The organism is candidate division KSB1 bacterium (assembly GCA_034521575.1).
Taxonomy (GTDB): domain Bacteria; phylum Zhuqueibacterota; class Zhuqueibacteria; order Residuimicrobiales; family Krinioviventaceae; genus JAXHMJ01.
In genome coordinates, this window is sequence record JAXHMJ010000005.1 from 346028 (window position 1) to 807400 (window position 461373).

Below are 461373 nucleotides of genomic sequence, written 5' to 3' on the forward strand. Positions count from 1 at the left end.
CAGCCGGTCAACACCGGTGTGCAGTCCGTCCAGGACCGCCGGGGTCAGCGGTTCGGTGGTGTTGCCGATACCCAGCTTCATCACGTTGGCATCCGGATGCTGCGCCTGAAACTCGCGCACGCGTCGTCCGATTTCTGGAAACAAATATCCTGCTGACAGTTTATTATAATTGCTGTTGATTTTGGCCATAATATATCCTTGTCTATTAATTCTCGTTTTGTTTTAAAATATTAACGGGCTCTGTGCCTCACGAGGCGCAGAGGCTGTTGAGGATGAATTCCAACCACTGCGGCGTAGTTAAAATGAATATTTTTAAACCTGTGATCAGAACAAACATGACTCTATTCTGCCCAGCGCAGATTCTTTCTGCGGTCTCTGCAGACTGTGTTGGCTTTACAGCGCACATTCGTCAAACTGACTTGGCGCAGAATATTGATGCGTCCTACACGGTCTGTTCAAACGCTTCGCTGTCAATCTCGCCGTCGCCGATATGCAGCACCGGACCGGTCATGTCAATGCTGTAATCGGGATGAATGGTGATTTTCAGCGTGCCGCCGGGCATGTGCACGGTAATGTCGGCGTCGCAGAGTCCCAGTTTATGCGCCACGGCCGCGGACGCGCTGCTGGAACTGCCGGAAGCCAGGGTATACCCGGCGCCGCGTTCCCAAATCTCGATCTGAATATTGTTGCGGTCCAGGACTTTGAGAAACTGCACATTGGTGCGGTTGGGAAAGCGTTCATCGACTTCGATATGCGGGCCGTAGGTATAGGCCAGTTCTTCCGAGATCTCTTCACATGGAATCACGCAATGCGGATTGCCGATGGTGGCGGCGCAAAAGGTGAACAGGTGGTCTTTGACCATGATCTCTTCATTGATTACCTCACGCGTTTTTCCCGACACCGGGATCACCTCGCTGTCAAAAGACACAGCGCCCATTTCCACATCGATCATGCGCCCGTCCGCATGCACGCGCGACTGCACCTGTCCCCCGGCGGTCTCGATCGTAAACGGCCGGGTATCCACAAAACCGTGATCGAACAGGTATTTGGAAAAAATTCGCAGACCGTTTCCGCTTTTTTCCGCCTCGCTGCCGTCCGGATTAAAGATCTGCAGCCGGGCGCGGCTCTCCTGCGACGGGGACGGTCCCCACAGGATGCCGTCCGATCCAATACCGTAATTGCGGTGACAGATCAGCCGAATTTCGTCCGGCGTCAATTCACGGCCGATTTCGGCTGGATTCATGACGATATAATCATTCCCGAGTCCGTGATACTTGTAAAACTTCACGCGGTCTCCTTTGGTTTAGATCAAATTCAATTCTTTGAGCGCGGCGGCCAGCGGTTTGGCGTGGTCGTCGCTCAGCTGCACCAGGGGAAGCCGGACGTAGGATTCGCACAATCCCATCATAGCGCAGGCGGCCTTGACCGGAATCGGATTACTTTCAATAAAGTTCAGGCGCATCAGCGGCAGCAGGTTGTAATGCAGCTCGCGCGCTTTTTTCCAGTCATTGTCGAATGCAGCTTGTACCATATCACTGAGCATACCGGGCGCTTCGTTGGCAACCACGGCTACCGCGCCGTCCGCACCCAGACTCAGCAGCGGCAGAGCGATGGAATCCTCGCCGGACAGAACAAGAAAATCATCCGGGCGTTCGCGCAGGATAGTCATCACTTCGGTGAAATTGGCGCTGGCCTCTTTGGTTCCGGCAATATTGGGAATCTCCGCCAGACGCAGCTGGGTTCGCGCGTCGATGTGCTTGCCGGTGCGTCCCGGCACATTGTACAAAAACACCGGCAGATCGGTGGATTCCGCCACTGCCTTGAAATGCTGATAAAAGCCTTCCGGCGTGGGTTTGTTGTAATACGGGCCCACGGACAAAATAGCGTCGGCACCGCTTTTCGTGGCGTGTTCGGTCAGTGAAATGGCTTCCGTCGTTGAATTGCTGCCGGCATTCGCCATTACCGGCACACGACCGTTTGACTGATCGCACAGTATTTCAATCACCCGGTGGTGTTCATCGTGACTCAAGGTCGCGCTCTCACCGGTGGTACCGCAGCCGAGTATCACACGGGTACCTTTATCAATATGCCAGTCCACCAGCTTGCGCAGCGCAGCCTCGTCCAGGCTGTTGTCCTTTTTAAACGGTGTGATCAATGCAACGGTTGTTCCTCTGAATTTTGATAAATCAATAGACATGGTCTTTTCCTTTATTATTCCTGATTCATTTTCATAAAATCATCCATACTGTAAACACCGGATTTATCCACAAGCCATTCGGCGGCTTTGACCGCACCCAGGGCGAGTCCTTCGCGGCTGCGTGCGGTGTGTTTGATCTCGATGCTGTCAGGAGCGGAATCAAACCCGATCTGATGCGTGCCGGGTACGTTGCCAACGCGCGTCGATGTGACATGCAGCGTTTCGGGATCAATCGCACCGTGACTGGTTTCGGTCTTGATGTTCTTTTTCTGCGGCAGCTGGTCGAGCAGAATTTCAGCCAGCCGTATAGCGGTGCCGCTGGGACTGTCGGCTTTGCCGATGTGATGCCACTCGTGCAGATAAGCATCATAATCCGGCAGACCGGACATTAATCCGGACAGGCACTCGGTCAGCCGAAAAAACACATATACGCCGATGGAGAAATTCGGACTGTACAACAGAGTGAGATTTTTAATCTGTTTGATTTCCTCGAGCTGATCGTACCAGCCGGTGGTGCCTTCCACAATCGGTACGCCGAGTGCTGCGGCGGTTTTGCAGTTTTCCATCACCGCATCTGCGAGCGTAAAGCTGATGACAGTTTCCGCCCCCTTGAGATCGGATTCCCGGGTAAACGGTTTATCTATATCAAACACAGCAGCGATCTCGTGACCGCGCTGTACAGCCTGGCGTTCCACTTCGTGGCCCATGCGACCGTACCCTAATATGGCTATTTTCATAAGGCTCCTTTTATTTTGAAAAAAACTGTTCATGCAGTCGATTGATGACCCGGGGCAGCTCCGCATCTTCAATGACAAAACTCAGATTAATATCAGATCCGCCGAGGGATATCGCATAAATCTTGGTGTGTTCCAAATGTCCCAGGATCTGCGCTGCCAGGCCAGGTGTGCCTTTTAATGATTCGCCGACACAGCAGACAACGGCTTTTTCGGTTTCGATTTCGACCGCGGCAAAGGCCTCGAGTTCGCGAACAATGTCTTTGAGGTGCCGGGTATCATCGATGGTGATGGACACAGACACCTCGGACGTGGCCACCAAATCCACGGCGGTGCGGTATTTCTGAAACACACCGAACAGCGACGCCATAAAACCGTGCGACATGAGCATGCGCGACGAGATCACCGTAATCACAGTCAGATTTTCTTTGTAGGCAATGGACTTGACGCGGCCGTCTTCTTCGCCCCGGTCTTCGCCTGTGTTGGAAATGATGGTGCCTTTAAATTCGGGATTCATGGAATTGAGAATAATCACGCGGATATTGTCCTCGACCGCCGGCAGCAGGGTTGACGGATGGATCACCTTGGCGCCGAAATAGGCCAGCTCGGCCGCTTCCTGAAAGGTCATATGCCGGATGCGCTGCGCCGAGGGCACCAGGGACGGATCCGCGGACAGCACGCCGTCCACATCCGACCAAATCTCGACTGTGTGCGCGCCGAGCATACTGGCAAACAGAGTCGCCGAGTAATCCGAGCCGCCGCGTCCGAGTGTGGTGGTGCGACCGGCCGTATCGCTGCCTACAAAGCCCTGCAGCACCGGCACATGTTTTTCGGCTGCGGGTTTCAAATTCTTCTGCACGCGTACCCGGGATTCCTGCATCAGCGGACGCGCCGAGCCGAATTCCGAATCCGTGATCATCAGTTGGCGGGAGTCGTGCATCTGACTGTCGATGCCGTTGCGCTGCAGGACGGCCGCAAGAATGTTGGACGAAAGAAACTCTCCGATGCTGACCAGTGAATCGTACAATTCATCCGAGTATTCACCGGCCTGTTCCAGCATCTGAACAGCGCTTTCCAGCATATTGGCGCCGCTTTCAAATGCAGAAAGCAGTACGGGTTCGGACAGACTCAGGTCCTGGATCAATTTTTGATGTGTATCGAGAAACAGATTCTTGAGTCGATCGATCTCTGTATGATTTCCGGAACAGGCGGCGCGTGTAAGCTCGACCAGTTTATCCGTTAAACCGCCAACAGCAGACACCACCACGACGGGTTTTTGATCCAGACGCGATTTAATGATATCCGCGACCCGCTTGATGGCGTCGGCGCTGCCGACGGAGGTGCCGCCAAACTTCATAACGATCATGTTTGTATCCTTTTTAATAGTTGCTTGACTATTTTCTCTAACAGAGTGACGCCTGTTTCCAGATCCTCGACGGTAATATGTTCATCTTGCCGGTGCGCCGTGGTGATCGAGCCCGGGCCGAACAGCAGAATTTTTCCCAGAGGTCTGAGATATCCGGCATCGGTTCCAAATCCCACCACCGTGGTATCGAATCCGGGCAGTGCGATCAGGGTCTGCGGCTCGGATGCGCTGAGAATCTCGATTTCTATGGAATCGGGGACGTGGTCAATCAGCTGGTTTTTAATATCCTGTATGGACGTGGTCACCCGAAAAATCGCCATAGCGGTCGCCTGCGGTGCCAGAATATTGGCGCCGGTACCGCCGTTGATCTTGCCGATATTCACGAATGTCTGTCCCAGCACTGGGTCCCGGCCCCATTGCCGTGTCAGCCAGGGGTGCAGAAAACGCACAAGATCATGAATCGCCGAGCGCCCCTGATCCGGCATGGACGAATGTCCGCCAGTGCCTGCAGCAGTGATCCGGCAGACCAGCACGCCTTTTTGTCCGGTGGCCAATTTATTGTCCGTGGGCTCACCGACAATAATATAATCGGGTGAAACAGGAAGCGTCGCAGCCGCTTTGGCGCCGGCGGATATATTTTCCTCATCCACTACAAACAACAAACCGATATTGTTGATTCCCGCCTGTTTCAGGCGTCTGGCAGCAGTCAGCATGACCGTGATCTGGCCTTTGGCGTCACAGCAGCCGCGTCCCCACAGGGTGGCGCCGTCGCGTTTGAACGGGATGACCGGAGACACCGTATCCATATGGGTACAGAATAAAATTGAAGGATCATGCTTTGTTGTTGCGAGGATGTTGAAACGGTCGCTATCGACAGGCTGACGGGTAACGGTGAAACCGAATTCCTGTAACCGATCCGCTAAAAATTCACCGACCTGTCTTTCCTGACCGGAGGGTGATGCCATGTTGACCAGCTGTTCCAGAAAATGTATCATTCGTACCCGAATGTAATCAGCCTGCAAAATCGCCGTAAATCATCTCGAACGATGGAGGCAAACCAATGGTCGATTGACGAAATAGCGCTCCACGGATCGTTTCCGCGACAGTCCGGCAGTTGTTCACTGTCGGCCCAGCAGTACCCCTCGCACCGCTTCGGCCCGGTTCCCTTTCCCGTACGGTACTTTTGAACCAGGCGCCTCTATTTCAGAATAGAATATAGGAATTTTCAGAATTTATTTCAAGGATAAAGTCAAAGTCAGAAAGCCTGAATATCAAAAGCACGGCGCAGCAGTTTATATTCCCCCTCGCCACCTGATGTCGCCCCTTCAGGGCTAAAAAAACATATCCCCGATTCCCGGGGCGTTGCCCCGGGCTGGCCTACATCGCCCCGTTGGGGCTGGGATTAAGCCGCCAGGGTTGTAAAAATGAAGGAGATCAATCCGACTGCCCAGGCGTTTTTCGCATGTCCCCATCCTTTGCTCGTTCCCGCACAATACCAGCCCTGAAAGGGCGGTATACAAAAGCCCCGGGCAGCGCCCGGGGATCAATCAAAAACACCAAACCCAAGCCCTGAAGGGGCGACATCAGGCGCAGTGAACGACAAAACCCGTACATCACCCCCCGATAGATGAACAACAAGCGCCTAGTGTTCACAAAACCCCACCCCATGACCTCACCGCACATCACCAGCCCTGAAAGGGCGGTATACAAAAGCCCCGGGTAGCGCCCGGGGATCAATCAAAAACACCAAACCCAAGCCCTGAAGGGGCGGCATCAGGCGCAGTGAACGACAAAACCCTTACATCACCCCCGATAGATGAACAACAAGCGCCTAATGTTCACAAAACCCCATCCCATGACCTCACCGCACATCACCAGCCCTGAAAGGGCGGCATACAAAAGCCCCGGGCAGCGCCCGGGGGATCAATCAAAAACGCCAAACCCAAGCCCTGAAGGGGCGGCATCAGGCGCAGTGAACGACAAAACCCTTACATCACCCCCGATAGATGAACAACAAGCGCCTAGTGTTCACAAAACCCCATCCCATGACCTCACCGCACATCACCAGCCCTGAAAGGGCGGTATACAAAAGCCCCGGGCAGCGCCCGGGGGATCAATCACAAACACCAAACCCAAGCCCTGAAGGGGCGGCATCAGGCGCAGTGAACGACAAACCCCACATACATCACCCCCCGATAGATGAACAACAAGCGCCTAGTGTTCACAAAACCCCATCCCATAACCTCACCGCACATCACCAGCCCTGAAGGGGCGGCATCAGGCGCAGTGAACACAAAATCAACCCGATGAGCAAAGACTTTTTCTCACAGAAATTACAGTGCAAAATTAAGCTGCTAATCCCACACATATCTCTCATCATAATCAATATTGTATTTTTTCAAAAGATTGATGTATTCAGCCTGGTAACTGGCTTTACGGTGATGAATTTTCTGATTTGAAATATAGTTTTTAACCAAATCAATATGAGATCGACCAATGGAAAAAGCACCATAACCGTTTTGCCAATAAAACCCCAGATAACCACGCCCCTTGCTTTTAATCCATTTTGATGAGGATCTTTTAACCATACCAACCACCTCACTCATCGAATGTTTTCGCGACAAATAAAACAAATTATGGATGTGATTCCAATGGCCATTGATTGCTAAAAGTGGAGAATCACATTCTCGAAATACTTTGGCCATATAGGGATAAAGCTCAAGTTCAATATCAGGATCAATCAGGGTTTTTTGATTTTTTGTACTAAATACAAGATGAATGTATACTTTGGATAGACTTTGTGGCATATTTCTCCCTCCTGTTATTTGAGAACCCCTTTTTATTGAATTATCAATATAACAAATTATCAACAATTCCCCAAATAATAATCGCAGATACGCGAATATCATCTTTCATTTCAAAAACACCTTTAAATTCCTATCACTGGTTAATCAGGGTTACAAGATTCCAAAGGCTGGTTGATGTCGCCCCTTCAGGGCTAAAAAAACATATCCCCGATTCCCGGGGCGTTGCCCCGGGCTGGCCTACATCGCCCCGTTGGGGGTTCGAATGGTGCCGCGGGGGTGATACATCGAGATTTATCTAATCTAGCAGCCCAGTATTTAACCCCACCCCATGCCTCATCCCACTGGCAACCGCATATCATCCTTTCAGTCCTGAAAAGGCGTATAAAAACACCAACGCCTTCGAATCCTAAACCTGCGCATGCCATACCCCTTTCGCCACCTGATGGCGCCCCTTCAGGGCTAAAAAAAACATATCCCCGATTCCCGGGGCGTTGCCCCGGGCTGGCCTACATCGCCCCGTTGGGGCTGGGATTAAGCCGCCAGGGTTGTAAAAATGAAGGGGGATCAATCCGACTGCCCAGGCGTTTTTCGCATGTCCCCATCCTTTGCTCGTTCCCGCACAATACCAGCCCTGAAAGGGCGGCATACAAAAGCCCCGGGTAGCGCCCGGGGGATCAATCAAAAACGCAAAACCCAAGCCCTGAAGGGGCGACATCAGGCGCAGTGAACGACAAACCCCACATACATCACCCCCCCGATAGATGAACAACAAGCGCCTAGTGTTCACAAACCCCCATCCCATGACCTCACCGCACATCACCAGCCCTGAAGGGGCGGCATACAAAAGCCCCGGGCAGCGCCCGGGGGATCAATCAAAAACGCCAAACCCAAGCCCTGAAGGGGCGACATCAGGCGCAGTGAACGACAAACCCCATACATCACCCCCGATAGATGAACAACAAGCGCCTAGTGTTCACAAAACCCCATCCCATGACCTCACCGCACATCACCAGCCCTGAAAGGGCGGTATACAAAAGCCCCGGGTAGCGCCCGGGGGATCAATCAAAAACACCAAACCCAAGCCCGGAAGGGGCGGCATCAGGCGCAGTGAACGACAAACCCCACATACATCACCCCCGATAGATGAACAACAAGCGCCTGAGGTGTTCACAAACCCCCACCCCATGACCTCACCGCACAACACCAGCCCTGAAAGGGCGGTATACAAAAGCCCCGGGCAGCGCCCGGGGGATCAATCAAAAACGCCAAACCCAAGCCCGGAAGGGGCGGCATCAGGCGCACTGAACGACCAAACCCCACATACATCACCCCCGATAGATGAACAACAAGCGCCTAGTGTTCACAAAACCCCATCCCATAACCTCACCGCACATCACCAGCCCTGAAAGGGCGGCATACAAAAGCCCCGGGCAGCGCCCGGGGATCAATCAAAAACACCAAACCCAAGCCCTGAAGGGGCGGCATCAGGCGCAGTGACCCCATTACACAAATCCGGTAAATAAAAACGCCGGGCGCGCTCATGCGATTTAAGAAAATATCACATAAAAACACTTGGATTTCTGCATAAAATTCCTAAATTCTTGCAGTTACACAACCTGACTCCTCATTCATTAAACAGGATACTTTTTCATGCAGGTTATCCATTCGCTGATCAAAAGAATGCAAAAACAGCATATTCTTGTTCTGGGCGATGTCATGCTGGACCAGTTTATATACGGTCATGTCAATCGCATCTCACCGGAAGCGCCGGTCCCGGTGGTGCATGTGCACCGTGAAGCCGCATACCCCGGCGGTGCTGCCAACGTAGCGCGCAACCTGTCGGAATTCGGGATTTCCGCCACGATCAGCGGCCTGATCGGCAATGACGCCAACGGGGGGACCCTGCAGAGCGTCTTGAGCGGCAGTGGAATCTCCATTAACGGTCTGCATCAAATCGAGAATTTTCAAACCATCGTAAAAACACGCATCATTGCCCGGCATCAGCAGGTGGTTCGCGTGGACCGGGAACAAAAGCACCAACTGAATCCTGACGTTATCAGAACCTTTGACAAATCACTTGAGCAGCTGATCGCCTCGATCGATGCGGTCATCATTGAAGATTACGGCAAGGGATTCATTGTCCAGAACCTGGTGGAACGGGTGCTGCATCACGCCAAAAAGCACAGTAAAATCGTTACCGTGGATCCAAATCCCAACAATCCATTGAAATGGAAAGGCGCCACGCTGATCAAACCCAACCGCAACGAGGCTTTGCACTGCGCCGGTGTGCCTGTCGATCAGCCGTTCATCGAATGGGAACAGGTCGGCAAAACACTGCGCAAAAAATGGCAGGTGGATGAAACCCTGATCACGCTGGGAGAAGAAGGCCTGATATATGCCAATGCCACAGACCCGGTTTATCATTCAGCCACCAAGGCCAAGGATGTCTATGACGTCTCCGGGGCCGGGGATACGGTCATTGCATTTTTCACAGCCGCATGCGCTGCCGGCATTGCGCGCACCCAGGCGGCCGAACTCGCCAATCATGCCGCAGGCGTGGTGGTCGGCAAAGTCGGAACCGCCACGGTGACCCCGGAAGAATTAATCGAGAGCTTTAACTCGCATGAATAAAGCTGTATTTTTCGACAGGGACGATACAATTATTGAAAACGTCCCGTATAACGGTGATCCGGCCCGGGTCAACCTGCTGCCGGGCGCACGCCGGGCGCTGCAGCGCTGCCGGGACGCCGGATTCCTGTTGTTTATTGTTTCCAATCAATCCGGGGTAGGCCGCGGATACATCAGCAAAGATCAGGTGCATGCGGTCAACCGGGAAATGATCCGGCAGCTGGGAGAACATTTTTTCAAAGACATTTACATGTGCTATGACGATCCTACCGTACAGCAAAACGGCTGCCGAAAACCCTCCCCCGCCCTGATCGAACAGGCGGCGGCCGATTATGACATTGATCTCACCCGGTCATTTATGGTGGGAGATGCGGACTCGGACATCCAGGCCGGACAACGCGCCGGCTGCCGGACCGTCAGACTGGTGCAGGCATTCAGCCTTTCTTCATCCGACTCGGCGCCCTCTTCCTTTACGGCTTCCAGCCTGATCCAGACGGTTGACTGGATACTGGAACAGTCCTGACATTTATTATCTTGACTTTGTGCTTATAAACTGTTATTATATGTTGTATCAATTATTTACCAATATGCGGGGTCAAGATGTTAAAAACACCATTATTTATGCTGCTCCTGTGTATGTCCGTTTTCGCACAGGACATACCGGCTGGTAAAGACGCCCTGGGCACCCGATCCTACAGTGATTTTGAAAAACCTGAAACCTGTTACAGCTGTCACACGGATATTTACATGCAGTGGCGGCAGGCCATGATGTCTCAGGCCTACACACACCACTGGGACGAAATCGAATATTTCGATCTGGCGGTGGCGCACGCTGAAAAAGTACCCGAGTTAAAAGAGGCTGTTGACGGCTGCAACGGCTGTCATACTCCCATGGCCTATCTGGCCGGAGATGTCACACCCCCGCGGCCTTCGGAAGGCTCGCGTGCCAACGAAAGTGTGAACTGCGATGTGTGCCACACCATTGTCGGATTTAAAGGCGATGTGCCCTTTAATTTCAGTTACCAGTCCGATCCCGGACGTGTCAAATACGGCAGCAAACCCGGACAGGAATCACCGCACCACGAGACCCAGGAAATGTCCCTGTACGGCACCACAGAATACTGCGGCAATTGCCACAATGAAAAAAGTCCGTTCGGCGTATGGGTAAAATCCACACAGCTTGAGTGGAAAGAAGGCCCGTATGGTCAGGACAACGTACCGTGCCAGCAATGCCACATGCCCAAAGCCAGAGGCCGCAGCGCCAAGATGGCCCAGGAAAGCATGGTGGCTCAGCATTTGTTTCACGGGGCGCATTCACCCGGCAAAGTATACGGTTCTATCGAATTGAGAATGCACCCGGAACGACGGGAACTGATGTACGATGAAGCAGTGGTGCTCAAGGTACAGCTGTTTAACGGCAAAGCCGGACATAAAATCCCCACGGGTTCTGTAGAAGACCGCATCATGTGGCTGCATGTGACCGCCACGGATTCAAAAGGCAAGACTTACCACCTGCCGGTTGATGAAAAAGGGTTTGAGGGTGAAGAATACACGATTGCCGCGGATGTACTCGCCTATCAGGATATGGGCGTGCCGCTCGGTAAACCGGATTTCAAAGGCGTACAGCGGGACGGGGTTCCCATCGGCGACCGCATTTTCCGTATGCCGTATTTTGATCCACAGGGACGCATGACCATCATGCAGTGGAACACCGATTCGCTCGGTGTCGATTACCGTATCGGTCCACGCGAGACCAAGATCGAAACCTACACCTGGCTGCTGCCGCGGGATATCCCGCTGGGCAAGATAACATTCAACGCCAGGCTGAATTATCAGAAACTGGTCAAACCGGTGGCGGATTTTCTGAATGTTCCCGCTGATGAGAGTGAAATGATGACCATCAATACCACGACCACGTGGGTAGAAATTTATGATTAGATAAACAAAGGGAGTAACCATGCGACATTTTACATCTATTACTCTGTGGATTGTAGTTGTCCTGATATTATTATCGGCCAGCATTGATGTCCAGGCCGTACCGGCCTTTGCACGCAAATACCGTTTATCCTGCAACACCTGTCATAATCCGTTTCCGCGCTTAAAACCCTACGGGGATGACTTTGCCGGAGCCGGATTTATCCTGCAAGAAGAAGAAAGTGAACGCGATTATGTGACGGCCGGCGACAGTCTGCTGTGGCTGAACCGTGATTTTCCCCTCGCGGCGCGCGTTGATGCCTACGGTGTCTATGACCAGGAACATGACGTGGAAACCGATCTGCAGACCCCGTTCGGCGTCAAACTGATGTCCGGCGGCACCCTGTACAAAAGCATCGGCTATTATTTCTATTTCTACATGTCGGAGCGCGGCGAGGTGGCCGGAATTGAAGACGCCTATATCCACTTTGACAATGTACTCAAAACCAATCTGGATGTGATGGTGGGACAGTTCCAGACCTCGGACCCGTTGATGAAACGCGAATTGCGTCTGACCTATGAAGATTATATGATCTATACCAACAAAGTCGGGCTTTCCCGCACCGATCTCACTTATGACCGCGGTGTCATGTTGGCATACAGCGTTGAACAGACCGGCACGGACCTGATCGGTATGATCGTCAACGGAAACGGCAAGGTGGAGGCCGGAGAGGATCACAAATTTGACATTGATTCCAATAAAAACATCGGACTCCGGATCAATCAGGGTATCGGCGAGATCGGATCGCTGGGATTTTTCTACTACCAGGGGGCTGAACGCGGCTCATCCATCGGACAATGGGTTGAAAACAAAGTCACTTTTATGGGACCCGATATGACCCTGAGCGTCGGACCGCTGGATTTTACCGGACAATATCTGCTGCGCAAGGACAGCGCACCCACTTATAATCTGTACAATATCAGCGATATCGAAACAAGCGGTATTGTCGCCGAGCTCATCTATGCGCCGCGTCTGGACCGGTCGCGCTGGTATTTCACCGCTTTGTATAACAAAGTAGACTCGAATCTGGATAATTTGGATCCAATGGTCCTCAACGATGCAGCCATACACACGCTGGGCTATGAAACCGCCTCACTGAGCGCAACCTGGCTGTTTGCACGCAATCTCCGGCTCATCGGGGAATACCGTTATGATTTGCATAACGAAAAACATCGATTTATCCTCGGATGTGTGAGCGGATTTTAGCCAACTCCACAATAAACGGTTTAAAAGCCGGGTCGATCACCCGGCTTTTTTTTATGTACAAACAATCGAATATGCTGATCATTTAATCGTACGAAATATTTGGATTTTTAATATTGGATTCGCATCTCGTCAGGTCTTTAGAATCCTGGCGGCAAGGTTCCCCTAATCATTTCGGGGTTTAATTTCCAGCCCCACATCGTCCATGTTGTATATCGTAAAAGTCTCTCAGGGATTCTCATCCACATCCGGCAGATCTTCTTCAGATACGGAATATTGAAAGCGCCGTATTCGGTCTTTGCCGCTTTCCAGCACATAAATAATATTTTCAGCAGCCATAATACCACGCGCATCGGTAAAACGGGCAGTGGCCAGACCTTTTTCGCCCAGATCCGCCAAGGCGCCGGACTTTTCAAATTTGAAAACCTGTTTCTGCTCTGCATCGACCACAAAGATATTATTATCATCGTCCAGGGCCAGATCGTATGGCGATTTAAATCGGCCCAAATCCATAATTTCATCCTGATAGAGCACAAATTCAGATGCAAAAGTTCCGGCGAGCAGTTTCTGAACGCGAAAGTTACCGCCCAGTTGTGTAAAATACAGATTGCCCAGATCATCCACTATGCATCCCTGCGGATCAAAAGCCGTACCCGCACCGGATCCGGCTGTCACCACTTTATTCACCAAGACTCCTGCATACTGCATGACAATATTACCGAATTGGTTGCGGAATGCCGCTTTGGGGATCAATCCGATTTGCAGAATTTTATCTTTAGTTGATTCGGTTGCATAGACCAACCCTGATCCAAAGCTTCCGGCCGCCACATCATTGATCTGCGCCTGACTCTGTTCATCGGCAAAAAAGGGATACATCCGGCGGGCATTTTCAATCGCCTGATCGTCTTTTTTAAAGACATATCTCCGAATTTGAGGCAGCTGAGCATCGCTGTGCACAGCCAGATCGATATAGGCGTCCAGAGTCATCTCATATGCACTGTCCTGTTGACTGTCATAAACAACCACATCACGGGCGATTGAATCCAGTTGAGCATAATTCAAATACTGGTTCCAGCACCATATTTGGTTGGTTCCGTTTGTGATCAGAACATTCAGTTTGCTGTCCACGCACACGCCCTGGGGGTGCGGCACTTCATCCAGCCCGTCCAGGCCGTCACGCTGCAGCAGTGCTCCGGCTTTGGTCATCACAACGATATTGTCATTTCCCTCATCAGCGACAAAAATCAATCCGTCCGGCCCCATGCTGATATCGACGGGATGATTGAAAGAATAGCCCAGCGCTGAAGCATCCCATACCGGAAAGAGCTCGACATAGCTGGTATCATTGGCGCCAAATGAAGCAGAATCGCCGGCAGGCGCGGGCAGGGGCATTTTATCATATTCACAGGCCACAAATACGGCACAGGCCATCAATAAATATTTGACTTTACGAAACAAATCTCGAATCCTTGCTTATAATTCAAATCTAAAGGTGAATTGCTGTGTGGAACTCAAATATGTATAATCCGCGTAGGAATAATCGATTTTGGCGGTTTTGCCGAAAACCGTAACACGAAATCCGGCCCCGAACGTCCAGTTATTGGAATCGGAATTGCTCAAATAGCCGGATCGAAGATTAAAATGCTCAAACGCCTGATATTCGACGCCGATCACATAATTTTCAGCGTCATCCATCGGATGGTCCATCTGGAACGAGCCGGTAAATGTATGCTCACCCACTGAATAGACATCCATCGCCACACCCAGACTGAAAATGGTCGGCGGTGAAAAGGCTTCATAACTCGACTCGCTGGTTCCGATTTTTTCACGGCGTTCATAAGAACCTGCCGGACGCAAATCGTTACCGAAATTCCGCATACAGGCGGCCAGTCGCAATGTTTTATAGCCTGTCCAGTAATAGGTGCCAAAGTCGAATAATATACCGTCCATAACCAGATCGTCCAGTTGTTCTCGCACATATTTTCCACTAATCCCGAAAGAAAAGCGGTCAGTCATGCGAATGGATACGCCAAGTCCGGTCATCATATCATAATAGCTGAAATATTCGCCATTGCCGTAAGGATGATACTCTGTGGTGACGGGCATATCAGCGAGGTGCAGATAACCGACAAACGCACCCAGTGCAATATTCGAGTTCACCTGATGCACATAACCCAAATATTCTGAATCCACATCCAAAAGCCAGTCTGTATGCGAAACCATAATCTCGTTGCTGTTCACCTGTACCAATCCGGCAGGATTCCAGTAAAGAGAAGACGCATCATTGGACATGGCGACAAACGCACCTCCCATGGATACGGCCCGGGCGCCCACACCGATTTTCAAATAGGTCATAGCAGACGTGCCGGCGCGCTGTTCGCCGAGTTCGGGGAGTAAACTCTGCCCGAAAACAGGACAGACGATGATAAATAAAAGTAATACAGATAATTTTCTTTGCATAATACCAATTCCGTTAAAAACGTATACCAATTCCGGTTAACACACGACGCGGCCAGTTGTAGCGGGCCGGATTATCGGGCGGCAGATCGAACGGGTCATCATACCATGTTTTGGGGATGATATCGCCGGGTTCATAAGGCCTTCCGGTAGCCGGATTGATGATTCGCGGGATTTTTGCATTGAATACGTTTTGTGCTTCGATAAAGAAAGACAATGCCGTACCGGCAAAATCAAAATTTTTGTAAAATTTAATATCTGTGCGCATCCAGGGATCCGAAATACTGCCGTATCTGTCTTTTTCGTAAATATGGTTTTCCACATCCACTAATTGCGTATAGCGTTTCCCGGATTCAACTTCCCAGCGCAGGGATATGCCCCAATTTGCCGGAACAGGAATTCCGAACAATCGCACATTTGAACCTTTGGGCATATCAAAGTAAAGGTCTGTTGAGAAACGATACGGGCGGTCCCAGCTCAAACGGCTTTCCCGCAGCGGTTTCTCCGAAACCTTGCCGGCGGCAACCAGCAGATTGGTGTTTGGCGTTGAACTTTTGCCCGTGGCCACAGCATAGGTGAAATCAATATTACCGCTCAGGTATTTCGAATAGCGGCGTCTAAACCGCAGTTCCACACCGCGTGAACGAGCGTAATCCATGTTCACGTACATGAGAAAACTGATATTGCCGTATCTGGGACTGAATTTACTGATACGGGTCGACGTCGGATAATCAAACATATCCTTGTAATAGGCTTTGATCTCTATGGTCTGATTGGCATTAAACCTGTGTTTGAGCCCGAGTTCATAAGCAACCGTGGTTGTAGGGTCCAGATTGGGATTGCCGAACAACTGGTAGGTTGCTTCAGACGTTGATTTCAGTTTTGCATAAACATATTGTCCCTTGGGCTTTTGGGAAAAATGTCCATAATACAGGTACAGCACATCGTTATCGGTAACCGGGTGTGATATACCCAGTCTGGGACTCAAATGACTCTTGCCGCGCATGCCAAAGAGTTCAAACGTCTCATTGTTGTACTTTTTCCGGGCTTGCTCTGTGATGATCACAGTTTCCGGGTCCCGGACCGCATTATCCACATATTCACCGGGGAACCAGTAATCATAGCGCAGTCCAATATTGACAATCATGCCCGAATAGGTAATGCGGTCCTGAATATAAAACGCACCGTCATTTGGATAAACACGGAAAAAATCATGGTTGCGTCCCAGTCCGGTTTCGCCATACCAGGGCGCGTTGATGTCAATGACCTGCATATCCGTATAGCGCGAGTGCAGTCCAAATTTGATTTGATGCCGGTCGTTGGGCTGGGTCGTGATATTGGCTTTCAGCTGATAATTATCACTAAAATAATCATACCAGTTTTCCGCATCGCCGGTATCCCAGAATCCGTCTCCGTATCGGGTCTGGATATTACCGCGGCTGTCCGGTGTATAGGTAATCGGCTGGAGATCGAGGTGCTGATCATAGTCGCTCCAGTGTTTATTCCGAACCGCAGAATGCAGGCTGGTATAAAAACGGGAAAACATGACCTTGTAATATGTCTTCGAAGACAATGTATGCGTCCACTGCAGAGTAGCCAGATTGGCTTCCTTGGTAAAGGTATTATAATGATCGAGGTTCTGCTGAAATTCATAAGGATAACCGCGGTTACCGCTGATATGCGGCATAAAATACCCCTGATTGATGTTCAGAGAACGATCATAGGACATCACAAATTTCATACCGGGTTTGATATACCAGCTCAACTTGCCGAGCAAATGCCAGTCATTTTCTTCCCGTGGTGCAAACTGCTTAAAATCCGGGTTAGACGGATACAGTTTATCAGCCTGAGGCAAGTAAGAATCTCTGATGCGGCCATAGCCGCTGACAAAGAAGGACAGATCACCGGGCAGGTCCAAACCGATGTTCTCCAGAGCTCCGGTGATGGGTTCCGGTCCGCCGAGATTGAACTGCAGTCCATCTGTGTTATAGCTCTCCCACAAACCGGAGACGACATTATCGGATTTATAAGACAACCCGCCGGTATAGGTATCGGTACCCTCTTTGGTCTCAATATCAATAATGCCGGACATGGCCTGTCCGTATTCTGCATTATAGCCGCCGGTGATCACTTTGAGTTCCTTGATCGAGGCAGCATTGACATACAGGGTGTTGGAATAGCCGGAAAGCGGGTCCTTGATAGACTGACCATCAATAATATACATACTCTCATCAGCCCGGCCACCGCGGATGTGTATTTTATTGTCCTGCATCACCACACCCAGCTGGTCTTTAACCAGATCCTCAACGTTTTCCACGACCTTTTGTTCGATTTCCTGAGACGAAAGTCGCTGCTGAGAAGCGGTCACATCCGTTTCCAGCAGAGGCTTTTCACCGACAACCTGTACATCCTGTCCCAGAGCCAGAACCGTGGGCTGGAGCGCAAAATTTACCTCTATTTTTTCCGACAGCCTGACCCGCACTCCGGTTTTGAGCTGTACGGTATACCCCATCATGGAGGCCTTGATATCATAATCGCCGGGAGTCAATCCCGTAATTTTATATCGGCCGTCGGCGCCGGTGGCTGCGCCCTTGTAGGTGCCGGGGACTAGAACATTGACGCCCGGCAGTGATTCTCCAGTTTCCTTGTCTGTAATATGTCCGGTAATGGTGGTGGTTTGCGACCATAACGTACCGGCCAGAAACAATGCAACTAAAAATTTAAAATTCATTGATCAGGGTCCAAATTCTTCAAAAAGTATATATCTCATCACGTCAACGACGTTATCTCTTCCATAGCAAAAATGAAAAGGCAGGGAAAAATAAATACAGGCTCCCTCTCCCACTCTATAGCGCAGTCCCACAGCAGGAGCGCCACTGTAGGGCACTTGCATGGTGGTTGTCGAATCATGTTGCATTCGATAAATAACATCAGACTGCGAACCGGGGATCAGGGCTGACACCCGATTGCCCAGCAATTGGCCCAGTTCCAGATCATAGAGTGAATCACTGGCTGTTTCAAAACTTGCATTTACGCGGACACCGGAAAACAGGCGGCCGCCCGGGTTGAGTCGATAAACCGAATCAATATCTGTAAACGTCCAGGTGGTGTCCGGACGCTCTTCATTGCCGTTGCTGATAAATATATGACCGCCGTTTTTCACAAAACGGGTAATACTCAGACCGGCATCAGTGAGATTGGGACGTCCGAGATGCGAAAACCAGATCACCTTGTCAAAATAGCCCAGATTGGCCTGTATATCAATCGAGGAATACGGCAGGGTATTCTGCGCATTGATAGACGGGGAGCCGACACTGCCGATTTCCCAGATCGAATATCCTTCCGGCGAAACCAGTTGATCCAGAATATCGGTGTACCAGGTTTCAATTTCACGTTTGGTTTGATCCTGTGCATAATCGTTGACCAGCAGAATATCGCCTTTGGGTTCCTTGACCTGCCAGCGATTGGGTACATTGGGATCAGTCGGGTCCGGAAAACTCACTGCATCGCTGGTGGCGCCGGATATATCCACAGCACGTACGAAAAAACGATGTTCTCCAGGAGAAATATCCCGCAGCGTTATCTGGTTGACGCTGCCGTCCAGCCGCTGCCATTCGCTGGTGTCATCGAGGGCATACTCGATATGCGTGATCGTTTCACGGCCGTCCGGATCCTGGGCATCCCAGATAAATGTGCGTGTGGGAAACGTATAACTGGTGACATTTGCATTGCCGCGCACCTGGGGATTGCTGTTGAGAGCAAACATGATCGTAGGCGGCGAATTGAATACCGGAAAGCGTAGTGTAACCGGTTCCGGGTCTTCAAGCCCCTGATCATCCACGGCCCAGACTGAAAAGGAAAACTCGTCATAATCTGTACGGATCGGCACGTAAAATGTATCAGATTCCTGGGTAGTATATGTGGGTTCAGGATCAAAATCCCATTGATAAAAATAACCCATTACCTGACCATCGGGATCGTCGCCCCACCAATGCAGAACCTGCTTGCTGGGGGTGGTATCCAGTCCGGTGGTATAAAAGTCGGACACAATATCTCCATTGTCCAGCGTATCATACACAGTCGACTGCTGCTGATCGACCATGAGGAACAAATGTGTATCCGGCGGATGATTTCCCACAGGCTCAGAAACACGCTTATCGCCAAAGGGATCATCCAGGCTGCAGGACATCAGGAACGCAACCATCAAAATAATCAAACTTGTTTTTTTCATAGAAAAAATCACCGGGATGTCCGGCACAGGACATCCCGGCTAACTGTTTTATTTAATCATCATCATTTTTTTATGTGAGACAAAATCACCGGCTTTGATCCGGTAAATATAGACACCGGAACCCACACGGTTGCCGGTTTTATCCGTACCGTCCCAATTCAACACATGACGTCCCGAAGAAAATTCGGTATTGGTCAGTGTCTTGACGTGACGGCCGAGCACATTGTAAACAGCAACCTGTACACGTTCGGATTGGGGAATTTCAAAATAGATTTTAGTTTCCGGATTGAACGGATTGGGAAAGTTCTGATCAAGCTTGTAGGACAACGGCGTGGCCTGCACGTCAGACTCAACTCCCACTTCAATTCCGCCCAGATCCTGGAAACCGCGGATTTCAATTTTGTACGTGCCAAAGCTGTAAATAAAGGGACCCTGTACGTACGTGAACTGGTCGCCTATACGTAGAGTATCCGTACCGCCGACCACCAGGTATTCATCATCTGTGTTGAAATAAAAGAAGGGATTTTCATCCTGATCTGCTCCGGCCCAGCCGTCCGCATCGATCAGGCATTCACCCGTACCGTCATCAACCGAAATATCATAACCGTTGAATGATGTAATAACCGGATTTTCGACCCTGACCAGACTTCCTTCATAGGCTTCTGCATTGGATTCTTCTTCATTGCCCAAAACGCCCGTGGTCACCACTTCAGGTGCAGGAACCGTTGCACCGTCTCCCAGCACATCAAAGCTGTCGACCAGAACAACTGTATTATTGCCCCATTTGAACAGCCAGTCCGGGTTATAATCGGAGACCTTGCCGTATACCTTGATTTCATATCCCGGGAACAAAGCGGTAAAATCGCCAAACAGGAAAATACCATTCCAGGGACCGGAGGCATCCTGCATGGCATAGGCTTCAAACTTGTTATAAAATGTAGTATCTACCGTAACAACACCGCTGAGTTCAACATTATAGCCGTGAAACGGGCTGTCACCCTGCGGCCACGGTGTGGTTTGAACATCACTAATGCTCAATGCACCGTCTTTAACCACATATGCATAATGGGTTTGTGTGGTGTCAACCGGATCAACCGTGGTCTGCCCCTCTTCATCTTCAGCCTTGACAAAATAACTGACCAAAACATCGTTGGTGGCAATACCGGGGATTGCACCGGTAAAGGTACCGTCATCGTTATCGGACATTTCCACGCTGCTGTATTCGCCGTCGTCGATTTTGTAGTTCAGGCTTACGGATGCCAGATTCAGGTTGGTTTCAACTTTGGTGGTCACATTAACCGGAGTATAGGTGCCCACATAGGCGGCATCCCGCCGCGTGTTGCTGACAGTCGGGGGGCCTGCACTCCAGACCATATCACTCAGGTACAGAGGTTCAAGTTTGTAGGTAGAAGAGTCGGCGTAACTGCCAAAGTGATGATAAACCCAGCCGCGGATCTTTTCGGCAATGGTTCCGATCGGCGGACGCGGTTTACCATTACCGTCATCGGGAAAATAAGCCGACTGCAGACTATCGGAATCGGCATCCACAATCACCTCACCGGTGCCGTCATCCACTTTAAAGAGTTCATTATAGCTGTTCTGGTGAGTGGTAATTTGCGCCTGGTTCACCTGAACCATCACATTTCCCCACTGTTCAGCCGAGGTGGGCCAGCGCAAATCACCGGTTTTGATCGAATCCGGTTCCGGCAGATCATTGCCGATCGACAGCACATTGATGGTGCTGATATTAAAGATTTCGGTCATCTGCGATTCACCGCTCTGATATTCTTCAATATAGCCGGTCATTTCGATTTCATCCCCTTCCAGCAGAATGGGGACTGCAGTTGAATCTTCTGCATAGGAAAGAATAGCTGACCAGGGACCGCCTTCTGGTTCGCTCACGATAAATTTGATGCCGTCACCTGCGTAACTGAGCCCTGCAGGCATGGTAACAATACCGTGTACCGAAACCGTGTCTGTACTTAAATAACTGGAATCCGATGCCTGGTCCTGAGGCGCTTTCAAAAGATCGCTGTAGCGAACCTGCTGAATGCGCTGAATTCGGGTATAAGAACCATCTTCCACAACATCGAGCGCCAGCCGCGGCTGGATTTTAGTATCGCCAAAGCTGTATTCCAGGACGCCGGTAATGGATTTTGCAGAGGTGTATTCAGCCGGATCAAAATAATAATCAGCTGCATCGTCCACAACACAGGGGCCGGAACCATCATCGACTTGATACTCGCCGTATCCCAAATCCGGATTGGTGATATCGACATCCCGAACCTGCACCAGACAGCCTTCACAGGCTTCGGCAAGTGATCCGCCGGTCCCGACTTCCTGAGTGGTCACCACAGCGGGCTGGATCTCGAGGGATTGCAAAGTATCGACATTAAACTCTGTGACATCGGATATTTGAGTACATCCATAATATTCTGATACTGTACCGGTCAGTGTCACCCAGTCGCCTTGAGCTGCTTCGTTGCGGTCATAAACTTTAATACCGTTCCAGGGGCCGGACGAGTCAGCCACAAAATAAAAGCTGCCGCCAAACGCATATCCTTCCGCGGTCACAACACCGGAAATAGTTACGGTTTCTCCGGACAGTGGGGAATCTCCGGATGCATCTTCGGTATATTGGATATCCTTAATTGGGGTAACCTGGGCCCAGGCAGTACCTATTAAGCATAACATCAATATCCCGGCTGTTAGTACTTTTATCAATTTTTTCAAAACAAGTCTCCTTTTTTAGTGAACAATTTCATTTATTTAATAATGGCAAACTTTCCGGTCTTTATCTCTCCGGTATCGAGATCTTTAACGCTGAAAAAATACAATCCTGTCGCCACAGCCTGGTCATATTTTGATATCAAATCCCAGGCATGCATCCCGCCGGCCAGGATTGTTTCATTGCTTCCGATTCGCTCCGACATTAACCGCACGTCATCGCCGTGATATGTCTCGCCGTTGTGCTGGATTTCATCCACCAGATCCCCGGCCAGTGTATAAATACGAATCGCAGAACGCGCCGGCAAGTTGATAAACCAGAGCATACGTTCCCGGTCTCCGGTTCCGTCCCAGGCCGCCTGAGCCCGGTACGGATTCGGGAACACAGAAACCGGCAGATCTTTTTCAGGTGTATTCGCGGGCGTGCCGGGAATTACATAAACTCTGTTCTCCAGGATTGAACTCTCCAGTCCCGGTAATCCGGTTTTGGGATTGCCTTTGTCATAAGCCGTAACCGCATACCAATATTCACCGGGCCATCCGGTGCGCAGATTGCGGTTGGTAAATTTATAGTCATAATGTTGGCCGTCTATTACAGTATCCACCTTGATTTTTTCAAATCCCGTATCATAGCCCTGATCATCAACCTTATCAAACTGTGCCAAAAGCGTGGCGTTCTCTGCACTTTCTGTTTTGGGGGCGCTGTAAATGCGGTATCCTTCAAAATCTTTCTGCCGTGTGATGGGATCTTCATATTCTTCGCTGGTGGTATCCCAGAACAGATTCACCTCTCCGTCCCCCGGGGCCGCGTACAGAATTGGCGAAGGGGGCGGACTGGGCAGAATATAACGGTCGATTGCCTGGTTATTCGCCTCTATGCCGCGCAGGGGATTGCGGAACACATCTTCCTCAACATCCAGATGTCCATCCTCGTCACCAAACACCTCTTCGCCCGGATCCCATTGGCCGTTGCCGTTGGTATCTAGATCAGCCCGGTAGTCATCTTCCCCTTCATCCAAAACGCCGTTATTGTTTTGATCTTCATTGGGATCCAGCTTGCCGTCTCCATCCACATCTTCACCATTATAGGCAAGCTGTGCCCAATCGGAGTTCAGCCGCAGTTTCATACGCCGTTCGGGGGTATCCGATTGATCATTGTTTTCCCAGAGTCCGCACACAATCGCATAGACAACCGTGACCGAATCACCGGGAGCCAGATCGTCCAGGGGTCCGGCATTAATGACCAGCATCCAGCTGTCCGCATCTCCCGGATCGGTAGGAACCCCGCCCGCAGATACTGTATTAAAATATTTGCCGATATGGCGGCCCTGCATAACCTGATAACGCTGTTCATCATTGGTGGGCATCACATAATCCGGGAATCTTGTGTTCGCATCCCCCAGCCATCTCCATTGATCATAAGTTACAGTTATATCTGCATCAAAATTTGATGTTCCCAGATAACGGATTCCCAGATAGGATTCAGAAAATCCTTCATCGCCGTCCACGTCATACTGATACGCCATATCATAATCAATATCAAAGCCGTTTAAATTGTCATACCAGCTCCATCCCCCTCCGGGTTCGTAGATACTGGTATAATTCATATTGCCGATCGAGGCATCCACCCACAGGCCGGCGTACACATCCTCAATTGGAAATCTGGATACATTTTTAATCGTATAATTCAAAATAACAAAGGCTTCCGTATAGGGATAATTCCAGGCATAGGATTCCAGATGAACCTCGAGACCGAGCGGTTCGTGATTGGGAATTTCAAAATCGGTTCCGGGAACAGAGGTGTTGACATCAGTGAATTCACATATATAATCCTGGTGTGAAATCGCAGAGGGATCATAATAGCGAGAGGTGACCAATGAAGAACGCACTTTGATCGTATCTCCTTCACTTGCCGTATTGGTAAATTCAAACCCCTCTTCCCCGGACTCAAACACGCCGTCGACAATGGCAGTGGAAACATGCACACCGCCATCACTGCTGCCGCGGCCGCCGACCCACAATCCACCGAAGGAAAGATGTTCGATCTGTTCACGGATATTGTCCGTATAAAGTTTGTACATACAGGAAGGCTGATCGGGATTGTTATATCCTTCTCCGATCACACCGTAATTGGTAATGGTTAAACCCAGATTCCCGGCATCGTGATAATGCCAGTAATCATCAATTTGAACTTTTCCAAGTCTACGGGGTTGTGAACCAGCAACAACAAAAGAAAACAAGAGGAGTAAAACAACGAACGGGCGAGACATGTTTTTACGAATCATTCACAAATCCTTAAAACCAAACGCAATTCAATAGAGGATATAGTAAAAAAAAAGATGATCTTTAGATATAGAGGATAAATAAAGTGAGGATAAAAAGCAAGAAAAAGATTAAAATAAAGGGCCAATATTGCATTTTTTTTATCGGGTTACGGAATTCTATTGACCCTTTTCAATTCTACGTATCAGATGTTTAACAAATCGTGCCATGGGCGCACCGTCAATTACATCATGATCAATCAGCAGGGTCATGTGCAGTATATCCCGGATCATCACGCCATCTTTCACGACTGCCGGTTTCCGGACAACCGATCCAATCCCGAAAGAGAGCGGATGCACAGAGGAATGAATGAACCAGCCCTTGATCCGCCCCATCATCCCCACTGATGTGACGGACACATTCCCCATATTGCGGTATGCCGTTTTGGGATGTTTGAGGAAATATTTCCAGATCCAGCGCCTGATAAAGCCGGGCAGGCGGTAATATAACTGTTCTTTGAATCCCGACGAGCGCTGTAGAACAATATCGCGTTCGGTGAGAGTCTGTTGTTGAGCGGCGCGTATCTCGGCAGTGATCTTTGATCTGGGTCGCACCCAGCAGCGGCGTCAAAACAATGCCGACCCCCCAACCACCGCGAGTACAGCGCTCATTCCGAGTTTTTGTTGCGTTTTCATAAAAGTTTCTCCTATCTTAAAAAAGCGGAACGCACACCAAAATCCACATTGTCTTTCAGCCATTCAAAAAATCGAGTTTGTTCTTCAATCGGTTGATTGGGAACAAAAATTGTTTCATCGTTCCAGGATGTCATTACTTTGGCATCCTGGGTCCACATCTTCACCCGCCGGCGCGAAACCAGAGTCTGCCATTTTTTAGCGGTCGCGGCGTCCGTGTACAGCAACCTCACCGTGATGCTGCGAGCCAGCTTTTCCAGCGGGCTTAAATCGATGCTTTCATAGTCAGCCGCCTGTGAAGATTCAACATCCGGCACGCCGTCGCTCAGCATAACGATAGAAATAGGGCGCAGCAGCAGATTGCGATTGCGTACGGTTGTCGCCACTTGTTCAAAAAAAGCGTTGTAATCCGTATACGGATTGATTCCTTCTTTGGGAAATATTTCTTTTAGCTGTGTACGGATTTCCTCGATGCTTTTGTTTTCGAATGTCTGAATCGGGAAAAACGTTTTAGGTTCTCCCTCCCGGGCACCGCCGATGGCCCCGACAAACAGCACATTGGGTTCTTTTAGGTCATCGAGTGCATGCAGATGGCAGTAAATATAATAAGACAAAAAATTCAGAGCATCATCAAAATAGTCTCCCTTTACAAAGGAGCCGCTGATGTCGACACCGACAAACATGGAGAGCCGCGGTTGCGGTTCTGCATCGGTCTCAAACCAGCCGCAGCTGATTGCAAAAACAGCAAACAGCAGCATCATCAACAAGGGTTTGCGTATCATACCAGTCTCCTTTTACTCTTCCTGTTCTGCGGGTTCAACAACGGTGACCTTGTCAATCAATGTACTAGAAGGCTGTATATCGGACAAGGTTTCAAACGGGATATCGAACAAATGTTTAGCCGTGAACAGAAAAATTAAAAAGTTGATAGCAGCTCCCACAATCTGCAGCGGCGGAATAGCAAAGGTACTGAGCAGGTATTCACCGCGCTGCTGCATCCAGTCGGTTTCATCGTGCAGACTTGAGAAAATGCCGGTGTGCTGTTGAATATACTTTTGGGTTCTTCCTTTTGTGTCTGCTGTTCCAGACCGCGGCCCTGAATGATCTGCAGGAGGGTTGGCGTTCCATAGGAGGCAAACAGGAACCAGGACAAACTGCGGACACTGAACCAGACAAAACAGGAAACAGCCAGTGTTCCCCAGATCCCCAGAGAAAAATCCGGCGAATACTGGGCAAACCAGGGAATCAACGATGCGACGAATTCACGGTAAAAGAATATCACTTCTACAAAAAGCACAACAATTTCAATCATTCCGATGCCGATGAGCGAAGAGACGTTTTTCTTTTTCGTCTGTTCCATAAACGTAGACAGAACGGCATAGCTTCCCAGCACGATAAAAAACAAAAAGATAAACAGCGGAATACGGATCGCATTTTCCGCCAGCATGCTACCGGTGATATTGGAAAAGGCGTCAATCACCAACGGCGTCATCACATAGGTAAAAATCGTGGCTTCGATGATACACCAGAACAGCGTCAGGGTAACCGCGATCCAGGGCACAGAGGACCCGACCACACCGCGTCCGATTGTGGACAACAGCCGAAATGGCAGCAGCACCAGATCTTTAATGATGGACCAGAGCCCAACCACAATCACCTTGAGCAGAGCAATCAGCGAGTAAACAAAACTGAACAAAAAGCGCAAAATACCGCCCCAAAATGTCACGATCGCCTTGCCCAGGTCCCACCAGGTTACCACCAATGCGACCACAAAGCGCTGCCGGTCATGGCGGAATATTACAGTGATAAATGCGGCAATCGTGATCCAGCAGGCGGCAATGAGCGCCAGCACCGGAAGCAGCAGAAACACACGTTTCAACAGCATGAGCACCATTGGGTCTGTCTGTCCCCAGCTGAATTGTACAAACTTTTGCTGAAAATAAACCGGGAAAAACAAAACAGACAAAAGGATGTGCAGTATGGAATTGGTTTGATTGATCATCTTTGTCTCCTTGTTGTTGCTGTATGGTTTTGCCTCGAATGATGGCAGGCGTGAAAGCAGTAAAGCTTCCATCATCATAGGGTATAAAACCAACCGGACAATTTTTATTCGTTTTCGGAGCTGATAAACTTGCTCTCCGGCGGTCCCAGATAACTGGCTTTCAATCCGCCGGTATCGATCACAATCTTTTGTAAAACCACGGCGGGATCAACCATCCAGAATTTCACAACATGGGCACCGGGACCGGAGACCGGGTGCCGGGATATATTGCGGATCACATTTCGGCGCACCGCCTCTTCCCATTCGCGAAATCCAAAATCATTATGGATATTAATGATTTGAGGTTCTTGATCATCAATGGACACGCCATATCGCAGACCCTTGTTATGAAACTGCAGGGTGGGTGACACATAGACATGGATATCGACGCTGTCTGCCTGTAAAAAACCGACATCATATTCGAGACGCGGACAGGCATTCCCGGGTGTTTGAGAATCCGCAGTGACCGGGACCGGAGTCACTGCCGAACCGGTGCGCCCGAGGTTCGGCACAGTCTGCCAGCGAACCGGTGCAATATCGATTTTACGTGAAAAATGTGCAGCCTCGATCAATACATGAACCATTGCGTTCAATAAAACCATACTAGTTCTTGCCGTTGCTCATTAGAAATGAAACGGACAGGTGCGTCTATTCGAACAGAATTTTTTCCGCAAATTACGAGTACTTGACCCGTTGTCACATCCTCCGGGACTTTTTCCCAGTCTATAATCACCCATACTCGTTCCTGGGTCTCGATCGGATTCTCAAATTCTGTCACACAAATCCAGGGTGGTGTTTCAATCACGCATTCCAGGGGTTGCCTGCCGCGATTAAAAAGTTCGATATAAAAAGACTGGCGGTTCACCGAATCGAATTCCGGCAGTGCAAGCTTGCGCGAGCCTGTGCTCCATGAATCGGTTCCGGCAACAGAGACACCCAGATCAGCGCGCTCCGGCAAATCAAGCGTTTCAACCTCGGGCGGCACATCCTTTTCCGGCTGCTGCCAGTAGGTATAGCTGATATGGGTCTGGTTCATCATGTTATTCCATTTGCCGTCAAGTAGTTCCTTGTTATAATAATACGACAGGGACGTATCTTTGGCAAAAAGAGTTTGAACTTTTTCTGCGAGCGTATTGGTCAGCGCTCTGCCCTGTTCAGCGTAGAGACGATTCAGGCCAACAGTATAATACATATCATTGAGATTAGCGCAGGCCTTGACCGGATGCAGAACCAGTTGGTAGAACGCGGGCTGCATGGATGCCGGCATTTTTTTATAGAGCATCCGGGCTTTTTCTGCGATTTGATTATAGTCACCGACAATACGTTCGAATTCGCAGTAATGATGAAGACTGTAGGTTTGTGCGGACAAGAGTTCGGGTTTGCGGCGGCTGTTAAATTGGGTATAGGCATCGATGATCTCCGCCACCGGTTGCGCATAATCCGGGCCGAATTGATTCTTCACCCATTCGCGTGTATACTCCGGCAGCCGTTCCGCCGGCCATTCGCCCGGATCCCAGGCATAATCCAGAAAAAATTCAATGGGAAATTCCATGGGCTTTAAATCGCCGACGTTAACCAGCCAGATGCGGTCAACCCCGTATTCATAGGCCAGGTGCATCTGTTCCCAGACCCGTTCGATCTGGGTGGTGTTCAGCCATTTATAGTTTCGCGGTCCGCCCACATAATCAAAATGATAATAGATCCCATAACCGCCGGAACGCGGTGCATCTGACAATTTAGGCAGTTTGCGGATATTCCCCCAATTGTCATCACAGAGCAACAGAGTGACATCATCCGGAACCCGCATGCCCTGATCGTAATAGGCCTGGACCTCCTTGTACAGAGCCCACAACTGCGGGGTTTCGGCAGCGTCTTTTCCGGTCACGTCCTCAATAATCTGCCGCTGGTCCTTTACAATGCGTTCCAGGAGGGCGATATTGGTTTCATCGGACATGGCCTTGTCCCCGTCGCCGCGCATGCCTACAGTGACAATGGTTTCATAATCATGCATGCGTTCAATGCCTTGACGCCAGAATTCACGCAGTCTCTGCCCATTCTTTTCATAATTCCAGGGGCCTTTTCCAGTCGCGCGCCATTCCGCGTGCGCACGATTCATGGGTTCATGATGAGTGGTTCCCATGACGATACCATACTCGTCCGCCAATTCAGGATTGACCGGATCATCCGTATTAAAACTGGCCCACCACATGGCCGGCCAGAGGTAATTGGCTTTCAGGCGCAGCATGAGCTGAAAAAGCTTTTCGTAAAAACCGGAATAAAAGCCGCCGAAATTTTCCACGGCCCAGCGGCCCAGGGCCGGCTCCTCATCATTGAGAAAAATACCACGATATTTTACAGCTGGTGTGCCTGCTGTGTGGCGCCCCGGCAGTACATACAATGCGGCCTGATGCGCAACCGGAACGTCAGCCCACCAGTTCCAGGGGGACACGCCGATCTGTGCGGAGAGATCGAACATGCCGTAAAACGTAGCGCGCTTGTTGCTGCCGGCAATAACCAATGCCTGGTCAATACCCGGAAACGGATGTTTGACTGTCTGCAGTAAAAATGTATCCCAGCGGCCGGCAATGCCGGCGACATTGATCTTGTTTTCACGCACAAGTTTATCGATGTGCTGACACCGTCCCAAAGTCCCGATCAGAACAACCGGACCAGTTTCGGGCAGATCATCCTGAATCAGGCCGGGTTTCACTCCGGTTACCCGTTCAATATCTGTTTGCAAATGCCCGGCCATGGTAAGAACACCTTTGTAATCATTCGAACTGATCACCAGTGGCGCGGAGTGGTTTTGAACGGTCAGAGGGAATGCATCTTTGACAGGTAAATTGGACACATACAAACGCTGATCCACCGCTCCCAGCATGACGGCGTTCATCAAGACAAGCAATATCATAATGAAGAAACATCTCATAACGCACTCCTTTAATCTTGAACAATCATTGAGAAAAAAACGCGGTAACCTCTGTCACTCGCTGCACAAATCAGGTTCCTGTACTCTAAAGATCTGACATAATCGGCCTGAATAGTAAGAGAGTATGCATGGCAGGGACATTTCGGTCTGCAACGGGTACCTGCAGACCGTTTTATTATCATTTACCGGTGTTCAGGGTGATATCCGAGATGGCCACAAAGCGCTTCGGCAAAGATACCACAAGCGGACGCATGGACGCAAAAGCCTGATCTGCAATTCTCGTTTCGACGACGTACAAAGATTTGCTGCGCTGAAAACAGGTTACGACCCACACAGCCGGCTCGGTATCCGGAAACTGTACAGCAAAATAGCTGCCCGCAAGCGTATGCGACACCGGCGTTGCACGCTGCAACACACGGGCTCGCTGAGCAGTTTCGTATCGGTTCAGGAGATCATTCAACAGTGTAATACTGTACTCGAGTACGGGTTTTTCCGGTACGTGAATCACACCGATACGAGTCCGAAGCGAGTCCCGTTTCGAGTCCGGATGCATTTCCGCCACCCAGGTTATTTCGTCATACAGTCCGGAATCCGCCCGTGTCTGCGCCAGCAGTGTGTCATGATCGACCGGTATGATCTGCCAGTCGGACCGCGGCGCGTGCACGAGAAACCGGAACGGCAGATTCACATAGGCGCTGTCGACGACCGCAATACGGCGCCCTGCAGGCAGACGTTTCAGAATCCCGGGCGGCTGCGGCAGAATACGCTGCATTTGGAACAGGACCGCCAGGATGACCACCAGTGCGAACAGCAGCACAATCACAGACTGTATTTCCAGTTTGGCTTTACTCATATGATTCCAGTTCCTCCAGTGCCCATGCCGGCACAGCGCCCCGCCGGGTCGCCACAAACGCGCCCAGCCGATTTGAAAATTCCGCAGTATCCGCCAGGGACCGCCTTTCCAGCATAGAAATCATCAATCCCGCAGCAAACGCATCGCCGGAGCCCGTGGTGTCCACAACGTTCACCCGGAATCCGGGATGTTCAATCTGATCATCGGCTGTCATCAGCAAACAGCCGTCTCCGCCGCGGGTGACAGCGGCCAGTTTCAAATTGAATTTATGGATGAAATCATCCAAAAAATCAATATCATTTTGCGCGGATGCACCCAGAGCGGTTTTTAGTGTCATGAGTTCATCATCGTTCATCTTTACGCAATCGCATAAATGCAGAGACTGCAGCACCGTTTCTTTGACTGTATTATCCCAGCCGCGGATATTGACATCGAACAGCTTTACTGCCGCGTCCATTTCTTCAAGACAGCGCTGAATGGTTCTTCGGGAAACCGGATTGCGTTGAGCCAGGGTGCCAAACAGCACACCATGCAATCGGGTTGCCAGCGTTTTTAATGAATCGTCCCAGCGCAAATGATCAAACGCCACATCCCGGGTACAGGTAAAAGACGGCACGCCGTCGGCATTTAGAGTGACGTTGACTGTACCGGTCGGATAGACATCATCCACCTGTACCGGTTCAGTTTCGACAGACATTTTTTCGACTTTTGAGATCAATTCTTCGCCCGCCTGGTCACGGCCCACCCGGCTGATCAAACAGCTGTTCATTCCGTATTGTGCGACATGCGCACAAAAATTAGCGGGAGCGCCGCCGGGATAGCGGCCCTCCGGGTACACATCCCAGAGTACTTCACCCAGTCCTGCAACATGAAACGAGCTCATACACCCTCTATAAATTCTTTTTAATGCGAACCGCAACCGGCATGCCGGATTGTTCCGGGGTTACCGGTTCACCGGTTGTCGCGTCGACTTTTTTAAACTGAATACCGGGCGGAATCGGGAAATCCGTATACGGTTCATTCTGCATAGCCTGTTTCATAAATCGCGTCCAGACGGGCAGGGCCGCCACCGCTCCGGTCACACCGCTGTTCCATTTTGTTTTCATGGGACGATTGTCATCATATCCCACCCACACTGCGCAAACGAGTCGGGGAGTAAATCCGATAAACCAGGCATCCCGATAATCATTGGTGGTGCCGGTTTTGCCGGCACAGGGCCGCCGGAATCCCGCAGAGCGCACACCGCGGCCGGTGCCCTGTTCGATCACGCCGCGCAGCATATCCACCATTACATAACTGGTTTGCGGGTCCACAACGCGGTGACTTTTTGTCTTTTGTTTGTAGGCCAGTTTTTGTTCGGGGGTGAACACGTCCCGCACCAGATAAGGCTGGTTTGTAGACACCCTGGTTCGCCAGTACTGAATAGGCAGCGGCCATATCCAACGGTCGCACACCGGTGGCTCCCAGAGCCAGCGAATAATGCGGCTGCAAATCCGATGTAATCCCCATTTTCTTGGCGTATTTGACCACCTGTTCAGGTGAAACTTTATCGATAATTTTGGCAGCCACCACATTCACCGATTTTGCCAGGGCCTGTTTTGCGATCAGGGGACCGTGAAAACTCTGTTCATAATTTTCAGGTTCCCACACCTGATCATAGATTTCAAAAGAGACCGGTTCGTCCACAATTACGGTGGTTGGATCGATCACGCCGCGGTCCAGCGCCGCGAGATAGGTAAACATTTTGAATGCAGAACCGGGAGATCGGTTGCCGGATACAGCACGGTTAAATGGCGCCCGGCGCCAGCTCGGCGTCCGCCCACCAGCGCCTTGACGGCTCCGGTCTGGGTATCAATCGCCACCAGAGCTGCCTGGGGATAATTCAGCTTGTCTTCCCAACTTGCTTTAGAATAAGGCGACAATCCCATACGCCGATCCAGTTCTGCCAGTCCCTGCTGTACAGCCTGACTGGCCGCGTATTGCCAGGAAACTGTTCATACTGGTCTGAATATTTAGTCCGCCGTACATGACCGCGTTCCGCCCCAGTTCATCACCGGCACGCCGGATCACCTGGTCCAGGAAATAATCCGCATGTCCGTGCATATCATTCATTCGCCGAAATGCCAATTGACTTTCCAGTGCATTATGGCGTTCTTCTTCGCTGATATAGCCTTCCTCGGCCATGCGTTTGAGCACAAAAGCCTGGCGTTCACGCGCCACGTCCGGATGCCGGTAGGGATTGTAGCGGGACGGCCAACGCGGCGGGATTCCGGCGAGCATGGAAGCTTCAGCCAGCGTCAGTTCGTCGGCGTGTTTGGAAAAATAAGTTTGCGAGGCCAGTTCAATACCATAAATACCAGATCCAAAATCGATCTGATTCACATAGGCCTCCAGTATGGCGTCTTTGCTGAACTGCTGTTCGATCTGCAGAGTGACAAACAGTTCCTGAAATTTTCTCAAAATAGAGCGTTCAAAGGTAAAAAATAAATTCTTGGACAACTGTTGAGTAATAGTAGAGCCGCCCTGTACCACCTGACCGGAACGCAGGTTTGAAAAACCGCACGCAAGAGTCCGCGTTTGCTGATTCCATGATGCGAGCAAAATTCTGATCTTCCAGCGCCAGCACTGCGTGCAGAAACTGTTCAGAAATATGTTCCAAAGATACGGGCTGCCGATTGGACAGGGTTTTGACCAGCCGACCCTGATCGTCGAACAGGCGTGTGGGCCGGTTCAGGGCAATTTTGTCCAGATCATCCGGTATGCGGGGCAGCCGCATCGCGGCGATAAATGCAGCAGCAGCGGCCACAATTGCGAGCCAGAGTACAATTTTTCCGGCTATATGTAAGGATTTATGGGTCATGGGGTTTCTCTTTTGGATTTTCCAGTTCCAGAGTATCGTCCAACTGGTTGATGTTTTGGATCAGATATCCGGCAGCAATCTCGGAAGCAAACATCTCGTACAATTTGCTCTGATTGTCTATCGTCACTTCAAAAACCACTTTGACCCCCTGCTCGGTAACAAAAGGCGAGATCGCGACATGTGTCAGGTTATCGCCCCATTGCACCAATTTATAGGGATCATTAACGATCTGCGACTGATAACTGCGCGGCAGATGTTCAAATGCGTTGTAAAACTGTTCAGCCGTCAGCACCCGGCCGTTGAATTCGGAGAGGCCTTTAAGTTTTGCACCGGATGCGCTCTGTCCGGGATACAATTGCTGCATTGTCACAATCGTTTCGTGCAGGAGGTTATCATATCCATCGACAAAATCCGAGACCAGCTGATCGTTCGATTTGCTGAAATGCACGGCATGCCAGTCAGAGTTGCGGGACAGTTTCAGAAACTGCAGATGATCCAGCAGCGTGCGGGACTGCTGTACCGGCAGAGTCCGGTAAAAACTTTTAAATTCTTCCGCACTCATGGTTACGGATTGACGTATTGATAGTGCAGCCAGCAAATCATCCAGTCGATAAAAAGACATATTTTCCTCCGGCTGCTGCTGCTCAATTCCTTCAACCTCTATCATACCGCTTTGATCTTTTTCCTCCTCTTCCCACAACCGCCCGGTTTTGGGACGGATCGAATTGGTCAGCAGCATCACTTTGCCGACCGCAATTTCGAAAATATCAAAGGTCAGTTCGGCTGCGATCAACACAATCAGAACAGCAATCAGGACACCGGTACGTGAGTTAGGCTTTGGCTTTGTTTTCTTTTTACGGACGGGCATATATTTATCCCAGTTTAAAGGGTTCCGGTATAAAGGAAAGTATGAATATAATAAAAACAAAACCCGCAATCAAGCGCCGTTTGAGATCAATCGGGGTTGAATCATCAGCGGGCGGCGGATGTTTGCGTCCCCAGATGAGCAGTATCAGGAACAACAGTCCCCAGCCCGGATAATTGATCACGGCAACACCGAGAGCGGCCAGAAAAATCATGCTGCCGGCTTTGCCGCGGCGTCCGAACAGACTGTAATAAACATGTCCCCCGTCCAGCTGCCCGATTGGCAAAAGATTCAACGCGGTCACAAACAATCCCACCCAGCCGGCGTAGGCCAGAGGGTGCAGCATCACATCATAGCCGTCGGAAATCGGTCCCAGAGTCAGATAACTGATGCCTTTGTACAGTAGCGATTCGCCCAAATAAAACGCAGCGTCGGTATTTTCTGTTGCCGGCACAATATCCGACATGGAAATGCCGAAATACAAAGCCGGAAGTGTAAACGCCAGACCCGCCAAAGGTCCGGCCACACCGATATCAAATAATGCTTTGCGACTGGGTATAATGCCGCGAATCCGGATCACTGCGCCCAGAGTACCAAAGGGATTCAGAAAAGGGAACGGGATAAAGAAAGGAAAAGTGGCCGGCACCCGATACCTGCGGCACATCAGATAGTGACCCATTTCGTGCGAAAAAAGAATCACAATCACCGGCAATGCATACCAAACCCCTCCCATTAAATAGGTGGATATAACGGTCAGCACAAACAGCAATGAATGAACTGACACGGATTTTATACGTTCCCGGCGCAATTCGCGTCGCCGGGTCTCTGAAATAAAACGCGGGAGACTATAGTCTATATGATGATAAGGATATTCTCCGATGACAAACCTCATTTTTTAAAATACACGTTCACCTGATCACCCATATGAACGTTCAACCGGCGGGCGGCGTTCCCGTTACATACAGCGATTTCCAAATTTTTGTGACTTCCGATCAAGACCAGGGATTCACCGCTGCTCACATGTCCGTAGGTTTGATCAAGCCGGTTCCATCTCAATGCCTGCATCTGCACGCAATCCAGCGGTTTATCTTTCAGCCATGTTCCCGGTAGATTGGAGACACAGTTGCCAAAATGGTCGATATAGATAATTTCACCGCGGATAGAATCATCGGTGCACTGCGGTTTCGGTGCATAGCCGCGATCGAAATCGGATACTCGTGTTCCCATGCTTAGAAAATCAACGCCGTTTGACAACCAGGCTGCCGCCGGAGCAAAAATATCACGTCCGTGAAAGGTGTTGCTGACTGTTTTTAAGCGGAATTCAGACCGGTCCAGATGAATCACCTCGGCGTTCGGATACAGACGGTATACATGCGCAAGCACGCCGTTATCCGGAGCCACCCAGAACTGAGAATCAGCGCGGACCGCGATGGGACGGCGGTCGGTTCCGACGCCCGGATCGACGACCATCAGGTGCACTGTCCCTTCCGGAAAAAAGGAATGCGCCTGATTGATAACAAACGACGCCGAGCGGATATCGCCCTGCTGAATGCGGTGCGTAATGTCGATCATGCGGACCCCCGGATTGATCGTGCTGATGACACCTTTAAGAATACCAACATAGGCATCCTGATCGCCAAAATCAGTAAGCAAGGTGACCGTTCGCGGTTCGTTTACAGGCCTAAAACCTGACATGTTTTTGTCCCAATCTCATTTTTGATGGTTTTGAGAATACTGTCCATGGAATCACGGTTTTCTTCAAAATCATAAGAGTCTGCATTAATCACCAGCACATTAAAATCGTTTTCGATCCGGGCGATCCATTTGTTATAAGCGTCATTCAGTTCATAAAGATATTCTGTAGAAATATTGCGTTCATAGTCCCGGCCGCGCTTGCGGATTCGGGTGGTCAGTGTCCAGACCGACGCTTTCAGGTAAATGATCAAATCCGGTTTGCGTAAAAAATCCGTCATGGATGAAAACAGCTCGAGATAATTCGAATAATCACGGTCCGTCATATTGCCATTCTTATGCAGAATAGCGGCAAAAATCTCTGCGTCTTCATAGATTGTCCTGTCCTGCACACAGGGACGCGGCGACAGGATCATTCTGCGGTGATCGTTAAAGCGCTGCGACAAAAAATAAACCTGCAGATGAAATGACCATCTCTGCATATCACTATAAAAATCTTGCAAATACGGGTTTTTAATCACTTTTTCATAATAGGGTTCAAAACCGAATTCCTGACTAATACGCCGCGTCAGCGTGGTTTTTCCAACACCAATATTCCCCGCCACCGCGGCGAAAAAGGAACTGGATTGATTGTCCAAAGAATTAGCTGTCATATTTAATTTTCGCTTCCATACTCTACATCCGGGTCATATAGTCCATTATTATCTGTTATTCTAAAGTAAAAGCCATACTCTTTAGCCAAAGCCTGAACCCGAACCAGCAACCAGTTATCTCCCTCGCGCAGCGTCACCGGCACAATATACTGATCCGGTGAGGCCTGATCACGAATATTTTTGGTCATTACAAAACGGTCATTCAGCCAGACCTTGAGTGTGCCGTTGGTTCCGAATCGCATAAACGTTTTTTTGAACGCTTTGGACTTTATGTTCAGCAAGGCATAGGCGCAGGAATTAACAGGGGCCTCTGTGCTTTCTTTCAGGTTCACAAAACCGTCCAGAATACTATCCTCATGCTTTTCCAATGTACCTTTGGCATCCGCTTTTGCTATCCATTCTTCGATGGGATTATTTTCAGGCCAGAACGTCTGATGCAGGCCCATGGTAATCCTGAACGGCCCGATCACCCGCCAGTCGGATTCCAGCGGCGCACCGACACGTTGCAGTTCTTTGCGATACTGCTGATGCTTTCCCAGCTGTTTTTCCCATACACCGAGCGCCACGCCTGTGATAAAATAAAACTCGGAAAAGTTCTGCTCAGCCGAATGTTTTTGCCAGTCTTTGAAAAAAGAACGTTTTACATAATCGCGTTCAAACGCAACGGGCAAAGCCTTGAAATAAAACTGCCAAAAATCATCCCACTGAACCGAATTGCTGTAATTAAAGGACATCTGGTCCGGCATCGACTCGGACATTTTTCCGCTATCCTGCGGTTTTTGCCTGTTTAATACCTTGAGAACCCAGTGATAATAAGACGCCGGCAGCAGCAGATAGTCGTCCTTTTGCTGCTCAACAAACTGCTGCATCAGAAGAGCCAGAGGTTCATAGTGGCTTTGCAGCAGCAGACCCAGATATACGGATTGAAATAATCTCTGAAAATCCTGAAAGTTTTTCAACCGCTTTTCAAGTTTTCGTATCTCGTTGTCAAGCTGTTCAAACAGTTTGGGATTATGGGGATCAAGATAGTAGAGTGCGATCAGCGGCTGCAGATTCTGATCATTCTGATCCACCAGAGTTTCCAGATATTTTACAGCGCCCTCCACATCCTGTTCACTCACTTTGATGAGGGCCCGGTTAAACATAAGCTTTTGCTGATAACCATCGTCATCAAATTTGTCAACATACTGGTTGAGAATTCGTTCCGCCTTGTTGGTTTTATTCAGATCAACATAGGCGCGTATCAGATGGTCGACAGCCGGGAAAAAGTCGGGATTTTTTTCCAGAGCAATTTTGAACTGCTCAACAGCCGGTTCAATTTCTCCCTGACGCCATAAAACCTCGCCATAGCTGTCATAAGGATTGGCATCTTTAGGGGCCAGGTCAATATAGGTTTCGAGAACATTGTAGGCCTTTTTCAGTTCACCGATGGCGGCATAAGAATAAGCCAGCTGGTTGTGCGCCAGTTTATGGTTGGGATTGATTTGGATCGCTCTTTCATAAGAACGGATGGCTTTATCGTAATCACGTCCCACCCCGAAATAATAAGAGCCCAGCTCATAATGAGCGCGTACATCCTTGGGATAAAGATGTGTCAATTCTTCGTAAATTGAAATGGCTTTGATAAAATTTCCACGGTTGAGATTATAATGGGCTCTGATGTAAAGGCTCTCCCGCTCTGTGGTCTTTTCAATATACTCAATGGCTTTGTCTATGGGTGATGAACGCATATCATTCGTTTCAAATCCCAGCTCCGCCAGCTGCAGATACGCGGAAGCAAACGTGGTATCCAGCTCAACCGCGCGTTTGAAATGCCGCCGCGCCGCGGCATGGTTCAGACGTTCGCGCTCTTTGATTCCGAGCGTGTATTGTTCATAAGCCTCAATGGATGATGTGGTCACATCCACCAGCCGGCGGTCTGAACCGGGCATATCCTGCGCATTGACCTCAAGACCGATGCGCAGCTGTTTTGATATCCGATCAACCATAAGCAGCACATGTTCAAGTTTAGCGCTGTTTTCCCGGATCGTCTGCAAAAGCCGACCGTTTTTAGCATTTAATAACTTGACCTGGCATAAAAGAGAATCTTTTACAAATTTAAAAGAGCCGAAAATGTACATTTCTGCATTCAACTGACGGGCGATCTTTAATCCGACAGCGGAATCAACCCCGGTTTCGCCATTCAGGGAACGCAATGCAGATTCCGCCTGCGATGATAGAGACACATCCAGCTGCCGGGACTGGGAGAGATCTGAAATCAGCATTTCCATAATTCCTTTTTCCAGCCAGTCCAGTTCTGCATCGCCGGTTTGGTTATTGAAGGAGAGAATGATAATGTTTTTCTTTACGTTCCCCTGAACTTCAATGGTTTCTATATCCTGTTCTTCGAAAAAGATCCCCGGCATCCGATGTCAGTTTAATTTTACGGTTCTCATCTTTTTGACAGCGGAATCCCGCAGTTGAGAAAATTAGGCTGATCAGCAGTAAAACTGTTGCGCTAAAATACAATCTTTTCATAATCATGCTCGTGTTAATTTTGCCATCACCATAGTGATATCATCATGCTGTGCGGCATCACCGGTAAATATTTTAATTTCTTTCATGAGTTCGGTTTGTAGCTCATAAATTGATTCTGAATTCCAGTTTTTTAAAAAATTATAAAGTTTTTCTTCACTGTATTCCTGATACTGTTCGTTCATTGCCTCGGACAAACCATCTGTATAAAAAAACAGAATATCATTTGGATTGATTCTAACGGTTTGTTCCTCGGTTTTTTCGTAAAAGATCGTGTCATTGGTCAGACCCAATCCGATACCCGGCGGAATATATACATCGGGGTTATTATCGGAATCATAGCGTTGGACCACCAAAGCATTGTGTCCGGCGCGCACAAATGTAAATTCTCCTGTACGTGTATTCAAGATACCGTAAATCATGGTCACGAAAATGCGTTTGTCTACTTTCTCAGACAAAAAAGTGTTCAACCGGCATAACACTTTTTTCGGCGAATCAATCTCCTGGGCCAGAAAGGTCATCATGCCCTTTAATTCCGCCATATAAAAAGCCGCCGAGGTGCCTTTTCCGGTCACATCGGCAATGGCGATCCCGATTCGATGCTTGTCCAGACTAAAGTAATCGTAATAATCACCGCCCACTTCGTACGCGGACTGGCAGATTGCGTTAAATTCAAGACCGGAAATATCCGGAAACGTATCAGGCAGCAGACGTTCCTGAACACTGCGGGCGATTTCAAGTTCGCGTTTGTAACGTTCCTGTTCTTTTAACTCGATAAGGAGCGCGCTGTTCCGGATTGCCATTGCAGCCTGCTGGGTGAGGGTCTGCAGAAAAGAAATCATATAATCATCGTAATCACTTCCGCTTTTTTGCGCTCCCAGCATCAGAAAACCGACCGATTCCCCCTGCGAAATAAGAGGCGCCACCAGACTGACCCGGAATTCCACACCCGCATCCTCGAGCCGTTTGCACACATCCAGATAAGCGGCAGTTGTTTCTATATCATCTGGTTTGAACGGGGTTTGCCGCACCAGACACTGAAGCCGGGATTCATTATTAATTTCCATAACAATGCGTCCATTCATCCGGCCCGGTGAAATCCAGGCGGAAACCAACAGGGTGCGTTTTTCTTGTTCCCGCAGTAAGAACAGCACACCCTGTGAAGCGGACATGTTGACCACAATTCGTTCGCGTGACCATCTGTGCCAGTTTTTCATACTCAACCGCAAAAACCAGATCGTGGGTAAAATCTTCGATCGCAGCTTTTTCTTTCATGCGGCGGATCATGTAATTAAAAGAACGCGCCAGATGACCGATCTCATCGCGGGACCGGATTTTAATCTTTAAATTGTACTGTCCTTCCGGAACTTTGAACATGGCCTCTGAAAGACTGTTCAGGGGCTTTACAATTCGTCTTGCCATGACAATTGACAGCCCCACTCCCATAATGATGGAACCGATGATCAGGTACAGGTTCAGCATCAACTGACTGTGCACCCGGTTGTTAAATTCAATCAGCGAAAATCCTACATCCACTTTACCCAGCGATTCACTGCCCCAGCGTATTTCCACCGGGATATGATCAAAATCATTCCAGCTTTCCCGCGCCACCTGACCCTGAACCAGCCGGTTGACAATATTTTTCTTTTCCTCACGAATAAGATAGGAACTATCGACATCCAGAGGCGCTGTATCCAGGGCAAACGCAACGAGTTCACGGGATTCATTATAAATTGCAATATAAACCAGATCTTCCCCGGCATCGGATTCCATAATACTATTGATCCAGTCCTGGTATACATACCATCCTTCGGTCTCTGCAAGCCGGATCGATGCAATTTGTTTGGCAATGCGTTCCATGTTCTGTTCGAGCTGCGCCCGGTCCCGTTTCACCTGCTGAACGGTGATAAAATGAAAAACCAGCAGCATAATAATCAGAATGATCAATGTAAACGCAGCTGAAATTTTCAGCCATAATTTATTGAACACAACAGCCTCACAAGATCGAATTCAATTCTTTCACCCATTCTACCAGCATACGACTGTTTTCATAGCCCGTTGTACGTTTCCAGACAGGAAACAGCGTATTATTGGTCAACAACAAATCGGAATCCGGGTTCCACAATCCCATTTTTACCGCTCGTCCGGTTTCCCGGGTGCCGGGAATGGGTGAAAATGAAGCGAGTTTGACAGTGGCGCCCTGATCATGAACAAATCGGACGCTGTCCCGAACTTCCTGCTCATCCTGACCGGGCAATCCCATCAGCACATAAACACCGATATCCTTGCGCCGATACCCGGCTTTTTCCAGATTTTCAATGGCCCGAACGCACTGGGCATTGGTCACCTTGGACATTTCCAGTTGACGCTGCGCGTTGGACGTCTCAAAGCTGAGCCGAACCGTGCACAGACCTGATGCGTAAAATAATTCAGCCAGGTCGGCATCCAAAAGTCCCGGCGTCATGCCATTGGGTGTATGCAGCATCAGCTCGGGCAGCTCGGCAATCTGACGCAGGACCGGTTTGATCAGTTGATCCGGCTGATACAGAAGGGCGTCATCAAAAAACGCCAGGTGTCTGATTTGCTTTCGTTCGAGCCAGTGCTGCAATTCGGCGATCACATTGTCCGGCGATCGTCTTCGGTATCCGTTGACGAGTCGGCGCGAGGCACAAAAACTGCAGTTAAACGGACAGCCGCGGGACATTTGCATGCTTGTTGAATCTGTTTGTGCATACAATTCAAAAGCGGGAAAACCGAGCTCATCGAGATGCCGGTACGTATAATTCCGGCCGGCGCCGCCTGTCAGTCGCGCCACCTGCCGCACCGCCTCTTGTTCTCCTTCTCCGGTGATCAGAATATCCGGTTTTACGATACGACGCGCGTGCTCGGGACACAGGGTGGCATAGATTCCACCCAGAATCACGGGCGCCTGCGGAAAAACCTCACGAACCAGGGTAACCATATCACGAACGGCCGGATACCAATAGGTCATGAATGAAGTCACCAGCACCACATCCGGCGCCGGCATATGATCGAGATGCTGTCGCACCAGAGCTTTCGGCAAACCGTAACGGCAATAGCGTCTGGGGATATCGCGCAGCACATCGGGTTTTTTGATCTCCTGCCGGATAAATTTGCCGGTTCCATCGTCCCGGCTGCGCGGTTTGTCCGATGCTGCAAGTTTTGGATAATGCCGGTCCAGACAATCCAGCAGCTGCACCTGATAGCCGAGATCACGCAAAATCCCGCCGATCTGAAGCAGCCCTAACGGTTTTGTCCAGAAATCATAAGCGGCAAAATCGTAAATCCACGGATTTATTAAAAGAACAGAACCACGTTTCATATCAACTACTTTATATTGAACAGCATCAGCATGATATCATCCTTGTTCTCACCTTTGTTGTAGGTTTTCACTTCCCGTACCACAAGGTGAGCCGCTTCTTTAGCGGATTTGTTTCGATGGTGTACAAGCGCTTTTTTCAGCTGATCCAAACCGTAAGGATTTTTTGCTTTATCCTCTGCCTCGATAATCCCATCCGTGTAAAGAGCCAGCGTATCACCGCTTTTAATCTCAACTGTCTGCTGTTTAAAATGATCAAGGGGCATAGCCTCAAACCCGATGATCACATTTTCAGATTCAAGTTCAGTAAATTTGTCCTGATCGGCCTGATAATGCAGGGTGGCGGGATGCGCGCTGCCCGAATATTCGAATGTTTTGCTGTTCAGGCTCAACCCGGACCGAAAACATGGTCAAAAACATGCCGGTCTGTCCGAGAATATCACAAAAAAAAGAATTGATTGCAAACAATATTTCACGCGGGGAGTGGTTTTCACGCACCAGGCTGCCGATTTCACTGCATATTCGGTTCACCACCAGCGCCGCAGTGATGCCGTGACCGGTCACATCCAGTATATTCAAATAAACCTGATTCGCAGATGTATCTTTATAAATCGTGCCAAAATCCCCCCCGATGCGAATCATGGGGATATGGCAGATGCCGAAATCAAAAGTTAAATCCGAAAAGCTATCCGGGATCAGACTGGCTTGTATCTTTTTCGCAAACGCCAGATCGCGGTCCAGCATATCGTGGTATTCGTCGATCTTGCGTTTCTGATATTCCAGTTGACGGTCCATTTCCTGGTCATACAACGCCTTGTTGACATGCAGTAAAAAAGCGTTTGAATTTACAGGTTTGGTCAGATAATCGATAGCGCCTCGCGAATGGCCTGTACGGCATTGGCGATATTTCCATGTCCCGTGATAATAAGAACCTGTGGTGTTTTTATCCTTTTCTTTTGCCGCGCGCAATACACTCAATCCATCCACTGTATCCAGATGCATATCCGTAATCACCAGATTATAGCGGGTGTCCCGGATCATATTGAGGGCTTTGGCTCCGGACTCGGCGGAATCAACGTTATAGTCTTCTTTAGCCAGCGCCGCACAAAAAAACTTGCGGTTGCCTGTATTATCTTCAACAATCAGGATTCGCTGCGGGCTTTTATTATTCTGTGTGTTTCATAATCTCCGGTCTGGCCTGTTAACTTTAAACCTAAGAATGTAATATCATCTGATTGAGGGTAACCCTGACTAAACTGCTGAATACGCGCGATCATTTGATCAGCCAGTTCACGAACACTGCACCCCTGTTTATACATATCATCGACAAAGGCTTCCAGGCGTTCCTCTTCAAAAAACTCATCGGACGCAGCTTTGGCCTCGGTAATGCCGTCAGTGAACATTATCAGCATATCATGCGGCTGCAGCGTCAGAGTTACAGATTCATAGAGTGCATTCTGCATCATCCCCAGAATCAATCCACCGGTTTCCAGTGTATCGAAGGATCCGTCTTTGTGATACAGATAGGGAAAATTATGTCCGGCGTTGACATAGGTCAGGATCTTTTCCTGACGGTCGATGAGCGCGTAAAAAAAAGTGATAAATTTATCAAAATTGGTATGCGCATAAATGAGATTATTCAGTCGCTCAATCAGTTCCGCCACATTATTCTGAGACGGGGCAAGCGCATGCAGGGCGGCATGTAAATTGGACATCAGCAAGGATGCGCCCACACCTTTACCGGATACGTCGCCGATGGCCAGGGCAAAAAAGCGCTCATTCAACTCAAGACAGTCAAAGTAATCGCCACCGACCATCAGAGACGGCAGGTTAAATCCATACACATCAAAATCGGGATAACATGGAAATTCGCGTGGCAGCAGCCGGTTCTGAATATCCCGGGCAATGGCCATCTCCTCTTCCAATCGCTGTTTTTCAACCGTTTCTTTGAACATTCTCGCATTTTCAAGGGAAATCAGGGCTCGACTGCCCAAAGAACTCAGAAAATTGATATCATCGTCAGAAAACCGGCTCTGGGTCACTCGTTTGCCCAGAGCCAAAACACCCCGGGTTTCATTCTGTGTCCTCATGGGTACGACAAGATCAATCTGATGTTTGCTCAAATCCTGCCATATTGGCGGTGAATCCGGCTCAAAAGTCATGACAGGGTCGGTTATTCCTGATAACGCATCCAGTACCGTTTTGCTATTAAAATGCGACCAGGCTTTGGAAGATTCGCTGTATCCTTTGGACAACTTGACGCTAAACACCCCATCCTGCAACAAATAAATCAGGACTTTATGTACGGCCATCTCGCCCATGATTGTATGCAAAAGAATATTGAGAATGCGATGGGTATCGAGGGTGGAATTGAGTTCATTGCCGATTTCAAACAATGTATTCAGCATCTGATTCTTTTTGTCCAGGCCGCGGTTGGCTTTGGCAAGTTCTTTATACATGAGGGCATTTTCAATAGACGTTGCGGCAATATTGGACAGGATATCCAGGAACTCGAGTTCGCTGGAGGAATAAGGCTGACGGGTCATTTTATCGCCGAAACAGATAGCGCCGACGAAATTATCGGAGCGGCGCATGGGTACCATCAGGTTGATCTGATGAGTTTTGAATAACTTTTGCAATTCGAGGTCCTGTTCGTCCAGTTCATCGGTGTAGACCGGGTGATCATATGATTTATGAATTCCAACCGTTTGCTGCAGCAAAGAATCCGGCAGCCCTTTCACAGCCGATACCCTGAATTCCGGATCGCGGACAATCATCATACCGCGACCGATCATCATGCGCCCCATGGGTGTATACAAACAACTGTTCAAGATTTGATCCGGATTGAGAGAAGAGTTCAGCACCTGAGCGAGTTCAAACAGGGAGCGCAGCTCCACGCCCTGATAGTCAATTTTTAGCGGTTGCTGTTCATTCATGAATGCATATTTCCCGAGTTTACGACTTGCGAATTTTTCTGATTCAGTAAATACTTTACCATTTTCACCTGATTTTTGACGCCGGGATTGATATTATAATCCACTTCGTCCATCAATGTTTTGATCAGATATATACCCAGTCCGCCAACCTTGAGTTCGGCCATATACTCTTTCATATCAGGCATTTTAAGCCCTTTGGGATCAAAACCTTTGCCGTGATCGGTGACGATTAACGTAAATTTATCCAAATCGACTTTGACCAGCACATCAAGTTGATTTTTCTCGCTTTCAGTATCATAAGCATGCTTGATCACATTTGTGCAGGCCTCGTCACACGCAAGTTCGATCTTTTCGATATCCTCTTTTCCAAAGCCCACCATTTGGGCGACTTTGGAGACAAACTCGCGAATGAGCTCAAGATTATCGGTTCGACTCGGGATTTTCAACTGGTATTCCGCTGTTTTGCTAGCCATGATAATTACCTTCCATCATTCATGGTTCAACTCTTTTGGGAGCTATTCTGTTTTACGGAAGATTCAGCCTCAGAGTTGCGATATAATTTCACAGCTTCCTCTTCTCCGTCCACAATGTCATAGAGGGATGGAAATCCCAGCAAATCAAATACGCGAAATATCTTTGAAGGCATACAGCACATCTTGATATCACCCTGATTGGAACGGATCGTCTCTACAAATCCCATAAACACACCCAGGCCTGCGGAACTGATATAATTCAGGTCCTTGAAATTTACAATCAACTTGTACCGGTCCCGGTCGACAAGTTTCTGGATTTCGCTTTCCAACAAAGGCGCTGTATGCGCATCCAAAAACCCTTCAAGGTAAAGAATCGATAGTTCATCAACATCTTTACAATTTACATTAAAATTTTCCATTATTTCCTCCGGAATAGTTATTCCATATCCTTTATCACAACAAATGTCATATCATCATATGCGCGTTCACCATCCAGAAAGGTAAATACAGCATGTATGACCTGTTTCTTGATTTCCAAAGCGGATTTCCGATGCACGCTTTGCAAAATCTCCGAGAGCCGGTTCTCACCGAATTCTTCTCCATCCGGATTTCGGGATTCGGTAACACCATCCGTGTACAGCATCATCGTATGACCTTTCTTCAGGGGTATTGTCACTTCGTCCAACACCGACTTGAAAATTTTACCGCTGTCCAGTCCGAGGCCGAGGCCCCGGGGTTCAAACCGTTTGCAAAACTCGTCTTCCGAGCTCATAAACAGCACCGGACAATGTCCCGCCCGGCAGAATGTAAACGTATTCGCTTCAGAATCGAGGACTGCGTACACCACACTGATGAAAATGTTTCTGCTGAAATTCTGGTACAACGTTTCATTGGCGGCGCACATCATGTCTTTGGGCGAGAGATCCGGCCGCGCCAGGGATTCCATGATGCCCTTGACCTCAGCCATATAAAACGCCGCAGACGCGCCTTTTCCGGAGACATCGCCGATAATTACGCCCAGTTTTGTGGGGGATAACTTGAAAAAGTCATAGTAATCCCCCCCCACTTCATTCGCAGTGATACACACGGCATCAATGGCGATGCCGGGAAGCGTCGGCATATCTATGGGAAGCAGCTTCATCTGGGCATCATGAGCAACCTTGAGTTCCTGCTCCAGACGCTCCTTGATCAGCGACTCTTTAACCAGGCGGGCGTTTTCCAGTGCGATCACCGCCTGATCTCCGAACGCCCGGAGCATTTCTCCGTCTTCCTGTTCAAATCCGAATTCGTATGTCTTTCCGGCATACAAAATACCAACCACGCGTTCACCCGTAGCCAAAGGCACGGCAATCAGAGAGCCCAAATCATGTTTCCAATTGCGCAAATGACTGGAATGAGAATTTTTCACCGCCTGATTGGAGGAAAAGGTAGAGCGGTCACGGATAATCTTCTGTACCAACGGATCACTGAAACAAACATCTTTATTATCGCGTTCGGTCTGATCCAGCCGACAGGAAGACACCAGCCGGAGCTGCTGATCATTTTCATGCTGCAATTCCAGCCATGCAAAATCTGCTTCTGTCACTTTGGTTGTCAATTGAACAATCGTCCGCACCAGTTTATCAACATCAAACTCTGAACTGACCGCGCGGCTTAAAAAGTGTAACGATGATATTTGCTGCAGTTTACGGTCAAACAACTTTGCGGTAGGCAAATGCGCCAAAAGCGCCAGAAATGCCACCACCAGATAAACAGATAAAAAAATATTTCCGATTTCAATAAAACGTTCCAGGACCGGACTAAAGGGATAAATCGGGTTGACACCCTGAAATCGGACGGTAAAATAGATTTGTATGGGGAGCAATAAAAAGCCGCCCCAAAAGCAGCCGAGTTTTTGCTTTTTATTCAAATAGTTGACCCAGGCCACGCGCAATGCATTGATGATTATAAAATTGATCACAATGAACAGAATGACCAGCGAAGCCGTTTTCCAGAATGCAGAACCGAATCGTACGCTCTCGTGCGCTACCGGCATGGCCAGTACGGAATAGAGAACCATCATGATCATCAGCCAGGTAAAATTTCTGGCAGTGCTTTGCTTGCGTTTGATATAAATGAGGTTGCGCAAGGTTCCCAACGCAATCAGAATAAATACAGTGGCGAAAAACGCCCAGGAAATCACCAGAATATGATCACTCATCTTTAGGGAGAGCCAGTCCTGATCCATAATGTGATCCTGGAGAACGTACAAACGATCACCGGACAGGAATAACAGCACAGATGTGAAAGAATCAGGAAAAACAATGACCGCAAACCGCGCAGCACATTGCGGTCCGATGACCATTTCTGCTTGTAGACCAGAGGAAGGGACAGGATGAGCATGAAAATGATAAAGTGATCGCGCAAATACAGAATACCATCCACATCCAGATTCCCGGGTTGAAATCCGAGATACTGGATGGCAGCAGCGAGGAAAAAGAGGAACGGCAACAGCAGTGAAAGACGGCTGAAATGACTCATAAAGGTATCCTGTTTCAGAACAACAACAAGCTTATCGTGCAAACTTTATACGCGTAACCCGCCTGCGGGTTACGCATTCAGAAAAGTTACAGAAACAAATTGGAAAAAACAAGCGCCTGAAATCAAAACATGTCTTTCTCACTGAAAACCTGTGCGCTGAACACAGACAAGGAAACATTTTCATCCTTCCAGGCCTCTTTATACAGTCCCGCTTTCATACAAGTGTATTGCAGAAAGGTTTCCCGATCCCAGTTGTGCTCCGCCGCAACCTGCGGCAAAAGCAGACCGCTGTACATTCCGGCACGGATCATCAACCCGTGAGTTCCCACCTCGATTTCATTCACATCCTCTATTTCCCGCAAGGGACTCAATACCGAGATTTCCAGATCGATTTCAGAAAGTTCAGAAGCGGCAACGGGTTTAAATCGAGAATCTCTCAGCGCAGCCGCTTGCGCCATTTCTTCGACGGCTTCTTTCAGGGGCCGTTTTCCCACCACATAGCCGATACAGCCGCGCAGTTCACTCTGGTTATGAATCGTAACAAACGCGCCGCGTTGTTCCTCCAGCACCGGCATATCATAGTCCGGTATCTCTTTTTGAGTGCCGATAACCGCACGCTCTATGGCGCATCTCGCTACGGTGAGCAGCGCCTTTTTTTCATCCTGATTCAAATGATATTCCTGCTTTTGCTGTTCAGACATAAAGTTCTCCTCATTCTATTCGATTACAGATTGATCAAACACCTGCGTTCTGTACACCCAAAACGGACGCCCGGCTTTTAGGCGCTCCCGGAGCAGACCGGGCTTTTAACATCAACTGCACATTACCGGCTCAACGTTCGCCCATCCGGCGTCTTTGAAGGTAATGGCGATGGTACGGCATCCTGGAATCTCTTTATTTCATAAACCGGCACGGCCCTGGTGAGCCGGGTTTCTTAAAACACCATTCTGCCACACAGGACTATAAAAAAACCGCGGCGCCGGCCACGGTTTAAATAAACAAGAATTTATGTCTTTATCAATGTTTTTTTTTAATGTGCTGAATTTCTATTGTGAATCGTATGCTGTGAAATGTTCAAAGACGGATGACGAGGCGACTGTCCGCCGCCTTTGGCCTGAACATACATGACCCGGTTGTCAATGGCAATGGCAATTTGACTGGCCAGAATCTCAAGCAATTGGATCGTTTCTACAGTGGGCATCCTGTGGTCCACCGGATCATCCGCCATAAAGAAACCAATGATCTTGCCTTCCTGGGATTTGATGGGAATAAGCAAAAGCGCCCAGTTTGGCCACTCGCCTTCATATCCTGAATTTGCATCAGCCCCGTAATAAATCTTTTTGAAATGATGCAAGATCGCTTCCCGTCGGTTGACGATAAATGACTTGCCGATTACATATTCCTCTTTGAGAATATCACCAAATTGATCCAGATCAAAACACATATCCTGAAGCTGTACCTGCTTGATGCGGTCATCGCAGGCCACGGCCCGGGTTTCCAGCATTTGTGTTTTTTTGCTGATTAATGCCAGGGAAACCAGATTGAAATCCAGAATCTGTTTGGACGACCAGACTGTTTCTTTCAGCAGATCATCCAGACTGCTCTGAAGTTTAAATACATTATTGCTGGCAAAAAGCTGGCGCAAACACCTGTTTTTGCGCTCAAGAGCATTAAACCGGTAATAGTTTTCAATACTCATACTGACCAGCTGAGAAAATAACTCCATATTGTGAAAAGTTTCTTCTGTCGGCACCAGTCCCTCTTTGGGCGTATCCAGCGATATGTAGCCATAGGTAATCTTGTTGCTGTCGGACAACCGCATCAGCACCATATCTTTATAATGCCAGGGAACATTCTTTTCACGGGCAGCGCCCGGTGCGGATAATGACTTTTGATGATGAATGGTTTTAATGCGTTTGTGACTCTCGAACAGACGGTCCACGGCATCGCGCGGCACCGTGGTTTGTTTTTGCAGGCTTGCTCCGCTTTTCGAATATCCCACCATGACCTGTTTGATATAGGACTGCTTGCGATGATCCAGCAGGGCAATTGTCGAACGCTGAAATTTAAAAACCTGACACACCACTTCAGAAATGCGTTGAAGAAAAATATTCAGAGGTTCGGAATAACTGGTCTGCACCAGATCCACCAGCTCATTGGTCATCACACGCTGGTCCACTTTGTGTTTACGGGTCAAAGCTCCGGCTGTCTTGTCCCTGGCCTTGAGAACCCCGCGAAATCCAATAAATCGCGATCCATCAGCGCCGTCATACAACAGCCGAAACCGTACATGCACATGATATCGTTTACCGGTCTTGTCCAGCATTGTCAGTCGCCGCGTTTTTTGCGAATTCGCCCGGGGTAATGCAATAATATCACGGATAAAAGAAGCTTCATCCTGGTCATCCAGCAGGTCGGTAATTCTGAACTCGAACAGTTCTTCGCGCGAGTATTTTAACAGTTGTTCAAGCTGCTTGTTTACCGCAAGAAAGCGTCCGTATTTATCGCAGACGAAAAAATCACCTTTCTTGCTTAATTTTTTAACGGATTGTGTATCCGATGTCGGGGATGACTTGCTCTGAGATTGAGGCTGTCGTTCGGTATTCTTGACAAATTCATTCAACGTGACCAGATAACCTTTTTTCTTTTCGATCAAATCCGAAATACCATAATCTTTGGCGGTCTGCTGCATATCGGTTTCATCCTTTTTCACAGAGAACGCAATACGGGACTCGTGTTTAATTGTGGACAAAACCTTGAAAAACGTATTCTTGTTGTCGCGGGCCAGCTCACTGTCCACCAGCACCAAATCATATTGATTATAAGAAACGTGTTCCACAAGCTCGCTCAAAGTAAGCGCCGCCCCAACTGAATAGTCACGATCATTGGACAGCAGCATTTGTTTCATTGCCTGGACATAAGCCGCATTGGGCATGTGCAATTAAGATATTCATTACCATGCTCGTTGCAATTTTATATTTTCTCTATAGTTCAATTTATCAACACCTTAAACCAACACCCGCACGGATGCGGCGCCATGTATTTCTCCCTGCAAAAACCAAACCAATTTTTAAGCTTTTTTTCAAAATTTACGTTTAATAAAATGAGATTAATTTGCATTTAATGCAGGAATTTATTATAATAATTGCTGGCTATTCACCGCTCCTTTAAAAACAGAAAGGAGGTTAAATTGTTTGACCCCCACTATACAGAGCGCATGTTCAACGCTCACCCGATCATACACGGACTATTGAAAAACGCCTCCTCTATTGAACAGGCTCGTGATCAGCTACTGGAGTATCTGGAAAACCAGACCAATTCCCTGAACCGCGATCACGCAAAGAGCCAGCCCTTAAAATGGCATTTACAACATTCCTGTCTGGAAAATTTTCTGAGAATTCTTTCGCCCCGAAGTGATAAACTGGCGGGATTCAGTGTCATCGAATTATTATGGAATTTGGCTAAAGGACAGACCTCGGAGCTGCCTGAATCTCTTGACAATGGATTTTTTGAAGAGATGATCCACATGTTCAGAGGCTTGTCCGGTGAAAGCGGTGTTTATATCAAGCATAAAGTACAGCCGTTCACTCATCTCAAAGGCCGGGAAGCGGCGCTTGAACGGTCGCAGGAACTCGACAAAATTTCAGTGCAGGCCGCTTCATCTTTTAAACGATTTCCAACGGGACTGGATAAAGAGGTAATCAGGAGACGCCATGAAAACCAAAAACGCATCCGGGATGCATTTGGAGCGTCGGAACAGGAATGGAATGATTACTTGTGGCAAATCCGGCACGTCATCCGGGATTCGAAAACCCTGGCCGGTTTGATTGAGATTAGCAGCGATGAAAAAAAGGCTATCGATAGTGCCAAAGCCAATCGACTGCCGTTTGGAATTACGCCGTATTATGTTTCATTGATGGACAAGGACCCGAGCCGCAAAAATGATCATGCTGTTCGTGCTCAGGTTATCCCCCCGCTTAATTATGTCGAGCTGATGACAGAAAACCGGGCCAACCGGTCCGACTGTTTTGATTTCATGCATGAACATGACACCTCCCCTATCGATCTGATCACACGCCGGTATCCGCGGATCTGCATCCTGAAACCCTACAATACTTGCAGCCAGATTTGCGTGTATTGTCAACGCAATTGGGAAATTGATGACGTTCTGGACCGGAATGCCATGGCGACTGAAGAGTCGATTGATGCCGCTGTGGAATGGATGGAAGAGCATGAAACCGTATCCGAGGTACTGGTGACCGGGGGTGATCCGTTGATCATGAACACCAAACGCCTGAACCGCGTATTGGAAAAAGTAGCGCGGATCAAGCATATCGAGCGCATTCGTCTGGGTTCACGCACACCGGTGGTATTGCCTCAAAGATTTACGGATGAACTGGTTGATGTCATCGCCTCGTATCATGAACCGGGCAGACGTGAAATGGTATTGGTGACTCATTTCATCCATCCCTATGAAATCACACCGGAATCCATGCAGGCTGTTCAGAAAATCAGAAAACAGGGTATGTCGGCTTACAACCAGTCGGTTTTTACGATGGAAAACAGCAGGCGCTTTGAACATGTGGCGCTACGCCGGGCCTTGCGCCTGATCGGCGTGGATCCGTATTATACCTTCAACACCAAGGGCAAAAAAGAAACCGAAAATTATCGGGTGCCGCTCGCCCGACTAATGCAGGAAATCGAGGAAGAAGCGCGGATCATGCCGGGAATGCTGCGGACCGACGAGCCGGTGTACAATGTCCCCCGCCTGGGGAAAAATTACATCCGGGCGCGCCAGCACCATACACTGCTGTCTGTATTGCCCGACGGCAGCCGGGTTTATGAATTTCATCCCTGGGAAAAATATTTATCCCTGGTAAACACCTACGTGGATACGGATGTTCCCATCTATAAATACCTGGAAAAATTAAAAGAACGCGGGGAAAATCCGGACGATTACCGGACCATCTGGTATTATTATTAGCCCCTTGAAACGAACACCGGGTTTAGCAAACCCGGTCTGTTCCGGATTTAATATCCCAACACACTTGAACGGCCAAAGTGCTGATCATATTTAATATCCTGCAGCACGGCGCCTTGATATTGATTTTAAAATAAACCCCTCTGGATCTACCGCTTGGCCGCCATTCCAGATGCGCTTCCCAGCAGTGCAGATCGCGGTAAATCGTAAACTGATGATGCGAAATGGACATCTCTTCCAGATCATAATGAGCGCTGTACTGAATCCGCCAGTTTGGTGTTAGACTGATTTCAGCGCCGCTGATATCCATGTAATAGCGTTTGATCGGATTATCAGGATTACGCTTGTTTAAATTAAAATTAAAACTCACATTCATCCGCCAGAGCACGGACCAGGACTGCATGTCAAAATCGGATTCAAAGCGGTCACCGCGCTTGAACGCTTCTTCCTCCAGAACATTCAGATCACGTCCTTCTTCTCTGAGCTGCATTTCTTCATAGGATTGCGGCAGATCCTGTTGCGGTCCCGGCTCGGAATCGCGGGATTTTTGCCGCCCCTGCAGCCGAAAGCGGACATTGAACTGAAGATTTGTTAAACGCAGAATCCGGCCCTGCTGCCAGCCGCCGTCTGAGAACAGAAACACGGGGTCCGCATGGTAATCACTGGAATATTCGTAAAAACTATGTGAAGAATTGGCGCTCAGGCTCAGATTGGACATGGGACTGGCCTGCAACGAAGCGCTCACGTCACTCATTTTCTGACGGTCGGCTCTGAAATTATAGCCGCCGGAAAGATTCAGATTAAACAGATCGTATTTTTTAGCATCCGCGCCCTCTCCGGTTTTCATCTGAAACAGGTTGCCCATACGCCAGGAAATACTGCTGCGGCCTGATGATGAGGTTCCGGAAAACCGATCGCGTTTTGCGAAACTGCCGTCAGACTGCCGGACTTTATCATAATAGCCCCAAAAGGATTTTGAAAAATCAGGCTGATAGCTGTAGGAAACGCTTGGCGTGATCACATGCCGAAAGGCGGAAACAAAGCCGAATCCGGGAAACATTCCGTAAATCTTGGTATTGGCCGAGGCGCTGTAGGAAAACGTATGCCGCGCGGCAAATCCGCTCTCCGTTTCATAATCAATCTCGTCGGTTTTCTCGTTATAAAAATAGTTTTTCTGTTCATCATACCAGTCTTCATTGATATTCAAAGACTGATTGAGCGACAGCCATCCAAAATATTTGGTGGGACTGGACATGGAGAGTCCCACGCTATGCCCAACCTGACGGGTGCGGTCTATTGCGACGGAATCCTCGCCGTCAACTGAAACGGCCATAAATTCCCGTTCGCTGTTTTGCAGATTCGAGTTGTAGGATACATAGATCGCCTCGTACCAGGCGGGTACACCTCTGTTGGATTCCGATTTGAACGGCTGCATACGGCCCAAACGCAGAGATATCTGGGGCAGGATTGAGCTGGTCAGACCGGTTTGCAGATCATGCGTTCGGGTCAGATTGGCGCTCATACTGACTCCCTGTTCACGCCAGCGTTTTGTATAGGTGGCATTGGAACGCAGTTCCCGGGTGAGGCGTGTCGCTTAGATTGGTGCTGTAATCTTTGTAAAAGCTGTTATCGCTGACAAAATATCCGTTGACACTGAAATTCGACGTCGGATCCAGGGTTTGATTATGCCGCACCCGAAGATCCCAGCGGTTCTGCCGACTGCCGTCGTAATTCTTGCGGGTCCACGACGCATCAATCGAGCCGTTCAGTTTGTAACGCACAGAATAACGCGTGCTGTTTTTCAGCAGAATTCCGGTGCGTTCAAAAAAGTCGAGACTGAGTTTGGTGTCGAAATAATCGTTGGGCGCCCAGTAATAACCTATATTGCGCAGAAACCGCCCCTCGGCATCACTCTGCCCGTAGCGGGGAATCAGAATTCCGGAGGTACGGCCTTTTTTATTGGGAAACACCACAAACGGCAGCGCAGCCACCGGAATGTGTCCCAGATACATGACCACCGGTTTGGCGATAACTTTATTATCCGGTATCATTTTCATTTTCTCAGCTTGAAAATGAAAATGCGGATTGCTGTCCAGGTCACAGGTGGTATAACTGGAACGGTGAATATGATAAGTTTTGGAATGTACACGTTTAATTTGCTCGCCCTTGTATTGACCGCCCTCCAGTTCGGTGCGTCCGCGCACCACACGGCCTTTTTCCGTGTCGTAATTGTAATACATACGGTCACCGGTCATGCGGTCCCCGGCATCAACCAGCACAGGATAGCCAATTTGCTTGATCCGCATGCTCGAATCCTGCGCCGTACTGTCGGTCTTCACCCAGGTGGTATCCGGTATCGGCTCTGCCGTGATCAGTTTTTTGTCCCAGTCCAGGGTAATTTTGCCGGCCTGCAGCTGCATGTTTTTATAGGACACCTCGGCTTTATGAGAAAAATACGACATGCGGTTTTCTACATCATTGTGTATAATCCGCGCTTTGTAATAGATGGTGGTATCCACTCCGATATCCGCAGACTTTAGTGAATCCGGAGTCACTGTGGTATCGGGCAGGGTTTGAGAATAGCCTGCACCGCCAAGCGCCAAAACAATGACAAGTAATAGTCTTTTCAACAATATGCCTTTACCGTTTTCTGCGTGGCCACAGGTTTTGCAGACGTTCTTTTATTTTGGCCTCAATGCCGTTCCGGGTCGGCCGATAATACACACGTTCCCGGTTCTCCGGAAAGTAGCTCTGCTCAATAAACCCTCCGTGATCGTGCGGATACTGATACGCCTCCCCGTAGCCGAATTGTTTCATAAGCCGGGTCGGGGCATTGCGCAAATGCAGCGGCACATCAGGCGCCGGTTTTTTCTGAACATCCTGTTGAGCCTGATTGATCGCCAGATAGGAGGCGTTGCTCTTTTGGGCAGAAGCGAGATACGTGGTGGCCTGGGCAAGAATCAGTCGCGCTTCCGGCATGCCGATGACGTTCACAGCCTGGAATGCCGACGTCGCCACCATGAGCGCATGCGGATCGGCATTTCCGATATCCTCGGATGCCAGAATCACCAGTCGACGCGCAATAAACAGCGGGTCTTCTCCCGCCTCGACCATATGCGCCAGCCAATACAATGCCGCATCCGGATCAGAGCCGCGCACACTCTTGATGAATGCAGAGATGACATCGTAATGATAATCGCCTTTTTTATCGTACAGCACACTGCGCTTTTGGACGGCTTGGTGAATAGTTTCGGCTGTAATTTGTTTTGCACCCGATGAGTCAGGTTGAATGAGCTGCGCCGCCAGTTCCAGTGCGGTCAATGCGGTGCGGGCATCACCGCCGGACAGGGATATGAGCAAGGTACGGGCATCCGAATTGAGTGTGATCTGTTCCTCCCGCATCTTTTTATCCGAGTTCAGAGCCCGGTCAATTACGTTACCGGTTTCGTCTTCGCTTAGACTGTACAGCTTGTAAACCTGACAGCGAGACAGCAGGGGCTGATTGACCTCAAATCCCGGATTCTCCGTCGTAGCGCCGATCAGAAGCAGGGTGCCGTCTTCCACACTGTGCAACAGCGCGTCCTGCTGGGCTTTGTTGAACCGATGAATCTCATCAATAAACAACACGGTGCGCTGCTGTAGAACCTTGTTTTTCTCCGCCACCTCAATGATTTTGCGGATATCCTTGACACCCGCCGTCACCGCACTCATGACGTGAAAATCAGACCGGGTCACCCGGGCAATGATACGCGCCAGCGTGGTCTTGCCCACGCCGGGTGGTCCCCACAATATCATGGAGGCAAGCTGATCCGACTCGATGGCATTGCGCAGGACCTTGCCGGGCTGCAAAATGTGCCGCTGTCCGACAAATTCACTTAGAGTGGTCGGACGCATGCGTTCCGCCAAAGGGCGATATTCTGTATTGAATCCTGACAAACAATCTCCTTTCAAGCCTTAAATTTACTATAAAATAACAGAAATTGCAAGCGGGTTGTAATCTTGATTGGGATTGGGAAACGAGGATTGTTCATAAATGCTATATTTATTTTCATAACCCCGAGCTTTAGCTCGGAAGAAACGAGATCACCACACCCCACTCTTTCGCGAGGGGCTTTAGCCCCAAGTGGATATGAAAGAGTACATATCTGATTTTACAGGTTTTGCGATATTACGGCAAGCTAAAACACTTGAAATAAGGCTTTCAATAATACGATTTCAGCACACAGCAGCAGACGTTGATCCGATAACGACAGTTTGTAGCTTTGCATTTTTTATCCCCTGTCCGGGTTGTTTAACTTGTGTTTGTCTTTGTCTTTGCAACCTCAGGCGCCGCAAGACATCGCATCAACTACCTTATTAGTTTATTTTATAACATGTTAAACGTTTTTATCCATTTACAAACGAATTTATTTGAAAAACGCAAACAACAACCCCATAATCGCCCCGATTTGACCGATCCAAAAGATAAACATCCATTTGATGAGGTCGGCGCGGGTGTCAGATATTTGATTTTTAACACCGGCAATCTCTTCCGTCATGCGTTCATTAACTTTGCCAATTTCTTCTGTCATGCGTTCATTAACTTTGCCAATCTCTTCTGTCATGCGCTCATTGACTTTGGAACTTTCTGTGGTGATACGTTCGTTGACCTTGGATATTTCTTCTGTCAACCGTCGCTCAAATTTTTCTTCCACAAACTCCAACATCTCGTGTTTCCGCTGTTCAACAGATTGATTCACAAGACGAAGCAAACTTTCCGATGCGTCTTCGCCCAATTTTTCACGCAATGGTTTTTCTACAGTTAAAGCAGGCATTTCACCCTCCATTTTGATTTTAAAACATACATCAATTTAAGGATATTTCACATAAATGCAAGAGAAAAAGTCTCAAGGTAAGCAGGTCGAAAAGTCTCAAAAAAACAACTCTGTTGGACAGCAGTCCGTGCGGCCAGCGGGGTCGTTGAGAGGTGGAACCTCTGTTGATATGCTGCGCCGGGATGCACCCCCGACAAGGAAATAATAAAAACAATCTGCAAATCTCCCCTCCTTTTTCAAGGGAAGGGACGTTCGTCAGATGCGGACACAGTCCGGCAGCTGACGAACCGGGGTGGTCCATGCACATTGACCCCTCAAGCATTCTACATCATGGTCTCTACTGCCCCGATGCTCGCGAGTGACGAACTCGTGAATATGACTCAGGCGGCCTTGCTTTCGGATTCTTCCGTTTCTTGTTTCTGCGGCACATCGGGCATGTCTTTGTTGAACTTTTTGTTCGTCACCCATTCGAATTTGCGGCGCAGGGTTTTGCTGTAAAATTTCTCCAGCACATCATAATCCACTTCCAGTCCCCAGTTGTAATAGACGCGCGGATCGATATAGGATTTCTGACTGGTGCCCAGGTTCAGGGTGCGCTTTTCAGACGCAATGCGTTTCTGCGCCTTGATCTTGCCCAATAGACGGGTGTAGGCTTTTTCCAGCCGGATCTCGGTGCGTTCCATACGATTTTCTTTTCTTTTCGATGCGCTTTTCGTAACGATCGCGGTACTTTGCTTTTTGATCGTTCTTTTTAGCGGCTTTGCGTTTTTCATCGCCTTCTTTTTTCAAATCGCGCAGCTGATCCTTGATCTCTTTTTTCAGATCCTTGATTTTCTGGATCTGTTCCCGGGTTTTGGCTTCGCGTTCTTTGTAGCGCTGCTGGCGCTCTTTCCAGTTTTTGGGCGGTTTTTTGTTGTGATTACACAGAATCGCGGCTTCGGCATTGGCTTTGTTGGCGGCTTCCCATTTCTTGTACTGAGGATCGGATGCTTTGACATCCGCTTCGACCAGCGTGTCCTTGACCACCCGCGTGGCGTGCAGGGTACGGAATACTTTGGCGGAGAGGCCGGTCATGATCTCGGACAAAAACTCGTTGACATTGCGGCTGGAAATGTCGTAAAACAGCTGCGGTTTTTTGTAATTGGGATGGCTTTTGCCCATGCGCATACTGGAATTGGACGGACGCGCATGGTCCACCAGTTCCTGCAGATTATCGCGCACCACTTGCGGCAGTTCCAGTTTTTTGTTCCAGAGGATCGAATCCTTTCCCAGAAATCTAAACTCCACCAGACCGTCATCGTGAAAGGTGATATGCTCCGGACGCAGGGTGGTGGCGCCCACGGTATCGGCTTCATCCGGATCTTTTTCATCGCCCACACGCAGGCACAGATAATCGATCAGATAACAGGCGGTGGCAATACGGCGGCGTTTTGCATGCTCGTCCACCAGTGCGGATTCAATGCGGCTGCGGATTTCCTGCAGGCGCGCGGACAGTTCAATGGCCTTGTCGAATTTACCGGCTTCGCGTTCCTGCTTGATGGGCGCGGAATCATGCAGCCAGATGTATTTAAACTTGCCGCTCAACTTGTCCTGCCAGCGCGCCACCCACAGCGATTCCGGCTGCCAGATAATCTCTTTCCATTCATCCGGATCGATACTCTCGGCGTCCGGACTCAGATTCAGAGTCACGTCTTTTTTCTTGGCGCCTTCTTTCCAGCGGCCGCGCATGGGATGCTTGCCGCGCCCCATAAAGATACCGCTGGGCTCGGTCATATAATTGGCCAGTTCGATACGTTCACCGTCGGCTTCGGCGTGGCCGTATTCTTCCTTTAGCGCTTCGCGAATCTCTTTGCGTTTGGCCGCGAGTTTTTTCTTTTCTTCTTTGGTCATTGCGTCTCTGGCTTCTTTTTCCCGGCGGACGCGTTCAATGACCTCGCTGAAATCGATCTGGTCAATACTCAGCGGCTTGTCATATCCGAGACAATCGCTGAAATCCTTTATGAAATTCTTGACAAACACCCGATCCTCGACATACGGGGTTCCCAGCTTTTTGGCCCAGGCATAGGCCATTTCTTCCTGCCTGGGATCGAGCTTGATCTTTTCACCGTCGACCCGAATCGACAGCCCCTGGTACTCCGGCGGTTCCGGTACCAGAATTCCTACATGATGTAATTGTTTGAGCAAGGGTCTAACCTCATTTAATGAATTTAATGTGAAAAGAAAAATAAAGGCTTTTTTATGAAATATGCAAGAGATAATTGAATCCCTTTAAAATTGACAGAGTATAATTAAAATCCAACCGGAATCTCTGATGACCTTTAAAATGAATTGACTGATTCTTAAAAATTGTTTACATTATAGTTTATATCCAAAGGTAATTATGACAAAAGACTCTAAAAAAATACTCTGGGTCGACGATGAAATCGACCTGTTGCGCCCACATGTCATGTTTCTGCAAAGCAAAGGCTATGACATGACCACCTTTTCCAATGCCGAAGATGCCATCGACCGCATTAAAAATACCTCATTCGATCTGGTGCTGCTGGACGAAATGCTCAACGGCATGGACGGCCTCACCGCCCTGGGCGAGATCAAAAGCATTGATCCGTCGCTTCCGGTGATCATGGTCACCAAAAACGAAGAAGAAACGCTTATGGAAGAGGCCATTGGTCAGAAAATCGATGATTACCTGACAAAACCGGTGAACCCCAGCCAGATTCTACTGGTCTGTAAAAAAATTCTCGACCGGCAGAAAATCGCCGGACAGCGAATTTCCAGAGATTATTCCCAGGAATTCCAGCAGATATCTGCGCAGCTGCAGTCGAGTATGGACTGGCAGGACTGGATCGATGTGCATATCAAGCTGTGCACCTGGGATATAGAACTGGATGGACACCCGGATCTCGGATTAAAGCAGACCCTGTACGATCAAAAGCGCGAAGCCAATGCCGAATTCGGTCGCTTTGTTGAAAACAACTATTATGACTGGATCCATAATGAATCCAGCCCGCCTATGTCCGTGGACGTCATTCGCAATTATGTGCTTCCGCAGGTCTCGGCCGGTAAAAATACGGTGTTCATGGTAATCGATGCCATGCGCCTGGACCAATGGATGACCCTGGAATCGCTGCTGCATCCGTATTTCCGTATCAATCGCGACTTTTATTATTCGATCCTGCCCACGGCCACACCGTATTCCAGAAACGCGATCTTTTCCGGTTTGTTCCCCGGCGAAATGCACAAAGAACTCGGCGAATTGTGGAAAAACGCCGAGGACAAGGACGATGTCAGTCTGAACCGGCACGAACTGGAACTGCTGCAGGCGCAACTGCAGCGCCTGGATATTTCTCTAAAACCCGACCCAAAGTACGCGAAAATACTCGACGTACAAGGAGCCCTGACTCTGTCGCGAAAAATACACGATTACGGCAGCATCCCCCTCTCCGCCATTGTATTAAACTTTGTGGATATTCTGGCGCATTCGCGCAGTTCATCGTCCATTATCAGGGAAATGATCCCCAACGAATCCGCGTTTCGGTCCACCACGTATTCCTGGTTCGAACACTCGCATATCTTCAAGGCCATGCGCACCCTGGCGGATATGGGAGTCACGGTGGTCATCACCTCCGACCACGGCAGCATACGCGGCAAACGCGGCGCCAGGGTGATCGGCGACCGCCGCACGTCGACCAGTCTTCGCTATAAATACGGCGAAAATCTCAAAGCCGATGACAAGCATGCCATGTTTATCAAAGATCCACGCGATTACAAACTGCCGGCGCGCGGGGTGACCACCAATTATATCATTGCCAAAGAGGATTATTATTTCGTGTATCCGACAAACTATCATCACTATCTGAATTATTATGCGGACAGCTTTCAGCACGGCGGTATTTCTCTGGAAGAGGTTGTTCTGCCGGTCATAACTTTGGAGCCGAAATAGAAAATGACCCGGGAAATCATAACATCCAGTCCGGAAGAGACCTTTGAATTCGGCGTCCGTTTCGCGGCTCAGCTGCAGCCCTCGAACGTGGTGACTTTTGTCGGTGACCTGGGAGCCGGTAAAACCACCTGCATCCGCGGTATCTGCCGCGGACTGGGCGTGACGGATCATATCACCAGTCCCACGTTCACCCTGATCAACGAATATGAGGGATGCATTCCGGTGTATCATTTTGATTTTTACAGACTGCAGGACAGCGGTGAACTCGGCGACCTGGGACTGGAAGAATATTTTGAAAAAAACGGCATTTTCCTGATCGAGTGGCCGGCTGTGGCAGTCGACCTGCTGCCGCCGCGGCGTTACGAGATGCGGCTGTCATGGGATTTCAGCGCCGATCATCCGAATTCAAGAAAACTGATATTAACCGAACATTGAGAGTTTTATGCTGCACCTTGGAATCGAAACCGCCACACCAACCTGCGCCGTCGCCCTGTTAACGGACGATACGCTGCTGGCTGAATCCAGACTTAACATCAGAAACGTGCATGCCTCGCGTCTTTTTCAGCTGATCGATTCGCTGTTCCGCCACGCTGACAGGCGCATGCAGGATCTGAATGCGGTCTCCGTATCCATCGGGCCGGGTTCGTTTACCGGTCTGCGCATCGGTCTGGCTTCCGCCAAAGGCATTGCCACCGGACTCGATATTCCAGTAATCCCGGTCCCGACATTAAGCGCTCTGGCCCGGCAGGCACCTGCGGAAAATGGACGCCTGTATCCGTTTATCCGCGCCAGAAAAAACGAGTATTACACCGCGCCCGTGCTGCGCACAGACTGGGACGACCACATCGGTGAGGTGATGATCGTACATCCTGAGAATGTTGAAGAAAAGCTGAAAACACCTTGTATGCTGATCGGCGACACCCGCGAGTTGAACATTTCGCATCCGGACATTCATATCGCCCCCGCCTTTGCACATCTGCATTCCGCTCTGCATGTGGCGCTGACAGGAAGAGACTTGTATCTGCAGGGAGACCTGTCCGAATTTGACACCCTGATCCCGCTGTACGGTCAGGATTTTGTGGCGGAAAAACCGAAAAAACGCGCCTGACATTTGCAACCTTGATTAAATGCAATTTATTTTTAAATTAATAGTGGCGCTGAACGCATTCAATTTTTAATCGAATCATGGGATATTATTATGGCCTGGTTTAAACGTGTAAAAACCAATCTACTTTCGCAAAAGAAGAAAGATATACCGGACGGTTTGTGGATCAAATGCAAAAAATGCGGCGAAGTGCTTTACAAGAACGAACTGGAACGCAATCTGGATGTCTGCAATTACTGCGGTTATCATTTCCGTATCACCAACGATAAATATATCAATCTGCTTACGGACAAGGATTCGTTTGAAGAATTTAACAGCAGCATGCGCTCTATGGACCCCCTGAAATTCCGGGACACGGAGCGTTATGCCGATCGTCTGAAAAAAGCCATGAACAAAACCGGCATGAACGATGCGGTGCGCACCGGTACGGCATTGATCCACAATTTGCCGGTGGTGCTGGCGGTAATGGATTTTCACTTTATCGGCGGCAGCATGGGATCGGTGGTGGGTGAAAAAATCGCCCGCGCCATAGATGTGGCGCTTGAACGGCGCCAGCCGTTTATCGCCATTTGCGCATCCGGCGGTGCGCGTATGCAGGAATCCGCCTACTCGCTGATGCAGATGGCCAAGACCTCCTCCCGCCTGGCCAAGCTCTCTCAGGCCGGTCTGCCGTATATTTCGATTCTCACACATCCGACCACCGGCGGTGTGACTGCCAGTTACGCGTCTCTGGGGGATGTCATCCTGGCGGAACCGGAAGCCCTGATCGCATTTGCCGGCCCCCGGGTGATCAAACAGACCATTGGACAAGATCTGCCGGAAGGTTTTCAGCGCTCCGAATTTATGCAGAAACACGGTTTTGTCGACGCGATTGTCCCGAGAAACGAACTGCGGGACGCGGTGACCCAATTATTAAACTTTTTTCTCGACCCTCAAACTTTTTGAACAGGAACGATTGTGAAAATACTGCTGACAAACGATGACGGCATCGACGCCCCCGGTCTTGCAGCGCTGCGCGAGGCCGTATCCGAAATAGCCGAGGTGCTGGTTGTGGCGCCCGAAACCGAAATGAGCGCGGTCGGACACGCCATCACCCTGAGCGATCCGCTGCAGATCAAAAAACGTTATAAAAATGAAGAGTTTTACGGATACGCGGTGAACGGCACGCCGGCGGACTGTGTGAAAATCGCCTACTGGGCGCTGCTGCGCGATGAACCCAAAACCGGATCTGCTCATTTCCGGGATCAACCAGGGTTCCAGATACCGGGATCAATGTGATCTATTCCGGCACGGTTTCCGCCGCCACCGAGGGCGCTATCCTCGGCATCCCCTCCATTGCCATGTCCCTCACCTCCTATACGTGGAAGAATTTTTCCACAGCAGCGCACTTTGCTCGCGATCTGGCGCAGACGGTCAAAGACCATCCGCTGCCGAAAGGCGTGTTTTTGAATGTCAATGTGCCGGCTGTGGAAGAAAAAAACATACAGGGGGTGCGCATCACCCGGCAGGGCCATTCCAACTGGATGGACGATTATCATATGTACAAAGCCCCGAACAAACGCGAATATTATTGGCTGGTGGGCGAACGCCGGGAGATACCGGACGATGACAATATTGATGACGGCGCTATTGAACAGAACAAAATCTCGATCACACCGATACATTATGATTTGACTTTTTATCCGCTGCTGGAAAAAATGAAAAAATGGGATATTGAACGCTAATGCAGACACCGTTGGAAACGATTATTGTACTGGATTTCGGCTCCCAGTACACCCAGCTCATCGCGCGCCGCATTCGCGAGCTCGGGGTGTATTCGGAGATCAAACCCTACTATACACCGGTTTCGAAACTCAAAGCTGAAAAGCCGGCGGGTGTTATCCTGTCCGGCGGTCCTGCCTCGGTTTACGCCGGGGACGCGCCCATGCCGGATACGGATATTTTATCACTAAACTGTCCGCTGCTGGGGATCTGCTACGGTCTGCAGGTTGCGGCACATCTAAGCGGCGGTTCAGTCACCAACGCCCCCCGGCGGGAATACGGGCGTGCGGAAATTTTTGTGGACGATCATTCCGATCTGTTTTACGATCTCCGGGATGAATTAACCGTCTGGATGAGTCACGGCGATCACCTGACCCAGATGCCGCCCGGTTTCGAACGCATTGCGCATACGGAAAATTCGCCCATTGCGGCCATGAGAAACAAAGACGCCAGCATATTCGGCATTCAGTTTCACCCGGAAGTGGTGCACACCCCGAACGGCAAAGAGATTCTGGCAAATTTCGCCTACCGGATCTGTAAATGCTCCGGAAGCTGGAACGCCGAGGCGTTTGTGGATACCACCATTGCTTCCATCCGAAAACAGGCCGGGACCAGCAAAGTGTTGTGCGCCCTGAGCGGCGGAGTGGATTCCACGGTGGCCGCTTATCTGGTGGGACAGGCAGTGGGTGAGCAGCTCACCTGTGTGTTTGTCGATACCGGACTGCTGCGCCAAGACGAAGCCGCCCAGGTCTGCGGCTATTTTGAAAATGCGGATTTTGAATTTATTCACGTGGACGCCGACGAACGGTTTCTCTCCAAACTGGCCGGCGTGGTGGACCCGGAAGAAAAACGCAAGATCATCGGGCACGAGTTCATTCGCGTATTTGAAGAACAGGCCAAATCTATCGGCAAAATCGATTACCTGGTGCAGGGCACCCTGTATCCGGATGTCATTGAAAGCGTATCCGTGCGCGGCCCGTCTGCAACCATCAAATCGCATCACAATGTGGGCGGACTGCCGGAAAAAATGGGACTCAAACTCATCGAACCGCTGCGTGAGTTGTTCAAGGATGAAGTCCGGCGCGTTGGACACCAGGTGGGCGTTCCGGATATGATTCTGCGCCGGCATCCCTTCCCGGGTCCCGGACTTGCTGTACGCATTATCGGAGATATTACGCCGCAGCGTCTGGACGTTCTGCGGGAGGCGGACGCGATTTTCATTGAAGAATTGATCAACACGGAATTATACGACAAAATCTGGCAGGCATTCGCGGTTCTGCTGCCCATCCAGACCGTCGGCGTGATGGGCGATGAACGGACGTATGAAAACGCTGTCGCGCTCAGAGCCGTGACCAGTCTGGACGGGATGACCGCCGACTGGGCGCATATCCCGGACCCGGTGCTGGCGCGTATTTCCAACCGCATCATCAACCAGGTCAGAGGAGTCAATCGGGTGGTTTATGATATCAGCTCCAAACCGCCCGGAACCATTGAATGGGAATAAAACAGGAGTTTTTATATGTGTGGCATTGTAGGCTATATTGGCAGTCAGGAAGCTGTACCCATTCTTATGAACGGGCTCAAACGCCTGGAATACCGGGGGTATGATTCAGCCGGTATTGCTGTTCATAAAAACAACGCCATTTCAATAGAGAAACAGGTCGGAAAAATCGTCAATCTGGAAAATGCCCTGAACGGTCACGATATGCGTTCAACATCGGGGATTGCACACGCGCTGGGCCACGCACGGCGAGCCCAGCCAGGTGAACGCGCACCCGCATACCGCTGACAACGGCAAGCTGGCCGTGGTGCATAACGGTATTATTGAAAATTACGAAAAACTGCGCGCCGAACTGCAGTCACGCGGACATCAATTCATCACGGAAACCGACTCTGAAACACTGGCACATTTATTCGCCGAATGTCTGCATGACGGCTGTGACTTTTTTGACGCTGTGCGCATCAGCCTGTCCAAAGTCGTAGGCACCTACGGCATAGTGGTGATGCATGCCGATTATCCTGATATGATCATCGGCGCGCGCAAAGGCAGTCCGCTGGTGGTCGGGCATGGACAACATGAGTATTTTATCGCATCGGACGCCGCGCCCCTGATCGGACACACCACGGACGTCACGTATCTGGACGACGGCGAAGTGGTTTCACTGACGCGCGATAAAATGACCGTGCGCACGATTGACGACAAACCGGTGGTCAAATGCGTGGATATCCTGGATTCGGACCTCACCGAGATCGAAAAGAGCGGCTATGATCATTTTATGCTCAAAGAAATTATGGAACAGCCGCAGACCATCCGGAACAGCATGCGCGGCCGACTGATGCCGGACGAAGGCACCACCAAGCTCGGCGGCATTCAGTACGATTTTGATTCTCTGCTCAACGCCCGCCGGGTGGTCATGACCGCCTGCGGCACATCCTGGCATGCCGCGCTGCTGGGCGAATATATGTTTGAAGATTTTCTCGGTATTCCGGTCGAGGTGGAATACGCCTCGGAATTCCGCTACCGCGATCCCATTCTCGGACCGGACTCGGTGGTTATTGCCATCAGCCAGTCCGGCGAAACCGCGGACACCCTGGCCGCCATCCGCGAGGCCAAACGCAAAGGCAGCAAAGTGTTCGGTATCTGTAATGTAGTGGGCTCTTCGATCGCCCGCGAAACCGATGCCGGGGTTTATCTGCACGCCGGCCCCGAGATCGGTGTGGCCTCGACCAAAGCGTTTACATCGCAGGTTGTGGTGCTCACCCTGATGGCGCTGCTACTGGCGCGCAAACGCTCCACCTCGCATTCCAAGGGCATGGAAATCGTCAAGGCGCTGCAGGAACTGCCCGGTCAGATCAACACCGTGCTTGAGCGGTCGGATGAGATCAGAAGCATTGCCGAAGAATTTCAGGATGCCCGCAACTTTTTATATCTGGGCCGCGGCTATAATTATCCGGTGGCCATGGAAGGCGCGCTCAAACTCAAGGAAATCTCCTATATACACGCTGAAGGCTATCCGGCAGCAGAAATGAAACACGGTCCTATCGCCCTGATTGACGAGGACATGCCGGTGGTGTTCATCGCAACCAAAGATTCCATCTATGACAAAGTGATGAGCAATATCGAAGAAGTCCGGGCGCGCAAGGGCCGGGTGATCGCCATTGCCACAGAAGGCGATACGGAAATCAAAAATCGCGCCGACCGGGTTGTATATGTGCCGCAGACGCTGGAAATGCTGAATCCGCTGGTCACTATCATTCCGCTACAGCTGCTGGCCTATCATATTGCGGTCTTGCGGAATTGCGACGTGGATCAACCCAGGAATCTGGCAAAAAGTGTAACTGTAGAATAATTTAACCGGAGGCAAAAGGTGTTCAGGCAACGAGTCATATATTCTATTTTATTAATGATCCTCTTTTCTCTACTGCTTTCAGTTGATGTGCAGGCACAACAGGATCCGGAACAACTGTTCAGCAACGGTGTAATCAACTACCGCAACGGTCAGTATCAGCAGGCCATGCAGCTGTTCACAGACCTGTGTGAACAGTTAGCGGACAATCCGCATATCACATCCGGACTGTTGATGGCGGCCAAGACAGCGGAACAGCTGCAGGATCACGAACTCACACGCACCTATGCGCGCCGGCTCATCCAGGAATATCCCGGCAGCCGTTACTTGAGCGACGCCTATTATATTATGGGCTGTTCGTACGCAGAGCAGAACAGCGACCGCGACGCTCTGACCTATCTGGCCTATGCTGTGGAAAACGCCCGCACACGCAAACTTTTGTATCTGAGTGAAGAAGCGGGATTGCAACTCTGCCGCGCGCGCGTGGACAAGGATATCGTCATTGCGGTGTACCGGCACCATGTTATCGAACCACGCCAAACGCATCCTGACCCTTGTGGTCAGCTGCGTATCTGTGCAGGCGGCATATGGAAAAAGCAGATCATGTGATCGGGTCTTTTCTGGACACGCGTCCCTCCTCCCGCTATGAAAAACTGGCTCAAACTCTGCGCGACTCTTTTGAATCAAATCCGCCGGTTGTTCATATCGGCGTGGTACAGCCCATCACCGGGATGTTCGGCCCGGAAGCCGATCAGTTCCTCAAGGGTCTGGCCATGGCCTTGCGGGACAATCGCAAGGTACGGGACAAAATAAAGTTTGTGCTCAAAGACTCGCAGGGCAGCCCTATTCACACGGTGGAATCCGCGAAACAGCTGACCCGGCTGGAACCGCTCTCACTGATGATCGGGGAACTGGAATTCGGCAACTCGGCGATCACAGCGGGATTTGCCAGCACAACAGATATTCCTCTCATCATCCCCATTGCCACAGGAACATCAGAACTGGCCGGCATGGGCGAACGCGTTTTTCAGGCCAATCAGGACCTGGAAACCCGTGGACGTGCGCTGGCCGAGTACGCCTATAACCATCTGAATTTTCACACCTTTGCGGCGCTGGCCCCGGCTGACGACTATGGACACAGCATTACCGACGCATTCCTGAAGCATGTCGATGAACTCGGCGGCCAGGTCATTTCACAGCAATGGTATTATCCGGGAACCGAAGATTTCAAGCGCCAGCTGCAGACGATCCGGCGGGCCGCATTCCGCAATGCATTCCGGGATTCCATCCGGGCCATGAACATTCCAGTCACACAGCAGCGCATTGATTCCCTGTTTGCCGCGCAGAGCGATCTGTCCAAAAAAGAATCAGAGGACGAAGAAGGCCTCATCGAAAATGACAACATTGCGGCAGGCGCGATTGACGGTTTTTTTCTGCCGATTTACAAAGAGGACATTCCGTTTGTCCTTTCCCAGATGGCGCTGTTCAACATCAAAGCGCGGCCGCTGGGCGGCACCTATTGGAACAATCTCGACGTCCTGCGCAGCCAGAAACGCTATGCCGAGGGTGCGGTGTTTACCACTGGTCTGACCATGCTGGACACCGATCCGGAATACCGAAAATTTATCAATGACTTTCGGCGCGCCACCTCCCAATCCCCCACACAGGCTGCACTGTACGGCTACAATATCATGACACTGATAATCCATGCCGTTGAACAGGGTTACACCACGCGCGATGCCATTTTGAGCTATCTGGAAAACACCCGCAATTTTGATGTGATCGGCGGTGAAATTACGTTTGATACAGATCATGTCAACCAGGCCGTCAATATTCTGGAATTTCGGCAAGGCAACATTGTGTCCGTTAAATAAATTCGTTCGGGACACCGCTTGTCTCGCTAAACCTGCTTGGAGTCGATATGGAAATTTGGAAAGCGATTGTCCTGGGAGTTGTTCAGGGTCTGACGGAATTTTTGCCGGTCAGCAGTTCCGGGCATCTCGTGCTGGGAAAACATCTTTTGGGACTAACGGAAACCGGGATTGAATTTGAAGTATTTGTGCATTTCGGCACACTGCTGGCCGTGTTTACAGCGTTTCGCAAAGATATCAAAGATTTGGCGCTGGTGTTCCTCAGGCTGTTTACCCCGGCATTTTATAAAGACGGAGTTCGGAGCCGGTACCGGAATGATGTGTCGCTGCGCATGCTGGTGTTCATTTTTATCGGATCCATACCGGCCGCGATAGCGGGACTGACGCTTGAAAGCGAGATCGAGTCTATTTTCAGTTCTCCGCGCTTTGCCAGCGGTATGCTCCTGGTCACGGCCTTTATCCTGGCGCTGACCTATTTTGTCAAGCGCACTGACAATCAATTGAAACTGAACAATACATTCATTATGGGACTTGCACAGGCGCTGGCCATTCTACCGGGCATCTCCAGATCAGGATCGACGATCGGGACCGGTTTATTGCTCAAAGTGGAAAAATCCGAGACCGCGCGGTTTTCCTTTTTGTTGGCCATACCGGCTATACTCGGCGCCACTCTGTTGAAAACATTTGACCTGGCGCAGGCAGGCATCAGCAGTCAACAAATGCTGGAACTGGGCATCGGCTTGATCGCCGCCTATATCTCGGGTTTTCTGGCGATTGAAACCCTTTTGGCTGTTGTACGTCGCGGTAAATTGTATCTGTTTGCTCCCTACTGTTTAATTATCGGATTGCTCGGATTGATTCTCTTGTAAACGAAAGGAGGCCGTTATTTCAGGCAAAACAGACAGAAACAGGTTATTCGCAGACCTGAAACAGAACAAATTAGCTCCCATTTATCTGTTTTACGGACAGGAAGATTTTTTGCTGCGGGAATATACCAACCGGGTTCTGGACGTAGCCCTGGAAGAAGGAGCGGAAGATTTTGACTATGATATCTACTATGGCAATGAAGCGGACGGACTGGCGATCAACAATGCAGCCATGTCCATGCCCATGTCTGCATCACGACGGGTGGTGCTGGTGCGCAGCGGTGAATTTTTGAACGCCAAATCAATAAAACTGCTGGCCCGCTATTCAGAGAATCCGTCTCCCTCCACTTGCCTGATTCTGCAGTTCAAATCATTCAAACGCACCGGTAAAGAACAGCGCACGCTCTACACAAACAGTTATGCCGTGGAAGCACGCCCCTTATTCGACAACCAGGTGCCGGGCTGGATCAAGCATTATATCAAACAGCAGAACCTGCAGATCACGGACGAAGCCGTGTATTTTCTGCACATCAATATCGGCAATTCACTGCGCAATCTGGCTTCGGAAGTGGAAAAAATCAAGCTCAACATCGGAGACCGCCGTGAAATTACGGCTGCGGATGTAGAGGCGGTGGTCGGGGTATCCAGAGAATATAATGTGTTTGAATTCTGCGACACGATCGTGGAACGAAAACTGAGCAAAGGTCTCGACATCCAGTCGCGTATGCTGCAGCTGGGTGAATCTCCTATCGGCATGCTGGTGATGTTGACACGCCATTACACCATTATGCTTAAACTCAAGTATTTACTGCAACAGAATAAAAAAAAGCCGGAAATTGTTAAAGAATTAAGACTCAGTCCGTATTTTGTTGATAATTATATACGGCAGTCCCAACAATACACAATTAGTCAGCTTGATCAGGTGTTTGAACATCTGCTGACAGCGGATGTTCAACTGAAAACCAGCTACCAGCCCCCCAGACTGGTAATGGAGATTCTGATTTTCAGGCTGATGCGCTTGTAAAAAGTTACAGGAACTTTACAAAATGGGTAAGATATAAACAATATGGCAAACGCCCGGGAAAGAAAACCGAACGACAACGGCAAACAAGTAAGCGATGAAGAGCTGATCAAGCGATTTCAGGATGGCGATGTGTCTGCATATAATATAATCGTTAACCGATACAAGGACCAGCTGTTGAATTTTGCTTACCGGTTTCTTGGAAATACGGAAGAAGCTCAGGATGTGGTACAGGAAACATTTCTTCGGTTGTTCAGAAACAAGCACGCGTATCGTCAGATTGCCAAGTTTTCCACATGGATTTACACCATTGCCGGGAATTTGGCAAAAACCGAGCTGCGTAAGCGCAAACGGCGTAAAATCGTTTCCATTACAGATATGGGATTTGAAGATAAAGAATATGACCTGGAAGATGAAGGTGCGGATACATCCAGACGCGCTGAATCCGTGATGACGGAACAGATTATTCAGCAGGCTATAGATGAACTGATGCCGCGTTTTCGTCAGGTGATCATTTTACGAGATATTCAGGAACTTTCTTATGAAGAAATAGGTAAGATATTAAACATCCCACTGGGAACGGTGAAATCACGAGTCAATCGGGCTCGTCTCAAGCTGCAGTCGAAACTGCAGCATATAAGGAGTAATCAAACGCAGCAGAACAATTGAGGTGCCTATGATAAAATGCGACAAATGCAGATCGAATTTGTCTGCCTTTATCGATGATGAAACAAGTGAACAGGAAGCGATTCGTATCAAAGAACATCTGGATGCATGTCCAGGTTGTCAGGAACAGGTCAACGCCCTGAAATCAGTGCGCACATCTCTGAAATCACTTTTTAAAATTCAGGCTTCACCGTCATTTGATATTATTTTGCGTGACCGGATCAGACGGGAAATGCGCAAACACAGCAGCCGTTTTTCTCCGGCCCTTTTTCCGCGGTTTCGGGTACCGGCATTTGCCGCAGCAGCGGTGGCCGTACTCCTGATCGGCATGCTGATCGGCGGCACTCTGCAGCAGACTCCCCCTTCCCAATTGGCTCGAACAGGATCGAGAAGACGCATTGCAAACCCTGCTAAGCAAGCGTACTGAAACCGATGTCAGTGCTGACAGCAATGCAGACGGAGAGCCGGTCCGGGTCATTTATTTTGTCAATGCCGACGGACAATTGCAGCAGATCAATGAGCGGCAGGTCGTTACCGTCAATTACCGATTATCAAATGAGCAGTCCATCTCCCGCCGGTCCCAGCCGGACAGCGACCTAAAATCTTCAGGGATCCGGGGTATGGTCAGACAGGCAAATATTCAAACGGTGAAATTCTAAGAGACGTACTATGAAGAAATCGTTTCCCCTTCTCTTGCGAATGGCAGCAGCAATTTGTTTACTGGCGCCTCAAGTGCTTCAGGCAGATGCAAACACACTGGCCAATATTCAAAAGGACATCAAACAGGTGATCCAAACGGTCGAGCCTTCCATTTTTTCCATATCGGCGCGACATGCGTATCAGATTAATAAATCCCAGAGCAGCGGCCAGAACCATTCCTCATCCAGCCAAACCTATGAAATTGTGACCATGGCGTCTGGAATTTCAATCGATTCCTGTCATATTATTACCCAGACACCTGCGGTGGCCGGCGCACGAACGGTCAGTGTCACCCTTCCGGACGGCAGCGAGAAACAGGGCGAGGTGATCGGCTCGGACGACAAGCACGGATTTTCGATCATCCGGGTCAAAAATGCAACATTTCCCTCTGTGTCCATTGCCAATTCAGATCATGTGGGAACCGGTTCGTTTGTTCTCATCATCGGCAATTCCCTGGGCGTCTCCCCGGTCGCCTCACTGGGCTTTGTCAACTGCCTGCGCTCCGACGGGATGATCCAGATCTCACTGAACCTGGCCGCCGGCAGCACCGGCGGCGCTGTGTTCAACACCAAGGGACAGTTTGTCGGTATCCTGTCGCCCGGCATGACCCGTGCCAATTCCGACTATTCCGTTATGCAGCCGCGTGAAACCATTCTTGCTTATCCGGCCAATCAAATCATCCAGTCCATGTCCTCTATTATTGAAAACGGACACAAACCCAACGGGTACCTGGGAATCCGCGGTGAAGACTGGCCCGGCAAACTGGGCGGCACTCATGTTGTCGGGGTCACACCGAACAGCCCGGCAGATCAAGCCGGTCTTCAGGTAGGCGATATTATACTTTCATTCAACAGCCACAATATTACAGCAACCTATGATCTTGCGCGCACCGTGCGCCACCATCAACCGAATGACAGTGTACAACTTCGAATCCTGCGCGGCCATCAAGTCAAGACCGTCAATCTTGAGCTTGGTCAGGCGCCGAAAAACGATCAAATGATCCCGTTTGAACAGTTTTTACCCAAGGAACAGAGTATGAGGCCGGCATCCAATGCAGGCACATCCGAACAGAATTTCCTGCTCATGCGCATCCACCAGCTTGAAAAAGAACTCAAGCTGTTAAAACAAATGGTGCAATGACCTGTCATAAAGGTCCTCGTAAATCCGGTCAAGCCCCGGATGGGGGTACTTTGAAAAGCCGCCGGCAACCCATGTTCAAGCTCAAAATCTTTTCTCCCTTGAATATATTTGCCAATAAATGTCCATATCTGCTTGTGAATACAAATTCTTCTTTGCGGATGCAGGTCGATTAATGTTTTTATTGACTTTTTTGACGCAATTTTTTAAATTATAAATCTGTCTATCAATGAATAAAATGGAGCATCATCATGGCAAAAAATCAAAGTTTTGCACAAAAAATCGCCAAATCCGCAGGACAAACCAAATCCCATTGTCCGGAATGTGGCGAAGCTTTCCGTTCTCTGCACGTCATCGATACGGTGCGCAATGAAAGAGATACCGGATACAAATTTCAGGAACGCTACATGCGTGTCTGCAAGTGCAACGAAAATGAATTAAAAAGCTGAACATGACCTCTGTCCCCGGACTTTTGGTCGCCAGCAAAAATCCAGATAAAATACGTGAAATATCAAATGCCCTGAGCGGTCTGCAGCTTTGCATCGTGTCCATGTACGACGTACCGGCTCTTCCGGATGTGGACGAAGACCGGGATACGCTGCAGGGCAATGCCATCAAGAAAGCCCGGGAACTGTCCCGGGCCGCCGGTCTGCCGGCGCTGGCCGACGATACGGGACTGGAAGTAGACGCCCTGAACGGCGCCCCCGGGGTATATTCAGCCCGTTACGCAGGCCCCAACGCCCGATACGAAGACAATGTAACCAAACTATTAACCGAAATGCAGGGCAAACGCGACCGCACCGCGCGCTTTCGCACCGTCGCCGCCCTGGTCTGGGGCGACCACGTTCGAACCGTAGAAGGCGTATGCGAAGGAGAGATTCTCACGGAACGCCGCGGCGACGGCGGATTCGGTTACGATCCGGTGTTCTATATTCCGGAATACAATCAGACCTTTGCGGAAATGTCCCTTTCCCTGAAAAACAAAATCAGCCACCGCGGCAAGGCCATCGGCAACATCAAACCCATGGTGATGGAGCTGCTGCAGGATTTGCCGAACGATTGAATCCAAAATGAAGAGTTCGAATCTTCTCCCCGACCAGAACCGATTTCAAAGAAACCTTGGCTCTTTTCAAGATAAGCATAATACACGGATGACACAGGTACACACGAATTTACGCAGATAAAACATATTACGACCTCACCTTTTGTATAAAATAATATCCAAATCCCCCCTCTCTGATGTGAATCAGCATCATTGCATAACAGTACGTACTGCAGTACATACTGTTATCCTATGATATATATTTTTGTTATTATTTATCTTAAATACGTTTTTTCTGACACATAACAGTGCATAACTGATCATAGAAGCATTTTTCCTCTTCTCTTGATAACATCAATTTTAATCTTGACTTGTCCTATAAATATTCTTACTTTTATAGAAAAGTACGACTTTTTTATTGGAGTAATACATGAATAGTTCAACCATTACAAAAAAGGGACAGATTACCATACCCAAAAAGCTGCGGGATGAATTTGGAATTGAACCTCACGACAAGGTGGTATTTGTCCGGCGCGGCGATGTTTTGGTACTAAAACCGGTCAAAGATATCTATTCAGTCCGGGGTGCTGTTAGAGTAAACAAAATTCAGGATTTCAACAAAATCAGAAGATACGGTACGCAAGTCAAATGCTGAGCGGATTGCAGATGAATAGAATTTTTATTGATACCAATCTGTTTCTCAGATATATAACCAATGATGTGCCCGAACAAGCGGAATATTTTGAACGTCTTCTGAATCATGCCCATAATGGCAGCATTTTATTAATGACCAACACGCTTGTGATTGCCGAGATTGTTTGGACACTCAAATCCTATTATGCTTTTTCAAAGCAGCAAATTGACAAGACCGTCAGTTCGATTGTGGCATCAAACGCGATAGAGATACCGGAGCGTCAAATTCTTCTTCAGGCACTGGAAAATTTTAATACACTGAATATTGACTTTACAGATGCCTACATTGGCTCCTGGATGCAAGACCGCGGTATTTCTGAGATATATACGCTGAATGTCAAAGATTTCAGACGTATTTCGGGAATTCGGATTGCAGATATACCGGAATGTCCCCGGGAGTTGAAGCACTTTCGTTTAAAAGATGAATCAGTCTTTCCAATTCTTCCTCTGTGGGTTTTTGCCCTCGAAGCGTGCGGAAAAAGACAGGCGGTTTTTCAACAATCATGTTAGAAAAAACTTGCGCACTCAAAATAGAATGGTTATGTTTAAGCGTGCGACAGACATTATTCATAGAATATCATGCTGGATAATGTAATATATAACCAATAACAACTTTGAGCTATGAAAAAACCTATTCAAATCGCAATCACCTGTCTTGTGCTGGTTAAACTCCTGACCGCACAAAACGGAACACGCGTTGCATGTTCGCCCCCCCTGTCCCGCAATCAGAAACACCTCCGGCTTTGCAGGCAAAGATCCGAGGTATGCTGACAGGTTCCGCAATAGGCGATGCTGCCGGCGGACCGGTAGAGTTTGTTGATCCGCCGTTGCGCAGTTATTGGAGCACCACTCAAGCAAAAATAACCCCAAAAGGTATCCGGGAATTGGCAGGTCGCTTTAAGCTGAGCCCGTATCCAAAGGATGCAGAACCGTTTGCTCAATGGGAACCCTATGGTCAGCCAGGCACAATAACAGACGATACCCGATTTAAAATGATCTTTATGAATGCCCTGAAAACCTGTAACGGTGAATTGACGGCAGAGCATTTTGCGGGTTCAGTGATGAATTTCAGAAATGATCTCCCGCCCAGGTATAAAGATAAATATGATGAATGGATTCCTGAAATCGCGTACGCCACAAACTGGCTATTGGGGAAGACACAAAATGCCTATCCGCCGGAGAGAATCTGGGGCGGTATCCCGACCATGATGGGACAAATGCCGTTTATACCTGTAGCAGCCCTGAATCCGGGTGACCCGGAGTGGTGCTATATCAAAACCTACGAGTTGGCATACTTTGACAATGGTATCGCCAGGGATATGAATTCCGCACTTGTTGCCGGACTGGCCCGGACACTTCAATCCGATGGAAGCTGGAATACATTTGAAAAGGCAATGCGAAGCGTTGATCCCTATGCATATAATGAGGTTTTATATGTCGATAGACCGTTAAATCACTGGCTTGATCTGTCACATGAATGGGTTAAGCAGGCTGATAAAAATATTGCAAATTTGTTTACTATACTTGAAAAAAATCTAAAGGCCCGATACTGGTGGGAAGCCTGGGTTCCCATCGTTGTGGTCATGTCTTGCGCTGAAATAGTTGAATATCATCCTCTGGCCTCAATGCAACTCGTGCTCGAATTTGGGCATGATACCGATTCATATGCTCAGGTCATGGAAGTGTTTTGGGAGCCATACATGGAGCAGAAATCTGGCCAAAGAGACATGCGGGATATCGTAAATAAAAGGATGAAAGAACAATTCAATCAAAATATTAACGATTGGATGCACCTGATCAATCAACATTCACAGTAAAACATTACCGGTCTGCTAAAACAGATGCATCAGTCCGAAAAAGACACCGGGTCATCAAACGGACAACATATTTTCCCAATACAGACAAGAGCTCCCTGCACAAACACAATGATATCTATTATTTGAGCGTGCGACAGGCAGAGACGCCGGAACAGAACAAAAAACACAAGTGACACGATTTATCCCAATCATGCTACTCCTGCAAGCCTCTTGTCATGCGTTTAGCGGGGCGCTTTCCGGAGATTGCTTTAAAGGTATCACATCTTTTCCGGGAATGAATGTCTGAAATGTGGTTGTTATTGTATCATTGTTTGGTTACTTTGTGGAGAGCCCGAATGCGAGACCAGGTTATCAGCACTTTAATATTCACAGCCCTGTTGTTGTTTCCCGGCTGTGCAAAGAACCTCATGATGGAAAAAGACGACATCAAATTCACCTATCTGGCCCTGGGAGACTCTTATACCATTGGAGAAAGCGTTGACGCCTCGCAGCGATATCCGGTGCTTTTGACGGACAGCTTGCGTAAAGCAGGTTATCCGATGGACGATCCTGTGATAGTTGCACGAACCGGCTGGACCACCGATGAGCTGGCCGCCGGGATCAGAACAGCCGATTTATCCACCCCCTATAGTCTGGTCTCATTGTTGGTAGGTGTAAACAATCAATACCGCGGCCGGGATGTTGAAAATTACCGCATTGAGTTCCGCTCCCTGCTTGAACAGGCAATCACATTTGCCGGGGGCCAGGCCGAACATGTGTTTGTGCTTTCCATCCCCGATTGGGGAGTAACGCCGTTTGCCGCATCACGCGACCGGGAGCAAATCGCCGGAGAAATTGATCAATACAACGCCGTGAACCGCGAGGAGACGCGAACGCGCGGCGTTCTGTATATCGATATCACGCCCATCTCCAGACAGACCGCAGAGGATCCTGCCTTGATCGCTGATGACGGTCTGCACCCTTCGGGAAGAATGTATGCGGCCTGTGTCGAGTTGGCGCTGCCTGAGATAAAAACCATATTAAACCGAATAAGACAGCCCAAATGAATGTCTCTCACAACACGGATCGGGAATATGCCCAAAAGCTGGATGAGCAGGACCCTCTCCGCTCTATCCGCGATCGGTTCTATATCAATCCCGATGAAATATATATGGACGGCAATTCTCTAGGACTGTTGTCCAAAGACGCGGAAGCCAGTCTGGCCCGCATAGTCGATGAATGGAAACAGCTCGGAATCAACGGCTGGATGCATGCCCAAACGCCCTGGTTTACCTATGCCGAAAAGCTGGCCGCGCAATTTGCGCCATTAGTCGGCGCAGAGCCAAAGGAAATTATTCTGCATGCCTCAACCACGGTCAATCTGCATGCACTGCTTGCGACCTTTTATTTACCGCAGGGAGAAAAAAGAAAAATACTGATCGAAAGCCATGCATTTCCTACAGACAGATACGCCGTTCAAAGTCAGTTGCAATCAAAGGGGTTTGATCCACAACAGGATTTAAAAAAAGTGGACACTCTGGATGAACGCGATGTGATCGATGCCATGACCGGTGATGTGGCGCTCATTCTTTTGCCGTCAGTATTGTACCGCAGCGGACAATTGCTGGACATCGAGCGGCTTGCAACAGCGGCGTACGAGCGTGAGATCGTCATTGGTTTTGACTGTTCCCATTCTGTCGGCGCCGTACCGCATTCGTTTTCGAATCTATACGTAGACTTTGGCTGCTGGTGTACGTATAAATATTGCAACAGCGGTCCCGGCGGGATTGCCGGCTTGTACGTCAATCAAAAACATTTCAATAAAAAACCGGCTCTGACCGGCTGGTTTGGCTCCGCTAAAGAAAAACAGTTTGACATGTCTTATCAGCTCGAGCCGGCCGGGAATGCCGGTGCCTGGCAATTGGGCACCCCGCATATCCTGAGTCTGGCTCCGCTGGAGGGGGCACTCCACATCATCAATGAAACAGGCATTAACACCATTCGTGAAAAATCTCTGCGGTTAACCGACTATCTGATGTTTCTGATTGACCGCGAATTGACTCCCTATGGCTTTGAGATCGTTACGCCTCCGGAACCAGAGCGGCGCGGCGGTCATGTGGCACTCACACATGCAAACGCCGTACAAATCAACAAAGCGCTGAAAGCAAAGGGGATTGTTTCGGATTTCAGGTTACCGGATATCATCAGACTGGCACCTGTTGCCCTGTATAACACGTTTTCAGAAGTCTGGCAGGTGGTTCGGACCCTAAAGACCATCATGCAGACAGGTGAATACCGGAACTATCAAAGCGAACGCGGAATTGTTGCCTGAAACCTTCATTCCGCAGGAACGGGGGTGCGTATTTCTTTCCACGTTTAATCCATTCTAAAAATAATTGGAAAAATAATAAAATATATTTGCAAATTAAAAACAATTAACAATGTTTTATTCAAACCGGTAAGACGATCTCTGCAACATCATTATGAATCTACAGTCTCACCTGCCGTCCGGATATTAATGATAGGAAAACAGTATATACTCTAGTATGTACTGTTCTTTACAATAACTTTTTAAACATAAGGTCTGTTTGTTCAATCCACAATCCGCTTGACAATCAATTAAATTTGCCGTATATTAACAGACTTTTGTGCAAAGTCCTTTCTCAGCACTCAATTACGGGGTGTAGCGCAGCCCGGTTAGCGCGCCTGCTTTGGGAGCAGGAAGTCGAGAGTTCGAATCTCTCCACCCCGACTTGTTGAAAATGCCAGTAGACAATTTACTGGCTTTTTTTTATTTTGGCGTCCGACAAGCGCGTTCCGATGCATCGGAAAAGTCGAGAGTGCGAATCTCTCCACCCCGACGCGTAACAACAAGCCAGTTTATTCACACTGGCTTTTTTTTATCATCTGTCCGACAAGCGCGTTCCGATGCATCGGAAAAGTCCAGAGTGCGAATCTCTCCACCCCGACGCGTAACAACAAGCCAGTTTATTCACACTGGCTTTTTTTTATCATCTGTCCGACAAGCGCGTTCCGATGCATCGGAAAAGTCCAAGTGCGAATCTCTCCACCCGACGCGTAACAACAAGCCAGTTTATTCACACTGGCTTTTTTTTATCATCTGTCCGACAAGCGCGTTCCGATGCATCGGAAAAGTCCAGAGTGCGAATCTCTCCACCCCGACGCGTAACAACAAGCCAGTTTATTCACACTGGCTTTTTTTTATCATCTGTCCGACAAGCGCGTTCCGATGCATCGGAAAAGTCCAGAGTGCGAATCTCTCCACCCGACGCGTAACAACAAGCCAGTTTATTCACACTGGCTTTTTTTTATCATCTGTCCGACAAGCGCATTCCGATGCATCGGAAAAGTCCAGAGTGCGAATCTCTCCACCCCGACGCGTAACAACAAGCCAGTTTATTCACACTGGCTTTTTTTTATCATCTGTCCGACAAGCGCGTTCCGATGCATCGGAAAAGTCCAGAGTGCGAATCTCTCCACCCCGACTTGTTGAAAATGCCAGTAGACAATTTACTGGCTTTTTTTTGCTCTTTTCGAACCGGGCATGGAACCCGGATGACACTGATACACGCAGAGAGCACCCGACCATTCGTGTCGTCCGCGTCATGCGTCGTCTTTTGAATCTTCCGGTTCAGCGCGTCCGTTCTGATCGGTTTTGGCGTTCTCTGATGCGTTCGGCCAGGCGTTCTCGGGCTTCCTGTTCCGCGGTTTCCCGGTCATCGTGCCATTCCGGAAAGTTCCAGGTTCGGGCCATTTCCAGGGCCTTGTCTTTATCCGGTTCGGTTTTGGTGAGCCGGCGGCCGGTATGCCGGAGTACCCAATGCTCATTCTCCGAATCCCAGGTCATGGTCACCTGAGCTTCATAAACGACGGCGGAAAGCAAACCCTGTGTCTCTACCGGACGGCGTCCGCGCAGATTTTTGGTGCGAATACAACTGCCTTTGTATATATCTTTGACAATTAGCATAATAGATTCCGTTGTTTAGTGTTTTAATAAAATATAGTAAAAGTTTTCAAAAATGCAAACACCATCCCCGGAATATCAAGCGGATTCATTCAATCCCTTCTGAAAAGTTCTACAGATGTAATCAATCGTCATGATATAAAATTAAACTTGACTCTGTGTTAAGATTTTTTATATTTACTGTTGTGCCTAATTGCAAGAAATATTCTACACGATAATTAACGATTAAAACTTTATGACATGAAAAACTTAAAATTCGAAAAATCTCGATTGATTTTAAATTTGACTGACAATAAGAATATGAAATTATTTCGTGCGATGAATATTGCCTTGATAATTGGAGGACTAAGCCTGATTCTGACATTTCTCTATCTGATTGTAAATTTGGACAAAGCGGATAGATTAGTTCTATATTGTATGCCAGGATTTGTATTTGGATTGGTTCTAATGATTCTTTATGCGATTGGACACCAAAGACTGAATAAGATTAAGAAACAACGAAGATTTGAGAAATCAATTTTTTTGGGTCAATAGTTATTATAGTTGTATAAAATTAAAATCTAATGTTATGTTGACTAAAAATGCTGTAAGGCAATCAATTGACAATCTTCCTGATTCATTTACAATTGATGAGCTTATTGAACAATTAATATTTGTAGAAAAGATTGAAGAAGGCATTAGACAATCGGATGAAGGTAAAACTATTTCAAACGATGATGTGAAAAATATGATTGAGAAATGGTCAAGTTAGTTTGGACTGAATTATCAATAGAAGATTTAAAAGAAATCTTTGACTACATAGCAAAAGATTCTGTGCGATATGCGTCAATCACAGTGAATAAAATCTACAATCGAGCACAAGATATTATTGACAATCCTTATGTTGGACGGGTAGTTCCAGAAATAAATATAAAAATCATCAGAGAAGTGATTTCTGGAAATTATCGGATTGTTTACAAAATAATTAATGAATTTCAAGTTGATATTTTACGAGTTTATCATTCAGCAAGATTATTAAAAGCTGATAGATTGAGATAAGCAACATAGGCACAACATGCAATATACGTAAGCCGCGGGATTATGGGTAAATTAAACTTTTGTACATTTACTCAAAGTTGTAACGGTTTGATAGGTTGGAGCTTCGAAATCCCGGCCTACGCATATTGTAAACCGTTGGCGCCGGTTCCCCTCGTCAGCTGCTGACCCCCCCTAGGCGGACTGACACCCGGCGCCATTTTTTTATCCCTACTTTATCACGACAACCTCAAACGCATCATACAGTCCGTAATTTAGCAGATCATAGGGATAAAAGGGCAACCCTGTCCTTTCCAGGACCCCGGATTTAAATTCGTGGCCGGCACCACAGTCCAGCCCTGCGAAGCCGGTTCAAGATGAAAATTTCCCAAAAGACACACAGGTTCCGAAGGTGTTCCGTCCATGCGCAACGGGTCGGAACAGGCAATCACTTTGCCGTTTTTCAGATAGCGGGATAAAAGCCTGTAAAAGGGCCACAGAGAGACGACCGAAATAATCATTCAGCACCTTATAATGATCCCACCAGGGCGTTTGATATGAAATGCCCTGAGGAAAGTCATGTTTGCGCTCACCGGCGAGATTTATATAAGCGAGGCGCTGGTTCATAAAATTCACACCCAGGGTGTGCTTCCAGTCGCCCAAACGCTTCATATCCTCAAAGGTCAATTCCCACCCGGCTGCGCCACAGGTTTCGGACAATGCACGCTCGCGGCCAAGCTGGTTGGCAATGCTGGCCTGTTCCTTTACAGCGCGCACATTGCCGAACTGATCCGGGCGCTCCTCATGATTATTGAACAGCATATCAATCGCCAGCTGTTGATGCCAGGCGTACAGGGCCATGTTATCACCGCCGTGTTGCGGGTTGGGCAGCCGTGTTCCCAATAATGTCCGGTCCAGTCCAGATCGTGTTTTTCAGTATATTCATACCAGGGAACGGACCAGTTCTCGATAAAAAGCTCCAGCAGCAGCTAATAATAATTATGCCGCACCTGGCGCCAACCGTCGCCTTCTTCAAACAGCGACGGCTTTTAACGCAAATCGGAGTTCAGCCGTTTGCGGAATTCATTCAAATCCGGCTCAACGCTCTCACGAATCTGCTCTTCCTTGTGAAAATCCAGAATTCCGATATTGGTCAAATCGGGGGCGATATAATAATCCACTTTGCTGTGTTCCAGCTGATGCTGGATCAGGGCATGTTCCAGAGTCTGAAACGTGCCCATGACGCTGTCGAACATACTCGGGATGCGTTTGTTTTTGACCGGCGCAATCTTTCCGCTGACATCAATCGCGATCAGATAATCGCATTGATCACGAATGATCTCGTGCGGCAGGGGATTTACCGCGCCGCCGTCGACCAGCACCCGGGTGCCGCGTTCCACCGGTTCAAAAATGCCGGGGATGGACATACTGGCGCGCACCGCCGAGATGAGATCACCTCGGTCCATGACCACCTGTTCCTGACGCCAGTAATCCGTGGCCACCACATACAGTGGAATCTTTAGCTGTTCAAACAGTTCTATTCCGATATGCTCCTGAAAAAACTCGCGAACAGCCTTGCCCTTGAGAAACGCCTTGCGGGTGAACAGGGAGATATCTATTAATTTTGAAAACTCAAATAATCCAATCTCGTCCAAAAGTTCCTGCATGCGCGTTCCGGAAAATCCCGCGGCGTAGAACGATCCCATAATCGCACCGATACTGGTTCCGGAAATGACCACCGGTTTGAGTTCAAATTCATCCAGTACTTTGAAAAAATCAATCATGCACAGTCCGCGCGCCCCGCCGCCGCCGAGCGCCAGACCGATGCGCGGTTGTTTTCTGCGTTTAAATAACATAAAATCCTCTCCCCTGTCAATCATCTGAATACAGACCCGGCTCAACGTGCCAGTCCAATTCATGATAACGCCAGTTCAGTTCATCTCCGTTTATATCAACCACAACAAATCCCTCTTCAAAGCCGGCGCGCGCACCGGTCCACCAGCGGGCGGAAACTGCACCGCCGGTGACAAACAGCGTGTTTTTCCACTGAATAGATTCCACCACGTGCAGATGGCCCTGCAAAACCAGCTTGACATTGTAATCATTCAGAACCTCGAGCACCGGTTTTGAATTGACAATCACCATTCCTGAATCATTGCCGGCGGTTGCACCCTGCTGAATCTGGGTGAACACGCTGAGAAACGGGATATGTGTGAACACCACCACCGGTGTGCCGGGTTCCAGAGCCGCCAGATCCGATTTCAGCCAATCCAGTTGCAGCGAATCGATATGACCGTAATATCGGCGTTCCGGCGTATATGCGACCGCATCCAGACAGATAAAATGCCATCCCTCATAATCGAAAGAATGATAGGTGCGGTCATATCCCATCACGTGCCGGAACATGGCTTTCCCGTACAGAGGATGCTGCGGAGAGACGCCGCTTTTTTCATACAGTCCAAACACTTCGTGATTCCCCAGTGTATGAAACACCGGCATCCCGAGTTGTTGGGTGAGATCATTATACATCGTGAACAGACTGTCGGCGCGACTCTGCCGAACCCCCAGGGCATCCATAATCAGATCATCGCCGGTGATCACAAAATCCGGGCTGATTTGATTGACGGTTTTGATAGTTTCAAGATATCCTTCACCGGCTTTGCGTTCCGGCTGGACATGGATATCTGTCATAAACACAAAAGAAAAAGAAGCGTGTTCTGCAGCGTTCAGACCGAGCGCCAGAACCAGCATAACACTCAATCGTTTCATATCACCTCCATCTGGATAAGGTAAGCCTTTCCATTCTAAAACAGTAACAAATTCCTGCGTATTTCCTGTCCGATTCAGGCAATGCCGGCAAGCGCATGGATACGCCGGACCACCTGCAGTGAATCATGCGTGCGCGCGACCCAGTCGGCGCCCTGTTCGCCTGTTTTCCGACGCCGATCAGGCTCCCGGATCAGCGGCAAAAGCCGGGCGTACAGGTTTTCCGCATTAACCGGGACAAAGGGATGATCCGGATAGCGCGCTGTAAATCCCTCCGCCAGACAGGACGCCACCGGAATGTGCATGGCCAGAGCTTCCAGAGCGTTGATGCCGTATCCGAGATCGCCGATCTGATCGACGAAAAGATCACAGCTTTGTTTGGCCTGCATGGCCTGATCATACGGCATATTTTCAATTAAAACGGTTTGCGTGTTTTCATCGCGTTCCAGTTGTTCGAGCACCGGAATGATCAGATCACTGCCTTTGGCGGCGCGGTTGGTGGGCGCATGACCGATACGCACCGGCTGTGTGTTGTCATGATGCTGATGGCGCTGCTCAAGGGAAACATCAAAGGGAAAAGGGATATGCCGGATATCCGGGTGCAGATGAACGTGATCAAACTCTACGCTCAGATTAAGATCACTTTCCGCATCGATTTCCGGAATAACACCGCGCGTGCGCAGATCGCTGCCGGTGTAACAGCAGATCAGCATGCAGCCTTTTGCATGCCGGCGCCGCACAAAATCGCCGCTGCGGTACAGCCCTGATCCCGCCGTCCAGCTGGATCACATCAAAGTGGTCCAGCGCATACTTACGAACCGCGCGTTCGATGCGCGGCTTCCACAGCCGGTCGCGCCACCGGACAAACACAGCCTCAGCGCGACTGTGGGGCGTCCAGGTGACGGGAATCTGTTCCGGTCTGCAAAGTTGGTTGCTGATCATCAGTTTATCCGGATGGGAAACGAGTTGTTTCACACGCCGTACCAGCGGCATGTCAATAAACGGGAGATTCAGGCAGATGTCGGAAAAATAATTGCGCTGGTCACTGAACAGCGTGACCAGCCGGCTGTCATAGCCAAGCCGGCGCTCCGCCTGTACAAAATGCCCCGGCACACCCGAGGTATTGGCCGGAGCGATATGAAGAATACGGGGCTTTAACATATCAGAACTCCATAGCGAAAATCCGCAGTTGAGATCAAGTCGCGCCCACACGCGCAGAAAACCTGCGCTGCATCCGGGCCCGATCGGCCATCATCCTGCCTTGCTTCGGGGCTGAAACAAAAAAAGCAACCCTGTTCAAGAGCTGCTATAGCATTGATGCGTCGAAACTGCAGTGGGCCCAGTAGGATTCGAACCTACAGCCAACGGATTATGAGTCCGCTGCTCTACCATTGAGCTATGGGCCCCGTTCGTATCAAGTCTTTTATAATAAGAATAAAAATAATAAAATTCAAGTTTTTTTAGCACAGGGTTAAAAGGGCAGGGCGAACGCATGACAATGTTTTACATTGGCAACATTATTCTTGACTTTGATGTGAGAAAGCGTTAAAATGTCTAAAATATTAGCGGGGCAGCGAAATAAAGGAACGCTTTTGAAATGTTGAAACCTAAAATGTTTATCAGAGATATTTTACCTTTAATGTCGGTATTTCACAGAAACAATGGCAGGACGAGCCATTGTAAACAACTAGAATTCGATGAGACTTGGGAGATCAGGGTTATGAAAATCAGCGTTAGAAAAAAAGTTATCGGTGTTGTATCGTTAGTGTTAATGACAGTTGTGCTTTTCAGTTGTGCGGGCAGTTCCCGAAGTGTATCACGAATGCGCGCGGATGAAGCAACAGACATCAGCGGGCGCTGGAATGACACAGATTCCAGAATAACCGCCGAAGCCATGGTTCGGGATGTATTATCCCGTCCCTGGCTGGGCAATTTTGTCACGGCAAACAATGAAAAACCTGTGGTGATTGTGGGCAGCATACGCAACAAGAGCAGTGAGCATATTCCTGTCGATGCATTTATCAAGGATATTGAACGTGAGCTGATCAACAGCGATCAGGTGAGCTTTGTGGCCTCTTCGGAACAGCGGGAGCAAATCCGGGAAGAACGTCTGGATCAGCAGAGTTTTGCCTCCATGGAAACCGCCAAACAGCTGGCCAATGAAACCGGCGCCGATTATATGATGCAAGGGACAATAAATTCCATTGTCGATTCGTTTGAAGGTAAAAAAACTGTCTTTTATCAGGTCGATCTGGAGCTCATTGATCTTGAAAAAAACACCAAAGTATGGATGGGTGATAAAAAAATCAAAAAACTGATCGAACAGGACAGATACGGCTGGTAGGTTCTGCATTCATGAATTGATCTGGAGGATCAATGCGAAAAAGACTCTTTTACTGTACGACGGCTGTGGTTTTCGGGCTGATACTGGCCTGTTCCAGTATGCGCACCAATGTTGCGTATTTCGAGCCTGTAAAAACACACTTGAAGCAGGCTGACTATGAACAGGCCATTGCATTAGTCGATCAGGGACGAGAACGCAACGAGTACACCAAAAAAGACCGTGCTCTTTTTTATTTGGACAAGGGAGCGCTATTGTACTATCAGGGCAAGTATCAAGAAAGCATTGAACACCTTAACCAGGCTGAGCAGGCCATGGAAGAACTGTTCACTCAAAGTGTTTCCAAAGCTGCGACCTCGCTCCTGTTAAACGATAACGCTCTTCCTTACTATGGCGAAATTTACGAAATGCTGTATGTCAATATATTTCAGGCGCTGAACTATCTCAACCTTGATAATATAGACGGTGTGTACGTGGAAGCGCGTCAGATCAGCAATAAATTGCAGGAATTGGAAGACAAATACGCAGAGATGATATCTGACATGAACAAGTCAGAAGATTCCAAGGTCAAAATTCAGGCAGACAATATAAAATTTCATAATGATGCGCTCGCCCATTACCTGAGCTTCCTGGCATTTCGAATGACAGGAGAGGTAGATAACAGCCGCATTTCGCTGGCCAATCTCAGACAAGCGTGGCAGACTCACAGAGATGTTTATGACCACCAGCCTCCTGCTTTTCTTCAGCAACAGTTTAAAACCATGTCATCAAATATGATGAAATGGGAACGCGAACTCGAGGATACACGTCTGGCATGCATGGTATTCACAGGGCAGGCTCCGACAAAAGAAGCGGTCGGCGGCAAAATCACAACCTATAAGAACATGATCGGTATCAGTGTTCTGGGATCACCGGTTCCCAATGCAACCTATCCGTTTCCGGGCATGGAAGAGGGCTACCATTTTAAATTTTCGCTACCGGTGCTGAAAAACAACGGCTCTGAGGTTAAGCGCATTCGTGTCATTGTGGACGGAAATCCGATGGGCAATCTGGACCTGCTGGAAAACATGGGCCATATCGCCAAACATACGTTTGAGATACGCCGAAACATTATCTATTTCAAAACCATTACCCGCACCGTGGTCAAAGGCCTGGCTGCCGCAGAAGCAAAGAAAAAGCTGCGAAAAGAAGCCGGTGTAGAGGAAGGATCCATTCTGGGTATGCTCATGGATGCCACCGTGGATGCAGGCGTGGATGCCACGGAAAACGCAGATCTGCGTTACTGGCGCACCATGCCGAATTTATGTTTCGCCGGAGAATTTAAAGTGAATCCCGGAAGCCATACTATCGTATTAGAATTCTATAACAAGAATAATATGATCCTCAAACGCATGCAATGGGATAACTATACCATTGACAAAGGGGTCAATATTTTAAACACGGCATTACTAATTTAAAGAGGACAGAATGAGCCGACTGATCAGTTTATTCATTTTTACTCTTGTCTTGTTTCAATGTACATATTCATCTTCATCTCAGAACAAAGGAACATCTTCCGGAGACCAGCTGCCGAACTGGGTGCATCATCCGCATGATTCCTATCCGCAGAGTATGTATCTGGTGGGAATCGGTACCGGAGATACACGAACCTCTGCGGAAAACAACGCGATTGGCGCCATTGCCAAAATTTTTCAGGCCAAAGTCGATGTGGATGAAACGCTGGTAGAGGAATACCTTGAAGACAAAGAGGGCATCAGCTTTACATCGCAGATGCTGAACAAGACCCGGGTGGGCAGCAATCAGAAATTGAAAAACATCACCATCGAAAAATCATTTTTTTATGATAAAGAGGGATTGTATTACGTACTGGCTTATCTCGACCGGCTGGAAACAGAAGAACTGTTCCGCACAGAAATCGAACGCAACAATCGGCGAACCATCGAGTATTATGACCAATATCAGGCGGCGGACAATAAACTGAGCCGCTATGCTTATTTGCAAAAAGCCATCAATTTGCAGGAGGTCAACCGGGTTCTGGACGCCCAATACCAGATCATCAATGTCAGCGGCGAACCGATTGAGCCGCCGATCCCCATGAGCCAGCTGCAGCAGACCCGAAGAGAGCTGTTAAACCGGATCAGCGTCGCCGTGAATGTGAGCGGTTCGCATGAACAGGAAATCAGCGATTATATCAAATCCGTGATCGGGCGGATCGGATTCAAGATCAACAGCTCGCCGGATTTTGAGATCAATGCCTCGCTGGACCTGATGCGCGCCAACCTGAACCGGGACGATGTGACCGGTTACAACTGGAATTTGACGCTGAATGTCTATGATACAGTGAATCAATACGGTTTGAACACCTTTTCCCTGAAAAACCGGACCGTGGGCATTTCGGAAAGCCAGGCGATTGCCAAAATGATGAACACCATCCAAACCAAACTGAACAAGGATTTTTACCGACAATTTACAGAGTATCTGCAATCATTATAACGTCAATACGTTTTTCATTATCTTAACCGAAAGGAGATGTATTATGAAACGCGCTTTTTTATTACTGGCAGTGGGCATTTTCAGCATCGCATTGGTGTCTTCATGCGGGGGCAGCAAAGGTTCGGGCGGCCCTCAGGCTTTTGAAGATCCGTTCCAGGATCTGATCAATGAGGCCAATGCCATCATCGATGCCGGCGGTGTTGCCGCAGTCGGACAGGGCACCTCGGCCCGTCAGGATCTGGCAAAACAAAAAGCCACTACAGACGCACGCGGCGGTCTTGCCGAAATCTTTAATGCCAAAGTTCAGCGTATGAACAAATCATTCCAGGAGGAAATCGGCAGCGCTGATGATTCCGAGATCAACGAGGCATTCACAACCGTAACCAAAACTCTGAGCAGTCAAGTGCTTGCCGGCGCTGTGGTCAAAAAAGCAAAATACTACAAAACCGAAAGCGCTCAGTTTACCTGTGGTGCTCTGGTTGCCATCGAACCCAACAAAGTCAACATGTCCATTCTGGATGAACTGCAGAACAAGGACAAGAAACTGTACGAACGTTTCAGGGCTTCGCAGGCGTACGATGAGCTCAAACAGGAAATGTCTGATTACGAAGAACAACAAGGTTACTAGGATCAAAAGGCGGGACATGTCCCGCCTTTTTTTTCTGCATTTCAATGAGAATCACAATCTATTAACAGTCTATATGTTTGTTTCAATGCAGGCCTGCAAGCTGCATTTTAATTGCACAAAGACATCAGCGGAGTTGACTATGAAAGCGTTACGACTTTTAGTTTTTATGCTCCTGTTAACAGTTCCCTGCCGGTTTTTATCCGCCCAGGACGATTTTAAAAAGTGGCTGGAAAAGGATCAGCAGGCCTATGAAAATTATCTCGAGGAACAGGACCGCGCATTTATGGACTTTTTGAAAAAAGACTGGGAAGCTTTTCAGGCATTTCAGGGAATTGAACCCGACAAAGCGCCGAAACCCAAAACCATGCCCGTTGCTCCGGATAAAGCCCCGCAGGAACACTCTACCGATGAGACCGTCAGCGTCCCCCCCTTATCGGTGCAATCTGCTGAAAAAGCGCCGCAGCCCAACGCCCGCGCAGCGGTTCAAAACAAGCCCAAGATCCAGTTTCCGTTTTACGATGCGTACTGTTCCGTCAATTTTGCATCCCTGCCGGACTGGACACCGTCAACCCCTATCACTAACACCGGTATCGCAGAAGCCTGGCGCACTTTGGCAAGTCACCCGCATTCAACAACCCTGAGGCAGCTGAAATATATCGCAAACCAGATGAAGCTGAACGACTGGGGTCACATGCTGCTCTATCACGCGTTCAGTGAAAAAACCGCTCCCTATAACATCAACAAACAGCTTGTACTGGACTGGTTTCTGTTGAACAAAAGCGGCTATGATATTAAACTGGCTTTTCAGGATAATTCAATTCTGCTTCTGGTACCCTCCACTCAGGTTATTTATGAAGCGCCGTATGTGATGGTGGACGGACAAAAATTTTACTTTTTCGGATTTGAAAACAAGCTGAACAAACGCAAACGCATCTACACCTACCGCGGGCAGTACACCGGCAATGAAAAGCAATTTGATCTGTCTCTAACAGCACTCCCGCGTGTGACACGCAAAAATCAAGTCAGAAACCTAAAGTTCAACTATAAAGGCGAGACTGTTAATCTCAATATCAAATATTCAAGAAATGCTGTTGATTTTCTCTCGGATTATCCGCAAACCGAGCTGGAATTATTTTTCAGATCAAATCCATCCACATCGTTTCAGCGATCTCTGATTCAGGCGCTGCGCCCGTATGTTGAAAACAAGACCAAAGTCGAAGCGGTCAATTTTTTGCTACGTCTGGCACAAACCGCTTTCCATTACAGAACGGATGATCAGCAGTTTGGATTTGAAAAGTACATGCTGCCGGAAGAAACACTGCACTATCCCAGTTCAGATTGCGAAGACCGGTCCATCCTGTTTGCGTTTCTGGTACGCCGACTTGTCAGGACCGACGTTGTACTCCTGGATTATCCCGGACATGTGGCAACTGCTGTGTATTTGGGTGAGCCTGCATTTGGGAACACTGTAACCTACAGGGGCAAACGATTCGTGATCTGCGATCCGACGTATATCAACGCGTCTCCGGGAACAGCCATGCCGCAGTTTGCCTCGGTTCGGCCGAACGTGATTGAATATTGAGACGCATCAACATAAAGCCGATCAGGGGACTGCTGCTGGGCGCCCTGCTGATCGGCCTGACCGGATGTTCCGGGAAAGACACAGAGCCGCCTGCATCCGGGGCGCCCGCTTCCGAAGCCCTAATCGACAGCGCTGTCTTCCGGACAGCCGCAGACAGCCTGCCCGACTGGGCAAATCATGTCCAACGCAAATCCGGATATCTTTACATGATCGGAACAGGGCGTTCTTCCAGTCCCGAAATAGCCCAAAAAAAAGCCGTGCTGAACGCCCGGGTTCAACTTGCCGAGCAACAATTTCCGGGATTCCCCCCGGACTCGTTACACAAAGAGGTTTTAGGTGTCATACGGGCTGTGCATAGAGAGCAGTGCAACGATGTATGGGACGTAAAAGTGCTGCTCGAATCTCCCCTTTCCCTCCAAACCGAACCCCGACAATCCTCAACCCGGGATGCAGGCAGATCAGGGTTTACAAAACAAAAACTGATTCTGCATCATGGAACGCCGATCGTGTAACAGCTCGAGCCCGGATGTCCCGGCGGTATATATAAATTCCTCAGATGTCATGGTAAACAGCGAAGGTCCCAGCAAGCCACGGCACGCACTCCAGAAATTATCCGGCGCAGATGTGATTAACAGAAAGCCGCCGGATACAAGCACCCGGTTCAGACTCTGAAATAATGTATAAATATCCGGTACATACTCGCAAACACCGATACATGAAACAAAAGAAAACGATGCATGCTGAAAAGGCAGACGTACAGCATCGGCGCACAGCAGACGATTGTCCCGACGGCTGCGCAGTTTTTTCAGCATCGATTTGGACGCATCCAGACAGATGGTCTCTTTAGAAACGGGCAGCACGTCCAAAGTGTGTCCCAGGCCGGTACCGACATCCAGCATCAGACCTTTGTCCGGATCAGCAGCCAAAATTAGTTCCCGCAGATTCTGTTTTTCCCGCACAAGAATCCGGGATACAAAGGGCAGTGTCCGGTTTGAATAAAAAATAGATTTAACGGCCCAAAGATCCATACTCTATCCTGTTAGTCCTAGCCATGCCAATATACAGAATTTTCCGGTTTAAAATCAAATAAAAACACAGGTCAATCGTCTGCAATCCGGTATCAAATGTGTTCAATATCCATCATTCTATTGGCCCTAAAAACGATATTTGTTCACAATTTATACACATTTCACGCAATTCATTTATAAATATTATTTATCGGTATTCCACCGCATTTATTAAACACGGTATACTACTGTTTATTTTGAACTTGTATTAGTGTCATATTTTCAAGCGATACTTGGCATAGTTTCTGCAAAGACCGGATAGGAACAGGAAAAGGAAAAGGATATAGCATGGCAAAGCAACTACAATCATATCGAAGCATTATCGGTGACAAGGCTGTAGAAACCATACTGGATAAAAGCCGACATCTGTCCGGTAAACGTATACTGCACGTCAATTCCACCCGCAGCGGAGGCGGTGTAGCAGAAATTTTACAGCAACTCGTAGCCTTGATGCAGAGTCTGGGTATTGACGCGGAATGGCGGATTTTAGCGGGAAAAGAACCGTTTTTCAAAGTAACCAAAAAAATACACAACAGTCTGCAGGGTCAGGCCGGGACCTTGTCGGACTGGGAAAAAGAAATATATCACCAAACCAACAGCTATTATGCGGATTTTTCTCCGATTAATCATGATATTGTGATCATCCACGATCCGCAGCCTTTACCGCAGGTTCATCTGCATGAAAAAACACAGCCCTGGATCTGGCGCTGTCACATCGATCTAACCCGGCCGAATCCCGATTTCTGGGAGCATCTGCGGCCGTTTGTCGCAGAATACGACCGGATGATCGTCTCTACTCCGGAATACCGCAAAGCTGACGTCGATGTTGAACAGCATGTATTCCAGCCTGCCATTGATCCGCTCTCCGATAAAAATCGTGAACTTTCTGGCCGGCAAATCACCAGTCTTTTTCAAAAATATCAAATTCCGCGCGACAAACCATTGATCACTCAGGTGTCCCGGTTTGATCCCTGGAAAGATCCCCGGGGTGTACTCGAGGTCTATAAAAAAGTAAAAGCAACATGCGATGCGCGCATGCTGTTCTGTTTCAATTCAGCAGATGATGATCCGGAAGGTGTCCGGGTCTACGAGGAAATGTGTCATCTGGCTGCGGATGAGATTGCAAGCGGTGATGTCTTGTTCGTACGCGGAGATGATCCTCTGCTGGTGAATGCGCTGCAGCGCGAATCATCCGTGATCCTGCAAAAATCAAAACGCGAGGGATTCGGCCTGACCGTATCAGAGGCCATGTGGAAAGGCACACCGGTGGTGGCATCCCGGGTCGGCGGTATCCCCTTGCAGATCAAAGACGGGGTATCCGGTTATCTGGTGGGTCCACAGGATATTGACGCGGCCGCCAATCGGGTGACGACTCTTCTTTCCCATCCAAAAAAAGCCGGGATCATCGGCAGAAACGCCAAAGAACGGGTCAGGGAGCATTTTCTGATCACGCGGCTGCTCTCCGACTACATCGATCTGTTCACCGAGGTTCTGGAAAGCAAACAGTATCAGCCAACCGGAACCAGAGCGACGGCTTTAGCTGGAATGGTCATTAATGCCCTGTAATCGCCGGTCATTACAGGGTGATTTTGATAAAAATGATGTGAGATGAAATCCCGCTGTACACGCATCCCCTTCCCGCAGGTATCTTTTGCCCCATACCTCAAGAAATCACATATCACAGACTTGGAAATAAAGACCCTTTTTCTTATCTTGTTTACAATTTAAATCTTGTTAGCTAAAAGGATAGTAAAATGCTGTGCAAACTCCAGTCATGCAACATCCCGGTTTTATTACTTTTATTGATCGCGACGGTAATGACGTGCGATTCACACAAAGAGCCGCAAATTCTTGAGCAGATTGATGTGGACAAAGTATGGGCCGGACATCCGGTCGGTTTCTGTTTATTGACCCGAAATGATCATCAATTTGTGGCTTATTATGATGCCAACCGGCAAATGACGGTAGCAGCGCGCGGACTCGGGGATTCAATCTGGCACTACAAGCATCTCCCCTCAACTCTGGGCTGGGACTCGCATAATTATGTAACCCTGGCAATCGACCGCGACAGTTGTCTTCACGTCAGCGGCAATATGCACAATGATAGTCTGGTCTATTTCCGCAGTCAAAATCCGCTCGATGTTGCAACACTGGACCCTATACACAGGATGACAGGTGACGCCGAAACCAGGGTTACGTATCCCCGATTCATGCACGACGCGCAGGGCAACCTGCTGTTCATGTACCGCAACGGCGGCAGCGGCAACGGGGAACGCCTGGTCCATCGATACAGCGAGAGCACGCGCAGACTGGAACGGCTGCTGGACACCCCCCTGCTGGACGGCCGGGCGCACAGCATGAACGCTTACCCGGCGCCTCCGGTCAACGGGCCGGATGGATATTTTCATCTTGTTTGGATGTGGCGCAACAATCCGGATGCGCGTTCCAATCATGATATCTCGTATATGCGCAGCCGCGATTTTGTACACTGGGAGACAGCTGCCGGCAAACCGGTGTCCCTGCCTGTAATGCCTGATGATAAAGAGGTGATTGTGGATCCGGTGCCGCCGAATCAGGGTTTGATCAACATGGGACATAAAGTCAGTTTTGATCCGGATGGGCGGCCGGTGGTCATTTATCATAAATATGATGAGAACGGTTACAGTCAAATATTCCTCGCCCGCTGGAAGAATAAAAAATGGAATATCCGCGCGCTCAGTCCCTGGATGACCCGCTGGTCTTTCCGGGGCACGGGCGCCATTGAATGTGAAATAAAAGCCGGCCCGCTGGTTATGCTGACGGACGGCAGACTGGTCCAATCCTGGACTCACTCGATTCAGGGCAGCGGAACCTGGGAACTGGATCCGGAGACCCTGGAGGTCAGAGGCTCTGTGGATCTGCCGCCGAGGTATCCGGTTCATCTGCAGAAACCGGAATCCGATATTGAAGGAATGACGGTTCGCTGGTGCAAAGACAGCGGCGATCAACCGTCCGACAATGCAGATTATGTAATGCGCTGGGAGACCCTGCCGGTCAATCGGGATCAGCCCGCAAACAGATCATTTCCGGAAAATTCCAGACTGCGGGTCTACCAATTAAAAAATACGGCACAACGTTAAACAAACCCGGCATTCCAGATGCTTTTTTCAAATCAGAAAAAATCATAATAAAACCGACACCGAGGAAAAGAACAATGAACGCAATTCGATCCCCCTTTGTTATGCGTTTAATCCTTGCTGCAGTTCTGACGGGTGGTGCTGCGGAAACGGGCTCTGTGAGCGGCCGCATAACGGAGCGTACCAGCGGAGCAGGCCTGAGCAATGTCAATATTATCCTCGCCAATACCGGCCGGGGCTCTGCATCGAATCATAACGGATATTATACGATTCATATTGAACGTATTGAACTGGTCAAAGGAGCCACGAATGAAACCGGACAAAAAAATTGCACTTCTTTTTCTCGTTCTATTGATCCCGGTTGGACTGGCGACCAAAGCATACACAGGTCCTCTCGGCCAATGGGTAAACCATTCACTGGGCGGCATTATTTATGTGATCTTTTGGTCATTGTTTCTTTACCTGTTGTATTCAAAAGGGCATCCTCTGATCATTGCGGGAATCATTTTCCTGATCACATGTATCCTGGAGTTTGCACAGCTATGGCATCCGGCCTGGCTTGAGCAACTGAGACAGAGTTTTTTGGGCCGGGCCATGCTGGGCACGTCTTTCTCGTGGCTGGATTATGTGCATTACCTGATTGGATTTGTCATCTCTGCCGGTTTGATGACAGTTCTCAAACAGGTCAGGCAGAAACATTCCGAATAATAATCGCCACACCGTTGTTTGAAAAAGGGAGAAATACGGAATGAAAGCCGTGGGCTATCGTCAGTCATTACCAATCCGTGAGAACGAGTCACTCATAGATACAGAATTATCCGGTCCCTGGGGAAAGAGACCTGTTGGTTCGGGTCAGGGCCATCGCTGTCAATCCCATTGATACCAAAATCAGAAAACGGCATGAACCACCGAATCCTGAGTGAACTGGCGGATCTGGTTGACAGCAGAGTCATCAAAAGCACGTTTCAGGATCATTTTGGCGTCATCAATGCGGAAAATCTCAAACGCGCTCATGAACGCATCGAAAGCAGCACCTCTATCGGAAACATTATTCTGGAACATTTTTAATTTTTTCATTGATTAAAGCCACAGCTCCTGTTATATTGTATACACAACAAAATAAAAAGAACAGCCCCATTCAGAGAGGGAGTTTCATATGGCACTCAAGAGAAGAGCTTTTTTAAAACAGTTCGGCGTATTAACCGCAGCATCCGTTTCACTTTTATCCGGATGTTCGCGGCGGAAAAAACCAAATATCGTATTTGTCATGGCAGACGACCTCGGCTGGAGCCAGGTGGGATGCTACGGAAGCCAGTACTATGAAACACCCAACATGAACCGACTGGCCGCACAGGGCATGAAATTTACCGATGCCTATGCGGCGGCGCCGGTCTGCTCCCCTACCCGCGCCAGCATTATGACCGGCAAGTATCCGGCGCGTCTGCATTTAACCGATTTTATCTCCGGCAATCCGGATCCACAGAACAGCACACTGCTGCAACCCGACTGGACAAAGTACCTCGCACTCGATGAATTCACCATGGGTGAAGCTATGAAGCAGGCGGGCTACCAGACCGCCTTGTTCGGCAAATGGCATCTGAGTAAGGAAAAGCTTCCGCCGGAAAGCGAATCACACAATCCGGACAAACAGGGTTTTGATCAGTCATTTGTCACCTATAAACCGGTACCCCGTATGGCCAAAGCATGGCAGACACCGGAAAATGATGCGCATAATGTGCAAAAAATAACAGACAAATCTCTCAAATTTATCGAGGCAAACAAAGATCAGCCGTTTTTTCTGTTTGTGTCACACAATTCGGTTCATACCCCAATCGTGGAAAAACAAAGCCTGATTGAAAAATACAAATCCAAACCGGGGTCGGACTTGCCGGAAAACAATCCGGTGCTCGGCGCCATGATCGAAACGCTGGATAACAGTGTGGGCCGGATTATGGAAAAACTGCAGGACCTGGATCTGGCGGATGATACAGTTTTTATTTTTTATTCCGACAACGGCGGACTGGAGCGGGCAGCCGATCAGGAGCCGCTGCGTGCCGGAAAAGCCGCGCTTTATGAGGGCGGCATTCGGGTGCCGCTGATCGTAAAATGGCCGGGACAGATCAGGCCGGGCTCAACATGCAAAACTCCGGTGATAAGCATTGATTTTTACCCGACCTTTGCAGAGATAGCCGGACGTGACATCACGGACCAGACCAGGGACGGAATTAGTTTGATTCCGTTATTAACAGAGACCGGAGCAATCAAGAGAGATGCTCTTTACTGGCATTATCCCCACTATCACACATCAGGTGTGGCGCCTTCCGGTGCAATACGCAGGGGCAAATACAAACTGATCGAGTGGTTTGAACACAGTATCGACGGAATCCATCAACCCGGAGCGGTTGAATTGTATGATCTGGAACAGGATATCAGCGAAGACCATAATCTGGCTGCGGAGAATCCTGAGCGGGTGTCAAAACTCCACAAAAAACTCAAAACGTGGCGAACCGCTGTCGGAGCGCAGGATATGAAAAAAAGGGGACAATAGACATTTTTATGCTTTCCTTAGAACCATATAAACCTATGGATTGTCAGCGCTATATCTGTAGTGGTAACGCTATTCCTAATGCACAAGCATCATTTTACGTGTACGCTGAAAATCGGGAGTGCGTAACCGTATAAAATAGACACCGCTGTGTACATTTTGCCCGGTCTCATCCGTGCCGTCCCATACAGCAGAATGGTAACCCGCAGCTACTTTGCTATCCAAAAGTCTGCGTACGCGCTTACCATTTATATTAATGACATCGATCCGGACTTTACACTCCACAGGAAGCTGATACGCTATCCGGGTTGACGGATTAAACGGATTCGGATAGTTTTGCGACAATGCATAGGCACTCGGAATGAGCTGTTGACCGACCACATGCACCGGCCCATAGTAAGAACTGGTTCCGGTGATAGAGACCTCTTTAATTTTGTAATAATAATCACGCTCTTCTATTCTCCGGTCTGTTAAATAATAACGACAGGGGTTGAGGCTATGATCGTTACATAACTTTATTTTGCAGTTCATCAATGGTCAGCGGCGCCGAACCCTCGTAATGATTGTTCACATTGACATACAGAGTCTGCCCGGCCAGTTCAAATTTTTTTATAATGCCCGCCATCTGCTCCAGCTCGTTATCCCTGCGGTTAACACGCTGGTTCCAGACTTTGCCGGTTTGCTGTTCAATGCCTTTGCGGTCCGGGCCGTGCAGACGAAAGACAAACGGCCGGGTGTCCGCGATAAAATTCTGATAAATAATCTGAAACATTTTCCCCGGAATATAGAATCCCGGCCCAGGATCGGTATTTCCAGCTGCAGGTGCCGATGCGCAAATAGCCGGGTATCTTTTCTGATAAAATCATAAAAGAATTCAGCTACTGACTATTCATAAAGTTGTGCTTTTCATTCAACCCCGCGTATCTTTTCCATAAACTGCACGCGCAGGTACTGGTCGGTTTCGCCGCTTTCGGAAAAACTCAACCGGCCTTTAAAATCATCAATGGATTTTATATTTTTATCAGCCATCCACTGTTCGATCTCTTTTTTCATGGACCCGATCATGGAAAGGCCCTTGTTATAAAACAGAGAAGCCACCTGAACCGCGGATGCGCCGGCCAGTATCAGCTTGACAACATCACTGCCGGTTTTAACGCCCGTGGTGGCCGAAAAATCGCAATTGACCTGTCCGGAAAGAATAGCGGTCCAGCGCAGGATGCGCCGCATTTCATCCGCAGAACTGAAACTGAATGTGGTTTTCAGTTTCATGGATTTGATATCAATATCCGTCTGGGTGAACCGGTTGAACAAAACCAGTCCGTCCGCCCCGCGCTTGACCAGATTCGCGGCAAAATTCGGCAGTGAAGAAAAATTGCTTCCGATCTTTAACGCCACCGGGATATCAACGCTTTTTTTGACCTGTTCAAGGATATCAAAATAAAGAGCTTCCAGTTGTTCAGGTGACAGATCCGCTTTTGTGGCGGTTTTGAATACATTTAATTCAAGTGCGTGGGCGCCCGCATCCTGCACCTTTTTCGCAAATTGCGGCCACCATTTGTCAGAGACACAGTTGATGCTGGCAATCACCGGAATTTTAACGCTGTCCCTGGCCTCGCGGATAATATGACAGTATTCTTCCGGACCGTATTGCATTTCCAGCTCGGATCGTAAATAATCGATGGCTTCGGTATGATATCCGGCGCTGGCGGCGATTCCATAATCTTCTTGGGCCAATACCTCTTCGAACATACTCTTAATCACTACGGCCCCGGCTCCCGCCTCTTCACATTCCCTGATCTTTTCAACTGATTTCGTCAGGCCGCTGCTGGCTACAATGATCGGATTATCCAGCTTTAAATGCAAATATTGCGTCTGTAAACTCGGCATTCCGCACTCCTTGTATTTTTCATAAATTTTTAAAATATGAACATTTTATGCATGAAATGCAAGATATAATAGCCTGAAAGCACGGTTTATCAAAACACACGGTTCACCTGCCTTTTATCAAACCTTGCAATACTGGCAATAATTCCCTACATTTGCAGAAAATAAACAGTCATTCGAGGAGCAACCGCAATGAAATTCCTGGTCATCCGATTCAGTTCCATCGGAGACATCCTGCTCACCACGCCGCTGCTTCGCAGTTTGCGACAGACGTATCCCCGGGCGGACATCGGATTCGCCATCAAGGAACAGTTTGCTCCCCTTTTGCAACACAATCCGCATATCAACCGGATGCACACGCTAAAATCCGGGGGAACATTCAAGAATCTGAAATCCTTAAAGTCGGAAATTCGCTCCCATGACTATGACGTGGTCATAGACATTCACAATAACCTGCGCAGCCGTTATACAAGAGCCGGGCTGGGTGTAAAGCATTACAAATATAAAAAATACAAGTGGAAACGCTTCTGGCTGGTGCATACACGTCTGAACTTTTACCGCCGGATCATTCCGGTGCATCTGCGCTATATTCAGAGCATTGCGGATTTTGGTGTCAAAGACGACGGACAGGGGCTGGAACTGTCGATTCCGGAAAGCATGCAACACCAAATGAACGCGCGATTGACCGCCCGGGGATTTGATCAGACGCGTCTGACCGTAGGCGTTGCCGCCGGAGCGGGATTCCCGACCAAGCGCTGGCCGGCGGATCGGTTTACCGCCGTCTGTCAGCAGCTGCAGGCGAAACACAAGGCACAGATCCTGCTGTTTGGCGACAAAAACGACCGCAGCCTCACTCAACGGATACAGGAGGGGCTGCAGGAGGATGTGTGGGATCTGGCCGGGTACTGCACGCTGACGGAAACAGCCGCGGCCATGCGTAACTGTGATCTTTTGCTCTGCAATGATACGGGACTGATGCATATGGCCACGGCCCTGTGCGTTAAAGTCGCGGCCATATTCGGCTGCACAACCCGGGAACTCGGTTTTTTCCCGATAAACGGCCGGATCATCGAACATCCCGGTCTCGCCTGTCGTCCCTGTACGCATATGGGGCGCCGGCACTGTCCCAAAGGTCATTTCCGATGTATGCTGGATCTGAGTGTCAATGATGTCTATCAGGCGGCGGCCGCACAGTTAAAAGCAACCTGACCCGATTTTTGAACCCTACCCCCGGCGCATCTGTTCTTTTAACTGGCGTTTCAACATTTCACGAGCCCTGAATATACGCACCTTGACTGTTCCCAGCGGCACATTTAGCATCTCGGCAATTTCTTCATAAGATTTGTCTTTGGTATGACGCAGCAAAATGGCCTCGCGGTATTTCTCGGGCAAGGAATTGATAGCGGTCTCGATCTGATTTTCTTTCTCCCTGGAGATCATTTCGGATTCCGGCCCCTGATCGGACGCCGCAAAATCGCGTTTCAAATCACCGTCTTTGGATTTTATCGGGGTATCCAGAGAATAGGTACTCAACCGTTTTTTGCGAAAATGATCAATACAGTTATTGGATGCAATCTTGTACAGCCAGGTGGTAAAGGCATAATTAGAGTTGAACGAGGCCAGGGCACGAAACGCTTTTATAAAGGTTTCCTGCGTCAAATCCTGAGCCTGCGCATCATCCTTAACCATTCGATAGATAAAATGGTATATTTGTCTGCGGTAGCGATTCACAATTTCCGTAAAAGCCTGTTGATCATCCTGCAGAGCGCGTTCAATGAGTTGAGAAATATCCGTCGACATAGTGCTTTCACATGTTTATTATAATTTTCAACAACTTACATGTTCTAAAGAAAATAATCAAGGAAAAGTTGTTGCAAATAAACGTTCGAAATTGTAATTTGGTGTTGGTAAACGGAAAAGGAAAACATGATTTACGGCATCGGCATCGACAGCGTTGATCTTGAGCGGTTCGAGCGTATTACCCAAAAATGGGGTAAAAAATTTACCGCTCGTATTTTAACCCCTCTGGAACTGGAGTATTGTTATCAGCACCGGATAAAAACCGCGTCTATTGCCGTCCGGTTCGCTGCCAAAGAAGCCTTTTACAAATGCCTGCCGCCTGATGAACAAAAAGACGCCGGCTGGCATGCAGCCGAAATCCTCAATGATGAAACGGGACGTCCCCGGCTGGTTCCCAAAGGCAGGCTGGCTGAAACTTTAAAAGACCGCAGTATACACATCAGTCTTTCCCACAGCGCAAGCAATGCTGTTGCCATTGTAATTATTGAATAGAGAGGGTATTATGAAAACGATCGCCACTGCAAAAGAAATGGCTGCGATGGACCAAACAGCCATTAAAGACTGCAAGATCCCCGGGGTCCTGTTGATGGAAAACGCAGGCCGCGGCATCACAGACAGCGCACGGCGCATGCTGAACGGTCTGAAAGGAAAGACCCTTGCAGTGTTTTGCGGACCAGGTAATAACGGCGGCGATGGCTTTGTAGTCGCCCGGCATTGCCTGAATCACGGCGCCCGGGTTCATGCTGTACGCCGCGGTTCCCGAGGAAAAAATAAAGGGGGACGCGCGCACCAATCTGGATATTTTGAAAAACATGCATCCGGTGCAGTTTCTTAACCGCGCCCCGGACTCGCTGCCGCGCGCCGATCTGGTGGTGGATGCATTATTGGGCACCGGTGTCAAGGGCGCGCTGCGCGGCTTGATTGCCGAGTGTGCAGATGTGATCAACTCGGCCGGATATCCGGTATTATCGGTCGATATCCCCACCGGAGTCAACACAGATACAGGCATTGTAAAAGGACCGGCGGTCCGGGCGGATGTCACGGCGACCATGGCGCTGCTGAAACGCGGTCTTTTGTTCTCACCGGGCCGGGAACACGCCGGGCGCACGGACATCATAGACATCAGCATGCCGGCGCAGGTGATCCGGGAGCGGGATACCGGTGTGTATCAATACGATCGCGCGGATATCCGCGCTCTGCTGCCGGTGCGCTCCAAAGATACATATAAAAACAAATGCGGCACCGTCGCGGTCATCGCCGGTTCCACCGGCCTGACCGGAGCAGCGGTGATGAGCAGCTTTTCAACCCTGCGCGCCGGTGCCGGTATGACATTTCTGATCGCACCGGCCCGGATCAACGCGATTCTCGAATCGCAATTGCCCGAAGTGATCACACTGCCCATGGATGATGCGAGATTGGGTTATCTGCATGCCGGCTGCGCCGCCGAGCTGATGACGGAAATCAAAGACAAAGATGTACTGGCAGTAGGGCCGGGACTGGGACAGCACAAGGAAACAGCCAAACTGGTGCACCAAATACTCCAGGAACAGGATAAACCGCTCATTCTGGATGCAGACGGCTTGAACGTCTGTGCGGGTCATACGGAAAAACTCAAAAACTATCAAGGTGATCTGGTGATCACCCCGCATCCCGGTGAACTCTCCCGTCTGCTCAATACACCGGTACCCGACCTGATCCGGGATCGAATCGCAACCGCCCGTGATACCGCGGCAAAATTTCAGTGTACGGTTGTACTCAAGGGCGCACCCACTGTGACCGCCACAGCTGAAGGACATGTTTTCATCAATCCCACCGGCAATGCGGGCATGGCAACCGCAGGAAGCGGAGATGTTCTGACCGGTATCATCAGCGGTCTGTCGGCGCAGGGGCTTGCGCCAGCGACAGCAGCAGCTCTTGGCGTTTACCTGCACGGTTTGGCAGGTGATCTGGCCGCACAGCAAACCGGCAGCGCCGGAATGACGGCATGCGATATTATGAATAACGTGGCATTGGCCATCAAACAGGAAACCGAAACCCGATGAAACAACTTTTTTCTCGCTGGACTCTTCCGGCATGGTTATGGGGAATGTTCATTCTGGTTATGACCTCTTACCCCAAGGTGAAAATTCCTCAAGCCGGCTTTATGCCGATGGATAAAATTCTGCATGCGGGCGTGTATTTTGTTTTTGCAGTTCTGGTCAGCCGGGCCCTGACCCGTTACCGGAAAGAAGAACTCAAACAGCACATGATTGTATCGACCCTGATCACAGTCGGCTTTGCTCTATTTGATGAAATCCATCAAATATTTATACCCGGCCGATTCGGCGATATCGCCGACGCAGCGGCAGATATTGTCGGCATAATCGCCGCTCAAATTGTGTTTGTAAAAATAATACAACCACTCGTCAAACCGGAATAAAAAATGTTTTTTTGACAGGAAGCTGATATGAAACAATTAACAGGCATCATGTTGGTCATAATTTTTTCCACTGGATTTGCACAAACACCGGCATGGTTTGAGGAACCCACGCCGCCCCGTCTGTTTTTAGGAGGCGATGCGGGACTGTTCCGAATTTCACACTCTGATTTTAAAGAGTTTTACACAGACCGCTGGGGGCCAAGCTATAGTGCGACAGCCGGAGTTCGGGTGTATTCGTACTATTATGCAACATTTTCTTTTGGTCAATTTAATAAAGACGGCAAGCCAAATGTGTATCCAACCTACACCGAAGAACCTGCTGAACCGCATTGGCGGGAAAACTGGTACAAAATCGGTGTACAAATGCATCCCCTGCGTCAGGAAAAATGGGGATCGTTTTACGGATTTGGATTTGCCCTCTACCACATTGACGAAAAAGACCCCGTGCGCATTTATTCCAGTGACCGGGGTCAGGGATTTTACATGGATATCGGAGCTGATTATAAAGTCCATGAAACAGCAACCCTGTATCTGAAAATCAGCATTTCATCCGGCGGAGAGCGGGATCGAAGCGGATTTGAATCCCGCAGCATCGGCGGCTATCGATTTGCACTCGGTCTTTCCGTCTGGCCATTCTAACCGGAAAAGGAGACTCATGTTTCGCATACTCTCATGGAACGTCAACGGTATTCGCGCTGCGACGCGCAAAGGATTTAACGAGTTTCTCAAGCAATATCAACCGGATCTGCTCGGCATTCAGGAAACCAAAGCCACATGGGAACAGGCGGAACCGCATTTATCTGATGATCACGGCTACCATCTGGAATGGAATGCGGCGCAACGCAAAGGCTACAGCGGTGTGGCCACCTTTGCCAAACCCAAACCTCTCTCCACCGAACACGGACTCGGATTTGAGCAATTTGACAATGAGGGCCGGGTGATCCTTTCGGAATTTCCCGAATTTACTTTTTTGAATATTTATTTCCCGAACGGACAGCGTGATAAAGCCAGGCTTGATTATAAACTCGATTTTTATGAAACAACGCTCGATCTCTGTTCCGCCATGCGCAAAGAGGGGCACAGACTGATTATCGGAGGAGATTTTAATACCGCGCATACAGAGATCGACCTGAAAAACCCCAAAGGCAATCAGGATACATCGGGATTTCTGCCGGTGGAACGAGAATGGATTGACCGCTACCTAAAAGCAGGATTTGTCGATGTGTTCAGACAACAGCATCCGGATGAACCGGATCATTACACATGGTGGACCTATCGTTTTAACGCGCGCGCACGCAATATCGGCTGGCGTATTGATTATTTTCTGGTGAGCGAGGACCTGGCAGGCCGGGTCAAACAGGCTGAGATTCATACAGACGTCCCCGGTTCGGATCACTGTCCGATTTCACTGACACTGGACGTTTAAAACCCGGATCATATCCCGTTTTTTTAAATTTCATGCAGAAAATTCTTGCGTCACATTTAAAAATATATTATATTATAAAGCTTTACATGAAAGATATGCCGAAGTGGTGAAACTGGCAGACGCGCACGGTTCAGGGCCGTGTGAGCATTGTGCTCGTGTGGGTTCGAATCCCACCTTCGGCACACAACCCGGTTGTTTCAAACCGGGTTTTTTTATGCCCCGACCCGATCAAGGTATCAGGCCAAAGACCGCCGTTCGCTGTCAATGACCACAAACGGCACCTGTAAACGTATACCATTGGCATCAACCGAATCATTTAACCGGGATTCTATACTGCTGAATATCTCTTCCCGCCGGTTTTCAGGTATGAACGCCTTTTAGCTGTCGAGAAAAGCCAGTCTAATAAAAAATGATAGAAAAAGGCGTCCGCACTCACAAATTGATATTCGAATGCATCATGCACCACCCCCGTTACATTCAGATACTGTTTTTCCATTTCATCGATCCACTCTTGAACCGGTTTGTGTTTTTCATGAATATGTTCATGCATCTGTTTCAGTTCGTTCAAGAGCTGAGCGTCACGCAGAACCGATTCCATGACCGAGTAAAACTCAATCATGATCGGTTAACATTTATTTAAACTTGTAGCTCAGTCCGATTTCATAACGCTGGTCGGCACGGCGGTCAAACGGAAGTTTGCCTGTGCTATAGCTGATATACATCCCGCCCTGCAGCCGCAGTACAAACGACAGCAACGAGTGCAGGTGCATGTCCTGTTTGCGGATTACTGCGGCTGCTCCCGGCTGCCAGTAGACCTGCCAGCAGGTTTCCAGTGCCGAATGATCACTGATCTTTGATTTTAGCGAAATTAAAACTCGTGTGCGTAAAAATTGTTCTCTCGCATCCAACACCTGATAGACACTGTCTTTTCCCGCATATACCCAGTCCAGGCCGGCGAGCAGCCCGGGAAAAGCCAGCCCGCTCGGCTTGAAGGTGCGATCTGTGCCGTTAACAAGTCTTAACAAGGCGAACGGCCAGTCCACCACATTGTACTTTGCCCAGGCTGAGCCGGGATTCCACGCGTTTATCGTATAGAACGCATGCGTTCCTGCGTAAATATGCTTTTGGCCAAAATCACGGCTGGTTTCGAGTCCAACAGTTCCGCCAAGCCGGAAATAACGCTGCACAGGCAAATTTGAACGCAGGGTTTTCAATGCCAACAGCATCGGCACGCTGTTTTTCAAGGTTTCCCGATCTACAAGTTCCACCGCAAAATCTTCCAGTCGATTGTAAATATCCGCCATCAGCGTATCTGAACCCGTTAACAATATTGTCCCGGAACAGTCGTAAAATCCGGAAATTCCGAAATTATGATAGTTTTCCGGATTGTTCCGCAGTTCAGGGGTCAGTGAACCGTCAGCAAACAGGGACATCCCCATATCAGATAAACGGCCGGGCCGGCTTGCAGGAAACGGTGTCTGCCATTCTCTTTCATATTGATAATCTACGGCCAATATCGGATGTTCGGCAAGATCGGAATCGACGGTTTTAAAGTCGAGTTTCAGATCCTTCAGCACTGCAAGCGGATGTTCGCCTGATTGGGAGACCGGCGAATCAATGGCCGTATCCAGTTCCGCTGTCTTGAGCAGCGTTTTCAATGTATCCTTTGATAGACCGGTCAACCCGGACAAATCCTGCAGGACACTGTTCAATGATGTCTGGGCCGCCAGTGGCATTGAAAACAGCACAAAACCCAAAAGCAGCAGCCATTTACTCGTTTTCCGCATACCCCTCCCTCCGAAATTTATAATACTCATCAACTTTGTCCGCCAGCACAGTCAGAGTCAGATCACCATCCGACAAACACGTTTTTAGCATAAAACGCGCCGCTGAAGAATCAACGCCCTGATGATAAGCAGCACGTCGCAGCCGGATAAAAGTATCATCTATCTGATCGGCCAATGCTTTGGCAGCAGCCCGACGTATTTGCTCATCCGCAGCGCTGTTCCAAAAAAAGAGCTCACGCATGCGCACACCTCCGGATTCCGAAAACAGCAGCTGTGACTGATCAAGTGAGTATAATGTGAACCATAATGTTTTACAGACTCGGTTTTTCTTTGACCACATGTATCTCCCCTTTCAGGTTAGTCAAGATCACCCCTTTATTCAGAAAAAATATAATCACAACCATGCAAATTTTCAAGTGCTTTTAATATTTTTTTCCTGATCAAAAATGAAATATTTTTCCCTTTTATTCATGTTTTAATTTTACTATACTTTAACAAGTAACAGGGTTGCTGGCTGTTCAGGCACAGGAACGCCAGACGTTTGACCAAAAAGAACGTCAGGTAGTGCAAAACATTATCAATGACGTGATCTTTAGCGTTCGCACACGTGAAAAACAGCAACAAACAGAGCAGAAATCAAGTCAGAGTGAGGCGAAATTTAGAAAATTAGCGAAAACAGGATAGAATCCGAAAAAGCACAATGGCTGGATTACCCTTATTTCCGATCCGGGTAAAGTCACGGTATTTGACGTTTATTTACCGGCGGGCGGCGGCAAAGCCAAAAAAAGGAGGTCAGTATTAACAATTTGAGCGGTGATAATCAAGGCATCCTTCTCATTGAGGATGAACAGACCGTCAGGAAAATATCACACGATATACTGCAGCGCAACGGATACACCGTATATGTGGCAAAAGACGGCGAAACAGGCGAGGAAGAGTTCAACAAGCACAAAGATGAACTGGCCATGGTCCTCTGCGATGTGGTTCTTCCGGATACCCGCGGGATTGATCTTGTCAATAATTTTTTACAGGAAAAATCCGATCTGGCCATCTTGATGTGCAGTGGATATGACGAAGAAGATGTTCATTTGTCGGATATTCAAAACAACGGCTATCAATTCATCCAGAAACCGTTTAATGTCAAAAGCTTGTTAACCAAGGTAAAAGAAACCCTGCAGGCGGCGCGTTAGATATCAAAAATGACGCGCGCGTACCAGTGATCGTCTTTCTGCCGGATGGTCAGTTTATGAAAGGTTACAGCCTTGATCTGCGTTTTGTAGAGATCTGCATTCAAACGGCCGGCCGCTACTCTGCAGGTGATCGCGGTATCGGTCAGCTCGGACACGAAATAATCAACAGGGCGGAATCCCTCGGTCTCTGCGAGAAAATTCAGTTCAGAAAGCCAGTTCACCAGCAGCTGTTCCCGGTCCTCCCCTGTCACAGAAATCCGTTTGCGCTTTTTTATTTGAGGATGATCCGTCTCCAGCATGATGTAAAACATCGCCTTTGCTGCCTGAACGAACAGGGACTCGGGCGATTCGGCGCGCACCTCAATGCCGATGTCACCGGTATGTTCCAGCAGGCTCACACCCTGCGGGAGATCGGAATAGTCCATAGGACCCCGTTCAGGATGCCAGATACGTTTGGATGCTTTCCGCAATCGTGCGCATAATCCAGCTGCGCTTTTCATCATCCGTTTCCAGTAATGTCAACCGGAATCCCTGCTTGCTACAGCAAAATCCGGTCAACGGTACGACGCAGATACCGGTCGCGCCCAGCAGGTAATAAACAAAACGTTTATCCGGGGCGACCGTCTCGACTTGTTCCTCAACCCGTTGTTGTATGGCCTCATTTTCGATCGGCAGCGTCTGTTTGTTGTTCAAAACACCGTCATCAAACAAAACGGCCATGTAAAACGCGCCTTTGGTGCGGTTAACGGTGATGCCATCGACTTTGGAAAACACATCATAAGCTTCATTGGCGCGCCGTTCAAACATTTTTTTACGGCGCTCAAGATGTCCTTCATAACGGGGATCTCCGATGATCAGCGGGATTGCGCGCTGGGGCAGACTGGTCGAACACACCTCGAGCATTTTGGCGTTCACCACACTCTTGATATAGCGCTGAAACACGGGATAATTGTTCTGATTGAACACTTCGATCCAGCCGCAGCGTCCGCCGGGCCACGGCAATTCTTTGGAGATGCCGCGCAAAGCCAGTCCCGGCACGTCGCCGATCACCTCACTGAGATGAATCGTTTCAGCATTATTGTAGACAATATGCGCATAGATCTCGTCGCACATGACAAATACACGGTATCTGCGGGCGATATCTACGATTGCCTCCAGAACCGAACGCGGATACACGGCTCCGGTCGGATTATCCGGATTGATCATCAGAATACCGGCAATGGAATCATTATACTTGACTTTATTTTCCAGGTCCTGCAGATCCGGCATCCATTCATTCTGAGGATCCAGTTCATAAGTCAGATGCTCATAACCGGAATGCGCCGCTTCGGCTGATGAATGAGTGGAATACGCAGGAGAGGGTCCAATGACCCGCGCTTCGCGTTTCAGAAAACCAAACAAACGCGTCACGGCATCACCGAGTCCATTGAAGAAAATAATATCATCAGGGGTAATTTGACAGCCGCCGCGCTCGTTGACAATATCCGCCAAAAATTTCCGGGTGGACGGTGTGCCCTGAGTATCCACATAGCTATAAGTCTGGTCCTGCAGCACAAGATCGGATATTTTCTGTTTGATCCAGTCCGGAAGTTTCTCACCTTTTTGCACCGGATCTCCGATATTCTCCCAGGAGATTTCCATGCCTAAATCTTTGATCTGATGGGCGATGGCGACAATCTCCCGTATTTCATAAGTCAGCTGTTCAGCACCTTCATGAACAATGTTTCGACGCATTTTATCCTCAATGTTGTTATAAACACACCAGACGGCCGCAACGGTCCGGCTGCCTTTTACTTGAAACGAATCAACGAATCATCATATTCTTCCGGTTTCTCATAACCCAAAAGATTCAGCAATGTTGCGGCTATATTCGTCAAACCCGGATTTTCCACACTATCCATTTCGTATTCGCCGCTGTTGTTTGAATCAACAATAATAAACGGCACGGGATTCAACGTGTGTGCCGTTTTCGGATCGCGTTTGCCGTCTTTTTCGGTGTACATTTCTTCAGAATTGCCGTGATCAGCCGTGACCACGGCGATACCGTTTAGTTCCCGGACCGTCTCAAGAAGCCGTCCCACGCATTCGTCTACGGTCTGCATGGCGATTACAGCAGCATCGAGTTTGCCGGTATGTCCGACCATATCGCCGTTGGCAAAATTCAAACGACCAAACTGATAGTCACCGCTGCGCAGCAGTTCGATGGTCTTGTCTGTAATTTCAACAGCTTTCATTTTCGGCGCTTTGTCAAACTCGATCCGGTCGGAAGGAATTTCCACATAAGTTTCCAGCGATTTGTCAATATAACCGGAACGGTTGCCGTTCCAGAAATAGGTGACATGCCCGAATTTCTGCGTCTCGGAAATGGCAAACATTTTGACGCCGGCGGACACCAGGTACTGGGAAATGGTTCGATCGATTTTGGGCGGCGCCACGACAAAATTTTTGGGGATATGAAGATCGCCGTCGTATTCCATCATGCCGGCGTACATGACCTCGGGGACTCGCTCGCGCTCGAATTGATCAAATCCGTCTTCATCAAAAGCCCGGGAAATTTCAATGGCGCGGTCGCCGCGAAAATTGAAATTGATCACACTGTCGCCGTCCTCTATGGAACCCACGGGTTTTCCGTCTTTATCGGCAACGACAAATTGTCCCAGATACTGATCGGTAATGTCCGAATCCCGGTCATATAATGTCTGAATCGCTTTTTCAGCGGACGAAAAGGTTTCTCCCTTGCCCAGCACATGCGTGTCCCAGCCGCGTTTGACCACATCCCAGTCCGCTTCATAGCGGTCCATGGTGGTCACCATGCGGCCGCCGCCGGATGCGATCTGATAATCATAGCCTTTTTCCTTTGAAATAGAATCCAGCAAGTCCCGAGTCGGACGAATGTAGTTCAACGCGGTCCGCTCGCCGACATCACGGCCGTCCAGCAGAGCATGTACACGCAGCGATTTGACACCCTGTTCCGCGGCTTTTTTGATCATGGCAAACAGATGATCGATGTGTGAATGTACATTGCCATCGGATAACAATCCCAGAAAATGCAGAATGCCGCCCTTTTCCGAGCGCTCGATCACGGTTTGCCAGACATCGCTTTTAAAAATATCACCCGAGTCAATAGAACGGTTGACCAGCTCCGCCCCTGAGCAAACACGCGTCCGGCTCCCAGCGCATTATGGCCGACTTCACTGTTTCCCATATCCTGGTCCGTGGGCAGGCCGACCGCCGTCCCATGCGCCTGCAGTTTGGCGAACAAAGGCTCTTTTAACAAAGATTTGAAAACCGGCATATTTGCCTGTTCAACCGCATTGCCGGGATAGGACTTGCCCAGACCGACACCGTCCATAATAATCAACAAAACGGGGCCTTTGGGTGTTCTATTCAAAGATTTTAATGCAAATTCCATATTGTCCTCTATGTTTAGTATCCTGATTTTGAGATAAATGTCAATTTAAGCATTCTTTCAGAAAATTCAAATGTCTAATTGCCGCGGAACAGCGATTCGGAACGGTCTCAGCCTCAAAACCGATTTAGGTAACCGTTATGTGCCGAAAAATAGTGGCACATAACGGTAAAACATTGATTTTTCATAGAATATTTACTATTTTTATAATTATCATATTATGCAAACATGAAAATCACTATAAATGGAGACCGTTATGAAATCTCTCGAAATCAAAGAACTCGCAATCCACACCATTCGCAGTTTGTCGATGGATGGTGTGCAAAAAGCAAAATCCGGCCACCCGGGCACGCCCATGGCAATGGCCCCTTTGGCTTATACGCTATATAAAGATGTGATGAACCACAATCCGGGAAATCCGGACTGGTTCAACCGCGACCGATTCGTCCTCTCAGCCGGCCACGCTTCCATGCTGCTGTATTCAATTCTACACCTGAGCGGATACAATGTAACACTGGACGATTTAAAAAACTTTCGCCAGCTCGGCAGCATCACGCCGGGGCATCCGGAAGTCGGTTGCTGCGGTGGCGTTGAAACCACCACCGGTCCGCTCGGACAGGGCATTGCCAATACAGTCGGTATGGCCATTGCCGAAGCTCACCTGGCGGCGATATTTAATAAAGAGGAATTTAAGCTGATCGATCATTACAGCTACGCTCTCTGCGGCGACGGTGATTTGATGGAAGGCTTGTCGCATGAAGCGGCAGCCATAGCCGGACACCTGGGACTGGGCAAGCTGATGTGGTTTTACGATGATAATCATATCACCATCGAGGGGAAAACCGATCTTGCTTATTCTGATGATGTCCAGAAACGGTTTGAGGCCTACGGATGGCATGTAATCAATCTCGGCGAAAAGGCCAATGATACAGACGCATTAAAAAACGCCATTCAAACAGCCAAATCCGAAACCGGCAAACCCTCACTTGTTATCATACGCTCGCATATCGGTTACGGCGCGCCCACATTGCAGGACACCAGCACCGTTCACGGCGCACCGCTGGGCGAAGACGAAATCAAAGCAACCAAAAAGTTCTACGGACTGCCGGAAGATGAAACGTTCCGGGTGCCGGAACAAGTATACGAGCACATGTCTGATATTCAAATTAAGGGTAAAGCCAAAAGAGAAAGAATGGAATGACTTGTTCGCCCGCTACAAAAAAGAATATCCTGAACTGGCCGAGCAGTTTGAGAACGCCGTCTCCGGAACCCTGGCTTCTGACTGGGACAGCGCAATCAAAGCCTACAAACCGGAAGACGGTCCGCAGGCCACACGCAACATCGGCGGTCAAGTCATGAACGCCATCGCCGATAAGGTGCCCTTTCTGATCGGCGGCAGCGCAGATCTGAATCCGTCGACCAAAACATTTATCGAAAACAGTGATTATGTTGCCAAAAACGCGTATCAAAACAAAAATATCGCCTGGGGTGTTCGTGAACTGGGTATGTGCGGCGCCACCTCCGGCATAGCCCTGCACGGCGGACTGCGTCCTTTTGCCAGCACCTTTTTCGTATTTAGCGATTACGCGCGGCCGGCCATTCGTCTGGCTGCCATCATGAAAGTGCCGGCGATTTATGTCATGACACACGATTCAATCGGTGTCGGTGAAGACGGTCCCACCCACCAGCCCGTGGAGCATATGGCCGCTCTGCGCTGTATCCCGGGACTCACCGTCATTCGTCCGGCAGACGCCAATGAAACAGCCTGGGCATGGCGAGCGGCAATAAAGAATACCGATGGTCCCACCATGCTGTTGTTCACCCGCCAAAAACTGCCCGTGATCGACCAGGCCGCCTATGCTCCGGCAAGCGGTGTGCTGAAAGGCGCTTATATCCTTTGCAAAGAGGACGGAAATACACCGGACGTGATTCTGATCGCCACCGGATCCGAAGTGCCCCTGGTGCTGGAGGCTCAAAAGCAGCTGAAATCGTCGAACATTGACGCCCGGGTGGTCAGCATGCCCAGCTGGGAACTCTTTCGACAGCAAAACGATTCCTACCGTGACGAGGTTCTGCCGCCGAAAATCAAGGCCAGACTGGCCGTGGAAGCCGGTGTGTCACAGGGATGGTCCGAATGGGTGGGCGCAGACGGCGATGTTCTCAGTTTGAACGCTTTCGGTAAAAGCGGTCCCTATTCCAAGGTGTTTGAACATTTCGGCCTGACCCCCGACAATATCGTCAAACGCGCAAAAGCGCTGCTGTAATTCCGAGTCGCAACCGAAATATCCGGATCGTTCTCATATGATCCTGTAAATTGACAAAAAGAGAGCCTGAAGAGGCTCTCTTTTTTTTATCGCCTGTTGTTTGGTACTTTTTTACCCAATGAGTAATTTATCCCCACTTTTTTAGAATTTTTTCTTAATATTACATTTTCCGTCTTGAAATTATTTTAATTATTTTTTTCAACACTTATTTTTAATGGTTTTAACTGCTTTTTTTAGCCGGGGCATTTTCGACCGGTTGAGGGGTTTGGCATGAGAATTGAGGGTATATAAAGCAGAAAGCAATAAAATAAAAAGGTGCAACCATGAAACGCATTTACATTATATACTCTTTTCTCATACTTTTAATGACAGGCCTGCCGCTCACAGCCCAGGTCATCCCGACATTTGACACAGCTGTCGTGGACGGAAATCATAATGAATGGACTGAAGAAGATATTGCTTATAACCTGACACACACGAATGGTAAAACGGTCTATGGCCAGATATCTTTAAGATTCGACGACAACAGCCAAACCCTATATGTGTATACCCATACCAACGATGAACACCCGATTGTTTCATCACAATACGCAGGCATTAAAATAAAAAGCGCAAATTCTGTAGACAACAATTCGAATTCATTCTTTTGGATCAACCCGGACGCGAACGATCACGCAGAAGGCTTTGAAGCCGCAATCGAGATATCCGGGACATCATCCCCAGATATCTGGATCGAATGTTCTGTAATAGACGGCAATAAAACAAGCAATGCGAAAACCAGGTGGATCACCCTTGAACTGGAACCCTACGATCACGGTGACGCTCCTTCTTCAAGAGGTTATTCCAATGCCAAACATAAAATCAAACCCAAGCACCTGCGCCTGGGCGATTTAATAGACTATGAAGAACACCCCCTGTCGAATGAAATGGCATCCGCTGATGACAATAGCAACGAGAATGATGAAGACGGAATCACTTTTCTCAAAGACGGGCAGCCCATTAGCCCGGTCATGCTTGAAAAAGGCAATGTGTTTCAGATCCGCGCCCAGGTTTACAACAAAACCGGCCGCAGCGCTCTTTTAGCAGGCTGGATCGATTACAATGGCGACGGAACCTTTGCAGCTGATGAAAAAGTCATCTCACATTCGTTTAACAGTCGTGGATATATGCAGAGCTGGACCAGTCCGGAACTGACCGTGCCTGAAGAAGATTTTGTGATCACCGGTGATCTCACATTCGCGCGGTTTCGGGTGGTGGAACAAAACACAGCAGCCGCAAACAACAACAGCGTGAATAGCATGACTGTTGCCGCTATCAACGGCATTAACAGCGAGATTACGGTTGGAGATATATCACCGGACGGTACTTCCGGTGCAGGCGAAGTCGAGGATTACTGGGTGCAGTTTGATGAGCCCTATGATCCCGTCGCAGTAACATTGTCATCTTTTACGGCAACTGAACAGGCTGACGGTGTTGAACTCAACTGGAGAGTTGAGACAGAGGTTAACCATGCTGGTTATAATATTTATCGCAGCTATTCAAAAGAGGGTTCGTTCGAAAAAGCAAACTCTGAAATGATCATCAACACATCATTCGGGTCCAGCGGCCCTGCCGAGTATTCTTTTTTGGATAAAAGTACCACAACAGGCAGCGTGTATTATCAGCTTGAGGCGGTTGATCTGAACGGACAGACAGAACTGTTTGATCCGATTTCGATCACATTGACGACCACAATGATAGAAGAATCGGCCCAGACACCGACCGAGCTGAAGCTAAACCCCAATTATCCGAATCCGTTCAATCCGATAACAACAATCCGTTTTGACCTCCCGATTGATATGCGGATTACCGTGGATATTTACAATATGAACGGACAGTTGGTGCGGACGTTGATTAACGGCCAGCGCTCCGCAGGCTCACATTCGGTGACCTGGGACGGCGCTGATCAGCATGGTTTTAAAGTCGCCAGTGGTATCTATATTTACCGTTTACAGACACCGGAGACATCACAATCAAAGCGTATGACTCTGGCCAGATAATGAGAAAGCCCGGTTCGGTTGAATCGGGCTTTTTTTTTTGCCTTCCGCTTATTGAGGCGGCCTGTATTTTCGCGCCTTGCGCCATTGCCTCAGCTTGATAATAAACACACCGTAACGACTGGTCAGAAAACTCCACAATGCAAATCGCAGTGATGATGTACGGCGCGCCAGCCGCATGATGAACGATTCCATACGTTCGATACGCTCTTGCTGCGATGAAACATCGGTTACCGTCCGGTCATACTCCGGAACCGGCGTCCCTTTTTTGCGCAGCCGATGCACGCGTATATAGGCGGTTACGCCTTTTTTGCGCGCATGCAGTTTGTGAGTCTGATAGTTCTGATCCTCGGACACGTCCTGGATCAACAGGTCGCCGGCCGATTCGGCCGACTGCATCACCTGCACACCCCGATCCGTTCGCGCCAGCAGACGCGATTGCGCTTTGTACAGATAGCGTCCCCGGGCATTACGGGTCCAGGCATCGGACACCGAGATATCCGCAAATTCAGAAGAGCCGTCCACGCATGTCTGGCAGCGCGGCGGACTGTACAAATAGGTGAGATAATTGATCGCCCCGTCCTTGAAATTGGAATAGTGCAGCGGCCGGATGGTGTCATTTTTCAGTGTGGCGCGGATTTTTCCCGGCCAGTCCCCGCCGCGGTATTCAAACCACTTGATATCGTTTTTATCAATTCCTTTGGATCTTAACATTTCATCAGTCACCCGGGGTTCCAGGGAACTGGCGCAAAACAATCCGATCAGAACAGAAATTTTACTCACCGTTTTGGGCGCCTTTTCTTCAGCCAGGCGCAACCCGTGAATCTGACAGGGCAAAGCCGCAATGGCATATTGCCCCTCGAGGCTTTTCAAAGTCTGCAACACCTCATTGACCGGTATGACAATATATTTTGACTGTTGACTCTGAAGCAGCTCGTCCAGAGTGCGCGCCACAAACACCTCTCCCTCCCACGGCCGCCCCGGATTCATTCGGCAGACAATGCAGCCGTCCACCTGTCCGCTTTTCAGCAAATGCCACATCAAACCGGTGATCACCCCGCCGCCGGCCGCGCCTTTTCTGATTGCTTTGTTTTCAGCGTATCCGACAAATGTTTTCTGCACATGGCCGTCAAAGTGATCCGTCATCTGTTCATGACCAAAAGTGATGCGGGTTAAATCCCGATACGGAACGCTGCCGCCCGGACAGGTTTTGCTGCACAATCCGCATTCAATACAGGCTTGCTCATCGATTTTGGGAAAACGGTTTTCATCTTCACTCAGGGCCTGTGTCGGACACACACCGATACAGGTGCCGCAGCGGGTACAGAGATCCGTGTTGGTAAAACTGATACTGAGAATGTTGCGGTCAATATGCATATACACCTTTCACGTTTAAAAAAAAGCCACCCGCTTACGGGTGGCCTATTGCAGAAAATAGGATTCTTCTTGACAAATGGACCGTGATTAGTTACGATTCATACAGTTGAGTTCCTCAAAGGCCTGTTTTAGGCGATGAATCATGGACTCTTCACCGGCGCGCAGCCATTTGCGCGGATCATAGACCTTTTTGTTCGGTTTGTCTTCGCCGTCCGGATTGCCGATCTGCGCCTGCAGATAATCCTTTTTATCATTATAGTACTCCAGAATACCTTTCCAGAACGCCCACTGGGTATCGGTGTCGATATTCATCTTGATTACCCCGTAGGAAATCGCTTCTTTAATATCCTCGGCAGATGAACCGGATCCGCCATGGAACACAAAATTCACCGGTTTTTCCCGCGTCCCGTATTTTTCCTGAATATGTTTCTGCGAATCATTCAGAATGGCCGGACGCAGCACAACATTACCGGGCTTGTAAACACCGTGAACATTGCCGAATGCCGCGGCAATGGTAAAGTTGTCACTGACTTTGCTCAGCTGTTCATAGGCATAAGCCACTTCTTCAGGCTGGGTATACAGCGAGGCATTGTCCACATCGGTATTATCCACACCGTCTTCCTCACCGCCGGTGATACCGAGCTCAATTTCCAGGGTCATGCCGATCTTGTCCATGCGCGCCAGATACTCGGAGTCGATTTTGATGTTTTCTTCCAAAGTTTCTTCGGACAAATCCAGCATATGCGACGAGAACAAGGGTTTACCGTGTTGTTTATAAAACGCTTCACCCGCATTTAGCAGTCCATCGATCCACGGCAGCAATTTGCGCGCCGCGTGATCGGTATGCAGGATCACCGGAACCCCATAAGCCTCAGCCAGACGATGCACGTGTTCGGCTCCGGCCACGGCGCCTAAAATACCGGATTGCTGATTGTCATTTGCCAATCCTTTGCCGGCGTTAAACGCGGCGCCGCCGTTGGAGAACTGGATGATAACCGGTGACTTTACCTTGGCGGCGGCTTCCAGCACCGCATTGATCGAGTCACTGCCAACAACATTCACGGCCGGCAAGGCAAACTCATTGTCCTTGGCGATCCTGAACAGTTTTTTAACATCATCTCCGGTAACCACACCGGGTTTAATAGAGTCAAGAACTTTCATAGAATGCACTCCTTTTTTTCGTTTGTTATGTTTATAATGATAATACAGTAAAAAGAATCAGAACCGGAATCGTAAATGCCAGGCTCATGAGAACATAAGCCCCCAAAGCCCGCCAGACCGAAAACCGGTTCACTTCGGCCAATGTGCTGAACAGAATGTACAGGCCAAAGATCGTCACGACAAAATCGACAAAGCTGAATAATTCAAACAGTACGTTCAGCACGGTTTGCGATTCGAGAAATGATTTATCCGCCTGAAACAATTCATCCCGGAACAGGATATATTTGATTCCCCACAGGGGGAGCAGATAAATCATGGGCGCCCAGGACCAGGCCATGCACATACGCGTTTCGTGAACTCCGGCCTCGCCGCCCAGTTTATCGGCAATCCAGTACAACACCAGACCGCCCAGCGACAAGGCAACAAATCCACTCAACGGACCGGCAATCAGCGACATGGCCAGAATTTCGCCCATTCCCAGCATATCACCCAGACTCATAGCCGAGGCATAGCTGAGAGCATGCGCAATGCCCCCGAAGAACAGCAGCCGCAGCAAATGTTTCCGGGGTTCATGATCAACGATCCAGCGAATCGTCGCTCTGGGACTCAGCCAGATAGTTTTCCAGGGATCAGGATGATCGCTCATAGATACAAATACTCTTGGTTAAAAAAACCGATTCACCAGCTTGTCAAAATGCACAAACATCGGTTTATGATATTCTTCGGGCAAATGACGCCGCAGGGCGTCTGCCATGGATTGCATATACCATTTCTGCTGCTCATAACCGCGGGAAAAACGCTCCCAGAACTGTTCGCCGGATGTTTGGAATTCCCGGGTCATGGTTGATAAATTATGATATTTATCCGCAGCAGCATGATCCATTTCACCTGCGGCTCTGCCGAACCGGCGCGTTCGATCATTGCTTTTTTTCGCTGCTCCCACGGCAATGTCTTTTCCGGCTCGGTACACGCATCAACCATGTCGGCAATCCCGTTTCCGAATTGCTCGCGGATCAATGCAAGCGTCACAGTCGTATCTTCAATGGTATCATGAAGCAGACCGGCGATCACCACCGGTTCCGGACAGCGCTGCTGTCTCAGAATAGAGGCAACCGCAAACGGATGCACGATATACGGTACATCCGTGCCTTTTCGCAACTGACCCTGATGCGCCACCGCCGCAAACCGAATCGCTTTGTCAAACGCTTGGCTGTGCATCAACCCTGACTTTGTATGAGCGGCAAGCGCCGGTAGTATGTGATTCGTTCAATGAACAACGCTTCAAAGACACTCGATGGAAGCGTCCAACCTCTATGTTCGGGTTCAACCGTCAATCCGAAATTCTCCGTTTAATTGTAAAGATACAAGTTTAGTGAATTTATTTCAAAATTTCAAGTAAAACCAACCGGCACCGGCAAAAATCGCTCAAATTCAGCTGTAAAACGTAAAATTCATCTTGACTTTACCCGCCTGATTTCATATATTTTACGACGTTTTAGCCGAGGTGGTGAAATTGGTAGACGCACTGGATTCAAAATCCAGCGGGGTTCGCTCCGTGCGGGTTCGATTCCCGCCCTCGGCACGCAAGTCTTCTGAACAACAAAGGCATGATTGCTGAATTGACGATCATGCCTTTTTTTATTTTAAATATCAATTAGGGGGACAAGCCACGAATCCGGACGGCCGGCCATGAACACCCGTTCTCCCTCGATTCAGAAACAGGTCGGTTGAATGCGCACACGAATCAAAATCAACGGACACACAGACCATCCGAAGAACAGTAAAGCCACTCAATATCGTCCGATTCCAACCGGCAATACTCGAACTATAATATCCCGTATCCGTTTCCCGCATATCTCGTCCCTGAAACCTCCCACCTCATCCCGCGCACCACATACCCCGCTCCCCCGACCCTCGCCTCTCCCAGCGCCAATAGCGGTCTTTACAAAATCCAGCCATCCAGTTCCTCATACCCTCTACCCCGACCTACTACAGACCGCAAACCACAGCGTATCGCAACATCCCAGCCCTGAAAGGGCGGCATAAAAAAACTCCGGGCAGCGCCCGGAGTCGATTCATCAACATAATTTAGCTCCAACGGAGCGGCATCAAACGCATACAGGGGTTCGCTTGATCCTTTTCCCGAACCTCAAACCCCAATACCCCGCCTACCCGACTACAGACTACAAACCGGTTACCGCAAACCACAGCGTATCGCAACATCCCAGCCCTGAAAGGGCGGCATAAAAAAGCTCCGGGCAGCGCCCGGAGTCGATTCATCAGCATAATTTAGCTCCAACGGAGCGGCATCAAACGCATACAAAGGTTCGCTTGACCCTTTTCCCGAACCTCAAACCCCAATACCCCGCCTACCCGACTACAGACTGCAAACCGGTTACCGCAAACCACAGCGTATCGCAACATCCCAGCCCTGAAAGGGCGGCATAAAAAGCTCCGGGCAGCGCCCGGAGTCGATTCATCAGCATAATTTAGCTCCAACGGAGCGGCATCAAACGCATACAAAGGTTCGCTTGATCACTCGTTCAGCAGCACCTCGACCAGCGCCTCATTGATCTCTCCGTTCTCAATGATACCAAAACCGCCCTTGTAATCCCAGGTGGTCCAGGGGATATCCCGGGATTCGAAAATCGAGCGCACATCCCGGTACCATTGCAGGCGATCCTCCTGCGGCACCGTCGACAGACACCCCCACTCGCCGCAGTACAGGGACAGTCCGGTTTCTTTGCGTTTTTCCAGCGGTTCGCCGAGCAGAGATTCGAGTTTTTCGCGGTTATACACGCCATTGTTGTCCTGAATCTTCTCACGCACCGCTTCCGGATACGACTCCAGGTCCTCGGGCTGCACCAGTTGCCCGGGATAGTGCACGGGACCAGCATACTCGCCGGCGAGCCGCCACCAGCTCGCCTGATGATGCGTCAGGGGCATGGGCGTATAAAGTGAAAACTCAAGATGATGTTGGGATCATCCTGCGGCACCTCTAATTCACTGAACGTGTCCACGGACTGCCAGCGGTTGGAGCCAACCACCACCATGCGGTTCGGTTCCTGCTCGCGCACCGCACCCAGGGCGCGCTGATACAGGCGGTTCCACTCGTCCGCATCCTCGGCCACCGGTTCATTGAACAGTTCATACGCCAGCATGGACACGGGATAGTCCTTGAGCTCATCCGACAAATCGCGCCAGCACTGCACAAAGCGGTCCTGGGCGGTCGAGTCCTGCCACAGCGGCCGTTCGATTTCGTTGAAATGATGCGAGCGCAGAATATGCAGATCCACGATGACGCTCAAACCATATTCAGCGCACCAGTCGAGCGCCGCATGCAGCAGCTCAAACGCCTCTGCTTCCTTTTCCCCGTCCGGCGTCCACAACTGCTCCTCATCCACCGGAATGCGGATATGATCAAATCCCAGCGAATCCAGCAGCTGCACATCCGACTCGGTGAACCAGGCGCGTCTCGCCTCGCCGCGGCGATCGCTCTGCGACAGCCAGTGAGAAATATTGGTGCCGCGATGAATCTCGAATGGTTCTACCGATGTTCCGCACCGCAGTGAACATACAATCAGCATCCCCAGTACTCCATAAATCGTCCCTTTCATATCCACCTCGTTTTTGGTTTGACAGCTAAAGTCTTGCCGTTTTTGTAATTTAAACATAAAAATGAATTTTCCCAGATTTTTCTCCATTTTCCGGAGATTGACATATCCGGGTAATTAAAGCACCTTGTAAAGTTTTGCTTATTTTTAAGAGGAGGTATCCCCCTTGCTGCAACCAGGCTGCCCGCCCTGTGTTGTAGGTCGACCAGGTTGGTCGACCGGCGAAACCGGACGGGCCGCACCCGACAACCGTCTGATCCCGTTTGGACCTCGTACCGCAAAACCACACACCTCATATCATATATCACAACCCCCAAACCTCCGATGTTCCCTTATTCCCATTTCTATCCTTGTTCCCAAATTGTATTTGGGAACACCATTGCATGGGAAACTGTGTTTCCAGTGTCATCATTGCAACCGTGACATTCCAGGCTACCGTTCTCTTTCGATTCAGAAAAGTCTACGTAGAGTTGAAGGCAAAATATACGTATAGCTCGTTTCAAGCTACACCCGGGGAAGGCTATCATCGACCTGAAATAAAATCAAAACAATGATTAGACAGATATCCAAACTTAAGCTCACCGGATTTAAAGGGGGAAGCATCCCCCTCGCTGCAGCCAGGCTGCCCGCCCCGTATCATTCGTACCGATAGTGACAGGCAATCACCAAAGGCGGGCACCGGCTCACTAAACCGGCATTTAGCTTCTAGCCTCTAGCTTGTGACTATTAGTCATTAGCCTCATTTGCCCTTGCGAAAAGAATGCCATAGCAGGTCAATAGAAAACTCGAGATATTGAAATACAAACTCTCGCCCATTTTACAAAAATATCCTCCATAGATTTTCCGCTAAAAGCCAATAGCCAACAGCTAACACCCTCTCTGTTTTCATGGCGTGCGGCTATGGCGAAAGCTGCGGATTATTAGGGATGACAAGCGGCCTCGGTCCAGGCTGGAAACGAGATAATAGTCACGCCCCCTTGGAGCTCGGGCCGTCGATACAAGTGAATAATGGACACAACCGCAAAACTCGAATACGATCGCATTTGAACATCAACCATATAAGCAAAATCAACGCACATTCCCAGCCCCGACGGGGCGGCATAACAAAGCTCCGGGCAGCGCCCGGAGAACGACCGCAAACCCGAATCCAGGCCCTGCAGGGGCGATATCAGCCGCACTGACCGCACAATCTCTCATTTCAGACACGTGCACCGGCAGCATTTGACGCCGATTTTCCAAGTCAACATCATTGCTCTACTATTTTAACCAATTCAACCCGTCTATTGCGTGCGCGGCTATCCTCATCTTGATTGCCGGCAACGGGAGCCAACGGGCCGACTCCATAGGGTTTGAGTCTGTTTGTAGATATCCCATGTTCGGACGAGAGAAATTCCACGACGGCCTCTGCACGCTGCTTTGATAAATCCATGTTGTGCTGCAGACTCCCGGCAGCATCTGTGTGCCCCACAACACGCAAGTCAAGATCCGGATTTTGCTCCAAAAGCTTGGCTATTTCAGCAAGCACAGATTCGGATGTCTCCTTAACAATGGCCTTGTCTGTATCAAAGTGAATGCCGTAAATACGAACGCTTCCTTTTTTATCAAGATCCTTTGCCATTGCCTCAGCATCTATGTCAACCTCTACTTTACCCGTGCTCATAGGCTTTTCCTCGAGAACCTGAATGAGAGTGACGGGGTGGCCGACCAGTTGTTCTTTTCCCTCTGAATGATGCAGGGCGGTGTAAACGGAAACATACACTGTTGCGTCCGCGTCCGGGAGCCTGGCCAATACATAGCGCTCGTCTTTGGTGTTCCAGGGCAAAAGAGCTTCGTCGGGGAGCCAGGATGGATCGTAATTCTTGAGACGTTGATCATCTCCATAAACCATATTTTCTATGGGATCGCATTCCTCCATGCATTCAAAAACCATGGCAAAACCGGCGTCTTTGAGGGCCATCTGGTAGTTACGATGAACCTGAAGACTGGAGAGGCCTTGAGGAGCCACATAAAGGATACGGGTGACCTGACCTTCGGCCTCCACGCGTTCGGACATCTCTTCACCGTCCAGGCCTGCTGGAAAGACCAATCGATCATAGTCAATGGTTTCGTAGCCAATGATATAAGACCCCTCGTACCGGGAGATCATGGGGTGGTCTTTGCTATTTTGTGCATCTTCCTGGGAATACCCTGTTCGAATTCCCGTGAAAATAAAAATCATTATCATCAAAATTAAAATCAAATTTTTAAACATAACAACCTCTTTTTTTTTGAAAAGATTTATTTCCGGATTCAATTGATATCATTGTATTTTCAGGATATTAAAATATACCCTTCCTGTAAATTATAACAGCGTGTACAGTATACGGTCAATCGGGACTGCCTAAACGTTTCAACCCAGAGCCGGGCCGGCGCGGCCACGCTGATTAAAAAAAATCCTATTTTTTCGTTTGTAATAGATCGAAAAAAAGATTCCGTCCCTCATTTGATTTGATCCGGATTTTTGAGAAACGGCATTACATCTTTGGCGCCGGGCTTGTATCATGCGGTCCTGCAAATGCGGTACATGTAACGGGGATTTTGTACCCCAACATAATCTTACAGATCGGGAGAGCGTATCCCAATATGTTTGCTGTGCAAAGTCATACCTAACAACCTATCATTTTTTACAAAGAAAATCAAGAATTTTATTAGCGTTGAGCTAAAGGCTAAATCCAGGATCAAACTGCGTTGATCAAATACGACTTTTGCAAAATCTAAAGAGGATACATATGAACCGTATATCCGTATACAAAAACCAAACCCGCCGCCCATACCATATACCCTGCACCCTGTAGATTTTAAGGGGGAAGTCTCCCCCTCGCTACAGTCAGGCTGCCCGCCCTTGAAAATTTTGCCAATAGTAAAGCACAACAAGGGGCGGGCACCGGCTCACTAAACCGGCATCTAAAAAGGCAACTAAAAGCATCCTTGCTGCCGAACAAACAACCCACCTACCGAACACTCTTGACAGCCGGTTTACCGTCCTGCTGAACAACGCAGGCCGGCCGTTCGCCTGCCTGTCTTCCGCTACCCCCTCTTCTTTCGTGTCTTGCGGCTGTGGCAGAACATGCGCATTTGTATAAATTGTCCGGGAGTGATGCGAAAAAACATCATTTGAATAATGCCACACCACAGCCCGGGGATGAGACGAGTTTTCATCAGTGGTCGGGAACAGAATAATGTTTATAGGAGCACTCAAACTCAACGCCAGCCAGCGGACGATATAAGGCTGTACCATGAGATAAAAGCACTCCTGATCAATGTCAAACACCGCACAATCTGGCTCTCAAATTACATTTGGGAGCCCCGATGTATGGGAAACTGTGTTTCCTGTGTCAGATCGCACCACACACCCATACAAGCTGCCCAATGAATCGGGACTTTTTCGTTGGCGGTTCGGATGGCTCCCGGTATTCATATCTGTCTTGTAGCACAGTGTTGGTGCTCATTTTCCCCACATCTCCATTGTTCAGTTGACAAAAAGCATTCGGCCATGATATTTCCCGATGTAAATCTCGCTGTTCACTCCGGTTCCAGCATCGCAATTAGAGCCTCATGATACAGCGCTTTAATCCTGTCTGGATATATCATGACCGAAACATCATCAAGTTCGTGCGTCTGTTTGAAATAGGACAGAATAGCACGCTGTTCCACCCGGACCAGCGCATAACACACCGTTCGCTCCTGCTTGTCCGTGACGCACTCGCTGCGCATCACCTCAAACATTTCAGCGAACGCCAGTCCCAAATCCGTTGGGTCGTTCGGACGATCTGCAGAGACCTCCTGCGACTCTAAAGAGTCCATTTTCTCCGGCCATAGCTCCTCCGCCTGTCGGTGCAAATCCTGCAACACAGAATCCACCACATCCAGCAAAGCCGCGCGTCCCGTCAACCGCGCCTCTTTTTTGCTCAACCCCTCGCGGGCGCTGACGCCCCTGCCGATGGCCACCGCATACCCGGAATCCATCAGGACATGCGCCAACCCGTCAAACGCTTCCACGATCACGCGTTCCTGCTTTGGCAGTCCCGTGAACAGAGAATGACTGCAGGACAAGAACAACAACAAAAAGATTATTAAATAGCGCATGGGTGACCTCCTTTTGCCGTTTGAAAAAGGTGAGATGAACCGCTTTAGATTCCGGAAACGATCGTTACCACGCTCCCGATTTGCAAACATAGTGAATTGTAGAACGAAAAACAATACAAACTCTCTCACCCATTTTAAAAAAATATCTACCCCAGGTTTTCCGCTAAAAGCCAATTGCCAATAGCTAACATCCTCTGTTTTCATGGCGTGCGGGTATGGCGGAACCTGCAAACTGGATTCAGATGCACCCTTTTTAAAAAGGCACAGTGTCCTCAAAAATAGTCTTGATATTCATAAAATGATCTCTTATTTTAAAGTCGGTTATTTATTATAAGGACAATAAATCATGGATAGAATTACTGTAAATCCCAAAATACTGGGCGGCAAACCCATAATAAGAGGAACCCGTATATCCGTTGAACATATTCTCAAACTCCTCGCCTCCAATGTATCAGAAAAGGAAATCATTGAGGATTATCCGCACCTGTCACATGAGGATATACAGGCCTGTCTGGAATATGCCGCTGATTCCCTGAGGAATGAAATTGTTGTGGATTTGGAATCAACATCAAGAAATTTAAAAGCCTGAAAATACTCAGTAACGTCCGGTTAGGTTTTTGCACGTAAGTAATTTCGTCGATTTTTTCGATGAGATTTTCTACGATTTTTCTTGTCGGAATCTCGCACTTCATTTTGAATTTGAATACGGAGTTCTCGCACTCTTTCGATGTTAACTTTTTCGTTATAATTTTCATGACAATAGATTGCCAGTAGCAAATATGTAATGAGGCCGCCGAGAATTTGAACCATAAGTCCGTACTGACTTCGAGCTATGAGATGATAGACTTTGAGATGGCGTTTCCACCAAGCGAAGAAATTTTCAATTTCCCAACGAAGTTTGTATGCCTGAGCAACATCTTCTGCAGAGAGGTCATAACGATTTGTCGCGATCCAGTATTTTACATTGCCGATTTTATAACCGACAAGTCGTATCGACTTTTTTGTTTGATTGGTGCCCGGCGTCCCCAATAAAACTATAGCATCATAAAAAACAATGCTTTCTGGTTTTATGTCATGTGCATAAAGACATTTTTTTTCGTCGATGCTTTGATGCGGCAGAAAAATTGACGACCGTCCTCCTGCCATTGGTCAAAGCGTTTATGGCATTGATAGCCCCGATCAAGAACGCCGGACTGGTCAGAAGAGAGTATTTGATCGACAAATGGTCGTTCACCGGCTAAACCGCCTGTGAGATATAGTTTTGTTGGAATGGACCGATTAATATCAAAACCGAGATGAACTTTTGCCTTTTTAGAGCCGTTTCTATAATCAGCCCAAGTCATTGAAAGAACAGCATCAATCAAAGAACCGTCGATGGCAACAAGCTCCCCCAAATGTTCAAATTGCTTTGGGATAGTGGTCGCAGCTTTGGCTTGAAGTTCATTAAAAACAACAGCTAGTTGTTCGAGGCCGCGATTGTTGATAGCCTCAAAAAAGCTACTTTTTTGATTCCTTCTTTCGGGCAATATGCTCCCGAGCAAATGTATCTTCTTGAAGAACCTGGACAAGATGAGTCCCTGATTCATGCTCTTCAAGATGATAAAACACGAGGGCATTGAGTTGATCTTCAAATGTCATTTGCAGAGGTCGATCTCCTCGTGAAACTAATGGTGGTACCTTGGACAAGATAGCCTTGATCGGTTCCATTAGTCTTTTGAATGTTTTAGATTTTTGTCGAGGCTTAAACTTTTTGAATTTACGTCGCATTTCCATAACACCTTATATTTATTAATGTTATGAAAATCGACTTCAAAATTTTTGACGTAATGTCAAGTGTTTTTTTGTGTTATGTCATATTTTTTTGTATAATCTGAGCGTTGCAATTACCTAACCGGACGTTACTGGAAAATACTGGCGGATGAGAACATATCTCCCAAAATTGTACAGTATTTTAGAGAAAATGAATTGGATGTCATTGATGTTAAAGAAAAAGGATGGCATGGAAAAACTGATAAAGAGTTGTTAAATATTGCATACAGGGAAAAATGCTTTTCCCTTACCCATGATTCAGACTGTGGGACGCTCGTTGTTCATAAGCAAATTAATTTTTACGGATTAATATACATCAGCGTAAAGGATTTAAATCCTGAACACGTAAAATCCATTTGTGATAAATTATTTCGATTGAAAATTGATATTGAACCCGGTAGTATCATCGTTGTTGAAGAATCAAAATTACGAATCAGACAAATCAATAAAAATTAATAACAACATAAACATACGCCCGTCTGGAGACGCCATATGTAGCTCTGTAATCAGAAATCAAAACAACCATTCAACACTCCTCCATTTTTCATTAATGTCACCGGATAGTAATAATCCCATTTAAAAGAAAAAGTATCCCCCTCGCTGCCCCGTGAGATAGATATTTGCTGGTTTAGCAGGGTAAAAGCGGTAGGGATATTTTTTTCGCTTTATGAATCAGGAGGATGTATGATTTCACGGGGCCGGGCACCGGCTCACTAAATTGGCACATAGCGTTTAGCATTTAGCTTTTAGCTTTTAGCCTCTGGTGCAGGACATTCAGCATCTTGCCGATTTCCTCACATTTTGTAAAAAGCCTGTCAAACAACGATGTATCGAGATAGGATAAATCACGGGATCATTCAAGCTGATACGACAATTCTGCACAAGATCCTCTCGCGATATTCACAAACTGCCTGAATTCAGACTCGTGGCTGCGCGCTGAGCCTTCTACCAAATTCATCGGAATAGATGAGGCACTGCGGCGCATTTGATTGGATAACGCAAACTTTTCCTCTGCAGGGAAACCACTCGTAACGTTGTAAACCTCAAGTCAAAGAATGAGATAATTTAAATAAAATCACCTCAAAGGATCAATCGCGAATCATATCCGACATCTATGACCTCGCTGAAAATCCTCGTCCTCCGGGATGCCAAAACCTCTCAGCAAGACCGGCCTGGCGAATCAGAATCGGTTCGTATCGTGTCATTTATGAAATACACGACGATCAATTGTTGGTACTTGTGATTACGATTGGTCATAGAAAAGACATTTATAAAAAATAAAGGTCACTTGGAAAAACACGCCTTGCCCACAATATCAAAAACCCGCACAATCCGGCTCCCAAATTGCATTTCGCCCCAATGTATGGGAAACTGTGTTTCCGGTTTCAAACTGCTCCGGACACACCCGATAAGCCGTTATATGAACCGGGACACTATTGGCGGCCGGGTGAATATTTTTTTCAAAAGCAAAAAAAAGCTGGTGTGCGTAGGGTCACGCAGCAAAATTCTGCATTTCCAGGGATACATTGCGCTGTAATGCGTCATCGGCCCGGTTTAATATTTTTTGGTTGGTTTCGGAAGATACATATTCCTCCCCGCAATTTTCGCAGATTTCAGCCGGCACTGCTTTAAAAATAAGAGTGGATTGGTCTTTTCAAGAACAATTGTGGTCGTACCGGGTTTTGTATCGCCGTTTCGGCAAATTGCGCATTTCATTTTACTCTCCTGCTAAATTGTTCATCCCAGATTTGAGGATCCGGTTCATAAACAGTAATGATGTAAAGACGTTTTTGTTCAGCATCCAGTCCCATTACAATATGGATGTAACGATTTTTCATTGTCTTGCCGTTTATCAGCACACTCGGAAACGGATAATCGTCCGCATATTCTTCAATAATCTGCCCCCTTCAATCAACTGGAAAATCTCTTGTTCATTTATATTCCGCTTAAACATCCGCTGGGTTGCATGTATTCTGCAAACAATCTCAAATGATAAAAGATCGGGATATTTATCTGACACTATCAACATACACAAATGTAAATATTGTTGCTTTTGAAAGCAAGTATAATTCTCTCTCAATCCTAAAAGGCAAGCGGCAATATAAACCTGGTTCAAGGGGCAAGAAAGGCAGGAAATAGTAAAAAGAAAGTAGAAAAAAAGGCGAGTTTTAAGGGTTAAGGGAAAGCAGTAAATAAAAAGAAAAAAGTAAAGTGTCAAGAAAAATCTGGTTTTCAGTTCGTTGCTTAATAATGATTAGCAACCAACCCAAATAGACAATTATTGTCGGCTTGAGAAACCTTTTTTATTTTTCAGGCGTTTTTTGTATGTTATAATATTCGCTACGCTGCATATACATCATCGACTATAGCAAATTCTGTCCATGCAGCCTTGATAATATTCTCAACAGGAGTTTATATGCGTGCATCAACGATCCGTGAAAAAATTTCTAAAGAAATTGAAAGAATCCCGGACGAAAATGTACACGAGATATTTGATCTCTTGCATTATTATCGTTTGGGTTTGAATGAAGAATCATCTAATCCCCAGAAGACATTAGAATTGGCCGGTAGTTGGAAAGATATGCCTAAAGAAGAGTTTGATGAATTTATAAATAATATAAAAATCCGCAGGAGCAGAGCATTTCGCTCAAGGGGGCACCGTGAAGCAGGCACTGATTGATACGGATACTCTTTCATATTTTCTTCGAAATCAGAAAAATACGGTAAAATCGTTTAAAAAATATCTCATCAAATATGAGAAAATCAGTATCAGTATTATCACCTATTATGAGATTCTAAGCGGTTTAAAGTATAAAGATTCCAGAAAACAGCTCGAGTCATTTCTGAGATTTTCCCGATATAATTCAATACTCCCTCTCACTCAAAATTCTATAGAAATTTCAGCAAATATTTATTCCAACTTGAGGAAAAAAGGGATACTGATAGATGATATCGATATTTTAATAGCCGGGATTGCATTGAATAATGATTTAATTCTTGTCACGCACAATATCGGTCATTTTGAAAGAATACAGGATCTAGAAATAGAAGATTGGTATTAATAAACAAAATATGGTAAGAAAAAAAGCAAGTTTAAAGGGTTAAGGAAAATCTGGTATTCAGTTCGTTTTTGTTCGTTGCTTAAAAAAGACAGGCAACGAACGACATGAACTATACGAACTATTTCAGCAATAATTCAAAATGCAAATTATCTCTTCATATGCATGCAGCTCCGGCATATGCCGTCCCGATGGGACGGAAACAATGCTTTTAATCTTTCTATAGACATTCTGTCCCTAACGGGACAATCAGCCTGATATCGCATTGATTCACTACTATCGGCATTTATCCAGTCCCGTCAGGGATGATATATCTATAGCCATATAAACCCGATAAATGTGCGTCCCTTTGGGGACGCGATATGAGACGCTGCAATTTGAAAATGACATGACCGTTTGAAAACCTGTTCTTTAATAAAAATTCAAAAACAGGCCCGCGGAACATGCAATAAAACAAGATCACCGCATCAATCAATTCACCTCGTTCGGCTCGTTCGTTTTTGTTCGTTGCTCAACTAAAAAAGCAACGAACGACACGAACAAAACGAACTATTTCATCAATAATCGAAATTGCAAATATTCTATTCCTATGCGGCGCAGACATACAAAGTCCCGTCAGGGACGATATATCTATAGCCATAGAAACCTGATAAATGTGCGTCCCGCTGGGGACGCGATATAAGGCGCTGCAATTTGAAAATAACATGACCCTGGGGACAGCCGGTTCTTTAATGAAAATTCAAAAACAGGTCGCGAAACATGCAATAAAACAAGATCACCGTATCAATCAATTCACCTCGTTCGTCTCGTTCGTTTTTGTTCGTTGTTAAAAAACAATCAGCAACGAACGAGACCAACAAAACGAACAATATAATCAAAGTTTCAAGCGTTAAGGACAGGCAGTAAATAGTAAAAAAAGTCAAGTTTTAAGAAAAACCGGGGGAATATTGTATAAAAATTTAAAGTTTTCAGTTCGTCTCGTTCGTTTTTGTTCGTTGCTTGAAATAACAGGCAGCGAACGACACGAACGAAACGAACTATTTCATTAATACTATAAAATACACATAATCACTTTGCATGCAGCTCCGGCATATGCCGCCCCGACGGGACGGAAATAATGCTTTTAATCTTTCTATAGACATCCTGTCCCTAACAATCAGCCTGATATCGCATTGATTCACTATCGGCACAGACCCAGTCCCGTCAGGGACGATATATCTATAGACATATAAATCCGATAAATGTGCGTCCCTTTAGGGACGCGATATGAGACGCTGCAATTTGAAAATGACATGACCCTTGGAACAGCCTGTTCTTTAATAAAAATTCAAAAACAGGCCCGCGGAACACACAAAAAGACACAAATAAGTCAAGTACCACCACCAGAGGTGGTGGCTTGACATGTTAAGCCCTGAAAGGGGCGCTGGGGGTTGCCGTCAATATTTTAAGTTCAGTTGGTTATTTTCAATCTCTTTTTCCTTCTCTTCCTGATATTTCACGTATTTGCGGATCATCTCTTCATCCAAACCGACAGTGCTTACACAGTAGCCGCGACTCCAAAAATGACGTCCCCAATAGTGCTTACCGAGCTTTTCGTATCTGTGAAACAAATTTATGCTCGTCTTGCCCTTCAGGAACCCCATGATATTTGACACCGAATATTTCGGCGGTATCGACAATATCATATGCACATGGTCCGGTTGAATATTCATCTCAAGAATTCCTACCAAATCTTTCTGCCCGGCTAATCGATATAGCTGCTGTCGTGTATATTCTGCTATCTCTTCCTTCAACACTCGAAAACGATATTTCGGACAAATGACAACATGATACTTGCATTCGTACAAAGTATGACTTAACTTCTTAAACCTACTCATTTGTACCTCCTTGATTTCTTAACGCGCCTTTCAGGGAGGTACATTATAAAAAATACAAATAAATTAAGCTACTGGTGGAACCTATTCAGGGGACCACTGCCAGAGGCAGTGGTTTTTAAAAGCACAATAAAATTGCAACCATCAATAATCCAGTCCTTGATAATTTTGAACAGATGAAAGAAATTCAATTATATAAATCATGAGAAGCTGATATAAATATGCATAAAATCCTAAATACATATTTCATTCAAAACTTTCGTATCTATTTTGATTTATATCACCTCGAATTTGCAGGTAAGCTAAATTGCGCAAACCAATTCCATCCAATATTTTTCTATCTATCTTTTCAAATTCCCGCCGCAATTTTAGCTCTAAAATGATCGATCATTTAGAAAAAGTCTGAAAACTTTGTCCATTCTCATCCATTATACAACCGAACCCGGGAGACCCTCGATATGAAACCGATTTCCGCGATGGCTGCAGATATTTTTCAATGCATCACCGCCCACCCGTTTTACACCCTGTTCATCGCCCTTGACCTGCTGTTCTTGTACGGCTTTGCCGCCGGCTGGGGATTTGTCACCTCCAACGAGCACACGGTCAAGGGACCGGAGCGGTTTTTCCGCGGACGGTAAAAGCGGTAAATAGTAAGAAGAAAAAGTAGAAAACAGTCTGGTTCGTTTTGTTTGTTGCTTAAATGAATAACAGCCAACTCGAGTAAATAAATATTTCCGGGGACAGAAATCTTTTTTATTTTCATACGTTTTTTTATGTTATGGGTAAAAATCAAACATTTTTTTAAAGAATATCAGCCCATGTGCAACAATTGTAGATTCTTTCTATTATCAGAAATTGAGTCAAATAATAGAAAAGGTATTGCAATTTGGAAATGATATATTTAAGTTAATTTAAATATCGTATATTTTTAGAGTTCAATTTTTTCGAGACTGGCATTTGGGAAAAATTGGGATTAATATAACGGGTTTATTTGAAAAGATAATAACAAAAGGCAAGTCTATGACGGAAACATTAACTTTTATTGAAGAACTAAGCCGTGAGACGAATAAATCTGAATCTGAAGTCATCTCTATGGCTTTTCAAACGGGTATACGCCAATTACGGCGAGAGCATATTCTGGGTCAATATCTGCGAGGAGAAATTTTACGGGAAACAGCTGTAGAACGAGTAGGGATTGATTGGGTTGAAATGGCTGAACATCAACATAAAGCGATGCAGGAGGATTTAGCCTGGGCGCTCAAAAAACAAAAAAAGCCGTAGTGGATGCAGGACCTTTAATTCACCTTAATAAACTTGACAGCTTGTATCTTTTAAGCATTTTTGAAACATTACACCTACCAAATGCAGTTTGGATTGAAGCCGTGCAAAAAGATCGGGTGGATCAGCGTGATCTATTGCAATTGAGCAATTACAACATCAAGCTAATGACCAAGACCCATAAGAATTGTAAAGTAAAAGCTTTAATGGATAAAATTATGACAGACACTCAATTATTAAAAAGAATAACAATGAATCCTGAAATATTGGTTGGGAAACCGGTAATAAAAGGTACCCGACTTTCAGTGGAACATATCCTCAATCTGTTGGCGCATGGTGATACCATTGAGGATATTCTGAACGAATATGATAGATTAGATGTAAATGATATCCAGGCATGCCTGTTATTCGCAACAAAATCATTAGAGAATACATCATTTATGCCGCTCGAAGAGGAGCTTTCTTAAAAGTTAGAATCGCCGGAAGCCATACCTTTAATAAAAATTAAAAGACAACAGCTCCAAAATTATTCCCGGAAGTGGAAAAACATTCTTCTCAAAGTGTACCACCTGAGCAAAATAAAGTGCCCACCGGGCAAGTGGTACACTTTCAAGTGTCCAATGACAATATGGAAACGATTTCCGGAATTGCCGTAGACATTTACCACTGAATCACCGCCCACCCGTTCGACACCCTGTTCATCGCTATGGACCTGCTATTCCTGTACGGTTTTGCCGCCGGTTGGGGATTTGTCACCTCCAGCGAGCACACGGTCCAGGGACCGGCGCGGTTTTTCCGCGGACGGTAGAAGCAGTAAATAGTAAGAAGTAAAAAAGAAAGTAGAAAAAAGCAAGTTTTAAGGGTTAAGGGAAAACAGCAAATAAAAAGAAAAATCTGGTTTTCAGTTCGTCTTGTTCGTTTTTGTTCGTTGCTTGAAATAACAGGCAACGAACGACACGAACTATACCAACAATATAAACCTGTTTCAAGGGGCAAAAAAAGCAGGAAATAGTAAATAGTAAAAAGCAGGTAGAAACATTTCCGCGCACAGAAACCTTTTTTGTTTTATAGTCGTTTTTTATATATTGTTATACAATAATCAATAAATACGGAGTATATGATGAAATCTTTTACTCAAAAAGAAGTTGAAAACAATGTTTTCAAAATTTTTGATTTGGTAAAAAATGGAAAGAACATACTCATTAAAAGTGACCGGGATCAGGAAAATTTGGCTGTAATCATTCCTTATAAAAAGTATAAATCAAAAGGATATCGGCAACTGGGCATTCTGGAAGGAAAGGCAAGTTACAAAATTGCAAAAGATTTTGAAACTTCCGATGAGGAGATTCTTGATTTATGAGATATCTCGTCGATACCCATTATATTTTGTGATACCAACCTTGCTCCCTATTCTGGATTTTCAGAAAACATTTGTTTGCAGTTCGGCTCGTTCGTTTTTGTTAGTTGCTTAAAAAAACAGGCAACGAACGACACGAACGAAACAAACAATAAAAAACTGGTTCAAAGGACAGAGAAAGCAGTAATTAGTAAGAAGTAAGAAGTAAAAAGAAAGTAGAAAAAACAAGATCTAAGAAAAACCGGGGAAATCATAAAGTCAATTGCGAGTCATTTTAGAAACCTGGATGTCAGGGGCAAAACTGTGAATATTCAAAATTCTTGACTTTTGAATCTATATTACCTTTAGAAAAATGGAGGTTGGGCCTTATGAATAATCAATTAACGATGATCTATTGGAAAAGTGAGCAGTTTTGGCTTGGGAAACTGAAGGAATATCCGGAAATTATGACCCAGGGCGAAACACTTGAGGAACTGGAGGAAAATATAAAAGATGCCTACCATATGATGATTATGGATGACGTCCCAAAAGATCACCAGGAAAAATCAATTGCGGTATGAAGCGTAAGCAATATAAAGAGCAGGAAACAGTAAGAAGAAAATAGTAGGTAGAAAGCAGTTATAAGGGTCAAGTTTTAAGTGTTAAGGGAAAACAGGAAATAGTAAGAAGTAAAAAGAAAGTAAAAAAAGTTTTAAGAAAAACCGGGGATTCGCGGACCGTGAAATATGTTTGGAATTCAAAATTTTGATTGACTTTTCAATAATCATAACGTACATTTTAGCGTACGTTATATTGAGGAGTGAATCATGAAGACCATCAGTATCACAAAAGCCAGATCAAATTTATTCAAGCTCATTGATGAAACCGCCAATATTCATGAACCCATTCAGATTACCGGCAAACGATCGAACGCCGTGCTCCTGGCCGAGGATGACTGGAAAGCCATACAGGAAACATTGTATCTGCTATCCGTCCCGGGAATGAGAGAGTCCATTAAAAAAGGCCTGGAAACGCCGCCGGAAGAATGTTCCGGGGAACTTGAATGGTAAAATGGAAACGGGTCTACACCCGTCAAGCTCAAAAAGATGCCAAAAAGCTGAGTTCCTCAGGTCTGAAAGACAAGGCCGTTGAACTGTTAGAGCTGTTGGAACATAATCTTTTTCAAACCCCGCCTCCCTTTGAAAAGCTGGTCGGAGATCTCACCGGAGCGTTTTCACGGCGCATTAATATTCATCATCGTCTTGTATATCAGGTTATTGAGGATAAAAAATTAGTCAAGATTATCAGAATGTGGACACATTATGAATAGAAAACACATAGAAAAAAACAAAAACTATCAACTTTTTTTTAGGACGATACAGGTGGTAAACTCAGATAAACCGCCAAGAGCGCAAAGATACGCAAAGAAAAACAAACATCCTGAAAGCCTTGTATCTGAAAACGCCATGTCCAAGTTGAAATAAAAGGATGCCTGGCAATCCACAACAGTCATCTTTGGCGTTCTCGGCGTCCTTTGCGGTTGAAATCAGATCCTGAAATTCTGCAAAGTTGACATTTTCTATTTATAAAAACGTCCCCCCCCTTGAAACTCCCGCAAAATTCCCGTATCTTTACTCTCACGCAAACACCCAAACCCAGGAGACCCTTGACATGGAAACGATTACCGGAACCGCCTCAACCCTCTATCAATGGATCACTTCAAATCCCTTCGACACCCTGTTCATCGTCATGGACCTGCTGTTCCTGTACTGTTTTGCCGCCGGCTGGGGATTTGTCACCTCCAGCGAGCACACGGTCAAGGGACCGGCGCGGTTTTTCCGCGGACGCGCATTGAATCGGAGCGAGGCCACAATACATTATGACGAGCGCGAACGAGCGGGCAACCGGCTGCTGGTGATCGGACTCGTGTGTCTGCTGGCGCTGTTCTTTATCCCCCTCCGCTTTTCCTTCTGGATCAAGCTGCTGCTCATCATTGCATCTGTGGTGGTATCGCTGCTGCTGGCCGCGGTCTGGGGGACACGCTACAAAATGAAAAAACACATGCATGTGCATTCCGATCGCGTCGACAGCGCTCGTCAGAAAAAGCATGCGGCGCTGCTCGCGGACCGGCGGCGGGAAGCGCTGCGCTATCTGAGCGAGGGATTTGACACCGAACAGGAATTCCTGCGCGCGGCGCAGATCTACGGACAGAAGCGTCTGCTGCAGGCCATTGACCTGGAAATCGACAGAACCGAATTTTCCCACTCGCGGCTTGAATCGATTGCCGCGAACCTGAGAGGCGGTCTCAAGGCGCAGCAGCGCCGCACCGCGACTCTCGACGAACTGGTGCCGGGCGGCGCCGCCGCGTATGCCCGCATCCTGCAGGGCCTGTCGGACCCCGACCGGGAACGCGCCGAATTTCTGTTAAAGGAAATTCTGGACCGGTATGTGGATTTTCGTCGAAAAGATGAGTATCGGAAAGAGTTTAAGAATCTTGTCAGGGGAGGCCGGTTGTAAGACAAATAAAAGCGTTTTAAGTAAGCAAGTTTTAAGTGTTAAGGACAGAAAGTAGAAAAAAGTTTCAAGCGTTAAGAAAAATCTGATTTTGAGTTCATCTCGTTCGTTTTTGTTCGCTGCTCAAAAACAATCAGCAACGAACGCGAGGAAAGAAACGAATAATATAAATCTGTTTCAATGGGCAAGAAAAAGCAGCAAGTTGAAAATGGCAGAAAAACACTGTCAACGTTTTTAGGACGATACAGGCAATAATTTAAATCAAACATCCGGATCATATCTATTTTTCTCATTGTTACAATCCTAAAATATGTTAAATTAAGGGGAAAGAAATTTTGATACCTTAAAAGATAAAGGCCGTACCATGCTTGATCAAAAAGAAATCATTGATTTTTTGAGGGAACAATATCCTGTACTTGAGAAAAATTATAATATTTCAAAAATTGGCATATTCGGTTCCTTTGCCCGCAATGAGGAGGATGATAAAAGCGACATTGATATTATTCTCGAATTTGAACCGGGAACTCGAAATATCTATGAAAAAAAGACAGATTTGAAATCTTTTCTTCAATCCCGTTTTCACCGCAATGTTGATCTATGCCGGGAAAAATATATCAAACCGTATATAAAGAATTATATCCAGAAAGAGGCCATATATGTCTGAAAAAGACAAAATAAATATTTTGTCTATTTTAGAAGCAATTCAGAAAATATTCAGCTATTCAGGACATTATTCCAGTGCCGATGAATTTTATGAAAATCAGAGAGACTTTGATGCCGCAATGATGAATTTTATGGTCGTGGGTGAAATGGTTGCCAGACTTTCAGATGAATTTATCGAGAAACACAATCACATAGAATGGCAAAAAATCAGGGGATTTCGAAATATTATTGCACACAATTATTTTGGAATTGATGCAGAAGAAGTATGGGAAATTATTAATATATATTTACCGAAATTTCGTAATGAACTCAAGGCAATTATTAAATAACAACGTTTTAAGGGGCAACAAAAGGCAAGTTTTAAGGGTTATGGGAAAGCAGTAAATAAAAAGAAAAATCTGGTTTTCAGTTCGTTGCTCAATAATGATTAGCAGCCAACAAAATGAATAATCTATTACACAGGTTCAAGGGGCAAAAAAAAAGAAAGTAGAAAAAATAAGTTTAAGAAAAACCGGAGAAATCATAAAAAGTCAATTGCGAATCATTTTAGAAATCTGGATGTCAGGGGCAAAACAGTGAGTATTCAAAATTCTTGACTTTTGCTTCAATCTACATTATCTTTAGAAAAATGGAGGTTGAGCCTTATGAATAATCAATTAACGATGATTTATTGGAAAAGTGAGCAGTTTTGGCTTGGGAAACTGAAGGAATATCCGGAAATTATGACCCAGGGCGAAACACTTGAGGAACTGGAAGAAAATATAAAAGATGCCTACCATATGATGATTATGGATGACGTCCCAAAAGATCACCAGGAAAAATCAATTGCGGTATGAAGCGTAAGCAATATAAAGAGCAGTAAAAAATAAGTTCGTTGCTTGAAATAACAGGCAGCGAACGACACAAACGAAACGAACGATTTCATTAATATTATAAAATATACATAATCTCTTCATATGCAGCTCCGGCATATGCCGTCCCGATGGGACGGAAACAATGCTTTTAATCTTTCTATAGACATCCTGTCCCTAACGGGACAATCAGCCTGCTATCGCATTGATTCACTACTATCGGCATTTATCCAGTCCCGTCAGGGACGATATCTGCTATAGCCATATAAATCCGATAAATGTGCGTCCCTTTGGGGACGCGATGCAGACGCTGCGATTTGAAAATGACATGACCGTTTGAAAACCTGTTCTTTAATAAAAATTCAAAACAGGCCCGCGAAACACACAAAAAAACCAAGATCACCGCATCAATAAATCCACGCCGTACAACCGTTCGTCTTGTTCTTTTTTGTTCGTTGCTCAACTAGAAAAAGCAACGAACGACACGAAGCAAAACGAACTATTTCATCAATAATCGAAATTGCAAATATTCTATTCTTATGCGGCGCAGGCATACCCAGTCCCGTCAGGGACGATATATGTATAGACATAGAGTGCCGATATGTCTCGTCCCTCTGGGGACGCGATATGAGACGCTGCAATTTGAAAATAACATGACCGTTTGAAAACCTGTTCTTTTTAATAAAAATTCAAAACAGGCCCGCGAAACACACAAAAAAACAAGATCACCGCATCAATCAATTCACCTCGTTCGTCTCGTTCGTTTTTGTTCGTTGCTCAGAAAACAGGCAACGAACAACACGAAACTATACGAACTATTTCATCAATAATCGAAATTGCAAATATTCTATTCTTATGCGGCGCAGGCATACCCAGTCCCGTCAGGGACGATATATCTATAGACATAGAGTGCCGATATATTTGCGTCCCTCTGGGGACGCAATATGAGACGCTGCAATTTGAAAATAACATGACCGTTTGAAACCCAGTTCATTAATGAAAATTCAAAAACAGGCTCGCGAAACACACAAAAAAACCAAGATCACCGCATCAATCAATCCACGCCGTACAACCGTTCGTCTCGTTCGTTTTTGTTCGTTGCTAAAAACATGAAATACGAGAGCATACAATGGTTTCCGGGGCGGGTATAAACAGGGTCATACCCGGAAAAAAATTATTTTATTGCACTTTTCCTCTGCAGCCTCTCGCGCCTCGTGCAGGGTTCAAGACTCAATTCAGAGCAGGATTACAAGCTCCGGATATTCACAAATCCCCCCTCCCGGTTCACCATTTCCCGGTCTTCTTTTATTTGCAAAACAGTCTGAAAACTATTATATTATAAATTATGCCCCTGTAGCTCAGTCAGGATAGAGCAGTGGTTTCCTAAACCACGTGTCGCGTGTTCGAGTCACGCCAGGGGTACTTGAACGCAAAGACCGGATACTCCCCCGAATAACTTGGAGACAGCATGTTTGATAAAGTATTGTTTCCACTTGGTCTCAATGAATCCAGACTTCAGGTCACCCGACTCGCGGATATTTTGAGCCGGTTCAGCGCCCGGGAGGTGCTGTTGTTCCACGCCGACAGCGGCAGCGGCAAGGGCGCCCGCGTGCGCGCCCGACTGCAGTCCTACCAAAAGCTGCTCGAGTCGTATCCGTTTCACACCGACATTCATCACGCCCCGGGCGCTGACGCCCGGACTATTATTCACACGGCGGAAACTCACGGCATGAACTCTATCTGCTTTTCCTGGAAGCGCAAAGCGCCGATCCAGCGGCTGCTGCTGGGCAGCACCACCCAGGATGTGGTGCGTCAGAGTCCGTTGCCGGTGTTTGTATACAAAAAATCCGGCGACTCTGGTCACAAATCCCTGTCCGCAATACTTTACGCCACCACCCTGAAACAGGACGATAGCTCCCGATTGACCAGCCGCAATCTCAAAGCCGGGTCCCTGATTCTGCTGCATGTGGGCACGCGCGCCCCGGATCCGCGCGCCGAAGCCGAGCGCGAACAGCAGGTACAGGACCAGCTGAACGATCTGCAACAGCAGTGCCAGTCCGCGTTTCATCAGGTCAAAACCATTTCGGCAGTGGGACGTCCCTCCCGCCGTATTCTGCAGCATGCGAAAGCGGAAAGCGCGGACATGATCATCCTGGGCAAACACGAAGCCGCCTCGCCGCTGCTCAAGATGCTCGGGTCCACCGCCGAACAGGTGGCGCACCGTTCGCGCTGCTCCATACTGATTCTGCCGCCCGCCGGAGGTGTCGTATGAAATCCGGACGCCCGGTGTTTATCCTGTCGCTCTTGATGACCCTGATCATTGTGGTGTTCGGCGCGCTCATGCCGGATCAACTGAGCCGCGTCTCTTCCGCCGTGCACACCTGGATCATCGACAATTTCGGCTGGGCCTATATGCTGGCCGCGTTCTTTTTTCTGCTGTTTGCGCTGATCCTGGCGCTGGGACCGTACGGGTCTATGAAACTGGGCCGCGACGATGAAAAGCCGGTGTTCAGCTACTTCGGCTGGTTCAGCATGCTGTTTGCCGCCGGCATGGGCATCGGACTCATCTTTTGGGGCGTCGCCGAACCCCTGAGCCATTTTGCCAATCCTCCGTCCTATTTAACGCAATCCTCCGGACAGGCGGCGCGCTTTGCCATGCTGCATACGTTCTTTCACTGGGGTCTGCATCCCTGGGCGATTTATATTGTCATGAGTCTGGGCATCGCCTATTTTTCCTTTCGCCGCGGTATGCCGCCGCTGATTTGCCAGCTGTTTTTATCCGCTGCTGGGCAACCGCATTTACAACGCCCCGGGCAAGCTGCTGGATATTCTCGCCGTGTTTGCCACGGTGTTCGGCATTTCCACGTCCCTGGGTCTGGGCGCCATGCGGATTCCATTCCGGTCTGTCCGAGGCGTTCGGATTGTCCGATGCGCGCAGCATCACCCTGATCATCATCGGCGCGGTGACCGTGTTTTTCATGATCTCCAGCGCCACCGGACTCAACAAGGGCATTCAGATTCTGAGCAAAACCAATATTGTCATCATGCTCTTATTGCTGGGATTCATGTTTATCGCCGGGCCCACGTCGTTTATTCTCAACACCCTCACCAGCAGCATCGGTCAGTACTTTTCCTCACTGGTGTCCCTGAGTTTTGACATGCACCCGTTCCAGGGATACGAATGGAGCAAAGCCTGGACCCTGTTCTACTGGGCCTGGTGGATTGCCTGGGCGCCGTTTGTGGGACTGTTTGTGGCCAGCATTTCCCGCGGCCGCACGATCCGCGAATTTGTATTCGGCGTGCTGCTGGCGCCGGCGCTGCTCACCTTTGTCTGGTTTGCCGTGTTCGGCGGTTCGGCGCTGGATATGCAAATGAACGGCGGCGCCGATCTCACCGCGGCCCTGGACCGGGATGTCTCGATTGTGCTGTTTAAATTGTTCGCCGAGTATCCGGTCGGACTCGGTTTGACCATTCTGGCGGTGCTGCTGCTCGGCGTGTTTTTCATTACCTCTGCGGATTCCGCCACCTTTGTCCTGGCCATGATGACCTGCGAACGGCTCCCTGAATCCGCCCCTGGCAAAAAACTGATTTGGGGCGTCATCCAGTCCGCGGCCGCCTGTGTGCTGCTGCTGGCCGGGGGACTGGCGGCGCTGCAGAAAATGGCCATCGCCGCCGCGCTGCCGTTGATGCTGATCATGCTGTTCATCTGCCTCAGCCTGTGGCGCGCCTTTCGATATGAACGCCTGTATGAACGGCACAAACTCTTTGTCTCTGATGAATCAAGCGCTGAAAACTAACCTCAGCCCGGGAAACGGTCTTTTATCTGTTGACTGGCCTTTTAAGCCTCTACTCTTATCATTCTGGTGGAGGATATGAACAGCACCTGCAAACTGTGTCCGCTTGAAAAATTGCTCAAGGGCACTGCGATGAAACCGTTCCAGTACCGCATGTTTGTTCCCTGGGTCCTGCAGTTGCTGTCGGCTGGACCGGCGTCAAACCGGTCTCGATGCTTTTCATTCTCAACACCGGTTTCCTGTATGCCACCATTCTGCTCTACCGCTATTTTCTCTCCCTGTTTTTTGAAAACCGCCGGCTGTTGAATGTTCTGGCGCTGAGCATCTTTTATATATTGATCTTTCACAACCTGCTGGCGCGCAAGCTGCCGTTGTGGTATGCCTGGGACATGACCACGATGCTGTTCTTTCTGCTGGGCCTGATTGCCGTGTACCGCAGACACTGGGTTCTGTATTACGCCGTTTTTATCATCGGTACATTCAACAAAGAGACCACCTGCTTTTTGCCGTTTCTTTATTTTTATGCATTCTTTGGCCGGGAAACATGGCGCAGCCTGCTGCTGCATCCGGCGGTTAGTCTGCTGCTTTGGCTGGGCATCAAATATATTCTTTATCGACTCTACCCGGACAGCGGCGCACAGACCGTCTTTTTCGAAGAGAAATTACGCGCGAATATCGTATATCTGAGTGACCCGGAACATCTTTTGCGCACTGCGAGTCTGTTCGGGTTTCTCTGGCTGCCGCTGCTGGTTTATTTCAAACGCATACCGGATGTGTTTATCCGGCGCTCCCTGTTTGTTGTCGTGATTTACGCCATCGGCATGCTGTACGTGGGCAATATCTATGAACTGCGCATTTTCAATGAAATGATCCCGCTGGTGCTGACCGCCTTTTTACTGATTGTGCGCGAATCAACAAACCGTGAAAAACGTCAGCCGGTTCATTGAAATTTATCAGGAGGAGACATGACAGATACATTAGACACCATCTATGCGCGCCACAGTGTGCGTCGGTTTCAGGACAAACCGGTGCCGCAGCAGGATATTCAGACCATCCTGAATGCCGCCAATCAGGCGCCGTCGGCGCACAATCAGCAGTCCTGGAAATTCATCATCATTGAAGGCGATAAAAAGCAGGGACTGGCGGACCTGGTGTCCGAGGCGTCGAAATCGTTCGACCGTCCCTCCCATTCACTGCTGCGCATGGCCGGCCGCAGCATCCAGAGCGCGCCGACCGTGATCGCCGTGGCCAACACCGGCGAACTGGTGCAGCGCGGCGCCGAGCTGTTCAAAGTCGATGCGGCGTCAGGCCTGGACTTTTTCCGCACCATGGAAATCCAGAGCTCGGCCGCGGCGGTGGAAAACATGCTGCTCGCCGCCACGTCGCTGGGACTGGGGACGGTGTGGCTGGGCATTCTCTATCTGATCAAGGACAAGGTGCTGCGCTATCTGAACGAACCGGCCGGGGAATTTATGGCCGTAGTGCCGGTGGGCTATCCGGCGAAAACCACAAAGGGACCGCGCAAAAAACCGCTGGACAATGTGGTCAAGGCGCTGTAACGATTGCAAATGAGTTTGGACAGGATGAACCGGATCAGCAGGATCAACCGGATTCAGCCCCGGATCGGGGGGATGGATAGAAAAGCCCGTTCAACGGGATACACCTGTTTTACCCATTCACAAATCTTGCAGGCACTCGGGTTAACCAACCTGATTTATCCCGGAATTCGTTTGTCCGCTTTGTTGTTTATGAATAAAAATGCAAACACTCAGACTCACTCAGACTATTGAAAACAAACCGTAAATTCATCCTGAACATATTGCTGTTCTGCTGCTGCCCGGTCTTGTTTATGTCAACAACCCTGTACGGCCAGTACAGGGTCAGAGATGTAACATTCCGCGGGGTCCGGGTGATCAAAAACAGCACGCTGAAAAAAGCGATGGTGCTGCAGGATCACAGTATCCTGGACCGGCTGCCGTTCGGTCCTGCTCCGCAGCGCTACAGCGAACATCTGCTGCAGCAGGATATCGCCCGACTCCGCAGGCTGTACCAGTCATCCGGGTTTCTCAAAACCACCATTGAACCCCGGTTGTCCCGGGACGAGGCCGGCAACTGGATCGATATTACATTCATCATTCAGGAAGGTCCGCCGGTGCGTGTGGATCAGGTGCATTTTAAACTGCCGGATTCGGCGGACAGCACACTTTATACACGCTTGAATCAAAAGAAATCCGGGCTCAATCTGCGCCGGGGCGACCGGTTTCAGGACGAGCTGCTGAAAGCCGACCGCAACACGCTGATCACCTGGTTGAACAATCACAGCTATGCCTATGCGTCCATTCAGCCCGAATTTGATCTCTATCCGGACAGCGCCCGCGTCAATATTATCTACAATACGGTACCCGGACCGTCCTGTCAATTCAGCCGCATCCGGATTGACGGAAACGAGCACATTCCGGCCGACATCATCCGCAATCAGATTGTGTTAGAACCGGGCCAGACCTATAGCGAAAAACAACTGCAGAAAAGCCAGAGACGCATCTACAATCTGGGTGTGTTTCAATATGTCACCGTCAAAGCGCCGCTGCCAGACACGCTTGAGCACCGGATTAAGGTGGATGTGAGCGTCAAGGAATCGGACCGCATGTCCACGAAACTGGGATTCGGATACGGTCGGGAGGACCAGTTCCGCGCCTTTGCCCGCCTTGAAAAGACCGGTTTGTTTTTCCCCACCAGTCAATCCACGTTTTTCGTCAAACGTTCGGCGTTAACCCCGTATCAGGCGGATTTGCGCTGGCATCGTCCGGCCGTGCTGCACCCCCAGGGCAGTCTGACGCTCAGTTCCTTTTTACGCCGGGAAAAAGAACCCGCCTACACGGCGCAGCGTTACGGCGGACGGGCCTCTTATCACCAAATCTGGAATCAGCATTTGACCACGGCCGTCAACCACACCCTGGAACAGGTGCTGCTCAGCACAAGTCAGGCCACCCGGGAGATCACTCTGGACACGCTTGATTTTTACAACAAATCCATCACCCGGCTGCACGCCGTGTATGATGATTCCAGACCGGCATTGTCGCCGTCAACCGGCATGCTGGCGGGCGTTAATCTGGACTGGTCCGGTTTTAAAAGCACTTACCATTACCTGAAACTGGACATGGAACTGCGACGCTATTTTAGCCTGACGCCGACTCTGGTCACAGCGGTCAAACTCAAATACGGATTCATGCAGCCGCTGCAGGATGATCAAGCGACACCGATCGAGGAACGGTTTTTCGCTGGCGGCAGTTATTCCGTGCGCGGCTGGGCCCGCGCCGATCTGGGACCCAAGAACCGCGACGGCAAACCCATCGGCGGCAAGAGCCGTCTGGAAACCAGCCTGGAACTGCGCTTTCCGCTGTACAAACGGCTGTCCGGTGTCCTGTTTTACGATGTCGGCAATGTCTGGCAAAAAACGTTTTTCATCCATATCGACAATCCGGGTATGGCAGCCGGCGCCGGTCTGCGGCTGCGCACGCCCATCGGTCCGGTGCGCATCGATGCGGGCGCTCCTCTGAATCACGGCAAAACCGGTGTGCAAATTCATTTTAGTGTGGGACACTCTTTTTAATATGAAACGATTGCTTAAAATCATACTTTATACTCTGGGGAGCGGTGTGGTGTTAATCATGCTGCTGGGCGCATTTAGTCAGACCGCGCTGTTTAAAAACATGCTGCGCAAGCAGCTGATCCGGCAGGTAAACCAGTCGATGAACGGCGAACTGAGTCTGGGCCGCATCGAGGGCAATCTGTTTCAGTCATTTACGCTGGTCGATATTCATATCACAACGGACGACACCCTGCTCCGCTGTTCCGAACTGCAAATCCGTTTCAAACTCGCTCCCCTGCTGCGGCAGCGGATCAGCCTGCAGCTCGTCGCCCTAAGACAGCCGGTTGTGAATCTGAACCAAACCGCCGACGGCCGCTGGAATATTACAGATTTACTGCCTGAATCGTCCGGGCCGCAACAATCCGCGTCCCGCTGGTCTGTGATTGTGGACGAAACCGACATACGCAACGGCCGGCTGACGATCAATCACAACAGCATTGACAGCGTTTGGCAAGCGTCTGATATTCATGTGCGGGCCTCTCTTGCGCAGACCCGCCGCGGTACGGAGGTGCATCTGCGGCACCTCGGATTTCACTCACCGCAGCCGTACCCGGATGTGCAGAGTTTAAATTTCAGACTGCGGCAAACACAGGACAGCCTGCGGGTCAGCGATCTTGACCTGAAAACACCGGCCGGCGGCATCGCCGGAGATGTTCTGCTAGTCAGCGGCCAGCCTCTGAGCTTTGCCGCCCGCTTGATAGCGCGGGTGAACGTTACCGAACTGGCGTTTCTCAATCTCCGGCCGCCGGTGCCGGCATTCACCCCGGTCATTCATCTGCAGGCCTCGGGGCGCCCGGATTCCGCGCGCATACACCTGAACGCCAGCTATGAGGAACAGACGCTGCAGGTCAACGGGTTTCCTTCACCGGATCTATCCTCTGATTACCGTCTTGACGCAGCATTTGAACAGCCTGCGGATCGGTGACTGGTCGCCGGATCTGTCCGATCTGCATCCGCTCAGCGGCCGGCTGCGCCTGCAGGGCGCCGGCGTGCACCCGGACACCCTGAATGCCGAGGCGCGCTTGCAGCTGCGGATGCCGGGCTGGGATCAGTGGCGTCTGGACACCCTGAATGTACACGCCGGACTGACACCGGCTTCAGGCCGCATCCGGGTCTGGGGTGATGGGCCTTCGGGTCGACTGGATGCGGATGTATCACTGGGCCGGCCGTTCACCGGCGCGCCGTTCGATGCCGCGCTGCGCCTAAAACATGTAAATCCGGGATTCGTTCTGCAGGACAGCCTGCAGTCCGATATTACCGGAGAATTGCGCGCCAGCGGTCAGCTCGGCAATCTGCAGCACCTGATACTCGACGCCAGTGTGTTCATTGATTCGTCCATTATTTACAACACACCCGTGGATACAATTTTGGCAGACCTGAAGTTGCGCGACGGAACCATAACCGTCCCCCGGCTGTCAGTCCGGTCTCCGGCGCTTGCATTAGAGGCCGAGGCTGCCGGAACACCGGACAGTCTGTCACAAGCTGAATTCACCCTGCGTCCCCGGGAGATTCGCCAACTTCCGTTCGCGTTTGCGGACACATCCACTCACATCAACGGACGCATCCGGGGGAACCTGTCCGGGCCCTGGCAGGCGCTGGCGCTGAATGCGGATCTGCAGCTAAATGCCGAACTTTATAACACAAGCATCGATTCGCTCGGCGGCAGGGTCTCGGGCCGGCTGGGCCCGCAGCCGGATGCCGACTTTGATCTCGGCATCAGAAAAGCAGGCGTTTCCGGTATGACTGTTTCGGATGTGCGGTTCAGCGGTCAGTTGCGCCATGACAGTCTGGCATCGCAGCTGCAGCTGTCGTATCAGGACACCAACCGGCTGCAGCTGCAGTCCACGTTCGTCATGGACAGCCTGTATCATCTGAACGTTTCGCAACTCGTTTTTGTGAATCGCGGCCGAACCTGGTCCAATCCCGCCCCCCTTTCTGCCTCCTGGAACACGCAAAGGGCTGCGGTGGACAGCCTGTTGCTCACATCCGACGGACAGAAAATCAGGCTGCATGGCATTTGAAGAAATGCGGAACGCGGCAGCTACAGTTAGTTGCGGAACAGTTCGATGTGGCGCCGTTCTCCGACTCGATCCCGCTGCAGCCCTCCGGTCATGTCAATCTTTCCCTAAATCTGTCCGCCGCCCAGCACGACTATGACCTGAGCGCCCGCTGTTCGGTCACGGATTTGCATCTGAACAACCAACCGCTTGGTGAGCTCGACGGGGATCTGACGCATCGCGACGGACGCACTGATCTGAACCTGCGGCTCAGAATGGATCAGGCATCGGCGCTTGTATTCAACGCCCGCACCGATTCCCTGTTTCGGGCGGACACGTTCCAGCCGCTGCAACACCCGAACATCCGTTTTTCCCTGTCCTCACAATCGGCGCAGCTCAACCTGCTGCAGCCGTTCGTGCCTGCAATTCAAAACGCAAGCGGCGCCCTGCAGATCGATCTTGAATCCGATGATTTAATGACACCCGGGGAATGGAACGGCCGAATACAAATCGAAAACGGAAAGCTTGGTTTGGTTTCATTGAACACCCCCCTGAAAAACATACAGCTCAATGCAGTTGTTGATTCTGTTCTTACTCTGCAGCGCCTGCACATACAATCTCCCACCGGAAAACTAAACCTGAACGGTAGAGTCGCTCTGGGTGACCGTGCGCAGCCGGTGCGTTCGTTTTATTTCCGGACGCAGTCGGAGCAGTTCAGTGTGTCACGCGGCAGCGACATGGACCTGACGTTGGATTCAGACCTGATCGTGGAAGGCACTCCGGACGCCCCGCGGTTTTCCGGTACGCTGGGGGTGCGCAAAGGCAGACTAATTCTTCAGAAACACAAGGCTGTGCAAACCCGGCCCGATCCGTTGTTGGTGCAGACATCCGAGCCGCAAGAATCGCCGGGCGCCGCAAGCCGGACGCGCCAGCCGCTCTTTCTGCAGTCTCTGCGCGGTCAAACGCGGATCAGCATCACCGCAACACCTGGATCCGAAGCGCGGACATGAACATAGAAATCACCGGCAATCTTAATCTGATCAAAGAAGGAAAAATGTTCGAGCTGTTCGGTACGGTTCAGACCGTCCGCGGATTTTACAATCTGTTTGGCAAACGCTTCAACCTGAATTCTGGAACGCTGACATTCCGCGGCGGAGAAACCCTTAATCCCGAGCTGGATCTGGATGCCCAATACAAATTCCGCGATATCGAAAAAGAAAAACAGACCCTGAATCTGCTGATCACCGGAACACTGTCTTTTCCGGAAATCCAGTTTCGTCTGAACGACAAACCCATCAGCGAAACCGACGGATTGTCCTATCTGCTGTTCGGACGTTCGGGGGCGCAGCTCTCTCACGGCGAACGCCAGCAGGTCTCTCAATCCTCAAGCCAAACCGGCACCGCAGCCATGACCCGGCTGTTGTCCGGTCAGCTGACCCAACAGGTCTCCCGTATCGCCCAGGACAAATTGAACCTCGATCTCATCCGCATCAGCGGCGATGCCAACTGGCGCAACACAGCCCTGACCGTTGGCAAGTATCTGACCAACGATCTGTTTTTGAGGTACGAGCGCGAGCTGTCATTCGGCAGCAGCAAAGAAACCATCCCCCAGGAGCTGTTTTTGGAATACGAGATCAACCGGCACCTGTTTCTGCAGGCCGTCAAAGGCGATCCGCAAACCACGGGGTTTGATATCATTATCAAATTCTGATTGTTCCTGACGCGTTTGCGAGATCGTATCTCTAATTTTCATGAATCGATTATCAAAAATGCCGCGCACACGGAGAGGCGAAGCCGCAGAGGGCTAAAGAAAATCCGAATATATTTTTTGTTGCCTGTTTTTATTCATTAAAAGGATGTCAAATCCTGTGAACGGCTGCATCCTGTTTACAAAAAACAGGTATTCACCTATTTACAGCAAACCCGGACGAAATCAAGCCTGTTGTTGAATTTCAATGTGCCGGTGATGCGGGATGGGATTGCGCGAGTGGTGCGAGGATTGGAGGAAAAAGTGAAAAAAGATTTAAAACAATGATTTGCAGGGGAAATAGAAAAATATTACATTTTTTTCTTTGCGATCTTTGCTGCTTTGCGTGAATTGGTTCTTAAAAGAGATGCACGAGACGGAGAGGTCGCAGAGGAAAAACCCGACAAACTCTCAACCGCGCACATGTTAGAGCAAATGCTGAATCATAAAATGATGAAATTTCAAACCATATTCTCAAATAATTAATGTATACTGTGGATGAACGCTTGTTTTTCTTTGCGACCTCTGCTTCTTTGCGTGAACCGGTTTTAAAAAAGGCAGCAAAAGCCCGATATAAAGATAAATTTGATTTTTATCTTGTCTTGAAATTTTCCAACACTTTTAACCCCAAAAAAGTTCAGAAACGCCTTGCATTTCATCTCAAGTTTTTATATTGTATAAGACACAACCGCAATCACCTATTTAACACCGGAGGGTTTTATGACGGATCATGACGTAGAAACCCTGCACTCCATGCTCGCGCAATCGCCGTTTCCGACGCTTCCCCTTGACCGCATTCATGGTTTGTTCACCGCGCTGGCAGCAGGCCCTGACACAATACCGCAATCGGTGTGGATTCCCATCGTTTTTATGCAGCGGGACGGAATCCAGGACATTCACAATGACCCGACGTTCAAGAATCTGATCAAGTCTTTGTCGAATTTTTACGATCTGACCCAGCGTTCGATTGACGAATCCGAATTCACCCCGGTCGTCCGCAGCATTCAGAAAAAAAAGCAAACCGAGATTGATGTTCGCGACTGGTGCACGGGATTTGTACTCGGCATTGAATGCTTTGGCGATCAATGGATGGATTGTTCCGCCCGGGATATTCGCAATCCAACCCTGGCTATCCTCTATCTCGCAGACCCGGCTTTGATGACCAATTCCATGCAGGCATCCTCAAAAGAAAAACTGCAGACGTTTGAAAATGATCTGAAAATGGATCTGCAGCATATTGTCTACCAGATTTCAAATTACTGGAACAATCCAACCGCCTGAAAAGTTTACCGCTCATTAAAAACCCTCTGCATGGACAGAACCAGATCACGCTTGAATCATTCGGAAAAACCACTGATGCACACACTTGGCCGTTCCATAAAAGCCAGAGCCCGCGAACTCGGATTTTGTAAAATCGGCATCGCAGCCGCCGCGCCGCTGCCGCCGGACAAACTGGATGACTGGCTGAGCCGCAATCACCACGGCAGCATGGGATATATGCAGTCGCGCCGCGATCTGCGTCTGGATGTGACGACCCTGGTGCCGGGCGCCCGTTCGGTGATCGTGCTGGCCATGAACTATTACACCGATCCCGGGCAGCCCGATGATCCGGAGAAAGGCGTCATTTCGCGCTATGCCTGGGGCGATGATTATCATGACATCATCCGGGCGCGGCTGAAAACCCTGCTCAAATTCATTCAGGAAACCGATCCACAGATCAACGGACGCGTGTTTGTGGATTCGGCTCCGGTGATGGAAAAAGTCTGGGCGGTCAAAGCCGGTCTGGGATGGATCGGCAAACATTCGAACCTGATCACCCCCGAGTACGGATCCTGGGTGTTCCTGGGTGAGGTGATTATTGACGCGGAACTGGAATACGATGAGCCCTTTGAAAAGGAATACTGTGGCACCTGCACCCGATGCCTGCAGGCCTGCCCCACCGGCGCCATTGTGGAGCCGCAAACCGTGGACGCCCGGCGCTGCATCTCGTATCTGACCATTGAACTCAAACCGGACCAGCCGATTCCCGAACACCTGCAGCCGCGCCTGGGCAACCGCATTTTCGGCTGCGATGCCTGTCAGGAGGTATGTCCCTGGAACCGGCGTCGCGCCCGGGTCACAGCGGAAAAGGCCTTTTATCCGCGGCCGCACAATCTGGGACCGGCGCTGTCGCAATTAAAACAAATCGACCCGGAATTATTTGAGCGTTTTACCGTCAAGAGCCCGCTCAAACGCAGCAAATACGCGGGATTGATGCGCAATATCAAGGTTGCATTAAAAAACGCTGAACAGAAAAAATAATCCCCGCTCCCCCCTTTCAGCATGATGCAGGTAACGTAAAACTTAAATCGATACGCGTTCCCCCAATTCAGGATAACTCGCATTCCCGTATCCATGTTTCTCCAGCAGCTCCATAAACGGCAGCGATTGTTTTTCCTCGCCGTGTACCAGAAACAGATGCTTGAGCCGGTCGGGCGACATGAATTCCATATAGTCAATGAGCTCATTGCAGTCGGCGTGACCGGAAAAATGATCCATACTTTTAATCCGGGCTTTCACCTCGTATTCATCGCCGAATATACGCACCGGATTCACCTTTTCGATCAGCTTGCGCGCCAGGGTATGCTGCGCCGCGTATCCCACCAATAAAATAAGATTATTCGGATTACCGATATTGTTTTTCAAATGGTGCAGAATACGTCCGGCCTCGGCCATACCGGACGCGGAAATGATGATATGCGGTTCTTTTTGAAAATTCAGCGCTTTTGAATCCTCAACATCGCGAATATATTTCAACCGCCCGAATCCGAACGGATCATCATGATTTTTCAGGAACAACCGGTAGGTTTCCCGGTCAAAACATTCGGGATGCATACGGAACACATCGGTGGCGTTGCAGGCCAGCGGACTGTCCACGTAAATCGGCAGATTCGGAATGCGGTTGGTATTGAACAGTTTATGCATGATATATACCAGGGTCTGGGTGCGTCCGACCGCAAACGCCGGAATAATGATTTTGCCGCCGCGATCCACGGTCTCATTGATGATGCCTGTCAGTTTCTTCTCCGTGTCCTGCATTTTGGGATGCACCCGGTTGCCGTAGGTGCTCTCCATGATGAACACATCCAGGTCGCGCAGTTTATTGGGATCGCGCAGGATCGGCATTTCTTCACGCCCGACATCACCGGAAAATCCGAACCGCCGTGTTTTGCCGTTTTCCTCGATTTCCAAAAGCACACAGGACGATCCCAGAATATGTCCGGCATCCCGAAACGTCAGCCGCACGCCGGGCAGAATCTGCATACTGCGGTCGTACTGCAGACCAACAAAATGCTGAACCGCTTGCTCCGCATCATCCATGCTGTACAGCGGCTCCACCGGCGGCTCGTTTTTGCGCGCGCGCCGCTTGTTGACATATTCAATGTCTTTTTCCTGGATATGCGCGGAATCGCGCAACATAATCTGACAGAGCGACACCGTGGCGCTGGTGGCATAGATGGGCCCGTCATAGCCGTTGGCCACCAGATTCGGTATATTGCCGCTGTGATCGATATGCGCATGCGACAGCACCATGGCATCGATTTCCGCGGGATTGTAGAGAAAATTTTTGTTTTTTGTATAGGTGTCTTTGCGCTTGCCCTGATACAAACCGCAATCCAGTAACAGCTTTTTTCCGTTGATCGTCAGCAGATGCTGGGATCCGGTGACATTGCGCGCTGCGCCGCAGAATTGGATATCCATAGTTTCTCACTTTCGGTTTGATGATCTTGTCAATGCAGTGAATATTACATATTTTAAGATTGATTTGCAGGTACTTTTTTATCCGTCAATTTTGCTATGAACTGCTGCAGCCAGCCGGGGTAATTCCTGATTTTTTCAAAACGTCCGGATTGATCATTCGAAACCATATTCACTCCTTATATTCTGTTCATACGCCGCTTTTCCGTCCCGGAACAAATTGTTGCCGCGGCTGTCCTGCGCCACGATCAGCGGCATATCGACTATCGTCAATTCGCGTACAGCCTCGGGACCCAGATCTTCCCAGGCAATGATACGACTATATGTGACGCATTGCGCGATCAGCGCGCCGGCGCCGCCGATCGCGGCAAAGTACACGCCGTTGTGCTCTTGCAGCGCCTCGGCCACTTTAGCTCCCATTTCTCCTTTGCCGATTATGCCGTTCAGGCCGTTTTCGATCAGAACCGGCGCATAACGGTCCATGCGCATACTGGTGGTGGGACCGGCGGAACCCAGCGGATAACCGGGACGCGCCGGCGCCGGGCCCACGTAATAGATCACCTGGCCACGCAGATCGAACGGCAGTTGAGAGCCGTTATCTATCAGATCAACGAGCCGCTTGTGCGCTGCATCGCGCGCCGTATAAATAATACCGGACAGCGTCACCGAATCACCGGCGCGCAGCTGATTGACAGTCGTGTCTGTGAACGGGGTTTTGACAGATTGAGTCATGGTTTCTCCAGTTACAGTATACATTCCATATGCCGCGCCGAATGGCACTGTATATTGACCGCAACCGGCAGCGAAGCAATATGACAGGGAGAGGTCTGTACCTGTACATCCAGCGCCGTGATGCGGCCGCCGAATCCCATCGGTCCGATTCCCAGATCATTGATGCGCTCCAGGCATTCCTCCTCAAATTCGGCGTAATAAACGTCCGGGTGCCGCTCTCCGACACGCCGGAACAGGGCTTTTTTGGCCAGCCAGGCGCATTTTTCAAAGGTGCCGCCGATCCCGACACCGACAATTACCGGCGGACAAGGATTGCCGCCGGCCTGTTCCACCTGCTTGACGATAAAGTCCATCACACCGTCGCGGCCCTGGGACGGCTTGAGCATGGCAATACCGCTCATATTTTCACTGCCGCCGCCCTTGGGCGCCATTAAAATGTGCAGCTTGTCGCCCGGAATCTGCTGCGTCCAGATGACCGGCGGTGTGTTGTCACCGGTATTGCCCCGCTGCAGCGGATCACGCACCATCGACTTGCGCAAATAGCCGTCCCGGTATCCGGTTTTCACCCCCTGTTGAATCGCCTGGGACAAGGTTCCACCCTCGATACAAAGCTCGGCGCCCATTTCCACAATGAAAACGGCAACGCCGGTATCCTGGCACAGCGGGAACACCTCCCCGGAGGCGATATCGGCATTTTTTAGCAGTCCGGCAAGCACATCGCGCCCCTGTTCGGACACTTCGGTCTTTAACGCCCGGTCCAGGGCCGCTCTGACATCGGGCGGCAGGTGATAATTGGAGCGGATGCATAGTTTTGAAACCGCCTCTGCAATCTCTTGAACCTGGATAATCCTCAAGCCACAGCCTCATTTTTCGAAATATTCGGGAACATTTTTTTGTTCTAGAACTTGTAACAATTTGAAATAGTATAAAATAATGATACAACAGTTTGCATAATAAACGGTTTTTCCGAATCACCCTTAATAGATTTAGTTCTTTGTTTATATTAACTTTATAGTTACTTTGCCGTTTGATACCGTGCATGGCACGGTAATTGTCATATAACGGGTAAAACAGAAACCCATAGAAAGAGGCGATTCTAAATTCATGAAATACATAAAACCGACAATATCCATACTTGTGTTTGCCGCGATTCTTTCAATCACAGGTTATTCCTATTATAAGCATCAGCTGGCAAAAGCGCAACAGGAAATATCCTATATGTCCGATTTGCTAACCCGTCAGGAGCACTTGATCGAGACCGAAAAACAACGCAAACGCGCTGTTCGCAAAGTACTGAATATCATCAATCGTTATAACAGCGACATGTCCGATTCGACCAAACAGGATGTGGCCAATGAAATCTATTTAATGAGCCGCAAATATGAAAATCTGAATATTGACCTGATTGCCGCCACCATCACCCACGAAAGTGCGGCTACCTGGGAACCGACGGTCACATCTCGGGCCGGCGCTATGGGACTGATGCAGATCATGCCCGCCACCGGCGCTTATCTGGCGTATGAGGAAGGCATGAACTGGACTTTTGCGGAAGATCTGCTTTTCGATCCCCTTATCAATATCCAGCTGGGCTGCCGCTATTTGAATGAACTTGTGGGCATGTACGAAGAAGACGGCGGACTCGCCGCCTACAACGGCGGACCCAGGCGCGCGGAAATGTGGATCGACGGCAACAAGGATTATAATATTCTCTGGAAAGAAACGCGGGAATATGTACCCGCAGTCATGAGACTGTACGACCGCTTCAAAGTGCAGGAAACCCTGTAAACACACAACACACACCCTCCTTGACTCCCCTTTGCACGCAAAGGGGAGTTTTTTATGCCCCCCGCCTCTTCTTTTTTCGCGCGCCGATGAAATTTATTTGTATTTGTACAAATTTTTTGTTACAATAATAGATTAATCTGTTATCATTTTACAACATCCGGAGGTGTTACAATGGGTCAGATCGTGGGCGAGGGCTATACCTTTGATGATGTTTTGCTGATCCCGAATCAGTCGAGCGTATTACCCAAACAAGTCGATATCAGCACCCGGTTAACCCGAAACATCCATCTCAAAACTCCCATTGTCAGCGCGGCGATGGATACGGTGACCGAAGCTGACCTCGCCATTGCGCTGGCGCGCGAAGGCGGCATTGGGATTATTCATAAAAACTGCTCCATCGAATATCAGGTGGAAGAGATTGACCGGGTCAAACGCTCCGAAACCGGCATGATCTACAATCCCATCACCATGACCTCGGAGCGGCCGATCAGCGATGCTCTCGATGTGATGCAGCGTTATCATATTTCCGGCATTCCCATTGTGGACCATAACATTCTGGTCGGCATACTCACCAACCGCGACCTGCGCTTTGAAACCGATTTCAGCAAAAAAGTCAGAGATTTAATGACCAAGGAAAACCTGGTCACGGTTCCTCCTGACATTTCACTGGAAGACGCGGAAAAAATCCTGCACGAGCACCGCAAGGAGAAACTGCTGGTGGTGGACGAAAACCGCACCCTCAAGGGTTTGATCACCGTCAAGGACATCAAGAACCGCAGACGCTTTCCCGATGCGACCAAAGACAAACACGGCCGGCTGCTGGTGGGCGCTGCCGTGGGCGTGGCATCGGACAGCAAAGAACGCGCCCGGGCGCTGATCGACGTCGGCGCTGACGTGATTGTGGTGGACACGGCGCACGGACATTCCCGCGGCGTCATCGACACCATCAAAATGCTGAAACAAGAACACCCGGAGATTGAACTGATTGCCGGTAACATTGCCACTCCGGAAGCCGCGGAGGACCTGATCAAAGCCGGTGTCGACAGCATCAAAGTGGGAATCGGTCCGGGCTCCATCTGCACCACACGCGTGGTCGCAGGCACCGGCGTGCCGCAGATCACAGCCATCATGCAGTGCCACGAGGTGGCATCCAAATACGATATTCCGCTGATCGCGGATGGCGGCATCAAACAAACCGGCGATGTGGCCAAAGCCCTCGGCGCCGGAGCCGACTCGGTGATGCTCGGAAACATGCTTGCGGGCACGGACGAGAGTCCGGGCGAACTGGTTTTTTATCAGGGACGCAGCTACAAAGTCTACCGGGCCATGGGGTCGCTGAGCGCCATGCGCGGCGGGCGCGGCGACCGCTATTTTCAGGAAGGCGAACGCAATGTCAAAAAACTGGTGCCCGAAGGCATTGAAGGCCGTATTCCGCACCGCGGAAAACTCAGCGATGTTATCTATCAGCTGGTTGGCGGACTGCGCGCCTCCATGGGTTATTGCGGTTCAGCAACCATCCAGGAATTGAAGGAAAAAGCCCGGTTCATCCGGATCACCCCGTCCGGGCTGCAGGAAAGTCATCCCCATGATATTACGATTACTCATGAATCGCCCAACTATATACTGAAAAAATAAAGCCGAATACATCAAATGCATCCGGCTGCAAGTCTGTTTCAGCCTGCTCTTTTTTTAAAAAAACTGTTATGCTTCCAACTGGTTGACAAAAGCCGCCAGTTCTGGATTTCTGGTTGGCTGCCTTGTTCTTGTGTTAAATTGATACCCTTGGTGGCCAGGTTGTGCAGAACAGAGCAGTCGTATCCCGATAGATCTTTTCACCTTCTTCTTTGTTCTCAACGGAACGCAGCTTTTTAATCTGACTTTTTAACCGTGTTTTGTAATGACGGCTGTGGAGTGCGATTGCGTTCACCGATTTGGATACGTTTTATTGCTGACTTGTGATTCGCCATATTAACATCACCTTTTTTTATAGTTCTAAACTTACAATCTTGAAATTTAGTCAATAAAAAATAAAAAATCAACATTTTTTTTGAGGATGAACATGAGTATACAAATCAAACCCGTTTCCGGTCAGCACCTCAAAACATTTGTAAAGCTGCCCTGGACCCTGTATCAGGACGATCCCTGCTGGGTGCCGCCGCTTATTTCCGATCAGCTCAACTATCTGAATCCGAAAAAAGGCCCGTTTTACGAGTTTGGCGACGCCGAACTGTTTCTCGCCTGCAAGGACGATGTGCCGGTCGGACGTATCAGCGCCCAGATTGACCGCCAGTACGAATCCCATCAGGACGCTGAAACCGGATTTTTCGGTTTTTTCGAAAGTATTAACGATATCGAGGTGGCTGAACAGTTGCTGCACACGGCGGAAACCTGGGTGCGGGACCACGGCAAATCGAGAATATGCGGCCCGTTTAATTTCACCCTGTACGATGCCAGCGGACTGCTGGTCAAAGGCTTTGATACCCTTCCGGTTCTTCTCACCAATTACAACAAATCTTACTATGCCGGTCTGCTGGAACAGTGCGGATACCGCAAACATATCGACTGGTACGCATTCCGCGTCAGCTCGGATCTGCACATCCGGCCGGTGTTTTACAGAATCCGGGAGCGCATCAGGCGGCAGGGCATTGTCATCAAATCCATAGACATGAAAAAACTGGATGAGGCTGTCGATTATATCGGTCCGATCTTTAATGAGGCCTGGGCCGGCAATCACGGACACGTGCCGTTAACCGATCGGCAATTGGAAGAGTTTAAAGCAGAACTCAAATATGCGATTGAACCGGATTTAACCTATCTCGCTTTTCTCGACGGACAATGCATCGGCTTTTCCCTGAGCGTCAAAGACGCCAATCCCGCCATCCAGAAAGCCAACGGCAGACTGTTTCCGTTCGGATTGTTCAAAATCATGCACGGCATGCGGCATGTAAAACGACTGCGCACCTTTGCCATGGGCGTGCTAAAAGAACACCGCAACCGCGGTCTGGATATTGTTTTTTATCTGGATACCATTGAAAACGGCATCAAAATGGGTTACACCGAATCCGAGTGTTCGGTGATTGTGGAAACCAACAATCGGATGATCGGCGCGCTCGAGGATCTGAACGCGGAGCAGTATAAAACCTTTCGCTTTTACGAAAACAGTCTGTAAACCCCGAATCCGGCAGCGCACAGTATGCAGGGGGGTACCTGCCACGCACTCTTTCAATATTTTATATCATTTTTACTTGACTTTTCTGATATTTTTTATTAGCTTTATAAAAATTCAGGGCCATTCGCGATGAAAAGCAAAAACATACAAAGCGGCGCACTGCTGCGCATTGAGAGTATGCGCGATTCTCTAAAGTCAGCTGAACAGCGTCTGTCGGATTTTATCCTGTCCAATCCCAAAGACATGGTTCACATGACCATCCAGGAGCTGGAGGCGCAGTCCGGTTCGAGTTATGCAACCATTATCCGGTTTTGCAAAAAAATCGGGTATACCGGATTCAAAGAGCTCAAACAAAGTCTGGTTCAGGATATTATTATCAACAACGAGTCTGCCAAAGTCTCTTCCCTTTTGCCGATTGAACAGGATGACAGCACCGAGTCGATTATTAAAAAAACATTTCAACATTCGCTGCAGACACTGGATAACACACAAAGCATCATCGATGAGACTGCTATTAACCGGGCCGCCACAGCCCTCAGCTCGGCACAGGAAACCCTTTTCATCGGAACCGGAACCTCGGGTGTCAGCGCCGCTTATGCGTTTGCCCGCTTTTACCGGATCGGCAAAAGAATGTATATCAGAGAATGATCCGACGGTTTACAAGATCAAGGCGTCCCTGCTCACAGAACAGGATGTGCTGTTTGCCATTTCATCATCCGGGCGTTCAGCAGATATCGTGGATGCGGCGCAAATAGCCCGTCATGGCGGAGCCACCGTGATCAGTTTATGCGATTTTGCCGTTTCGCCCTTGACAAAAAGTTCAAATATCAATCTCTACACCACACCACGCGACACGACATTGTTTTTAAACATTGACATGCCGCTGATTATCGGTCAGATTAGCATTATCGATATCCTGTTCTCCTGCTGCTGCCGGATAACGGGTCAACATGCATTTGATATGATGCATACCACAAAAAAAATAGCGGACAAGGAAAAACTCGGCAAATAATCGGAATTTAATATGGTCAACGAAAAAGGGATTGCCTCTTTTTGTCAGGAATGCGGCGCCTGCACGCATGCCTCCGGCTGCAGCAACGGTAACGGCTATGATCAGATCGTCGACCTGATCGTGGAAAAGGTCAAAAGTCAGATGCCCGCTGCTTCTGACACGGATTCGACTTTGATCCCGGTCGGGGTTTCGAACCGGCACGTGCATTTGACCGAGGCCACCTTTAAAACACTGTTTGGCGCGGACAGCCGCATTGAAAAATACAGAGATCTGTACCAGCCCGGCGAATTTCCGTCGCAAACAAATTCGTCACCGTGGCCGGTCCGAAAATGCGCAGCATTGAGCGCGTGCGCATACTGGGACCGCTGCGCAACTACGATCAGCTCGAGATATCTTTGACAGACGCTATCAATCTGGGCCTGAACCCGCCGATCCGCAATTCCGGAGATCTGCGCGACGCGGCGCCGATCACACTGATCGGTCCGAAATCCTCGATATTTCTGCCGCAGGCCGCCATCATCGCCAACCGGCATGTGCATATGCCGGGCAGCGCGGCACAGCGGTTCGGTGTAAAGAATCAGGAGTATTGCAAAGTGCGAATCGGCGGTGAAAAAAGCACCGTTTTCGAGAACGTGCTGGTGCGCGTCAACGATGCCTGGAAACTGCACCTGCATCTGGATACCGACGACGCCAACGCCGCCAATATCCGTTGTAATATGCACGCCGAATTTATTGGAAAAATGTAAGCGAAACTGTTATGAAACTGGCTAAAGTCATTGGCAACGTGATCGCCACACAGCGCGCCGGCATGCCCGGCCATCAGAGACTGCTAATTGTGCGCTACCTGGACGTCAACCTGAACCCGGTCGATCAAACCGCGGTGTGTGTGGACACAGTCAGCGCCCGCCCCGGAGATGTGGTGCTGACCTGCTCGTCATCATCAGCGCGCAAAACAGCTGCCACTCAACATGTATGTACCGATAGCGCGATTGTCTCTATCGTGGAACTCGTAACCGAAAACGGAAACAATATTTATCACAGGGATGCACCGTGAAAGTCAGTCTGGAAGATATTATCACACGGGTGGTCAAAGAGGTTGTGGCTGAGCTGATCCGCAACGGCGTCGAGATTGAAACCGCACCGCATTCATCACCCCGCTCCGACGCTGGGCAAGCGGCGCCGGCCGCAAAGTGAAACCATCGACATGTCGGGATACCAATCCCCCGTATTGACCGAACGGCAGATTCAGAGACTGCATGACTTGACGGGCCGCGTCATTGTTCCCTCCGGAACCGTGGTCACGCCCAAAGCCAAAGAGCTTTTAAAACGCAAACAAATATCACTCATCATAGAACAGAATTAAGGAGGACCCCATGGCAAAAGCTGCATTGGGATTCATCGAAACACGCGGCAACACGGGCTGTGTGAACGCGATCGACGCGATGATCAAGACGGCCGGTGTGGACCTGGTCAAAAAAGTCGAGATCGGCGGCGGTTACGTGACAGCCATTGTACGCGGAGAAGTGGGCGCGGTCAAATCCGCGATCGAAGCGGGCGCCGAGGCCGCGGCCAAAGTCAGTGAACTGGTGTGCGCCAATGTCATTCCTTCCGCGCAAAAAGATGTCTTTGAACTGATTGGAATCAAAAAATAGAGGATCACTATGCAAAAAGCGCTTGGAATTATTGAGACAAAAGGCTTTGCGACCGCCATGCAGGCGGCGGACGCCTCGGTCAAAGCAGCCAACGTGGTGTTGGGTGAATGGCTGCCGGTCGGCGGCGGTAAAGTCAACGTTATCATGCGCGGCGACGTGGCCGCGGTCAAGGCCTCCATCGAAGCCGGTGTGGCGGCAGCCTCGCAGGTCGGTGTCGTGCTGGGCCAGACCATCATTCCGCGTCCCTCGGAAAAACTGGACGCGCAATTTCCCATTGGCGAGAAAAAATCGACGGCAAAAAAATAACAGGCCTGATCCATGAGTGTGAGTGACGAAAAAATACGCAGCATTGTCAAAAAAGTGCTTGAGGATAGTCTCAGGCAGCCGTCCGCAGCGGATACAGCTGCAGACACAGCGTCCGGCTCCGATCCCGGCTGGGGCGTGTTTCAGAACATGGACGATGCCATCGAGGCGGCGCGCGTCGCCTTTGAGCGCTTTCAGTCCTTTGATCTGCAGGACCGCCGCAAATTTACCGACGCGGTGCGCCGGGTGGCGCTGGATCACAAAGAAGAATACAGCCGCATGGCGGTTGAACTGACAAAGATGGGCCGGGCGCCGCACAAAATACTCAAGCACATCAATGTGGCGAAAAACAGTCCGGGCATCGAGTATTTGCGGCCGGACGCCTGGGCCGGTAAAAACGGTCTTGCGGTGGACGAATGGTCGCCCTGGGGCGTGATCGGCAATATTTCCCCAAGCACGCATCCCAGTCCCACCATGCTGGACAATATCATCATCCAGTTGTCCGCCGGCAACACCATCGCGTTCAATCCGCACCCGGTGGCCAAACAACTGAACGCCCGGGTCATTCAGCACTGCAACCAGGCCATGACCCGCGCCGGCGCGCCGGAGAACCTGGTGACCTGTGTGGCCCACCCGACCCTGGAAAGCGCAGAGTTTATGTTTGCGCATCCGCAGACCAAACTTCTTTCCATTACCGGCGGTCCCGCCGTGGTCAAAGCCGCTATGAAGCACAGCAAACCCATCATTGCCGCGGGACCGGGCAATCCGCCGGTGCTTGTGGATGAAAGCGCGGATCTCGAACTGGCGGCCCGGGAAATTTCAGAAAGCGCCGCGTTTGACAATAATATTCTGTGCACCGCGGAAAAAGAAGTGTTTATCGTCGATTCGGTGTTTGACCGCTTTGTGCAGGCGTTCAGCACACTCGGCAACATCAAGCTCACCGGATCACAGATGGATCAGCTGGCGGACAAGGCGCTGGTCAAAGGCGAGCAAGAGTATTACATCAGCCGTGACTTTGTCGGGCGCAATGCCAGTGTTCTCGGCCGCGCTCTGGGCATGCAGGTCTCGGACGAGGTGGGGCTGCTGTTCGGAGAAACCGATGCCGATCATCCCTGGGTCCAGGCTGAACAGATGACACCCTGTCTGCCGCTGGTGCGCGTTCGGGATTTTGAGCAGGGACTTGAGGCCTGCATTCAGGCGGAACACGGATTTGAACACACCGCAAGCATTTTTACCCGAGATATGAACCGGGCGACCCGGTACAGCAAACGGATCAAAACCGATATCGTGGTGATCAACGGCCGCACCAGCCGCGGCGACGGCGGCGATCTGGGCGAAGGCTATTTTTCGCATACCATCGCCTCGCCCACGGGACACGGTATTGTGACGCCGCGGGATTTTTGCCGCAAACGCCGGATCATGACTGTCGGCGCAATGAGATTTATTTAAACACATGAGGAGCCCAACATGGCAGAGATAAAAGCACTTGGAATGATAGAAACCAACGGATTTACCCCGCTGATCGAAAGCGCGGACGCGGCGGTCAAAACCGCGAATGTAGATTTTGTGGAATGGCGCAAAGTGGGCAGCGGTTATGTCTCGTTTGTGATCAAAGGCGAAGTCGCAGCCGTGCGCTCCGCTATTGATGCGGCGCGCGAAGCCGGATCCAGAGCCGGTGAGGTGATCTCCGAACTGGTCATTCCGCGACCGGTGGACGAACTGGCAACAACCTTTAAAAAGTAAATATCCCGACAGCCGTCCTTCAGGACAGCGATGAACGGATTTTAAACCGGAGCCTATATGATATTTGCAAAGGTGATCGGAACCGTGGTTTCGGCACAAAAAGATGAAAACCTGAACGGCAAAACCCTGCTGCTTTGCCGGGAAGTGGATTGTGATCAGACGCCGCTGGACCATTATCACGTGGCTGTGGACGCCGTGCAGGCCGGTGAAGGCGATCTGGTCATTCTTTCCTGCGGATCATCAGCGCGCATGACGCACACCACGAAAAGCGCGCCGGTGGATGCCGTGGTCATGGCCATTGTGGATGACATTCAACTCGCGGAATCCGGCGTATGAGACTGGCAAAAGTCATCGGTACCGTATGGGCGGAGAACAAAGCGCCGCAATTGCAGAGCTGCCGGCTCTATATTGTCCAGCCGGTCAACTCGGACCAGAGTTACGCCTGCTGGCGGCCGTCGTGGCGGCGGACCCGCAGAATCTGGCCGGACTGCACGCACTGCGTCGTGGTTGTGACCAGCACGGATGCCGCCCAGGCGTTCCCGGACGGATTTGCGCCGGTGAACGCCAGTATCGTCGAGGTGGTGGATGATCTCAGCTAAAGCGGCGGCGGTTTTCCTGCGCCGCCACATGAAACAGACAGGATAAATGCATGTACCTGGCAAAAATTTTAAAACAAATAACAGCCGAACAAAAACACGGCGCCTATCAGGGCAAACGCGTGTTTGTGGTGCAGCCGATCAGACCGGACGGCACCCCCACGGGCGGCGAAACCGTGGCCATGGATTATGTGGGCTCCGGTATCAATGATATCGTGGTCTGCGGCGGCGCTCCCGGCGTGGCCCGGGACGTGTTCAAACTGCAGCAGGCGCCCATCCGCACCCTGATCATGGCTATTGTGGATGAACTGGATTATCGGGACGATTGAATGTTTGACAATTCCCGGACAAACTAAAGAAATTCAATGACCCTATCAGATCTACAACAAAACGGTGTCATCGGCGCCGGCGGCGCCGGATTCCCGGCGCATGTCAAACTGAACGCGCAGCCGGAGATTCTGATCATGAACGCCGCCGAGTGCGAACCGTTGCTGCACAAAGACAAAGAACTGCTGCGGCATCACACGCAAACCGTACTGCAGGGGTTTGAGACCGCCATGCAGCTGACCGGCGCCGCGCAGGGCATCATCGGTATCAAAGCCAAACACCGCGCGCTGATTAATCTGCTCAAATCACAGATCCGTGACTCTATTTCAATCATCCCGGTCGGAGATTTTTATCCGGCGGGCGACGAGGTGACCCTGGTTTATCTGACCACCGGCCGACTCGTTCAGCCGGGCGACCTGCCCCTGAGCGTCGGATGCGTGGTGCAGAACGTGGAAACGCTGTACAACATGGGACTCGAGCAGCCGGTGGTCGATACGTTCATCACGGTGGCCGGGGCAGTCGCCTCACCGCGCACCCTGCGGGTTCCGGTGGGCACAGCGTACCGGGATATTCTGGCGCAGTTCGATATCCGAACCCGGCAGTACCGCGTGCGCTCCGGCGGATTGATGATGGGCAGCCTGGAAACCAATTTGAACCAGGGGGTCACAAAATATTCAGCCGGACTTGTTGTGCTTCCCGCGGATCACGCCTGCGTCGACATGTACGAACGTTACCGGACACCGCAGCAAACCGACCGCCTGGCCAAAGCCGGCTGCGATCAGTGCAATTTCTGCACGGAATACTGTCCCCGCTACCTGCTGGGCTATCCCGTGCGTCCGGAAACCGCCATGCGCGACCGCATGTTCAATACCGGCGATCCGAAGGCGCACAGCGGCAATCAATTCTGCTGCGAATGCAATCTCTGCACCCTGTTCGGCTGTCCGGAAAGTCTGGATCCCAAAGGCGCCACGCTCATTGAGAAAAAAATGTTGCGCAACGAATCCTGGCAGGGACTGCCGGTCACGCCGCATCCCATGATGAATTACCGCAAAGTCCCGACACGCAAACTGATGCAGCGTCTGGACGTGCTGCAGTTTTCGGACAAAGCGCCGCTCAGCGATTTGAAGCTGCGTCCCGAACAGGTGCGCATCCCCCTGCGCCAGCATATCGGCGCACCCGCGGTGCCGGTTGTCGAAACCGGACAATCGCTGCAGCGCATGGACCTGATCGGCAAACCGGACGGCGATCTTTCATCCGCCGTGCATGCGTCCATATCCGGGACAGTGACAAACGTAACTGAAACTCATATTGTGATCAGAGGGAATTATGCCGGATAACGTAACCATCGGAGTGGTCGAACTCTCGAGTATTTATAAAGGCTTTGAAGTGCAGGACACCCTGCTCAAACGCGCCCGGGTTGAAAAGCTGCTGGCGCGCACGATCTGCTCGGGCAAATACCTGATCCTGGTCAAAGGCGAAATCGGGGATGTGGAAACCGCCATGCAGCAGGCGCGCGAAACCGGCGGATTTGCCATCGTACTGGCGGAAACGGTCTCCAATGTGCATCCGGACGTGCTGCGCGCCTTGTCCGGAACCGGCAGTTTGGAGACGCCTGAGGCGCCCGGACTGCTGATCATTGAAACGTTTTCCGTTGCCGCGGCCATCAAAGCGGCGGACATTGCCGTGGATGAAGCCGATATCAATCTGTTGAGAATCCATGCGGCCATGGCCATCGGCGGCAAGGGCATGATCCTGGCCACCGGTGATATGGAAGCCCTGCAGTCGGCCGCGGATCCGGCTATCGAGTATCTGAAACAGGACGGCTGTCTGGCCGGATTCACCCTGCTGTCCAATCCGCATCAAGACTTGTTAAAAGACCTCGTTTAAACAGACAGGAGTCAATATGAGCACGAACGAATGGCAATTGAAAAAAACAATCCTGGATATCGGCAAACGCCTGTGGGAACGCCGGTATGTGGCCTCGAATGACGGCAACATTACCGTGCGTATGAACGACAACGAACTGTTGACCACCCCCACCGGCGTCAGCAAGGGATTCATGACCCAGGATATGATCATAAAGATGAATATGGACGGCAAGGTGCTGTCCGGCAGTTCCAAATACCGGCCCTCCAGCGAAGCGAAAATGCACATCCAGGTTTACAAGCAGCGTGAGGATATCGCTTCGGTGGTGCACGCGCATCCCCCCTACTGCACCAGTTTCGCAGTGGCCGGCATTCCACTGAACAAGTGCGTGCTGCCGGAAGCCATTTTGACCCTGGGCGCGGTGCCGATAGCGCCGTACGGCACGCCTTCGACCATGGAAATCCCGGACTCTATCAAACCCTACGCGCAAAACTCGGACGCCATTCTGCTGGCCAATCACGGCGCGCTGACGTTCGGTACCGATCTGATCAACGCCTATCATAAAATGGAAACCCTGGAACACTCGGCCGAGATCGTGCATTACGCCATTCAGCTGGGCAACGTCAATATGATTCCCCAGGATCAGGTGGACAAGCTGATGCAGGTGCGCGAACAGATGAACATTCCGGGCAGAATTAACCTGTGCAGCGCCAACAACGGCAGCCAGGCGGACCAGATCGATGAAACTCAGATCGAATCCATCACCCGGGAAGTGATCAACCGGTTGAACAAAAGCTAAAACCGGAGCTTTTATGAAGATTCTCATTGCCAATCCCGGCAGTACCTCGTTCAAATGTAAATGCTACGAGTCCTCGGACTGGTCTGTGGTGTTCGAGGCAGCCCTGGAACGCATTGGCGAACCGGAAAGCGCTCTCTCCTACCGGCATGCAGACAAAGAGCCGGTTGACGTACGCCGGCCTGTCGCGGATGTTGAACAGGCGATTCAACTCATTCTGGAGGCGCTGCAGACCCACCGATCCCTCGACAGCCTGGCAGCTGTGGGATTCAAAACCGTGCTTGCCAAAGGCGTAAACGGCTGCGTGCAGTTGGATGACAGCATCATCCGCGCCATGCAGGAATACGAACCGCTGGCGCCGCTGCACACGCAGATCTATCTGACCGCAATCCGGGTGTTTGAATCGCTGCTGCCGGACACCCCGCGCATCGGATTGTTTGAAACCACCTTTCATCACAACATTCCCGCCCCGGCTTTTACCTATGCGATTCCGCAGCGCTATCAGGATAGTCTGGGTCTGCGCAAATACGGATTTCACGGCGCCTCACACTGGTCTATTGCCCGGTACCTCGAATCAAATTACCTTGAAAACAAACAGTCCTATACCGCCATTTCCTGTCACCTGGGCGGCAGTTCATCCATCTGCGCCATCCGCAACGGCGAGTCCGTGGATACGAGCATGGGCATGAGCCCGCAATGCGGACTGCCGAACGCCAAACGCGTCGGGGATCTGGACAGCTTTGCGCTGCTGTATCTGATGGAAAAAGAGACCCTGTCCCCGGCGGCCGCGCGCGAGCTGCTCGCTTCGGAAAGCGGCATTCTGGGTATTTCCGGCATCAGCGGAGATTTCCGCGATATTCAAGCCGCCATGGCCAGGGGCAGCGAGCGGGCCCGGCTAACGTTTGATACGTTTGCCTACAGTGTGAAACGCTATATCGGCGAGTATCTGGCCGTGCTCAATGGCGCGGATTTTATCGTGTTCACCGCCGGACTGGGACAACATTCGCCGGCCCTGCGCCGGGCGGCTCTGGAGAATATGCAGAACCTTGGTATTGAACTGGATGAAAAATTGAATGCCGGCACCCCCAAAGAAGGTGTTATTTCAACGCCGAATTCCACAGTCAACGTCCTGGTGCTGCCGACGCATGAAGAACTGATCGTGGCGCAGCAGACGGCCGATTTTATACAGGAGAACGCCTGATGAAAGCCGCACTGTTTATCCCCTGCCTGACCGAACATCTGCTGCCCGAACCGGGACTGTCCATGGTCAGGATCCTCAACAAACTGGGCGTGGAGGTGGAATATGTCGAAAATCAGACCTGTTGCGGTCAGCCGGCCTATAACAGCGGCTATCATCAGCAGGTGATCCCGCTGGCGGAACAGTTTATCGAGCTGTTTCACGATAAAGAGGTGATCATCGCGCCGTCCGGGTCCTGTGTGGCCATGGTGCGCGAGGAATATAAACACCTGAAACTGCGCGAGGATCTGAAAGCGCCGTACGAGCGGTTAAAAGGCAGGATATACGAATTTACGGAATTTTTAGTCGATGTGTTGAACGTCGATCAGCTGGGCGGCCGATTTCCGCACCGGGTGACGTATCACGATTCCTGTCATCTGTCGAGAATGCTCGGCGTGCGCGAACAGCCGCGCCGTCTGATCGCCAACATCGCGGATATCGATTTTTTGGAAATGCAGGGCTCGGATGTGTGCTGCGGATTCGGCGGCACGTTTTCCTACAAGATGAAAGAGATATCGGTGGAAATGGTCAAACGCAAATGTGACTCTATTCAGGAGAGTCAGGCGGAATACTGCATCGGCGCGGATTCCAGCTGTCTGATGAACATTCAAGGATATCTGACTCAAAACGGCTATAGCGCCCGCACCCTGCACATCGCCGAGCTGCTGGCCAGGAGCCTGGAGTTGTAAAACTGCAGCGCCGAGTGTACGCGGCAGGCGGATCTATGGCTAAAGGCGCCGAACCGTGACCAAAACAAGGATTGTCTATGCACGTCACGCCTCGCAAAACCAAAACCTATATCAAAACCGCGCTCAAGGATTCCGTGCTGCGCCGGGCGGTACTGAACGCCACGGGCTCCACGGTGGCCTCCCGCCAGGCTATTATCGACGAACTGCCTTACTGGGAAGACCTGCGCGAAAAGGCGCACGCCATTAAAAAAGATGTCATTAAACATCTGGATACCACTCTGCAGACCTTTGAACAGCGCTGCACGGACAACGGCATTCAGGTGCACTGGGCTGCGGATGATCAAGAGGCGCGGCAGATCATTTTAGGAATCGCAGAGCGCAACCGGGTGTGCAAAGTGGTGAAAAGCAAGTCCCTGACCACCGAGGAAATTCACCTGAACTCGAGCCTGATCGACAAGGGCATCGACACCCTGGAAACCGATCTGGGAGAATATATCATCCAGCTCATGGAGCAGATCCCGTCGCACCTGATCATTCCGGCGCTGCATCTGACGCGCAAAGAAATCGGCAAGTTGTTCCAGGAAAAGCTGGGCAACGCCTACACTGAAGATCCGCATGAATTGTTGAAAATAGCGCGGCGCACGCTGCGGCAGCATTTTCTAAGCGCGGACATGGGCATTTCCGGCGCCAATTTCGGCATCGCCGAGACCGGCAGTATCTGCATCGTGGAAAACGAAGCCAACGCACATCTCACCACCACATTACCGGACATTCACGTCGCGGTGATGGGGATCGAAAAACTGCTGCCGGATTTCAAAGCGCTGCCCTATTTTCTCAAACTGCTGCCGGCCAACGCCACCGGTCAAAAAAGCTCGACGTTTGTCAATTTCATCAGCGGACCGACGCACGCTAAACTGGGCGAAGGGCCGAAAGAAATGCACGTGGTGCTGCTGGACAACGGCCGCTCGCGGATTCTGCAGGACCCGAAACTGCGTCAGACCCTGTTCTGCATCCGCTGCGCGTCGTGTCTGAACAGCTGCCCGGTGTACCAGCAGATCGGCGGACACGCCTACGGCTGGGTATACATGGGACCGATCGGCATCACCCTGATCCCGCAGTACCTGGGCGAATCCGTGGGCAAAACATCACCGTACGTGTGTTCGCTGTGCACCGCCTGCCGGGACGCCTGTCCGGTGAAAATCGATCTGCCGGCGCATATTCTGAACCTGCGCTCGCGACTTGCCGCGCACGGCAAAACCTCGCGCATTGAACGCACCGGCATGCGAATCTGGGCGTTCCTGGCACGGCACCCGCGGCTCTATCGATTTGCCACCTGGTTTCCGGGCAAGGCGCAGCAGCTGCTGCCCGGCGGCCGCTCGTTTCCGGCGCCCGGTTATACGCGAAAACGGACGCTGCCCCGGTTCGACGCCCAAGGATTCCGCAAGCGTTTTAACACCCTGCAGATGCCGTCAGCAGGTCAGCAAACCGAACATGCAAACAGCGAGGATAACCGATGAACAGTTCCAGAGAGGATATCCTGAAACGCATCAAACACGCACTGACCACCGCATCGGATCAGCCGAAAACCGATCCGGACACAGATATCCGCCTGCAAGCCGGGATTGAATCTATTGTGGCGCCGGATACAAAAGCACTGACCGACCAGTTTGAGAACGAGTTGAAACAGGTAAGCGCGGAATTTCATTTGATCGACGATATGGATCAGGCATCCGGAATCATTCAACAGATCGCGCAAGAAATGCAGACGCAGGAGATCGCCGTTGATGCCACCGACACCTGCCGCAGATTGGCGGACGCATTGGAAGCGCAGTCGATTGCCATCGTGCACACGACAGAGATAGAGTCGCCGGAACGCAAACAGAAACTGGCCGGGATTTCCACCGCACTGGTGGAAGCCTCGTTCGCCATCGCGGATATCGGCTCGCTGGTGGTGCTGTATGAGCATTCCGGCACCTCGCTGCCGCATTTTCTCACGGATTGCGTGATCGCAGTGGTTCAACAGGAGCGTCTGTTGGCGAATCAATATGAACTGTTTGATACGATATCCCCGGAACAGGCCAAAGACATGGTGTTTATCACCGGTCCCAGTCGCACCGCGGATATCGAAAAAGTCCTGGTGCTGGGCGCGCACGGTCCCCGCCGACTGGTGGCGCTGATGATCAAGGAGAAATAGCGTCGAACCTCTGTTGTGACTCGCTGCCCCGGTGAATGCAGGGTTGACAAACAATTCAAAACAGTACATACTGGAGTACGTTCTGTTGACCTCTCTTTTAATTTATTTAATTACATAATTTTAATCACCCTATTTACAACCCTTCTTGGCAACTTGTTTTCAGGATATTCGACATTGCCCCACCCCGAGGCCGAGGATAAGTTAAAATGTAGGTCGACCAGGTTGGTCGACCGGCGAAACCGGACTCGTTGTTTCGGAAAACCGTATTTCCTCCAGTCAGATTCAGGTCAGCTATGAGCGCACTCGATTAATGCAAACCAATACACAGGTCAGCCTGAGTGCAACCCGGTCAATATCATACGCGCCGGCACAAGGCCGACGAACTCGACGGTCTACATCGACCGTCGTCCGGTATCCGGAAACCAGATGATCGCAGCACAGTCCCGGCCCTGAAAGAGTGAGATCAACTATCCTGAGCGCAATTCCTGAATAAAGAACACAGACAACCAAAATCCAAGACCTGCATTGTGCTATACTGCAAATTCGACAATCATCTCCGCCCCGAGGCCGAGAATAAGTTAAATGTAGGTCGACCAGGTTGGTCGACCGGCGAAACCGGACTCGTTGTTTCGGAAAACCGTATTTCCTCCAGTCAGATTCAGGTCAGCTGGTGAGCGCACTCGATTAATGCAAACCAATACACAGGTCAGCCTGAGTGCAACCTAGTCAATATCATACGATCCGGCACAAGGCCGACGATCTCGACGGTCTACATCGACCGTCGTCCGGTATCCGGAAACCAGATGATCGCAGCACAGTCCCCGGCCCTCAAAGAGTGAGATCAACTTTCCTGAGCGCGATTCCTGAATAAAGAACACAGACAACCAAAATCCAAGACCTGCATCGTGCTATACTGCAAATTCGACAATCATCCCCGCCCCGAGGCCGAGAATAAGTTAAAATGTAGGTCGACCAGGTTGGTCGACCGGCGAAACCGGACTCGTTGTTTCGGAAAACCGTATTTCCTCCAGTCAGATTCAGGTCAGCTATGAGCGCACTCGATTAATGCAAACCAATACACAGGCCAGCCTGAGTGCAACCCGGTCAATATCATACGCGCCGGCACAAGGCCGACGAACTCGACGGCCTACATCGACCGTCGTCCGGTATCCGGAAACCAGATGATCGCAGCACAGTCCCGGCCCTGAAAGGGCGAAATCAACTTTCCTGAGCGCGATTCCTGAATAAAGAACACAGACAACCAAAATCCAAGACCTGCATCGTGCTATACTGCAAATTCGACAATCATCTCCACCCCGAGGCCGGGGATAAGCTAAAATGTAGGTCGACCAGGTTGGTCGACCGGCGAAACCGGACTCGTTGTTTCGGAAAACCGTATTTCCTCCAGTCAGATTCAGGTCAGCTATGAGCGCACTCGGTCAAAGCAGACAACTACACAGGCCATCCGAGAGCGGTAAAAACAGTCAATCTCGGGCGCGCCAGCGCAAGGCCGACGAACTCGACGGCCTACATTCACCGACCAAGCTGATCGATGGAATGAACACCCGAAAACGTCTACGTATAAAGGATTGACAGGTCTACGTATACTTTGTTTCAATCCCACATGGGTTCGATCAAAATATAATTGAATCTCGGATTAAACATACCGGTCCCATCGAAACAGCTATTTTGGGTTGAGTACAGCGGCAGATATTATAAAGCAGGTTCATCCTCGAATTTCTTACCATAGATTCCCACTAATTCTCATCATTTAAACTGAAAAGCATACAGCTTACAATCCCTCATCACGAACCGCAATCTTACTATCTTGCCATTTAAACTTTCAAGATTACCATCACTAGTCCAGCTCACGGGAAACCGCACTGAATTGCCAACAATCCAGTTGGATTCTTCTATGCTGAAACCTGGTATTGGATATCCGTCATGATCCAGAATTTCAACCCGAATAGATCCACCAGCTCCGGTATTGGCATTAATTTCCAACTTGTTCCCTTTAAACGTTATTGGTTTGGTAATCATTTCACCGCCCTCGTATGGAGCATCTGCTGAAACAAACCCGTCTAATCTCATAATTGCACGACTTAGAACAGATCTACTCATACCATCCGGAGCATCAGGGTCTATCCTGCCTATTCTGTCAAAATTCCAGCCCACATAATAAATCCATATCTCATCACCCATAACAATTGGATTTGGCAGAGCCCAAACGCATTTTGAATCAAATCTTCCGGAAGGCCCTGGCCCCATAAATGCTTTCCGGTTACCCATTCTTTTGAATTCTTTACTGTCTCTGCTAATTAACAACCTGACATCTCTCATTCCCGGTCTCAGATCATGTTCACCCCTCCCTTTCCAATGCCAGAAAGCCTGCGCCAACCCGATGTATACATTTTCATAAGGAAAAATTGTGGCGCCGTAATACCCCATTGGAGCATCATTCCGAAGGTCTTCCGGTTTACTCCTGTCAGCCCTTTCTGAAAAATATGTATACTGATCTTTAATATCAGTCCATATAGCAAAACCCGTATTCTCTAAACTGCTTTCCAAATCATTCATTTCTGCACGCCTGACACATCTTCCATAAATCCTCTCCCTCGTAAATAATAAATATTTTCCGAGATTTTTATCCCAGAAAATTATTGTTTGAGTGTCAACAGGCCCGTCACGCGGATCAACATTGGCATAAAAACTCCAGTCTATTCCATCCGGTGAACTGTATATATGTAATTCTTTTGAAGGATATACTTTACTCTGTGTTTTATATCTATGTTCAGCTAAAGCCATTGGATCAATCCACACAGCAGTTCCTCCATTTGCTTCAGGTGGAAAAACTATATTATTTTTTTTTGAACCTTTAACCTCGTATTTTCCCAAAACAGGTTTTTTAAAATCAATCCCATTGTTTGATTCAGCGTATCCCGCAGTTCTTTTCTTTACATTTTCCAGAGCAGGGATAGTTAAATCATACCAAATCCGGATTTTCCCATCCTTATCTTTAATCACACTGGAATATGGAAGAATTAATCCGTCTTTTTCATGAGGCAGATCTGTGTCAATAATGATTTCTCCGGTCTGATACGGAGGATTCATTACAAAATCAATATGCTTGTTTAAATCTATTAAAAAATCATCTATAAACAACTGTTTGTCGTTTCCTACATCAATATATGTTGTATCGCCATATTCATAAAAAACATACTGTGCATTTAGATCAATCACACATGTTAAAAGAAAACAAATACATACACAACATATTAATTTTTTTAAATTTGATTTCATTATTATAGATATTAAAAATTTGTTACCTAAAAATCCAATCTTGATTTTTTTGAGCTTATGGAAGGCACCTCGTCCTTTTACTCCTGGGTTGGTCTTTATAGTTTTCTCCTTTCTTTGTTTTTATGCCACCTCAAGTCCGCCTGAATGACATAGGCGGGCAGGCCCCTCCCCATTGGCTTTGTGAAAATGATATTTCCCGATTCTCCGGACAGGCTATATAGTTTTATTTCCATTTGATGTCCGGTGTTCCTGCCGCTTAAACTTGTTTTTCTTTTGCGCATCTTTAGTCATTTAGTAAAATTAAAAAAATCCTTTGCTTTCAAACTCTCTCAGCGAGTTTCTTTCAATTATTTTTGGAATTGCATATATTTTTATTGTATCAGCATCTAATCCTGGGAAAGATACTATAATGGTAATGACACCCGGTGTACCATCAGACCTGACCATATTCAATACAGGCGCAGTCATATACCAACACCCACTATCAGCATTCTTTTTATGAATATCGGTTTCCCAATATGCAGGCCCCACAAGAGTTGCCGGCCCTTGTACTTTCCATTGAAGAGAATTGTTAAAATCCTGAACCTGAACACCTTCTTTATCGACTGCGTCTGCTGCAACAGTAACGACACTGTTCCTTGCAGCTTCAATCGTACTATGAGATACTGTCAGCCGGAGTTTTTCAGGCTTTCCGGCCATCGGTAATTTAAATTCCGCCATTTCATTTTGCTTTTTGCCTACAACCTTCAATTCGCCCGGTTCAATTAGTGTATTTTCAAAATTCACGATAAAGAAATTATTTTTGTCCGGGTATTTTGTAGCAATCTTTTTCTGGTTAACAAATAATGTAACTTTCACAATTCGAGTCAATAGCAATATTCTGTCTTGTCCCAATATATTTCCTCTGCCAAAAATGAGGATGAATAAACGCCATGGGCTTATTTGTATAATGGGCTTGCCAAAGGAAATAGATATATTTAGGAATTCTGTATACATCCATCCTTTTGGATTAATATTTTTCAACGGACAATTTTTATAAACCCTGTCGGCCCCGTCATCACAATACATCCACATTACACCATTAGGCATATCAATCCTGCCTCTGATGCTGCCATCCTGTACAATTGCCTGGTCGTGTTGCCACACTTCATTTCCTGCATGCTGGCCGTTATCCGAATTTTCAGGATAGATAGCAGAATCAGTCCATCCCCTAACTGTTACACGCAGAAGATTCTCCATATCCATATTTGTATGATCATGGGTTACATGATCTCCCTTACCCTCGCTAACTTTACGGGCATGAATAATCCGGGTATTGTCTTCCTCATATATCCATTTTGAACATGTTGAAACGGTTCAATTTCACCAGGATTAACAATTTTATCCAAGTGAGCCGTGCAGATTTCTTTCCCGGTTGCATCCTCTATCGTTGTTTTTAACAAGACCTTTCTTTTTCTTTTAGTGTCGTTTTTGATCCATGTCTTAACATCAACAACAGCACTGTCTTGATTAACAACAGGAGTAGTTACAAATGTGCCGCCTTCGTGTTTGTAAGAACCCTGAAAAGGAATATATACCGGATTTTTAACCACAATGCGCACATTTCTGTAGATACCGCCCGAGTGTGTCTGATTTCCTGAATGCATAGGCGGAATCCTGAACTCATCATTTAGTTTGTTGCGCACTGCAACAGCGAGGACATTTTTTCCTTCCTGCTGAATAGGGTCTGATATATCAAAATAAAATGAATTAAAACCGCCTTTATGGTCTCCAAGGTATTTTCCATTCAGGTAAACTTTACAGTACTTTATTACACCCTCGAACTCAAGAAAAATCCGTTTATCTTTGACCAGGTTTTTTATTTCAAATGATTTACGGTACCAACCCCACCCATGCCACCAATAAGCGGGGTTTCCTATTCCCGACTCATCGCCGAAAAACGAGGTATTCTTTTCAGAAGCATTTAGGATAAAGGGATGTAACTGTTTTGTTGTTTCATAATTGTGCCAACTGTGTGGAATCGCAACTGCCGGCCAGGAAGAATCATTATAATCAACTGAAGCGGGGTGTTCATCCAAGGTTTCATCAGGGAAATAGTTAAAAGTCCAGTTATTATTAATCTTTTGCACTATCCTGGGGGAACGGGAGCGCATATACTCGGTTGTAAATTCTCTGTTTATTTCAGGGCCACCTGCACTATGCCAGGGTTTAAGTTCCTGTATCATTACAGATGAATAAACAGTATTGGCAGAGCTTTTGGAATTTCCGTGCCCGTTGGTTATTACCATACCCGGCACGAGTCCTCTAATTTTTTTGGGCCGGTATAAAAGTGCTGTCACTTTTGAGCCCGGTTCACTTGTGTAAATCCATCTCTCAATAACGAGTCCTTTATGTTCAAAACTACCTCTGAACTCAGGATCAAGATCGCACCGGTCAAAGGGAATCCCCATCATCTTTAACAGTTCAGTACGACGTTTTTTTTCTGAAATGAGTCAGAGTTGGCATTTACACTAAAGTTGGTTCCGTTTAAATGATATTCCCGGATGGCAACTCCGGGATAGAAAAAACCGAGTAAAATAATGATTAATAACAGTATAAATTTCATGGGAATATACCACAGCAACTTAAATTCAATAGATAATTACTCTTTTCAAATTTCTGAATATAATAAATTACGATTCAGATCTAACAAAATCACACAAAATACAGAATAGAACATTGATTTTTCTGTGGAGGTATTGGTATTCCGTCTATATCTACTTTTCATCATTTTCATCAGACAAAACATCATAAAGGGCAAGGGCCAAATTACGGCCCGACTCCATCAGACGTTCCCTTGTCCAGCCTCCGGGTTCATACACATAAGGATTAGTAACATAAAGTCCGTCTTCACTAAATGCATATGAAGATAGTTTTCCTGGATGGCCACTTGCAACATTGACCTTATATCCGCTTTCGGGCCCACACCGTATAACATCAGGTTCACGTTTCATCAGAGCCTCTGCATATTTATTAGTTCGCGCTTTTGTGCCTGGAGTACGCCAATTACCCTTTTCTTGAGGCCCGTGCATATCCCAAAGGTAGTCAGCCTTTCCTCCAGTGTCTCTGATCATTGCACCAGTAATTATATCAATTGTTGAAAACCTTCCACTCGTATTCCAAACACGATTATGATCTTTTTCACCGGCAGAGTATAGCTCAGGATTGCCCCGCTTCCTCATATTAGTTCCGGCATTCGGATCTGGCGCTGCCTTTAAATCAATCCTATGCACGGCCTGATAACGACCTTCCGGATTAATATCCGGATAAACGTAAAATATTGCTTTTTCTCTTAGAAAAATTGCTTCTAACTGGGAACTTGCAAGAAAATTAACCATTCCTTCCAACACCCAACTACCGGTAAATTCAGTGCTGTGATTCTGTGAGGCAAGAATCACTTTGATTTTAGGTTTTTTTGTTAGAGTATCAGTAATTTGGTAACCATACATTTTCTGTGGCGGTATTTCGGGATCATCAGGCCATTTTGGATTTTTAGGCCATCCGGGCGTTAGTCCCAAAACCATATTAGTATCACCACTGGAAGTGGGCATAACCCAGGGAAGTTTCCCAACCAGTTGGGTGTGACGTTCAACCATCTCTGCTGTATAGGCAGGTACCGGTTCATCTAAAACACGCCATGCCTCGATAACGTAATAATCGTAAACTTTCTCGTATTGATAATTAAAATAATCATCGGAAATGATCTGTGAATCATGATTATTCTGCGTATTGCAACTTGGCCCTGTTATTGCAATCATCAATCCAGCCAATAAATAATTTTTTGTTCTCATCATAAATAATTCCTTTATATATAATAACTTGAATATAACTAATTTCGAATCAAATTTCAAGATATATTTTTATTTTTCAGGTCTGCCCGAAATAAAAAATGGGGCTGTATCAAAACCCCGGAAACCGGGTCAAATTTCAGAAATATCTACAGTGAAAACAATAAAAAAATCGTTTCTTCTCAGGACAAAACAATGGGTTTTCTTTCTCACCATAAGAAAAATTCTCACGTCTGAACTGATTTTCTTTTGCTTTGTGTTTTCGTAATGCAATGTATTAAACTTAAAATTCATCACGAGTTTCCGGCTCGTGATGCCTGCCAAATGACAATCAGACCATGCGTATGCAATAGCAATGCTCTGCATTGCACAACGTTTGAACAAAAGCACTCGATCCATAAAAACTGGCGCAGTAATGTCAAGGTGCAGAGACCGGTACGCAATGTGATATATTCCGCCTCCTCTCCCACTTGATTCACACGCATACCAGCATGCATTTCATTTGGGGGCGATGCAGAGCATTGCAGGCTGAATTGTGGCGTATGGCAAGAAGGACAGCCATCCCCGGCCGGAGGCCGGGGACGAGATTAGTAATCACAGGTATCCCGAAAATTTCCCCTCCTTTTTCAAGGAGGGGATGTTCGTCAGATGCGGACGCAGTCCGGCAGCTGGCGAACCGGGGTGGTCCGTGCACAACAATTCCGTATACAGCCGCGCACAGCAGAAACCCGAGACACAGAGTGACTCGACGGCATTCCTCTATAGAATGAGGCAACGAGAAACAAGACGGCTGTGTGCGCCCCCGGTCAAAGCAGACAACTACACAGGCCATTCGAGAGCGGCAAAAGCAGCCAATATCGGGCGCTCCGGCACAGGGCCGACGATCTCGACGGTCTACATCGACCGTCGTCCGGTATCCGGAAACCAGATGATCGCAGCACAGTCCCAGCCCTGAAAGAGTGAGATCAACCATCCTGAGCGCAATTCCCAAATAAAGAACACAGACGACCAAAATCCAAGACCTGCATCGTGCTATACCGCAAATTCGCAATCATCCCCGCCCCGAGGCCGAGAATAAGTTAAATGCAGGTCGACCAGGTTGGTCGACCGGCGAAACCGGACTCGTTGTTTCGGAAAACCGTATTTCCTCCAGTCAGATTCAGGTCAGCTATGAGCGCACTCGATTAATGCAAACCAATACACAGGCCAGCCTGAGTGCAACCCGGTCAATATCATACGCTCCGGCGCAAGGCCGACGAACTCGACGGCATTCCCCCATAGAATGAGGCAACGAGAAACAAGACGGCTGTGTGCGCCCCCGGTCAAAGCAGACAACTACACAGGCCATTCGAGAGCGGCAAAAGTAGCCAATCTCGGGCGCGCCGGCGCAGGGCCGACGAACTCGACGGCCTACATCACCGGTCAAACTGGTCGATGGAATGAACACCCGAAAACGTCTATGTATAAAGGTTTGCCAGGTCTATGTATAGTGTGTTTCAATCCCACATGGGTTCAATCAAAACACGATTGAATCTCAGGCATCCCGAAAATTTCCCCTCCTTTTTCAAGGAGGGGATGTTCGTCAGATGCGGACGCAGTCCGGCAGCTGGCGGACTGGGTGGTCCGCGACAACAATTCTTATACAGCCGCGCACAGCAGAAACCCGAGAGCACAGAGTGACTCGACGGCATTCCTCGTATAAATGAGGGAACGAGAAGCAAGACGGCTGTGTGCGCCCCCGGTCAAAGCAGACAACTACACAGGCCATTCGAGAGCGGCAAAAGCAGCCAATATCGGGCGCTCCGGCACAGGGCCGACGATCTCGACGGTCTACATTCACCGACCAAGCTGATCGATGGAATGAACACCCGAAAACGTCTACGTATAAAGGATTGACAGGTCTACGTATACTTTTTCAATCCCACATGGGTTTGATCAAAACACGACTGAATCTCAGATATCCCGAAAATTTCCCCTCCTTTTTCAAGGAAGGGATGTTCGTCAGATGCGGACGCAGTCCGGCAGCTGGCGAACCGGGGTGGTCCGTGCACAACAATTCCGTATACAGCCGCGCACAGCAGAAACCCGAGACACAGAGTATCTCGACGGCATTCCTCCATAAAACGAGGCAACGAGAAGCAAGGCGGCTGTGTGCACACCCGGTCAAAGCAGACAACTACACAGGCCATTCGAGAGCGGCAAAAGCAGCCAATATCGGGCGCTCCGGCGCAAGGCCGACGAACTCGACGGCCTACATCTCCGGTCCCCTGCCGCTATCTACAGGTCTCAGCGCGCCCTGAGACCGCCTGTTCAGGGCAGAAATCGAACACCCGTCTAATTCCGGGGCTGCCGGCTGATCAAAAAAGCTGTCCGCATTTACAGAAAAATCCTTGACTTTTTCTGTAAAAAGTGTTAGATAATGATAACTCATTCATTCTAATTTAAAGGCATTTTCGAATGGGGATTGTTTTCATATTATTTCAAACCGTTCTACTGATCCTACCCGAAACGATTCTTATAATACGCTTCCGGCCCGGACCCGTCTCTGCTTTTCGGTCACCCCGAGCCGCCTGCATGGTTTGAACGTTTCGCAACATGTATCCCTATTAAAAAATCCACTGGACATACCAGGCATGACTCTACAAATCAAAGGAGGAATAATTAGATGAGACCTCAGGAAAACATCCTCCAGGACGCCATTTCCCTGGCTGAAGCATGGCAAAAACGCGCAGATGCAGTAATGACTCGCAAGGAAAACAAGATTCAGGAACAGATGCAAAAAATGCTGACTCACCCCACGGACAAGATCGTGATGACCAAAATGATCGACCAGAGCTTCCGGTCGCATGATCACAAGCGGGTCGCCCATCAGCTCAATCATGTCCTGGAAAAATACGGCGTACCTGAATTTTTCTCCAGACAGAACAAATGCTCATGCAGTTGTATCTCAAAGTGGGACGCCATTTTCCGCATATCGCGGTTCCCAAAGTCGTGGAGCGCATTCGGTCGGACAGCGCGCGTTCGGTGATCCCGGCAGAACCGCATATTTTTAATGCCCATTTGAAAAAACGCCGAAAAGCCGGTGTGCGCATGAATATCAACCATCTCGGCGAGGCGGTGCTGGGAGAAGAAGAGTTGCTTGACCGTTTAAAGACCTACCTTGAAGACCTGAAACGGCCGGACATTGAATATATCTCGGTGAAAATTTCCACCATTTATTCGCAGATCAGTTCACTGGCCTTTGAACACACCACGGAAATCCTGATCGACCGTCTCACCCAGTTGTTCCGCGCGGCCCGGGATCATGAATTTGTACGACCGGACGGCAGCCGCGGCTCCAAATTTGTCAATCTGGATATGGAAGAATACCGGGATATGGAAATCACCAAAGAAGCGTTTATACGAACCCTGAACATGGATGAATTCAAGACGCATGCGGCCGGTATTGTGCTGCAGGCGTATATCCCGGATTCCTATCCCATGCAGAAAGAGATCACGGACTGGGCGAAAGCGCGGGTCGCAAACGGCGGCGCACCCATCAAACTGCGCATTGTCAAGGGCGCCAATATGGAAATGGAACTGGTCGAATCCTCGATCAAAAACTGGCCGCTGGCTCCGTATGACAACAAGCTAAAAGTGGACGCCAACTATCGGCGCATGGTGCAATATGGCATGCAGCCGGAGAATATTGAAGCGGTGCACCTGGGCATCGCCTCGCACAATCTGTTTGAACTGGCGTACGCCTATGTGCTGGCCCAGCAGAACAAAGTGACCCAATATTTCAGTTTTGAGATGCTGGAAGGTATGGCCGATCATGTGCGGCGCGCCATTCAGGAAACCGATGAGGAAATGGTGCTGTACGCGCCGGTTTCGACCAAGGAACAGTTTATCAGCGCCATCGCTTATCTGGTGCGCCGGCTGGACGAGAACACCGGTGAAGAAAATTTCCTGCGTTATTCTCCCAATCTCAAGGTCGATTCTGAAGAATGGGCCTATCTCAAGCAGCAGTTTATTGATTCCTGCGAGCATATGGACCATGTCGGCGACAAGCCGAACCGCATCCAAAACCGGATAACGGAAACATTCCCGGACAAAATGGGTCCCCGGGTCACCGGTGAATTTTACAATGAACCGGACACCGACTGGTCGCTGCCCGGCAACCGCAAGTGGGCTGACAATATCCGTAAAACATGGATGAAAAGCGCGGATACCGAGCCTGTCGAGATCCCCCTGGTGATTAACGGCAAAGAGATCAACAAAAAGCGGGAAACCCGCGACTGCATCGATCCGTCACAGTTTCATGCTAAAGTCCGGACCGCTGTGTACAACATGGCCAATGAAGATGACCTGGAAAAAGCCGTGCAAACCGCCAAAAAAGACCCGGATGGCTGGCGGGACAAAACGGCAAGGGAACGGCACGAGATACTGTCCCGGGTTGCCATGGAGCTTCGCACTGCGCGCGGTGATCTGATCGGGTCGGCGGCGGCCAATACCGGCAAGGTGTTCACCGAATCCGATCCCGAAGTGTCTGAAGCCATTGACTTTGTCGAGTTTTACGGCTTTGAGGCAAGCCATTATAATGACATTGAAAACCTAAGCTGCAGCGGCAAAGGCGTGGGTCTGGTGATTTCGCCCTGGAATTTTCCCATTGCCATTCCCTGCGGCGGGGTTGTGGCCAGTCTGGCCGCCGGCAACACCGTTATTTTCAAGCCGGCTTCGGATGCAGTGCTGACCGCGTATATCCTCTGCCAGTGCTTCTGGCGGGCAGGTGTTTCGCAAAAGACACTGCAGTTTGTGCCCTGTGCGGGTTCCAAGGTCGGAGACAAACTCACCGCGCATCCGGATGTGGATTATATCATATTGACCGGCGGCACCGATACGGGTATGCGCATTCTGAAAAATCGGCCTGATGTGTTCCTGGCTGCCGAGACCGGCGGCAAAAACGCCACCATTGTCACGGCCATGTCGGACCGCGATCAGGCGGTGAAAAACATTATTCACTCGGCCTACAGCAACTGCGGACAGAAATGTTCGGCCACGTCCATGGTCATTCTGGAAAAAGAGGTGTACGAGGATGAAAAATTCAAAAAACAGCTGGTGGATGCCGCCAAAAGCTACAGCGCCGGTTCCGCCTGGGAATTCCACAACAAAATGGGGACGTTGATCCATCCTCCCAAGGGCGATCTGGAAAATGCCGTTTCCAAGCTCGAGCCCGGTGAATCCTGGGCGCTGAAACCGGAAATGGTGGATGACAATCCCTATATCTGGACTCCCGGTATCAAGTACGGCGTCAAGCCCGGCAGTTATACCTGCATGACTGAATTTTTCGGACCGGTGATCGGTGTGGTGTGCGCGGAAAACCTGGATCACGCCATAGAAATCGTGAATTCCACCGGTTACGGATTGACCTCGGGTCTGGAAAGCCTGGACCAGCGCGAACAGGAAAAATGGAAACAAGGCATCAAAGCCGGCAACTTGTACATTAATCGGGGTACCACCGGCGCCGTAGTCCTGCGCCAGCCGTTCGGCGGTATGGGCAAATCCGCCCTGGGCGCGGGTATCAAAGCCGGAAGTCCGAGTTATGTGGCTCAGTTTATGAATTTCACGGACACCGACATGCCGCCGGCGGGTCCCATCGATAAGGATCATCCGCTTTTGAAAGAGGCGCATCACTGGAAACAGGAACTGGACTGGAACATGATGTCCGATCTCGAACCTGATCTGCGCAAGACCATCCGGGCCATAAAAAGCTATATTTATCATTTTGAGCTTGAATTTGGCCGCGAAAACGATTACTTTCATTTGCGCGGCCAGGACAATATACTGCGCTATCTTCCGCTCGGCAAGGTCCTGGTTCGTGTGCATAAAAAAGACAGTCTGTTCGAGGTTCTGGCGCGCATTGCAGCCGTGCATATTACCGGCAATGAACTGATTGTGAGCCTCCCCCCTGACACACAAAGTACAGCCATTGACTTTATTCAGGGCGAGGAAGGCAAACGCATTCTTCAGGGCACAGATACTCGTCTTATCACACGGATGAACAGGTGATAAACATGATGCCGAGCCTGAAGCGTATCCGCTATGCCGCACAATGACCGGGTGCCGCAGCCGGTTTTCAAAGCGGCGGCAGAGACCGGTTTTTATATCGCGCGCACGCCGGTCATGATGGAAGGGCGGATTGAACTGCTGCAGTATTTCCAGCAGCAGGCGGTTTGCAACACTTATCACCGCTACGGCAATCTGGGCGAGCGGACACATTTACCATTAAAACCCAGAATGGACGCAAGCTGTACAGAGAACATTTAAGACGGTCCATAACACTCCTGCACAGTATTCGCGAATACTGTGCAGGATGATAGATCACCGGGAATAAAGGTCCCCTTTAAACAAGCACCAAATCGCCTACACATCAACCGTTCGCAGGTATTTTTCGTCAGGCGAAAACCAATAACAACAGCCTGAACCGGTTTAGTAAACCGGTTCAGACAAACAAAGGAGAGTCAAGATGCATCAAAAGCTTCAAAAAAAATCGGGTTTTTTTATCATGTTGTTCTATGCCATTCTGATCATTGCCGCGGTTTCTGCAGCGGCGCAGGCACAGGTTATCAACGTCAGCGGCACGGTATCCACAACCACATCGACTGTACGGGGCGCGGCCGTAACCTTTATTAACAACAGTGACACCACTCTGCAATACAGCGCCACAACCAATGTCAACGGAGTGTACCAAATCAGCATCGCAACCAGCGTGGAATCTCCGAGTCATGTGCCCGGGCAATTTAAACTGCAGCAGAATCATCCCAATCCGTTCTCATCATCCACAGCCATCTCTTACCAGCTCAATCGTCAATCGGATGTAGCGCTTACCATCTATGATATACGGGGACGCAAAGTCAAACAGTACAATTTGGGTATACAGCCGAACGGAACGCACCAGGTGGTCTGGAACGGTGTTAACAGCATCGGTGAGCCTCTGGCCTCGGGCGTGTATTTTTATCGGCTCAAAGCGAATGATCAGGTTCAGGTGAAAAAAATGCTGTATTACCCGGGCAAACATCTCACGGGCGCACGCATGGGTATGATTCCGGGACCATCCATAATTCCCGCGCGTCTGCAGAAAGGGCATCAGGTTCAGGCGTCTGAATACAGCGTTCGCATAGAGAATACCGGCAGCGCGTCTCCGGAAATCATTCCCGCCCGGGTCAGCCCTGTCCCGATAGAATCAGATACCACTTTGAATTTTGAGGTTAAAGAGTCGCTGGACGATGCAGTTCTTATCAATCCGGACAGCACCCATCAGATCATCCGCGGATTCGGGGCGGCGAATATTGTCGGCTGGCGTCCGGATATGACGGAAGACCAGGTCGATCTGGCGTTCGGAACCGGTGAAGGACATCTCGGCTTTACGATGTTGCGTTTGCGCATCCCGCCCAATCCCAATGATTTCAGCCGGCAGGTACGCTCGGCCAAACGCGCTTACAATCAGGGCGCCGTTATCATTGCGGCTCCCTGGACGCCGCCGGCGGATATGAAGACCAACAACAGCCTGATCGGCGGCCGTCTGAAAGAAAGCGCTTATGATGATTATGCCGATCATCTGGCCTCGTTCGCCGATTATATGCAGGACAATGGCGTTCCGATTCATGCCATATCCGTGCAGAACGAACCGGATGTGGATGTGGAATATGAATCCTGCGACTGGAACGCCGCTGAAATGCTCAAATTTATGCAGGAAAACGCTCCGGCTGTCGGCACCAAGGTCATGGCGCCGGAATCGTTTCATTTTGATCATGACTTGTCCGATCCCCTGTTGAATGACCCGACCGCCCTGGCAAATCTGGGTATGGTGGCCGGACACATTTACGGCGGCGGTCTGGAACCCTACCCCCTGGCCCGCAGCAAGGGCGTGGAACTGTGGATGACTGAACATCTGGACACGGATACCTCCTGGGGCCATGTTCTGGCCACCGGAAAAGAAATTAATGACTGTATGAATGCCGGTATGAGCGCTTATCTCTGGTGGTACATTGTACGCTTTTACGGCCCCATTGATGAAGACGGGCGCATCAGCAAACGCGGTTATGTGATGTCGCAGTTTTCCCGCTTTATTCGTCCCGGATATTTCAGAGCAGAGGCATCGGCCCGTCCGCAGCGCTGGATCGAAACCTCGGCTTATACAGGAAATGGCAAACTCGTAATCGTTGCGGTAAACCGCAGCAGCAGTCCGGTGGATCAGACCTTTGTCGTGGAGAATGGAACCACAACCCGGTTCACACCGACTATCACGTCATACAGCAAAGACTGCAGACAGGAACAGGATATCACGGCCACCGACGGCATGTTCCGGGTCAGCCTGGATGCCTCAAGTGTTACGACGTTTGTCTCACAGTAAGTAAAAAAAGGCCTCGCCTTTTTTCATGGCAGCAACCCAATCACCCTGTATTCCATGGCCGGTATTTGGGTACGGGGTGAACGGTTTTCTGTATAGATCCATGCAGTTCCGCATCCAGATCAGTGTATGAACAGGCCGCTAGGGGTCTATCAATAAAAAAGAGCCAAGTTTTAAAAGATGAGAGTAAAAATTTGAAGAACTGATAATAAACATTAAGGTTTTGTTTTTCAAATGAAAAGATTAAATTTCAGTCAAAATGATTCAAGGCAGTAAACAATATATACCAATTTGAATCTCGTCACAACCCGGGTTCGAAATTACGGTCAAAACTCTGTGCTGTCCGTTTCGTTCATTGCGGTTTTCTGACTCGCTTTTTACATTCGATTAAAAAACAAGGTTCATTAATTGAGAACAAGTCAATTTTTCTAAAAGGAAATACCCCATGAAATACGAATGGCGGAAACAGGAAAAACATATCTATCTTCCAAAGTCCAAACCTGACCTGATCACAGTTCCGCGTTTTCAGTTTTTCATGATCGACGGACAGGGCAACCCCAATGATCCGTTTTTCGGCGAATATATCGGCGTGCTCTACTCGCTGTCCTATGCGGTGCGTATGTCGTACAAATCCGGATTCGCACCGCCGGACTATTACGAATATACGGTTTATCCGCTGGAGGGTGTCTGGGACCTCACTGAGCAGGCAAAGCAGCATGATACCGGCGAGCTCGACAAGGATGCCCTGGTGTTCACTCTGATGATCCGGCAGCCGGAGTTTGTCACTCATGCGTTGTTTAGCGAGGCATTGCAGCGCATAAAACGCAAAAAACCGCACAAGCTGCTGGATCAGGTGCGGTTCGAATCGCTAAAAGAAGGCCGCTGTGTGCAAATGATGCACCGCGGTAGTTACGACGATGAACCGGCAAGTTTTCAGCAGATGAAACAATTCTGCGGGAAAACAACCGCACCCGCGTCAGCAAACAACACCGGGAAATCTATATATCCGACGTACGCAAAGTGCCTGCGGAAAACCTGAAAACCGTGCTGCGGTTGCAAATAACATGAAAGGATAAGAAGAGATGAATTCAAAAAAGCTGATTATCATTTTATTCGTGATCCTGATCCACGCTGTCAGCTGTTCTCAAAGACAGCCACAGCGTTCAGACTATCCGCTATCCGCTGTGCCTCCCGGACGGATTGAACTGGACGATCAATTCTGGAAACCCAGAATAAACCTGGTTCACAATGTCACCATTCCCTATGCGTTTGAGCAATGCGAACAAAAAGGACGTTTGGAAAATTTCCTTATTGCCGGCGGGCTCGTGGATGGCGAAACCCGCGGTAAAATGCCGTTCGATGATACAGATGTTTATAAAATCATCGAAGGCGCATCCTATTCTCTCGCGGATCGCCCGGATCCGGAACTGCAAGCCTATGTGGATTCAGTAATTGCTATCATTGCAGCCGGACAGGAAAAAGACGGTTATTTGACCACCTGGGTGACCATTGATCCGGATCATCCGCCGGCCCCCTGGGTGGAACCGCCCGGAGCGCGCTGGAAAAGTCTAAGCGCCGGCCATGAACTCTACAACAGCGGTCATCTGTACGAAGCCGCTGCAGCGCATTATCGATCAACCGGTAAACACAGCATGCTGGACATCGCCCTAAAGAATGCGGATCTGCTGGTGGATACGTTCGGCCCGAAGGGTCTGCAAATCCCGCCCGGACATCAAATCGTTGAAACCGGACTGATTCAATTGTATCGTATCACGGAAAATCCGGAATATCTGCATTTGGCCAAATTCTTTCTGGACATCCGCGGAGACTCGACAACCCACGAGTTATACGGAGCGTATTCGCAGGATCATCTGCCGGTTACCCAACAGACAGAGGCCGTGGGGCACGCCGTTCGTGCATTGTACATGTACGCGGCCATGACCGATATCGCTGCGCTGCTTCAAGACTCATCTTATTTCAAAGCCGTATTGGCGCTTTGGGATAATGTGGTCGAGAAAAAATGTATATGACCGGCGGCCTGGGCGCCCGGCATGAGGGCGAGGCGTTCGGCGATAACTATGAATTACCCAATCTGACCGCTTATAGTGAAACCTGTGCAGCCATTGCCAGTGTTTACTGGAATCAGCGTCTGTTTTTAATGACCGGGGATGCAAAATATATCGATATTCTGGAGCGAACCCTGTATAACGCTCTGATATCGGGATTATCCCTTGACGGCACTCATTTTTTCTATCCCAATCCCCTGAAATCCGATGGAGAGTACGCCTTTAATCAGGGCGCCTGTACACGCAAACCCTGGTTCGACTGTTCCTGCTGCCCGACCAATCTAACCCGCTTTATCCCCTCGGTACCCGGATTGATCTATGCGGCGCAAAAGGATACGGTGTTTGTGAACTTGTTCATGGCCAATACGGCAACTTTTCCGGTACAAGGGAATGATGTCACGCTCACTCAGGAAACTCAATATCCATGGAAGGGTCGAATTTCACTTTCCGTGCACCCCGAAATTGAAAAAAAATTCACCCTAAAGCTGCGCATTCCCGGATGGGCCCGAAATGACGCGGTTCCGGGAGATTTGTATCAATATACTAAAAAAACCGGAAAAGCGCCGACTCTGCAAATCAACGGTCAAGAGATCAACGACATCTACAGACAACGGCTATGCCGTTCTCAGCCGAACCTGGAAATCCGGAGATCAAATTGAACTGGATCTGCCCATGCCGGTGCGTCGTGTGAGCGCACACGCCAGTGTAAAAGCCGACCGCGGCAAGGTCGCGTTTGAACGCGGTCCGCTGGTTTACTGCGCGGAAGAAATGGATAATCCGCAAATTGAACGAATTGTTATACCCGAGTCAACCGTATTTGATACGCAAGAAAAGAGCATACAGGCACATACGATCACCGCACTCGAAAGCAGTGCTCCAAATCTTACACTCATCCCCTATTATATCTGGTCGAACCGGGGTCCGGGAAAAATGCGGGTGTGGTTTCCTCGTACGCGTTGAACCGGTAACAAGTGTTAGTGCGTGGCAGCCGGTTGTCTGTTTTTTCACGGACAACCGGCATTTTAAAAACAGAGAGCATTTTATCGCTGCTCGACGAATTCGGGGACAGGATATTCATGAAATAAAACCCATGCTGTCTTTGTTATCAATTTCCTTTTTCATCAACTTTTAATCGTGACCTTCTATCCGACTCTTCAGACACCGGCTCGCACGATCGGATTAAAAATAGCATCAATTCATTCCGGGTCATTTGAAAATCCCGGAGTAATGGATTATTATTTCATGGAGGTGCATTATGAAACGATTGAACGCCCACCTGTATTGTTTTCAAAAGTCCACATTGTTGAATATCCTGATGCTCAGTTTGGGTATATTCATATTCAGTTTTCCGGCGCCGTCATCCGCACAATCCGATTTTGAACTCGAGATCGATTTGCTCACCTCGCCCTATTTTGACTATCCGGATGATCTGGGATTGGCAACCATTACGTATACGGCCGGCGATTCAAGCGCTTATTTGAGCATCGGCGCTCAGGACGATGCAACAGGACAATTTGGCATCATTGTGGATCATGTTTATTTGCCCGGCAAACACGAGGAAGACAGTCCTGTGACTCTGACCGTACCGTTTAATCTGACCCGGTTGTCACCTCACAATATTCAGCAGGGTGTGAATAAACGCAGCAACACCGAAACGCCGTCGCAACTGACCTGCTATATTCATCTCTTTTTCCAGATCACCGCTTACCCTTATCCCGCTTCGACGTGGCTGGACACCAAAACAGTACAGGTGGATACTACCGTAGAAGATGCTGTGGGCATCAAGACCACGGAACCGGTATCGCAGGACGTGCAAGCATCGCCGGCTGTCATCAATGTCGACGATTCGGAACTGCGTGCCAGCTATCACCGCCGGGTTCCGAATCTGGATCTAGATGATTCGCAGCACGGCGATACTGAAACCTATGCAGGTGATCTGAACGCCTGCGCCCCCACAGCCACGGCCAACAGCATGGTCTGGCTGCAGGCAGAAAATGAACAAGTCCAGCTTTCCGGCAACCTTACATTGCGCGATATCATGCAGGATTTGAGTGATAAATTCAATCGCGAACGCAATGAAGGAACCGGCGACAACAATCAGCAAAAAGGCACCCTAGACTTTGTTGAAGATTATGACCTTCCCATTGAAGTTAAATTTCAATCAAAGTGGGAAGACGGCAATATTCAAAGTTCAAGCGGAGAATCCACAGCACGCGATATGAGCGATGCTGAAGATACTCCTCCAACCTGGGATTTTCTCATACAGATGATGGATGAAGGAGAAAATGTCACAATCAATTACGCATGGAAAAACATCCAGGACAACCAGTGGTATTCACACGCCGTTTGTATGACAGGAGCCCGGGAATACAGTCCCAGCGGCGCCAAACGCATTTCATTTCGACACGACGGCATTCAGGGCAGCTCAGGCGGCTTGCGTCATGATCACCTGGATGTAACCGTTGATGAAGAAGGATGGATGCGGTTCGGCCCCGGCAACTCGAAATACATTACACGCGCCATTGCCAATAGTCCCCTGCTGCCCGAGGACAGCGAAAAAAGCGGTTTTCTAAATGAAGTGTACAATTTTTTGGGGCTGGGTAAAGCCTACGGACCGCTTGATACAGAAGAGGATTTTGTAGAGATTGTGCTCAATGAATCCGTGATGGATTTGGAGAACTATCGAATTACGTTTTACAACGGCAGTGACGGTAAAGCCTATCATGCAAAAACCCTGGATCAGTTTCAGGCCGGCAGCGTGACTCACGGATTGCAAACCTATACCTGCAGCCTGGCGGACACACCGCTTGTATCGGATTTCGGCGGTATTTCACTGGCGTACACCGGTTCGGTGATATCCGGACAATTCCTCAGCTACGGCGGCACGTTCACCGCAGCGGACGGTGATGCCAAAGGCTTTACCAGCGTGAATATGGGAGCACTCGATGCCAACACGTCACTCATTCTCACAGGGACCGGTGAACGCTATTCGCATTTTACCTGGAGCGTCTCCGACAGCGCCACGCCGGGCGATGTCAATACGGGGCAAATATTCGATGAATTTGTCACCGGCGTCTCGGATCAACCCAAGCAAAAACCGGGCGGTTTCAGGCCTGGACAGAACTACCCGAATCCGTTTAATCCCGGAACGACCATCCGTTACGAAATTCCGGAAGCCGCCAGCGTTACACTGAGTGTTTTCAATACATCAGGAGAGCGGGTTTATCGTGTTTTTGAATCCGGTTTAAATGCAGGACGGCATTCTTTTAATTGGGATGCCGGACAATTGCCGAGCGGCTTTTACATCTATACAGTGCAGGTCAACGCAGCCAGCGGTCAAACCTATTCGGGTACAGGAAAAATGTTGCTGATGAAATAGACCAAACCGATATACCTGTTAAAGCGCCCCGGATGCACTCCGGGGCGCTTGTATATGAGCAGAATTTTAAAAAGTAATATTTTTCAGCCTAATAAAAGTCATTTTTTAACAAAAATCTATTAAAACAGTATATACCAGAGTATATACTGTTTTGTCTACAAATGCTATCATCCTCAATGCGAATACGCCTCGAACGGAAAATCCGTCCAGAAATCTTTGCCCCATTTTTCGCGGAGCTCTGTCGAAAATGTTTGAACCCGTTCTCTCTGTTCAGGAAACGCAGAAATATCAACCGTTTCCCGGGGATCATTTTCATGGTTGTAGAGCATGCGCGTCTGCAGTTCGCCCTGTTCATCGACCCATTCGGTGTAAAAGTATTGATCCTTGATCAGCGTAATGCCGTTCTTCCAGCGGCAGACCGCATAGTCCTTTACACTCTGCTGTTCTCCGCTGAGAACAGGCATCAGACTTGTTCCGGCCAGATGAGCAGGCCGGTCCAGTCCGGCCAGTTCGCACAGTGTGGGATAAATGTCGATGAATTCGGTAATGCCGTTCACTTGCACACCGCTTTTCATTCCGGGCGCCTTGATCATCAACGGCGCGTGCAGCGAGGTCTCAAAATTGCAGTGTTTGCACCACAGGCCGTGTTCCCGCAGATTCCAGCCGTGATCGCCCCACAGCACAACAATGGTATTATCCGCCAGTCCCAGTTCATCCAGGGTATCCATCAATTTTCCGATTTGCGCATCCACATAGCTGACGCAGGCATAATAGCCGTGTTTGAGCGTTTTCGCCATGTCTTCCGAAACCGGTCCGGTCGGCGGAATGCCGTGATAAGCACGCAGTTCGCCGGAATTGTGCATGGCCTGATCCGGAGCGTTTTCGGGTTTTCGGTATACTCTGCCCGGGGAATTTCATCGGGGTCATAAAGTTCCCAGTATTTCGACGGCGCATTGAACGGCAGATGCGGTTTTAAAAATCCGCATGCCAGGAAAAACGGTTTGCCGTTTTTCTCAAGCCGTTTCAAATCCTCAATCGTTTTCAGCGTTGTTTTGCCGTCCTTGTAGGCTGAATCCGGTACATCCACACGTTCAAACGCCGGACCGCTGCTGTCTTTGGCATCTTCCAGAGCCTTGTTTTCCGGCAGATAGTAATCGCGCCAGCTGTTATTATTGGACTCGGGATGCCATTCTTCGTCCCAGCTGCCCGCGCCGTCTCCCCTGTGATGGAATATTTTTCCATTTGAGATGGTGGTATAGCCATTAGAGCGAAAATATTCCGGCAGTGTCGGATCATCCGGATTTTCCACATCCACCCGCGTATAATAGGTGGTATAGCGTTCCCAGGTCGGCCGCGTGCCCGTAAGCAGACTGGCACGCGAAGCGCCGCACACCGGAATATTGCAGAACGCCCGGTTGAACTGAACGCCTACAGCGGCGAGCCGATCAATATTGGGTGAATGAATGCGGGATACACCATACGCAGCCAGTTCCGGCCGCAGGTCATCCACTGCAATGAACAGCACATTGGGCGGCTTTTGCGGTTGATTGCATTTCAAGTAAAGTGAACTGCCAACAAGCCCGAGAAATCCCGCGCTTTTTAAAAAATGACGACGATTCATAATAACACTCCCTAAAATCTATGAATAAAAACCGGATACTATCAAGAACAGCTATATCACTGATGACCTGCAAACACAGCAACAGTCAAATTTAATAAAACTAATTTAAAACGCAAACTAGTGTCATGTCACACTTGTAATGTCGTAAAATAATTTGTATATTAACTCCATCAACGAATTGATTGATGGAGGTGATATGAAAAAGTACAAAGTAACTCTAACTCAAGAAGAGCGTCAAAAGTTGATTTCAATAACACAGAAGGGCAAGCATCGATCGCAAAAGGTTCTAAACGCTCTCATACTGTTAAACTGTGATGAAGGTGACTATCAAGACAAACCATTAAAGAACAAGGATGTTGCCAGCGTCTTAAAAATCAGTATGCGCAAAATCGATCGTGTCAAAAAATGTTTTGTTGAACAAGGCCTCGATATTGCATTAAATGGTACCAAAGGGCAACGCGCTTACGAAAGAAAAGCTGATGGAGATTTTGAAGCCCATTTAATTGCTTTAAGTTGCAGTGAACCTCCTGAAGGCTTTTCGCGATGGTCGCTCCGGCTGCTTGCTGATAAGGTTGTTGAGTTAAATTATGTTGACGATATCTCACATGAGACCATTCGTCGCGTACTAAAAAAAACGAAATCAAGCCGTGGCGCAAAAAGGGGTGGGTAATTCCACCTAAGCAGAACAGCGATTTTGTCGCCAACATGGAAATCGTTCTTGATATTTACAAAAAGTCATACAACAAAGAGTTTCCAGTTGTTTGCATGGACGAATCTCCTAAACAATTGATAAAAGAAACGCGTTTGCCCATAGCGGCCTCTGCAGGAAGTATTGCAAAGTATGATTATGAATACGAACGCTGTGGAGTCTGCAATATTTTTCTCGCCAATGAGCCATTATCAGGTAAACGGTTTATCGAGGTTACAACAAAAAAAACCAAAACAGATTGGGCTCGCTTTGTAGAAACAATCGCCAACCACTACTCAAAAGCCAAAAGGATAACCCTGGTTATGGATAACTATGGTACACATAAGCCAGGTTCGCTGTATGAAGCATTCGCACCAGAAAAGGCAAAACAGTTGCTCGATAGATTTCAATTTATCTTTACTCCAAAGCATGGTAGCTGGTTAAATATGGCAGAAATTGAATTAAATGTTTTAAATGGTCAATGCCTAAACAGGAGAATCGACAACATATCTACCGTGATCCGAGAATGCTATGCTTGGGAAAATCACCGGAATCAAATGAATGCAAAAATTAATTGGCAATTTACAACAAAGGATTCTCGCATAAAACTCAAGCGTCTTTACCCGACACTACAGATGTGACATGACACTAGAATGCCATAAAATCCTGCTTTTTTGAAATACTCTCCCGCAGCGGACTGTTTCTAATAGTGAAACCATGAAACTCAAAAAGAGGTGAATATACATGTCAAACAAGGCACTTTTAGTGGTTGATGTTCAAAATGATTTTTGCCCGGGCGGCGCACTCGGTGTGTCGGGCGGGAATAAAATAATACCCGTAATTAATGAATATATCAAACTGTTTCAGAATCAAAATCTGCCTGTTTTTTTCACACGCGACTGGCATCCGGACAGCACCGCACATTTTAAAGAAAAAGGCGGAGACTGGCCGCCGCATTGCATCCGAAATACGCCGGGCGCTGAATTTCATCCGGATTTAAATATTCCGGATAACGCCGATATTTTATCCAAAGGCGTGTCACCGGACACCGACGGCTATTCCGCATTTGAAGGTATTGATGAAAATGAAAACTCGCTGGATACACTTTTAAAAGAAAAAGAAGTGGATACCCTTTATATTGCCGGACTGGCGACTGATTTTTGCGTGCGTTTTTCAACCCAGGAAGCCATGCAGAAAGGATATGAGATTAATGTGCTGACCGATGCAACCGAAGGTGTGGACAAGGATGCATCCAAAGAGGTACTGGATACCTTTGCGAAAAAAGGCGGGAGGTTATTGCAGCTGGACGACGTCAAACAGGAACTGGAACCATGACGGGGTCGGAGATTCTTGTTGTTATCATTGTAGCAGGTGTATTGATTGGTGTATGGATTTTTTTGCAGCAAAAAGCAAAAACACGTCTGCAGCAGATTGAACAGGAAACCGGCTCACAGACCGTACTCTACAAAGACCGGTCTGCCAATTTTTTCGGCCAGGCATGGCGCGGATATAAACAGGTCCGCGGAAACGGTGTTCTTTTGATAACCAGAGAACAGATTATGTTTCATATGTGGGTACCGGAAAGAAATTGATCATTCCGGTTGAATCCATGATATCATATGAATCGCCAAAATCATTTCTGGGCAAAACAAAGCTCAGCCGGCTGATACAGATCAATTTTTACAATAATTCCGGGAAAAGGATGCCGCTGCCTGGCTGACCCGGGACTTGGAATGCATTAACGTGTTGGAAACCTTAAAATCCCATAAAGAGGGATCATATGATGAAATTGAAACTTGAAATCATCTTAATCATGGCGATGGTTTTCCTTTGTCAGGGACAGACGGATATGAATGATAAAAAATACCAAAAACAGCGGGAAGAGATGATTCGGAAACAACTTATGTACCGGGGTATAGAGGACAAAAAGGTTCTGGATGCCTTTCGTCAGGTCAAGCGGCATGAATTTGTTCCGGGCTATTTGCGCCATTTCGCCTATCATGACCGACCGCTGCCGATCGGCGAAGGACAAACCATCTCTCAGCCCTATATTGTGGCATTGATGACCGAGCTGCTTCAGCTCTCACCGAAAGACACGGTTCTGGAAATCGGCACCGGCTCTGGTTATCAAGCTGCGATTTTGGCCAAATTGTGTGCGCATGTCTATACGATTGAAATCAATGAAAATCTGGGAACCCGGGCCAAAGCAAGCCTGGATTCACTCGGGTATGACAATGTTTCTGTAAAAATCGGCGACGGATTCAAGGGCTGGCCGGAACATGCACCTTTTGATGCCATCATTGTCACCTGCTCGCCCGAGGATGTACCGCCGCCGCTCAAAGAACAACTGTCAAACAACGGAGAAATGGTGATTCCCGTTGGTTCCCGAAGCCGGCAGCAGCTGATTGTCATGAAAAAGAAACAGGACGAGTTGATCCGCGAGAAAAGCATCCCGGTTATGTTTGTCCCGATGGTGGACAGCACCGGAACCCGCTATTAATTATTGACACCATTAATTATTGACACCATGATCATTGTCCACATCGGCGGGATAAGGTCTTTTGACTCAGACAACGCGCAAAATAAAATCATCCGGCGGGTAAAATATATCCGGCCGTGTGACATTCGGGGAAAAAGCATTTGCACAAAAGCATCAAACGCTGTAAATTAACGCCGGAAAAAGATTAAAAACAGAAACTTTGCCATTCTAATGGCAAACCGGGAAAACAAAAGGATGTTCTATGGCAGAGAAAAAAACAGGGGTGATCACAGGCGCCACCAGCGGCATCGGAGCCGCATTTGCAAAAGCTTTTGCAGCACGGAATTATGATCTTATTCTCACCGGTCGGCGAGAATCCAAACTCAATGAACTGGCGCAGGACATTCAGAACCAATTTCAGGTGTCTGTGGAAAAACAATTGATTGAACTTGCAGAAAGCGAGCAGGTTGAACAATTCATTTCCATTTTGCAGCGTCAGCAAATTGATCTTTTGATCAATAATGCCGGATTCGGAATGCGATCCACGTTTTTGGAAACAAATTACGAAACCCTGGAGCAGATGGTCACTGTGCACTCCACGGTGCCGATGCAATTGATGCATGCGCTGCTGCCCGGCATGAAAGAGCGGCGATCCGGGATCATTATCAATGTCGCATCCATCGCCGGCTTTTTCCCCCTGCCCCAGAGCGGTGTATACTCTGCCACCAAATCGTTTTTAACCCTGCTGAGCGAATCTCTGCATGTGGAACTCGAAGGGACAGGCGTGCAGGTGCAGGCGTTATGTCCGGGTATGACGATTACGGATTTTCATTCGCGGCTGGGCAAAGATCCTGAGCGCTTTTACAAAAAAGAGGTCCGATGAAAGCCATGACACCGCATGCCGTGGTTGAGACGTCTTTGAAATATCTGCAAAAGGACAAACCTGTCTGTATTCCGGGCCGCAACAACCGGCTGTTGGTCAATATCCCGCGGTTTTTGAACAAAAGCATGCTGTACAAACTCGCCCGTGCGGCCCGCAATCGTGAAACATAATAAAGAGGAGCATCATGGAAAAAGATCTTTATCAGTCTGCCTTGATCTATCAAAAAAACGAGATCACTGAATATCATATCTATCAATATTTATCCGGTATCGAAAAAAATGAAAAAAATAAAAAGATACTGTTAAGAATAGCCGAGGATGAATACAGCCATTATAAAGAGTGGAAAAAAGTCACCAACAGAGATGTAAAACCAAATACATTTAAAAAATGGTGGTTTTCCCAGATCGGCCGTCTTTTGGGAATCACATTCAGTATCAAGCTCATGGAACACGGCGAAAAAGACGCTCAGGAAGAATACAGCCGCTGGCAGGGTCAGGTGGAGCGGATTGATGCGATCATCGAGGATGAAAACAGTCATGAGGAAGAATTGATTAACCTGATTGATGAGGAACGGCTGCAGTACGCCGGTTCGATTGTACTCGGTTTGAATGATGCGCTGGTGGAACTGACCGGGGCGCTGGCCGGTTTGACACTGGCACTGCAAAACACAGCTCTGATCGCGCTCAGCGGCAGCATCACCGGTATTGCCGCAGCCTTGTCAATGGGCGCATCCGAATATTTATCGACAAAATCAGAGGAAACACAAAAAAAGCCGCTGCGCGCTTCATTGTATACCGGAACCGCTTACCTGCTCACGGTTATTGTGCTCATATTACCGTATCTCATCCTGGACAATTATTACTGGTGTCTGGCGTTTACATTACTGGGTGCGATTCTGATCATTGCCTTGTTCAATTACTATATCGCAGTGGCAAAAGATGAATCGTTTCGGCATCGATTCTGGGAAATGGCGGGACTGAGTCTCAGTGTGGCGGCGTTCAGTTTTCTCATCGGTTTTCTGCTGCGTTCATTTTTGGGAATTGAGATTTAAAACAAGGATATTGTTATGAGTCTGCTTGGAAATATTTTATGGATTTTGGTCGGCGGCGGTATTGTATTGTTTTTTGAATATCTGATCGGCGGTGTGTTGTTGTGCCTCACGATCATCGGGATACCATTCGGTATCCAGTGCATCAAACTTTCGGCGTTTGCCCTATTACCGTTCGGGCGCGATGTACAGATGCTGCGTTCACGAAACGGATGTTTGTCCGTCATGATGAACGTTCTCTGGATTCTACTCGGCGGCCTGTGGATCGCGATCACGCATATTGTATTCGGTTTGTTCTGGGCCATCACCATCATCGGACTGCCGTTTGCCAAACAGCATCTTAAACTGGCGGCACTTGCCCTGACCCCATTCGGATACGAAGTAAAATGAGGCAGATGCATACAGTTATCGGCGATAATCCATAGAATACAAATATCAACTATTTATTTGCGTGTGGATTTGATCCGCGCCGGGGCGCCGATCGCCACGGAATAAGGCGGAATATCTTTGGTGACCACAGAACCGGCGCCGATCACCGATCCGGTACCGATCGTAACGCCATCCAGGACGGTCACGCCGGCGCCCAGCCACACATCATCTTCGATGATCACACCGCCTTTGCTGTCATATCCCTGACGCATGATAGGAACATTCAGGCGGTCAAAGCGGTGCTGGGCGCCGCCGATATAACAATTGGCTGCAAACGGCGCATGTTTTCCGAGAATAATTCGTGTGGTGGTGCCCATCCGGCAATTGGCGCCGATATTGCAAAAATCCCCGATCTCAATGCGGCCGTTGCGCGTACCCAGGGTGGTTCCGCGGCCCAGCAGCACGTCACTCCCCAATACAATTTCAGATTCTGCATCTCCCTGAGCCGATAACTTGCAGTATTCATCGATCATGCAGCGGGTTCCGATAGAAATTTTAGACGCATGCTGCAAAGTCACATTGCGGCCCACCGCTGTTTTTTTACCGAACGACCTGAAAAGAGCGGGCAGAAACAGCCGGCGCCCGGCATATCCGGCCAGTCCCGGCAGCGGCGCCCAGAACAGCATCACCGTCTCGTACTTTATTAATTCCCAGAGATTACGAGCGCCCAGTGTAATATCCATATATTTTGACAACGGAGACTGTCGGCGCCGCATTACATCTTCAAATCCGCTGTAATAATCGACCTCGCCTTTGATATCTCCTTTTGCGATTTCATGTTTCATACCGTCGCCTTTAAAAGTATCAAGTGTAATGTCCATGCCGGAAAAATAAAGCCCGCCGATTAATCCGGCCAAAAGGGCCTTGGCGCGCAGCAGCAGGGCTACAGAGAGTCCGGCGGGTCCGCTCAGCTGCAACCGTTCAAAGGTAAAGAAATAAGCGCTCTCGGCCAGCCCGATACCGCCGATGGATATCGGGATCATGGTGATAATCATGACAATGGGTGTAATGATAAGAGCATCGGTATAAGATATCGCTACGCTAAAGGCCAGACTGCTGATGTACACATTGGTCACCGCTGCGAGATAAAAGAAAAAGGAATTGAACATGGCGAACCATAGAGTGCCCGGACTGTTACTCAGGGACAGAGTAGCATCCTGAAATTTTTTCAGTTTGGCAAACACAGACTGGGCTGCGGAAAACCGGATATGGCGGGTGAACCAGTCGAGGATAGAACGTTTGAGAATAGTCAGCAGCAAGACGCCATACCCACAGAGGCAGAGACTCAGGGCAACAGGCAGCCAGGCGTCCCACAAATGTCGAACCGCTGCTGCAAACGCGATTACAGCCATCAAGAGCAGTGCCGACAGGCCGGTAAAGCGCTCAACGAAAACCGAAGAAAAAACCTTGGCGCGTTCATTGCTCTCCTTGCCCAGGGTATAGGCGCGAACCACATCGCCTCCGACATTGGTAGGCAGTACCGTGTTGAAAAAATAACCGACAATATACAGCCAGAAACAGTGGGCCAGAGAGACGCGGATGGAAAACGCACGCAAAATAACCTGCCATTTCCAGGCGCTGATCAGGATTAATACCGGGGTAACGGCGAGCGACAGCAGCAGCATATTCAGGCGGGTGTGCTGCAATGCTTCCCAGAGCTGACCGAGCCCCGCTTTATACAGCACCCAGGCGAGAAGCAGCATACTCACCAAAAGCCGAATGTAAAACCAGGGGCTTTTTGGATTAGAACGTTCAGGCATAACGGGAATTTACCTTAAATAATGAGACAAGGTATCCGCAGCTGCAGCCGCTTTTTCCTTTTCACGTTCCACCCGCGGAATCATGTCCTGTTTAACAGCAGAACGGTTCTCATAGGTGTTGATGATCAGGTCGGAATAGCGGTCTATCGTCAGTTCGCGGAAATCCACCAGATTGTCCTCCAGACCGATGGTGCGCATATAGCCGAGATTTTTCAGGATAGGTGAGAATTCCCACCGGCGGTGTGTGCATGGCGGATGACAAAATAAGCGAATGCGTGCGCATACCGGCAAACAGCTGCAGCCGTTTGAGAACCGCGCAGATATCCGCGTAACCGTAGCGTTTGTTCGACACCAGGCGAATCGAATCCTGATTTTTAATCTGAGCCAGCACCTGGCCGGCAATACCCATATCCATATGCTGCGTTTCGATAAAGATTACATCCACACTTAGCTTTTCAATGACCCGGTCTACGGTTTGTGCGTACAGAGTAACCAGGCTGATCCCGTCCGAATTTCACGCCTTTTTCCCGAACAAACGCGTCAATATAACTGTTGACATTAAATCCGATGACCGGCCGATCGGTGGCAAACAGGTCCTCATTGCGGCACATTTCTTTAAAGCGGATATCGGAAGCGGGTACGGCATTCAGTGCGCAATCCGCTCCCAATTGAACATTGGCATGATTGATCTGCCAGATCCTGAAGCAGGTCAATGGAATCGCGGTCGCGTAACATCAGGACATCGGCGCTATTCACCACGCGTTTCAGGCATTTTTTCCCGGCCGGGGTGGGCACCGGTCCCAGACTGCTGTTGTAAAGCACTGTGGGAATATTGCGCTTGTGGGCTTTGGGTAAAACCCGGGACAGGGTCCACAGATAATTGAACAAGGGATTATATAGTTTGCGATCGAAGAGAATGGCATCGGTCACCAGAACCAGATCGGCATTTAAAACCGTGCGATAGACCGGCACACCGTATATTTTCGCACTCAGATTCCACGGCAGCAGTCCCACCGGTTTGACATTGTATTTTGAAAAGGCCTGGCGCACAAAGGCCGGATTGATCGTGGGGACTTTGAACTCTACATCCGGGTAACGTTCAGAAATATCATTCAGCAGACAGCCGAGAATGGCTGCATCTCCTGCATTGCGTCCTGAATTATTACCCAATACAGCTATTGTTTTCATAGATCACCTTTCAAGTATCCTTTTTGTTTATACCATTCAGCGGTTCGGTGTATTCCCTCTTTCATATTCACTTTGGGGTGAAATCCCAATTCCTGTTTGGCTTTGGAGATATCAAAGGCCCGGTCATGGGTAAAAATATGCGCGCGGCGTCTGAAAATCGGCGGTTCAATCCGCAGGGGGATGCAGATTTTTTCGCACAGAAAGGCAACCACATACAAAGGCCATACGGGTGGACGAAATTTGGGAGGTTTGACGTTGAGCTCATCCGCAATCAGAGCGGCAAACTCATTCAGAGTTGTATAGGATTCTCCGGCGATGATATAGACCTGTCCGACGGCCTGATCAGATTCGCCTGCCAGTCTAAACCCTTCCACGGTATCGGTGACAAACGTCAAGTGATAATAGACATTGCCGCCTCCGAACATGATAAATTTGCGGTTGCCGACCATGCGGTACATCTTGAGCATACGGGTATCACCGGGGCCGTAAATCCCGACGGGGCGCACAACCGTGACCGGCAAACCCTGTTCTTTGTGATAGGACAGGGCAAGCTCCTCGGCTTTTGCTTTGGTTTCCTGATAGATATCTTCGGGCTCGACCGGATGGGTTTCATCAGCGGGTGGATTTTTGATATCTCCGTGCACTCCGCAGGTGCTGCAATGGACCACCCGTTTGACATTAAACGTTTGCGATGCCTGTAAAATATATCGGGTGCCTTCCACATTAACCTGATGGTAAACCGAGTCGGGAACATTGGCAGCACGATACAAAGCGGCAATGTGAAACACTATATCAACGCCGTTCACAGCCTGTTCCACCTCGTTCTGATTCTCGAGCGAACCAAAAGCAAATTCAACAGGCCATTGTTTCAATTGGCTCAAATCGCTTTCCGGCCGGACGAACGCCCGTACCTGATAGCCGTGATCCAGTAAATTTTTAACCATATATCCACCGGTAAATCCGGTAGCTCCTGTTACCAGCGCTTTCATAAAAAATCCTGTTTTAAAATTCTACTTTTCAGCGATGACACATATTGTATGACCGTATTTTTTACGAATGGCCCGCGGCAGCAAATTGTAAGCGGGCACAAACATATAGTTGAACAATCCGGCTAAAAATCCTTTGCGGGGTGATTTTGTCGCGCGGATATAATCCAGAAAAATATCAACATTGGGAAATTGTGAAAATAACGGTCGGAGATCATCATGATCGTAAAGACGGGTAATCGGCGCATCTTCATGGGAAAATTCAAAATTAACTTTGCCCAGTTTGGTCAAAAAGATCTTCCAGGACTTTTTATAATACAGGGTGATCACCGCGTGACCGCCGGGTTTCAACACACGATACACCTCGGACACGGCACGCTGTGTGCTTTCCGTCTGATGCAGTACACCGAGAGATGTCACGATATCGAAAGCATTATCCTCAAACGGCAGTTCTTCCGCATTGGCCAGTCTCAGATCGCCTTTGAGATTATTATGCTCAAAATTCTTTTGCGCCAGTTCAATCGCTGCCGGTGAAAGATCGATGCTGTGGATGTCCATGCCGTTTTGCGCCCAGGCAATGGACTCCCATCCGACTCCGCAGCCGATTTCCAATACCTTGCCGCCCGGGAATTTCGCGCTTTCGGAATCAATCAACCGGTATCGGTGTTCGTAATTTTTTCGTATAAAGGCGCTGACACTATCGAAAAACTCACCGGTCCCGATTTTTCGGGGATCACCGGTCCAGAATTGGGTAGAATTGACATTATCAGTCCAGTATTTCCTCACTTCATCCAGAGTGCGTTTATCGCTTCCATCATATAAATAAGTACCAATGGTATCTGACATAATTCACCTGTTTGTTTATTTTATAAATCCAGCATATTCTTTAACACGGTTAATTTCAGTGTTTCGGGTTTGTTCGGACCACCCGAGTTCATCCCCGGCAATATCCGCGATTTTCTGCAGTAATGAATCTTTTGGACAGCCGCTGCTGCCAAGAGCTGTTCGACGCAGTACAATGTCCGTTAAATGCACAGCCATTTCCCGGCGTACCCCATACAATATTTCCGCAGGGGTCACTGCCGTAGCGGAAGAAAGAGGATTGAGCAATTCGGAATCCGTTCCAGCCAGTTCGAGAATATCCGTATAGCGGCTTCCGAAAACCGCCTTTAAATGTTGCATCAGGCGTTCCGGCACAGGTTCCGCTTCCGATTGGCGCATAAACTCGCGGTAATTTTCAATATCACCGCCCCAGACCCGGCTTTTTGCGGTTTCAGAAGGCGTTGTAGAGTTGAGCTGTTTGGCTATGACATCTATGGCTTTTTCCGCCACATCCCGGGCTGTGGTATACTTTACGGATACCAGACTGAAAGCGCCTTCCGGCCCGCCCTCCTGCGCGTGATCAACAATTCTGTAATGCTTTTCCAGCTGCACGTCACCGCTTGTTTCATTGACCGAAGCCATGGGCAGCAGTCCGAAAAGCACACGCGTGACCTGATCCATAGTAATTTCTGCGCCGGGCAGCGCGCTGTTGATTTCATCGAGAAACTCGACAACATCATCGCGACTCGGTTTGTATGCTTCCGGATCACCGGAGAACGGTTTGTGCGCGGTTCCAACCATGGTTTTGCCGTTCCAGGGTACAATGAACAGCAGCCGGGATCCGCGGCTGATCACCGCGTCCTTGTCGCTGAACGTCGATTTTGTGCTGGCGCCGATTGCATAGTCGCTGAATTTTCGGTCAATGATCAAATTCATTGCGGTTGAATACTCTATCAAATCCTCGTTCTTTTCCATATTGCGGGCCAATTTATTCACCCAGGGGCCTGCTGTGCTCAGGATGGTTTTGGCGCGGACCGGGAAACTGTCCATTCCGGTTTGATCCGAGACCACAGCGCCGGTGGTTCGATTATTTTCAATCAAAATTTCCTTGGCTTTCATATAATTGGCGACGACTGCGCCTTGTTCCTGGGCAGCGCGGACAATGGATAAAAGCAATCGTTCTGAATCGCTCATAATACCGTCGTACCAGACCGCTCCGCCGTTCAGGCGTTCTCGGTCGATATAAGGGATAATATCCAACAATTTATCTCTGGAGATCACGCGTCCGCGCGGCAAATGCTTTTGTGGGTCTTTCAGCCGGTTGCGGTCCCAGCTGATGATGTCATTGAGCAGCAATGCCAGGCGCATGGCTTCCGGGCCCTTGATCATATGCCCAAAAGTCCCCATGACACAAGGCAGCGGATGCGCCAGATGCGGCGCCATGGACATCATATGCCGGCGTTCCAGGATCGATTCGCGCATTCGGATAAAATCCAGATGCTGCAGATAGCGCAGACCGCCGTGAATTATCTTGAGACTGTTGGAAGATGTCGCTGAACCGAAATCACCCTTGTCGATAAGGGCGGTTTTCAATCCGCGCATGGCGGCATCCCAGGCGGCAAAAGCGCCGTATATGCCGGCGCCGATGATCAGCACATCAAATTCTGTGTTTTTAAATTGTTCCGGATTCCGTTTCATCAGTCAGCTTTCATATAAATGTCATACCACATATGGAACATCATCAGCCCCCACAACCGGTGACTGTGATTTTCCCGATTTTGCAAGTGTTCGCGAACCAGTTTTTGTACGACGGTCGGCGAGAAAAATCCCTTTTCTTTGACATTGCGTTCGGACAGCACGTCGGTCATCAGCGGCCGGAGTTCGTTTTTCATCCATGTTTTAATGGGGATACTAAAGCCTTCTTTACCGCGTTTCAGAATCATGTCCGGAAGTAACGGGCGCATCGTGTCTTTTAAAATAGCTTTTGTCTGCTTGCCACGCAATCGATAATGCGCAGGGATCGTAGCAGCAAACTCTACAAACCGGTGATCGAGAAACGGCACGCGGGTTTCCAGAGAAGCCGCCATACTCATGCGATCGACTTTGACCAGGATGTCATCCACCAGATAGGTTTTGATATCAACATATTCCTGCTGGTCCAGCGGCGTGCTCGAACCCGAATTTCGGAATGCCTCTTTAATAAACCCAAAAGAGTCATAATCATTCAAAGATCGTTGAAACTCCGGATCGTAGAGCATTTGTTTTTCAGCGCTCTGCAGAAAGATCATCCAGCGCACGTGTTGAAGATGGTCCGGAAGTCGCATGCCTTCGACAAAACGCTTTGCGCGATTGACCAGGCCTTTTTTCTTTTCCGTCGGCGGCAACAGATTGATCAGCGCCTCGATCGGATATTTGCGCAGCAGCGCGGGCAGACGCGCGTATCGCCGCGCCATGTTCTGGGCAATGTAGGTGTCATAACCGCCGAGCAATTCATCGCCCCCGTCACCGGAGAGGACAACGGTCACATACTTGCGCGCCATTTCCGACACCAGCAAAGTCGGGAACACGGAAAAATCGCCAAACGGTTCATCCAATTGCCGTATAATGCGTTCGGTCAGGCTCAGAGCATCCGGTTGTATGATCTCTTCGTAATGTTCAGTCTGGTACTGGTTTGCAACAGCCCGGGCAAACGGCAGCTCGTTATAGGTGGAATTATCAAATCCGATGGAAAAACTTTTTACCGGTCCGTTCGTGTGCCGCGACATGAGCGCAACAATTGAGCTGGAATCCAATCCTCCGCTCAAAAACGCGCCCAACGGCACATCGCTCATCAAACGGATATTGACCGAATCTTCAAGCAGTTCAACAAAGCGCGATTTCAGCTGCTGCTCATTATAATCCAGTGTATTGTACTCAAACGTCCAGTACTGTTTTAACGAATGCCTGTCACGGGCAACGGTCAGACTGTGTCCGGGCGGCAATTTATGAATATTATCAAAGATCGAATAGGGACTGGGAATATATTCAAAAGTTAAAAAAGTATCAAGTGCTTTTGCATTGACCTGCCTCGGAATATCACTTATTTTCAATATCGACTTTAATTCGGACCCGAATACCAGCCGATTGGCGTCAATATAATAATAAAGCGGTTTGATCCCGATGCGGTCGCGGGCTAAAAAGACGGATTGACGTTTCCGGTCCCAAATGGCAAATGCGAACATCCCGTTGAGTTTTTCAGGACAGGCCTCTCCGTATTCTTCATAGGCGTGAACAATGGCTTCCGTATCGGAATGGGTTTTAAACCGGTGTCCTTTGGCAACCAGTTCCTTTCGCAGCTGCTGATGGTTATAGATTTCCCCGTTGAACACAATAGCCAGCGATCCATCCTCATTGAAAATGGGCTGATTACCGGTGGACAAGTCGATAATGCTGAGCCGGCGCATGCCGATTCCAATATTCGCGGACACATACGCGCCTTGCTGATCCGGACCGCGATGCACAATGGCATCGCACATTCGTTTGATATCCCGGGGATCGACATGATGTTCAGGATTTCTGTTAAAAACCCCGCAAATTCCGCACATTACAGCTCCTGTTCAACAGTTTGATGAACGACCTGTGCGGTTTTATCCAGGTAGTTCTGATAACCGTACTTTTTCTCGGCCAGTTTCTTTGCCTGCCGGACAATAGTCTCTCTGCGCTGCTGATCGGTCAAAGCGTCAATCAGGCTCCCGGCAAACGCATCCGGATTCAGTTCTGCAAGAAATGCCTCGTTATCACTCAGCAGCTGAGTATGGGTGATATGCCGGGTGGCCACTACGGGCACACCCGAACGCAGATAGGAATAGATTTTAAGCGGCGAATTGGTGCCTTTGAGACGTGGGGAGACCAGAACAGACGCCATATCCACAAACGGAGGAATCCATTCCGGCTGCAAAAACCCGGTGAATGTAAAAAAATCCGCGACATCCTGTTCAGCGGTCATTGCCTTATAGTCGGCAATCTGCTGTTCATTCCCGCCAATGAGCACAAAATGTACATTTCCGTCAAATTGTCGTATCACCGGTGGAGCGCTGCGAATCAACAAATCCAGACCCTGGTAAGGTTCAAATGTTCCGTAATAGAGTATCAACGGCTTGTCCGGCAGGCCATAGTTTTGCCGCAGCGATTTTTTATTGGCCGGGTTGGGGGGAAACACAATCGCATTATCCGCGACATTTTCAACAAGCAGACTTTTCTGTTCCGGAAAATGTTTTTCAACATACTGCTGTAATTCCGGACAGATGGTTATGATGCCCGAAGAACGCCGAATCACATAATGTTCCAGGCGCTCAAAAAGTCTGACCGGAAAAGACAGCCGGGTAAATTTAAAATTATCCAACTGCTGGGGCAAACTTGAATGCATATCATAAAGATGTGGGACATGATATTTCGCTGCCAGCCATGCGCCCCAGAATGCACCCTCTTCATGGGAGTGAATAAAATCGTATCGATTTCGTCTGAGCAGTTTCCAGGTCAGCATGATCAGCGGTATATCCAGCAACACTTTGGTTTTTGACGGTCCGATCTTTATCGATTTGACGAACACCGGTTTTTTTGTCCGATGAATGGTTAAATTCGGGATATCAATATCCTGTCCAATCGGATAGGTGCACAGGTCGATTGTATGGCCGAGCAGGGACAGCGCTTTAATACGGTGCAGCACGCTAAACGGCGTACCTCTGGGCTGAAACCAGGGTTGCGGCGCGATCATAAGTATACGTTTCTTTTCTGAGCGTGAATGACGACGCATGTGTTTCATTAAAAATTTCCTTACAGGATCAGTTACTGGGCTCCATATCCGGTGAGAACCACAAAAAAGGTTTTGATCATGATTTTCAAATCGAGGAAAAGCGACCAATTGTCAATGTATTCCAAATCCATTTTCATCCAGTCCTCAAATTCGATTCTGTTTCTGCCGCTTATTTGCCAAATGCAGGTAATACCCGGTTTTAAACTCAAACGGCGCCGCTGCCAGACCTCGTATTGTTCAACTTCACTTTCCAGGGGCGGGCGCGGTCCGACAATACTCATATCCCCTTTCAGTACATTCAAAAACTGGGGGAGTTCATCTATACTGGTGCGCCGAAGGAAATACCCGACTGAGGTTATTCGGGGATCTTTTTTCATCTTAAAAACAGGACCGGTCATTTCATTCTGCTGCATCAACTTTTCTTTTAATTTTTCAGCATCCACCACCATTGATCTGAATTTGAACAGGGTAAATTTTCGCCCGTTCAAGCCGATTCGTTCCTGTTTGAACAGCACCGGGCCTTTGGATGTCAATTTAATCAGCAGCGCAACTATCAGCATCACCGGCGAAAAAATCAACAAAACAGTAAAAGACACGATAATATCAATCACCCGTTTAACAAAAAGCTGCCATTCTTTGGCGTAAAATGGTTTAAATTCGAGCAGCGGGAACCCGTCAAAATCGGTTTGCTGAACCTTGGCGACATGGGTCTGGTACAAATCCAGAGAAATAGAGGTGGGAACGCCGAGCTTTTCGCACTCCAGGATGGCCTCCTCGATCCTGTCCAGCCAGAGCCTCGGCACCACAAAAATCACCCGATCAATCACCAAGCGGTTGACCACGAAAGGAATATCTTCAATACGCCCAACCACCCGGTACCCTTCCACGGTTTCCCCGTACATATTGGGATCATCATCGATAATTCCGATAATATGCAGACCCCATCCGGCATGGCGTTTCACATGCCGGATGAATTCCAGGGCCCGTTCATTGGTGCCGACAATGAGCAAATTTTCCTGATAATAGCCGCTAGAGTAAACATGTTCAAGGATGAAAAAAAAGATTCCCTTTTCAGCCGCGACACAGACAAAGGCGGTTGCCGAATAGACCAGGAAAAAGAGACGGCTGGCCATCTGGATTTTGAGCAGAAAGATAAAGCTGCCGGCAACAAGCGTGGCCCATATACTGGAAATCACAAGCATTGCCAATAATTTCCGAAACGTCCTCAGCCGGTAGTCTCTGTAAATTCCGTTAAAATTAAAAATAAACGCCCATATCAGGGGAAATCCGATAAACATCAGCCAGTAATTCTGAGTGAAATAGATCACCCCCTGAAACGTCAAATCAATGGCATAGGCTTTGACATTAATGGCAAAGATATCTCTGACAATCTCGTCGACAAAATAAGCAGCGAAAAAGGCAAAAAAGAGCATTGCCAGATCCAGAGTTTTCATCAGGCCTGCCAGAAAATTATCTTTGTCATTCAGCATTTAAATTTTCACCTTTTTCACATCACTTCGGTGATCTGTGTACCAGTTTACGAATTGCTCAATGCCGTCTTCGATTGAAACCTGAGGCGCATAGCCCAGATCCTGCCGGGCTTTGGAGATATCTGCAAAAGTAATAGGGACATCTCCTTTTTGAGCAGGGAGAAAAGTCAGATTGGCTTTGCGGTCCAGTGCTTTTTCGACAAGTCCGATCATAGCTAAAAGAGGAACGGTTTTGGACTCACCGAGATTATAAATATTGTACCCATCGCAATGATCAATCGCGCCTATAATCCCCTGGATGATATCATCTATAAAAGTATAATCTCTTCTGCTGTCGCCATTGCCAAAGACGGGAACCGGTTCTCCCTGATCGATGAGTCGCGTGAACTTGTGAATAGCCATATCGGGACGCTGGCGCGGGCCATAAACGGTAAAAAATCTCAAACAGTTGACCGAGATATCATAGAGACTGTGGTACGTATAGCAGAGCAATTCCCCGGCTTTTTTAGTGGCCGCATAGGGTGAAACGGGATTATCAACAAAATCCTGTTCATGGAACGGCGTCTTTCTGTTGGCGCCGTACACAGAGGAACTGGACGCAAATATGAATTTTTTCACTCCGCACTCTCTGGCCAGCTCCAGAAGATGCGTTGTTCCCTGAACGTTCACTTGTTCGTAAAGCAGAGGTTTTTCGATTGAAGGCCGTACACCGGCGCGTGCAGCCAGGTGAATAAACACATCAAAGGGACGTGTAGCCAATTTGGTTTTAAGGGTGGGATAATCGCGAATATCCGCTTTAATCAGGTTATATCTGTTATTCTGCAGACAAGTTTTGATATTTGATCGTTTGATATCCGGGTTGTAATAGGAATTAAAGTTATCAACAACTGTTATCACATGACCTTTATCTAAAAGGGCCTGGCTTAAATGGGAACCAATAAATCCGGCCCCGCCTGTTATCAGTATATTCATAGTTTACAAATTTTAATAGTGATAATAACTGTAATATTCTTTAACCTGCTCCTCTTGATTTCCGTTTAAAATGGCGCCGATTAAATTTGCCGGAACAGTATTAAAAACTTCCAGGCGTTTTTTAATATGAGCGCTGTTTGTCATGCCCACGCGAACCACAAGAGCAACGGCGTCCATTTGGGTTCCCAAAACCACAGAATCGGTAGCCGCGTCCAGCGGTGGGGTATCAAAAATTATAAATTCAAACTTTCGTTTGGCTTCCAGGAGAAAGCGTTCCATATAGCGTGATCCCAAAAGTTCAGAAGGATTGGGGATCATGGAACCGCAACTCACAAGCGACAAATTGGGGATATGCGTTTTTTGCACCAAACCGCTCAATGCATAACTGTTGTTGAGGTAATTGGTCAATCCCGGTTCTTTTTTACAGTCAAATGTGTTGTGCTGAACACCGCGCCTTAAATCGCCGTCCACCAAGAGTGTGCTCGAACGTTGCTGAGCCAAAATGATGGCCAAATTACTGGCGGTAAATGATTTGCCCTCGCCGGGCTGTGTACTGGTAATGAGCAGTGTATTGATCTGTCCGATCTCTTTGGAAAACATGAGATGCGTGCGCAAAGACCGGTAAGCCTCCCCTACCGAAGTGGGCGAATAGTCGTGCGTCACCAGCTGCTTGTCTATATATTTTGCTTTTTCATAGTCCGAATATTCCGGGATATCTGAAAATTTCACATGTGGAATATCAGCCAAAACCTTGAGATGTAAAGTATTTTCAACATCTGATGACGTGTGAATTTTCCTGTCGAACAGATCGATTACGATTGACAAAAGAATTCCAAGAAGCAGTCCGAGTCCACCTCCCATCATGGCGCTCATTTTCTTACTGGGGTTGATTGTTGAAGTCGGCTCTTGTGCGGGTTCCATAATGCGTATGGTTTCTCCGGTCACAGATTCCGACACCAGCATTTTTTGAATTTCCGTATAAAGATAAGAATAGAGCTGGTCATCAATTTTTTGATTGCGTTCCAGTTTCATTAATCTGTATTCGTTCGCCGGAAGCTGTTTGAGCTGCGCATCCAGCTCTTTGGCGCGTTTCTTAAAATCAACTTCTCTCGCGACCAATTCGTTTCGATAGTGCGAAGCGTACTGTATGATTTGATTTTGTGTATCTTCAATTCTCTGTTTGATCGCCAGCAGCTGTGGATTTTCCGGAGAATACTGCCTGTACAACTCGTCATACTCCTTTTCGAGGCTGATCAGCTTCTGCCGAAAAATTCGAAGCTCGGGTTCTTCTTCCAGAGCAGGAAATCGGGACAATTCGTGGACGATAAGACGTCGAAGCTCATCCTCGTCCGTTTGCAAAGAATCGAGTTTATCCAGATAACTGGTCAGCAGCTTTCTTTGTTGCGGCAGTTCGCGTAATTTTGCATTCACTTGAGAAATTTCATCCAGCAATTTTTGCCGTTCGCTGTCAAGCGCCAGGGGATATCTTGAATAGAAATTGCTTAGAGCCCCTTCGCTCTCTTTAACATTTTTCTCAGCCGCACTGAGTTTTTTCTGAAGCATTTTGCGGTAGCTGTCAATATCACGTGATTCCAGCACCATGGTTTCATCCACATAAACCTGGGCAATGCGGTTCAGCTTTTTCGGCAATACTTTGGGATCGGTTCCGATCATTTCCAGAACCATAAAATTACCGGAACGACTGAACCGCGGCGTCACAGCGTTTCCTACTTGCTGAACTGCCTGCTTGAAGGGCTGAATCCGGAATGAAGCCTTGTTTTTGAACTTTACAAATTCAGGATTCAAACGAAAAGACAAACCGTTCACATTTCGGTTGTTTTCAACCGCTTCCCATACAGACGCGCTATCGATAATCGTGCCGTTTTGGAGCAGATAATAGTCGCCTAAACCCGTCACCTTGATCTGATAGTTGCCGTCGACAGGATCCTGGGTGGTACGATAGTCCTGAAAAATATCTTCCAGACGCTCATGTGTGCTGTCAGTGAGTACAAACGCCTCTCCCAGAGCCGAAGCAATTCGCTCGGAAAACATCCGGCTTCTGATTTCCGCCTGACGGACGTCATCTAAAAGACGGCCTTCACTATCACCCAGTTTTTTAGACTGTATAGTAACCGTGCATTTATATTTAGGAACTTGATTGGCAGCGTGATAATAGAACGGGATGGCCACCAGAACACAAAGGACAAGTATTATCCACTTGCGTTTCCATATACCGCGCATATATTTAGAAAAATTAACCTGAGGTGCTTCACTCGGATCAATTTGTTGATCTGTGATATCATATTCTTCGTATGCCATAGCAAAAAACTAGTTTAGTTTGTTCGTTCCTGGATTGTGTAATACAGCAAGAGCATCGTTGATGCAAAATTCACATACCGAAATACATCATACAAGCTGAGCCGGTTTACCCGCGGTGCAACAATCTCGTCTCCCGACTGTATTCCTATTTCCCGTAAAGAAGTGCCGCTGTATATTGCGTCACGAAAATTTTTATAGATAATGACTCCGTTGCGAAGGATGTAAATATCTTCCATGCGGATACTGCTGCCGACACCTCCGGCCTCTGCAACCACATCCCAGAGAGAAATAGAGGGGTCAAATCTGTACATTCCGGATTCACCGAATTCGCCCACCATCGATATGCGGATCAGTGGAAATAAAAGAATTTTCGGGTTTCTCGCATAGGGTTGCAGAACTTGCTGGATTTTTTCAGTTGCTTCTTCTACTGTCATTCCCGACAACTTTACTGTGCCAATGGGACCAAGACGCACATACCCTTCTCCGTCAAGCGCGTATTCCCGGTCATGAAAATTAGTGATGAAACGATTCTGCGGTGTGTTCAAGTCATCTTCATAAATCATCAGACGCAAACCGTCACCTGGATTAAACCGGTATGTCTTTGTTGTGTCCGGCAGCATAAAGTCGTTCTGAGCATAGCCGGGTGATATACATCCCAAAGAAAAAATAACCGCGACAAATAAGACAAGGTTGATACTCTTCATATTCATTCCATAAAATTATCGTGAACGGTAATAACGGAAACGCTTTTCCTGGGTATCAAGTCCCAGATGCTTTAACAGCCGCCGCAATTGAAAATAATTAACCCTGGAAAACCCGAATTCTTCCGTATTGAGCCGTTTTTTAAGGGTTATGGTCTTTGCGCCCGGTTCCTGTAAAACAGCTTGTTTAATTTTTTCATTCAACGGCAGATCGGCCCGGGGATGTGTTTCTTTTCTTTCAGAACGGGGTTTGGATGTTGGTTCAGGCCGTTCTGTTTCCGAAAGAGTTTGCCGGGCAGGTGTTGCAGGCGCTTGACGGGTTACAGGCTTTTTATCTTGCATTTTTTCGGTTTGAAGCTCCGGTGTTTCACCAGAGGCTGCTATTACGGGGAGCCGGTGAATGTCCCGGCAAAAATCAAATTCATCTATGGCTTCCTCGATTGTCTCATATGTGGAAATAATCCGATTAAATTCCAGCATTTCAAACACCTCCAGAACGCCGGGAAGCATATGACAAAGCTTCAGATTTCCACTCCGCTCTTTTATCCCTCGTATTTCACTGACAAACACGCTCCACCCCGCACTGCTTACATATTGTACGGATTCCATGTCTACAACGTATTGAACAATTCCTTGTTCCAGCATTTTATTGATAATTTTATGGAATTCAGGCGCTGTGCTCGTATCAATGAAACCTGAAGTCTTTAAAAGAGCAATATCCTTGAGCATACCTACGTAATGTACTTGAATGTCGAGACCTTCCATAAGCCCTTTTAATTTCCTTTATTCCTCCGGGTCCCTAATAAATCCATTTAATTATAATACTAGAATACATTATAAAAGCAAAGTCGGTGCCACGCTGCCGCCGACTTTGCTTTTCTTTTAAATACTTTTTAAACAATATTTTATAATTATTACATCTATCGCAGTTCCATGATGAGATGTTTTAAACTGTACAGCATTGATACAAAATTTTTCAGAGTAAAACAAAACACGTTCAACTGTTCTTTTTTTCGATCATATCCTGGTATAGCTGCAGATAGTTTTCAGCGGCGGCTTTCCATGAATAATCCGCCTGCATGCCACGCAACTGGAGGGTGACCCAGGTTTTGCGGTCCGAATAGGTTTTTACAGCATTCTGCAGCGCACTCAGCATTGATTTGCTGTCATAGTCTGTGAAAACAAAACCATTGCCAGTTTCAGGGTTCTGAACAAAATCAGTAATAGTGTCCGCAAGGCCACCGGTTTTACGCACAACCGGCACGGTACCATATCGCAGACTGTAAAGCTGATTCAATCCGCTGGGTTCAAAGCGGGAGGGCATTAAAAACACATCACTGGATGCCTCGATTTTATGAGCCAATGTTTCATCAAAGGTCAAAAAGGCAGCAATTTTTTGGGGATATTTTTTCATCATATCCTGCCAAAATTTGTGATACATTGGATCACCGGTACCGAGCACAACAATCTGCAGATTCATCTTTAGCATATCATCAATAGCTTCGCTGATGATATCAAATCCTTTTTGTTCTGCAAGTCGCGAGATAATGCCAACCAAAATGGTGTTTTCATCATAGGGCAATTTTGCCTCTTTTAAAAGCGCTTTTTTATTCTCGCTTTTTTGATCCAGAGAATCCACATCATAATTCGCATCGATCAGAGGATCGGTCTTTGGATCCCAGACATTATAATCGACACCATTCAGGATTCCATACAAATCGTTCTTGCGCTGTAAAAGTTCTTCCTGCAATCCGGCGGCCGATTCCTGATTGTCCAAAATTTCCCCGGCGTAGGTCGGGCTCACTGTTGAAATGGCATCCGCCGTCACCAATCCTGCTCTGAGAAAATTAATTTTATCATATTTGATCAGGTCATCGTCGGGCGATAAATCATTCATACACCCCGATTTTGTCAAGGCATCTGTGGAAAAATCTCCCTGATAGGCCATATTGTGGATTGAAAGAAGAGTTGATGTATCATCAAAAAAACCGTCGTCCAGATTTTGGTGTTTTAAAAACCAGGGAAGCAGTGCGGTCTGCCAGTCATTACAATGGATAACCTGAGGTTTCCAATGCAGAATACGCATCATTTCAATGACCGCACGACAAAACAGCATAAAACGCTCGGGGTTGTCAGAAAATGCTTTACCCGTTTGGGGATCGACATATAGATCTTTACGACCGAAAAACGGTTTGTGTTCGAGCAAATAAACCTGCACTTTGGAATCCGGTAGAAAAGCGGATTTTGCACTGACTGTATATTCTTTACCGCACATCTTGATGGGTATTTTTTTCAGGCGAATGACATCCCTGAGCACAAATTTTCTTTCGCTTATTCCTCCATACCGCGGCATAATCACACGAATATCATGCCCCTTATCGTGCAGTTTTTTGGGGAGCGCGCCGGCAACATCTGCCAGCCCCCCGGTTTTAGCAAACGGTGTCACCTCAGAGGAAAGCATCAATATTCTGAGCCGATTTTTCATAGGTTATCCTGTATCTTGTTCAGAAAAACAATTAATCTTATTCGATTTCCATGGGTTCAGAGCAGTTATTGCAGACGTGACAAATAGGACTGCGCTCTGGGGATATATTCACTGTTTGGATATTCATTGATCAGTTTCTGGAATTCGGTACGGGCCTGGGCGTTATCTCCCATATTAATATAGCAAAGTCCCAGTTTAAGCTGAGCGTCATCCAGCTTGTTCGATTCGGGATACATAAAAACTTTATTAAATTCCATTGCCGCTTTTTCATATTCCGTCAAACCATAGTAACATTCACCCATCCAGTACTGGCAGTTATCTGTCAGAGTGTTTTGTGGCCGCACAGCAAGCAATTCCCGGAACAGGGCAATCGCCTGTTCATACTGTCTTTGTTTGTACAGGTTCAATGCTTGATCGTAACGGGAACGAAAAGAATCCAGTGCATCAGAACCGGAACCGGTAATAGACGTCGACTGAGGCGCCTGTTGTTTTGATTCCTGAACTTTTTGTTGTTTTTTCTGAACCTCTAATTCCTTTTCATAAAGTTCACGTCTCAGTTCAGCCAGTTTTTCATCCTTTTGATTGACCTGTTGTTCAAGCCGCTCAACTTCCTGCTCTAAACTCTCTCCCTCCGGCGCATCCACTGTCTCACCGACGTTTCGGTCGGGGGCCTCGGTCTCTGTCGCCCAGAAATCATCCACTGAATCATCTGATGCTGTAGCTTTGGCCTCATCCTCGGTTATTCCCAAAAGCCGCAAGACCTCCGCCTCTTCATCGGGGTCCGGTTGAAAATCCTGCTCTCCCTCCCATGTTCCCGCTTGTTCATCACTTTGGTTATCAACACGAGTTCCTGCACACGAGAGAAAGAAAATCAAGCTTGAAAAAATCAGAAAAAAGGGAAAATATCGCATTTTTCTCTCCTATCAGTTTTGTTATCCCCCTCAAAAAAACCGATTCATTTGCAATGCCGCGTAACCGATCGTTTTAAATAGAGCAGAGCCGAATCTATCTCATCCTGATACGACATTTAACATTTCATCTAATATAATTATAATTGACACAAAAATCAATCTGATTTTTATGCATAAGCAGAATAAAAATAAACATATATTTTTCAGGCATTTCCCGATTTTACTGTCCGGTGTTTATACCAGATACCGAACAAGCCCAAAACGACAAAAACAGCGCTGATCAATTGATTCATACTGATATCCAGACCGGCGATGGTAACCAGAACCATGCTGTCTTCATAGTATCGGAAAATATCAATGATAAACCGGGAAAACCCATACAAAACAACAAACAGGTAAAAAAGAAAGCCGTCATATTTTTTCCAGCGCTCGGCAAATAAAAGAGCGCCAAAAATGATCAATCCGTACAGAGATGAATACAATTGTGTGGGAATCAGAGGAATCCCTGGGAACTGACTTCCGGCCGCGCTGTTGACTGGAAACTCTACGCAAAACTGAGAATGAGCATCACAGGGCAGGCCATAACAGCAGCCGTTCAGATAGCAGCCAATACGGGTGAGAAATATTCCCAGTCCCACCGCAGGCACCAAAATATCTGCGAATTTTAGAAAAGAAAGTTTTTTTAAACGCAGGTAATAAAAAGCTGCAATAAAGCAAAGGACAACCCCGCCGAGTAATGTCAGCCCTGCGATTCCGATTGTTCCATCGCTTTGAACGGGATTGATTGTATCCAGCCATCTGCCTTTGAATTCATCCAAATGAAACAGCACATAAAACAGCCGGGAGCCGACTATACCACTGATGATAAGAATGACTGACAGATCAAGAATATGATTGGGATCTACTCCCTGTTTTTTAGCACGCCGGGTGGAGAACCAGATACCCAGCAAGAACGAAAGGGCCAGCATAAATCCATAAGATCGAATTTCAAGCGGACCTATTTTAAACAATATGGGATGCAATTATACCTCCTGTTGATTGTTTTTAAAAGGGGCGGCAGAGTTCCCGTTCCATTGATAAAGAGCGGGCCCGTTTTCATCAACAACTGCAAACGAAAAGTCCTGCATCCAGTTTCCCGGATTTACGTACCAGCCACCGTTTGTTTTTTCGTTGGCGGCAATATGCGTATGCCCCATAATGACTATATTATACCCTTGCGTCAGCTTTGTTCGGGCATAATCTCGATAGTCCTGATCGCTGAATTTTTCTTCAGGATCACCCGATTTCCGGCTTAGACGGGACAAACCGAGCGCCAGAGAAATGCCGAGATCAGGATGGAACATTCGGTACAGTTTGATACAGCATTTATTTCGAAAAACACGTTTCATGAGCCGGTAGCCCGAATCTCTCTTCATGAGGCCGTCCCCATGAATGATGAATATATTATATTCACCCCACTGTATGATAAATTCATCCGGATGAAGAGACAGGCCGATTTCATGGCGCATAAAACTGTCAAGCCAGAAATCATGGTTACCGGCAATATAATGGATAGTGCAGAATCGAGTGAGGTCGGCGAGCTTGCACAGGACCCTAAAATGCAAGCGGGGAATCACTGATTTGTATTCAAACCAGAAATCAAAAAGATCTCCTACAATAACCAAATCCGCCTTTTCGGTTTTTACATAATCGAGAAAAGAAAAAAGACGCTCACGTTTTAATGCTTCTTGCGCCTCATCCTGTGCCCCTAAATGAGCATCTGATAGAAAATAGATTGGCTTCATAATTTCCAAAATAAAATTATACAAAAAGAAAAGTAAGCATCTTGAAAATGAAATGCAAGATATATCCACTCACCCGGAACTGAAAACAAAAAGTGAATAAATCCGGTAGCTGCAAAAGATGACCGATAATCCCATTTGGCTCTACGACTGCTTGCTTGTTCAATTTGTATTGAGTATATTATACAATCAAAGGATGGAATTTATGTATAATTCGAATGCAAAAATCAATCTCGGATTGTCAGTGCTGAACAAGCGCAAGGACGGGTTTCATAACATAGAGACGTTCTTCCAGGAAATCAGTCTTTGCGATAAAATTGAAATCACGCCTGCAGAGAGCGGCATCCAGATTCAATCCGACCACAAAGATTGTCCCGGTGACGAACGCAATCTCGCTCACCAAGCAGCGGCTGCCTTGCAGCAGACAGGCTGTCAGGGAAAAGGCTGCATAATTAAGCTGTCAAAACAAATCCCTATTGGTGCGGGACTCGGCGGCGGCAGCAGTAACGCGGCAACAGTACTCGGGGCTTTGAATCAGAAATGGGAATGCCGCCAGAGCCGGACTCGGTTAACAGACATTGCAGCCTCACTCGGTTCCGATGTTCCATTTTTCATGAGCGGTGGCCTGGCTTTCGGCACAGGACGCGGTGAGACTCTGACTCCTTTGCTATTCAAACCGGTTTACCGGGGTTTGCTGATTATCCCGCCGTTTTCCATATCAACTCGGGAGATTTACGAAAATTTAAGCTTGACAAACAAAAGAAAAATAACTAAATTAAAAGGCTTTATTGATAATTTTTACCGACTTGATCCTTGGAAAGAAACACTGGAGAACGATTTGCAAACAGTGGTGTTGAAAAAGTATCCGGATTTGCAGGATATCATTAACAAATTGTATGCGTCCGGCGCCTTTTTTGCACAAATGAGCGGAAGTGGTTCTGCCTTTTACGGATTATTCAAGTCGGAGGATAAACTGCGCGAATGTTCTCAATATTTTGCCGGCGGTTTCAGAAAACTTTTGTTTGAACCGATATATAAATAGCTGTTGGGGCGTCGTCAAGTGGCAAGACACAGGATTTTGGTTCCTGCATTCGGGGGTTCGAATCCTCCCGCCCCAGCTTTAAAAATGACGAAAATAAAATTTTCGTCATTTTTGTAGGTTCATTTGAAAACTTTGCGAAAACGTAGTTATGCCATTTCAAGCGAAAGAGAGCCAACTCAAAGTTTTTTCCGGCTGTTCAAATCAGCAACTTGCCGAACGAATCGCCGGGCATCTTGGAAAACCGTTAGGCCGGGTTACAACCAAACGCTTTTCCGACGGTGAAATCTGGGTTAAATACGAAGAAAGCATTCGCGGCACTGATATTTTCATCGTACAGTCGACGCATCCGCCGGCAGAGAATTTTATGGAATTGCTGATCATGTGTGATGCAGCCAGACGCGCCTCTGCAGCACGCATTACAGCAGTGATCCCTTATTTCGGCTATGCTCGTCAGGATCGCAAAGATCAACCTCGCGTCTCCATTTCGGCCAAATTGATGGCCAACTTGCTGGTACAGTCCGGTGCGAACCGGGTATTGACATTGGACCTGCATGCACCGCAGATCCAGGGATTTTTTGATATTCCTTTCGACCACCTGTACGGAGCGCGGGTTTTTGTTGATCATTTCAATAGCCTTGCATTAAAGGATGTTGTGATTGTATCCCCGGACATCGGTGGAGTGCATTTGTCCAGAGCTTATGCAGCGAGGCTCAACACCGAAATGGCTGTGCTCAATAAAAAACGCATTGAGCACAATCAATGCATCGTCACCGAATTTATAGGCGATGTACAGGATAAAAATGTATTGATTGTTGATGATCTGGTTGATACCGCAGGCACACTGGTAAACGGCGTTCAGGTTTTAAAGACAAAAGGCGCCAGGAATATTTATGTTGCATCGACTCATCCTGTATTATCAGGAAAAGCCATCGAACGGCTGCAACAATCCTGTATCAACAAAGCGTTCTTTACAGACTCTATTTACGTGCCGCCTGAAAAACAAATTGATAAAATGGAAATCCTCTCGGTTTCGTATCTTTTATCCGAAGCAATCTTGAGAATACACAGAGAACGCTCAATATCTGATTTGTTTATGGTTAGCAAATCTCCCATGCACTGACCCATACACAAGTTTGGAATGACATAATTTTTGGAGATAAAACATGGCAGAAATTTCATTAAAAGTGCAGACACGCGAATTAAGTAATAAAGGCTCAGTCAGACGCTTGCGAGCCGATAAAAAGATACCCGGTGTCTATTATTTTCACGGAAAGGGTAACATTCCAATCTATGTGGAACGCACGGACCTTCAGGCTATTTGGGGTCATGAATCTGCATTGCTTGATGTATCATTTGACGGGAAAAAGCCTAAAAAATGCATTATCCGTGACATTCAATACGATCCCATCAAAGGAACGCCAATCCACCTGGATCTGATGGGCATCAAGATGGGTGAGAAATTCACGGTTACTGTTCCGTTGCATCTGGAAGGAACGTCGATCGGTGTAAAAAACGGCGGTATTATGCAGCAGATGATGAGAGAATTGCAGATCGAATGTTTGCCCTCTGACATGCCTGAATTTCTCGAGGTTGATGTTACCGAGCTGGAAATCGGAGATTCAATTTCCATTTCAGATGTCAATTGGGAAAACATAGAGCTTTTAGACGATCCCGCTACAACCATTGTAAGTATCACGGTACCGAGAATGGAAGAAGAGCCCGAAGAAGAAGAAGAAGGTGAAGAACTGGAAGGAGAAGAAGGCGCTGAACCTGAAGTAATCGGTCAGAAAGCGGAAGGCGAAGAAGAAGAACCGGAAGAATAGACAATCCGCAATGTCGGATCGTTATTTGATCATAGGCCTGGGTAATCCGGGACGCAAGTATCGGAACACTCGACATAACGTCGGGTTTATGACAATCGACCAGATGGCTCGGTCTTTTCATGAGAAGCTAAAAAAGGGCAAAGGTCCTTATCAGAGTTGTAAGGTTATTTACAGAAATCAGTCCATTATTTGCGCACAGCCGTTAACATTTATGAATAACAGCGGCCTGGCAGTTCGTGAGCTGGTTCATTATTACGATATTGATCTTTCCCGTCTCCTCGTCGTTTATGATGACGCGGATCTCCTGTTCGGCCACATCCGTTTACGGAAAACCGGCGGAACAGGCGGACATAACGGAATGAAATCCGTTATACAACATTTGAACACCAAAGAATTTGCTCGTTTGCGAATCGGTATTGGATCTGATATCGCAAAGAAGGATATGATAAATTTTGTCTTGTCCGGCTTTTCCAAAAATGAGCAGAAAGAACTTGATTTCATTATTGATGAATCGGTAAATGCCGCCCTGTGTTTTATCCGGGATGGCATTGACAACGCCATGAATCAGTGCAATCAGGATCTTTTGCAACGCTCACCTTAAAGCCATCCTTCTTTACTTATCACCATACAGAAACGCATTCGGACAATCATTATTTTTCCACATATGGAGGATTGACGTTGCGAAAATACGAGACTATTTTTGTTATCGATTCGTTACTAAAGAATGAAGAAATCGAAAGTATCGTCAACAAGTACGAACGATTTATCTCAGCAAACGGCGGTTCAATTGATGTGGTGGACCGTTGGGGCAAAAAACGGCTGGCTTATGAAATTAAAAAGCGACAGTACGGATATTACGTATTGATCCGTTTTGATGGCCCACCAACCATGGTTAAACCCCTGGAACGGGAATATCGACTCAATGAGGCTATTCTTCGTTATAAAACTCTGCTCTTAACACCCGCTGCACTCAAAGCGCTTGAAAACGTGCAAAAAGAAGAGAAAGAGAAAGAGAAAGAATCACCCAAAGCCTCACCGGAAGAAAAGCCCAAAAAAGAAGATTCTCAGGAATCTACTGAAGAGAAAGATGAATCAGAGACTGAGGAGAAAACCGAGGCTTGATCGGGTTTAGATCCAGTCAGAACACATGGAGGAGCTGGTATTCATGAGTAATTTAAAGATGCCAGATATCAATAACAGTACTGATCGCCGGAATTGTCGAGAACGATGTGGACATTCAAACTTCTTCCGGCGACAAGGTTGCGACATTTTTATTATCCGCAAACCGAAAGTACCGTGATAATTCGGGAATCTGGCGGGAAAGCACCTGCCAGGTTGGAGTGACGGCTTTTAATAAAATTGCAGATTATTGTGAGAAAACCTTGAAAACAGGTGATTCCGTACTAATCGACGGTGAATTGGAAAGCCATTCATTTAACGCGGATAACGACAACACCCGAAATATTGTAGAGTTGCGGGCCAGACACTTACAGCTGTTGGACAGCAAGCCCACACAAACAGAAACATCCTTTAGCCAGGATAAAAAAGAATCTCAAACAGAAACGGCTCCAGAGTCAACAGAGACCAAAGAAACAGAGCCGACTGATTTTGATTTTGGCTATCAAAATCTGAAACTGTAATTAAGAAGGAGCAAACATGCTGAAACGTAAACGCATTTGCCGTTTTTGTGAGGAAGGCATAGAATATATTGATTTCAAAAATCCCAAACGGCTGCAACGCTTCACAACAGAACAGGGAAAAATCATTCCCCGTCGCACATCAGGGACGTGTGCCCGGCATCAGCGGCAGCTGGTTTCGGCAATCAAAATAGCCCGTGAACTCGCACTTGTACCGTATGTTTCTGATATCGCAAAATAAACAACCGTAGGAATGACAAATGAAAATAATTTTAAAAAAAGATATCTCTACATTGGGAACTGCCGGTGAAATTATTGATGTAAAGCCCGGCTATGCAAGAAATTATCTCATACCCAAGGGATTCGCTGTATCAGCCACAGGCTCAAATTTAAAGATTTATGAACAGGAACGTAAAGTTAGAGAACGCCGTATTGAAGAAGAAAAACAGCAAGCCCAAATTCTGGCGGACAAACTGAATTCAGTTTCCGTCACCGCTACGGTTCAAGTTGGCGAAGAAGACAAGGTGTTTGGCGCAGTTACCAATCAGAATATTGCAGACCTGCTGCACGAAAAGGGGTTTGAAATAGACAGGAAAAAAATAATTCTTGAGGAACCTCTCAAAGAACTTGGCGTATATAACGTTCCTATCAAACTTTATCAGGATGTGGAAGCAACGATTAAAGTTTGGATCGTTCGAGAATAATTATCATCTTTTTCGTAAAGGGAATCTGCTGTAACAATTTACGGCAGCCTCCCTTTACGGTTTTACACCCTGTCACCATTTTAAATTCGGAGAAAAACGGGTGCGTTTCTCTGACTCTTTAAATTAGGGTCCTCTATGGCTGGCGCGATATCTTTTTTCAAGAAAAATGTTAAAGACAAAAGCCAGTACAAAGCAAAGGTCATGTCTACCCTGGCTGCTGTTTTTATCTGGTTCCTGGTTGTCATAGGCGGAACCTATGAACACATTACCACCATACCGGTAAAATCTTCACTGGGAAGTGATGAATATATCATTACCTCAGAATTACCGGAACGGGTCAGAGTGCGTATTCAGGGACAAGGCAGGGACTTGCTCACCTTTTTGCTGTTCAAAGATGCCTGGCTGCAGCTGAATCTCACCTGGAAGCCTGGGACCCAGGTCATAAAGCCCAACACATCCGATATTATTCTGGCACGCTCAGCCAAACGTCTGAATATCAGACAGTTGCTGCAACCGGATTCCATACTCATCTCCATAGAACCCAAAGTCACTCGTAATTTTGCAATAAAAAATCAGGCCATCATTGATCCAGTCCGGGGCTATACGATTGTAGGAACACCGGAGATTTCACCGGCCCGGATTAAAGCGGTCGGTCCGGAATCCATGCTTTCCCGAATGGATTCCATACGAACAAGAGCAGTCACGTTCAAAGATGTCAAATATCCCATTGAAACCGAAATTGAGCTTGAAACTCCGGATCAGGATCATATCGAGCTTTTACAGAACAGAGTAACTCTAAATGCAGATATTCAGAAACTAATGGAAAAAAGACTCTATAATATACCTGTAACAGTGAAAAATATCCCCCTGAAACACGCGCTGTGGTCATGCCGTCTCATTTATCATTGACTGTACAAGGTGGTGTCAGACCAGGTCTTTCCGCTTGAATCCGATGATATCAACGCCTACATTACCTATACCGCGCCCCACGATACAACTTTTATAGATTATCCTGTCAGCCTTGAACCCATTGAACACATTCGTTTCCGGAATATTGATCCTGAACGGTTCAAGGTCGTTCTTGAACGTACAAATGAAACAATATCGGAATAACAATATGCTCGTATTAGGCATCGAAACATCTTGCGACGAGACAAGCGCTGCTGTTGTCAATGACAATAAACTTTTATCCAACATCACCACCACCCAATCCATTCATCAGGAATACGGCGGCGTGGTGCCCGAATTTGCGTCCCGGGCACATATGAAACAGCTGAGTCCGATCATCAAAATGTCGCTTGCGCAGGCGAATCTTAAACTCGACCAAATCGATGCAATCGCGGTTACACACGGTCCGGGGTTGGCAGGCGCTCTTCTCGTCGGACTTTGTACGGCAAAGGGATTGGCCGTCAGTCTGGATATTCCCTTTATCGGGATCAATCATCTGGAAGGCCATATTTTGGCGAACGCGGTTTCCGACGATCTGCCGTATCCCTTTATCTCTTTGATCGCTTCGGGCGGGCATACGATACTTATTTATGTGGAAGAACCATTTCAATATCAAATCTGCGGCCAGACAATAGATGATGCAGCCGGGGAAGCATTTGATAAAGTGGCCAAGATTTTGGAACTGGGATATCCCGGCGGACCCCATATTGAAAAAACAGCCCGCGAGGGCGACGCAAACCAATTCAATTTCCCACGCGCCCTTATGAATGAAGACAATCTTGATTTCAGTTTCAGCGGCTTGAAGACAGCTGTATTGTACCATATGCACAAACATCCGGACTCGCAAAAAGCTGATGTCGCAGCGGCCTTTCAAAAAGCCGTCATAGATGTTCTGGTGAACAAAACACTGCGGGCCAAAGACCGTTTCAAATGCGATAATATTATCCTGGCCGGAGGTGTCATCCACAATACCGCTCTTCGGGAAGCATTTAAAAAGGCCGGCGCAGAGCATCATTTCAATCTGATCCTTCCGGAAAAGAAATTCTGCACCGACAATGCCGCTATGATTGCCCGGGCCGGACACATGCGTTTAACCCAAGGGTTTCAGTCCTCACTCGACCTCGACGTAAGCCCCAATCTGTCACTGAATAACAATGTTTGATCCTGATATGCCGTTTTTATCCAACATGCGCCTCATTATTCCGGACCACAGATGGCTATTTTTTCTGCTGGGTCTGATCTGTATCGTTTTTGTTTTTTGGATATACAGACGGACAAATCCGCCTGTACCCAAAACCACAAAGTTCCTGCTCATCACTCTGAAAAGCGCTGCTCTTATCCTGATTTGTCTGGTCTTGTTCCGGGCCGCAATCCTGCAATCAAAAAAACAGTCTTTTCCGCCGATTCTGGCTGTGGGGATCGACCGGTCCGCGAGTATGAGTATCACAGATCAACAGGGAAACCGCAAACAAATCGTTGAGAGCGTTCTCCGCGATACTGTGTTTCAAAACCTTGAGCCGTTTAAACTGAGCTATTTCACCTGGGCGAGTTCCGCCCGTCATATAGCTGCGGATTTGCTCGATTCTCTTGAGATGAGCCGGGACAAGACCGATATCACACAGTCGCTGCAGGATATGATAAAATTTCACAGCGACGAGCATCTGGCAGGCATACTTCTCCTGACTGACGGCAATTATACAGCAGGCGGAAATCCGGCAAGAATAGCACAATCACTGGGCGTTCCCGTTCACACCATCGCCATCGGTTCTTCTATTTCGGAATCTGACATTGCCATCACCCATGCAGATATTCCAGCATCAGCCTATCAAAATGAGCCATCATCCCTAACAATCCGATTAAAGAATACAGGTTATGGCAATACATCCGTTCCTGTACAGCTAAAAATAAATGGTGACATTGTAAAGACCGAGACGGTTCGACTTTCTGCTTCTTCCGAAGTTGAACATAACATGACATTTAAAGCACAGCAAACCGGTGAAGCTAAAATTGAACTTTTGGCTTTACCGCGTCAAAACGAACAAATCAGCGAAAACAATCAATACACCGGCTTTACAACCGTCTTTAAATCAAAAGTGAAAATCAGCTTACTGGCCGGCCGTGTTTCTTCAGATCTGTCTTTTATACGCCGGTATATTAATTCAGCTGAACGCTATGATCTTTCACTGTTTATTGAAAAACCAAACGGTTCGTTTTATACCCCCTCCGAATTTGACCTGACTGAAACGGATTTGCTGTTTTTGTACGATTTTCCGCACTCTCAAACGCGTTCCGAACATCTGGACCGTCTCGTACGTTTAATGCAGAACAAACCGATCCCGGTCTTGTTCATATCCGGTATATCTTTAAAATCTCCACTTCCACAAACGCTTGCCCAGGCCCTACCGGTAACGCAAGCACAGGTATGGCAGGAGCAGCACCCTTTAAGCATCGAACTATCTGCAGAAGCACATGCTTTATTCAAAATGCAGCCTCCGGTTGATGATACGTTCTGGCAACAACTCCCTCCTGTTTATTCATCTCTTCAATGGGACGCCAAAACCGATGCACGGGTGCCGGCGTTCGGTAGCACCGGTTCCGGTGCATTTCCTTTCCTTGCTCTCAAAGAGAGCGGGCGAAAATCAGCGATACTCTGCGCGCATGATCTCTGGCGATGGGATTTTCTGCTGCAAGGTTTGGGAGACACTAGAAAACCTCTAAGGCATTTGTTACTTAATCTCTTAAAATGGCTGGAAACACCGCAATCAGATCGTGCTGTTCAGGTGCATACTGATAAAAAGACCTATCAATTTGGAGAACCGGTTAATTTTGATATCAGAGTCAAGGACCAGGCATCCCGTCCGGTCTCGGACGCAAATGTCCGCGTGATCTTTACCCATTCCGAGACCACAGATACATTAAACGCGGTCCCGGATCAAAATGGGCTGTATACCCTCACCCGCACCGTGCAATATCCGGGAGAACACACAGCCGATGTGGAGGCCTTTGTCGATGACCGTTTGCTGGGCAAGTCCACAGTGCGCTACCAGGTCGGGAATTACAATGCCGAACTGGCAAACCTGCAGGCACAGCCGGATATATTGAAAGCATGCAGCCGACGCAGCGGCGGTATCACCGTCCCACCGGATTCATTGCAAAAATTACTACAGATTTCAAAACCGGCAATGCTTGAAAAAGAAAAAATGCGCAAATATCAACTCTGGAACGACCGCTATCTATTGTTTGCTGCTATTGGTTTACTGGCTTTGGAATGGCTGATTCGGAAACGAAACGGAATGCTCTAAAGACAACACGTTTTGCAGCTCTCTCTGAATGAGCGTAATAATCAATGATTTTCCCCCTCCCCGGACGCCTCTATTAATTCAGCAATGGTAGCCCCCCAGCCTCCGAGGGCCGGAGGAGCATCATAATATCTGTATACTTTTTTGTGACGATCCAATTGCTGATGTGTATAATGTTTTAACCGGCTCCTGCCTTTCCCGTGAATAATTCGAACCCTGGAATATCCGAGTTCAATTGCATTCCCGATAAAATCGTCCAGCAACTCTGGAATCACGCCATAGGGTGTTCCGTGCAGATCGAGAACATCTCTGATATAAACATAATCGGGTAAATTGCTGTCATCATTTGATGACATTCAAATCTCTGCCTATTTTGCCAAAGGCCTGAAGCGCTTTTTTAGGTGCTCATCCGTATGTGCGGCAGACACCTGAACGCGTATACGCGCCTTTCCTTTGGGTACAACCGGATAACTGAATCCAATCACATAAATGCCCTCCTGCAAAAGCCGATCCGCCATGTCGTGAGCGAGTTTTTCATCATAGAGCATAATGGGCACTATTGGATGAGAGCCGGGTTTGATATCAAAACCCATTTCAGTTAACGTTTTCCTGAAATACGCGGTACTGGCTTCCAGCCGGTCTCTCAACTCTGTGGTATCGGAAAGCATGTCCAGAACTTTCAGAGTGGCTCCAACCACCACGGGCGGCAGCGTATTTGAAAACAGATACGGTCTGCTTTTTTGCCGCAAGAGTTCTATCATTTCTTTGTGCCCGGACACACAGCCGCCGGAAGCCCCTCCCAGCGCTTTTCCGAATGTGGTTGTAATTAAATCAATCCGGTTCATCACATCATGATACTCATGCGTTCCCCGGCCGGTAGCGCCCATAAATCCGGTTGCGTGACTGTCATCCACCAGAACAATGGCATCATATTTTTCAGCAAGGTCACATATGCCGGGAAGATTGGCGATATCACCGTCCATAGAGAAAACACCATCTGTAGCGATCAGCCGGATATCGCAATCCGCGGCTTGTTTCAGTTTATCTTCCAGATCGTTCATATCGGAATGTTTATATATAAAGCGCTGAGCTTTGGTAAGACGGATACCGTCGATAATTGATGCGTGATTCAACGCATCCGTCAATATGGCCGATTCTTTGGAAACAAAAGGTTCAAACACACCGCCATTGGCATCAAAACAAGCGGCATATAAAATGGTATCTTCCATCGCCAAAAAGTCGGACATTCGGGATTCTAATTTTTTATGAATATCGAGGGTGCCGCAGATAAAGCGAACGGAAGACATTCCGAATCCCCGCTGCTCCAGTGTTTTTCGTGCTGCATCAATGACATCAGGATGGCTGGCCAGTCCCAGATAGTTGTTGGCGCAGAAATTGATCACTTTGCTTTTTACAAGGATTTCAGCGCCCTGCGGACTATTGATAACGCGCTCGGCTTTGTACAATCCGGACTCCCGGATTTCGTCCAATTGCTCCTTTATTCGGGTTTTAACTGAACCGTACATGTTTACCTCCAGCAGTTAAACATTCAATTCCTGTTTTAAAATTCCAGAACCACCTTACCGGATTGACCGGACAGCATGACCTCAAATCCCTGTTCAAATTCATCAAATGGAAACCGATGCGTCAGGACCGGAGAAATATCCAATCCGCTTTGCAGCATGGTCTGCATTTTATACCAGGTTTCGAATATCTCGCGGCCATAGATGCCTTTGATCTGCAGGCCTTTGAATATAACCTGCTCCCAGTCGATTTTTGCATTTTCAGAAAGCAGTCCCAGCAGCGCGATACGTCCGCCATGATACATATTCTCCAGCATGGATTCAAAGGCACTGCCATTGCCGGACATTTCCAGACCGATATCAAACCCATACATGCCCAATTCATCCCGGCAGGCTTCAATACTGGTTTGATTCACATTGATTGCGCGTGTGGCCCCCATGCGTCTGGCCAGTTCCAGGCGATAATCATTCACATCCGTGATCACAATATTCCGGGCCCCGACGTGCCGGGCGATTGCCGTGCTCATGATGCCGATGGGGCCGGCGCCGGTAATCAAAACATCTTCTCCGACCAAATCAAATGATAATGTCGCGTGCGTTGCATTTCCATAGGGATCAAAAAAGGCTGCAATTTCAGACGGTATGCTGTCATGGACATGCCAGGCATTGGTCGCCGGACAAGATAAATATTCGGCAAAACAGCCGTCCCGATTCACACCGATACCAATAGCGTTCGTACACAGGTGCCGGCGTCCGGCGCGGCAGCTCCGGCAGACACCGCAAACAATGTGCCCTTCTCCGGAAATCCGTTCACCACGATGATATCCCTTGACATCTTCACCCAGCTCTACGATTTCTCCGACGAATTCATGACCAATGACCCGGGGCGTTTCAATGGTGCGCTGCGCCCAGTCATCCCATTTATAAATATGAACATCCGTACCGCATATCGCTGTTTTTAGAATTTTTACAAGTATATCCCCACTGCCAATGACAGGACGCGGAACCTGCTTCATGCGCAAACCGGGGTTTCTTTCGTCTTTTACGAGTGCTTTCATCGTTTAGCCCTTTATGAATAACTATTCTTTTATAGGGATAATCAATTATCCATAGGATTGCAAGAAAAAATAAACTCACTTTTCAACACTGATTTTAACATACAAGTTTAACAAATAAATACAAAGGAATTTTTAAATTTTTAAGCAGTTTAATACAAGTACGGGCAGCATTCATCTTTTATTGCATCAATCAAAGGTTATAAAATGGCATCACCATCTCCTCAGCATGTTTTATTAACCGGCGCAACCGGTTATATCGGCGGCAGACTGCTGCAACAGCTGCAGCGCCGTAAAATCAAGCTATCCTGCCTGGCGCGCCAGCCGGAAAATCTACTGTCCCGCCACCCCAATGCACACGTTATAAAAGGCGATGTCCTGGAACCGGAATCATTGCTGCAGGCGCTCAGCGGAGTAGATACAGCGTATTATCTGGTGCATTCCATGGGCGCCAAAAAAGATTTTGAACGCCTGGATGCGCAGGCAGCGGAAAATTTCGGACAAGCAGCGCAATCTGCAGGAGTTCGGCGGATTATTTATCTGGGCGGTCTGGGAAAAGATGAGCAAAACTTGTCGCCTCACCTGCGATCCCGACAGCACGTCGGACAAGTGCTTTCCGGGTATGTTCCCGTCGTTGAGCTGCGCACGTCCATTGTAATCGGTTCCGGCAGTCTTTCTTTTGAAATGATACGCTCACTCACGGAACGGCTCCCCCTGATGATTACACCGCGCTGGGTGCATGTCAAAACTCAGCCAATTGCGATTTCTGATCTTTTGGAATATCTGATACAGGCCCTGTATCTGCCACCGGCATGCAGCGGAATCTTTGAAATCGGCGGCGCGGATCAGGTGTCGTATGGGGATTTGATGTGGGAATATGCACAGCAGCGCGGATTAAAACGCTACAAGATACCGGTGCCGGTGATCACCCCGCATCTATCCAGTCTTTGGCTGGGACTGGTGACGCCGGTTTATGCGCGTATCGGCCGCAAGCTGGTGGACAGCCTGAACAACCCCACTGTGATTACGGATCATACAGCAGATTCCTGGTTTGATATCGAGCCGATGGGCATGCAAAAGGCCATGTCGCTGGCACTGAAAAACGAAGAGCAGGACCTTGCTGCCACCCGTTGGTCGGATGCCCTGTCCTCGTCCGGTTCTCTGCCGGTCTGGGGCGGAATTCGATTCGGCAACCGCTTGATCGATATGCGCAGCAGGGATATCAATACAACAGCAGACAAAGCGTTTGCTCCCATCCGGCGGATCGGCGGCCGCACCGGCTGGTATTACGCCACCTGGCTGTGGAAATTGCGCGGATTTCTGGATCTGCTCGTCGGCGGAGTGGGCGTGCGCCGCGGACGCCGGCATCCGGAAAAACTGCGCGTGGGCGATACCGTGGACTGGTGGCGGGTTGAGGCTGTATCTGAACGGCGTTTGCTGCTGCGCGCCGAGATGAAACTTCCGGGACGCGCCTGGTTAGAGTTTAATGTCACATCTAAAGATGAAAAAACGCTCATTCAGCAAACCGCTATCTTTGATCCGATCGGACTGGGCGGACTGTTGTACTGGTACAGCGTGTATCCGCTGCACGCTCTGGTGTTTCGGGGCATGTTGCGGGAGATTGCGAGGGCGGCGGAGCAGGAATAGCACTTTTTATTCACTTTTTTCTTGATATGCTTTAAGCAATTGCATGATTTCGGTATGGCCCTGCAGGAATGCTATATCATAGGCTGTGAGGTTGGCGTGATCGGTGCGTTTGGCGTTGGGGGGTTGCAGACATTTATAAAAAAGCCGCACAGCAATACACCGCGCGGCTTGAACTTTTAAAAGTTCTACTTGTCTAATGGGTACGGAAAAACTCGATTCGCCGGTTCTTGGCGCGTCCTTCCGCTGTATCATTGGGGGCTATGGGTAATTTCTCCCCGTATCCGACTGCCTTTAGCCGGTCTTCCTCGACACCCTTGTCAATCAGATACTGTTTGACACTGTTTGCCCGCTGGAGCGATAATCTTTCATTCACAGCGGCGGGACCGACACTGTCCGTGAAACCGCGAATTTCTATTGTAACATCGGTATGGTCGATCAAGCCGGCCGCCACTTTATCGAGCACAGTATAGGATTCTTCTGTCAACGAAGAACTGCCGCTCTTGAAATTTACACCTTGCAAAATCAGTTGCGAGCCTTTTTCCTCCAATTGAGGCATGGGTTTTTCATCCGGACAACCGTCCTCATCCTGGTAGTTACCTTGAGTGTTAAATTCACAGGCACAAGAAAAGTACGATAAGGTGCATCTTTATCCGGTTGCCAATTTGACCCGTCAACCACCGGCTTGAAACTCCCATAATTGACATCAAGACCCAACATGACAAAAGGCGAGGGTGCATAAGAAAGATTGAGACCCGCAGGAAATGCAAGTGAGGCCTGATCCACAGCGCCACCGTACGGTTTTAGCGCAGCAATGGATAGCCCCACCCCTTTGGCTTGATCCCAGGTTTGAGAAAAGGCTCGAGTCGAGAAACACAACACAAATACCAGAACCACTATCTTGTAGCTTTTCATGATCCGCCTCCCAAAAGTATAGTTTGAAACCGCCCCTTTAACTGCCCGGTTAACATTCAAAATCTATCTTATATTCCGATGCGAAATATGAATGCACGCGAAAAGTAAAAGACAACATATTCTTTTTATGAATTGAAATAACAGCCGGAGGGGCCTCCCCTCATTCCCGTCCGGCTGCCTGCACCCATCTCTATTTACCATTCATACAAATCGCCGATTTCACGCAACGCACCAGGTTCCCTGCAGTTTCGGGTTTATCAGATGCTTTTTCCATTTCTCGAATCAGCCACGAACCGATGATCACACCATCAGCGTGTTTGCTGAAATCTTTGGCTGTTTCAATTGAGGAAATACCAAACCCCACACAAACCGGCAACTCCGTTGATGCCCTCAGAGCAGTCAGAGTCCCCGCTGCAACATGATCGGCTGATTCGGCCCCGGTTGTGCTGTACTGGGAAATCACATAGACAAATCCACTGGAGGCCTTTAAAATTTCCTGCGACCGTTCCGTAAAGTCAGGAGCCAAAAGATAAATCAAGGCCAGGCCATACCGACGGCAAACTGTTTCCATGGTTTCGCCTTCTTCAAACGGCAGATCCGCAATAATAAAGCCATCCACACCATGCGATTTAGCATCACGGACAAATGGTTCGATACCGTATTGAAACACCGGATTGCAATACCCCATCATCACGACCGGCGTATCGTAATTCTGTCGAAAGCGCTCCACCAGCTTGAAAATATCCATCAAAGTTATTTTATTGATGAGCGCACGAGCCGAGGAACGTTGAATGACCGGTCCTTCCGCCATCGGATCGGAAAAGGGCATACCCAGTTCGATGACATCAGCGCCGCTATCCGCCATAGCGCTCATAATGTTCAGCGTGGTTTGTATATCCGGATCCCCGGCGGTAATGAAAAAGACACCGGCTTTGTCATTGCCTTTCAGGGTCTGAAACTGTTTATCCAGTCTATTCATATTCCGCCTCCTGTTTTTGCAGGGTTTTGGTGTCCTTGTCGCCGCGACCGGACAGATTGATCAATATGGATTGTTCTTGACTCATTTTCGGAGCCAGCTTGAGCGCATAGGCCACCGCATGCGAACTTTCAAGCGCCGGGATAATGCCTTCCGTACAGGACAACAATCGAAAGGCTTCAATGGCTTGGTCATCTGTGACCGTCACATATTCGGCGCGCTTGCTTTCGGCATAATAGGCATGTTCGGGTCCCACTCCCGGATAGTCCAGTCCGGCTGCCACAGAATGGGCGGGAACAATCTGACCCAATTGATCCTGTATAAATAGACTGCGTTTGCCGTGAAACACACCGTCGCGTCCATATTGGATGGAAGCGGCATTTTCACCGGGTTGCGTACCGTATCCACCAGCTTCCACCCCGATTAACCGCACATCCGTGTCCCGGAAGGGGTGAAAAATCCCCATAGCATTGCTGCCGCCGCCCACACAGGCTACGATGACATCAGGCTGATCAATGCCGAATTCTTTAATCTGCTCGCGCGCCTCTCTGCCGATCACGGACTGAAAATCGCGCACCATCAAAGGAAACGGATGCGGTCCGACAACCGATCCCAGGATATACTGAGTATCTGCTACCGAGGTAATCCAGGCGCGCATGGCTTCGGTCGTGGCATCTTTGAGCGTGCGGGAGCCGCTGGTCACGGGTTCAACACGAGCGCCCAGCAGCCGCATGCGAAACACATTCAGCTCCTGACGACGCATGTCTTCCTCTCCCATATAGATAGTGCAATCAAGTCCCATCAGAGCAGCCACCGTCGCGGTTGCCACACCATGCTGACCGGCTCCGGTTTCGGCAATCACTTTGGGCTTTTTCATTTTTTTCGTCAGCAGCGCCTGACCCAGGCAATTGTTGAGTTTATGCGAGCCGGTATGATTCAGATCCTCGCGTTTGAGCAACAGCTGTGCTCCGCCGGTCTGTTCGCTCAGCCGTCTCGCCTTATAAACAGGTGTCGGGCGGCCGCTGTAATGATTGTACAGGTCGAACAATTCATTTTGAAAATCATCCGTACAGGCAATGTCATGATAGCCCTGCTCCAGTTCGCTCAGAGCCGGCATCAAAAGTTCAGGGACATACTGTCCGCCAAACGATCCGTAATATCCTTTTTGACGCATATTTTTCCTCATAATATTCAATTAAATCCTGTCCAAAAGTTGCGCCGCCTGTTTTAGGGCATAATGATCCTTGATCCCCGGTGACATTTCCAGCGCTGAATTCATATCCAGTCCAAACGGGTGGTACCGCTCAATTAACGTGAGCGCGTTGTCCGGTCCAACACCTCCGGCCAAAATCACACGCGAATAATCCGCAACCTGATCAAGAATATCCAGGCTGATGCGTTTTCCGGTGCCGCCGGCGCGCTGTGGTTCCCAGGCGTCGAGGAGCAGCATCACAGAATCCGAATAGCGCCACAAATCATTCAATGACCGTGCATCCCGGACCCGAAACGCCTTGATGATCGAGCCGCCGAGTTCCCGACAGTATTCCGGGGATTCATCGCCATGCAGCTGCACCCGATCGAGTCGGCAGGCATCACGAACTTTACGGACGGATTCGACGGCCTGATTCATAAACACACCGACTGTTTCCACACCGCTCAAATCACGTGTCAGTTCACGCACCTGTTCCGGATTCACCTGTCTCGGACTGGGGGCGAAAATAAATCCCAGCCACTCCACTCCGCATTCAACCGCACAATTTATATCTTTACGCCGGGTCATACCGCAGACTTTCCAGATCATACGCCCCTCAACCGTCGCAAGTGAGCGGCTGGATGCGATTTCCGCATCAGAGATTCACCAATAAGACAGGCATGAAATCCGGCCTTTTCGAGCATGACCACATCCTCGCGTTTCTGGATGCCGCTTTCGCTCACTCGAATGACGGAATCCGGCATGAGCCGGGATAATGCAAAGCTAATCTTCAAATCCACTTGAAATGTCTTGAGATCACGATTATTTACACCGACAATATCCGCGCCTGCGTTCAATGCGCGTTTTAATTCGTGTTTGTCATGCACTTCAACAAGAGCATGCATCCCTAATTCCTGTATGAGCTGTAAAAAGTCTTTGAGTTTTGTATCCTCCAGCACACACACCAACAGCAACACAGCGGCGGCCCGATGGCATTTGGCTTGATAAATTTGATAGGGATCGATGATAAAATCTTTGCGCAACAAGGGCAGTTCGACATGTTCAGCGACTGCATCAAGATAGGTGATATGACCCTGGAAAAACGGTTCATCTGTAAGAACGGAAACAGCAGACGCACCACCTCGTTCGTAGATCTGTGCCATGTTTACGGGATCAAAATCTTTTTTGATCACTCCTTTGCTGGGTGACGCCTTTTTGATTTCAGCAATAACAGACAGTTCAGGTCGATTCAGGGCATCCCGAAATGAAGCATGCTCCGGTGCATTTTCCGCAAATTCCCGCAGCTTTGACTCTGAAATTCGTCGCTTACATCCGGCGACATGCTCACAGGTCTGCGCGATAATCTTGTCTAAAATCATAGTCATGGGCTAATTCTTTGAGATAGAGTGAGAATATTCGATCATCCTGTCGAGCATATCCCGGGCACGCCCGGATTTAATCACGTCCCGCGCCTGCTCCACACCTTTAGAAAACGATGATACCTGTCCGGCGACATAAACCGCGGCGCCGGCGTTCAGGATGGTAATATCGGCAAACGGACTGTTTTCACCCTTGAAAATGGACTGCATAATACGGGCATTATCGACAGCCGTGCCGCCCTTGATCGTTTTTAGGGGAGCGCGTTCAATCCCGAATTGCTCCGGCGTTATGGTATACGACTCTAATCTACCGTTTTTGTATTCATTGACATAGGTTTCAGCGCTGATAGCGATTTCATCCATACCGTCGGCGCTGTGAACCACCATCACATGTTCGCTGCCGGTATTCTGCAGCACCCGGGCGATCTTGTCCGCGGCATCTCGATTGAATGTTCCCACCACCTGGCGTCGGGCCATGGCCGGATTGGACATGGGACCGAGCATATTGAACACGGTACGCACGCCCAGTTCACGACGCGGGGTAACCGCATGCTTCATGGAAGCATGATAGACCGGCGCAAACAGAAATGCCATGCCCAGTTCCTTGAGGCAGGTTTGGGCATCGACAGGCGTCATATCGATTTTCACACCCAATTCCTGCAGCACATCCGCGCTGCCGCATTTGCTGGATACCGAACGGTTTCCATGTTTGGCAATCGGCACCCCGGCCGCTGCCGCCACAAAAGCGGCTGCGGTGGAGATATTAAACGTATGATGCCCGTCGCCGCCGGTGCCGCAGGTATCCACCGTGCGGCCGGCTATATCTAGCTTCAAAGCCTTTTTCCGCATGGCCTGCACAAAACCGGTGACTTCACTGACGGATTCTCCCTTGATCTTTAGACCCATGAGCAAACCCGCGATTTGTGAAGGCGTCCATTCGCCTTGCATGATGGCGTTCATGACTCTTTCAGCATGAACCTGACTGAGATTCCAGTCCCTGACTGACATATTCCAACGTTTCTCGTATCATCATTGTGTCTCCCCGATAAAATTTTCCATGATTTGTAGTCCTGATTGAGTTAAAATAGATTCCGGGTGAAACTGCACCCCTTCAACCGGATATTGCTTGTGCCGCACGCCCATAATCATACCGTCTTTGAGTTGTGCTGATATTTCCAGACAATCCGGCAGATTCAGCGGATCGATCATGAGAGAATGATAGCGCCCTGCCTGCAGCGGATTATCCACGTGATGAAAAATCGTCTTGCCGTCGTGATGCACCGGGCTGTCCTTGCCGTGCACCAGTTCCAGGGCCGGCACGATTTCGCCGCCGAACACCTGCCCCACCGCCTGATGCCCCAGACAAACCCCCAGAATAGGACATTTGTCTTTGAAATGATCAATCACTTGCAGGGAAATACCGGACTCATCCGGATAACCCGGCCCCGGAGATATAATAATCCGCTCGGGCTGCATCATTTCAATTTCTTTTAATGTGGTTTCATCGTTGCGCCGCACAATGATCTCGGCTCTCAGAGACCCCACATATTGCACCAGATTATAAGTAAATGAATCATAATTATCGATCATGACTATCATACCAGACCTCCTCCGGCGTACTCGATTGCCTTTAACAGTGCATTGGCTTTGTTATAACATTCCTGATATTCTTTTTCCGGAACAGAATCCGCCACAATGCCGGCGCCCGCCTGTAAATAAGCGGTTTGTCCCTTGATATAAATGGTGCGAATCGCGATACAAACATCCATTTCACCGTTAAATGTCATATACCCGACAGCGCCGCCGTAAATACTGCGGCGAGTGGGTTCCAGTCGCTCAATGATTTCCATAGCCTTGACCTTGGGCGCGCCGGTCAGTGTGCCGGCCGGAAAACACGCCCGGAACACATCCACGGCATCCATATAGCGGGCTAGCTTACCAGTTACCGTGGAAACCAGATGAATCACATGCGAGTATTTCTCAATTCCCATGTACTCGTCCACTTTGACCGTACCATATCGGGCGATTCGTCCGACATCATTGCGTCCCAGATCCACCAGCATGGTATGTTCGGCACGTTCTTTGGGATCCGCCAAAAGATCATCCACAAGCTCCTGATCCTGTTCTGCATCACGTCCGCGTTTGCGTGTGCCTGCTATTGGTTTTAAATACACGGTATTGTCCTTCAATTTGACCAGGGTTTCCGGGGACGCGCCCAGGACCTGGGCTCCATCCATATCCATATAAAACATATAAGGTGATGGATTGACCACGCGCAAAGCGCGGTAAATTTGAAAGGCCGGAATCCCGGTTTTAACTTCAAGACGCTGGGACAATACAATCTGAAAATTATCACCGCGTTTGATGTGCTGCTTGGCCCGCATGACCATGCCTTCATATTCAGATTGCGACAAACAGGCATTGACATCAAATTCGGCAGATGACGATGTATCCGCATGTTCCGGCTGTGATGACTCGCGCAGGGTTTTGACAATGTTCTCGATACGGTTGACTGTTTTTTCATAGCTTTCGACAACCTGACCATCGGGACGGACAAACAGCAGGATATTTATTTTATGCAGCACATTGTCAAATACAATAATCTTTTGCGGGATAAACATGTGAATATCGGGTAAATTGATATCATCCTGCGCCATATCCGGCAATTTTTCAATATAGCGAACCGTGTCATACCCCAGGTACCCGAAAAACCCATTGGCATAAAAAGGTATATCCTGTCTCGGTTCAATAGCGTATTTTTTCAAAAGACTTTTCAGCACGTCCAGCGGATTGCTTTCAACCGTAAACCGGCTGTTATCCACTTTGTTTTCAACCGTTACATGCCGACCTTTGCTTTTGAAAATGATAAATGGTGTATCCCCGATGATGGAATAACGACCGCGCTGAGTGGCGCTTTCCACGCTTTCAAGCAAAAAACGGAATGCTCCCTGCGTACATTTCAGAAACATAGTCACCGGCGTATCCAGATCACCTAATATTTCAGCCGCAACCGGAACCAGCGGATTTTGTTTCGACATCTGATCAAATTCAGCCAGAGATGTTTTTATCATAGAGTCTCCTGTTTACCATAGCATCTGTTCGTATCAAAAAAAAGGGCGCTGTGAGTTTTGGGGTTCACAGCGCCCTGAAGAGAAAACGCCGTGAATGCGGTGCATCCACGGCGTTGATATTTTTATGTTGATATTAAACTATTTGCCTGTGGCGCACCTCGTTATAAAGGTCCACCACCACCAGAAATTTGCATTGTTTATGTTTAATACCAAATTCATTTCAATCCTGTTTGTTAAAATTGAATGTAAATATAGCATCTATTCATATAAAAAGCAAGTTTTTTTTTCAATTTTCAATCATCAAATGATGTTCTGCTTTTTGACTGGTTTAAAAATTCAAATAGAATCTACATCGGCATATTTGGCCAGAATATCACCGACCGGCACCAGGATATATTCATTGTTCTCAAAGGTTATATTTGTGCCGGAAAACGGTTTGTAAATCACTTTATCTCCCACGGCTATCTGTTCAGAAGCGTCTGCGGCAATATTCTCGACCAGGCCCTCATTGGGTTTTTCTTTAGCCGTATCCGGAATAATGATACCGCTGTCCGTTTGCTGTTCTCCGGATTCCTCGAACCGAATCAACACATAGCCATTTACAGGTTGAATCTTTCTCATCTTATTTCCTCCTTTTTATCGGGTCAATCCCAGCAAGTTATCTATTCTCTGCTGATCAAATCCAACGATCCATTGTCCGTCAATTTCGGTCTGCGGCACACCGGTTTGACCGGTGCGTTCCATGAGTTGCTGCGCCGCCTGCTGATCCCGGGATACATCCACATCCTGAAAGCGAACGCGGTTTTGCCGCAAATGCTGTTTTAGCCGAGTGCACCAGCTGCAGGTGGGAGTGCTGTAAACCACAACATGGTGCTGACGTTCATCGGATTCCGAGCCGAATGCCTGCGGCGAGTCATAGAACAACAGTTCATAATGCTGTTGACTCTGCAATCCCTGCACGGTCTTGACCGGTTTGGCATTTTTTAGAACGAGAACAGTGGGCACACTGTTCACGCCATAAGCGGAATGAAGGGTTCTCACGGCGGAGGCATCCACCAGAGCCACAGGCACCTCCTCAAATCCAGCAGAGGCCTCTACCACGCGGGATTTTGCCTGCAAGCTGGTCTCCGATGCCGGTGTATAAAACATCAAAAGAACAACATCCTGATCGTTGACAAGACGATCCAGTTCCTGTTTGTTTTCAATCTGCACAATCATAGACACTCCATCCAATTTCAGTCCAGCTTTTTATTCATTAGATGAAAAAACAGGAAAAAGATGCAGAAAAAAATCATATCCAGCGCTTCTTTTTAAAGAAAACCACCAATCCGATAAATATCAGCATCACAACACCCAAAAACACCGGATAAGAATAACGCCAGCTGAGCTCCGGCATATATTCAAAGTTCATTCCATAGACCCCGGCAAAAAAACTCAGTGGTATGAACAAAGTTGCAATTACAGTTAAAACCTTCATGACCTCGTTCATTTTCTGGCTGACAGCCGACATGTATGTATCCATGAGCCCGATGCTCAATTCACGCTGTACTTCGAGCCGGTCAATCACATGCAGAAGATGATCATTCAAATCATTGTAATAATAGACCATATCATCCTTGATTCCGGCAGTACCATTCCGCAGCATCTGGGACAGATTCTCGCGGACGGGACGAATGGTCTGTCTGAGCCGTAAGGATTGCTGCTTCAGGTCAAGTATTTGTTCTACATGTTCGTTTTCAGGCTGCCGGATGACCACTTCTTCCAAATATTCAACCTTGTTCTCAAAAAACTCGATACACTCCATATAATAATCAACAACCAAATCAAAGAGTGCATACAACAAATAATCCACGCCGTACCGTCGCAGCCGTGTTGACGGTGCATTCAGCCGTTTCAGCAGAGGTTCAAGCCAGACTCCGTCGCCCTGTTCAAACGTAATCAATGTCTGCGGAAACAGTACAAAACTGTATTGTTCCTCTATGATCCCGGATTCCGAGGTAAGGGTCAGAACTTTAAGTGTAAAAAACGTGTAATCTTCCCGGGATTCAATCCTGGGGCGCTGCGTGGTGTTTAATATATCCTCCATGATCAAAGCATCGAGAGAGTAGCGTCCGCCGATTTCCCGGATGACCTTTTCATCATGGACCCCCTTTACTCTTACCCATTGATTCAGATCTGTGCTTTCGGCCGATTCAAATTCGATTTTGTCCGGTTTTAGATTCTGAATATCAAGAGAGGTTTTATCATAGGTTAACACCTGCACAGACACCGGCGTACTGACCGCTTCGCCCACATATACCATGGAACCCGGAGGCATACCGGTCTTTTTGAGAGAACGCTTTCGTAAAAGCATGATAATCTTTTGAATTTGGCGTGAATGTGTCCTCTGAACGGATTCAGAGGACACAAAAATGACTATTGTTGAGCGCTGACCGACAAGTGCAGCCAAACCTTGACATCAAAATCGAGATCAGGCGGCGGAGCGGGTTGCGCAAGACCCTGCAGACTGACCGCAACAGGGACATTGCTTTGCTTCAAATTCCCCTGCGCATCGAACAGCGAATTGATGATATTCACCAGCACTTGCATACCGGCCTCGGCAGGAACCGGGGTCTGTTCCACACCTTCATTGGCATCGAGATCAAAATTCGACATTGACAACAATGTGGTTAAAGAGGCCGCATCCGCTCCGATTTGCATTTCCCCGGAAACCGTTGTTCCTTCGGCGCTGTTGTCGTTCAACACCTCGAACGTGACACCACTTACCCCCACGTTTTCGATGTTAGCGGTTGAAAGACGGGAATTTGATGCGATAATATCCTGAAGAGCCTCGGCCAGATCAAAACCCAACATCTGATCAAACGAATCGTTTGAACTGTTGACCGAAAATTCAACAGGATGTTTGACCACAATACTCAGGGTACTGGCCGTATCGGTGGGACACAGCGCACCGATCATGACAAAAAAAGCAAGACCTAAAAGAGGCAACAATCTTGTCCATTGCTTACGTTTTAACTGCTGCATAAAATCCTCCTGTTTTTATAAACCGACAAACAAGCCGGCGGTATAAATCGGACGCATTCCGAATGACAGATCGGCACTCAAATGCATCACCTTGAAATCGAATCCCAGCCCCACAGTGTATTGCATGCCGGATTCGCCGTCCATGGAAAATGAAATACTTTCATCTGTTTCCGGATTACTGACATACTTTATATCAACAGAGCTCTGATCATATCCGACCCCGGCATACAGCTCCAGCATACCGAATTGTCGTCCAGCTTGAAGTCCGGCATGAAACGTAGAAAATTCGAGCAAATCTTTATTGATAGACAGAGTCTGCCAGAACCCGCCTACAGAAACATCCACTGGTGAAAGCAACAGATACTGGCTGAGACTGTGACGCACGCCAAACCCGGTCACCGTCAGATTCTCAATATAGGAATCCTCAAAATCCAGTGAAATGTATCGCACCGACGCTTCAGTACCGAGCACAGTACCCAGAGTCAACTGCGGCACTACAAATCCCGTGGATTCGAGATCGTACCCGCCGGGAAAACTGTACTGGGTGCCGGCGTATCCGCTGACATAAGTGGCGTCAGGCGGCCCCACAACAGTCGAGGTTTCGACTGATTGCTGCGGATAAAACGGCGATCGAGTCTCGGCCATAAAGGTCTTGTCCGCATCCACCACCGGAGCCAACATGGTGATCAATCCCACACGCACCCGAATTCCAAAAGCCGGCACTTTGGCCGTCTGATACCATCCCCGATTCATGGACGTGGCTGTACCATCAACAAACGGCTGGATATAACCACGCGCATTGGCCTCGCTATAATCCTGCAGACTCTCTTCAATTTGAGCGAAAGCAGGCTTGATCAGCAGCAAGCTCAGGAGACATAAAAACAATGTTCTTTTCATAAAGCATTTTCTCCACATAGTTAACGTACTTTATTAACAGTTATAAACGGCAATCCATTTCAGTCATTTACAAAAATTACATTTTATTGTCAATTTCATCACGTCTGATATTTTAACCCATTGCTGTTGAAAGCATGCTTGCATAACTCGATCAGCGCAAATAAATAATTTTTCGGGTGTATTTGAGTTCAGAGGTTGTAATTTGGCAAATGTACATCCCATTGGCCACAACATCATTTGAATGTGCCCCGGCGTCCCAGATCATGGTATGCTGTCCGGCAGGCAGACGCTTGTTGAGCAAACGAACAATGTTTTGCCCCAGCAAATTATATATATCGATAGTAACGGTTTGTTCTCGTGTCAAAGAAAGCGGTATATAAAGCTGGTCATTGAATGGATTGGGAAACGGCTGATAAACGATAATCTCCGGCTCATCTTTGCCGGAATCACTGTTTTGATCGTACTCGGGCAGCAGCAGACCGGCCGCCATATACATCCCGGCAATCTGCTGGTCCACAACATACTCGCACCCTTCCACAAATGAATAAATATCAGCAATTCGCCGGTAAAACCCCATCCCGGCCTTGTCCGGATAGAGCAAATTATGCGGATCATCCCAGTTGCTGGTGGGGCCGTAAATGACAATACCGGATACGGGTCCTGAACATTGTCATATTTACAATTGATGTTCAGGGGATCCACAGGATAGACGCTTCCTGCTCCGGTCATCCAGCTCATTTCAGAGGGATTCATGCCCAGAACAAAATCAATACATCCGGCAACAGCATTCAGATATTTACGTTCTTTTGTCAGCAAATAAGCGCGAATGACCGGCCCGATATTACCGGAATGCAGCGGCGATGCGCTTCCAAAGGTTCCCTCATTGGGACAAGCTGCCCGGTATCCATTCCGGGCGTTTTCTTCAATCTCCTTCACGATCTCATCCGCACGCTGAATCAAGCGTTCACGCAAATAGGTCTGCACGGTATAATCGCCGCTGCGCTCAGAAAATATGACCGGCCAATGCACAATCCAGCGATCAAAATTCCAGAACACATAACCCGAATTGCCGTCGTAATTGGCCTCAAAATCCTGCCAATACGAATTCGCGCCGGTGGTGGCAAAAAGCTGTCCGGCAGCCCAGCACCACGCATCGGAGAGCAGCGCTGCGGTATAAGCTTCTTCTCCGTCGATCCAGGGCAAAACCGGGTCCCAGCGTTCGTGAGAATGATGCACGGCGTAATAATACGCATCGCGCGCGCGTTGCAGATAGCGGTTGGCCCGTTGTGTGTCAAAATGCAGAAAAACGCGCGACGCCTGGGCAAACAGTCCGGCTGCTGCAAAGGATGAATAAGGCGTGACTTTGCGCATCCAGTACGGCAGTGGATCCTGATCGCCGGTGCCGGGAACTACCGGTGCAAAGGTATAGGATTCCATGCCCGGCGCCACCCCGCCATTTAATCCCCGCACCTGTTGTGCATAGTCCTGACAGTATTCCCATTGCTTGAGACTCCAGGCCGCCTGATCCAGTATATCCGGTATACCATTTTCATTTTCCGGAATGCTAATTTGTCCGTCATAAAAGCGTTCCGGACAGGCTTCGTACAAACTCATCAGACGCTCACCGACTCCAACATGGGTCAGACGCAGATCAAAATCACCGGCGTCATAATGTCCGCCGTGAAACGGCCGCGGCCCATCGGGCACATACCAGTCACCGGCATTGGGATTATGCGGATCGATGACACCGTCGCCATGTCCTTTGAGCCAGGGATGGACAATATTCTTTTCAGTCACATAGATCTCATCATGAGCGGCAGGACGAGCCCACACACCGGCGTATTCCTGCGATAAAAAAGCGCCACAGCGTTGAAAGTACAGACCCTTTGCAATCGTGCCGTATATTTCCTGTGCCGCGTTGGCATTGTTTAAAAATGTATAGGAACGGCCGATTCCGTCCATCCAGATGTAAAAAGCCCCTTTAGCCTGCAGTTCGGAAATATTTAGTTTGTATAAAGTATCACCGCCCTGGGCATCATGATCCGAAACCCATTGCACGGAACCGGTCATCACCGTCTGATGATCGGCGGCCCGGCGCACCTCAAATTGTTCTATTTCAGAAACATCAACCGGGACTCCGTCACCCAGATAAGATGAAAAATAAACTAATTTCGTTCCGACGCGTTCCGAGTACCCGACCTGGTTGAGTTTATAACCGGGATTGGGGGTTTGGTCGTAGCGAAAGGTAAATTCAGTCTCAAACTCAACCGGCACCAGACCGCTCGCGAGCGATACGGTATAGCTTTTACCGGGCTGCAAGGGATAGGGCAGATAACAATGCATGAAATTATCCATGGAATCCTCCCCATCCCAGCCTGAAGAATATGAGCCCTTGGCAAAACGGGCAACACGTACGGGGTGCACGCCACGCTGATAGGCCGCATCATTTCTGCTGCTGAACGTATAGCGGGCGGTTTGCTTGAGGATATCCATATCATTTGTGGACCGGTATCCCAGCCATACGGTAACAATCGTTTGCGAACGGATTTGCAAGCCACGCACACCGGCGCGGTCAAAGGCAAACAGCTCCTGTATCAGCCCGGGCAGCCCTATAGTCAAAACAAGCACGGCATAAAAAAGAATATGATGAATAAAACGACGCATTCAGGTTCCTTGCAAGTTCAGCGCATCTCTGTTGGGGCATTTATACAATTGTGCGGCAGAGTGTAAATATAAAAGTACAAAAATTATGCCGCAGCCACAACATATTTTACGGGAGCATAATTCCGGCAAGGCGGGAATAATGGATCAACTGTTCTGCACTCATGGAACGGAAAAAAACCGGTCAATCGCCGATTTGGTAATAAAAATCGCATTGACCGGTAGCAATTACAAAAAAGATTTTGTTACTGCAGTTTTCGGCTGCTCCATTCAATCAAACCAACACCCGCAGCCATGAGAGCCATCATCACCAGAGTTGCAGTCAATGTAGGCCAGGAATTGCCGGCAAGCCAGGGAAACCGCTCCACAGCCTGCGGCGAATTGATCAACAGAAACACGATCCCATTATTAATCAAATGCGCCAGAACAGCCGGCCAGATGGAACGCGTTCGAAAGACAATGTACGTAAACAGGATACCCAGCAGGGCGGTCGGGACAATGCGGTAAAGATTAATATGAAAGAGTCCGAACAGAAAACCGACTGTCACAATCACCATCCATCCCGGCATGTGTTTTTTCAGTGAAGAAAGCAGCACTCCGCGAAACAGCATTTCTTCACAGATGGCCGGACTCACTGCGAAAACCAGAACGCCCAAAAGAGGATTCAATGATGTGGTTGACACATTCAGAATATCTTCCAGTGATTTGGCCAGCTCTTCGTATTCCGGGAAAAACTCCATCTGCAGTCTGGACACCCAGATCATCAATCCCAGGGCGCCGACACCGGTCAAAACGGTCCCCAGCAACGCCACTCCGTTCACTTTTTCAAGATGCAGGGTTTGTTTCCAGTCGACTTTGAAAAACCAGATAAACACCAGAACCGGCAATGCAATCAACAACCATTCTGTGATGAGGATACCGGAAATAATCGATTTCAGCTGTACATAGGAGCCGATGTAAAACAGCAGCAGCATCACCAGGGCAAAAAGCATCAGCGCGCTGCTGGGCTGAAACCGGTCGGCCGGTCTGATTTGTGATCGATTCAGTGAAAGCTGAAACGGCTGGTTGCCGCCAAACAATACACTTTCAGCGTGAAACAATTTGACCACAATGACAATAAAAAGCATGGCCACAAAGGCATTGGCAATAAAAGTAAGGAAAATCAGATCAACAGGATAATTGCCCAGAAAAATCTCGCGAAACAGCAGGCTGAGATTGGCCACCGGTACCATGGCCAGTGTGCGGTTCAATTCAATTCCCGGCATCATACTGATAAACGAGGGAAACATCAATAACAGATATACCGGGGTGGCATAATTTTGCGCTTCTTTGAAGGAACGCGCAAACAAGCAGACTGAAAGGATTGCAGCGCTGATGAACAGTGCAAAGGGTATCAGCGAAAAAAACAGCCAGGCCAATCCATAGCCGGTGATCCCGAATTCCATATGCTGATTCAGTTCACCCATCTGCACCATACCCGAGGTATAGACCAGCATCATGGAAGCAAGATTCAAAAGACCGGTGATCAAAGCAATCGTGGTGACGGTCAAAAATTTGCCCAGCACCAGATCGATCCGCTGCACCGGGATGGTGAGAATGGTTTCCAATGTGCCGCGCTCCTTTTCCCCTGCCGTCAAATCGATGGCAGGATACATGGCGCCGAGCATCATGGTAACAATCAGAAGCAATGGTATAATACTGCCCAGCAGCATACCGCCCATACGGCTGGGGGTTGCAATATTTTCCCGCTCGATCTGAAACGGTTCCAGCACCGAAAGATCAATGGATTCGAGCCTGAGCAGTCGTTCCTGTTCCTGCCTTTGATACTGCTGAAGCGCTGCGGACAATCGATCTTCGCAGAGACGCGATTTGTCAATTGCAGCATCATAATACACCACAAATTGCAGGGTGTCTCCGCTGTATTCACGCGTTAAAAACCCGTGCAACAATTCAGCTTTCAAGTCGCTCAAAGGATTTTCTGTATCTACAATCGTAAAATCCTCGGCCGCCCGGATACTGTCCGTTAGCGCCTCCGGCAGAGAATCATTCAGGGCAATCCTGCTTTTTTGAGATTCAAGATTTTGAGTGCCGATGGTCATCAGCTGCCCCATCATCATAAACAGCAGCGGATAAAGCAGAATCGGCACCATGATCATCATCATCACGGTGCGCTTGTCGCGCAGCGTATCGATAATTTCTTTGCGGTATACAATCGCTATGTTTTTCCAGTTCATGCCGCCTCCTCGATATAGGCCAGAAACACATCGGCCAGATGCGGCGCCTTTTTGCGTTTTTTCAGGTTTTCAAGGGTATCCACGTCCAGAATATTGCCCTGGTGCATCAAAGCAATACGATCGCACAGCATTTCCGCCTCTTCCATATAGTGTGTGGAAAACAGCACGGTTTTTCCCCTGGCCGCCGACTCGCGGATAAATTTAATAATGGTCCGCCCTGTCAGGATATCCAGTCCCAGGGTGGGTTCGTCCAGGATATAAACAGGCGGATCATGCAAAATGGTTCGGGCAATGGACGTTTTCTGAGTCTGACCGGTCGAAAGTTTCTCAACACGCTGATCGGCAAACTCGTGCATATCAAGCATGTCAAAGATTTCTTCGGCTCGTGTTTTGATCTGCTCTGCGGACATTTCATAAAGCGCCCCGAAATAGGACAACAGTTCACGCGGCGTTAATCGGCCGTAAAGCCTGGTGTTCCCGGATAAAAAACCGATTGATTTTTTTATCCCCTCCTGACTCGCTTGCAGGCTGATCCCGTTAATGCGGGCTGTTCCGCTGGTCGGTGTAAGCACCGTGGACAACATTCGCAACAGCGTTGTTTTGCCGGCGCCGTTCGGCCCCAAAAGACCGAAAATCTCACCCTCTCGCACAGTAAGAGTGGTCTCTCGGACCGCATGGATATCCCTATGCTTTTGTCCATAAAAGGTTTTACAGATTGCCTGTGTTTCAATCATTGCGCATTTCCTCTAGTCAAGACGATATGTTTTCATTGTCTAACAATTTAAAACTCACTCATCACCAAGCCAAGGCCGTAACAAAAACTATCAATAAAATCAGAGGCCGCATATCGATGCAAAAGAATTGCAATCACCCGTAAAAGCATACCCTGGCTAAAATCACATGATTGTTTTGGATCATAATTTCCTCCGTGGCTGATTATTGAACGGCAGGTTATTTGTTTTGTCGATACAGCCTCAAGTCTCTCAGGATTCCCGCCTGCGCTGTTTTATAAAATACTCGTTATAATCATAACGCGATTTCGGCGACCATGTTTCATTCACCCTCGGCAATTTTTTTCGAAATATTGACTTTACAGTTTCATAGCCTGGTTTGTCAGCCAGATTTTCCCATTCGTTTTCATCGCTGCGATGGTCATACAGTTCTTCGGAACCATCCTCATAGCGGATATAACGAAAATGCTCACCGCGAAGACTGTGATTGTTTCGCCCGTATGTGGTAACCACAGCATGCGGCCAGGCGGCATTGGGATTGGCCAGCAGGGGTTTCAAGCTGTGGCCCTGATTTTGCAAATATTTCGGCAATCCGCATAAATCCAGCAAAGTGGGATAAATATCAATCATACCCGCGGGTTTGTTGCAGGTTTGAGGAGTCTGAAAATCCGGATCCGAAATAATGAGCGGAGCACGAGTGGCTTCTTCCCAGAGAGAGTGCTTGCCGAAACGATTCTTTTCCCCGATATGATACCCGTGGTCGCTCCACAATACAATCGTTGTGTTGTCGGCATAGGAGCTCGACTCTAATGCATCCAAAATCTCGCCCACATAATGATCCACAAAAGAAATACAGGCCAGATACGCCTGTACAATATTTTTCCATTCATCGTTTTGGATCGCCCATTTAGTAGTTGGCATCATCGGTAAAGCGGCAATACGTTTACCAATACCCGGGATATCGTCCATGTCCGTCGGAAGATACGGCGGCAGTTCAAGCTGGTCCGCAGGATGCAGATCAAACCATTTTTTCGGTACGTGCCACGGCACATGCGGCCGCAGGAATCCGACGGCCAGAAAAAACGGCTGATCGTGTTGTGCGGCCAGTCGTGCCTTGGCCCATTGTGCGGACTCGTAATCCGGCATCTCCTCATCCCGTTCCGGAAACGGTCCCCAGTCGGTACTTGTACCGCCGTGATTGATTCCCGACTTGCCTTCCCATTTCATGTGCTTTTCCGGTTTCGGACCGAATCCGCGTGCCCTGCCGCCGGACACATCAAACAATCCATCCGGCGCATAATGATGGAATAATTTGCCGATCCCCATGGTCTTGTAACCATTTTGCTTGAAATAATCCGGCAAAAAAATACATTCACGCGTGGTTGCATGCGATTCACGGATATCGTTATCGTCAATTTGCCCGTAAATCCCGGTTGTGGACGGCAACAATCCGGTCATCATGCTGGCGCGCGAAGGTCCGCAGATCGGTGCCTGGCAGTGCGCGTTACTGAACACAGTGCCACGCGCCGCCAGCCTGTCTATATTGGGAGTCAGCGCATTCGGATGTCCGCGCATACAGCCGATCCAGTCGTTCAAATCATCAATGGCGATGAACAAAACATTTTTTTTCTTTTTTGGAACAACAGTACATGCGGTTGTACCAAGAACACTGGTGGTCATTACAGCAGTTTTAAGAAAGGTTCTTCTGTTCATAGCATTTATCCTGTTGTCTGTTTAGAATTTAAAACCGCTTTTAAGAGAATGAACCGGGGTTCGTGCTTTGAAAAAAACTTAAATTCCAGATTAAAACGGCACACCCCTCTCCCGTTTCACCTTGAGCGCCTCCATATACCAGACAAACTCGTCCAGAAACCGGTCTGTGTGTTTGTCGATACGTTCGTTCAGCAACGAACCCTCTGTGTCAATACTCTCCGCAATTGAAGGAAACGGTAAAATTGAAGAAATGGCCGGCATCCCGAGTTCACCGACAACCTCTCTCAGATGCACCATGGCCCGTACACCGCCAAAACGTCCGGCGGAATAACAGGCAATGGCCGAAGGTTTGAACAAATATTCGCTTTGAAAATGATCCAGGATATTTTTCAACGCCGGCGGCAGACCATGATTGTATTCACCGGTCACAATCAAAAAACCATCGGATGCCTGAAAATGACCGGCGAGGCGCTGCATGGGTTCCGGAGCCTCTCCCGGATTGAATTCCTTGTACATTTTATCCAAAAACGGCAGTTTTTCCTGCAGCGGATCGATAAAATGCACCTTTAATCCGCGGTCCCGACATTTTTGATGCAAATACTGCGCAGCGCGAATACCCTGTCGTTCTGAACGAACAGATCCGTAAACAAGTGAAATTGTAAGATTCATAAAGTCCCTGAAAAAATATGAGCATTTTAAATTTATCAGGCCTCTTCCTGCATCGAACAGGCCCTTTTCATAAAATAAGAGAATCGCGAGTCTTTTGCAAGCAAAGTTTAATCGTAAAGCGCGAGACGGCACTGCAGCAAACACCTGAATCGCACTCCCGGGTGAATTATCAACTGGACTCGTGATTGTAAAAGTTAATCTTTAGGCATCGTTTGATTTTTGAAAATCGGGATACAGAAAATGCAGCCGTTTTAGATAATACACGCGGGTAGCATAAAATGTCAATACAAACAAAATGACAATCCATGGAAATCGCACAGCCACGCTAACTGACAATCCAAGCACGGAAAACTGTGTGGCTTTGAGAATCGTTGTTTCGCCGGGTTTTACCTGCGCATAAACAAACAAAGGGAACACGAGCAGCGCCGGCACGGCCAGCAGCCAATCTCTGATCAACAAACTGATCACCAGTACAACAAGTTCAAAGAAAAAGGCAATCAAGGCGGTTCCTCTTGCGCCATATTTGACAGCAACCGTAATTTTGCCCGTTTCAGCATCTCCTTTGCGGTCCGGCAACGTCGTGTACAAAGAGACAGACACGCAGGCAAGACCGTACAGCCAGGCCTGTACCGGCCAGCCGCTGCCGCCGCCCGCATACCATCCCAGCGTATAGATCAATACTCCCCCTAAACCGTTGGCAACCATCCCGCCGACAGGTCTGTTTTTCCAGGTCAGCGGTGGAAAATTATACATCCAGCCTGTCACTGCCAGTAAAAGCACAAAAACGGGAAAAATCTTTGGCATCCCCCAAAAACTCCAGATAAAAGAGGCGCTAATCAGCAAACCCGCTTCTACCCAGGCCTGCGTTCTGGATATATGTCCGGTGGCAATAAGAAACTTGCGGCCGTTGGCCCGGTCTGTGGCAACATCCTGAATCTGATTCAACACATACACAGCCGCCATAAGCGCTGTAACAGCTGCCATCAGTCCCAGAGATCGATTCAAAGGCAGCGAGGTCAAACCGGCGCGTTTTGCTCCCCACCATCCGCAAAGAAAAAAAATCCATACAGGAAAAAACAATATCGGACGAACCAGGAAAAAACCATCCAGGCATTTGTAAATAAAATATTTCATTCATGTCCGTTAATATTATATCGAGAGCTTGCAATTTCTAAAAAGCATATCAGATTCCAAGAATCATCTCAGCGGTCCCCGTGCTGCCCCGAGTTTGCGCAAGACACAGTCAGGGTTAGAATAAATATTTTTTGAGTAAAAAACAAACTATTTTTTCTTTTTCATAGTTTCCCAGGTCCATTCACCGTTTTCATAAAAAGCCTGCCATTTCGTGGCTTTGCCGTCCTTGAGGCCGGCAAGGGCCTGTCGTTTTTCTTTGCGTTTCCATTTGATGACCGCCGGGTTGCCGTCCGGGTCGGTTTGCGGCGCATCGGCCAGGTAATGAAACTTGGGGTCCAGTTCATCGCGGTGCCGGGCCAGGTCCTCCACCATGGGACTTTTGGTTTCACGCGAACGCGGAAACTTGTTGGACGCCAGAAACACACCAGCGAGTCCGTCGCGCAAAATAAAATAGCCGTCGGATTTTTCACATTTCAGCTCAGGCATGGGCACCGGATCGGCTTTCGGCGGCGCCGGTTGACCGTTGCGCATCAGCTTGCGCGTATTTTTACAGTCCGGACTCGTACAGGCAAAAAACTTGCCGAACCTTCCGGTCTTTAGCTGCATGTCCGCTCCGCACTTGTCGCATTCCACAATCGGCCCGTCATATCCCTTGATACGGAACTGACCTGATTCTATCACCGTGCCGGGACAATCCGGACTGTTCCCGCACACCCACAGTCGGCGTTTTTCATCAATGAGCCACGAATCCATGGCCGTACCGCACTCGGGACAGCGTTTTTTCGAAAGCAGTTCCTTTGCCTCGGCATCTTCATCACCGGGCACCGGTTCTGCTTCCTCGCCGGGGATGAGATTGATGGTTTCTTTGCAGCGCTCCTTGGGCGGTTTGTTGTATCCGCTGCAACTGAGAAAACTGCCGGTGCGCGCGGTACGCAGCTGCATAGGCAATCCGCAGGCCGGACATTCAATATCCACAGGCACAGGCGCATTGTCCTGCATTTCTTTGTCCGCCTGATCCAGTTTAGAGGTAAAATCCGCATAAAATTCATTTAGGGTGTTCCGCCACTCCGCATCCCCCTCTGCAATTTCATCCAGCTGCTGCTCCATCTGTGCGGTAAAATCATAATCCATCAGATCGGTAAAATTATTCACCAGCCGCTGGGTCACGATATCGCCGATTTTCTGCGCGTAAAACCGCTTTTTGATCAATTCCACATAACCGCGCTGCTGTATGGTGGAAATAATCGATGCATATGTCGACGGCCGTCCGATACCGCGTTTTTCCAGTTCCTTGACGAGACCGGCTTCGGTATAGCGCGGCGGCGGTTTGGTAAAATGCTGCGCCGGTTCGATATTCTTCGAGACCACAGATTTCGTCCGACCGTGACTTGGGGCAATTCAGCATCATCCTTTTCTTCGGCGGCAATACACGCATCCAGCCGTCAAACCGCATGACGCGACCGGTGGCGCGGCACTCGTAATCACCGGCTTGTACAACAATCGTAGACCGATCAAACTCCGCGGGTGTCATTTGGCTGGCCACAAACTGCCGCCAGATCAGATCGTAAAGCCGCGCTTCATCCCGGTCCAGTCCCTTGATACTTGCGGGGTCGCGTCCAATTTGGGTGGGTCGGATGGCTTCGTGCGCTTCCTGCGCCGACTCGCCGCTGGCATACACGTTGGCTTTGGGCGGCAGATAGCGTTTCCCATAGGTGTTGTCAATGTGCTCCCGGCAGGCCTTGAGCGCAACCGGACTGATATTTCGAGAGTCGGTACGCATATAAGTGATATGTCCGGCCTGATACAACCGCTGCGCCAAAGTCATGGTTTTCTTTACTGAAAAACCAAGCCGAACGCTGGCCGCCTGCTGCAGCGTGCTGGTAATGAACGGCGGATGCGGCCGCTGCCTGACCGGTTTTGTTTTGAAATCAGAGACCGTAAATTCTTGCTCGCGCAGCTCGGCAAACGGCCTTGTCGACCTGCTCCCGGCTGCCGGGTACAAATTTTTTGCCTTTGTATTTGCTCACCTGAGCCCGGAACAGCTGTGGCGCTTTCAGATCGACAAAGACGTCCCAGTACTCTTCCGGGACAAACGCATGAATCTCGCGTTCGCGCTCCACAATCAGGCGAACCGCCACGGACTGCACACGGCCGGCGGAAAGTCCGCGCGCAACTTTTTTCCACAACAGCGGCGACACCATATAGCCTACCACCCGATCCAGAAACCGGCGCGTCTGCTGCGCTTCCACTCGTGTCATGTCCAGTTCACCGGGTTGCTCAAATGCCTGCTGTATGGCGGGTTTGGTGATCTCGCCGAATTTTACACGACGATAGCGCGCTGCATCGCCGCCGATAGCCTCGCGCAGATGCCAGGCAATGGCCTCGCCCTCACGGTCCAAATCCGTAGCCAAATACACGCTATCCGAAGACTCGGCCAGCTGTTTCAATTCTTTTAATATCTTGTGTTTGCCAGGTAAAATGATATAATTCGGTTTCCAACCGTTCTCCGGATCAAGCCCCATATTGCGAACCAGATTTGCATAAGAGCGTTCGCGCCGCAGTTTTTCTTTTTCTTCCTGGGGCAAATCTTTGGGAATGGGTTTCGCTTTGGGCTTGTCACCCAGGTCTTGGGCCGAAGTGGGCAGATCACGGATATGCCCGACGCTGGAACGAACAATATAATCATCCCCCAGATATTTGTTGATGGTTTTGGCCTTGGCCGGAGATTCTACGATCACCAACGATTTTGCCATGGTTTTCTCCTCTTGAACGATCGGATCATCTGTTTTCTGAAAAAGTTCATTTTATTATTGTTCAATATAACACTGAAAGGTGCAATGGTTCATCAAATCATTGTTTGCCGAGGGCTGCAGAATTTTTTCATCAAATATTTATCACCAAAGGATTTGATAGCATAAGCAAAGAAAATTCCCGATAAAACATCAATACTGTAATGACCTCTGGATAAAAACAAAGCCGAAATAATTATAAAAACACAAACAATCAAAATAATCCGATAGTATTTATTCTGAACGAGCAGAAAATACATATACGCAAACCCCGTGTGTCCGGATGGAAATACACCCAGTTCATATTTCGCAAACCCGTTAAACGGTCCCTGGGTGCCGTCAAACAACTCTGGATTCCCAAAGGGTGTTAAAATAATAAACACTTCCCGAACCAACTGAAACAAGCCACCCAATAATAAAAAATACGGAATTTTAGCATACTGTTGTTTATGAATCACATAAACAATAAACACAAATGCCGAAACGATCATAAAAATATCATAGATATAATCAATATCCCAATAGGGTAAATTATCAAGAATCAAGTCGGACAATACAGGCAGCTTTTCTCCCTCTTGAATATAATAATGCAAGTAGGTTTGAGAGTAATAATTCAGATTTTTACCTGCAATCAGAATTAATAATCCAACATAGAAATATTTATTTTTAAAGAGAGAATTCAGAGCATAACCGATTTCTTTGATCTTTCTATTCATATTCATTCTTTCGCGAAAAAATCATACTTTTTTTTAAATAATTTACAACATTTTACAAATTAATGCAATGCCATTCGACAGCTTTCATCGCCATTGGCATTTGAATTAATACTAAAATCCAAATAACCTGCCAATAAAAACCCTTGATAAAGTACTAAAAATGTGTTACCATAGGACGTAACTCTTGAATCAATGCTCGGGAGGGCAAGTTACCTCATGAAAAAATGCTTACTATTCTTGTTGTTTTGTGCGTCTGGCACACTGATTTCGGCGGATTTGACCCGGGACGGATATTTTGAAGAGCCGGGATTAACCTTTCTGGTTTTTCACAATGACTATGCGGAAGGTCATCAAGGCGGTTTGGAGATCATTCAGCATGATGAGCGCATTGTCACCAACGGCAATGTTCAGTTATCCGTTACGCCCGGACAATGGACGCCCTATCCAGTCATGCAGGAACGCCAGGTATTTGCCGACGAAAACCGTATCTCAATATCCGGTACTTTTCCGGACCTGGGCATCGCGTATAGCATCCATATCACATCCGAACGCGAAGGCTTTCACATTCAGCTTGACCTGAAAGACCCTCTGCCGCTGCATTGGGTAGGGCGCATCGGATTCAATATCGAACTTTTTCCTCCGGCATTTTTCGGCAAGACCTGGCAGATGGACGAAACATCCGGTTATTTTCCCAGACAGGCGGGCGGGCCGGTCAAATTAACCGCTGCGGATAATATCCAGCCGCTGCCCATCGCAGTTGGCCGGCATCTTACGGTTGCTCCTGAAGACGAGATTCATAAAATATCCTTCCGTTCTCTGACCAGTGATCTGGCCCTGTATGACGGCCGCATTCCGGAAAGCAATGGATGGTTTATCGTTCGCTCCAACATACCCGCCGGAGCCACCAAAGGCGCCGTGGAGTGGTTCATCCGGCCCCATATTCAATCCAATTACCAACGCTCCCCGCAAATTTTGTATTCGCAGTGCGGTTATCATCCGCTGCAGGAGAAAAAAGCATTGATCGAGCTGGACCCTTCTGCTCAGGGATTCGAGCGCGCCATGCTGAAAAAACTGGGAACAGACGGAAAGGAACATATTGTCTTTGTCAAGCCGGTAAAAAAACAGAGCCGATTTTTACGCTATCTCTATGCCTCGTTTGATTTCACACCGGTTAAAACGCCCGGTATGTACTGCATCGAGTACGGTAAAACAAAAAGTCCGTATTTCCGCATCGGCGAATACGACCATTCCGAGCTCTGGCGGCATACCCTGACGACCTTTTTACCGGTGCAAATGTGCCACATGGAGGTTCGTGACCGCTTCCGGGTATGGCACGGCGTCTGCCATCTGGATGATGCCCTCCAGGCGCCCACGGATCATAAACATTTTGGTTTTTATCAGCAGGGCAGTCAGACCCAAACTTCTTACAAGCCCTATGAGCATATTCCCGGCCTGAATACCGGTGGCTGGCACAGCGCCGGCGATTATGATCTTTCAGCCTATTCCCAATCTTTGACGGTATATACTCTTTCACTTGTACAGGAAACCTTTGCACCGGATATGGATGAGGTGACGGTACTGCCTGAAGACCGTTATGTCAGAGCTGCATCATCCCGACCGCCAACCGGATTTAATTCAGCAAATTGAACACGGTGTGCGGTACCTGATGAACACCTACAAGGCATGCGGTCATATTCCGTTAGGCGTCATTTCTCCCACCCTGAAACAATATGTGCATTTGGGAGACGCCATGAGTATGACCGACAACCAGATTTATCATATCTCCAAGGATATGATCCCGACCCCCCGGTACAGACGCGGAGAAATGGATGACCGCTGGGTGTTTACAGATTATAATCCGGTTCTGCAATATCAGGCCATCCAGGCCTTTGCGGCCGCCAGCCGGTCGCTTGCCGGCTATAATCCATCGTTATCTGTTGAGTGTATTCGAACCGCCAAGGCGTTGTGGAATGATGTTCACCAACGCAGAGCACGAAACATAGGGTCGACGGACAATGCGGATAAAAATGAGCAAGAGTACCTGGCTGCTGTAGAACTGTTCCTGTCCACAGGATCGCAAGACTATCGCAAGATCGTGACAAATCGAAACCGCATCAAGGACAACTTTGAGCGTCTGGGGTGGTCCGCCTGCCGGGCCCTGCAAGCACTAAATGACAGCGCGTTCAGCGTGTTTCTTCTACAATGCGCGCGTGATTATGAGCAAAACCTCGACGCTCAACTCACAGCCAATCCTTTTGAACTGCCCCTTTCTAAAGAGCGAAACGTGTGGGGCACCGGCCGGGAAATCCTGAATTTCGGCATGCGTTATTATTATCTTCACCGCCGGTTTCCGGAACTCTTTGATACCGCCCCGGTGCATCGGGCGCTGGAGTATGTGCTGGGCCGGCATCCCGGTTCTCATATTTCGTTTGTCTCCGGTGTGGGATCATACTCGGTGACCACCGCTTACGGTGTCAATCGCGGCGACTGGTCCTATATCCCCGGCGGTGTGGTTTCCGGCACAGCCATCATTGAATCGGACCTGCCTGAACTCAAACAGGACTGGCCTTATCTGTGGCAGCAAACCCAGTATACCATCGAAGCCGCAGCTTTTTTTATCTTTTGTTCGCTGGCGCACGCATCCCTATTACCCTGAATCTTTATCATTCAAGAGGTTTGATTATGCACAAATTTCCCAAACGCGGAATTGCAGGTATACTATTAATCGTGATTTTCTGGTATCTGAACTGGACACTGCAGGGAGCGCGTACCCATGTGCTGTTTTTCCCGCAGTGGCTGGGATATGCCCTGACCATAGACGCCATTGTCTATGTGCGCAAAGGGACATCCCTCTTTGCACGTTCGTGGAAACGCTATATCGGTTTATTTCTCATCTCCGCGCCGGCCTGGTGGCTGTTTGAATTGTTCAATCTGCGCCTGGAGAATTGGGTATACCTGGGCAAAGACATCTTTTCTTCCGGCCACTATGCCATGTTTGCCACATTCAGCTTTAGTACAGTGATTCCGGCCGTGCTTGGCACAGCCGAACTGGCAGGCACGTTCAAATGGATTCAGCGCATGGGAAAAGGTTCCCGGTTCGAGTACAAAAACAGTCAAATACGCGCGACGTTTGTCATGGGATGGATCATGCTGGCCCTTTTGCTGCTCTGGCCGCTTTACTTTTTCCCCTGGTCTGGGTATCTGTCTATTGTATCATTGATCCTCTCAACCACTGGTGGAATAACCGATCCCTGTTTCAGACTGTCAAACACGGTGACTGGCGGCCGGTTATCGCATTATGGACGGGTGTATTGATCTGCGGTTTTTTCTGGGAGTTCTGGAATTATTACGCTTATCCCAAATGGGTGTATCAGGTGCCGTTTGTTGATTTTCTGCATATATTCGAGATGCCGCTCATCGGATATCTGGGATACCTGCCGTTTTCGATGGAATTGTTCGCCTTGTACCACCTGATCACTCGACTGGTCGGTCGGCATGATCCCAACTATATTCAGTTAATGAGATAAAACAATGGAAATCCGTATTTCAGGCTCAAACACACTGTCCGCTCGGCTCCCCCATCACCGATTCTCGGCGCACCTGTGTCCGTCCGCTCACTCGGCATCTGGGCGCCGGATCATATTGAAGAAAAAACACTTTCAGAAAAACTCGAATGCTTTATCCAGCGACTCCTGGATACCTGCGGGGGAGAATTGACGGATAGTACGATATTTTCACAAGCATTTGGATAAAATACCTTGACATAAAGAAAATTATTATCTATATTTTTAAATTACCAAATAAAAGTCATTCCTATGTTTTTAAAAGCTATGCATTTCATCTGCTCAACCATAAAATAGCAATGAACAGACTCTCAATCTGGAAAGTTGAGCAGGAATTGTAATTTTAAACGCAGTTTCAATATATTCAAGACAATTTTATTTAGCCTGTTTGTTTGAAATTTAACAGGGACATTATTCAGATCCCCGAATAATTAATTAAATCAGGGGTAACCTATGAAACTGCTTGGCTTTAGCTTTCACTGTCTGATATTTATATTCTTATTCTTGCCGGTACAGGGCCGATCGATAGGTATTGAAGTGTTCAATCAAAACGTTCAGATATCCGGTCAATCGCAAATCTACACCGAACTTTACAAAAGCACCGGCGCCAATCCCGGACGCCCGCCTTCAACCGCCAGAATTACAGCCAATCCTCACTTGCGTTTTTCTGACCTGTTCACGGTCTCGGCCCAGCTCATGCTGTCCACAGAGGGGTCAAGCGCACGTCAAAACATCAATATACTGGGACTGCATCCAACGTGGAGCTGGGGTAAAGCTCATGTCGGAGATTATTCGGATTATTTTTCCCGATATACATTTAACGGCATCAATGTCAAGGGCGCGGAAATTGATTTGTTCCCGGGCAATTTCCGATTCACGCTTGGCGGCGGACAAACACGCCGTGCTGTAGAGGGTACCCTGGTGCATGAAAGTTATGATCAGTATATGGCATCCTCCAGGATCGGATATCAAACAAAAAACAATTCATTCTTTCATTTGATTTTCCTGAAAGCAAAAGATGATCCGGCCTCTCTGAAAAAACCAAAGGACTGGGACTATGATTACGTGATTCCGGATACACTGGAAACAGAACTGGATACCCTTTGGATCGAACCGCCCTATAATCCCCTTTCCGTCACCCCCCAGGAAAACCTGGTGATCGGTTTCGCCTCAAGATTGAATCTACTGAACAATCACATATCACTTGAGATTGAAGGCAACGGCAGCGCCTATACAAAGGACATAAACGCATCTGCGGTCAAAATGGACAGCCTGGATATTGACTCATTTACTGAATCATTATTCACCGAACTCTTTACCCCGCGTGCGGGCTCTAACTTTGATTACGCACTCAACACCCATGTGGAGGTCACTCTCGACAAAATCAATATGAATGCCGGATATCGGCGCATCGGTCCCGGATATATTTCTCTCGGTACCCCTTCTATGGTCAATGATCGCCGGGAGCTGCTGCTGAACACCCGTTTTCGGACCGGCATTCACCGTATACGGCTCGGATGGAATCAACTATCAGATAATCTTTTAGACCAAAAATTACAGACCAATATCCGCAACCAGTTGCAGGGCTCGGTATCTACCATCACCAAACATTGGCATTCCCGCATTAATCTCCGATCTCTGATCATGAACAACCAGGCATCTTCCGATTCCATAGAATGGAATTTTAATAATTATATTATCTCAACGCATCAATCTTTCGTACCGGGACGCGAATCCACGTTGCGTAATATCGGTCTACAGTACACGTTTCAGACCTCGGAAAAAACCTTATTCGCAGAGTCGACGACGAGCCGCTATCACACTGCAAGTTTAACGACAAACATCCGGATCGCACAACAATTGAGTTTAAACACATCAATCGGCCTGTCTCTGAGAGATTCAAATCATCGCGGTCAATATACCACCCAGGTGTATTCCGCGAGACTCGTGCATACTGCATTCAGGAACAAATTATCCACTGTATTTTTCACCTCATCATCTATGGTCAGAGACACGCGCATGCTCAGAACCGGGCTGACGTCCAATTACCGTCTGGGCGCTTCGTATAGACTGACATTAAATCTGTCGTTCAACGATTTCAGCGGTACGCGCAAATACAGAGAATTTCGACCCACATTAATGTTGTCCCGTCAATTTTAAATGGCTGGAGGCCATATGAAAAAGCAATACTATTCAGTCATTGCTGTTTGTCTATTGTTGATTACAATCATGACATGTATGCAGACGGTCGAACCGGAAAACGGGACGTTGACCATTCAGCTCAATTGGCAGGCTGAATCATCGGCAAACGTTCTGAACACAGCAAAATCACTGACAGGCAAGTCCAATTCCCGCACCACCACAGATATAAACGACATAGCCCTGGTTCGCGTTACTCTGCAGCCCGGTGATCTGGTTTTCGAATTTGAAATTTCTGACACCGATCCAACTGTAGATGTGGAACTTGGAATATATAATATTGTTGTGGAAGCATTGAATGACAGCGGCGCTGTTCTCTTTCAGGATCCGCAGAAAAAGTGCTGGTGGACCCCCCGGAACAGACGACCATCACGCTGGTCATGCAGGCAAACTTTCCCATCCAGGCGCCTGGTTTCAACCTGCCGGCCGTCAATTACAGCACCACCGGAAAATATGTGCTGGTCTGGTCTTCCACCCTCAAATCGTCAAATTACCGTCTTGAAGAAAGCACGGACAGTACATTCACACAAACCAGCGCTGTTTACACGGGCGCGGACACCAGTGTTTCTTTGAATAAAAATACAGACGCTGTCTACTTTTATCGGGTACGCGGTGAAAATGAAATTGGTTTTTCACCCTGGAGCCAATGGATCAAATTTATCGTTTCGATAAAACCGGAACTGTTAATTCTCACAGACTCTTTACCGGGCGGAACCGTCAACCAGCCCTACAGCCAAACCCTCGAGGCCGAAGGAGGACATGAACCTTATACCTGGACATTGATTGAAGGCGCTCTGCCCGCAGGCTTGACTCTTGAAGCGAGCACCGGTCAAATCTCCGGTACACCATCTGTTGCAGGCGACTATGCTTTCATCCTTCAGATAGCTGATAACAGTGATCTGCAGCAAACGGACACCTTGTCACTCTCTATTACCATATCACCCGCGACTCTGCAGATCTTAACAGGCTCGCTGCAAACGGGCACGCTCAATGCATCTTTTAGTCAGATTCTCACTGCAAGCGGAGGAACTGAACCCTATACCTGGTCTGTCACGGCAGGCAGTCTGCCGGATGGTCTGATTCTGGACGCGGCATCCGGCAAGATTTCCGGCGCCTCTGTTGAATCCGGCCTATTTCAGTTTACAATACAGGTCACGGACAACAGCGAGCCGCAGCAGTCGGCCTCTGTATCATTGTCTATCGCTATTCAACTTCCGGCTTTACAAATCCTGACGAGCGCCCTTGCAAACGGCAATCTGAATTCAGACTACAGCCAGGTTCTGAGCGCCACCGGAGGAACTGAACCCTATACCTGGTCTGTCACGGCAGGCGGTCTGCCGGATGGTCTGATTCTGGACGCGGCATCCGGCGAGATTTCCGGCGCCTCTGTTGAATCCGGCCTATTTCAGTTTACAATACAGGTCACGGATAACAGCGAGACGCAACAGTCGGATACGCGTACTCTGTCCATTCAGATCAATCCCACCCAACTGGAGATATTAACCCAATCTCTGGCGGACGGACAGGTCGGCACAGCCTATAGCGGTTCCCTCATTGCCGGCGGCGGCATTGAACCGTATACCTGGTCATTGAATGCCGGAATCCTGCCCGATGGTTTGACACTGGACGCCTCTTCCGGACAAATCTCCGGCACACCTGCATCAGCCGGAACGTTCAATTTTACCGTACAGGTGAACGACAACAGCGATCCGCAACAATCCGATTCAAAAACATTTCTATCACCATTTCAGCATCCGAACTGCTCATCAGCACGGACGAACTGCCGAATGGTAAAACAGACGAATCATACAGTCAAATCGTGGCAGCCACCGGCGGAACAGGCGCCTATACCTGGTCGATTGTATCAGGCACACTGCCGGAAGGCCTGACCCTGGATTCCATGTCCGGGCAGATCATCGGAGTCCCGGAAGCAGCAGGCACGTATGCATTCACGGTTGAGGTTACGGATTCGGGTGATCCGGTTCAAACCGCTTCGCATGAATTCACTGTAATTATCTACCCGCCGGACCTAAAAATCACCACAGTTTCGCCGCTGCCTGACGGTACAGTCGGGGAAACCTATGCCCAGGACATTCACGCCCGGGGCGGCAGCGCAGATACTTGGACCTGGTCCATGATATCCGGTGTCTTGCCTGAAGGCATGGAGTTTCTGGACTTTGCCGAAGCAGGACGTGTACAGGGTACGCCCGGGGAAGCCGGTACGTTTAATTTCACGGTCAAAGTTACCGATCTTCTTTATCCGGAATTATCTGACAGCCAAACCTTCTCCCTGTCCATCAATCCGGCTGAACTTGTGATTACAACAGCCACATTCCCCCAGGGCGATCAGGGTGTCGCATATAACCAGACAGTCAGCGTCTCAGGAGGAACTCCGCCGTATGTCTATTCGATCTATTCCGGAGCGCTGCCTTCAGGACTGTCCCTGAATTCTTCTACCGGTGTGATCAGCGGTACTCCTACTGTTGCGGGAACAACCAATTTTAATGTTCAGGTCACTGATCATGGAGATCCGCAACAGGCTGTTTTAAAGAGTTTTTCCATTACGATTCTATCAGCTTCGGTTTACATTACCACCGGCTCGCCGCTGCCCGATTGTAAAGCGGGCACAGACTATAGTGTTCAGCTGCAGGCAGACGGCGGAGAACCTCCCTACACCTGGGCTATCACAGAACGCTCACCCGGCTGGTTCGCCGAAGGGCTCTTTTTAAGTGCTGACGGCGTGTTGAGCGGCAATATCAATGCGCAGCCGGGAACCGGCCAGTTGACCATTCAGGTCATGGATCTTGCAGAAAACACTGCCGCCAAAACATTTGACCTCACCATCACAGCCGGTGATCTGGAGCTTTTCTGGCCAAATCTACCTGACGGACAAACCTTCACGGATTACAGTGGAATGATTATCTATCGTTATGGTACGGGTCCGCTGCAGACACCCTGGACGATAACAGGAGATTTTCCTCAAGACCTTACAATAGAGTATTCATCCGATGGGTATCAAATGGAACTCTCAGGTCAGCCGATTGAGGGAGGTACTTATAATTTCAGCATAACAGTCGAGGACAGCGGTGATCCGCAGCAAACACGCACCGATTCATTTTCGATCACGATCAATCCATAAGGGTAAACTATGAATCAGATAACAAAGAAACAAACCGTTCTCATATCGTTCCTCTGTTTTCTGTGTTTATTCTCTCAAACACTCTGGGCCCAGGACTGGAACGCCTCGGTCACCCTGGATCCGTTTGCCAGTCCTTACCTGAGCGACTGGCAAAATGACCCCACCCTGGCTATTCTGGAAATCCAGAATAATTCCGGAGAACAGGATGTCATCATCGTGGATCTTGAGCTCAGCAACACAAACGGGACCCTGCTCCGGGCCGCTTCACAGCGCTTGCTGGTACAGCCGGGGCAGCCTGTGTTTCTGAACACAACCGATTATATAAACTGGACCGTCACTTTTATTAATTCCACAGTCAAAGAGCAGATCAACCGCACCGGCATGTTTCCGGAAGGCGATTACGAAACCTGTATCAGCATCCGTAATTTATGGGGCAATGAACTTGTACCGCAAACCTGTGCGTATACCAGCATTGTCCACCCCGAGCCGCCGGAACTGATTTACCCGATCGAGTATCAGGAAATTTTTATGCCATATCCGGTTTTTCAATGGATCCCGCCGCAAACACCGTACGGCAGACAAATGGTCTATGTCTTTAGAATTGTAGAGATCATGGCCGGACAATTACCCAACCAGGCGCTGGAAAGCAATTATCCGCATTATGAAAATTACAATGTATTCACCTCGGATTTTGAATACCCCCTGGACGGCTTGCCTTTGGAAGCGGGAAAATCCTACGCCTGGCAGGTGCAGGCCGTTGATCTAAGCGGCAAACCCGCGACGAAAAATGAGGGTAAGAGTGTGATCGGCGTATTTACCACACCGGCGTCCTTTGAAGGTCCGCTCCCCACCCTTGAATTGTTGTCTCCTGCCGATCATGCGCTTTTGACCTCCAATCAACCGACCTTTGAATGCATTCAACCGCGGGTTGATCCTGCCACACCGGTTTATTATACCGTCCAGATCAACGAGATGACCGCCGGACAAACTCCGGAACAGGCGATGGCCGCCAATCCGCCGCATTTCATCAATGCGGCCACGCTTACCGAACCTGTATTGCAATATCCGCCTGATGCTCCCGAGTTGGAAACGGGAAAAAACTACGCCTGGCAGTTCACAGCGCTCGACCCGTATGGCCAGCCTGTCACCGCCCATGAGGGCAAAAGTGAGGTGAGAGCGTTTACAGTCGCCGAAACATCACCGGTGCTGGTTGAAACGCAATTGCTGCCGGAAAAATTGACGCTGCCGACCGAAGACATTGCATTTCTACAGCTCAAAAACAATGACACCCCCCTTGTCCAATTCTCATTGTCTGAGGATTCATCCGAGATCACTGTGACGTCTATATCTCCGGGAACCACACCTCTGGTATTTAACTGTCTGAGGGGAGACGCAGCGGAAGCGCCGCAAACCGGCGCAAGCGTCAATGTCACGTTCGACCGCTATACGCATGAAATCCTGACGGGCAGCATCGCTGCCTCGATTCATCCAGCCGTTGAATCAGATTTTAACCTTGCTGAGCAGGGTGTACCCATTGCACTGCGGACCATCGAATACGACCCCGCAAGTCAGTCATTCTCTCTCGGAGCAGTCCCCAGTTTGTTCAACACCCTGTTTCTATCCAGTCCCGTAACTGTCAATTTATCGTCCGCAGGCGTTATCACCGGCGCATTGCCCCACCAGCAGCTCGTGCAGCAAATTCCTCTGATGCAAAACTCCGCAAGACTGGTCTATCTCGTGCAGTCTCTGGGCGGTGAAATCAACAGCTCTCTCTTGTCAGACCTGCATCAAAGCAGCCTGGATATCTCCGGCAGCCTGACATTTTTGCCGGCACTGCCGCAGCTCAATGAACGCTCGATACCGGTTGACATGCACATGAGCGGTGAAAATTTGCAGATATCCTACACCGGCAATACGCCTGATCCGAACGGCATCACTCTTCCTGTCGGCGCGGTCCATTTAACCCTGCATCAATTCATCAGCCATACGTTCACCTGGTCGGTCCCGGAACAGCGCTGGGAGTTTGATTTTGCATTTGATGTCAATCTGTCTTTCACAGACATCTATCCTCAACTGAACCTTCCGCGCATTTCCTCTGTGCACCTGACGCCCGAAGGATTCAATTTTCCGCAAACGTCCATCCCTGATCTCGGGTTTGATCAATTCTTTGCCTATCAGGATGTACAAATCAAACCCTTTGCATTCCGCATCCGGGAATTTACCTTTGACTGGTTTGATGCATCGAGTGAGAATACCGGCGACTGGGGATTCCGGTTTGACTTTCTGACCAAACTCAGCCTGAATTCACGTCTAAGCGACCTCGAACGGGAAATTAACAACAATCCCCTCACCGTCCTCAATGCCGGTTTCAAGCAACGGTGCTTTATCGGAAACGTAGAGCCGCGTACATTTCAATCCCCCATCACAGCGCCGTTTTCCAATAACAAACCGGGACTGCTGATCGAACGTATCAAAGGCGAATTCAATCAAGAATCAGGAATTCCGCAAATTGATTTTTCCGTTTTATCAGACTGCATTCTGCCCGCATCCACCGCAGGAGGAACGCAAACCGTCAATTTTGATGACCTCTGGATAAAAATGAGCAGCCGGGGGCTATTTACAGGTCAATCTCCGGCGTTTACTCCCGCACATCTTCTGCCCTGGCAGCAGCTTGACATTGCCATTCAAACGGCTGAACTCTTGCTTAGCAAAGAACAAGGCGAACAGAGCGCCCGGCTCAATCTGGACGGCCGTATTAATCTGCCGCTCTCCGGCGCCTCGAACATCTCGGCAAACGGCAGCGGTACATTCGATCTCATCAGCCAACAAATCACTGACGGACAGTTTCTGATCAATAACCCGTTTATCATAGACGTCCCGGCATTTACCTCAACTCCCACCTTGCAGCTGCGCTGCATCAACGGCGCAGCGGTGAATCCGGCCGGACTGCAGCTGAACAACGCAACAGGCGAGCTTGTGCTGGACAACGCGCCGGTATCCCTGCAGTACAGCGACAATGTGACATTCAGTCTTCCTGATTTGCAATTAACATCCGGTACGATTACCTTTGATGATAGCTTTGCACTGCAGATCAGCAATTTGACCGGAAATACGCAGAATATGCTGTGGCGCGCCGTGAGCCCCGATGCAGCAGGGGCTGCAAACAGCCTTTTACTGCCGCTGCCGTCCGTTATGATTAAAAACGGCACGCTCACAGCCTCCGGCAAGGCAGATGCGTCTGTGAATCTCAACAATCAGACCTATTCCAACCTGGACGCCCGCTTTTCAAGCAATTTTGCAATCGGATTTTATGAACCAAACGTCGCATCCGGACGCGTTGATTTTTACGCAGACAATGCCAACGTCGCCTATCTGGACAGCACCGGATTCTGGACCGGACAGTATTTTTCAGGAGATTCATTATTGACCCGGCTGCCGCTGCCCGATTCTTCCATTGCCTATGCGCTTCTGCAGGATTCCGAAGGAAATCGCCTGATTCAAACCGAACAACAGGGTGAAAATATCAGACTGTACACGGCGCAAGGCACAACGGTCAAACTTTTCCTGCCTGCATTGTCCTTTGATTCCGGTTCGATCCCCATGCTGGAAACAGCTCTGGACCTAATTGTCAATGCCTCAACCCTGCGACCCGTGAGCGGCTCGCTGTCCGTTACGGAAAACAGCGGCAGTGTGCTATCACTGATAAAAGCCGGACTGCCTTTGAACGTAACCGGACTTTATTTTGATGATGCGGAGGGTGACGGCGATTTTCAAATGTCCGCGGACCTGCAGCCGATCCTGCCCAAAGCTCTGCAAGCATGCTGACCTCCAGGCTGAAAGTATCGCCCTGAGTCCAAATCGGATTCGAATCCTTTGATACACGCCAAATTGATCCCAATAAACCGCCTGCCCTTGTTGAAATCGGTGAAAATTTAAGCGTCAGCCTTGACGGGCTGCGTGTGAATGTTGCGTCAGAGACGGATTCTGTTTTATTTTCCGGAAATATTTACAGCCGTTTATTTGCAAATCATGACGGCTCCGCCTCCAAAGCGATTCCGTTTACCGCTGATCTGAGTACAGACAGCGCTCAATTTCATCTGGACGCATCCCTGCTGAGTCAGGAAACCCTGCCCCTGGGATGCGGTGAGTTCCGTGTTCTGTCCAATGGTTCACAAAGTATGCACGTCTCGGCTCCGCTCACCCGCAATATTTTTGAATTGACGATTCTGCAGGGGATCCTTTCTCTGCCGCGTCTGTCTGAGGGATTTGATCTCACCCTGAACCAGCTATGCATCGACCCGGACAGCGTCAGTATTCCGGATATCAATCTGGCCTCCGGCAATGAGCAGGTCCTCTCTTTGTTCGGAACAGATATTACGGTAAACGGGATATCATTCAACATCCCCTCTCCCGACCTGCTTGAGCTGCACCTCAAGGGAAGTATGCTTTTGTTCGGCAAAGATATCGGCTTTTCCGATCTCACGGTCACCACGGATTGTGCGCTGGCCAATGCAAACCTGACCGTCAATCCCGTAGACCTCATTGAAGAGTCGTTGTCGCTTGATTCTCTACGTATACGCAACAGCAATTTATACGTATACGGGATGTTTACCGCTTTCAGGCCGTTTGACAACCTGGGCAGTCTGTATACGATTCGCATTGATACGGAAGGAAATTGGCTTGACCCTCAGGGCAATAAACTGGCGGCAAAATCGATCAACATTCTCACGGGAGAATCCCCCGCGGATGCGGGCATTTCTCTGGGCATGGCGCCGCTGAATGTGGTGTGCAAACTCGCAGATGTGAATCTGAGCTTTAACGGTCCATCCAACAAAGAAGCTTCCGGCCATATCGATATCGACATCAACAGCTACTGGCCGACCGCTTTTGAAGATGATATCAAAATCCCCATCATGGGATCGCTCAGTTTTCCGGAAACGGACGGCAGTCAGGACAACTGGCTCATCAATGAGACAAGCGTCTCCGTCATTACCCTCGCCGATTTGCTTAACCTGGAAATGAACAATATATCCGTGCAGAAAGATTCGGTATTTGCCATTTCATTGGGTGGAAATTTTTCTTTAAACCTCCCCTCTGCTCAGCAAGATCAGGGCGGCGGCGGTGAATTCAAAGATTTCCTGCTCAAAGAGGGGACATTTGAATTCGGTCAGGTCGTCAACGTTAATATTGATATCAGCGGCGTCAATGTCCAGGTGAGCAGACTGGCATTCGGGTTTGATTTGCGCAACCTGGCCACATATGATATCAAATTTGACAATAATGAAGCATCGCTGGAGAACACCACCGTCAACCACAATGGCTTTTACCTGGTGTTCGGCGGCAGCATCAGCAGCGAACTGTACGGATTTGACGGCGGTATCGATTCACTGCTTGTATTCAAATCCACAGACCGGTTTTACACCCTGATCAAAAATGCGCATTTTTCCTATTCAGACATGATCGACGGCAGCCTGGATCTTGTCCTCGATGTCGGTCTGGACGAAGTGGATTTCCAGTTTCTCATCGGCGGTCACCTGGATGTGTCTGATATAGGATTCGCTGCCGTGGGTGAAATCAGTTACAAAAGCACCACTCTGGGAGGAAGCACATTTATGTCGCCCGGATTCGGTTTGTTTCTGGGCGTTAAATCCGGACTGAACATCACGCTGGCTCCGCTTCCGATCACCATCGAGGGCGCGGGGCTGGGTATTTTCTTTAATGCGGATTCACGGGTTGAGGAACTGGTGAGATCGCATCTCGGCTTTGAAAACGATACGGCAGACGATTCTTTCTTTGACGCCTATAACGAATATAAAAGCAACTATGCCGAGATTATGACATTTCTGGAGATCTATGCCTATGGCAGTATATCTATACCGGAACAAGCCATTATGGAAGCTCAGGTGCTGTTTACCCTGGCGACTGATAAAGTGCGGCTTGATCTCAAAGTTAACGTCCTCGGCAATGAAGAATTTAAAAAATACTGTGAACTGGGAGGATCCGGATTTATCGAAGCCGGCATACCCCAGGATTTCAGTGACTGGCCGTATGCTGCCGGCAACATCACCATTGGAATGAATGCAAAAGATCAAACCGGAGTGGACCTGATCAGCATGCCTACGCCAGGTGCGACTGAAGGTCAGGTCGAATTCTTTGTTCTCAAAAACAACTGGGCGCTGCATGGCTCCATCCAGGCAAATTTTGTCAATGCCTTTGAAACAAATTTTGAATTTTTTATTGGTCCGCCCGGATTTCTGGTTAATGCCGGAATGTCCTATTCCTTTGACGCGGTGGTCGTAAAAGTTGAAATCGGCATGGGAGTCTCGCTCTGGTATGTCTGGGAAGCGCCCACAGAATGGGGCGGTTACGGCCAGGCCTGGGTGCAGGCGACCTGTATTTCCGAAGCCTTTGCCGGGGTACGCGGTGAACTGGGCGCCGCGCTGGTCGGAGAACCGGATTTTTATATTTACGGATATGCCGAATTAACCGCCTGGTTCCTGGATTTAGAGTGGAGCAAATGCGTCTGGGTGGAATGGCGCGACGGTGATATTGACGGCGGAATCGGCGGCGATTCCCGAATGCAGGAAATCATTGCACAGGCCAGCGAAGTTTCAGACCGAATTATGGGTCAGGTGGATACCATCCAGGATGACATTGCTGAGAGCAAACGCAATGCATTTACCCAGCTCTCCCCGCATGATATTAAAAATATTATCAGTACATTGCGGTCCGGACAGGCTGATTTTTACTGGAATGATCTGAAAGAGGATGCAAATGCGGTGATAAACAGTCTGGATTATTATATGACATATGTAAGCGGAGAAGATAAAACCTATGTGCAATCCTGTAAAACTGTTTTTGTCAATTACAAAAATGAACTAATTCAGGCGTTTAATCCCGACAAACTCGAAGAACTCAACGCAGCCCTCGACGAGTACACCGAGGCAGTGGAAAATATGAACACGGCCCTTGCCGGTAAAGTGGCCGAGTATCAGGGTATGTATGAATCACTTGGAACCCAAATTCAACAGAACAGCTTTGCTCTGGATAGTTTACTTGCTTTTTCAGATATAGAAGGTTCACCGATTGAAAATCCCCTGCAATTGAGCATGTCGGAGGGCGGCATCCCGGACTTTAGCGTGGACCGGGCCAGAACGAAGGACAATCAGGAAAATACTGCAAAGCTTCAGCAGAGTTTTGACACCTGGTTGATAAACGTACTGGATAAACTGGAAACCATGGAACGACTCCGGACACAGCTGTATGCGGGATTCGGACCGGGCAGTAAAATAAGCGATATCCAGGGTGAATTCATTGCATCGCTGCTGAAAGCCGATATTATGGGAACAGCCTTGCTGGAAAAAATGAGTGAATTTCATGATTTTTATCTGACCAGAAAAGACCGGTGTGATAACCTGTATTATCAAAATATCAATGAATTCAATAATGTGTTCAGATTCAGCCGCTGGAACCCCGCCATCGGAGATAACAACCAGCAATTCATTAATGAAGCGGTTAAACGTCGATACGACGCTCTGAAGGCGCTTGCAGGCGGTTCGATCAATATTGATCCCGGAAGCATAGACTCCTGGCTGGCTTCTGAAGAGCTGGCGACCGCCTTTTACAGCATCGTTCCTTTTTTATTCTATGACTTTACCCTGACTAAAATGGATTCTTTATACAACGCCATGGTGCCGGCCTATGATCAGGCGTTTTGGGCCAGAAATGAAATCCATCGTGATTTTACCCTGCAAACAGACGGCATCTGGAATAAATATGCAGAAATTTCCGAGAATCTATACAATTTTTATGATACCCTGATCGATGAAGTCAAGGCCTATGAAAAGACCTATGCAACATCCGCACCTGTTTCATCTGAAGAGCTGAAAAACAGGATGGACGCGCTCAGTGATGAATTCAGTTTAACCGATTTATCGGGTTTTTCAGCCGATATTACCGATCCGCAAAAACGTTATACTCCTATCTCGGCTGATTTTAGCTGGACCGGATCCGAGGAAATCTCGGAATATGCATTCAGCATTGCAAAAGGCGGCACGAATCAGTTTCAATCGATCGGAGATCTGAATCAGTTCAGTCTTGATTTTTTCCTGCCTGTCACCTGGCCTCCCGTTCAAAAACAGGTTAATGTCCGCACCCGGGTGCGCAATAAAGCCGGTTACGAGGTGGCAGGACAAGTGGTGGATATTGATCTTGAAAAGAGTATCAATCAGTCTTCCTCTTCTATCAGGAAGACCACTCCCTATACCAGTGATGACTATGTTATTGCATCGGTCAATTTTCCTGATAATTATGCCGGCAAGGGAGTGAATGTTTTTAAAAATTCCGGTTCACAAATTCATGTGGATTGGGATGTAAACACGAGCAAAGGTCCCAGCCCCTTTGCTGAATATCGCTATCAGGTTTACCAGCAGAATTCACCCGGGAATCCGGTTGTCAACTGGACCAGCACCGGCACTTTGAGCGAGGCCACAATACGCGATTTGCGTCTGAATGCCAACACGTCATCCCCTTATATTGTCAAAGTTGCCGGCTATGATGCCGAAGGAACCGTTCGCTGCACCAGAGAATCACCGCCGTTGTATATTAACCAGACCGCACCGCATTTTCCGGATGATATTCAAATGCAAATCATCCGACCCTCCGGCGAAAACCGGGTCGTATTCCAGGGAAAACAGGCCCGGGACTGGTTCTCGGATGAAAACAGCCGTCCCGGTTTGTATGTTCGTATCGATACTCTGGCCGCCTATCAGTATAAACTGTACTATGAAAACCAGAATCCGGACAGCGTTTCCTGGCAGACGATCGATGGGTATGCTCTGCCCCAATATGATCATCATGCTTATAAAACAGGCGATGCTGTTCATATTGATCTCGGGGTGTTTCCCTATAAAGCGGATACAAAACTCGCCCTGCGCGCACGCAATCTGCATGCAGCAACGGATAACGGATTCGGCCCTGTAAAAACCGTGGATCTACCCCGGCAGGAGGACGAGACACCGCCCCTGGCGCCGTCATTCGACATTGCCGGAAAAGATGAAAACGGCAATATCCTTCTGAATATTGTCTCCCCTGCCCGAGATCCGGAAAGCGGTATTGCAGGATATCAGTACAGACTTGTGAATTATAACAATAATCAACGCAGCATACGGCGTTTCCCCCGGAACGCATTGCAGGTTGATTTTCCGGCTGATTCTGTCTATCCCGGAAAAAAACTGACTATACCTCTCAACCATGATTCTCTGAATGTGCGCGGTATGTGGGTCGGCGTCTATCTGGCCGGTGTCAATTATTCAGGCGCTCGAGGCGGCAGTGATGTTGATTTTATCGGTTTCCCGCCCGACAAACCGGAATTGAATGCATCCTTACAACACATGTCCATACCGGGATCAGACCCTTACACGATATTGAAATTCGCAATCAATACAGATCAGCATCCGGCGGATTTTTCAGTGAACCTGAAACTCGGTACAACTCTGAACGGCAGTGATATTGAAAGTGTCAGCTATATGTTCGGTCCCGGTTACAGAAATGCACTGGAAAACAGTATTCGATTGCCGGACAGTTTAACCTTCAGCAGTCCGATCTACGTCACTGCACGATCTGTTTCCCGAATGCTTAACAATCACCGGGAAAGATCAGATTCTGTCTCTGTTTTTCTCATGACGCCGGATCCCCCCATGTTCACCGAGGTGACGCAAAACGAACAAGGTTATCTGGTTATACCGATTTCCTCGCCTGCGTTTAACGGCAGAACACCCGCTTCTTATCAATTTGAAATCCAAAACAGCTTTCGCGAAAATCAGACCGTCGCCAGAGCCTTTCCCCTGGACCCGCTGCAGGCTGATTTCAGCAATGACCAGATTCAGGCCGGAGAACAGCTGCAGCTTCCGGTCCTGGCAAAAGATATGGCTCCGACCCTACGGGTCAAGCTGAAAGCGTACAGTGCAGACGGCAATGTTGCCATAAATGAGGTGCGCTATACGCCTGTTCCTCCCCTGCCCCGGATTAACGGCAGCATTACCCGTCATTCGCTCTCGAAGGATTATGTACTCCGGCTGCAGGGATATTGGACGGACGCCATCATGCAAAAGAATTCAAGTATCAAGGTCTTTATCGGCAGCGAAAAAGGCAGCAATGATATTTCTGAAAAATCTCTTTACAATGCCGTCAGTTACGGCAAACAAGGATACAATATTTTCAACCTTCCGGAAGACGTAGGCGACTATCAAGAATTGTATTTATCAGCCAGGAATGTAACCGCCGCCGGTCAAAAATCCGCCTCTTTCGATACCGTACTCAGCGTTCCGCCGCCGCTGATGTTTGACCAGGTGGCAAAGAATGAACAGGATAATTTGATGATCCACATGCTGAGCAGCGGATTTGCCCCGGATGTAAATGTTGCCGGCTATCAGTTTGCTGTCTTTATCAATGACGAGACCAAAACGCCCATCCGGCCGTTCCCGGCCAGCTTGTCGGAATTTGACTTTACGCCGCAGCAGGTCATTTTCGGCGAGAATCTCGAGCTGCCCGTGCACATGTCCGAATTGCCGCTGCAAAAGCTTGTACTGGTTATTCTGAAAGCCATCAGCACGACAGGTGAAACATCAACCCATCAAATAGGTTATATGCCGTATCCTCCGATTCCGGTGACAGCTTTTATTGCCCGGGATGATCAGCTGAAATTTCAGGGCAAATTTGAGAATAGTTACCTGTTCGGCGGTCAACTGACCCTGCATTTTGCTCTGGGCTCTTTTCCCGGAGGTGATGATATCCTCAAAGGGCAATTCAGTCTCGGTACAGGCGGCTATTACAATGCCTCGTTCAGTCTAAGTGACGTTCAGGTGGGCGAGTATTATCATTTATCCAGCTGGTACCTGAAAAACAATCGGAAATCCGGAGTCTATCAAAAGCAGTTGACCGTTCCCTGCGAACCGATGTTTGTCGAGATCCGACAGCAAGATGATCAGTCCCTGAGTTTGCCGATTGTCTCCACCGGTTTTAACGGTGATCCGGAACTCAAAGGATATCAGTTTGCGGTGGGCAGCGCATCCGGCCAGTATGATGTACGGCCGTTTCCCGCGTCTGAAACCATGGACTTTACCCCGGATCAGGTGCAGACAGGCCGGAACTTCGATCCTCCAGCAGCCGACCCTGGGCCTGCCGGAGAAATGTTTTGTCGCACTCAAAGCCGTGCACTCTAACGGCGTCACCGATATCTGTGAACAGTTTTTTTATCCGCAGCCTCCGACACCGGTTGTCCGGTTACTGGGACTCTATCAGCCTGCGGAGGGCAATACAAACATTCTCAGATTTGAAGTTGAAAACACATCGATTGACAGCAAAACAGGCCATCTGATTCTTGCTGCTTATCACGGATCCCGGCACTCTATCATTGTCACTGAGGATGGCAGGTACAGCTATCCTACCTGGTATTGGTCAATTGTTTACAATGAGAATTCACCGAATCCGGTCATAGAGTGCCACTTGACAAAATTAATGCCGATTGGCTGGGATTATTATGCTGAATTTAAAAGCGCGGATCGATATCGGGATAAAAAATCAGGCACGTATACGCTGAAATTCGTTCTGGGCTCTGATTTGAAATTACTCAATGTTGAGGTCGTTCAAGAGCAATGATCATTAGTGCAAAGGGATAACCGCATGAAAGCTATTTTTTTGATATGTATGTTATTGACTTTTTCTCAATTGTATGCACAAAATAAACAGGACTGCTATATCAGCGTCAAACAGGATACGGTTTACTTTTTCCTGAAAGAAAATCCGAAAATCGGTCAGGGATTCACGATTGAGCGCAAGAGCAGCCGGGATGACAGCTACACGAACATCTTTGATACGCCGATAGAACCTGTACTGAATCCGGTTGTGTTTGCAGACATGCTGGGCGATGATTATCATATGATCCGCAGTTCTCTGGGTTTGAATTCTCCCCAAGAAATGCTGCTGCGATTCCGCACGGACCGATTTGCAAGTATGGTTTATACCATGCTGTATCATCAGGTGGGGACTGCTTTGGGCAGGTTTTACAAGGCAGGAGGGTATGAATCCGGCGAAACTTTCAATTTCAGAATTCACATCAAACAGGATAAAGAGACCGTCCAAACCATTGAAAAAAAAGTCACCATCTCGGACAGACAGCCGCGTCCTCCGCAAACGGTGCACATTCAGCAGAAACGGCGATCTGTGATCATCGAATGGGACTATCCCCGATGGCAGCCCGGTGACAAGGATATGGCGGTTCAGTTTTATCTCTACCGACAAACCGGAGACATGCCGTACCAGCGGCTTGATGACAAAATACTTTTACGCCTGGATAACAATATCTATCACTATACAGACAGCGGGGTTGAAGCGGGTGTATATTATACCTATAAAATGACAGCCGTCGATGCCTCCGGACTGGAAAGCAAGCCCTCAAAGCCGACAACTATCCTGATTAAAGACCTGATCGCGCCGGCGCCGCCGCGCGGTCTGACCACCCTGATATTTGAAAACAGCGTGGAACTGGTTTGGAATATGAGTCCGGAACTCGATACCCGCGCGTATCATATCTATCGCTGGAGAAACGTTGAAAAAGATTCTATCCGGCTCAATACATCCGGCATTTCGTATGATCAGCCGCATTATATTGATTCAACCTGCATCATTGGTCAACAGTATTATTATGCCGTCACAGCGGTGGATACCGCCGGCAATGAGAGCCAACACTCGAATCGAATATCCGCATTTCCGACAGACAGAACCCCGCCCGGACCTCCGCTGGAGCTACAGGCCAAACTGGAAAATTCTGCGGTAACTTTAACCTGGCGCGCCCCGGCTGATGCGGATGTGCACGGCTATCAGGTTGCACGCGGCCGACAACAAAACCGGCACTTTCAGGTTTTTTTGACTCCTGATCCGATTCAGGACAACTTTTTCGTTGATAAAGGTGACGGGCAGCATCGTTTCGTCCCCGGCCAGCGCTATTGCTATTCCGTCATTGCTCTGGACACCCTATGGCATCCGGGCGAACCGGCCTGGGTATGGATCAGCATACCGGACCACGAAGCGCCTGCGCGTCCGGGCAGTATGCTGCTGAAAAACGATGCGGGAACCGCCCTGACCCTGCAGTGGAACAGCTCCCCGTCTCTGGACGTTAAAGGATACATCGCTTACCGGGGAACCGATGCGCAGCTCGATTCTATCGGATTTTACCCGGCATCGAAAAGAGCGTTGCGGGACGATCAACTGTCCAAAGGCAAAACTTATTTCTACCAGATTGTGGCGGTGGATACAGCCGGAAACCGCAGTCAGCCTGCAGTTTCAGAAACAGTCACATTTCGCGATTACAGTCCTCCGCCGCCGGTGCAATATGTGAACGCGCAAAAGACCGAAACCGGCATACAGCTGTCCTGGGAACGAGTCGTGGATTTTGATCTCAAGGCCTACAAGATTTATCGTTCAACACTGCCGACCGGCCGGTTTACAGAAATCGCCACGCTGTCTCCTGAAACATTGAGATATACGGATCAGCAGGGAACCAATGAATCCTGGTATTGCGTCAAAGCAGCCGATACATCGGGCAATGAAAGCAAAGTTAGCAGGCCGACACGTGCACAGGAGTGAACCGGGCCTTTGAACAATGCAGCAATAGAATGCACAACACCGGAATTTTTATGAAATTAAATTGTATACAACAGATACTTGCAGTCTTGTTGCTCCTGACAGCAGTCAACGGATTTGCACAATCGCAAACAAAAACAGATGCCTATTCCATTTTTGAACGTCTCGAACACTATAAACAGAACCGTGATACGAGTCAGGCCCTGCTTTTGCAGTCAGCCGCGCTGGAATGTATCATTGCAGAGATTATAGAAAATGAACAGGCTCTCTATGCATCGATACAAGCCACAGGCGCTATTGACCTGAATTCGGAAAAAGTCTTGAAATATTCAAACAGAATTGAAAAATTAAATTTTATACTGGGAGAGGTGATCAACACATGGATCCCGAATCCGGACTATTCTTTTGAGAAACAGCTTGATCAGCTGCTGAACAAATACCCGAATCATCCGCTCCTTCTTGAACTCTTGTCGGAGCATTATGCAGAAAAAAGGATGTACACACAGGCGGAATCAAGTTATCTCAAATTGCTGTCAATAGAGCCCCGGGATATTAACGGACAAAACGGACTGGCACAGGTTTACGAAAACACAGGACGCTATAACAATGCCTTTCGGGTTTATATGCGGCTTGTTGAACTCGACCTGTCCCGGGAAGCATCCTACCGCTCTGCGATCAACATGGCTGAAAAGACAGACCAACTTGAAAAACTGGCAGAGAGATGGCAGCAGCTGTACCGGGCCCACAAGGACCTTGAACCGCTGAAAAAACACCTGATACTCGTCTGGAACAAACTGGGCAGAAATAAAGTCAGAGAGCTGTCAGACCAATAGACGTTCGCCGCTGAACACAGAGTTGAACAATTCAATCCCCCCTGCAGAACAATAATTGATGAAATATTTTCCTCATTTTTTTTGTAAGAATAGTCCTGTACCAACGACTAAACAGTTGAATCAGGTATGCTTGTTAATCGAATGAAAAAGGAGAACGCTATGAGAACTGTATTTTTATTTTCAATGGTGCTGGTTTTTGCTGCATTTGCTTATGCGGGCGATGACTGCTGCGGCAGCAAAGCGGAAAAAACAGGCGACATGAAAGCACAGGCCTGTGAGGTTGCGGAAGATGTGGCCTGTGAAGCCGTCAGCGTGCCGACCGCCCAGTGCGGCATGTGCGAAGCGACCATCAGCAAAGCCGTGAAAGGCGTTAAAGGCGTCAGTATGGTCAAAGTCGATGCTGAGAAAAACGTGGCCCATGTGCATTTTGACAAAAGCAAAGCATCTTTGAATCAGGTGGAACAGGCGATTGCAAAAGCCGGTTATGACGCCAATGATGTGGAGCGCAACGAACAGGCGCACGCCAATCTGCCGAAATGCTGTCAGGTTGAAAAGGACTCGGAAGGATAAAACACTCCTTATAGTAATGTATAAAAAAAGGCTCCTCAATGTGGAGCCTTTTTTTATAGATGGCGCTGTAATACTGTAACCTGTTGGAGTGAAAAAAATCAACAAAACGGTTTTAAAAAGTTATAGACACATTCTCCCAGTACGTTGATATTGTATCCGCCCTCCTGACATATTAATGTCGGGATTGACAAATCTGACAACATTCCGCCGATTTCAGTATAGTCAGATGTCTCCAGAGTAAACCCGCCTATCGGATCAGATTTGTGTGTGTCAAATCCCGCGGAAATGATGAAAAAATCCGGGGCAAATTGATTTATAGCCTTTACCGCCGTCTGTACTTTTTGCATATAAGCATGGGAATCAGATTTCAGGGGAAGGGGTAAATTCAGATTGGTCTGTTTTCCCTGACCGGCGCCTGTTTCTTGCGCATATCCCCAATAGTAGGGATACTCTACTTCTGTATCCGCATGAATCGAGGCGGTAAAAATAAATTTTCGATCATAGAAAAATTCCTGAGTGCCGTTGCCATGATGATAATCAATATCGAGCACCGCCACACTTCCATGCTGAGATAAATATTCAGCGGCAACAGCCGCATTATTAAAATAGCAGTAACCGCCGAACACGCGGGGACCCGCGTGATGGCCGGAAGGCCGGCACAGGGCGTAAACCGCACGTTCACTTGCTTCCAACAGGATATCGGCCCCAAGCAACGCGCATTCTGCCGAAGCGCGCGCCACCTCAAAAGTTTTCTTCATAATGGGTGTCACCGCATCCGTACACCAGATTCCGCCCCACAGGGGATTATCCAAACGCTGGCGGAGATGAGCGCCCTCACCCGGAAACAGATCCGGATAAATTTCCTCACCAGCACGGGTGATGCTTTCGGATGTTTTTTTAATAAAGTCATGATAGGGATGCATACGGGCAATGAGACGTTCAGGATAGGGTTTCGCAGTCACCCGTTCAAACGCATTATCGTTCAGCAAATGATGCTTGATGGTGTTAACACGTTGCGGGGTGTCTTTGGTTTCATAGGTTTCCGGTCCCAGCTGAAACTTCCACTGAGGATTGTGCAGGTCATCATTATACTTTTCAATCATTTTCATTTCAGCATCTCCAAAATTCGGCCGGCAGGAATAGCGGGCGCAGAACGCTGCAACCGTCCGTTCATGCCGCGCGAACAAAACACAGCATTCATCACGGCTTCCTCCGTGGCCTCGATCACCGCTTCATAAACGGGATTAATATGCGCATCCGAAATACACGTTAAAGTGATAAATTTTGACTTTGACAAAGATGGACGCAAAGTACGATTGGCCACACTGAACGCAAAAATAATCTCACCGCTTGACGAAGCGGCAATCGAACCCGTACGGCCTAATCCCAATGCCGCGCGTTTGGAAATACGGTTCGAGCTGACTGCTGAGTAAAGGAATGTCCGTGGCGATAATAACGATCACAGAGCCATCAGAATCGTCGCGTCGTCCATGCTTTTCATATTGCTCATCCAGCCGTCGACCGATAACATTGCCTTCAACCGTCAAATGATGCATTTTGCCGAAATTTGACAGAACCAAAACACCCACCGTAAACTCGCCTTCGGTCAATGGGACTATGCGCGAAGCGGTTCCGACGCCGCCCGCAAAATCAAACGTGATCATACCGGCGCCGGCGCCGACCGATCCCTGTTGCACCGGACCGTCAACTGCGTTTTTAATCGCTTTTACGGCATCGCCGGCTGAATTGAATCCGATACGAACATCATTCAAAAAGGAATCATCCGCCTCCCCAACAACCGGCAGAATCACATCGGTATCGATTCCAAGATCAGGATGTTTTTCCGTCATATATTGGATGACACCGTTGTGCACCCGTCCGACTGAATGTGAATTGGTCAACAAAATAGGTGTTTCCAGCCATCCCCACTCCAGGATTTGATCCAATCCCAGCATTTCCCCCACTCCATTCAAAACGAATCCACCGGCCACCAGCCGATTCTTAAACACCCGGCTGGAAGGAATGATCGCGGTAACGCCGGTGCGAACAGCCGAAAGTCCTTCCACACCGGGTATACGCACCTCATCCTGAATGCGGGTGTAATGGCCGACTTTGACGCCTTTGACATCGGTAATGGCATTGTTCAAACCGGTCGGATAACGGCCGGGGATATGTCCCAGCTCGCGCAAAGTCGGATTCTGCCCGCTTTCAGACAATACAATCTGCCTGCGTATGTTTCGGAGCGGGATGCCAAATCGTTTTGCCGCAGATCGCAGAATCAAACGCAGCACATCCTTAAAGTCCAGTCCCATCACCGCGGCTGCCGTCATCAAAGACGCATTCGGGTGCAGACTGGGCAGTGGATTCAATTCGATAAAATAGGGATCACCATTGCGGTGCAGTCGTATATCCACTCGACCAAAATCAGGACAATTCATAGCATCAGAAACCTGTCTGACCAGCCCCAGACAGGCCGCTTGCTGCTGTTCTGATAAATCAGCCGGACAGTGTACATGCACGGCGCGTGCGGCATTTCCGCCCTGTTTCATATCATAATCATAGATATTGAATTTTGCGCCACCCTGCAGATCAAAGGTATGTTCAACAACAGGCAGCCATTGTCCGGGAAAAGCTTCCAGAAACGGGATGCTGAGTTCCTTGCCTTCTATAAATTCTTCAACCACCAATCCCGCCGGATAACGACTCAAAAGCTGATCGATGCGCTGCTCGGCCCTGGCATGAGTTTCTACAACAGAGTCCTGAGTAATCCCCTTGCTGGAGCCTTCAGAATTGGGTTTGATCATCAGGGGATAGGTCAGATCATCGGGAAGCTGGCGGCTGCTCTGTGTTATCAATACACCTTTGGGTACATTGATATGTTTAGAGCTAAGGACGGTTTTTGCCAGATGTTTGTCCAAATTCAAATGCAATAAAGAAGCATTGCCGCCGGTAAACGGGATATTCAATTGTTCATACAAACCCGGAAAAAACGCTTCTCTGCTACTGCCTATGGTTCCTTCGGCAACATTGAAAATAATATCCGGATTGCTGTTGAGCAGCCGTTCCACCACATCATCCGGTCTGCCGGAGACTTCAACAGGCGTAACCGTATGACGCAAGCTGGAAAGTGCGCTGCAGATTCGATCCACATCTTCCCGAGTCAGCAGTTCCGCGCTCTCTTCATTTTGGTCTGTCCGAAGGTTGAATGCGACGGTGATACGCATAATAGCTCCTGTCCATGATCAAGCATGATTTTGCAAATTACGATCAAACTTTATACTGCGATTATATATAAATAAAGAGTGGCATTATTATAACATGAAAGGAGTGCAGCTATATTTCCAGTCCCGTCCTCGGAGTTTAAACAAAAAAAGGCTCCCAAAAGAGGAGCCTTTTTTAATAGTGGAGACGGCGGGAGTCGAACCCGCGTCCGAGAAAGCGGCCATAGCGGCCTCTACATGTTTAGCCGGATGCTTGATCTCGATCCACCGGCCTGCAACCGACAAAGTCCGGCGGATCCAACTCTCTAAATATCACACATGATCCGAGAGCGTGGTCATGTGATCACCTGCCGTGATCGTCGTCCTTCCCCGGTTCCAGCAGGTCAAACCCGGAGAGGACGCTGGCTGCTATTACGCAGCCAGGGCGTAATTATAATTGTCTGCAAATAATTTTTGCCTCCCGGTTGATTAACGAGGTGACCGAGACATCCTCGACATGCAGCCACTAACACCACGGATCCCGTCGAAACCCATTTCGTCCCCGTTTCAATGTATCGTGTGTCAGTAATATACAAACAATTATCGCTTTTTCCAACGTCAATCTTGTAACGTAAATTCACCGTCAATTGTTCCGCTCATCCTTGGAAAAATTGTCAAAAAACCGTATCTTTTGTCATGACAAAAAATAAAAATGAAACCCATTCCCCTGATCTGCAGACCGCTCTCAAGGCTGTGCGGGCGGCCGGAGCTATTGTTAGAGAAGGCTTTTATTCTTCCGTAAACATCACCATCAAATCTGATCAATCCCTGGTCACCGAATACGATCACCGGGCGGAACAGGCTCTGATTGATATTCTGGGAGCAGAGACTCATTTTTCAATACTCAGCGAAGAAACCGGTTCCCAGGAAAAAAAAGGAGATCATTTGTGGATCATGGATCCCATCGACGGCACCAGCAATTTCAGCCGCGGGCTGGGGATCTGCACCGTCTCCCTGGCTTTGTTCGACAAAGACGGAGCGCGCATCGGCGTGATCGGGGATCCGCTGCGCCATGATATGTATTACGCAGAGCGCGGCGCCGGCGCGTTTTGCAACGATCAGCCGATCCACGTATCAGATATCGATGACGCGCGCAAAAGCCTGATTATTCTGGAATGCGGACACCCGCCCCGGGACCGTCAGCTGATGAGCCGGGTCTGGCGCCGACTGGCGCATTTTGACGTGCGGCAGCTCGGCTCCACGGCCTATGAGTTGTGTACCGTCGCCTGCGGCAAAACCGATGCGTTTATCTGCGCCGGCGATCAAATCTGGGATTACGCCGCCGGCATGCTCATTGTCACCGAGGCCGGGGGACGTTTCTGCAACTGGAACGGTGAACCCTGGCAAGAGAGCAATCCGCATATCTATGCCTCCAACTCTTATATCGATGATCTGATTCTCCCCAACATACAGGACTTGCAGCAATGAACCTCAGCCAATTCAACGCGGTATTATTCGACATGGACGGCGTGTTTGTCGATACCGAACCCGTGGTGTTCGGCGTCACCCGTCAGGTATTTGATCCCATGGGCATCCACCTCACGGACGAATTCCAATACAATTTTATCGGCCATCCCACCCGTCAGAATCTGCAGATGATCGAAAAAGAGTTTCAGGTTTCACTGGAGTATGACGTGGTCATTCGCAAATTAAAACAGCATTATGACGCGGAATTATCAATTCACGCGCTGCCGGTCACGCCGGGAATCCCGGAACTGGTGCGGTTTGCCAAGGAACAAAAGCTGAAAACAGGACTGTGCACCACTTCGCCGCAGCGCGATGTGAATGTGATTTTCAGCAAACTGGCGCAGACTGATCCGCTGTTCCGGCCCGACACGCTGTTCGATGCCATCGTCACCGGTGACCAAATCCACCTCAAAAAACCGAATCCGGAGCCCTATTTAATGCTCACAGACCGGTTGAACACTCAACCGCAGGACTGCCTGGTCATTGAAGACTCGGAACCCGGGGTGCAGTCCGCCAGGGCGGCCGGATGCACCTGTCTGGCGTTACGGCGCTTTTACAATCATCATATGGACTTTACACCCGCTGATGAGATAGTAGAGGCGGATGACCTCTTGAGATGGGTAGCGCATCACATCAATTCTCAGATCTGATCCCCCATCCTGCTTTTATCTCCTGGTCCTGATACCGGTACAGGAGACAATTCTTTATTGATCATATCTTTATGCCGCGGATTCACTGTATACCCACATCTATAGACCTCTCCTTTTTTATTGATCCGCTGTTTTACCTGACTCATCCATGTAATTTACGCCTCCATCCTCTCTTTTTTTCAATTCAATATCCAACGGGTTATATTATTCTGAAATTAAACTTTAAACCCATAAAGAGGTGCATTATGAAACCAATTATTTTTCTACTCATGATATTGTGTATGAATATCCCGGGTTGGACTGCCGACCCTTCAGATTTGCGTATTTCCGCCGGAGCGGAGATGCTGGTACTGCAGTCCGCCTACTCGTTTCAGCAGAGTACCGGTATCACAGCCGCCGTTCGCGGGGACTGGATTGGTAATCTCGATTGGCAGCTTGGTGCACGGGTGGGCCTCGATCCCGCCGGTTTTGAAGCGTTTAAACGGCTTTTGGCCGCTCCGCAGCTGGGAATCTGGCAGCCGCTTGCCGGGTTCGAACTGGGACTGACCGGACGCACTGATTTTGAATCCGGTAATTACCTGCTAATGGTCGGCAATCAGCAATCCGCAGACCTGGCGCGGCAAATGACCGCACAGGGCAACAACAACGGACTCGCCAATCTGGTCGGACTGGTGGCGCCCGGCGACGGCGCCTTTTTTCTGTCATCCGCTTTTATGCGCAGCGATCACGGGCTCTTGTGGTACAGGGATATCCCGGCGCTGCTGTTGACAGACACGGCCAATTTCCGCAATCCCCATTATCACCTATCAACCGATACGCCGGAGACCCTAAACCCGGAATTTCTGGCGCAAAACACTCGGTCGATCCGGTCTGGGCCGCCGGGTTGCGGCTGGCGCCGCTGCGGTTTCGAAAAAACGGCATTCATGCGTCTGTACTGGAATGTGGATACGGCATGGGGCCCTATAACGGGATTAAACTGGAGCTAACCGTACTGAATGTCGGTGTTGCCTGGTAATCCCGGTATTTTACAATGAATCCACGGGGGACGCTGATTGAAAAACGGGCATATTCTGATCCGTAACGCGATCGGATGTGGCAACGCGGTCAGCGTCCCTGCTGATGCTGTTTGTTGTTATCGTCTTGACAGACGATCAGAATAAAATCAATAAAAAATTTTTCTAAAATAAAATCAACACTTCTTTTGTTTTGATAGTTATACAGAATTTTTATATTAGACAATATAACAGCGCATTGATCACAATAGGTAGTATTCAAAATGAAAGAAACAATCATTGACTCTATCCGGTCTAAATTGAAAAACCGGCTGGCACACATACTTTTCAGCTGTCTCCTGTTACCCGGCCTATTGATATCCGAAAAAGCGCCGATTCGCTCCGCGTCTGAAATCGACTATCCTCCCTTTTGCTTTCAGGATTCCAGCGGTCAGGCCTATGGCTTTTCAGTCGAGTTGATGCGCAGCGCTCTTGAGGCGATGAACTATGAGGTCACCTTTCGCACCGGCGTCTGGGCAGATGTGAGGAACTGGCTGGAACAGGGCGACATAGACGCGTTGCCACTGGTCGGACGAACTCCGGAACGAGAATCGGTCTTTGATTTTACATTTCCTGATACGTCTCTGCATGGCGCCATTGTGGTGCGCGAAAACAATAAAGATATCCGCAGGTTTAGAGATTTACGCGGCAAACACGTCGCGGTAATGCAAGGGGATAATGCTAAAGAGTTTCTGCAGCGTCAAAACATTAAAATGAACATCCATTCAACCCTTACCTTTGACCAGGCTCTGCGCGAATTATCACAGGGGCAGTACGATGCCGTGGTCATACAACGACTGGTTGCGCTGCGTATTATCCAGGAAAATAATTATAAAAATCTAAACGTCATTGACAAACCCATAACCGACTTTAGACAGGATTTTTGTTTTGCCGTACAAGAAGGCGACCGGGAAACCCTGGCGCTGCTGAATGAAGGCCTTGCAATCGTCATGGCCGACGGCACCTTTCGTCATCTGCACGCCAAGTGGTTCGCGTCCATGCAGCTGCCAAAGCATCAAAGTATCATCGTCGGCGGAGATCACAACTTTCCTCCTTTTGAATACCTGGACGAAAACGGCGAGCCCGCGGGATATAATGTCGACTTGACCCGGGCCATCAGTCGGGCAACCGGACTCGACATCGAAATCCGGCTGGGCCCGTGGACGCAAATACGCGACGCACTGGCGGATGGAGAGATAGATGCGCTGCAGGGTATGTTTTATTCCGCCGAACGCGATCTTGATTTTGATTTTTCTCCGGCTCATACCATCGCGCATATGGTCAGCATTGTGCGACAGAAAGACAGCCCGCCGGGATCAATAGAGGAACTCGAGAACAAGGATATTGTTGTTCAACGCGGTGATATCATGCACGACTATGTGCGCGAAAACAATATTGGCAGAACCGTAACCGCTCTGGACACCCAGGAAGATGCACTGCGGCAACTAACAGTGGGAAAACACGATTGCGCCCTCGGTTCCCGACTTGCCGCCCTTTACTGGATCAATCAAAATAGCTGGAAAAACCTGACAGTCGGACAACAGCCTTTACTGGAATACGAGTATTGCTATGCGGTTCCTGAAAACCATCAAGCCCTGCTGGCCAAATTCACAGAAGGCCTGAACATGCTGGAGGACAGCGGAGAATACCGCCGCATTCATCAAAAATGGCTCGGGGTGTATAAAGATAACCCGCGTTCTATTTTGGATATTCTGCGATATTCCGCCTGGTTTCTTTTGCCGTTGCTCGCTATTCTCCTGATTATTTTTCTCTGGTCCTGGTCATTGCGTAAAACAGTTGCGCAACGAACCGAAGAACTGCGCAAAAGTCTGGAAACTCAACGCGCCATGCTCGCCTGTTCTCCTGTAGCGCTTTTCAGTGTTGACTCTGAGGGCAGGGTGCAGGAATGGAACGCTTCCGCGGAACGGGTTCTGGGCTGGAATGCCGACGAAACCCTGGGCAAACCGTTGCCGATAGTCCCGAAAGACAAACAGGAAGAGTTTCAAAACCTGCGCAAAAAAGTAATGAACAATCAATCACTCACAGACTTGCATGTCATACGACAAAAAAAAGACGGCAGTCGGTTTCACGCCAGTCTGTCTGTCGCTCCTGTTTATGACGCAAAAGACCAGATTATCGGCATCATGGCCTCTGTGGAGGATATCACTGGACGTATATCGGCGAAACGCCGCATTGAGCATCTGAACCGCGTGCTGTTGGCCATCCGCGATATCAATCAACTCATTGTCCGGGAACGCGACCGCATACCCTGATCAAGGAAGCCTGCCGCCTTTTGGTGGATCACCGCGGATACCGTTCCGCGTTGATCATATTGACGGATGAAAAAGATACGCCCGTCACCTGGGCGGCGAACGGCGCCGATACAGCAACCGAATCGATGAATGCCGCTCTCAAAAACGGACAGCTTCCTCCCTGCTGTAACAAAGCGCGCCATTCAAAGGATGTCGTGTTGTTCAGGGATGGTGAAAATTTGGCCGGAGAATGTCCGTCCGCAATGCCAGGCACAAACTCGGATTTACTGTGTTCCAGGCTTGAACACAATGAATTCATAGCCGGCTATCTTGTCGCAAAAGTGAGACACCAGTTGGGAGTCGATTCCGAGGAACAAAGTCTTTTTGCGGATATGGCCGGTGATATTGCCTATGCATTAGGGGTAATGGAAATGGATGCGGACCGTGAAAAAATGAAAGAGGAACAAAAGTCCCTGCAAAATCAAATACTCCAAGCGCAAAAAATGGAAGCGGTCGGCCGCCTGGCTGGCGGCGTGGCGCATGATTACAATAATATGCTGAGTGTGATTATGGGTTACGCTGAACTTGCCATGGACAAGGCGGAGGACAATGAATCCCTGCGGGCTGATTTGGCAGAGATCCTGAATGCCGCGCAGCATTCCGCGGATATCACCCGGCAGCTTTTGACCTTTGCGCGAAAACAGACCACCAACCCGGTGGTTCTGGATTTAAATGAAACCGTCGAACACATGCTCAAAATGCTGCGTCATCTGATCGGAGAAAATATCAAACTCATTTGGCGCCCCAAAGCAGGCCTGCACCCTGTTAAAACAGACCCCATCCAAATCAATCAGGTACTGGCCAACCTGTGTGTCAATGCCCGCGACGCCATTGACGGGGTGGGTGAAATCGTGATAGAAACCGACGATATCACAATTGAACGTCCCCATCTCATCAATCAAACAGAAACTGTAGCGGGACCGTTTATACAGCTTTCCATTTCAGACAACGGTTGCGGAATGGATCCGGAAACCCGCGATAATATCTTTGAACCGTTTTTTACCACCAAAGAGGCCGGCCAGGGAACCGGTTTGGGGTTATCGACCGTCTATGGGATCGTTAAACAGAACAACGGCTTTATCGAGGTAGACAGTGAACCCGATCAGGGAACGACGTTTAAAATATACCTGCCCTGTCACAGAAGGGCCGACGATGACGTCAGCGAACAAGCCGAACACCGGATACCGCAGGGTCGCGGCGAGACCGTGCTCATTGTTGAAGATGAAGAAACCATTAGACAGCGAGCGTTAAAATGCTCAAACAGTTGAATTATAATGTGTTTTCAGCCAACACGCCGGGACAGGCGATCGAATTGGCAAAAAATCACGCCAATACTATACACCTGCTATTAACAGATGTGGTCATGCCGGAAATGAATGGAAAAGAATTGTCAGACCACATAAAATCACTGTGCCCGACTATTCAAATATTGTTTATGTCAGGTTATACAACAAATATCATTGCCGAACATGGTGTATTGGAGGAAGGAGTATATTTCATTCCAAAACCATTTTCGAAAAAAAATCTTGCGGACAAAGTGCGGCAGGCTCTGGATCAACGCTAAATCAATTTCATTCTCGTTGTTAAATGATGGCTGGGAACCGGTTTTTGTAAAAATGATGTGTAACACGCGGTAAAAATACGAGTACAAGGGTATACAGAACTTTCAGGGTCTGGTCTTAATCAATTCAGGTTTGACACTTTATTATCAGAAACCGAAAACATACAAATACAAAGAGTTATCTATGAAAAGCGGTTCACGGCACAAAACCCGGAGCAGGTATTCCCGTGATAATTTCAGGGGATATTTGAAAAGCAGTCTGGCGGATGTATATGAATTTTACACACCGGCAAACCGTCGTAAAAAGGCTGAATCCCTTTGGGTTCCGTTCCGTTTCGCTTACAAATCATTCTGGTTTCTCAATGGTGTTTCGAAAAAACTGCGCTTTTCCCGTTACCGCTGGATTTTGATTACCATTTCCATTGTACTTTTTATGAATCAGTCGGGCGCCAACAACAATCCGTTCGCTTTTATCATCCTGTTCTTTGTACTGCTGCTGGAAATCCGCGACAAACTGTTAGCGCATGAAGAACTGCAGGCGGGAAACGCCATTCAGAATGCACTGATGCCGGAACAGCAGCCGGACGTGCCGGGATGGGATGTGTGGTTGTACAGTCAGCCGGCGCGACTGGTGGGCGGCGATTATATCGACATTCATCCATTTGCTGACAAATGCTGCGGACTGGCCATCGGAGATGTGTCAGGCAAAGGACTGGCGGCTGCCTTGCTCATGGCCAAACTACAGGCAAGCGTGGAAGCGCTGATCCCGCACACACCCGATATCGCCGAAATGACGGCAAAACTGAACGATCTGTTCTGTAAACCGTCTCTGAAAAGCCAGTTTATTTCCTTTTTATATATCAAAATCAACCCATCGGATAACGAGATATGCTTTGTCAACGCCGGACATCTGCCGCCCTGGATTATCCGGGACGGCGCCCTGAAAGAACTGTCAAAAGGCGACCCGGCTCTGGGCCTGCGCAGCGGACAGCGGTTTCAGATACGTTCAGAAACGCTGAGACCGGGCAATGCTTTAATCGCATTAACCGATGGATGTACTGAAATCCGAAACGAGTCGGGACATTTTATTGATGAACATATGATTCAAAATCATATACTGGAACACGCAGATAAACCGGCGCATGAAATCGGCAATTCACTGCTCAAACATATCATTGATTTCAGGGCGGACCGGGTACAGCATGACGACATGACTCTTATGGTTTTAAAACGAAAATAACACCTTTTTTTAATTGAAAAACAGTTAAAATGTTAATATATTTTATCCGGGTTGCCCATGAACCCGGCTGCAATCCACATCAATTGTCCCAAACAGCCACTAAGACAATCGATCAGCAGGAGCACAGGACATAGGGCCCCCGCTGACAAACCGGCATTAAACACGAGTACCGTTTATGAACAAAAAGCACCTGACAGCCGTTCTGCTTCTGTCCTGTCCCGACCGCATCGGTCTGGTCTCCCGTATTTCTCACTTTATTTTTGAACGCGGCGGCAATATCATTGATCTGGATGAACATGTTGATCCCGATGAACATATCTTTTCGATCCGGGTGGCCTGGGATATGAGTCAATTTACGGTTCCTACGTCGGACCTGGATGATGCGTTTGCCCCGCTGGCGCGCGAGTTCAAGGCTCGCTGGTCCATTACCTTTCTGGAAGAAAAAATCAAAACCGCTATTTTTGTGTCCAAATACGATCACTGCCTGAATGAAATTCTCTGGCGGCACAAGATGGGCGAATACCCCATCGATCTTTCTCTCATCATCTCCAATCACCCGGACCTGCAGCCCCTGGCTGAGCATTACAAAGTCCCTTATCATGTGTTCCCCCTCAACAAAAGCAACAAATCCGGGCAGGAGCAAAAAGAACTGGCTCTGTTAAAGGAACATGGTATTGATACGGTGGTACTTGCACGCTATATGCAGATTCTGTCACCGGAGTTTGTCCGGCATTTCCCGAACAAAATCATCAACATCCATCACTCGTTTTTACCGGCCTTTGTCGGCAGCAATCCGTATAAACAGGCATATCAGCGCGGTGTTAAAATGATCGGCGCCACCAGTCATTACGTGACAGATGATCTTGACCAGGGGCCGATCATTGCCCAGGATATCATTCACATTACCCACAAAGATAATTTACAGGACCTGATCCTCAAAGGCCGCGATCTGGAACGGCTGGTGCTGGCCCGCGCGCTGCACGCCCATTTTGAACATCGCGTCTGGGTTCAAGGTCGAAAAACCATTGTATTTGAATAAAGGGAAACATTCAAACTGAAAGCCGGCGATACAATTTACTACAACTCGATTGTCCCCCATTACCTGAGCTGTGCCGGACAACAGGCTGCATCGATTTACGCCATACTCTATCTGCCTGAGTAAATTGCGAGCTGAATATGTCTGAACCTGTTTTAAAGGAAATCACTCTCGGCGCCATGCTCGACACCGCCATTGTGAATTATCCCGATCATGATGCTGTGGTCTATGCAGACCGCGATTTCCGCCTGACCTATCAGGAATTCGGAAACGTCGTTGACAAACTGGCCAAAGGTTTGATGGCCCTGGGGATTGAAAAGGGCGAAAAAGTGGCGGTCTGGGCCACCAATATACCCTATTGGGTGGCTCTGCAATTTGCCACGGCCAAAATCGGCGCCATTTTACTCACAGTCAACACCCACTACCGCAATGCCGAATTGGAATATCTGCTGCAGCAGTCCAAAGCGGAAAATCTGTTTCTCATCGACGGCTGGGGCGATATCGACTATCTGCAGACCATCACTGAGCTGGTTCCGGAACTGAAAACCCAGCAGCGCGGTTATCTGAAAACAGACCGGTTTCCGCATCTCAAACGCCTGTTTTTCCTCGGACCGGAAAAACATCGCGGTTTGTATTCGATTCCCGAGCTCATGGCCATGAGCGTCATGGTCAGTGACAGGGATTATCAGCAGCGGCAGGCCGTTCTCGATCCGCATGATGTGGTGAATATGCAGTATACATCCGGAACCACGGGGTTTCCCAAAGGCGTGATGCTCAGCCATTACAACATTGGCAACAACGGCTACTGGATCGGTGAATGTCAGCGCTTTACCCATCAGGACCGGGTCTGCATTCCGGTGCCGCTCTTTCATTGTTTTGGCTGCGTGCTGGGTGTACTCGCCTGTGTCAGCCACGGCGCCGCCATGGTGTTTGAAGAATCCTTTAATCCCGTTGATGTCATGTATTCCGTGGAAGCCGAAAAATGCACAGCGCTCTATGGTGTGCCCACCATGTTTATCGCTATACTGGATCATCCCCTGTTCAATAAATTTGATTACACCAGTCTGCGAACCGGTATTATGGCCGGCTCGCCCTGCCCCATCGAACGCATGCGCCAGGTCATCAACCGCATGCACATGCCCGAGATCACCATCGCATACGGACTGACCGAAGCTTCACCGGTGATCACCCAAACCCGGCCGGACGATGATATCGAATTGCGCGTGACTACGGTGGGTCGTGCGCTGCCGGGGATTGAGCTGAAACTCGTTGATCCGGAAACCGGTAAAAAATCTGACAGGGGTGAAATCTGCTGCCGCGGTTACAATGTCATGAAAGGCTATTATAATCAACCGCAATCCACCGCAGAGGTCATTGATGAGGACGGCTGGCTGCATTCCGGTGACCTGGGCACAATGGATAAAACCGGCTATTTGAGCATCACCGGACGCAAAAAGGATATGATCATTCGCGGCGGGGAAAACATTTCACCGCGGGAAATTGAAGAGTTTATTTACGGTATGGAAAACGTGCAAAATGTGCAGGTCGTCGGCGTTCCCAGCTCCAAATACGGTGAAGAGGTCGGCGCGTTTATTATACGCAAACATGGCAGCGATCTTGAACCTGAGGATATACGTGATTTCTGCCGCGGACAAATCAGCCGGCACAAGATACCCCGATATATCTGGTTTGTCCAGGACTATCCCATGACCGCCAGCGGCAAGATTCAAAAGTACAAACTGGTTGAACAGTCGGCAGAACTTTTGAAACAGCGTAAAAAATAAATCAACGAGTTTCATCAAGCGCCGCAGCCGCCGTTGCATTCGAAAATTCCCCGGACTCCAACCCGACTCTTCCTGAGCAAAAACGCCCGCAATGCGCGCTACAATTTTACTCTTTATTTTATCGAATAGTTTTAACCTGACAGTACGTACTCCAGTACATTCTACAGTACGACAGGCATGCTGACAGTACGTACTACAGTACATTCTACAGTACGTTGACAGAAAGTCAAGTGTTCAGAAAAAAATACAGTTTTCAGTTCGACAATATAATTTGCGACCCGTCAAAATTAAAGCTCTAAATAGATATCTCAAAGATGCAACTCCATGAGTCAAATCCATGTACATGCACAATCTCCACGCCAGAGGGAACAGTTAAAAACCAACCGCTAACGGCTTAATCTCATTCCTATATTTTTAAAAGGGGAAAGACTCCCCCTCGCTGCAGCCAGGCTGTCTTCCGCTCCCCCCTCTGTTTTCATATCGTGCGGCTATGGCGGAACCTGCGGACTCAGCGATGCGGAGCATCATTGTCTGAATCATGCAAGTCGGAGGCGACAGACGTTCCCCCTGAATTGGGAACGAGATAATAGCTCCGCCTCCGTTGGCGCCCGGGCCGCCGATCAAAATCAATCATACAACACAAGCGCAAAAACTCTGCTACGATCCCATTCAAACATCAACCACACAACCAAAATCACCAAACATTCCAGCCCCAACGGGACGGCATAAAAAAGCTCCGGGCAGCGCCCGGAGACCCGACACCAATCCGAATCAGAACCCCCTAACCCTCCAATACCCGAAGCGATGCCCCGGGCTGGACTCTTCACGCCTCCGTTGGCGCCCGGGCCGCCGATCAAAATCAATCATACAACACAAGCACAAAAACTCCGCTACGATCCCATTCAAACATCAACCACACAACCAAAATCACCAAACATTCCAGCCCCTACGGGGCGGCATAAAAAAGCTCCGGGCAGCGCCCGGAGACCCGACACCAATCCGAATCAGAACCCCTAACCCTCCAATACCCGAAGCGATGCCCCGGGCTGGGCTCTTCACGCCTCCGTTGGCGCCCGGACCGCCGATCAAAATCAATCATACAACACAAGCACAAAAACTCCGCTACGATCCCATTCAAACATCAACCACATAACCAAAATCACCAAACATTCCAGCCCCAACGGGGCGGCATAAAAGCTCCGGGCAGCGCCCGGAGACCCGACACCAATCCGAATCAGAACCCCTAACCCTCCAATACCCGAAGCGATGCCCCGGGCTGGGCTCTTCACGCCTCCGTTGGCGCCCGGACCGCCGATCAAAATCAATCATACAACACAAGCACAAAAACTCCGCTACGATCCCATTCAAACATCAACCACATAACCAAAATCACCAAACATTCCAGCCCCAACGGGGCGGCATAAAAAAGCTCCGGGCAGCGCCCGGAGACCCAACACCAATCCAAACCAGAGCCCTGAAGGGGCGATATCAGCCGCAATGACCGCACAATCCCAACCTGTTGCACACAAAACTTGCACAACCGCAACCGTTCAAGCGCGACAACTTAACAGACAATTTGTATCAAAGGTAGCAGTTAAAGGCAATCCTCATCGCCCTAATCCGATTTATACGTATAATCTCTGATCATTTATACGTACACTTTGGCCAGTTTCACACTTTGCCATGCAGCTCCATACCATGGAACCACGAAAAAACACGAAATACTCGAAAACAGCTCCTGCTCCCACCAGATCGCAACAACTGATCCTGTATCTGACGAGGAACATCTAGTATAAGCCATATAAGCTAAAATGTATTTCAGAGAAATAATAAATGCATATTGTAGGCTGATTTTTAACGTGTCTAATAATCTGTATACAAAAGTCAATTCGATGTTCCTACTTTCCTGTAAAAGTATTATATTTTTGTGCATAAATTAAAAATATCGCAAACTCGTTTAAAATATTCAGCTTTTCTACCCCACCCCACTACTCGGGCTTGACGCTGAATTCGTGAAACGGTTTACCGGCTTTGGGTGGATTGGCCAGAGTAACGTCCACGGGTTCATCGCGTTCATATTCCTCGATATCATAAAGCGCATGAAACTGCGGCGCGCGCAGAAAGGAATCGGCATTTTCAGGATCGTTGAAATCTAAAAACTTTTTCGACAGCAGGCTGCAGGACTGGCGGCTTTTTCGCCGGTTGTCCTGATAAAAATATAACAGATATTCGAAAAAAACGCGATCGACAAGCTGTTTGCTGGATTTTTTTGCTTTTTTCGGCACGAGACTCCTGAAATCAGATTTGCAATTGCTGCAATAAATAATTTATGCGTTCAAACGCATCTCTTTGAATCCGGGAGCGGTCATCCGGATCGCTAATGGCTTTAAAATCGGCGACATGTTTGCATTTTCATTATAAAACCGTTTTCACCGAATGGTGAAAACAGGTAAAATAGTGAAAACAGTCAATCATCAAGACAGACCTTCTCGAATATCCCGCACTCTCTCTCTGCTTGAAAAAATCAACGATTTTCTTAAGCAACATCCACTTCCAGCGATTCCGACAGCAAATCCGTGATCTTGACGCGGATATTGCCGGCGTCTTTGGGCACCGGATACTTGCCTTGAACCCGTTCTTTTTTCTCCGGGATATCCACCACGGACGGTTCCAGAACCGCGCCGTCGTAATAAAAATCAATCATCACCGATTCCACCAGTTGCGCCAGTTATCGACGTTTTCCTTCATAAGCGACAATTTCTGCAGCAGGTTCATGGGATAAAACTGCTCGATCACCAGTTGTCCGTCGCGAATGACCACCTGCGCCTCGGACTCGCGTTTGAACCCCAACTGCGACTTGTCGCGCAGTATATCGACAATTTCAACATTTAGCTGAAACGGTTTCAGCTGTTCCTGCAGCCGCGCTTTTAAATCCGGTTCGTGTCTCATGCAAACGATCAGCAGCCGCTCCACCGGTTGATTCGGGTTTTTGCGCGTGGCGTTTTTCAAAGGCCTTGTAATCAAATCCGGTGATCAGAGAGATCGTGTGTTCCACCAGCGTCAGCGTCTTCTCCGACCCGGGACCGGCAATGATCAGCACCGGTCCTTCGGTGGTCTGCACCGCCTGCTGCTGGCTGCGGGTCAGGCGTGGATATGCCGCTGTATCCTCAATCATAGGCCACCCTGTCTAAACATGACCTGCGGGTGTCAACACACCGGCCTGCTGCCGTAGCCTTGCTGTCGTATCTCTTTGAGCTGCAAATAGACATGCTGCGCGTCCCGTCCCTGTTTTCCCGGACCCTGTTACAATGAGAAAAGCCTTCCCCGGCATTAGCGTTGGAATGTTTGGATAACATAGTGAATTGCAAGGAGCTTTTCAAGGGATTTTCGCATAAATCTTAATACTAGTGTCATGTCACATCTGTAGTGTCGGGTAAAGACGCTTGAGTTTTATGCGAGAATCCTTTGTTGTAAATTGCCAATTAATTTTTGCATTCATTTGATTCCGGTGATTTTCCCAAGCATAGCATTCTCGGATCACGGTAGATATGTTGTCGATTCTCCTGTTTAGGCATTGACCATTTAAAACATTTAATTCAATTTCTGCCATATTTAACCAGCTACCATGCTTTGGAGTAAAGATAAATTGAAATCTATCGAGCAACTGTTTTGCCTTTTCTGGTGCGAATGCTTCATACAGCGAACCTGGCTTATGTGTACCATAGTTATCCATAACCAGGGTTATCCTTTTGGCTTTTGAGTAGTGGTTGGCGATTGTTTCTACAAAGCGAGCCCAATCTGTTTTGGTTTTTTTTGTTGTAACCTCGATAAACCGTTTACCTGATAATGGCTCATTGGCGAGAAAAATATTGCAGACTCCACAGCGTTCGTATTCATAATCATACTTTGCAATACTTCCTGCAGAGGCCGCTATGGGCAAACGCGTTTCTTTTATCAATTGTTTAGGAGATTCGTCCATGCAAACAACTGGAAACTCTTTGTTGTATGACTTTTTGTAAATATCAAGAACGATTTCCATGTTGGCGACAAAATCGCTGTTCTGCTTAGGTGGAATTACCCACCCTTTTTGCGCCACGGCTTGATTTCGTTTTTTTTAGTACGCGACGAATGGTCTCATGTGACAATATCGTCAACATAATTTAACTCAACAACCTTATCAGCAAGCAGCCGGAGCGACCATCGCGAAAAGCCTTCAGGAGGTTCACTGCAACTTAAAGCAATTAAATGGGCTTCAAAATCTCCATCAGCTTTTCTTTCGTAAGCGCGTTGCCCTTTGGTACCATTTAATGCAATATCGAGGCCTTGTTCAACAAAACATTTTTTGACACGATCGATTTTGCGCATACTGATTTTTAAGACGCTGGCAACATCCTTGTTCTTTAATGGTTTGTCTTGATAGTCACCTTCATCACAGTTTAACAGTATGAGAGCGTTTAGAACCTTTTGCGATCGATGCTTGCCCTTCTGTGTTATTGAAATCAACTTTTGACGCTCTTCTTGAGTTAGAGTTACTTTGTACTTTTTCATATCACCTCCATCAATCAATTCGTTGATGGAGTTAATATACAAATTATTTTACGACATTACAAGTGTGACATGACACTAGTGCAACTGCAAATTCATCTCATTTCACTGTTTCCAATTTTTAATACTTTTCGTCCATTTGCATTGGGATTCGGAAGAAAAATAATTAACACAACCATAAAATCTATTGTTAGGATTATTCTTGATTCGTTGAACATATATTATACCGTCACAGTTTTTTTCCTGACAGGGTTCGCCCATTAGATTCTTCCCCCGCAGCAAATTGTATAATTCATATCTATCATAAACTTCTTTTGCTGTTTCTTCTCCTTTTAATCTTTTCATATATTCTGTGCTATTGTTATGACTTAGAATGTTAAGACTTCCACTCCATTCAATTCGTTTATCAATAATCGCAATTTTCTCATGCATGTATTCTCTGAATTTTATCTTTACTCCCAGTGAAGCTACAGATTTCATGGCTTTTATTGCATTCTGTTTCATACTTTTAGGCTGTTCGCCCGGTGGTTTTGTTATGAAAAAGACATCCACATTCTTTTCAATAAGCGCTTTTAGATTTTTAAATAGCTTCCCCGTACGATTTGTTGTGATAAAGGGACTAAAGATTATAATCTCCTTTTGCACGGACATCATATCATTAAGGAAATATGGCCAAAATTCATCATTATCACAGGATTCTATAGAAGGAGCTGGCTTTTCTGGATCAAACTTTTGGATCCATTGATCAAAGCTTTCCTCCCTGATATCATTAAATATTTCTGACGTATTTTTTATGACACCGCTTTTTTCACAATGGTTGATGACCTTTTTCACCAAACAATCTTTGTTGAATTTATTCTGTATATAATCCTTATTGCCAACAATGTACAATTTCTTTTCAGCGCGCGTCATGGCTACATTTATTAATACCCTTGCCGACTCTTTGTTATTAAACTCGTTAATCATAGACCATCGTTTTGCACCTTTTCCTTCTACCAGATCAAAGATAATGATAGTTTCTTCTCCGCCCTGAAAACTATGCACTGTATTAATTCTAAGATTATTATCAAGAATATCTTTATCTCTGGCCATTCGCTGTATCAGTCTTGCTTGATTTTTATAGGGTGTAATAATGCCAATACTCAAGTCATGATGGTTGTGATTCGTGATCAAGGACTCTGCCAATGAAATGCACATTGACGCACTGATCACATTAAATCGTCCCCGATTCAATTGTCCGCACCATGGATCATGCGGGGATGTATCGATAAAACAAATTGGCTTTTCACCCGAAATGCTATCATGAAATATTTTATTTTCAGTGCCGTGTGCGTCTATGATTTTATCATCATAGATATATTTTCTTGGTATTTCAGATATTAATGGGTGCATCCGGTATTGATATTTTAACAAATTTACTTTATCAGGTGTCGCTTTTTGCACATCATCCAGATTCAGAACATTAAATATATGTCGTTTTAACCATTTAACCCCAATGTCTGTATCATTTATACAGATAGGAGGAAGTTGGTTGAAATCTCCGACAATTGTTGTACCCAATTTTGCCATGGCCGCTGCCCAAAACAACATCGGCAACGGCGACATACTGGCCTCGTCAAGAACAAGCACATCAAAATCAACACCCTCCAGTTCCTTGGAGGTATAGGTTTTTGTCAACGTAGTGGCCACCAGCTTTGATTCCCATAAAATTGTTTTTCGCAACTCTTCGATTTTTTGATCAATCTCTCTTATTTCTTTAGTAATAGATTCTTTAATCCGGTTCAAAGATGCTGTTTTCTCTTTAATCTCTGTTTTATTGTGTGTATCCAGATTCAAGGCGTCTAATTTTGAAATGAATTTCTCTTTGACCGCATTGTTTAATTTTATATTTTCCTTATTATTATCCAGTAAATGCTTTAAATCGTTTATTTGAGCATTGATTTTATGTAATTTTTCACGTGAGGTCTTTATATCTTTTTCTATTTCTTCAGGCTTTAATCCATAAAATACTTTTTTAAATCCGCCAGCCTGTCTGGCTTTATGCAATTTAGTCCTTTGTTCATTCAATGTTTTGGTTATTGCTGCTTTGATTTTTGATTGATCATCAATAGTCTTGGCATATTCCTCATAGTCCTGCGTCAATTTTTCATCTTTTGTTTTTCGATTGTCAATCTCTGTAATAATGCTCAATGCGTATTCGAATAATTTACATTGTTTATCAATTCCAGCAATTTCATTTTGTAAATCAATCTTTTTGCCTCTGAGCTCCTTTGACCGCTGCTCGACAATATTATCGATTAATACCAGGGGATAGTTTTTCTCAAAAAACCCCAGTTTTTCGGCTTTGGGAGTTCCAATTCGAACCAGTTTGCCTTCGCGGTAAAATGAATCCTTTGTCTCAGAGGCTACTTTTTCCAATGCCTGATCAACAGCATTATTGGCATGCGATACCAATAATACCCTTCGATCCAATTTTATATGGCATTCTATCGCTTTTGCAATTGTCACCGTTTTTCCCGTTCCCGGAGGTCCCCAAATGACTGAAACAGAGTCTGACAAAGATGACAAAAGTGCGTTTTGCTGAGAATCATCCAGCCCTGTATTTCCTGCAAAATTTTCATCAGACAAGATGGATTCATCATACTTTATTTTTTCACACTCCCCATTGAATAGCTTTTTTGCACGATCAAAGTTTTTTCCATTATTCAGATTTTTTTCATATTTCTTTTTTAATATTTCCAGTAAATACCAGGTATTGGTTTTCAATACAGCATTGGGTATTCTTTCACCCAGATTTTCTGCAATAGCAATCTGCACACTCTGATCGACAACAGAAATAATAGAGCAGTCATATTCATGATCATTGATTTCAATTTTAGCAGGGGTATCATCCAGAACAATTAGAATATTTTCAACTGCAAATTGATAAATAATAAAATTAGCTGACTTTTTGATATATTTGCCCCTGAATAGCCTATAATTGTTACCGGCCTTGCCTTTTTTGAGAGCAGAAATCTCACTATCAAGCGCCTGTATAAATTCATTGATGATAGACATGAAATGTAATATTCCGTGTATGGTTAGTGTAATCTGGATTCAATATCGGTTTTCTGTTTATGCTTATAAAATAAAATTAATATTTTTCATGTGAATAATGTAATATATCATCAAGTGTTACATCAGAAAGCCATTTTTTAACAGGAATCAATCTCCCATCTTTAACCAAACCATCGTATCTATGCCACATTGCACTCTTTGAGTGACGTTTAATCGTTTCTTCAGGATTTTCATGCAAAAGAACAAGACGTTTTTTTCTGGATGATAATATCCATTGGAACAATTTCCCATTTATACCTTTATCATTCCACCCATAACCTGACATGATCATAAGGTCATGCTTTCTCATGACGTTTTCAAAAATGCAATGAATAATTGAAAAAATTCCAAAATAATAATCAGATACTTTATTCATAGTTCCGGTAAGAAATATTGGTGTTGTGTCTAGGGAATGCAAAAAAATACCATGTTCATTTTTACAATGATGATTGTCTGCATGTAAAATTGATCCGTATCTGTCAACCGTTTGTATATCATTATTTACTTTTATTTCTTCTCGAAATCTATACCAGTTAATAGAACCATGCAATTTAAGCAAGAATATTTTTATCGAGTGATCATCAAAACAGTCTGGTTCAAACCATCTTATATCACCTTTTGCTTGACCGAATCCATCTATGAATTCCAAATTATTTTTTTCCAATTCTTTCTCTATCAGCAAATCATGGTTTAACGTTACAATGTCTAATTTATCTGCATTTTCTGCCAATTTGGGTACGAGTGATAAACCTTCTGGCTCTTTATTGGTGTAAAGAGAATGATGAACAACACAATTAATAAAACCTAAATTGATCGATTTATAAGGGCACCAAATAAAACCGGCGCAAAATGTTGCCGGTGCCGTCTTTTTCTATTTGTTTTCATCTGAAATAACTTCTTATTACGCAATCAACCTTGCTTTTTGAACTGATTTTTCATTAAAGTCAGAGAATTATCAGTGTAACGGCATACTTCTCCCATTGTTTAGCTCTTTAATACGATTAATTTTTATTATGTTTTACGTCACAAATGCGGGTTCATACTCCTCAATGAATGACCATAATTTTAAAATCTTCAGGGAATCATAGACTGTCTGTGTTACCCTTAGTATAATTTTTCCGCCTGTTGTCACAATTTTGGCTGCAAAATCAATCATGATCCGACGAAAGGTATTGGGGTAAGCGGTAACTGGTACTGCTTCACAGGGGATGTCCCTTTTATATGCTTCAAAAAGAAAATGGCTGATGATCATCAAATAGTAAAAAACTCTATTCATACCGAAACGCTTAAATGGTAACTGTTCTCTTCCAGCAAATTCTTTCTGTGATCGGTGTACTAATTCAGCTCTACCTCGACTGTGGTTTAACTCGATAATCTTTTCGGCCTTGAGATAATTGCCACTACCAGCATTGATTAGTTTTTCATCCAGCTCACTGTTTCGGCCTATATTGGTATAGATTACTGAATCCGGTTGTGCAAAATCAAATAAGAGTTGACCATTTTCCTCAGCTTTCTGAGAGGTAAAAATACAACGGCGAAATGTCTTCCATGATTTGAGGCGATTAGCAAATTCGACAAAAGTCCATGTCTGTCTATAAGAACGAAAAGCATCATAACTAAGATTGTTAACATATTGTTTAATATCGTTATATATTTTCCCGGCACAAACATAATGAATACCAAGGCGTTGTTCAAAGAACCGAAAGTTCTGGTCATCCATAAAACCACTGTCTGTTAGCAGAATGATTGGAACATCTTTATAGCGACGTCGAATAGCTTTGACCAGACGCCCCACTGACTTTATAAAGTCGCTGCCATGATTACAATGAACATCTCCGGCTCGGAACAGCGCATCAACAACATAAGGCCCCCAACTAATTTGCATAGGCTGGAATCCTTTTTTATTTTTATAGGTCACATTTGAGCCTTCACGCTTTTTAGCGCCGTCATTGTCGAAAACTACGCTGTCACCAAAAAGAATAACTTCTTTGGGTTGTTCAATAATAAGTCGCCAAATAAACATCTCCAACAAAAGAGACCGAAATATCATTTGCCCAACAAAACTGAACTTGCGAAACATCCTTTTGATTTGATGGGATGTTGCCATTTGTTCCGGGCGATTTTCGAGCACGGCAGCATAGGCTTCATCGTTTTTTCGACGATCAAAAGAACAGATTGACATATCCGTACCATCAATAAACCAAGCAAAAAGCTGTTTGACAAACTGACGGTATCCCAGTCCTTTAGAAGAGCCTTTTAAAAAGCTAAAAACGTTTTCAAATAGAGAATAGAATCGAATTTGGTCAATATATCTAAGAAAAAACAACAGACCACCACGACCGCTAATTTTATCTTTTGTGATCTCAATTTTTGATATTTTAGGTTGCGTTGTATCGGTTTTTTTCTGCATATTATGGCTACCTTTTGGGTTTTGTTGTTATTCTTTTTATTGGTTACACAACTAAAATAATAACAAACTATTATAAACCCAAAAGGTTTTTTATTTTTTTAAAAACCGCTCAATTTAGGTAAAAGTTAAAGAATCAGAGGCCAAAGAAGATATAGTGATTTTTCTATTAATTGGATCTTTAGAAGTTAATAAATGTTGTGATTTTTCAGAAATCTGATCCACAAACAATTGTACTGCTGGATTATCCACTTCATTTGTTTCATTTTCATAGATTTGTTGACAAATATAATATAAATCCTCATATGTTGTTTCTGATCGATCTCTTTTCATAAAATAACTATCAGAATATTCTTTGATTATACTTAAAAATTTCTGCAAATTTTTAGTAATATCAATTTTATCAAATAAAGGAGTCGAATTAGGGCCAGAATAAAACGCCTGATCTGTATGCCTGTGCCACTTTTTATTAAAAATCGCATCGGTTATAGATTTTGTATCAGGCAGCTTGGATTTAAAAGATACGCCGGAGCCCAAAAATAATAAAGCATCCATATACAAACACTTTCCTTTGAGGATATTATATTGACAAGCTCACTTTATTCTCACATTATGTATTGCGTTTATTGATCAAATTATATCAAGCAATATTGTGCTTGGCATCTTGATAGCACGGGATAGAGTTCTATATAAAAAAAGCACAATAATCTATACATCTGATTCTATTGTGCTATTAAGTTAATCCATATTATAAAACCCCACCAGACTTTCATTTGAAAATAACAAATAACAAATCAATATGCAACTGTATTTAAAAAAAGACTCTCAAAAATTAAATAGAATATTTTGATCGATGAATAACTTGCATTCATACAATCATCCTCTTTTTCAAAAATAACTCAAATAACTATAAAGTTACTTTAAAATTTCACGTTAAATCCTATAGCATCCACTGAACACAATGGATGTTGTTAAACAATTTTACGAAACACTGTTTATATTAGACTTGAATGGTTTAGCGCTTGAAAAATAACAACATTTCACAACATGTCACATTCATGCTGATGAGACCGGCATAGACCTATTTTGCAAAAGGACTTGCTGCTTGACAAAGGATTTCACAGCGGAATGATGCACAGTCTGTAAAAATGGAATCATGAAAAAATGAATAAAACAGAAAGGCAAGTTAACCGATCTGATGAACATAGGCTATAATGATTTGCGGGTGCAGAAACCTTTTTTATTTTTCAAGCGTTTTTTGTATGTTATTATGTATTTCATATGAAAAAAGGAGTCAATGATGCAACTTACTTTTGATATTCCTGAAAAAGATCTGGCTGAATTTGGCAAAGATACCATTCAACAGGAAATTGAAAAGATGTTAAAATGGCTAAAAATCAAACACTCTTTTAAAAAAATATCAGCCCATGTGCAAGAATTAGATCATTCTTCCTATTATCAGGAATTAAAAAAAATAAGAGAAGAAACATGGCAGGAGTATAAAAAGGATATCGACCTTTGAAAGTCGTCCTGGATTCCAATATTTTATTTTCTGCGCTGATTAGCGGCAAAGAATCTTATATTGATATACTAAAGGTATTGGATGTATATGTCCCTGATTTTATTTTTCAGGAATTATCCAAATATAATGAACGAATATTAAAAAAGACAAAATTAAAAACCGAGATTAGTTCCTTTGTAAGACAGCTATTCTCTGAAATCACCGTAATTCCAAAATTTGCTATTTCTAAAGAAAATTACAGAAAAGCAGAAAATCTATGTCAGGATATTGATCCTAAAGATACGGTGTATTTAGCTTTGAGCCTTGAGTTAGATATTCCATTGTGGTCCAATGATAAAGAACTGTTAAATGGATTATCTCAAAAAGGGTATGCAAATATTATTACCACCAAAGAAATATTCAACCAGGTTCTTGGAAAGTCATAGATATGTGTATTTTGCCTTGTGTTTTTTTTAAAAGAGCAGCTCGAATGAATGAGCGTATTTCAATCAATCCTCAAATATGTCACAGCAAGCCTGTCATCAGTGGAACACGGGTTTGGGCAAGTACTATCCCGGGAGCACCGGCCGGTGGTAATACGTTCGAGGAAATACTTGAAGATTATCCGACCCTCTCACGTGAGGATATTCTGGCAGCATTGGAGTTTGAAAGTTTTAAGAAAATCCAGTATCAGTTCGTCTTGTTCGTTTTTGTTCGCTGCTTAAACTAAAATCAGCAGCCAACGAAACGAACGAAACGAACAATATAAATCTGTTGCGAGGGGCAAGAAAGGCAGGAAATTGTAAGAAGAAAAAAAAGAAATAAAAACTGTCAACGTTTTAGGACGATACCTCCCTCTCCCGAACCTCGAACCCCATACCCCATACCTCATCCCGCACACCACAGCCCCCATACCTCGCACCTCATACCGCATCCCACAAACCCCGAATCTCATACTCTCATACTGCTATATCCAATGTCTATAAACAAAAAACGGCCGCCAGAGGATTGAGCTGAGAATTCAAAGCCGGAGCCAAAATAATATCAACTCTACTCTTTTAGCTCCGGCCCCTCAACTTTTCCAACACGTTCAACCAGCTCTCTGTCCCAGCTTGAAGCCAGCATTTATCATTCTGCTGCGGGACTCGCCGAACTTGAAAGACGTTGTCTGTATAGTATTTTTTAAGTCCAGAGATGTTGCAAAGGGAGTGAATTTTTTTGGAACTTTTTCCTTCATCAGTGCAAACGTATCCACTCCCTTTATCGATTAATAGTCCTCCAACCCCTGAAAACCAAACACCCTATCTTTTTCATATCATCATACACCAAGAAATTTCAATATTTCATTTTTAAACGGCGCGGATGGCTGGGCGCCGAGTTTGGTAACCGATAATGCGGCGGCTGTATTTGCAAAAACAACAGCATCAGATAACTGTTTTTTCTCTGACAAGGCTACAGCAAGTGCGCCGTTGTATACATCACCGGCAGCTGTGGCATCCACAGCTTTCACAGACTTTGCCGGTATCATACCACTAAATGATGCGTCAGATACATAGGCTCCCCTGGCTCCCATTGTAATAACAACAGTACTCACTCCTTTTTGGTGCAGAATATCCGCAGCTTGTTTTGCACTGGGTTCATCTTGAACAGCAACACCTGTCAGGAGCTCCGCTTCAGATTCATTTGGGGTTAAAATGGTAATCAAAGACAGCAACTCATCTGAAAGAGGCTGAGCCGGAGCGGGATTCAGGATAATATCAACGCCGTGAGATTTAGCCAATTTAGCAGCAGCGACAACTGTTTCAATCGGAATTTCGAGCTGCATCACCAGGATACCGGCATCGGCAATAACCGACTCTGCTTTTTTGATATCTAGCGGTGACAAATTAGCATTGGCGCCTGAGGCCACAGCAATACTGTTTTCTCCGTCTTTTGCAACAAATATTTCAGCAATACCGGAAGGAGCATCCGGATCTTTGAAAACATAATCAATATTAAGATTATCCTTCTTAAATCCCTCCAGGGCTTTTTCACCAAACATATCCATACCTACCCGGGTCACAAAGGCGACTTGTCCCCCGGCTCGTGCAGCAGCCACAGCCTGATTCGCCCCCTTTCCGCCTGCGGCTGTAGAGAATTTGCCACCGAGAATCGTTTCTCCCGGTTTGGGAATTCTGGGGACCTGGACAATCATGTCCGTATTTGAACTTCCGACCACCACAATATTCATCATATTCCACCTTTAGTTTTCAATCGAGATATTCAATGGATAAACTACCGGACATTTTTTAAAAAAATGTCCGGTAAGAGACAATATCAAGCTACTCTGGCATAGATAATGAGCCCGAGACCAATGACAAAAAAGATAAACATCAATGTAATCAATGGTTTTGTGCCTTTGGGAGCGTTCCTGAATTCTTTCCAGATAAACACACCCCAAAGCGCGGCGATCATGGTCGCGCCCTGACCCAGACCGTAAGAAATCGCAAAGCCTGCTTCACCCGCTGCAATAATATTAAAAGACATACCAAGGCTCCAGATAACACCGCCCAGTATCCCGATAAGATGCAGCCGGGGGTTGCCCTTGATAAAATAATCACGATAGGCAACAGGTTCACCGGCAACCGGTTTGCGCATCAAAATAGTGTTGAAAATAAAATTCGACAGCAAGAGTCCCACTGAAAAAACCACCACAGCAGTATAAGGTGTCATTTTTCCGGCAACAGGATTGACAAAATCCGTGGACATGGAAGCAGCCACAAATCGGTAGAAAAATCCCATAGCCACTCCTGCGACGATGGAGAAGATCAGTCCTTTGGCCGTGGACTTTTGCTCATCTGCTCCGGAAGACAGTTTCTTATATGCCACAGCATCAAGAATGATTGCAGCCACAACGCAGGCCACACCGATAAATAAAACAACGGGATTGCCGACCGGTACGGCGATATAGTTGGTGATCACACCGATAGCCAGGGCCAACCCGATACCGACAGGAAATGCTACGGCCATACCGGCAATATCAATGGCAACCACGAGCAGAATATTGGCAAAATTAAACACAATGCCGCCCACAAACGCGGAAGTCAATGCGCCTCCGCCGGCCTGGGCCAAATCAGGCAGAAATGAGCGGCCTGCGCTCCCAAAGCTTCCCATTGTAAAGGCCAAAATAACCGACAATAACAGCACACCCAGCGCATAATCCCAGTAAAAAAGCTGAAACCGCCACTCTTTACTGGCGAGCTTTTGAGTATTTGCCCAGGACCCCCAACACAGCATCGTGACAAAACACATTGCCACGGCTATTGCATAAGACTGTACAACGACCATAGTATCCTCCTCAGCGATTTAGTGTTTTGGATGAGCCGGCTTGTCATCATATACCACAACATCATTCAGATGAACCAGCACATTCTCGTTTGTATTTTTCAGTTTAATATGAACAGTGTGATTACCTTTGGGCAATTGATATCTCCAAAACGGTGTATTTTTACGTATCACATAGTTTGTCGGAAGCTTTGAAGTCTCGACAAGCTTTCCGTCAATATACATTTCCGCAACAAGTACAACCTCTTTTTCGCCTTTATTTTCAACATAGCCGTTACAGGCAAAACCGATACCGTCAAACTCAAAGGATGCTTCACTCATAAACGTCTTATTCAGACGCTGCCGTTTAACCGGATAATGGCCTTCAAAACCAACTTCCAACCGAACGGCTTTAGGCTGCTGCACGGCTATGGTCACTTGTTCTTTCTTGACTTTGCCGCCGTTTTGCTTGATCAGCTCCAGAGCGTGCTTTAATGAATAGTCATAAGCATCGTTGAGGGAAATAGTGGTATAAGCAAAATCGCGGTCAACGACGCGATCAATCCCCTGTTTCCAATAGTCCGGGATATTATCATACCCGATCATACAGCCAAGGATGCCACCCGCACTGGCGGGATTACAATCAGAATCATCACCCGCCCGGGTGCTGATCGACAAGGTCTTGCCATAATCTCCGTCGCCATACAGCAGGCCCAGCAGAATCCATGCAGCGTTGATTTTTGCATCAATATTAAACGTATTAAACACGCCATTCGGGCAGCCGATATCTTCGCCCCATTTTTCCTGGGTTTTGAACCAGGTCATCTTCCAGTTATCCGGATATTGGTCTGACCATTTGATTACATCCTGCATGCATTTATAAAATTCGCTTTGTTCCGGTATAGTTTTCAATGCTTCATTCACGACATAGTCAATATCATCGGAAACAAATGCCAGTGAATACATGGCGCCCACATACACACCGCCGTACCATCCATCCCCGTAATTCATGATATGTCCGATTTTATCGGAAATTTCGGAAGCGGTATTGACCATGCCGGGTGTCATTAAACCGGCAAAATCAGCTTCAATCTGATAATCAATATCTTCCGAATGCGGATTGTGTAGCCAGTGTCCCGACTTGGGCGGCATAACACCGTTGAGAATATTATAGCGCGCCGCCATATTTGCATGCCAGAGAGGATATTCAGCATTGGCAAAGGCTTTGGCAAAATCTTCGGCCGGGGCATCCAGTCCTTTGTCCTCAAATACCTGGACAAATGTCAAGTCCATATAGATATCATCGTACAAGCCGGGGGCATTGTCATAAAACCACTCCATCAGATCCGCATTCCACTCTATGGGCGTATAATCGTGGATGAATGTACTGCGCCAGTCAAATTCCGTGGGACCGCCGAATGTACAGCCAATGACCTGACCGGCCCAGCCTCCCATAATTTTTTGCTTTAATTCATTCTGCGTCATGGTGACGGATTTTGCATGGATCACAGTGGTCAAAAGCAATAAACACAAAAGAAAAGAGATTAATTGTTTTTTCATGACATACTCCTTGATAAATAATGATTAATTAGTTTATTCTGACCAAATTACTCTAGTCATCTATTTGAATCCAGGTTAAACGCCAGGCACCTTTTTTCTCTCCACCTGCTAAATAATAAGGTAAAAACCAAAGCGGTTCTTTTTTCTCACGTTCAAGTTTTAAAACCGGAGCTTTGTCTTTATCTGTTGATTCTATCTTTAAATACAAAGATGGATCCTGGTCCGGCAGTTTGATCCGTTCTTCGCGCTCTTTGCCGTCAATGAGACCGTCAACAGCGTAAACCAGTGGACCCCGGGTAAAAGCGGCCCAGTTGATTTGATAGATATCCTCTCCCCAATGCAGAGCATGTTCGAGCCGATCATGCCGTTTGACATGCATAGGAAATTCAATGGTTATCTGATCACCGTTTGTCCAATCGCGTACCAGTTTAAAAAACCCGTTTTCCCGCGTTGTTTGGTCAAGGCTCCGGTTATTAATTTTTACCGCTGCATTTTCACTCCAGGAGGGAATGCGTATAAACACAGGAAAATCAGATTCTTTTTCCAGGTTAAGCGTCAGCAAAATATTGCCATCAAACGGGAATCGAGTCTCCTGGGATATAGAAATCAAATTTCCAGTTAATTCAAGCTGTGCTGTGCTCTCGGTATACAGGTTGACCGAAATCCCGTTCTCTCTGATGCTGTAAATCATCGGTGGTATTTCCTCCAAAGCCAGAGCGCCGCTGGAACTGCAGCAGGCTCTAAAGACAGTGCGATGTCTGCAGCCGTTTTCAAAAGAGTGATAGCACCAGCCTTCGCCGTCAGGATACTGCGCACCCAGCAGAGCATTATAGGCGGCGCGTTCGATCATGTCGACATATCGGGCTTTGCCCGTAATTTGATAAAGCTCCCGGTTCATCTGGATCCATGACATGGTATTGCAGGTTTCGACAAATCCATACGGGCTCCAGTATCCCTTGCGGTTAAACACCTCGTAATGTCCGCCCACGCCGCCCCATGGGCTCGCTCCGAGAGTCAGGTGATGCGTGGCAATGCTTTCCCAGGCCTGTTCGACCGCCGTCAGATAATCCAGATTTCCCGTTACTTTATACAATTTTGCAATTCCGGCAAGTGTCCAGCATAGCTGGTAAATTTTACCATCTCCGATTTGCTGAACATCAACATTACGGGCTAATCGTGAAACAACACGCAGTTCTGAACGCTGTTCAGCCTGTTCAATAATGACAGTTGCAAAGTCCAGGTATTTTCTGTCATTTGTTGCATGATACAGCTCAACAACAGCATCTATAAGCACGATACCGGACAAACCATAATGATTGCCGCGATACGCAACACTTTTCCCGGTTTGAAAAAACGTATCATATAAAAGATCTCCCATACGGACTGCGGTATTCAAAACATCCTGATCCGGCCAGTAACGGTTCACCTCCAAAAAACCCAGTATCAGATAAGCATGATTCCAGATATCCCATGTCAGACTGAAATCCCGGCGTTCATCCGATGTGAACCGTACTGCAGGTGAATAGGTGCCAAGATATCCGTTATCATCCTGCTGCTGCATTAAATAATCAACAGTTTGTTTGATTTTATTAATCAATTCTTTGTCATCAGCTCTCACTGCCGCCCGGGAGGCCGTAAACAGCCATTTGCCCACATGTTCGCCGCGCCAGTCTGTGCCCTGGTTCGCTTTGACATTATCCGAATTTTCACAAACCGAATCCCGGCTATAAATTTTAATCAGCCTGCCGTCGTTCCACTCGGGAAAAGTGTGCAGTCGGCCCAGCCGGCTCGCGTCTACAGCTTGTCCCAGCAGCCCGGATATACAGACAGACTGGGGTTCCACCCATTTTATGCAGCAATGCGATTTTGGAACCCAATTCCGGGATTGTGCCCCACTTTGGTTTACAAACAGAACCAGGCCGATTACTATACTGAATTGCAGAGTTGTAAATTTATTTATATGCATGTGCACCACTTTTTTGATTTTTATCACACCATTCAGGAGAATCCCGGGAGCCCTTGTCCGGGGCTCCCGGGTGAGGGAGATAAGAAGTCACTCTCTCAGGTATGGTATCTCATCACTGTTTTTATTTCAATGTTTCATAGCCGGACAGTTCACGGTGAACACTTAATTCCGCGATTGACGTAAAATACGACGGTTCATCGTGCCAATGCGGCGCATGACCGGCCTCTCCAATCATCCGTACAGCTGTGGTTTGCACGGGTTCAAAAGCCAAAATATAATTTACAAAATGTGGCTTGTTATACGGGCCGGGTCGGCCCACCAGCTCGGGATAGATGACCAAATTTTCGACCGACGTCCACTTGCTATTTTGATTTAGATATTGAACATCAAGCGTAGAAAACCAGCCGCCGCTTTCCTCCATGGCTCCAGTACAAAAATTGAGAACGCCAACCGTCTGCTCATCGCGCCATTCATAACCGTAAAAGTCCGTTTTGGGCTGGTGACTGCCGTCAATGCTGTAAAACGTAGAGCCGTCGCCATACCGGACACCGTCCCGAACGGCATCAACCGAATCTGTATAGAGCGAATAGGGTACAGAAAGCCACATGGCATCCCGGGTTAGAACATTTGTATGTCTGACATTGGAAAGAACACGAGTGGCAGACCCGGCAAGATTTCTGTTAACAACACACAATGTTAAAGTTCGCGTTGCGGATGTTTTCCCATCATCTGCCTGGATAGTGATGTTAAAAATACCGGGTTGTGCAGTTTTTCCCGTGACAAACCCGTTGTTCAAAACGATTCCTTCCGGTAATTGACCCTCGATAATTTTCCAGTCTATTGACCCTTGTCCACCTGTAACAAAAACCGTGTAATTTACGTCCTGTCCAACCTCGATAAACGGCATCGGGGCATTCGGAAGTTCCATCGGTACAGAGAAATCAGCGGTTTGATTAATTTGATAGAACCATTGACCGTTCTTTTTTACTTTTTTTCCACCATGAGCAAGAATTATTTTTTCAGCCTGCAACGCCATGCGCTGAGCTGTCGCTCTCAATCCCACATCCGGAAGATCGTGTCGGGAAACATTTTTATAAAAATCATTAAATGGTTCCTGCCATTCCTCAATCGGGTACAACAGATCCCGCGGAATGCCGTCAATCCCGACAATGATGGCAAGCAGACCGGACAGGGTTGCCGCCTGATTGTCGGCGTCAAATCCGATGGCGCAGGATAAATCAAGTGTTTTTTGAAAATTGCCTTCACCATACAACAGCGCCAATATACCGCACGCACCATTCAGATTGGCATTCCAGATGGTTTTCGTATCCAATGGCTCATTATGATAATAGGTCTCGGCCATTTCCTGTCGAGCCGCCTGCCAGTCATCAGGATATTTCTGATGCAGCGTTTTCATATCCTGAACCGTCTGCGCAAATCGGCTGTTCGCAGGCAGCGCCTGGACACCGATATCGATGAGTGTGTTGATATCTGATTCAAAAAATGCTGCAGCGTACATGGCACCATAATGTATCGTCGGTTCAACACCCCAGCCGTCATTGGTAATCCTCGCCGCCCAGTCCGATTTTGCCGTCGCATAATCAATCATACCGGGCGCCGTGACGGCCCAGATTTCATTGACAAGCTGCGGGTCGATCTGAAACCAGTGCGGATTGTAGCGACGCATTCCCGTGACAGGCGGGGTATACCCGTAATGCATGGCGCCCAGGGCAGCCCGATTGGCCAGCCACACCCGGTCTCTGACATGATAAAGCCAGGACTGCGTGAGTTCACTGTATTTCGGATCCGGCCCGTATTTTTCCATTGCCAACAAATACATGTATTCAAAATCGGTATCATCGTCTGAAAATGCACCGTTAATTTGTTCCAGACGATCCAGATTATCTCTGTAACCGTAAGGAAATTCCTCAGGTCCGGGGTCCTGAATATAGGCATTTTCGTGGGGCAGCCCGTAAATATTTCCGACAATTTGTCCCAGCCAGGACGCGTAAATTTTATTCTCGACGTCCTCCACCGGGATTTGTATTTTTTTTGTCCCGCAATTTAACAATAAAATCACGGCTGGAATCAACCAGATCATTTTCTTCATATTTGTCCTATCATTTTATTTTTTTTCATATACAATAGCACCGTTTATAGTAATTTTACTGTCTGTTGCTTTTTCATTTTTATCACCGGTAACAACGAGTCGAAGTTCATGATCACCTTCAGGCAGCGTGACATTGTGATACAGGTAAGCAAAGGGATAGCCTTCCTGGTTGGCAAGCCAGTAATAGCAGTCAATGGTGCGGTCCAGCTCACCGTCGATGTAAATATCCGCCTTGCCATGGTCTTTATTCCAGGCTCCCTGCAAAAGAACGCCGGTGCCCGTGAATTCAAAAATTGCCTCCGCATTCTGTTCACCGGCCGTTTTTGTTGTTATTTATGTCATTTCGAAAAAGTTATCAAATGAGGCGGTCTCCCAATTGCCTTTCCAGGTCCACGACGGATCGGTGATAGCAGACTTGTAGGAGGCTTTTAAATCAGGAAACGAGACCTCAAGATCCTTGGGCGCTTTGGGCGGCTGGACGGCAATTTCCGCAACACCCTCTTGCACATTTCCGCCGTTTTCTTTGATCAGTTGCAACGCATAATCCAGCGTGTTATCAACCACTTTATTGAAAGAATAGTCGGTAAAAATAAACAGTGAATCCGCAATAGCCGGAATACCGCCCTTCCATTCTTCCGAAATACTTGAATACCCGTCGCGGATACCCAGAACCGCAGCAGCATTCGACGGGTTGCAGTCAGAATCCTGACCGCAGCGGATGGAAATCTCCATGGTTTTGCCAAAATCGCCCTGCCCGTAAAGCAGGCCCATGACAATATAGGCGCCGTTCAGTTTTGCATCGATATTAAAGGGATTCAAAGGCCCGCTGATATCCGTGTCTCCCCATCTTTCTTCCAGCTCCTGCCAGGCAGCCCGCCAGTCATCGGGATATGTTTCATAGAGATCAAGAGTATGCTGAATACATTGCGCATAGCCGCTTTCAGCCGGGATGGTTTTCAAAGCATTTTCAACAATGAGTTTGATATCCTTTTCAAAAAACGCTTCCGAATACAATCCGCATACAAACATGCCTCCGTACACACCATCGCCGTAATTCATGATATGCCCGATTTTGTCACAAAAGGCATTGGCCGTCTGCGGGAGTCCGGGACACATAAATCCGATAAAATCAGCCTCGATTTGAAAATCAATGGCGTCCGCCCAGATATTGTACTTGGGATGCCCGGACATGGGCGGCATAATACCGTCAAAATAGTTCTTGCGCGCCGTTACATTGGCGCACCAGAGCGGATACCCGGCATTGGCAAAGGATTCCGCAAATTTTTCCGCCGGTGCGTCCATTCCATGTTCATCCATAGTCATCATAAAGCTCATTTGTACGTACATGTCATCCTGCTCCAGCGCATTATTAATTTGTCCGTCATCCCACGCCAGTTCTTCATCATAAGTGGTTCCCCGGGCTCTGAATTCTGTGGGATAGCCATAAGTGACACCAATCATCTTTCCGGCCCATCCGCCTGCGATTTTGTCTTTCATCACATCCACCGGGATCGTCTTTACCTCCTGTTGTGAGCATTGCATCAACATCAGAGATAAGAGCATGAGCAAGATCATTGCGACCATTTTCTTCATTCTTTTCTCCTCTAATTTTTTGTTTTTATAAAATCTAAAATTCATTTTAAAGATTCCTTCTCACCGTTTTTATCAAAATAGGGATCATAACGCTCAAATTCATGGCCCCAAATATTTCTCAGCATGACCGCATACTGTACAGCCATGGAAATACTCATTTCTCTGCCCCAATAATCCTCTTCATGCACACCGGCTGACTGGCCATAGTGAAACGGAATATCATGCTCCATCAACAGCTGCATAAATTTATGCGCGGCCTCTATCAAATGATCTTTGGTTCCGCAATCAGGTAGATATGCGGCAGCTGTCTCTGGGTACCTGCAAAACCAGTTTAAACGGATCAACAGCATCAGCATCTTGCGGTTTGACAAAGATCTGACCGTTCGGGGTCCGCTCAGGTATGGTCGAATAGCCATCAATATCAATATTATTGTAACGCGTGACTGTGTCCTGTAAAGCCTTTTCCCATATCACCCAGGGATCTTTATCGTTTTCCAATAACTCCCGCTGACCGGCTGCCCAGGTCAGGGCACCACTGTGACTGGCAATTGAACAAAAAAGCTCGGGATGCGAAAGTCCCAGAGAAATCGCGCCGAATCCGCCCATGGAAATACCATTAATCGCTCTGCCTTTTCTGCTATCAATCGTGCGATAATGGCTGTCCACATAGTTGATGATATCCTGTGTCACATGATCCGCATAATTGTTGTGCTGACCGTCTGCGGAACGCGCCCAATTAACATACCAGGAATTGCCCACATCCACCATGACGACGATCATATCAAAACAATTCAGGTACTCGGGCACCCCCACATGCTCAAATTCATGATAATTTGAAGTCAATCCGTGGCAGAGATAAAGAACCGGATAGTCCATACCGGATTGATCGTAACCGCGAGGCAAAACGATATTGATATACATGTCACGCTGGAGAGATTCTGAATAAAAACTGATTTCCTTAACGGGCAGCGGTTCAGTCCCGATATGACCGGGAGATTCAGTTTTATCTGCAGCATGCAGGGGGATACACACCGCTATGAGAAATAAAATGATATTTAACCTTGCCGCATCATGAATCATACTGTTTTCCTCTCGCTGTTCATAATTTTCGGGACTCAACAGGCAAATCCTCACGGGGCTGCAGGGGAACAGCTTGTATCAAACTGCTTCCAGCCGGTGTTCACAATAACCTCATCCACCAGAATATCATCCTGCATCAATTTCACAATCACCTTGTACGGAAAATCAAGCTGCAATTCCGATATATCAACTTTTCCGGTATGACCCGGTATGATTTGTTGATTTTCTTCTAAAAAGGTCAGATTATCCACTGTATTGATATGCAGGGATGCATTTTCCACCGGCTGCCTGGCCGAAATGTCGAGTATTGTTCCCTTTGACTCGACCAGAAGATTGGAGGGTAGAGCCACAATACAGGACATAACATCTGTCGGTTCTTCAGGAAACGCCAGACAGGTCATTCCTTTAAAGTTTTGAGTGGGTATGGCCTTGTGATTCCAGACATCAACATAATGCCACGATTCAGGGTGGTCGACCGGCATGAACGGGCCAATCAGCCGATTGTCCAGGCTTCTGCTGATATGTTCACGGTCGAGCTGATATACCGGATACACACACTTGTTGTGCACAGGGAATTTATTGACATACACATCATCGCGAAAATCCCTGACCAGCGGAACCGGTGAGTCTGATAAATAGGCATCCCGGTTTTCGTGGATAATGCGATTGTAGCGTTTGATCATGATGCGCTCATTCCATGAATAGTTGTTGATTTCACCAAAAATATCCTCCCAGACAATAAATCCGGTGCCGTTAAACAGGGCATTGAGAATCAGCTCATCACGTTTTCGCGCACCGCGGTTGATATTGTGAACATTATGTTCCGGGATAATAAACCGGAGCAGATCCACATTCGGCATTCTGTTAGTGGCATTGCCCTGCTGGTTCCAGCTGCCGGTCACCAATTGTGCGGCATCCAGATCGGGGCGTCCTTCACTGACAAAGACATTATCAGGATTGACCGCGTCCAGTGCTTCTCGAAACATTTTATCCGATTCGTCCATGGTATCCAGAAACACACCGTCCGAGCCGATAGCTTTGGCAATTTTTGCTTCTTCTTTAAAATGGTTTTTATCCTTATTCATAATATCCCAGGGTTTGTAGGGAATAAACACCTGGACATCGCGTGCATGCGCTTTATCCACCAGTTCACGGACACCATTTAGGCCGCCGGGCAGATCCTCATACATCTCCCACTGATCGCGGCTGTCGATGCCCATACGCTGATAATCATGCCGAGAGCAGCATATAATCATATCCGCCGAAATTTGCTTCTCCTTCATCCAGGAACCGGTTCACGTCAAATACATTGTTTTCCGGGTCATAAATATCGTGTCCGTACAGAAATGTAAAGTGGGATATCAGACGCTGCCGGTATTTTTCCTGAACAGGACGTTTGTAAAACGTAAAATCAAAATTGGAACGAATATAGTCTTTGAACACACGGAATGCGGCATGCCAGTCTCCCCGATGCGGTGCGAATCGGCATGAAATTAACTCGGTTTGCTCTCCGGGACGTTGCGTCAATTCAAATATTTTTGATTTGAAATCTGCTTTATCCTCAAAGTCGAATTCCAGGGCTGAGGAAAGCACGTGAAAATAAAAACCCATATCTTTTTCCAGATTAAAAATATCAATGGGCATTTTCGGGTCGTAACTTTTGGTAAAATAAAAAATGTGATCATCTGCATTGTCGATACAGAAAAAGCTGTTCTGCGTCGGGATGAGATAATGCATATCTTCACCGTTGCCCAACTGCAATTTCTGGATAAACGGGAACGTCAGCAACGTGCGTTTGGTCAGCGGATCGCGATAGGCACGGCCGCCGGTTGCCGTGTTTTTGAGGCTCACGTTCCAGGACAATTCAGAGCCGGCTCCCAGCGTAAACGTGTGGGTGATGACAATCGGGTTTTCCACATAACTCGATTTCTGTACAATAACAACAGAGACCGATTCATCTGCTTTTAAAGTCTCTACAGTGAACAGCTGATACCCCACATCGTCAAGCCCCAGAGGATCGCGTGCCGACAGGACATTCAAAGGCGGATTTTTTTCAAAGATATCAGTACCCGTCGTTTTGTCGATACAGCCGGTTATTTGGATGCCCTTGTCCATGAGCAGAGTATATTGCACAGTTTCATTTTCGAATACAATCGTTCGCAAATTCTGCCTGTCCGGCAATAAACTCAGACGAGGGGCAGCTGAAATTTGACTCAAAAACATCAAAAAAATCAAAGAACCTAACCCAAATACTTTATATGGTCTCATTAAAAGTCCTCAAAAATTAAGTAATACTGTCTGATTCATTTAATCAATATCTTGTACACAACGAAAACCAATTGATGCACTCCGGTTTAATGCAGGTGTCATCAGCCAGAATTTCGCGCGCTGATAGGTTGTAATCGGGCCACCCTGCATATACCAGCGGCTGCCTTTTGCAAAAAAGTAACTGCCGCCACGGATCCAGCAAAAGAAATGATAACCATCGGATGAAAATGAATCTGTCCATTCCCACACATTACCTGCCATATCCATGCATCCGTAGGGACTGGCGCCTTTAGGATAACTGCCGACTGGCTTTGTAGCATCTGAATCCATATTCGCTTTATCAGGATCATAAATATTCCCCCAGGGCCAGTCAAGCCCATTCGGCCCCTGAGCTGCTTTTTGCCATTCAACCTCGGTGGGAAGTCTTTTCTCCGCCCACTCGGCGTAGGCCTGAGCGTCTTGAAGAGAAACCCATACAACCGGATGATCACCACGTCCGCGCGGGAACGTACCATTTTTCCAGTGCTTTAGAAAATTTTCCGGCCATTGAGGTTGATAACCCGTTGCATCAAGAAACCGTTTAAAGTCTTCATTTGTCACCTCGTTCTTGTCCATGTAAAAAGCAGGCACATCTACATCGCAACTGTACCTGTACCGCATACCCTGATCATCGACAATAAGCGAATCCAGGGTCAACCCTTCCCTCCAGCGGTATTCCACATGGTATAAAAACTCGCCGGCCTCCACAAACTGCATATTATCCGGTTGCGGGTATAAAATATGGTCCGGTGACAAGCAAAATAAAACAACCACACATAATAAAATCGACCGCATCTTTTCCTCCACAGTATCAGAGATCATTTATTCTATAACGAATTACTGATTCCAACCACAATCACTGCAGCAATCAACACAGCAATCCCGTGATAAAGCATTTTTTTTGCTTTGGGTGAAGCCTGCTTCCATTCGCCTCGCCAAATCCCCCAAAGATTTCCAATCACAATTGACAACGTGATGAACAGGGGCCAGCCCACGATCACACCCCATTGACCCAGTTTGGCTGTGCTCATACCATACAGATAAAAACTGCCAATCCACATAATGCCCATGAGGACTGCTAGAAATAAATTGCGCTTGGTTTCTTTATTAAAAAACAGACTGGTGGTTTTTCGCCGCAGCATCAAAAATACACAGTATGCAAAATTTACAGCAAAACCGATTGTATAGAAAAGCGCCCAGACCACATTGCCGGAAAACGTGTCAGATACACCGGACAACCGGGCCGCACGGATCACGTTGGTGCCAAAAGCCATTCCCACATTGGGGAGACAGGATAGAATTCCGGCGAATATCGCAATTAAAAGTCCGCTCGCAAACGCTTTGGCATCGACTTTGGATGCCGCGGATACAGGTGTTTTCCTGGCGCCTGCTCTGGAACACAAGACAATCCCTAAAACTGTCAATGCCATGCCGGCCAGCAGCACCAGACCTCTCGGCTGCAGCAATGTTTCAGGGAAAAATATGCTCATCGGGATAAGGGCACCAAGACTGGCGATGAGTCCCATAATAATCTGGATATCCGAGCGCCATGCCCAGTTTGTCCATACCCAGCCCGAAAAGTATGGCACCCACACCCCATCCGGCGCCAAACAAAATCAGTGTAATGATATCCTTGCTTTCAACGGATTGATAAATCGTCAAGATTTCAGGAATGAGCAAAAAGGCCAACAGCCAATTGAATATCAGCATTCCAAACAGGGAAAATGTGCCCCAGGAATGCTCCCATTCCCATTTTCTTGTCAATGTCATGGGAAGAACAAAAGAACCTTGAAAAAATCCTGCAATTAAGACCAACGAAAATCCTGCGATAAGCATCATGGCAAACTTCCTTTATATTATTGGCTGATCAAGATTTCTCTTATCCTCGTCTCCACCTCTTTGCGCCAGGGATAAGATTCGATGGTTTCACGCTTTTGAGTCGAGAGAGAAGCGGTGGTAATACCCATGGCAATGGCTTGTTCAATCGGCTTGTCTTCACTCAATCCCACAGCCAACCCGGCGTTAAACGCATCTCCTGCCCCCACACTGTCAACGACCTGTACGTTCAGAGCCGGGAACATTGAAACACCGCGATGACTGGCCCAGAGCACGCCGTTTTCACCCAAAGTCAGGATGATGTTTTCGGCTCCCAGGTCCAGCAAAGCCCCGGCAAGATCTGTATTGCTGATGGGATCATCCGGCTTTAATCCCAGACACACCCGGCCTTCGGTTTCGTTCGGCGTCAATGCAAAGACACTGCTCAGATCCTTATCCTGCATATTTACAGCAGGCGCCGGATTGAGAATACTTTTCGTATTATTTGCCCTGGCAATTCGCGCCGCTTCCAGAGCGGTATCCAGAGGAATTTCCAACGGTGAGATAATAACATCGGAAGATTCAATAATAGATTTATGCGCTTTTACATCAAAAGGCGAAAACTCATTATTGGCCGCGCTGTCTATAACAATCAGATTGGTGCCGCTTGCGCTGAAAACGATAAATCCGACTGCGGTGGGTAACGTATCAGAATACAGCACGCCTTCACTGCTGACATGTTCCGATTGCAGCAAGTCCAGGAACTGCCGGCCAAAGTTATCTCTGCCGATTTTACCCATAAATGTTGTATCCGCGTCGAGACGAGCTGCGCAGGCCGCCATATTCGATCCTTTGCCGCCGTGCGTCATATGATAATTCCGTCCCATTACAGTCTCGCCTTCCACGGGGATTCGATCCGTATCAATCACAAGAGCAACAATATAGCTGCCGACAACGGTTACTTTGCCCATCACTCTGCCTTTCTGTTGAAAAAGCCGTTCATATTTCAATCTTTTTTCTAATCATATCACGCCATACATGGCCAGTATGTTTTCCACAGGGGTATCTGCCTGCAAATGATGCGACCCGGCCAGTATATAGCCGCCGTGTTCGCCCAATAGACTGGCTGTCTTTTCTACTTTATCCTTAACCTGCTCCGGTGTGGCCCTGGGCAGGAATTGCTGTACATCGATTCCGCCATGGAATGAGATGCGGCCGCCGAATTCTTTTGCCAGTTTTTCGGGATGCATATCCCGGGCTGAAGGCTGGATTGGATTCAGTATCTTTAATCCCATATCAACAAACGATTCAATCAAGGGATAAATTGAACCGCAGCAATGCATCATGGTCGGCTTGTTATATTGTGATGCAATATCAATGACCTTTTGATGATATGGCTGTATAAACTCCATATACAAATCCGGACCAATGAGCAGGCTCTGCTGAGAAGCGACATCATCATAAAAATAGACAATATCAATCTTATTCCCTGCTGTATCCAGTACCCGTTTCAGATTCTCAAGATGGACCACAGCAATTCTGTCAAGGACATATCGAACCATATCCGGATTCAGCATCAAATCCAGCTGGAATTTTTCAAACCCATAGAGAGACCAGGCTGTCTCAAAAAAAGACCCCAGACGATAGCGGATATTATAGATTGCGTGATCATTGAGGTCATCGATATATGCATTCAAGGTACTAAAATCCCACCAATCCGGCTCCGGCCATTTGTATGTTTTCAAATCATCAACACTCTGTGCATTCTGCAACGGATAAGAAGCAAACTCGTCCAATTCGCCAAAAGGCGTCTTGACCTTTTTGCGATGCGCGCCCCAGATATCGCGATTGCTGCCGTCAGGCTCCATCTTGCGCCACATACCGCTTAGAGAAGAACGTTCCTGCGAAGCTGTCATATCCACAACAGATGTCTGATCCACATCGGGATGATGACAAAAATTATCATAATAGACAATCCGGCAGTCAACACCCAATTTTTCCAGAATCACTTTACGGTCCTGCGTCGAAAAATATTCTCCCAGTTTCTGCCATACTTCCGGAACCGCTGCAAAATCTTTGGGCATTCTGTCCGGTCTCCGATGATTAATCGCCTGGTTTACTCTATCTTTATGCGATGTATCCTGACCTACCATAATACTATTCTTTCTGTTTTTGTAAAGCCGCACTCGTCAGATCGTTAAAAAAGCTTTTATAAAGGATTCCGGTTTTCATTTTAACCTCGATAGCAAACAGGGCGACAGTGAACAGAATGTTCAGCATCAGTCTGTTCTGTGCAGGCTATTATTAAAATTCCACTCTATATGGTTTATCACGGTAAACCAGCACATTACCAAGAGCAATGACTGCCTGATCAGTGGGATTCAGAACCTTTAACCTCACCTCATGTGCTTGCATGGGTAACTGATATTTCCAGAACAGATAAAATCTGCGTGTGGTAAAATTGGTCGGCAGTGATACTGTATCATCAAGTTCACCGTCAATATACACCTCAACATCAAAGGTATAATTGTTTTCGCCTTTTTTGACCGCCTCACCCGTTACCACAAATCCTTTGCCGTTGAATTTGAATGTTGTCTCATCCTCAAGGTCTTTTTTCAGATCAATCTTTTTGCGTGGATAATGCCCTTCAAACGCCACTTCAAGCGGCACAGTTTCGGGAGGCTGGTATGGAATAGTTACTTTGCTCTCATCCATATCACCGCCGTTTCTCTCGATCACACTCAACGCATGTTTGTACGACAACTCGTAAGCTTTATTCAGGGAAATCGTCGTATATTTAAAATCAATATCTTCAACCTCATCAAGACCCTGTTTCCAAAACTCCGGGATGTTATCATATCCGGTAACCGTTGCCAGTATACCGCCTGCAGTCGCCGGATTGCAGTCAGCATCATCGCCGCAGCGTCCGGAAATTTCAAATGTCTTTGTAAAATCACCATCACCATAAAGCAATCCCATGACAACCCAGGCTGCATTAATCTTTGCATCGATGTTAAAAGGCTCAAACACACCAAAGGGCGATCCGATATCCTGAGACCATTTACGATGCACCTTGAACCAGGTGTCTTTCCAGTCATCCGGATTTTCTTTATGCCATGCAATGACATCGCTGATGGTCTGAGCAAATTTGCTTTCAGGTGGAATGGTCTTGAGAGCCTCCTCCACAATGAATTCGATATCATCAGAAACAAACGCCAGAGAATACATGGCAGCCACGTACACACCGCCATACCAGCCGTCGCCGTAATTCATTATATGTCCGACCTTGTCACAAATCTCCGAGGCTGCATTGACCATACCGGGACACATAATTCCGGCAAAATCAGCTTCGATCTGAAAATCAATGTCATCCGCACAGGGATTGTTCAGCCAGTGTCCGGACTCGGGAGGTTTTATTCCGTTTAGCACGTTATTACGAGCGACCTGGTTGGCAAACCATAACTTGTAATCCGCATTCGCGAATGCATCAGCGAACGCTTGCGCCGGGGCATCAAGCCCCTGATCTTCAAATACCTGAACAAAGGTCAAATCCATATAAATATCATCATACAATCCCGGCCACTCGTCAAACGTTTTTTTCAGGTAACCATCGTACCAGGGCACCTCTTTATAATCAGGTACCATTGTACTGTTGTAGACAAATTCAAGAGGTCCGCCAAAGGTAACACCGATGGTTTGCGCTGCCCATGCACCTTTAATTTTGTCCTGAAGCTCCTCTTTTGTCAGTGTAATCATTTTGTTCGGCTGATCAAAAGGGGGCGGAAATCCCCATATTTGAAGGGTTAGGCAAATAATCATCAAAAATGCCAGACTCCCTGTGGTTGAACGTTTCATTATTCCTCCGTATCGTTATAAATCTATTAAATTAAAACACAGACTTTTTGTATTAGGATCATATTTTTCGCCCGTTAGCCCGGTTCATTTTCATTCAAGCCTACTCTATGTTTATGGTGCAAGGGTCATCAGGCGTTCGATTTCTTCTTCAATCTGTTTATCATCTTTGGGCGCGGCATATCCTCTGTGACCTTTTTTAAACTTCCAGGTGTATCCGTTGCTCAGACTCCCTCCACCTTTCCATTTTTCATCGTAATACTCAGTCCCATATACAGCATAAAGTACAGCTACCTGATCCCAGCTGGAGCGGCCCACGTCGGGTCCCTGTTTCCATTCCAGTTCGTATGCACGTCTGACGGGATTGCTTACCGGCGTGATGGCAGTCAAAGTTTCACCCGTTATCATCTTTCCACCCACCTGGGTGGTAACCAGAGTACCCGGCCAGGTTTCAAGTACATATTGAGTCTGATCCACAAGGCCATGCCGGGTAAAGTTAAAACCGTCATTATGTAGACCACCCATTGCAACCAGCAGTTTGACTTTCTTTTCCACCAGGGCATAACCCTCCGGATCATTTAACAGGTCATACAAGTTATTGAGAAAACCAACACTGATAATAACAACCGAGTTGTCAGCCTGATTTTTCAGTATATGTTTATATACCGCTATCGCACAGCCTACAATATTATCAAACGGATCATGTGGCATATCATCAACGTCAAAGTTACGCTCGTGGCTAAAGTAATCGGATGGATTCGGATCTTTAAAATCATTCGCGTAATTCTTGTAAATACCAATGGGGATGTTACCACGGTGGTAATAAGTATTGATGGCATCGATCACAGACGGCCCCAACGGATGTACTTCATTATAGCAAACGCCCAACAGGTTTACCTTGCTCTCGGTTTGCAGGCCATGTAACACGGCCAGCGCCCCAGCGTCATCCACATCCAGAGTCAGGTCTGTATCGAAAATCACGGGGATGCCGGCAACGTTTTTTTCTACTGGCTCTGCAGTTTCAGAATAAAAACCAGTGTCCGCATGTACAAGACAGCTATGAATAGCGACAATAGCGAATGCAATTAAACCTATTTTCAAATTCGCGTTTCCTGAATTGACATTGAATATTGCTTTGCGATACAGATATGTCATAGACCTCCTCACACAACCGTCCATTGTATCGGGCTGTTTTCAAGATGCTGCCATAAATCAAAGAGAAACTAAATATAGGCTGCCCGGAAAACAATACCGGGCAGCCTGCTGCAAAACCAAAGGTGCCTAGTCCATTGCAAATCCGACACTGAACATGTGAACAGTATCCAGGCGGCCGTAATCGAGATAAGCATAATCGATACGTCCACTCATACCGCCCATATAAAAGTGAACACCGCCGCCGAGAGTCAGGCCCTGTTCATCATAGTTGAATTTGTATCCACCACGAATCGAAAGAACCTTCATGAGTTTATATTCCAGTGCGGCATGAACCCGCTCAGGCCCATCATTCGGATGCACACCTTCCAGGTAGACTGAAAGTTCATGCGGATTATCTTCACTCGCCGGGATGGGATCGAACCCGATGCCGAGTCTGAAATTGATCGGCATCCGCACACTCTGCGGCACACCGTAAAGCTCATTAAAGCCCGCAAATTCAGTATCCGGTCCAAAATTTCGCGCTACCATGGAGAGCCGCAGCGACTTGAAACCTGTCCGATAATAGAGGCCAAAATCGGTATTCCAGTTTTTTACCTCAGTATCGGCAAGATTTTCTTCGATATAGCTGACATTTCCACCAATGGAAAGCCTGTCTGTTACATTTCTGGCATAAGCCAGACCGATCATGACATCGCCGGCTGTAAATGTCCCCAGATCACCGCTGCGTTCGGTAGACCCGAGAAATTCATTATAGACATTTTGGGTTCGAACCATTTCACCAATATCAAGATTAGCGAAAAACACACCAAAGTTGCCCCAGGCACCGAAATTTTTAGCCAGGGCAGCGGTCATATAGGAAATATCGGCTATGTAATTGATTTGTGTAAAACTTGCATCCAGATTTTCAACTTCCGCCATGTTGGCCGGATTGTTAAAAATGGCTGATGCATCATTATGAATCAGGCCGCTCTTTACATCTGCCATAGCCGCAGTTCTGGCGGTGGTTGGAAGATGTAAAAACTGCCAGCCGGTTTGCCCCACTCGATTAAAATCAGGTGGGTCAATGCCCGCCATGGGATCTCTTGGTGTTTGAGCGGATAAAGACCAAGTGAATAATAATAATATCAAAACAGCAAAATAGAATTTTATCTTCATCGTTCATTCCTCCGATTTTCAGGGAAAGGCTCCTTTTATTTGATAATCACGAATTTGCCAATCTTTTCTTCACCCTCATGACCGGGCACATGCGATTCAACGTGAAACAGATACGGTCCGGGAGCTACGAACTGCAGGTATTTATTTACCTGATAGTCACCCAGAACTCTGGACCCCCAGGGTTCATCGCCGCTGCCGTCATCATGTTCAATGGTACGGATGTGTTCACCCGCCAGTGTATAGATGCGGATGGTGCAGATAGAGGGTACATTGACAAACTCGATACGGTTGCCTTCCCCTTCTCCGGTGAGCTGACTGTGCTGAATAAATGGATTGGGATATACGCGTATGTCATCCATATTATCACTGGGATCAGTCTGCGGATAGACAGGGTCGGAATTTGCGTTCACAAGCCCACTTTCCAATGACGGTACCTCGGTCATTGTCGGATCATGCGGCCAGGGTTCATCATGTCCGGTATCGTAAGTGGTGACACCGTAATAATAACCGACACCCAGCTGAAGACCATCATCGTTAAACGTGACAAGACCGTCTTCTATCTCCACATCGGCTAATGGAATGTCTTCCACCAGTTGCCAGGGTCCTACGTTTCGGAAAGAAGAACGATAGACCCGATAACCGGCCAGATCATTGACGTTAAAATCAGGATCGACATAGGTATCCGGGACTTGAGGCCATTGTACTTTCATGCCCAACGGCTGAGGTGTTAATACCAGCGTGTTCATACCGTTTGTCGGGGTCGGAGGCGGATCCGGGCATTCATAATCACGGCTGTACAATTCCTGTGCAGCGGCAATGTGTTTCCACAAACTATCAGCGCCGTCCGGCAGATGAGCTTCATTCTCCACGCCGCCTTCTGCAACCCGTTCAAAGTCCATCATACCGCAGGCGACAACCATGACAAATTTGAGTTCCTCTCCGGGAGGAAGATCATAAGGCCCGGTGGTGTAAAGGTAATCAATTTCTCGTTCATACCGGGTGCGTTCAGCTATGTCAAGCCCCAGACGAGCGGCTTCTGCGTCAAGCGGCGTACCATCTTCAGCAGTCGGTGGTAAGGGCTGATCATATTCCAGTGACGCCAGGATGTAGCTATCCGGATCGAAATCGACTTCCGGATTGTCATTCATGGGATCCGGCTGAACACGATTCGATTCCTGGTTCAGATTGTTTTTATCGACAATGTTCATATGGTCGCGTTCTGTAGGATCCGACTTTTCCGGTTTATCCAGCCAATAGTACGTAAAATACTGGGGAGCCCGGAATTCATGGTTAATCGAAGCCGGCGCAAAAATATCAGCCGGTTCCGCCTTGTCGCTTTGAGTCAGACCGTATGTCTGAGTCACCGGATTTCCTTCAGTATCCCATAACACATCATCATGAAAATAGAATGCTTCATGTTCAATGGACCACTCGTATTGATCATCATCTCTCCATCCGCCCGCAATCGGATTTGCGATATTAATTTCTGCAGTAGGAGAAAAACGAAAGTTGGTTATGTCATGATCACCGGTATTTTTCAAAGTATACTCGTAAATAATAAAGTCATCATATTTCGGATAACTCCACGACATCGCTTTGAAATGCATCTCTACACCATACTCGACGATAAGACATGAACCTGTGACCATTTCCTCTGCTTTCACGGAAGGATCCTGCATATTGTGATTCGTAATCAGCTGGGAATCCTCCATAGGTGAAATATAAGTCGGATTGGGATCATAGGTCATCGTCACACGGAACGGGGTACCCGCTCCATCCACATTAGCCCATGCCATCCAGCCCGAGTGTTCACACATACCATAGTGGTCATTCAGATTGGCGCCCAGTACATGTCCGGGATAATCGAACTTGTAGTATTCTTCACCACTCAACGTAGGCTGACCTACGGCGGATGTATTCCAGATTCTGGCCCATAATTTGGATCGGGTCAATTCTTTGTAATTGAATCCTGCTCCATAAACCTGTGTGAACAAGAGTACAATTAACAAAATGACCGTTGCGAAATATTTTGTTATTCGAATTTTCATTGAATATCTCCTATCATAATAACCAATCAATTAACGTCATAGAGAGTGTCGGCATGAGGGGTATCAAAATTCAAGGCTTAGATTAAAATACACCATCCGTTTTGGATTACTGATAGAATTGTAAAACCGCCAAACAGCTTCTTCTTCAGAACGCCAATCCTTCGGTACTTGTTGGTTTTCTTCCCAGGCATCCAATTCTTCACCGCCCAGCAGCAATCTGTCATAGTTATTAAACAGATTAAAAATTTCCACGCCAATGACCGGTGTGACAGCACCAAGAGGAAACCGTTTTACAAATTTCAAATCAGTGCGATTGTGGGGATACCAGCGTCTGTTGTTCGGTTTTTTCAACCCTGTAAAATCCTTGGGATACCAGGTGTATTCAGGACCGGAAAAGTATTCATGGTACAGACCCACCGAAATATCACCTAAAATACCGTTCACCCATTCACCGGGTGTTACATAATTGACCTGCCCTTTGAGCACAATATTGCTCAGCCAGGTTGTTTTCCGTTCGTCATAGGTATGAGGTTGATTTGCCCGATCTGCATTTTCGTAATACCAGCTGTAGCCGGCAGCACCACCAGAGCTCAATCCATAATCAAAGGTTAAACTGGCTGACCAGCGTTGATTAAAGAGTTTATCAGCAGTGAGTTCAATACCTCGTATATCCTTGTAAGCATTATTGGTATAAAAGATATTATCATGACCGTCATTGGCAATATTTCTGGAATGGGAGAATGTTGTAAAATTACCAGAGCCCCAGCCGGTAGAAGCAAAACCGCCGCCCGATCGATTGTATGAACTGTTGTGTGAAAAGCGGGTTAAACGGCTGGCATCTTTATAATATGCTGTGGCCGCAATTCGAAATATATCAAAAAAGTTTTGATCATATCCGATTTCATACTGGATGGTTCTTTCATAATCAAGTCCGGGATGACCATAATATCCCTGCCATTGATCCATACGCACAGAAGCCAAGGGAGCACTTTCATACCAGCTGGTTGGAAAACCCAATACTTTTGCCCAGGAGGGACGCTGATAAAAATGGCCGTAATTAAAGCGCAACTTGGATTCTTCCGTAATCGGGAATGACAATCCCAGACGCGGAGCGAGTGCAAACTTCCACTCAGAATTCACTGTCATCTTGTCATTGCGCTGCCCATCGAATGCTCCCATATAATCACTGCTCACACCCGGAATATAGGCAAACCACTCTTTCTTTTCCATATAGGACTGCCAGATGGGAGCCGTATTGGATGGCGCGCCGTCTCCGCCGTTGTGTTCCTGAAAAGCGAGCGGATCATAAATGCTCTCGGCATATTTATGCATGGCATTAAATGCATCCATGCGCAAACCGATATTAACAATCAGGCCTTCATACTCCATTTTATCCTGGATATACATTGCCCCTTCCATAGGCGTGCCGTCGAACACATTATCCAGATGCCATACATCGCCGGCAGGAAACTCCATGTAATAATGCTCGTAATTCACATCATAAAATTTGAACTGAGCGCCACCTTTGATTTGATGAGCTTTATGAATCTGACTCGTCATATCAGCGCGTGCATTGAACACCTTGCTGTTACTGTAGTTATTCACCTGAATCTGCCGGGCTTCCAGTCGGAAATTACCGGAGAGATCAAACCAACTGTCGCCCCAGCCCATTTGCTCGGTTGATGTTTCAAGTTTTGAATAATCCTGCAATTCAGTCATATCATCAGCCAGGTAGGTAAAACTGCACGGTGTAAAATGTAGCCGGACTCAGCGTATGCTGCCATTTCAACGTTGCCATATTAATTGTTTTTTCCTGAGGTCCTTTTAACCAATAACCGCCCCAGGGAGCATAAGCTTTGTTGTCATAGGGAGAGCGTACATCCGCATTCGGTTGCCAGCGCGCTTCCTGAGAAGATTCCATATTATTCCAATTGCTCTCGGTATAGGTCGCACTTTTATACCATCCTCTGAGCACATTCAGCGTAAGCTTTTTGTTCGAGGAAAAATAATAGTTTAATTTTGCCTGTGCGTTGTACTCTGGATTGTAAGCGTGAGCCTGCGGGAAAATATTAACACCGCGTTTATAGCGTCCGGTAAGCAACAGTGTAAAATTCTCCGTCAAGGCGCCGTAAAGTGTGCCTTCAATTTCATGCTCGGCACGTTCGGTATAGTCGCCTAACACATCATCGGGTGTGATCTGTTCTCTGTACGTGTCCAGCAATTGATCCGCAGAGGGCACGGTTTCGCCATCCCAACCGTAGAAACGCTTGAAATAATTGGCGTAATTCTGACGTTGTGCCGGGTCCTCCAATGTACCTTCCCAGTATTCTTTGTCAAAATTTGTATATTTCCACAAATCATCACTGTACATATTGGGGCCCCAGTGATACTGACCAGCGGGTCGCATACGATAATTGAATTTACCATGAAAATTTTGCTTTTGCCGGGAAGCTTCTTTAGTGACAACATTAACAACACCGGACATCGCATTACCATATTCAGCATTGAACCCGCCTGTCATCACTTTAACTTCCTGCATGGCCGTTGTGTTTAATCGTTGCCAGTTATCAGATAAAAGCCCACTGTTTAAAGAAGCACCGTCAACCTTGTAATTCACCTCCGAGGCCAGGCCGCCGCGAAAATAAGTGGTTTCACCGGTATTATAAACACCCACTTTTTGACTCAAGGCGCCACTTAAATCAGCAATTGGAGCTCTCTCAATGTAGCCGGCATCCATAATCTCCTGACTGCCTGTAATATCTTTATCAACCACAGGACGCTCAGAAACAATGGATATTTGTTGGCCTTCGATTACAGTGGGCTCTAATTCAAAATCAATCGTTGTTGTCTGATCCACAGCAACTCTAACATTTGTTTTTGTGACAACGGTATATCCCATCATCGTCGCACGCACCGCATAGATTCCCGGCTGCACATTAATGATGAAATACTCACCTTCCAAATCCGTCGCAGCCCCCATTTTTGTTCCTTCGATAACGACATTGGCACCCGGTAAAGGTTCTTGTGTATTTTTATCAATCACCTTTCCGGCAATTTTACCTGTGGTCGCCGCATAATTATCCAGCGGAAAAACAGTCAACACAAGTATGCCAATCCACACCATTAAAAGGAGCAAACGTTTTTTACGCATGTCCAATCCTCCTTGGTTGTTGGTTAAAAAGAAATGTTCTGCCAGCAGATAGCTGCCTGTAATTATCTGCCGTGCAGTCGTCTTTTCACGATGGTACGAGAAAGACAAAGTTATTAATGCAGCTTTGGATTATACAATAGAGGTGGGTTAAAAAACTCTTTGAATTTTCAGGCCAAGTGGCTATATTAATAGATACTCGGGATGAAAACATCTCTATGTATTTATCCTGTTTACATCAATGCTTTTAGCCGTATTCCTTGCCCGGACTCGGTTAAAAGCATTTTTTTATCTGTTATTTTCCGTTCACCTCCTTTATAGTTTCTTTAACAGAATTTCTCTTAATCATAGTAGTAGGTAACAAGATGCTTTTTGAGGAAAAAATACGGTTAGTTTCGATTTGATCAAACAAGAGTCGCATGGCCATTTGACCCAGCTCAAAATTCTTTTGTTCTACCGTTGTCATCGGCGTTTTAAGAAATTCAGAGTAGGGTTGTTCATCAAAAGCGACCATGGATATATCATCTGGTATGCTTAATCCTTCTTCATAAAGGGCGCGCAGGACACCAAGAGAGATGAGATTGCTCATAGCAAAAATAGCAGTGGGAGGTAACTCATTTCGTAATAGTATTTTGGTTTCAAAATACCCGTTCTGATCGCCGAAACTATCTCCAACGATCAGGGATCTATCCACTTCGATATTATTGTCCTTCAGTGCTTGAGTATAGCCTCTGATTCGTTCTTCATTCGGGACCGTTCCGGGTATACCCTGAATGACGGCAATTCTTCGATGACCACATTTAATCATATAATTTACGGCATCATAGGCACCCTGAAAATTATCCGAACCCACATACGGCAAATCAGAATTGAAATAATACCGATCAATCACAACGACAGGTGTACCGCCTTTCTGAAAGCTCTCAAGAGCCTGAGAATTCAGTCCGACAGGAGCGACAATCAAACCATCTACTTTACGATTCTGCATTAAAATGAGAGAATCCTGTTCAAGTTCTTCATTCTCCTGTGAATCACACAGCATAATTGAATAGCCGTTTTTACGTGTAAACCCTTCCACACTTTTTGCAATACTGGAAAAAAAATGATTGGAAATATCGGGGATGATTAGGCCTATTATCAAGGTTTTTTGCATCCTGAGGCCGCGAGCCATAGGATTAGGAATATAATTAAGTTTTCTGGCTTCGGAGAGAATGCGTTTTTCGGTTTGCTTGCTGATGCGATATTGAGTGGCTTTACCATTGAGCACTCGCGATACAGTGGAAGGAGAAACAGTACAATTATTTGCAATGGTTTCGAGATTCACATGATTGTTATCCATCAATACTCCGTTCTGTAGGCACAATATTGCTCAATCCTTTGAGCAAACATACAAATTTTTTATTTCTTTGTCAATGCTTTTTTAAATTATTTTGATGTATTTCTAAAAATATTAATACAATTCTCCAGAACGACAAGCCATCGAGAACACAAACAATGGTTAAGCGTTTATTTTTTATACATTAATAATCAAATTAAATACTTTCCCTGTTCGGGTACTTTTATCGGAGATTTTCGAGTAATAAATGATGCATAATGAGCAAGTTCCTCAAGGCTGCAAAAACATTGCACTCGTAAAATAAACACCGACAATCATCATCTATTTTGCACAATCCATTGTTTCAAAGCTCCAGTTGGATATTTCAAAGCTCAAACTCCATAGCTCAAATCCGTGTACGTGCACAATCTCCACGCCACAGGGGTCAGATAAATGCTGACAGCCAATAGCTAACGGCTAAATCTCACTCCTCTATTTTGTGATTTAAAAGGAAAAGTATCCCCTATGTTTTCATATCGTGCGGCTATGGCGGAATCTGCGGACTATGAGCGATGCGGAGCATCACCGTCTGAATCATGCAAGTCGGAGCCGACAGACGTTCCCGGCCTAAATCGGGAACGAGATAATAGCAACGCCTCCGTTGGGGCCCGGACCGCCGATAAAAGTCAATAGTGAACACAACCGCAACCGTTCAAGCGTGACAAATTACCAGACAATTTGTATCAAAGGTAGCAGTTAAAGGCAATTAATAATGAATAATGCAGAATTAAGATGTTAAAAAACAAACATCATATTAATGAAGGCAAATTTCTTTTTAAGGAGCAACTCGAATGAATGAGCGTATTTCAATCAATCCTCAAATATGTCACAGCAAGCCCGTCATCAGTGGAACACGGGTTTGGGCAAGCACCATCCCGGGAGCACCTGGCCGGTGGTAATACGTTCGAGGAAATACTTGAAGATTATCCGACCCTTCTCACGTGAGGTTATTCTGACAGCATTGCAGTTTGAAAGTTTTAAGAAAATCCAGTATCAGTTCGTCTTGTTCGTTTTTGTTCGCTGCTTAAACTAAAATCAGCAGCCGATAGTAATTAAAAACAAGTAGCGGCGCAGGGATTCGAACCCCGGACACGTGGATTATGATTCCACTGCTCTAACCAGCTGAGCTACGCCGCCGGTTCTGATCAAGTCTTTTAATGTATTTAAATTTTTTATAAAGTGCAAGAATTTTTTTATCCCGCATTGTTGTTTTTTTACAACAATTCCTGCAGCGGTGTAAAGCTGATCTCGGACCAGGATTCGACACGGGTGTCTGGAGAATCCTTGATTTCTTTCAATTTGTCCAGATTAACGAATCCGCCCCAGGAGATCTCGGCGTCCATGGCATTGACGGCTTTGTCGGTTTCAACGATAAACAACAGTCCGAAATGCACCTGGCCGACTTGGGTCAGATCATCGTTGATGTATCCGATCAGTTTGGGCTCATCATAGTCAAGCAATCCGATTTCTTCCTCCAGTTCACGTTTGAGACTGGTCATGATCGGATCGCCGTTTTCAGAATCAATGTGATCAATATGCCCGCCGATGCCCCAGGACCATTTGCCGCGCAGGCGGTTTTCATGATAATTTTCATCACCGGCGCGCTGATAGGCAAATACTTTTTTTTCATCAGGATTGACGATCAACACATAGGCAATCGGCTGCTTGTACTCCGGATTTTCCTCCATATCGCCGCGTCGTTTGTACAGATAGTTTTCCTGAATGCGGCTGTAATAATCAACGCGGCCGGCATCGGAAAATCCCTGAAATCCGGAATCGCCGAACAATGTTTTGCGGTCGATGACCAGGATTTGTTTGTCAAATTTATTCACGACTCGCCCTTTATTTTATCGTCCAGTTCCTGTTTCCGGTCTTCAAATCCGGGTTTGCCCAGCAGCGCAAACATATTTTTCTTATACGCTTCCACACCGGGCTGGTTGAACGGATTGACATCCAAAAGCAGACCGCTCACCGCGACGGCAAATTCAAAGAAATAAAACAATTGTCCCAACACATATTCATTGCGTTCGGGCACACTCAGCGTCATATTGGGGAGGTCGCCTTCATAATGCGCGTACTTTGTTCCGAGATAGGCTTTTTGATTGACCGCATGCAGATCCTGTCCGGCCACAAAATTCAGTTGATCCGGATCGCCCTCTATCTCTGGAATTTTAGTATCAGATGTTGTCTTGTCCAATGTTAAAAACGTTTCAAACAAAACCCGTTCACCTTGCTGAAAATACTGTCCCAGTGAATGCAGATCCGTGGTCAGATTTGCGGACGTGGGATAGATTCCTTTATTTTCCTTGCCCTCACTTTCGCCGAACAATTGCTTCCACCATTCGCCGATATACTGAAAATAAGGTTCAAACGCAGACAGGGCTTCAACCTTTTTACCTTTTTCATACAGTAGATACCGGGCGGCAGCATACGTCAAAGCCGGATTTTCCAGGACATTATCATTTTCTTTACAGAGCGTTGCCATATCCTGCGCGCCTTTGAGCAGCTGCTCAATATCAAATCCCGCTGCAGCAATGGGCAACAGTCCCACCGGCGTCAAAACAGAAAATCGACCGCCCACATCATCGGGTATCACAAACCTGCGGTATCCTTTGGCTTTGGCAATATCATGCAGAATGCCCTTGTTCGCATCCGTGGTCGCAATAATACGCCGTTTCAGTTCTTCCTCCGAACAGGATTCGGACAACACCCGGCGCAGCAGACGAAAGGCCACAGCCGGTTCCGTGGTGCCGCCGGATTTTGAAATGACATTCACATACACGTCCTTGTCCTGAATATAGGAAAACAGGGAATCGGTATAGTCACCGCTGATATGATGCCCCAGAAACAACACATTTTTTGCAGCAAACGGTTCGGCCAGAAACTCAATGGCCGCACGGGCGCCCAGATAACTGCCGCCGATGCCGATGCTGACCATCCCATCCGAATGATCACGGATTTCCGCTGCCAGGTCCTTTACCCGGTTCAGTTGTTCAGCTGCATCAAAAGGAAGTGAAAGCCAGCCGAGAAAATCATGGCCCTTGCAGGTTTTGTTCCACAGGCTTTGATGTATAGCCCGAACTTTATCCTCAAGTTTGGACAAATCCGACTGTTTGATATAATCGTCCAAAAGCTGAATATTTAATTTAAAGCGAGTGTTCATGATCAATCCTATTGTTAATCAATCAAATTTGTTCCTGGTCGGAATGAGATGTTTCAGTTTTCTTATGATGGCGAATTTTTTTCCATTTCCAGCCCATCAGGATTCCGGTGATCCGTCTGCGCCAGCGTTTTTTCGAGGCCCAGCGCTTCAGACGCGGAAACCGGGTGGCCGTTTCGTGCTCATGACTGCCGCGTTCACGCATTTTAACCGAGCTCAGGATACTGTCTCTTCTATCACGCTCTTCATCCAGCAACTCGGAAGAGGTAACAATGCCTTTTTTCACCAACACTCGCACCATGGAAGCTGTTGATATTTCACCGGCAAAACCGAAATCCGGTGTGGTCACCTCTTGTTCCTGCAGATCAGACTGTTCGCCCATGTTTTTAGTCCTTTTGCTCATTTTATTACAAATTTTGCAATGAGATACCCCAAAATCAGCCACAAAGGGATAGAAATAATCAGCGCCCGGTTCACACCTCTCAGCACCGGCAGGCGCTTGATATGGGTGTGATGTTTCAGGCAGCGTTCGATACGGATTCTGAATTCGCTTGAATTAACCGGCTTGACCAGATAATCATCTGCGCCGGCTTCAAGGGTTTTAGCAGCCGTTTCTTCGGATGCATCTCCGGTCAGGAAAATAAAAGGACATTGCGGGTCCAGTTCCCGCAGCTTTTGCATAAATTCGAAACCGTCCATTTCCGGCATACGGATATCCGCAATGACGAGATTAAAATCATTCCCGGAAAACGTATCAAGCGCTTCATGGGCGCTTTGCGCTCCCCTAACCTCATATCCCCAGGATACCAGCAAATCAGACAGCATCTGAATGACCTGAGGCTCATCATCGACGATCAGTATTTTTTTCTTTTTCCGGCTCATAGATTACGATATTAGAAACAGACGCAGGGATATTTTTTTAAAGATATAAATTTTTGAACACAATTCAAAATCATATCCAGTCTTTCAGAATCTAATTCCGATTATTATGAAACATGTCACGGGCGCTTTTCGCGTCAAATGCATCGGATTGTGAATGGCGGGGACAAACCGCATGCTTGACGCTTGTCTGGATATACATCATCTTTGTCAAATTAAGAGGTTTGGGAAAAATATCAAACGTGTGTTTTAAGGTCCGAAAAGAGTTCGGCATGGTCTTTAAATCGGTGAACAAAAATATTGCAGTGCAACTGCGTTGCAGTACAACGGGATACTCTTTCTGCAGATTCTGAAACAAATCAGCATCAGACAGAAACACATCAAAATTCGACTGCTGAAGCTGCAGAACAGCGGCCTCTGCGGTGGATACTGCTTTGCAGTGATGGGAATTTGCTTTTAATAAAAATCTGCAGATGCGAATATGGGCTTTGTCCTGGTCCAATAATAAAATACGCATAAAGTCTCCGATTAATGACATCTTTTTCATTACCAAAATCATGCCAGAACAGTCCACATTAAAAAGCTATGTATATCAATATGTTACAGAAATTTTCAAGCAGAAATGACCAGCAATGAGCCATAAAACAGGCAAGATGAGGCCATTTTTACCCATCAAATTGCAATCTGTGAAATTTTTTGTTGCTATTTTGATAAAATTTTCAATATCTTGTAATATGAATCCTGCCAAGATTTACAAACAGATCAACCGGATATATCCCGCTCGGGATCGCCTGATCTGTAATTCCACAGAAAATCACAGCCGTATATTGTCCTGTTTGATTCACCTTAAAAAGAGGATGCTGCCATGAATATTGATGTCGAACAATTAACCGTCCGGGCCCTTTTGCAACGCAGTTTTGAGGAATACGCTGATTTTCCCGCTTTGAGCATAGTGGGTGAAAAACCGTTCACCTATATGCAGGTCCGTGAGCGCGCTGTTGAAACCGCTATGAGGCTGTTAAACCGCGGCGTTAAAAAGGAGAAAAAGTTATTATTTTGGGAGAAAACAGTCCAAACTGGGTGATTGCCTACTGTGCTGTCGAATACATCGGCGCTGTGGCGGTCCCCATACTGACCGGATTCCCGGAATCGGATATCCGCCACATTATACGTCATTCCGAATCTGTCGCTGCCTTTGTCGCTGAAAAACACATGGACAGTGTTGAAGAAATCGATAAATCCAGTCTGCACACAATTTACACGTTGGAAGATTTTACAGAAAAGAAATTAAAGCAAAACACCGCCAAAGAACTTGAAAAGCATATCCAGTCATTTTTAAAGCAAAAAGGCAGAAAACCCAAAGACGAAGATCTGTTGGAACACTATAAACCGGAAGAGGACGAATTAGCGGCCATTATTTATACCTCGGGAACCACAGGACACTCCAAAGGTGTCATGCTGACTCATAAAAACATTGCATCTGATGTTGTAAATTCCATCAAGCAATTCCCTATTGATCATCAGGACCGCTTTTTATCCATTTTACCGTTATCCCATACCTTTGAATGCACAGGCGGTATGATGTGTCCTCTGTCCGCGGGTTCCAGCATCGCTTACATGAGCGGACTCCCCACTCCGCAAAAGCTTTTATCCGCGATGGCTACCGTACAACCCACCGCTGTTCTGACTGTGCCGCTGGTGATGGACAAAATTTACCGCAAACGCATTTTACCGCAAATCCAGGAAAAAGCGGTAATCGGAACATTATACAAACTGCCGTTTTTCCGTAAAAAGCTCAACAAAGTTGCCGGCAAAAAACTGCACGAAACGTTTGGCGGCAAACTGCGCTTTTTCATGTTTGGCGGCGCAGCGCTCAACGTTGATGTGGAAACGTTTCTCCGCGATGCCGGCATCAGCTATTCCACCGGTTACGGCATGACCGAGACCTCTCCCATTTTGACCATCAACCCGTTTGGCAAGGTCAAAGTGGGATCATGCGGTCAGACAATCCCCGGCATCGAGATCAAGATTCACGAGCCCAATCCGGAAACCGGCGTCGGAGAAATTATCATCAATGGTCCGATTGTCATGCAGGGGTATTACAAAAATGAAAAGGAAACGGAACGTACGTTTCTCGACAAGGAGTGGCTGCGCACCGGCGATCTGGGATATTTCGATCCGGAAGGATATCTGTTTATCAAGGGAAGATCAAAGAATGTGATTGTGGGGCCGTCCGGCGAGAATATATATCCTGAAATCATCGAACAGGAGCTCATGCAAAGTCCGTTTATTCAGGAAGTCGTCGTCTACCAGTCCAAGGGACGTCTGCTGGCTCTGGCCTATCCGGATTACGATATGATCGATCAAGAGATTGACGGTAAAAAGGAATCAGAAGAAACAGAGTCGCGTATCGAAGATATTCTGGACGAGGAACGCAAAAAAACAAACGAACGTCTTCCACATTTTGCCGCGGTGAGTAAAATCTTTGAACAGCGGGAACCGTTTGAAAAAACCCCGACGAATAAAGTCAAACGGTATCTGTATATTCCCAAGAACGATGTGGAGTAATTACACAGTATGGGTTCGGTTCGCTGCCCGTCTCGATCGGGCAGCGAACAATACGAAATTGGTCAAACAAAAAAGATATATTTACCGGTTCGTCGGATTTGGTTTGTTCGTTGCTGAAAATCAGGAGCAACGGACAAATCATTCTATTTGCTCTGATGCTTCTGCAGCATTCTCAATAAAGTTGGGTACTCTTTCAATATCAAATCCGGTTGCACGATTTGGAAAATTGATCAAAACGCCCAATTCATATCCTGTTGCTTTAAGATAGTTCAAAAGCTGAGCTTTATGAAACTGTGCAATATGTTCTGCACATTTCAGTTCTATGATGATCTGGTCATTAACAACCATATCTGCACAATACTCACCAATTGTTTCACCTTTGTATTGGACCTCAATCGGTTTTTGTGTTTCTACTTTTGAATCCCCTGTTGATCAATTCAATGCTCAAAGCCCGTTCATAAATTTTTTCCAGAAAACCATTGCCTAATATTTTACGGATTTCGATACAGGCCTTTTTAATTTTGTAGAATGCTTCTTTTTGAATTAATCGCATGTTTCCTCCCTAATTTACAAGTGATTTTATAATTTTCAGTATAATTATCCCCGGTTCGGTTGTTCGTTGCTAAAAATCAGGAGCAACGAACGACTCGAACGACACAAACTATGAAAAATACACCTGCCAGTTCGTCTCATTCGTTTTGTTCGTTGCTGAAAATCAAGAGCAACGAACGACGCGAACTATGAAAAAACACACCTGCCAGTTCGGATAGTTCGTTTTGTTCGTTGCTGAAAATCAAAAGCAACGAACGACGCGAACTATGAAAAACACACCTGCCAGTTCGGATAGTTCGGTTTGTTCGTTGCTGAAAACCAAGAGCAACAAACGACTCGAACGACACGAACTTAAAAAAATACACCTGCCAGTTCGGATAGTTCGTTTTGTTCGTTGCTGAAAATCAAGAGCAACAAACGACTCGAACGACACAAACTTAAAAAAACACACCTGCCAGTTCGGATAGTTCGGTTTGTTCGTTGCTGAAAACCAAAAGCAACGAACGACTCGAACGACGCGAACTATGAAAAACACACCTGCCAGTTCATCTCATTTGTTTTGTTCGTTGCTGAAAATCAAGAGCAACGAACGACTCGAACGACTCGAACTTAAAAAAATACACCTGCCAGTTCGGATAGTTCGGTTTGTTCGTTGCTGAAAACCAAAAGCAACGAACGACTCGAACTTAAAAACACACCTGCCAGTTCATCTCATTCGGTTGTTCGTTGCTGAAAACCAAAAGCAACGAACGACGCGAACTATGAAAAAACACACCTGCCAGTTCGGATTGTTCGTTTTGTTCGTTGCTGAAAATCAAAAGCAACGAACGACGCGAACGATGAAAAACACACCTGCCAGTTCGGATAGTTCGGTTTGTTCGTTGCTGAAAACCAAGAGCAACAAACGACTCGAACTTAAAAACACACCTGCCAGTTCACTCATTCGGTTGTTCGTTGCTGAAAACCAAAAGCAACGAACGACTCGAACGACGCGAACTTAAAAAATACACCTGCCAGTTCGGATAGTTCGGTTTGTTCGTTGCTGAAAACCAAGAGCAACAAACGACTCGAACGACTCGAACTATGAAAAACACACCTGCCAGTTCGGATAGTTCGTTTTGTTCGTTGCTGAAAATCAAAAGCAACGAACGACGCGAACGATGAAAAACACACCTGCCAGTTCGGATAGTTCGGTTTGTTCGTTGCTGAAAACCAAGAGCAACAAACGACTCGAACGACTCGAACTATGAAAAACACACCTGCCAATTCGGATAGTTCGTTTTGTTCGTTGCTGAAAACCAAGAGCAACAAACGACGCGAACGACTCGAACTATGAAAAACACACCTGCCAATTCGGATAGTTCGTTTTGTTCGTTGCTGAAAACCAAGAGCAACAAACGACGCGAACGACTCGAACTATGAAAAACACACCTGCCAATTCGGATAGTTCGTTTTGTTCGTTGCTGAAAACCAAGAGCAACAAACGATTCGAACTTAAAAAAACACACCTGCCAGTTCATCTCATTCGGGTTGTTCGTTGCTGAAAACCAAAAGCAACGAACGACTCGAACTATGAAAAATACATCTGCCAGTTCATCTCATTCGGTTTGTTCGTTGCTGAAAATCAGGAGCAACAAACGACTTGAACTATGAAAAATACATCTGCCAGTTTGTCATTCGGTTTGTTCGTTGCTGAAAATCAGGAGCAACAAACGACTTGAACGACACGAACTTAAAAAAATACACCTGCCAGTTCATCTCATTCGGTTGTTCGTTGCTGAAAATCAAGAGCAACGAACGACTCGAACGACACGAACTTAAAAAAATACACCTGCCAGTTCGGATAGTTCGTTTTGTTCGTTGCTGAAAATCAAGAGCAACAAACGACTCGAACGACTCGAACTATGAAAAAACACACCTGCCAGTTCGTCTCATTCGGTTGTTCGTTGCTGAAAATCAAGAGCAACAAACGACTCGAACTATGAAAAACACACCTGCCAGTTCGGATAGTTCGTTTTGTTCGTTGCTGAAAATCAAAAGCAACGAACGACTCGAACTATGAAAAATACATCTGCCAGTTCGGATAGTTCGTTTTGTTCGTTGCTGAAAACCAAGAGCAACAAACGACTCGAACGACACGAACTTAAAAAATACACCTGCCAGTTCGGATAGTTCGTTTTGTTCGTTGCTGAAAATCAAGAGCAACAAACGACTCGAACGACTCGAACTATGAAAAACACACCTGCCAGTTCGTCTCATTCGGTTGTTCGTTGCTGAAAACCAAAAGCAACGAACGACTCGAACGACTCGAACTTAAAAAAATACACTTGCCAGTTCGGATAGTTCGTTTTGTTCGTTGCTGAAAATCAAGAGCAACGAACGACTCGAACGACACGAACCTAAAAAAACACACCTGCCAGTTCGGATAGTTCGTTTTGTTCATTGCTGAAAATCAAAAGCAACGAACGACACAAACTTAAAAAAACACACCTGCCAGTTCGGATAGTTCGTTTTGTTCGTTGCTGAAAACCAAGAGCAACAAACGACTCGAACGAGAAAAACATATACCCATTGTGCGTGAAACTTTCAGACCTTTCCGCAGCAATTCTTGAATTTTTTACCGCTGCCGCAGGGACAGGGTTCATTGCGGCCGGCGGTGTACTGGGCAGCTGCCGGAGGTGAGACGGGTTCCGGTTGCGGCGCCGGGTGTTCATTCAGGCGCTGTTCATACTGCTGCTGCCGCCACTGCGCAGCCAGCCGGCGTAAATCCTGATCCGCGTGTTCGAAAAAGCGTTTATAAGCTTCGCAGAAATGATTCGAGCCGCGGTCGCGCGGATCACCCTGACGGTCCTTGGGACAGCCGCCGCGACAATGCATCAGCCAGGGACAATCCACACATTCCGGCGGCAGCTGCGCTTTAATGGCGCCGAACTCATTTTGACGCGGAGAATTGAGCAGATCGATCAATTTATCTTCCAGCACATTGCCGAGCCGCCACTGCGGATCAACAAAGAAATCACAGGAATACACATCGCCATTGTGCTCCACCACCACATAAATGCCGCATTCCTTGAGCAGCGTGCATTCCGGCGGCTGCATGCCCACATAAGTATGAAACACGGAATCAAAAAACCGCACCGAAGTGGTGGGCTGACCGGCGCGGAAATCGGATTTCCACAGGTCATACAATTTGATGAAAAAGTCGCCCAGGCGCTCGGCATCCACTGAATACGGCGCCGAACGCGCCGGATCCGTGGGATGCGGTTCGACAATGGGAATGAACTGCATGAAATTGATATTGTGCGCTTTGTGATAATGGTAAATCTCTTCCACATAATCGACGGAATAATTATTGACCACCACCAGAGCATTGACCTCCACGCCTTCATGCAGCATCACATCCCGGGCGCGACTCACACGCTCCCAGCTGCCTTTGCCGCCGGGGAATTTCCGGTATTTGTCATGAATGTGCTGTGGACCGTCCAGGGACAGTCCGACCAGAAAATGCGCATCGCGCAGAAACTGCGCCCAGCTTTTGTCAATGAGCACACCGTTGGTTTGCAGGCCGTTGCCCACCACTTGACCGTCACGTCCAAACCGCACCTGATATTCAACCGCGCGTTCGTAAAACTCGCGCCCCATCAGCGTGGGCTCGCCGCCCTGCCAGCCGAACGACACCTGCTGTCCGCCCTGCCACATCACCTGTTTGATCATGTGACGCTGGATGCGGTCACTCATGCGATGTACCGGCTGTTCTTTGAACAATTCAGCTTTTTTCAGATAAAAACAATAGTCGCAACCCAGATTACAGTCCGGGCCCGCGGGTTTGATGAGGATTGATGAGAGTGGTTTTTGCTGCGGCATGAGATGTCTTTCGGTTCTTATTCATACGTGTTTCAAAATTATGCTATTTTTTCTTTTAATAAACTTTTATCTACATCCAAAGTATAAGACAATATCGTATTAATATCCATCTTTTTAGAGGCGTTTAATATTTCAATCCCAATCAATTTTCCTTCAGATGTCGTATCAATATTTATTCCTTCCCGGATTTCAATAACACCATCCGCATTTTGATTTCCGAGTTCCAAATAAAGAGCATCAACTTTTTCGTCATAATGTATTTTCATTGCTGAATTCCTTTCTTTAAAGGATAAACTGTGATAATAGTAGCATCATCCTTTTCTACTGACAAGACTATTTTAATTGGATATTCAAATCCAGCCAGTTCTTTTATAACTATATTTTCACCTTCTGTCAATTTTAAATCACTTAATAATAACTCTATTTTTGATTGGTGTATTTTGTAAAGTTTTGCTCTCCTCTTTGCATGTCGAGAAAAATGTATTCTCAAATTTGAATATCCTTTTCATTAAAAAATTACATAATTTTTTTACTTTCACGAAATAACACTATTCATGGGGATAATCAGTTTTGTAATCTGCAAATTCTTCATCCAAATGGGACATAGAAGCCGTATACAATTCTTTTAACGCAATCTCTAGTGATTCACCCTTATTTTCAAAAGCATGTTTCAACTTTAAGAAATGAATAAAGTCAAGTACCTCGTTTAAAATATCAGGTGATAAATCATCGGCTTCTTTTACAACAAGTTCTTTTATATTTTGTTTTTGCATTTCTGTACTCCAACTATTCAATGTATCTGATCTTTTTCCTAAACAACAATATAGAAAAAAACACAGTAAACTGCAAAATTATTAAAATCAGAGTGGCGGTTTACAAGGGATACTATTCATACCGGCAAAAGGGCGGACGTGTTCCGATGACTATTTAAAACATTAGTTCACGAAAAAAACGAGATCATCCGAAAAACGATGATCAAAATAATGACGGCTCAGTGCAGTACCACCGGTTAGATAGAACGGCGTTTCTGCAGCGTTGACGCGTTTCAGCGCTCCATCCTGAAAAGGATACAGGCTCTCCCTGTAATATTTTTCGTATGATTTCATAATTTTCGTTGATGCGCAAACCGCATCTTTTTGATCAGGTCCGGTGTCAGGTTTTTTTTCAAAAATGTTTTCCCAAACAAATCCAGGATATCATAAAAAGGCAATTGTTGTAAAATACGCAATAATGCACGCTCCTGATTCAGCATTCCAACAGCAGAATGTTCACCCAGAGCGATGTTGTAAAAGACGACAGGATCAATGTCATAATCCCAAAGTATGGGCTGTATTGTTTCTTGAATGTATTTTGTATTGATACCGGTCATGAAAAACACAGTATAGCGTTTATGTATTTGTAAGAATAAATTCCTGCGATCATTTTACAGCAATCATTAAGACACAATGTGTCTCATACACATTCTGTCTTGTTTTTGCGCAATAGTTTGCGTTTGATCCAGTACAGAAACAGAGGGTCGGTTACTGTATACTGCTTGTTCCTTTTTTCAATGATACCATTCTTCTCAAATCGTTTAATGGCACGTGCCACATTGACATGCTTTGTATTAATTTTACTATATATTTTTTCGCGATTTTCGGCCAATGCCACGAGCACAGCAACATTCTCCCGACTTTTGCTCAGTTCCTGCCAAAGGGTCTCAATGTAATTGATTTCAACCCACATAGCAGATTCAATATAATCCGCAATCTGCGATGCCTTTACAGTCCTCTCTGTCGCATGTTCCAGTTCAATTTGCTGACAGATCAATTGCGTGTAATACGGATGACCTCCGGTAAAGTCAAGGATGGTATCCAGACTTGCCTGCTCTACATTGATCTGAAGGCTTTTAAAAACATGACTCAAATAGGTTTTAAAAGCTGATTTTTCAATACACCCCAACTTTATAATTCGGGCAAACCGATAAAAGGGGGCATGAGAAGAAATAAACAAATCATTCATAACCGATTCATAGCTGCCGGAAAAAATATAGGTTGCCTGTTGTTGTTGAATTTTCGCGCGAAAAAGCTTTATAATTTCAGTCCCATCCAATTTTTGCAAATCGCCAAATTCGTCGAAAATGCAGACCATATCATGTTGATGGCGGACGGCAAAGTCATTTATAAAATCGACACTGGCGGATAATAGTTTATCAGGATCCTTGTGACGATCCGCAAATGAAAGAATATAGTCAAACTCTTCAATGGTCTGTTTGAATTCAATATGTCTGAGCAATTCGCTGATATTATCCTTGAATTTGTTAAACAGTGAATCCAGTTTTTATTTTGCAAAACAGATTCAGTGATTTTTTCGGCCAATAGTTCCTTATTAGGCGTTGAGAAAAAATCAATGTATCCGGAATAGACTTTTGTATCATCGAATCGTCTCAAAACCTCCAATAATACTGATGTTTTTCCAAAACGCCGCGGCGCCACCAGCACCACACTCTGCCCTCTGCTCGTGAGATGCATTATTTGTTGAACGATCTGTTTCCGTCCGACGAGCTGGTTCCCCGTCACCGGTTTGCCGGCTAAAAATCCTTGTAAAGTATTTGATTGTTTAGAGTGTGTCATGGTAAAATTTAAAAATTGTTATTTTGATCGCAGTCTTGGTTATTCACCAAACGCAGAGGCCGGCAGAGACAACAAAGGCCGTTGAGCCGGAAACGAGGCATAACAGTTTCATCTATATATGGCTCAGCATGCTCTGGTGTTTTCAAACCAAAAGTAAAAGTTCGATTCAAATAAAAATGCTGGGCACGTATTACAATATAAAACAATTAACTTTAACTGCAAAATGAAAAGGGAGTTGGGGGCCGATGGAAGGAGAAAAAGACCGGCAAAGGAATGAAAAAATGATTAAAGGTAACAAAAATGTGGCGAGGACGAAAGCAAAACAAAGTTGAGCTCGTTATTCAAAGGAAACCACCTGAAATCCGCGTTTAAAACCTGCTATTTTATTTGAAAAACGCAAACAAAATCCCCAACAACGCCCCGACCTGACCGATCCAGAAAATAAACATCCATTTGATAAGGTCGGCGCGGGTGTGCTCAATTTTTGAGTCCAGGCGTTTTTCTACATCGGCAATTGTCACATTAACTTTGCCGATCTCTTCGGTCATCCGCTCATTGACTTTGGATAGTTCGGTGGTAATACGATTATCCAGACGTTGTTCTGTCTGTGCAATCGCCAGTTTCAGATTACCAGTTTCTTGAGTGATGCGTTCATTGATCATTGCTTATTGTTCATTGTCAAACCCAAACACCACCTCCCCGTCCCACCACAATCCAAGCCGCCAGGTGGTGTGCGTTTCGTTCTCGCCTTTTACTTTTTGATAGTTGTCATACATATTGTAGTACCATTCAGCGTTGACGCCCCAGTGGATAGACGGCTGATAACGGGCAGAAAGACCGATGCTGTTCCGCGTTTCAACAACACCGGTGGGAAAGGGTTCCGAGTAGCCTTGTTCTGCGGTGTAATCGATCCACGGGGTATCAAACGGCGTGTAAATCGATCCTTCACCACGGCGGGTGTGACTGTAGTGCAGCTTACATTGCAAATCCGCAGAAAACCACTGCTCGGCCTCGATCTGCAGCAAATCAAAGTCATTGCCCAGCGGATGCCCCAGGGGTTTGTTGCGGTGCAGGAAGACTTCGTGAAAGCTCAATGTTTTATAGGTTCTATTGGTGACACGTGTATATTCTCCAGACAATGTAAGACCGGAAAAAGCAAACGGATCAGACCATTTCACACCGGTGATCAATCCGATCTCATTGGGTTCTAAATCACCAGGTCTGGTTTTCTCAATTTGAATATCATCAATCAGCAGTGACGCGTAGACATGAAAAGAGTTGTGCGGATAATAAAGAAAATCCACAGCGGGAAGTACATTACCGGCGCCCGCTTCATTCTTTTGTGCTCCGTGATAAAAAAGCACCGGATTCAAATAAACGCTGTTAAAAGACTGATTTTCTCCACCATAAACCATGATCTCTGACACGGCAACCCTGAACCTGTTTTCAAACAAAGACAATCCCAATCGATGACCGGATAAATATCGACGTGCTGTAAACCGACTGGAATCTCTGGCCAATCCATTCATGGGATCAAGCTCGGATATGACAAACATATAGTCAAAAGGTCCGAATCGGGCGCGGGCGCGCAATTGATCAAGCGGTCTGGCATGATTGGATAATACCAGAGAGCCCGTCTCTCCAGGTCCCCAGCGCAGAAAATCCCTGCCGATTAATACATCAAATCGATCCCAATTCACACGCACATACGCCTGCTCGGTGTACCCGGCAATGCCCCGCCATTTATCGCCTTTATAGAGAGGATCATGATAATCATATTGATCGAAATTGACGCCGCTGTAAGCAAAGACATGCTCTCCAATCTGCGCTCCGGCACCGGCACGGTATATCCCCCTGTAAGCGGCATTGTTCTCAGGCTCATCATCCAAATTCGCTTCCAACCGCGCTCGACCTGTAATATGGGCACCGGTAGCTTCAGACATAAATTCATATTGGAGTTTTTCATAGATATGGGTAACAAAGGCGGAATTCAAAGCCTTTATTTTCTCTTCCTCGCCCGATAGTTCCCGGGCAACCTCACCGCGCGTGTACGGCAGTTGCAAGGGATTCAGTTCTAATAAAAATCCTCTGTCCTGCAGGACTTTTATATCATCATAGGCCCAGTGAAACGTCGGGAGTGTTTCGTGCACAGCTGCTTGTGAAGAGACAACAACCAGAAACAGACAGAAAAAGCAAATTTGACTGATTTTCATAACCAATCCATAGAATTATTCATAATGTTATTAATAGGCATGCTTGTTCCAAAAGCCTTTGAACGGCGTTTTTAAAATAATGGCAAGATCCAGAAGAAAAGACCAATTTTCAATATAAAAGAGATCGTATTCAATGCGTCGTTCAATCGAAGTATCGCCGCGCAATCCGTGAATCTGGGCCCAGCCGGTAATCCCGGCGCGAACCACATGCCGCATCATATAGCCGGGAATGTCTTGTTTGAACTGCTCGATAAAATGCGGACGTTCCGGACGCGGACCGACAATACTCATATCTCCTTTGAGTACATTCCAGAATTGCGGGAGTTCATCCAGACAAGTTTTTCTTAAAAAGGCCCCCACAGGCGTTACACGCACATCCTTTTCCTGTGTCCAGGTGGTGTCACTGACAGATTCAGGTTGCTGCTGCATGGTGCGGAATTTGTAAAAATCAAATTGTTCACCATTGTAGCTGATGCGTTTTTGAACAAAAAAAACAGGGCCCCGGGATGTTAATTTAATTGCAGTAGCAACAAGTGCAAACAGAGGCGACAAAATTAAAAGTGCAAAAAATGAAAAAACAATATCAAAAAGGCGTTTAACCCATTGATACTGAAAGGTATCGACAGGTGTGTTACGAATCCCGACTACAGGCATACCATCCAATTCAAACACTTTGGTACGCGGTTGTACAAGTTCAAATAAATCGGGTACAATATTCAGTTCAACGCCGGCAAACTCGCAGATATTGGCAACATTGCGAATTTGCTGTTTTTGATTGAGCGGCAATGTGAGCATAACCCGATCGATGGTATGTTTACTTAATATTTCAGATAATTGAGAAATCGATCCCAACAAGGGGGCCTGTGCATCCGCCGGCACACCGTTGTTGCTGCAATATCCGTCCACTTTGAATCCGTACCAGGGACGCTGCTCAAAAACAGTTTCCACCCGCCGGGCCAGTTCACCACCGCCGACAATCAACGCCCTTCGCTGGTTGTACCCAAGCGCGCGAAAATGAGCCAGGGTCATGCGGACCAATTGGTGCCAGATACCCAGCACCAGGATGATCCAAACGGCAAAAATAGCAAGCATCAAACGGGAAATGTCAAGGGGTTTGATCAAAAAACTCACGGCTGCAAACGCGAGGACAGCAAGACCTGTGGACACGAAAACAGGCCGCCAATCCGCCGCGCTTGAACTGACGCGCTTGGAGGTGTAAAGACCGGAAGACCAGGCGCTAAGCAGCCAAATGACAATGAAAAGAAAAAGTTCTATAATATAGGTCGATAGATCAGGACGTGAACCGTAAAAGACAGGTAACCAATTGAATCTGAACCAGAACACCATATAAAAACTTGTGCTTATAATAATCAGGTCCAGGACTCCCCAGATCATATTGAACCATTTGGCTTTGGTTTTCAGCATACCCCTCCTCCCATTTATTGATTTGGCTCCACTTGCTTTTGTATCCAGGGATAGGTTTTCTCCAATCCCTTTTTTAACGGATAATCAGGCGCCCAACCTAATTTTTCATGAATCATACGATTATCTGAACATCGGCCGCGCACTCCCAGGGGGCCCGGGATATGCTTGATTCTGCATGATTTCCCAGCAACCTGCATCACCAATTTGGCCAGTTGATTGATCGTGACCATTTCATCAGAACCAATATTCACAGGCCCGGTAAAATCAGATTCCATCAATCGACGTACACCTTCCAGACATTCATCAATAAAAAGAAATGAACGTGTTTGTTTCCCATCTCCCCACATCAAAATTTCACCCTTATCATCTGCCTCTGCCACTTTTCTACAAAACGCCGCTGGCGCTTTTTCCCGACCATCATTCCAGGCTCCCTGCGGACCGAAAATATTATGAAATCGTGCAATCCTGACCTGCATACCATAGTTTCTTCCAAAGGACAGATACAATCTTTCACTAAAGAGTTTTCCCACCCATATTCGCTATCCGGTTGAGCGGGATAAGCTGATTGTTCCTTGCAATTAGGATTCTCCGGATTTGTTTGATTGAATTCGGGATAAATACAGGCGGAGGAAGAGTAAAATATCCGTTTAATATTACGCCGATAACAGGTCTCCAATATATTCAAATTTATTAAAGCAGAATTATGCATGATATCGGCGTCATGGTCGCCGGTAAACACATACCCCGCTCCTCCCATATCCGCAGCCAGTTGGTAAACATGGTCAAATTTACGGTCCACCGCTAAAAGGCAAACTTGAGGATCCCGCAAGTCGCCTATAATAAAATCATCAGCCTGGGTTGGGGAAAATTGAGGATATTTCAAATCCACTCCCCGAACCTAAAAGCCTTCTTGCTTAAGGCGGTTCACCAAATGAAACCCTATAAAACCGCCGGCGCCACAAACCAATGCTGATTTCATATGTTTGCCTCCGATTTCAATATGTTTTCAAATTTATCTGCAATGGTAGCAATTTGAAAGTGTTTCTCTGCATATCTCCGTGCATTCTCCCCCCAAACAGAACGAGCGTCAGGAACATTCTTAAGATCCAGGATAATATCGGGCAATTGCTGCTTTTCTTCGAGTGCGATAACCTTGCCGGCTTTAATTCGTCGAGTTATTTTTGCCGACAAATTTTCCGGCGGAACGACAAGCAATGAAGGTCGCTGCGCACAATACCCTGACCACACTTTCGACGGAACACTAAAGATACCGGCATCCTCTTCTAAAAGTACCAGAAGCAAATCCGCAGCAGCAAGCACCTGAGGAAATTTATCAAACGGCTGCAAGGGTAACAATAGCAAATTGGACAATTCTTTATTCCCCTTTTCCTGCTTTAAATAATCCATCCCTTGCCCTTCCGATACAACCACGAAACAAATATCCTTGCTGGATTTCAGCGAAACAGCCGCATCTACGATGACGTCGGGATTGTGTTTCATACCAAGGGTACCGGAATATAAAACAACAAATTTATTGTCAATTTTTAAATCTTTAGACCAATCATTCTTTTTGGGCATAACGGGTATATCACGAATCGGTGCCCAATTGGGGATAACGGTAACTTTGTCTTCTGATATATTCCATGCATCGAGCTGGCGTCTGAATTCAGGTGCAATGGATATTATATGCGAACACGTTTGTAAAATGTTTCTCTCCAATTTGTCAAAGTGCCACCCAATAGCTCGTCCCAGGAACCCCATGCGCTTTTTTAAAAGACGCCGAGCTGCAACACTGATTATATCCTGCAACCAATGGATCATGGGGATTTTCAATTTGTTACAGGTTTTTAATAAAAGTCGTTGTGCTTCCAGAGGTGTATTCGAAGACAAGACGACATCTGGTTTCAATTTAGTGATTTCTGCGGATATTTTTACACCGTATTCGTGTTCCTGAAACCACCTTTTTACAAAATTCATTTTTTGTACGGGATCATGTTCAATATTAACAACTGTCAGATTTTCATTATCCGAGACCAGCCCTGCTTTCGGCCCCCCACTCGCTGACGTGTAAACATGCCATACTCGATGTCCCCGTTTTGCCAGTTCACGACTCAGATCAAATGGAAACGGATGCCCGCAGTAGTCGTGGATAATTATTTTCATTTTGATCTCACATCAAGCTTTCAATAATAATATTAAACTGTATTCTGAAAAGTCAAATACTTGCAATTGCATATATCACTCAATGAAAAACTGAACAATACAAATTCTAAAGGTGACATGATTTTTTGAATAGAAAATCACCTTGAATAGCGAGACCTTGATTATCATATGATAAATTATAGACTCCTACTAAAATAATATTATGCAAACTTAAAAAATCAATTATCTTATTAGCCAATACTTGGTCACTATATAGCTCAACGAAAGATAACTCACAATAAATATATTCAAACAAGTCAATAAATGAAACACAGCTTTCAAGCACCTGGTATTCGTAACCCTGAATATCTAATTTTAAAAGAATAGGGCTATCGATAATATTAAAATCGATGATACTATCTAAGCGTGATACCATAACATTACACATATATTCTTCATTAGTCCCGGGGAAAACGGATTCCTGAAGTTTACTGATTGGAAGGAGAGAGGAGGAATCATCCCGCCGGGAAACATGCATAACTGTTTCTCCTTCTTCATGCCCTAACGCATATTGGTATAATTGAACCTTCTCATCATTTAAGAATAATTCTCTAAATATATTAAAAGGTTTTTTCAGAGGTTCGAATGCAATAATTTTTGCATTCGGGAAAATATTCCTTGCAACGAGAGAAAATTGTCCTCTATTGCCACCGATATCAATAATTGTATTTATATTCATTGTTTTCAATACTGATTCATGTTCAACGCTGGCAGCCACACCCTTTAATAAAGCTTTTAAATACATTTTATTGCAAATTATTTTTAATAACTTTTTTATTTTTTTTTGTATAAATTGCATGATTAAATACTCGTAAAAAAATGTAAAAAAATCAGTTAATCATTTAAAATCAATATTTTTAAAAATCATTTTCCAGAACATTCATCTTTCTTATAGATGGTTTTATTAACATCTTGATTGTTCTTTTATATGTATTCAATTTAGATATTTGTTTCTTTTTTTTTTGATCATCAAAAACTGGAAGTATAGCTATCATTAATAATACTTTAATAAACAGTATTGTTGAAACTCCAAAAATAAATAAATAACTATTTGCTTTAGATAAATGCTTCTGGTAATAGTATAAACGACTTTTATACATTTGGACAAAATATTTACCCGGGAATTCTTGATTTAAAGCGGCACCACCATAGTGAATAATTTTTGCAGCTGGGAAATAACAAATCTTCCATCCATTTTTCATAAATCTATAACACCAGTCCGCCTCCTCTACCATAAAAAAGAAACCTTCATCGAGTAGTCCTATTTCATTTAAAGCCTCCCTTCGTGTAAACATGAAAGCGCCCACCACAATTTCAACATAAGTAATATCATTTGCATTATAAAATAAACCAAGTCCAATTTTTGTTAAAGGTTTTAGGTGATTGGAAATGAAAGCTCTTTTTTTCGGTGTATTTTTTCTAAAAAATTCAGGTATACATAGTTTTAGTAGATCATTGAATACTCTGGGATAATTAACAATGGACGGTTGTAGAGTATAATCTGGATTCAACAACTTACAACCTAAAATCCCTACTAAAGGATTCTGATCCATGTACGATTTTGCCAATTGCAGTGTATTGGGAAGAATAATAGTATCATTGTTTAGGAGCAAAATATATTTCCCGGTTGATAGCTGTATGCCTTTGTTATTTGCAGATGAGAATCCTTCATTATTATCATTTCTGGTAACAAAAATCATTTTTGACATTTTTTTTATTTCTTCAAGATTGAATTCACGAGAACCATTATCGATAACAATAATTTCTATATCTAGTCCATAACTATTTTCTATAATTGACTTTATACAATTAATTGTATATTTATAAGTATTATAATTTACTATGATTATCGAAACATCTTTCATTATGCCATCCAATATTATTGGAAACAAATTAATAGCTTTAGTTGATCAGAATTACAATTACAAATTTTAAAATCACAGATAAAACAAAAATTACTTAAAAATCTTGGATAATTCCGAGGCTGATGAATTAGCATCAATTAATTGCCGAATATATGATATATTATCTGGAAAGGACGCCCTTATATCTAGCAGTGAATCAATAAATGCTTCATCTATTTCATCAAAATCGTTCTTAATAACTAGACCTGTTGAATAGATTTTAATAAACTCCACAGCACCTTTAACATTCTCATTCACAATAGGAATCAAGCCAGTTGCAATATACTCTACAAATTTCACCCCTAACCTACTGTCAGATTTATTCATTAACTGGAGACCATAGTTGCATTCTGAATAAATTCCAGGCAAATCTTCATAGTTAACATTAGTAAACAATTTAATTTTATTTCTTATATCCATAAACTCTGAACTATTCAAGACACCTGTATATTTTGAAGGTCTAGTACTGGTAACAATATATAACACTGAATCATTATGAATATTACATATTCTTTTAAAAAAAGAAAGATAAGTATAGAGGTTATTCCAATGTCCCAAACTACCTGAATATAAAAAAGTAAACTGCTTATGAGCTTTGTTTATTGGCTCAAAATGATTAAAATCAACTTTATTGTAATATACTATATATCTATCTTTATTATCATCTAAGCCGGATCTATTTAAAAAATCTTTCTTCATTGTATTTGAGATGAAAAGCACTTTATTAGATCTATTAATCGTAACCTTTTCAAAGTATTTCCATAATCTCTCTGAAATTGAATTTTTCTTCCAAATACCGATTAAAACCAGTTCATTTATCATATCAGATCTTGGATCAAACACCAGTCTTTTTCTGTTTCCATAAAATAAACAAAACACTAATGCAATCTGATAAGATCGTAGGTTATAGTATAATTCTTCATTACGACACCAATCTGTAAACCTCATCATTATTATATAAAAAAATAAATTAGTAAACAAAAACGGTATTAGATACCATCTGGGATAGAAAAATCGTGATCGCAAATATAAAATTGGCCGAATAATCACATGTATATTTTTTTTTATAAGTTCATTTCTAAAAAATGCAATTTTTCTTCTATTTTTGATCAAATCGAAAAAAGATATGAAGGCAACAATTTCAAAAGAATAATCATGTTTTTGTATTAATTTTCTAAAAGGTATAATATGTTGTGTATATATAAGACCTTTAGACCAAAAATCCTCATTAAAAATCACAAGTCTAACTTTTCTATTTACCATTTTATTACGGTACTTTTGGTATCGGACGAGAAAGATTTTTCAGACATTCCAAATACTGTCCCCCATAAAATTGTCATTATTATAAAAACATAAGGATACATAATCAAATGTGAAAACATCGACATTGTAAAAAAAATGAGATAACTGGATAATAATGGTACAGCTAGATTTGATTTTATCTTGTATAAATAAATTGCTCTTCTTAAAATAATTAAATGTAATAAAATATAGATAATCAAACCGATTATACCATAATCATAAGTACATTCCAACCAATCATTGTGTGCAGAAAGCCCATCAAACATTTCATTTTTTACTTCATTGTGGCCATGACCAAAGATAAGATCTACCAATGAGCTGGCTTGCAATAAGCCTATCACCGTTTTATAAATCTCAAGTCTATAACTTCCCCTGTCATCAGTAATATTAAGAAACCTTTTATAAATCCATTCTTCATTAAAATCATTAATTTTAACAAAAATACCTAAAATTAAAATCAGTATTACCAAATAAATTAAAAAATACTGAAATTTTTTCGCTCCTTTTTTCATAATTATTTTCAAACCATATCCTCCCAATAATGCAAAAAAATAACTAATAATTGCAGTTCTTTTCAATGAAAATGCAACTACAGCGAGTATTATTATTTGAGAAAATATTTTTAGCATTTTGTTTGAGATGAAAAAACACCAGGGTAAAATCAATAATGTGAAATAAGATATATTCAATTGTAACATTGTATTTGTTAAATATTGATTTACATAATTATATTCTCTAAAAAAAAAGAATGAAAAAATTAATAACAATGTACAAAAAAGAGCAATTAGATTATTTAAAAGCATCTCGTTAGATTTTTTGAAAAATATATAGAAAAAAAGGATCGATAATGGCCAAAATAATACTTGGTATACATATGCAAAAACATTCCATATCTGATTCGTATGAAATACACTTGTAATATAGATGTAAATACTCCAAATTATTGTCCACTTGAAAATACTGCTATTTTTGGTGGAAATATTCAACAACGTATAGGTAAAAAAGAAAATAATTATTATTGATTTCAGTAGTTGATAAACGATTATACTTTCAGATTCATCAATACTTCTTAGCCTAAAATAGTATTCAAAACCAAGATAAATTCCGATAAGAAGTACCAGAATCCTAAAAAAATATAATTGTATCTTATTCATCAAAATAAATCTTTACTCGATCGATAAACTTTTGAATACTTGTCTTGAAATGTACTACTAAATATATAAAATGTAATACCTTAGCATAAGAATATTCTAATGAAAAATAAGAAGGGATAATCGAGGCAAACGGTAAAATTGACTTTAACCTCTTATTTATTTTTCTTATAGCTACTCCCTTGTAGTAAAAAGCAGGGGGGGGGTATTATCAACAATATTATCATTATATACTGCTAAGAATAAATCGAACCATTTCTTAGTAATTACCTGGAATGAAAAATTATCTTTAATAAATTGAACTGTTTTATTTGAATTATAACCTTCTCTTTGAAGTAAACTTATGATGGCATTTGCTAATTGATAAGGGGATGTTTTATCCAATAGTATTCCACTCTCTTTGTACACCGTATCAAGATATCCAGGACATTTTTTAGTTACAATGCTACATCCAGCGAGTTGTAATTCTATTGCTGTATAACCAAATGTTTCTGTAAGACCACTAGGGTTGGGCACTCCAACTTTAGTTTTATTTAGAACATCTTTTTTTTCAACCCCGAGAATACCTAAAAACCTAACGGAAGGTAAGATATTACCCGATGAATCTAATATATATTTGACGAACAATTTCTCATAATATTTCTCTGCTAATCCATACTTTCCAAGTTTTGTTTTCCTATCATACAACTGACCGGTGCCAATTACATTTAATGTAGCATCCGGCACCACTTTTAGCACTTTTTTCCATGACTTTGCTAACAGATGGAAACCTTTATGTGGTGACAGGCTTCCAATATATGTAACTACATTCTCTCTTTGGTTATCTATTTTATAAAGACTATCATTGCAATTTACCCCATTAAAAATATACATCGATTTTTCATATAATTCGTGATCCAGCAACAAACCTAATTGTTCTTTCCCCACACATACTACTTTAACAATTTTCAAATTTCGTGAATAATAATTTATCCATCTTGGGGGAATAAAAGTATGGGCCCAAATTATTACTTTACATTTCAACTTTGATATTGAAGAAAAAAGTTCTTCGTTTGCATCTAATTCATTTATCCTGCTTACTACTAATATATCGATATTATCATGCAAAATGAATTTTCCAAGCTCATTTGTAGAGTCTACAAGAGTAGCATTAATGTCAGAGGGTAACATCATCTTTGCTTCGAGATAAGTTTTGAAAACAAAAGAAGAGGTTTTAAATAAATTCAAGTAATAAATAAGTGAAATCATTGCATAAAATGTACCACCAATTCCAGGATTTCCCCTATCTATATTCCTGCAGTCAATTTGGGAAATTCTTTTGTTTTTCAGATAAAATCCTACTCTAATATTATTCATTTATTACAGTTTTTGCTTAATTTATTTAAAAAAATACATGATCTTTTTTTATGCTGTTCAAATTTTATAAAAACCCTATTGTAATCGATCATTTCATCGATATTAATTTTATTAATATTATTTACATATCTACTATCAAGATCCAAGCTTTTTAATAAATATCCCTGTCGCTCTGAGGAACCTGTATTAATGGTAAAAAAATTCTTTTTAAAGACAATAGATAAAGCAGTTCCATGAAAAGAAGTAGTGATAACATAAGAAGAATATTTTATTAAATTTAAAAATTCCACAGGTCCACAAGTCTGAATAATTCGATTTTTAAATATCAAATTATTTAAACCAGATAACAATTGGATGATCCGAAGTCCTTCTTTTTGGGCAATCCTTTTTGCTAACAACATCGCCCTTTTATCTTTAACCACTTGGAAAACGAAAATATAAGGTTCCTCAATAATATTAGCTAGTCCTAACTTCCCATACATTTTTTGATCTATCAGTAAAGTAGGATCAATAGTTGTTATTATTTGTTTATTTGTATATTGTTTTAATAGTTTAATCATGCCAGACTCTCTGACTGAAATATAGTCCAAATCTTTTAATTTATTCTTGATATCCTTTATATTTTCTCTATTTTTTATTTTGGAAAGATTCCCCATACTCACAGCATATGCCATCTTGATACATTTCATTTTTTTATCAAATTTTAGGAAATATATCTTATCCCACCCTCCTGTTAATATGGGATTCCATATTTGATCACTTCCACAGATTAGAGCATCAAAATCTTTTAATAAATTATTTAAATCCTGAGAATCTGTTGACGTTATAATTAAATTAGATTCTAAAAATTTACTAAAACTCAAATTCCTTTTAATTACCAATCCAGTATTCAAGTTATAAAATATCAAATATTTTAAAAAAGTTATTAATCTGCGTTTGTGGAACAATGTTAATAAATTGAAAGGTTCATAATGATCTTCAATGTGTTTATTTCTATAGTCAACAATCTCTACCTTAAACCCTTTGCTTATAAGATACTGTTCAAGTGCCCAAGTTTGTAATACCGCACCATAATTAACTGCACGGTGAAATGTAATTATCCCGATTTTTATATTATTATTGTCCATAGATCTGCATTCATACGTAAATATAATAAATTATTAGTCCTCCATCGAAATAAAATTATAGGCTTTACCTACCGTCTGTTATTAAATAATGCAATCATATCGCAAATGCAACATTGGTTAGATATATAACATTTTTTAACTTGGTTCATAAATCTATACATTACTATTACCTAAACTGAGCGATTCTTCGAAAAATAAAAAACCTTTTGGGATTATAATGGATTGTTATTATTTTAATTAAGACAAAATCAACTAAAATCAATCCACGCACCCAAAAGGTGACAATAATATGAAGAAAAAAACCAATTCAAAGCAAGTAAAAATTTCAAAAATCGAGGTCACAACTGAAAAAATGAGCGGGCGCGGCGGCCTGTTTTTCTTTATCAAATATGTCGAAAATATTGGTTTTTTCAAGCTTTTCGAACAATGTCTTGGTTCTCTAAAAGGTTCGGCCAAGGGCATTAGTTGCTTTCAGTTTATTAAACAAGTTGTGGGCTGGTTCATTGATGGCACCGACCGTTCCATGTTAGGCTTTGATCGACGTAAAAACGACGACGCTTATGCCGCGCTCCTGGAGAATGAGCCTTGGCACATGGCGACATCGCATCAGATAAAGAGAATGTTTCGCCGACTTGGTTTTGTCGGACAATGGCTCTTTCGTTCTATTTTGCTCAAGCTTTTTATCTGGCGCCTTCATGTTGAAAAGCCCAAAGTGATCATATTATTCGCTGATACGGTGGTCTTTGACAATGACGATGCCCAAAAACGTCAAGGCGTTAAGCCAACTTATAAGAAGAAAAAGGGCTTTCAGCCGCTGCAAATCAGCTGGGGGCCTTATGTGGTGGATGCATTGTTCCGTCCTGGCAATGTGCACTGCAATCATGGGACAGATTTGAGAAAAGCTGTTGGACGTTTGGTCAAAGCGATTCGAACCCATTATGCTGATGTGCCAATCATACTGCTTAAAGACAGCGGTTTTTTAGATGATAAGAATTTCAGATTTTTTGAAGAACGCCTCGGCATTCATTATGCGTGCAGCGGAAAGCTCTATAAGGGTATTAAACAATATGTTAAAGAAGTTCCTGTTGATCGATTTCACTTGTATCAAATGTCGTGGTCGTTTGTTGAATTTGGTAACCGGCTTGACACGTGGTCTACATTTCGGCGATGCATTTTCACATCACAAGAAACCGAAGATAATGGCCAGATGACCTTTGATTTTGCTCGACCGGACAATGTGATTTATACAAACATTGGCCAGAATAAAGAATGTGATGAAAAGCTGGTGCAGGCAGTTGGCGATGACTATTTAAAGGCGGAAAAGATCATTGAATTGGATCATAGTCGCGGCAAGGGTGAACTTGTTCATCGTTCACAAAAGGATTTTGTCGTATGCGAGCAGCTTCCCTTTAAAGGCTTTGGAATGAACAGAGCCTTTTATTACATTTTTTTGATGAGTCATTTTCTATACGAAGCTTTCAAGCGTGATATGACCCAGGATGTGTTACCGGTTACGAGCTATCCCAGCACTTTTCGCCGGACTGTAATTGATTTTGCTGTCAAGATAATATCGACGAGTCAACAGGTAATCTTGAAAGTCACCCAAGCTACTTATGATGCATTAAAAATTCCACTTTTATGGCAGGCGATTCGCGAACAAAAACCAGCTTTCATGACATAGAGCAAAATGTTTCCAGAAAATTTTATTTCACAGGATTGATACGCCCTAATGTTAGTTTTTTCATGTTTTTAGGCATAGTTCATTTTAAAAACAGGTAAAAAGACTTTTGTAACATGAAAACAGAATAGAATTTACACAAATAGACATGACTGGCTCCCTTTTGAGCCAGTTTATTTTGTTCTGTTTTAAAATCGCTCAATTTAGGTATTAATTACATTAACAATATTTTCAAGAGTATATCTTTTAGATATAGGTATTTTAAACTCTTTAGGTGCAAAACCGCAGCTAATCATAACAACAAAAGTCTCTGAATCCTTTATTTTCGTTAATCTCCTCATCAATTGTTCTTTGTTCTTTGTAAAACTACAATTGAGAATACATGCTGCTATTTTATAATAATGCAGGGCATATAAAAGATTCATCGCATAAATACCGCCATCAATAAATAGTAAGTTTCTTTCACTCAAAAAACTATAATTTCCCAATTCAGAAGTAATAACTATTAATTTATTAGCAAGTTCTCCAAATCCCCTATTGCCTCCTTGCGCGCTAAGAATCTTCTTTATTTCTTTTTTATTGGAATAAATATATACTCTCACAGATTGTCGATTACAGGCTGAGGGTGTATTCCTCACCAGATCCATCGCTTTGTAAAGCAAGTCTATGGGTATATCTTCTTCCGCGTAATTCCGAACACTTGATCTGGAGTTGGAAAATACAGGGAAAGGACTTTCACTATGTTTAAAGAATTCATTATCTGTTATTTTTCTTTGAGCGCAGCGGTTCATTTCTATCTTTATGTGAGCTTTTAATTCATCTACACGCTGTAAAGTAGTCTTTTCTAGCTGGTATCCGTTTTTTTGATTAAATTCAATATATTCAAATATTACAGCAATAGCATGTTGCAATTGTTCATCGGATTGTCCATATTTTTTAATATACTCAATACTGTCATTTATCAATACCTCTATTACCTCTTTACCAAATCCCAATCTAGGTTCAGGCATGACCAAACCTTTTTCAATGACATGATATCGTGCAATTATTTTTCCTGTAAGCTTGCTTCTATTATTTACCATCGCTGTCGCTGAATGATGGTAATAACGCATTAAATCATACCAATACTCTTTAATTGCCGCTCCTAAAAATATCCAAAAAGGAGAAAGTATTTGTTTTAAATAATATTTAAAATTTGTTCTTTTATCCATTTACTTTTAACATTTCAAGTTTAAAACCTATTTTTTAACTCATTAACTATATCAAATTGCATTTTATTTTTCAGAATAAAAATAATCCAATACAAATTAATCAACAATAAAATAATTCCAAGAGAATAACGATAAAAATTGTTTTTTATCAAACTCGTTATGATACTCGCTACAGTTAATACAATAAAAATAAACAATATTTTTTTCAGCAATAATGAGAACTTTATATTAACTAATTTTTTGCAAATAATCCAAGCCATTAAAAAATACAAGGTATATCCTGCAAAATAATTGATGCCCAAACCAGAAAACCCTAATATTTTTGTAAAAAAAATTAATAACAAAAATTCAATTATCCAAAAAACAGATTGTATAAAAATATAAACCAAAGATTTACCTTTTGCCATAATTAGATACGAAAATGGGAATGCCATTATTCTAAGGCTCACTCCCAATATTTGCCATCGAATTATTCTCGCTCCTTGAACAAATTCAGATGAAAAAATTAAAAATAAAACCAATGGCGAAAAAATGAGAATTGCATTAACACCTATACTTGCAATGAGTATTCCTAATTCCATTTGCTCATTGATTATTTTCTTTAATTTTTTTTTGTCACCCACAACCATCGTTAATCTGGGCATTAAATCTACACCCATTGAAGTTAGTATTATGCCTATATATATATTTGAAATTGACCAACAAGCACGATAAATCCCTACCGTATCAACATTAAAAAAATCTTGCAAATATATATTAGAGAGGTATGTCATTACTGTGGCAACAATATTTGAAATACAAAAACCTAAACCCAAATAAATCAATATTTTGAATTCACGTACTGCCTCGGTTATTGAGGGTATAATTTTTTTAATATCTAGTTTATTAACAAAATACCCTGTTGAGACTGCCATGGCTAATCCTACGGTAAAAAGAAAAAGGGGAATTCCACTCGTTCCCAAAATAAAAATAACAAATATCGCTATAGCTGATCCGATAATTGAGCCAATAATTTGACTCCATGCTAATCCTTTTATATCTCTCAATCCCGTTAGTATTGAAATCTGTCCTTTAGAAATTCCATTTAATAAAATAACAAATGATACTATAATGATTCCCCAATAATATTTTTCAGAATTCAAAATTACCAGAGATATTTTTTTTGAAAAAAGAATGGAAATAATAGCGGCGCAAATTGAAACAATTAAAATACACCACCTAACAATAAAAATTGACTTGTATACTTTATCTGGACTTTTTGAATTTTTTGCGATCTGCCTTACACCACTTTGGTCAAGACCTAATAAAGATATTTGCGACATCATTTCAATATATGATTGATATAATCCCCATGTTCCAAATCCCAAAGTTCCGGTAAATAAGGCGAGCATTTTGTTCCTTAACAAACCTGATATAATTTTAAATACCTGTACAAGTCCGATTACTCCGGTTGTTTTAAAAATATTCCTATATGGATTCATTACGCATCGTCTAATTTCTTGAATAAATTATTGCATTCTGTAGATTTTTTTATTTCGCTACAATTGTAATGTATTTTTTTTAGTTCTTTCAGATAAAGTATAAATTTCTTGATTGAAAATTCATGGGTAAATCAATTTGTTTAAATAATCATGGAAATTAAAATCATTATCCCCATAAATTAATATTTTAACTAACTTGTTCAAGAAGATATAAATTTCGTTTAAAAATCATTACCACTATTATCAAGCTTTATAGCTTTAATGGGCTCCTTTTCCGTTTATTAATACAATTTGTAAAAATATTGTTGAGATTATTTTAAAAAAGAAATACAAACCAGTTATGCCGTTTCTATATTTATTCACTGAAAAGCATTATAATATTGAAATAATTATTAAAACTGCATATCTTTATTACAATTTCACATTTAAAAATTGATTCCTCTAATAAGCTTGAAGGACAGTATATTTTTTCGGAAGTTAATTCTTACTTACTCGTTGGATACGCGTCTTTTATTATTTCATCACGGAACGGTTCTATAATGATTTCCCAATTCATCTCGTTCTTATTTTCATTTACTCTTTCATCAATAATTCTTTGATAAATAGCAGAAGGAAATATCGTTCCCCAGTAGTTGTATTTTGCATTCATATTATGCGGATTATCAAACGGAGATGGTGTAATCCAAATTATCCTTTTACTATGATCTGAAATAAAATTATTATTATTAATCGTGATATAACCATGCTTGTAAAGTACGATACAATCAGTTTTAAAGTCTTCGAAAGTATTTTTATTTACTATAACATTGGAATAATACTCACAATAAATGCATTGCTCTAATGATAAAAAATAGTTATACCACAATTCAACCTCAGAATAGTATTGTATTACTATAGGCCCACTATGATCGAATATGCAATTGTTGTAAAGTTTAATTTTAGAACTATTTAAAATAAAAGCAGGATTTTCGCTTTTTCCCTCACCTGCAATTAATGAATTACTTATCTCTCCCTCTGTATTGGATTCACATTTAATACACGAGTTTTTCAATACACTTCGATTAAGTTCAAATTTGCTTAATCTTTTCAAATAAAATCCAAAAGATAAAACGTTTTTAACATAAAAATTATCAACATATATCTGCCCCTCATCTATCACAAACCCTGTATCGCATTCTTTCATAACACAATGGTATATATCACATTTTTTACTAGAATTTATTTGAATTCCCCGCCACTCTTCATCATCCGCCACAAACCAGATCTTGGCCGCATTGCTGCCGTAGGCGAGCAGCTGTCCATGCACAATCAATCCTTTCCCCCGCTGCGACCGCACCACCACGCCCTCATTAATCAGCAGCGTCCCGCCTTCCGGAACGGTCACATCGTCTTCAACGATCACGTGCTGGAACGCCGGCCACTCGGTATAGCTGTCCAGGGTGCCGGAAACGTGCTGTTCTGCATACAGCGGAATCGTCTGCGGTTCCGTATCCGCGTTCACATTATAGATATAGCGCCAGCCGTAACCGAATTTCCGCGCCACCAGGTTATAGTCACCGGCCGGAATATTGGTGATTCGATAGGCGCCGGCGGTATCGGTTGTGGCCGTGTACAGGGGTTCGGAATCGCGGTGATCGAACAGCGTCGCCTGGTTCAGTTCCATACCCACCGTGGGAAAGCGCTCGCGCATGCGCGCGACGGTTGTGTCCGGCTCTGTCAGCGGATAAAGTTCGATCATGACGCCGTCGTCATCGGTGCCCTTTACATCGACAAATCCGGACAGGTTAAACTGTTCAACAGAGATCAAATTTCGCGTACAGTTCAAAAGGACTGATGTCAGGCCAAAAAGACCTATGGCTATTAAATATTTATAATGTTTCAATGATGCTCTCTCGATAGATGGATTTTTTCAATAATTGAAATCTCGCAAGTATGAAATCTGGAACAACAATATCTTTTTTACCAAGAAAATACTCTGTTTGTAATGCTACAGCTTTTTAGCTGTGAATTTCAGCTACAAACCATTTTAATACTACAGTTATGTATTATTGCAAGTTTGTACATTATTATAATCTATACGTCTCACAAAAGTCGTTCACCATAACGGTCTCTTCAAGGTCAATATCCTTCATCCGTAAAATGAATTCATCACAAAAATCAGGCTCTTGCACAAATTTTTTCTTGATAAAATTCATATCCCGCTTTAAATCAACGACCATCTCATAGACCTTTTCAATGGTAATGTCTTTTTTATCATGCATATTTTAATTCTCCTTTTGTTGGAACGGGAAATATTATCACAAAGATTCTGAATATAATTCTATTTCTTTGATTTTATAAAGCGATTTATCAAGTGACCAGTATTGAATCATTATGGTATGGCTTGCTGGCAATAATTGCATGGGTATCAAGGAAAAACCTATTCCCATTCATCTCTTAATATCCGTTGTTCTTTTATGGCATTTCCTTTCCATTCTAATCTGCCCGCTAAATCGGTAAAATGATACTTTTCAATTGTGTTATAAGGAAGGATAATGATTTCGGCTTTTTCACAATTAAAATCAGGTGGTAATTTAATCGTTATTTTTTTATTTTTTATCTTTTGTATTTGTTTTATTGCTTTCATTGTGCACCTTCATCATTGTCCTGGGTAGAGATTGGTGAATTGTGATTCGTATTTTATATACTGTCAAATGAGTAGATTGGGAACTGTTTATTTTCGGCTCCATACCTGTTAAATGGGAATCTGCTTTTTAACATAACAGTACGTACTCCAGTATGTACTGTTTGTTTTTTTGATCTCAATCAGAATCCTGATCCAGTTCATATATAAGCGAATAAAATGTTTCCAAGTCGATGAGATGGTTCTTTAAAATCTCTTTTAAAATGACAACATTGATTTGCTGATAATCATGTACAGCGATATTGCGGAATCCTGTCATTTTCACCATTTTTTCGCAGAGTTCAGCATCTATCACTTGATTATCTCGCAATATCATAAAACACTCCCGATAACTGGCCGGTAGTTTTAATCCGCGTTGACTGATGACGACATTGGCCATATCGATGGCTGCCTGAATAGCACGCTGCAGGTTCAAAACAAACACATCCTGCACCATAATATCATTTAGTTTATCCGGATCCAATTGTGTCGCTTTTTGGATTGTATTCAGGCAATTCTTGATGATCGAGATTTTTGACAAAATAACATCTTGTTCAAGCATACAACCGCCCGTTGAGCATATGGTCTTCTATAATTTTACGACTCATCTTGAAATCCAGGTATCGGCTGATGGTCATGGCTTTATAATTGAGAAAAAAACCGGGGTCAGAATTAATGATCAGTTCACCATTGGCCATGACCTGCATGGCAATGATCAGATCACAATCATTCAAAAAGACAATATCCAGTTCATGCGATGATAATTCGTAAAATTGTTGATAAAAATTCATCTTTTCTCCGATACCGGGACGGGCTTTGCGGTGATAAACCGCCAGGTCAATATCGCTGTCATTTTGAAATCGTTCATTCAGCAGAGATCCAAAGACCAGCGCAAAAACAACCTGGTCTGTCATCAACATTTTAAGATTTGATATAATGTTTTGTTTGTGCGTCATTGTTTTGGGTTCTATAACGAATCGAGCAAAAAGTCATCAAGATAAAAATCCAATATACAGTTTTTCTTTGTATATTTACGCCTCTAGCGTACATCTCTTTTAAAAAACCAATCCACACAAAGAGGCAAAAATCGCAAAGAAAAACAAGAGTTAATCCATATTATGCTTTCAAATAGCTGAGAATACTTGTTGGCCTAAATTTTACCATTTTATTGTTAAGCGTTTGTTTTACCATGTGCACTTGTTTCTTTATTTTTTCCTCTGCGACCTCTCGCGGCTCTGCGTGCAATATTTCGATAATCAATTCACGCAAAGAAGCAAAAATCGCAAAGAAAAAATGTTTCCCTCTAATACCACAAACAACATGTATGGGTGTCCCGTTGTCTGTAAATCCGGCCACCAAACAACTTTTTTCCTCTACCCGTATCAATAACCTGATCAACCGTTAGACCATTTTGCATGCGACACTGGAGGGATTAACTCTGTTTAACAAGCTTTAAACACAGCTTCGCCATGTCAGTTACACAGAATCGACTGGCGTAAAACTTAAGATATTTTGCATTTGAACCGACGCTGGATCACAGTATTCATGCGATCCGATAATTTAGGAATTCTATATCAATAAAAATTAAAAATAAAGCAAAGAAATCATAATAACAATCAGTATTCCTACAAGTAAATTCATAGGAAGGCCCACTTTAATAAAGTCTCTAAATTTGTACCCACCGGGGCCATAGACCATCAGGTTCGTTTGATACCCGATTGGGGTAGCGAAACTGGCGGATGCCGCAATAGCCAGGGCAATAAAAAAAGGACGCGGTTCAAGTCCGGCCTGGTGTGCCGCAGACAGCGCCACCGGAAATACAAGTGCCGCAGCCGCGTTATTGGTGATGATTTCAGTATAAATACTGGTTAATAAATAAACAGCGGCCAGGATAGCCACAGGTCCCCAATTACCCACCAGACCGATTAAAAAATCCGCAATCATATCATCCAGTCCTGATTGTTCCACTGCTTTTGAAATACCAAACGCAGACGCAATGATAATGACAACACCCCAGTCAATGCTGTTGCGGGCGTCAGTCATGCTGATCGTTCGTGAAATCATCAATGCCAAAGCCGCCAGCGCCACGCTGATCAGAATCGGTATAACACCGGTGGCCATAGCAACTATCATTAAACCTAATATACTCAGAGAAAACCAGACATAGCCTCTTGGTTTGGAAGCTGTCGTTGCTTTACGCGACACCAGATAAAAATCCTTGGAATGGTACCATTTTTCAGCAAATTTATGATCAGCCAAAATCAGTAATGTATCTCCGGTGCGCAGTACAATATCGCCTATTTTTTTTAGAATCCGCTCTCCGCTTCGGTGGATGGCCAAAATAACAGCATTATAATGCGAACGAAAGTCACTTTTTTTGACACTTTTTCCAATCAATGGAGAATTGGCGGATACCACCACTTCAAATATACCGAGTTTATCAGAGTCATAATGTTTAAGGTCAAACTCATGGTCTTGAATAACAGACAGACCTTTGGTTTGCTGAAGTTCAAGAATGGTATCCGGGAGGCCGGTAAAAAACAATCGATCGCCAGACTTTATGATTTCCCGCGGACCTACAAAAGACAGCAATTCACCCGCCCTCTCAATTTGAAACAAATACAATCCTTTCAATTCACGCAGGCCGGCCTGTTCAATGGTATGGCCTGTGTATCGATATTCAGGCTCTACTTTCATTTCTATGACAAATTCCCGTGTATGCTCACCCAATTCAACCATTGTTTCTTTACGCGACGGCAGCAAATGGCGCATAACAAAAATAATAAAAAGCAACGCAACAAGCGCAACCGGAACACTGACGCGTGATATCTCAAAAAATCCGAATCCCGGATATCCATTGGCAATTAACAATCCATGCACCAATAATGTGGTACTGGTGCCGATCAAAGTACAGGTTCCACCTAAAATAGCGGCATAGGACAAGGGAATCATGAGCTTGGAAACGGGCAAATCCGCTTTCCGTGCCCATGAACGAACCGCGGGAATAAACATCGCCACAATGGGTGTATTGTTGAAAAAGGCAGACAACAGGGAAACCGGAAACAAAAAATGCAACAATTTTCGAGTCAAACTGGCGTCACCTTGACTCAGCCAATCACCAAGGGTATTGAGAACACCGGTATTCTTGAGTGCAGCGGCCACTATAAATAACAATGCAACCGTCAGCATGCCCGTATTGGAAAACCCCGAAACAGCGTCTTCTACTGTAACCACTCCGCCCAATGCCAATAAAACAAGAGTGGCAAATATGATCACATCGGGTTCAAACACCTCACGGATCAAACAAATCGTCATGATTACAATCAAAGCAGCTGTATATATCAACTCAAAAGTCATTCAGAGTACCTGTCAGAATGATAATGTGCGTTTCTCACAAAAGATCAAGCGCAACGTTCAATTTTAACGTTTCGGATATCGACCAGAACCGTTTTTCCGATGCATTCGATTTGAATCGCAAAATAATACACACCCCTGGCCTCAACGACCTGGCCTTCATATCCCATCAACAAACCGCTGCCAATGCGTACATGCTCGCCAATATCCAGGCCATTTTGCACCTGCACATCGACATTCTGTTCCAACAGCATTTTAATGGCATAGATTTCTTCATCGCGGACCGGAGTGGGTTTGTCTTTAAAACTGATAATACGCGCCACACTGGGCACCTTGATCACCTCATAACGATAGACAAACGGGATGTGACAAAAGATATAACTTGAAAACAAGGGCGCCTCTACCCATCTTTTGCGGTCTTTCCATTGATTCAAGGTTTTACGCAGGGGCAAAAAATTTTCAATCCCTGCCTCGTCCAGTTCCAGTTTGACCTTTTTTTCATGCCGCGGACGCGTCACAAACGCGTACCACATTTCCTGTCTCTGCGGTATCATCAACAAAACCTCTTACTCTGATTTCATGCGGGGTGTGTTCGTTTTCGCCGTCTGCTCTTTTGCTTTTTCCGGTCGGTATCGTAATAGTGATAGTATTGATAATAGTAAGAAGAGTTGTAAAAGTTTGTGGTTTTGACACTGTTCATGACAACACCGACAAGCGGCGCTTCAACACGCCGCAATTGTTTAACCGCCATATCCAGCGCCTGGCGCTGGACTTCGCCGCTTTTGACCACCAGCAACACACCGTCCACCTGATTGCTTAACAGAGTCGGATCCGTCACGGCAATCACAGGCGGACAATCGATCAGCGCCATGTCGTAACTCTGTTTGGCCTCCTCAAGCAGATGACGCATCTTTTCCGACCCGAGCAGTTCAGCCGGATTCGGCGGCAGGGTGCCGCACATTAAAAAGTCCAGATTTGACAATCCATTGACAGTCTGTACAGCATCCGACAAGGTGGATTTTCCGATTAAAACATTGGTCAATCCGGGTTCTTTATTGAGTCTGAATAATTTATACAACATCGGCCGGCGCAAATCCGCATCGATCAGCAATGTTTTTGTGCCCATTTGCGCAAAGGTAATGGCAAGATTGGAAACCGTGGTGGACTTGCCTTCACGCGGACCGCTGCTCGTCATCAGGATCGTCTTGCGCGGCTGATCCGCCGCGGAGAATATCAGATTGGTGCGCAGAGAACGATAAGCCTCGGACACCGGTGATTTGGGGCGCAGATGCGTGACCAGCCGCTCGTTCACATTCTGCACTTCCGGATCGGCATTTTTCAAAGTAAACGGCGCGCCTTCGTTATGCTCGGGCTTGATATAGGGAATCATACTGACCAGGGTCAGATTCATGGCTTCCAGTTCTTCAAGATTATTGATACTGTCGTCCATATACTCGCGGAAAAAGGCGATTCCCACGCCCAGTCCCAGTCCCAGCATGGCGCCGAGCAGCAGATTGAGTTTCTTTTTCGGTTTAATCGGATTGCGCGGCGGTTTGGCCGGATCAATGACCCGGACATTGCCCAGCTGCCCGACTTCGGTAATGCGCGATTCCTGATATTTTTCCTGCAGCATAATATAAATCTTTTCGGACACCTGGGCCTGGCGTTCCAGACGCGCCAGTCTCAGCTTTTTTTCCGGCAGGGATTCCAGTTCGTTGTTATAGCGTTCGAGAATACGCTCAAAAGCCGACACTTTGGGTTGCAGGGCCTGAATTTCCGTTTCGATCTCGATTTTACTGGTGACCAGCGACCCCGCCATCACTGAAGGATCAATGAATTCAGCGGCCGCAATTTTCATCACTTCTTCCTTGAACTGGTTTTTGATAGCATCGATCTGCCGGGTCAGCCGATCCACTTCCTTTTGTGTGTAAACCGACTCGGCGCGTCCTTTGTTAATGGCGTCGGATAAAAACATGGCCAGTCTGGCTTCTTTTTCAGCAATTTGCCGTTTCAGTTCTTCCAGATAGGGTTTGGAAGAAATCGTTTCCATATCAATTTTTTTGTTCTGCTGTCCCAGTTTTTTGTCAATATAGGCAAGACGCTGCTGCGCCGACTGGTACTCGGTTTTGGCTTCATTATAGAGAGATTCAAACTCGGCGATTTTTTTCACCAGCTCTTCGGTTTCCCGGTCCAGCGCAATGACATTGGCGGATTCCTGATATTGTTTCAGGTTTTGCTCGGAACTCTGCAGTTCATCTTCGTACCGGCTCAGCTGTTCACGTAAAAAGCGCGACACTTCACGCACTTCGGCCTGACTCTCCTCCCGGTTCATGCGCTTGTAAACGGAAAACACCGTATTGGCGGCAATGGAGGCTGCAACCGGGTGCTGCGCCTGCACCTCTACATCAATAACATCCGTTTCCCGGATTAATTTTACATTGAGATGTCCTTCTCGAAACGAATTCACCCGCGCATCAAATTTTTCCTGTTCCGACAATGTATCCGTCTCTCCGGACCGCAACGTGGACAAGAACGATAAAAGCCCTTTATCTCCCTCCGGCCACAGGGCGTCGACCAACAATTCTGAATCCGGATGGCGCACGAGTTCGCGCACCACATCCTCCGACAGTGAACGGCTGTTCAGGATCTCTACCTGATTGTTGAGCATGGTCTCTTTTTTCATCATGCTGGTGAAATCAAACAAGGATTCGCCCATACCCGCTTTTTCCTCCAGCATCAAACGGACATTGGCCTGATAGACCGGTTCGGTCGTGAACGTCACCCATACGGTAATCACCATCACGAGTATAAAACACGCCGCGATAATCCATTTGCCGCGCGAAAACACACGCAGGTAATCCCGCAGATGGATCTCGCTTTCCGGTGTTTCACTGAAAAACGGGGCATTTCTTCCATTGCCGTTGCCGTTTTCCGGCGTTTTTTGGGAATAGCTATTCATAGCAACATCTACCTCAACATGTAAAAAACGTTAATCCCGCTGGGAATACCATTGCGCAAAATAGACAGCCTGAACAATCGTGGCCACTCTCCAGGTCAGATCAAATATCTTGCTGATCAAATGAAAGGTGGTTCCGGACACCACAATGGTATCTCCCGGACGCAGTACGGGATTATTGTCAAGATCGCCGTGGTTGACAAAATGATTGACATCGATTTCAAATACAACGCTCGAGTCTTGTATGGAACGCACCAGTTTAATTCCTTTAATGCGCGCATCTTCCTGCGGACCTCCCGCATAGGAGAGCAGAGACACCAGATCGGTTTCAAGGGGAACCATGTATTGACCCGGCTTGTTCACAAAGCCCCACACATTGACCGCCATCAAAACCTGATCCTGATCGCCCAGAAAATACTGGGCAGCGGCCTGGCCGGATCCGGGACTAATTTGTGCGGATGCTGACGAGATTATGGCTAACAGGATAACACTATAGAATGCAGGATAGAGTCGTCGCATAAAATCTCCGCCTTTATCTGAGATCAATGATCTCCTGATTTGCGTCCGGTTCGTAGACAAACGTCTCTGCCGGAAGCGTTATATCCGTCTCGATCGATTGAATATCAAACACGGTTCGGTTGTTATTGATATCGGTTCTTTCTATTTTACGAATCATGTTCTTTTTATCCACCCAGAGCCTGACTGTTTGATTAAACTCACCCTGTTGCTCTGCTGTTAATACTATACATAAAAACTCACTGTCCCCGGAGCAAAAATCCGCTGAATAATGCTCCAGATAAGTATCATAAAAGCTTTTCAAGAACGGATTATCCTGTTCACCGGTCGCATCATCAATCAGAACCTGATCATTCATCTTGTTGACCGTCCAGAGGGTTTTACCGTCCGTTACAATCAACTGGTCCGATGTATTAATTCGAAATTTCTTTCCGTTCCGGGTGCAAATCTTTCCTGTTATCTGGCGGGTTTCGTTGGCCAATGTCCAGTGGAACGTCTGGGTATATTCAGCGCAGACGGTTTCAAATGACTGATACGTATCGCGTACGGATTTTAAAACATCCCGAGGGGTCTCATCTTTTCCCTGAAGCGCGTTCGCCCCCAGGACCAACACCCATAATATATATGTTTTTACGACGATTGCAAGCATTTTTTTCCTCTTTTTTAAATTTCTTCTGAATTTTGAAACCAGCCCTGTAATTCGTCCGGTTGCAGCAAAACTTCCCTTGCCTTGCTTCCTTCAAACGGCCCTACAATCCCCGCCGCTTCCAGTTGATCAATGATACGCGCCGCTCTGGAGTAGCCCACTTTGAGTTTTCTCTGGATGATCGAGACCGAACCCTGTCCGCTGTTGACCACAATATGAGCGGCATTTTCAAACAGGGCGTCCCGCTGGTCGCTGTCATACATCAATTCAAAATCTTCCGATTCCTCTTTGAACGCCTTGAGGGGTGTTTTTTCAAAACAGGGTTGATGACGAACATGCTCTATGACGGTCTCTATTTCTTCAGAGCCGATATAGGCATTGTGCAAACGAATGGCTTCCGGACTGGCCGGCGGCATAAACAGCATATCGCCGCGTCCCAGCAGCTGTTCCGCGCCGTTCATATCCAGGATAATCCGTGAGTCGTTGCGCTGCGCCACCTGGAATGCAATGCGGGCCGGAAAGTTGGCCTTGATCACTCCGGTGATCACATCAACAGACGGCCGTTGGGTGGCCAAAATAAGATGAATCCCCACAGCGCGCGCCATTTGGGCGAGACGGGCGATGGGTTCCTCTACATCCCTGGCAGCGGACGAGGTCAGCATCAAATCCGCCAGCTCGTCAACAATCACGACCAGATAAGGCAGCGGCTGCGGATTGTCGTCCCCTTCAGGCGCATAGATGCCGTCATAGATTTTTTGGTTGTACTCTTCCACGCTGCGCACACCTGCTGCAGCAAGAACATCATAACGCCGTTCCATCTCCATTTCCGCTGATTTTAGCATTTCAATGGCGGTTTTGGCGGTGGTTGCCACTTTTTTCCTGGAGCCTTCCACATAGGAAAGATGATGATGATACAATTTGGCATAATTGGACAATTCGAGCCGTTTGGGATCAATCATTAAAAACTGCACCGTGGCCGGTGTGGCTTTGTATAAAAAGCTGTTGATAATGGTGTTCAAACAAACACTTTTACCGGAACCGGTCGCTCCGGCGATCAAAAGATGCGGCATTTTCTGCAGATCGGCAACATAGGGTTCCCCGGAAATATCTTTTCCGATGGCAAACGTCAGAGGTGAACTCGCGTTTTGAAACAAAGTCGTGGATAATATTTCACGGATATAAACCACTTCCGGGACGGGATTCGGCACTTCGATTCCAATGGTTGACTTGCCCGGGATCGGCGCGACAATTCGAATGCGTTTGGCGCGCATGGCCATGGCCAGATCATCGGAAAGTGAGACGATGCGGGACACACGGATTCCGGGAGCCAGACTGAGTTCGTACAAGGTAATCACCGGACCGGGGTTAATCTCCACCACTTGCGCTCGAATACCGAAATCCTTTAGTTTTTCAACCAGCAGTCCGGCATTCATACGCAGCGCTTCCTCACTGATTCCCTCCTGATTTTCAGGCGCCTGCTGCAGCAGGTCAAGCGGTGGCTTTTCGTATTGATCTTCAAATTCAGGGCAAGTCAGGGTATCGTTCAAATCGGGCGTCTCATCAGAATCATTTTCTGCCTCGTCTTCTTCGAACGATTCATCAGGTTGATCAGGCGCCTTGTCCTCACGGCGGTAAACCGGTGGAAAATCCGCTTCCGGTACCTGTTCAGGCATCGCGGGTTTCTCTGCCGTTTCGGGCGCCGGGGGGCGCTTTCGAATCCTGGGCTGTTCAGTTTTTTTATGCTGTTGCCGGGACCACCACGTTTGCAGAAATTGATACAGTTTATACCAGGTGCGAATCAAAAACGTCTCGATACTTGACAAAACCTGCGCCAGGGAAACCGTCGTGCTTAACAGGACCGTTAAAAGGATAATCCCGATCAACACAATAATAGAGCCCAGGTCGCCAAACAGCGCAATCAACACTCCGGCCAGCATCCCTCCCAAACGTCCGGAAAATTCAAAGGATGGATTCAAATGCTCGGGAGCAGACACCAGGTCCTGCCAGGCAAAAGCCACAGAGATGAACAGAGCAAACAAAGCCGCCAAAAGCGACCAGCGTTTGAGATGATAGGTATCCTTGTCTAATAATCGGTTCAATCCCCAGATGATAACCAAAAAGGGTAAAATGAGCGCAGGATACCCGATGGTGTATCGATACAGGTAATGCGACAAATAGACACCGGCCCATCCCATCTCATTTTCAATGCGGTAGCCCTGACTCACACCCGCCGGCGTTTCTGTCGGAACATAGGTATAGAGAGCAATGAACACAAGGACCCCGGTGAGGATCAGCAAAAGGCCCAGAATTTCCTGGCGTTTATCCCAGGAAAAGGATTGCTGCCGCGAATGTTTTCGTTTTTTATTATTTTTATTCGCTTTTCGTTTCGTCATGCGTTCCTGCATCCAGTTTTGATTCATGAATAACCCGATTATAAGACAAGCGGGGTACAATATCCGTGATATTCAACATTGCGCAATAATTCAAATCGGCCTGGAATCCAAGATTTACCAGATATTCTCCATGCGAACTGTTTTTCAGCAGCGTGCCGAGATGATTAAAATATTTCTTTGATAATTTCAACCATTTTTCAGCGAGTTCACTGAGAAGCAGCTTGTCATCGAATTGCAGCAGTTTGTGGATCAAAAAAGCGGCACAGCCCAAATCCTCAACAGAGGGGTGACCGCCGGAGCCGGCGCAGATCAGATGAATATTTTTGTCGCTTTCCGTTAATCGATGGACACTGGCTCCCATATTTAAAAAAGACAGCAAAAAGACCTCACTGACATGCGAGACACTCGCAAGCGCGCGCGTTCCGTTGCTGGTTGTGAGAATAATCGTTTTATCCCGTACTTTCAGGGGGGTGTATTCCAGCGGTGAATTGCCCAGATCAAATCCTTCAATCGGCAGTCCTTTACGCTCTCCGCATAAAAGGGAGTGATGCCCTTGCAGTTCTTTGGCTTGTTCCCGTGCCTGTTCCACGGTTTTCACCGGGATCACCTCTTTCGCGCCATTCATTAGCGCCGTCACCATTGTAGACGTAGCGCGCAGAACATCGATCACAACAGCGATTGAATCATGATAAGAGAATGTTTCCGCGCTTTTCGCGGTTTCCAAGAGTCTGACCGTGCGCATAAAAACCCCTCACTTTTGATAAAAAGGAGGCTTTATAATTTCAGCATCCGTGAGATTATTTCTGATCTTTATGGACAGAGGTGTACCCGCTTTTGCATATTCAGCAGGTACATACCCCATTCCGATTCCCTTTTTCAGCATGGGAGAAAATGTACCGCTGGTCACCGATCCAACAGTGTCGCCGTCCTTGATTATATCATAGCCGGGACGAGGAAATGCTTTTCCTTTGCATTCAAAAGCAACCAGTTTGCGTGTTATTCCCTCTTGTTTTACGCGCCGCAATGCATCCCGTCCGATAAAGTCTCCTTTATCCAGTTTGGTGATCCAACCCAGTCCGGCCTCCAGCGGATGGGTGGTCTGATCGATATCATTGCCGTACAGGCACATTTTCATTTCAAGGCGCAGTGTATCGCGCGCGCCCAGTCCGATGGGCGCAATATCATAAGGCTTGCCGCTCTCCATCAAAGCATTCCAGACCGTTTCAGAGTGTTCCCGCGGGAACATCAGTTCAAATCCGGGTTCGCCGGTATAACCTGTTTTCGATACCAGTACATCGATACCGGCTACGGTCGCATAATCGAACCAGTAAAATTTTATTTCGGACAGATCAAGCTTTGTCAGGGGCTGCAGCACTTTTTCCGATTCCGGACCCTGCAGGGCCAGCAGGCTCAATTCATCACTCTTGTTGGTTAATTTAACTTGCGGTAACAAATGGGTTTCCGCCCACTCCCAGTCTTTTTCAATATTCGATGCATTGACGACCATGACATAGTGATCCGGAGCGCGGTAAACGAGCAGATCATCCACAATTCCTCCATCCGGATAGCACATGGCTGTGTAATGCGCCTGATACACGGACAGCTTGCCGACATCATTGACGGTTAATTTTTGTAAAAACTCGAATGCCTGTTCGCCATAGACAAAAAACTCGCCCATGTGTGAAACATCAAAAAGTCCCACCGTACTGCGCACACGCCGATGTTCCTGCTGAATACCCTGGTACTGCACAGGCATGGCATAACCGGCAAAATCAACAAGTTTGGCGCCCATCTTTTCATGAATCTCATAAAGACCGGTTTTTTTCAATGACATATCAAACCCTCGCAATCGGATAGATTTAATGACTAGTAGACAATTCTTAAAATAGCAACAATTTGTACCAGTGTCAAGCACAAAGTGAGCGTCCCCATGAAGAAAGCCGGAGCCCTCAGGCGCCGGCTTTTGAACAGTCCCGGTTCGACACTTTAATAAATCGCCAGTTCTTTACGACAAGGGATTTGTAAATACGTTTTATTGTAAATAATAAACCGGGACAAGAAAAAATTGACAAATGGCCACAACAGGAAAAAATTATCAAACCAGAGTTAGCTTACAATCCGCATAATATCATTAAAAAAGACAAATATCATTAACGCGAAAATAATAGCCATTCCGATTTGCTGAAAAATCAATTTGGCCTTTGTAGATACGGGTTTTCGCATAACGGCTTCTGCGCCCAATAATACAAGATGGCCGCCATCCAGCGCCGGAATGGGAAATAAATTAATCAATCCAAGATTAATACTGAGCAGAGCGGCAAATCCGAGCAAGCTTGTCAGTCCCGCTCTGGCGGTTTCACCCGTCATTTGAGCGATTCGGATGGGGCCGCCCAGTCCTTCTTTGACAGACACTTTGCCGCTGAACAACATCCCGAAAGACCTGAGCATCAGGCCGGTGAGATTGGCCGTTGATTTAAAACCATATCCCACAGCCGGGAAAAACCCGACGTCTTTGTGCTGCATGAGCGGTTCAATTCCGATTAGCCCAACTTTTCGGAATGCATCTTCTTTGGGTACAACGCTTTTTTGAAACATTTCACCCTTGCGTTCCCATTGAATAGAAATCTCCTGATTGGGAGCCTTGTGTATAATATTAACAATATCCGTCCATTCATCAATGGACTCACCCTCAATGGAGACAATACGATCGCCCTTTTGCAGTCCAATCTCCGCAGCCGGATGATCCTCAACAACAGCGCCCACAACCGGCGGATTTGATTTTAGAGGCACCTCCATACCGGTATACATCATGGTTCCTGCAAAAACAAAAGCGGCAAACAGAAAATTAAATCCGGGGCCGGCTACAATCGCCAGAAACCTGGCCCATAAAGGCTTGGACATAAATTCCCAGGGTTCTCCTTTCAATCCTTCCTGGTCCATACTCTCGTCAATCATTCCGGACATTTTAACATAACCGCCCAGCGGAACAGCCGAAATACAGTAATCCGTATCGCCGATCTGCTTACCGAAAAGCCGCGGTGGAAAACCAATTGAAAAACGCTCCACACGGATACCCACCAGTTTTGCCAAAATAAAATGACCAAACTCATGCACCAGCACCAGAACACCGAGAATAACAGCGAACGGCAATATATACGTTAAAACAAAATCCATAATACCCTCTGTTCATAAAAAGCTTGTTTTTAAATTAGACGTTGTAGAAAGAAAAAAGATTCCTCATTTCTAACTCTTTTTAGCAAGCACAAATTCCCGCGCCCACTGATCCGCCCGGATCAATTCAGCTTCATCCGGTTTTGAAACATGATTAAAATCCTGCAAAGCCCGATCAATCAATTCCGGAATCTGGTCAAACCGAATCACGTTGGACAAAAACAATTGAACAGCGGCTTCATTGGCCGCGTTCATGACAGCCGGCGCGGTTCCGCGCCGGTTGGCCGCATCATACGCCAGCGCCAGACATTGAAACTTTTGAAAATCAGGTGGTGTAAATGTCAATTCGCGCAGCGTATCAAAATCAAGTCGGGGAAAATCCGAGGACCAGCGTTCCGGCCAGGTAAGGGCCAGCTGAATGGGAACGCGCATATCCGGGACTCCCATTTGACCCTTTACAGAGCCGTCCCGGAACGCAACCATGGAATGAATAATCGACTGCGGATGAATGACAACACGCACTTTTTCCACCGGAACATCAAACAACCAATGGGCTTCAATCACCTCAAGGCCTTTGTTCATCATGGTTGCCGAATCGATGGTTATTTTATTGCCCATCGACCAGTTGGGATGATTCAGGGCCTGCTCAACAGTGACCTGGGAAAAGCGTTCCCGATCCCACGTTCGAAACGGCCCACCGGATGCTGTCAAAATAATCTCCTCGACAGCCTGATGTTCCTCGCCCATCAAACTCTGAAAAACAGCGCTGTGTTCGCTGTCGATGGGAAGGATTGTAATACCCTTTTCATGAGCCTTTTTCATAACCAGCTCTCCGCCGATCACCAGCGTTTCTTTATTAGCCAGAGCAATCTCTTTGCCTCGATCCAATGCGGCCAGGGTGGGAAGAAACCCCGCCGCTCCGACCACAGAATTGACAAACAGATCATAGTCGGCTTTCGCAGCAATCCGGGTCAGGGCATCCTGTCCCGTGAACACAGTCACGCCCAAATCCTGAAACAAATTGATATCGTGATCCGCCGGAGACCGTCCCGTTACTGCCGCAAATTCGGGTTTATAGCGTTTAACCAATTCCAGCAGTTTATCAACATGGGTATGAGTGGTCAGGGCTTGTACACGAAATTGTTCGGGAAATTGGTCAACACAGTGCAAAACATTACATCCGATTGATCCGGTTGCTCCAAGAACGGCAATGGTTTTACTCAAAAGTCATATCCCATTGTTTTGATAGTGCAGAAAAACGCGGCTGCAGTTGTTCAGCACGCTGTTTCTCCGAGTCGGTCAAATCTCCAGGCTCGAAAGCAATGTCCAGTTCATTCTTAAACCCTTCAATGACAGCGCGGCGCACCTGTTCTGTATCGATACCCGGATCGAATTCCTGCAGACAGGCGGTATGTCGCTGCATATAACGATGCACACTCTTTTTCCAGGCGGCATCTCCGCGGGTCATATAATCAATGATCTTTAAATGTCCGGGACCGATCAGAATAGAACCATGCTGCAGCACTGAATTGTTGACACGGCGCTGCGCGCTGCCAACCAGCTTTCCGGAGCCAACTCTGATTTCATATTGAACAGACGAGGCATAACACAGACTCGATTTATCGCCTTTGTTAAAATTTTTCGGCGTCCGCACGGCGCGCTCAAAACGTACCGGCACATTTAGTTTCTCCAGGCCGTTTGTCAAACATCGGCTGATTAATTCATAAACAGCACGGATATCTTTGTGGTAACAAGGATTATCCGGAGGAAGAACAACCGCATAAGTCAACTCCTGGTCATGCAGAATGGCGCGTCCGCCGGTCGGTCGAATGACCACATCAATCCCGTCGCGTTCACATTTTTGTATATCAATATCGCTCAGAGATTGATGATATCCCATGGATATGGCAGGCGGATTCCAGGTATAAAGCCGCAGTGTGGGAATATTGAGCGGCGCGGAGAGCTGGGCCATGGCCATATCCACTGCCATGTGATGTGTACCCGGCGCGGATTCGCCATCAATCAGTCTCCATCTCGGATTTTTACCCGTTTCGGCCATCAAATCATACCCCGGTCTGATTCCCTGATAAAATTCAAAACCGATTCCACTTCCGGGATCATGTCAATTTCTTTTTGAATACGTTCTACGGCCTGGCTTGTATTCAAATTCGAGCGATAGAGAAACCGGTAGGTACGTTTGAGCGTCTGTCTCACCTCCGGCGAGAATCCGCGGCGACGCAGTCCAATCGAATTCAATCCCGCAAATCTCAATGGTTCGCCTGAAGCCAGAATAAAAGGCGGTACGTCATTGACCACACGATAAGCGCCTCCGACCATCGCATGTTCCCCCACCTTGCAGAACTGGTGAATGGGAGTCATGCCACCGATAATGACCCAGTCTTTAACAGTAACATGACCGGCAATTTGCACACCATTGGCGATAATGACATGATCCCCGATCATACAATCGTGCGCCACATGACTATAGGCCATCAGCAGACAGTTTTTACCGATCTTACTTTACCCAGGTCATGGGTACCGCGATTCAGGGTACAAAATTCCCGGATCACTGTTTGATCGCCGATTTCGAACGTGCTTGTTTCGCCGGAAAATTTCAAATCCTGAGGAATGGTTGCGACAACAGCGCCTTTATGGATGCGGCACTCACGGCCGATACGCGCTCCTTCGGCCACAAGCACGTGAGAGTCAATTCTGGTATGATCACCAATGACCGTATCCTTTTCAACAACCGCAAAAGGTCCGATTGTCACATTATCGCCGATTTCCGCTTTGCGGTCAACAAGTGCAGTGGGATGTATCTGTGTACTCACAGTTGTAGTCCTTTGTTCAGGATTCTTCAATATCAACAATGGCTGCCATCAAATCCGCTTCGCAGGCCAGTTGATCGCCGATATAAGCGCGTCCGTACATTTTGGCCATGGTTCGCCGCTGGGCTCCCATTTCCAGTTCAAAGCGCAGGGTGTCGCCGGGCGTGACCGTATGTCGAAAGCGGACATTGTCAATTCCGGTAAAATATACATATTTGGTGCTGGGGTCCATTTCGGCATTGAGCAGCATCACGCCGCCGACCTGGGCCATCGCTTCAACGATCAAGACGCCGGGCATGATCGGTTTTCCGGGGAAATGTCCCTGAAAAAACGGTTCATTCATGGTTACATTTTTTATCCCGACCACATGTTCACCGGGCACCAGATCTACAATCCGGTCCACCAGTAAAAACGGATAGCGGTGCGGCAACACTTTGGCAATGGCCTCGGAATCGAGAACCACATTGCTTTCACTGACGTGATATTTTTGCTTGATCAGTTTCTTTTTATATTCTTTGCGAATTTGCTTCACCAGTTCGGAATTGGCCTTGTGCCCTGAACGGGCTGCAATAACATGTCCTTTAATCGGCACCCCCAACAGCGCCAGGTCACCAATCAGATCAAGCGCCTTGTGACGAACCGGTTCGTTGTAATAACGCAGTTCTACATTATTGAGAATCCCGTTTTTCGAGAGTTCGATTTCTGCATCAATATTGAATAATGAACGCAGATCATTCATTTCCGCGTCATCCATCTCTTTATCAATAATCACCACCGCATTATCCAGGTCACCGCCCTGAATCAGGCCGGCTTTGCGAAGTTCCTCAACTTCATGCAAAAAGCAAAACGTGCGGGCAGCGGCAAACTCGGTGGCAAATTCTTCATGCAGGGAATACATGGATGTATACTGAGTTCCCAGAGCCGGATTCTGATAATCCACCATAAATGTAATACGAAACTCATCGGAAGGAAACACGACAATATCAATACTGCGAGACGGATCGGAATAAGCAATCGTCTTATCGATAACCAAATAATCGCGCAGGGCGTCCTGTTCTTCGATGCCGGCCTTGAGCAACACCTCAACAAACGGAAGAGAACTGCCGTCGCCGACAGGGGGTTCATTGCCATCCACTTCACATATAATATTATCAATTTCCAGGCCACTGACAGCGGCAAGTACGTGTTCCACGGTATGAATTTTTACATCACCGATCCCGATGGTGGTGCCGCGTGATATATCAATCACATGATCGACATCTGCCTTTACATCAGGGCTGTCTTTAATATCGGTTCGGCGGAAGACAATGCCCGTATTCACAGGCGCGGGTTTGAACGTCATCGTTGTTTTATTCCCGGTGTGCAACCCGGTCCCGGTATAAGATGCAGGCTTTATGATCGTTTGCTGATTTTTCAGAGCATCCTCCTATGGTTTTTAGGGGATATTATTCTTTTATTTTTTTCTCCAAAGCTTTAACACGTTTGAGCAATTCAGGAAGTCGCAAAAGCGATGCAAATTCCCGTTTTTCTCTAAAAAAAGGACGCGCCGGTGTGCCGTTGTAATAGGAATCATCGGGTACAGAATGGGTAATCCCTGACTGAGCGCCTATCGTCACACGATCTCCGGTCTTGATATGTCCGGCAAACCCCACCTGTCCGCCGATCATGTTGTATTTTCCCAATTTTGTGCTTCCGGAAATACCGGTTTGCGCGGCAATGGCGGTATGTTCATCAATTTCGACATTGTGCGCCACCTGGATCAAATTGTCCAGTTTGACGCCGTTTTTGATCAACGTTGATCCCATTGTAGCGCGATCAATCGTTGTATTGGCTCCAATTTCAACATCATCCCGGATGATCACATTCCCCATTTGCGGAAGTTTGTGATATTTTCCATCCTGAAACGCGAACCCGAAACCATCCGAGCCGATCACGGCCCCCATATGAATGATACAGCGGCTGCCGATGACACATTGTTCCCGGACAGACACGTTCGCGTATAATACGGTATCGTCGCCCACAGATACATCCGTCCCCAGCGCGGCGCCGGGGTGTATCCGGGTATTGTCGCCGATCCGGCAGCGGTCTCCAATGACCGCGTTGGGCCCAATGCGCACGTTTTCACCAAGCTGTACATCCCGACCGATGACGGCTTTTTCGTGTATTCCGGATGCGAGCTGTTCAGGCGGCTGATACAATTTTTGTGCAAGGGTCAAAAATGCAAAATACGGATTTTTAACCCGCAGCAGAGTCACCGGGGCATCATTGAAATCGGGATCAACGATGACAGCAGATGCCCGGGTGCTGCTGATGTATTTGGCGTATTTGGGATTCGCAATAAAAGACAGTTGTCCGGGTTCAGCCTCTTCAATTTTGGCCAGGCCCTTAATCTCTAAATCGGGATCACCGTCAATCTGCGCTCCTGTCCATTCAGCAATATCGGATATTTTAAGGTGCATAGTTGGGCTCCGGACGCATAAAGTAACGGTTTAATTTGACGATTCCAGGCCTTGTTCAAGCTCATCCAGCACGAGCTGTGTCAGGTCCCGCTGATTCTCACCGACATATACGATATTACCGGAAACCGTATCAAAAATGTAATCATACTCTTCTTCTTCACCCACTTTACGGATAGCGGTGTTGATCTTTTCAATAATGGGCTGCATGATCTCATCCTGGCGCTGATAAAACTCGCCATTCTGACCCCACTTTTGATTCTGATATTGCTGAATTTTTTGGTACAGCGCCTGAAGTTCCTGTTGTTTTTCTTGCTGACGTTCTTCGCTGAGTAAAAGCTTCTGAGATTCCAGCTGCTGTCCCAGCTGCTGGAACTGCTGCTGCATCTGACGGGCTTCTTCTTCCCATTCGCGGTTTAATTTATCCAGCTGTTCCTGTGCATCCTGGGCTTCCTTATACTCGGCCAAAATTTGATTCGAATTCACATAACCGAGTTTCTGCGCTGCGGCTGTCATGCTGAATGCAAGTACAAATACAGAAACAAGCGCCATTAAAATTGATTTTTGAAATTTCACAATATCCTCCTGTTATAAATTAGTTGGTAAAATTCTTAGAAACTTCGTCCAAAGACAAAATGCATCTTCCATTTTGGATTTGGATCACCCTGATTATCGACGCGGTCGAATCCGTATCCATAATCAAAACCAATAATCCCGACCATCGGCATAAACACACGCCCGCCGATTCCCACTGATCGTTTCATATCAAATGGATTGGCGCGGCGGAAATCGGCCCAGGTATTGCCGGCTTCTGCAAACAAAAGCCCGAAAATAGTTGGATTGGGCGCGATCGGGATACGCAGTTCAGCCGTGTATTTCAAGATCGTCTGCCCGCCTTCATCAACCATACGATAACCGGACAACGGGTCGTCATATCCACGAAGCGGAGTAGAACGCGACAAGCCGTCACCCCCTATAAAAAAGTATTCCAGATAGGGAATGTTGGCTCCATCGCCGATTCCATCCAGATAACCGGCATGCACACTGGTATACATGACAAGATTCCAGAAGGACGGAATGAACCAGTCCGCATTGAACGTCCATTTATGGAAATCCACGTTTCCGCCTAAAAACGTGCCGGCCAGTTCAGCCCGTAAAGACACATCGGAACCGCGCGTGGGAAATTCGGGGCGGTCGAGACTGTTGCGTGACAACAGAAACGTCACGCTGCTGCTGATAAGCGGCCAATCTTCATTGATAATATTATTGGGATTGGCTTCCACAATATATTGATTAAAGTTTGAAAGCTCGGTACGGTCAAGACTGTAAATCATATCACCGCGGAAAAAGTTGTCCGGCCAGCGCAACCGGCGTCCCAGACGAACCGAGGCGCCGCGAGACACCTGTTTGTAGCCGATATAATACGCGTCACGTTTGGTGTCATAGAAACTGAATCCCGCCAGTGTGGGTGTATCAAACAGCCAGGGCTCGGTAAAGCCGATATTAAAGGAACGATAATAGCGGCCGAACATCCAGTCGAAATTCAACTGCTGTCCGTTCCCGAATAAATTGGCCATGGAGACTCCAATACTGCCGATTAGCTTATCCCGCTCGCTCCATCCGGCGGACATATTGGCGGTATCTGTCGATTTTTCTTCAACCGCAAATTCCAGATTTACTTTTTCCTCGGAAATCGGATTCACCTTGGGCTCTACATTGGCGAAATAATTCAGCATCCAGACTTCCCGCTGACTGCGTTCCAGCAGTGAGCGGTTAAAGGTTTGTCCGGGAAATGCTTTGATTTCACGCCGGATCACTTTTTCCTTGGTCTTTGAATTGCCCGTAATTTTTATCTCGTTGATCTTTGCCTGTTTACTCTCATTGACAATAAACCGAATATCGAGAATATGCTCATCATCCGGATTCAGTTTTTCCTGGGGCGTGATGGTCGCAAAAATATACCCGCGGTCGTAATACAGACTCCCGACATGCTGATAAACCGCTTCATCCAGTTTTTTCTTCGAGTATACATCCCCGGTATCAAACCGCAGCTGAGCGCTCAATTCCTTATCGGTAAAGATTTTATTACCATCCCAGGTCATTTCACCGAAATGGTAGAGCGGTCCTTCATACACCCAGATGTCAATGAACATGTCATCGCGCGTCTGGTTGTAATACAAACTGTCTCTCAGGATTTCCGCGTCCCGGTACCCTTCATTCTGATAAAACTGAATGACCTTTTTCAAATCATCGCGGTAATTGTCTTTATCAAAATCAGCGCTCCGCCACCAGCGGTCTTCTTTGATTTCTTTGAATTGTTTTTTCAGCTTGCCGTCATCAAATGCATTGTTGCCGTAAAACCTGATTTTTTCAACCTGGACTTTATCGCCTTCATTAAACGTAAATTTAACAACAACCCGGTTGCTGTCAGCAGAAGAAGACGATTTGGAGATATCAATCTGCGCCAGCAGAAAACCTTTTTCCTTGTATTTATCCAGCAACTTTTGTTTGGCCCGCGCCAACATGGCCGGACTGACAATCTGACCCCGATAAAAATTCAATATCTCTTTGATATCTTTTTCTTTGAGTTTTTCGTTACCCTCAATCTCATATCGTCCCAGTCGCGGGTATTCTTCCACCTTGATGGTAATATAAATACCGTCGGCCAACTCCCGGTCTACAAGAACTTTGACATCGGAAAACAAATTCAGACGCCACAATTGACGAATGGCGGTTTGCACCTTTTCGCCCGTAATTGTGGTTCCCGGCGTCAATCCCGAACTCATTCTAATCATATCGGCATCTGTGTTTTCGTTTCCCTCAACAGAGATGCCCAATATTTTAACCGAAGAATATTGTGCGGCAGTTGGCTGGACAGATAGAATCGCGAGAACAAGTAGTAGAGTAAAAGCTGATAATCTCATAAGCGTCATAACTGCATGCACCTTTTTTTTAATCAATAATTTATGAAATTCTATAAAAAGAGTAAAGGAAAATGTGATTTAAAACGGAAACCAGTGACGAAGCACGATGCGCGCATCCTGCCGATTATACAGCATCAAACTATCATAATCGTACTCAAGTTCCAATAAAACCTGGGGAGAAATGCGAAATTCCAGTCCCAGTGTGTGATGCAGTCCGAGCGCCTTTTCCCGGTATCGGTAGCCGATGCCCGACTCGATTTGACCGGTGTACTGGAGAAAAAACCGGTTGGCCAGATACTTTCCGACAATAACCCGGGTGCTCTCGAGCAGCAGCAATCGGTCATTCAGCACCACGGTGTTGTTTAAATTATAGTTTAAAATATTCTTTGTCAATTGAGAGCTAAATCTCACATAATCCAATCCCAAGGTTTTTTCAAGTTCCCGTTCCAGCGGCCTGAACAAAGGACGAAACAGAATATTATCCGTGCTGTACCCGAATGCCGACAAGGCGCTGTTTTGCAGGTTGCTGGCGGAATAACCGAGCGATGACATGATCTGCGCTTCGCTGACTCCGACATTCGGATTGTCACTGGTTAATTTGAAGCGGATTTTGTTAAACCGGCCGCGTGAACTTTCCTGCCGCGCCCTATCCCCAAAATTATCCTGGGTCACCGTCGTATCCACAGTCTGCAGAGTCAGATAAATATTTGACGTAATACCCAGAGAATCCGTCACTGTGGTTTTTGCGCGGCCATAGGTGATCGGAATCATACTGCTCCGGTCGAATTGAACGCCAAACTGCTCGACCATAAAACTCATATCCAGGTATTCTACAAAGCCGCTGGTGGAACGCAATTCACCATTAATCCGGAAGGTATCATCTGCAAGCCTGCCGGTGAATTCCAGTCCGCCAAAGTTTTCATCCAGCATGATATTGACATAGACTTCATCAATAGCTCCTGAATAATTACGGGAAAACCAGTTGTTTTCCATGGGTACGACTTTAACATCCCAAAACAAATTTTCAAAAAACTGATGAACGCCGGTCTTTTTATTATTCTCCCGCTCGTAAAAGGGAAACATAATTTGTGAATGGGACAAATAGATCATTCCGCTCAGAATATATCCGCCCTCACAGGCTGCTACGATCATATTTTCACCTTCAGCGCGGCCGGCAAATTGCAACCGCCCAAACTCTCCGGGTTCCATCAGCCCCTGAATATTCAGCGGCAGCGGCTCTTTGCTGTGCACCACCAGGGCGCCGAGATTCAGATCAGGCCCCGGGATCGTAATATTCTCAAGGGGACGCTTTGAGTCAATCTGCTCGACAGGTTCATTGTGAATTTCAAAGGGGCTCTCCCCCATTTTGCCTTTGAGATGTTCAAGATCGACATATCGATTTTCCGGGTCAAATGATATCTGTGCAGACAGATCCCGTACCGGAGCAATAACATTGGCAAAATTCACTCTCCCGTCCCGAATAGACAATTCAGCCTGATCAATTAGGGGATTTTGCGGGGTACCGCTTACGTGAACATTCAGAGAACAATCTGCTGACGGGTCCTTTACAAACTCTGTAATATCCGACAAAAAGAACAGCAAATTGCCGTCCCCTTTGAGTTCAAAGCGCATACTGTCGGAAGCGGCAAACGGAAAAAACCCGTTACCCGACAATTCATATCGGTCAAACCGGGTGAGCCGGAATGAATCCAGCGCCACGCCGTGGGCTGCATTCCGGGAATCCATCACATTCAATTCCAACTCATCGAACGGAATCCCATAAATATCCCCTTCCTTGAGCCCAACCCGGCCCCTGATCTCCGGGGATGTCCGGCTGCCTTTTACAGCCAAATCGATAAATGTCTTTCCGCTGACCGGAAATTCTTTTTGATCTGCAGCAAACCACACGTGTCTCAGGTCAAATCCAGCGCCTTTTAGCCAAATGTCAAGGTCCTCAAAATCCGTAGACATCGAACCGCCGGCAATCAGCAAGGTTGCGGTCTCGGTGTTTAGCATAAAATTCCGAATACTCAGTTTATCCGGTTCCCAGGTAAAGCTTAGTGTAGAGCCATAAGGCCCTCTGTCATTGAAAAACATCTTTTGGATGGAAATATCTCCCTGAACAACCGGCTGAAAAAGCGTACCGCTGAACATCAGGTCCGAATCGGTTTTAGCGGTAAATCCGGACAGCGAATCGCCCAGAATCCGGTTTAATTCCAGACCAAATGTTTTAACAACGCCATTCAGACGCAGGCTGTCGTTCAGGTTTACACTCAATCGGGAAAACAACTGATTTTCGATGGAAAGCTGCGTTAATCGAAATTGCGAGGCGGTTTTCTCAAGCGCATATTCAGCGATCAAAGGATTGATAGTATCGGGGTATAGAGAAAGCTTTCCGCTTCCCACCCAACCTGTTGCGGACGTTTCAGCGTTCATGGCCAATGATAGAAATTGCCCTGTCCCCCGGCGAACAACAGTCAGGCCGGCATCAAATTGTTGTTCATCACCTGTCAGATCAACTGAAAAATCATACTGCTCTCGCATTTTGCTGGTTGCGGGCAGATTCAGTACGGCATAAACAGCATTGGCGATAGAATCGCCTTTGAACGTATATTTCAAAAGCTCACCGGAAAAGTCAACCATGGCTTGCAAATTGAGCGTTTCGCTATGCTCCAGACTATGAATCCTTGCTTTTTTGTTATAATAGGAAAATGCGGAATGCAGATAAACGGAATCCATGGTCTGTGAATAAAGAGAACAGCCGATCGTCCCCAGAATAAGCGGTCTGTTCAGGGTGCCGGATAATTCAGCAGAGAGCAGAGTATTCAGGGAAACAAGAGGCTCGGGAAGCATCGGATTTAAAAGCGGAGCGATATCGCCCAGCGATTCAAAAGAGGCGGAGAGTTTGGGCCGTGGACTGTTAAAATCAATTGATCCATTCAAGTCAAGTTGAACGCCATTGCATCGGCCGCGGCTCGATTTGATAAAAAGTTCTTTTTTACGGTATGTAACGTCTGCCGTCAAATCATCCAATTCAACACCGCTCACAGTAAATTTGGCGGCGCTGACAATGCCGCTCAACGCTATATCAGAGTTGAAACCGGTGACTTTGCCGTTAGCGCGTAAAACACCCTGCATATCGGCGCTGATATCATCCGGAAAAACGGCCTCAAACCGTTGCGGATCAAAATCACGTACAGTCACGTCCAAATCAAAAACCGGATCGAATACCTGATAAATATGACCTTTCAGGGACACAGCCGCACCGTTGACAATTTGCTCTGATTTTACTGAAACATCGCTGCCCTGAATTTCACCGCTGGTTTGAGTGTTTTGGAAATGTAACCTTCCGGACTGCAGCGTAAAATCTCCCCCGCGGATATTAAAGGTTCCGGATAAAGAGCTTTGGTTGGGTGACTTTTGCGGCGTCCACTGCAAATCGGCATCCAACAAACCCTCATTCAGTTCAATTTGTTCCGGGTCAAGCAGATCGATTCCGTTTTGCAAATTATAGTCATCCACATTAAAACTGGTATGCAGGAAATGCCCGGTTTCCAGATCGATTCTTCCCTCTGCCAGTATATTTTTTTCCATAGAGTTAAAAAGAGAACCCTTTCCGCGCAACACAAGTTCGGACTGTTTTTCCCGATAAATCGCTCCGTCCAGACTGCGGATAACCGGATATGTCGTATCATCCTGTGCCCATTGAATAATGCCTTTTTTGATGGTAATGCGCTTAAGATGTTGTATGGGTTCAAAGTTCAACAACACCTGTTCAACAGAAACAAGGGAATCCGACGGCGACCCGGCCGACCTTCTACCGGCTAATGGCGTGCGTTTAAAGGTGACAACAGGATTCAAAAACTGAATATTATTCGAAAGTTCCGCCGGTTTAAATCCGGGAATAATCAAATTCAGCACATTATACCCGAGAACCAGGTCATGAATCTCAATCAAAATATCGTTATCTTCCAAAGGCACATGTATACCCTGAATGTGTATATTGCCAAATCCGACATGTACTTTGGAAATATCAAATTGTTTTCCCAAAACAGGACGAAGTTGATTCTGAATATAATATTCAAGTCTTTCATTCGCTTTGAAAACACGCCACCCCTGCAACAAAACCATAAGCGCCGCCACAATAAAGATAAATAAAAAAAGAACCCACTTTCTCTTTTTCAATGTATCCCTTTTACATTAATATTCGTACACATGTTTCATATCTTTATGCTTGGACGTTCGGTATGTTCCGGAAAAAAAGAACTAATCGGAGGGTTGCATCTGCTCTGTTACTTTGCCGAATCTCCGTTCCCGCTGCTGATAATCCCGGATGGCCAATAAAAACTCATGTTTACGGAAATCCGGCCAGAGAGCCTGGGTGATATAAATCTCGGTGTAGGCGATCTGCCAGAGTAAAAAATTACTGATGCGGAATTCTCCACTGGTACGAATCAATAAATCAGGATCACCGATGGCTACGGTCTGCATGTATTGGGAAAACAAATCCTGATCAATATCTTTAGGATCGATTTTTTCCTCACGCACGGATTCACAGATCTTTCGGACGGCAGAGACAACCTCCTGTCGTCCGCTATAGCTGAGTGCAAGATTAAGTATCAAGCCGGTATTATTCGACAGATCTTTGATGGCTTTGCGAAAAGCCATCCGTTGAGCAGTCGGAAGTGAATCAAAATCACCGATAGTCATGAGCCGCACATTTTGCCGCTTCAATTCGGGTATTTCATTATTGATTGTTTTCAAAAGCAAACTCATCAGCGCAGAGACTTCAGAAGCCGGTCTTTTCCAGTTTTCCGAGGAAAACGTGTAAAGCGTAACAGCCTTGATACCGAGTTCTCCGGCTGTTTCCACCACAGAACGCACAGACTCTATTCCTTCCCGGTGACCCGAGGTTCGAGGCAGATTCTTTTGCTTTGCCCAACGCCCATTCCCGTCCATAATAATAGCGACGTGCCCGGGCAGATTTCCATGTTCTTTAACAGATTTTAATAATACGGCAGTATCCATTTCGGGCACAATTATTCCTTTTTAGCTTTAACGCAGACACATGGGGTTCAGTTTCAATGAATCATGATTCGGGCTGCAACCGCAAATGAGTCCAGTAGAATCAAAAATGCGGTACCGTGTTACGTACCGCATGATTGATCATTTCCAGGATAAAAAAAGGCGCCCCGTTAATAACGGGGCGTTGTACTAATTTTCAAGTTCTTCGGATCTTTCAAAAGCCTCTTCAGCTTTTTCACGCTCACCGGTTTGACCGTAAACAATTCCCAAATTATATAAAAGAGAAGAATCGAGAGTGATATCATCATCACTTTCAGCAATTTCGACTGCTTTTTCGAGATACGGAATAGCTTTGCCGTACAGAGTCCTGAGCTGTTTTACTTCTTCCTCTGTGACCTCTTTGCCTTCATCTTCTTTCTTGACCAGCTCTTTTTGGTAATCCTGGGCAATCTGCAGCAATGCCTGTCCCACACTGATATTGGCTTCGTAATCTTTGGGATTTTGTTCCAACAAATTATTGAACAAATCTAATGCTTTGTCCATTTCATCGTTTACCAGATAAAGCCGTCCCAGGTTGAACAGAATATCCTGATCACCGGGGTTTTTTTCAAGCGCTTTTTCATAGGTTTCTTTGGCTTTTTCGGTTTCCCCGAGCAAATCATAGGCCAGGCCGAGATTGACGATGGCGTCTTTATTATCAGGATCCAGCTCGAGGGCCTTTTTCATCAGACCAACGACAGGTTCAAATTCTTCAAGGCCGAGATGAGTTCGCGCCAGTGCGATATAGCCGTCAACACTGTCAGGCTGGGTTTCAATATATCTTTTAAATGCATCTTTGGCTTTTTCATAATCTTCCTGACGGCTGTAGCTGATGCCGAGTGTTCTATAGGTTTCCGGTCTTTCAGGATTAATCAGGGCTGCTGTTTCAAACATGGTGATTGCGGAATCAACTTTATTGTCGTTCAGCTTGGTGACTGCAGTATTGAAAAGCTGTACCCAGCTCTGATCGCGCACCACCTGTATATCTTGATCATATTCATCAGAGAGGGAATCGGCGGCGTCAAACTGTTCCACCATCTTTTTCCATTGATTATCTTTAGCATATGCATGTCCGAGGAGGTAACGCGCCTCGGCATTTTCCGGATATTGTTCAACAGCTTTTTCAAGTTGTTCGGTTGCCTTTTCCCAATTATCTTGCTGGATATAAACCTTGGCGGACGTCACTTCTTTTATCTGACATGCTGTAAAAAGAACCGCAAGGCTTAATAGCATCACGACAAAAGGCATTGCATATCTCAGCTTCATTCTTTTTTCTCCTGTTTAAAAAAATATTTAACGATTATATCATATCAATATACAATATGAACATTAATTTATCAAGTGTTATTTTACCGCTTCCATCCATTCGGAAAGCTTTGCAGTGTCCGGATTTTTTATTATCCCTTGTTCAGTCACAATGGCGGAAATATTGGCGGCCGGCGTTACATCAAACGCCGGATTGTAGACTTTAACGTCCCGCGGTGCGGCAAAAGTTCCCATAAACCCCCGGACTTCATCAGGATGCCGCTCTTCAATTGGTATCTCGTCACCGGTGACCAAATCAAAATCAAATGTGGACAAGGGCGCTGCGACAATAAACGGAATTCCATGTTCTTTGGCAAGAACCGACAATCCATAGGTGCCGATCTTGTTCGCTGCATCGCCGTTCGCAGCAATGCGGTCCGCGCCAACCACGACACAGTTTACCAATTCTTTTTTCATCACATATCCGGCCATGCTGTCACAAATGAGACGGACATCAATTTCGTCCTCCATAAGCTCAAATGCCGTCAGCCGGGCTCCCTGAAGCAGCGGGCAGAGTCTCACCCGCATACACATTGACCTGTTTGCCTTTTTCAACAGCAGATCGAATGACACCGAGTGCGGTTCCGTATCCGCCGGTCGCCAGGGCGCCGGCATTGCAGTGCGTCAGCACACTGGCCCGGATCGGCAACAAATCCGCTCCATAGGCGCCAATTTTTTTACAGCGTTCAATATCATCCCTGAGAATATAATCTGCTTTGCGCAACAGGGCTTGCTTGACTTCCAGTATAGGTTTGTCCAGATGTTTTGACAACGTTTTGCGCATCGCTTCCAGCGCCCAATACAGATTTTTTGCGGTGGGCCGGGATTTTTTTAAAGCTTCTATCACATCATTGGCCCGGGTTAAAAACGCAGTGCGATCGCTGTCATCGGCGCGCCACACGCCGAGCACCACGCCGTAAGCCGCTGCAATGCCGATCGCCGGCGCTCCGCGGACAGACATGTTCTTTATCGCGCTGATCACTCCGTGGTGATCCGATATTTCCAGGACAACAAACTCTTCCGGCAACTTTGTTTGATCCAGAATACGCAGTTTGCCGTCCACCCATTCAACGGTTTTTAAATCTTCCATGTTCCTCCTGTTGTTTATCTTAAATTTTCTTCTATTCTGTCAATCGTCTTACGTTGAGCGCCGGCATGCTGCTGAACAAATTTCCGCGCTTTGCGTCCGGCTTGCCGGACCTGGCTAATATTCGTGATCAGAGCTTTCAGCTCGGCTTTCATGTGCTCCCCCTGGGTGATCATCCGGGCGCCGCCAAAATCAATCAAAGCCTGCGGTTCCGGTGAATTGGTATGCCGGGGGCCAAACAACACAAAACTCGCGTGTGCGGCCGGCTCCAGAACATTATGTATGCCCGGCCCGAATGCGCCACCGACATATGCCATTTGGCCGAATGCATACAAATTCGCCAAAAGCCCGATACGGTCTATAATCAAAACCTGAATCACATCCGGCGCATTGTCCGGAGCGGACAATTTACGGGCTTTGATATTCTGACGGGAAAACCGGTGCAAAAGCTCATCAATATGCTGCGGATTGATCTCATGTGGAGCGATGATACAGCTAAATTGCTTTTCGCGTCGACACACATCTATCACAGCCTGCAATATGATTTTTTCATCTGAAGGCCAGGTGCTGCCGGCCACCAACGTCGTGTCGTAACGAAAATCAGTTACAGCACGAATACTCTCAACCGCAGACTTTATGTTTGCGCGTTCCAGAACGCGGTCATAGCGTGTGTCACCGCAGGCCTGCAGCCGGGGGAGTCCGGGATAAAGGTCTGCAAACCGGGCTGTTTGTTCGTCATTCACCGTGCAGATTTCAGTAAAGAGTTTATAAACGGGGCGCATAAAAACCGCATTGCGGCGCGCTTCTTTCAGGCGTTCATCGCTTATACTGGCGTCAATTAAAAAAGACGGAATTCCACGTTTGGATAATTCCAGCAAATGATTGGGCCAGACATCATGCCGTACAACAACGGCTGCATCCGGATTAATCATCGACACAAACCGCCGCGCATTGCGGCGTGAATCAAAAGGCAGGTAGCATTTGTGAATGCAAACTTGATCAACCTCTGCGTGTTTATAGCCGGAAGGGGAAAAAAAAGAAAACACCACAATCGATTGCGGATACCGGTCCAGGAACTCCTGAGCAACAGGTCTTCCTGTTCGTACTCTCCCATGGAGGAGACATGAATCCACAAACAGAGATTCTTTTGCGATCTTTTCTCTTGTAAATCAGACAATTCCGCCCATAAATTTCTGCGTCCGCGCAGCCCCTGCCGGATTTTATCATTAAAAAGTCCCGCTATATGAAACCCGATATACAGGAGCGGGACGAGAAAAACATTGTAAAGCAGGAATGTCATTCAGAGTTTGTATCTAAGGTAAGGGGTTATTGAATATGTTCAGAGTATTATAGTCTTTTCCAATTATGATTTGAACATCGGCTTCACTGTCTTCAGTCAGCCGGTAGACATCATCTTTGGGGATACCAATCCGATTTCTCAGTTCCTCCACATCCTGCGGTCGGTCTGCGAGGTCGACAATCAACGTGTTTTGATAGCCAAAATGATCAGCATTGGCGGGTTCTAAAAGCGTATAGTTAAAATAGCGCAACTGTTTTGCCAATTCATTTGCAAGTCCGGTTTCACCGCATCCGTTCAGAACCTGGACTTTCAGCGGTTCCATATCCGGATTCTGTATAGTTCCGGTCGGCACAGTCCCGCTCGTAAAAATGTTATTAAGACCCGAGATAATCAAAATCAGATTGAAAAACACCAATCCATATATAGCAAACGTTACATTCCTGTTGGTCGCTTTTTTGGAAGCTTTTGAACGCCGTTTTCGATTGGTTGGTTTTCGTTTGTTTGTTTTTTTAGCCAACATTACTCCTTTTCGTTTCAATAACCAAAATAATAGGGAGTCAATGTATTATAAGGTCTTTGTCTGAATTCAAAATGGATGCTTGTTCGATCCGTGGGTTGATAATGCAGTGCAGCTCCGGCTACAAACGGACCATTTTGCAATATCGGATTTTGATTGCCGTTGTTAAACGGCTGATGCGCCATACCCAGTTGAACGGAAAGGGTTAACGGCATTGAAAATTCATAGGACAGCGTATTCAAATATAGACCCTGTGTAAATCCTTGATTGCCGAATGTGGTATAGCTCATGCTATAGGATTGCTGCATATGAAAACGCGCCGGATCTAAACCCAGAATACCGATAACACTTTTAGGTTGCGTATCCTGAAACAGCTGCTGCAGAAACCCATTATTCACATCTGACTTGAACTGCGCGCCTGCGGACAGGGGCAGTAAGAGACAAATCAGGAAAAGCGCCGTTCGTTTCATTTTAATCACCTCACCCATTACACTCTTGAAAATAAGAAAAAAAACAACATTGTCAACACCTTTTTCTAAAAAGCAGCAGAGAGTGTGAATCTGTTTATGCTGCCCAGCTCTCCTAATGTTGTAAACGCATAATCGACCCGCAACCATTCCCACAAAAATCCCAAATCCGGCCGAAGCGCCTGCAAATGTATCCTGTTCCGAGTCTACAGCAAGATATTTGCCGAACGAATCATAGCCCAAGCGTAAAAACAGCTGCGGTGACAGCGTAAATTCTCCTCCAAGCGACCAGTTCCAGTCTTCATCATTGTATTTATACGCATTGAACCCGATCAAAAGCGGTAAATGCGCCAGTCGTTTCGAAAAGCCTGCGCGCATCTGCATGGGCAATGGATGCATCTCGTCGACAAAAGCGGAGAGCATGGCGCCCACATTTGACATACCGGCAGCCAGGACCAGCATCTGAGACGGAATTTCGTACATCACGCCCCAGTCGAATGCGACCGCTGTGGCATTGTAATCTTTAATTCCTGAATAGATAAATTTCGCAGTGCCGCCCGCTGAAAAATTCGAAAACAGAGTTTTCGCATACGATCCGGCCAACGCCAGACTGTTTGCGGAAAAATCTCCTGTAGACTGACCGGTTACATCCCGGCCCTGCAGCGTTCCATAATTTTTGTACACAACCGAGAGTCCGGCTGTTCCCGGACCGACCTGCGGCTTGACGTATCCGATAAAGCCGCTGTTAAAGTCGACTAGATCATTCGTATACGTAAACGATGCGGATTGATTTTCAAAATCTGCGATTCCGGCCGGATTGTAAAAAAGCGCTGACACATCCGATGATACCGCTGAAAACGCGCCGGCCATCGCAGCAGGCCGCGCAGCAACTTGTGTTTTTAAAAACTGAAACCCGGAGGTTCCGACAGAACCGGCTGCATAAATTTGAGAAATGAAAAACAAACTGGCGAGTAGTACTGTCTTTTTCATAGCAGGCGCGTTCTCCATGTCAAGACAAAAGAGAGCCACCTGTCGGAGTTGAACCGACGACCTACTCATTACGAGTGAGTTGCTCTACCTCTGAGCTAAGGTGGCAAATAATCATTTAATTTAATGCATTTATCGATTATTTGCAAGAAAAAACTATTTGCTGTAACCAATATATGCCCGGCTTTTATTATCTAACCATGCTCCCGTTCTCAAGTTCCTGATTCCGTCAGTTTTTTTCCGGCACCTCGGGCAGGGAATGCTGAAAGGTCTCTCCGTAGATTTGCCAGATGGTGACAAACAAGGCAGCCACAATCGGACCGATGATAAACCCGGCCAGACCAAACATACTTAGACCGCCCAGTGTACTGAAAAATATCAGCAACTGGTGCATTTGCGTATCCCGCCCCACCAAAACAGGCCGGAGAAAGTTGTCCACCATCCCGATAATGAGTATCCCGAACGCCGTCAAACCGGCTGCCTGAAGCCATTTCCCGGATACTGCAAACAAAAGTGCGGCCGGGCCCCAGATTAATGCTGATCCCACCCCCGGAATGATCGACAAAACTGTCATACAGGTGGCCCAAAACAACACACTGTTCATCCCGGTGATGTAAAAGGCAAGTCCGCCCAGTCCGCCCTGAATCATGCCGATAACAAAGGTGCCTTTGATGGTGGCCCGGGTAACCGAGGTGAACCTGGCCAGCATCCGGTTTTCATCTTTACCGGGCAGCGGCAGATAATAAAGAATGGTGCGCAGCAGTTTTTCACCATCCAGCAGGAAAAAAAAGAGTGTATAAAGAAACACAAAAAACAAGAATATAAAGTTGACCGTGGACATGGTTGCGGCCGAAAGGCTGTTGATCATAAACGTGCTGACGGAATCAACAATTTGTCCGGCTTTTTGTACAATCTCTACCTGATAGGTCTGCAATGTCTGCTGAAAAGGCAAGCCTTTCAGAAGATTGTCAAACAGATCCGGAGAGTTCAGTCGTTCCTGAACCCAGGGTGCTACTGACTGACTTATTTTAATGGCCTGTGATGCAACGATTCCGAGCAATCCCAAAAGCGGCAGTAAAATAACCAGTAAAATCAAAAGCAGGGTCAGAGATGCAGACAGCGCTCTCCGCTGTCCCAATAACCGGTACAGTTTCGTATACATGGGACGCGCCATGCCGCTGAACACACCCGCCAGAAAAATAACCAACAGGAACTGACGGATCATGGCAAAAAACATGAAAGAAATCACCAGCAAAAGCATAAAGAGGGCTGCCTGCGCCAGGTAACGGGAATTCATAGATCAATCCTCATGCTTGACAGGGTACAAAGGCTGACCACAAGACGATTATAACCTTATAATAGGAAAAATTTTATACATTCACAAGTGTCCTGTCAGCGGCGAAAACGTATCAGTATAATACATTTCAAATCATCAGGATCAGCTATTGATTTATTTATCTAATTGATTTTATTGCTTTTGAATCACAAGCGAAATATTGGAACAGGCTTTGCTTTTACATAGTCAAAATCATTCATTACGCTCAACGGAGCCTTTTATGATCATCCGAGAAAAACCCTGCATCACCACCCTGTCTGAAGGAAATGACGGCCTGAGCGCGGCCTTGAGCTCGTGGATGTTTTCAATGTGCCTGGCGGGTCTTGGCTATCAAACCATACTCATCCAGACGGATACCTCACCGATACAGTTTGACCCTGATACAGGAATCCGACATCAACTGACCCAGCACCTGCATGCCACCTGCATGCCGACTCTGCAGACTCTGGTGCTGCCGATTGAAAACACCAGCAATCGGAACCAGCAGTTCGAATCCTTTATCCGTTCCATTCGCACCTTGCCGGCGGAATACATCATTATGGATTTGGGAACCGCAAAAACAGAATTTGATCATATTGCAATGGCCTTTGCTGATATCCCGGTTTATTTAATGACGGATGAACCCGCCTCCGTCATTAAAGCGTATCATCTGATTCGTTCGACGTTGTTGACGAAATTAAAGTTTTATATTGACGATACAGAGGTTTATCAACGCTTTCAGCAGTGCGGCGTGCTGAGGGACGGGCCTTTTTTGAATACACTTTCAAACTGCATGGAAAAACTAAAGGACATTGACCCCTGGATACACGATAAAATTCAAAAATGCAAGACTGATTTTTCTCCGCATACGGTTGTGCTCAACAACACTGTACAATATGATTACCAGCAGCTGCTGTGTTCTGCAGTTCAGGAATACCTGGACCTGTCATTGAACTGCTGGGGAAGCATGTGCGATAAAAGCCATTGGGGACAGCCGGCCAGAATGACATTCAATTCGAGCCTTGCCCGCTACAACTCCAAAGTGGTCTCAATGGTGATCCGCCATATACTGGCAGAGACCAGCGAATCTGTCAGTCATGGTCGGTATCATAAAGATACATTCCGGCACATTTTCACTCATGACAATACTGTAAAACACCATGAAATGATCTCATTAAACTGAAACTTCCTCCACATCCATACGGCAGGCCGGTCGCCGCCGGTCTGTCGCTTTACAGCATCATCGAAAATTCCGTACCTGTTCCTTTTTCGCTCTTGACACGCAATTTTCCGCCATGATCGCAGACAATTTTTTCCGACAGAAACAACCCAATCCCAGACCCCTCTTTTTTGGTTGTGAAATCCGGTTCAAAAATTCGCGCCATCATCGCTTCATCCATTCCGCAGCCCGTATCCCGAACCCGTATGCATACCCCGTTGGGTCCTGTCCCGCCCTTTTCAATCCGCACCGATACGGTGTCACCCGTTTGACTGGCTTCGAGAGCATTTTTGATCAGGTTATGCAGCGCGCGTCTCAATTGCTGTTCATCAACCTCGATTACAAACTCATCCTGCGCATCCATACGGATGTCAATTTCGTTTTGCTGATTCCGAAACAACTGCACAGAATCACGAACAATAGCTGAAACGGATTGGCGAGCGGGTTCCAGCAGCGGCATACGCGCAAATTGTGAAAATTCCGTGGTGATCTTGCGGATGCATGCAATCTCTTCCTTTATAATTCTGAGGGCTTCCGCCACATCCGAGTTGAGCGACTTTTCTTCAGACAGACTGGATTCCAGCCGGTACAAGGATATCTCTATGGGGGTGAGAGGATTTTTAATCTCATGCGAGACCTGCCGCGCGATTTCACGCCAGGCAGTCGCGCGCTCCATTCGTTTTAACTGCTTGCGGTATTCCTGCAGTTCATCCGCCATGCTGTTAAAGGTAGATACCAGAAAGGCCATTTCTCCTTTCGCTTTGATATGCACACGATGAGAGAGCCGGCCTTGTGCAATCAGCTTCATGCCTTTGGAGAGTTTTCGAATGGGTTCACTCACCCCTGAAGCAATCCAGCGCGACAACGCCAGGGACAGACTTGAGAGCAACAGAACAAAAACAACCAGGACAATGCCGATTATGCGTTCCTCAATAAACGTCTGATGCAAAAAGCTCAGGGCGGAAAACTGGCGGTGCGCCGTAGAGATGTCCTGCACCACACCGGATATCTCCTCCGGTATCCGGTATCCTGTAAAGGCAATGCTGCTGTCCGGCAGCACATAATAGCTTTCAAAAAACGACACTGTATCAATTTTTTCGATGTGACCGTATGCCAGTCGATCCTTAAAATCAGTCGATATTGAAAAGTGTCCGGGCACATCCTCATCGTCATGCACGGATTCAAATTCACTCAGATACACTGAATCCTGTTGTATTTCAACAATTCCGAAATAATCCAGATCAAAAGCTCGCAGCGTGGCCGGCAACACGCGCGTGTTTGTCATTTCTCTCAAAATACGCTGACCGCGTTCGTTCAGCTGCGATCGGATCACATTCAGGGAGCTGACAAGCGCACGTTCCACCCGGGGAAGTGTTAATATTTCCGTACTCTTGCTTAGAAACCGGCTGGCCAGCCAAGTCAGGGGCAGAACAGGAACAATGATCAGAATGAAAAACAAAACCGCCAGTCGCGCCTGAAATATCGAACGCTTGCGGATTCGAAACCACATCCACAAGGCCGGCGCCACCACCAGTCCCCCTGCAAGTAAGAGCCAGGTTTCGACATTCAATGCAGCGTCCTCACTCTACCCTCCCATTCGTTTTCGTTTGATAAAATACTGCAACAGTGCGTGATCGAAGGGCTGTTGGGTGTCCATCAGCACATAGTCGATACGGTTCGCCAGACATTTTGTTTTGTAGGTTTCTATAAACTCCCGCACCTTTTTCTGATAATCATTCCGGATATGCCACGGCTGGGTGGGCAGGCTCTCACCGGTTTCCATGTCCTGGAACACGCCGTCCTGATCAAAGTCAAACGAGCGTTCCAGGGGATCGAGAATGTGGAACACAATAACCTCATGCTTGTTGTGGCGAAAATGTTTGAGTCCGGCCAATACTTTGTCAGGGTCATCCAGAAGATCGGAAAACAGCAGAATCAAACCCCGCCGCCGTATCCGGTCCGCAAGCAGCATGCAATGTCTCGGCGATATTGGTTTCCGCACCGGTCTCTATCTCTCCCATTTCCTGCAGCAAGATATTCAGAAATGAAGGCACAGACCGGGGCGGCAGGTATCGTTTGCAGTGTTTCATCAAATGTTACCATTCCTACCGCATCCCGCTGTTTGATCATCAAATAGGCAAGAGCGGCCGCCAGATAGCGGCTGTATTCGAATTTTGTGATGGTATGAGATGTATAATTCATGGATGCCGAGGTATCCAGCAGAATCATACTCTTGAGATTCGTCTCTTCCTCGAATTGCTTGACATAATACCGGTCGGTTTTGGCATACACTTTCCAGTCAATATGGCGCGTGTCATCGCCGGCCATGTAAGGCCGATGTTCTGCAAATTCAACGCTGAATCCGTGATAAGGACTACGGTGCAGACCTGTGATAAACCCTTCCACCACCAGCCGGGCGATCAGGTTCAGATTGGACAACCGGGATACAGCTTCCGGTTTCAGGATATCTTTGTATTTGCTGTTGGAATTCGCCATATCTCAGGAGCCGTCAATTAATTTTGTAATAATCTGTGTGGAATCGATGCCTTCAGCTTCCGCATTAAAATTGATCACAATTCTGTGACGGAGCACCGGCCGGGATACGGCGTTCACATCCTCAATATCAGGTGTGGTGCGCCCATGCAGAATAGCCCGGGTTTTTGCGCCCAGGATCAAATACTGTGACGCCCTCGGTCCGGCGCCCCAGTTGATCCAGTCACGGACAAAATCCGGCGCTTTGGTGTCCGAGGGACGAGTACGCCGCACCAGCGCCACAGCATACTCAATGACCGCGTCAGCAACCGGGACACGGCGGACCAGATTCTGAAGGGCAATAATCTCATCGGCGTGCAGAACCGGCTGCAAGTCCGCTTTGAGTTCACTGGTGGTCAGACGCACAATCTCCCGCTCTTCAATCTCTGACGGATAATCCACCCAGAGATTGAACATAAACCGGTCAAGCTGCGCTTCCGGAAGCGGATAGGTACCTTCCTGCTCAATTGGATTCTGGGTCGCCAGCACAAAAAACGGTTCTGTCAGCTGGAATGTTTCACCGGCTGCACTGACCTCGTGTTCCTGCATCGCCTGCAGCAGTGCGGACTGGGTTTTAGGCGGAGTCCGGTTGATCTCATCCGCCAGCACAATATTCGCAAACACCGGACCGCGCACAAATTTAAAGGCTTTTTTACCGGTGGACTTGTCTTCTTCAATCACTTCCGTTCCCGTAATATCCGAGGGCATCAGGTCCGGTGTGAACTGGATGCGGCTAAAACTCAAATCCAGAACCCGGGAAACCGTGCTGATTAACAATGTTTTTGCCAGGCCGGGCACACCGACCAGCAGACAGTGGCCGCGTGACAGCAGCGCGATCAAAAGTTCGTTCACTATCTGACGCTGTCCCACAATAACCTTGTCTATTTGTTCAACAATCGTCTGATGAGCCTGTTGGAGCTGTTCCACATTCCGGACATCATCGCGTGTCTTATCAATCATAACTCCTCCTCATATTCATTTCAGAACAAGAAATTAGACATTTTTATCCGCAAAGTCAACAAGTGCTCACATTGGAATTTGATTGTATTGAAAATATTTGTATCTTTTCATCTATGAATGAAAGAACAGACATAAAATCCAAACAACACCTCATCGGTATGACCCGGTCGGAACTGGAGCAGTTTGTCCTGTCGCTCGGGGAAAAAAAGTTTCGCGGCCGGCAGATTTACCAATGGATTTACCAAAAAGATGCCCGCTCTTTTGACGCAATGACCGATCTTTCCACGAACTTTCGAGACACGCTCCCGGCATTAGCGGAAATCGGGCATTTGACCTGCCTGGAAACGCGCGGTACAGAGGAAACCGGGTCGGTAAAATATTTATTCAGACTGTCTGACGGAGAATGTGTGGAGAGCGTTCTGATTCCTGATGAAAACCGGCGCACTTTGTGTGTTTCCGCGCAGATCGGCTGCGCCCTCAACTGCCGGTTTTGCGCCACCGCAAAAATCGGATTCCACCGCAACCTGACGTCCGGCGAAATCGTGGACCAACTCTTGTACATAAAACACGCGACCGGCAAACCGATAACCAATGTCGTGTATATGGGAATGGGAGAACCGTTTCAGAATTACACAGCCGTCATAAAAGCCGCAGATCTAATGTCCGACCCGCAGGGTATGGCAACGAGTCCGCGCCGGATTGTCATTTCCACAGCCGGAATTGCAGACAAAATCATTCAATTCACAGATGAAGGCCAAAAGTACAGGCTGGCCCTGTCATTAAACTCGCCGTTTCAGGATGAGAGACGTGAACTCATGCCGGTCACACGCCAATGGAATCTGGATGAACTGCTGCAGGCGGCCCGATATTACACCCGGATATCCGGCAACAAACTAACGTTCGAGTATGTACTGTTTGCAGAACTCAATGATACCCGAAAGCATGCCCTTGCATTGAAAGACATTTTAAAATCCGTAAACAGCAAGCTGAATCTGATCCCCTACAACGCCGTGGACGATCAATTCAAGCGTCCGGGGCCGGAAAAAGTAGATCAATTTGTCCAATGGCTGCTGCCGCTCAAAGCGGGACTGTCTGTACGCTGGAGCCGGGGCACGGATATCAAGGCAGCCTGCGGTCAGCTTGCCGGTGAGGAGAATCAACGGAAAATCCAATCAGGGAGGTAAAACAGATGCAACGCAAACCGGTAATCGGTGTAATGGGCGGTTCCACCGTCAGCTCCAAAGTAACCCGGGAAGCTTATGAACTGGGACAACAAATTGCGAAAAACGGCTGGGTACTGTTAAACGGAGGACGCGACGCCGGCGTGATGCGCGCTTCGGCGGAAGGCGCCAAGAGTAAAAACGGACTCACTCTGGGGATATTAATGGGAGCATCCAAACACCAGGCCAATCCCTATATCGACATTCCGATTTGTACCAATATGGGAGATGCTCGCAATGTCATCAATGTCCTGAGCAGCGATATCATCGTTGCCTGTCCCGGTTCCGCCGGAACATTATCGGAAATTGCACTGGCGCTGAAAAACAATAAAACCGTAATTTCCCTGCACACACCGGTTCCATCGGTGATCGAAGAATATGAATCCGCCGGTCAATTTATACTCGTCCATTCGGTTTCAGAGTGCATCGAAGAAATTGAAGCGTGGCTGAACGAGTCGCAGTTAAAAATCTGAACGCCGTTCCAGTTCTTCCAGTTTGCGGTCTATGGCATCCAGGGCATTTTTTAGCTGCCGATCATTTTTCAGCAATTCAGAATATTTCCGGTCAATACTCTGTTCATAATTTTTAAATTCTTTGCGCAAATGATCCACTGTTTCACAAATATGTTCGTGACGTTTTTCAATCACCGATAAACGAGTATTGATCCATTCATCTCTTGTTTCAAACTGCTTCTGAATTCGCATCAAGAGTGCGGTACTGTTTACACTATCATGCGAGACCGAATAAATATCATTTTTGATTGAATCAATGGATGCGGAATGCTTTTGCAATTGTTCGAGACAATTGTTTACACTGTCCGCCAGCCTCTTTTGTGACTCTTTAAGAGAGCCCATCCGGTTTTGTAGCGGCTTGCTGATGCGCTGATGCGAAATTAACGTGCTGATGACGATCGCCAAAAGCACACTGACAACCACGGTAAATCCGGTGCGCAAACCCTGATGAGGTATTCGTGGCGCTTTTGATTTGTTCTGGTTCATTCTCTCAATCCTCGCGAATTCATTTTCCGGTTTACAATAGATTATCAAATGAATGGCAAAGAATCAACCTTTTTTTTAAAGATAGGATGTTTTTTTCGGGGATAAAAAAACTGCTGCGTTTTGGGAAAATTATAGAAACGCAGCAGTTGTAATCCGAGCGATCGGATTTGCAGAAAGGAACATCGGAGTTTTACTCATCATGTTTCAACGCAGCAGCGTTAATGTGCGCATGATCTTTTTGGGACCAAAAGAAAGCACACAAATATAGACACCACTCTCCACCAGCTGTTGCGCTGTATCTCTGCCGTTCCAGTAAAGCGAATAATCTCCTTTTTCAAGATTTTTGGATAAAACATTACAAACCCTGGTTCCTTGCGGAGTAAATATATCAATCGTGACAATTCCCGGATCGTGCACAACCAATTTCAATTCCTGTTGGGGTGAAAAGGGCATCGAACGAGTTCTAAAATCCACTTCGATCAGATCGGTTGTATCCAGATCCGATACATTTCGTATCATGCTGTTCGCACGCGTCAAGGGCGCAACAAGAAAAACAGCAATTAGGATGTGATAATAAATCGTTTTCAATTCTGCCTCCAGTTTTGAACATCTGACAGACCCATATACAAATACAGTGCCACATCCGATATTAAAAAAATAAAATACATATTATTCTTTGAAACTGTTATAATTTGTTTTTAATGAATTTACGAAATAGACCACAAAACCATTCCGTTACAGAAACGAGTCGGCAGTTTGTATTGCGTTTCTCACTGTTTCGTTGTTAAACAATATAGAAAAAGCGGACAGTTTTTTCTCGGAGAAATTCCTGCATCAAGGCCCCTGTCTTGATGCAGGTCATAGTATTCATTATTTTAATATAGCTGTTAACGTTTTTTCACAATTGAGCACAGCGGATACCGGACATCCGTCCTTGGCCTGATTGGCGACCGTTTGAAACGTATCGTTATCAATATCCGGAATTTGCGCTTCAAGGCTTAGATGCGATCCGGTTATTTCAAATCCTTCACCTTTTTTATCAAGGGTCAGCGTGGCCTCGACATGCAGGGATTCTGTCGTGAAATCCTGTTCAGCCAGCATGGCACTGAGCGCCATGGCAAAGCACCCGGCATGCGCCGCCGCGATCAATTCTTCCGGATTGGTGCCCTGTTTGCCTTCTTTGTCTTCAAACCGTGACTTGAACGAATAAGCCTGATCCTGCAGGACTTTACTCTGAGTGGACAATACACCGGAACCCTGGGGACCTTTACCTTTCCAAACGGCTTTTGCGGTTCGTTTCATATTTTGACTCCTTTCTTGTTTTACAATAACACTGTAATCTCTACAACAGAAAAAGAATAAAAAATCTTTCAAAATAATCTTGCGGTCAATTCGGAAAACCTGTATCTTAAAATATGTTTCAAACTATTAAATCCATATGGTCACCGGATGATTTTCACGAGACATCAAAAGCCCCTTATTTTGAAGGCTGGTTCTATCGATTTACAGATGCAGCTCGCCGAAACACTCTGGCCGTCATTCCCGGCTTTTATCGCTCACCCGAATCCCGGGAACACGCTTTTATTATGATCCTGAACGGCCGTACCCGTCAAACAGCGTACAAAAAATTTCCGGCAGATCAATTCAGGGCATCTGGTAAATCACATCACATCGCTATCGGGAACAATATTTTCAGTCATGACAAAGTACATCTCGAATTAGATGTTCTAAGCGGCGCCCTGAATTTCTCCGCGCTGACCCCCTGGCCTATAACCGCCCTCTCCCCCGGCGCTATGGGCGTATACGCTTTTATTCCGTTCATGCAGTGTTACCACGCCGTGCTCTCGTTTTCACACACTCTGCAAGGCTCACTGAAAACCAATGGACAACTGGTCAATTTTGACAACGGTCTGGGATATACTGAAAAAGACTGGGGCTCCGGATTTCCGCGCGCCTATATCTGGGTTCAATGTCAGCATTTTCAGTCCGGGGATTGTTCGCTTATGGTGTCCATCGCGCATATCCCCTGGCTGAAACGCTATTTTCCGGGTTTTCTGGCCGCTTTGAGACATGGAAACCGGTTCTATGCGTTCACAACGTATAATGGAGCCAACCTGATAAAATGTCGGGGCGGCAAAAAGCAGATAGAATTTTCCATTCAGAAACACGACTATGAACTGGAGGTGCATGCCCGGCGCAGCGACGGCGGTCTTTTGCATGCTCCGGTCCGGGGACAGATGCGTCCCGCCGTCGAAGAAAGCCTGACCTCGTCCGTTTCATTAGAACTGCGGCGCAACAATAAAGCACTATTGCAAACAAGGGGAGAATTGGCAGGACTGGATGTATACGGAGATGTATCCTGCCTTTTCAAGTCATAAAACAGGGTGCAAGCTTATCCGATCCCCGATTGAGCGCAGTCCGACTATCTCAGCAGCTTGACCAGCTCTCCGCTGCTTACCGTGTCATTTAGAACCATTCCATTCAGCAGAGCAAGTTTTTCCTGCTCATCAGCAGGCACATTCCAGCGCGTCAAAACCTCGGATAATTTTGCGGTCTGGTTCACCTGCTGAATTTTGATAGATTGAGGTTTGACATCCAGTTTTTCAGGATCAGTTAGCCGATCAAAACTCACCATACTGTTTTCAAATTTAGATTGGTAAGATGAAAACAACGACCGACGTGTTATACCATGAAACACAAAGACTTGATTGTCCTTGCTGATATACATGGAAGATACCCGCAGGGTATCATTCTGTGACGGCACATCAATCAAAGATTTTCTTGCATCGAAATTATTGACGCGAACCGTTTCCGAGGTCACCAGCAATCCATCGGTCTGACGCATAAAAGCACTTTGAGCCGCCGCCGGCGATCTTTCCGAACTGACACCGAACAGGATATAGGCATCTTTTTCATCTGATGTGACCTGTACCTGGCGATTGCCGTTAATCACATTCCAGTTCCGGGGTACGGGAAAGGTGAACGACAAATCCGGATGATAAAATGTATTGCCCTGTACATATCCCTGGCGCGGATCATTGCCAAAGGGGATGCCGTTAATATGCTGCAAATAGGCTTTGCGGTTGAGGACAAACGTTTGCGACGGTGAATTTGCCTGTATCTCCCGGGCCTGGCGGCGCACCGTTTCCTGGCGGTCCTCCGGGTTTGGATGCGTAGAAAACCATTGCGGCAGCACACCCTGTGTTTCAGGCTGGGTCCGTTCCAAAACCCGGAAAAAATCAGCAATCGCAGTGCCATCGTATCCCATGCGGCTGGCATAGCGGACGCCGAGATCATCGGCCTGGCGCTCATCGTCGCGGGAAAACTTTAAAAACATCATCTGAACCCCCATCATGGCCACAGGCGCCCATTCGGCAAATTCTTCGGAAAACATGCTTCCCAGGTTCAAACCGACCTGAGCCAGCACCTGCTTGCTGTATTTTGCGGCCGAATGCCGGGCGCTGATATGTCCCAGTTCATGCCCCAGCACTCCGGCCATTTCAGCTTCATTGTTGAAATAAGCCAGAATCCCGCGCGTAAAATAGACATAACCGCCGGGGACAGCAAACGCGTTCATCACCGGGCTATCGAGAATCTTAAAGGAATAGTTCAAATCCGGACGATGAGTTGAGCGGGCCATTTTCTGTCCGATATCGGAAATGTATTCAACAAGCTCGCGATCATCATACATCCCATATTGCTGAACAACCTGTTTATCTGTTTCTTTTCCGAGGGCCGCTTCCCCGGATTCACTGATGAGCATCAGCTCTCGTTGTCCGGTGACCGGATTAATAGCGCAATACAAAAAAAGAACGATCATGAGCACAACCGAAACAACCGACAACGTTCTCCAAAACAGTTTTGTATTCATACTGTCCTCTATTTTTTTCGTTGAATACGTCCTTTAACCTGTGAATTGATCTCAGGATGGTTTTTAATATGTTCGATAACCAGGTCAGACATCAAATAAGGTGTCTGCTGCATATTCTTGAACGAGTATCCGCCGCGCTCGGTGAGCTGTCCGTACAAATAATCGACTGTGGCGCAGGTATAGGTTTTCTCCGGATCAATCGGCTCTCCCTCGATTGTCGCTTTTAATAATCTTCCTTCACCTTCCACAATACGATAAGAATACCGGATTCCCGAGACCTGAGATATACCGTACTCGCGGGAAACAGCTGCCCGAATGTTTTCACGTATCAGGCTCAGCGCCTGTTCGCCGCTGCATTCAAATGTTATAACATAATTGGTAAAGGGCAGTATTTCCATAATATCCAGTTTAGTGACAGGACCCGCGGATAAATTTTTGCGTATACCGCCGCTGTTCAACAGGGCAAAATCCGCATCCGTATGCATCCTTATGACATCACACAAGTAATTTCCGATATTGGATTCAGTTCTGCTGCTGCGTTCCCAGTCCGTTAAAAGAGTGCCAATCGTTTTATTGTATTCGGCATCAATTTTTTTTCTAAAGGATTCCACTTTGGCTTGCAGTTCCTCATTCACTGTTTTAACGGAATCCACCCAGGTGGGGACCAGTTCATACGTGTAATCCGCTACTTTATCATCTACAACATCTACCGTCAGCCGGCCCAGGTACCGGGTTTTGGATCCGGCCTGAAGCAGTAAAATATTATTGCGCACTACCGGTTGGGTCAAGCGCGTATGCGAATGCCCGCCGATGACCACATCCGCATTGCGCAGCGAATCGGCCAGACTCAAATCCGGCTCTACCCCCTGATGGGTCAGGACCACAATCATATCGGTTTGCGCATCAATCTGATCAATAATGGTCTGAACCGACCGGGCCGGCGATCTCAGCTCCAGCCCCTCTAAATTTTTGATAGCAGCCACTCCGGCCAGATCCTTCAACAGGACACCAATCACCCCTACACGTACGCCGTTCATGCGATAAACGGCGTACGGCTTTGAAGCAAACAATTCGATCATTTTTATAGAGATTGCAGGCGAGCACATCAAAATCCGCAAGTTCAATCAGATTCCCGAGATTTTCCTGTCCCTCATCAAATTCATGATTTCCGATGGTCAACGCATCATATCCCATAAGATTCATCATGTGCACAAATGCGCCGTTTTTCGCGCCCTTGTATTCGATATTGGACAAGGGCGTGCCGGTGCAGATATCCCCGGCATCGAGGAGTAAAGAATTTGGATACAGGTTTTGCTGCCGGCGAATATGATAATCCAGCGCCACCAGTCCGCCGATCAGCGGCTTGGGTGATTTCTGGATCCAAACCGCCTGCATGGGCAGGTACTGTGCATGCATGTCATTGGTATGCAATAACGTGATGGTTTTTCCTGTTAAACTATTAGCAAACAATAACAAACTAAAAACGGTTAAAACTGTTTTTTTCGACACGGGTGAACTCCATTTACATATGATAATTTTAATTGTGTAACATAAATATAATAAATTTTATTTTGATTCTCGCAAAATAATTGCAAAATTCAGATTATCCTGATTAATTTATATAGAATGGAGTATCATACAGAGGTAACAGCATGGCCGGAAAAAACAAAACCAAAAACGGACCAACACGCGTCAAAAAATTCAATACATTCGGAGGTGTATTTACTCCGGATGTGCTGACCATACTCGGCGTCATTATGTATTTGCGTCTGGGCTGGGTGGTCGGAAACGCCGGATTTCTCGGTGCGGTTGCGATCATTGTGCTGGCAAAGTCGATCACCTTATGCACAGCGCTCTCCATGTCTTCCATGACCACCAACATCCGAATCGGAGCCGGCGGCGCTTTTTCCATTATCTCTCGATCTTTGGGCCTGGAAGCCGGCGCCAGTATCGGTATTCCGCTGTATATCGCTCAAACCTTGTCATCGGCGCTCTATATCATCGGATTTACCGAAGCCTGGAGAAGCATATTCCCATCACACCCCTATCTCTCTACCGCGATCATCGCCTGGGCCGGACTCATGCTCATTTCCGCGTTCAGCGCGCATGTGGCAGTCAAGATTCAGTACATCATCATGACCCTGATCGGGCTTTCCCTGATCTCGTTTTTCGCCAGCCCGGCATCGCCGACAGATGTCATGATGGTCGGAAAATTTCAGGATGCCGGGTTTTGGCAGGTATTTGCGATTTACTTCCCGGCGGTCACCGGAATTATGGCTGGCGCCAATATGTCGGGTGACCTGAAAAACCCCAAAAAAGCCATTCCCCTGGGCACGCTATCGGCCATTGGCGTGACCATGGTGATTTACCTGGTCATTGCCTATGTGGCCACTCTTATCGCATCCAGCGCAGAACTGCGCAGTAATCAAATGATCATGGTTGACAAGGCGTTTTGGGGGCCGGCTGTTCTGGCCGGCATCATTGGCGCCACCCTGTCATCAGCCCTGGGCAGCATGGTCGGCGCACCGCGGATTCTCCAGGCATTAGCCACCTATAAAACCGTACCCTTTCACAAGCTGTTTGCACGCAAGAGCAAACGCAACGAACCCTTGAATGCCTCTCTATTGTCCGGAACGATTATTTTAGCAGCTTTGCTGGTAGGAAGCCTGGACATACTGGCCGGTTTGATTACCATGTTTTTTCTGATTACCTATGGAATGCTCAACTTTGTCGTATTTGCCCAGCAAAGCATGAAAATTATCAGTTTTCGTCCCACGTTTAAAATTCCCAGACTCGTGTCATTGATCGGAGGACTCGGCTGCGTATTCATCATGTTTTTAATCAATCCGGTGTTCAGCATAATCGCCATCATCATCATTCTGGCGCTTTATGTATATTTGGAGCGTCTGGGATTAAAAGCGCACTGGGGCGATATCCGCAGCGGAATGTTTCTCACTCTTGCGGAACGCGCCTCACAAATCGCCAGGCGATATCCGCGTCACCAGATTACCTGGAAACCCGATCTGCTGGTGCCCATTGATGATCCGGGTATCTGGGCCGGACCGCTGCTGTTTATCCGCAATATCACATATCCGTCCGGCAGTTTGTTCGCATTTACGGTAAAGCAAAAAGACATCAAAGAAACTCAGGCCGAGCTCGAAAAACTTTTGGACCCGATCAAGCAGGAAAACATCCTGGTCAACAGCACGGTCATTGATGATCAGGAATTTATTCACGGCGCCAAAGTGGTCATCCAGACCCTGCAGGCCAGTATGTTTAAACCCAACACGCTGTTCCTGACCATGGGCGGTAATGAACGCAAGGACCAGACAATCCGGGAATTATTCCAGCACGCGCATCAATACGGTATGGGTGTGGTGATTCTGCTGCAGCACTCGCGCATGGCGTTTGGCATGCAGAAAGACATCAATTTATGGCTGCGCGACAAAAGTCCGAACTGGCATTTGGCATTACTGTTGACGCTGCATCTGCAAATCAACTGGAACGGCAACATCAACCTGGTTACGGTTTCGAAAAGCAAAGCCAATCATCAGACATTGTACCGTTTTCTGGAAAGACTGAGCGATGCCGCCCGTCTGCCGGGCATCACCAGGCTGCATGTTCTGCACGGTCCGTTCAAATCCACCCTGGAATCAGCCCCGCGCGCCGATATCAATATTTTTGGCCTGGGCGAGTCCCCGGATTTCACACGCATGCGGGAATTTGTTGAAGAAACAGAATCGAGCTGCCTGTTTGTGCAGGATTCCGGACACGAAAACGCGCTGGCCTGATAAAAATCAGTCTTGCCGGTTTTGGGCAAGCGGGAAAAAGACAGCATGGTTCGGAGGTAAACGACGGCGGGGTGCGCTGGTATATGGACTTTATGACCGGGTCCTGCAGAAATTCATTCTGAACAAACCGGCGGACCTCACGGCGACCCCATCCGTGTGGATGCCGAAAATCCGCATACAAACTCAAATCTCCCGGATAAAACAGATTTGTTTCATAATCATTGATTTCACTGCTGAGCAGGGGCAGATTGAATATTGACGGATTCATCCAATCGATCCTTTCTGACATCCTCTGAATAAACTCGAATGTGTGACGCGCTGTTTCGGCGGTTTCATAAGGGGTCCCGAACAGCACATAAACATAAGCGGCAATGCCGCTCTGATGCAGGTTATCGAGGATTCGCCGGACCGCGGACAACCGGGTTCCTTTGCGCATCTCATTTAGTACCTGTTGATCGCCGGATTCCAAACCCAGCTGCAGCATTCGGCATCCTGATTCATACAGAGCCTGACAATAGTCTTTTGATTCCAGCGCCGGCTCAAACCGCACATACCCGTACCACCACGCCTTTGGCGGATTGTCAATAATCCGGTTCAGATGTTTCGGAGGAATGGCATTGTCGAGAAAATGAATGACTCCGGTCCGCTCCTTTTCCCGCAGGTTCTGCAGATCAGCCGTTAACTGTTCGCTTGACAGCGGTTGAAAAGATTTTTTCTCCGCAGCCTCGGGACAAAATCGGCATTTGTTCCAGTAACAGCCCAGTGATGTGCTGTAAGGAAAAAGTCGCGCAGGTGACAAATAAAGGTCTTTATTAAAATCCGAATAATCCGGCAATCCGCACGCAACAGTCTGTTTTACACCAAGATAATCAAGCAGGGCCTGATCACCGCGATGCGGCAGGCAGGCGTCCACCATATCCTGAAAAGGCGGCTGCCGATTTGAATCATTCATCCAGGAGGTGAGCAATCCGCCTCCCAGCAGAATTTTTGACGTTATAGTTCTGCGGCGCAGACAACCGATCAGTGAAAACGCAGACAGCGCCTGACTGAGGAACATCAGAGAAATACCGATAATCTCGGGTGAGGCCGCAGCGGCCCGGTCCGCCAGTTCTTCAAAATAAGCATAAAACGGGCTTTTTTCGGGATGCTCAAAAGCGTGACGCAGGTCTGTGGATTTGACCGGAGTCAAATCAGGATAAACCAGGTTTTTCAACCGCAAACGGCATCCACTCGACCGGCCGGCCATGGCTAAAAACCGGTCCAATTCTTTGACACTGCGTTTATAGCGGCTCAGGTTCTGATACGTCTCCCAGGACTTTAATGCATTCACATTAGCAGTCACATTGCAAAGCGCGGAACGTTCCCGGGAAGAGTCAGGTTGATATGAATGATTCAATACAACATAAAGCGCCTCGATATTGGCGTCTATGAGTCCGCAGCTCGATATTGTGCTGCTGAAGCGCCTGTTTGATATAGGCAATCCCCGCAGGCGGTTCCGACGGTTTGGATACCGGTGGAAAAATTAGAACGATTTGGTTATGAAACAGATCTGTCATTGGAATTTCAATTCAAAACATCCCCCGAAAAAAAGGCATGTGCAGGTTTTCCGCACATGCCTGTATCTCTCATCAATCAGGCATTCCAGCTGAAATGCTCTTTGTAATTATAATCTTCCTTGAGCTGATCGATGGCGCTTTCACGTGCATCTTGAGACGACTGCTGTTCCATACGGGTTTTGATGCTGTCCTTTACTTGCTCAAACGGTTTTTCTTCCTGTTTGTGGCCCACAACTTTGATGATGTGATAACCGAATCGGGTCTCGACCAGGTCGATCTCACCAACATCCATCGTAAAAGCAGCTTCTTCAAAGGGTTTTACCATTTGACCTTTGCCGAAATCTTCATACAGACCGCCTTTTTCCTTGGATCCGGGATCTTCGGAATACTGCTGGGCCAATTCAGCAAAATCAGCTCCGCTCTTTGCTTCTTCCAGCACTTTATTTGCTTTTTCTTCAATCTCGGCTTTTTCTTCCTCGGATTTTCCCTGGGTTGAGAACAGGATGTGGCGCACAGAGGCTGTCTTGGGTTTCTGATATTCCTCAAAGAGCTGCTCTTCTGTGATTTCCATACCCTGTGATACTACCTCATCCGTATATCTTTGCAAATACAGATTGGCTTTGATATCTTGTTTGACCAGGTCCAGGCTGATGTTGCGTTGTTCCAGGAACTGGAGAAACTGATCTTTGCCACCGCGCGCCTGGTAATAACTTTCCAACTGAGCCTGAACCGCGCTGTCGGAAACGGTAATACCCTCTTTCTTGGCATCCATAACAATTAATTTCTGCCGCGCTTTGTTTTCTGCGCTTTGTTCGATGAATTGATAGATCTGCTCGGGTGGGATCTGATTGATCTGGTTCGCCATGCGGCTCAACGGCGCATACAACGAAGACAGGATATCGGATGTCCAGATCGTAAATTCGGATGTGGTGATAAGCACTTTGTTTTGATCCGGGTCCAGGACCTCGATGCCCATAGAATCCGACAGGGTTTCAAACAAAGCGTATTCTTCGGTGCCCGGTTCATACAGAGGACCGGGGTTCTTTTGTCCCCCGCAGGCCATGATTAGAACAACACTCAACACTACCAGCGAAAAAAAATATCGCATAAAGTCTCCTTTTCTTAATAAGTTGTTTAAAGATTTAGGAAAATAAAAAAAATAAATACCAAATGAAAATACTTTTTCCATTGAATTAAACCTTTTGGTTTTACTGTTACAACAATAAAACGTTCCTAAGAATTCAAAAGAGTACGAGGTGAATTATGAATCCTTTTATCAACAGCACCTCTTTCGGCAGCATTACGATAGACGGCACGGAATACTCTCACGATGTCATTATCCACCTGGACGGCAAAATCAGCAAACGCAAAAAAAAACTGTCCAAAAAAGAAACCGGGAGTTCACACCTGTTTTCTGAACAAGAAGCCAAACATATATATCAATCAGGGACAGGTAAAATAATTTTAGGCACCGGTCAAAACGGTGTCCTTAAAGTATCGGATGAGGCCATGCAATATTTTGAAAAAAAACATTGCACACTGGAAATCTGTCCCACACCGCGTGCCATTGAATACTGGAATAAAGAGTCCGGACCGATTGTGGGGCTGTTCCATGTCACCTGTTGAAATCGGTAACTATTTTTCACAACACACACAAAGGAGTCAATATGTCATTACAACTCACATCATCGGCGTTTTCGCACAATAGCCCAATCCCGTCAAAATACACCTGCCAGGGTGATGATATTTCTCCGGTGCTGTCCTGGTCCGGAGTTCCTGATCAGGCCAAAAGCCTGGCGCTCATCATGGATGATCCGGATGCCCCGGATCCCAAAGCGCCGAAAATGACGTTTGTGCACTGGGTGCTCTACAATCTGCCGGCCAGGAACAACGGCCTCCCGGAAGCAATCCCGGAGAATGAATTGCCGGAGGGAACCTTGCAGGGTGTTAATAACTGGGATCGAACCGGATACGGCGGTCCCTGTCCTCCTGTCGGTGAACACCGTTATTTTTTCAAACTCTTTGCACTGGATACAGAGTTGCCTGATCTGAATAAACCGACCTCTGCTGAATTGCAGGAGGCGATGCAGGGCCACATACTGGAGCAAACCGAGTTGATCGGTCTTTACGAAAAATAAATCAGGATCAAGACAACACTCTATTCCTGAATTTCTTTCTTGATACGGTTCTTTTTCTCAAGAACAAGCACGCGGCTGATATAATCGCGTGCGGACTCTTTGTCCATCAGCGCATAGGAGATAATATGAACACGGTCCCCTTGCGCGCATTTCAACGCAGCAGGACCGTTCATACCAATCATTCCGCTGCCGCGCTCTCCGGAGATCGTATAGGTCTCCAGACGTTCGCCGTTTTCAAGATTGACAATCTGTACCCGTTCACCGGGCAAGATATCCATACGATCCATAAAGTCCTGGTCTATGGTGATACTGCCCTCGTAGTACAGATCGGCCTGCGTCACGGTGGCATTGTGTATTTTCGATTTCATGATCGTGATCATCATTTAAAACTCTCCTCCTCGGATGGAAAGCGTTGATTTTTCACATCAGCTGTATAGGATTGCACCGCTTCACGCACCAGGGACTGTAAATTTAGGTATTTGCGAACAAACTTTGCTTTAAAGTCGGGAAACAACCCAAGCAGATCGTATAAAACCAGAACCTGTCCGTCGCAGTCCGGTCCGGATCCAATGCCGATCGTCGGGATACGCAGGTCAGCGGTAATCCGGCGCGCCAGCGCGGCAGGCACACACTCCAGAACCACCGAAAACGCTCCGGCGTGTTGAATATCCTGCGCTTGCTGGATCAGCAATTCAGCTTCATCCGCTGTACGGCCCACAACTTTAAAGGACTCGGCCGTTTGCGGAAGCAGACCCAGATGTGACATCACCGGAATATCCCGCTGCACCAGCTCGTGTACCAGTTGAGGATTGCCTTCGGGTTTAACCGCATCCGCGCCATTCTCCACAAGCTCACGCGCCCGAGTCAGGGCCTCGTTTGTATCTTGTGACACCGGGAACGGCAAATCCGCCACAACAAACGTATTAGGCGCGCCTTTGCGCACAGCTGACAGATGCCGCAGCATATCCTGCATACTCACCTTTTTGGTCGATTCAGCGCCCAGAATCACATGACCCAGAGAATCTCCCACTAAAATCATATCAACCAAGCCGTCCAGAATGCCGGCAAAACTGTAATCATAACAGGTCAGCATGCTCAGTTTTTCAACATTTTTTTTGGCCAGAATATCAGGTATCACAGGAAAACTTTCTATGCATGATATGGTTATCAATTAAACGGGTCTCTCCCACAAACACCGCCAACGCCAGTATCGTGTCGTCCCGGACATATTCCACATCCTGCATCGATCCGTTTACAAATTGCACATAATCGATGACAGCATCGGGGGCGGTTTTGATCCTGTTCTCCGCCTCTTGAACCAAAACAGCAGCAGAGCGTTCACCGGATCGGTACAGCTGCACAACCTTGCCGATCGCCCGGCTCAGCACCAACGCCTGTTTGCGTTCATCCGGGGATAAATAGCGGTTGCGTGAACTTTTCGCCAGACCATCAGGTTCCCGGACCAGCGGGCAGGGCACGATACGTACGGGAAAATTCAAATCTTGAACCATACGCTGGATAATGATCAACTGCTGTATATCTTTTTCACCGAAATAGGCCTGATGCGGCTGAATGATATGGAACAATTTGCTCACGATGGTACAGACACCGCGAAAATGTCCCGGCCTCGAAGCGCCGCAGAGATTATCCTGCAGCTCATCAATGTCCACAAAGGCCAGCATTCGCTCGCCGAGTATTTCACGCGCGTTCGGATTGAACACAAGATCAACACTTAGGTCGTCTGCCATCTTTACATCCGCGTTCAAGGTTTTCGGATACTGATCCAGATCTTCATGCTCGCCAAACTGCAGCGGATTGACGAAAATGGAAATTGCCGTATAATCATTGTCGGCAACAGACTGCCGAATCAGAGCCGCATGTCCTTCGTGCAGGGCTCCCATGGTCGGGACCAGTCCGATCTGTGTTTCGGGGGAAAGATTTTTTAAAATCCGGCGAGTATCTTGTATGTTGTGAGTGACGTCCATAATAGTTCTGTTTGACTCTTTTTTTTTCAAAAAGATAACAATCTCACAAGCTAAAACAAACAAGAAAATGGATTCAATCGATTGATTTTCTTGCGAAAATCAAGCTAAAGAAACCGCAATGAATTGAATATCATCACGTAATCAATAGTTCAGGGTGCCGGAAAAGACGCTGTAAAAAGTGATGAATTCAGTTTATCTCCCCGGACAAACCATCAGATGTATCCCATTACATCTGCCCCCCTGAGCCAAGATTTATGACACAATCTGCTTTAACTTTTCCGCAGGCTGGGGTCCGACCATAAATTCCCGGATCACACCCTGCTGCACCAGTACGGTGGACGGGGTACCCATAACTCCAAATTTCTGCGCGGTCGACATGTCCTTGCTGATGTCCACCGGCACCACATGTTTGTTGCGTTTGGACATATTCTGAACCACCGGGGTCATATCCCGGCAGGCCCGGCAGCCCGGACTGTAAAAGTAAATCAGTGCTTTCTGACCGCTGTTAATCAATTGACCCAGCTTTCCGGACAGACTCGGAGCCGGTTTGCCTTTTTTCATGCGCATCTTGAACACCATAAAAAACTGCATACCGAAAAACAGGCCGACTATCCCCAAAATAACATATAAAATAATCATAACATTTTCCTCCATTTTTACCTATTAGATGCAGCACAGGTAATTTGGATTCAGCCTTTTTGGAGTGAATTATCCATTGATAGTTCACGGAATGCACTCAGCGCAGGAACCGCGCATACAGTACGGCTTTTAACGACAGCTCATCTCTCTCATTCCGCACCCTGCTCGGCAACATCGCGGATGTTGCCGCCAAACTCTACTCGCGTCGTATTATTCTCCCATTGAACGACGAGTGGGAGTGGCACAAATATAAAACAGGCCAGATATCAACTCTGCCTATTTTCTGCGACTTGTAACGGAATTATTTAAAAAACGCGAACAAAATCCCCAACAATGCCCCCACCTGGCCGATCCAGAAAATGAACATCCAGCGGATCATATTACGTTCTACATGGGCAATATTAATATTTACTTTGCCTATTTCCTCCGTCATGCGCTCATTGACCCTGGATATTTCTGTGGTAATACGATTATCCAGACGCTGTTCCGTTTGTGCAATCGCCAGTTTCAGATTACCGGTTTCTTTAGTGATGCGTTCATTGACTTTACCAATTTCTTCAGTGATGCGTACATTGACTTTGCCAATTTCTTCAGTGATGCGTTCATTGACTTTGCCGATTTCTTCGGTTAAACGATGTTCAAATTTTTCCTCAACAAACGTCAGCATCTCGTGTTTTTGTTCATCTTTGCTCACATTTATCAAATTTATGAGGCTTTGGGAGGCATTTTCACCGAGTTTATCTCTCAGCGGTTTTTCAACTGCGGCAACTTTTGCCATTTCACCCTCCTTTTTATGGTAAACATAACATAATTTAATGATATTTCAGGTAAATGCAAGAGAAAAGTCAAAGACAGTCATAAGCGCGGAGGCATTCATGGGAGCCTCGGAGTGCTTGAAAAAAACCCAGCCTGTCCCTGAAGAATCTATCATGTATTCATTCATATTGCACGAACTGCACTCGGCGTAAAAACCGCGCATTGCGGGCACGCGGACTTTTGACAAACAACAGCGTTCCTCGGCACTGCCCTGCACGGCAGCATCGCGTATTTTTGCACTTTTCACCCCCGTCGTTCAATTTTCCAATTGTACGACGAGTGAAATTCGCCGTTTCAGCTTTTTGAACCGATTTATACTTGAATTTGAACGAATAATTCACTATATATAAACAAAAAATCACGGTTAAACATTACTCATAAAAAAGGTTTTGATATGATAATGCAAACAGCTCAACGATTTTTGATGACCGCTCTGTTCATTTCTGCCATCACCCTGACAGCCCAGGAACTTGCACCGATTCCGCTTCCCGCCCCCCAAACAGACAGCACTGAACCGCTGATGCAGGCATTGAAAACCCGGCACTCCACCCGGTCTTTTAAACCGGACACACTGTCCACGCAAATGCTCGGCGACCTGTGCTGGGCCGCTTTCGGCATCAGTCGACCCGAGTCCGGCAAACGCACAGCGCCGTCGGCTATGAACCGCCAGGAAATTGATGTATACGTGGCTCTGCAAAAAGGATTGTATCTTTATAATGCAAAAGCTCATCAGCTTCAGCCTGTGGTTGACAAAGACTTGCGCGCTGAAACCGGCACTCAGGATTACACCGGAAAAGCGCCGGTGAATCTGGTCTATGTCGCGGACCTGTCAAAAATGGGCGATGGTTCAATCGAAAGCAAACTACCCTATGCTTATGCAGACACCGGTTTTATCGGTGAAAATGTCTATTTGTTTTGCGCCGCTAAAAATCTTGGAACTGTTGTCCGGGGCAGCATCGACCGTGAAACACTGGGGCCGTTGATGAAATTGCGCCGTGACCAGAAAATCATACTTGCCCAGACGCTTGGATATCCGGACAATTCCCCCAAAGATAAATCGAAAGAATAGCCAGTTTGCTGCGGTTTTTCGCCCATAAATACCGTTCGTTTCTGAACCGGAAACGCACCCAAACCGCCAATCATGAGCCGTGGGCGAAAATTATTTTTGCGACACGCCGGTGCGAATTCTGAACACGCTTTATCTAATCCCGGCACAATTCTTCAACAGAACCTGCTTTTTTTATTTCAACCGGAAAAAATATGCCGGTCTTGTTCAATTTCAGGACAAGCCGGTCTATTTCATCATTGTCATGCCGTGCTAACTGACGTGTATCAGATTTTCGCGTCCTGGCCCCTGAGTGATCCGTCCACCGGCGGCAGCGAACAATCCGTGATCACCTCGGGCGCGATCACCGCATTTGACGAGTCCTTTTGCAATATGCGTATCAACGGATATACTGGCGCCGAACGCAGTCAGCGCAGCGACAACCGTCCTCCGGGCGGCGCGACCTCCTGGCGGGTGCTGCAAACATCCCGCATTCCGGATGTATTTGTCGAGTTTGCCGTTTCACCCATGACCGGCACAAGCTTGACGATCGACCACATTTCTTTTGAAATCGGCGGCAATTCCAGCAACTATTTAAAAGCCGAGGTGCTGTATTCCACAGATTCCACGTTTTCAGCCTTTAATCAAATACCGGATGAACTTGTGCTGGAGGGCAATGACTATGCTTACCCCGGTTATCTGCTGCGCGCCTATGCCACCAATCAGGCGGGAACCGCTTACGGGCACGGAAAAGGAATTCACAACACTTGATTCCATTGCCCCGCCCACAGTCTTTACCGGTGCGGTCAGCAATATTCTCGTCCATTCAGCGGAATGCCGCGGATTTGTCATTGACTGGGGCGGTGATTCGCTGACCGCGCGCGGTATGGTCTGGAACACAACCGGCGATCCGACCCTGGATGATCACAATACCCGGGACGGCACAGAAATCGGTGAATTCATCAGTTTTCTGCATCACCTGGAGCAGTCAACCACGTATTATGTGCGTGCCTATGCGGTCAACAGCGCCGGGGCCGGATACGGCGCCATCCGCGATTTCACCACACAGGCGCCGCAACGGGATGTGGTCAAAGTCGTTGATCCGAATGGAAACGGCGATTATACCACCGTGCAGGCAGCTTTTAATGATGTCCCGAATCACTATACCGGTCTCTGGAAGATCAAAGTTAAATTGACAATATTTTCCTTGGACGCCCCCGGCAGGACGCGCCGCGCACCGTTTTTATCCGCACTCATGAACCGGCGGCGTTGAATCCCATCGGCTGGCGCAGCTGGAATGTGCTGCCGGCGCTTTACGCCGAATACGAGTGCTACGGTCCGGGCTCAGACACCGGCACGCGCAGTATCATCTTGCGGCAATTGACGGAACAGGAGGCTCAGGCCTACAGCATCAAAAATATTTTTTCAAAAGAATCGTTTCCGGATTTCACCTATGACTGGGTCCCGGAACCGCTGCTGGAGGTGACCGGCGTCCAAAAAGATGACACTCGCGGCGCTGTCCCGCAGCAATTTGACCTCGGCGCCAATTATCCGAATCCGTTCAATCCCGGTACCACCATCGTTTATTATTTACCCCAAAGCGAACAGGTGTCACTCGAAATTTTCAACACACTGGGACAACAGGTTCGCGTTCTGGTGGACCAGCATCAATCGACCGGTGTGCAGGAAATCAAATGGGATGGCCGCGATCACTCGGGCCATCATCTGGCAGCCGGTGTTTATCTCTGCCGGCTGCAGGCCGGCAACTTTACCGCCGTACGGAAATTGTGTTTGGTAAAGTAAAAGTCAGAATGTCAAAAAGTCAAAAATCAAAAAACTGCCCGCATAGAAATAGCAAAAGAACTTTAACAAATTTATGGGTTAGATGAACTTTTCCTTTTTAAAAGTGTTATTTTCCCTTTTAGACTTTTCATCACTAAAAATCAATACCCCATTGTGAGTCCTGCGTTTGACATCACAAAGCAATAAGGGGCTTGAGCTCCCTTTCATTTCAGAGTGCACGGAGCGACTCCGCCTACCGGCTGATTCATTCGTGGGCGGTCAAGCCGGGCTGCTTTGTCCTGGAATTGATCGCTGCAACTATGTGATAACTCGCTCATCCGCACACCGCCCCGGCGTCAACACCGGGACTCTGAAATGACGCTAACCTTACCCTCATTCGTAAAGCTCAAGGTTCTCGGAGTTTATAATTCCGCCAGTTCTCCCGTGGAATTCAGACCAGACATTCTGTGTTCTGAAAAATCGTAAACAGCCTTGTAAGAAAACTTTAACACTCGGAGGATAACAGATTGACAGAGACGTGGCTTTTTTGTAAATTGATCGAAATTTTATACGTACAAACCGGAGTTTAATATACGTGGACTATCCATATAGTATGACATTGATCGTGCGCAGCTACGAACTGGATTCGTTCGGGCATGTCAACAATGCCAATTATCTGAATTACCTGGAAGCCGCGCGCTGCGAGTATATGAAACAGCGGGGACTCTCATTCAATGACTTTGAGCGCTGGGATGCGTTTCCGTTTATCGGCAAGGTGGAAATCAAATACAAATCCCCGGCTGTCGCCGATAATATCCTCGAAATCCGGGCGCGCATCTGCAACTGGCGGCGCAGCAGCTGCGTAATCGAGTATGAAATTTACAACCAGAGCCGCGAAAAACTCGGCGCCAAAGCCTCGACATTGTTGATATTTGTCGATTCAGACTCTCAGCTCACGCCGATTCCGCCGGCATTCCGGGAGAATATGGGGTAAAGGTTTGTTTGGAGTAAAATACCCATTGATATTTCACAAGACTGCCCTTGGTTCGAGAACCGTGCAGCCGGAGCACGGATTATGACGGTGACTCTTATCTCGCATTCTGGTCCCTGCACGGCAGCATCGCGGTTGGTACACTACAAAACCCGCCTTCATCGTACGGTTCCCGGATGTGCGACGAGTGGTCGCGGCACAATCCTGAAAATACATGACTCGTATTTTTTGCCCTTTTCGGCATGTACAAAGGTGTTGACTGGTTTATCTTCTTGAGGGAGGTCTCCCCCTCGTGGCAGCCAGGCTGTCCGCCCTGTAATAATGTTGCCGATAGTAAAGTAGGACAGGGGGCGGGCACCGCCTCACTAAACCGGCATCTGCAAAGTGATAATATAGTATTTTTTCAATAGATCAAACAAACCCCATACCGGAAACACTTGACAGCCGGTTTACCGTCCTGCTGAAAAACGCAGGCCTGCCGCTCAGCTGCCTGTCTTCCGCTACCCCCTCTGTTTTCTTGACGTGCCGGTATTCTTCACTTTACCATACTTTATGTTTTCTGCCCCACAGTCTCTCATCGGACCGGATCACAGGATATTCGGGATTTACAGGATATCATCGTTCCGCCAGTCTCTTGGCGGAATACGGACAGAATACATTCCCCAGTGCTTTGTGACGAGGGGTCGCGGCACAATAAAACAAAAGGCACCAGGCCATGCCCTGCCCCTTTCATTTGTCGCACAACAAAAACAGTTGTACGACAAAAGATGGATTCTGACGGGCAACCAAACTTTGAATTCACGGTCCATACGGCAAAACCCGCCCTGCGAAACTTTTTTACCGGCTGCGAATAATTTTCGCAGGGACTGGTGTCGAGTTTCCGGTAACTCGTTTAAAAACAATGCAATTTATCTGGTCCGGGTAGTTGCGTGTTTTGCAACGATGCTTTGTTTGGCTATTTACTCATTTTATATTGGAACGGCCAGAGCCCCTGTTGCTCGAACTTGTCTTTCAGCACAAAACGCCAAACGGGTCAATTCAATCAAAATAATGCTTGACTTTTAATAGTTTAGTTTGTAAAGTTGCAGAGGGTCGGTGGTATTGAGGGTCGGGAGAAGCATCTGACGCCGAATGCATCAATGGATTCGCGCAGCGTTACGGGGCGGTGTCAGAGAGAAAAAGGAAATACCACGGAACCGCGAAATTCACGGCACAGAACACCTTCGGGGCGGATGCGGAGTTTTCCTTTTTGTTTAATCGGATCGGTAACAGTTGAACTCTTTTTAGAGATCGCAGTGCGTTACCATCTCAAGGAGCCTATTCAAGACTTGAGTGATGAAGAATTACTATCACTAGCCTCGCTACAGGCCTTTTGTATTATCAATGATATTGTCTCATTCGATGGAATTGAAAAGGTTAAAGTGGGCAGCTTTGGAAATGAACCAGATTAGTGATTTGACGTTGCTAAAAGAATTAAAGAATTTGAATTATGTACGTTTGTGGCACAATCACATTACTGATATCAGGCCACTGGTAGACAATAATGACATAAGCAAAGGAGACATTGTCGATTTGGACCGTAACCTCCTGATTCAACAGTCAATAGAAGAATATATTCCCATCCTGCAAGAACGATGTGTTAATGTTACGTGGTGAGAGGGCCAAAAATATGTTGCTATTAATTTATTATAGTATTTGTCCAAAAGTATGGCGGGCCATCAAATTCCTTCTAAAACGCCTCATCTATAATTTTAGATGAGGTACAAATGTGAATAAATATGCTTTAAATCATAGGAGAATAAAATGAAAATCATATTAATTATTATTTTGATGCTAATATCAGGATGTGTTAAAAACCCCTCCGGTTCAAATTCAATTTGTAGTTATGACCATGTACTGCTGGATACTACAAATATTGAAATTAAATAAACAGGATTTACTGAGGAACATGGGGGTTGGAATCATTTGTTGATTTATCTGATTGTTCTATCGCAAATCAGCCTGATAATATAAATGTATTTATAGTTAGATTAAAAGTACTGGATTCAGATAGTATCAGCGGTAATACTGCAAATGAATTTGTCGGTAGCTATTCTATTCATAACAACAAAATTGATTTCAATATTCATAGCCTTACAGAAATCAATGAACCAGAATGGGCCAAAAAATTTTTGGAAGCAGCCAAAAATACTGATTATGTCTTTATAAGGCAATCTAAACTTTTTATTTTTTATGAACAATCAACCAAAGTAATGGTATTCACTGAAATAAAGGGAGAATAAAACCATGAAAGTGACAAGAGCCTTTTTTTGTTTTTTATTTTTGTCTCAATACTAAATGCACAAATAAACATAGGTGGTGAGCCCTATAGCTTTAGACATCAAATAAATGCCAAAAAAATTATTGAAAATAAAATTGAGAAGGTTACACTACCTCCATTGGATATGAAAAAATTCGTATGGAAGATCTACATGACAGAGCCGATGGCACCCCCCCCTAGTTTGGATATCCATTTAAAGTAAATTTGAATTTATCAAATAGCGGCAAATGGATTGAACTTGATAACGGGGATAGACTATGGCAATCTCAATACATTGTCCTTCAGCCAAATCTATTAATCTATTATATGAAAAGTTCTGGATACCAACTAACGCAAATCTTTATATATATAATGCTTCGAAAACCCACCATATTGGTGGATTTACACGGATAAATAGCAGAGGGAGTAGAGAAAATCCAGGAAAATATGCATCAGGGCTTGTATATGGAGATAAAATAATTCTTGAATACTATGAACCAGTAAATGAAAAAGGGCTGGGTAATATAGAAATTTCATGGATTATTCACGGATATCGACACATTAATATTTTTAATTATTTTGAAAGTACAAAATCTTTTGGTAGTTCTGGTGATTGTCAAGTTAATGTGAATTGTAGTCCAGAAGGGGATTACTGGCAGGATGAAAAGAAGAGCGTTGCATTAATACTGGTAAACGGTTATAGATATTGTACCGGTTCATTAATAAGCAATACAAGTGAGAATGGATTTCCCTATCTTCTCACTGCTGATCATTGTCTTGGCGGTTGGGCTAATAGCTATCATAAATATGATGCTATTGATCAAGACCCAAATGATGGTATAGATGATACAGATTTATCTCATTATTCATTTTATTGGGAATACGAAAGCCCTAATTGTTCTGATGGAACTGATTTTATCCCGCAATCAACTTCCGGAGCAGATGTAATTGCCAATAAATCTGATACTGACTTTGCTTTGCTTGCATTGAGAGAGCATCCGTATTTTTTAGATCCATCGATACAGGTCTATTTCAATGGGTGGGATAGGGGGAGCCCGGGACAAGGTGGCGTTTGTATACATCATCCTGCGGGTGATATTAAAAAAATTGCCACTCATAATATAATCCCCGACTCTTCTAATTGTTTTAATAATAGGCCAAATAGTAATTTTTGGAAAATTAACTGGATTTCTACAACAAACGGCCATTCTGTTACGGAAGGAGGGTCATCGGGTTCTCCGCTTTATAATAGTAATCATAGAGTCATAGGTCAATTATATGGTGCTGCCTATTGCGATGATCCGAACTGCAGTGATCCCGACAATGATATTGCTAATTATGGAAAGATTAGCATTTCCTGGAACAATGACACAGATCCAAGAAGACGATTGAAAGATTGGCTGGATCCTCTTAATACCAATCCAACCTCCTTGGATGGAAGTTATATCAGTCCTTATATGACTACATCAGGTACCTTACCATCTTCTGAATTTTGGGCTGGCACGCATACTCTTACCGGAAATGTAATAGTACCTACAGGAATGATACTCAGACTCCAATCCGGCGCAACCATCACCACCAGCAACGGTTCCGACCTGATCATCAATAACGGCGGCTCACTGCTCATCGGCGAGGATGCGACTTTTAACGTGGATGTGCTCTCGCATGCCGATATTGCAGTTGAAAACGATTTTACCATGGGCAGCAATGTCGATTTTACCGTGGAAAACGGCGCTCTGATGACGATCGATGAGGGCGTGTCTGTGGATTTTGGCGCCAATTCCTGTCTGATCATCGACGAGGCCGCGATTCAATGTGAGGATGCAGCGTTTAATTTCACCTCCAACACAGGCGGAATTACCATAGATAATCCATCCAATTATTGTTCTTTCAATACCGTTGAAATTTCCAATGCCAGCACCGGACTGGCGATTGAAAACTGTTCCAGTGTAAACATGCCTGATATTGCCCTGGTCAAATTTCTGAACAACGACATTGGACTGCGAATCGACAATACCACGGCAACGGTCACCGATTTTCAAATTCATTCTTGCCAGTTTTCCAATAACAATGATTATGGCATCTATTTGTACAATTCCACTATAGGTGTCGGTTACAGGCCTTATGGATCCTATGGTATGATTGAAAACTCTTCCAGTGGAATTTTGTGCGCCAGCAATACGGATTTATGGCTGCACAAGACCAGTGTCCTTGATCATACCTATGGGATCAATGTAACCCCGGGCTGTTCTGTTGATTTTTATTCATTGAGCGGCATTATTGCCAACGGAAACAATATCCTGGGTGATAATACATATGGTGTCTATTTTCAATACTACAGCGATGGCAATTTGGGAGAAAGCGGATCATATAATCACTATGGAGAAAACGTGTTTGACAACAGCAGTTATGATATTTACAAAAGCAGTTCACCCACAGTCAAGGCGGAAAAAAATTGCTGACTGCACCCGCCCGCTTACAGCCAGTATGTTGATATTTCTCCCAAATCACCCAATTCGCTATACAAAACCTCAGGCGAGATCCATTATGATGAGGAATTTCTGCAGGTAGAAAAACTGGTGGCAGACAGTTTGTATGCTGAGGCTCTCGCCTTATTGGACCAGCTGGCCCGGCAAACTCCGGACAATGCCATCAGCTTGCGGGTGCTGTTTAGAATGCGTCAAATCTATGCGCTTGCTGATCAGTTTGAGGGGTTTGCGGCACAGCTGAATAAATATCATGATAAACTCCCCGAAACCTTTATCGGTAAATTGGCTTACCGGCTGTCGGTGCCTTCTTTGCTGAGGATCGGTCGGGCGCAGGAAGCGCTGACCCGGGCCAATGACTTGCTAAGCGTGTATGAAAAAGACGACAGCAGACAGGATGAAACCGCCTGGCTGTTGTTTGACCGGGTTATGATTCAGCGTTATATGAACAAACGCGGTTTGAGCAAAAGCAATGCCGGCCCGCAGCAGGATTTGAACGCGATTGTGAACCAATATGCGGAAACCGGGGCCGCGGAGCACGTCCGCCGGTTATTCAAACTGAACCAGGAAAAGGCGCCTGAAATTGCTGAAAAATCTCTGCCGGAAAAATTTACAGTCTATTGCAATTATCCCAATCCCTTTAATCCCGAGACCCGCATCAGCTATGATGTTCCAAAGGCGGAGCAGGTGGTCATTGATATTGTATGATATTCAGGGACGCAAGGTATCTACCTTGTTCAACAGCACAGTCGAGTCCGGCCGGCATTCGGTGATCTGGCAGGGTCTTGATGCGTTTGGAAATCCGGTTGCATCCGGAATGTATTTTTACCGGATCCGGTACCAGGATCACGCTATTACCCGCAAAATGCTGCTCATGAGGTGAGTGATCCAGGCAAAGCAGGGTGGGGTTGTCATTCGGTTTTATCCGGGTTTGATGAACATTCGTTACAAACCCACCCTGCTGGACCGGATCACAGAATATTCAGGATTTACAGGATTCTTTCCATCGTTCCGCCAGTCTCTTGGCGAGATGCAGCCTGGACACTCGTGTGTCCAGTGTCCGTATTCCCGGACAAAATACATTCCCCAGTGCTTTGTGACGAGGGGTCGCGGCACAATAAAATAAAAGGCACCAGGCCATGCCCTGCCCCTTTCATTTGTCGCACAACAAAAACAGTTGTACGACAAAAGAGGGTAACTCTGACAGATATCTGTGTTTCCAGACCGGACACTGTGTCCTCTCTTTCCCACGCCTAAAGTCAAAAGTCAAAAATTCAATAGTTTGTCTCGTTCGTTTTGTTTGTTGCTATTTTTTTTAAAAAATCATTTGTAATCCTGATTAAATTTTATATATTAGTGTCACACATACATTTCGATTCAAGGGAAGACGGTGCAAGTCCGTCGCAGCCCCGCTACTGTAACGGGTTACAACGACCGCAACCAAATGGCCACTGGGAAACCGGGAAGGCGCGGTCGGAGGTTCGAGCCCGAAGCCAGGAGACCTATCGAGATGATCATTGAGGAAACCTCCGAGGGCGAGGTTGATCGACAGCACAAGCGTTTCCCCTCCCCTTTTTCGTTTCCCCATTGATGTACAAACACATTCCCCGGTTTCCCGCCATATTTCAGGACAATCCATGATGCTTTTAAGCCAATGCAATCTGTGTCGCTATACGACTGCGCTTCTGTTGTTGTTTGCTTGTTTTGCGCTCCAGTCCCGGACAGCAACCCGCATTCACGGCAGCGTGCTCGATGCAGCGACCGGCGCCCCATTAAACGGCGCCAATATCACCCTTGAAAATCAGGCCGCCGGCGCCAGCACAGACGCCTCCGGCCGCTTTGAACTGGTGAACCTGTTCCCGGGCGATTATATCCTGAACATCTCCTATATCGGTTATCAGCCCCGTGAACAGCGCGTTCAGGTCACCGGCGACCAGCCCGTGGTGCTGAACATCCGGCTCCAGCCCGCGGTGGTGCAGCTCCGCGACGTGGTGGTCGAGGCCGACTCTCCCGGCGAACGCGGCCGCACCACGGTGATCAATGACCAGACCTTGCGCCGCACCGGCGCCGAGGATCTGGGACAGGCGCTGCAGAGCGTGGGCGGACTCGCCGTGACCTCTTCCGGCGGCAACGGCGCTTCGGCCGGACTGTCGATCCGCGGCAGTGAAACCAATCAAGTGCTGGTGCTTTTGGACGGCCGCAGACTCAATGATCCGGTCAGCGGCGAGGTGGATCTGGCTCAGATTCCGGTGCAGTCCGTCAAACGCGTTGAAATCACCAAAGGCGCAGCCTCGGCGCGATACGGCAGCGGCGCCCTGGGCGGTGTGGTAAATATCGTGACCGGCGGCGAACACTCGAACCAAATACGTCTCAGAACCCGGCTCGGCTCTTATGGATTTTTTACCACAGAACCCTCCGTATCCCTGCAGACGCAGCATATCAACGCCACCCTGTCCTATCAGCGCCAGAGCGCCGATAATGCCTATCCGTATGCATTTCAAACAGCGGATGATGAACACTCATCCCGGCAGCGTGTCAACGCCGATATGTCGCGCAACAACCTGTTTGCCGGAGCCGACGCCCGGTACGGGGATCACAGCATCGGGGTCAAGGCTCAGCTGTACGACACCCGACGCGGATTGCCCGGCAGTATTTACAGCCTCACCCCCTGGGCAGAGTCGCGCATTCAGCGCCATACCTTGACGCTCAATTATCGTTTTCAACGCAATACTCTGGAACTGACCGGGTCGCTCGCTTATGCTGATCATCAAACCACCGACAAAAACCTGTGGCCGGATAATGCAGCACTCAAGTATCGTTCCACACCGCGCTATCGTTTCAGCTCCCGCACCGTCTCTCCCCGGACAAAATGGATGCTAAATTACAAGGCCAACGGCTGGTGGCGTATCCGCTGCGGTATGGAAGCGCGCGTATTGGAATTTGAAAACAGAGACGAACTGCGCAGCGCCTCCGTTACCCTGGCTGAAACCACAGAACATTCGTACGGTGTGTTTATGGACCAGCAGCTGACCGCCCGGTCCCGCTTTGTCAAGCTGAGCCTGCATTCTATGCTGCGGTTTGACCGGACTGTACTCGATCACACGTCCGGTGACCGCGTTATCGACCAATGGAGTCCGGCTGTAAATGCATACCTGTCCCCGGCCGGCTATGAAAATCTGAGTCTGCGCGCCTCCTGGAGCCGCGGATTTCGTCTGCCGACCTATGCCGATTTGTTTTACCGCGATTTCCGCGTCCAGGGTCAGGCCGACCTGCTGCCGGAAACCAGCCTCAACCGGGAATTCGGCGTCACCTGGACGCTGCAGACTCCCTGGCAGCCGTCTATTGACGCCTCGCGATTTCATTACAGCATTAACAACATGATTGTATGGCGTATGGGCAATTTTCAGGTATTCAGTCCCGATAACACCGACGCCCGGGTGCACGGTGAGGAAATATCCGTCCAGACCGAGATCCCGGCGAGCCGGGTGCAGTTACATGGTCATTATATGCACATACGATCCATTAACAAAAACAAAAACATCACGTTATTCAACAATCATCTCCCCTACCGTCCGCGCCACACGGTTAAAGCCGGTATATCCATGCAGGTCCCGGACTGGCACGCTAGGCTGAACGCACGTGTTGTCGGGGAACGCTTTCTCAATCAGGCCAACACCAAACACCTGCCCGGCTATACGGTGGTGGATTTCACAACGAGTTATACGCTGCACATCCGCCATGCAGATCTAACTCTGCAACTTCAGATCAACAACCTGCTGGATGAACGCTATCAAATTATCCGTGACATGCCCATGCCGCCGCGGGAGTGGCGGCTGGGACTGGAGTACAGCCTCAACCGAAATTTTTTCTAATACATACTTTTACTGTAAACGGAGGACCTGCTGCATGAAACATTGCTCTATGCTGTTTATGATCCTGATATTAACTGTTTTTGCATTCAACACCCGCGCCGACGTGCCGCGTAGCATCTATGCCATCAACGCGTCCGCGGAAACCATTTCCAAACTCAATATTGAATCCGGTCACATTGCGCAGAATATTGCCAAAACCGGCCAGATCCCCAATGATATCGTCTATTGGAATGAAAAAATATATATTGTCAATTCGACCACCAGTTCGATCCAGATTTTAGATCCGCGCACAGACCGGATCACCGGCAGCATTGCCCTGCAGGAAGGCGGCAATCCCTGGAGCATCGCATTCACTGGAACACAGCGCGCCTATGTGTCCAATTACGTCGCCAACAGCGTCTCGGTCGTGGACATTGAAACACAGCAGATCATTGACAATATTCCGGTAGGGACCGGCCCCGAAGGCATTCTCGTCGTGGGCAACCGCGCCTATGTCGCCAACACCGGCGGGTACAGCGGCGCCGCCCCCTATCAGGGCAGCATTTCCGTCATAGATATTACCACGGATTCCGTCACCCATACGCTGCCGGTGCCGGACAATCCCCAGGATATGGCTCTGGCGCCGGACAACCACATTCATGTGCCGTGCACCGGCGATTATGTGAATACCGGCGGCAGCGTGGCCGTGATCAATCCGTCCGGCGGCGCCGATTACAGCACCCCGACGGTCACGGACACCATCGCCCTGGGCGGCGCGCCGGCGTTCATTGAAATCACCGCAGAGGGTATCGCTTATTGTCTGGATTGGGGCACCAGCGAGCACGGATTCATGTACAGTTACGATACGGCCACGGATTCGGTGCTGCACGACGGCGAATCGCCCATACTCACCGGGCCGAATGCCGGACATTTGCTCTATGATCCCATTGAATCCTGTCTGTGGATCGTCAGCATGACCCAGTGGGGCGGCGACGGCTTTGTGCAAAAGTATGATACTGAACTCGACACCATCACCCGGACCTCCGGGGTGATCGGCAGCGGCACCCAAAGGATCGCGCTGGTGGATCAAATTTATGACATCACCCCCTGGGCGGATCAGGTGGTCGAATTCACACCCGGCGCCGGCGCCGGTTTCGGCGAAAACTATTTTCCCACCAATGTGCTCGGGCCCCCCGATCCCGATCCCATGTTGAGTATCTATCAAAGCAGCAACAAACCTCAGGAAATTTTGTCGCTGGGCACCGGCGGCGAGATTGTTCTCGAATTCATCGATACTATTATCGTGGACGGGGAGGGCGCAGATTTTACCGTGTTTGAAAATCCGTTTGTCTACAGCATGGGCGGCGAAGACCATGTGTTCATCGAAGCCGGCATCGTGTCAGTGAGTCAGGATGGCAACGAATTTGTCGAATTTCCCTATGACACCGTAACCTGGAGCGGACTCGCCGGCGTCACCCCCACGCTGGACGCTTATCATTTTGACGATCCATCCCGTTCCGGTGGCGACAGCTTTGACCTGGCGGATGTGGGACTCGAATCGGCCCGTTATGTGAAAATCCGAGATCTCGGCTCTATCAAAAAAGAAGGCGCCTGGAACGGCGATTTTGATCTGGATGCCGTGGTGGCGGTGAATTACATATCAACAGAAACGCTAATTGAAAGCAACCCATCGATTTCCGCACCCGCCAATTTTGTGCTGCACCCCAACACACCGAATCCGTTCAATCCGGTTACGCAGATCCGGTTCAGCGTTAATCAGCCCGGACGCATCACGGTTGACATCTATTCCATTACCGGCCGCAACGTCAATACACTGGTCAACCGGCAGTTGTCCGTCGGCAAGTACGAGTTCCAATGGGACAGCACAGATGACCGGGGCCTGCCGGTTGCCAGCGGCGTGTACATGGCGCGCATCAGCAGCAGCCATCACAGTGAGAGCATTAAAATGACGCTGGTGCGATAAACGTATAAAAAAAGGCGATTCCGATGGGAATCGCCTTTTTTTGTCTGCAGCGGTTTCAGTTCGTGTCGTTCGTGTTGTTCGCTGATCGAAAATATAGCAACGAACGACACGAACAAGACAAACATAAAAATAAATCCTCAACAAACAATGTAACAGAAAATACCACCTCAAAGAGAAAAAGAGGCGCACCGCTGTGATGATAGTGGACTCAAAATTAAGTGAACAGCTGAGAGTGACCAGCCGTTTACACCGACACCGGCCTTGACAATATCACGAATCGTAGCCTTTTCTCTCTACCATCGATTCCCAATACTATAATACTGAATATCCAGAACAATCGGATCAATTTTGCTCCAGAGCCCATGCTCACCGCGGAAAGGCGGAATGCCGCTCTCCACCGAAATTCCCGCGCCGGTGAACGCGGTGGTATGCGATGACTTTTGCAGCCACTCGACCGCCTGGGAAAGTTTATATTTCAGCGATCGTTTTGCGTATGTCCTGTTCATAGTCGGGGAAATAAGTACTGATGAGTGTTAGATTGAATTCAGAGAGTATGGATTCTTTGGGTTCTCTGTTTAGCAGAAACTCAAATGACAATCTAATGAGCTCGTCTCTGGCGATTTTTTCATTTGTTAAACGCTGATAAACGTCATCATTTAGATGCACGGTGTGCTTTGATTGGCTGCTGTTTTCCTGAATGGTAACCTGAAATTCATTGTTGTTTATGGTTTTTACCTGAATCATATTTATCCTCCGGATTCTTTTGCATATAAAAATTGAATTTAATAAACTATTGAACACAAAAATTACAATAGGCTATGACGGGCCAGGCAGTGCTCATTGAATTTTCAGGGCATCCCGGTTCAAGCATCCTTCCTACTATTTAACAAGATTGTTCCGCAAGATTCATTCATTAAAAACATTTTTTTACATGAATTCAAATATGCTGCGGCTGGTCCTGTTTCAGACCCCGGTCGCAGAGCAGAATTCCGTTCAAATGACCAATTTCCTGCTGCAGTACGTACTGTCCCCCCTGTTTGGTAAGCCTATTCATCACGGCTCGCCGTCAGTTTTTCAATAATTCGCACATTTGCTCTCGGAAAAGCAAAATCGGCCAACTCTTTCGGTTTCACCCATTTCCAGGCTGCGCATCCCAGGGTTTGAGGTTCACCGGTCAGGTAACGGCAATTGTATACATGCAGAGTGACCGAAGTGCGTGTAACCGTGTTCAATCGTGGTAAACAAATCCTCAGCCTGGACTGTTACGCCCAGTTCTTCCATCACCTCGCGTTCTGCGGCTCGCTCCGGCGATTCTCCCGGCTTTATTTTTCCGCCGGGGAATTCCCACAATCCGCCCAGCATAGCAGCTTCTTTTCGCTGATCGATGAGCAGTGTACCATTGCGCCAGACCAGGCCAGCAGCGATATGGTAGTGCGGACGTTCACGTTTTGGGGATTTGACCGGAAATTTTTCCTGCTCCCCGTACTGTCGTGCTTTGCATAATTCTGAAACCGGGCATAGCAAGCATTGAGGCGATCGTGGGGTGCAAATAAGCGCACCCAATTCCATCAACGCCTGATTGCAAGTGCCGGCCCGGCCTCTGACCAATAGTTGCTCCGCCAGCTTGTGCATTATCTTTTTACCTTCTGTCGATTTGGGATCGGTATTAATACGGAATACCCGGCATAACACACGATTGACATTGCCGTCCACAACCGCGAGATCCTGGTCAAAAGCAATGCTTAAAATCGCAGCAGCTGTATAAGGCCCGATTCCGGGCAGTGCTCTGACAGCCTTTAGAGTGTGCGGGAACACACCTTGATGTTGATCCACGATCACCTGAGCCGCTTTTTTCATATTGCGGGCGCGGGCATAATAGCCGAGCCCCTCCCACATCTTGAGCAGGTCAGCCAAATCGGCATTCGCCAAATCAAAGACCGTCGGAAATCGCTTTATAAATCGTTCATAATACGGAATCACTGTTTTAACCTGAGTCTGTTGCAGCATAATCTCGGAAATCCAGATGCGGTATGGATCACTCGTTTGCCGCCAGGGTAAATCCCGGAATTCATCCTGATACCACTCAATCAATTGATTTTGAAAGGTCTGAACAGTTGCTTTACCGGGTTGCGTTTTCATAATGTTCCTGATTAAAGAAATAAAAGCCGGCAAATATATACAGCAGCCAGTACACCGGCTATATCCGCGGTGAGTCCGGCCGGAATCGCATAGCGGGTTCGCTTGATGCCGACAGCGCCAAAATACACAGCGATCACATAAAAAGTGGTTTCCGTACAACCATAAATTGTAGAGGACAGATAACCGATAAAAGAATCAGGGCCGTGGGTTTTGAGCAGCTCACTGATGAGTCCCAATGTACCGCTTCCGGACAAAGGCCGCATGACGGCGGCAGGAAGTACCTCAGCCGGCAAACCGATCGCTTGTGTGAGCGGGGAGAAAGCGGCTACCAAAAGCTCCATACCACCTGAAGCGCGGAACATCGCAATAACTGCAAGTATGGCCACTAAAAAAGGAATAATTCGCACAGCCACCTGAAATCCTTCTTTTGCTCCCTCGATAAAGACCTGATAGATATTTACTTTTTTGATAAACGCAAAAAGAGGAATCAAAAACAACAGCGCCGGAATGGCCCAGATCGATATTTTCCGAATGACAGCCTCAAACAAACCGGGCGGCAGCACAGCGGTCAAACGACCGGCAACTCCCGTGGATAACAAGATTTTAAAAACAACAATCACCGTAAAAAGCATCAAAATGCGCAGCCAGTATCGGCGCAGCTTTTGCAGAAAGGCAGCCGGGCCGGCGGCCAACTGTGAATAGACGGTAACTGCAATAATTGCAACCAGAGTGGCGACGACAGATGAAAAAATAGTGGTACCAATGACAGCGGTGGGATGCTCGGAACCGAGGCTGGTTCTCACGCCTATAATAGTCATGGGGATAAATGTGATACTGGCCGTATTCAGCGCCAGAAACATAATCATGGAGCGGGTAGCCGTATCTTTATCGGGATTCAATTCCTGAAGCTGTTCCATGGCTTTGATGCCAAAGGGAGTTGCCGCGTTTCCCAGGCCCAGCCAGTTGGCAGAGATGTTGAGCATCATCGAGCCGATGGCCGGATGATCTTGTGGGATATCCGGAAACAATCTGCGGCTTACAGGACGGATCAGGCGCGCGAGAAGACGGATCAATTTCGCATCTTCCGCAATTTTCATAATCCCGAGCCACAAGGACATGATGCCGATCAATCCAATGGCAATGTTCACAGCCGTTCCGGCCATTTCAATGGCGCTTTGTGTGACATTTTCAATATTGCCGGTGAACGCTCCGATACCAACAGATGCCAAAATTAAAAACAACCAGACGTATTTCATATATAGTCCTTGTTAAATTCCCTTTAAACTACAGTTTTTTAGAAAAAGAATCAAAGAGTTTCGTTGCTTGAATCTATGTTTAAAAACCGTTATATTTCAGGAAAAAATCTGCCATGGCACCTCGAAAAAAGATCATAATAGACGGATATAATTTTATCCTGCGATTTCATGATATCACTCCCGGACAGGACGACGCATTATATATCGCACGCGAGCAGTTTATTCACAAAGTCATCTCTTTCCGTGGCAATAAAGCCATGGACATTATCATTGTTTTTGACGGCCAGGATATTAAGGGATTATCCAAACAGCACCGGCCGGCCGGCATTAAGGTCATGTTTTCAAAAGCGCCTCAAAAAGCGGATCCGCTTATTTTGAAACTACTGGATCAGGCTGCTGACACTCGTCACATCACATTGGTCACCTCGGATCGCGGACTGGCACACCGCGCCACCCTGTACCAATGCAATATACAAAATGTTGAAGAGTTTGCCGCTTCTATGCGCCGCCCTGTTATAGAAAAACCGCGCGAGATCGAAAAAAAATACAACAGTAGTCAAATGTCCCAATCAGAGCTGGACGAATGGCTGCGCTTGTTTAATGAAAAGGATACGGATTAATCCCACCTGGTTTCTTTGCGAGTATAAACCAGGTGGGATTGAGCCATTTGTTAAAAAATCCGGGATGATCCGATATCAAACGCATGAATGCTTGCGTACCGGTGCTCTGTATCATTGTTTTTACCAGTTTCAGATGCCAGGGCCGATTCCACAGCGACTCGGGATGAGAAAACGCATAATCAGCCACTTGACAGTTTACCCATTGCCAGTAAAGACCCGCTTGTCGGAACAATTCATGCAATCTTGAATACTCGAAAAGCTGCGGAAAATCACTGCGTTCGTTTGCCTGCCAGCGCAGAATATTCACGATCAGCCTTTTCACCTGACTGCGGTTCAAGAGTGATACCAGCGGCAGAGAATAGTGTGGATCGCACAATACATTCAAAACTGCAACTTTATTGGGGGTGGATGCATAGAGTAATCCACCTGGCTTGAGTACACTTGTAATCTGCTGCAGACAGGTAACAGGATTTCTGAGATGTTCAAGAACATCGACAAGCAATACAGCATCATATTCCGCACTTGCGGGAAGATCATCTACAGTTTTTATATCCAGCTCGTGGCGGGCCGCAATCTCGGCCAGCTCCGCCAATTTAGCCGGAACAATATCCAGGGCTGTGACGTGCGCTCCAGCCCTTGCCATTTGAAGGGCTATACCTCCGGAACCGCATCCGAAATCCAGTATCTGTGCCTGGGAAAGCCGGATATGCGATTCCAGTACAGACCTGATCAGCATGCCGCGCTGTCCGGCAAATGTATCGTAATTGGCCCACAACGTATGATTGATATTTTTCATAAGCTCAAATAAAAATCCAAATTTGATTCAACAGTCCGGCCGGTTTATGAGATGTCGGGTTCAGGCGGCATTGGGGCATTTTATTTCCAGGTCAGTCGCCCGAGAAACGCGACAGGCGCAGATAACAGGTGATATACGGGGAAAAAAACGTTCCAGCCCAGAAACCCCAATAAATTCAATTTACCATAGACCTGTTTTAGAAACCATGAAAGAATCAAAAAATCCATACCCAGCTTTGCCAATAAAAAGAGTCCAAAATATTCTGACCCACTAACCGGTGCAAGCCAAAGAATCACATTAAAAACATGATACAGTGCATATCCCCACCCGGCCCCGGTATGATAGTGTTTACCGGATGAAATATGTCTTTGTTTTTGCACAAGAAAAGCCCATATCCCGGATGGGCCTTGGGACGGCACTGTTGCATCCTGATTCATACAATAAGCTGTATCCCATGGACTGCTATTTTGAACAGCGTGCAGCAAAAAATCATCATCACCGGAAAGCGTATCCGGTAACGCCGCATAGCCGCCAATGTCATTCAGCGCCTGGCTTCGTACCGCCAGATTTCGTCCGGTGCAGGTCACTCCGTGATTCCAGCCAATGGTTCCAGCGCTGACCAAAGCTGCGGCTGCGCTGTCAATACACAAAACAGCGCTCCATAATCCGCGGCCGGCAAGTTGCGGAGAAAAGCCCGCCAAAAGACCGGTATGAGGAGAGAACCGCGATACCATCCGGGACACCCATCGAGGTCCGGGCGTACAATCTGCATCTGTGAACAGAATAATTTCGCCTGTTGCCTGCTGCACAGCCAGAGCAAGGGCGGCTTTTTTGCTGCTTTTCCACAGACTTGCGGTGTTTTGAAAAACACGCAACCGGGGATCTGTTCGCGAAATCGCTTCTGCATAGTTGAGCGTTTTATCCGTGGATTGATCAACGACCACAATGAACTCGATACGGTCCTGGGGATAAGATTGCGCCAAGAGTGCTTTCAGGCAGTTTCGGATCGTGTTCTGTTCATTTCTGGCAGCCACCACACAAGACACAATCGGAGTGTGGTCATTATGATGATCGGTAATCTTGAAACGCCTCGCATCAGACAGAGCAAAACAACAAAATATCCTAAAAGTACGCTGGAAAAAAAAATAAACATAACCGCCTTTTTGTTGATGATGTGAGAAAATTTAATTAAAATCTTGAGAAATTCAAAGATTATTAAGATATTAGGATGCAGCAATGCACCCAAACATCGAGGAGAAAAATGGCTCAGTCAGATCATTTCAACTGGCTTTACAAAAGGCCTGTATTACTTGGTTTCATTATTATTGCACTCGTCATTGTAACACTGGCCGGCGTCAAGTATCTGGCCAGTCGGCATTATCGGGATACCATAAAAAACCTGGAGCAAAGACTCACGTTTGTGCGTTCAAAGTTGGAATCTGAGAGCCTACGCCAATATGAAATTGACAAAGTGATCAGCATCATTGAACTTTATAACCGGGATTTGGACCAAACGCGCAAGTATGAAATTGCCGATGAAATCTACAATATGACCCGGCAATATCCCAATTTAAACACCGCCTTGTTGACCGCTGTGATTACCACTCAGACCCGGGGCACATGGCAGCCCGGTTATATGACCGAAAATGGCAGAATGGGCTTGTTTGCGCTTTTACCGGTTACTGGTATGCTTATTGCTTCTCATACTCAGGTCATATGGAGTTCACCGGATGTTGTTTTAACGGATGCTATTTATAACATCAGAATCGGAAGCCATTACCTGTCCAGTTTGATCACGACATATGACATAGATGGCGGATTGGTCGCACTGATGGAAAGTGAAAAAACCGCAGCACGATGGAAACATTCCGGCAAAAAAAACAGTTATTTACCAACAGAGATTCGCTCTCATTTGGAGCAGCTGTATAATCTCTACCAGGAGCAAAAATGAACAATCACCCTCATTTTCACCGTGAATGGGAAAGACAAAGGAGTAGAACATGCAAAAATTAATCATCCTATTTCTCTTTTTAGGATCATGCGTCTATGCCCAGGGCAATCTGGACATCAGAGCGGGTTACCTGGGACCGAAAGATACAAAAAACAGTATGATGTTCGGCGTCTCTTTCGGGAATTCATTTGATGAAGCAGTAAAAATCGGCATTGGGGCAGATTTTTATCACAAAAGCTACTCAAAAATGAGCAAAGTTGCAATTGAAGAAGGCAAACTGACCGAAATCCGAACGGAACAGAAACTGGTTGATTACAGTCGCACCATTATACCAATCAATCTGGATATCCGGGTCAAGATACCGGCAGCGCAGGTTTACAATTTCGGTTATTTTGTCAGGGGAGGGTTGAGTTATCAACTGCTCTGGAGTCAGGAAAAAAATTATGAAGATGATAGCAAAGATATGCGCCGATTTGGAGGTTTGGGCTGGCAGGCGGGAGCCGGTGTCTATTATCAGATAGGATCCCGGTCTACGGCTTACGCGGGTGCATTATACAACAGCTGTGAAGTCAGCCGTGATATGTCCCGGGGAGAAAAATCTCTTCCGATAGCACAGTATGTTGATTTGTCCGGTTTTGGTTTTCAAATCGGTGTAGAACTGGACTTGCAATAAAATGATGATGAACCAACAACAACATTTTCGAATTGGATTCGGAAGCAGACTTACTCCGGTTGTCAAGTATCTGTTGATTGCCAACGGTGCCTTTTTTGTTTTGCAAACACTGTTGGGGCCATCGCAACCGCTGGTTCGCTTTCTTGCCCTGTTTCCGGCTCATATCACTGAACGTTTCGCAATCTATGAACTGGTCAGCTATATGTTTCTGCATGGCAGTTTCTGGCATTTGTTTTTTAATATGTTTGCCCTGCTCATATTTGGATGCGAAGTCGAACTATTATTAGGGAGTAAACGCTTTCTCCAATTTTATTTCTTCACCGGCATCTTTGCCGGGTTGTGCCATTTATTATTTAACTGGGGCGAACAAGTGCCGGTGATCGGGGCATCAGGAGCGATCTACGGTGTGTTGGTTGCCTTTGCCGTTTTTTTCCCGAATCGGGTCATCACCCTGTTACTATTCTTCATTCTTCCGATTCAGATGCGGGCTCGGACGTTGGTTCTGGTATTTGTTGGGTTATCGGTATTTATGGGACTGCGAGGTGAAATATTCGGCACCGCTGACAATGTAGCACATCTCGCGCATCTGGGCGGGGCTGTTGCCGGATATTTATTTTTGAGATATCGAGCGCTGATGCAGCGGGGGTTGCGCAGTATTTCAAATACTCAACGCATACACAGAGAAAAAAAAGAACAGCAGCAGAATATGTTTCTTGACGAACGGCGACGTGAAATTGATACAATTCTTGACCGGATCAATAAAGTCGGATATGACAACATTACCCAAAAAGAAAAAGAAACACTAAAAAAAGCGAGTGATTATTTACAGAAATATGACAAATCGTCATAGGCATCCACGGGTTTTACTATTCAGACTCGTACTATCCGTATGGCTCATGGCCGGTATATCCCTTTCGGCAAAAGAGCTTACCATAGCAACACAAAACATCCAGGCGCAAATTCCGATCACATTGCGGGATAACGCCTCTTTAATTTCGGCGTCAGAACTGGCCCAGGCGCTGGACTCTCCAATCCGCACCCAGCCCCAGCAGGCCTCTTTTAAAATATCCTATCACACAGTGCAGGTGTATGCTCACAGCCCGTTTGTTCAAATTGACAATGAATTCTATCAGCTTCCGCTCAAAGTGCAAAGCCGCTTTGACGGATATTTTCTACCCTATCCTTTTTTCTGCGCTCTTTTCGCATCCCTGGATTCAAGAATAGAATTTGACCAGACGACTGATCGCTTTATCCTCAATCAACAGAACTCTACAATACAGGATTTGCTGATTCACAGCACAGACCGCTCGATGCAGTTGATTATGAAAATGTCAATTGAGCTTACCAAGGATGACATACGATTTGAGCACACCGATCGTTCTATTCAATGCCAAATCAAGGGTGGAATATTCAGTCCGGAAATTGATCTGCAGACGATCCGACATCTATTCAAACACGTTGAAATCACACACTCTGAGCATGAAACGGGAACGCTGTTTTTAGAGTTTAGCCAGAATATGGTTTTTGATTCCCTTGAGGTCAGCCCGGACAACCAGCTCGTTCTGGTGTTTCACGAGTACGAGCCGGAAATGGAACAAACCATTTTTACAGAACTCAAAAAAGAACGGGAAAAATGGCGGATTGACACCATCATTATCGATCCGGGGCACGGAGGAAGAGACCCGGGAGCCGTAGGACCGGGCGGATTATACGAAAAAAACATTACTCTTTCAATTGCAAGCGAAATTCGGGATATTTTGAAACAGGAAAGAGATATCAATGTTCGTTTGACACGCGAGTCGAACTCTTTCATTCCTTTGAAACGCCGTACTGAAATAGCCAATCAGACCGGGGGCAAGTTATTCATCAGTGTGCATGTAGATGCAAATCCGGTTCACAGTTTACGCGGACATACGGTATATTTTATGGGGCCGGCCAAGACGGAAGCGGCGAGACAGGCAGCCCAGTTTGAAAACTCGGTTATAAAATTTGAAAACAAACAGTCACATTATGATAAATTATCAAACGCGGCATTTATACTGGCGGCAAATGCACAGAATTCCTATAACAAGGAAAGCCAGGATCTTGCGGATATCATCGACCATAAAATAACTTCCATCTGCAGATCCAGAAGCATTGGTGTCAGACAAGCGGGCTTTTATGTTTTATATGGAACGTCCATGCCAAATGTATTGATTGAAACCGGTTTTATGACCAATCCGCAGGATCGGTCCAATCTTCGGAATGCATCTTATCAGAAAAAACTCGCGCAAGCGATCAGCAAGGGGATTCTTGAATTTAAAACCAAATACGAAAATATGACATTATAATGGTTTCACCCCTTATAATACCGTCCCTGTACCGAATCCCGATCATATAGTTCTTGATCGACAGCATTTAAAACCTTCAGTTTATTCAAAGCCCAGCGGGGTTCGATCAACAATTCATCCGGGGCTTCTGCAGTAAGGCGTTGAATCACCATGTTCTCGTGCAAATGTTCAATAACATTGCATACGATATCGACATAATTCTTCAGTACCAGAGGCTTTATTTTTTGCTGAACATAGTATTCGGCCAGCGGTGTATTTTTCAATATCAAAAGGGGATGGATTTTAATTTCTTGAACACCTGAGCGGGAAACAAACTCTGCGGTTTCAATATAATCTGATAACGTTTCGTTCGGCAAGCCAATCATAACATGCGTACAGATGCGCACCGGAAGTTTTAAAAGCCGCACCACGGCATCAAGATAGTCGGTTGCTGTGTGTCCTCGGTTCAGGAATTTTAGCGTATGTTCATGACTTGATTGAAGGCCCAATTCTACCCAAACATCAACTTTATCCGCAAGCTTTTGTATCACATTCAGAACGTGATCCGGCAGACAATCCGGTCGAGTAGAGATAGAAATCCCGACAATGTCATCTGAATACAGAGCAGAATTATACATCTTTTCAAGTGTATCGATGGGCCCGTATGTATTGGTAGACGTTTGAAAGTAGACCAGGAATTTACGAATATTTCGTGAGCGTTTGATGGTATAAATCCCCTCTTTAACCTGCACATCAATCGGGAGACCGGTTCGGGCGGTCATACCTGCAAAACTGTCATTTCTGCAAAAAACACAGCCGTTGGAATTATGTGATTTATGAGGACATGACAATCCGGCATCGATACAAATTTTCCATACTTTTTCCCCGTATTTTTGCTTTAAAAATGTGGAAAATTTATTATATCTCGTCATAAAGGCCTCAAACAAAAAAAGCCTTCCGGCAAAGGCCAGAAGGCTTGATATTTAAAACCAGGCAGCGACCTACTCTCCCGTCTCGTCTCCAAGACAGTACCATCGGCGCTGGAAAGCTTAACTTCCGAGTTCGGAATGGGATCGGGTGGTGCCTTTCCGCTCTGACCACCTGGATTTTTTCATTACAATATGATAGTTGAAAGCACAAATATAATCTGCTGCAGCGATAAATAATTGGTCAAGTCGCTCGGACGATTAGTATCACTCGGCTAAACACATTACTGTGCGTACACCTGTGACCTATCAACCTTGTCGTCTTCAAGGGTCCTTCAGTTCCGATTGATCGGAAGGGATATCTAATCTTGAGGAGGGCTTCGTGCTTAGATGCTTTCAGCGCTTATCCCGTCCGAACATAGCTACCCAGCAGTGCCGCTGGAGCGACAACTGGTACACTAGAGGTTCGTCCACTCCGGTCCTCTCGTACTAGGAGCAGACCCTCGCAAATATCCTTCGCCCACGACGGATAGGGACCGAACTGTCTCACGACGTTCTAAACCCAGCTCACGTACCGCTTTAATTGGCGAACAGCCAAACCCTTGGGACCTTGCTACAGCCCCAGGATGCGATGAGCCGACATCGAGGTGCCAAACCGCGCCGTCGATATGAACTCTTGGGCGCGATAAGCCTGTTATCCCCGGAGTACCTTTTATCCTTTGAGCGACGGCTTATCCACTCAAAACCGCCGGATCACTAAGCCCTGGTTTCCCATCTGCTCGACCTGTCTGTCTCGCAGTTAAGCTCCCTTATGCCTTTACACTCTGCGCACGATTACCGTCCGTGCTGAGGGAACCTTTGGGAGCCTCCGTTACTCTTTTAGGAGGCGACCGCCCCAGTCAAACTACCCTCCTAGACAATGGTCCCCAACCCGGTTCACGGGCCCAGGTTAGGATTCCAACAGAACAAGGGTGGTATTTCAACAGATGACTCCACCTGAGACTGGCGCCCATGGTTCACAGTCTCCCACCTATCCTACACATGCAATGCCAAAACCCAATGCCAAGATATAGTAAAGGTTCACGGGGTCTTTCCGTCCCGTCGCGGGTAGCCGGCATCTTCACCGGCACTACAATTTCACCGAGCCTCTGGTTGAGACAGTGCCCAAGTCGTTGCACCATTCGTGCAGGTCGGAACTTACCCGACAAGGAATTTCGCTACCTTAGGACCGTTATAGTTACGGCCGCCGTTTACTGGGGCTTCAGTTCAAAGCTTCTCGCAGATAAATCCGCAATAACTCATCCCCTTAACCTTCCAGCACCGGGCAGGTGTCAGTCCCTATACAGCGTCTTACGACTTGGCAGAGACCTGTGTTTTTAGTAAACAGTCGCCCAGGCCTGGTCACTGCGACCACGTTCTCTTTCACTCGTAAAGAGCTTCCAATACTTGTGGCACTCCTTCTCCCGAAGTTACGGAGCTATTTTGCCTAGTTCCTTAACCAGAGATCACTCGAGCACCTTAGAATCCTCATCCCGTCTACCTGTGTTGGTTTGCGGTACGGACACCTATATAACTCACATAGTGGGTTTTCTTGACAGTATGTTTACGGCCAGTTTATGGGACCTAGTCCCTCCCATTCGTGTCTCGGCCTTAGACAGGCGGATTTGCCTACCTGTCCAGCCTACGCACTTAGACCGGCTATCCACTATCCGGATGGCCTTTCACTCCTGTGTCACCACATAGCTCGAACATTATATCGGTGGTACGGGAATTTTTGCCCGTTTCCCATCAGCTACGCCCTTCGGCCTCGCCTTAGGACCCGACTAACCCTGAGAAGATTAACTTTACTCAGGAAACCTTAGACTTTCGGTGTAGAGGTTTCTCACCTCTATTATCGCTACTCATGCTGGCATACTCACTTCTGATACCTCCAGGTAATCTCACAATTACCCTTCTACAGCATACAGAACGCTCCCCTACCTATCAACCTTACGGTCGATACCGCAGCTTCGGCTCCAGACTTAGTCCCGTACATTTTCGGCGCAAAATCACTTGACCAGTGAGCTATTACGCACTCTTTAAATGAATGGCTGCTTCTAAGCCAACATCCTGGTTGTCTGGGCAATCTCACATCCTTTTACACTTAGCCTGAAATTGGGGACCTTAGCCGACGGTCTGGGTTGTTTCCCTCTCGGATCAGAAGCTTATCCCACTGACCCTGACTCCTGTGAAAAATATGACGGCATTCGGAGTTTGGTTGGGGGCAGTACCCTGGGTAGGGCCCTAACCCATCCAGTGCTCTACCTCCGTCACTCTTATCACAAGGCTAACCCTAAAGCTATTTCGGGGAGAACAAGCTATCTCCGGGTTTGATTGGCCTTTCACCCCTATCCACATCTCATCCCCCAGATTTTCAACTCTGGTGGGTGCGGACCTCCACGCAGTCTTACCTGCGCTTCATCCTGGACATGGATAGATCACCCGGCTTCGCGTCTACCGCACGTTACTAATCGCCCTATTAAGACTCGCTTTCGCTTCGGCTCCTGTGCTGAACACATTAACCTCGCAACGCACGCGTAACTCGCCAGCTCATTATACAAAAGGCACGCCGTCATTCGCCAGTTGGCGAACTCCGACTGCTTGTAAGCATATGGTTTCAGGTACTATTTCACTCCGGGCCACCGGTACTTTTCACCTTTCCCTCACGGTACTAGTTCACTATCGGTCACAAGTGAGTATTTAGCCTTGGATGATGGTCCACCCAGATTCACGCGGGGTTTCTCGTGTCCCGCGCTACTCGGGAGTATATCGTTTAGTTGTCGTCATTTCGCGTACAGGACTATCACCTTCTATGGTCTGACTTTCCAGACAACTTCCACTATGACAACGCTTAAACATACGATATATCCCACAACCCCGACTCACATCAGCAAGCCGGTTTAGGCTCCTTCCCGTTCGCTCGCCGCTACTCAGGAAATCTCTATTGATTTCTCTTCCTGCAGGTACTTAGATGTTTCAGTTTCCTGCGTTCGCTCTGTACTGCCTATAGTATTCAGCAGCCAGATGTTAAGGTATTAGCCTTAACGGGTTGCCCCATTCGGAAATCCCCGGTTCTGCAGTCGTTTGCACCTACCCGAGGCTTATCGCAGCTTACCACGTCCTTCTTCGCCTTCTGGTGCCAAGGCATCCGCCATATGCTCTTAATAACTTGACCAAATCATCTTACTACCCGCAGCAGATTATATTTCGGCTCTTGTACTATCATATTGTCAAAGAACAAACTGACGCTTGTCAGCTGTGTGGAGCTAACCGGGATCGAACCGGTAACCTCCGCCTTGCAAGGGCGGCGCTCTCCCAGTTGAGCTATAGCCCCAAAAAGAGCTTGCCATAGCTCAATCAATCCGGACAGCAGCCCCGACTAGACAAGCCAGTTAAATTGTAAATAATAAAAAGTGAACGTACGGTCAAGTCAAAAAGCGTCTGGAGTTCTCCTTAGAAAGGAGGTGATCCAGCCGCACCTTCCGATACGGCTACCTTGTTACGACTTCGCCCCAGTTATCGGTCTCACCTTCGACGGCTCCCTTCCCGATAAATCGAGATTAGGCCACCGGCTTCGGGCACTACCGACTTCCATGGCGTGACGGGCGGTGTGTACAAGGCCCGGGAACGTATTCACCGCGGCATGCTGATCCGCGATTACTAGCGATTCCAACTTCATGAAGTCGAGTTGCAGACTCCAATCCGAACTGAGATCGGTTTTAAGGGATTCGCTTACTATCACTAGCTAGCTGCCCGTTGTACCGACCATTGTAGCACGTGTGTAGCCCTGGACGTAAGGGCCATGAGGACTTGACGTCATCCCCACCTTCCTCCACGTTCGCCGTGGCAGTCCCCTTAGAGTTCCCAGCTTTACCTGATGGCAACTAAGGGCAAGGGTTGCGCTCGTTGCGGGACTTAACCCAACATCTCACGACACGAGCTGACGACAGCCATGCAGCACCTCTACTAGTGTCCCGAAGGAAAAATTGCTTTCACAATCTGTCACCAGCAGTGTCAAGCCCAGGTAAGGTTCTTCGCGTTGCATCGAATTAAACCACATGCTCCACCGCTTGTGCGGGCCCCCGTCAATTCCTTTGAGTTTCAACCTTGCGGTCGTACTCCCCAGGCGGGGCACTTAATGCGTTAGCTCCGGCGCTGAAGCTCAAGGCTCCCAACACCTAGTGCCCATCGTTTACTGCGTGGACTACCAGGGTATCTAATCCTGTTCGCTACCCACGCTTTCGTGCCTCAGCGTCAGTTTCGGCCCAGAAAGCCGCCTTCGCCACCGGTGTTCTTCCTGATATCTACGCATTTCACCGCTACACCAGGAATTCCGCTTCCCTCTCCCGTACTCAAGAATAACAGTATCCAAGGCAAACTTGAGGTTAAGCCTCAAGCTTCCACCTCAGACTGATTATCCCACCTACGCGCCCTTTACGCCCAATGATTCCGGACAACGCTTGCCCCCCCCGTGTTACCGCGGCTGCTGGCACGGAGTTAGCCGGGGCTTCCTCTGGAGGTACCGTCAATCAAATACCCTGTTCGAATATCTGACCTTCGTCCCTCCTAACAGTGGTTTACACTCCGAAGGCTTCTTCCTACACGCGGCGTTGCTGCGTCAGGCTTTCCCCCATTGCGCAATATTCCCCACTGCTGCCTCCCGTAGGAGTCTGGGCCGTGTCTCAGTCCCAGTGTGGCCGATCACCCTCTCAGGCCGGCTACCCATCGTCGCCTTGGTGAGCCGTTACCTCACCAACTAGCTAATGAGACGCAGGTCCATCTATAAGCACGAGCTTCTCCGAGAGGCCCGCTTTAACATTAAATATAGTATAGCTAATGCCACATCCCGTATTAGCACCGCGTTAGCAGTGTTATCCAAAACTTATAGGCAGGTTACCTACGCGTTACTCACCCGTCCGCCAGTTTACTGGTACCGCCGAAGCAGTACGGTCTCCTTGACTTGCATGTGTTAAGCACGCCGCCAGCGTTCGTCCTGAGCCAGGATCAAACCCTTCGTTGTTGATTGATTCAATTCCTGTGCTCCAAACTCAATTTGTGCTTGGGTCCGCACGCTCACTTTTCAAAGAACATTACTACTCAAATCTCTTACTCACTTTGCTGTCCCGCTGTATCCCGTATTCCTCGTCCCGTTTCTTCCTTATTAGCAAAGCCTTATAAGATATACATTTTTTTTCCAATTGTCAAGCGTTTTGTTCATCCTTTTGAACTTTTTCGCCTCTTCCTGAATCTAATCCGCTTCACAGTCACCCGGTCAGCTACTCCCGTTCCTGTACCGGGCTCATAAAGATACACTTTTTTCGCTCTTTTGCAAGAGGTTTCTGCAAAAGGGGCAATTTATTTGCAATTATTTAATAATCAAGTTATAATGTTTCTTTTTTCCCAGCCGTACGGCAATTTTACCGTCATCCTCCAGCTCGGTTTTTAGCACGGCATCCTTGTCCGTAACACGTTCCCCATTGATGTAAACACCCCCCTGCTTGATCAAACGACGCGCCTCTCCACGAGACTTTGTCATTTCCAAATCGCAAAGTACGTTCGCAAGCAAGGGAGCCGATTCGAGCTCTGAACGCGATAAATTTAGGGATGGTATCGCCTTGTCCGCCGCTCCGGTGCCGCCACGCGGCACCTTGCTGGACGGCAAAAACGTTTGAGGAATCTCGCGCTTGCCGAACGCGGCTATTGATGCGGAAAACGCTTCATCCGCCGCTTTTTGACCGTGCACCAGATTTGTGATCTCATAGGCCAACACGGTCTTGGCGATGTTATACTGTACACCCTGCATATCCTGAACAGCTTCAATTTCTTCAATCGGCAACAGGGTAAAATAATTCAAACAGCTGACCACATCGCGGTCATCAATATTGATCCAGTACTGATAAAAATCAAACGGAGATGTCCTGGAGGCATCCAGCCACAAAGCTCCGGATTCTGTTTTGCCCATCTTTGCTCCGCTTGCAGTCGTAAGCAAGGGAAAGGTATGTCCGTATACAGCTTCGCCTTCCACCCGGCGCACCAAATCTGCACCGGCCAGAATATTCGCCCACTGATCATCGCCTCCCATCTGCAGTCGGCAGCCATATTTGCGGTATAGCATCAAAAAGTCATAGGCTTGCAAAAGCTGATAATTGAATTCCAGAAACGACAGTCCGGTTTCAAGGCGTCGTTTATAGGTTTCAAAACTCAACATGCGATTGACACTAAAATGTCTTCCAATGTCCCGCAAAAATTCGACAAACCCCAAACCGCCAATCCACTCCCAATTGTCAACCAACAACGCTTTGTCGTTGCCAAAATCGATGAATCTGGATATTTGCTGCTTTATTTTGGCGGTATTGGCTTCAATATCCTCGCGGCTCAGCATTTTTCTCATTTCAGTTTTACCGCTCGGATCTCCGATCATGGCCGTCCCTCCGCCGACAATGGCAATAGGCCGGTGCCCGTACCGCTGCATATGCGTCATCGCCATAATGCCGAGCAAATGTCCTACATGCAGACTGTCCGCAGTTGGATCAAATCCAATGTAAAAAGTAACTGACTCTTTGCTCAGCAGCTGTTCCAGTTCATCCGCATCCGTGCTCTGTTTGACAAAACCGCGCCGCCTGAGTTCCTCTGTGACATTCGGCAAACTCAAAATGATATCTCCGTTTCTATTTAGATTCTATATTTGTTTTTCAGTTCTCGCTGAGTATCCCGATCCATATCACGCTTGGCAATGTCCCGGCGCTTGTCGTGTACCTGCTTACCGCGTGCCAGACCAAGCCTAACCTTGGCCAGCCCCTCTTTGAAATATATCTCGAGCGGTACAAGCGTCAAACCCCGCTCCTCGGTTTTACCACGCAATCGCTTGATTTCCTGTTTATGCAGCAATAATTTCCGTTTGCGCAGAGGATCGTGATTATAAATGGTTCCTTGCTTGTAATGACTGACATGAAAATTGATCAACCAGGCTTCCCCATCCATGATCCGGGCATAACTGTCCTTAAAGCTCGCCCTTCCTTCCCGAAGTGATTTTACTTCTGTACCTTTAAGCACAATCCCGGCCTCAAGGGTCTCAAGGATCTCATACTCATGCCGTGCTTTACGATTTTTTATCGTGCTTGAGTGACCGGTCATAGATCAGTCCAAATTGCTTATTTAGTGAGGGTAATAACTATCCGTTTAGACATAAACTTAAAAATAGACAACAAACAGCATAATTTCAAGTACTTTTTATGAATTCAAAACATAAAAAAACCGGCGACCATCTAATAACAGCCACCGGTAATTTAACGGAAGAATCGTTATGTTTATAACAGCTCATTGATATGATTCTCAAATACCTGTTTTTCCTTATACCCTACCAGTTTTTGATGGATATTTCCCTTTTGATCAATAATGAATGTTGTAGGAATGGCGCGAATACCACCAAACCCGTCAACGATGGCTTGATTTCCAATCGCATTCGGATAATTGACATTATAATCCTTTATGAATTGACGCACCGCATTTACACCTTCACGTCCAAACGCGACGCCCAATATCTCAAGTCCCTGATCATTGTATTCGTCATATAATTCTATAAAATGAGGAATCTCGGCCTTACAAGGCGGGCACCATGTATCCCACATGTCAAGGATCAAAACTTTTCCTTTGTAAGAATCCAGGGTGACTGTCTCTCCATTCAACGTTGTCAGTTCAAAATCATAGGCCGGATTCGCATTCTCATTTGCAGCAGCCTGATCTTTAGAGCTTTCATCTGTACAAGCGGCAGAAAATCCCAATACAAAAACCAGAACAGGTATTAGCAACAGGCTAATTTTTTTCATAATTTTTCTCCAAGTATTTATTATGACCGGATTTATCAAATATATTTTGGATTAATTTATCGACATGGTCAATAAGAATATCGTTAATCATTGAACTTTGACAATTTCTTTGTAGTTCAGAACATAGCCTTTGTTTCAATAATTCCGCAACATCCCGACTTTTGCATGCTTTGATGCGTCGATCAATATCACCGCAATAATCTTTTATTATGTCGTCTGCTTGTTTCATCACTATTTGGATGTAATGAAAAACAAAAAGATTCAAAATGAATTTATTGTGCCGTCGTTTCCTGTTCCAGCGGAATAATTGGAAACCCCTGTCTTTTGGTATAGCGTTTTAAATTATCAAAGTCAAAAGTCAGAGAAATCAAAACCAGATTGGCTTTGGTCTGTTTTGACTTGTCATAAGGGAACAGGGAAACACCGATCCGGTATGTCTGCGTTGTACCCGGCTCCAGAGAATCATTTATTTTAATACGCGTTCCTCCAGT

General features: G+C 47.2%; 425 protein-coding genes, 9 tRNA genes, 3 rRNA genes, 1 other RNA gene, 14 pseudogenes and 2 riboswitches (2 of these 454 only partly in view). Of the genes and pseudogenes, 196 read left to right on the plus strand and 256 right to left on the minus strand.

All coding sequences use genetic code 11. The features are described 5' to 3' along the window. From U5R06_14285 to tnpA (U5R06_14315), 7 genes are all read right to left on the minus strand, one after another. Nucleotides 1-189 carry the start of an LL-diaminopimelate aminotransferase gene (locus U5R06_14285; protein ID MDZ7723935.1) on the minus strand. Its footprint begins 1041 nt before the window's first position, so the window shows 189 of its 1230 coding nt (coding positions 1-189); its start codon is at nucleotides 187-189; its stop codon lies off the left edge, out of view. Between the two features lie 253 nt (nucleotides 190-442). Then, a complete protein-coding gene (dapF, locus tag U5R06_14290) occupies nucleotides 443-1288 on the minus strand; it encodes a diaminopimelate epimerase (GenBank protein ID MDZ7723936.1) in 846 nt (281 codons plus the stop codon). A gap of 15 nt (nucleotides 1289-1303) precedes the next feature. Then, nucleotides 1304-2197: a 4-hydroxy-tetrahydrodipicolinate synthase gene (gene dapA, locus U5R06_14295; protein ID MDZ7723937.1), complete on the minus strand. Its 894-nt coding sequence runs from the start codon at nucleotides 2195-2197 to the stop codon at nucleotides 1304-1306. Between the two features lie 14 nt (nucleotides 2198-2211). Further along, the gene (gene dapB / locus U5R06_14300) at nucleotides 2212-2934 is read right to left on the minus strand and encodes a 4-hydroxy-tetrahydrodipicolinate reductase (protein ID MDZ7723938.1); all 723 of its coding nucleotides are present in this window, start codon (nucleotides 2932-2934) and stop codon (nucleotides 2212-2214) included. A gap of 10 nt (nucleotides 2935-2944) precedes the next feature. Further along, complete coding sequence (gene lysC / locus U5R06_14305; protein MDZ7723939.1) at nucleotides 2945-4297, minus strand: lysine-sensitive aspartokinase 3; 1353 nt, start codon at nucleotides 4295-4297, stop codon at nucleotides 2945-2947. Beyond that, nucleotides 4294-5319: a M20/M25/M40 family metallo-hydrolase gene (locus U5R06_14310; GenBank protein MDZ7723940.1), complete on the minus strand. Its 1026-nt coding sequence runs from the start codon at nucleotides 5317-5319 to the stop codon at nucleotides 4294-4296. Before U5R06_14310 ends, lysC begins: the two co-directional genes overlap by 4 nt. 47 nt (nucleotides 5320-5366) lie before the next feature. Continuing rightward, a riboswitch (Lysine riboswitch) is annotated at nucleotides 5367-5506 on the minus strand. Between the two features lie 1145 nt (nucleotides 5507-6651). Further along, nucleotides 6652-7104, minus strand: a complete 453-nt coding sequence (gene tnpA, locus U5R06_14315) for an IS200/IS605 family transposase (protein MDZ7723941.1) — start codon at nucleotides 7102-7104, stop codon at nucleotides 6652-6654. Between the two features lie 1650 nt (nucleotides 7105-8754). Between tnpA (U5R06_14315) and rfaE1 the strand changes: the two genes are divergently transcribed. The 4 genes from rfaE1 (at nucleotide 8755) to U5R06_14335 (ending at nucleotide 12913) form a co-directional block, all read left to right on the plus strand. After that, nucleotides 8755-9735, plus strand: coding sequence for a D-glycero-beta-D-manno-heptose-7-phosphate kinase (gene rfaE1 / locus U5R06_14320; GenBank protein ID MDZ7723942.1), 981 nt, complete (start codon nucleotides 8755-8757; stop codon nucleotides 9733-9735). Continuing rightward, nucleotides 9728-10255 (plus strand): HAD family hydrolase, encoded by a 528-nt coding sequence (locus tag U5R06_14325; GenBank protein ID MDZ7723943.1) that lies wholly within the window; start codon nucleotides 9728-9730, stop codon nucleotides 10253-10255. Before rfaE1 ends, U5R06_14325 begins: the two co-directional genes overlap by 8 nt. 113 nt (nucleotides 10256-10368) lie before the next feature. Beyond that, nucleotides 10369-11670: a multiheme c-type cytochrome gene (locus U5R06_14330; GenBank protein ID MDZ7723944.1), complete on the plus strand. Its 1302-nt coding sequence runs from the start codon at nucleotides 10369-10371 to the stop codon at nucleotides 11668-11670. Nucleotides 11671-11689: 19 nt separating this feature from the next. After that, complete coding sequence (locus U5R06_14335) at nucleotides 11690-12913, plus strand: hypothetical protein (GenBank protein ID MDZ7723945.1); 1224 nt, start codon at nucleotides 11690-11692, stop codon at nucleotides 12911-12913. Between the two features lie 225 nt (nucleotides 12914-13138). Here the strand turns inward: U5R06_14335 and U5R06_14340 are convergent, their stop codons facing one another. The 34 genes from U5R06_14340 to U5R06_14505 form a co-directional block, all read right to left on the minus strand. Further along, nucleotides 13139-14368, minus strand: a complete 1230-nt coding sequence (locus U5R06_14340) for a hypothetical protein (GenBank protein MDZ7723946.1) — start codon at nucleotides 14366-14368, stop codon at nucleotides 13139-13141. Between the two features lie 15 nt (nucleotides 14369-14383). Beyond that, nucleotides 14384-15370, minus strand: a complete 987-nt coding sequence (locus tag U5R06_14345) for a PorV/PorQ family protein (protein MDZ7723947.1) — start codon at nucleotides 15368-15370, stop codon at nucleotides 14384-14386. A 13-nt stretch (nucleotides 15371-15383) separates the two neighbouring features. Continuing rightward, nucleotides 15384-18098: a TonB-dependent receptor gene (locus U5R06_14350; protein ID MDZ7723948.1), complete on the minus strand. Its 2715-nt coding sequence runs from the start codon at nucleotides 18096-18098 to the stop codon at nucleotides 15384-15386. 3 nt (nucleotides 18099-18101) lie between these two features. Then, nucleotides 18102-19598, minus strand: a complete 1497-nt coding sequence (locus U5R06_14355; protein MDZ7723949.1) for a hypothetical protein — start codon at nucleotides 19596-19598, stop codon at nucleotides 18102-18104. 48 nt (nucleotides 19599-19646) lie between these two features. After that, the gene (locus tag U5R06_14360) at nucleotides 19647-22331 is read right to left on the minus strand and encodes a T9SS type A sorting domain-containing protein (GenBank protein MDZ7723950.1); all 2685 of its coding nucleotides are present in this window, start codon (nucleotides 22329-22331) and stop codon (nucleotides 19647-19649) included. Nucleotides 22332-22363: 32 nt separating this feature from the next. Next, the gene (locus U5R06_14365) at nucleotides 22364-24610 is read right to left on the minus strand and encodes a hypothetical protein (GenBank protein MDZ7723951.1); all 2247 of its coding nucleotides are present in this window, start codon (nucleotides 24608-24610) and stop codon (nucleotides 22364-22366) included. A gap of 156 nt (nucleotides 24611-24766) precedes the next feature. After that, on the minus strand, nucleotides 24767-25201 hold the full coding sequence (locus tag U5R06_14370; protein MDZ7723952.1) for a 2-oxo acid dehydrogenase subunit E2: 435 nt from the start codon (nucleotides 25199-25201) through the stop codon (nucleotides 24767-24769). 92 nt (nucleotides 25202-25293) lie between these two features. Beyond that, nucleotides 25294-26061 (minus strand): hypothetical protein, encoded by a 768-nt coding sequence (locus U5R06_14375; GenBank protein MDZ7723953.1) that lies wholly within the window; start codon nucleotides 26059-26061, stop codon nucleotides 25294-25296. Nucleotides 26062-26195: 134 nt separating this feature from the next. Further along, the gene (locus U5R06_14380; protein MDZ7723954.1) at nucleotides 26196-27281 is read right to left on the minus strand and encodes a hypothetical protein; all 1086 of its coding nucleotides are present in this window, start codon (nucleotides 27279-27281) and stop codon (nucleotides 26196-26198) included. Between the two features lie 104 nt (nucleotides 27282-27385). Beyond that, nucleotides 27386-27922: a hypothetical protein gene (locus tag U5R06_14385; GenBank protein MDZ7723955.1), complete on the minus strand. Its 537-nt coding sequence runs from the start codon at nucleotides 27920-27922 to the stop codon at nucleotides 27386-27388. After that, complete coding sequence (locus U5R06_14390) at nucleotides 27910-30249, minus strand: glycosyl hydrolase 115 family protein (GenBank protein MDZ7723956.1); 2340 nt, start codon at nucleotides 30247-30249, stop codon at nucleotides 27910-27912. Before U5R06_14390 ends, U5R06_14385 begins: the two co-directional genes overlap by 13 nt. Before the next feature lie 178 nt (nucleotides 30250-30427). Then, on the minus strand, nucleotides 30428-31102 hold the full coding sequence (locus U5R06_14395; GenBank protein MDZ7723957.1) for a hypothetical protein: 675 nt from the start codon (nucleotides 31100-31102) through the stop codon (nucleotides 30428-30430). Further along, complete coding sequence (locus tag U5R06_14400) at nucleotides 31095-31985, minus strand: carbohydrate kinase (GenBank protein MDZ7723958.1); 891 nt, start codon at nucleotides 31983-31985, stop codon at nucleotides 31095-31097. The genes U5R06_14395 and U5R06_14400 overlap by 8 nt, the downstream gene beginning before the upstream one ends. A gap of 7 nt (nucleotides 31986-31992) precedes the next feature. Then, nucleotides 31993-32556, minus strand: a complete 564-nt coding sequence (locus U5R06_14405) for a penicillin-binding transpeptidase domain-containing protein (GenBank protein ID MDZ7723959.1) — start codon at nucleotides 32554-32556, stop codon at nucleotides 31993-31995. A 252-nt stretch (nucleotides 32557-32808) separates the two neighbouring features. Next, complete coding sequence (locus tag U5R06_14410) at nucleotides 32809-33030, minus strand: hypothetical protein (GenBank protein MDZ7723960.1); 222 nt, start codon at nucleotides 33028-33030, stop codon at nucleotides 32809-32811. After that, entirely contained in the window at nucleotides 33008-33634 is a 627-nt protein-coding gene (locus U5R06_14415) for a transglycosylase domain-containing protein (GenBank protein MDZ7723961.1), read from the minus strand. The genes U5R06_14410 and U5R06_14415 overlap by 23 nt, the downstream gene beginning before the upstream one ends. Further along, nucleotides 33573-33962: a hypothetical protein gene (locus U5R06_14420; GenBank protein MDZ7723962.1), complete on the minus strand. Its 390-nt coding sequence runs from the start codon at nucleotides 33960-33962 to the stop codon at nucleotides 33573-33575. Before U5R06_14420 ends, U5R06_14415 begins: the two co-directional genes overlap by 62 nt. Continuing rightward, the gene (locus U5R06_14425; GenBank protein ID MDZ7723963.1) at nucleotides 33952-34830 is read right to left on the minus strand and encodes a hypothetical protein; all 879 of its coding nucleotides are present in this window, start codon (nucleotides 34828-34830) and stop codon (nucleotides 33952-33954) included. The genes U5R06_14420 and U5R06_14425 overlap by 11 nt, the downstream gene beginning before the upstream one ends. 4 nt (nucleotides 34831-34834) lie before the next feature. After that, a complete protein-coding gene (locus U5R06_14430) occupies nucleotides 34835-35719 on the minus strand; it encodes a site-2 protease family protein (protein MDZ7723964.1) in 885 nt (294 codons plus the stop codon). After that, nucleotides 35716-36522: an SAM-dependent chlorinase/fluorinase gene (locus U5R06_14435; GenBank protein ID MDZ7723965.1), complete on the minus strand. Its 807-nt coding sequence runs from the start codon at nucleotides 36520-36522 to the stop codon at nucleotides 35716-35718. The genes U5R06_14430 and U5R06_14435 overlap by 4 nt, the downstream gene beginning before the upstream one ends. Further along, nucleotides 36501-37172, minus strand: coding sequence for a deoxynucleoside kinase (locus tag U5R06_14440; protein MDZ7723966.1), 672 nt, complete (start codon nucleotides 37170-37172; stop codon nucleotides 36501-36503). Before U5R06_14440 ends, U5R06_14435 begins: the two co-directional genes overlap by 22 nt. Nucleotides 37173-37174: 2 nt before the next feature. Next, nucleotides 37175-39577, minus strand: coding sequence for a tetratricopeptide repeat protein (locus tag U5R06_14445; protein ID MDZ7723967.1), 2403 nt, complete (start codon nucleotides 39575-39577; stop codon nucleotides 37175-37177). A gap of 114 nt (nucleotides 39578-39691) precedes the next feature. Beyond that, complete coding sequence (locus tag U5R06_14450; GenBank protein MDZ7723968.1) at nucleotides 39692-40858, minus strand: GAF domain-containing SpoIIE family protein phosphatase; 1167 nt, start codon at nucleotides 40856-40858, stop codon at nucleotides 39692-39694. Next, entirely contained in the window at nucleotides 40743-41675 is a 933-nt protein-coding gene (locus U5R06_14455; protein ID MDZ7723969.1) for a HAMP domain-containing protein, read from the minus strand. The genes U5R06_14450 and U5R06_14455 overlap by 116 nt, the downstream gene beginning before the upstream one ends. Before the next feature lie 7 nt (nucleotides 41676-41682). Further along, nucleotides 41683-43029: a radical SAM protein gene (locus U5R06_14460; protein MDZ7723970.1), complete on the minus strand. Its 1347-nt coding sequence runs from the start codon at nucleotides 43027-43029 to the stop codon at nucleotides 41683-41685. Nucleotides 43030-43034: 5 nt separating this feature from the next. Next, a complete protein-coding gene (locus tag U5R06_14465) occupies nucleotides 43035-43418 on the minus strand; it encodes a PP2C family protein-serine/threonine phosphatase (GenBank protein ID MDZ7723971.1) in 384 nt (127 codons plus the stop codon). Then, complete coding sequence (locus tag U5R06_14470) at nucleotides 43330-44175, minus strand: response regulator (protein MDZ7723972.1); 846 nt, start codon at nucleotides 44173-44175, stop codon at nucleotides 43330-43332. The genes U5R06_14465 and U5R06_14470 overlap by 89 nt, the downstream gene beginning before the upstream one ends. Next, nucleotides 44169-45962 carry a GAF domain-containing SpoIIE family protein phosphatase gene (locus U5R06_14475; GenBank protein ID MDZ7723973.1) on the minus strand — a complete coding sequence of 598 codons (1794 nt, stop codon included), beginning with the start codon at nucleotides 45960-45962 and terminating at the stop codon, nucleotides 44169-44171. Before U5R06_14475 ends, U5R06_14470 begins: the two co-directional genes overlap by 7 nt. Next, the gene (locus U5R06_14480) at nucleotides 45959-46435 is read right to left on the minus strand and encodes an ATP-binding protein (GenBank protein MDZ7723974.1); all 477 of its coding nucleotides are present in this window, start codon (nucleotides 46433-46435) and stop codon (nucleotides 45959-45961) included. The genes U5R06_14475 and U5R06_14480 overlap by 4 nt, the downstream gene beginning before the upstream one ends. Before the next feature lie 26 nt (nucleotides 46436-46461). Then, entirely contained in the window at nucleotides 46462-46854 is a 393-nt protein-coding gene (locus U5R06_14485) for an STAS domain-containing protein (protein MDZ7723975.1), read from the minus strand. A gap of 17 nt (nucleotides 46855-46871) precedes the next feature. Then, nucleotides 46872-48662, minus strand: coding sequence for a GAF domain-containing SpoIIE family protein phosphatase (locus U5R06_14490; GenBank protein ID MDZ7723976.1), 1791 nt, complete (start codon nucleotides 48660-48662; stop codon nucleotides 46872-46874). Continuing rightward, a complete protein-coding gene (locus U5R06_14495) occupies nucleotides 48638-48955 on the minus strand; it encodes a hypothetical protein (GenBank protein MDZ7723977.1) in 318 nt (105 codons plus the stop codon). Before U5R06_14495 ends, U5R06_14490 begins: the two co-directional genes overlap by 25 nt. A 122-nt stretch (nucleotides 48956-49077) precedes the next feature. Next, on the minus strand, nucleotides 49078-49656 hold the full coding sequence (gene amrA / locus U5R06_14500) for an AmmeMemoRadiSam system protein A (protein MDZ7723978.1): 579 nt from the start codon (nucleotides 49654-49656) through the stop codon (nucleotides 49078-49080). A gap of 329 nt (nucleotides 49657-49985) precedes the next feature. Continuing rightward, entirely contained in the window at nucleotides 49986-51890 is a 1905-nt protein-coding gene (locus U5R06_14505; GenBank protein MDZ7723979.1) for a PAS domain-containing protein, read from the minus strand. Nucleotides 51891-52145: 255 nt separating this feature from the next. Between U5R06_14505 and U5R06_14510 the strand changes: the two genes are divergently transcribed. Further along, nucleotides 52146-53939, plus strand: a complete 1794-nt coding sequence (locus U5R06_14510; GenBank protein MDZ7723980.1) for a KamA family radical SAM protein — start codon at nucleotides 52146-52148, stop codon at nucleotides 53937-53939. 22 nt (nucleotides 53940-53961) lie between these two features. On the opposite strand, the gene U5R06_14515 is transcribed toward U5R06_14510, so the two are convergent. The 6 genes from U5R06_14515 to U5R06_14540 form a co-directional block, all read right to left on the minus strand. Beyond that, nucleotides 53962-55509: a putative LPS assembly protein LptD gene (locus tag U5R06_14515; protein MDZ7723981.1), complete on the minus strand. Its 1548-nt coding sequence runs from the start codon at nucleotides 55507-55509 to the stop codon at nucleotides 53962-53964. Then, a complete protein-coding gene (locus U5R06_14520) occupies nucleotides 55472-56566 on the minus strand; it encodes a putative LPS assembly protein LptD (protein MDZ7723982.1) in 1095 nt (364 codons plus the stop codon). The genes U5R06_14515 and U5R06_14520 overlap by 38 nt, the downstream gene beginning before the upstream one ends. 10 nt (nucleotides 56567-56576) lie before the next feature. Further along, nucleotides 56577-57830 (minus strand): replication-associated recombination protein A, encoded by a 1254-nt coding sequence (locus U5R06_14525; protein MDZ7723983.1) that lies wholly within the window; start codon nucleotides 57828-57830, stop codon nucleotides 56577-56579. Between the two features lie 512 nt (nucleotides 57831-58342). Next, entirely contained in the window at nucleotides 58343-58750 is a 408-nt protein-coding gene (locus U5R06_14530; protein MDZ7723984.1) for a coiled-coil domain-containing protein, read from the minus strand. A 380-nt stretch (nucleotides 58751-59130) separates the two neighbouring features. Continuing rightward, the gene (locus U5R06_14535; GenBank protein MDZ7723985.1) at nucleotides 59131-59433 is read right to left on the minus strand and encodes a hypothetical protein; all 303 of its coding nucleotides are present in this window, start codon (nucleotides 59431-59433) and stop codon (nucleotides 59131-59133) included. Further along, a complete protein-coding gene (locus tag U5R06_14540; protein ID MDZ7723986.1) occupies nucleotides 59351-60934 on the minus strand; it encodes a DNA topoisomerase I in 1584 nt (527 codons plus the stop codon). Before U5R06_14540 ends, U5R06_14535 begins: the two co-directional genes overlap by 83 nt. Nucleotides 60935-61130: 196 nt before the next feature. Here U5R06_14540 and U5R06_14545 point away from each other — a divergent pair, with 196 nt between their 5' ends. From U5R06_14545 to U5R06_14660, 24 genes and pseudogenes are all read left to right on the plus strand, one after another. After that, nucleotides 61131-62693 carry a response regulator gene (locus U5R06_14545; protein ID MDZ7723987.1) on the plus strand — a complete coding sequence of 521 codons (1563 nt, stop codon included), beginning with the start codon at nucleotides 61131-61133 and terminating at the stop codon, nucleotides 62691-62693. A gap of 3 nt (nucleotides 62694-62696) precedes the next feature. After that, complete coding sequence (gene tsaE / locus U5R06_14550; protein MDZ7723988.1) at nucleotides 62697-63128, plus strand: tRNA (adenosine(37)-N6)-threonylcarbamoyltransferase complex ATPase subunit type 1 TsaE; 432 nt, start codon at nucleotides 62697-62699, stop codon at nucleotides 63126-63128. Between the two features lie 7 nt (nucleotides 63129-63135). Beyond that, the gene (tsaB, locus tag U5R06_14555) at nucleotides 63136-63801 is read left to right on the plus strand and encodes a tRNA (adenosine(37)-N6)-threonylcarbamoyltransferase complex dimerization subunit type 1 TsaB (GenBank protein ID MDZ7723989.1); all 666 of its coding nucleotides are present in this window, start codon (nucleotides 63136-63138) and stop codon (nucleotides 63799-63801) included. 90 nt (nucleotides 63802-63891) lie between these two features. Then, nucleotides 63892-64743 carry an acetyl-CoA carboxylase, carboxyltransferase subunit beta gene (gene accD, locus U5R06_14560; protein MDZ7723990.1) on the plus strand — a complete coding sequence of 284 codons (852 nt, stop codon included), beginning with the start codon at nucleotides 63892-63894 and terminating at the stop codon, nucleotides 64741-64743. Between the two features lie 12 nt (nucleotides 64744-64755). Next, nucleotides 64756-65076, plus strand: coding sequence for a 5'/3'-nucleotidase SurE (locus tag U5R06_14565; GenBank protein MDZ7723991.1), 321 nt, complete (start codon nucleotides 64756-64758; stop codon nucleotides 65074-65076). Next, nucleotides 65073-65522 (plus strand): 5'/3'-nucleotidase SurE, encoded by a 450-nt coding sequence (locus U5R06_14570; GenBank protein MDZ7723992.1) that lies wholly within the window; start codon nucleotides 65073-65075, stop codon nucleotides 65520-65522. The genes U5R06_14565 and U5R06_14570 overlap by 4 nt, the downstream gene beginning before the upstream one ends. Then, nucleotides 65522-67063 (plus strand): glutamine-hydrolyzing GMP synthase, encoded by a 1542-nt coding sequence (gene guaA / locus U5R06_14575; protein ID MDZ7723993.1) that lies wholly within the window; start codon nucleotides 65522-65524, stop codon nucleotides 67061-67063. The genes U5R06_14570 and guaA overlap by 1 nt, the downstream gene beginning before the upstream one ends. Before the next feature lie 15 nt (nucleotides 67064-67078). Next, nucleotides 67079-68909 (plus strand): annotated as a pseudogene (gene glmS, locus U5R06_14580) (glutamine--fructose-6-phosphate transaminase (isomerizing)). A gap of 18 nt (nucleotides 68910-68927) precedes the next feature. Further along, nucleotides 68928-69515, plus strand: coding sequence for a tetratricopeptide repeat protein (locus U5R06_14585; GenBank protein ID MDZ7723994.1), 588 nt, complete (start codon nucleotides 68928-68930; stop codon nucleotides 69513-69515). Continuing rightward, the gene (locus U5R06_14590) at nucleotides 69494-70780 is read left to right on the plus strand and encodes an ABC transporter substrate-binding protein (protein ID MDZ7723995.1); all 1287 of its coding nucleotides are present in this window, start codon (nucleotides 69494-69496) and stop codon (nucleotides 70778-70780) included. Before U5R06_14585 ends, U5R06_14590 begins: the two co-directional genes overlap by 22 nt. 47 nt (nucleotides 70781-70827) lie before the next feature. Then, the gene (locus tag U5R06_14595) at nucleotides 70828-71646 is read left to right on the plus strand and encodes an undecaprenyl-diphosphate phosphatase (protein MDZ7723996.1); all 819 of its coding nucleotides are present in this window, start codon (nucleotides 70828-70830) and stop codon (nucleotides 71644-71646) included. A 79-nt stretch (nucleotides 71647-71725) separates the two neighbouring features. Then, nucleotides 71726-72667: a DNA polymerase III subunit delta gene (gene holA, locus U5R06_14600; GenBank protein ID MDZ7723997.1), complete on the plus strand. Its 942-nt coding sequence runs from the start codon at nucleotides 71726-71728 to the stop codon at nucleotides 72665-72667. A gap of 42 nt (nucleotides 72668-72709) precedes the next feature. Continuing rightward, on the plus strand, nucleotides 72710-73333 hold the full coding sequence (locus U5R06_14605) for a sigma-70 family RNA polymerase sigma factor (protein MDZ7723998.1): 624 nt from the start codon (nucleotides 72710-72712) through the stop codon (nucleotides 73331-73333). Nucleotides 73334-73340: 7 nt separating this feature from the next. Beyond that, on the plus strand, nucleotides 73341-73757 hold the full coding sequence (locus U5R06_14610) for a zf-HC2 domain-containing protein (protein MDZ7723999.1): 417 nt from the start codon (nucleotides 73341-73343) through the stop codon (nucleotides 73755-73757). Beyond that, nucleotides 73729-73989, plus strand: a complete 261-nt coding sequence (locus tag U5R06_14615; GenBank protein ID MDZ7724000.1) for a hypothetical protein — start codon at nucleotides 73729-73731, stop codon at nucleotides 73987-73989. Before U5R06_14610 ends, U5R06_14615 begins: the two co-directional genes overlap by 29 nt. Nucleotides 73990-73999: 10 nt before the next feature. Next, a complete protein-coding gene (locus tag U5R06_14620) occupies nucleotides 74000-75169 on the plus strand; it encodes a PDZ domain-containing protein (protein MDZ7724001.1) in 1170 nt (389 codons plus the stop codon). Nucleotides 75170-75417: 248 nt separating this feature from the next. Continuing rightward, nucleotides 75418-75615: a hypothetical protein gene (locus U5R06_14625; GenBank protein MDZ7724002.1), complete on the plus strand. Its 198-nt coding sequence runs from the start codon at nucleotides 75418-75420 to the stop codon at nucleotides 75613-75615. Nucleotides 75616-75617: 2 nt separating this feature from the next. After that, nucleotides 75618-76229: an RdgB/HAM1 family non-canonical purine NTP pyrophosphatase gene (gene rdgB / locus U5R06_14630; protein MDZ7724003.1), complete on the plus strand. Its 612-nt coding sequence runs from the start codon at nucleotides 75618-75620 to the stop codon at nucleotides 76227-76229. A 409-nt stretch (nucleotides 76230-76638) separates the two neighbouring features. Then, nucleotides 76639-76863: an AbrB/MazE/SpoVT family DNA-binding domain-containing protein gene (locus tag U5R06_14635; GenBank protein ID MDZ7724004.1), complete on the plus strand. Its 225-nt coding sequence runs from the start codon at nucleotides 76639-76641 to the stop codon at nucleotides 76861-76863. Between the two features lie 11 nt (nucleotides 76864-76874). After that, on the plus strand, nucleotides 76875-77411 hold the full coding sequence (locus U5R06_14640; protein ID MDZ7724005.1) for a PIN domain-containing protein: 537 nt from the start codon (nucleotides 76875-76877) through the stop codon (nucleotides 77409-77411). A gap of 254 nt (nucleotides 77412-77665) precedes the next feature. Further along, a complete protein-coding gene (locus U5R06_14645) occupies nucleotides 77666-78718 on the plus strand; it encodes an ADP-ribosylglycohydrolase family protein (GenBank protein ID MDZ7724006.1) in 1053 nt (350 codons plus the stop codon). Nucleotides 78719-79053: 335 nt separating this feature from the next. Next, nucleotides 79054-79764, plus strand: coding sequence for an SGNH/GDSL hydrolase family protein (locus U5R06_14650; GenBank protein MDZ7724007.1), 711 nt, complete (start codon nucleotides 79054-79056; stop codon nucleotides 79762-79764). Beyond that, nucleotides 79761-81029, plus strand: coding sequence for a kynureninase (kynU, locus tag U5R06_14655; protein MDZ7724008.1), 1269 nt, complete (start codon nucleotides 79761-79763; stop codon nucleotides 81027-81029). Before U5R06_14650 ends, kynU begins: the two co-directional genes overlap by 4 nt. 345 nt (nucleotides 81030-81374) lie before the next feature. Then, nucleotides 81375-81449 (plus strand) — tRNA-Pro (locus U5R06_14660). A 900-nt stretch (nucleotides 81450-82349) separates the two neighbouring features. Here the strand turns inward: U5R06_14660 and U5R06_14665 are convergent. Then, nucleotides 82350-82685 carry a hypothetical protein gene (locus U5R06_14665; GenBank protein ID MDZ7724009.1) on the minus strand — a complete coding sequence of 112 codons (336 nt, stop codon included), beginning with the start codon at nucleotides 82683-82685 and terminating at the stop codon, nucleotides 82350-82352. A 502-nt stretch (nucleotides 82686-83187) separates the two neighbouring features. Between U5R06_14665 and U5R06_14670 the strand changes: the two genes are divergently transcribed. Together U5R06_14670 and U5R06_14675 are read left to right on the plus strand one after the other, a co-directional pair. Further along, on the plus strand, nucleotides 83188-83433 hold the full coding sequence (locus U5R06_14670) for a hypothetical protein (GenBank protein ID MDZ7724010.1): 246 nt from the start codon (nucleotides 83188-83190) through the stop codon (nucleotides 83431-83433). Continuing rightward, complete coding sequence (locus tag U5R06_14675) at nucleotides 83421-83720, plus strand: type II toxin-antitoxin system RelE/ParE family toxin (protein MDZ7724011.1); 300 nt, start codon at nucleotides 83421-83423, stop codon at nucleotides 83718-83720. Before U5R06_14670 ends, U5R06_14675 begins: the two co-directional genes overlap by 13 nt. Before the next feature lie 348 nt (nucleotides 83721-84068). Here the strand turns inward: U5R06_14675 and U5R06_14680 are convergent, their stop codons facing one another. The 6 genes from U5R06_14680 to U5R06_14705 all read right to left on the minus strand — a co-directional run bounded on the left by U5R06_14680 (nucleotide 84069) and on the right by U5R06_14705 (nucleotide 87868). Continuing rightward, nucleotides 84069-84599 (minus strand): hypothetical protein, encoded by a 531-nt coding sequence (locus U5R06_14680; GenBank protein MDZ7724012.1) that lies wholly within the window; start codon nucleotides 84597-84599, stop codon nucleotides 84069-84071. Nucleotides 84600-84745: 146 nt separating this feature from the next. After that, a complete protein-coding gene (locus U5R06_14685) occupies nucleotides 84746-85615 on the minus strand; it encodes a patatin-like phospholipase family protein (protein ID MDZ7724013.1) in 870 nt (289 codons plus the stop codon). Then, on the minus strand, nucleotides 85569-86465 hold the full coding sequence (locus U5R06_14690) for a metallophosphoesterase (protein MDZ7724014.1): 897 nt from the start codon (nucleotides 86463-86465) through the stop codon (nucleotides 85569-85571). Before U5R06_14690 ends, U5R06_14685 begins: the two co-directional genes overlap by 47 nt. A gap of 74 nt (nucleotides 86466-86539) precedes the next feature. Further along, nucleotides 86540-87175 (minus strand): hypothetical protein, encoded by a 636-nt coding sequence (locus U5R06_14695; protein MDZ7724015.1) that lies wholly within the window; start codon nucleotides 87173-87175, stop codon nucleotides 86540-86542. After that, a complete protein-coding gene (locus U5R06_14700) occupies nucleotides 87102-87623 on the minus strand; it encodes a hypothetical protein (GenBank protein ID MDZ7724016.1) in 522 nt (173 codons plus the stop codon). The genes U5R06_14695 and U5R06_14700 overlap by 74 nt, the downstream gene beginning before the upstream one ends. A 173-nt stretch (nucleotides 87624-87796) precedes the next feature. Beyond that, nucleotides 87797-87868 (minus strand) — tRNA-Ile (locus U5R06_14705). A gap of 416 nt (nucleotides 87869-88284) precedes the next feature. Between U5R06_14705 and U5R06_14710 the strand changes: the two genes are divergently transcribed. The 6 genes from U5R06_14710 (at nucleotide 88285) to U5R06_14735 (ending at nucleotide 94018) form a co-directional block, all read left to right on the plus strand. Continuing rightward, complete coding sequence (locus U5R06_14710; protein ID MDZ7724017.1) at nucleotides 88285-88806, plus strand: penicillin-binding protein activator LpoB; 522 nt, start codon at nucleotides 88285-88287, stop codon at nucleotides 88804-88806. Between the two features lie 32 nt (nucleotides 88807-88838). Further along, the gene (locus tag U5R06_14715; protein MDZ7724018.1) at nucleotides 88839-90260 is read left to right on the plus strand and encodes a hypothetical protein; all 1422 of its coding nucleotides are present in this window, start codon (nucleotides 88839-88841) and stop codon (nucleotides 90258-90260) included. A 10-nt stretch (nucleotides 90261-90270) separates the two neighbouring features. After that, on the plus strand, nucleotides 90271-91296 hold the full coding sequence (locus U5R06_14720) for an LPP20 family lipoprotein (GenBank protein MDZ7724019.1): 1026 nt from the start codon (nucleotides 90271-90273) through the stop codon (nucleotides 91294-91296). Between the two features lie 43 nt (nucleotides 91297-91339). After that, nucleotides 91340-91924, plus strand: coding sequence for a hypothetical protein (locus tag U5R06_14725; protein ID MDZ7724020.1), 585 nt, complete (start codon nucleotides 91340-91342; stop codon nucleotides 91922-91924). A gap of 139 nt (nucleotides 91925-92063) precedes the next feature. Beyond that, nucleotides 92064-93506: a hypothetical protein gene (locus U5R06_14730; GenBank protein MDZ7724021.1), complete on the plus strand. Its 1443-nt coding sequence runs from the start codon at nucleotides 92064-92066 to the stop codon at nucleotides 93504-93506. After that, nucleotides 93503-94018 (plus strand): hypothetical protein, encoded by a 516-nt coding sequence (locus U5R06_14735; protein MDZ7724022.1) that lies wholly within the window; start codon nucleotides 93503-93505, stop codon nucleotides 94016-94018. Before U5R06_14730 ends, U5R06_14735 begins: the two co-directional genes overlap by 4 nt. Here the strand turns inward: U5R06_14735 and U5R06_14740 are convergent. Further along, nucleotides 93965-94534: a class I SAM-dependent methyltransferase gene (locus U5R06_14740; GenBank protein MDZ7724023.1), complete on the minus strand. Its 570-nt coding sequence runs from the start codon at nucleotides 94532-94534 to the stop codon at nucleotides 93965-93967. The genes U5R06_14735 and U5R06_14740 overlap by 54 nt on opposite strands. A 327-nt stretch (nucleotides 94535-94861) precedes the next feature. On the opposite strand from U5R06_14740, the gene U5R06_14745 reads away from it, so the two are divergent. The 6 genes and pseudogenes from U5R06_14745 to U5R06_14770 all read left to right on the plus strand — a co-directional run bounded on the left by U5R06_14745 (nucleotide 94862) and on the right by U5R06_14770 (nucleotide 100237). Next, nucleotides 94862-96139, plus strand: a complete 1278-nt coding sequence (locus tag U5R06_14745; protein ID MDZ7724024.1) for a glycosyltransferase — start codon at nucleotides 94862-94864, stop codon at nucleotides 96137-96139. A 188-nt stretch (nucleotides 96140-96327) separates the two neighbouring features. After that, on the plus strand, nucleotides 96328-97692 hold the full coding sequence (locus tag U5R06_14750) for a BNR repeat-containing protein (protein ID MDZ7724025.1): 1365 nt from the start codon (nucleotides 96328-96330) through the stop codon (nucleotides 97690-97692). Nucleotides 97693-97998: 306 nt separating this feature from the next. Then, entirely contained in the window at nucleotides 97999-98397 is a 399-nt protein-coding gene (locus U5R06_14755) for a DUF2809 domain-containing protein (protein MDZ7724026.1), read from the plus strand. A 40-nt stretch (nucleotides 98398-98437) separates the two neighbouring features. Further along, nucleotides 98438-98597, plus strand: a pseudogene (locus U5R06_14760) (zinc-binding alcohol dehydrogenase family protein). After that, the gene (locus tag U5R06_14765) at nucleotides 98590-98757 is read left to right on the plus strand and encodes a hypothetical protein (GenBank protein ID MDZ7724027.1); all 168 of its coding nucleotides are present in this window, start codon (nucleotides 98590-98592) and stop codon (nucleotides 98755-98757) included. The pseudogene U5R06_14760 and the gene U5R06_14765 overlap by 8 nt, the downstream one beginning before the upstream one ends. 88 nt (nucleotides 98758-98845) lie before the next feature. Next, complete coding sequence (locus tag U5R06_14770; protein ID MDZ7724028.1) at nucleotides 98846-100237, plus strand: sulfatase; 1392 nt, start codon at nucleotides 98846-98848, stop codon at nucleotides 100235-100237. Nucleotides 100238-100312: 75 nt separating this feature from the next. Here U5R06_14770 and U5R06_14775 read toward each other — a convergent pair whose 3' ends face one another. The 3 genes from U5R06_14775 to U5R06_14785 form a co-directional block, all read right to left on the minus strand. Continuing rightward, on the minus strand, nucleotides 100313-100765 hold the full coding sequence (locus U5R06_14775; protein MDZ7724029.1) for a T9SS type A sorting domain-containing protein: 453 nt from the start codon (nucleotides 100763-100765) through the stop codon (nucleotides 100313-100315). Beyond that, nucleotides 100740-101006 (minus strand): DUF72 domain-containing protein, encoded by a 267-nt coding sequence (locus tag U5R06_14780; protein MDZ7724030.1) that lies wholly within the window; start codon nucleotides 101004-101006, stop codon nucleotides 100740-100742. Before U5R06_14780 ends, U5R06_14775 begins: the two co-directional genes overlap by 26 nt. 134 nt (nucleotides 101007-101140) lie before the next feature. Continuing rightward, entirely contained in the window at nucleotides 101141-102121 is a 981-nt protein-coding gene (locus tag U5R06_14785) for a dihydroorotate dehydrogenase-like protein (GenBank protein MDZ7724031.1), read from the minus strand. Between the two features lie 189 nt (nucleotides 102122-102310). Here U5R06_14785 and U5R06_14790 point away from each other — a divergent pair, with 189 nt between their 5' ends. Beyond that, nucleotides 102311-103327: a glycosyltransferase family 9 protein gene (locus tag U5R06_14790; protein ID MDZ7724032.1), complete on the plus strand. Its 1017-nt coding sequence runs from the start codon at nucleotides 102311-102313 to the stop codon at nucleotides 103325-103327. A 15-nt stretch (nucleotides 103328-103342) separates the two neighbouring features. Here U5R06_14790 and U5R06_14795 read toward each other — a convergent pair whose 3' ends face one another. Continuing rightward, nucleotides 103343-103918 (minus strand): sigma-70 family RNA polymerase sigma factor, encoded by a 576-nt coding sequence (locus U5R06_14795; protein MDZ7724033.1) that lies wholly within the window; start codon nucleotides 103916-103918, stop codon nucleotides 103343-103345. Nucleotides 103919-104044: 126 nt separating this feature from the next. Between U5R06_14795 and acpS the strand changes: the two genes are divergently transcribed. The 7 genes from acpS to U5R06_14830 all read left to right on the plus strand — a co-directional run bounded on the left by acpS (nucleotide 104045) and on the right by U5R06_14830 (nucleotide 107945). Further along, on the plus strand, nucleotides 104045-104410 hold the full coding sequence (gene acpS / locus U5R06_14800) for a holo-ACP synthase (protein ID MDZ7724034.1): 366 nt from the start codon (nucleotides 104045-104047) through the stop codon (nucleotides 104408-104410). A 10-nt stretch (nucleotides 104411-104420) separates the two neighbouring features. Then, nucleotides 104421-104753, plus strand: a complete 333-nt coding sequence (locus U5R06_14805; protein MDZ7724035.1) for an NAD(P)H-hydrate epimerase — start codon at nucleotides 104421-104423, stop codon at nucleotides 104751-104753. Then, a complete protein-coding gene (locus tag U5R06_14810) occupies nucleotides 104659-105960 on the plus strand; it encodes an NAD(P)H-hydrate dehydratase (protein ID MDZ7724036.1) in 1302 nt (433 codons plus the stop codon). Before U5R06_14805 ends, U5R06_14810 begins: the two co-directional genes overlap by 95 nt. Next, nucleotides 105957-106337: a VanZ family protein gene (locus U5R06_14815; protein MDZ7724037.1), complete on the plus strand. Its 381-nt coding sequence runs from the start codon at nucleotides 105957-105959 to the stop codon at nucleotides 106335-106337. Before U5R06_14810 ends, U5R06_14815 begins: the two co-directional genes overlap by 4 nt. A 27-nt stretch (nucleotides 106338-106364) precedes the next feature. After that, entirely contained in the window at nucleotides 106365-106976 is a 612-nt protein-coding gene (locus U5R06_14820) for a hypothetical protein (GenBank protein ID MDZ7724038.1), read from the plus strand. A gap of 16 nt (nucleotides 106977-106992) precedes the next feature. Next, a complete protein-coding gene (locus U5R06_14825; protein MDZ7724039.1) occupies nucleotides 106993-107763 on the plus strand; it encodes an exodeoxyribonuclease III in 771 nt (256 codons plus the stop codon). Between the two features lie 97 nt (nucleotides 107764-107860). Beyond that, a tRNA-Leu gene (locus U5R06_14830) sits at nucleotides 107861-107945 on the plus strand. Nucleotides 107946-108091: 146 nt separating this feature from the next. Here the strand turns inward: U5R06_14830 and U5R06_14835 are convergent. Genes U5R06_14835 through U5R06_14845 form a run of 3 tightly spaced genes read right to left on the minus strand, consistent with a single transcriptional unit; the run spans nucleotide 108092 to nucleotide 109890 of the window. Next, on the minus strand, nucleotides 108092-108382 hold the full coding sequence (locus tag U5R06_14835; GenBank protein MDZ7724040.1) for a hypothetical protein: 291 nt from the start codon (nucleotides 108380-108382) through the stop codon (nucleotides 108092-108094). Nucleotides 108383-108395: 13 nt separating this feature from the next. Beyond that, a complete protein-coding gene (locus U5R06_14840) occupies nucleotides 108396-109550 on the minus strand; it encodes a hypothetical protein (protein MDZ7724041.1) in 1155 nt (384 codons plus the stop codon). Continuing rightward, the gene (locus U5R06_14845; protein ID MDZ7724042.1) at nucleotides 109534-109890 is read right to left on the minus strand and encodes a hypothetical protein; all 357 of its coding nucleotides are present in this window, start codon (nucleotides 109888-109890) and stop codon (nucleotides 109534-109536) included. The genes U5R06_14840 and U5R06_14845 overlap by 17 nt, the downstream gene beginning before the upstream one ends. A 466-nt stretch (nucleotides 109891-110356) precedes the next feature. Between U5R06_14845 and U5R06_14850 the strand changes: the two genes are divergently transcribed. Continuing rightward, nucleotides 110357-110740 carry a response regulator gene (locus U5R06_14850; GenBank protein MDZ7724043.1) on the plus strand — a complete coding sequence of 128 codons (384 nt, stop codon included), beginning with the start codon at nucleotides 110357-110359 and terminating at the stop codon, nucleotides 110738-110740. Here the strand turns inward: U5R06_14850 and U5R06_14855 are convergent. The 3 genes and pseudogenes from U5R06_14855 to gpmI all read right to left on the minus strand — a co-directional run bounded on the left by U5R06_14855 (nucleotide 110737) and on the right by gpmI (nucleotide 114152). Next, nucleotides 110737-111243: an archease gene (locus U5R06_14855; protein ID MDZ7724044.1), complete on the minus strand. Its 507-nt coding sequence runs from the start codon at nucleotides 111241-111243 to the stop codon at nucleotides 110737-110739. The genes U5R06_14850 and U5R06_14855 overlap by 4 nt on opposite strands. Beyond that, nucleotides 111176-112474 (minus strand): pyridoxal phosphate-dependent aminotransferase, encoded by a 1299-nt coding sequence (locus tag U5R06_14860; protein ID MDZ7724045.1) that lies wholly within the window; start codon nucleotides 112472-112474, stop codon nucleotides 111176-111178. Before U5R06_14860 ends, U5R06_14855 begins: the two co-directional genes overlap by 68 nt. A gap of 56 nt (nucleotides 112475-112530) precedes the next feature. Then, nucleotides 112531-114152, minus strand: a pseudogene (gpmI, locus tag U5R06_14865) (2,3-bisphosphoglycerate-independent phosphoglycerate mutase). A gap of 253 nt (nucleotides 114153-114405) precedes the next feature. On the opposite strand from gpmI, the gene U5R06_14870 reads away from it, so the two are divergent. From U5R06_14870 to U5R06_14880, 3 genes are all read left to right on the plus strand, one after another. Continuing rightward, nucleotides 114406-115350, plus strand: a complete 945-nt coding sequence (locus U5R06_14870) for a hypothetical protein (protein MDZ7724046.1) — start codon at nucleotides 114406-114408, stop codon at nucleotides 115348-115350. Next, nucleotides 115262-116413, plus strand: a complete 1152-nt coding sequence (locus U5R06_14875; GenBank protein MDZ7724047.1) for a transketolase C-terminal domain-containing protein — start codon at nucleotides 115262-115264, stop codon at nucleotides 116411-116413. The genes U5R06_14870 and U5R06_14875 overlap by 89 nt, the downstream gene beginning before the upstream one ends. A 323-nt stretch (nucleotides 116414-116736) precedes the next feature. Beyond that, nucleotides 116737-118452, plus strand: a complete 1716-nt coding sequence (locus U5R06_14880) for a FlgD immunoglobulin-like domain containing protein (protein ID MDZ7724048.1) — start codon at nucleotides 116737-116739, stop codon at nucleotides 118450-118452. Between the two features lie 48 nt (nucleotides 118453-118500). Here the strand turns inward: U5R06_14880 and U5R06_14885 are convergent, their stop codons facing one another. From U5R06_14885 to U5R06_14905, 5 genes are all read right to left on the minus strand, one after another. Then, nucleotides 118501-119826: a Coenzyme F420 hydrogenase/dehydrogenase, beta subunit C-terminal domain gene (locus U5R06_14885; GenBank protein MDZ7724049.1), complete on the minus strand. Its 1326-nt coding sequence runs from the start codon at nucleotides 119824-119826 to the stop codon at nucleotides 118501-118503. A gap of 87 nt (nucleotides 119827-119913) precedes the next feature. Then, on the minus strand, nucleotides 119914-120987 hold the full coding sequence (gene fbaA, locus U5R06_14890; GenBank protein MDZ7724050.1) for a class II fructose-bisphosphate aldolase: 1074 nt from the start codon (nucleotides 120985-120987) through the stop codon (nucleotides 119914-119916). A gap of 31 nt (nucleotides 120988-121018) precedes the next feature. After that, nucleotides 121019-121633, minus strand: coding sequence for a Yip1 family protein (locus U5R06_14895; protein MDZ7724051.1), 615 nt, complete (start codon nucleotides 121631-121633; stop codon nucleotides 121019-121021). Nucleotides 121634-121651: 18 nt separating this feature from the next. Continuing rightward, nucleotides 121652-121870, minus strand: coding sequence for a hypothetical protein (locus tag U5R06_14900; GenBank protein ID MDZ7724052.1), 219 nt, complete (start codon nucleotides 121868-121870; stop codon nucleotides 121652-121654). Further along, the gene (locus tag U5R06_14905) at nucleotides 121825-122205 is read right to left on the minus strand and encodes an HD domain-containing protein (GenBank protein ID MDZ7724053.1); all 381 of its coding nucleotides are present in this window, start codon (nucleotides 122203-122205) and stop codon (nucleotides 121825-121827) included. The genes U5R06_14900 and U5R06_14905 overlap by 46 nt, the downstream gene beginning before the upstream one ends. 280 nt (nucleotides 122206-122485) lie before the next feature. On the opposite strand from U5R06_14905, the gene U5R06_14910 reads away from it, so the two are divergent. Next, nucleotides 122486-122569 (plus strand) — tRNA-Leu (locus U5R06_14910). A gap of 953 nt (nucleotides 122570-123522) precedes the next feature. Here the strand turns inward: U5R06_14910 and U5R06_14915 are convergent. From U5R06_14915 to U5R06_14940, 6 genes are all read right to left on the minus strand, one after another. Beyond that, nucleotides 123523-123933, minus strand: coding sequence for a hypothetical protein (locus U5R06_14915; protein ID MDZ7724054.1), 411 nt, complete (start codon nucleotides 123931-123933; stop codon nucleotides 123523-123525). Then, complete coding sequence (locus U5R06_14920; GenBank protein MDZ7724055.1) at nucleotides 123924-124604, minus strand: glycoside hydrolase family 5 protein; 681 nt, start codon at nucleotides 124602-124604, stop codon at nucleotides 123924-123926. Before U5R06_14920 ends, U5R06_14915 begins: the two co-directional genes overlap by 10 nt. A 917-nt stretch (nucleotides 124605-125521) precedes the next feature. Beyond that, nucleotides 125522-125788 (minus strand): hypothetical protein, encoded by a 267-nt coding sequence (locus tag U5R06_14925; protein ID MDZ7724056.1) that lies wholly within the window; start codon nucleotides 125786-125788, stop codon nucleotides 125522-125524. A 59-nt stretch (nucleotides 125789-125847) separates the two neighbouring features. Next, on the minus strand, nucleotides 125848-126852 hold the full coding sequence (locus U5R06_14930) for an OmpA family protein (GenBank protein MDZ7724057.1): 1005 nt from the start codon (nucleotides 126850-126852) through the stop codon (nucleotides 125848-125850). 615 nt (nucleotides 126853-127467) lie between these two features. After that, on the minus strand, nucleotides 127468-127878 hold the full coding sequence (locus U5R06_14935; protein ID MDZ7724058.1) for a hypothetical protein: 411 nt from the start codon (nucleotides 127876-127878) through the stop codon (nucleotides 127468-127470). 284 nt (nucleotides 127879-128162) lie between these two features. Beyond that, complete coding sequence (locus U5R06_14940; protein MDZ7724059.1) at nucleotides 128163-128726, minus strand: hypothetical protein; 564 nt, start codon at nucleotides 128724-128726, stop codon at nucleotides 128163-128165. A 346-nt stretch (nucleotides 128727-129072) separates the two neighbouring features. On the opposite strand from U5R06_14940, the gene U5R06_14945 reads away from it, so the two are divergent. Beyond that, on the plus strand, nucleotides 129073-129315 hold the full coding sequence (locus U5R06_14945; protein ID MDZ7724060.1) for a DUF433 domain-containing protein: 243 nt from the start codon (nucleotides 129073-129075) through the stop codon (nucleotides 129313-129315). Between the two features lie 20 nt (nucleotides 129316-129335). Here U5R06_14945 and U5R06_14950 read toward each other — a convergent pair. Beyond that, nucleotides 129336-130493: pseudogene (locus U5R06_14950) on the minus strand (IS4 family transposase). A 144-nt stretch (nucleotides 130494-130637) separates the two neighbouring features. On the opposite strand from U5R06_14950, the gene U5R06_14955 reads away from it, so the two are divergent. Both U5R06_14955 and U5R06_14960 read left to right on the plus strand, forming a co-directional pair. Further along, the gene (locus tag U5R06_14955) at nucleotides 130638-130991 is read left to right on the plus strand and encodes a DUF5615 family PIN-like protein (protein ID MDZ7724061.1); all 354 of its coding nucleotides are present in this window, start codon (nucleotides 130638-130640) and stop codon (nucleotides 130989-130991) included. 645 nt (nucleotides 130992-131636) lie between these two features. Beyond that, nucleotides 131637-131816: a type II toxin-antitoxin system RelE/ParE family toxin gene (locus U5R06_14960; protein ID MDZ7724062.1), complete on the plus strand. Its 180-nt coding sequence runs from the start codon at nucleotides 131637-131639 to the stop codon at nucleotides 131814-131816. Nucleotides 131817-132247: 431 nt separating this feature from the next. Here U5R06_14960 and U5R06_14965 read toward each other — a convergent pair whose 3' ends face one another. Next, nucleotides 132248-132433 (minus strand): DUF4258 domain-containing protein, encoded by a 186-nt coding sequence (locus U5R06_14965; protein ID MDZ7724063.1) that lies wholly within the window; start codon nucleotides 132431-132433, stop codon nucleotides 132248-132250. Between the two features lie 518 nt (nucleotides 132434-132951). Between U5R06_14965 and U5R06_14970 the strand changes: the two genes are divergently transcribed. Both U5R06_14970 and U5R06_14975 read left to right on the plus strand, forming a co-directional pair. Then, nucleotides 132952-133215, plus strand: coding sequence for a hypothetical protein (locus U5R06_14970; protein MDZ7724064.1), 264 nt, complete (start codon nucleotides 132952-132954; stop codon nucleotides 133213-133215). Continuing rightward, nucleotides 133196-133597, plus strand: a complete 402-nt coding sequence (locus U5R06_14975; protein ID MDZ7724065.1) for a type II toxin-antitoxin system VapC family toxin — start codon at nucleotides 133196-133198, stop codon at nucleotides 133595-133597. Before U5R06_14970 ends, U5R06_14975 begins: the two co-directional genes overlap by 20 nt. A 1433-nt stretch (nucleotides 133598-135030) precedes the next feature. On the opposite strand, the gene tnpA (U5R06_14980) is transcribed toward U5R06_14975, so the two are convergent. Then, a complete protein-coding gene (tnpA, locus tag U5R06_14980) occupies nucleotides 135031-135471 on the minus strand; it encodes an IS200/IS605 family transposase (GenBank protein ID MDZ7724066.1) in 441 nt (146 codons plus the stop codon). A 455-nt stretch (nucleotides 135472-135926) separates the two neighbouring features. On the opposite strand from tnpA (U5R06_14980), the gene U5R06_14985 reads away from it, so the two are divergent. The 24 genes and pseudogenes from U5R06_14985 (at nucleotide 135927) to queG (ending at nucleotide 155598) form a co-directional block, all read left to right on the plus strand. Then, nucleotides 135927-136106 carry a hypothetical protein gene (locus tag U5R06_14985; protein ID MDZ7724067.1) on the plus strand — a complete coding sequence of 60 codons (180 nt, stop codon included), beginning with the start codon at nucleotides 135927-135929 and terminating at the stop codon, nucleotides 136104-136106. 382 nt (nucleotides 136107-136488) lie between these two features. Then, nucleotides 136489-136749, plus strand: coding sequence for a hypothetical protein (locus tag U5R06_14990; GenBank protein MDZ7724068.1), 261 nt, complete (start codon nucleotides 136489-136491; stop codon nucleotides 136747-136749). Between the two features lie 215 nt (nucleotides 136750-136964). After that, nucleotides 136965-137213 (plus strand): DUF433 domain-containing protein, encoded by a 249-nt coding sequence (locus U5R06_14995; protein MDZ7724069.1) that lies wholly within the window; start codon nucleotides 136965-136967, stop codon nucleotides 137211-137213. A 650-nt stretch (nucleotides 137214-137863) separates the two neighbouring features. Beyond that, nucleotides 137864-138106 carry a hypothetical protein gene (locus U5R06_15000; GenBank protein ID MDZ7724070.1) on the plus strand — a complete coding sequence of 81 codons (243 nt, stop codon included), beginning with the start codon at nucleotides 137864-137866 and terminating at the stop codon, nucleotides 138104-138106. Nucleotides 138107-138471: 365 nt separating this feature from the next. After that, nucleotides 138472-138663: a type II toxin-antitoxin system HicB family antitoxin gene (locus U5R06_15005; GenBank protein MDZ7724071.1), complete on the plus strand. Its 192-nt coding sequence runs from the start codon at nucleotides 138472-138474 to the stop codon at nucleotides 138661-138663. 246 nt (nucleotides 138664-138909) lie between these two features. After that, nucleotides 138910-139152: a type II toxin-antitoxin system Phd/YefM family antitoxin gene (locus U5R06_15010; GenBank protein ID MDZ7724072.1), complete on the plus strand. Its 243-nt coding sequence runs from the start codon at nucleotides 138910-138912 to the stop codon at nucleotides 139150-139152. Further along, nucleotides 139146-139412 (plus strand): Txe/YoeB family addiction module toxin, encoded by a 267-nt coding sequence (locus tag U5R06_15015; protein ID MDZ7724073.1) that lies wholly within the window; start codon nucleotides 139146-139148, stop codon nucleotides 139410-139412. The genes U5R06_15010 and U5R06_15015 overlap by 7 nt, the downstream gene beginning before the upstream one ends. Before the next feature lie 341 nt (nucleotides 139413-139753). Continuing rightward, a complete protein-coding gene (locus tag U5R06_15020; protein MDZ7724074.1) occupies nucleotides 139754-140599 on the plus strand; it encodes a hypothetical protein in 846 nt (281 codons plus the stop codon). Between the two features lie 361 nt (nucleotides 140600-140960). Further along, the gene (locus U5R06_15025; protein ID MDZ7724075.1) at nucleotides 140961-141260 is read left to right on the plus strand and encodes a nucleotidyltransferase family protein; all 300 of its coding nucleotides are present in this window, start codon (nucleotides 140961-140963) and stop codon (nucleotides 141258-141260) included. Continuing rightward, complete coding sequence (locus U5R06_15030; GenBank protein MDZ7724076.1) at nucleotides 141253-141588, plus strand: HepT-like ribonuclease domain-containing protein; 336 nt, start codon at nucleotides 141253-141255, stop codon at nucleotides 141586-141588. Before U5R06_15025 ends, U5R06_15030 begins: the two co-directional genes overlap by 8 nt. Before the next feature lie 315 nt (nucleotides 141589-141903). Continuing rightward, complete coding sequence (locus tag U5R06_15035; protein MDZ7724077.1) at nucleotides 141904-142095, plus strand: type II toxin-antitoxin system HicB family antitoxin; 192 nt, start codon at nucleotides 141904-141906, stop codon at nucleotides 142093-142095. Between the two features lie 1362 nt (nucleotides 142096-143457). Next, a tRNA-Arg gene (locus tag U5R06_15040) sits at nucleotides 143458-143532 on the plus strand. Between the two features lie 46 nt (nucleotides 143533-143578). Then, nucleotides 143579-144382 (plus strand): universal stress protein, encoded by an 804-nt coding sequence (locus tag U5R06_15045; GenBank protein ID MDZ7724078.1) that lies wholly within the window; start codon nucleotides 143579-143581, stop codon nucleotides 144380-144382. A gap of 68 nt (nucleotides 144383-144450) precedes the next feature. Then, nucleotides 144451-144816 (plus strand): annotated as a pseudogene (locus tag U5R06_15050) (BCCT family transporter). A gap of 215 nt (nucleotides 144817-145031) precedes the next feature. After that, on the plus strand, nucleotides 145032-145907 hold the full coding sequence (locus tag U5R06_15055; protein MDZ7724079.1) for a BCCT family transporter: 876 nt from the start codon (nucleotides 145032-145034) through the stop codon (nucleotides 145905-145907). A gap of 209 nt (nucleotides 145908-146116) precedes the next feature. Further along, a complete protein-coding gene (locus tag U5R06_15060; protein MDZ7724080.1) occupies nucleotides 146117-146851 on the plus strand; it encodes a hypothetical protein in 735 nt (244 codons plus the stop codon). An 18-nt stretch (nucleotides 146852-146869) separates the two neighbouring features. After that, on the plus strand, nucleotides 146870-147463 hold the full coding sequence (locus tag U5R06_15065) for a nitroreductase family protein (GenBank protein MDZ7724081.1): 594 nt from the start codon (nucleotides 146870-146872) through the stop codon (nucleotides 147461-147463). Between the two features lie 290 nt (nucleotides 147464-147753). Beyond that, nucleotides 147754-149514: a BamA/TamA family outer membrane protein gene (locus U5R06_15070; GenBank protein MDZ7724082.1), complete on the plus strand. Its 1761-nt coding sequence runs from the start codon at nucleotides 147754-147756 to the stop codon at nucleotides 149512-149514. Nucleotide 149515: 1 nt separating this feature from the next. Beyond that, nucleotides 149516-150478 carry an AsmA family protein gene (locus U5R06_15075; protein MDZ7724083.1) on the plus strand — a complete coding sequence of 321 codons (963 nt, stop codon included), beginning with the start codon at nucleotides 149516-149518 and terminating at the stop codon, nucleotides 150476-150478. Then, nucleotides 150456-151574: a hypothetical protein gene (locus tag U5R06_15080; GenBank protein MDZ7724084.1), complete on the plus strand. Its 1119-nt coding sequence runs from the start codon at nucleotides 150456-150458 to the stop codon at nucleotides 151572-151574. Before U5R06_15075 ends, U5R06_15080 begins: the two co-directional genes overlap by 23 nt. Then, nucleotides 151571-152560: a translocation/assembly module TamB domain-containing protein gene (locus tag U5R06_15085; protein MDZ7724085.1), complete on the plus strand. Its 990-nt coding sequence runs from the start codon at nucleotides 151571-151573 to the stop codon at nucleotides 152558-152560. Before U5R06_15080 ends, U5R06_15085 begins: the two co-directional genes overlap by 4 nt. After that, nucleotides 152557-153261 (plus strand): translocation/assembly module TamB domain-containing protein, encoded by a 705-nt coding sequence (locus U5R06_15090; GenBank protein MDZ7724086.1) that lies wholly within the window; start codon nucleotides 152557-152559, stop codon nucleotides 153259-153261. The genes U5R06_15085 and U5R06_15090 overlap by 4 nt, the downstream gene beginning before the upstream one ends. Nucleotides 153262-154017: 756 nt before the next feature. Further along, complete coding sequence (locus U5R06_15095; GenBank protein MDZ7724087.1) at nucleotides 154018-154578, plus strand: YecA family protein; 561 nt, start codon at nucleotides 154018-154020, stop codon at nucleotides 154576-154578. Nucleotides 154579-154653: 75 nt separating this feature from the next. Continuing rightward, nucleotides 154654-155598, plus strand: a complete 945-nt coding sequence (queG, locus tag U5R06_15100; GenBank protein MDZ7724088.1) for a tRNA epoxyqueuosine(34) reductase QueG — start codon at nucleotides 154654-154656, stop codon at nucleotides 155596-155598. Between the two features lie 42 nt (nucleotides 155599-155640). On the opposite strand, the gene U5R06_15105 is transcribed toward queG, so the two are convergent. The 3 genes from U5R06_15105 to U5R06_15115 form a co-directional block, all read right to left on the minus strand. Beyond that, a complete protein-coding gene (locus U5R06_15105) occupies nucleotides 155641-157038 on the minus strand; it encodes an MBL fold metallo-hydrolase (protein ID MDZ7724089.1) in 1398 nt (465 codons plus the stop codon). A 153-nt stretch (nucleotides 157039-157191) separates the two neighbouring features. Then, nucleotides 157192-157767: a Fe-S-containing hydro-lyase gene (locus U5R06_15110; GenBank protein MDZ7724090.1), complete on the minus strand. Its 576-nt coding sequence runs from the start codon at nucleotides 157765-157767 to the stop codon at nucleotides 157192-157194. Between the two features lie 11 nt (nucleotides 157768-157778). Next, on the minus strand, nucleotides 157779-158621 hold the full coding sequence (locus tag U5R06_15115) for a fumarate hydratase (GenBank protein ID MDZ7724091.1): 843 nt from the start codon (nucleotides 158619-158621) through the stop codon (nucleotides 157779-157781). A gap of 250 nt (nucleotides 158622-158871) precedes the next feature. Between U5R06_15115 and U5R06_15120 the strand changes: the two genes are divergently transcribed. From U5R06_15120 to U5R06_15235, 24 genes are all read left to right on the plus strand, one after another. After that, the gene (locus tag U5R06_15120; protein ID MDZ7724092.1) at nucleotides 158872-159552 is read left to right on the plus strand and encodes a lytic transglycosylase domain-containing protein; all 681 of its coding nucleotides are present in this window, start codon (nucleotides 158872-158874) and stop codon (nucleotides 159550-159552) included. Nucleotides 159553-159723: 171 nt separating this feature from the next. Beyond that, nucleotides 159724-161187: an IMP dehydrogenase gene (gene guaB / locus U5R06_15125; protein MDZ7724093.1), complete on the plus strand. Its 1464-nt coding sequence runs from the start codon at nucleotides 159724-159726 to the stop codon at nucleotides 161185-161187. A gap of 424 nt (nucleotides 161188-161611) precedes the next feature. Continuing rightward, nucleotides 161612-162721 (plus strand): N-acetyltransferase, encoded by a 1110-nt coding sequence (locus U5R06_15130; protein MDZ7724094.1) that lies wholly within the window; start codon nucleotides 161612-161614, stop codon nucleotides 162719-162721. Between the two features lie 129 nt (nucleotides 162722-162850). After that, complete coding sequence (locus tag U5R06_15135) at nucleotides 162851-163369, plus strand: MurR/RpiR family transcriptional regulator (GenBank protein MDZ7724095.1); 519 nt, start codon at nucleotides 162851-162853, stop codon at nucleotides 163367-163369. After that, nucleotides 163317-163733: an SIS domain-containing protein gene (locus U5R06_15140; GenBank protein ID MDZ7724096.1), complete on the plus strand. Its 417-nt coding sequence runs from the start codon at nucleotides 163317-163319 to the stop codon at nucleotides 163731-163733. The genes U5R06_15135 and U5R06_15140 overlap by 53 nt, the downstream gene beginning before the upstream one ends. 12 nt (nucleotides 163734-163745) lie before the next feature. Then, on the plus strand, nucleotides 163746-164132 hold the full coding sequence (locus U5R06_15145; GenBank protein MDZ7724097.1) for a PduL/EutD family phosphate acyltransferase: 387 nt from the start codon (nucleotides 163746-163748) through the stop codon (nucleotides 164130-164132). Then, nucleotides 164063-164479 carry a PduL/EutD family phosphate acyltransferase gene (locus U5R06_15150; protein ID MDZ7724098.1) on the plus strand — a complete coding sequence of 139 codons (417 nt, stop codon included), beginning with the start codon at nucleotides 164063-164065 and terminating at the stop codon, nucleotides 164477-164479. The genes U5R06_15145 and U5R06_15150 overlap by 70 nt, the downstream gene beginning before the upstream one ends. 11 nt (nucleotides 164480-164490) lie before the next feature. Beyond that, nucleotides 164491-164787 carry a EutN/CcmL family microcompartment protein gene (locus U5R06_15155; protein MDZ7724099.1) on the plus strand — a complete coding sequence of 99 codons (297 nt, stop codon included), beginning with the start codon at nucleotides 164491-164493 and terminating at the stop codon, nucleotides 164785-164787. Next, nucleotides 164784-164927 carry a hypothetical protein gene (locus tag U5R06_15160; protein MDZ7724100.1) on the plus strand — a complete coding sequence of 48 codons (144 nt, stop codon included), beginning with the start codon at nucleotides 164784-164786 and terminating at the stop codon, nucleotides 164925-164927. Before U5R06_15155 ends, U5R06_15160 begins: the two co-directional genes overlap by 4 nt. Further along, the gene (locus tag U5R06_15165; protein ID MDZ7724101.1) at nucleotides 164863-165096 is read left to right on the plus strand and encodes a hypothetical protein; all 234 of its coding nucleotides are present in this window, start codon (nucleotides 164863-164865) and stop codon (nucleotides 165094-165096) included. The genes U5R06_15160 and U5R06_15165 overlap by 65 nt, the downstream gene beginning before the upstream one ends. Nucleotides 165097-165106: 10 nt before the next feature. Then, a complete protein-coding gene (locus tag U5R06_15170) occupies nucleotides 165107-165385 on the plus strand; it encodes a BMC domain-containing protein (protein MDZ7724102.1) in 279 nt (92 codons plus the stop codon). Between the two features lie 9 nt (nucleotides 165386-165394). Then, nucleotides 165395-165691, plus strand: a complete 297-nt coding sequence (locus U5R06_15175; GenBank protein ID MDZ7724103.1) for a BMC domain-containing protein — start codon at nucleotides 165395-165397, stop codon at nucleotides 165689-165691. A gap of 12 nt (nucleotides 165692-165703) precedes the next feature. After that, entirely contained in the window at nucleotides 165704-167137 is a 1434-nt protein-coding gene (locus tag U5R06_15180) for an aldehyde dehydrogenase (protein ID MDZ7724104.1), read from the plus strand. 18 nt (nucleotides 167138-167155) lie between these two features. Continuing rightward, nucleotides 167156-167431, plus strand: a complete 276-nt coding sequence (locus U5R06_15185) for a BMC domain-containing protein (GenBank protein MDZ7724105.1) — start codon at nucleotides 167156-167158, stop codon at nucleotides 167429-167431. Between the two features lie 57 nt (nucleotides 167432-167488). After that, nucleotides 167489-167767 carry a EutN/CcmL family microcompartment protein gene (locus U5R06_15190; protein ID MDZ7724106.1) on the plus strand — a complete coding sequence of 93 codons (279 nt, stop codon included), beginning with the start codon at nucleotides 167489-167491 and terminating at the stop codon, nucleotides 167765-167767. Then, nucleotides 167764-168030, plus strand: coding sequence for a EutN/CcmL family microcompartment protein (locus U5R06_15195; protein ID MDZ7724107.1), 267 nt, complete (start codon nucleotides 167764-167766; stop codon nucleotides 168028-168030). The genes U5R06_15190 and U5R06_15195 overlap by 4 nt, the downstream gene beginning before the upstream one ends. A gap of 50 nt (nucleotides 168031-168080) precedes the next feature. Next, nucleotides 168081-168356 carry a EutN/CcmL family microcompartment protein gene (locus U5R06_15200; GenBank protein MDZ7724108.1) on the plus strand — a complete coding sequence of 92 codons (276 nt, stop codon included), beginning with the start codon at nucleotides 168081-168083 and terminating at the stop codon, nucleotides 168354-168356. Nucleotides 168357-168392: 36 nt separating this feature from the next. Then, complete coding sequence (locus U5R06_15205) at nucleotides 168393-169691, plus strand: 4Fe-4S dicluster domain-containing protein (GenBank protein ID MDZ7724109.1); 1299 nt, start codon at nucleotides 168393-168395, stop codon at nucleotides 169689-169691. Continuing rightward, entirely contained in the window at nucleotides 169681-170241 is a 561-nt protein-coding gene (locus U5R06_15210; protein MDZ7724110.1) for a BMC domain-containing protein, read from the plus strand. Before U5R06_15205 ends, U5R06_15210 begins: the two co-directional genes overlap by 11 nt. Before the next feature lie 16 nt (nucleotides 170242-170257). Further along, a complete protein-coding gene (locus U5R06_15215) occupies nucleotides 170258-171019 on the plus strand; it encodes a class II aldolase/adducin family protein (GenBank protein MDZ7724111.1) in 762 nt (253 codons plus the stop codon). Between the two features lie 13 nt (nucleotides 171020-171032). Further along, nucleotides 171033-172217, plus strand: a complete 1185-nt coding sequence (locus U5R06_15220; protein MDZ7724112.1) for an acetate/propionate family kinase — start codon at nucleotides 171033-171035, stop codon at nucleotides 172215-172217. Beyond that, nucleotides 172217-172942 carry a (Fe-S)-binding protein gene (locus tag U5R06_15225; protein MDZ7724113.1) on the plus strand — a complete coding sequence of 242 codons (726 nt, stop codon included), beginning with the start codon at nucleotides 172217-172219 and terminating at the stop codon, nucleotides 172940-172942. Before U5R06_15220 ends, U5R06_15225 begins: the two co-directional genes overlap by 1 nt. A gap of 77 nt (nucleotides 172943-173019) precedes the next feature. Next, nucleotides 173020-174459 (plus strand): LutB/LldF family L-lactate oxidation iron-sulfur protein, encoded by a 1440-nt coding sequence (locus U5R06_15230; protein ID MDZ7724114.1) that lies wholly within the window; start codon nucleotides 173020-173022, stop codon nucleotides 174457-174459. Then, nucleotides 174456-175136 (plus strand): LUD domain-containing protein, encoded by a 681-nt coding sequence (locus U5R06_15235; protein ID MDZ7724115.1) that lies wholly within the window; start codon nucleotides 174456-174458, stop codon nucleotides 175134-175136. Before U5R06_15230 ends, U5R06_15235 begins: the two co-directional genes overlap by 4 nt. Before the next feature lie 1767 nt (nucleotides 175137-176903). On the opposite strand, the gene U5R06_15240 is transcribed toward U5R06_15235, so the two are convergent. The 4 genes from U5R06_15240 to U5R06_15255 all read right to left on the minus strand — a co-directional run bounded on the left by U5R06_15240 (nucleotide 176904) and on the right by U5R06_15255 (nucleotide 182269). Beyond that, nucleotides 176904-178436: a hypothetical protein gene (locus tag U5R06_15240; protein MDZ7724116.1), complete on the minus strand. Its 1533-nt coding sequence runs from the start codon at nucleotides 178434-178436 to the stop codon at nucleotides 176904-176906. A 300-nt stretch (nucleotides 178437-178736) separates the two neighbouring features. Next, complete coding sequence (locus tag U5R06_15245) at nucleotides 178737-179681, minus strand: hypothetical protein (protein ID MDZ7724117.1); 945 nt, start codon at nucleotides 179679-179681, stop codon at nucleotides 178737-178739. A 17-nt stretch (nucleotides 179682-179698) separates the two neighbouring features. Further along, nucleotides 179699-180889, minus strand: coding sequence for a beta galactosidase jelly roll domain-containing protein (locus U5R06_15250; protein ID MDZ7724118.1), 1191 nt, complete (start codon nucleotides 180887-180889; stop codon nucleotides 179699-179701). Between the two features lie 303 nt (nucleotides 180890-181192). Beyond that, complete coding sequence (locus U5R06_15255) at nucleotides 181193-182269, minus strand: hypothetical protein (protein MDZ7724119.1); 1077 nt, start codon at nucleotides 182267-182269, stop codon at nucleotides 181193-181195. Between the two features lie 631 nt (nucleotides 182270-182900). On the opposite strand from U5R06_15255, the gene U5R06_15260 reads away from it, so the two are divergent. From U5R06_15260 to U5R06_15295, 8 genes and pseudogenes are all read left to right on the plus strand, one after another. Then, nucleotides 182901-183218: a hypothetical protein gene (locus U5R06_15260; protein MDZ7724120.1), complete on the plus strand. Its 318-nt coding sequence runs from the start codon at nucleotides 182901-182903 to the stop codon at nucleotides 183216-183218. Nucleotides 183219-184928: 1710 nt separating this feature from the next. After that, the gene (locus tag U5R06_15265) at nucleotides 184929-185291 is read left to right on the plus strand and encodes a hypothetical protein (protein ID MDZ7724121.1); all 363 of its coding nucleotides are present in this window, start codon (nucleotides 184929-184931) and stop codon (nucleotides 185289-185291) included. Further along, a complete protein-coding gene (locus U5R06_15270) occupies nucleotides 185198-188311 on the plus strand; it encodes a bifunctional proline dehydrogenase/L-glutamate gamma-semialdehyde dehydrogenase (protein MDZ7724122.1) in 3114 nt (1037 codons plus the stop codon). The genes U5R06_15265 and U5R06_15270 overlap by 94 nt, the downstream gene beginning before the upstream one ends. A 33-nt stretch (nucleotides 188312-188344) precedes the next feature. Continuing rightward, the gene (locus U5R06_15275) at nucleotides 188345-188569 is read left to right on the plus strand and encodes a hypothetical protein (GenBank protein ID MDZ7724123.1); all 225 of its coding nucleotides are present in this window, start codon (nucleotides 188345-188347) and stop codon (nucleotides 188567-188569) included. Between the two features lie 199 nt (nucleotides 188570-188768). After that, nucleotides 188769-190655, plus strand: a complete 1887-nt coding sequence (locus U5R06_15280; GenBank protein ID MDZ7724124.1) for a FlgD immunoglobulin-like domain containing protein — start codon at nucleotides 188769-188771, stop codon at nucleotides 190653-190655. A gap of 442 nt (nucleotides 190656-191097) precedes the next feature. Next, a pseudogene (locus U5R06_15285) lies at nucleotides 191098-191720 on the plus strand (GyrI-like domain-containing protein). A gap of 14 nt (nucleotides 191721-191734) precedes the next feature. Then, a pseudogene (locus U5R06_15290) lies at nucleotides 191735-193678 on the plus strand (glycoside hydrolase family 127 protein). Nucleotides 193679-193973: 295 nt separating this feature from the next. Continuing rightward, on the plus strand, nucleotides 193974-196097 hold the full coding sequence (locus tag U5R06_15295; GenBank protein MDZ7724125.1) for a T9SS type A sorting domain-containing protein: 2124 nt from the start codon (nucleotides 193974-193976) through the stop codon (nucleotides 196095-196097). A gap of 173 nt (nucleotides 196098-196270) precedes the next feature. On the opposite strand, the gene U5R06_15300 is transcribed toward U5R06_15295, so the two are convergent. Next, a complete protein-coding gene (locus tag U5R06_15300; GenBank protein MDZ7724126.1) occupies nucleotides 196271-196942 on the minus strand; it encodes a sulfatase-like hydrolase/transferase in 672 nt (223 codons plus the stop codon). Then, entirely contained in the window at nucleotides 196825-197718 is an 894-nt protein-coding gene (locus U5R06_15305; protein MDZ7724127.1) for a sulfatase-like hydrolase/transferase, read from the minus strand. The genes U5R06_15300 and U5R06_15305 overlap by 118 nt, the downstream gene beginning before the upstream one ends. A 196-nt stretch (nucleotides 197719-197914) precedes the next feature. Between U5R06_15305 and U5R06_15310 the strand changes: the two genes are divergently transcribed. From U5R06_15310 to U5R06_15345, 8 genes are all read left to right on the plus strand, one after another. Continuing rightward, a protein-coding gene (locus U5R06_15310; GenBank protein MDZ7724128.1) for an IS630 family transposase occupies nucleotides 197915-199047 on the plus strand; the annotation gives its coding sequence in 2 pieces (ribosomal slippage) (nucleotides 197915-198344 and nucleotides 198344-199047; 1134 coding nt in all). Nucleotides 199048-199150: 103 nt separating this feature from the next. Next, nucleotides 199151-199741: a nicotinamidase gene (locus U5R06_15315; protein MDZ7724129.1), complete on the plus strand. Its 591-nt coding sequence runs from the start codon at nucleotides 199151-199153 to the stop codon at nucleotides 199739-199741. Continuing rightward, complete coding sequence (locus tag U5R06_15320) at nucleotides 199738-199998, plus strand: hypothetical protein (GenBank protein ID MDZ7724130.1); 261 nt, start codon at nucleotides 199738-199740, stop codon at nucleotides 199996-199998. Before U5R06_15315 ends, U5R06_15320 begins: the two co-directional genes overlap by 4 nt. A gap of 188 nt (nucleotides 199999-200186) precedes the next feature. After that, the gene (locus U5R06_15325) at nucleotides 200187-200906 is read left to right on the plus strand and encodes a protein-L-isoaspartate(D-aspartate) O-methyltransferase (protein MDZ7724131.1); all 720 of its coding nucleotides are present in this window, start codon (nucleotides 200187-200189) and stop codon (nucleotides 200904-200906) included. Nucleotides 200907-201147: 241 nt separating this feature from the next. Further along, nucleotides 201148-201768, plus strand: a complete 621-nt coding sequence (locus U5R06_15330) for an SDR family NAD(P)-dependent oxidoreductase (protein MDZ7724132.1) — start codon at nucleotides 201148-201150, stop codon at nucleotides 201766-201768. Beyond that, complete coding sequence (locus tag U5R06_15335) at nucleotides 201765-201938, plus strand: hypothetical protein (GenBank protein ID MDZ7724133.1); 174 nt, start codon at nucleotides 201765-201767, stop codon at nucleotides 201936-201938. The genes U5R06_15330 and U5R06_15335 overlap by 4 nt, the downstream gene beginning before the upstream one ends. A 14-nt stretch (nucleotides 201939-201952) precedes the next feature. After that, nucleotides 201953-202819, plus strand: coding sequence for a VIT1/CCC1 transporter family protein (locus U5R06_15340; GenBank protein ID MDZ7724134.1), 867 nt, complete (start codon nucleotides 201953-201955; stop codon nucleotides 202817-202819). A gap of 15 nt (nucleotides 202820-202834) precedes the next feature. Further along, nucleotides 202835-203206, plus strand: a complete 372-nt coding sequence (locus U5R06_15345) for a YccF domain-containing protein (protein ID MDZ7724135.1) — start codon at nucleotides 202835-202837, stop codon at nucleotides 203204-203206. A gap of 53 nt (nucleotides 203207-203259) precedes the next feature. Here U5R06_15345 and U5R06_15350 read toward each other — a convergent pair whose 3' ends face one another. Both U5R06_15350 and U5R06_15355 read right to left on the minus strand, forming a co-directional pair. After that, nucleotides 203260-205005: a flippase-like domain-containing protein gene (locus tag U5R06_15350; protein ID MDZ7724136.1), complete on the minus strand. Its 1746-nt coding sequence runs from the start codon at nucleotides 205003-205005 to the stop codon at nucleotides 203260-203262. A gap of 9 nt (nucleotides 205006-205014) precedes the next feature. Then, nucleotides 205015-205203 carry a hypothetical protein gene (locus U5R06_15355; GenBank protein ID MDZ7724137.1) on the minus strand — a complete coding sequence of 63 codons (189 nt, stop codon included), beginning with the start codon at nucleotides 205201-205203 and terminating at the stop codon, nucleotides 205015-205017. A gap of 73 nt (nucleotides 205204-205276) precedes the next feature. On the opposite strand from U5R06_15355, the gene U5R06_15360 reads away from it, so the two are divergent. Then, complete coding sequence (locus U5R06_15360; GenBank protein MDZ7724138.1) at nucleotides 205277-205456, plus strand: hypothetical protein; 180 nt, start codon at nucleotides 205277-205279, stop codon at nucleotides 205454-205456. 164 nt (nucleotides 205457-205620) lie between these two features. Here U5R06_15360 and U5R06_15365 read toward each other — a convergent pair whose 3' ends face one another. From U5R06_15365 to U5R06_15435, 15 genes are all read right to left on the minus strand, one after another. Then, nucleotides 205621-206193, minus strand: coding sequence for a polysaccharide pyruvyl transferase family protein (locus U5R06_15365; GenBank protein ID MDZ7724139.1), 573 nt, complete (start codon nucleotides 206191-206193; stop codon nucleotides 205621-205623). Next, nucleotides 206190-207182, minus strand: a complete 993-nt coding sequence (locus U5R06_15370) for an NAD-dependent epimerase/dehydratase family protein (protein MDZ7724140.1) — start codon at nucleotides 207180-207182, stop codon at nucleotides 206190-206192. Before U5R06_15370 ends, U5R06_15365 begins: the two co-directional genes overlap by 4 nt. Before the next feature lie 21 nt (nucleotides 207183-207203). Further along, nucleotides 207204-208025 (minus strand): class I SAM-dependent methyltransferase, encoded by an 822-nt coding sequence (locus tag U5R06_15375; protein MDZ7724141.1) that lies wholly within the window; start codon nucleotides 208023-208025, stop codon nucleotides 207204-207206. Between the two features lie 15 nt (nucleotides 208026-208040). After that, the gene (locus U5R06_15380) at nucleotides 208041-209699 is read right to left on the minus strand and encodes a glycerol-3-phosphate dehydrogenase/oxidase (GenBank protein MDZ7724142.1); all 1659 of its coding nucleotides are present in this window, start codon (nucleotides 209697-209699) and stop codon (nucleotides 208041-208043) included. After that, complete coding sequence (gene asnB / locus U5R06_15385; GenBank protein MDZ7724143.1) at nucleotides 209699-211585, minus strand: asparagine synthase (glutamine-hydrolyzing); 1887 nt, start codon at nucleotides 211583-211585, stop codon at nucleotides 209699-209701. The genes U5R06_15380 and asnB overlap by 1 nt, the downstream gene beginning before the upstream one ends. Further along, nucleotides 211585-212802 carry a glycosyltransferase family 4 protein gene (locus U5R06_15390; protein ID MDZ7724144.1) on the minus strand — a complete coding sequence of 406 codons (1218 nt, stop codon included), beginning with the start codon at nucleotides 212800-212802 and terminating at the stop codon, nucleotides 211585-211587. Before U5R06_15390 ends, asnB begins: the two co-directional genes overlap by 1 nt. A gap of 23 nt (nucleotides 212803-212825) precedes the next feature. After that, complete coding sequence (locus U5R06_15395; protein MDZ7724145.1) at nucleotides 212826-214283, minus strand: sugar transferase; 1458 nt, start codon at nucleotides 214281-214283, stop codon at nucleotides 212826-212828. Continuing rightward, complete coding sequence (locus tag U5R06_15400; GenBank protein MDZ7724146.1) at nucleotides 214284-215255, minus strand: GDP-mannose 4,6-dehydratase; 972 nt, start codon at nucleotides 215253-215255, stop codon at nucleotides 214284-214286. Nucleotides 215256-215267: 12 nt separating this feature from the next. Continuing rightward, a complete protein-coding gene (locus U5R06_15405; GenBank protein MDZ7724147.1) occupies nucleotides 215268-217574 on the minus strand; it encodes a polysaccharide biosynthesis tyrosine autokinase in 2307 nt (768 codons plus the stop codon). Between the two features lie 14 nt (nucleotides 217575-217588). Further along, a complete protein-coding gene (locus tag U5R06_15410) occupies nucleotides 217589-218278 on the minus strand; it encodes a polysaccharide biosynthesis/export family protein (protein MDZ7724148.1) in 690 nt (229 codons plus the stop codon). A gap of 15 nt (nucleotides 218279-218293) precedes the next feature. Further along, on the minus strand, nucleotides 218294-219040 hold the full coding sequence (locus U5R06_15415) for an STAS domain-containing protein (GenBank protein ID MDZ7724149.1): 747 nt from the start codon (nucleotides 219038-219040) through the stop codon (nucleotides 218294-218296). Between the two features lie 232 nt (nucleotides 219041-219272). After that, on the minus strand, nucleotides 219273-220760 hold the full coding sequence (glgA, locus tag U5R06_15420; protein ID MDZ7724150.1) for a glycogen synthase GlgA: 1488 nt from the start codon (nucleotides 220758-220760) through the stop codon (nucleotides 219273-219275). 65 nt (nucleotides 220761-220825) lie between these two features. Continuing rightward, nucleotides 220826-221671, minus strand: coding sequence for a tol-pal system protein YbgF (gene ybgF / locus U5R06_15425; protein MDZ7724151.1), 846 nt, complete (start codon nucleotides 221669-221671; stop codon nucleotides 220826-220828). A 203-nt stretch (nucleotides 221672-221874) separates the two neighbouring features. Then, nucleotides 221875-222693, minus strand: a complete 819-nt coding sequence (lgt, locus tag U5R06_15430; GenBank protein ID MDZ7724152.1) for a prolipoprotein diacylglyceryl transferase — start codon at nucleotides 222691-222693, stop codon at nucleotides 221875-221877. Continuing rightward, complete coding sequence (locus U5R06_15435) at nucleotides 222694-223455, minus strand: UDP-2,3-diacylglucosamine diphosphatase (GenBank protein MDZ7724153.1); 762 nt, start codon at nucleotides 223453-223455, stop codon at nucleotides 222694-222696. Between the two features lie 202 nt (nucleotides 223456-223657). On the opposite strand from U5R06_15435, the gene ispE reads away from it, so the two are divergent. The 13 genes from ispE (at nucleotide 223658) to U5R06_15500 (ending at nucleotide 232908) form a co-directional block, all read left to right on the plus strand. Continuing rightward, nucleotides 223658-224494, plus strand: coding sequence for a 4-(cytidine 5'-diphospho)-2-C-methyl-D-erythritol kinase (gene ispE, locus U5R06_15440; GenBank protein MDZ7724154.1), 837 nt, complete (start codon nucleotides 223658-223660; stop codon nucleotides 224492-224494). Between the two features lie 4 nt (nucleotides 224495-224498). Beyond that, a tRNA-Gln gene (locus U5R06_15445) sits at nucleotides 224499-224570 on the plus strand. 72 nt (nucleotides 224571-224642) lie between these two features. Next, complete coding sequence (locus tag U5R06_15450) at nucleotides 224643-225614, plus strand: ribose-phosphate pyrophosphokinase (GenBank protein ID MDZ7724155.1); 972 nt, start codon at nucleotides 224643-224645, stop codon at nucleotides 225612-225614. 43 nt (nucleotides 225615-225657) lie between these two features. Further along, nucleotides 225658-226317, plus strand: a complete 660-nt coding sequence (locus tag U5R06_15455; protein ID MDZ7724156.1) for a 50S ribosomal protein L25 — start codon at nucleotides 225658-225660, stop codon at nucleotides 226315-226317. A gap of 10 nt (nucleotides 226318-226327) precedes the next feature. Then, nucleotides 226328-226918 (plus strand): aminoacyl-tRNA hydrolase, encoded by a 591-nt coding sequence (pth, locus tag U5R06_15460; GenBank protein MDZ7724157.1) that lies wholly within the window; start codon nucleotides 226328-226330, stop codon nucleotides 226916-226918. Then, nucleotides 226885-227439, plus strand: a complete 555-nt coding sequence (rpsF, locus tag U5R06_15465; protein ID MDZ7724158.1) for a 30S ribosomal protein S6 — start codon at nucleotides 226885-226887, stop codon at nucleotides 227437-227439. Before pth ends, rpsF begins: the two co-directional genes overlap by 34 nt. A gap of 83 nt (nucleotides 227440-227522) precedes the next feature. Next, a complete protein-coding gene (locus U5R06_15470) occupies nucleotides 227523-227957 on the plus strand; it encodes a single-stranded DNA-binding protein (protein MDZ7724159.1) in 435 nt (144 codons plus the stop codon). A gap of 16 nt (nucleotides 227958-227973) precedes the next feature. Further along, nucleotides 227974-228195, plus strand: a complete 222-nt coding sequence (gene rpsR, locus U5R06_15475) for a 30S ribosomal protein S18 (GenBank protein ID MDZ7724160.1) — start codon at nucleotides 227974-227976, stop codon at nucleotides 228193-228195. Between the two features lie 19 nt (nucleotides 228196-228214). Then, complete coding sequence (rplI, locus tag U5R06_15480) at nucleotides 228215-228658, plus strand: 50S ribosomal protein L9 (GenBank protein ID MDZ7724161.1); 444 nt, start codon at nucleotides 228215-228217, stop codon at nucleotides 228656-228658. 135 nt (nucleotides 228659-228793) lie between these two features. Then, nucleotides 228794-229567, plus strand: coding sequence for a hypothetical protein (locus U5R06_15485; GenBank protein ID MDZ7724162.1), 774 nt, complete (start codon nucleotides 228794-228796; stop codon nucleotides 229565-229567). 12 nt (nucleotides 229568-229579) lie between these two features. After that, nucleotides 229580-229771, plus strand: a complete 192-nt coding sequence (locus U5R06_15490) for a hypothetical protein (GenBank protein ID MDZ7724163.1) — start codon at nucleotides 229580-229582, stop codon at nucleotides 229769-229771. Nucleotides 229772-229775: 4 nt separating this feature from the next. Continuing rightward, nucleotides 229776-230768 carry a tRNA (adenosine(37)-N6)-threonylcarbamoyltransferase complex transferase subunit TsaD gene (tsaD, locus tag U5R06_15495; GenBank protein ID MDZ7724164.1) on the plus strand — a complete coding sequence of 331 codons (993 nt, stop codon included), beginning with the start codon at nucleotides 229776-229778 and terminating at the stop codon, nucleotides 230766-230768. Beyond that, complete coding sequence (locus U5R06_15500) at nucleotides 230761-232908, plus strand: CARDB domain-containing protein (protein ID MDZ7724165.1); 2148 nt, start codon at nucleotides 230761-230763, stop codon at nucleotides 232906-232908. The genes tsaD and U5R06_15500 overlap by 8 nt, the downstream gene beginning before the upstream one ends. A gap of 41 nt (nucleotides 232909-232949) precedes the next feature. Here U5R06_15500 and U5R06_15505 read toward each other — a convergent pair whose 3' ends face one another. The 3 genes and pseudogenes from U5R06_15505 to tdh form a co-directional block, all read right to left on the minus strand. Further along, on the minus strand, nucleotides 232950-233261 hold the full coding sequence (locus U5R06_15505) for a Smr/MutS family protein (protein MDZ7724166.1): 312 nt from the start codon (nucleotides 233259-233261) through the stop codon (nucleotides 232950-232952). Continuing rightward, nucleotides 233248-234431, minus strand: a pseudogene (gene kbl, locus U5R06_15510) (glycine C-acetyltransferase). Before kbl ends, U5R06_15505 begins: the two are co-directional and overlap by 14 nt. Before the next feature lie 35 nt (nucleotides 234432-234466). Continuing rightward, entirely contained in the window at nucleotides 234467-235486 is a 1020-nt protein-coding gene (gene tdh, locus U5R06_15515; GenBank protein ID MDZ7724167.1) for an L-threonine 3-dehydrogenase, read from the minus strand. Between the two features lie 204 nt (nucleotides 235487-235690). Here tdh and U5R06_15520 point away from each other — a divergent pair, with 204 nt between their 5' ends. After that, on the plus strand, nucleotides 235691-237130 hold the full coding sequence (locus tag U5R06_15520) for an SDR family oxidoreductase (GenBank protein ID MDZ7724168.1): 1440 nt from the start codon (nucleotides 235691-235693) through the stop codon (nucleotides 237128-237130). Between the two features lie 193 nt (nucleotides 237131-237323). Here the strand turns inward: U5R06_15520 and U5R06_15525 are convergent, their stop codons facing one another. The 22 genes and pseudogenes from U5R06_15525 to U5R06_15630 form a co-directional block, all read right to left on the minus strand. Continuing rightward, nucleotides 237324-237686 carry an OmpA family protein gene (locus tag U5R06_15525; protein ID MDZ7724169.1) on the minus strand — a complete coding sequence of 121 codons (363 nt, stop codon included), beginning with the start codon at nucleotides 237684-237686 and terminating at the stop codon, nucleotides 237324-237326. Beyond that, nucleotides 237653-238042: a hypothetical protein gene (locus U5R06_15530; GenBank protein ID MDZ7724170.1), complete on the minus strand. Its 390-nt coding sequence runs from the start codon at nucleotides 238040-238042 to the stop codon at nucleotides 237653-237655. The genes U5R06_15525 and U5R06_15530 overlap by 34 nt, the downstream gene beginning before the upstream one ends. A gap of 190 nt (nucleotides 238043-238232) precedes the next feature. Next, nucleotides 238233-239021: a tryptophan synthase subunit alpha gene (gene trpA / locus U5R06_15535; protein MDZ7724171.1), complete on the minus strand. Its 789-nt coding sequence runs from the start codon at nucleotides 239019-239021 to the stop codon at nucleotides 238233-238235. Further along, entirely contained in the window at nucleotides 239014-240192 is a 1179-nt protein-coding gene (gene trpB, locus U5R06_15540; protein MDZ7724172.1) for a tryptophan synthase subunit beta, read from the minus strand. Before trpB ends, trpA begins: the two co-directional genes overlap by 8 nt. Before the next feature lie 21 nt (nucleotides 240193-240213). Then, the gene (locus U5R06_15545) at nucleotides 240214-240819 is read right to left on the minus strand and encodes a phosphoribosylanthranilate isomerase (GenBank protein MDZ7724173.1); all 606 of its coding nucleotides are present in this window, start codon (nucleotides 240817-240819) and stop codon (nucleotides 240214-240216) included. After that, nucleotides 240816-241595, minus strand: coding sequence for an indole-3-glycerol phosphate synthase TrpC (trpC, locus tag U5R06_15550; protein MDZ7724174.1), 780 nt, complete (start codon nucleotides 241593-241595; stop codon nucleotides 240816-240818). The genes U5R06_15545 and trpC overlap by 4 nt, the downstream gene beginning before the upstream one ends. Before the next feature lie 3 nt (nucleotides 241596-241598). After that, nucleotides 241599-242597 carry an anthranilate phosphoribosyltransferase gene (trpD, locus tag U5R06_15555; protein MDZ7724175.1) on the minus strand — a complete coding sequence of 333 codons (999 nt, stop codon included), beginning with the start codon at nucleotides 242595-242597 and terminating at the stop codon, nucleotides 241599-241601. 21 nt (nucleotides 242598-242618) lie between these two features. Next, on the minus strand, nucleotides 242619-243188 hold the full coding sequence (locus tag U5R06_15560) for an aminodeoxychorismate/anthranilate synthase component II (GenBank protein ID MDZ7724176.1): 570 nt from the start codon (nucleotides 243186-243188) through the stop codon (nucleotides 242619-242621). After that, the gene (gene trpE / locus U5R06_15565) at nucleotides 243185-244660 is read right to left on the minus strand and encodes an anthranilate synthase component I (GenBank protein ID MDZ7724177.1); all 1476 of its coding nucleotides are present in this window, start codon (nucleotides 244658-244660) and stop codon (nucleotides 243185-243187) included. Before trpE ends, U5R06_15560 begins: the two co-directional genes overlap by 4 nt. Before the next feature lie 336 nt (nucleotides 244661-244996). Continuing rightward, nucleotides 244997-245281, minus strand: a complete 285-nt coding sequence (locus tag U5R06_15570) for a co-chaperone GroES (protein ID MDZ7724178.1) — start codon at nucleotides 245279-245281, stop codon at nucleotides 244997-244999. Nucleotides 245282-245296: 15 nt separating this feature from the next. Further along, complete coding sequence (locus tag U5R06_15575; GenBank protein MDZ7724179.1) at nucleotides 245297-245878, minus strand: thioredoxin family protein; 582 nt, start codon at nucleotides 245876-245878, stop codon at nucleotides 245297-245299. Nucleotides 245879-245951: 73 nt separating this feature from the next. Further along, nucleotides 245952-247013, minus strand: coding sequence for a magnesium/cobalt transporter CorA (gene corA, locus U5R06_15580; GenBank protein ID MDZ7724180.1), 1062 nt, complete (start codon nucleotides 247011-247013; stop codon nucleotides 245952-245954). A gap of 62 nt (nucleotides 247014-247075) precedes the next feature. Further along, entirely contained in the window at nucleotides 247076-247684 is a 609-nt protein-coding gene (locus U5R06_15585; protein ID MDZ7724181.1) for a hypothetical protein, read from the minus strand. Between the two features lie 15 nt (nucleotides 247685-247699). Further along, nucleotides 247700-248581, minus strand: a complete 882-nt coding sequence (locus U5R06_15590; GenBank protein MDZ7724182.1) for a DUF6588 family protein — start codon at nucleotides 248579-248581, stop codon at nucleotides 247700-247702. 360 nt (nucleotides 248582-248941) lie between these two features. Beyond that, on the minus strand, nucleotides 248942-251245 hold the full coding sequence (locus U5R06_15595) for a glycoside hydrolase family 9 protein (protein MDZ7724183.1): 2304 nt from the start codon (nucleotides 251243-251245) through the stop codon (nucleotides 248942-248944). Nucleotides 251246-251487: 242 nt separating this feature from the next. After that, nucleotides 251488-253476 carry an ABC transporter permease subunit/CPBP intramembrane protease gene (locus U5R06_15600; protein MDZ7724184.1) on the minus strand — a complete coding sequence of 663 codons (1989 nt, stop codon included), beginning with the start codon at nucleotides 253474-253476 and terminating at the stop codon, nucleotides 251488-251490. Beyond that, a complete protein-coding gene (locus tag U5R06_15605; GenBank protein MDZ7724185.1) occupies nucleotides 253473-254210 on the minus strand; it encodes an ATP-binding cassette domain-containing protein in 738 nt (245 codons plus the stop codon). Before U5R06_15605 ends, U5R06_15600 begins: the two co-directional genes overlap by 4 nt. A 249-nt stretch (nucleotides 254211-254459) precedes the next feature. Then, nucleotides 254460-255920 carry a sulfatase gene (locus U5R06_15610; GenBank protein ID MDZ7724186.1) on the minus strand — a complete coding sequence of 487 codons (1461 nt, stop codon included), beginning with the start codon at nucleotides 255918-255920 and terminating at the stop codon, nucleotides 254460-254462. Nucleotides 255921-256010: 90 nt separating this feature from the next. Continuing rightward, nucleotides 256011-256589, minus strand: coding sequence for an NADPH-dependent FMN reductase (locus U5R06_15615; GenBank protein MDZ7724187.1), 579 nt, complete (start codon nucleotides 256587-256589; stop codon nucleotides 256011-256013). 201 nt (nucleotides 256590-256790) lie between these two features. Then, nucleotides 256791-257723 carry a UbiA family prenyltransferase gene (locus tag U5R06_15620; GenBank protein MDZ7724188.1) on the minus strand — a complete coding sequence of 311 codons (933 nt, stop codon included), beginning with the start codon at nucleotides 257721-257723 and terminating at the stop codon, nucleotides 256791-256793. A gap of 147 nt (nucleotides 257724-257870) precedes the next feature. Then, nucleotides 257871-260476 (minus strand): annotated as a pseudogene (gene topA, locus U5R06_15625) (type I DNA topoisomerase). Nucleotides 260477-260568: 92 nt separating this feature from the next. After that, the gene (locus U5R06_15630; protein MDZ7724189.1) at nucleotides 260569-261228 is read right to left on the minus strand and encodes a phosphatase PAP2-related protein; all 660 of its coding nucleotides are present in this window, start codon (nucleotides 261226-261228) and stop codon (nucleotides 260569-260571) included. A gap of 216 nt (nucleotides 261229-261444) precedes the next feature. Here U5R06_15630 and U5R06_15635 point away from each other — a divergent pair, with 216 nt between their 5' ends. From U5R06_15635 to U5R06_15700, 14 genes are all read left to right on the plus strand, one after another. Further along, a complete protein-coding gene (locus U5R06_15635; protein ID MDZ7724190.1) occupies nucleotides 261445-262875 on the plus strand; it encodes a hypothetical protein in 1431 nt (476 codons plus the stop codon). Further along, the gene (locus U5R06_15640) at nucleotides 262823-263884 is read left to right on the plus strand and encodes a glycoside hydrolase family 9 protein (GenBank protein MDZ7724191.1); all 1062 of its coding nucleotides are present in this window, start codon (nucleotides 262823-262825) and stop codon (nucleotides 263882-263884) included. Before U5R06_15635 ends, U5R06_15640 begins: the two co-directional genes overlap by 53 nt. A gap of 26 nt (nucleotides 263885-263910) precedes the next feature. Further along, complete coding sequence (locus tag U5R06_15645; protein ID MDZ7724192.1) at nucleotides 263911-264543, plus strand: hypothetical protein; 633 nt, start codon at nucleotides 263911-263913, stop codon at nucleotides 264541-264543. Next, nucleotides 264540-264755: a hypothetical protein gene (locus U5R06_15650; GenBank protein MDZ7724193.1), complete on the plus strand. Its 216-nt coding sequence runs from the start codon at nucleotides 264540-264542 to the stop codon at nucleotides 264753-264755. The genes U5R06_15645 and U5R06_15650 overlap by 4 nt, the downstream gene beginning before the upstream one ends. Before the next feature lie 75 nt (nucleotides 264756-264830). Then, complete coding sequence (locus U5R06_15655) at nucleotides 264831-264980, plus strand: hypothetical protein (protein ID MDZ7724194.1); 150 nt, start codon at nucleotides 264831-264833, stop codon at nucleotides 264978-264980. A gap of 264 nt (nucleotides 264981-265244) precedes the next feature. Continuing rightward, nucleotides 265245-266951, plus strand: a complete 1707-nt coding sequence (locus tag U5R06_15660; protein ID MDZ7724195.1) for a hypothetical protein — start codon at nucleotides 265245-265247, stop codon at nucleotides 266949-266951. A gap of 377 nt (nucleotides 266952-267328) precedes the next feature. After that, complete coding sequence (locus U5R06_15665; protein ID MDZ7724196.1) at nucleotides 267329-268879, plus strand: Ig domain-containing protein; 1551 nt, start codon at nucleotides 267329-267331, stop codon at nucleotides 268877-268879. Beyond that, a complete protein-coding gene (locus U5R06_15670) occupies nucleotides 268810-270129 on the plus strand; it encodes an Ig domain-containing protein (protein ID MDZ7724197.1) in 1320 nt (439 codons plus the stop codon). The genes U5R06_15665 and U5R06_15670 overlap by 70 nt, the downstream gene beginning before the upstream one ends. 9 nt (nucleotides 270130-270138) lie before the next feature. After that, nucleotides 270139-273954 carry a hypothetical protein gene (locus tag U5R06_15675; GenBank protein ID MDZ7724198.1) on the plus strand — a complete coding sequence of 1272 codons (3816 nt, stop codon included), beginning with the start codon at nucleotides 270139-270141 and terminating at the stop codon, nucleotides 273952-273954. A gap of 134 nt (nucleotides 273955-274088) precedes the next feature. Beyond that, complete coding sequence (locus U5R06_15680) at nucleotides 274089-281351, plus strand: hypothetical protein (GenBank protein MDZ7724199.1); 7263 nt, start codon at nucleotides 274089-274091, stop codon at nucleotides 281349-281351. Then, nucleotides 281341-281787 (plus strand): hypothetical protein, encoded by a 447-nt coding sequence (locus U5R06_15685; GenBank protein ID MDZ7724200.1) that lies wholly within the window; start codon nucleotides 281341-281343, stop codon nucleotides 281785-281787. Before U5R06_15680 ends, U5R06_15685 begins: the two co-directional genes overlap by 11 nt. 24 nt (nucleotides 281788-281811) lie before the next feature. After that, complete coding sequence (locus U5R06_15690; protein MDZ7724201.1) at nucleotides 281812-283773, plus strand: hypothetical protein; 1962 nt, start codon at nucleotides 281812-281814, stop codon at nucleotides 283771-283773. A gap of 50 nt (nucleotides 283774-283823) precedes the next feature. Continuing rightward, entirely contained in the window at nucleotides 283824-284603 is a 780-nt protein-coding gene (locus tag U5R06_15695; GenBank protein MDZ7724202.1) for a hypothetical protein, read from the plus strand. Nucleotides 284604-284762: 159 nt separating this feature from the next. Continuing rightward, nucleotides 284763-285173, plus strand: coding sequence for a heavy-metal-associated domain-containing protein (locus tag U5R06_15700; protein ID MDZ7724203.1), 411 nt, complete (start codon nucleotides 284763-284765; stop codon nucleotides 285171-285173). A gap of 98 nt (nucleotides 285174-285271) precedes the next feature. Here U5R06_15700 and U5R06_15705 read toward each other — a convergent pair whose 3' ends face one another. The 4 genes from U5R06_15705 to ssrA form a co-directional block, all read right to left on the minus strand. Then, nucleotides 285272-286282, minus strand: a complete 1011-nt coding sequence (locus U5R06_15705; protein ID MDZ7724204.1) for a histone deacetylase family protein — start codon at nucleotides 286280-286282, stop codon at nucleotides 285272-285274. Next, complete coding sequence (locus U5R06_15710) at nucleotides 286279-286563, minus strand: P1 family peptidase (GenBank protein ID MDZ7724205.1); 285 nt, start codon at nucleotides 286561-286563, stop codon at nucleotides 286279-286281. Before U5R06_15710 ends, U5R06_15705 begins: the two co-directional genes overlap by 4 nt. Then, nucleotides 286517-288397, minus strand: a complete 1881-nt coding sequence (locus U5R06_15715) for a P1 family peptidase (GenBank protein ID MDZ7724206.1) — start codon at nucleotides 288395-288397, stop codon at nucleotides 286517-286519. Before U5R06_15715 ends, U5R06_15710 begins: the two co-directional genes overlap by 47 nt. Nucleotides 288398-288573: 176 nt before the next feature. Further along, nucleotides 288574-288937, minus strand: a transfer-messenger RNA (tmRNA) gene (ssrA, locus tag U5R06_15720). A 132-nt stretch (nucleotides 288938-289069) separates the two neighbouring features. Here ssrA and U5R06_15725 point away from each other — a divergent pair. The 9 genes from U5R06_15725 to U5R06_15765 all read left to right on the plus strand — a co-directional run bounded on the left by U5R06_15725 (nucleotide 289070) and on the right by U5R06_15765 (nucleotide 299535). Continuing rightward, nucleotides 289070-289861, plus strand: a complete 792-nt coding sequence (locus U5R06_15725) for an inositol monophosphatase family protein (GenBank protein MDZ7724207.1) — start codon at nucleotides 289070-289072, stop codon at nucleotides 289859-289861. After that, nucleotides 289858-290550, plus strand: a complete 693-nt coding sequence (locus U5R06_15730) for an HAD family phosphatase (protein ID MDZ7724208.1) — start codon at nucleotides 289858-289860, stop codon at nucleotides 290548-290550. The genes U5R06_15725 and U5R06_15730 overlap by 4 nt, the downstream gene beginning before the upstream one ends. 245 nt (nucleotides 290551-290795) lie before the next feature. After that, on the plus strand, nucleotides 290796-291536 hold the full coding sequence (locus U5R06_15735) for a hypothetical protein (GenBank protein ID MDZ7724209.1): 741 nt from the start codon (nucleotides 290796-290798) through the stop codon (nucleotides 291534-291536). A gap of 290 nt (nucleotides 291537-291826) precedes the next feature. Further along, nucleotides 291827-293875, plus strand: a complete 2049-nt coding sequence (locus U5R06_15740; protein ID MDZ7724210.1) for a transporter substrate-binding domain-containing protein — start codon at nucleotides 291827-291829, stop codon at nucleotides 293873-293875. Between the two features lie 23 nt (nucleotides 293876-293898). Beyond that, a complete protein-coding gene (locus U5R06_15745; protein ID MDZ7724211.1) occupies nucleotides 293899-295182 on the plus strand; it encodes an ATP-binding protein in 1284 nt (427 codons plus the stop codon). Beyond that, entirely contained in the window at nucleotides 295167-295478 is a 312-nt protein-coding gene (locus U5R06_15750) for a response regulator (protein ID MDZ7724212.1), read from the plus strand. The genes U5R06_15745 and U5R06_15750 overlap by 16 nt, the downstream gene beginning before the upstream one ends. Nucleotides 295479-295659: 181 nt before the next feature. Further along, the gene (locus U5R06_15755) at nucleotides 295660-296715 is read left to right on the plus strand and encodes a SpoIIE family protein phosphatase (protein MDZ7724213.1); all 1056 of its coding nucleotides are present in this window, start codon (nucleotides 295660-295662) and stop codon (nucleotides 296713-296715) included. A 175-nt stretch (nucleotides 296716-296890) separates the two neighbouring features. Next, nucleotides 296891-297754 carry a formyltetrahydrofolate deformylase gene (gene purU / locus U5R06_15760; GenBank protein MDZ7724214.1) on the plus strand — a complete coding sequence of 288 codons (864 nt, stop codon included), beginning with the start codon at nucleotides 296891-296893 and terminating at the stop codon, nucleotides 297752-297754. 137 nt (nucleotides 297755-297891) lie between these two features. Further along, complete coding sequence (locus U5R06_15765; protein MDZ7724215.1) at nucleotides 297892-299535, plus strand: AMP-binding protein; 1644 nt, start codon at nucleotides 297892-297894, stop codon at nucleotides 299533-299535. A gap of 1988 nt (nucleotides 299536-301523) precedes the next feature. Here U5R06_15765 and U5R06_15770 read toward each other — a convergent pair. The 7 genes and pseudogenes from U5R06_15770 to U5R06_15800 all read right to left on the minus strand — a co-directional run bounded on the left by U5R06_15770 (nucleotide 301524) and on the right by U5R06_15800 (nucleotide 310138). Then, nucleotides 301524-301820, minus strand: a complete 297-nt coding sequence (locus U5R06_15770) for a hypothetical protein (GenBank protein MDZ7724216.1) — start codon at nucleotides 301818-301820, stop codon at nucleotides 301524-301526. A 251-nt stretch (nucleotides 301821-302071) separates the two neighbouring features. Then, nucleotides 302072-302710: pseudogene (locus U5R06_15775) on the minus strand (UvrD-helicase domain-containing protein). Between the two features lie 240 nt (nucleotides 302711-302950). Further along, nucleotides 302951-304083 (minus strand): annotated as a pseudogene (locus tag U5R06_15780) (IS630 family transposase). A gap of 102 nt (nucleotides 304084-304185) precedes the next feature. Then, on the minus strand, nucleotides 304186-307137 hold the full coding sequence (locus U5R06_15785; GenBank protein ID MDZ7724217.1) for an AAA domain-containing protein: 2952 nt from the start codon (nucleotides 307135-307137) through the stop codon (nucleotides 304186-304188). A gap of 76 nt (nucleotides 307138-307213) precedes the next feature. Further along, entirely contained in the window at nucleotides 307214-307906 is a 693-nt protein-coding gene (locus tag U5R06_15790) for an SIR2 family protein (GenBank protein ID MDZ7724218.1), read from the minus strand. Between the two features lie 288 nt (nucleotides 307907-308194). Further along, nucleotides 308195-309586, minus strand: coding sequence for an IS1380 family transposase (locus U5R06_15795; protein ID MDZ7724219.1), 1392 nt, complete (start codon nucleotides 309584-309586; stop codon nucleotides 308195-308197). A gap of 114 nt (nucleotides 309587-309700) precedes the next feature. After that, the gene (locus U5R06_15800; protein ID MDZ7724220.1) at nucleotides 309701-310138 is read right to left on the minus strand and encodes a hypothetical protein; all 438 of its coding nucleotides are present in this window, start codon (nucleotides 310136-310138) and stop codon (nucleotides 309701-309703) included. Nucleotides 310139-310880: 742 nt separating this feature from the next. Between U5R06_15800 and U5R06_15805 the strand changes: the two genes are divergently transcribed. From U5R06_15805 to U5R06_15815, 3 genes are read left to right on the plus strand one after another with little or no spacing between them, the layout of a single operon-like run. Then, nucleotides 310881-311105: a hypothetical protein gene (locus tag U5R06_15805; GenBank protein MDZ7724221.1), complete on the plus strand. Its 225-nt coding sequence runs from the start codon at nucleotides 310881-310883 to the stop codon at nucleotides 311103-311105. Next, nucleotides 311102-311530, plus strand: a complete 429-nt coding sequence (locus U5R06_15810; protein ID MDZ7724222.1) for a PIN domain-containing protein — start codon at nucleotides 311102-311104, stop codon at nucleotides 311528-311530. The genes U5R06_15805 and U5R06_15810 overlap by 4 nt, the downstream gene beginning before the upstream one ends. A 44-nt stretch (nucleotides 311531-311574) precedes the next feature. Next, nucleotides 311575-311814, plus strand: a complete 240-nt coding sequence (locus U5R06_15815) for a DUF433 domain-containing protein (GenBank protein MDZ7724223.1) — start codon at nucleotides 311575-311577, stop codon at nucleotides 311812-311814. Nucleotides 311815-312402: 588 nt separating this feature from the next. On the opposite strand, the gene rbsK is transcribed toward U5R06_15815, so the two are convergent. The 23 genes from rbsK to U5R06_15930 all read right to left on the minus strand — a co-directional run bounded on the left by rbsK (nucleotide 312403) and on the right by U5R06_15930 (nucleotide 339515). Then, nucleotides 312403-313317: a ribokinase gene (gene rbsK, locus U5R06_15820; protein MDZ7724224.1), complete on the minus strand. Its 915-nt coding sequence runs from the start codon at nucleotides 313315-313317 to the stop codon at nucleotides 312403-312405. Between the two features lie 83 nt (nucleotides 313318-313400). Then, nucleotides 313401-314411 (minus strand): multidrug DMT transporter permease, encoded by a 1011-nt coding sequence (locus U5R06_15825; protein MDZ7724225.1) that lies wholly within the window; start codon nucleotides 314409-314411, stop codon nucleotides 313401-313403. Nucleotides 314412-314429: 18 nt separating this feature from the next. Next, complete coding sequence (locus tag U5R06_15830; GenBank protein MDZ7724226.1) at nucleotides 314430-315947, minus strand: ADP-ribosylglycohydrolase family protein; 1518 nt, start codon at nucleotides 315945-315947, stop codon at nucleotides 314430-314432. A 52-nt stretch (nucleotides 315948-315999) separates the two neighbouring features. Further along, the gene (locus U5R06_15835; protein ID MDZ7724227.1) at nucleotides 316000-317913 is read right to left on the minus strand and encodes a glycoside hydrolase family 127 protein; all 1914 of its coding nucleotides are present in this window, start codon (nucleotides 317911-317913) and stop codon (nucleotides 316000-316002) included. Nucleotides 317914-318034: 121 nt separating this feature from the next. After that, entirely contained in the window at nucleotides 318035-320023 is a 1989-nt protein-coding gene (locus U5R06_15840) for an ADP-ribosylglycohydrolase family protein (protein MDZ7724228.1), read from the minus strand. Nucleotides 320024-320038: 15 nt separating this feature from the next. Beyond that, nucleotides 320039-320287, minus strand: coding sequence for a hypothetical protein (locus U5R06_15845; GenBank protein ID MDZ7724229.1), 249 nt, complete (start codon nucleotides 320285-320287; stop codon nucleotides 320039-320041). 69 nt (nucleotides 320288-320356) lie between these two features. Further along, nucleotides 320357-321616, minus strand: a complete 1260-nt coding sequence (locus U5R06_15850) for an ADP-ribosylglycohydrolase family protein (GenBank protein ID MDZ7724230.1) — start codon at nucleotides 321614-321616, stop codon at nucleotides 320357-320359. A gap of 41 nt (nucleotides 321617-321657) precedes the next feature. After that, nucleotides 321658-321858, minus strand: a complete 201-nt coding sequence (locus U5R06_15855) for a hypothetical protein (GenBank protein ID MDZ7724231.1) — start codon at nucleotides 321856-321858, stop codon at nucleotides 321658-321660. A gap of 43 nt (nucleotides 321859-321901) precedes the next feature. Then, the gene (locus U5R06_15860) at nucleotides 321902-322735 is read right to left on the minus strand and encodes an alpha/beta hydrolase-fold protein (protein ID MDZ7724232.1); all 834 of its coding nucleotides are present in this window, start codon (nucleotides 322733-322735) and stop codon (nucleotides 321902-321904) included. Nucleotides 322736-322746: 11 nt separating this feature from the next. Further along, nucleotides 322747-323979 carry a hypothetical protein gene (locus U5R06_15865; GenBank protein ID MDZ7724233.1) on the minus strand — a complete coding sequence of 411 codons (1233 nt, stop codon included), beginning with the start codon at nucleotides 323977-323979 and terminating at the stop codon, nucleotides 322747-322749. Further along, a complete protein-coding gene (locus U5R06_15870; protein MDZ7724234.1) occupies nucleotides 323927-324859 on the minus strand; it encodes a hypothetical protein in 933 nt (310 codons plus the stop codon). Before U5R06_15870 ends, U5R06_15865 begins: the two co-directional genes overlap by 53 nt. Nucleotides 324860-325003: 144 nt before the next feature. Next, on the minus strand, nucleotides 325004-325798 hold the full coding sequence (locus U5R06_15875; GenBank protein ID MDZ7724235.1) for an SUMF1/EgtB/PvdO family nonheme iron enzyme: 795 nt from the start codon (nucleotides 325796-325798) through the stop codon (nucleotides 325004-325006). Between the two features lie 32 nt (nucleotides 325799-325830). Further along, the gene (locus tag U5R06_15880) at nucleotides 325831-326493 is read right to left on the minus strand and encodes an L-rhamnose/proton symporter RhaT (protein ID MDZ7724236.1); all 663 of its coding nucleotides are present in this window, start codon (nucleotides 326491-326493) and stop codon (nucleotides 325831-325833) included. Further along, nucleotides 326474-326842: an L-rhamnose/proton symporter RhaT gene (locus U5R06_15885; protein ID MDZ7724237.1), complete on the minus strand. Its 369-nt coding sequence runs from the start codon at nucleotides 326840-326842 to the stop codon at nucleotides 326474-326476. The genes U5R06_15880 and U5R06_15885 overlap by 20 nt, the downstream gene beginning before the upstream one ends. Before the next feature lie 17 nt (nucleotides 326843-326859). Continuing rightward, nucleotides 326860-327789, minus strand: a complete 930-nt coding sequence (locus tag U5R06_15890; GenBank protein MDZ7724238.1) for a ribokinase — start codon at nucleotides 327787-327789, stop codon at nucleotides 326860-326862. 51 nt (nucleotides 327790-327840) lie between these two features. Continuing rightward, nucleotides 327841-328971 carry a uroporphyrinogen decarboxylase family protein gene (locus U5R06_15895; GenBank protein MDZ7724239.1) on the minus strand — a complete coding sequence of 377 codons (1131 nt, stop codon included), beginning with the start codon at nucleotides 328969-328971 and terminating at the stop codon, nucleotides 327841-327843. Between the two features lie 151 nt (nucleotides 328972-329122). Next, on the minus strand, nucleotides 329123-330574 hold the full coding sequence (locus tag U5R06_15900) for an ADP-ribosylglycohydrolase family protein (GenBank protein ID MDZ7724240.1): 1452 nt from the start codon (nucleotides 330572-330574) through the stop codon (nucleotides 329123-329125). A 210-nt stretch (nucleotides 330575-330784) separates the two neighbouring features. Further along, a complete protein-coding gene (locus U5R06_15905; protein MDZ7724241.1) occupies nucleotides 330785-331825 on the minus strand; it encodes a hypothetical protein in 1041 nt (346 codons plus the stop codon). A gap of 126 nt (nucleotides 331826-331951) precedes the next feature. After that, nucleotides 331952-332980, minus strand: a complete 1029-nt coding sequence (locus U5R06_15910; GenBank protein ID MDZ7724242.1) for a PorV/PorQ family protein — start codon at nucleotides 332978-332980, stop codon at nucleotides 331952-331954. A gap of 35 nt (nucleotides 332981-333015) precedes the next feature. After that, the gene (locus U5R06_15915; protein MDZ7724243.1) at nucleotides 333016-335028 is read right to left on the minus strand and encodes a hypothetical protein; all 2013 of its coding nucleotides are present in this window, start codon (nucleotides 335026-335028) and stop codon (nucleotides 333016-333018) included. A gap of 63 nt (nucleotides 335029-335091) precedes the next feature. After that, complete coding sequence (locus U5R06_15920; protein ID MDZ7724244.1) at nucleotides 335092-336747, minus strand: hypothetical protein; 1656 nt, start codon at nucleotides 336745-336747, stop codon at nucleotides 335092-335094. Between the two features lie 4 nt (nucleotides 336748-336751). Then, nucleotides 336752-338179, minus strand: a complete 1428-nt coding sequence (locus tag U5R06_15925; GenBank protein MDZ7724245.1) for a carboxypeptidase-like regulatory domain-containing protein — start codon at nucleotides 338177-338179, stop codon at nucleotides 336752-336754. Nucleotides 338180-338471: 292 nt separating this feature from the next. Then, nucleotides 338472-339515, minus strand: coding sequence for a LacI family DNA-binding transcriptional regulator (locus tag U5R06_15930; protein MDZ7724246.1), 1044 nt, complete (start codon nucleotides 339513-339515; stop codon nucleotides 338472-338474). 827 nt (nucleotides 339516-340342) lie between these two features. Between U5R06_15930 and U5R06_15935 the strand changes: the two genes are divergently transcribed. Beyond that, complete coding sequence (locus U5R06_15935) at nucleotides 340343-340450, plus strand: DUF433 domain-containing protein (protein MDZ7724247.1); 108 nt, start codon at nucleotides 340343-340345, stop codon at nucleotides 340448-340450. Nucleotides 340451-340614: 164 nt separating this feature from the next. Here U5R06_15935 and U5R06_15940 read toward each other — a convergent pair. The 6 genes from U5R06_15940 to U5R06_15965 form a co-directional block, all read right to left on the minus strand. Further along, nucleotides 340615-340688, minus strand: a tRNA-Met gene (locus tag U5R06_15940). Nucleotides 340689-340765: 77 nt separating this feature from the next. Beyond that, nucleotides 340766-341383: an NUDIX domain-containing protein gene (locus tag U5R06_15945; protein ID MDZ7724248.1), complete on the minus strand. Its 618-nt coding sequence runs from the start codon at nucleotides 341381-341383 to the stop codon at nucleotides 340766-340768. Further along, entirely contained in the window at nucleotides 341380-342714 is a 1335-nt protein-coding gene (locus U5R06_15950) for a glucose-6-phosphate isomerase (protein MDZ7724249.1), read from the minus strand. Before U5R06_15950 ends, U5R06_15945 begins: the two co-directional genes overlap by 4 nt. A gap of 22 nt (nucleotides 342715-342736) precedes the next feature. Further along, nucleotides 342737-343093 carry a hypothetical protein gene (locus U5R06_15955; protein MDZ7724250.1) on the minus strand — a complete coding sequence of 119 codons (357 nt, stop codon included), beginning with the start codon at nucleotides 343091-343093 and terminating at the stop codon, nucleotides 342737-342739. Nucleotides 343094-343110: 17 nt separating this feature from the next. Further along, nucleotides 343111-343593, minus strand: coding sequence for a response regulator (locus U5R06_15960; GenBank protein ID MDZ7724251.1), 483 nt, complete (start codon nucleotides 343591-343593; stop codon nucleotides 343111-343113). A gap of 91 nt (nucleotides 343594-343684) precedes the next feature. Next, nucleotides 343685-344107, minus strand: coding sequence for a hypothetical protein (locus U5R06_15965; protein ID MDZ7724252.1), 423 nt, complete (start codon nucleotides 344105-344107; stop codon nucleotides 343685-343687). Between the two features lie 348 nt (nucleotides 344108-344455). On the opposite strand from U5R06_15965, the gene U5R06_15970 reads away from it, so the two are divergent. Beyond that, entirely contained in the window at nucleotides 344456-344674 is a 219-nt protein-coding gene (locus U5R06_15970) for a hypothetical protein (protein MDZ7724253.1), read from the plus strand. Next, nucleotides 344647-346158 (plus strand): AMP-binding protein, encoded by a 1512-nt coding sequence (locus U5R06_15975; protein MDZ7724254.1) that lies wholly within the window; start codon nucleotides 344647-344649, stop codon nucleotides 346156-346158. Before U5R06_15970 ends, U5R06_15975 begins: the two co-directional genes overlap by 28 nt. Before the next feature lie 138 nt (nucleotides 346159-346296). Here the strand turns inward: U5R06_15975 and U5R06_15980 are convergent, their stop codons facing one another. The 20 genes and pseudogenes from U5R06_15980 to U5R06_16075 all read right to left on the minus strand — a co-directional run bounded on the left by U5R06_15980 (nucleotide 346297) and on the right by U5R06_16075 (nucleotide 365866). After that, a complete protein-coding gene (locus U5R06_15980; GenBank protein MDZ7724255.1) occupies nucleotides 346297-346554 on the minus strand; it encodes a GxxExxY protein in 258 nt (85 codons plus the stop codon). Next, nucleotides 346550-346711, minus strand: a complete 162-nt coding sequence (locus U5R06_15985) for a GxxExxY protein (protein MDZ7724256.1) — start codon at nucleotides 346709-346711, stop codon at nucleotides 346550-346552. Before U5R06_15985 ends, U5R06_15980 begins: the two co-directional genes overlap by 5 nt. A gap of 2585 nt (nucleotides 346712-349296) precedes the next feature. Next, nucleotides 349297-350574: an anaerobic sulfatase maturase gene (locus U5R06_15990; GenBank protein ID MDZ7724257.1), complete on the minus strand. Its 1278-nt coding sequence runs from the start codon at nucleotides 350572-350574 to the stop codon at nucleotides 349297-349299. 38 nt (nucleotides 350575-350612) lie between these two features. Then, complete coding sequence (locus tag U5R06_15995) at nucleotides 350613-350840, minus strand: DUF2283 domain-containing protein (protein MDZ7724258.1); 228 nt, start codon at nucleotides 350838-350840, stop codon at nucleotides 350613-350615. After that, nucleotides 350837-351064: a hypothetical protein gene (locus tag U5R06_16000; GenBank protein ID MDZ7724259.1), complete on the minus strand. Its 228-nt coding sequence runs from the start codon at nucleotides 351062-351064 to the stop codon at nucleotides 350837-350839. The genes U5R06_15995 and U5R06_16000 overlap by 4 nt, the downstream gene beginning before the upstream one ends. A 58-nt stretch (nucleotides 351065-351122) precedes the next feature. Then, the gene (locus U5R06_16005; protein MDZ7724260.1) at nucleotides 351123-351347 is read right to left on the minus strand and encodes a hypothetical protein; all 225 of its coding nucleotides are present in this window, start codon (nucleotides 351345-351347) and stop codon (nucleotides 351123-351125) included. A 162-nt stretch (nucleotides 351348-351509) separates the two neighbouring features. Beyond that, complete coding sequence (locus U5R06_16010; GenBank protein MDZ7724261.1) at nucleotides 351510-351680, minus strand: nucleotidyl transferase AbiEii/AbiGii toxin family protein; 171 nt, start codon at nucleotides 351678-351680, stop codon at nucleotides 351510-351512. Then, a complete protein-coding gene (locus U5R06_16015; GenBank protein ID MDZ7724262.1) occupies nucleotides 351677-351943 on the minus strand; it encodes a hypothetical protein in 267 nt (88 codons plus the stop codon). Before U5R06_16015 ends, U5R06_16010 begins: the two co-directional genes overlap by 4 nt. A gap of 83 nt (nucleotides 351944-352026) precedes the next feature. Then, nucleotides 352027-352848 (minus strand): hypothetical protein, encoded by an 822-nt coding sequence (locus U5R06_16020; GenBank protein ID MDZ7724263.1) that lies wholly within the window; start codon nucleotides 352846-352848, stop codon nucleotides 352027-352029. A gap of 721 nt (nucleotides 352849-353569) precedes the next feature. Further along, nucleotides 353570-353848, minus strand: a complete 279-nt coding sequence (locus U5R06_16025) for a hypothetical protein (protein ID MDZ7724264.1) — start codon at nucleotides 353846-353848, stop codon at nucleotides 353570-353572. 3 nt (nucleotides 353849-353851) lie between these two features. After that, nucleotides 353852-355399, minus strand: coding sequence for a capsule assembly Wzi family protein (locus U5R06_16030; protein ID MDZ7724265.1), 1548 nt, complete (start codon nucleotides 355397-355399; stop codon nucleotides 353852-353854). Between the two features lie 30 nt (nucleotides 355400-355429). Beyond that, entirely contained in the window at nucleotides 355430-356824 is a 1395-nt protein-coding gene (locus tag U5R06_16035) for an undecaprenyl-phosphate glucose phosphotransferase (protein MDZ7724266.1), read from the minus strand. Nucleotides 356825-356838: 14 nt separating this feature from the next. Then, nucleotides 356839-357803 (minus strand): annotated as a pseudogene (locus U5R06_16040) (NAD-dependent epimerase/dehydratase family protein). After that, on the minus strand, nucleotides 357800-358987 hold the full coding sequence (locus U5R06_16045) for a glycosyltransferase family 4 protein (GenBank protein MDZ7724267.1): 1188 nt from the start codon (nucleotides 358985-358987) through the stop codon (nucleotides 357800-357802). The pseudogene U5R06_16040 and the gene U5R06_16045 overlap by 4 nt, the downstream one beginning before the upstream one ends. A 106-nt stretch (nucleotides 358988-359093) precedes the next feature. Further along, on the minus strand, nucleotides 359094-359825 hold the full coding sequence (locus U5R06_16050; GenBank protein ID MDZ7724268.1) for an FkbM family methyltransferase: 732 nt from the start codon (nucleotides 359823-359825) through the stop codon (nucleotides 359094-359096). Nucleotides 359826-359883: 58 nt separating this feature from the next. Next, a complete protein-coding gene (locus U5R06_16055) occupies nucleotides 359884-360891 on the minus strand; it encodes a glycosyltransferase family 2 protein (protein MDZ7724269.1) in 1008 nt (335 codons plus the stop codon). 90 nt (nucleotides 360892-360981) lie between these two features. Further along, nucleotides 360982-361752 (minus strand): glycosyltransferase, encoded by a 771-nt coding sequence (locus U5R06_16060; GenBank protein MDZ7724270.1) that lies wholly within the window; start codon nucleotides 361750-361752, stop codon nucleotides 360982-360984. 434 nt (nucleotides 361753-362186) lie between these two features. Further along, nucleotides 362187-363386 carry an O-antigen ligase family protein gene (locus U5R06_16065; protein ID MDZ7724271.1) on the minus strand — a complete coding sequence of 400 codons (1200 nt, stop codon included), beginning with the start codon at nucleotides 363384-363386 and terminating at the stop codon, nucleotides 362187-362189. 171 nt (nucleotides 363387-363557) lie between these two features. Beyond that, nucleotides 363558-364739, minus strand: coding sequence for a glycosyltransferase (locus U5R06_16070; protein MDZ7724272.1), 1182 nt, complete (start codon nucleotides 364737-364739; stop codon nucleotides 363558-363560). Continuing rightward, on the minus strand, nucleotides 364736-365866 hold the full coding sequence (locus U5R06_16075) for a polysaccharide pyruvyl transferase family protein (GenBank protein MDZ7724273.1): 1131 nt from the start codon (nucleotides 365864-365866) through the stop codon (nucleotides 364736-364738). The genes U5R06_16070 and U5R06_16075 overlap by 4 nt, the downstream gene beginning before the upstream one ends. Before the next feature lie 289 nt (nucleotides 365867-366155). Here U5R06_16075 and U5R06_16080 point away from each other — a divergent pair, with 289 nt between their 5' ends. Further along, nucleotides 366156-367547: an IS1380 family transposase gene (locus U5R06_16080; protein ID MDZ7724274.1), complete on the plus strand. Its 1392-nt coding sequence runs from the start codon at nucleotides 366156-366158 to the stop codon at nucleotides 367545-367547. Between the two features lie 200 nt (nucleotides 367548-367747). Here the strand turns inward: U5R06_16080 and U5R06_16085 are convergent, their stop codons facing one another. From U5R06_16085 to U5R06_16245, 33 genes and pseudogenes are all read right to left on the minus strand, one after another. After that, nucleotides 367748-368755, minus strand: coding sequence for a nitroreductase family protein (locus tag U5R06_16085; protein MDZ7724275.1), 1008 nt, complete (start codon nucleotides 368753-368755; stop codon nucleotides 367748-367750). Nucleotides 368756-368775: 20 nt separating this feature from the next. After that, nucleotides 368776-370236 (minus strand): oligosaccharide flippase family protein, encoded by a 1461-nt coding sequence (locus U5R06_16090; GenBank protein ID MDZ7724276.1) that lies wholly within the window; start codon nucleotides 370234-370236, stop codon nucleotides 368776-368778. A 484-nt stretch (nucleotides 370237-370720) separates the two neighbouring features. Next, nucleotides 370721-372061 (minus strand): right-handed parallel beta-helix repeat-containing protein, encoded by a 1341-nt coding sequence (locus tag U5R06_16095; protein ID MDZ7724277.1) that lies wholly within the window; start codon nucleotides 372059-372061, stop codon nucleotides 370721-370723. Between the two features lie 241 nt (nucleotides 372062-372302). Next, complete coding sequence (locus U5R06_16100) at nucleotides 372303-372497, minus strand: hypothetical protein (GenBank protein ID MDZ7724278.1); 195 nt, start codon at nucleotides 372495-372497, stop codon at nucleotides 372303-372305. Nucleotides 372498-372655: 158 nt separating this feature from the next. After that, nucleotides 372656-372862 carry a hypothetical protein gene (locus U5R06_16105; GenBank protein MDZ7724279.1) on the minus strand — a complete coding sequence of 69 codons (207 nt, stop codon included), beginning with the start codon at nucleotides 372860-372862 and terminating at the stop codon, nucleotides 372656-372658. A gap of 175 nt (nucleotides 372863-373037) precedes the next feature. Then, nucleotides 373038-373460, minus strand: a complete 423-nt coding sequence (locus tag U5R06_16110) for a DUF86 domain-containing protein (GenBank protein MDZ7724280.1) — start codon at nucleotides 373458-373460, stop codon at nucleotides 373038-373040. Beyond that, nucleotides 373453-373854 carry a nucleotidyltransferase domain-containing protein gene (locus U5R06_16115; protein MDZ7724281.1) on the minus strand — a complete coding sequence of 134 codons (402 nt, stop codon included), beginning with the start codon at nucleotides 373852-373854 and terminating at the stop codon, nucleotides 373453-373455. The genes U5R06_16110 and U5R06_16115 overlap by 8 nt, the downstream gene beginning before the upstream one ends. Before the next feature lie 160 nt (nucleotides 373855-374014). Next, on the minus strand, nucleotides 374015-374254 hold the full coding sequence (locus U5R06_16120; GenBank protein MDZ7724282.1) for a hypothetical protein: 240 nt from the start codon (nucleotides 374252-374254) through the stop codon (nucleotides 374015-374017). Between the two features lie 228 nt (nucleotides 374255-374482). Beyond that, a complete protein-coding gene (locus tag U5R06_16125) occupies nucleotides 374483-376255 on the minus strand; it encodes an SLC13 family permease (GenBank protein MDZ7724283.1) in 1773 nt (590 codons plus the stop codon). A gap of 44 nt (nucleotides 376256-376299) precedes the next feature. Further along, nucleotides 376300-376806 (minus strand): UpxY family transcription antiterminator, encoded by a 507-nt coding sequence (locus U5R06_16130; GenBank protein MDZ7724284.1) that lies wholly within the window; start codon nucleotides 376804-376806, stop codon nucleotides 376300-376302. Nucleotides 376807-376829: 23 nt separating this feature from the next. Beyond that, complete coding sequence (locus tag U5R06_16135; protein ID MDZ7724285.1) at nucleotides 376830-379211, minus strand: polysaccharide biosynthesis tyrosine autokinase; 2382 nt, start codon at nucleotides 379209-379211, stop codon at nucleotides 376830-376832. A 30-nt stretch (nucleotides 379212-379241) separates the two neighbouring features. Then, nucleotides 379242-379727, minus strand: a complete 486-nt coding sequence (locus U5R06_16140; protein ID MDZ7724286.1) for an SLBB domain-containing protein — start codon at nucleotides 379725-379727, stop codon at nucleotides 379242-379244. A 13-nt stretch (nucleotides 379728-379740) separates the two neighbouring features. Continuing rightward, nucleotides 379741-380373 carry an outer membrane lipoprotein carrier protein LolA gene (locus U5R06_16145; protein MDZ7724287.1) on the minus strand — a complete coding sequence of 211 codons (633 nt, stop codon included), beginning with the start codon at nucleotides 380371-380373 and terminating at the stop codon, nucleotides 379741-379743. Between the two features lie 14 nt (nucleotides 380374-380387). After that, nucleotides 380388-382763 carry a DNA translocase FtsK 4TM domain-containing protein gene (locus U5R06_16150; protein MDZ7724288.1) on the minus strand — a complete coding sequence of 792 codons (2376 nt, stop codon included), beginning with the start codon at nucleotides 382761-382763 and terminating at the stop codon, nucleotides 380388-380390. After that, entirely contained in the window at nucleotides 382741-383505 is a 765-nt protein-coding gene (locus U5R06_16155; protein ID MDZ7724289.1) for a 2-phosphosulfolactate phosphatase, read from the minus strand. Before U5R06_16155 ends, U5R06_16150 begins: the two co-directional genes overlap by 23 nt. Before the next feature lie 9 nt (nucleotides 383506-383514). After that, on the minus strand, nucleotides 383515-384597 hold the full coding sequence (gene gcvT, locus U5R06_16160) for a glycine cleavage system aminomethyltransferase GcvT (protein MDZ7724290.1): 1083 nt from the start codon (nucleotides 384595-384597) through the stop codon (nucleotides 383515-383517). Between the two features lie 272 nt (nucleotides 384598-384869). Further along, on the minus strand, nucleotides 384870-385937 hold the full coding sequence (gene rseP / locus U5R06_16165) for an RIP metalloprotease RseP (protein MDZ7724291.1): 1068 nt from the start codon (nucleotides 385935-385937) through the stop codon (nucleotides 384870-384872). Nucleotides 385938-386006: 69 nt separating this feature from the next. Further along, nucleotides 386007-387158 (minus strand): 1-deoxy-D-xylulose-5-phosphate reductoisomerase, encoded by a 1152-nt coding sequence (locus U5R06_16170; GenBank protein ID MDZ7724292.1) that lies wholly within the window; start codon nucleotides 387156-387158, stop codon nucleotides 386007-386009. Next, entirely contained in the window at nucleotides 387151-387993 is an 843-nt protein-coding gene (locus tag U5R06_16175; GenBank protein ID MDZ7724293.1) for a lipoate--protein ligase family protein, read from the minus strand. Before U5R06_16175 ends, U5R06_16170 begins: the two co-directional genes overlap by 8 nt. Continuing rightward, nucleotides 387993-388765 (minus strand): annotated as a pseudogene (gene lpxA / locus U5R06_16180) (acyl-ACP--UDP-N-acetylglucosamine O-acyltransferase). Before lpxA ends, U5R06_16175 begins: the two are co-directional and overlap by 1 nt. Before the next feature lie 16 nt (nucleotides 388766-388781). Next, the gene (locus U5R06_16185) at nucleotides 388782-390179 is read right to left on the minus strand and encodes a bifunctional UDP-3-O-[3-hydroxymyristoyl] N-acetylglucosamine deacetylase/3-hydroxyacyl-ACP dehydratase (GenBank protein ID MDZ7724294.1); all 1398 of its coding nucleotides are present in this window, start codon (nucleotides 390177-390179) and stop codon (nucleotides 388782-388784) included. Between the two features lie 28 nt (nucleotides 390180-390207). After that, nucleotides 390208-391221, minus strand: coding sequence for a UDP-3-O-(3-hydroxymyristoyl)glucosamine N-acyltransferase (lpxD, locus tag U5R06_16190; GenBank protein ID MDZ7724295.1), 1014 nt, complete (start codon nucleotides 391219-391221; stop codon nucleotides 390208-390210). A gap of 30 nt (nucleotides 391222-391251) precedes the next feature. Beyond that, complete coding sequence (locus U5R06_16195) at nucleotides 391252-391794, minus strand: OmpH family outer membrane protein (GenBank protein ID MDZ7724296.1); 543 nt, start codon at nucleotides 391792-391794, stop codon at nucleotides 391252-391254. A 35-nt stretch (nucleotides 391795-391829) separates the two neighbouring features. Next, nucleotides 391830-394151, minus strand: coding sequence for an outer membrane protein assembly factor BamA (gene bamA / locus U5R06_16200; protein ID MDZ7724297.1), 2322 nt, complete (start codon nucleotides 394149-394151; stop codon nucleotides 391830-391832). 69 nt (nucleotides 394152-394220) lie between these two features. Continuing rightward, the gene (locus U5R06_16205; GenBank protein MDZ7724298.1) at nucleotides 394221-398327 is read right to left on the minus strand and encodes a translocation/assembly module TamB domain-containing protein; all 4107 of its coding nucleotides are present in this window, start codon (nucleotides 398325-398327) and stop codon (nucleotides 394221-394223) included. Nucleotides 398328-398408: 81 nt separating this feature from the next. Next, nucleotides 398409-399170, minus strand: coding sequence for an isoprenyl transferase (locus U5R06_16210; GenBank protein ID MDZ7724299.1), 762 nt, complete (start codon nucleotides 399168-399170; stop codon nucleotides 398409-398411). Between the two features lie 186 nt (nucleotides 399171-399356). Then, nucleotides 399357-400472 (minus strand): tetratricopeptide repeat protein, encoded by a 1116-nt coding sequence (locus U5R06_16215; protein ID MDZ7724300.1) that lies wholly within the window; start codon nucleotides 400470-400472, stop codon nucleotides 399357-399359. Nucleotides 400473-400550: 78 nt separating this feature from the next. Further along, a pseudogene (gene mtnA, locus U5R06_16220) lies at nucleotides 400551-401601 on the minus strand (S-methyl-5-thioribose-1-phosphate isomerase). Between the two features lie 14 nt (nucleotides 401602-401615). Further along, nucleotides 401616-402731 (minus strand): glycosyltransferase N-terminal domain-containing protein, encoded by a 1116-nt coding sequence (locus U5R06_16225; GenBank protein MDZ7724301.1) that lies wholly within the window; start codon nucleotides 402729-402731, stop codon nucleotides 401616-401618. Nucleotides 402732-402911: 180 nt separating this feature from the next. Continuing rightward, complete coding sequence (locus U5R06_16230; protein ID MDZ7724302.1) at nucleotides 402912-403418, minus strand: LytR C-terminal domain-containing protein; 507 nt, start codon at nucleotides 403416-403418, stop codon at nucleotides 402912-402914. Nucleotides 403419-403432: 14 nt separating this feature from the next. Next, a complete protein-coding gene (locus U5R06_16235) occupies nucleotides 403433-404872 on the minus strand; it encodes a PorV/PorQ family protein (GenBank protein MDZ7724303.1) in 1440 nt (479 codons plus the stop codon). A 33-nt stretch (nucleotides 404873-404905) separates the two neighbouring features. Next, nucleotides 404906-404977, minus strand: a tRNA-Thr gene (locus U5R06_16240). A 121-nt stretch (nucleotides 404978-405098) separates the two neighbouring features. Beyond that, nucleotides 405099-406166 (minus strand): AI-2E family transporter, encoded by a 1068-nt coding sequence (locus tag U5R06_16245; GenBank protein ID MDZ7724304.1) that lies wholly within the window; start codon nucleotides 406164-406166, stop codon nucleotides 405099-405101. Nucleotides 406167-406425: 259 nt separating this feature from the next. Here U5R06_16245 and U5R06_16250 point away from each other — a divergent pair, with 259 nt between their 5' ends. After that, the gene (locus U5R06_16250) at nucleotides 406426-407367 is read left to right on the plus strand and encodes a hypothetical protein (GenBank protein ID MDZ7724305.1); all 942 of its coding nucleotides are present in this window, start codon (nucleotides 406426-406428) and stop codon (nucleotides 407365-407367) included. A gap of 49 nt (nucleotides 407368-407416) precedes the next feature. Here U5R06_16250 and U5R06_16255 read toward each other — a convergent pair whose 3' ends face one another. From U5R06_16255 to U5R06_16270, 4 genes are read right to left on the minus strand one after another with little or no spacing between them, the layout of a single operon-like run. Continuing rightward, on the minus strand, nucleotides 407417-408973 hold the full coding sequence (locus U5R06_16255) for an ATP-binding protein (protein ID MDZ7724306.1): 1557 nt from the start codon (nucleotides 408971-408973) through the stop codon (nucleotides 407417-407419). 15 nt (nucleotides 408974-408988) lie between these two features. Continuing rightward, entirely contained in the window at nucleotides 408989-409342 is a 354-nt protein-coding gene (locus tag U5R06_16260; GenBank protein ID MDZ7724307.1) for a hypothetical protein, read from the minus strand. Next, nucleotides 409339-409899, minus strand: a complete 561-nt coding sequence (locus U5R06_16265) for a DUF58 domain-containing protein (GenBank protein ID MDZ7724308.1) — start codon at nucleotides 409897-409899, stop codon at nucleotides 409339-409341. The genes U5R06_16260 and U5R06_16265 overlap by 4 nt, the downstream gene beginning before the upstream one ends. A 3-nt stretch (nucleotides 409900-409902) precedes the next feature. Next, nucleotides 409903-410895, minus strand: coding sequence for a MoxR family ATPase (locus U5R06_16270; GenBank protein MDZ7724309.1), 993 nt, complete (start codon nucleotides 410893-410895; stop codon nucleotides 409903-409905). Nucleotides 410896-411008: 113 nt separating this feature from the next. Between U5R06_16270 and rlmN the strand changes: the two genes are divergently transcribed. Together rlmN and U5R06_16280 are read left to right on the plus strand one after the other, a co-directional pair. Beyond that, nucleotides 411009-412079 (plus strand): 23S rRNA (adenine(2503)-C(2))-methyltransferase RlmN, encoded by a 1071-nt coding sequence (gene rlmN, locus U5R06_16275; GenBank protein ID MDZ7724310.1) that lies wholly within the window; start codon nucleotides 411009-411011, stop codon nucleotides 412077-412079. Nucleotides 412080-412084: 5 nt separating this feature from the next. Further along, the gene (locus tag U5R06_16280) at nucleotides 412085-412588 is read left to right on the plus strand and encodes a TIGR00725 family protein (GenBank protein ID MDZ7724311.1); all 504 of its coding nucleotides are present in this window, start codon (nucleotides 412085-412087) and stop codon (nucleotides 412586-412588) included. On the opposite strand, the gene U5R06_16285 is transcribed toward U5R06_16280, so the two are convergent. The 3 genes from U5R06_16285 to U5R06_16295 all read right to left on the minus strand — a co-directional run bounded on the left by U5R06_16285 (nucleotide 412577) and on the right by U5R06_16295 (nucleotide 414415). Continuing rightward, nucleotides 412577-413113, minus strand: coding sequence for a hypothetical protein (locus U5R06_16285; protein ID MDZ7724312.1), 537 nt, complete (start codon nucleotides 413111-413113; stop codon nucleotides 412577-412579). The two genes, U5R06_16280 and U5R06_16285, sit on opposite strands and share 12 nt — an antisense overlap. Nucleotides 413114-413317: 204 nt before the next feature. Further along, the gene (locus U5R06_16290; protein MDZ7724313.1) at nucleotides 413318-413701 is read right to left on the minus strand and encodes a hypothetical protein; all 384 of its coding nucleotides are present in this window, start codon (nucleotides 413699-413701) and stop codon (nucleotides 413318-413320) included. Between the two features lie 282 nt (nucleotides 413702-413983). Further along, nucleotides 413984-414415, minus strand: coding sequence for an OsmC family protein (locus tag U5R06_16295; protein MDZ7724314.1), 432 nt, complete (start codon nucleotides 414413-414415; stop codon nucleotides 413984-413986). A 113-nt stretch (nucleotides 414416-414528) separates the two neighbouring features. Between U5R06_16295 and U5R06_16300 the strand changes: the two genes are divergently transcribed. Further along, the gene (locus U5R06_16300; protein ID MDZ7724315.1) at nucleotides 414529-415491 is read left to right on the plus strand and encodes a tocopherol cyclase family protein; all 963 of its coding nucleotides are present in this window, start codon (nucleotides 414529-414531) and stop codon (nucleotides 415489-415491) included. Nucleotides 415492-415535: 44 nt separating this feature from the next. Here the strand turns inward: U5R06_16300 and U5R06_16305 are convergent, their stop codons facing one another. The 3 genes from U5R06_16305 to U5R06_16315 are packed head-to-tail and all read right to left on the minus strand — an operon-like array spanning nucleotide 415536 to nucleotide 418493. Continuing rightward, nucleotides 415536-416984: a M48 family metalloprotease gene (locus tag U5R06_16305; GenBank protein ID MDZ7724316.1), complete on the minus strand. Its 1449-nt coding sequence runs from the start codon at nucleotides 416982-416984 to the stop codon at nucleotides 415536-415538. 8 nt (nucleotides 416985-416992) lie between these two features. Then, nucleotides 416993-417967, minus strand: a complete 975-nt coding sequence (locus U5R06_16310) for a 5'-nucleotidase C-terminal domain-containing protein (GenBank protein MDZ7724317.1) — start codon at nucleotides 417965-417967, stop codon at nucleotides 416993-416995. Beyond that, complete coding sequence (locus U5R06_16315; GenBank protein MDZ7724318.1) at nucleotides 417897-418493, minus strand: metallophosphoesterase; 597 nt, start codon at nucleotides 418491-418493, stop codon at nucleotides 417897-417899. The genes U5R06_16310 and U5R06_16315 overlap by 71 nt, the downstream gene beginning before the upstream one ends. Before the next feature lie 143 nt (nucleotides 418494-418636). Here U5R06_16315 and U5R06_16320 point away from each other — a divergent pair, with 143 nt between their 5' ends. After that, entirely contained in the window at nucleotides 418637-420775 is a 2139-nt protein-coding gene (locus U5R06_16320) for an amino acid permease (GenBank protein ID MDZ7724319.1), read from the plus strand. On the opposite strand, the gene U5R06_16325 is transcribed toward U5R06_16320, so the two are convergent. Together U5R06_16325 and U5R06_16330 are read right to left on the minus strand one after the other, a co-directional pair. Next, the gene (locus U5R06_16325; GenBank protein MDZ7724320.1) at nucleotides 420690-422255 is read right to left on the minus strand and encodes a B12-binding domain-containing radical SAM protein; all 1566 of its coding nucleotides are present in this window, start codon (nucleotides 422253-422255) and stop codon (nucleotides 420690-420692) included. The two genes, U5R06_16320 and U5R06_16325, sit on opposite strands and share 86 nt — an antisense overlap. Before the next feature lie 152 nt (nucleotides 422256-422407). After that, a complete protein-coding gene (locus tag U5R06_16330; protein MDZ7724321.1) occupies nucleotides 422408-423439 on the minus strand; it encodes a peptidylprolyl isomerase in 1032 nt (343 codons plus the stop codon). Between the two features lie 155 nt (nucleotides 423440-423594). On the opposite strand from U5R06_16330, the gene U5R06_16335 reads away from it, so the two are divergent. Then, nucleotides 423595-423957 (plus strand): MTH938/NDUFAF3 family protein, encoded by a 363-nt coding sequence (locus tag U5R06_16335; protein MDZ7724322.1) that lies wholly within the window; start codon nucleotides 423595-423597, stop codon nucleotides 423955-423957. A 41-nt stretch (nucleotides 423958-423998) separates the two neighbouring features. Continuing rightward, the gene (locus tag U5R06_16340; GenBank protein ID MDZ7724323.1) at nucleotides 423999-424469 is read left to right on the plus strand and encodes a YbhB/YbcL family Raf kinase inhibitor-like protein; all 471 of its coding nucleotides are present in this window, start codon (nucleotides 423999-424001) and stop codon (nucleotides 424467-424469) included. A 20-nt stretch (nucleotides 424470-424489) separates the two neighbouring features. On the opposite strand, the gene panD is transcribed toward U5R06_16340, so the two are convergent. From panD to U5R06_16370, 6 genes are all read right to left on the minus strand, one after another. Continuing rightward, nucleotides 424490-424852 (minus strand): aspartate 1-decarboxylase, encoded by a 363-nt coding sequence (panD, locus tag U5R06_16345; protein ID MDZ7724324.1) that lies wholly within the window; start codon nucleotides 424850-424852, stop codon nucleotides 424490-424492. Then, on the minus strand, nucleotides 424849-425607 hold the full coding sequence (gene panB / locus U5R06_16350) for a 3-methyl-2-oxobutanoate hydroxymethyltransferase (protein ID MDZ7724325.1): 759 nt from the start codon (nucleotides 425605-425607) through the stop codon (nucleotides 424849-424851). The genes panD and panB overlap by 4 nt, the downstream gene beginning before the upstream one ends. Continuing rightward, entirely contained in the window at nucleotides 425597-426454 is an 858-nt protein-coding gene (gene panC / locus U5R06_16355; GenBank protein ID MDZ7724326.1) for a pantoate--beta-alanine ligase, read from the minus strand. The genes panB and panC overlap by 11 nt, the downstream gene beginning before the upstream one ends. 252 nt (nucleotides 426455-426706) lie before the next feature. Further along, the gene (locus tag U5R06_16360; GenBank protein MDZ7724327.1) at nucleotides 426707-427093 is read right to left on the minus strand and encodes a thioredoxin family protein; all 387 of its coding nucleotides are present in this window, start codon (nucleotides 427091-427093) and stop codon (nucleotides 426707-426709) included. Between the two features lie 301 nt (nucleotides 427094-427394). After that, the gene (locus tag U5R06_16365) at nucleotides 427395-427871 is read right to left on the minus strand and encodes a DUF1640 domain-containing protein (GenBank protein MDZ7724328.1); all 477 of its coding nucleotides are present in this window, start codon (nucleotides 427869-427871) and stop codon (nucleotides 427395-427397) included. A gap of 45 nt (nucleotides 427872-427916) precedes the next feature. Continuing rightward, nucleotides 427917-428156: a hypothetical protein gene (locus U5R06_16370; GenBank protein MDZ7724329.1), complete on the minus strand. Its 240-nt coding sequence runs from the start codon at nucleotides 428154-428156 to the stop codon at nucleotides 427917-427919. Nucleotides 428157-428303: 147 nt separating this feature from the next. Here U5R06_16370 and U5R06_16375 point away from each other — a divergent pair, with 147 nt between their 5' ends. The 14 genes from U5R06_16375 to U5R06_16440 all read left to right on the plus strand — a co-directional run bounded on the left by U5R06_16375 (nucleotide 428304) and on the right by U5R06_16440 (nucleotide 442347). Continuing rightward, complete coding sequence (locus U5R06_16375) at nucleotides 428304-428978, plus strand: SagB/ThcOx family dehydrogenase (protein ID MDZ7724330.1); 675 nt, start codon at nucleotides 428304-428306, stop codon at nucleotides 428976-428978. 246 nt (nucleotides 428979-429224) lie between these two features. Beyond that, nucleotides 429225-429725, plus strand: coding sequence for a hypothetical protein (locus U5R06_16380; protein ID MDZ7724331.1), 501 nt, complete (start codon nucleotides 429225-429227; stop codon nucleotides 429723-429725). Beyond that, nucleotides 429667-430227: a hypothetical protein gene (locus tag U5R06_16385; GenBank protein ID MDZ7724332.1), complete on the plus strand. Its 561-nt coding sequence runs from the start codon at nucleotides 429667-429669 to the stop codon at nucleotides 430225-430227. The genes U5R06_16380 and U5R06_16385 overlap by 59 nt, the downstream gene beginning before the upstream one ends. Then, entirely contained in the window at nucleotides 430200-430757 is a 558-nt protein-coding gene (locus U5R06_16390; GenBank protein ID MDZ7724333.1) for a T9SS type A sorting domain-containing protein, read from the plus strand. The genes U5R06_16385 and U5R06_16390 overlap by 28 nt, the downstream gene beginning before the upstream one ends. A 574-nt stretch (nucleotides 430758-431331) precedes the next feature. After that, nucleotides 431332-431730 (plus strand): thioesterase family protein, encoded by a 399-nt coding sequence (locus U5R06_16395; protein ID MDZ7724334.1) that lies wholly within the window; start codon nucleotides 431332-431334, stop codon nucleotides 431728-431730. Nucleotides 431731-431777: 47 nt separating this feature from the next. After that, nucleotides 431778-431945 (plus strand): hypothetical protein, encoded by a 168-nt coding sequence (locus U5R06_16400; GenBank protein ID MDZ7724335.1) that lies wholly within the window; start codon nucleotides 431778-431780, stop codon nucleotides 431943-431945. Between the two features lie 1110 nt (nucleotides 431946-433055). Beyond that, nucleotides 433056-433178, plus strand: coding sequence for a hypothetical protein (locus tag U5R06_16405; GenBank protein MDZ7724336.1), 123 nt, complete (start codon nucleotides 433056-433058; stop codon nucleotides 433176-433178). Nucleotides 433179-433682: 504 nt separating this feature from the next. Continuing rightward, on the plus strand, nucleotides 433683-434009 hold the full coding sequence (locus tag U5R06_16410; protein ID MDZ7724337.1) for a hypothetical protein: 327 nt from the start codon (nucleotides 433683-433685) through the stop codon (nucleotides 434007-434009). A gap of 295 nt (nucleotides 434010-434304) precedes the next feature. Continuing rightward, nucleotides 434305-436488 (plus strand): trypsin-like peptidase domain-containing protein, encoded by a 2184-nt coding sequence (locus U5R06_16415; GenBank protein MDZ7724338.1) that lies wholly within the window; start codon nucleotides 434305-434307, stop codon nucleotides 436486-436488. 117 nt (nucleotides 436489-436605) lie between these two features. After that, complete coding sequence (locus tag U5R06_16420; protein ID MDZ7724339.1) at nucleotides 436606-437220, plus strand: hypothetical protein; 615 nt, start codon at nucleotides 436606-436608, stop codon at nucleotides 437218-437220. Then, nucleotides 437207-437395 carry a T9SS type A sorting domain-containing protein gene (locus tag U5R06_16425; GenBank protein ID MDZ7724340.1) on the plus strand — a complete coding sequence of 63 codons (189 nt, stop codon included), beginning with the start codon at nucleotides 437207-437209 and terminating at the stop codon, nucleotides 437393-437395. Before U5R06_16420 ends, U5R06_16425 begins: the two co-directional genes overlap by 14 nt. Then, nucleotides 437396-437638 carry a hypothetical protein gene (locus tag U5R06_16430; GenBank protein ID MDZ7724341.1) on the plus strand — a complete coding sequence of 81 codons (243 nt, stop codon included), beginning with the start codon at nucleotides 437396-437398 and terminating at the stop codon, nucleotides 437636-437638. A gap of 211 nt (nucleotides 437639-437849) precedes the next feature. After that, nucleotides 437850-438037: riboswitch (cobalamin riboswitch) on the plus strand. A gap of 112 nt (nucleotides 438038-438149) precedes the next feature. Further along, a complete protein-coding gene (locus tag U5R06_16435) occupies nucleotides 438150-440384 on the plus strand; it encodes a TonB-dependent receptor (GenBank protein ID MDZ7724342.1) in 2235 nt (744 codons plus the stop codon). A gap of 34 nt (nucleotides 440385-440418) precedes the next feature. Further along, nucleotides 440419-442347: a FlgD immunoglobulin-like domain containing protein gene (locus tag U5R06_16440; GenBank protein MDZ7724343.1), complete on the plus strand. Its 1929-nt coding sequence runs from the start codon at nucleotides 440419-440421 to the stop codon at nucleotides 442345-442347. 293 nt (nucleotides 442348-442640) lie between these two features. Here U5R06_16440 and U5R06_16445 read toward each other — a convergent pair whose 3' ends face one another. From U5R06_16445 to U5R06_16460, 4 genes are all read right to left on the minus strand, one after another. Further along, nucleotides 442641-442853, minus strand: a complete 213-nt coding sequence (locus U5R06_16445) for a Sir2 family NAD-dependent protein deacetylase (protein ID MDZ7724344.1) — start codon at nucleotides 442851-442853, stop codon at nucleotides 442641-442643. Then, nucleotides 442816-443091 carry a hypothetical protein gene (locus U5R06_16450; protein MDZ7724345.1) on the minus strand — a complete coding sequence of 92 codons (276 nt, stop codon included), beginning with the start codon at nucleotides 443089-443091 and terminating at the stop codon, nucleotides 442816-442818. The genes U5R06_16445 and U5R06_16450 overlap by 38 nt, the downstream gene beginning before the upstream one ends. 423 nt (nucleotides 443092-443514) lie before the next feature. Then, the gene (mutY, locus tag U5R06_16455) at nucleotides 443515-444486 is read right to left on the minus strand and encodes an A/G-specific adenine glycosylase (GenBank protein ID MDZ7724346.1); all 972 of its coding nucleotides are present in this window, start codon (nucleotides 444484-444486) and stop codon (nucleotides 443515-443517) included. Nucleotides 444487-444497: 11 nt separating this feature from the next. Beyond that, a complete protein-coding gene (locus U5R06_16460) occupies nucleotides 444498-445742 on the minus strand; it encodes a nucleoside recognition domain-containing protein (GenBank protein ID MDZ7724347.1) in 1245 nt (414 codons plus the stop codon). A gap of 113 nt (nucleotides 445743-445855) precedes the next feature. Between U5R06_16460 and U5R06_16465 the strand changes: the two genes are divergently transcribed. Beyond that, nucleotides 445856-446362, plus strand: coding sequence for an NYN domain-containing protein (locus U5R06_16465; GenBank protein ID MDZ7724348.1), 507 nt, complete (start codon nucleotides 445856-445858; stop codon nucleotides 446360-446362). On the opposite strand, the gene U5R06_16470 is transcribed toward U5R06_16465, so the two are convergent. Continuing rightward, a complete protein-coding gene (locus tag U5R06_16470; GenBank protein MDZ7724349.1) occupies nucleotides 446340-447158 on the minus strand; it encodes a class I SAM-dependent methyltransferase in 819 nt (272 codons plus the stop codon). The two genes, U5R06_16465 and U5R06_16470, sit on opposite strands and share 23 nt — an antisense overlap. Before the next feature lie 80 nt (nucleotides 447159-447238). Then, nucleotides 447239-448195, minus strand: a complete 957-nt coding sequence (locus U5R06_16475; protein ID MDZ7724350.1) for a glycosyltransferase — start codon at nucleotides 448193-448195, stop codon at nucleotides 447239-447241. 224 nt (nucleotides 448196-448419) lie between these two features. Here U5R06_16475 and U5R06_16480 point away from each other — a divergent pair, with 224 nt between their 5' ends. The 4 genes from U5R06_16480 to U5R06_16495 are packed head-to-tail and all read left to right on the plus strand — an operon-like array spanning nucleotide 448420 to nucleotide 452112. After that, the gene (locus U5R06_16480; protein ID MDZ7724351.1) at nucleotides 448420-449109 is read left to right on the plus strand and encodes a hypothetical protein; all 690 of its coding nucleotides are present in this window, start codon (nucleotides 448420-448422) and stop codon (nucleotides 449107-449109) included. A gap of 49 nt (nucleotides 449110-449158) precedes the next feature. Beyond that, nucleotides 449159-449782: a hypothetical protein gene (locus U5R06_16485; GenBank protein MDZ7724352.1), complete on the plus strand. Its 624-nt coding sequence runs from the start codon at nucleotides 449159-449161 to the stop codon at nucleotides 449780-449782. Between the two features lies 1 nt (nucleotide 449783). Beyond that, a complete protein-coding gene (locus U5R06_16490; protein ID MDZ7724353.1) occupies nucleotides 449784-450632 on the plus strand; it encodes a rhomboid family intramembrane serine protease in 849 nt (282 codons plus the stop codon). Beyond that, on the plus strand, nucleotides 450616-452112 hold the full coding sequence (locus U5R06_16495) for an N-acetylmuramoyl-L-alanine amidase (protein MDZ7724354.1): 1497 nt from the start codon (nucleotides 450616-450618) through the stop codon (nucleotides 452110-452112). The genes U5R06_16490 and U5R06_16495 overlap by 17 nt, the downstream gene beginning before the upstream one ends. A gap of 5 nt (nucleotides 452113-452117) precedes the next feature. On the opposite strand, the gene U5R06_16500 is transcribed toward U5R06_16495, so the two are convergent. From U5R06_16500 to U5R06_16540, 9 genes are all read right to left on the minus strand, one after another. Beyond that, the gene (locus U5R06_16500; protein ID MDZ7724355.1) at nucleotides 452118-453023 is read right to left on the minus strand and encodes a TIGR01212 family radical SAM protein; all 906 of its coding nucleotides are present in this window, start codon (nucleotides 453021-453023) and stop codon (nucleotides 452118-452120) included. 56 nt (nucleotides 453024-453079) lie between these two features. Further along, nucleotides 453080-453196 (minus strand): 5S ribosomal RNA (gene rrf, locus U5R06_16505). Nucleotides 453197-453257: 61 nt separating this feature from the next. Further along, nucleotides 453258-456231: ribosomal RNA gene (locus U5R06_16510) — 23S ribosomal RNA — on the minus strand. A gap of 86 nt (nucleotides 456232-456317) precedes the next feature. Next, nucleotides 456318-456390: transfer RNA gene (locus tag U5R06_16515), tRNA-Ala, on the minus strand. Nucleotides 456391-456513: 123 nt separating this feature from the next. Then, a 16S ribosomal RNA gene (locus tag U5R06_16520) occupies nucleotides 456514-458076 on the minus strand. Together the 16S, 23S and 5S rRNA genes with 1 tRNA gene alongside form the textbook arrangement of a ribosomal RNA operon. Nucleotides 458077-458421: 345 nt before the next feature. Further along, nucleotides 458422-459708 (minus strand): tyrosine--tRNA ligase, encoded by a 1287-nt coding sequence (gene tyrS / locus U5R06_16525; GenBank protein MDZ7724356.1) that lies wholly within the window; start codon nucleotides 459706-459708, stop codon nucleotides 458422-458424. A gap of 20 nt (nucleotides 459709-459728) precedes the next feature. Then, a complete protein-coding gene (gene smpB, locus U5R06_16530; protein MDZ7724357.1) occupies nucleotides 459729-460190 on the minus strand; it encodes an SsrA-binding protein SmpB in 462 nt (153 codons plus the stop codon). Between the two features lie 173 nt (nucleotides 460191-460363). Next, nucleotides 460364-460882 carry a TlpA disulfide reductase family protein gene (locus tag U5R06_16535; GenBank protein MDZ7724358.1) on the minus strand — a complete coding sequence of 173 codons (519 nt, stop codon included), beginning with the start codon at nucleotides 460880-460882 and terminating at the stop codon, nucleotides 460364-460366. A gap of 272 nt (nucleotides 460883-461154) precedes the next feature. Continuing rightward, nucleotides 461155-461373: the 3' portion of a hypothetical protein gene (locus U5R06_16540; GenBank protein ID MDZ7724359.1), read on the minus strand. 378 nt of this gene lie beyond the right edge of the window; only the last 219 of its 597 coding nucleotides appear in the window; its start codon lies beyond the right edge, outside the window; the stop codon is at nucleotides 461155-461157.

Coding starts and splice junctions, on each gene's coding strand:
- U5R06_15690 (MDZ7724201.1), top strand. CDS start 281,812: ATGAAAGCTATTTTTTTGATATGTATGTTATTGACTTTTTCTCAATTG.
- panC (MDZ7724326.1), bottom strand. CDS start 426,454: ATGGACGTCACTCACAACATACAAGATACTCGCCGGATTTTAAAAAAT.
- U5R06_16245 (MDZ7724304.1), bottom strand. CDS start 406,166: ATGAATTCCCGTTACCTGGCGCAGGCAGCCCTCTTTATGCTTTTGCTG.
- U5R06_14715 (MDZ7724018.1), top strand. CDS start 88,839: ATGCGAAAAAGACTCTTTTACTGTACGACGGCTGTGGTTTTCGGGCTG.
- U5R06_14940 (MDZ7724059.1), bottom strand. CDS start 128,726: ATGCGCTATTTAATAATCTTTTTGTTGTTGTTCTTGTCCTGCAGTCAT.
- U5R06_15885 (MDZ7724237.1), bottom strand. CDS start 326,842: ATGATGCTTATCGCAGGATTTTCGTTGGTCTTAATTGCAGGATTTTTT.
- U5R06_14775 (MDZ7724029.1), bottom strand. CDS start 100,765: ATGAACTGCAAAATAAAGTTATGTAACGATCATAGCCTCAACCCCTGT.
- glgA (MDZ7724150.1), bottom strand. CDS start 220,760: ATGAAAAATCGGCTCAGAATATTGATGCTTTCCTCTGAGGTGACACCG.
- U5R06_15575 (MDZ7724179.1), bottom strand. CDS start 245,878: ATGATTGTGCAGATTGAAAACAAACAGGAACTGGATCGTCTTGTCAAC.
- U5R06_15205 (MDZ7724109.1), top strand. CDS start 168,393: ATGACCCTATCAGATCTACAACAAAACGGTGTCATCGGCGCCGGCGGC.
- U5R06_16075 (MDZ7724273.1), bottom strand. CDS start 365,866: ATGGACAATAATAATATAAAAATCGGGATAATTACATTTCACCGTGCA.
- U5R06_15750 (MDZ7724212.1), top strand. CDS start 295,167: ATGCTCAAACAGTTGAATTATAATGTGTTTTCAGCCAACACGCCGGGA.
- U5R06_14840 (MDZ7724041.1), bottom strand. CDS start 109,550: ATGCGGAAAACGAGTAAATGGCTGCTGCTTTTGGGTTTTGTGCTGTTT.
- U5R06_15705 (MDZ7724204.1), bottom strand. CDS start 286,282: ATGAAAATGATTGAAAAGTATAATGATGACCTGCACAATCCTCAGTGG.
- U5R06_15170 (MDZ7724102.1), top strand. CDS start 165,107: ATGGCAAAAGCTGCATTGGGATTCATCGAAACACGCGGCAACACGGGC.
- U5R06_15595 (MDZ7724183.1), bottom strand. CDS start 251,245: ATGCGTCGTTTTATTCATCATATTCTTTTTTATGCCGTGCTTGTTTTG.
- U5R06_14835 (MDZ7724040.1), bottom strand. CDS start 108,382: ATGATTGAGTTTTACTCGGTCATGGAATCGGTTCTGCGTGACGCTCAG.
- U5R06_15920 (MDZ7724244.1), bottom strand. CDS start 336,747: ATGACTGAATTGCAGGATTATTCAAAACTTGAAACATCAACCGAGCAA.
- U5R06_16235 (MDZ7724303.1), bottom strand. CDS start 404,872: ATGAAAAAGACAGTACTACTCGCCAGTTTGTTTTTCATTTCTCAAATT.
- U5R06_14675 (MDZ7724011.1), top strand. CDS start 83,421: ATGGTCAAGTTAGTTTGGACTGAATTATCAATAGAAGATTTAAAAGAA.
- U5R06_15640 (MDZ7724191.1), top strand. CDS start 262,823: ATGTCAGAGCTGCATCATCCCGACCGCCAACCGGATTTAATTCAGCAA.
- U5R06_15695 (MDZ7724202.1), top strand. CDS start 283,824: ATGAAATTAAATTGTATACAACAGATACTTGCAGTCTTGTTGCTCCTG.
- U5R06_15560 (MDZ7724176.1), bottom strand. CDS start 243,188: ATGATAGTCATGATCGATAATTATGATTCATTTACTTATAATCTGGTG.
- U5R06_15025 (MDZ7724075.1), top strand. CDS start 140,961: ATGCTTGATCAAAAAGAAATCATTGATTTTTTGAGGGAACAATATCCT.
- U5R06_14420 (MDZ7723962.1), bottom strand. CDS start 33,962: ATGACCCATAAATCCTTACATATAGCCGGAAAAATTGTACTCTGGCTC.
- U5R06_15645 (MDZ7724192.1), top strand. CDS start 263,911: ATGCACAAATTTCCCAAACGCGGAATTGCAGGTATACTATTAATCGTG.
- U5R06_14605 (MDZ7723998.1), top strand. CDS start 72,710: ATGGCAAACGCCCGGGAAAGAAAACCGAACGACAACGGCAAACAAGTA.
- U5R06_14335 (MDZ7723945.1), top strand. CDS start 11,690: ATGCGACATTTTACATCTATTACTCTGTGGATTGTAGTTGTCCTGATA.
- tsaE (MDZ7723988.1), top strand. CDS start 62,697: ATGACCCGGGAAATCATAACATCCAGTCCGGAAGAGACCTTTGAATTC.
- U5R06_14355 (MDZ7723949.1), bottom strand. CDS start 19,598: ATGAAAAAAACAAGTTTGATTATTTTGATGGTTGCGTTCCTGATGTCC.
- U5R06_15660 (MDZ7724195.1), top strand. CDS start 265,245: ATGAAACTGCTTGGCTTTAGCTTTCACTGTCTGATATTTATATTCTTA.
- U5R06_15915 (MDZ7724243.1), bottom strand. CDS start 335,028: ATGAAAATTCGAATAACAAAATATTTCGCAACGGTCATTTTGTTAATT.
- U5R06_14365 (MDZ7723951.1), bottom strand. CDS start 24,610: ATGATTCGTAAAAACATGTCTCGCCCGTTCGTTGTTTTACTCCTCTTG.
- U5R06_15390 (MDZ7724144.1), bottom strand. CDS start 212,802: ATGAAACACATGCGTCGTCATTCACGCTCAGAAAAGAAACGTATACTT.
- lysC (MDZ7723939.1), bottom strand. CDS start 4,297: ATGATCGTTATGAAGTTTGGCGGCACCTCCGTCGGCAGCGCCGACGCC.
- rlmN (MDZ7724310.1), top strand. CDS start 411,009: ATGAATGAAAGAACAGACATAAAATCCAAACAACACCTCATCGGTATG.
- U5R06_16115 (MDZ7724281.1), bottom strand. CDS start 373,854: ATGACGCACAAACAAAACATTATATCAAATCTTAAAATGTTGATGACA.
- U5R06_14535 (MDZ7723985.1), bottom strand. CDS start 59,433: ATGGAACGCACCGAGATCCGGCTGGAAAAAGCCTACACCCGTCTATTG.
- guaA (MDZ7723993.1), top strand. CDS start 65,522: ATGCAGACACCGTTGGAAACGATTATTGTACTGGATTTCGGCTCCCAG.
- U5R06_16215 (MDZ7724300.1), bottom strand. CDS start 400,472: ATGAAGCTGAGATATGCAATGCCTTTTGTCGTGATGCTATTAAGCCTT.
- dapA (MDZ7723937.1), bottom strand. CDS start 2,197: ATGTCTATTGATTTATCAAAATTCAGAGGAACAACCGTTGCATTGATC.
- U5R06_14750 (MDZ7724025.1), top strand. CDS start 96,328: ATGCTGTGCAAACTCCAGTCATGCAACATCCCGGTTTTATTACTTTTA.
- U5R06_15725 (MDZ7724207.1), top strand. CDS start 289,070: ATGACAAAAAATAAAAATGAAACCCATTCCCCTGATCTGCAGACCGCT.
- U5R06_16105 (MDZ7724279.1), bottom strand. CDS start 372,862: ATGAAAGCAATAAAACAAATACAAAAGATAAAAAATAAAAAAATAACG.
- U5R06_14330 (MDZ7723944.1), top strand. CDS start 10,369: ATGTCCGTTTTCGCACAGGACATACCGGCTGGTAAAGACGCCCTGGGC.
- U5R06_15130 (MDZ7724094.1), top strand. CDS start 161,612: ATGAGTATACAAATCAAACCCGTTTCCGGTCAGCACCTCAAAACATTT.
- U5R06_14395 (MDZ7723957.1), bottom strand. CDS start 31,102: ATGAGTAAAGCCAAACTGGAAATACAGTCTGTGATTGTGCTGCTGTTC.
- tnpA (MDZ7724066.1), bottom strand. CDS start 135,471: ATGAGTAGGTTTAAGAAGTTAAGTCATACTTTGTACGAATGCAAGTAT.
- U5R06_16535 (MDZ7724358.1), bottom strand. CDS start 460,882: ATGAAAAAAATTAGCCTGTTGCTAATACCTGTTCTGGTTTTTGTATTG.
- U5R06_15970 (MDZ7724253.1), top strand. CDS start 344,456: ATGAATATTGATGTCGAACAATTAACCGTCCGGGCCCTTTTGCAACGC.
- U5R06_16490 (MDZ7724353.1), top strand. CDS start 449,784: ATGATGATGAACCAACAACAACATTTTCGAATTGGATTCGGAAGCAGA.
- kynU (MDZ7724008.1), top strand. CDS start 79,761: ATGAATGTCTCTCACAACACGGATCGGGAATATGCCCAAAAGCTGGAT.
- U5R06_14640 (MDZ7724005.1), top strand. CDS start 76,875: ATGAATAGAATTTTTATTGATACCAATCTGTTTCTCAGATATATAACC.
- U5R06_16110 (MDZ7724280.1), bottom strand. CDS start 373,460: ATGCTTGAACAAGATGTTATTTTGTCAAAAATCTCGATCATCAAGAAT.
- U5R06_14790 (MDZ7724032.1), top strand. CDS start 102,311: ATGAAATTCCTGGTCATCCGATTCAGTTCCATCGGAGACATCCTGCTC.
- U5R06_16385 (MDZ7724332.1), top strand. CDS start 429,667: ATGCCACCAATCAGGCGGGAACCGCTTACGGGCACGGAAAAGGAATTC.
- U5R06_15395 (MDZ7724145.1), bottom strand. CDS start 214,283: ATGCTGAATGACAAAGATAATTTTCTGGCAGGCCTGATGAAAACTCTG.
- U5R06_16435 (MDZ7724342.1), top strand. CDS start 438,150: ATGATGCTTTTAAGCCAATGCAATCTGTGTCGCTATACGACTGCGCTT.
- U5R06_14770 (MDZ7724028.1), top strand. CDS start 98,846: ATGGCACTCAAGAGAAGAGCTTTTTTAAAACAGTTCGGCGTATTAACC.
- queG (MDZ7724088.1), top strand. CDS start 154,654: ATGCACACACTTGGCCGTTCCATAAAAGCCAGAGCCCGCGAACTCGGA.
- U5R06_15195 (MDZ7724107.1), top strand. CDS start 167,764: ATGAGACTGGCAAAAGTCATCGGTACCGTATGGGCGGAGAACAAAGCG.
- U5R06_15270 (MDZ7724122.1), top strand. CDS start 185,198: ATGCAGTTGTATCTCAAAGTGGGACGCCATTTTCCGCATATCGCGGTT.
- U5R06_16450 (MDZ7724345.1), bottom strand. CDS start 443,091: ATGATTCAGGTAAAAACCATAAACAACAATGAATTTCAGGTTACCATT.
- U5R06_15075 (MDZ7724083.1), top strand. CDS start 149,516: ATGAAACGATTGCTTAAAATCATACTTTATACTCTGGGGAGCGGTGTG.
- U5R06_14435 (MDZ7723965.1), bottom strand. CDS start 36,522: ATGTCAGGTTTTAGGCCTGTAAACGAACCGCGAACGGTCACCTTGCTT.
- U5R06_15620 (MDZ7724188.1), bottom strand. CDS start 257,723: ATGAAATATTTTATTTACAAATGCCTGGATGGTTTTTTCCTGGTTCGT.
- U5R06_15985 (MDZ7724256.1), bottom strand. CDS start 346,711: ATGCGATTAATTCAAAAAGAAGCATTCTACAAAATTAAAAAGGCCTGT.
- U5R06_14325 (MDZ7723943.1), top strand. CDS start 9,728: ATGAATAAAGCTGTATTTTTCGACAGGGACGATACAATTATTGAAAAC.
- U5R06_14740 (MDZ7724023.1), bottom strand. CDS start 94,534: ATGGATCTTTGGGCCGTTAAATCTATTTTTTATTCAAACCGGACACTG.
- U5R06_14720 (MDZ7724019.1), top strand. CDS start 90,271: ATGAGCCGACTGATCAGTTTATTCATTTTTACTCTTGTCTTGTTTCAA.
- U5R06_15325 (MDZ7724131.1), top strand. CDS start 200,187: ATGATGAAATTGAAACTTGAAATCATCTTAATCATGGCGATGGTTTTC.
- U5R06_15955 (MDZ7724250.1), bottom strand. CDS start 343,093: ATGGGCGAACAGTCTGATCTGCAGGAACAAGAGGTGACCACACCGGAT.
- U5R06_14935 (MDZ7724058.1), bottom strand. CDS start 127,878: ATGGTACAGCCTTATATCGTCCGCTGGCTGGCGTTGAGTTTGAGTGCT.
- U5R06_16340 (MDZ7724323.1), top strand. CDS start 423,999: ATGTCATTACAACTCACATCATCGGCGTTTTCGCACAATAGCCCAATC.
- U5R06_14710 (MDZ7724017.1), top strand. CDS start 88,285: ATGCGCGCGGATGAAGCAACAGACATCAGCGGGCGCTGGAATGACACA.
- U5R06_14725 (MDZ7724020.1), top strand. CDS start 91,340: ATGAAACGCGCTTTTTTATTACTGGCAGTGGGCATTTTCAGCATCGCA.
- U5R06_15965 (MDZ7724252.1), bottom strand. CDS start 344,107: ATGCGTATTTTATTATTGGACCAGGACAAAGCCCATATTCGCATCTGC.
- mutY (MDZ7724346.1), bottom strand. CDS start 444,486: ATGAAAACGCAACCCGGTAAAGCAACTGTTCAGACCTTTCAAAATCAA.
- U5R06_15370 (MDZ7724140.1), bottom strand. CDS start 207,182: ATGAAAGCGCTGGTAACAGGAGCTACCGGATTTACCGGTGGATATATG.
- U5R06_15150 (MDZ7724098.1), top strand. CDS start 164,063: ATGCGCAGCATTGAGCGCGTGCGCATACTGGGACCGCTGCGCAACTAC.
- U5R06_15030 (MDZ7724076.1), top strand. CDS start 141,253: ATGTCTGAAAAAGACAAAATAAATATTTTGTCTATTTTAGAAGCAATT.
- U5R06_15095 (MDZ7724087.1), top strand. CDS start 154,018: ATGACGGATCATGACGTAGAAACCCTGCACTCCATGCTCGCGCAATCG.
- U5R06_14870 (MDZ7724046.1), top strand. CDS start 114,406: ATGAAATCTCTCGAAATCAAAGAACTCGCAATCCACACCATTCGCAGT.
- U5R06_14380 (MDZ7723954.1), bottom strand. CDS start 27,281: ATGATCAATCAAACCAATTCCATACTGCACATCCTTTTGTCTGTTTTG.
- U5R06_14430 (MDZ7723964.1), bottom strand. CDS start 35,719: ATGAGGTTTGTCATCGGAGAATATCCTTATCATCATATAGACTATAGT.
- U5R06_15740 (MDZ7724210.1), top strand. CDS start 291,827: ATGAAAGAAACAATCATTGACTCTATCCGGTCTAAATTGAAAAACCGG.
- U5R06_15635 (MDZ7724190.1), top strand. CDS start 261,445: ATGAAAAAATGCTTACTATTCTTGTTGTTTTGTGCGTCTGGCACACTG.
- U5R06_15175 (MDZ7724103.1), top strand. CDS start 165,395: ATGCAAAAAGCGCTTGGAATTATTGAGACAAAAGGCTTTGCGACCGCC.
- U5R06_15570 (MDZ7724178.1), bottom strand. CDS start 245,281: ATGAGAAAGATTCAACCTGTAAATGGCTATGTGTTGATTCGGTTCGAG.
- U5R06_16030 (MDZ7724265.1), bottom strand. CDS start 355,399: ATGAAAATCAGTCAAATTTGCTTTTTCTGTCTGTTTCTGGTTGTTGTC.
- U5R06_15700 (MDZ7724203.1), top strand. CDS start 284,763: ATGAGAACTGTATTTTTATTTTCAATGGTGCTGGTTTTTGCTGCATTT.
- asnB (MDZ7724143.1), bottom strand. CDS start 211,585: ATGTGCGGAATTTGCGGGGTTTTTAACAGAAATCCTGAACATCATGTC.
- U5R06_14665 (MDZ7724009.1), bottom strand. CDS start 82,685: ATGCTAATTGTCAAAGATATATACAAAGGCAGTTGTATTCGCACCAAA.
- accD (MDZ7723990.1), top strand. CDS start 63,892: ATGGCCTGGTTTAAACGTGTAAAAACCAATCTACTTTCGCAAAAGAAG.
- U5R06_15335 (MDZ7724133.1), top strand. CDS start 201,765: ATGAAAGCCATGACACCGCATGCCGTGGTTGAGACGTCTTTGAAATAT.
- gcvT (MDZ7724290.1), bottom strand. CDS start 384,597: ATGTCATTGAAAAAAACCGGTCTTTATGAGATTCATGAAAAGATGGGC.
- U5R06_16495 (MDZ7724354.1), top strand. CDS start 450,616: ATGACAAATCGTCATAGGCATCCACGGGTTTTACTATTCAGACTCGTA.
- U5R06_15240 (MDZ7724116.1), bottom strand. CDS start 178,436: ATGAAATCAAATTTAAAAAAATTAATATGTTGTGTATGTATTTGTTTT.
- dapB (MDZ7723938.1), bottom strand. CDS start 2,934: ATGAAAATAGCCATATTAGGGTACGGTCGCATGGGCCACGAAGTGGAA.
- U5R06_15045 (MDZ7724078.1), top strand. CDS start 143,579: ATGTTTGATAAAGTATTGTTTCCACTTGGTCTCAATGAATCCAGACTT.
- U5R06_16465 (MDZ7724348.1), top strand. CDS start 445,856: ATGGCACCTCGAAAAAAGATCATAATAGACGGATATAATTTTATCCTG.
- U5R06_15180 (MDZ7724104.1), top strand. CDS start 165,704: ATGAGTGTGAGTGACGAAAAAATACGCAGCATTGTCAAAAAAGTGCTT.
- U5R06_14730 (MDZ7724021.1), top strand. CDS start 92,064: ATGAAAGCGTTACGACTTTTAGTTTTTATGCTCCTGTTAACAGTTCCC.
- U5R06_15265 (MDZ7724121.1), top strand. CDS start 184,929: ATGAGACCTCAGGAAAACATCCTCCAGGACGCCATTTCCCTGGCTGAA.
- U5R06_15835 (MDZ7724227.1), bottom strand. CDS start 317,913: ATGCATATAAATAAATTTACAACTCTGCAATTCAGTATAGTAATCGGC.
- U5R06_16090 (MDZ7724276.1), bottom strand. CDS start 370,236: ATGAATCCATATAGGAATATTTTTAAAACAACCGGAGTAATCGGACTT.
- U5R06_15105 (MDZ7724089.1), bottom strand. CDS start 157,038: ATGGATATCCAATTCTGCGGCGCAGCGCGCAATGTCACCGGATCCCAG.
- U5R06_15855 (MDZ7724231.1), bottom strand. CDS start 321,858: ATGCAGCTGTTGATGGAGCATGATATTCCGTTTCACTATGGCCAGTCA.
- rdgB (MDZ7724003.1), top strand. CDS start 75,618: ATGACCTCTGTCCCCGGACTTTTGGTCGCCAGCAAAAATCCAGATAAA.
- U5R06_15865 (MDZ7724233.1), bottom strand. CDS start 323,979: ATGAAGGAGAAGCAAATTTCGGCGGATATGATTATATGCTGCTCTCGG.
- acpS (MDZ7724034.1), top strand. CDS start 104,045: ATGATTTACGGCATCGGCATCGACAGCGTTGATCTTGAGCGGTTCGAG.
- U5R06_16480 (MDZ7724351.1), top strand. CDS start 448,420: ATGGCTCAGTCAGATCATTTCAACTGGCTTTACAAAAGGCCTGTATTA.
- U5R06_15850 (MDZ7724230.1), bottom strand. CDS start 321,616: ATGAAGAAAATGGTCGCAATGATCTTGCTCATGCTCTTATCTCTGATG.
- U5R06_14825 (MDZ7724039.1), top strand. CDS start 106,993: ATGTTTCGCATACTCTCATGGAACGTCAACGGTATTCGCGCTGCGACG.
- U5R06_14505 (MDZ7723979.1), bottom strand. CDS start 51,890: ATGCCCAATGCGGCTTATGTCCAGGCAATGAAACAAATGCTGCTGTCC.
- U5R06_15000 (MDZ7724070.1), top strand. CDS start 137,864: ATGATGAAATCTTTTACTCAAAAAGAAGTTGAAAACAATGTTTTCAAA.
- trpC (MDZ7724174.1), bottom strand. CDS start 241,595: ATGACTATGATTTTAGACAAGATTATCGCGCAGACCTGTGAGCATGTC.
- U5R06_15090 (MDZ7724086.1), top strand. CDS start 152,557: ATGAACATAGAAATCACCGGCAATCTTAATCTGATCAAAGAAGGAAAA.
- U5R06_15235 (MDZ7724115.1), top strand. CDS start 174,456: ATGAACAGTTCCAGAGAGGATATCCTGAAACGCATCAAACACGCACTG.
- U5R06_15815 (MDZ7724223.1), top strand. CDS start 311,575: ATGAATGAGCGTATTTCAATCAATCCTCAAATATGTCACAGCAAGCCT.
- U5R06_14885 (MDZ7724049.1), bottom strand. CDS start 119,826: ATGCATATTGACCGCAACATTCTCAGTATCAGTTTTACCAACACGGAT.
- U5R06_16080 (MDZ7724274.1), top strand. CDS start 366,156: ATGAAGAAAAAAACCAATTCAAAGCAAGTAAAAATTTCAAAAATCGAG.
- rseP (MDZ7724291.1), bottom strand. CDS start 385,937: ATGGATTTTGTTTTAACGTATATATTGCCGTTCGCTGTTATTCTCGGT.
- U5R06_15065 (MDZ7724081.1), top strand. CDS start 146,870: ATGACAGATACATTAGACACCATCTATGCGCGCCACAGTGTGCGTCGG.
- U5R06_14845 (MDZ7724042.1), bottom strand. CDS start 109,890: ATGTGGTCAAAGAAAAACCGAGTCTGTAAAACATTATGGTTCACATTA.
- U5R06_15800 (MDZ7724220.1), bottom strand. CDS start 310,138: ATGGATGCTTTATTATTTTTGGGCTCCGGCGTATCTTTTAAATCCAAG.
- U5R06_14450 (MDZ7723968.1), bottom strand. CDS start 40,858: ATGTCCGCTTCACAGGGTGTGCTGTTCTTACTGCGGGAACAAGAAAAA.
- bamA (MDZ7724297.1), bottom strand. CDS start 394,151: ATGACGCTTATGAGATTATCAGCTTTTACTCTACTACTTGTTCTCGCG.
- trpE (MDZ7724177.1), bottom strand. CDS start 244,660: ATGATAAAAACATCTCTGGCTGAATTTGATCAGATGTCGAAACAAAAT.
- U5R06_15400 (MDZ7724146.1), bottom strand. CDS start 215,255: ATGAATATACTGATAACAGGCGGGGCCGGATTTATTGGTTCCCATTTA.
- U5R06_16025 (MDZ7724264.1), bottom strand. CDS start 353,848: ATGATCAATGAACGCATCACTCAAGAAACTGGTAATCTGAAACTGGCG.
- fbaA (MDZ7724050.1), bottom strand. CDS start 120,987: ATGAAAGTTCTTGACTCTATTAAACCCGGTGTGGTTACCGGAGATGAT.
- U5R06_15355 (MDZ7724137.1), bottom strand. CDS start 205,203: ATGCGCACCATCGGTCTGGAGGACAATCTGGTGGATTTCCGCGAACTG.
- U5R06_14690 (MDZ7724014.1), bottom strand. CDS start 86,465: ATGAAACGATTGAGTGTTATGCTGGTTCTGGCGCTCGGTCTGAACGCT.
- U5R06_14385 (MDZ7723955.1), bottom strand. CDS start 27,922: ATGGTTTTATTGAACGCAATGGTTCATGTATTGATCGAGGCTGCACAT.
- U5R06_14785 (MDZ7724031.1), bottom strand. CDS start 102,121: ATGCCGAGTTTACAGACGCAATATTTGCATTTAAAGCTGGATAATCCG.
- U5R06_14985 (MDZ7724067.1), top strand. CDS start 135,927: ATGAAACCGATTTCCGCGATGGCTGCAGATATTTTTCAATGCATCACC.
- U5R06_14390 (MDZ7723956.1), bottom strand. CDS start 30,249: ATGAGATGTTTCTTCATTATGATATTGCTTGTCTTGATGAACGCCGTC.
- U5R06_14780 (MDZ7724030.1), bottom strand. CDS start 101,006: ATGTTTCAGATTATTTATCAGAATTTTATCGCGGACACCCGGCCGTTT.
- U5R06_15895 (MDZ7724239.1), bottom strand. CDS start 328,971: ATGGTAGGTCAGGATACATCGCATAAAGATAGAGTAAACCAGGCGATT.
- U5R06_16360 (MDZ7724327.1), bottom strand. CDS start 427,093: ATGATTATTTTATATGTTATTTTGGGGATAGTCGGCCTGTTTTTCGGT.
- U5R06_15145 (MDZ7724097.1), top strand. CDS start 163,746: ATGGTCAACGAAAAAGGGATTGCCTCTTTTTGTCAGGAATGCGGCGCC.
- U5R06_15020 (MDZ7724074.1), top strand. CDS start 139,754: ATGGAAACGATTACCGGAACCGCCTCAACCCTCTATCAATGGATCACT.
- U5R06_16305 (MDZ7724316.1), bottom strand. CDS start 416,984: ATGAATACAAAACTGTTTTGGAGAACGTTGTCGGTTGTTTCGGTTGTG.
- U5R06_15365 (MDZ7724139.1), bottom strand. CDS start 206,193: ATGAAAACAATAGCTGTATTGGGTAATAATTCAGGACGCAATGCAGGA.
- U5R06_15350 (MDZ7724136.1), bottom strand. CDS start 205,005: ATGCCTGAACGTTCTAATCCAAAAAGCCCCTGGTTTTACATTCGGCTT.
- U5R06_15755 (MDZ7724213.1), top strand. CDS start 295,660: ATGAAAAGCGGTTCACGGCACAAAACCCGGAGCAGGTATTCCCGTGAT.
- U5R06_15155 (MDZ7724099.1), top strand. CDS start 164,491: ATGAAACTGGCTAAAGTCATTGGCAACGTGATCGCCACACAGCGCGCC.
- U5R06_15380 (MDZ7724142.1), bottom strand. CDS start 209,699: ATGAAACGGAATCCGGAACAATTTAAAAACACAGAATTTGATGTGCTG.
- U5R06_16135 (MDZ7724285.1), bottom strand. CDS start 379,211: ATGAATAGCTATTCCCAAAAAACGCCGGAAAACGGCAACGGCAATGGA.
- U5R06_16155 (MDZ7724289.1), bottom strand. CDS start 383,505: ATGCGCACGGTCAGACTCTTGGAAACCGCGAAAAGCGCGGAAACATTC.
- U5R06_15015 (MDZ7724073.1), top strand. CDS start 139,146: ATGGTAAAATGGAAACGGGTCTACACCCGTCAAGCTCAAAAAGATGCC.
- U5R06_15005 (MDZ7724071.1), top strand. CDS start 138,472: ATGAATAATCAATTAACGATGATCTATTGGAAAAGTGAGCAGTTTTGG.
- U5R06_14650 (MDZ7724007.1), top strand. CDS start 79,054: ATGCGAGACCAGGTTATCAGCACTTTAATATTCACAGCCCTGTTGTTG.
- U5R06_15795 (MDZ7724219.1), bottom strand. CDS start 309,586: ATGCAGAAAAAAACCGATACAACGCAACCTAAAATATCAAAAATTGAG.
- U5R06_15135 (MDZ7724095.1), top strand. CDS start 162,851: ATGAAAAGCAAAAACATACAAAGCGGCGCACTGCTGCGCATTGAGAGT.
- U5R06_15730 (MDZ7724208.1), top strand. CDS start 289,858: ATGAACCTCAGCCAATTCAACGCGGTATTATTCGACATGGACGGCGTG.
- rbsK (MDZ7724224.1), bottom strand. CDS start 313,317: ATGATGAATATTGTGGTGGTCGGAAGTTCAAATACGGACATGATTGTC.
- U5R06_14590 (MDZ7723995.1), top strand. CDS start 69,494: ATGGAAAAAGCAGATCATGTGATCGGGTCTTTTCTGGACACGCGTCCC.
- U5R06_16470 (MDZ7724349.1), bottom strand. CDS start 447,158: ATGAAAAATATCAATCATACGTTGTGGGCCAATTACGATACATTTGCC.
- U5R06_14820 (MDZ7724038.1), top strand. CDS start 106,365: ATGAAACAATTAACAGGCATCATGTTGGTCATAATTTTTTCCACTGGA.
- U5R06_15305 (MDZ7724127.1), bottom strand. CDS start 197,718: ATGAATCGTCGTCATTTTTTAAAAAGCGCGGGATTTCTCGGGCTTGTT.
- U5R06_16050 (MDZ7724268.1), bottom strand. CDS start 359,825: ATGCAATTTATACAAAAAAAAATAAAAAAGTTATTAAAAATAATTTGC.
- U5R06_15825 (MDZ7724225.1), bottom strand. CDS start 314,411: ATGGTCGTTGTACAGTCTTATGCAATAGCCGTGGCAATGTGTTTTGTC.
- U5R06_15010 (MDZ7724072.1), top strand. CDS start 138,910: ATGAAGACCATCAGTATCACAAAAGCCAGATCAAATTTATTCAAGCTC.
- U5R06_16265 (MDZ7724308.1), bottom strand. CDS start 409,899: ATGGCGAATTCCAACAGCAAATACAAAGATATCCTGAAACCGGAAGCT.
- U5R06_16445 (MDZ7724344.1), bottom strand. CDS start 442,853: ATGAACAGGACATACGCAAAACGATCGCTGAAATATAAACTTTCCCAG.
- U5R06_14485 (MDZ7723975.1), bottom strand. CDS start 46,854: ATGGAAAATTTTAATGTAAATTGTAAAGATGTTGATGAACTATCGATT.
- U5R06_15610 (MDZ7724186.1), bottom strand. CDS start 255,920: ATGAACAGAAGAACCTTTCTTAAAACTGCTGTAATGACCACCAGTGTT.
- U5R06_15275 (MDZ7724123.1), top strand. CDS start 188,345: ATGCCGCACAATGACCGGGTGCCGCAGCCGGTTTTCAAAGCGGCGGCA.
- U5R06_16460 (MDZ7724347.1), bottom strand. CDS start 445,742: ATGAAATACGTCTGGTTGTTTTTAATTTTGGCATCTGTTGGTATCGGA.
- U5R06_14635 (MDZ7724004.1), top strand. CDS start 76,639: ATGAATAGTTCAACCATTACAAAAAAGGGACAGATTACCATACCCAAA.
- U5R06_14805 (MDZ7724035.1), top strand. CDS start 104,421: ATGAAAACGATCGCCACTGCAAAAGAAATGGCTGCGATGGACCAAACA.
- trpA (MDZ7724171.1), bottom strand. CDS start 239,021: ATGAATAGACTGGATAAACAGTTTCAGACCCTGAAAGGCAATGACAAA.
- U5R06_16295 (MDZ7724314.1), bottom strand. CDS start 414,415: ATGAAACGAACCGCAAAAGCCGTTTGGAAAGGTAAAGGTCCCCAGGGT.
- U5R06_16035 (MDZ7724266.1), bottom strand. CDS start 356,824: ATGCTGAAAACCAAAGCCAAATGGTTCAATATGATCTGGGGAGTCCTG.
- U5R06_15200 (MDZ7724108.1), top strand. CDS start 168,081: ATGTACCTGGCAAAAATTTTAAAACAAATAACAGCCGAACAAAAACAC.
- U5R06_15340 (MDZ7724134.1), top strand. CDS start 201,953: ATGGAAAAAGATCTTTATCAGTCTGCCTTGATCTATCAAAAAAACGAG.
- U5R06_16270 (MDZ7724309.1), bottom strand. CDS start 410,895: ATGATTGATAAGACACGCGATGATGTCCGGAATGTGGAACAGCTCCAA.
- U5R06_15990 (MDZ7724257.1), bottom strand. CDS start 350,574: ATGCCGCAGCAAAAACCACTCTCATCAATCCTCATCAAACCCGCGGGC.
- trpD (MDZ7724175.1), bottom strand. CDS start 242,597: ATGTCAGTCAGGGACTGGAATCTCAGTCAGGTTCATGCTGAAAGAGTC.
- U5R06_16070 (MDZ7724272.1), bottom strand. CDS start 364,739: ATGAATAATATTAGAGTAGGATTTTATCTGAAAAACAAAAGAATTTCC.
- U5R06_14700 (MDZ7724016.1), bottom strand. CDS start 87,623: ATGTTAAAGCCCCGTATTCTTCATATCGCTCCGGCCAATACCTCGGGT.
- U5R06_15600 (MDZ7724184.1), bottom strand. CDS start 253,476: ATGAACTGGAAAAACATAGCGATTGTATACCGCAAAGAAATTATCGAT.
- panD (MDZ7724324.1), bottom strand. CDS start 424,852: ATGATGATCACGATCATGAAATCGAAAATACACAATGCCACCGTGACG.
- U5R06_16500 (MDZ7724355.1), bottom strand. CDS start 453,023: ATGACGAGATATAATAAATTTTCCACATTTTTAAAGCAAAAATACGGG.
- U5R06_16125 (MDZ7724283.1), bottom strand. CDS start 376,255: ATGACTTTTGAGTTGATATATACAGCTGCTTTGATTGTAATCATGACG.
- U5R06_15675 (MDZ7724198.1), top strand. CDS start 270,139: ATGAATCAGATAACAAAGAAACAAACCGTTCTCATATCGTTCCTCTGT.
- U5R06_15255 (MDZ7724119.1), bottom strand. CDS start 182,269: ATGATGAGAACAAAAAATTATTTATTGGCTGGATTGATGATTGCAATA.
- U5R06_14990 (MDZ7724068.1), top strand. CDS start 136,489: ATGACGGAAACATTAACTTTTATTGAAGAACTAAGCCGTGAGACGAAT.
- U5R06_15190 (MDZ7724106.1), top strand. CDS start 167,489: ATGATATTTGCAAAGGTGATCGGAACCGTGGTTTCGGCACAAAAAGAT.
- U5R06_16440 (MDZ7724343.1), top strand. CDS start 440,419: ATGAAACATTGCTCTATGCTGTTTATGATCCTGATATTAACTGTTTTT.
- U5R06_15185 (MDZ7724105.1), top strand. CDS start 167,156: ATGGCAGAGATAAAAGCACTTGGAATGATAGAAACCAACGGATTTACC.
- U5R06_14480 (MDZ7723974.1), bottom strand. CDS start 46,435: ATGGCTAGCAAAACAGCGGAATACCAGTTGAAAATCCCGAGTCGAACC.
- U5R06_15500 (MDZ7724165.1), top strand. CDS start 230,761: ATGTTTGATCCTGATATGCCGTTTTTATCCAACATGCGCCTCATTATT.
- U5R06_15935 (MDZ7724247.1), top strand. CDS start 340,343: ATGAATGAGCGTATTTCAATCAATCCTCAAATATGTCACAGCAAGCCC.
- U5R06_16175 (MDZ7724293.1), bottom strand. CDS start 387,993: ATGGCCGAAACGGGTAAAAATCCGAGATGGAGACTGATTGATGGCGAA.
- U5R06_16485 (MDZ7724352.1), top strand. CDS start 449,159: ATGCAAAAATTAATCATCCTATTTCTCTTTTTAGGATCATGCGTCTAT.
- U5R06_15110 (MDZ7724090.1), bottom strand. CDS start 157,767: ATGACTCAATCTGTCAAAACCCCGTTCACAGACACGACTGTCAATCAG.
- U5R06_14860 (MDZ7724045.1), bottom strand. CDS start 112,474: ATGCGTCGAAACATTGTTCATGAAGGTGCTGAACAGCTGACTTATGAA.
- U5R06_15590 (MDZ7724182.1), bottom strand. CDS start 248,581: ATGAAAAGAACATTGTTTTTATGTCTCCTGAGCTTGCTGCTGATCAAG.
- U5R06_14625 (MDZ7724002.1), top strand. CDS start 75,418: ATGGCAAAAAATCAAAGTTTTGCACAAAAAATCGCCAAATCCGCAGGA.
- U5R06_15215 (MDZ7724111.1), top strand. CDS start 170,258: ATGAGCACGAACGAATGGCAATTGAAAAAAACAATCCTGGATATCGGC.
- guaB (MDZ7724093.1), top strand. CDS start 159,724: ATGGGTCAGATCGTGGGCGAGGGCTATACCTTTGATGATGTTTTGCTG.
- U5R06_15890 (MDZ7724238.1), bottom strand. CDS start 327,789: ATGGGCAAAGTAACCGTTGTCGGCAGCTATATTGTTGCTCTTGTGATT.
- U5R06_15140 (MDZ7724096.1), top strand. CDS start 163,317: ATGCGTTTGCCCGCTTTTACCGGATCGGCAAAAGAATGTATATCAGAG.
- U5R06_14440 (MDZ7723966.1), bottom strand. CDS start 37,172: ATGACAGCTAATTCTTTGGACAATCAATCCAGTTCCTTTTTCGCCGCG.
- U5R06_14685 (MDZ7724013.1), bottom strand. CDS start 85,615: ATGAATTGGACTGGCACGTTGAGCCGGGTCTGTATTCAGATGATTGAC.
- U5R06_16065 (MDZ7724271.1), bottom strand. CDS start 363,386: ATGAATAAGATACAATTATATTTTTTTAGGATTCTGGTACTTCTTATC.
- U5R06_14545 (MDZ7723987.1), top strand. CDS start 61,131: ATGACAAAAGACTCTAAAAAAATACTCTGGGTCGACGATGAAATCGAC.
- U5R06_14410 (MDZ7723960.1), bottom strand. CDS start 33,030: ATGGGATTGTCGCCTTATTCTAAAGCAAGTTGGGAAGACAAGCTGAAT.
- U5R06_14525 (MDZ7723983.1), bottom strand. CDS start 57,830: ATGCGTCCGACCACTCTAAGTGAATTTGTCGGACAGCGGCACATTTTG.
- U5R06_15630 (MDZ7724189.1), bottom strand. CDS start 261,228: ATGAATAGAAAGATCAAAGAAATCGGTTATGCTCTGAATTCTCTCTTT.
- corA (MDZ7724180.1), bottom strand. CDS start 247,013: ATGCTTTTACGAAAGCGTTCTCTCAAAAAGACCGGTATGCCTCCGGGT.
- U5R06_16085 (MDZ7724275.1), bottom strand. CDS start 368,755: ATGGATAAAAGAACAAATTTTAAATATTATTTAAAACAAATACTTTCT.
- U5R06_15925 (MDZ7724245.1), bottom strand. CDS start 338,179: ATGCGTAAAAAACGTTTGCTCCTTTTAATGGTGTGGATTGGCATACTT.
- U5R06_16210 (MDZ7724299.1), bottom strand. CDS start 399,170: ATGGATACTGCCGTATTATTAAAATCTGTTAAAGAACATGGAAATCTG.
- U5R06_16010 (MDZ7724261.1), bottom strand. CDS start 351,680: ATGAAATCATACGAAAAATATTACAGGGAGAGCCTGTATCCTTTTCAG.
- U5R06_15260 (MDZ7724120.1), top strand. CDS start 182,901: ATGTTCGTCAGATGCGGACGCAGTCCGGCAGCTGGCGAACCGGGGTGG.
- U5R06_15060 (MDZ7724080.1), top strand. CDS start 146,117: ATGCTTTTCATTCTCAACACCGGTTTCCTGTATGCCACCATTCTGCTC.
- U5R06_15245 (MDZ7724117.1), bottom strand. CDS start 179,681: ATGGATATGGAGAATCTTCTGCGTGTAACAGTTAGGGGATGGACTGAT.
- U5R06_14810 (MDZ7724036.1), top strand. CDS start 104,659: ATGCTGTACGCCGCGGTTCCCGAGGAAAAAATAAAGGGGGACGCGCGC.
- U5R06_14620 (MDZ7724001.1), top strand. CDS start 74,000: ATGAAGAAATCGTTTCCCCTTCTCTTGCGAATGGCAGCAGCAATTTGT.
- U5R06_15900 (MDZ7724240.1), bottom strand. CDS start 330,574: ATGATTACACTGACAAAAGAGGAGCTTCAGGACAAAATTAAAGGTGCA.
- U5R06_15505 (MDZ7724166.1), bottom strand. CDS start 233,261: ATGTCATCAAATGATGACAGCAATTTACCCGATTATGTTTATATCAGA.
- U5R06_15525 (MDZ7724169.1), bottom strand. CDS start 237,686: ATGCCTCAATTGGAGGAAAAAGGCTCGCAACTGATTTTGCAAGGTGTA.
- U5R06_15250 (MDZ7724118.1), bottom strand. CDS start 180,889: ATGATGGGGATTCCCTTTGACCGGTGCGATCTTGATCCTGAGTTCAGA.
- U5R06_14900 (MDZ7724052.1), bottom strand. CDS start 121,870: ATGGATCATGCTGCTGCGGATAAATATCATAATTTATCAACCATGACC.
- U5R06_16300 (MDZ7724315.1), top strand. CDS start 414,529: ATGTTTCAAACTATTAAATCCATATGGTCACCGGATGATTTTCACGAG.
- U5R06_14875 (MDZ7724047.1), top strand. CDS start 115,262: ATGAAACGTTCCGGGTGCCGGAACAAGTATACGAGCACATGTCTGATA.
- U5R06_15995 (MDZ7724258.1), bottom strand. CDS start 350,840: ATGAAAATACATTATGACGAAAAAGTTGATGCTCTTTATTTGGAACTC.
- U5R06_15375 (MDZ7724141.1), bottom strand. CDS start 208,025: ATGTCAGATACCATTGGTACTTATTTATATGATGGAAGCGATAAACGC.
- smpB (MDZ7724357.1), bottom strand. CDS start 460,190: ATGACCGGTCACTCAAGCACGATAAAAAATCGTAAAGCACGGCATGAG.
- U5R06_14345 (MDZ7723947.1), bottom strand. CDS start 15,370: ATGCAAAGAAAATTATCTGTATTACTTTTATTTATCATCGTCTGTCCT.
- U5R06_15280 (MDZ7724124.1), top strand. CDS start 188,769: ATGCATCAAAAGCTTCAAAAAAAATCGGGTTTTTTTATCATGTTGTTC.
- U5R06_16280 (MDZ7724311.1), top strand. CDS start 412,085: ATGCAACGCAAACCGGTAATCGGTGTAATGGGCGGTTCCACCGTCAGC.
- tnpA (MDZ7723941.1), bottom strand. CDS start 7,104: ATGCCACAAAGTCTATCCAAAGTATACATTCATCTTGTATTTAGTACA.
- U5R06_15320 (MDZ7724130.1), top strand. CDS start 199,738: ATGACGGGGTCGGAGATTCTTGTTGTTATCATTGTAGCAGGTGTATTG.
- U5R06_16335 (MDZ7724322.1), top strand. CDS start 423,595: ATGAATCCTTTTATCAACAGCACCTCTTTCGGCAGCATTACGATAGAC.
- U5R06_15615 (MDZ7724187.1), bottom strand. CDS start 256,589: ATGAATCTTACAATTTCACTTGTTTACGGATCTGTTCGTTCAGAACGA.
- U5R06_15405 (MDZ7724147.1), bottom strand. CDS start 217,574: ATGGCATACGAAGAATATGATATCACAGATCAACAAATTGATCCGAGT.
- U5R06_15950 (MDZ7724249.1), bottom strand. CDS start 342,714: ATGAACACTCGCTTTAAATTAAATATTCAGCTTTTGGACGATTATATC.
- U5R06_14475 (MDZ7723973.1), bottom strand. CDS start 45,962: ATGAATGAACAGCAACCGCTAAAAATTGACTATCAGGGCGTGGAGCTG.
- U5R06_15220 (MDZ7724112.1), top strand. CDS start 171,033: ATGAAGATTCTCATTGCCAATCCCGGCAGTACCTCGTTCAAATGTAAA.
- U5R06_15875 (MDZ7724235.1), bottom strand. CDS start 325,798: ATGCGGTCGATTTTATTATGTGTGGTTGTTTTATTTTGCTTGTCACCG.
- rplI (MDZ7724161.1), top strand. CDS start 228,215: ATGAAAATAATTTTAAAAAAAGATATCTCTACATTGGGAACTGCCGGT.
- U5R06_16365 (MDZ7724328.1), bottom strand. CDS start 427,871: ATGGCAAAAGTTGCCGCAGTTGAAAAACCGCTGAGAGATAAACTCGGT.
- purU (MDZ7724214.1), top strand. CDS start 296,891: ATGAACAAAAAGCACCTGACAGCCGTTCTGCTTCTGTCCTGTCCCGAC.
- U5R06_15785 (MDZ7724217.1), bottom strand. CDS start 307,137: ATGTCTATCATCAATGAATTTATACAGGCGCTTGATAGTGAGATTTCT.
- U5R06_15905 (MDZ7724241.1), bottom strand. CDS start 331,825: ATGACATATCTGTATCGCAAAGCAATATTCAATGTCAATTCAGGAAAC.
- U5R06_15360 (MDZ7724138.1), top strand. CDS start 205,277: ATGCGTGCGCATACCGGCAAACAGCTGCAGCCGTTTGAGAACCGCGCA.
- amrA (MDZ7723978.1), bottom strand. CDS start 49,656: ATGTCTGAACAGCAAAAGCAGGAATATCATTTGAATCAGGATGAAAAA.
- U5R06_14930 (MDZ7724057.1), bottom strand. CDS start 126,852: ATGTTTAAAAATTTGATTTTAATTTTGATGATAATGATTTTTATTTTC.
- U5R06_15315 (MDZ7724129.1), top strand. CDS start 199,151: ATGTCAAACAAGGCACTTTTAGTGGTTGATGTTCAAAATGATTTTTGC.
- U5R06_15485 (MDZ7724162.1), top strand. CDS start 228,794: ATGGCTGGCGCGATATCTTTTTTCAAGAAAAATGTTAAAGACAAAAGC.
- U5R06_14855 (MDZ7724044.1), bottom strand. CDS start 111,243: ATGATGAAAAGCGCAGCTGGATTATGCGCACGATTGCGGAAAGCATCC.
- U5R06_14745 (MDZ7724024.1), top strand. CDS start 94,862: ATGGCAAAGCAACTACAATCATATCGAAGCATTATCGGTGACAAGGCT.
- U5R06_14970 (MDZ7724064.1), top strand. CDS start 132,952: ATGCGTGCATCAACGATCCGTGAAAAAATTTCTAAAGAAATTGAAAGA.
- U5R06_16285 (MDZ7724312.1), bottom strand. CDS start 413,113: ATGAACCAGAACAAATCAAAAGCGCCACGAATACCTCATCAGGGTTTG.
- U5R06_15840 (MDZ7724228.1), bottom strand. CDS start 320,023: ATGAAGAAAATGATCTGGTTGATTCCAGCCGTGATTTTATTGTTAAAT.
- lpxD (MDZ7724295.1), bottom strand. CDS start 391,221: ATGCACCTTAAAATATCCGATATTGCTGAATGGACAGGAGCGCAGATT.
- trpB (MDZ7724172.1), bottom strand. CDS start 240,192: ATGCGTCAAAAAGGATATTACGGATCGTTTGGCGGACAGTATGTCCCT.
- U5R06_15880 (MDZ7724236.1), bottom strand. CDS start 326,493: ATGAGCATATTTTTCCCTGAAACATTGCTGCAGCCGAGAGGTCTGGTG.
- U5R06_15455 (MDZ7724156.1), top strand. CDS start 225,658: ATGGCAGAAATTTCATTAAAAGTGCAGACACGCGAATTAAGTAATAAA.
- U5R06_16375 (MDZ7724330.1), top strand. CDS start 428,304: ATGATAATGCAAACAGCTCAACGATTTTTGATGACCGCTCTGTTCATT.
- U5R06_15345 (MDZ7724135.1), top strand. CDS start 202,835: ATGAGTCTGCTTGGAAATATTTTATGGATTTTGGTCGGCGGCGGTATT.
- U5R06_14350 (MDZ7723948.1), bottom strand. CDS start 18,098: ATGAATTTTAAATTTTTAGTTGCATTGTTTCTGGCCGGTACGTTATGG.
- U5R06_15765 (MDZ7724215.1), top strand. CDS start 297,892: ATGTCTGAACCTGTTTTAAAGGAAATCACTCTCGGCGCCATGCTCGAC.
- U5R06_14375 (MDZ7723953.1), bottom strand. CDS start 26,061: ATGATACGCAAACCCTTGTTGATGATGCTGCTGTTTGCTGTTTTTGCA.
- U5R06_15830 (MDZ7724226.1), bottom strand. CDS start 315,947: ATGAAAAAACAATTAATCTCTTTTCTTTTGTGTTTATTGCTTTTGACC.
- U5R06_14495 (MDZ7723977.1), bottom strand. CDS start 48,955: ATGAGTCATTTCAGCCGTCTTTCACTGCTGTTGCCGTTCCTCTTTTTC.
- U5R06_14920 (MDZ7724055.1), bottom strand. CDS start 124,604: ATGAAAGGGACGATTTATGGAGTACTGGGGATGCTGATTGTATGTTCA.
- U5R06_15805 (MDZ7724221.1), top strand. CDS start 310,881: ATGATGCAACTTACTTTTGATATTCCTGAAAAAGATCTGGCTGAATTT.
- U5R06_16055 (MDZ7724269.1), bottom strand. CDS start 360,891: ATGAAAGATGTTTCGATAATCATAGTAAATTATAATACTTATAAATAT.
- ispE (MDZ7724154.1), top strand. CDS start 223,658: ATGTATAATTCGAATGCAAAAATCAATCTCGGATTGTCAGTGCTGAAC.
- U5R06_16145 (MDZ7724287.1), bottom strand. CDS start 380,373: ATGCTTGCAATCGTCGTAAAAACATATATATTATGGGTGTTGGTCCTG.
- U5R06_14945 (MDZ7724060.1), top strand. CDS start 129,073: ATGGATAGAATTACTGTAAATCCCAAAATACTGGGCGGCAAACCCATA.
- U5R06_16060 (MDZ7724270.1), bottom strand. CDS start 361,752: ATGATAAATGAACTGGTTTTAATCGGTATTTGGAAGAAAAATTCAATT.
- U5R06_15330 (MDZ7724132.1), top strand. CDS start 201,148: ATGGCAGAGAAAAAAACAGGGGTGATCACAGGCGCCACCAGCGGCATC.
- tsaB (MDZ7723989.1), top strand. CDS start 63,136: ATGCTGCACCTTGGAATCGAAACCGCCACACCAACCTGCGCCGTCGCC.
- U5R06_15960 (MDZ7724251.1), bottom strand. CDS start 343,593: ATGAGCCGGAAAAAGAAAAAAATACTGATCGTCGATGATGAGCCTCAG.
- U5R06_14530 (MDZ7723984.1), bottom strand. CDS start 58,750: ATGCCTGCTTTAACTGTAGAAAAACCATTGCGTGAAAAATTGGGCGAA.
- ybgF (MDZ7724151.1), bottom strand. CDS start 221,671: ATGCGATATTTTCCCTTTTTTCTGATTTTTTCAAGCTTGATTTTCTTT.
- U5R06_14815 (MDZ7724037.1), top strand. CDS start 105,957: ATGAAACAACTTTTTTCTCGCTGGACTCTTCCGGCATGGTTATGGGGA.
- U5R06_14460 (MDZ7723970.1), bottom strand. CDS start 43,029: ATGAAACGTGGTTCTGTTCTTTTAATAAATCCGTGGATTTACGATTTT.
- tdh (MDZ7724167.1), bottom strand. CDS start 235,486: ATGAAAGCACTCGTAAAAGACGAAAGAAACCCCGGTTTGCGCATGAAG.
- U5R06_15545 (MDZ7724173.1), bottom strand. CDS start 240,819: ATGATCTGGAAAGTCTGCGGTATGACCCGGCGTAAAGATATAAATTGT.
- tsaD (MDZ7724164.1), top strand. CDS start 229,776: ATGCTCGTATTAGGCATCGAAACATCTTGCGACGAGACAAGCGCTGCT.
- U5R06_16130 (MDZ7724284.1), bottom strand. CDS start 376,806: ATGATACCGCAGAGACAGGAAATGTGGTACGCGTTTGTGACGCGTCCG.
- U5R06_15735 (MDZ7724209.1), top strand. CDS start 290,796: ATGAAACCAATTATTTTTCTACTCATGATATTGTGTATGAATATCCCG.
- U5R06_14895 (MDZ7724051.1), bottom strand. CDS start 121,633: ATGAGCGATCATCCTGATCCCTGGAAAACTATCTGGCTGAGTCCCAGA.
- rpsR (MDZ7724160.1), top strand. CDS start 227,974: ATGCTGAAACGTAAACGCATTTGCCGTTTTTGTGAGGAAGGCATAGAA.
- U5R06_16250 (MDZ7724305.1), top strand. CDS start 406,426: ATGATCATCCGAGAAAAACCCTGCATCACCACCCTGTCTGAAGGAAAT.
- U5R06_14595 (MDZ7723996.1), top strand. CDS start 70,828: ATGGAAATTTGGAAAGCGATTGTCCTGGGAGTTGTTCAGGGTCTGACG.
- U5R06_14995 (MDZ7724069.1), top strand. CDS start 136,965: ATGACAGACACTCAATTATTAAAAAGAATAACAATGAATCCTGAAATA.
- U5R06_15715 (MDZ7724206.1), bottom strand. CDS start 288,397: ATGCGTATCACCGTCGCATTCAACCTTCGGACAGACCAAAATGAAGAG.
- U5R06_16320 (MDZ7724319.1), top strand. CDS start 418,637: ATGGCCGGAAAAAACAAAACCAAAAACGGACCAACACGCGTCAAAAAA.
- U5R06_14755 (MDZ7724026.1), top strand. CDS start 97,999: ATGAAACCGGACAAAAAAATTGCACTTCTTTTTCTCGTTCTATTGATC.
- U5R06_15520 (MDZ7724168.1), top strand. CDS start 235,691: ATGGCATCACCATCTCCTCAGCATGTTTTATTAACCGGCGCAACCGGT.
- U5R06_15410 (MDZ7724148.1), bottom strand. CDS start 218,278: ATGAAGAGTATCAACCTTGTCTTATTTGTCGCGGTTATTTTTTCTTTG.
- U5R06_16045 (MDZ7724267.1), bottom strand. CDS start 358,987: ATGAAAATAATTATCCACGACTACTGCGGGCATCCGTTTCCATTTGAT.
- rfaE1 (MDZ7723942.1), top strand. CDS start 8,755: ATGCAGGTTATCCATTCGCTGATCAAAAGAATGCAAAAACAGCATATT.
- U5R06_15120 (MDZ7724092.1), top strand. CDS start 158,872: ATGAAATACATAAAACCGACAATATCCATACTTGTGTTTGCCGCGATT.
- U5R06_14905 (MDZ7724053.1), bottom strand. CDS start 122,205: ATGCACAGCCAAGCGTTTGACAAAGCGATTCGGTTTGCGGCGGTGGCG.
- pth (MDZ7724157.1), top strand. CDS start 226,328: ATGTCGGATCGTTATTTGATCATAGGCCTGGGTAATCCGGGACGCAAG.
- U5R06_14765 (MDZ7724027.1), top strand. CDS start 98,590: ATGAACCACCGAATCCTGAGTGAACTGGCGGATCTGGTTGACAGCAGA.
- U5R06_15225 (MDZ7724113.1), top strand. CDS start 172,217: ATGAAAGCCGCACTGTTTATCCCCTGCCTGACCGAACATCTGCTGCCC.
- U5R06_15210 (MDZ7724110.1), top strand. CDS start 169,681: ATGCCGGATAACGTAACCATCGGAGTGGTCGAACTCTCGAGTATTTAT.
- U5R06_15930 (MDZ7724246.1), bottom strand. CDS start 339,515: ATGGATAACAATCATGTGAATCTCGAAACCATTGCAAATAATTGTACT.
- U5R06_14645 (MDZ7724006.1), top strand. CDS start 77,666: ATGCTGACAGGTTCCGCAATAGGCGATGCTGCCGGCGGACCGGTAGAG.
- U5R06_16150 (MDZ7724288.1), bottom strand. CDS start 382,763: ATGACGAAACGAAAAGCGAATAAAAATAATAAAAAACGAAAACATTCG.
- U5R06_14795 (MDZ7724033.1), bottom strand. CDS start 103,918: ATGTCGACGGATATTTCTCAACTCATTGAACGCGCTCTGCAGGATGAT.
- U5R06_14445 (MDZ7723967.1), bottom strand. CDS start 39,577: ATGCCGGGGATCTTTTTCGAAGAACAGGATATAGAAACCATTGAAGTT.
- U5R06_14880 (MDZ7724048.1), top strand. CDS start 116,737: ATGAAACGCATTTACATTATATACTCTTTTCTCATACTTTTAATGACA.
- U5R06_15605 (MDZ7724185.1), bottom strand. CDS start 254,210: ATGATTGAAACACAGGCAATCTGTAAAACCTTTTATGGACAAAAGCAT.
- U5R06_14695 (MDZ7724015.1), bottom strand. CDS start 87,175: ATGCTGATCTGCTGTTACACCGGCAGCGATCTGCGCACGCGCGGTGTT.
- U5R06_14915 (MDZ7724054.1), bottom strand. CDS start 123,933: ATGCCCCTGACGCATCATCAGGCGAGCTGGTGGCGGCTCGCCGGCGAG.
- U5R06_15230 (MDZ7724114.1), top strand. CDS start 173,020: ATGCACGTCACGCCTCGCAAAACCAAAACCTATATCAAAACCGCGCTC.
- U5R06_14490 (MDZ7723976.1), bottom strand. CDS start 48,662: ATGGATCAGGACTGGCTCTCCCTAAAGATGAGTGATCATATTCTGGTG.
- U5R06_16140 (MDZ7724286.1), bottom strand. CDS start 379,727: ATGCGACGACTCTATCCTGCATTCTATAGTGTTATCCTGTTAGCCATA.
- U5R06_15910 (MDZ7724242.1), bottom strand. CDS start 332,980: ATGAAGATAAAATTCTATTTTGCTGTTTTGATATTATTATTATTCACT.
- U5R06_16330 (MDZ7724321.1), bottom strand. CDS start 423,439: ATGCGATATTTTTTTTCGCTGGTAGTGTTGAGTGTTGTTCTAATCATG.
- U5R06_15585 (MDZ7724181.1), bottom strand. CDS start 247,684: ATGCAGCAGTTAAAACGTAAGCAATGGACAAGATTGTTGCCTCTTTTA.
- U5R06_15295 (MDZ7724125.1), top strand. CDS start 193,974: ATGAAACGATTGAACGCCCACCTGTATTGTTTTCAAAAGTCCACATTG.
- U5R06_16100 (MDZ7724278.1), bottom strand. CDS start 372,497: ATGCATGATAAAAAAGACATTACCATTGAAAAGGTCTATGAGATGGTC.
- U5R06_15415 (MDZ7724149.1), bottom strand. CDS start 219,040: ATGGAAGGTCTCGACATTCAAGTACATTACGTAGGTATGCTCAAGGAT.
- U5R06_16005 (MDZ7724260.1), bottom strand. CDS start 351,347: ATGCAAAAACAAAATATAAAAGAACTTGTTGTAAAAGAAGCCGATGAT.
- U5R06_15530 (MDZ7724170.1), bottom strand. CDS start 238,042: ATGAAAAGCTACAAGATAGTGGTTCTGGTATTTGTGTTGTGTTTCTCG.
- U5R06_16015 (MDZ7724262.1), bottom strand. CDS start 351,943: ATGACCGGTATCAATACAAAATACATTCAAGAAACAATACAGCCCATA.
- U5R06_14400 (MDZ7723958.1), bottom strand. CDS start 31,985: ATGAGCTCGTTTCATGTTGCAGGACTGGGTGAAGTACTCTGGGATGTG.
- U5R06_15035 (MDZ7724077.1), top strand. CDS start 141,904: ATGAATAATCAATTAACGATGATTTATTGGAAAAGTGAGCAGTTTTGG.
- U5R06_15070 (MDZ7724082.1), top strand. CDS start 147,754: ATGTCAACAACCCTGTACGGCCAGTACAGGGTCAGAGATGTAACATTC.
- U5R06_14425 (MDZ7723963.1), bottom strand. CDS start 34,830: ATGCCCGTCCGTAAAAAGAAAACAAAGCCAAAGCCTAACTCACGTACC.
- U5R06_14610 (MDZ7723999.1), top strand. CDS start 73,341: ATGATAAAATGCGACAAATGCAGATCGAATTTGTCTGCCTTTATCGAT.
- U5R06_16415 (MDZ7724338.1), top strand. CDS start 434,305: ATGGCAATCTCAATACATTGTCCTTCAGCCAAATCTATTAATCTATTA.
- U5R06_15435 (MDZ7724153.1), bottom strand. CDS start 223,455: ATGAAGCCAATCTATTTTCTATCAGATGCTCATTTAGGGGCACAGGAT.
- U5R06_15450 (MDZ7724155.1), top strand. CDS start 224,643: ATGCCATTTCAAGCGAAAGAGAGCCAACTCAAAGTTTTTTCCGGCTGT.
- U5R06_16230 (MDZ7724302.1), bottom strand. CDS start 403,418: ATGTTGGCTAAAAAAACAAACAAACGAAAACCAACCAATCGAAAACGG.